The following is a 443,062-nucleotide window of genomic DNA, read 5'->3' as shown; positions in this document are numbered from 1 at the left end:
TCCAGGTGGCCGAGCACCCGCACGCCGGAGGTCCGCAGCGGCACGGCCGCGGACAGCCAGTACGGGTCCTGGCGGCATCCCGGACCGCCCTCCGGACCGCCGGGCTCGTGCGGCGCGCTGCCGCCGAGCACCACCCAGTCCAGCGGCAGCCCGGCCCGTTGCAGGCCGCCCCATTCGACGGGCGCGACCAGGGGGTGCGCGAAGCCCGGCACGCCCAGCCGCAGGGGCGCCTTCCGGGCGGCCAGGGCGCGGCGGTGCCCCGGGGAGATCAGATACGACACGCCGCCTCCATCCAGATGTCGGCCAGCGACTCCTCCAGGCCGATCCGGGGCCGCCAGCCCAGCCGGTCGCGGGCGGTGCGCACGTCCGCCTGCTGCCAGCTGCCGCAGCCGTCGGGGTAGGGGTAGGCGGGCGGGGTGCCCAGGTGCGGGTCGTCGAGCTCGTGCAGGGCCCCGCCGAAGCCCGCCACGCGTGCGAGCAGGGTCGCGGCGTCGCGCAGCCGCACGGCCCGGCCGGTACCGATGTTGACGGCGCCCTGGGCGGCCGAGAGGGAGGCCGCGTGCACGGCCCGGGCCACGTCGCGCACGTCGACGAAGTCGCGCTGCACGCCCAGGCCGGTGAGCTTGAGTTCGTTGTCGCCGCTCTGCATGGCCCGCCGCATGGCCTCGGCGAGCCGCCCCAGCGGTGACCCGGCGGGCGTGCCGGGTCCGACGGGCGAGAAGACCCGCAGCACGATCGCGTCGAGGCCGGAGCCGAGCACCAGCTCCGTGGCGGCGAGCTTGCTGACCCCGTACGGGCCGCCGGGCCGCGGCACCGCGTCCTCGGCCGTGGAGGAGCCGGGCTGGGAGGGCCCGTACTCCGAGGAGCACCCCACCTGCACCAGACGCGCCCCGCATCCGCTGCGGCGCAGCGACTCGCAGACCGTGGCGACCGCGACCGTGTTGTGCCGGGCCAGCTCGCGCGCCCCGCCCCGGGTCGCGCCCGCGCAGTTGATGACGACGCCGGGGTGGACGGCGTTGAGGAACCGGGTGAGCGCCCCGGGGCTGCCGGTGGCGAGGTCGAAGCGGACGTCCGCGTCGTCACCGCGGCCGAGGGCGGTGAGCTGGACGGCGGGGTCGGCGAGCAGCCGGTCGGCCACGAAGCGCCCCAGGTAGCCGTTGGCACCGAGCAGCAGGACTCTCATCGGTCGAGCCCTCGCTCTCGCCCGGTGGTGCGCGGCGGGTGAACGGTCATCTTCCTTGCTCCTCTGACAGGTGGGGGGTGGTCACCGGGCGAGAGACGCTCCCGTTATGCCTTGGGCACGGGAGCGGCCCCCAGGGGGACGGGACCGGCGGGGCCGGCGCCCTTCAGTGCGCGGCCGGTCCGGGGGGCGTGCCGGTCCGGCGCGCCGTGGACCGAGGCCCGGGACAGGGCCAGGAGGGCGTGGGCCAGCAGGGCGAGTGCCGGCAGCGCGCACGCCACGAGGGGGACGACCGCGGGGCCGAAGGCCCCGGCCGGCCAGCCGACGGGCCAGCGCAGCGCCTCACAGCCGGGCAGCCGGGCGGCGAGCAGCGTGACGAGCGGCACGGCCTCCGCCGCCACGGCCGCCAGGACCGCCGTGCCGGCCGCGCCCCGCAGGCCGTGGGCGGCGAGCAGCCGGGCCAGGAACAGCAGCATGCCCAGGGCGGCCACCGCGGCGCAGGCGAGCGCGGGCGGGGTGCCCCCGGCGGCGTCCGGCGGCAGGGCCGCGCGGGCGGGCCAGAGGAACACCAGCAGCGCGCCGAGGAACACCACCACCGCGACGAGCAGCGCGGGCCTCACCCGGCCGCCGAACTCGTCGAGGCTCCGGCTGCTCGCGAGCACCCGGCGGGCATGCCCGGCGAACCAGTGGGCGCACCACGCCGCGGGCGCGACCGCGCAGGCCAGGGCGAGCGCGGTGGGAGCGGCCGCGGAGACGGCGGACGCCAGCAGGGCACGCGTGGGCAGGCCGTGACGGCCGTGCAGCAGCAGGGCGAGCACCCGGTCGCCGACCAGGCCGTAGCCGAGCAGCCACACCCAGGCCGGCGCCCCGGCGGGCCCCCAGCCGGCCCGCAGGGCGGCGCAGGTGCCGTGCCGGGCCTCCGGCTCGGGCCGTGGCGCGCCCGGTGGGGGCTCGGTCGCCCGTTCCACGCGCGCGTGCAGCTCCTCGGCCAGCGTGAAGACGTCGCGGTGGCGGTACTCGGCGGCCACCCGGTCGGTGATGCCGCGGGCCTCCAGGCCGGCGGCGATCTCCAGGGCGTCCACGGCGCCGGCGCACAGCGTGCGGTGGCGCCGGATGAGCGCCTTGACCGGGTCGGCCGGGACGCCGTCCGCGACGGCCCGGCCGTCCGTGGTGGCCTCGTCCACCGCGTCGGCGGCGGGGTCCTCGGCTATGCCCGCCGGAGTCGTCCGGTCGCTGCCGGGCCGGATCGATGTGGTCATGGGCGCCCCGCCCAGGTCGGCGAGGCGGAACGCGGGGACATGGTGAGCGGCGGGTGGGCGCCGGCGGCGTGGGAGAAGGGGACGGAGGGGTCGGGGGCGGTGTGCTGGACGGGGGCGCGGGAGAGGACCTCCAAATAGATCGCCCCGAAGGCGGAGACGTTCTGCTCGACGGTGAAGAGCTCCAGGGCGCGGGCCCGGGCGGCGGCGCCGAGCCGGGCCCGCCGTTCGGGGTCGCGCAGCAGGTCCAGGCAGGCCCCGGCCAGGGCCCGGGGGTCGCGCGGCGGGACGACCAGGCCCGTGCCGCCGATGACCTCCCGCACGGCGCCGACGTCGGGCGAGACGGTGGCCCGGCCGCAGAACATCGCCTCGGCCAGGGCGGCGGGGAAGCCCTCGACGGCGCCGGAGAGGACGACGACGCTGCCGGCGGCGTAGTCCTCGGGGCCCGTGGCGGGCCCGAACCGCACCCCCTCCGGCGTCCCGGGAGCGGTCTGCGGATCGGGCGGCACCCCGACGACTCTCACCCGGACGCCCGGTTCGGCCGCCCGCAGCACGGCGAGGGCCTCCCACAGGTGGGGCTCGACACGGCCGCCGACCCACACCAGCGTCGTCCCGTCGTCGGCGGCGGGGCACACCGCGGGGTCGCCCTCGCCGACGGCCTCGTAGAGGCTCGCGTCCATGCCGGGGTGGACCGTGCGCTGCCGGGCGCGGTCGGCCCCGCAGCGTTCCTGCCAGCGGCGGCCTTGTCCGTCGCCGGCGGTGACCAGGGCGGCCTCGCCGTAGATCCGCTCGGCCAGCAGCCGGTGGAAGGCGGAGAGCAGGGTCCGCGCGGGCGCGGAGCAGGCCTCGGGGTCGGCGCCGCCGCCCAGGTAGTACTCGCGCAGCCGGACCTCGTACTCGGTGACGAGGAGGGGGGTGCCGAAGAAGCGTTTGGCCAGCAGGCCCGGGAGGGCGGCGGGCCCGGCGGAGGTGGCGTGGCAGAGGTCGACGGCGGCGAGACCGCGGTCGCCGTCGGCGCTGCCGTACCAGTCGAGGGAGAGGGGACGCAGGGCCCGCTCCAGGAGGCCGGAGACGACGAGGAGGTCGGCGACGCGGGCGGCGTAGGCGGCGGGGAGGGCGCCCGGGGCCCGGCAGGCGGTCTCCAGGGCGCGCAGGGCCAGTTCGGAGCGGAGGGCGGCGGCGAGGCCGCCCTCGTCGCGGGCGAGGTCGGCCAGTCCGTCCAGGCCGTCGGCGAAACGGTACGCCTGATCACCGGGCAGCGTGACGGCCGCGGCCAGGTCCCCGAAGTGCGCCGTGAAGCGGCGCCGCTGATCGCGCCCGTACGATCCGTAGGCGCGGCCGCCGCTCCCCGGCGCCGGGCCGCCCCACAGGGGTGCCGCTCTCACGCGCCGGACGTTTCCCGGCAGTGCGTGCCAACCGCTGTCCTCCTGGCGGGCGCTGCGGCTCAGGGCGTAGAGCTCGAAGTCGTGCTGGCCGAGTCCGCGCACCAGATGGTCGCACCACTCCCCGCCCTCGCCGGCGGCATACGGGTACCCGCCCTCGGAAAGCAGTCCCACACGCACGAACGCACCCCCGTTCTTCCCTTGTCGGCAACCGCCGTTACGGCAGCGGGGAGCACGCTATGCGCGCTTCCCGGTGGCGCGGCGGACGGTTGTCCGTCGCGCCACCGGAAGGGGTGAACAGAAGTGACTTTCCAACAGATGGGACGTTGTCTCGCGCTATGCGGCTGTATTCCCCCGTGCCACGGTTTCCGCCCCGGCGCCCACGGGGACGACCGCCGGCTCCAGGCCGGGAACGGCCGCCAGCAGCCCCCGGGTGTAGGGGTGGGAGGGCCGCTCGTAGACGGCGTCGGCGGGGCCCTCCTCGACGATCCGCCCGCCGCGCATCACCACGAGCCGGTCGCTGACCTGGCGGACGACGGCCAGGTCGTGGGCGATGAAGACCAGCGCCAGCCCCAGGTCCCGCTGCAACTCCCCCAGCAGCCGCACGACCTGTGCCTGCGTGGTGACGTCGAGCGCGGAGACCGGCTCGTCGCAGACGATCAGCTTCGGCTCGGGGGCCAGTGCCCGGGCGATGCCCACGCGCTGCCGCTGTCCGCCGCTGAACTCGTGCGGATAGCGGTGGTAGGAGCCCGGGTCCAGGCCCACGCGCTCCAGCAGATCCCGTACGCGGCCGGTGATCTGAGCCTCCCCCAGCTTCCCGGCGGCGCGCAGCGGGTCGGCGATGGACTCGCCGATGCTGCGGCGCGGGTTGAGCGAGGAGACCGGGTCCTGGAAGACCATCTGAAGCTCGCCGCGGAAGGCGCGCAGCTCACGCTCCCCCAGGCCGCCGATGTCCCGGCCGCGGTAGCGCAGCTGCCCGCCGGTGGGCTCCAGCAGCCGCACCAGCATCCGGCCGAGCGTGGTCTTGCCGCTGCCGGACTCGCCGACCACCCCGACCGTCTCGCCGGCCCGGATGCTCAGCGAGACGCCGTCGACGGCGGTGGCGGTCCGCTTGCCGCCGCCGAACCGCCTTTGCAGGGCGGTGGCTTCGAGGAGGACGGAGTCGTCGCGCGCGGGCTCACGGACGGCCTCGCGGCGGACGCCCACCCGCGGTACGGCGGCCAGCAGCTCACGGGTGTACGTCTGGGCGGGCGCCTTCAGCACCGTGCCCACCGGTCCGTGCTCGACGGCGGCGCCGTCCTTCATCACCAGCAGCTCGTCGACGTTCCCGGCGGCGACGCCCAGGTCGTGGGTGACCAGGATCAGGCCCATGCCGGTCTCGGCGCGCAGCTCACGCAGGAGGCCGAGAACCTGCGCCTGGACGGTGACGTCGAGGGCGGTGGTGGGTTCGTCGGCGACCAGCAGCCGCGGCTCGCAGGCCAGGGCCATGGCGATGAGGGCGCGCTGGCGCATGCCGCCGCTGAACTCGTGGGGGCGAAAGCGGGCGCGGCGGGCCGCGTCCGGGATGCCGACGCGGTCCAGCACGTGGACGGCACGCGCGCGTGCCGCCTTCCCTGAGGCACCCCGCCGGTGGACCCGGTAGACCTCCGCGATCTGGTCGCCGATCGCCTGGTAGGGGTCGAGCGAGGACAGCGGGTCCTGGAACACCATGGCGGCCACCCCGCCGCGCAGGCGGCGCAGTTCCGCGTCCGACGCGGCCGGCACGTCGTGGCCCGCCACGCGCACCGAGCCGGTGACGCGGGCGCCCGTGCCGCGGTGCAGCCCGAGCAGGGCGTACGCGGCCGTGGACTTGCCCGACCCGGACTCGCCCACGACGCCGAGCGCCCCGCCCGCCGGGAGGGTGAAGGAGAGGTCCGTCACGGCGCGGACGAGGCCGCCGCCGGGGGCGGCCGGGAAGGCGACGGACAGGCCGTCCACCACGACCAGGGGTTCGGTCGTCATCGCAGGGCCACCCTTCGGTCGGCGACGGTGTACAGCACGTCGGCCACGATGTTGGCGACGACGACGGCGGCCCCGGTGACCGTCACCACGGCCACGACGACCGGCAGGTCGATGGTCCGGGTGGCGGTCACGAGGAGCTGGCCGATGCCGGGCAGGCCGAACATCATCTCGGTGACCACGGCGTTGCCGAACATCGACCCGAAGTCGGCCGCCGACAGCGCGATCACCGGTGCCAGCGCGCCCCGCAGCGCGTGCCGCCCGATGAGCGCCCGTTCGGAGACGCCGTAGGCACGGAAGGTGCGGATGTGGTCCTCGGCCAGCGTCTCCAGCATCGAACTGCGGGTCAGCCGGGCGTATTTGGCGGACTCCAGCAGCCCCAGCGCCGCCCAGGGCAGCAGCATGTTCCAGGCCCACTGCTCGGGGTCGTCGGTCAGCGGCACGTAGGACGGGAAGGGCAGCCACTCCAGGTGGGCGCAGAACAGCATCAGCAGGCCCAGGCCGCTGACGAAGACCGGCGTCGCGGTCCCGGCGAGCGTGAGCCAGGTCAGTGCCCGCTCGGTGGCGCCGCCGCGGCGCAGCGCGGACAGCAGACCGGTGCCGGTGCCCAGCAGCAGCCACACGACCATGGCGCCTGCCGCCAGGGAGGCGGTGGCGGGCAGCCGCTGCACGAGCAGGTCGGTGACCTGCTGGTCGTTCTGGTACGACAACCCGAAGCAGGGGGCGTCGCAGTGGAGCACGCCGGTGCCGGTGGAGTAGTCGTGCCCGGCGACGATGCCCTGGAGGAAGTGCCAGTACTGCACGTACACGGGGTCGCCGAGGGCGAGCTGCTCGCGGACCTGGCGGATCTGCTCGGGGTTGCAGCGGGGGCCGCACGCCAGGCGGGCGGGGTCGCCCGGGGCGATGTAGAAGGTCGCGTAGACGACGGCGGTGAGCACCAGGACGACGACGAGCGCACCGAGGGCGCGCCGCAGGAAGTAGAGGGTCACGCCGCACCTCCCGCGCCGCTCGTGCGGGCCTTGCGCCGGCTCCGGCCGACGCCGAGCCGTGAAGCCTCGCGCGGGTCGAGGGCGGTGCGCACCCCGTCGCCCAGGACGGTGAAGGCGAGCGTGGTGACGAACAGCAGCAGCGCGGGCAGCAGCACGTACGCCGGGTCGGCGCGGAACCACGTGGTGGCCGTCGAGAGCATCTGCCCCCAGGAGGGCGTCGGGGGCTTCACGCCCACGCCCAGGAAGGACATGCTCGCCTCCAGCACGATGTTGGCCGGCAGCAGCACGACCGCGTAGGTGATCACGGGCGCCGCCAGCGAGGGCAGCAGCTCGCGCCGGGCCACCCGCCACGTCGAGGCGCCGGTGAGCCGGGCCGCGGCGACGAAGTCGAGCTTGACCAGACCCAGGGTCTGGGCGCGCACGAGACGTGCCATGCCGCCCCACTGCAGCAGTCCGATGGCGATGACGAGCAGCACCGGACGCGGGAAGTCCGGGGGGACGACGGCCATCAGGGCGATGGCGAAGACCAGCAGCGGCATCGCCACCATCACGTCGGTGACATGGGTGAGGACGCTCTCCACGAAGCGGTTGCCGAGGGCCGCCCCGAGGCCCAGGCCGACGCCGATCAGCACCTGTACGAGCGTGGCGCCGATGGCGACGAGCAGCGAGACGCGGGCGCCGTAGAGGAGCCGGACGAACAGGTCGCGGCCGGTGCCGGGTTCGACGCCGAGCCAGTGGTCGGCGCTGACGCCGCCGAAGTCGCCGAGCGGCACGCCGCCGCGCGCGGAGTCGACGAGGGCGTCGTGGTAGGCGCCCGGGTCCTGGCCCTCCAGCGCCGCCAGCAGCGGCGCGGCGAGGGCGAGGAGGACGAGCAGGCCCAGCACGGCGGCGGCGGCGAGCGCGGCCTTGCGGGCGCGCAGCCGTCGCCACACCTGCCGGGCGCCGGGGGCGGGAGCGACGCCCGCCTCCGGTTCCGCGGTGGTGATCAGGTCCGTCGTCACTTGACCGCGACCTGCGAGACGTCGAGGACACCGGTCCAGTCGCTGATGACGACGTTCTTGACGTCCTTGCCGTAGAGGCGCTTGTAGACCGGGTGGAAGAGCGGGACGGTCAGGGCCTGCTCGCCGATCCGCTTGTCGAGGGCGCCCCAGCGCGCGGCGGCCGCGTCGTGGTCGGTGATCTTGTTGATCTCGTCGATCTCGTCGTTGACCTTCGGGTCGTCCAGGCGCGCGGTGTTGAAGTTGGCGCCGTCCTTGACGATCTGCCGGCCGTCGAAGACGGGGGCCAGGAACGGGCCGCCGGAGGGCCAGTCGGCGCCCCAGTGGGCGATGAAGAGGCCCGGCTGCTTCGCGAAGCTGTGGATCTTCTCGTCGTAGTCGTTGTCCTCCAGGCCCTCCAGCTTGACCGTGATTCCGGCCTCCTTGAGCGCGGCCTGGACGGCGGTCGCGATCTCGGGGCTGGTCTCGAAGTTCTGGGCGGTGGAGTGGGTGAGGGTGATCTCCAGGCCGTTGTCGTAACCGGCCTCCTTCAGCAGCTCCCTGGCCTTGCCGGGGTCGCCCTTGGCGCCCGCCGGGAAGTGGTCGTACGGCGTGTAGCCGAGGGGCTTCTGGTCCGGCAGGAACGTGGTCGCGGGCTCGGCGAGCGAGGAGCCGCCGGCGGCGTTGACGACGCTCGTGCGGTTGATCGCGTACGAGATCGCCTGGCGGACCTTCGGGTTGTCGAAGGGCTTGACCGCGGGGTTGAACGCCAGGTAGCTGGTCTGGCCGAAGTGGCCGGTGCCCACCCGGTCGGCGAGCTTTCCGTCGCCGCCGACCCGCGCGAGCTCGGCCGGGCCGAGGTTGGTGTCGGTGGTCACGGCGGCCGCGTCGGCGCCCTGGCCGGAGGACAGCCGCTGGTTGATCACGGCGGGGTCGAGACCGGACCTGACCTCGATCCGGTCGGGGTAGGCGTGCCGCTCCTTGTCGGTCTCCTCCGACCAGTTGGGGTTGCGCTCAAGAACCATCTGCTCGCCGTCGCCCACGTTCTTGACGACCTTGTACGGCCCCGAGGAGACCGGGTGCTCGGCGTACTTGACGCCGGTGTCCTTGGACTTGGGGACGGGCGCGAACTGGGTGGAGGTGGCGTAGAAGGGGAAGTCGCCCTCGGACTTGCGCAGCTTGAAGACGATGGTCTTCTCGTCCGGGGTCTCGATCGAGTCGAGGCCCTTCTTCTCCTTGTACGGGCCCTGGTAGGTGTCGCCACCGACCAGCCAGTCGCGCAAGTAGGGGGCGCCGCCGGAGAGTTCGGCCGCGAAGGAGCGCTCGACGCCGTACTTGACGTCGGCGGCGGTGATGGGCGAGCCGTCCTCGTACTTGAGGCCGTCCTTCAGCTTGAACGTCCACGTCTTGGCGTCGTCGCTGGGCGTGCCGGTGTCCGTGGCGAGGTCGGGGACGACCTTGGTGCCCTCGGCGCCGCTCTCGCGGTTGCGGGTGGTGAGGGTGCGGTAGACGAGCGAGGGGATGTTGCCGCCGCCGGAGGTGTACAGGCGGGCGGGGTCGAACTGCTTCTGCGGCGCCCGGTTGAGGACGGTGAGCGTGCCGCCCTTCTTGGGCGCGCCCGCGGCGCCGCTCCCGGCGTCGCCGCCGCTCTTCTCCGGGCCGCAGGCCACGGCGCCGCCGATCAGGACCACACTGACGGCGGACGCGGCCACGGCGCGGGATATGAGGGACATGTGACGCATGACGGTGATGCCTTTCGCGGGAATGCGAGGGGAGGAGAGCAGCGGGTACCCACGGAAGGCGGTCGGGAGAAGCGCACACGGGTGCGGAACCGCCCCCGGCGTACGCGACGCTGTGAGAAGCGCGGAGAAGCGCGGGGGAAAGGGGAGGCCGAAGGAGGAATCCTCAGCGACAGAGAATGTCGGCCACCGCGTGCGCGGCCACGCCGATCAGCGCCAGCTCGAAGCCGGCGCTCGCGGAGGCGTGGTGGTGCGACATGCGCAGAACATTGGACGAATTTTCGCCGCCAGGCAAAGCTGTCTCACATACGGAGACCAGATGTCTCAGGAAGCGGAAACGGAACCCGGCTCCGGATACGGCCAGGGGTTGGGGCGGCAGGTCTTCCCGTCGGTGGTGAGGAACTTCGTCTGCTGCATCATCACGGGCGCGAGGGCGCCGTCCGCCGAGCAGGACTCGTGGTCGTGACCGAGCCGGTGGCCCACCTCGTGGTTGATGAGCATCTGCCGGTAGGCCTGCATCTCGTCGCCGAAGGTCTGCGAACCCTGCGCCCAGCGATAAGCGTTGATCATGACGCGGTCGGTGGCCGCCGAGTCGCAGGAGACGTTGTCCTCCGTGGTGTCGAGTCCCGACTTGGCGCACCAGGCGGCCGTCGCCCGGGGGCTGGCCAGGGTGACCACGAAGTCGGCGTCCCCGGAGGAGACGCGCTCGAAGGCGCGCTTGCCGCCGTGGCCCCAGCTGCGGTCGTCGTTGAGGGTCCGGTGCACGGCCGTGGCGAAGAGCTCGCCGTCGAGCGGCAGCCCCTTCTCCACGTCAACGCGGTAGCGCATGACTTCACCCGATCCGGGGGCCTTGTCGCCGCCCGGAACGGGCATGAATTCACCGGACGCCCCCGCTGTGGCGTCCAGGGGGTACTTCTTCGCCATCTTCTGCTCGTACGTCGCCGGCACCGCGGCGCCGCCGTTCGGCGTGGGCCTGCTGTCGGAGCGGGAAGCGGCGTCCGGGTCGCTCCGCCGGAGGTCCGCGGCGCTGGCCTCCGTCCGGTCGCCCGCGCCCTTGTGCACCTGCCCGGCGATGACGACGGCCAGCACGGTGGTCACCATGGCGGCGGCCACCCCGGTGACCGTCCGCGCCACGGCCCGGCCCGAGCCGCGGGGACCGCGGCCGTTGCCGGAGGGGGTGTGCCCGGGGGCACGCCGGGGTTCGGGGACGCGCCCCCGGGTGCCGGTCCCGCCGTCGCGGGGGCCGGGGCTGCCCGACGGGGTGAAACCGGTGGTGAAGTGCGTGGGGCCGGCGGGCTGCCGGGCGGCGGGCTGACCCTGGCCGCGCTGGGCGCGCTGGGCGCCGATGACGCCCCAGCCGGCCGCCGCGTCGCGCTGCTGCTCGGGGTGGCCGGCGCGTGCGGAGGGCCGGGCGGGCGGCTCAGCGGCGGGGTTCTCGCCGGGGCCGGCGGCGGAGCCGTGGTCCTGGCCGAAGCCGGCCTGGGGATGACCCGCCGCGCCGAGGCCGGCGGTGAAGAGCGCGTCGAAGTCGGCCGCGAGGTCCGCGGCCTCCCGCTCGGAGGAGACGCCGCGACGGCGCCCCGGGCCGGGGCCGGGCACCGGCGGCGCGGCCTCGTGATCGTGCGGCACGGCCGGACGGCCGGTGCCCTCCGGGGCACGACGGCGGCCCGTACCGGGCGCGGCGGCGGACCCGGTGCGGGCCCGGTCGGCGCGTGCGCTGTGTTTACCCACGGGGCGGGGCGCTCCGTTCAGATGTCGTTGCGGTGTCCGTGAGGAGTTGCCGGAAGGCGCGAGCCACCGCGTCCGGGTCCTCCATCATGGCGACATGACCCGTCTCGAGCAGCGTCAGCAGCCGCGAGTCGCGGAAAGCCTTGCTCGCGCGGCGGGCCATGCGGACGGAGACGAGCTGGTCGCGCATTCCGTACACGAGCAGAGTAGGGGCAAGGACCTTCTCCGCCTGGCGCCACAGCGAATGCTGTCCGCCGAGCGTGTAGGCGTCGACGATGCCGCGGGCCGACTTGGCCATGACCTCCCAGAAGTAGGGGAGCTGGAGTCTTCGCTCGTACTCCGCGACGGCCAGGGCGAACCCCTCCGGCGTCACCCGCGAGGGGTCGCCGTAGCAGAGGGCCATCACCTCGCGCGTGCGCCGCTCGGGGGTCCAGTCCCGGGTCATGTGGGCGAAGAGCGAGATGACGCCCGGGACGGCGAGCAGCCCGGTGGGCATCGCGGTGCGCTGCGGGCGCAGCTCGGGCAGGGCGGGCGAGACGAGCGTGAGGGTGCGCACCAGGTCCGGCCGGACGGCCGCCACCCGGGTGGCGACGGCGCCGCCCATGCTGTTGCCGATCAGGTGGACGGGGCCGCGGGCGGAGGCGTCGAGGTAGCGGATGACGACGCGGGCGTACGCGGTGATCGAGTAGTCGCCGTCGGCCGGCGGCGGCGCGTCGCCGAAGCCGGGCAGGTCCAGCGCCTCGCCGTCGACGACGTCCGCGAGCTGTTCCATCAGCTCGGACCAGTTCTGCGACGAGCCGCCGAGGCCGTGGACGTAGAGCGCCGGCGGCAGGCCGGGGCGCCCGGGCGGGCGGGAGCGCACGCTCAGGGTGATGCCGGGCAGGGCCACGGTGCGGACCTTCTCCCCCTCGCTGACCTGCGAGGGCCGCGCGGGAGGCACCACGGGCACGGCGTGGGCATCCGGCGACTCGGTCGAAGACATGCGGGCAATGTTACGAGACGATCACGCCGGAACCCCTGTGGCGGCGCTCACAGATCGCCTGGCGGTGGGAGGCGGCGTCTCCTAGGCTTCTTACCAAGGAGTACGAGGGCGCTCATCCTGGATGCTGGAAGGGATCCCGCATGCCTGTCGATCCGACCGACCCCGAGACCTTCGAAGACGACGACGCGGTCGTCGTCGAGATCACCGAGGACGTGGAGGCGCCGGTGGCGGACGCCGCCGAGCAGCGCGCCGACCTGGCTCCCCGGCGCGACGAGCGGCCGGCCGTCCGGGACACGGACGAGGCCGACGAGGCCGATCGCGCCGAGCAGGCCCGGGTGGTGGAGCTGAACGAGGACGACTACCGCTGACCTCCGGATCCCCACCGAAAGAAGGGGTGACCCGGCCGTCCTGGGGTGTTTGTCAGGTAATTGTCGACTTCCCACAGCGGCCGGTCCGTGAAATTCTCCGCTCCGACCACGCACGGCCCGGTTACCCAAAAGTACGATGGCGGGCGCGGTGCACACCGTGCACGGAACGAACATGGGAGGCGGCGTGACAGCCATCGAGCAGACCGAGGCGCGCCCGCGAGGCACGCGCCTGCCGCGCCGAGCCCGACGCAACCAGCTCCTGGGCGCGGCCCAGGAGGTCTTCGTGGCCCAGGGGTACCACGCCGCGGCGATGGACGACATCGCCGAGCGCGCCGGGGTCAGCAAGCCGGTCCTCTACCAGCACTTCCCCGGCAAGCTGGACCTGTACCTCGCACTGCTGGACCAGCACTGCGAGAACCTGCTCCAGGCCGTGCGCACCGCGCTCGCGTCCACGTCGGAGAACAAGCAGCGCGTGGCGGCCACCATGGACGCCTACTTCGCCTACGTCGAGGAGGAGGGCGGCGCGTTCCGGCTGGTCTTCGAGTCGGACCTGACCAACGAGCCGGCCGTGCGCGAGCGCGTCGAGCGGGTCTCGCTGGAGTGCGCCGAGGCGATCAGCGAGGTGGTCGCCGAGGACACCGGCCTGTCGAAGGACGAGGCCATGCTGCTGGCCGTGGGGCTGGGCGGCGTCTCGCAGGTGGTGGCCCGCTACTGGCTCTCCAGCGAGAGCGCGGTGCCGCGCGAGACCGCGGTGCAGCTGCTGACGTCGCTGGCGTGGCGGGGCATCGCGGGCTTCCCGAAGGTCGGGCACGAGCAGCACTGACCCCCCGCCGGGTGCGGGCCGCCCGCGCGCCGTGTTCGCTGCGAGCGTGCGGGGACCGGCCCGGCGGGCTCCCTCGCCGGGCTAATGTGTGGGACGTACGGCGCGGCTGACCGCGCCCTATCTCCCCTGGGACACGCCAGGGGGACCGCACACCTTCGGAGGGACAGTAGCCGTGGAGGTCAAGATCGGCGTGCAGCACGCGCCGCGCGAGATCGTTCTGGAGAGCGGGCAGTCTGCCGACGAGATCGAGCGCGCCGTGGCCGACGCGCTCGTCGGCAAGGCGCAGCTGCTGAGCCTTGAGGACGACCGCGGACGCAAGGTCCTGGTCCCGGCCGAGCGCCTGGCGTACGTGGAGATCGGTGAGCCGACCGTCCGGAAGGTTGGGTTCGGCGCGATGTGACCCGCTTCGGTCATGTGACGCGAGACGGTCAACGGCGGGGCACCGGGGAGGATTTCACCGGGCCCCGCCGTTGTCGTCCCCGCCGTCGTCCCGGTTGTCGCGGCCACCGTGGCGGGCGTCACACCGATGATCGGACCGAGGGTTGCCCGCCCCGGTCCCGGGGTAAGACCGCTACGACCGAATTGCACCCGCTTCTCGGCCATGGCACGGGAGGTAACGACCAATGATTCTCTGGGAAGCGCTCGGCTCGGTCCTCATCGGCCTGGCCGTCTCCTACGGAGCCCTGCGCTGGCTTCCCGCGCGCCTCGGGCAGTTCCGCTCGCGCCCCCTCGCGCTCTCCACCGGCCCCGCCTCCGCGCTGTTCGGCGCGCTGCTGGCGCACTCGGTGCTGGGGGCGGGCCACACCCTCGCCGTCCTCGCGGTGGCGCTGGGCGTGGCCGTGGCCCTGGTGTCCCTGCTGCTGCGGCCGGGGAGCCGGGCCCGCCGATCAGCCACGGCTTGAGCGGACCCGCGGGGACCCGGTGGGGCGCGGTGTCCTCCCCGCCCCTGTCAGGCCGCCAGGCCCAGCGCGGCCATGCGCTTGGTGTGCGCCTCGGTGATCCGGGAGAACATCTTCCCGACCTCCGCGAGGTCGAAGCCGTCGGCCACGCCGCCCACCAGCATCGTCGACAGCGCGTCACGGTCGGCGACCACGCGCTGCGCCTGGGAGAGCGCCTCACCCATCAGGCGACGCGCCCACAGTGCGAGGCGCCCGCCGACCCGCGGCTCGGCCTCGATGGCGGCACGCACCTTCTCGACCGCGAACGACGCGTGGCCCGTGTCGTCGAGCACACCCAGCACCAGCGCCCGGGTGTCGGAGTCCAGGCGGGCCGCCACCTCGCGGTAGAAGTCACTGGCGATCGAGTCGCCCACATACGCCTTGACCAGGCCCTCCAGCCAGTCCGAGGGCGCGGTCTGGCGATGGAACTCGTCCAGCGCCGCCGCGAAGGGCTCCATCGCGCCGGTCGGCTCCACCTCGATCGCCTCCAGGCGCTCGCGCAGCCGCTGGAAGTGCTGGAACTCGGCGGCGGCCATCTTGGCCAGCTCGGCCTTGTCGTCCAGCGTGGGCGCCAGCTTGGCGTCCTCCGCGAGCCGCTCGAAGGCGGCCAGCTCGCCATAGGCGAGGGCGCCCAGCAGGTCCACGACGGCCGCCCGGTACTGCGGGTCGGCGGACGCGTGGGCCCAGTCCTGGGCGGCGATACCGGTGGGCTCGATGGCGGTCTCAGGCGTGTCGGACGTCTCCATGAAGCGAACGATAGCCCGCCGCGCGACACGAGGAAGCCCCTGGTCAGACAGTTCCTCCTGATCCGGACACCGGATTGTCCGGACACACATGCGCCTTTCCGGGGTACAGTGCTAATGGGCCAGCCGAGTATTCGGCGGGCCGCACCCATGCTGTGCCCTCTGGAGGCGACTCTCCGGGGCTCCAGCGGATGCCCGGTCGGTGGCCCGATCGGCTTCCACACAACCGACCGCCCTCCACGCGGTACGTACGAGACGTATGCACCGGGAGGGATCCGCTCGCGGCACGTGTGCTCGAGCGAAGGCAGTGGTCCCGCGCCGCCCGGCCCCATCCTGTGGCCGGCTCAGTACCCAGGCGCGGTCAGTACGTTCCCCACGTACGACCCCCTTCGCCGCCTCGCGCCGCGTCTCACAGAAGAGGCAAGACTCTGTCTACATTCCGCGAACTCGGGATTCTGTCCGAAACCGCCGAGGCGCTCGAGGCCGTCGGCATCGTCAATCCGTTCCCCATCCAGGAGATGACGCTCCCGGTCGCCCTCTCCGGCTCCGACGTCATCGGCCAGGCCAAGACGGGTACCGGCAAGACCCTGGGCTTCGGCCTCCCCCTGCTGGAGCGCGTCGTCGTCCCCGCGGACGTGGAGGCCGGGCGTGCCAAGCCCGAGCAGCTGACCGACGCCGCCCAGGCGCTCATCGTGGTCCCCACCCGTGAGCTCTGCCAGCAGGTCACCAACGACCTCCTCACCGCCGGCAAGGTCCGCAACGTCCGCGTCCAGGCCATCTACGGCGGCCGCGCCTACGAGCCCCAGGTCGAGGCGCTCAAGAAGGGCGTCGACGTGATCGTCGGCACGCCCGGCCGGCTGCTCGACCTCGCCGGCCAGAAGAAGCTCAGCCTGGCGCACGTCAAGGCGCTCGTCCTGGACGAGGCCGACGAGATGCTCGACCTGGGCTTCCTGCCCGACGTCGAGCGGATCATCACCATGCTGCCGGCCAAGCGGCAGACCATGCTCTTCTCGGCCACCATGCCGGGCGCGGTCATCTCGCTCGCGCGGCGCTACATGTCCCAGCCCACCCACATCCGCGCCACCTCGCCGGAGGGTGAGGGCCAGACCCACGCCAACATCACGCAGCACGTCTTCCGCGCCCACAACATGGACAAGCCGGAGATGGTCTCCCGCATCCTCCAGGCGGAGGGCCGCAACCGCGCGATGATCTTCTGCCGTACGAAGCGGACGGCCGCCGACATCGCCGAGCAGCTCACCCGTCGCGGCTTCGCCTCCGGCGCGGTCCACGGCGACCTGGGCCAGGGCGCCCGCGAGCAGGCGCTGCGCGCGTTCCGCAACGGCAAGGTCGACGTCCTGGTCTGCACCGACGTCGCCGCCCGCGGCATCGACGTGGACGACGTGACGCACGTCGTCAACTACCAGACCCCCGAGGACGAGAAGACCTACCTCCACCGCATCGGCCGCACCGGCCGCGCGGGCAAGTCGGGTACGGCCGTCACGCTGGTCGACTGGGACGACATCCCGCGCTGGAAGCTGATCAACAAGGCGCTGGACCTGCCGTTCGACGAGCCGGAGGAGACGTACTCCACGTCCCCCCACCTGTACGAGCTGCTGAACATCCCCGCCGGCACGAAGGGCATCCTGCCGCGCTCCGAGCGCACGCTGGCCGGCCTCGCGGCCGAGGAGATCGAGGACCTGGGCGAGCCGGGCGGCCGCGGACGCGGCCGTGACGGCCGCCGTGACGGCCGCGCCCGTGTGGAAGAAGAGCGTCCGGCCCGTACCCGCACTCCGCGCCAGCGCCGCCGCACGCGCGGCGGGACGGACCTGGCCCAGGCGACGGACGCCCCCTCGACCGAGAGGACGACCGCCGAGGCGCCGTCCGGCGCCCCGGAGACGCCTGTGCGTCCGCGTCGCCGCCGCCGCACGCGCGGTGGCTCGGGTGCCGCCGCGTCGACGGCTCCGGCCGCCACGGCCGTGCTGGAGGCCGTTCCCGCGGCCGCCGCGCCGGTCGCCGAGGCCGCCGCTGTGGTGGAGCCCGAGGCTCCGGCCAGGTCCCGGCGTCGTCGGACGCGGGGTGCGGCTGCCGCCGAGGCCGTCGTCGAGACCGTAGAGGCCGTCAAGACCGTAGAGGCCGTCGAGGTCGTCGAGGTGCCGGAGACGAAGCCGGCGCGCCGTACGCGTGCGGCCAAGGCCGTCGCCCCGGTCGAGGCCCCCGAGGCCACAGAGGCTGTGGAGGCCGTGGAGGCCGCTGAGGCCAAGCCGAAGCGCACCCGTACGACGAAGGCCACGGCCGCCAAGGCCGAAGCCGCCGTCGACACCGCCGAAGCCACCGAGGCCAAGCCGAAGCGCACGCGCGCCAAGAAGGCCGTCGCCGCTGTCGAGGCCACCGAGGCTGTCGAGGCCGAGGCCAAGCCGAAGCGCACGCGCGCCAAGAAGGCCGTCGCCGCCGAGGCCCCCGAGGCCGCGGAGGCCGCTGAGGTCAAGCCGAAGCGGACCCGTACGACGAAGGCCGCCGCCGCCAAGGCCGAAGCCGCCGTCGACACCGCCGAAGCCACCGAGGCCAAGCCGAAGCGCACCCGCGCCAAGAAGGCCGTCGCCGCCGCCGAGGCCCCCGAGGCTGTCGAGGCCGAGGCCAAGCCCAAGCGGACGCGCGCCAAGAAGGCCGTCGCCGCCGCCGAGGTCACCGAAGCCGTGGAGACCGCTGAGGTCAAGCCCAAGCGCACCCGCACCGCCAAGAAAGCCGCCGCCCCGGTCGAGGCCCCCGAGGCCGAGATCCTCGCGGAGGCCAAGCCCAAGCGGACGCGCGCCAAGAAGGCCGTCGCCGCCGCCGAGGTCACCGAGGCCGCGGAGGCCGCTGAGGTCAAGCCCAAGCGCACCCGCACCGCCAAGAAGGCCGCCGCCCCGGTCGAGGGCGGCGAGGCCAAGCCGAAGCGGACCCGCGCCGCCAAGGCCGACGCGTAACGGCGTCCGCGGAACACCGAGCCGACGGCCGGTCACCCTTCGGGGGGCCGGCCGTCGGCGTACGCACTCCCGCCGTCCGGCCGGCTCCGGCGCGTTAGCCTCGTGCCATGAGCAAGCCGCCGACCCTCACCTTGCCCGCGTGCGCCGACGCGTACCGTCTCCCCACCGAGCGCGGCGACTTCGCCGTGCACGACGCGCGCCCCGCCGGGGTCCCGCGCGGCACCGCCCTGCTCGTACCGGGGTTCACGGGCAGCAAGGAGGACTTCATCGGGGTGCTGGAGCCGCTGGCGACGGCCGGGTACCGGGTCGTGGCCGTCGACGGGCGGGGACAGCACGAGAGTTCCGGCCCGCGCGACGAGAGCGCCTACGCGCGGGGCGAACTGGCCCTGGACCTGCTGGCGCAGGCCGCGGCGCTGGGCGGCGGGGTGCATCTGCTCGGGCACTCCTTCGGCGGGATCGTCGCCCGGGCCGCCGTGCTGACCGACGCGTCGCCGTTCCGCTCGCTCACGCTCATGAGCAACGGCAAGGGGGCGATCTCCCCGATGCAGCAGGTCCGCACCCGGCGGCTGATCCAGGCACTGGCCGTGCTGGACATGGACGCCGTGTGGCAGGAGATGCGCAAGGAGGACGCGGAGAACGCGGCCGACGAGGACACCCCGACGGCGCTGGCGGAGTTCCTGTACAGCCGCTGGATGAAGACGACGCCCGAGCAACTCATGGCGGTCGGACGCCAGTTGACCACCGAGCCGGACCGCACGGCCGAGCTGGCGCGGGTGCGGCTGCCCAAGCACGTGCTGTCCGGGGCGCTGGACTACGCCTGGCCCGTGCCGGAGATCGACGCGATGGCCAAGGAGCTGTCGGCCCACCGCACGGTCGTGCCGGGCGCGGGCCACTCCCCCGCCGCCGAGCGCCCGGCCGTCACGGCCGAGGCCCTCGCGCTGTTCTGGGAGCTGGCCGGCTGACAGGGCGTACCGACCGCAGGTCTAGCAGGACGACCCCTCCGTCACGGTGAACAGTCCGCCCTGCGGGTCCCGGAGGGTCGCCTCCCGCCCGACCATCGTGTGCGACGGTTCGGAGACGACCGCGCCGCCCGCTCCCAGCGCCGACTCCACCGCCTTCTCGACGTCGTCGACGCGGAAGTACACGTGCCAGCGGGGCCGGATGCGCGGGTCGGGGTCCGCCTCGATGGCGCCGCCCCGGATGCAGGCCACCGTGGAGCCGCCGGCCCGCACGGTCACCGCCTCGTCCTCGTAGCGGACTTCGCAGCGGTCGGGCCGGTCGACGGCCCAGTCGAAGATCTCGCCGTAGAACATGGCCATGGCGAAGGCGTCGCGGGTGCGCAGCTCCAGCCAGGCCGGCGCCTCGCCGCCGCCGATGCGCCAGCCGGGCAGGTTCTCGCCCTGCCAGAAGCCGAAGACCGCCCCCGCCGGGTCGGCTGCCAGCACCACGCGGCCCTTGCCCACGGCCAGCGGGCCGACCGCGACCGTGCCGCCGCGCTCACGGACCCGGGAGGACACCAGATCCGCGTCGTCGATGGCGAAGTAGCAGGTCCAGGAGACGGGCACGCCCATGCGCGTCGCCACGTCGCCCATGCCGGCGGCCGGCTTCCCGTCCTTGAGCGCCACGGCGAAGCCCTCGCCCAGGGATCCCTTACGGAAGGTCCAGCCCATCACGGCGCCGTAGAAGTTCTGTGCCGCGGTGAGGTCACCGGTCAGCAGGCTCACCCAGCAGGGCGCTCCCAGCCCCGCGCGGTCCGTGGCCGCCATGGCCGATCGCCTCGTTTCTGCTGTCGAAGAACCCAGGATCGGTGGGAGGCCGTCCGGACGTGCGGCGACCACCCCCTGTTCAGGGTTCCACTCGCGTGTCGCCCGCGCATTCCGGCACGCGCGGACCACACCGGGTTCGTCACGCGGACGATTCAACGGTCCGCGCGCCGGGTCCCGGTCAGAGCTGGGCGCGCAGGTGGTCCCAGAAGCCGTCCCGCAGGGCGCGCCGCAGCTCCGCGTGGCCGCGCAGCGACAGCCCCAGCAGCGCCTCGGCCTCCACCAGCAGCTCCTGGTCGACACCGCCCGGCAGGTAGGGGTGCCCGGGCAGCAGCTCGGCCAGGGAGGCCCGGCCGCGCGAGCCCAGCCACTGGGCCGCCACCCGGGCGCCCACGAAGCGGACGTCCTCGCGGGAGGGCGCGGGGCCCTGGACGGCCCGCTCCTCGACGGGGGGCTCGTAGCCGGTGCGCCGCGTCACGTAGGGCTTGCAGAACTCGAGGTCGAAGGTGCGCTGGCTGTCGACCTCCCACAGCAGCGCCTCGGCCTGGTTGCGCCCGCCGACGGCCTCGATGCCCCACAGGTGGACGCGGGCGCCGTAGCCCTGCGCCGCCTCGACCGCCGAGACGAGGTCCTCGTCGCCGCCGATGAGCACCGCGTCGCTGATGGCGCGGTGACGGGCGAGGGACTCGAGGTCGGTGCGGATGAGGGAGTCGACACCCTTCTGCTGGTTGTTGGCGTTGAGGTTGCCCAGGCGCACCTTGACGTCGGGCAGCTCGGCGATGCCCTGCTGCTCGGCGGTGTGGATGCGGCGGCGGGCGCCGTCGTACCAGTAGACGCGCAGGAGCCTGCTGTCGGGGAAGATCGACCGCGCCTTGTCGATGAACGCCTCGATCAGCCCCTCGGCGTCGAGCTCGAAGGTCCGCCGGTCCTCGGTGCCGGTGACCAGGCGGCCGGCCGCGGCGTAGACGTAGCCGGCGTCGGCGAAGACCGCATGGGTGGCGGGGGTGGTGGCCACCTCGGCGAGGACGCGGGTGAGCAGCTCGTTGGTGCGTTCGATCCCCGCGGCGATCTCCGCGAGGTACTGGGGGCCGGGGCCGGTGCCGCGGCTTGGATCTACCGACCAGTAATTAGTCATGTCAATAATTTCTTTAGCGTAGGGAATGTTTGCCTCGGTCACCTCGTTGGACACATATGGAACGCACGGCAACGTCGCCGCGCGCGTCACTTTTCATGTGGGAGTTCTCCTCAGGAGGATCAGACGAAGGGAGAAGCCTTGCGCTTCGAGATCATGCGCCTGGACGACATCGACGGCGCCGCCGTCGACAGCACTGTCGTCGACGCCGCCTCCGTCAACCGGATCGTGCAGCAGGCCGCTCTGACGGGCCAGCGCATCTACATCCGCCCAGCCGACCCCACCGTCCGGTAACGCCTACCGGATACCACAGACACGACACCCCCGTACGGCGACCGTACGGGGGTGTTCCGCGTCACGCGGCGCCCGGGGCGGCGTCAGTGGGCGTCGATCACCTGGGTGATGCCGTTGATGATCTGCTGGACGGCCAGCGCGGAGAGCATCATGCCCGCGAGCCTCGTCACGAGCACCACACCGCCGTCCTTGATCACACGGATGATCAGCAGCGAGTTCCGCATCACCACCCACAGCACCACGTGCATCGCGGCGATCGCGCACCACACCGAGACCTGGGCCCCGAAGGAGTCCGCGTGCTGCACCGCGAGGATCACCGAGACGATCGCACCGGGACCGGCCAGCAGGGGCATCCCCAGCGGGACGAGGGCGACGTTGACGTCCTTCGTCTGGGTCGGCTCCTCGGACTTGCCCGTCAGCAGGTCGAGCGCGATCAGCAGCAGGAGCAGCCCGCCCGCGATCATCAGCGCGGGCGTGGTGATGTGGAGGTAGTCGAGGATCTGCTGGCCGCAGATGCCGAAGACGGTGATCACGCCGAAGGCGACCGCGGCCGCCTGCCAGGCCATCCGCTTCTGGACCTTGGCGGGGCGCCCCGCGGTGAGGGCGAGGAAGATCGGCGTGACGCCGGGGGGATCCATGATCACGAACAGCGTGAGGAAGAGGGATCCGAAGACAGCGATGTCGAACACAGTGAGGGCCTTGCGCGAGTGGTGCGAGTGAGGGAGGGGGAGTGAGGAGCAGGACGAGAGTGGATGCACCCACCACCCGTCCGTGCGCGAGGCAGCGGAGGTGCGAGGAGGTGCGAGGTACCGGCGTGCGGGCGGAGGAGGGCGCCGCACGCCTCATGGCGTACGCGCCGGGGTGAGGGCGGGTCAGCCGCCGGCGCCCGGGACGGGGAAGGCGCCCGTCGCGCGGCGCGTGATCTCGCCGTAGATCTCCGGGTCGGTCGTGAAGTCGCCGAGCCCGCAGGTCTTGCGGCTGCCGTGGTAGTCGCTGGAACCGGTCGTCAGCAGACCGAGGTCGGAGGCGAGGCCGCGCAGCCGGGCGCGGGTGGCGGCGTCGTGGTCCATGTGGTCCACCTCGACGCCGTCGAGTCCGGCCGAGGCCAGCTCGGCTATCGCGCTCTCGGACACGCACTGGCCGCGCTTGAGCGCCAGGGGGTGCGCGAGGACGGTGACTCCGCCGGCGGCCTTCACCAGGCGGATCGCCTCGAAGGGGTCGCTCTCGTGCTTCTCGACGTACGCCCGGCCGTCGCCCGCGAGCCACTCGGGCGTGAAGGCGTCGGAGACGGTGGCGACCACGCCCAGCTCGACCATGGCGCTGGCGATGTGCGGCCGGCCGACGGCGACGCCGGTGACCTCCCGCGCGTCGCCCGGGACGCCGGCGATCTCCAGCACCCGTTCCCAGCGGACCGGCACGCCGAGGTCGTTGAGCTTCGCGACCATGGCACGGGCGCGGGGCACGCGGTCGTCGCGCACCAGGTCGCGCTCGCGCGCGAACTCCGGCTCGGCGGGGTCGAAGAGGTAGGCGAGCATGTGCAGGCTGACGCCGTCGAGCCGGCAGGACAGCTCGGCGCCGGTGACGAGGGTCAGACCGGCGGGGAGGGCCGCGAGGGCCTCGGCGTGGCCGCCGACTCCGTCGTGGTCGGTCAGCGCGACGACGTCCAGCCCGGCGGCGGCCGCGTTGCGGACCAGCTCGGCGGGGGTGTCCGTGCCGTCGGAGGCCGTGGAGTGGGTGTGCAGGTCGATGCGCACGGCACGGGCTCCCAACGGCGGACGAACGGGCAGGACCGGTTCAGGATAACCGTCGTTCGAACAAAGCCCGGCGCTGACGAGGGGGCGAGGGGGCGCGCAGCGCCTTCGGACCGCCCGCTAAGGCGCCAGGATGCGCGGCGAGAGCGCCCCGCAGGGCAGCAGGTCCACTTCGGCCCCCGCGTCGCGCAGATCGGTGAGCACCAGTTCGTCGTACATCAGCAGTCCCGACCGCTCGGGCCAGACGACCGCCCACAGCCACAGCCCGCACGCCTCGCCCGCGAAGACGGCCCGGTCGTCGGGCGCGCCCTCGACGTTCCAGAGGGGGGTGGGGCGGCCGGCGGCGTGGACCTTGGCGTCGGGCGAGCGGTTGACGCACATGTGGGGGCCGGGGTCGGGGCCGTCGATGCCGGCGTAGCGCGCGCCGAGGCCGACGCCCAGCTCCTCCGCCACGAGGAGCAGTTCCCCGGGGCCGCCGAGCGGGCTGGGGCCCGTGCAGGCCACGGCCGTCGCCCGCCCTCCGCTGCGGTCGTCGCCCGCGCAGACCACGCCCGTGAAGAGCCAGCCGACGGGCAGCGGCCAGGGCATCCAGACCGGCACGTGGGCCCTGCCCACCACGACGCCCAGCGCTTCGACACTGGGCGGCACGACCGGTTGCAGAGGGTGCACGGTGCCGTGCACGGCACACTGCCAGGAGTCGGCGAAGAGACCGGGCGCACGCACCCGGCCACCGCACTTCGGGCAACTGGGTTCGCCCCTCATAGCCTCCAACGGTCCTACCAGGCCGCCCCCGCGTCAAGGACGATCACCCGTCCGGAGTCGGCACTTCCGTACGCTTCGGGCCTCCGGGCCCCATGCGATCAGTCGAGCGGGACGCCCGCCCGCAGCGGGTCGCGCAGGTCCGTGCCGTGCCGCAGCCACCGCTCCTGGAGGGCGGCGGCACCGTGGACGCGCTTCCAGGCGGCCTCGTTCGGGGTCATGGGCAGGAGGGGGAGGAACCGCACGGGGTCCCTCGGGTCGTCCAGCTCCAGGTCCGCAACGAGCCCGCCCGGCTCCGCGACGAGCACGGACGTGAAGGGCGCGTCCGGCCACAGCGGCTCGCCGGTGTCCAGGGAGGCGCCCGGCGCGACCACGACGCCCTCCACCTGGGGGGACGCGGCGAGCACGGCGAGCGGCCTGAGGACCTTGTCCGTGTCGGCGCGGCCCCGGCGGACGCTGAGGACCAGCTCGGCGCGGGGACCGCGCAGCGGGTCGGCGACGGCGGCCGTGGGGTCGCTCATCGGCTGGGCGGACATGCCGAGGGTGGCGTAGCGGACGACGTCGCCGCCGTCGTCGGCCCCGGGGAAGCGGAGGACCTCGATGCGGTCGGCGCCCAGGAAGGTCACCCCGGCGCGGGCGTCCGGTTCACCGAGGGCCGTCAGCAGCCGGGCCTCGACCAGTGCGAGAACGTCTGACATGCAGTGAGCATAGAACGCGTATCGAACAGGCAAAGGGGGGCCTTGACGCGGTGAGCGGCTGCTAGCCTTGACTCGCCTTGGCCTCTGGTCAGGGAGTGACGATCGTCCCTCAGCGGGGACCGGCCGGAGGAGGTGGGGCTGCGGTGGATCCTAGTCGACCGTGCAGTACCGACAGTTCTCCCGCCCTCCCGCTCCGGACGCACCTCACCCGGTGATCTGAAGCCTTCCGACGACCGGCACGCCCGCCGGCGTTCTTCACGGAAGTCCCTTCACGCCCGCAGCACTTGGCGGAAGAGCGCCTGCCTCTCACTTTGTTCCGTGTTATCTGCGTTCTCTGCGAAGTTTCCCGCGAACTGCCGTCAGCGCCCACGCATCGCACGAAGCGCCGCCCGATTTGCGGACGTATCTCCACGCGCCGGCCCGCGGCCGCCGCCCCACGTCTACGTTTCAGGCAGCGTTTGCGCCGTGCCCCGCACTGACGGCCGGCCCGTGAAGGAGCCAGCCATGTCGATGATCCGCGACCTGCGTGCCGCCGTCCGTCCCGCCCTGCGCCGGGTGCCCGTCCAGGGCGGCGGCTACGACCCCACCCGTGACCCCTCGGCGGGCAGCGCCGTCGTGGACTGCGCCGTCTACCGCGACGGCAAGCGCGCCAGCAGCCACGTCAGCCCGGCCGAGGCGATGCGGCGGGTGCGGGCCGACGGCGGCTTCGCCTGGATCGGCCTGCACGAGCCGACGGAGCACGAGTTCGCCGGGATAGCGCGGGAGTTCGGGCTGCACCCGCTGGCCGTGGAGGACGCCATCCACGCCCACCAGCGGCCCAAGCTGGAGCGGTACGACGACACGCTGTTCACCGTCTTCAAGACCATCCACTACGTCGAGCACGCCGAACTCACCGCCACCAGCGAGGTGGTGGAGACCGGTGAGGTGATGTGCTTCACGGGCCCGGACTTCATCATCACCGTCCGGCACGGCGGCCAGGGCTCGCTGCGCGCGCTGCGCCACCGTCTGCAGGACGACCCCCAGCTGCTGGGCAAGGGCCCCTCGGCGGTGCTGCACGCCATCGCCGACCAGGTGGTGGACGGCTACATAGCCGTCGCCGACGCCGTGCAGGACGACATCGACGAGGTGGAGATCGACGTCTTCTCCGAGCCCAGCAAGGGCTCGCGCCGGGGTGGCGACGCGGGCCGCATCTACCAGCTCAAGCGCGAGGTGCTGGAGTTCAAGCGGGCGGTCACCCCGCTGATGCGGCCGATGCAGCTGCTGAGCGAGCGGCCGATGCGGCTGGTGGACCCCGACATCCAGAAGTACTTCCGGGACGTCGCCGACCACCTCGCGCGGGTCCACGAGCAGGTGGTGTCCTTCGACGACCTGCTCAACTCGATCCTCCAGGCCAACCTCGCGCAGGCGTCCGTGGCCCAGAACGAGGACATGCGCAAGATCACCTCATGGGCGGCCATCTTCGCCGTCCCGACGATGATCGCCGGGATCTACGGCATGAACTTCGACTACATGCCGGAGCTGCACTGGAAGTACGGCTACCCAGCGGTCATGGTCGTCACGGTCGCCATCTGTGTGACCATCCACCGGGGCTTCAAGCGCAACGGCTGGCTGTGAACCGGCCCCCGAACGGGTGACGGGCGGCTCTTGGACCCGGGTCAGACCCCGGTCTCCGGCACGACGGCCGGCTCCTTCCGCCGGTCCCCCAGGACCACCAGCGCCAGGCCGGCCATGATCACGGCGAGGGCGGGGTAGGCCGCGGCCGCCGGCAGCTGGCCCAGCCAGAGCGCCGCGATCAGGGCCGCGCCCGGCGTCTCCAGCAGGATGGCCGTGGACGTGACGGACGGCCCCAGGCCCTTCACCACGCGGTTCATCAGGGAATGCCCGAGCAGCTGCGCGGTGAGCGTCAGCAGGGCCAGCTTGAGCCAGGTCCGCGGGTCGTAGCCGCCGAGGGAGGCGCCGGAGGCCAGGCAGACGGCCAGCAGCAGCACGGCCGTCGTGCCGTAGCAGACGTAGCTGTACGCGAGCGTGCTCGCCGTCCGGCGCACCTCCGCGCCCAGCAGGACGTACCCGGCCCCCGCGATGCCGCCCGCGAGCGCCAGGGCGTCGCCGGCGAGGGCGCGCGGGGACATCGACAGGTCGACACCGGTGAGGATCAGCACGCCCAGGAAGGCCAGGGCGGTGCCCGCCCACACCAGCGCGGGCGGGCGGTGGCCGCTCAGGCGCAGGAGCAGCGTCGTCCAGACGGGGGTGGTGGTGACCAGCGCGGTCGAGGAGGCGACCGAGGTCATGTGCAGGCTCGGCAGCCACATCCCGAAGTGCAGGGCCAGCAGGGCCCCGGCGGCGACGGCGAGCAGCGCGGGACGACGGCCGATGCCGGACAGTTCGGCGCGGCTGCCGCGGCGCAGCAGGACGAAGGGCGTGAGCGCGCCCACGGCCATGGCGTTGCGCCAGAAGGCGATGGCCAGGGCGGGGGCCGCGGTGGCGGCGATCAGGGGGGCCGAGAGGGAGACCCCGGCGACGGCCAGGGCGAGCAGGAGGAGGTCCGCACGGACGGCCGCGGCGGAGGCGGGCACCGGCGCGCTCCGCGGGACGCGGGGGGCCTGGGAGGTCGGTAGCGCGTCGCGTCGCGTACGGGCAGCACTCACGTCCTCAGCGTAGGGGGCGCGCATAAGGTAGGGCTCATGACGATGACGCAGGCGCTGATCGAAGAGGCCACCAAGAAGTCCGGTCTCATCTGGGTGCAGGGCCCGGCCGGGCCCAGCCGGGCCCTGTGGCACGTCTGGCACGAGGGCGCCGCGTACGTCGTCGGCGGCCCCGGCGAACAGCCGCTGGACGGGCTCGGCCTGACCGGGGGTGCGACGGCGACCGTCACGGTGCGCAGCAAGGACAAGGGCGGCCGGATCGTCTCGTGGACGGCGGCCGTCACGGAGCTCGCGCCGCGCGAGGAGGCGTGGACGGCGGTGGTGGCGGAGCTCAAGGGGAAGCGGCTGAACGCGCCGGACGCGGAGGGGCTGGAGGAGCGGTGGGCCGGGTCCTGCCGGGTGCTGCGGCTCGCGCCGACGGGGGCGTCCTCAAACCTTCCCTCGGACTCGCTGGCCGCGGTCCCGCTGCCGACGCCGGCGACGACGCGGCATCCGATGCCGGCGGCGCTGCCCAAGCTCCTGAGGAGGGGCCGGAAGGGGCGTTGATCCCCCCCTGCCCGCTCCTCGCCGTGACCGGGGCCCCGGCCACCGGGGCCTTGGGCCCTCCGTCGCCGGACGGCCGGGGTCAGGCCCCCGGGATCTGCAGCTGCTTGCCGTAGTCGACCGTCTGTCCCTTGTCCGGCACGGCGAGCGCGAAGTCCTTGCCCCAGTCGCCCAGCTCCAGCTGGCCCGCGCCGCCCGCGCGCTGCACGCGCACGGGGTAGGGGGTGCCGGTGAGGGAGACGTCCAGCGTGCCGCCGGCGCCGCCGGAGCCGGTGACGTGGATCGTGCGGACGCCGCCGACGGTGCCGTGCGCGCCGCGGGCGAGCTTGCCGCGCAGGCCGATGAGCCCGTCGAGCAGGACGTTCTTGTCGGTGAAGCCCTTGAGCTGCTGGTACGAGGGGTCGTCGGCGGGCACCTTGACGTACTTGTCGTCGAGCTTGCCCGCGGCGGCCGCCGGGTCCGCCTTGGCGGTGGGCGACGGGGAGGAGCCCCGGGACCAGAAGCCGGCGGGGGCCTTCAGGTACAGGTCGTCCCCCACGCGCAGCAGCTCGAACGCGGCGGCGCCGGAGGAGGAGACCCGGCCGGCCCCGCCGTTGTTCTTCAGCCGCATGTCGATGCGGTACGTACGGCCCTCGCTGACGATGTTGCCGGACAGGTGGACGGCCTGGGCGCCGCGCGCCGCCGTGCGGGCCTTGTCCTGGATGGCGGCGGGTTCGAGCTTGCCGACGCCGTTGGTCCCCGCGTCGGGGTCCTCGGTCCCGCCGCAGGCCGTGAGCACCGCGGACAGGCCCACGCACAGGGCCCCCACGAGAGCCGCGTTCCGGGTTCGCACCTCTGCTCTTGCCTCCTGTTACCGGTGGGATACGGCAGCGTACCCGGGCCGCCCGGGAGCGGAAGTCAGGAGTCCGGACGGCCGTCTCTCCCGCGCCAGGGCGAAGCCGGTCACGTTAGCCTGAATCGGACACAGGAGGAGGTGCGCGGCCATGGCAGCAGGCGCCGCCCGGGTGTTCGTGTCGCACCTCTCGGGCGTGGCGGTCTTCGACCCCAACGGCGACCAGGTGGGCCGCGTCCGCGACGTCGTGGCGATGCTGCGCGTCGGCGGCCGTCCGCCCCGCGTGCTCGGGCTGGTCGTGGAGGTCGTCAGCCGCCGCCGGATCTTCGTGCCGATGACCCGGGTGACCGGGGTGGAGTCCGGGCAGGTCATCACCACGGGCGTGGTGAACATGCGGCGCTTCGAGCAGCGCCCCACCGAGACGCTGATCCTGGGCGAGCTGCTGGACCGGCGGGTGAAGCTCGTCGACGGGGGCGAGGAGGTGACCGTCCTCGACGTGTCGATCACCCAGCTGCCGGCCCGCCGCGACTGGGAGATCGACAAGGTCTTCGTCCGGCGCGGCAAGGGCGGGGCCCTGCGCCGCAAGGGCGAGGCGCTGACCGTGGAGTGGTCCGCCGTCACCGGCTTCTCGCTGGAGGAGCACGGGCAGGGCGCCGAGAACCTGCTGGCCACCTTCGAGCGGCTGCGCCCCGCCGACCTGGCCAACGTCCTGCACCACCTCTCCCCCAAGCGCCGCGCGGAGGTCGCCGCGGCGCTGGACGACGACCGGCTGGCGGACGTCCTGGAGGAGCTGCCCGAGGACGACCAGATCGAGATCCTCGGCAAGCTGAAGGAGGAGCGCGCCGCCGACGTCCTGGAGGCCATGGACCCCGACGACGCGGCCGACCTGCTCTCCGAGCTGCCCGAGGAGGAGAAGGAGCGGCTGCTGACCCTGATGCAGCCCGACGACGCCGCGGACGTCCGCCGGCTGCTGGCGTACGAGGAGCGCACCGCGGGCGGTCTGATGACCACCGAGCCGATCGTGCTGCGCCCGGACGCCACCGTCGCCGACGCCCTCGCACGCGTACGCAACCCCGACCTCTCCCCCGCGCTCGCCGCGCAGGTCTACGTGTGCCGGCCGCCGGACGAGACGCCGACCGGGAAGTACCTGGGCACCGTGCACTTCCAGCGGCTGCTGCGGGACCCGCCGTTCACGCTCGTCGGATCGCTCACCGACACCGACCTGCGGCCGCTGCCGCCCGGCACCCCGCTGCCGGCCGTGACCAGCTACCTGGCGACGTACAACATGGTCTCCGCCCCCGTGGTGGACGACAGCGGCTCGCTGCTCGGCGCCGTGACCGTCGACGACGTGCTGGACCACCTGCTGCCCGACGACTGGCGCGAGACCGAGCTGCACTACGGCGCCCCGGGCATGAGCGAACTGCCGGAGGCCGCCGATGGGCGCCGCTGAGCGCGCGGAGCACCGCAGCGAGGCGCGGGAGCGTGAGCGTGAGCGGGCGCACACGCCCCCGCGGGTGCGCCTGGACCTGCCCCGCCCACAGCGGCGGACCTGGCTGCCGGAGTACGACCCGGAGGCGTTCGGCCGCACCTCGGAGCGGATCGCCCGCTTCCTGGGCACCGGCCGGTTCATCGTCTGGATGACCGTCGTCATCATCCTGTGGGTCGTGTGGAACACCAGCGCACCCGGGCACCTGCGGTTCGACAACTACCCGTTCATCTTCCTGACCCTGATGCTCTCCCTCCAGGCGTCGTACGCGGCCCCGCTGATCCTGCTCGCCCAGAACCGGCAGGACGACCGCGACCGCGTCAATCTCGAACAGGACCGCAAGCAGAACGAGCGGTCCATCGCGGACACCGAGTACCTGACGCGGGAGATCGCGGGGCTGCGCATGGGCCTCGGCGAGGTCGCGACCCGCGACTGGATCCGCTCGGAGTTCCAGGAGCTGGTCAAGGAGCTGGAAGAGCGCCGCGTATTCCCGGAGGAGAGTGAGGAACGCGACCGCTGAGAGGCTTTCCTCGCGCCCTACGACGCGCCGTACCATCAGTCCTATGGCTACCGACACGTACGGCACCGCCGCGCCGGGCGAGGACGCGATCCGCGTCGCGCTCGCGACGGTCAACGACCCCGAGATCCAGCGACCCATCACCGACCTGGGGATGGTCAAATCGGTGGAGATCGCGGCGGACGGTTCGGTCGCGGTGGCCGTCTACCTGACGGTGTCCGGCTGCCCCATGCGGGAGACGATCATCAGCCGGGTGACCGAGGCCGTCTCGCGCGTCGAGGGCGTCACGGGCGTCTCCGTCGAGCTGGACGTGATGAGCGACGAGCAGCGCCGTGAGCTGGCCGCCTCCCTGCGCGGCGGACAGGCCGAGCGCGAGGTGCCCTTCGCCAAGCCCGGCTCCCTGACCCGGGTCTACGCGGTGGCCTCCGGCAAGGGCGGCGTCGGCAAGTCCTCCGTGACGGTCAACCTGGCCGCCGCCATGGCGGCCGACGGGCTGAAGGTCGGCGTCGTCGACGCGGACATCTACGGCCACAGCGTCCCGCGCATGCTGGGCGCGGACGGCAAGCCCACCCAGGTCGAGAACATGATCATGCCGCCGTCGGCGAACGGCGTGAAGGTCATCTCGATCGGCATGTTCACCCCCGGCAACGCGCCCGTGGTCTGGCGCGGCCCCATGCTGCACCGGGCCCTCCAGCAGTTCCTCGCGGACGTCTACTGGGGCGACCTCGACGTGCTGCTCCTCGACCTCCCGCCGGGCACCGGCGACATCGCGATCTCCGTCGCCCAGCTCGTGCCCAACGCCGAGATCCTGGTCGTGACGACGCCCCAGCAGGCCGCCGCCGAGGTCGCCGAGCGCGCGGGCTCGATCGCCGTGCAGACCCACCAGAAGATCGTCGGCGTCGTGGAGAACATGTCCGGGCTGCCCTGCCCGCACTGCGACGAGATGGTCGACGTCTTCGGCACGGGCGGCGGCCAGCTCGTCGCCGACGGCCTCACGCGCACCACGGGGACGAACGTCCCCGTGCTCGGCTCGATCCCGATCGACGTCCGGCTGCGCGAGGGCGGCGACGAGGGCAAGCCCGTCGTCCTGACCGACCCCGAGTCCCCGGCGGGCAGCGCGCTGCGCGCCATCGCCGGCAAGCTGGGCGGCCGTCAGCGCGGCCTGTCCGGCATGTCGCTGGGCATCACCCCGCGCAACAAGTTCTGAAGCCCGCTCCGACCGACGCGCGAGGGGCGGCCCCCACCGGGGCCGCCCCTCGCGCGTCGCGCACGCCCGCGTCAGTGGGTGTAGTCCGTGATGTTCTTGATCACCGAGAAGCCCATGCCGTACGCGCTCATGCCCCGCCCGTACGCGCCCAGGTGCACCCCGCCCTCCTCGGGCGAGCCGGCCAGGACCCAGCCGTACTCGGACTCGCGGTAGCGGAAGTCCGTCGGCACCCCGTCCACCGGCAGGGACAGCGTCGACCAGGCGGACTCCTCCAGCCGGTCGGCCAGCTCCCAGGCGAGGGCCGTCTGCTGGTCCAGCCAGTCCTGCCGCAGGGCGCGCTCCATCTGGGCGGGCCAGGTGCAGGCCAGCAGGCCCGAGCCGGCGAGCCAGGCCGCCGAGGAGACCGAGGTGGCCTCCAGCACGCCCGTGCCGTCGGCGCTGCGCCGCACCGGGCGGCTGGCCACCGTCACCACCACGGCGAAGCGCTGGGTGCCCGTCTCGTGCTCCACCCGGCCCATCCGCAGCGAGGGCTCGGCGCCGTGCCCCGTCGAGCCGTGCTCCACGGTGCCGTCGGCGGCGGCGCCGACCTGCATCAGCCAGCGCGGCCCGGTGTACGCCTCGTCCAGTCCGTACCAGGGGAACGACGCCAGGAGATAGCCGTCGACCGAGCGCCGGGGACCGGGCCCGCCCTCAGGCACTCCCTGCGCGTCCGCGGCGGACGCGTCGGCCCCCTGCGCCCCTACCCGGCTCGTCGTCTCCATGTGCGCGGCGCCTCCTCGTAGCCCGTCGTCCCGGGTCGCCCCGTCGGCCCGGGGGCGTCGAGCCCCCGCGCGCGACCGCAACCCAAACAAAGGGAGGATAGCCACCCCCGTCAATGGGGCCCGGGATGCGCGGGCTCAGGTGGCGTCGGCGTCGAAGGGCGGACGCTCGCCCGGCTGGATCTTCTCGGCCTTTTTCAGCAGGTCCGGGGTACCGGAGGCACCGGACGACGCGGAGGAGCCGGCCACCGGGTCGGGGGTGCGACCGTGCACCGCGTCAGTGACGTCGGCCATCTCGGCCTTGAAGTCGAATCCGTTGCGGATCTCCTTCAGGCCCAGCTCGTCCTTCTCCAGCACGTGCTTGCGCACGAACGTCTTGGGGTTGAGGTCCTCGAACTCGAAGTCCTTGAACTCGGGCCCCAGCTCCGAACGGATGTCGTGCTTGGCGTTCTCGGAGAACTGCCGGATCTTGCGCAGGGTGCGCGAGACGTCCTGGATCAGCTTCGGCAGCTTGTCGGGCCCGAAGATGAGCACCGCGAGGACGACGAGCGAGACAAGCTCGAGAGGTCCTATGTCCAGCACGTCGCACAGCTCCTTGGGGCGTCAGTGGCCGAGTCGTGGCCGTCTATCACGGTACCTGGCCCGGCGGGTGGTGCGGGAGACGCCCGGGCCAACACGGGACCAACGCTCAGCCCGCGCTGGCCGAGCCCAGCGTCAGCCGCACCGACTGCTCCCGGCCGTCGCGCTCGACGGTCAGCTCCAGCCCGTCCCCGGGCCGGTGGCTGCGGACCTTGACGATCAGCTCCCGGCCGCTGTGCACGGGCACGCCGTCCACCTTCTTGATCACGTCCTGGGGGCGGATGCCCGCCTTGTCCGCCGGGCCGCCGGAGGTGACGCCCGCGCCCTTGGCGCCGTCGGCGTTCACCCGGGCGCCGTCGCCCGTGTAGCCCATGTCGAGGGAGACGCCGATGACCGGGTGGGTGGCACGGCCGGTGTTGATCAGCTCCTCGGCGACGCGCTTCGCCTGGTTGACGGGGATGGCGAAGCCCAGGCCGATGCTGCCGCCCTGACCGCCGCCCTCGGACTCGCCGGCGGACCGGATCGCGCTGTTGATGCCGATGACGCGGGCCTCGGAGTCCATCAGGGGCCCGCCGGAGTTGCCCGGGTTGATAGGGGCGTCGGTCTGGAGGGCGTCGACGTAGCTGACGTCGCTGCCGTCCTGCTTCTTGCCCCCGGCGGTGATGGGGCGCTCCTTGGCACTGATGATGCCGGTGGTGACCGTGCCCGCCAGGTCGAAGGGGGCGCCGATGGCGACGACGGAGTCGCCGACGCGGACGGAGTCGGAGTTGCCGAGGGCCAGCGGGGTCAGCCCCGACACCCCCGTGACCTTGATGACGGCCAGGTCGTAACCGCCGTCGCGGCCCACGAGGGTGGCCTTCGCGGTCTGGCCGCCGTTGAAGGTCACGGATATCGAGCCGCCGGAGCCGGCCGGCTGGACGACGTGGTTGTTGGTGAGGATGTGGCCCTGCTTGTCCAGCACGAAGCCGGTGCCGGTGCCCTGCTCCCCGCCGCCGCTCACATGGATGGTGACCACGCCCGGCAGGGCGCGGGCGGCGATCCCGGCGATGCTGCCGGGGGCCCGGTCGCCCTTGTCGGCGGCGGACTGCGGAAGCCGCACCTGGGGGGTCATCCCGCCGTCCCGCTCCAGGGCGGCTCCGATGCCACCGCCGACGGCGCCGGCGACCAGCGCCACAGCGACGGCTCCGGTGACGATCCTGCGCCGCGTCGGGCCGCCCTTGCCGCCGCCGGTCGCCTCGCCGCTCTCGGGGACGCGCGTGCCCGCGGCCCAGGGGTCGTACTGCCAGGGCCCGGCAGGGGCCGCGGCGGGAGCGTGGGCCTCGGCGGGCAGCGCCGTGCCCTGCGCCGGCGTCACACCCGGCTGCGCACAGGCGTACGGAAGCGGCGCCGCCGGCACGGACGGATCACACACCCCCGACTGCGGCTGCGGGTACGCGGGCAGCGCCGTGCCCTGCGCCGGCGTCACACCCGGCTGCACCTCGGCCTGCGACGCGGCGTAGGGAGGCGGCGTGGGGGGCACGTGGGTGCCGTGCGGGGGCGTCACCACGGGGCGCTGCACGGGCGGCGCCGGGGCCCAGGGGCCGGGACGGCCGTAGGGCGGGGTCCCGTAGGGATCGGGGGCGTGCAGGGGCACGGGCGCCGGCTCCGGTGCGGGCGACGTCCCGGGGGCTGCCGGGGCCGGCGCCTCCCGGCGCGGCTCCGCGGGAAGGCCGGGTGCCGCCGGCTCCGGTGAACCGTCGGCGGATCCCGCGGCCGGGTGCGGCACCGCGCCGCTCGTCCCCGGGTCGCCGGCCGCTCGTGCCTTGCCCTCGTCCATCCTTCTCCCCACCGTTCGTCCGCAGCCGCGCCCGCCCGAAGCGGGCGCGCCCCACCGACGATTACACCAGGTCCACACGGGGGTGCGGAGGGGGGAGTCGGCCCTCGCTCACCGGGCGGCGGCCGCCCGGCCCGACTGCGCCCGGGACCGCTCCGGAGGAGTCGCGGTGCGGGCCAGGGAGGTCCGTATCAGCGGCGGATGCACCGGCGCCCCCGACGGACGCAGCAGCGCCACGGGGGAGAAGGCCGTGGCCGCCGGGGTGCGCACGGAGTCGCTCTGGCCGCCGAGGCCCTGGGACATCGCGAGCGAGGTGGTCGTCACGCTGGACTGACCGCCGCCGCGGGCCCGGGGGGTCTCCACGGCCGTGCCCAGGGGCTGCGCCCCGACCAGCGCGAGCGCCGCGAGCGAAACCGTGCCGGCCGCCGCGAAGGCGAACCGCCGCCCGCGCGAGCCGGCGCGCACACCCGGACCGCGCTCGAAGTCGTGGATCCGGAAGCCGCCGTCACCGGGCTGCACGGTGACCGCGGGCAGGAAGGCGAAGGCCTCCGCGCGAGCGCCGAACCCTCTTCCCCGGGCGTCGCCCGGCCCCGGGCCGCCGTCCGCCGGCTCCCCGGTCATCTCGCCCGGCAGGCCCTGCAAACGGGCGAGCAGCGCGTCGGAGACCGGCGGCACGGCCGCCTGCGCGAACACGTTCTTGATCCGGCGCTGAGCATCGGCTTCCGCCTTGCATTTCCCACAGGTGGCGAGGTGCGCCAGCACCCGCTCCCGGGCATCGTGCCCCAACTCCCCGTCGACCAGCGCCGCGAGACGGTCGCCGAGATGCTGCTCGGCGGGGGACTGACCGCCTGAACCGGTCACGCGATCCCGACCTCCCCACCGAACGGGAGGCCGGAGGCCACCCCTGCCACGGCACGCTGCTCGGCCCGGGCGGCGGGCGAGCGGTGCGAAAGAGCCTTGCGCAGATGGGAGCGGCCGCGGTGGATGCGGCTGCGCACGGTGCCGAGCTTCACGCCGAGCGTCGCGGCGATCTCCTCGTACGACAGGCCCTCGATGTCGCACAGCACGACCGCCGCGCGGAACTCCGGGGCGAGCGTGTCCAGCGCCTGCTGGACGTCGGCGTCGAAGTGCGTGTCGTTGAAGTGCTGCTGGGGGGAGGGCTCGCGGCTGGGGAGCCGCTCGGCGGCGTCCTCGGCCAGCGCGTCGAAGCGGATGCGCTGCCGCCGGCGGACCATGTCGAGGAAAAGGTTGGTGGTGATGCGGTGCAGCCACCCCTCGAACGTGCCCGGGGTGTACGTCGACAGCGAGCGGAAGACGCGGACGAACACCTCCTGCGTCAGGTCCTCGGCGTCGTGCTGATTGCCCGTGAGGCGGTAGGCGAGGCGGTAGACCCGGGCGCTGTGCGTGCTGACGATCTCCTCCCAGCTGGGAGGAGTCCATGCCTGCGGAGCCGCGTCGGTGGCGAAGGTCGCGGTGGTTGCGGAGTCCTGGGCGCGGGAATTGTCAGCGGTGTCGGTCGCGGATGTCGGCTCGGCGGCGGACCTGCGGAAGCGCCTGAGCACTCCCCGGCGATCGCCACCCGCAGCCGCACCTCCCCTGTCGGCTCTGGTGGTGTCCAGTGGAGCCCCTACCATATCCACCTCGCCCGTTAGCTACGGATAAGTATTTTTGACCCGCTTTTTGGTCTTGATCTGCGGTGATCCGTCCCAGCGGGCCCGCCCCGCCGTCGCCACCGGCCGCCGGGCCCCCTCCACCCCTCCCAACGCCCGGTCCCATCTGCGGGTTCCCGTGCGCAGCGGATACAGTCACGGTTGCGTCGACTACGGGGACAGGAGAGGGCCATTACCGGCAACCAGCAGACGAGCTGGGCGTTCGCCGATGTGTTCGTCGCCGAGGACGAGGCCCTGCGCTGGGCCCGGGACCGGGCCTACGAGGCAGGGCTCCGCTCGGTGTCGAACGGCACCGGCGCGGCGCTGCGCCTGCTCGCCGCCGCTGTGGACGCCAAGGCCGTCGCCGAGATCGGCACCGGCACCGGGGTCTCCGGCATCCACCTCCTGCACGGCATGCGCCCGGACGGTGTGCTCACGACCGTTGACAGCGACCCGGAGTGCCAGCAGTTCGCCCGGCAGGCGTTCCGCGCGGCGGGCTTCGCCGGCAACCGTGCGCGCTTCATCCCCGGCCGGGCCCTGGAGGTGCTGCCGCGCCTCGCCGACGGCGGCTACGACCTGGTCTTCTGTGACGGGGACCGGCTGGAGTGCCTGGACTATCTAGCCGAATCGTTGCGCCTGCTGCGCCCCGGTGGACTGGTCTGCTTCGAGGGCGTCTTCGCCGACGGCCGCACGGTCGACGCGGCGCTGCCGCCCGCGGAGGTGCAGCGGGTGCGGGAGTTGCTGAGGGCCGTGCGCGAGTCCACGGTGCTGGTGCCGTCCCTGCTGCCGGTCGGCGACGGGCTGCTGTGCGCGGTCCGGCGCGGCTGAGCGCCGCTCCGGGGCCGGGCGGGGCCGGCGGGCCGGCCGAGGGCCGGGTGCCCCCGCTCAGCCCTCGGTACGCAGGTACCGGTACGGGCCCCGGACACGCCGCCGCCCCGGGGCCGGACGAGCCGGCAGCCGGGGCGGTGCGGTGCGGAAATCGTGGGGGCTGTGCGTCAGCCGACGACCTTCTTCAGGGCGTCACCGAGAGCCTCGGCCTCGTCCGGGGTCAGCTCGACGACGAGACGACCGCCGCCTTCGAGCGGAACCCGCATGACGATGCCCCGCCCCTCCTTGGTCACCTCGAGCGGGCCATCGCCCGTCCGCGGCTTCATGGCCGCCATGCTCGTTCCCCTTCCTGAAACCAGCTCATCGTCAGCCGACGGCCCTATGGAAGGGCACGCGTCACCGGCATCGAACACATTGCTTCCAGGCCATTATCCCGCATCTCGCGACCCAATGACCAACATCGGTCCGCATCCCTTCGGCAACGCGCTGCCGCAAAACCACTCAATTCGGGGATGGTCCTGCCTTCCCGTACCTCCTCCGTACCCACACCGGTACCGGATTGTTTGACGCAGGTCACATATCCGTCCGCGTATCCGCCCCGGATGATCTCCGGCATGCTGAGCCCCACAGCCGACCCAGGGAGGGACCCCGCCATGTCCGACGCCGTGCTCTACGAGGTGACGGAAGGGCTCGCGACGATCACGCTGAATCGTCCCGACGCCATGAACGCGCTGAACACGGAGACGAAGGCCGCCCTTCGCGACACCCTGCACGAGGCCGCCGGCGACCCGGCCGTGCGGGCCGTCCTGCTCACCGCCACCGGACGGGCCTTCTGCGTGGGGCAGGACCTCAAGGAGCACGTCACCTCCCTGGCCGCGGACCGGGAGAACGGCACGCGGGTGACCATGGAGACGGTCAAGGACCACTACAACCCCGTCGTCACGGCGATCACCCGGATGCCGAAGCCGGTCGTGGCCGGCGTCAACGGCGTCGCGGCGGGCGCGGGGGCGGGCTTCGCGTTCGCGGCGGACTTCCGGGTGGTCGCCGACACGGCGTCGTTCAACACCTCCTTCGCCGGCGTCGCCCTCACCGCCGACTCGGGCGTCTCCTGGACGCTCCCCCGCCTCATCGGCCCCAGCCGGGCGGCGGACCTGCTGCTCTTCCCGCGCAACGTCAGCGCGCAGGAGGCGTACGACCTGGGCATCGCGAACCGCGTCGTGCCCGCGGCGGAGCTGGCCGCGGAGGCCGCCGCCGTGGCCCGCCGGCTCGCCGGGGGGCCGACGGCCGCGTACGCGGCGATCAAGGAGTCGCTGGCGTACGGGGCGGAGCACTCGCTGGAGGAGACGCTCGCCAAGGAGGAGGAACTGCAGAGCGCGGCGGGCTCGTCCGAGGACCACGCCATCGCGGTCGCGGCGTTCCTGGCGAAGGAGAAGCCCGCGTTCGTGGGCCGCTAGCGCGCGTTCCCGGTCCTCGCCCCGCACAGCGGGCGGGGCGGGGACCGGACGCCCTCTTCTCAGCCCCGCACGTGACAGTCGGCCAGGTGGTCGTCGACCAGCCCGCACGCCTGCATCAGGGCGTAGGCCGTCGTCGGCCCCACGAACCGGAAACCACGCTTCTTCAGGTCCTTGGCGAGCGCGGTGGACTCCGCCGTGATCGCCGGCACGTCCGCGGACGTCCGCGGCACCGGCCGCCCCGCGGCCGGGGCGAAGGACCACACCAGCGCGTCCAGCTCCCCCTCGCCCAGCCGCTCGGCGGCGCGGGCGTTCTCCACCGCCGCCGTGATCTTCGCGCGGTTGCGGATGATGCCGGGGTCGGCCAGCAGCCGCTCCTCGTCCGCGGGCGTGAAGGCCGCCACCTTCTCGATCGAGAAGCCCGCGAACGCCGCGCGGAAGCCCTCACGTCGCCGCAGGACCGTCAGCCACGACAGGCCCGACTGGAAGGCCTCCAGGCATATCCGTTCGTAGAGCGCGTCGTCGCCGTGGACCGGGCGGCCCCACTCCGTGTCGTGGTAGACGCGGTAGTCCTCCGCGGACGCGGCCGCCAGGCCGCCCCACGGGCAGCGCGCCAGTCCGTCCGGTCCGAGGACCGCTGCCCCGTCGCTCACTCCTGCTCCCCCTCTTCCTTCTCGCGCCTCATCGCCGCCGCCTGCGCGCCGGCGAGCGCGGCCTCCAGCTCGGCGATGCGGGCGTCCCGCTCGGCCAGCTCGGCACCGAGCCGGTCCAGGACGTCGTCGGTCTCCGCCATGCGGTAGCCCCGCAGGGCCATCGGCAGGCGCAGCGCCTCGACGTCGGCCCTGCCCAGCGGACGGGCACCCGGCAGGGGCCAGGCCAGCCGGTCCGGGACCGCCTCGGGGAGCACCTCCGCGCCCCCGCCCCCGGCGACGGCGAGCGTGACCGCTGCGACCACCACGACCAGCGCGATGAGCAAGAACCAGAACACGGCCGTCTCCCCGTCCATCCTCCGTCAGCCAATCCGTCCACCCCGATCGTGCCATGCCGCACTGACGGTTAAGGTCGCTGGCGGACCACGGAGAGGGAGTACGGAAGATGCTGCGGCTGGGACGACGCGAGTTCGGCGCTCACGAACCGGTGATCATGGCGATCGTGAACCGGACCCCCGACTCCTTCTACGACCAGGGCGCGACGTTCCAGGACGAGCCCGCGCTGGCCCGGGTGGAGCAGGCGGTGGCCGAGGGTGCCGCGATCATCGACATCGGCGGGGTGAAGGCCGGGCCCGGGGAAGAGGTGACCGCCGAGGAGGAGGCCCGCCGCACGGTGGGGTTCGTCGCGGAGGTGCGCCGGCGCCACCCGGACGTCGTCATCAGCGTGGACACGTGGCGGCACGAGGTCGGCGAGGCGGTCTGCGAGGCCGGCGCGGACCTGCTGAACGACGCGTGGGGCGGCGTCGACCCCCGGCTGGCGGAGGTCGCCGCCCGCTACGGGGCGGGCCTGGTGTGCACGCACGCGGGCGGCGTCGAGCCGCGCACGCGACCGCACCGGATCGCGTACGAGGACGTGATGGCGGACATCCTGCGGGTGACCGTCGGGCTGGCCGAACGGGCCCTGGAGCTCGGTGTCCGGCGCGACGGCATCATGATCGACCCGGGGCACGACTTCGGGAAGAACACCCGGCACTCGCTGGAGGCCACGCGGCGGCTGGGCGAGATGACGGCGACGGGCTGGCCGGTGCTCGTCTCGCTGTCCAACAAGGACTTCGTCGGGGAGACCCTCGACAAGCCGGTCAAGGAGCGCGTGCTCGGGACCCTGGCGACGACGGCGGTGTCGGCCTGGCTGGGGGCGCAGGTCTACCGGGTGCACGAGGTGGCGGAGACGAAGCAGGTGCTGGACATGGTGGCCTCGCTCGCCGGCCACCGTCCCCCGGCCGTGGCCCGGCGCGGACTGGCCTGAGGCCCGGCCGGCCGCTCCGGCGGCGGGGGGGTGGGGGCCCGCCGGGCGGGCCCCCCGGCTCCGTCACATGCCGGCTTCCTTCGTCACCAGCCCGACCGCCTCCTGCACGTCGTCCGTGACATGGAACAGCTGGAGGTCGTGCAGCCCGGCCTTGCCCTCCGCCACCAGCGTGTCGCGCAGCCAGCCGACCAGGCCCCGCCAGTAGCCGGTGCCGAAGAGCACGATCGGGAAGCGGGTGACCTTCTTCGTCTGGACGAGCGTGAGGGCCTCGAACAGCTCGTCCAGCGTGCCCAGGCCGCCGGGCAGCACCACGAACCCGCTCGCGTACTTCACGAACATCGTCTTGCGGACGAAGAAGTACCGGAAGTCCACGCCGAGATTCACGTACTGATTGAGCCCCTGCTCAAACGGCAGTTCGATGCCCAGGCCGACGGAGACGCCCCCGGCCTCCATCGCGCCCCGGTTCGCGGCCTCCATCGCACCGGGGCCGCCGCCCGTGATGACCGCGAAGCCCGCCTCGACGAGCCCCCGCCCGATGGCCACCCCGGCCTCGTACTCCGGCGTGCCCGGCCGGGTGCGGGCCGAGCCGAACACGCTGATCGCCGGGGGCAGTTCGGCGAGCGCGCCGAAGCCCTCGACGAACTCCGACTGGATGCGCATGACCCGGAAGGGGTCCTCGTGGACCCAGTCCGCCGTCCCTCTGGTGTCCAGCAGGTGCTGGTCGGTCGTGCCGGCCTGCATCTGGCCGTGCCGGCGCACGACCGGCCCCCGGCGCTGCTCCCGCGGTGTCCGCCTCTCCTCCGAACTGGCCATGCGCAAGCTCCCTCCGCTGAGATCGTTGGCGTTCAGCGTAGGCCCAGCGGGGGCCCGTCAGGCGGTGAGCCAGGCGCGCAGCCGCTCCTCGCAGTGCGTGATCTTCTCGGTCGCCACGTGCTCGTCACGCTTGTGGGCGTAGAGCGGGTCACCGGGACCGTAGTTGACGGCGGGCACGCCGAGGGCGCTGAAGCGGGAGACGTCCGTCCAGCCGAACTTGGGCCGCGCCGCGCCGCCCACGGCCGCCATGAAGGCGGCGGCTGCCGGGTGCGTGAGGCCGGGGCGGGCGCCGGCCGAGTGGTCGTCGACGACGAAGTCGACGACCCCGCAGTCCGCGAAGACCTCGCGGACGTGAGCGAACGCCTCCTCTTCCGTACGGTCCGGGGCATAGCGGAAGTTCACCGTCACCGTGCACGCGTCGGGGATGACGTTGTTGGCGACGCCGCCCTCGATCCGCACGGCGTTGAGGCCCTCGTGGAACTGGAGTCCGTCGACGACGGGCCGGCGCGGCTCGTACGCGGCGAGCCGGGCGAGGATCGGCGCGGCGGCGTGGACGGCGTTGGAGCCCATCCAGCTGCGCGCCGAGTGGGCCCGCTCGCCCTCGGTGCGCAGCAGCACCCGCAGCGTGCCCTGGCAGCCGCCCTCGACCTCGGCGTCGGTGGGCTCCAGCAGGACGGCGAAGTCGCCCGCCAGCCAGTCGGGGTGGGCCTCGGCGACGTGTCCGAGGCCGTTGAGGTGGGCGGCGACCTCCTCGTTGTCGTAGAAGACGAAGGTGAGGTCGCGGTTGGGGGCGGGCACGGTCGCGGCGACGCGTAGCTGCACGGCGACGCCCGACTTCATGTCACTGGTGCCGCAGCCCCACAGGACGCCGTTCTCGTCCAGCCGGGAGGGGACGTTGTCCGCGACGGGGACGGTGTCGATGTGCCCGGCGAGGACGACCCGCTCCGCGCGCCCGAGGTTCGTGCGGGCGACCACGTTGTTGCCGTGGCGGTCGACCGTCAGGTGCGGCAGGGCGCGCAGTTCGCGCTCGATGGCGTCGGCGAGGGCCTTCTCGTCGCCGCTCTCGGAACGGAAGTCGACGAGCTGGGCGGTCAGGGCGGCGGCGTCGAGGGACAGGTCCAGTGCGGGGGCATCCATGCGGCGAGCCTAACGCGGCCGTCGTGACGTCCAGCACGAGCGCGGGGCGGTCTCTCAAGTAACGTGGCCCGCATGTCCCGGATCATCGTCACCCGTCGTGGCCGACTGCTGCGTACCGTGGCCGCCTGCGCCGTGCTGCTGGCGCTGGCCGGGTATCTGGTGGCCCAACTCGTCACGGGCGGGCCGGGGGCGCCGCGCTGCACGGTGCGGGCCGCCGGGCAGTCCTACTCCCTCTCGCCCGAGCAGGCGGTGAACGCGGCGACCATCTCGGCCGTGGGCTCCTCGCGCGGGCTGCCGGAGCGGGCGGTCACGATCGCGCTCGCCACCGCCATGCAGGAGTCGGGTCTGCGCAACATCCACCACGGTGACCGGGATTCGCTGGGTTTGTTCCAGCAGCGGCCGACACAGGGCTGGGGCACGGCGGGGCAGATCACGGACCCGGTCTACGCGGCCGGGAAGTTCTACGAGCACCTGGTGGAGGTGCCGGGCTATTCGCGGCTGCCCCTGACGGTGGCCGCGCAGAGGGTGCAGCGCAGCGGTTTCCCGCAGGCGTACGCCAAGCACGAGCCGGACGCGTCGCTGCTGTCGGCGGCGCTGACGGGCCGCGCGGCGGCCACGTTCAGCTGCACGAAGAGCCCGGCCGACGGGAAGCCGGGCGACCCCTCGGCGGTACGGACGAAGCTGACCCGCGAGTTCGGCACCGGGGTGCTGCCCGCGGTGACCTCGGGAACGGGCGGTGACGGCCTGGGCGGCGCCGCCGGCGGCCGCACGGTGACGGTGCCGGTGCCGGCGCAGTCCGACCGGCCGGCGGCGGACGACGGGAACGCGCCGCGCGGCTGGGAGCTGGCGTCGTGGGCCGTGGCGCACGCGGCGGAGCTGCGGATCGAGCGCGTCTCCTTCGCGGGCCGGGTGTGGTCGGCGAAGAATTCCGCGGACGGCTGGCGGAAATCCGCGGCCGGATCGGAAGACCGGGACCGTGACGGATCCACCGGTGTACCGGGCGGCGGAACGGGCAGCGTTTCCGGTGGGAACACCTCCGGTGTGGTCCGGATCACCACCGCTCAGTAGTACGACCGTCCCCTCCCCGGAAGTACGCCCCGTATACGGGAGTTGCCGTGCCCGGCGCCGTCCGCACGCGCTCTCGAACCACCCCCGGCGACCTTGTGACTAAAGGCTTTCGAGCCTTCCGTATTGGACGACAAGCTGACCGGTTTGGCGTGGTTTTGACGAGGCAGATAATGCGATGCATTACTTACTCTTTACCTTGGGCCACCGCAACCTTCGAGGGGCTCACGCGGTAGTCACTGCGTCCGCACGGCGGACAGCAACCGACCCCATCACTCCGTCAAAGGAGCAACATGTCCCTCCCCCTCACGCGTCGGATCGCCCGGGCCGCCCTGCTCGTCGCGGCGGCCGCTCCCATCGTCGGTGCCGCGGCCGGCTCGGCGAGCGCCGCGGACCTGGTCAAGGCCCCCGACCTCGGCGGGCTGAGCGCGGTGGACAGCGCGAATCTGGGCAACAACGTCGACTCGGTCTCCCACCAGGCCGGTGACGTGGCGACGGGCGTCGGGGCCAAGGCCGTGCACACCACCACCAGCGCCGTCAGCAAGGCCGGCAAGGAGCACGTGCCGGCCGCGCAGAAGGTCACCGGCCAGCTGGCCGGCTCGGCCGGCCAGGCCGTCGGCGAGACCGCCAAGGGCGTCACCAAGGGCGGCCTGCCCACCCAGGGCCTGCCGACCCCCAAGGGCCTGCCCCTCGGCTGAACCGCCGCGCGACTCACCCCAGAGGGGCCCGGGAAGGAGACTTCCCGGGCCCCTTCTGCGTCTTCCGGGGCCGCCTCGGCCACCGCCCCGCGTAGGCCTACTCGGCCAGACGACGGACCGCCGCCTCCACGCGCTCGTCGGTGGCGGTGAACGCGATCCGCACGAAGCGCCCGCCCGCCTCGCCGTAGAAGTCACCCGGCGCCACGAGGATGCCGCGCTTGGAGAGGTCGCCGACGGTGTCCCAGCAGGGCTCGTCGCGGGTCGCCCACAGGTACAGGGACGCCTCGCTGTGTTCGATCCGGAAGCCCGCGCCCTCGAAGGCGGTCCGCAGGGCGGCGCGGCGGCGGGCGTAGCGGGCCCGCTGCTCGGCGACGTGCGCGGTGTCGCCCAGGGCCGCGACCGTGGCGGCCTGGACGGGGGCGGGGATCATCATGCCGCCGTGCTTGCGGATCTGGAGCAGCTCGCCGAGGACGGCGGCGTCGCCGGCCAGGAAGGCCGAGCGGTAGCCGGCCAGGTTGGAGCGCTTGGAGAGCGAGTGGACGGCGACCAGGCCCTCGTACGAGCCGCCGCAGACGTCCGGGTGCAGCACCGAGACCGGCTCCGCCTCCCAGCCCAGCTCCAGGTAGCACTCGTCGCTGACGACCAGGATCCCGTGCGAGCGCGCCCAGGCCACCGCCCGGCGCAGCTCCTCCTTCGACAGCACCCGGCCGGTGGGGTTGGACGGCGAGTTCAGCCACAGCAGCCTCAGGCCCGCGGGGTCCAGCTCCGTGGGGTCGTCGTAGACGACGGGCTCGGCGCCCGCGAGGCGCGCGCCCACCTCGTAGGTGGGGTAGGCCAGCCGCGGGTAGGCGACCTTGTCGCCCGCGCCGAGGCCGAGCTGGGTGGGCAGCCAGGCCACCAGTTCCTTGGAGCCGACGACCGGCAGCACGTTGACGTGCTCCAGGTCCCGGGCGCCCAGGCGGGCGCCGGCCCAGCCGGTGAGCGCGTCCCGCAGCGCGGCCGTACCCCAGACCGTGGGATAGCCCGGGCTGTCGGCGGCGTCCGCCAGCGCCCGCTGGATCACGGCCGGCACCGGGTCGACGGGCGTGCCCACCGACAGGTCGACGATGCCGTCCGGGTGGGCGGCCGCGGTGGCCTTGTAGGGCTCGAGGCGGTCCCACGGGAAGACGGGGAGCCGGGAAGAGACTGCGCTCACGGTGGTCGCTGCTCGCTCTCTCGCTAGGGGCACCAGGGCGTGGTGCGGGTGGGGGAAACGCCGCGGCCCCGTACGGCTGAAGGTGCCGTACGGGGCCGCGGCTACGCTGTGCCGACGATCAGTGCTCGCCGTCGTTCATCGGGGGCAGCCCGGCGACGAAGGGGTGGTCGCGCTCGATCAGGCCGAGCTTGGAGGCACCACCGGGCGAGCCGAGCTCGTCGAAGAACTCGACGTTCGCCTTGTAGTAGTCCTTCCACTCCTCCGGGGTGTCGTCCTCGTAGAAGATGGCTTCAACCGGGCAAACGGGCTCGCAGGCGCCGCAGTCGACGCATTCGTCCGGGTGGATGTACAAGGACCGCTGGCCCTCGTAGATGCAGTCGACGGGGCACTCCTCGATGCACGCCTTGTCCTTCACGTCGACACAAGGCTCTGCGATGACGTAGGTCACGCTGTCGTTCCTCCTCGGTAGGGCTCATCTCGCGCGGGAGCGCGGCGTCGTCGATGCCCACACCTAGTATCTCCCTCCCCGGGCACATGACGAACAAGAGGGGCGGGCGCAGCTGTGGAATTCACCACGGGCGGGAGACTGGAAGTGCGGATCAGCGCGGCAGATGTGGGAAAAAGGGTCTCCGTGCGGCGGTTGAACGACTCGGCCGACTCACCGGAGCGTTTCACGGACACCGTCGGAGTGCTCACCTCATGGGACCACGGTGTGCTGCGGATCACACGGAGAACCGGTCAAACAGTTGAAATTCCGGAAGACGCGCTGGTCGCCGGAAAGGCCGTCCCCCCGGCTCCGCCGCGCCGCCGGGGCCCCGCGGCCACGCTCCGGGAGCTCCAGGAGATCGCGGCCCGGGGCTGGCCCGCGCGGGAGACCGCGCGGCTGGGCGCCTGGACCCTGCGCGCGGCGGGCGGCTTCACCACCCGCGCCAACTCCGTCCTCCCCCTCGGTGACCCCGGGCTTCCCCCGTCCGAGGCCCTCGACCGGGTGACCGCCTGGTACGCCGAGCGCGGGCTGCCGGCGTGCGTGCAGGTCACCACGGGTGACCCGGCGCAGGACGAGCGCCTGGACGCCGAGCTGGCCGGGCGCGGCTGGACCGCCGAGCGGTACGCGCTGATGCGGACGGCCGCGCTGGCCCCGATCGCCGACGCGGCCGCCGACACGGGCCGGGTGCTGCTCGGCCGCGAGCCGGACGAGGCGTGGCTGGCGGCCTACGGGCGCACGGGCGCCGACCCCGCCGACGCGACGGCCGTGCTGACCGGCGGGCCGTCGGTGTGGTTCGCGACGGTGCCGGCGGAGGAGCCCGGCGAGGGCCCGGCGGCCATAGCGCGCTGCGTGGTCGACGGCCGGTGGGCCGGCTTCGCCGCGCTGCACGTCAGCCCGAACCGGCGCCGGCAGGGGCTGGGCACGCGCGTGATGGCACGCCTGGCCCGGCAGGCCCTGGACGAGGGCGCCTCGGCGGCGTACCTGCAGGTGGAGACGGACAACGGGGGAGCCGCGGCGCTCTACGACGAGCTGGGGTTCACCACGCATCACGCCTATCACTACCGGCGTGAGCCGTCGCGCTAGTCGCACCATGGACATGGCGGTGACGGTGGCGGCACCGCCCCGAGCGGGTACGAGGCACCCATGTACGACGACACCACGGGCCGGCGGCGACAGTTCGCCGAGGCGGCCCGCGAGGACCGCCCGGACCTGGCGCTGCTGTGCCTTCTGGTCAGCGCCGAGGCGGAGGGAGGGCTGCGCGAGGAGGCCCTCGACGCGGCACAGATCGAGCTGGACCGGCTCGCCGGGCTGCTGCCGGCGCTGGGCAGAGGGGCCCCGCCCCGGCGCTGGGCGGAGGCGCTGGCGGAGCTGCTCGGCGGGCGCTGCGACTTCCGCGGGTCGCCGGCCGACTACCGGCGCCTGGAGTCCTCGCTGCTCGACGAGGTGCTGCGGCGGCGCCGGGGCCTGCCGATCCTGTTGTCGGTGATCTGGATGGAGGTCGCCCGGCGGGCGGGCGCCCCGGCGTACGGGGTGGCCCTGCCGGGGCACTTCGTCGTGGGCTTCGGCGACCCGTACGGGCAGCACGTGCTGGCGGACCCCTTCGACGGGGGGCGGCCGCTGTCGGAGGAGGACGCGGGGCTGCTGGTCGCGGGGGCGACCGGGGCGCCGCTGTCCCCGGCGATGTTCGCGCCCGCCGAGCCGCTGGAGATCGTCCTGCGCGTCCTGAACAACATCCGCGCCTGGGCCGCGGCCCGCCCCGAGCGCAGTGACGTCCAGCTCTGGGCCGTCGAGCTGTCCCTCCTGCTGCCCAGCCACCCGGCCCGGCTGCGCTACGAGCGCGCGGAGCTGCTCGTGGAGCGCGGCGAGTTCGCGCGGGGCGCGCGCGAACTGGACGAGTACGCGGACGCGATCGCGCCCGTCGAGCCGGACGCGGCGGAGTCGGTCCGCCACCAGGCGCTCGCCGCGCGGGCGATGCTGAACTGAGGGGTGGCCCGACCGTCCGGCCCGTCCGGCGCTTGAGGACGAAGGGGCGAGGCGGGGGGAAGCCCTACAGCCACCCCTTGTCCCGCGCGATGCGCACCGCCTCCGCCCGGTTCCGGGCGCCCGTCTTCTGGATGGCGACCGACAGGTAGTTGCGCACGGTGCCCTGCGACAGGTGCAGCGCCGCCGCCAGCTCGGCGTTCGTCGAGCCGTCGGCGGAGGCGCTGAGGACCGCGCGCTCGCGGTCGGTCAGCGGGTTGGCGCCCTCGGCGAGCGCGGCGGCCGCGAGCGTCGGGTCGATCACCCGCTCGCCCCGCAGCACGCGCCGCACCGCGTCCGCCAGCTGCGCGGCCGGCGCGTCCTTGACCAGGAAGGCGTCCGCGCCGGACTCCATGGCCCGGCGCAGATAGCCGGGCCGGCCGAAGGTCGTCAGGATGACGACCTTCAGGGCCGGCAGCTCGCCCCGCAGCAGCAGCGCCGCGTCGAGGCCGGTCATGCCGGGCATCTCGATGTCGAGCAGCGCCACGTCGACGGGCGTGCGGCGGGCCGCGTCCAGGACCTCGTCGCCGCGGGCGACCTGGACGACCACCTCGATGTCCTCCTCCAGCCCGAGGAGCGCGGCGAGGGCCTCGCGGACCATCGACTGGTCCTCCGCGAGGAGGACCTTGATGGTCCGTCGGGTGTCGGGGGCGGTTCCGGGCGCAGCAGTCACAGCGAAAGGGTAGGGCGCCCCGTGGCCGTCCGGGGTCACGCCCGCGGCTCGGCGCTCTCCTCGGCCGCCGGGGCGGTGGCGGTCGGGCGGGCGAGCGGCACGCACGCCCGCAGCCGGAAGCCGCCGCGCGGTGCGGGGCCGGTCTCCAGGCGGCCGTCGGCGAGGGCCAGCCGTTCCGTGAGGCCGGTCAGCCCGTTGCCGTGCGGGCGGGACGGGCCGTGGCCGTCGTCGGTGACGGTCAGGCACAGTTCGTCGCCCGACTCCTCCAGGGCGACGTCGCAGCGGGTCGCGCCGCTGTGCCGGACCACGTTGGTGACCGCCTCCCGCAGCGCCCACGCCAGCGCGCCCTCCGGGTCCGGGGCGAGGTCGGGGTGACCGCCGGCGATCTGGCCGACGTCGGCGGCGATGCCGGCCGCGGCCAGGGCGGTGCGGGCGCCGGCCAGCTCCGCGTCGAGCGTGGGGCGGCGAAAGCCGCTCACCGCCTCCCGCACGTCCACCAGGGCCTGCCGGCTCACCCGCTCGATGTCCGCGACCTGCTGCGCGGCCTGCTCCGGCCGGTCCGGCAGCATCCGGCCGGCCAGTTCGCTCTTGAGCGTGATGAGGGACAGGGAGTGCCCGAGGAGGTCGTGCAGGTCGCGGGCGAGCCGCAGCCGTTCCTCGTTGGCGGCGAGGTGGGCGACCGTGGCCCGGGCCTCGCGCAGCTCCCGCATGGTGCGGCCCATCTGGACCACGGCGATCATGGCGACGCCGCCCAGCAGGGTGGGCAGCACCAGCAGCAGCATCTCCGCCGTCCCCGCCCCGTTCAGCAGGCCGAGGACGCAGACGGTGACGGCGATGAACGGGACGACGCGCAGCCCCCAGCGCGGCGGGAACAGGACGCCGCTGGAGATGGAGACGTAGACGAGCAGCACCGTCCACGCCCCGCCGAGCGTCAGCGTCAGGGCCAGCGCCAGACAGTACTGCCCGGCGAGGATCCCCACCTGCCAGCTGGCGAGGCGTTCGGGCCGGGGCCCCAGCACCAGGAAGAAGTAGGTGCTGACGAAGGTGATCATCCCGGCCCAGCCGAAGCCCGTCGCGACGGCCGTGTGGCGCCCGGACGTGAGGTCGTCGACCGCGTAGTAGAGGTACGACATGTACAGCAGGGTCCAGCAGACCTTCGCCACCACCTGGCGCCGGTCCTCCGGCGCCCGGCCGACGGTGGCGTACGCGCCGATCGCCGCCGGCTGCTCGCGCTCGTTCATGTTCGCAGTGTCTCCTCTGCCCGCCGGGCGCCTTCGGCCGCGGACGTCACGCCTTGTGCGTGTCCTTGCGGTACAGCCAGGCGGCGGCACCACTGAACAGCAGCAGGTAGACGAAGAGGATCGCCACGTCCTTCAGGTGCGGGGCGTCACCGACCTCGATGGCCTGGCCCAGGGCGGCGTACGCGTGGGTGGGCACCCACTCGGCGATGTTCTGCAGCCACTTCGGGAAGACGGCGGTCGGCATCCACAGGCCACCCAGCATGGACAGGCCGAAGTAGATGATGAAGGTGATGGGACGCACGGCGTCGCCGGTGGCGAGGTAGCCGACGGCCACGCCGAGCGCGGCGAAGACGATGCTGCCGGCCCAGATGACGCCCGTCAGGGCGAACCACTGCCACACGCCGTCGAAGCGCACGTCCTTCACGGTCGCGGCGACGACGAACACCACCAGGATCGACGGGAGCGACACCACGGCCGCCGACGCGACCTTCGCGGTGACGTAGCCGCGGCCGGGCAGCGAGGTGAGGCGCAGCTGGCGCACCCAGCCCTTCTCGCGCTCCTTGGCGATCCTCTCGCTGTTGCCGACGAGGACGGCGGTGATCGCGCCGAAGGAGGCCATGGAGACCATCATCAGCAGCGGGAGGGTCAGCCCGGTGCCCTCGACGACCTCGCTCGTGCTCGCGCCGCCCGCGATCATCAGATAGAGGGCCGCCGGGTAGATCACCGAGAAGAACATGAACTTCTTGTTGCGCAGGGTGCGCGTGATCTCCAGCTTGATGAGCGTGTTCATCGGTTCGCCTCCTCGGCGGTCGCGGCGTCGGTGATGGCGATGAACGCCTGCTCCAGGCCAAGGCCCGCGACCTCGAGGTTGCGGGGGTAGAGGCCGAGCCCGTAGACCGCGTGCACGGTCGCGTCGGCGTCGCGCGACTGGAGGCGGACCGTACGGCCGGTGATCTCCAGGGAGGTGAGGAAGGGCAGCTCACGCAGGGCCGCCTCGCTGATGTGGCCCTCCAGGTCGAAGACGATGCGGCGGGCGCCGGCCTTCGCCTTGATCTCGGCGGCGGAGCCGTCCGCGATCACCCGGCCGCGGTGGAGCACGATCACGCGGTCCGCGATCGCGTCGGCCTCCTCCAGGTAGTGCGTGGCGAAGAGGACGGCGCGGCCCTCGTTCGCCTGCTGGCGCATCACGCCCCAGAACGCCTGGCGGGCCGAGACGTCCATGCCGGTGGTGGGCTCGTCGAGGACGATGAGCTCGTTGGCGCCGGCGGTGGCCATCGCGAAGCGCACCCGCTGCTCCTGGCCGCCGGAGAGCTTGTTGACCATGCGGTCGGCGATCTCGGTGATGCCCGCCTGTTCCATCACCTGCTCGACGGGGTAGGCGCGGCGGTGGAGGTCGCACGCGAGCTGTACCAGCTCACGGACCTTCACCTCCTCCATCAGGCCGCCCGACTGGAGCATCGCGCCGACCTTGCCCTGCTCGATGGCCCGCTGCGGGGTGGTGCCGAAGACCTCGACGCGGCCGGCGTCGGGGTTGCGCAGCCCCAGCAGGAGGTCGAGCGTGGACGACTTGCCCGCGCCGTTCGGGCCGAGCAGTGCGACGGTTTCCCCCGGGTGGAGTTCCAGGTTGAGCTCGGCGACGGCCCGCACGTCGCCGTAGCTCTTGCTGACGTTCTCGAAGCTGACCACGGGAGCGCCGGTCCGGCGCCCGTCCCCCGTGAACACATGTGCAGTAGTGGTCATGGGCACAAGCATCGCCGGTCGGCGGGGTGCCGCGGCAGTGTCAGCCGTCGTGAGCCGGGGATGACAGATGTCATGGTCACGGCCGCACGACGGGACCCCCGCGCCCGAGGGGCGCGGGGGTCCGGGTTCTGGCCGCCACCGGGACCGGCTCAGCTCAGCGGGATCGTGGCGATCCGCTCGGCGGGGGTCTTGCCGCGCAGCGCCTTGCCGAGGGCGCCGGCCACGTCCGTCGGCTGGACGGGCTTCTTGGTCCCGTCGCCGCGCTGGATCAGCACGCCGTCGAACGCCTTGCCGTACAGCTCCTTGATCGCGTCCAGGTCGTAGTTCTCGACCAGCTTGCCGCCCACCTCCTTGACGGAGAGGATCTTCGGCAGCGAGCGGTCCGGCCCGAAGTTGATCTTGTGCGCCGGGTCCGTCTGCACCGTGACGAGGCCGGACATCGCGGGCTCCGCGAAGTCCTTCATCATCCGGTCGACCTCGGCCTTGCTGACCCTCGGCTGCTGGGCGCTGCTGGTCAGCTCGACGGGCTTGTCCTGGCCGGAGGCCGCGCGGTCGCGGTAGGCCTGGGAGACCGCCTTGACCGACTTGTCCACGTCCAGGCCCTCATAGGGCTGGCCGTAGACGGGCACCGCCTTGCCGGGTTCGAACTTGATGGTGCCGTCCTTGCTGGCGCCCGTCTGGCCGGCCACCGTCTTGAGCGCGGCGGCGATCTTCTCCTCGTCGACGTTCACGGTGGGCTCGGCCTTGCGGGTGCCGCCGACGAGCGAGCCCAGCACGGTGACGGGGTTGTAGTCCCGTCCGGCCGCGGCGCGCACGGTGGCCTGGGTGTCGATGGACAGGCCCGCCACGTCGGGCTTGAGCTCGGCCGTCTTGCCGCCGACGGACAGCTTGAGCGGGGCGCTCGCGCGGTCGCCGAGGGCGGCGTCCAGCTTCTTGACGGCCTCGTCCTTGGACTTGCCGCCGATGTCGACGCCGAGCACGGTCGTGCCGTTCGGCACGTCGGCGTGGTCGAGGAGCAGGCCGGCGCCGTACGCCACGCCGACCAGGGCGACGAGGCCGCCGCCGAGGAGGACGAGCTTGGAGCGGCCCTTCTTCTTGGGCGCGCTCTTCGCGGCGCCCTTGGCGGCGCCCTTGGCCGCCGGGGCGGCGGGGGGCTTGGGGACGGCGGGAGCCGGCTTGGGCTTGGGGACGGGCACGCGGGGCGCGCCGGAGTCCACCGAGGACTTCGGGCCCTGCCCCGCCGCCGGCGGCACCGGCGGCACACCGCTGACCAGGGTCTGGCCGGCGGCGGGCGCGGGGGCCTTGGGGCCGCCCTTCTTCTTGCCCTTGCCCCCGGCGTTGCCCTGGGGCGCGGGGGCGTCGCCCCCTACGGCCGGGACGCCCTGGCGCGGGGTGTCGGTGCGGCCGGGCGCGAAGGCGGCGCCGCCGGGCGCCTGCCGGCCGCCCGCGGCCTTGCCCTTGCGGCGCGCGGTGCCGGGGGCCTGGCCCCCGCCGCCGGGCCACGGCACCTCGCCGCCGGGCGTGCCGCCCGGCACGGGCGGCTGCGGCACGGCGCCCGTGGTGGAGGGGTCGGCGGGCCACGGCGTGGCACCGGTGGTCTGGGGGTCGCCGGGCGCGAACGCCTGCGGCATCGACGCCGTGGTGGACGGGTCGCCCTGCCACGGAGCGGCGCCCGGCGCGGAGCCCTGGGCCATGTCGCCGGGCCACGGCGTGGCTCCGGTCACGGAGGGGTCGCCCGGCACCGGGCCGGCACCCGGCACGTTCTGCTCGGCGGGCCACGGCGTGGCGGCGGTCGCCGAGGGGTCACCCGGCAACGACACCTGCGGCATGGCACCCGTCGCCGAACCGTCACCCGCCCACGGACCCGTGCCGGCCAGCGACGAGTCCGCCGACACCGGGCCCGCGCCCGGCACGTTCTGCTCGGCGGGCCACGGCGTGGCGGCGGTCGCCGAGGGGTCACCCGGCAACGACACCTGCGGCATGGCACCCGTCGCCGAACCGTCACCCGCCCACGGACCCGTGCCCGCGAGCGACGAGTCCGCCGACACCGGGCCGGCGGCCGGCATCTGAGCCTGCGGCACGGCACCGCCGACGGCGGGGTCGCGCTCCCAGCGCGGGGCACCCGCGCGGGGCGAGCCGCCCCGGGGCGCGGCGGGCGAGCCACCCTGTGCGGCCGGCCGCTCGGTGCCCGCGGGCCGGCCGGGCGCGCCGCGGCGCGGCAGCGGGGGCTGCTTGGCGGCGGCCTGCGCGGCGGCCTGGCGGCGTGCCGCGGGCGGCGCGGCCGGGGCACCGGACTTGCGCGGGGCGAACCAGTCGCTGGTCTTGTCCCCGGTGGCCTCGCCGTCGGCGCCGTAGCCGACGGCTCCGGGCGGGGGCGTGCCCGGCGCCCGGGGGGCGGGCTTGGGACGGGTCGGCAGGCTCTGCTTGCGTCCGCCGTGGTCCCCGCCGGGAGCGCTCGGAGCGGCCGGGGCGTCCGGGGACGCGGCGGCCGCGTCCTGGCCGGCTTCCGCGTCCTCCCCGACGGGCGTCCGCATGACGACCGGTGGGATGGGCCGCGAGCCCGGGATGTTGATGCGGATCCGCGTCGTCAGCGTGGTCTCGGTCTTCGGCTCACCCGGCTTGGCGCCGGCTTTGCCGGACTGCGCCGCGGACGCCGCGGCCGGGTCCCCGCCGGGGGACGTCCCGTACGGCGGGGTGCCCGAGGGGTAGGCGGCGCCGCCGCGACCCTTGGGCCCGGAGGACGAACTGTCAGATGCACGGCTCAAAGCAGGATCTCCCGATTACTCTTTGCCGCCCTCGTTGACCTCGCTTCGGGTCGCCCATCGCCGGAGGCCAGGGGAGGCTCGGCGGCGCGCACCACCATACTGGGCACCACCCGCCCGTACTTGACGACCGCCTGATGACGCCGCGGCCGGCCGAGTGCCAGTGGGGCAGAAGTCAGGCGAAAATCAACACGTCACTTGCCAAGTCGGGCCGGAGGCCCGGCTGGTTGCGGCACCTTGGGGATCGTGGCACAGATCACAGCCACGATCGCCCCGCCGAGAAGAAAAACGTATGAACCGATTCCGGCCTCGAAGAGGAAGTCCCCTTCCGGCCGGTTGGCGGCCAGGAAGAGCACCGCGGCCAGCCAGCCGACCGCCGGCACGCCGCCGCCCGCTCTGCTGCCCATGACCTTGAGGCCGCCGTAGCAGAGCCCGGCGACGGCGAGCAGGGCCAGCAGCAAGCCCCCGGGGAACCAGCCGCCTTGGACCAGCGATCCGGCGGCGCCCACGAGCAACCCCAGCAGAACCAGGCCGACATAAGCGACCAATCGCCCGGCACTGGGCATGGAGATCAGGCCACCGTTCATCCGTCCACCCCCGCGAAGAGGTCGTCCTCGCGCTCCGCGCCGGCCCGGCCGCGCACCAGCTTGTAGTACTCGGTGTCGAACAGCGGCTGCCCGAGGTCGTTGGAGAGCGCGAAGAACGGGCCGTCCACGGCGATCTGCGTGGCGTGGGCGCGCATCGCGGCGGCCTTCCGCGCGGCGTGGGCGGAGCCGCCGACCACGGCGGTCACCTCTTCGTCGGGCACCACTCCGGGCACGTCCGACGGAGCGGCGACGCCGGGGAAGAGGTCCCCTTCGCGGCCGGCCTCGCGCAGCCGCGCGAAGCCCTCCTCGACCGCCGACAGCGGCACGCAGTTCCAGTAGACCTTGGCGATTTCATGGGGATCGCCCAGATCCCGGCGGAATGCCGGTTCAGCGGCCAGGTCCGCGGCCCGCATGGCGACGCGGTGCGCCTGGATGTGGTCGGGGTGGCCGTAACCGCCGTCGGGGTCATAGGTGACGAGCACCTGCGGCCGCACCTCGCGGACCACCTCCACGAGCAAGGCCGCGGCCTCGTCGAGGTCCGCGCGCCAGAAGCAGCCGGGGCGGTCGTTCTGGGGGGCGCCCATCATCCCGGAGTCGCGGTAGCGTCCCGGCCCGCCGAGGAAGCGGTGGTCGGTGACGCCCAGCTCCTTCATCGCGGCCGCGAGTTCGCCCAGGCGGTGCGCGCCGAGCGTGTCGTCCCGGTCCGCCGCGAGGTGCCGCAGACCGGGCGGGATGACCTCGCCCTCCTCGCCGAGCGTGCAGGTCACCAGCGTGACGTGGGCACCCTCGGCCGCGTACTTGGCCATGGTCGCGCCGTTGTTGATCGATTCGTCGTCCGGGTGCGCGTGCACCAGGAGCAGCCGGCGGCCGGAAAGGTCGGTCATGGGAACAGCCTACGAGTCGTGCGGTCCGGACGGGGCGCCGCCCGGGCCGGACCGCACGGGACGGCCGGACCGTTCAGAACTTGATGTTGCTGATCATGCTCGTCACGCTCGTCGTCAGCTGATTGAGCGTCGGCGCCATGGACGAACTCGCCAGATAGAAGCCCAGCAGCACACAGATCGCGGCGTGGCCCGCCTTCAGCCCGGATTTGCGGACGAGCAGGAAGACGATGATCGCCAGCAGCACCACCGCCGAAATCGAGAGTGCCACAGCGGCTCACCTCCAGGGACGCGCAATCGGACGGAGGCATACGTATGCCCGGGGGGCCTACGACGCCAGGGAGTCATACCCACTATGCGCGAGCGATCATAACTTTCCGTGCCCGTGCATGACTCGGTGCACAGGCGCAAACACGGGGCGCACGGCGAGTTCTCGCCGCTCCGGGTGAACCCGTTGGTAGGCGCCCGTAGGCTCCGGGCCATGACCGGACACCTCTCGTTCCCCCGTCAGCACGCCCGTACCCAGCGTTTCTCGCTCGGCGCGCCGCGTGCGTTCAGCGTGTCGCCGGACGGCTCGCGTGTCACGTTCCTCCGCTCTCGCACAGGTACGGATCGGGCCAATCTGCTGTGGACACTGGATGTGACTGCGAGTCGCGAACACGTGGTCGCCGACCCGCTCGTCCTCCTCGGCGGCGCCGACGAGGAGCTGTCCCCCGAGGAGCGGGCGCGCCGTGAGCGCAGCCGCGAGGGATCGGCGGGCGTGGTGGCTTACGCGGTCGACGCGGCTGTGGAGTTGGCGGCCTTCGCCCTCTCCGGACGGCTGTGGGTGGCCGGACTGCGCGGCGGTGCGGCGCGGGAACTGGCCGTCCCCGGCCCCGTCGCCGACCCCCGCCCCTCCCCCGACGGCCGTCTGGTGGCGTACGCGGCGAACGGCGCCCTGCGCGTGGTGGCGGCCGACGGCACCGGCGACCGGGCGCTGGCCGAGCCGCCCTGCGCCACGACCACGTGGGGGCTGGCCGAGTTCATCGCCGCGGAGGAGATGCACCGGCTGCGCGGCTTCTGGTGGTCGCCGGACAGCGACGCGCTGCTGGCCGCCCGGGTGGACGACGCGCCGGTGCGCCGGTGGTGGATCGCCGACCCCGCCAACCCCGGCAGCGCTCCGGCCGAGGTGGCCTACCCGGCGGCCGGCACGCCCAACGCGCTGGTCTCCCTGTCCCTGCTGCGGCTGGACGGCGGCCGCGTGGACGTCGAGTGGGACCGCGAGCGCTACCCCTACCTGGCCCAGGCGCACTGGTCGGCCGGCGGCCCCCCGCTGCTGCTCGTCCAGGCGCGCGACCAGCGGACCCAGGCGTTCCTGACGGTGGACACCGAGACCGGGGCCACCCGGGTGCTGCACGTGGACGAGGACCCGAAGTGGCTGGAACTGTTCGCAGGTGTGCCCGCATGGACATCTGACGGTCGGCTCGTGCGCGTCGCCGACGAGGCGGGGGCCCGGGTCCTGGTGGTCGGCGACCGGGCACTGACCGGCCCGCAGTTGCACGTGCTGGCCGTGCTCGACGTCACCGGGGACGACGTGCTGATCGCCGCGTCGGCCGGCCCGGAGGCGGCCGACCCGGAGACGGGTGAGGCGCATGTGTACCGAGTTGACGAACGTGGAGTGGAGCGCCTTTCCGAGGAGCCCGGGCGGCACTCGGCGGTACGGGCCGGCGAGGTCATGGTGCTGTCGTCGGCCGCACTGGACCGGCCGGGAGCGCGGGTGAGGGTGCTGCGGGACGGCAAGCAGGTCGCCACGGTCACCTCGTACGCCGAGTCGCCCGTGCTGACCGCCCGCGCACGGCTCACCCGCGCCGGCGCCCGCTCCATCCCGAGCGCCGTGCTCCTGCCGACGGGGTACCGCGAGGGCGACGGCGCGCTGCCGGTGCTCATGGACCCGTACGGCGGACCGCACGGCCAGCGCGTGGTGGCCGCGCACAACGCCCACCTGACCTCGCAGTGGTTCGCCGACCAGGGCTTCGCCGTGATCGTCGCGGACGGTCGGGGCACCCCGCACACCTCGCCCGGGTGGGAGAAGGCCGTCCACGAGGACTTCGCCGGCGTCACCCTCGACGACCAGGTCGAGGCGCTGCACGCGCTGGCGCAGGACCACCCGCTGGACCTCGGCAAGGTGGCCGTCCGCGGCTGGTCGTACGGCGGCTACCTCGCTGCACTGGCCGTACTGCGCCGTCCCGACGTCTTCCACGCCGGCATCGCCGGCGCGCCGGTGACCGACTGGCGGCTGTACGACACCCACTACACCGAGCGCTATCTGGGCCTGCCGCAGGAGCGGCCTGAGGTGTACGCCCGCAACTCCCTGGTCACCGACGACGGTCTGTCGTCGCCGGCTTCACCGGCCCGGCCACTGATGATCATCCACGGGCTGGCCGACGACAACGTCGTCGCCGCTCACACCCTGCGCCTGTCCTCCGCCCTGCTGGCCGCCGGCCGGCCGCACGAGGTGCTGCCGCTGTCGGGGGTGACGCACATGACGCCGCAGGAGCAGGTGGCGGAGAACCTGCTCCTGCTGCAAGTCGACTTCCTCAAGCGGTCCTTGGGTCTCGGCTGACACGAGAGCCCGCCCGTGGGGGTGGTGTCGGGTGTGGCGCGCTTGACCGGCTGTCAAGCACGCCGTCACCTCGATCTGCACAACCTTCGCTCAAGAAGCCGCGAAGCGCCCCACCACTCACCGCAGCCCCCTTGACTGGGTCGTTCATCCATTGCGAAAGTCCGCTCAACCCAGCGCGTCCGGCCGGCTCGCGCGGGGCCAACCCGACGACAGGGCTGGGGACTTCCGCGATGACGAGTACTTCCCGGACCGAGGAGACGACCGCCGACGCCGCGCTGGTGGGGCGGTCGCCCGGACAGCTGATGTGGCGGCGGTTCAAACGCGACCGGGCGGGCGTCGTCTCGGCGTGGGTCGTCGTCTTCTTCTTCGCCGTGGCGCTCGCGGCGCCGCTGATCTCCAAGGCGTACGGCAAGGACCCGACCACGACCTACGGCCTCGACGAGCCCGGGCTGCTCAACGAGTTCGGCTACCCCGTCGCGCCCAACGGGGGCGTCTCGGGGCGCTTCTGGTTCGGCATCGAGCCGACCCTGGGCCGGGACGTGCTGACCCAGCTCGTCTACGGCATCCGCACCTCATTGCTGATCGCCGCCGCCGCGACCGTCCTGTGCGTCCTGACCGGCATCCTGGTGGGCGTGACGGCCGGCTACCTGGGCGGCAGGACCGACTACCTGCTGGGCCGCTTCACGGACCTGCTGCTGGCCTTCCCCAGCCAGCTGTCCTTCATCGCCTTCACCCCGGTCGTCTACTCGCTCTTCGTCAGCCCGGAGAAGGAGACGCCCACCTACCTGCGCGTGCTGACACTGATCCTGGTGCTGTGGGTGCTGGGCTGGATGGGTCTGGCGCGACTGCTGCGCGGGCAGGTGCTCAGCCTGCGCGAGCGGGAGTTCGTGGAGGCGGCGAAGGTCACCGGCGCCTCGCCCTGGCGGATCATCACCAGGGAGCTGCTGCCCAACCTCTGGACGCCGATCCTGGTGCAGGCCACGCTGATGCTGCCCACCACCGTGACCATCGAGGCCGGCCTGTCCTTCATCGGCGTCGGCATCGTGGAGCCCACCCCCGACTGGGGCCGGATGTTCGCGGGCGGCGCCCGCTACTACGAGAGCGACATCACCTACATCTTCTTCCCCGGGCTCGCCATGATCGTTTTCGTGGTGGCCTTCAACCTGCTCGGGGACTCCGTCCGTGACGCGTTCGACCCCAGGACCGGGCGCTGAGACGACAGGCAGCCGACGACCGACAGGCAGGTGCACCGACCCATGACCCCCACGTCGAGGTTCCCCCAGCACAGAGCCCGGTTCTCCGTCATGGTCCTCGCGGCGGGCGCGCTGACGCTGTCCGCGTGCAGCAGCGGAGGAGGTGGCGGCGGGGGCGGGAAGAGCCAGGGGCCGGGTGAGGACAAGAACAAGTCCTCCAACTACTCGATCGGCACCAAGGAGGACTCCACCGGCCCCGCGCCCGACGTCGCCGGCGCCAAGGAGGCGAAGAAGGGGGGAACGGTCACGGTCCTCCAGCGCGACGCCTTCGTGCACCTGGACCCCGGCCAGATCTACTACAGCGACATGCTGGCCAACCAGATGCTCTACAACCGCTCGCTCACGTCCTACAAGGTGGACGCCCAGGGCAAGGTCAAGGTCGTCGGCGACCTGGCCACCGACGCGGGCACGGCTTCCGACGGCGGCAAGACCTGGAAGTTCACGCTGAAGGACGGCCTCAAGTTCGAGGACGGCTCAGCGATCACCGCCAAGGACGTGCGGTGGGGCGTCGAGCGGCTCTACGCCTCGTTCGAGACCGACGGCCCCCTCTACATCCCGCAGTGGCTCTCGGGCGACGGCACCGACTTCCGCAAGGCGCTGCCCGACGGCCCCTATGGCGGACAGCACCTGCCCGCGTCCGTCCTCGACACCCCCGACGACAAGACGGTGATCTTCCACTTCCGTCAGCCGCACGCGGACACGCCCTTCGCCACCGCCATGCCGAACGTCGGGGCCGTGAAGGCGGAGAAGGACACCAAACAGAAGTACGACAATGCGCCTTTCTCCTCCGGCCCCTACAAGGTCGGCGACTACAAGGCCGGAAAGTCGCTCACGCTCGTGCGCAACGAGAACTGGGACCCGAAGACCGACCCCATCCGCCACCAGTACGCCGACCGGTTCGAGATCAGCTTCGGCCACCAGTACGCCGACTCCACGCGGCGCTTCCTGGCCGACCAGGGAGGCGACAAGACCGCGCTGTCCTTCAGCAACGCCGTCGCCCCCGAGATGACGGAGAAGGTGCTCGGCCAGGCCGACACCAAGGCGCGGCGCTTCGTGGAGATCCAGCCCTACGTCGACTACATCAGCTTCAACACCAGCCGGCTGACGGACGTCAAGGTCCGCAAGGCCCTCGCCTACGCCATGCCCAACGGGCAGATCCTCCAGCAGAACGGCGGCGAGACCGGCGGCGTCGTCGCCACCAACTTCCTCTCCCCCGCGATGGACGGCTACCAGCCCACCGACCCGTTCGGGAAGAAGGCCAAGCCCGCCGGTGACCCCGAGAAGGCCCGGCAGCTGCTGAAGGAGGCCGGCAAGGAGGGGCAGGAGATCGTCTTCGCCTACCCCAACACCGACATCCAGCAGCGTGTCTCCGTGGTCATCGCCCAGGCCCTGGAGCGGGCCGGCTTCAAGGTGCAGAAGAAGGAGGTCGACGCCAACACCTGGCGCACCGCGATCGCCGAGGTGAAGAACAAGTTCGACGTCTACCGCACCTCCTGGGGCGCCGACTGGCCCGTCTCCTCCACCGTCGTGCCCCCGCTCTTCGACGGCCGGCAGATCGCCGACGGCAGCCAGAACTACGGCCACCTCGACGACCCGAAGGTCAACGCCGAGGTCGACCGGATCAACGCGATCCCGGACGTGAAGCAGGCGGCGCCCGAGTGGCAGAAGCTCGCCGACAAGATCCTCACCGAGGACGTGCCGGGCGTGCCGACCTTCTACAACCGGCTGTTCACCCTGTGGGGTTCGAAGCTCGGCGGAGTGACCTACCACCCGGTCTACGGGACGGTCGACCCGACCGGGGTGTACGTGAAGTAGCCCGTGCCCGCGGCGGCCCCGCCCCGGGCCGCCGCGGCCCACGCCCCCCGGAAGAAACGACCGGTGGACACGCACAGGAAGAACCCGACCGGAAGAACCCGACCGGAAGAACGCGAGCCATGCTGAGATTCCTCGCCCGCCGCATCCTCGGCGCGATCGTCATCATCCTGCTGATCAGCGCGATCACGTTCTTCCTCTTCTTCGCGCTGCCCTCCGAGCCGGCCCTGATGTCCTGCGGCAAGAACTGCACCCCCGACGCGATCGCCCTCATCAACAAGAACCTGGGCCTCGACGCGCCCGTGCCCGTCCAGTACTGGCACTACATGGCCGGTATCTTCGCCGGCCGCGACTTCTCGGTGGGGCACTGCCCGGCGCCCTGCTTCGGCTACTCCTTCTCCCACCAGCAGCCGGTCTGGGACACCATCGTCGACCGCTTCCCCACCACCCTCTCCATCACGCTCGGCGGCGCGGTGGTGTTCCTCGTCGTGGGTGTGGGGCTGGGCATGCTCGCCGCCGCCTACCGGGGCACGTGGGTCGACAAGCTCTTCAGCTCCCTGTCACTGGTCGGCAACGCCCTCCAGATCTACTTCGTCGGCGTCATCGCCCTGGCCGTCCTCGTCAGCGGACTGCACTGGATGGACAACCCGGCCTACCACCCCATCACCGAGAACCCCGTGAAGTGGTTCACGGGCATGCTCATCCCCTGGCTGGTGCTCTCCGTCATCTTCGTCGCCAGCTACTGCCGCATGACCCGCTCCCAGATGATCGAGCAGCTCGCCGAGGACCACGTCCGCACCGCGCGTGCCAAGGGCCTCAGCCGCCGCACGGTCTTCTTCCGCTACGCCTGGCGGGGCGCGCTGGCCCCCATCGTCACCATCTTCGGCATCGACCTCGGCTCGCTCTTCGGCGGGGCGATCATCACCGAGTTCACCTTCAGCCTCCACGGGCTGGGCCGGCTCGCGGTCTCCTCGGTGAGCGAGACCGACCTGCCCACCCTGATGGCCGTGATGCTCGTGGGCTGCACCGCGATCGTCCTCGCGAACATCGTCGTCGACGCCGCGTACGCCCTCATCGACCCGCGCGTGCGGCTCGCCTAACCGTCAGGAGACACGAACGTGACCAGCGCTCCCCCACCCTTCCTTTCGGTACGGGACCTCTCCGTGCGGTTCACCACCGAGGACGGTGTCGTGAAGGCCGTCGACGGCCTGTCCTTCGACGTGGAGCCCGGCCGTACGCTCGGCATCGTCGGCGAGTCCGGCTCCGGCAAGTCCGTGGCCAGCCTGTCCGTGCTCGGCCTGCACGACCCGCGGTACACCGAGATCGGCGGCGAGATAGTCCTGGACGGCCAGGAGCTGACCGGGGCCCCCGAGTCCGTGCTGGAGAGGCTGCGCGGCAACAAGGTGGCGATGGTCTTCCAGGACTCGCTCACCGCGCTCTCCCCGTACTACACCGTCGGCCGGCAGATCGCCGAGCCCTTCCGCAAGCACACCGGCGCGTCCCGGCGGGACGCCCGGCTGCGGGCGATCGAGATGCTGGAGAAGGTCGGCATCCCGACGCCCGCCCTGCGGGTGGACGACTACCCCCACCAGTTCTCCGGCGGCATGCGCCAGCGCGTGATGATCGCCATGGCGCTGGTCTGCGACCCCCTGCTGCTGATCGCCGACGAGCCGACCACCGCGCTGGACGTCACGGTCCAGGCCCAGATCCTCGACCTGCTCAAGGACCTCCAGCAGCAGACCGGTTCGTCCATCATCCTCATCACCCACGACCTCGGGGTCGTCGCCCACACCGTGGACGACCTGCTGGTGATGTACGCGGGCCGCGCCGTCGAGCGCGGCACCGTGCGCGAGGTGCTGGGCTCGCCCCGGCACCCGTACACCTGGGGGCTGCTGGGCTCGATGCCGCGCCTGGCGTCCGCCGTGGACGAGCCGCTGCACCCGATCCCCGGCACCCCGCCGAGCCTGCTGGCGCCGCCGCCGGGCTGCCCGTTCCACCCGCGCTGCGGCTTCACCGGCGAGGTGGCCGGCGAACGCTGCCGCACCCAGCGGCCCGAGCTGCCCGAGGGACGGGGCGCGGCCTGTCACCTCGGCGCCGAACGACAGCTGCGCATCTCCGGCGAACGGACGCGACGATGACCGAGGACATCCTGGTGGCCGAGGGGCTGACCAAGCACTTCCCCGTCATGGGCGGATTCCCCGTCAGACGGCGGGTCGGGGCGGTCCAGGCCGTGGACGGCGTCGACCTGACCGTGCGCACGGGCGAGAGCTTCGGGCTGGTCGGCGAGTCGGGCTGCGGCAAGTCCACGACCGGGCGGCTGCTGACGCGGCTGCTGGAGCCGACCGCCGGGCGCGTCCTCTACCGCGGCCAGGACATCACCCGCGCCGGGCGCAGACAGCTCGCCTCGATCCGCTCCGAGATCCAGATGATCTTCCAGGACCCGTACGCGTCGCTGAACCCGCGGCAGACGGTCGGGAGGATCATCACCGGTCCGATGGAGATCAACGGCATCGCCCCGCCCGGCGGCCGCGAGGCCCGCGCCCGGGAGCTGCTGGAGGTCGTGGGGCTCAGCCCCGAGCACTACAACCGCTTCCCCCACGAGTTCTCCGGCGGCCAGCGCCAGCGCGTCGGGGTGGCGCGGGCGCTGGCGCTGGAACCGAAGGTGATCGTCGCGGACGAGCCGGTGTCGGCGCTGGACGTGTCCATCCAGGCCCAGGTGGTCAATCTGCTGCGGCGGGTCCAGCGGGAGCTGGGCATCGCGTTCCTCTTCATCGCCCACGACCTGGCGGTGGTGCGGCACTTCTCCCAGCGGGTGGCGGTGATGTACCTGGGCCGGATCGTGGAGGTGGGCGGCCGGCAGGACATCTACGAGCACCCCCGCCACCCCTACACGCACGCGCTGCTGTCGGCGGTGCCGCAGCCGGCCGACGCCACCGGCACCGCCCGCGAACGCATCCGGCTGGCGGGCGACGTCCCCTCCCCCGTCCTGCCGCCGTCGGGGTGCCGCTTCCGCACGCGGTGCTGGAAGGCGCAGGAGGTGTGCGCGACGCAGGTGCCGCCGCTGGTGCGGGCGGAGGGCAGCGCGGAGGGCCACCTGGCGGCGTGCCACTTCCCGGAACCGCCGACGGTGGAGCGGGACACGGAGGTGATCCTGGACCCGGCGCTGCGGAGCGCGGAGGGTCAGGGGTGAGGGGTGAGCCCCGGGGAGGGGATCTCACCCGCCCCCCGTACCGCCCGGCCCCGCCACCGGTACCACGGGCCGCTCCTCCGCGAAGTGGCACGCGGAGACGTGGGCCGCCGGGCCGCCGGCCGCTCGGAACCGTTCCGGGACCTCCAGCGGCGGCACCTCCAGCGCGCACTTCTCCTGCGCCTTCCAGCACCGCGTGCGGAAGCGGCATCCCGAGGGGGGGTCGGCCGGCGAGGGGATGTCCCCGGCCAGCAGGATCCGTTCCCTCCGCTCCCGTGCCGCGGGGTCGGGCACCGGTACGGCCGACAGCAGCGCCTGCGTGTAGGGGTGCGTCGGGTGCTCGTAGATCTCCGCGTCCGTGCCCGCCTCCGCGAAGCGGCCCAGGTACATCACCGCCACCCGGTCCGAGATGTGCCGCACCACGGACAGGTCGTGGGCGATGAAGACGTAGGACAGCTCGAACGCGTCCTGGAGCTTCTCCATCAGGTTGATCACCTGGGCCTGCACCGAGACGTCCAGCGCCGACACCGGCTCGTCCGCCACGATCACCTCGGGCCGCAGCGCCAGGCCGCGCGCGATGCCGATGCGCTGCCGCTGGCCTCCGGAGAACTGGTGGGGGTAGCGGTTGACGTGCTCGGGGTTGAGCCCGACCACGTCCAGCAGCTCGCGCACCCGCTGCCGCCGGCTGCCCTTGGGGGCCGCCTCGGGGTGGATCTCGAAGGGCTCCCCGACGATGTCGCCGACGGTCATGCGGGGGTTGAGCGAGGTGTAGGGGTCCTGGAAGACCATCTGGATGTTCCGGCGGACGGCCTTCAGCGCGCGCCCGGACAGCCTGGTGACGTCCTCGCCCTTGTAGCGGATCCGCCCGGCGGTCGGCCGTTCGAGGTGGACCAGCAGTCTGGCGACCGTGGACTTGCCGCAGCCGGACTCGCCGACGACGCCGAGCGTCTCGCCGCGCCGCAGGTCGAAGGAGACCCCGTCGACGGCGCGGACGGCCCCGACCTGTTTCCTGAACAGGACGCCCCGGGTGAGCGGGTAGTGCTTGACCAGGTCGCGTACCTCGAGGATCGCCTCGCCGTCAGCGGTCACCGAGGGTCTCCTTCCAGAAGTGGCAGGCGCTCGCCCGGCCCGGGCCCACCGTGAACAGCGGCGGGCGGTCCGTGCGGCAGACGTCCTGGGCCATGGGGCAGCGCGGGTTGAAGGGGCAGCCCGGCGGGATCGCGGTGAGGCTGGGCGGCAGGCCCTTGATCGCGTACAGTTCCCGGCCCTTGCGGTCCAGGCGCGGGATCGAGTCCAGCAGGCCCCGGGTGTACGGGTGGGCGGGCGCGGCGTACAGGTCGTGGACGGGTGCCGTCTCCACGATCCGCCCGGCGTACATGACCGCGATCCTGTCGGCCACGTCGGCTACCACGCCGAGGTCGTGGGTGATGAGGACGAGCCCCATGTCGTACTCCCGCCGGAGCTCCGCGAGCAGGTCCATCACCTGGGCCTGGACGGTGACGTCCAGCGCCGTCGTCGGCTCGTCCGCGATGATCAGGTCCGGCTCCAGCGCCAGCGCCATGGCGATCATGATGCGCTGCCGCATGCCGCCGGAGAACTGGTGGGGGTAGTCGCGCACCCGGTCCTTGGCGGCCGGGATGCGGACCCGGTCCATCAGCTGGACGGCCCGGGCGCGGGCGTCCTTGCGCGTCATCCCCTGGTGCACCTCGTACATCTCGCCGAGCTGGGCGCCCACGGTCAGCACGGGGTTGAGGGAGGACAGCGCGTCCTGGAAGATCATCGCCAGTTTGGCGCCCCGGAGCCTGCGGCGCCGCTCCTCGCCGGCGGTGAGCAGGTCCTCGCCCCGGAAGAGCACCTCGCCGGCGGTGACGTGGCCCGGCGGCGAGTCGAGGATGCCCATGACGGCCTGTGCGGTCACCGACTTGCCGGAGCCGGACTCGCCGAGCACCGCGAGGGTCTGCCCGGCGTCGACGGTGTAGCTGACGCCGTTGACGGCCTTGGCCACGCCGTCCCGGGTCCGGAACTCCACGTGCAGGTCGCGCACGTCGAGCAGGGTCGTCGTTCGCTGGCGTGTCATCGGCCCGCTCCTCAGCGCAGCTTGGGGTCGAGGGCGTCGCGCACCGCGTCGCCGAGCATGATGAACGCGAGCACCGTGATGCTCAGCGCCCCCGCCGGCCACAGCAGCATGTGCGGGGCGTTGCGGATCTGGTTGGAGGCGTTGGAGATGTCGATCCCCCAGGAGACGGTGGGTGGTTTGAGTCCCACGCCGATGAACGAGAGCGTGGCCTCGAGCGCGATGTACGTGCCGAGCGCGATGGTCGCCACGACGATGACGGGGGCCACGGCGTTGGGCGCGATGTGCCGCAGCAGCAGCCGGCCGTTGCCGGCGCCGAGGGCGCGGGCGGCCTGGACGTAGTCGTGCTGCCTGGCGCCGACCACCGCGCCGCGGGCGAGGCGGGAGAGCTGCGGCCAGCCCAGCAGCACGATGAAGCCGACGACCGGCCAGACCGAGCCGCCGGTGACGACGGACAGGAAGACCAGGCCGCCGAGGATGATGGGGATGCCGAAGAAGACGTCGGCGAGCCGGGAGAGCAGCGCGTCCCACCACCCGCCGAAGAAGCCGGCCAGCCCGCCCAGCACGCTGCCCAGCAGCGCCGCCCCGGCCGTGGCGCAGACGCCCACGGTGATCGAGGCCCGCGCGCCGTAGACGGTGCGGGTGTAGACGTCGCAGCCCTGGGTGTCGAAGCCGAAGGGGTGGCCCGGCTGGGGGCCCTCCTGGGCCTTGGCCAGGTCGCACTGGAGGGGGTTGCCGCTGGCGATCAGGGACGGCCAGACGGCGATCAGGGCCAGGAAGACGATGACGAGCGCGGAGACGACGAAGACGGGGTTGCGCCGCAGGTCGTGCCAGGCGTCGGTCCACAGGCTGCGTGCCTTGCCGCTGGCGGGGCCGCCGGGGACGGGGCCGCCTTCGAGGGTCTCGGCGTCGCCGGTGGCCAGGGACATGGCCCCGCCGCCGGCCGGGGTGATGGTGTCCTTCGCGTCGTACGGATCGGGTTCAGGCATAGCGGATCCTCGGGTCGAGCACGGCGTAGAGGAGGTCGACGAGCAGGTTCGCCAGGAGGAAGACGATGACCAGGATGGTCACGAAGCCGACGACGGTCGGGGAGTTCTGCCGCAGGACGCCCTGGTAGAGCTGGAAGCCGACGCCGTGGATGTTGAAGATCCGCTCGGTGACGATGGCCCCGCCCATGAGGGCGCCGACGTCGGTGCCGATGAAGGTGACGACGGGGATGAGGGAGTTGCGCAGCAGGTGCCGGGTGACGACCCGGTGCCGCGGCAGGCCCTTGGCGACGGCCGTACGGAGGTAGTCGGCGCGGGAGTTCTCGGCGAGCGAGGTCCGCGTCAGCCGGGTCACGTAGGCCAGTGAGACCAGTCCCAGCACCACGCCCGGCAGCAGGAGTTCGTCGAGGGGTGCGGCGGGCGAGACGGACGGGGAGACCGCGCCCCACTTGACGCCGAAGAGGTACTGGAGCACGTAGCCGCTGACGAACGTCGGGATGGAGACCACGACGAGGGTGAGGAGCAGGACGGTGGTGTCCACCGCCCGCCCCCGCCGCAGTCCGCTCAGCAGGCCGAGGGTGATGCCGACGACGATCTCGAAGAGGACGGCCACGAGGGTCAGGCGCAGGGTCACGGGGAAGGCGTCGGCCATGAGGTCGATGACCTCCTGGCCGTTGAAGGCGGTGCCGAAGTTCCCCGTGAGGATCTGGCCCATGTAGTGGAGGTACTGCTTCCATAGGGGCGCGTCGAGGTAGAGATCCTTGCGGATGCGGGCGGCGGTCGCCGGGTCGGGGGCCTTGTCGCCGAAGAGGGCGGCGACGGGGTCGCCCAGGGCGTAGACCATGAAGAAGATCAGGAACGTGCTGCCGATGAACACGGGGATCATCTGGAGCAGCCGCCGGATCACATACCGTCCCATGGGGTCTCCGGGGGTTGCCGGGCCGAGCCGGATTCGCTGGTACGACGACGGGGCGTGCGGGCCGTTGCGCCTACTTGACCTGGATCCGGTCGTAGACGGGCACGCTGAAGGCGTTCAGCTGGACGTCCACGAGGTTCTCGGAGTAGCCGGCGCTGCCGTTCTGGTACCAGAGCGGGACGGCGGGCATCTGCGCGGCCAGGATCTTCTCCGCGTCCTGGAACGTGCCGACCGCCTTGCCCGTGTCGGACTCGGCGTTGGCCTCGTCGACGAGCCTGTCGAACTGCGGGTCGCTGAACTTGCCGTAGTTGGAGGAGGCGTTCGTGTAGTAGAGCGGCTGGAGGAAGTTCTGGACCAGCGGGTAGTCCATCTGCCAGCCGGAGCGGAAGAGGCTGGTCATGCGCTGGTCGGCGACCTGGTTGCGGAAGTCGGCGAAGGTGCCGACGGGGTTGACGGTGCACGCGCCGTCGTTGCCGAGGGCGTTGTTGATGCTGTTGCAGACGGCGTCCATCCACAGCCGGTGGGAGCCGGTGTCGACGTTCGAGGTGATGGTGACCTTGCCGCCGGGCAGTCCGCCGCCCTCCTGGATCAGCCTCTTGGCCTCACCGGGGTCGTAGGTGCACGCGCCGCCGCACAGGCCGGCCTTGTAGCCGCCCTGGTCGCCGAGGACCGGTGAGGTCCAGTCCGTGGCCGGGGTGCGGGTCTTCTGGTAGATCTGCTCGGTGATCTGCTCGCGGTTGATCGCCATGGACAGGCCTCGGCGCACCTTCTCCATGCCCGGCTTGGACCACGCCTCGTCGTACATCGGGAAGACGACCGTCTGGATGATGCCGGCGGGCTGGTTGATGTAGCGGTCGCCGAGGTCGTTCTTGACGTTCTTCAGCTGGGCGCTGGGGATGTCGTCGACGAGGTCGAGGTTGCCGGCCTGGAGGTCGGTGTAGGCGGTGTTGTTGTCGGTGTAGACGCGCAGCTCGACGCCGCTGTTGCGGGCCTTGTCGTCGCCGGGGTAGCCGTCCCACCGGGAGAGCTTCATGGAGGAGCCCTTGGTGTACGAGTCGACCATGTAGGGGCCGTTGCCGACGGGCCGCTTCAGCCAGCCCTGGTGGTCGTCGAAGAACGCGCGCGGCAGCGGCGAGTAGGCGGCGTAGCCCAGGGTGTCGGGCCACGTCGAGAACTTGGTGCGCAGCCTGACCGTGAACGTCCGCTCGTCCTTCACGACGAGGCCGGAGAGGGTCTTGGCGGTGGCGGCCCCCTTGGCCGGGTGGACCTTGTCGTAGCCGTCGACGTCCTGGAAGAAGGAGGCGTTCTTCTGTTTGTTGTCGACCAGGGCGGCGTAGTTCCAGGCGTCGACGAAGGACTTCGCGGTGACCTTCTCGCCGTTGCCGAACGTCCAGCCGTCCTTGACGGTGATGGTGAAGTTCTGCTGGTCGGCGCTGTCGATCTTCTCGGCGAGCATGTCCTGGGCCGCGCCGGTCTTCGGGTCGTAGCGCTTGAGCCCCCGAAAGATCATGTCGAGGACCTTGCCGCCCTGCACCTCGTTGGTGTTGGCGGGCTCCAGAGGGCTCTGCGGGTCGCCCCAGGAGGCCCGTACGACACCGGCGCCGCTGCCGCCCGCGCCGCCCCCGCAGCCGGTCGCCAGCAACGCGGACCCGAGCACGGCGAGGGCCAGTGCGGCTCCGCCGAGGGTCCGGGCGCGCGTGCCTCCGAGCATGGGGCCTCCTCGATGATGAGCGCGTATCACTGATGAGCACGTATCGCTTTGGCCTAAATAACACCTCATATGGGGACAAAGGGATGGGTTCGAAGTGCACATTGACGAATAAACCGCCCGTATGCGCGAGTGACCGTCACCGGCGCGAGCGGTACGACTGGAACGCACGGTTCACCACGACCGGACGGGGGGACGCCATGGCCGGGAGACCGGATGTCGCGGGGGCGATGAACGCCACGGGGGACGTCGTCGAACTGGTGGAGAAACCCGGCGGCGCGCTCGACGACGTCCTGGTCGTCGCCCTCGGCGGCGACGGCGCGCCGCCGCTGCCCGGGCCCGGTGCCGTACCGCCCCGCGCGAGCGCGGACGAACTGCTGAGGGCACGGTGCGAGGCGTTGCGGCCGGGGGCCTGAGTCCGTACGAGTCCGCGCTGGCGGCCCTGCTCGGGACGTGGCTGCTGCTGGCGGTGCTCGCCCAGCTGGGCCCGGTCGCCCCCTGGCTGGGCCAGGCCGTCGGGCGCCTGGACGTGCTCGGCCTCGTGCCCCGCTACCACCTCGTGGCGACGTGCCCGGCCACCCACGACTACCACCTGCTGATCCGCACGCGCCCGCCGGGCGGCCGGTTCGGCGCGTGGCGGGAGGTGACGACGGAACCGCGGCGCCGCCGGTGGAACGCCGTCTGGAACCCCGACCGCCGCCACCACCAGCAGCTGTTCGACCTGGCCATGGCACTGGCCCGGACCGATGCCCGGTCCGACGACCCGGCGACCCCGCTGCCGGTGCCGTACCTGCTGCTGCTCCGCCACGTGAGCGCGCTCGCCGGGCGGACGGAGGGCGCGCAGGTGCAGTTCCTGATCGCCCGGTCGGCGGGCCACCGCCCGGCGGAGCAGCCCGCGGCCCTGTTCGTCTCGCAGGCCCACCGGACCGGGGCGGCGGCCCGGTGAGCCCGGCGACGGCCCTGCGCCTGGTGGAGGTGCTGGCGGCGACGGGCGTCCTGCTGTCGTCCCTGGAGTGGGTGTCCCGGCGCCGCACGCTGGACGACACGTCCTTGGCGAGCTGGCCCGTGCTCCGCCTGCGCCACCCCCGCTACGCCCACGGCCTCGCGGGCGCCGCCCTCAGCCCGTTGGCGGCGTACCCGGCGGTCCTGTGGCTCCTGACCACCCGCGCGGCGGCCGCGGCCCTGCTCCCCGCACCACTCCCGGCCCGGGCCCACGCGGCGGCGCTGGCCGTGGTGGTGGGCACGGGCGCGGTGATGAGCCTGCGCGGCACGTACGGCGGCGAGAGCGCGGACCAGATGCTGGAGCTCGTCTTCTGCGCGCTGCTGCTGGCGGCGCTACGGCCGACGCCGGCGGCGCCGCGGCTGGTGCTGTGGTTCCTGGCCCTGAACGCCTGCCTGGCGTACGCCACGTCCGGGATCTACAAGGTCACGTCGGGGGCGTGGCGGGACGGCACGAACCTGACGGGCGTGCTGAGCACGCGGTGCCACGGCGACCGACGGGTGGCGGCCTGGCTCACAGCACACCCGGTGGGCGCGAAGTGGCTGTCGCGGGGCGTGGGCGCGTGGGAGACCCTCTTCCCCCTGGTGCTGGTGGCGCCCCCGATCTGGCTGCCGGTGTTCCTGACGCCGGGGCTCGCCTTCCACGCGGGATGGGCGGTGGCGAGGGGCCTGGACGGCTCCCTGTGGGCGTTCCTGGCGCTGTATCCGGCGGTGGGGTGGGTGGTGGTGTCGGGTGGGTGAGAGGGCGCGAATCGAACTCACCATGTCGTCAACGGCGGAGGTGAGCATGACGCCTTTCGGGGCCCGCCCCTGGGCACGGACCGGCCCCTGGGAACCTCACTCCGGGTGCGCCTCCCGCAGATGGACGCCCATGGCGACGGTCATGCGGGTCGCCTCCTCGGTGTCGCCGTCGTCGACGGCGCGGTAGCGGCGGTGCTTGATGTCGTCGCACGTCGCGCAGCGCGGCCGCACCTCACCCCGGCCTTGCCGGCTGCGCTCGTTGACGTCGGCCACCTTGGCTCGGAGCGCGTCGTTGGGGGCGGCGGGGCGTACGTCGCACGGGAGCGCTTCCCACTCCCGGCCGCCGCCGGGCGCGCGCAGCATGAGGCGGCCACCGAGGGTGCCCATGACCTCGCCTACGCGGTCCCGGCGGGCGTCGACGACGAGGGTGCCGATCTCTGGCGCGTCACTCATCGGATGCCCTCCCGGCGCGGGCGGATGTCGATGCCGTGGGCGGTGACCCAGAGGGTGGGGGTGGCGGTGCGCTGGCGGGGGATTCGGGGCGGCGGGGCGGCGCACGCGGGGGTGGTGATGGGCGGGAGCTGAGCTCTCGCCCAGGCAAGGCAGCGGAAGATAAACTTCGCCATGTCGACGCTCCTTGAGCAGCGTTGGCCGTGCCCCGGGCCCGGTTGCAGCGGTCGCCGGGGTCTGTCGTTTACAGCGACCGTACCTAGAACGGTATGCAATGCTCTGCTTGCTAAGAAACCGAATGAACCTGTTCATTGCCGCGCACACTAAGAACACGTAGCGTGCCCACGTGATCGAATTCGCTCCTGACATCCCACGCTGGCGTCAAGTGGCCGAAGTGATCCGCCAGCGCATCAAGGACGGGACCTACCCGCCCCGCACACGCGTGCCGTCGGTTCTCCAGCTCACCGAGGAGTTCGGCATCGCGACCATGACGGCGCACAAGGTGCACCGAGGCCTGCGCGAGCAGGGCCTCATCTACACCGAACCCGGGCTTGGCTCGTTCGTCTCGGCGAAGCCTGACGCCTGACCCGGTCCGACTCGCCTGAGAAACGTGGGAAGCGTTAGCCAAGCAGCTGCACCACCTGCCCAGCGAACGCGCCGCAAGAGCGATCGGGCACTCCCTAGAAGCTGAGCGCATCAATGGCCGACGTCATCAGCGCCCGCGCCTGAGCGCCGTACACCGCCATCTTCTGCAGCTCAGAGAAGGCCTTCGCATATCGTGACCCGCCCGACAGTCCTCAGACCTCGCGTGACGGCAGGACGGAGATCTGCGACAGGTTGACGTGGCGGGGGCGGCTGACGGCGAAGGCGATCAGTTCGGCGACGTCGGCCCCGCTGGGGATCTTCTCAATGGAGTCCATGGCTTCCTGAACGGCGGCGCTGATGGCGGGATCGTCGATGTGGTCGCGCAGTTCGGTGTCGACGGCGCCCGGCTCGATGGTGGTCACCCGTACGTCGCTGGGGGCGAGTTGGGTGCGCAGGTTGCGGGAGAGGTGACTGAGGGCGGCCTTGCTCGCGGCGTAGCCGCCGAAGCCGGGCAGGACGGTCTGCGCGGCCACGGACGAGATGGTCACCAGGTCCGCGTGGCCCCGGTCGGCCGCCGCAGCGAGCAGGTCCGGCACGAAGGCGTCCACGACGGCCCAGGCACCGGTGACGTTCACCTCGATCATGCGCTGCCAGTTGGTACCGGCGGCCTGGCCGAGGAGGTCGGGCAGGGCGAGGCCCGCGTTGTTGACGACGAGGTCGACATGGCCGAAGCGTTCCCGGACGCGGGTAGCGGCGTCCGCGATCGAGACGGGCTCGGTCACATCCGACGGGACGGCGAGCGCGGTGCCGCCAGCCGCTTCGATGCGCGCCACGTGCTCGGCCAGGCGATCACCGCGCCGGGCCAGCAGGGCGACGTGGGCTCCTTGCGCGGCCAGCAGATCCGCGGTGGCCTCGCCTATGCCACTGGAGGCTCCGGTCACAACCGCCACCCTGCCAGTAAGGGGCCGGGCGGACGAGGTGGTCTGCGACGCAATCGTGGTCGTGGTGGTCATGGGGGTCATGGTGTTCTCCGGGTGCGCGTGTGCATGTGCGTGCGGTGCCGGTTGGCGATCTCGACTCTGCTCGGAGCGCGCACGCCTGCCCAGGGCTCTGTTCGACCCTGGGTCTGGCAGAACCAGGCTTGGCCGACACTTGAGTCATGGACTTTCGCACCGAACTCGCCGCATTCCTTCGGTCCCGGCGCGCCCGCCTGCGCCCGGAGGACGTCGGCGTACGTCCGTTCAGCGGACGGCGGCGCGTGCCCGGTCTGCGCCGGGAAGAGCTGGCGGAGTTGGCGGGAGTCAGCGTCGACTACTACATACGGCTGGAGCAGGGCCGGTCCCAGAACGTCTCCGACAGCGTCCTCGACGCGGTCGCCGGGGCGTTGCGGCTCGATGCCGCCGAGCGCGCGCACCTGGGCCACCTGACACGTGCCCTGCGCGACTCGCCCGCACAGGCTCTCGCCCCGCAGCCGGTCCGCGCGGGCATCCAGGTGCTGCTGGGGGCGCTCGACGAGGTGCCCGCCTACGTCCTCGGCCGGCGCCTCGACATCCTGGCCTCCAACCGCCTGGCCCGTGTGCTGTTCGGCGACTTCGACGCCCTGCCCGCCGAGCGGCGCAATGTGGCCTGGCTTCACTTCCTCGACCCGGGTGCCCGAGAGCGGTACCCGGACTGGGAGCAGACGGCCCGCGACACCGTGGCCGCGCTGCGCATGGACCTGGGCCGCTATCCCTGCGATGACCGGCTGTGCGGCCTCCTGGGTGAACTCTCCGTCCGCAGCGACGACTTCAGCCGCCTGTGGGCCGAACACCATGTACGGGAGAACTCCCACGGCATCCAGCGGATACGCCACCCCGCGACCGGCGAGCTGCCCCTGCTCCGCGAGACACTCCACCTGCCCGACGAGCCGGACCAGGCCCTGGTCATGTACGTGGCGGAGCCGGGGTCGCGGGCCCAGACGGCGCTCGGCGCACTCGCAGGTCGCGGCCTGGTCGGCGGCGGACCAGGCGGGTATGGGCCGCTGTCGCGGAACTGACCGTCTCGGCCACCCGACAGCCGTCGATCCCCTCCGATGCGTGCCGTACATGGTGGGTGCGCACGTCACACCAAGTCGAACGATGTCCCGCACCGACCCGTCGGACACGCCCTGAAGCCACTCGCCAGCCACCCCGCCCGTGCACCCATCTCCGCAGGTCGCACGGGCGGAGCTGTTGCGCCCGACAACGCCGGCAACCACCGCCGTGACCGGAAGGATCGACTGGGACGTCTCAGTCAGGCGTTCACCGGCGGGCAGGCAGCGCCCCGTCAGCCCCCAGCCCGCACCCCCGCCCACCCCCGCTCCAGCAAGCCGAAGACCTCCTCCACCGCGCGCCGCGGATCCGCGTAGCGTCCCGCGAGGGCGCGGGTTTCCAGGGCGAAGTGGGCCAGGGCCGCGCAGGCGGCGTCGTTCTCGGGGGCGCCGATCTCCTGGGCGACGGCCCGGGCCACCGCCTCCTCGTGGCGCATCCACATGCGGTGGGCGTAGTCGCGCAGCGCCGGCGTGTCCTCCACCATGCGGAGGAACTCGGCGAACCGCGGGTCGTCCTTCTTCGTCAACGTGCGCAGCACGTGGGCACACAGCGCCTGGGGAATCGACTGGCCCGGCGCGCGGTCGCGCACCGCGGCGACGAGCGCCGCCTCCCGGTCGTCGTCCTGGTCGAAGACAAGGGCCTCCTTGCTCGGGAAGTGCTTGAACAGCGTCGTCACCGAGACGTCGGCCGCGTCGGCGACGTCCTTGACGCCCACCTGGTCGTAGCCCCGGTCGAGGAAGAGCTGGAGAGCGGCCTCCGCCAGGGATCGGCGGGTCTGGGCCTTCTTGCGCTCGCGGCGCCCGGTCGGTCCGGTCACGTCAGTCACGGCCCCACCGTACCGCGAAGACACACCCACTAAAAAGGTTTAGCCATTGCACTTATTGAGCGAGTCTGCTTTCTTGGAGGGAGTGCCGGACCGCCCGGCACCCCGCACTCCTCCCGGAGGAACCCACCCATGCCCTCCCACTCCACTCCCGCCCCACGCGTCGCCGTCGTGGGCGGCGGGCTCGGCGGCCTCGCCTGCGCCCGTGTCCTCCAGCGCCACGGCCGCTCCGTCACCGTCTTCGAAAGCGAGGTGTCCGCCGACGCCCGCCCCCAGGGCGGCACGCTCGACATGCACGCCGGCACCGGCCAGGCCGCGATACGCGCCGCGGGCCTGTACGAGCGGTTCCAGGCCCTCGCCCGGCCCGAGGGGCAGGAGATGCGTCTGCTCGACCACACCGCCGCCGTCCTGGAGCACCACCACCCCGCCGAAGGCGACGAGAGCAGGCCGGAGATCGACCGGGGACAGCTGCGGGGCCTGTACCTGGACTCCCTGGCACCGGGCACCGTCCGGTGGGGCCGCGCCGTCACCGCGGTCACCCCGCTCGGCGGTGGCACCAGCCGCCTGCACTTCGCCGACGGCGACAGTGAGGACTTCGACCTCGTCGTGGGCGCCGACGGGGCGTGGTCACGCGTCCGCCCGGCCCTCTCCCCCGCCGCGCCCGTCTACACGGGCGTCACGTTCACCGAGACCGCTCTCGACGACTGCGACACGCGCCACCCCCGCATCGCCGAACTCGTCGGCGACGGCCTGCTGATGGCGAAGGGCCCCGGCAAGGGCCTGTTCGCCCAGCGCAACAGCAACGGCCACATCCGCGTCTACGTCGCCCTGCGCGCCCCGCACGACTGGCACGCCGCCGCCGGCCTGGACCTCGACGACGCCGAAGCCGTGCGCGCCCACCTCCTCAGGCTGTTCGACGGCTGGGACGAAAGCCTGCTCGCCCTCATCCGCGACAGCGACAGGGGGTTCACCGACCGGCCCCTGTACGCGCTGCCTGTCCCGCACACCTGGCGGCACGTCCCCGGCATCACCTTGCTGGGTGACGCCGCCCACGTGATGCCGCCCCTGGGCCTGGGCGCCAACCTCGCCATGCTCGACGGCACCGAGCTGGCCACCGCCCTCCTCACCGAACCGACCGTCGACGACGCCGTCCGCGCCTACGAGAGCGTCATGCTGCCGCGCTCGGCCGACGCGGCCAAGGCATGCGGAGAGGGCCTGGCCACCCTCCTGCCTCAAGCGAGCTGACGCTCGATCAGCGGACGTCCGAGTCCGGGTGTGCCGCGTCCCACGTCTCGCGTGCCGCGGCGATGGCCGGGCGGTGGGCGATCGACCAGTCCGCCAGCGTCTTGACGAGGTGAGTCAGGCTGTGGCCCATATCCGTCAGCTCGTACTCGACCTGCGGCGGGATCGTGGGGTGGACGGTGCGCTTCACCAGCCCGTCACGCTCCAGGCGGCGGACCGTGAGCGTGAGCATGCGCTGGGAGATGTCGCCGGGGATCGCCCGCTGGAGTTCCTTGAAACGCAGGACCCCGGCGGCGAGTTCGACGACGACGTAGACGGACCACTTGTCGCCGAGCCGGTCCAGCACGTCCCGGACCCCGCACTCGTCCTGCGGCGTCTCGCACGTGATCACCGGCTCGCCGGCCACCGGGGTGGTTACCGCGGTGTGCCCTGCTGACATGAAAGTGCCTCCTTATGCGATCCGGCCCCTCTGATGAGGATGGAATCACACGCCTCAGGAAGGACTTCCCATGATCCTGGTCACCGGTGCCACAGGCGCACTCGGGCAGCTCGTCGCCGAGAAGCTGGCGGCGCGCGACGACGTGGTGCTGGGCACCCGCTCGCCCCGCTCCGGCGCCGAGCGCCGCGTCGACTTCGACGACCCCGCGTCGCTCGACTTCACCGGCGTGGACACGCTGCTGCTGATCTCCGCCGGATACGGCGAGGACGACGCCGTCATCGCCCGCCACGAGGCGGCCGTGTCCGCCGCCGAGCGTGGGGGCGTACGGCACGTCGTCTACACCAGCCTCAGCGGTGACGGCGACCACCTGGCGTACGCGCTCGCCCACCGCTGGACCGAGCGCCGGCTCCGGCGGAGCTCCCTGGAGTGGACGATCCTGCGCAACGGCCTGTACGCCGAGTTCCTCGCCGCCGTCGCCGCCCCGGGCCCCGACGGGACCATCGCCGCGCCGCTGGGTGAGGGGCGTCTGGCCGCCGTCGCCCGGGAGGACCTCGCGGAGGTGGCGGCCCGGGTCGTCACCGACCCGCGGCGGCACGCGGGACGGGTGTACGAACTGGTCGGCGAGCAGCCCCTGGGCGGCGCCGACCTGGCGGCGGCGGTCGGCGGCTCGTACGAGCCCGGTGGGCTCGCCGCCACCAGGGAGGCCGTCATCGCGGCCGGACAGGCCCTGCCCTTCCAGGTGCCGATGCTCGTGGGCACGTACTCCGCGATAGCGGGCGGCTTCCTGGACGGCACGGCCATCGAGCACAACTCCTTGCGCGAACTGCTGGGCCGCGAACCGCAGTCCGCCCTGAAGGTGTACGCGGCCGCGGTGGCGCAGAGCGCCCGGGCCTCGTAGCGGCCCTGGGGGTGTGCGATGGGTCAGCAGGGACCTGTGGCTCCCCAGCTACCGCTGGGAGGTGCCCCGGCACCGGACACCGCAGGGCCACACCGACCCACCGGACTCGCTAGAAGTCGAACGTCTCGAAGGAGACGACGGCCCCGTCCCGCCCCTCCCCGTGGACGCGCACCCTCACCTCGTCGGCCTGAGGAGTGCCCGGCGGCTCCTCGACCCTCAGGGTGAGCCCGTCCTCCCGCTCCACCACGCCGTCGGGAGCGGCTCCGTCCACCGCCCCGTGTTTCCCGGGGAGTGACGCGAGCCAGGGTCGCACGTCGGCGCGCGCCATGCGGAAGGTCCCCGACCAGGTGCCGCCCCTCAAGCCGGTGAGCGAGGTGCACGCCTGGTCGCTCGCACTCTCCGGGAGCTCCCAGCCGATGGTCGACATGGCCTTCGAGCAGGCCACCGCGCGCCGCTGCGGCCCCTCGTCGAGCGCCCGCCTGACGCCGGCGACCCAGTACGCCAGGCCGCCGAGGACCACCGTCACGACGAGGGCGACGAGCCACTTCCTCGCCCTGCTCCTGGACGGGGGCGGGGGCGTCGGGTCCGCCGGGTCCATCCGGTCCGCCGGATCCACCCGGTCCGCCGGATCCATCCGGTCCGCCGCCATCACCGCGTGCCCGCCGCCGGCGCCGCCAGCAGCCCCCGCAGCGACTCCTTCACGCTCACCACGAACGCGTCCCGCGACGCCTCGTCCAGCAGGTCCAGCGACAGGTACGGGTTGAGGTCCTCCAGCTCGACGAGGAGCAGCTCGCCCTCCGGCGTGCGGCAGGCGTCCACCCGCTGGATGCCGTGTTCGACGGCGTTCCAGTCGATGAAACCCTGGGCGAAGGCCAGGTCCTCCGCCGTCGGCTCGTACCGCTCCAGGGCCCACCGGCGCTCCGGGTCCGGCGCGTGGAGTGCGTACTGGAAGGCGTGGTCGACGAAGTAGAACGAGACCTCGTAGCGGAAGCGGACGCGCGGCTGGACGAGGACGCCGCCCTCGAAGTCCAGGGCGCCCAGGTCGTCCCGGGGGACGAACCGCAGCCCGATCGAGTCGGCCCCGGCCTTCGGCTTGGCCACGTACTCGGCCACCTCGGGCAGCCTCGTCAGGTCCTCGGCACGGTCGGCCGTCGGGATGACCGGGTGGCCGGCCGCGCTCAGGTCGACCAGGTACTGCTTGCCGGCCATGTCGGCCTTGCCCGTCAGCTCGTTGTAGACGCGCGCCCCGCACCGTGCCGCCCGGGCGCGGAAGTCGTCGTAGGCGGCCTGGTAGTGCAGGACGGGACCGCTGTTGCGGACCACGACCGCGTCGAAGGCGCCCGTCTCCGTCAGCGCGGCCGCGTCCAGCGGGTGGCACAGCGCGAGGTCGAAGTCCTCGCGCAGCCGGGACGAGAGGTAGATGTCCTCGTCGCAGTACCGGCGCCCCCGGGCCTCGTAGGCCAGGTCGGTGACGTACAGAACGCGGGGCCGGGGGGCGGCGGGCGGCATGGAGCTCTCCTGGTGATCGTCTGCACCGAAACCTACCCGCCCGCCCGTACGCACGGAAAAAGGGGCTCCCCCGGCGTCCAGCCGGGAGAGCCCCCGCACAAGCGATGCGGGACGGCGGCTACGCCGCGCCCACCACCTGCTTCTCCTCCGCGAAGTGGCACGCCGACTCGTGCGCGGCCGGCGTCTTCTTCCCCACGAAGACCTCCGGCACCGCCAGCAGCGGCACCTCCTCGGCGCACTTGTCCTGCGCCTTCCAGCAGCGGGTGCGGAAGCGGCAGCCGGACGGCGGGTTCGCCGGGGACGGGACGTCGCCGGTGAGGATGATCCGCTCGCGGCCCTCTCGGGCGTCCGGGTCGGGGACCGGGACGGCCGACAGCAGCGCCTGCGTGTACGGGTGCGTCGGGTGGTCGTAGATCGCCGCGTCCGTACCGATCTCGGCCATCTTGCCGAGGTACATCACGCCGACCCGGTCGGAGATGTGCCGCACGATGGACAGGTCGTGCGCGATGAAGAGGTAGGAGAGGTTGAACTCGTCCTGGAGCTTCTCCATCAGGTTGATGACCTGCGCCTGCACCGACACGTCGAGCGCCGAGACGGGCTCGTCGCAGATGATGATCTCCGGGTTCAGCGCCAGGCCGCGCGCGATGCCGATGCGCTGCCGCTGACCGCCCGAGAACTGGTGCGGGTAGCGGTTGATGTACTCCGGGTTGAGGCCCACGACGTCCAGGAGCTCCCGGACGCGCTTGCGCCGGTCGCCCTTCGGAGCCACCTCGGGGTGGATGTCGAAGGGCTCCCCGATGATGTCGCCGACCGTCATGCGCGGGTTCAGCGACGTGTACGGGTCCTGGAAGACCATCTGGATGTTCCGGCGGACGGCCTTCAGCGCGCGCCCGGACAGCTTGGTGATGTCCTGGCCCTTGTAGAAGACCTCACCCGACGTGGCCGTCTCCAGGGTCATCAGCAGCTTGGCGACCGTGGACTTGCCACAGCCGGACTCGCCGACGATGCCCAGCGTCTCGCCCTGGTAGAGGTCGAAGGAGACGCCGTCGACGGCCTTGACCGCGCCGACCTGCTTCTTGAAGAGGATGCCCTGGGTGAGCGGGAAGTGCTTGACCAGGTTGCGCACCTGAAGGATCGGCTCGCCGCGCTCGACGGGGGCGTCCAGGACGGCCTCCACCTCGGCGGTCGTGCTCGCGTCGCTGACCTCCACCTCGGAGACGTTCGGCGTCGCCTCGGCCACGGCCTCGTCCTTCTTGCCGGTCTCAGCCATGGATCGTCTCCTTCCAGAAGTGGCAGGCGCTCCGTCGACCGGGCAGCGCCGCGCCGTCCCGCTCCGTGACGTCCAGCAGGGCCGGCGTCTCGGTGCGGCAGATGTCCTGCGCCTTGGGGCAGCGCGGGTTGAACGCGCAGCCGGTGGGGATGCGCAGGAGGTTGGGCGGCAGGCCCTTGATCGCGTAGAGCTCCTGGCCCTTCTGGTCCAGGCGCGGGATCGAGTCCAGCAGACCCCGGGTGTACGGGTGGGCGGGGCGCTTGTACAGCTCGTGCACCGGCGCCGTCTCCACGATCCGGCCCGCGTACATCACCGCGATCTTGTCGGCGACGTCGGCGACCACACCCAGGTCGTGGGTGATGAGGATCAGGCCCATGTTGTACTCGCGCTGGAGCTCCGCGAGCAGGTCCATCACCTGGGCCTGGACGGTGACGTCCAGCGCCGTCGTCGGCTCGTCCGCGATGATCAGGTCCGGCTCCAGCGCCAGCGCCATGGCGATCATGATGCGCTGCCGCATGCCGCCGGAGAACTGGTGGGGGTAGTCCCCCACACGCTCCTTGGCGGCCGGGATGCGGACCCGGTCCATCAGCTCGATGGCCTTGGCCTTGGCCTCCTTCTTGGAGAGGCCCTGGTGCACGCGGAACATCTCGCCGAGCTGGTAGCCCACGCTCAGCACGGGGTTCAGCGAGGACAGCGCGTCCTGGAAGATCATGGCGATCTTGCTGCCACGGATCTTGCGGCGCTCCTCGGCGGACATCTTCAGCATGTCCTGGCCGCGGAAGAGGATCTCGCCCTGCGGGATCTTGCCCGGCGGCATGTCGAGGATGCCCATGACGGCCTGCGCGGTCACCGACTTGCCGGAACCGGACTCGCCGAGCACGGCCAGCGTCTCACCGGCGTTGACGGAGTAGTTGACGCCGTTGACGGCCTTGGCCACGCCGTCCCGGGTGTGGAACTCCACGTGCAGGTCGCGGACTTCCAGCAGGGGGGTGCCGTCCGCGTCCCCGGCCCTGGGCTCGGGGACGTTCGCGGTCTTCTCAGTTGTGGTCACGTACGCCTCCCTCAGCGCAGCTTGGGGTCGAGGGCGTCGCGCACCGCGTCGCCGAGCAGGATGAACGCGAGCACGGTCAGGCTCAGGAACGTGGCCGGGACCAGCAGGTTGTGCGGGGCGTCACGCAGGTTCTTCTGTGCGTCCGAGATGTCCACACCCCAGGAGATGACCGGGTCCTGAAGACCGATGCCCAGGTAGGACAGGGTCGCCTCGGTGGAGATGTAGCCGCCGAGCGCGATGGTCGAGACGACGATCACCGGGCCGATCGCGTTCGGCAGGATGTGCCGGAACAGGATGCGGCCGGTGCCCGCGCCGAGTGCGCGTGCTGCCGTCACGAAGTCCGCCTGCTTCTGCGTGATGACGGCACCGCGCATGACGCGCGCGATCTGCATCCAGCCGAAGAGCGTGAGGCCGAACACCACCGTCCACACGGTGCGGTGGGTGAACGCCTGCAGCGTGACCAGACCGCCGAGCAGCAGCGGGATGCCGAAGAAGATGTCCGTGACGCGGGACAGCAGGGCGTCCACCCAGCCACCGAAGTAGCCGGCGAGCATGCCGACGAGGCCACCGAGGATCGTGACGGCGAGCGTCACGCAGATGCCGACGATGATCGAGGCGCGGGCGCCGTAGACCGTACGGGCGTAGACGCTCTGGCCCTGGATGTTGTAGCCGAACCAGTCCTCCTGGAAGAAGTGCGTCCAGTTCGGCTTGCCGAGGAAGTGGTTCCGCAGGTCGGCGTGGCGCGGGTCCACGTCGGTGAACACGCTCGGGAAGGCCGCCATGAAGATGAACAGCACCAGCAGCCCGGAGGAGATCCAGAACAGCGGGCTGCTGCGCAGCTCGCGCCAGGCGTCCTGGCCGAGGCTGCGGGGCTTGTTCTGCACGGTCTCCGGCGCGGCCAGGACAACGGACTCCGGCCCGGGGGCCTCGGGCGTCAAGGTCTTCTCAGGCATAGCGGATCCTCGGGTCCAGGACGGCGTACAGCAGGTCGACGACCAGGCTGCTCACGAGGTAGACGAGAACGAGCACGGTCACGATGCCGACCACGGTCGGGCCCTCGCTGGTCTGGATGGCCCGGTAGAGCGTGTTGCCCACGCCCTGGACGTTGAAGATGCCCTCCGTGACGATCGCGCCGCCCATCAGCATGCCGAGGTCGGTGCCGAGGAACGTGACGACGGGGATGAGGGAGTTGCGCATCAGGTGCACTCCGATCACCCGGCGCCGCGGCAGGCCCTTGGCCACGGCCGTGCGCATGAAGTCGGCGCGCAGGTTCTCCACGACCGTGGTCCGCGTCAGTCGCGTGACGTACGCGAGGGACAGCGCCGCCAGCACCGCGGCGGGCACCATCAACTGGCCGACGTCCATGGAGTCCTGGACCGTCGGGGTGATGAGCTTCCACTTCATGCCCAGCGCGAACTGGGTGAGGAAGCCGATCACGAAGACGGGGATCGAGACCACGATCAGGGTGAGCACGAGCACGAGCTGGTCGACCAGCTTGCCGCGCTTGAGGCCCGTCAGCATGCCGAGCGAGATGCCGAGGACCAGCTCGATGCCGAACGCGAGGAGCGCCAGGCGGATGGTCACGGGGAACGCGTCGGCCATCAGGTCGGCGACCGGCCGGCCGGTGAAGCTCTTGCCGAAGTCGCCCTGGAACAGACCGGTCAGGTAGTTCCAGTACTGCTCGAGCAGGGGCTTGTCGAGCCCGAACTCGTGCCGGAGCCTTTCGACGGTCGCCGGGTCGGCGGCCTTACTTCCGAAGAGTGCCTTGACGGGGTCGCCGGGCAGCGAATAGACCATCAAGAAAATGAGCAAAGTGGTCCCGATGAAGACCGGGATCATCTGGAGCAGTCGCCGCGCGACAAATCGCCCCATGGTGTTCCTCCTGTCGCCGACGGGGCCCAGTGGCCCGCCTCCCCCGTGGGGCGGCGGTCACTGGGCCTCCGTCACTGCAGCTTCCCGGGTTACTTCTTGACCTCGACCTCGGTCCAGATGGCCTGGCGGAAGGTGTCGAACTTGACGTTCTTCACCTTCTTCGAGTAGCCGGCCTTGGTGTGGTCGAAGAAGAGCGGGATGGAGGGCATCTGCTCGGCGAGCTTGGCCTCGACCTGGTGGTAGATCTTGTTGGAGTCCTCGACGGTCTTGGCCTCGTCGGCCTGCTTCATCAGGTCGTCCAGGCCCTTGTCGCTGAACGCCATGTCGTTCGCGCCGGCACCGGTGCGGTACTGCTCCGCGATGAAGTTGGAGATGTTCGGGAAGTCCTGGACCCAGGCCATCCGGAACGCGCTCGTCATCTTCTTCTCGGTGATGTCGGCGCGCACCTGCTGGAAGGTCGGCTTCGGGTCACCCACGCACTCGACACCGGTGTTCTGGCGGATGTCGTTGCAGACGGCGTCGACCCACTCCTTGTGGCCGCCGTCGACGTTGTAGGTGATGGTGATCTTGTTGCCGGGGACGCCGCCGCCGGCCTTGATCAGCTCCTTGGCCTTGGCCGGGTCGAACTTGCAGAACTCGCCACAGGAGTTGGGCTGGTAGCCCTCGACGACCTTCGGGGTCCAGCCGTCGGCCGCGTCCTTCGAGCCCTTGAGGGCGGTCTTGGCGATGGTCTCGCGGTCGATCGCCAGGGACAGGCCCTGACGGACCTTGGCCTTCTCCGGCTTCGCCCACTCCTCCTGGTACAGCGGGAAGGCGATGTTGGTGTTGCCGCCGTACATCTGGTCGACGGCGCGGTCGCCCAGGTCGTTCTTGTACTGGTTCATGACCGAGGTCGGCACCTGGAACATGACGTCCAGCTTGTCGGAGACGAGGTCGTTGTAGGCCGCGTCGTCCTTGTTGTAGAACTTGAAGATCACGCCGCCGTTCTTGGGCTTGTCCTCACCCTTGTAGGCGTCGAACTTCTTGGTCTTGAACTCGACCTTGTGCTGCCAGTCGCCGTCCTGCATGTACGGGCCGTTGCCGACCGGGTGCTCGCCGAACCCCTTCGGGTCCTTGTAGAAGGACTTGGGGAGCGGGAAGAACGCGTCGTAGAAGAGGCGCTCCTTGAAGGTCGAGACCGGGTGCGACAGCTCGATCGTGAACTCGTTGTCGTTGACGATCTTCAGACCCTCGAGCTTGTCGGCCGAGGGGTCGCCCTTCTCCGGGTGGACGGCGTCGTAGCCCTTGATGTCCGCGAACCAGGAGGAGTTGAGCTGCGCGTTCTTGGCGTTGGCGCCCCAGTTCCAGGCGTCCACGAAGGAAGCGGCCGTCATCGGCTCGCCGTTGTGGAAGGTCCAGCCCTGCTTCAGCTTGACCGTGAAGACCTTGTTGTCAGGGCTCTCCACGCTCTCGGCAGCCATGTTCCGCAGCTTGCCCTTCTCGTCGAAGTCGACGAGGCCGCGGAAGAGGTTCTTGACGATGTAGCCGCCACCGGTCTCATTGGTGTTGCTGGGGATCAGCGTGTTCTGCGGCTCGGTGTTGTAATACGTGTAGGTGCCGTTGGGGTCAACAGCCGCATTGTCATCACTGCTGCTTCCACCGCCGCCACAGGCGGTCGCAGTCATCGCGACAGTTATCGCACCCGCGACCCAGACAGCACTCTTGGCACCGCGCATTGGCTTGCCTCCTCAGGAGTCCACGTATCACTACAGGAGAGGCGCCGGCCCCCCGCTGACACCCCTGACAGCGGAGACGGGAACCGGCACCTCGAGTGTGCTCGTGAGTCGGCGCTCCCCACAGCGCGTGACCCATTGACCCGAGCTCAGTGAACCCAACTATTAAGTACGTCCGCCCTTTAAACCACTCTTATAGGGTCTCGCTTTGGTCACATCGATCACCCCGTCAGGTTCGAAATCCGGACAAAGGCAACCCAGGCAGACACCGACGAAACGGACTGTTAACACGACATCCGGCGTTATCCGTCCGCTATCCGGGCCCTGCGCGGGGAGATTGGCCGAAGCCTGACGGTGTATCGGTGATCTTCCCCCGCCGATGGTTCCAGAGCCTCGGCCGCGGCCGCATGCGAACCGAGGATCCGATCAGGCAAACCGGCGCCCGCGCGAGGACCCCCGCGCACGGGCGAGGACGAGCACCCCCGCGGGGGCCCAGAACGCGAACGGGCCCGGCGCCCCGCGTGAAGTGCGGGGGCACCGGGCCCGTTCGGTCGGACGGTTACGCGACCACGGAGAACCGTCAGCCGTGCTTGGCGCGCGAGGCCGTGCGGCCGCGCTCCTTCTGGTCCAGGACGACCTTGCGGATGCGGACCGCCTCCGGGGTCACCTCGACGCACTCGTCGTCGCGGCAGAACTCCAGGGACTGCTCCAGCGACAGCTTGCGCGGCGGGACGATCGCCTCGAAGGAGTCGGCGGAGGAGGAGCGCATGTTGGTGAGCTTCTTCTCCTTGGTGATGTTGACGTCCATGTCGTCGGAGCGCGAGTTCTCGCCGACGATCATGCCCTCGTACACCTCGGTGCCCGGGTCGGTGAAGAGCACGCCGCGCTCCTGGAGGTTCGTCATCGCGAAGGCGGTGACGGCACCGGCGCGGTCGGCGACCAGCGAACCGTTGTTACGGGTCTGCAGGGTGCCGAACCACGGCTCGTGGCCCTCGTGGATGGAGTGGGCGATGCCGGTGCCGCGGGTGTTCGTCAGGAACTCCGTACGGAAGCCGATCAGGCCACGGGACGGGACGACGAACTCCATGCGGACCCAGCCGGAGCCGTGGTTGGACATGTTGTCCATCCGGCCCTTGCGGACACCCATGAGCTGGGTGACGGCGCCCATGTGCTCCTCGGGCACGTCGATCGTCATGCGCTCGACCGGCTCGTAGGTCTTGCCGTCGACCTCCTTGGTGACGACCTGCGGCTTGCCGATCGTCATCTCGAAGCCCTCGCGGCGCATCTGCTCGACCAGGATGGCCAGCGCCAGCTCACCGCGGCCCTGCACCTCCCAGGCGTCGGGGCGCTCGGTGTCCAGGACGCGCAGCGAGACGTTACCGATCAGCTCGCGGTCCAGACGGTCCTTGACCTGACGGGCCGTGACCTTGCGGTCCTTGACCGCGGCCTTCGCGTCCGCGCCCTTGCCGGTGCCGCCACGGCCGACCAGCGGCGAGGTGTTGGTACCGATGGTCATGGAGATCGCCGGCTCGTCGACCGTGATCAGGGGCAGCGCGACCGGGTTCTCCGGGTCGGCCAGGGTCTCACCGATCATGATCTCGGGGATGCCGGCGACCGCGCAGATGTCACCGGGGCCGGCCACCTCGGCCGGCTTGCGGGTGAGCGCCTCGGTCATCATCAGCTCGGTGATGCGGACGTTCTGGATCGAGCCGTCGCGCTTGATCCACGCGACCGTCTGGCCCTTGCGCAGCTCGCCCTGCTCGACGCGGAGCAGCGCGATGCGGCCGAGGAAGTTGTCGGCGTCGAGGTTGGTGACGTGGGCCTGGAGCGGCGCGTCCTCCTCGTACGTCGGGGCCGGGACGTGCTCCAGGATGGTGGAGAAGAACGGCTCCAGGTTGGTGCTGTCCGCGGGGACGGTGCCGTCCTCCGGCTTGGTCAGCGAGGCGACGCCGTCACGGCCGCAGGCGTAGACGATCGGGAACTCGATCTGGTCCTCGTCGGCGTCCAGGTCGAGGAAGAGGTCGTACGTCTCGTTGACGACCTCGTCGATGCGGGAGTCCGGGCGGTCCGTCTTGTTGATGCACAGGATGACCGGCTTCCGCTGCTGGAGCGCCTTGCGGAGCACGAAGCGGGTCTGCGGCAGCGGGCCCTCGGAGGCGTCGACGAGCAGGACGACCGCGTCCACCATCGACAGACCGCGCTCGACCTCGCCACCGAAGTCGGCGTGGCCGGGGGTGTCGATGATGTTGATCGTGATCGGGTCCCCGCCGTCCTTGGGGTGGTACTTCACCGCCGTGTTCTTGGCGAGGATCGTGATGCCCTTCTCACGCTCCAGGTCGTTCGAGTCCATGACGCGGTCGTCGACGGACTCGAGCTGGTGCGCGGCGAAGGCACCGGCCTGCTTGAGCATGGCGTCGACGATGGTCGTCTTGCCGTGGTCGACGTGGGCGACGATGGCGACGTTACGGATGTCGTGGCGGGTGGGCATACTTGCGGCGCTTCTCCCGGAATCGTGGATGGCGGCGCGTACGGTCCGGCACGCGCGCCCGCCGGGCTAATCACGCCGCGGCCACTTCCATGGTACGGGGCGTCGCCGCCTTCGGCCCCCCAGGGCCGGTGATGACCGCCTTGACCTGGGATGATGCAGCGGTATTCGTTCCTGGAAGCGGCTCCCCGGGAGCCTGGGGACCCCTCAGCGCGCGAATCCCATGTCCTGGTAGCGCGGCGTCGCCAGCCCGAAGGCTCCGGCGTTGACGACCGTCTTGCGCACGCCCACCAGCTCCGGCCGCTGGTAGAGGGGGATCGAGCCGGCGGCCGCCCAGATGCGGGCGTCCGCCCGTGCCACCAGGTCCCGGGACGCCTCCTGGTCCAGCTCCGTGGAGGCCTGGTCGAAGAGCCGGTCGATCTGGTCGGTGCCGACCCGGGTGTAGTTCTGCTCGACCTGGAGCGAGCCGTCGGCCGCGGGCTGCGGCTTGGCGAAGATCGGCCGGGCGTCGGTGGCCGGGTAGGCGCCCGTGGGCCAGCCGTACAGCGCCAGGTCGAAGTCGCCGGAGGCGATGTGGTCCTTGAAGAAGGAGGCGTCGTCGACGCCCACGATCTCCGTGCGGACGCCGATCGCGTCCAGCTGCCGGGCGATCCGCTCGCCGACGGCCCGCAGCGGCTCGGCCCCGGCGCCCTTGGGCAGAACGAAGCGGAGCATCAGCTTCTTGCCGTCCTTGAAGCGGGCCGGGGCGGCGGCCGCCTTCCCGCCGCTGTCGCCGGCGCTCTTGCCGTCGCCGGCGCCGGTGACCTGGCCGGCCGGGGCCTCCAGGTCCGGCCGGTGGCCGGCCGGGGGCACCTGGCCCAGCGCCTTCTTCCGGGGGGCCGCGCCGTGGCCCTCCTTCCAGCCGGCGTCCGCCAGCAGCGCCTGGGCGGCCCGGGGGTCCGGGGCGCCGATCGCGTCGCTGTTGTCCTCGTAGCCCTCCTGGCCGGCCACCAGGACGTGGCTGCCCATGGGCTCGGCGGGCAGGCCCAGCGGCGTGAGGACGAACTCGGCGAGGGCCTTGCGGTCGACGGCCCGGGCGACGGCCCGCCGGACGCGCTCGTCGGCGAGCGGGCCGGAGGAGCCGTTGAGGGCGAGCTGGGTGTAGGCGGGCTCCAGGGACTTGCGGACGACGAGGCCGCGCAGCGCCGTCGCGTCGGCGGCCACGGGCTTGTTGGCGCCGTCCCCCTTCTTGGGCGGGGTGTTCGCCTTGATGATGCGCTCGGCGCCGGCCGGGCTGATCTCGGCCAGGTCCGCCTTGCCGCTCGCCAGGGCCTCGACCCGCTGCTCGCGCGGCACGGCCCGCAGCACGAGCCGGTCGAGCTTGGCGGGATCGCCCCACCACCTGGGGTTGCGCACGAGCGTGAGGGTGTTCTGCTTCTGGTCGCGGGCGCCGACCTTGAACGGGCCGGCGCCGACCTTGAGCTCCTTGCGGGCCGAGTCGTTGAAGGCGCCGCCGCTGCCCATGACCGACCGCGGGTACAGCGGGGTGAACAGGGCGGGCCAGTCGGCGTAGCTCTTCGCGAACGTGACCTTGACCTCGCGGTCGTTCGCCCCGCGCTCGACGCGGTCGATCCGGTCGTACCCCGCGTTGCGGGCCGTCCAGAACGCGCTGTCCTTGCCGCGCAGCGCCTTCCACTGGGCCTCGAAGTCGGCGGCGGTGATCGCGCTGCCGTCGCTCCAGACGGCCCTGGGGTTCAGCTTGTAGACCACGACCTGCCGGGGCTTGCGATGGAAGAGCTCGGCGGCCTTCAGGTAGTCGGGGTTGCGCTGCGGGCGCCCGCGCTCGTCGAGGGTGAACAGGGTGGGCAGTGCCGCCTGGGCGACCTTCTGCGCCGCCGCGTCCGCGTCGGCCTGGAAGACGTTGAAGGTGGCGGGCAGTGCGTCGACGGCCCAGGTCAGGGTGCCTTTGTCGGCGACCTTGGCGCGGGCGGCGGTGGCGATGTCGCGGGGGGCCGCGGGGCCCTCGCCCTCGTCGCCGGCCCTGCCGCCGGCACAGCCGGCCAGGGCGGGCAGCGGAAGCAGGACCACGGCCGCGAGGAGAACGGCGGGGCGGTGCGTACGGGACCGTGTGCGCATGGACGACATGGGTGCTACCTCCGCCGGACGGTCCGGGATCGTTCACAGCCGTCGCGTCCGCGCAGCTGATCGCATCTTTCGCGGCCCACTGAAAGCGACGCCCCGGGCGAAGACGTGCCGACACGGCGCCGCCGGCGCGCACGCCACCCGCCTGGACGAACGTTCACCAGCCAAAGGGGCGGCCGGGGAATGCGCTCCCGCGAAGGCGCGATCAGGACGGCTATCTTCCCCTCAAGGGGTGTGACGCGCGACACTCTCAGTCGCATGACAGGGCGCCACCCGCGACCGCCGAGGCGGAAGGCCAAATCATGTCCGTTAAAGATGAATTGACGATGATGCAGCGCTGTCTCGACGATCTCGACCGGGCGATCGGGCGGATCGAGCAGCGCCTGGGCAGGGGCGGCCTCGACGTGCGGCGGGTCCGTACGGACGCCGGTCACCTGCGGGAGAGCGTGGCCCTGCTGAGCCCCGACGGCTGCGGCCCGGGCGGCGTCCACGTGGAGCGGCTGCCGCGCGAAGCGATGGTGCAGATCTCCGACGCCCCCTACGACGCCTCGCTGTGGACGGACGCGCAGGACGAGGGGCTCGGCTCCCCGACCGGCCACGCGCCCTGAGTCCGCCCAGGCAGCGGCGCGACCACACCGTTCCCTCACTCCTGACCGGAGTCCTCCTTGGCCACTGGTACCGACCCCCAAGCCTCCGCCGCGACCGCGGGGCGCCCCGCGGGCCGCGGCGTCGACCACGCCTCCCGCGCCGCCATCCCGGCCCGCCACCTGCGCGGTGACCGCTGGTGGCTGGCCCCCGCCGTCACCGCCGCGGGGCTGCTCGCGTTCATCGTGTACTCCACCTGGCGGGCCTTCGCCGGCGACGACTACTACGCCGCCCCGTACGTCTCCCCGTTCTACTCGCCCTGTCTCGCGGCGAACTGCGTGGACATGCCCGCCGGGGCGGACTGGGAGATCGTGGGCTCGTGGTGGCGGCTGTCGCCCGCCCTGCTGGTGCTGATCTTCCCGCTGGGCTTCCGGCTGACCTGCTACTACTACCGCAAGGCGTACTACCGCGGCTTCTGGGCGTCGCCCCCGGCCTGCGCGGTGCCGGAGCCGCACGCGAAGTACAGCGGCGAGACCCGCTTCCCGCTGATCCTCCAGAACGTCCACCGCTACTTCTTCTACTTCGCGGTGCTCGTCGCGGGCGTCCTCACCTACGACGCCCTCCTCGGCTTCCGCGACGAGGACGGGGCCTGGGGCCACATGGGTCTGGGCACGCTCGTGCTCCTCGCCAACGTCGCGCTGATCTGGGCGTACACCCTCTCCTGCCACTCCTGCCGGCACATCGTCGGCGGCAGGCTGCGCAACTTCTCCCGGCATCCGGTGCGCTACCGCCTGTGGGGCTGGGTCGGGGTGCTCAACGCCCGCCACATGCAGCTGGCCTGGGCGTCGCTGGTGAGCGTGGCGGTCGCCGACTTCTACGTCTACCTGGTCGCCAGCGGCGCCTTCGACGATCCGCGCTTCTTCTAGGAGAGGGACTTCTTTTCGATGACACGGGTGGACCGGCAGTCCTGGGACGTGGTCGTGGTGGGGGCGGGCGGCGCCGGGCTGCGCGCCGCCATCGAGGCCCGCGAGCAGGGACTGCGCTGCGCGGTGATCTGCAAGTCGCTGTTCGGCAAGGCGCATACGGTGATGGCGGAGGGCGGCATCGCCGCCTCGATGGCCAACGTCAACGGCAACGACAACTGGCAGGTGCACTTCCGCGACACCATGCGCGGCGGCAAGTTCCTCAACAACTGGCGGATGGCGGAGCTGCACGCCCAGGAGGCCCCCGACCGGGTCTGGGAGCTGGAGACCTGGGGCGCGGTCTTCGACCGCACGGTCGACGGGCGGATCTCCCAGCGCAACTTCGGCGGGCACGAGTACCCGCGGCTGGCCCACGTGGGCGACCGCACGGGCCTGGAGCTGATCCGCACCCTCCAGCAGAAGATCGTCTCGCTCCAGCAGGAGGACCACCGGGCCTACGGCGACTACGAAGCCCGCCTGAAGGTCTTTCAGGAGTGCACGGTCACCCGCGTGCTGAGGGAGGACGGCCCCAAGGGCCGACGGGTGTCCGGCGTCTTCGGCTACGAGCGCGAGTCGGGCCGTTTCTTCGTGATCGAGGCGCCGGCCGTGGTGCTGGCCACCGGCGGCATCGGCAAGTCCTTCAAGGTGACGTCGAACTCCTGGGAGTACACCGGTGACGGGCACGCGCTGGCGCTGCTGGCGGGGGCGCGGCTGGTCAACATGGAGTTCGTGCAGTTCCACCCCACGGGCATGGTCTGGCCGCCGTCGGTGAAGGGGATCCTGGTCACCGAGTCGGTGCGCGGCGACGGCGGGGTGCTGCGCAACAGCGACGGCAAGCGGTTCATGTTCGACTACGTCCCGGACGTCTTCAAGGAGAAGTACGCCGAGTCGGAGGCCGAGGGCGACCGCTGGTACACCGACCCCGACCACAACCGCAGACCGCCCGAGCTGCTGCCCCGCGACGAGGTGGCCCGCGCCATCAACGCCGAGGTCAAGGCCGGGCGCGGCTCCCCGCACGGCGGGGTGTTCCTGGACGTGTCCACCCGGATGCCGGCCGAGGCGATCAAGCGGAAGCTGCCGTCCATGCACCACCAGTTCAAGGAGCTGGCGGACGTGGACATCACGGCCGAGCCCATGGAGGTCGGCCCCACCTGCCACTACGTGATGGGCGGCGTCGAGGTCGACCCGGACACCGCCGCCGCCTGCGGGGTGCCGGGCCTGTTCGCGGCGGGCGAGGTGGCCGGCGGGATGCACGGCTCCAACCGGCTCGGCGGCAACTCGCTGTCCGACCTGCTGGTCTTCGGGCGGCGCGCGGGGCTGTACGCGGCGAAGTACGCGGCCGCCTTCGCGACCGGTGCGACGCCGGCCGTCTCGGAGGCCGACGTCGAGCTGGCGGCGGCGGAGGCGCTGCGCCCGTTCGGGGCGGAGGGCGGCGACCCGAGCGTCTCGCACGGCCCGGCCGAGAACCCGTACACCCTCCACCAGGAGCTCCAGCAGTCGATGAGCGACCTGGTCGGCATCATCCGGCGGGCCGGCGAGATGGAGGAGGCGCTCCACCGGCTGGCCGGGCTGCGGGCGCGGGCGCGGCGGGCCGGGGTGGAGGGGCACCGGCAGTTCAACCCCGGCTGGCACCTGGCCCTGGACCTGCGCAACATGCTGCTGGTCAGCGAGTGCGTGGCGCGGGCGGCGCTGGAGCGCACGGAGAGCCGCGGCGGGCACACCCGGGACGACCATCCGGGGATGGACCGCCGCTGGCGGCGGGTCAACCTGGTCTGCCGGCTGGCGGACGAGTCCACGGGGCCCGCGGTGACGGACTCGGCCCTGGGCCTGATCCGGCTGGAGCGGCGCGAGACCCCGGCGATCCGGGAAGACCTGCTGGCCCTTTTCGAGAAGGAGGAGCTGGCGAAGTACCTGACCGACGAGGAGCTCACTTCATGAGTTACCAGGCCCGCTTCAAGGTGTGGCGGGGTGATGCGGACGGTGGTGGTCTCGTCGACTACGAGGTGGCCGTCCACGAGGGCGAGGTCGTCCTCGACATCATCCACCGTCTCCAGGCCACGGCCGCGCCGGACCTCGCGGTCCGCTGGAACTGCAAGGCGGGCAAGTGCGGCTCGTGCAGCGCGGAGATCAACGGCCGGCCGCGGCTGATGTGCATGACCCGGATGTCGGTCTTCGACCCGGCCGAGACGGTCACCGTCACCCCCATGCGGACCTTCCCGGTGACCCGGGACCTGGTGACGGACGTGTCGTACAACTACGTCAAGGCGCGCGAGGTGCCGTCCTTCGTGCCGCCGGCCCGGCTGAAGCCGGGCGAGTACCGGATGCGGCAGGAGGACGTGGGGCGGATTCAGGAGTTCCGCAAGTGCATCGAGTGCTTCCTGTGCCAGAACACCTGCCACGTGGTGCGGGACCACGAGGAGAACAAGACCAACTTCGCCGGCCCGCGTTTCCTGATGCGCGTGGCGGAGCTGGACATGCACCCGCTGGACGCCGCGGACGAGGCCGGCGTGGACCGCAGGCAGGGGGCGCGGGAGGACCACGGCCTGGGCTACTGCAACATCACCAAGTGCTGCACGGAGGTCTGCCCCGAGCACATCAAGATCACGGACAACGCCCTGATCCCGCTGAAGGAACGGGTGGTGGACCGGTCCTACGATCCGCTGGTCTGGCTGGGCAGCAAGATCCGCCGCCGCAAGGAGTGATCACCCTCCGTAAAAGCTCGGGCCTTCCCAGTAGCGGACCCACCAATACGGTCATACGCTCCAAAATGTGACGCGGCTTTCGGGTGGGCACGGGCCGGGGGCGCCGAGCCGGGCCCTGCTCGGCGCCCTCCTCGCGCTGTGCGCCGTGCTGCTTCCGGCCGTGGTCGCCGCCCGCGCGGACACGCCCCTCGACCTGGACGCCTCCGGCCGCATCACGGACACGGTCGGGGCGCTCGGCCGCCGCCGCGGCCAGGTCGAGGCCGCGCTCGACCGGCTGTACACCCACCACCACGTCCGGCTCTACGTCACCTACGTGCGCGACTTCTCCGGCCGCTCCGGCCGCGCCTGGGCGGACGCCACCGCCGACCGCAACGGCCTCGGCCCGCACGACGTGCTGCTGGCCGTCGCCACCCACCACCGCCAGTACGCCGTCTCGGCCGACAAGGACTCCGGCTTCCGCAAGGCCCAGATCCAGAAGGTCTCCGTCACCGCCATCGCCCCCGCCCTCGCCCAGCACGACTGGGCCGGCGCCGCCGTCGGCGCCGCCGCGGGCTACGCGGCCGTGCTCGAGGGCTCCCCCGTCCGCACCCCCCGCATCCGGCCCGGCAGCAGCGACCCCGGCGGCGACGGGCTCGTGCCCGGCGACCACGGGGTGTGGATGCCGGTGGCCGGGGCGGCCGGCGCCGGGCTCGCCGGGCTCTACCTCTGCTCCCGGCACACCCAGTCCGTCCGGCTGCGCCGGTCCGGGCGGGGCCGCCCCGTGCTCACCACCGCGACCACCGAGCCGGGCCTCGCCCGCATGGTCCAGCCGCTCACCCCCCTGCCGGAACTGGAGGCCGAGGCCGCGCGCAACCTCGTCGACACCGACGACGCCGTGCGCACCAGCGCCGAGGAACTCCTCTTCGCCGCCATACAGTCGGGCGAGGCCGCCACCCGCCCGTTCGCCGAGGCCGTGGCCTACGCCAGGGGCGAGCTCGCCGACGCCTTCCGGCTGCGGCAGCGGCTCGACGACGCCCCGCAGGAGGACGACGGCTTCCGCCGCCACGCCCTGGACGAGATCTGCTCCCGCTGCACCAGCGCCAACCGGCGGCTGGACGCCGAGTCGGAGGCCTTCGACCGGCTCCGCGCCCCCCGGGCCAACGCCCGCGCCATCCTCGAACGGGCCGAGGCCACCGCCCGGGCCCTCGCACCCCGCGTCGACACCGCCGAGGCCGCCCTGGCCGCTCTCGCCCCCCACCACGCGCCCAGCGCCCTCGCCCCCGTCGCCGGCCACCCCGCCGAGGCCCTCGACCGCCTCACCTTCGCCGCCACCGCCCTGGAGGAGGCCCGCGCCGCCCTGGCCGCCCGCGACGCCTCCCAAACGGCCCTCTCGCTGCGCGCGGCCGAGGCCGCCCTCGCCCAGGCCCGCACCCTCACCCTCGCCACGCTCCGGCACACCCACGACCTCACGGCGGCAGCGGCCCGGCTGCGCGACGCCCTGACGGAGGCCGCGGCGGTGCCGGCCGCGCGGGCGGTGCTGGCGGAGGTGCGACGGGAGCTGGCCCGCGGCCCCTGCGACGTCCCCGCCCTGCTGCGCCGCCTCGACACGGCGGCGCTGCCGGGCCGGCCGGCGCGGGCGGTGCTCGCCGCCCGGGCGGAGGTGGCGGCGGCCCGGGACTTCATCGGCACCCACCGGGGGGCGATCGGCTGCCGGGCGCGCACCCGGCTGGCGGAGGCGGAGCGCCACCTGTCCCTCGGGCACGCGGACCGGGCGGACACCCTCGCCCGCCAGGCCCGCGCCCTGGCGGAGCAGGACGTGGAGGCGTACGGCACGCCGTACGCCCCGGACGCCCCCTCGCCGGCCCGGGCGCTGGGGGGCGCGGTGGTGGGGGGCATCATCCTGACCGGCCTGCTGCCGGCCACCTTCGGCGGGGGCGCGACCCGGGGGCGACTGGCGGGCTGAGGCCCCGAGCGCCGGCTCCCCCGGCTCAGTACAGGCTCAGCAGCGCCTCCACCGCGTCCGGCGCCGGCGAGTCGTCGTCCGGGAGCGCCAGCTCGAACCAGACCGTCTTGCCGTGCGGGATCCGGCGGCTGCCCCAGGCCGCGCTGAGCAGCCCCACCAGCTGGAGCCCCCGCCCGCCCTCGTCCGTGTCGCGCGCCCGCCGCCGCCGCGGCTGGACGTGGCCGCCGTCCCACACCTCGCAGACCAGGGTGCGGTCCAGCAGCAGCCGCAGCCGGATCTCGCCCTCCCCGTACCGCAGGGCGTTGGTGACCAGCTCGCTCACCAGCAGTTCCGTGGTGTCGACGAGGTCGGTCAGGCCCCACGTCTCCAGCTGCGCCCGCGCCAGCTCCCGGGCGCGGGCCACCGAGCGCGGCTCGGGCGGCAGGGTCCAGTCGCCGGCGCAACCGGGGCGCAGACCCCGCAGACGGGCCATCAGGAGCGCGATGTCGTCCTCGCCGTGGTGGGTGTCCAGGGCGCCGAGGACGTGGTCGCAGACGTCCTCCAGCGGCCGTTCGGGGTCGGCGAGGGCCTCGCGGAAGGCCTGGAGGCCCTCGTCCAGCGGGTGGTCGCGGGATTCGACGAGGCCGTCGGTGTAGAGGGCGAGCAGGGCGCCGTCGGGCAGCTCGATCTCGGTCTCCTCGAAGGGCTCGCCGCCCACGCCCAGCGGCATCCCGGGCGGGACCTCCAGGAGCATCGCCGGCTCGCCAGCCTCGACCAGGACCGGCGGCAGGTGACCGGCGTTGGCGACGGTGCAGCGGCGCGTCACCGGGTCGTAGACCGCGTAGACGCACGTCGCGAGGTAGACCTCGGAGAGGTCGGCGGGGCGCACGCTCCCGCGCACCCCGCGGGAGGCGGACTGCTTGCCGCCGGGGCGTCCGAGGCCGTGGGCGATCTCGTCCAGGGCGGAGAGCACCTCGGCGGGCTCCAGGTCGAGCATGGCCAGGGTGCGCACGGCCGTGCGCAGCTCGCCCATGGCGACCGCGGCCCGCAGGCCGCGGCCCATGACGTCGCCGACGACGAGAGCCGTGCGGTGTCCGGGCAGTTCGATGACGTCGAACCAGTCGCCGCCCACCTCGGTGGCGGCGTTGCCGGGCAGGTAGCGGCAGGCAATCTCCACGCCGGCCGCCTCGGGGTCGCCCGGGGGCAGCAGGCTGCGCTGGAGCATCAGGGCCCGCTCGTGCTCGCGCCGGTAGAGGCGGGCGTTGTCGATGCAGACGGCGGCGCGGGCGGCCAGCTCGACGGCGAGGGCGGTGTCCCGTTCCCCGAAGGGCTCGCTGCCCTTGGTGCGGGAGAACTGGGCGAGCCCCACGACGGTGTCGCGGGCGACCATCGGCACGGCGAGCGTGCACTGCACGACGGCGCCCAGCTCCGGGCCGTCGTCGCCCTCCCGGCCGGGGACGACCTGGACCTGGGCGGTGCGCAGGGCCTGGGCGCAGGGGGAGTGAAAGGGATAGCGGTGCACCTCGCCGACCTGGATGGGCTTGTGGTCGGGGTCCACGGGGGCTCCGGAGACGGCGCTGGAGTAGGCGACGCGGCGCAGTTCCGCGCTGCCGTCGGCGAGGCCGGGCGGGGCCTCGTCGCCGGCGAGCAGGCCCTGGTAGAGGTCGACGGAGGCGAGGTCGCAGAACTGGGGGACGGCGACGTCCAGGAGTTCGCGGGCGGTGGTCTCCAGGTCCAGGGAGTTGCCGATGCGGGCGCCGGCCTCGTTGAGCAGGGCCAGGTTGCGGCGCACACCCGCGGCCTCGCGCTCGGCACGGCGCCGTCCGGTGACGTCGGTGGCGAGGGCGGCCACGCCGATGGGCCGGCCGCTGCCGCTGTGCAGCCGGTAGAGCGAGACGGACCAGCGGCGCCGCTCGCTGTTGCCGGGCACCGGGCCGACCAGTTGGATGTCGGCCACCGGTTTGCCGCTGTCGAGGACCTGGCGCAGGGCCGCGGTCAGCCGGTCGGCCTCCGGGCGCGGCAGGAAGTCGTGCGGGGTGCGGCCGCGGTGCCAGGCGGCGGGGCGGCCGAAAGTCTGGGCGAAACTCTCGTTGACGCGCAGCAGGGTCAGATCCGTGCCGAAGAAGAAGAACCCCAGCGGAGATTGGCCGAAAACGGCTTCCGCCGCGGCGATGTCGGTCTCTATTCCCCGCAGGGCTTTGACGTCGACCGCGACGCAGAGCGCGGCACGGTCCCCGACGGCGTTCTCACTGGGCATCACATAGATCTCGGCGACGCCCTGTTGGCGGTCGCCCCGCTGGTAGGGGACGAGGCCGGTCCAGGCGCGGCCGTCCAGGCCGCCCTCGGCCAGGAAGGGCACGGCGGGGCGGTGCCGCCGGTGGTGGGGGTCCACGGGCGTGAGGACCTCCATCGGGTCCTTGCCGACGGCGTGCCGGGCCGCTGTTCCGAAGAGTTCGGCCGCCCGCTCGCTCCACTGCTCGATCCGGCCGTCGGGGCCGAGGGAGAACGACGCCACGCGGATGTGGTCGTAGAGGGAACCGGGCGGACTGTTCTGCCACGTTGACGTGGCGTCCGTTCCCTCTGACCTGTCCGCCGTACCCGCTGGCTTCTCGCTCACGTGCCCGTCCCCTCCGGCTCTTGTGCTCGCACCGGCATCAGAAGGCCGAGTATCCAGCACAGGGGCCCTTCGGAACACGGACTTCACGATCACAGCACGGTCTCGACCCGCTATGTCTCCTCCCCGGGTTACTAACCGGGCAGGGCGAGCTCGAACCACACTGTCTTACCGGTGTTGCCGGGACGGGTACCCCAACGGCGCGAGGCCAGCGCCACGAGTTGGAGTCCGCGGCCGCCCTCGTCGTCCTCGGCGGCGACGCGTTCGCGCGGCGGCTCGGGCAGCGGGTCGGACACCTCGACGAGGAGGAAGGGGCCGGCGCGGGAGTACATGCGGACGCCGATGGGGCCGCTGGCGTACCGCAGGGAGTTGGTGACCAGCTCGCTGACCAGCAGCACCGTCACGTCCGTGAGCGCGTGCATGCCCCACTCGCGGAGCGTGTCGCGCACCAGCGTGCGCGCGGTGCGTACGGCTCCGGGCTCGGCGGGGAAGCTCCACTCCGCGAAGCCGGGCGTCGATGCCAAGGTCTCCGCGCCGTCACTCACGCCGACCACTTCCCAGCCCGCTGCGACCCCTCCGGCATGTCCGGCTTTGGGGATAATAATCAGCACATACCCGATATAGGGGCGTGAGTATCTTCTTTCTTCGCAGCCGTCCGCGAGAAGGGGTGCATTCGGCGTAGACACCCTCCGCCCTTTGTGCGGGCGTCGCAGGTCAGCGAGGTGAGCGCGGCAGCACGGAGGCGGCTCAGCGGGGCTGCCGGGGCGGTTCCCCGGCCGCGGCGAGCAGTCGTACGGCTGCCGCCACGGCGGGGCGGTCCTGCTCCAGCCAGTCGACCTCGTCGATCCGGTCCGGGGTGAGCCAGCGCAGCTCGTCGTGGTCCTCCAGGGGGCGGGGCTCGCCCGACAGCAACCGCGCCGTCCACACGTGGAGGACGTAGGGGGGCTTCAGGGGCCACTCCCCCTCGATGCGCTCCAGGGGCTCGGCCTCGACGCCCAGCTCCTCGCGCAGCTCCCGCACGAGCGCCTCCTGGGGCGTCTCGCCGGGCTCCATCTTGCCGCCGGGCAGCTCCCAGCGGCCGGCGAGCTCGGGCGGGGCGCTGCGCCGCGCGGCGAGCAGCCGGCCCTGGTGCAGCACGGCCCCGCCCACCACGACACGTACGGAAGTCGTCATGGGGGGAAAGCCTAGGGCCCGGCGCCTTCGCGCCGGGCCCTGGGTGGAGCGGGAGCCGGGGACGGGCCGCCCGGGGGCGCACGCCGCCGGGCGGTACGCGCCTTCGCGCGCCGCGCCGGGACGACGAGCGGTCAGGTGACCGCGCGGCCGACCCGCTCGACTATGTAGAGCTGGCGGTGACCGTGGGCGTCCAGCCGGTCGGCCACGCGCTCCGCCTCCATGCGGGTGGCGTAGCGGCCGACGCGGTAGCGGTTGCCGTTCTCGTCCTGGCGGATCACCAGCCAGGGCAGGACCGGTCCGGTGTCAGTCATCGCCCCTGCCCTCCCGTCGCCGCGCGCACCGGCGCACGCCCTTCGGTGACTTCCGAAGAAACCGCAGTCCGCATATGCCCGAGCGTACGCCCGACCTTTACGCAGCGGATACGGGTTTTCACGAAGAGGTACGCATTCGGCCACCCGCCGGGGTCACTTGACCGTGGCCAGCTCCGACTCCGCGGCCTCGTCGGACTCGGCGACGGCCTTCATTTCCTCCTCGACCTGAACAAGGGTCGGGTTGCGCCACGCGCTGCGCACGCCCCACACGTAGAAGACGAGAGCAATCAGGACAACGACGGCGATGTCCACGCCCTGCGGAAGGTAGCCCTTGCCGCCGAACTCGGTGCCGCCGGCCCAGGAGACCACCGCCATGACGAGCAGGTAGGTGACCATCCAGGCGCCCGCCTGAAGGTGCGGCTTCAGCTCGGCCCACGGCTTGCGCAGCTCGTACCAGGCCCAGATCGGCAGGCCGATGGCCATGATGAAGATGACCTTGCCCGTGAGCGGCCAGCGGGCCCAGTACATGACCAGGGAACCGAAGATCATCGCGACCGGGGCGATGACCGGCATGGCCTTGAGCTTGACCGGGCGCTTCATGTCCGGCGCGATGCGGCGCAGCGACATCACGGCGACGGGGCCGGTGATGTAGGAGATGACGGTGGCGACACCGACGATCTCGGCTATCGAGCCCCAGCCGCGGAAGACGGCGAGGAAGATGAAGGAGATCACCAGGTTGAGCAGCAGGGCCGGCTTCGGGACGCCGGTCTTGGGGTCGACCTTGCCGAAGACCTTCGGCAGGTGGCCGTTCTCCTGGACGCCGTTGATCATGCGCGAGGTGGTGGCCGCGTAGATCATGCCGGTGCCCGACGGGGAGATGAAGGCGTCCGCGTACAGCAGCAGCGCGAGCCAGTTCAGGCCCCAGGTGATGGAGAGGTCGGCCAGCGGGGACTTGTACGCCAGGGTGTTCCAGCCGCCGGAGAGGTCCGCGGCCGGGACGGCCATCAGGAAGGCGACCTGCAGCGCGATGTAGATGACCAGCGCGATCAGGATGGAACCGACGACGGCCTTCGGCAGCGACTTGCCGGGGTTGCGGGCCTCGGCGGCCATGTTCAGCGGCGACTGGAAGCCGTTGAAGGCCCAGACGATGCCCGCGACGGCGACGGCGCTGAAGACGGCGCTCCAGCCGTTGGGGGCGAACCCGCCGTGGGCGGAGCCGACGTTGCTGGTGTCGAAGTGCGCGAAGATCAGCGCGCCCGCGGTCAGCGCCGGCACCACGACCTTGAACACGGTGATCGCGTTGTTCGTCTTGGCGAACAGGGTGATCGCGAACCAGTTCAGGAAGAAGTAGAAGACGACCAGGACGCTGGCGGCGGCGAGGCCGGTGCCCGTGAGCTCCTTGCCGTCGAAGAGCTTGCCCGCCCAGTCGAACTTCCACGAGCTCATGTACTGGATCGACGCGGTCGCCTCACCAGGGATGACGGACACGATGGCGATCCAGTTCGCCCACGCCGCCATGTAACCGGCCAGCGAGCCGTGCGAGAACTGCCCGTAACGCACCATGCCGCCCGCCTTGGGGAACATCGAGCCGAGCTCGGTGTACGTCAGGGCGATGGTCAGCGCCACGACGGCGCCGATGACCCAGGCAAAGATGGCGGCCGGGCCGGCCAGCACGGCGGCACGCTCGGCACCGAACAGCCAGCCGGAGCCGATGATCGACCCCAGGCCGACGGCGGTCAGCGCCGTCGTGCCCAGAGTCCGGCGGTAATTGGAGGTCGAACCCCGTTCGGTACTCAAGCCCCGGATCTCCTTTGCTTTCTAACTCCCCCACGGCAGGACACAAACCGCGCCATCGTACGAGCGATTTGGCCAGTTTGGTTCCACCAAAAGGCCCTGACCTGGGAGTCTGTGAGTTTTGCAACATCGAAGTGACAGGTTCCGTATAGCCACCAAACGATGCAAAAGCCACAGTTCCTACTCGCTGGTACGGACCTGTGAGGGGGTCTCCGGGGCGTGCCGGACTGACTTCGGCGTCAGTTTCGTCGCCTGTTCGTGATCAGTTCATCCGCGCGCCATCGCTACTTCACCGGGAGGTGGTAGGCCACCCGGTGCCGCTCGGCGAGCGTGATCACATCGGCCGTCTCCACCGGGCAGCCGCCGGCGAAGTACGTCCGCGAGACCACGAGCACGCAGTGGCCCGGCACCCCGCCGAGCGCGAGCGTCTCCTCGGCGAGCCCGGGGCGCGCCCCGACCTCCTCGGTGACGTTGTCCACGATCAGGTCGATGGCGGCCATGCGCTCCACCACCCCCCGCCCGGCCAGCGGCCCCTCCTCGGGCAGCATCACCGGCGTCCGGCCGGTCAGCGCCAGGGGCTCCCAGGAGGTCGAGAGCATGCAGGGCTCCCCCTGCGACCGGAACAGGTAGTCGGTGCGCATCACCCGGTCGCCCGGGGCGATCCGCAGCCGCCGCGCGACGGCCGCGTCCGCGACCCCCTGCTCGCTGCGGGACTCCCAGGTGCCCTTGACCCGGTCGTCGGCCTGCTCCTGCCGGAACGGGGTGGACTCCCCGGCCGCGCGGTAGCCGGTCCGCACCAGGGCGCGGGGGACGGGTTGCTCGCGCACGTACGTGCCCGAGCCGGAGCGGCCCTCGACGAGGCCCTCGGCCATGAGGACCTTGCGGGCCTCCAGGGCCACGGTGTCGGAGACGCCGTACTGCTCTCGGATGCGCGCCTGGGACGGCAGCCGCGTGTGCGGAGGCAGCTCACCCGCCACGATCTTCTGCCGGAGATCGCCGGCGACGCGAAGGTATGCGGGCTGGTCACCGAAGGCCACGTCCACTCCCGGGGGGTTGACAGTCTGCAACAGCTTGGCAACCGAACGTTGCGGTCCGCAACTTCTGGCCAATGCATAACGAGAGGTAGCGATGCGCAGCTCAGGGCCGCACGGGCGTCGCACCCGGGCACATGCGGGCAGCACGCACCGACGGCATGTCCGCAACTATGCGTATACGTCCACGACACAGTGCGACGACCGAGCCCTCCCCCGATTGCCACCTCAGGAGTGCCCCGGGCCCGGCCGGAGGTGACGCTGGTGACCGAGGCCGATTCCCCCGCGCGAGCGTTCCGCTTCCGCACGTTCCCTTGAGGATCCCCGGAGAACCCATGACACGGAGAACCCCCGTCCGGACGGCGATCGTCACCGCCGCGGTCCTGCTCGCCGGCGCGGGCCCGGCCCACGCGGCCGCGAGCTCGCCCCCTCCCCCGCACGCACCCCGGCACGCCGCCGCCCACCCGCACGCCGCCGCCAGGCCCACCACGAGGCAGATCGCCGCCCTCTTCGACCGGTGGAACGCGGCGCTGGCCACCCGGGACGCCCATGTCGTCGCCGCGCGCTACGCGCGCGACGCCGTCCTCCTGCCGACCGCCTCCGCGCAGGTCCGCACCACGCACGAAGAGATCGTCGACTACTTCGAGTACTTCCTCCAGCAACGGCCCCAGGGCAGGATCCAGCAGCGGCGCATCACCGTGCTCAGTCCCAGCGCGGCCATCGACACCGGCCTGTACCAGTTCACCCTGACGGACAAGCACGGCAAGACCAGCAAGGTGGACGCCCGCTACACGTTCGTCTACGAGCGGCACGGCCGGCACTGGCTGATCGTCAACCACCACTCGTCGGTGGTGCCGTAAGGCGCGCGGCGGTACGCCGAAGGGGCCGGCTCCCCAGGAGCCGGCCCCTTGCGTGCGGCGCGCGACGGAGGTTTCGAGGTCGTCCCAGCACACGAGGGACAGCCCAACACTCACCACTCAGTAGTGGTACCGGGCGGCGAGGATGACGATCTCCTTTTCTGTCACCAGGTAGACGAGGCGGTGCTCGTCGTCGATCCGTCGCGACCAAGCCCCCGGCAAGTGGTACTTCAACGGTTCAGGCTTGCCGATTCCCGAGAAAGGATCACGCCTGACGTCCTCGATGAGCTTGTTGATTCGAGCGAGAGTCTTCCGGTCGTTCTTGAGCCAGGACGTGTAGTCCTCCCAGCCCTGATCCTCGAAGACGAGCCTCACACGGCACCCGCACCAGCGTCCGCCGGATCCGGATCGATCAGCTCACGCTCCGACACGTTGATGTGGGACAGGGCGTTCTCGTACGCCTTGAGCAGCCGCCGCGCGTTCGCCGGCGAGCGCAGCAGGTACGAGCCCTCGCGCAGCGCCGCATAGTCCTCGGCCGAGACAAGCACAGCGTTGCCGTGCTTCGAGACGATCTCGATGGCCTCGTGGTTCTCGTTGACCTTCTTGATCAGCGGAAACAGTTCCTTGCGGGCTTCACTCGCCGTTATGGACATGACCCGGCCTTCCATCAAGTGGTACCTAATAACGTACCACTCTGGCGGCATTCACGGAGGGGAAAGCGACTGACGGACGATCAGCCATCCCGGCACCGATCCAGCACGGCGGGAGTGCATCCAGCACATCCAGCACTGGCTCGCAGTGAGTGAGTATCGAGCCGTCTTCCGACCCGAGGCCCAGGCCGGGCTCAGGAAGATCCCCCGCGACACGGCGTTGCGCATCCTGGCCAAGCCGACCGAGCTGGAGAGCCACCCCTTCGGCTTCGACACCACCGCGCTCGTGTCGCAGCCGGAACGCCGTCGACTGCCAGTCGGCGACTACCGCGTCGTCTGCACGATCGACAACGGGGAGCTCGTGGTGTGGGTCGTACACGTCGGGCATCGCTCCACCCTTCACGACACCTGACGTCGGCTGATCCGACATCAGAACATCCAGCACCCATGCAGCACGGTGACGACGAAGGGACCGACTCCGGGAGGAGCCGACCCCTTCTGACCTGCACGCTTGACGGATCACCTAGCGTGCAGTAACGAAGTAACTACACGTTGAAGCGGAACGCGCACTACAACGCTCCCACCTGCGAAAACGTGGTTCCGAGGCGTCCAAGTCAGCACAGGATCATCACGGGAGAACAAGGTCAGCAGCCAGGCGCACCAAGATCTATCACGCGTGTCGCCGCCTGAGCTGAGCCAATCGTGAGTTTGGGCGGGTGTTCGGCGGACTACACCGCCTCGACGTACCCCACTGGCGACGACCCGGCCCAGACCGCACAGGCCGCCTGCGCGCTGCTCACGCAGCGCGGTCCAGGAATCGGCGTACGCCTGAACATCTCACCGGCCGGTGTCGGAGCACGAGATCAGCCCGGATGACGCCCAGTCGCGTCTCGGCGCCCCGCCACCGGCACCACTCCCGGCTCCGTTCGAGCCCCATCATCCCGACGACCCCCATGCGCCGATTATGGATCAGCGGTAGAACACCCCCTCTGACGACCGCAATCGCTAGGGTTGGCCCATGACCGCACTGCCCGACTGGATGCGCCCGCCGCGCGCGGAAGGCTGGTTCGCGGAGGACCTCGACCGCCTCCCCGAGGCACCACGCCACACCGAGCTGATCGACGGAGCCCTCGTCTTCATGATGTCGCCCCAGAGGTGGTGGCATGGCCACCTCGTCACCATGCTCACGGTCGCACTCATGGAGCAGGTGCCCGCCGGCACCAGAGTCGGCCGCGAGATGACCATCAAGCTCGACCCCCGCAACCGTCCCGAACCGGACCTGCTGGTGACGACGGCCGACTTCGATGGTGACCGCACCTGGTTCGCACCAGAGGACGTCCAGCTCGTCATCGAGGTCGTCTCCCCCGAGTCCGCCCATCGCGATCGCACAGTAAAGCTCCGCAAGTACGCGGAGGCCGGCATCCCGCACTACTGGTGCATCGAGGACGAGGACGGGGCACCCGTGGTCCACGTCTACGAGCTCGACGAACCCACCGGCGCCTACGCGCCCGCCGGTATCTTCCGGGGCACCCTCCAGCGCCCCGTGCCCTTCGAGGTCAGCCTGGACCTCGACAAGCTCACACCGCCCCGAAACAAATGAAAAGTCAGCACCAAGTCAGCACGGGAATACGGAAGGGTCGGACTCACTAGAGTCCGACCCCTTCTGACCTGCACGTTTAGCAAAAATTAGCAACATGCAGTAACGAAAAGACTACACGTTGAAGCGGAACTTCCACCACAACGCTCTGACCTGCGGAAACGCCGGTTCCGGCAGGCCAAGTCAGCACGGTATCAGCACGGTTTTCGCAGGTCAGCACACTCATGCGACAGTCCCGTAGCCCTCGGCCTCCTTCGAGGCCGGGCTCTCCACGTCCAACGGTACCGGCCGCATTGCGTTCTGCATGACCTCGCGGCAGCGGTGCCAGGCCCCCGGGACGAGGTGTCCGTACACGTCGGCCGTGATCTTGATCGACTTGTGGCCCAGCCAGCGCGAGACCTCGTGGATGGGGATGCCATTCGCCAGGGCCGTGGAGGCGAAGAAATGCCTCAAGGAGTGCGGCGTGTACTTCGGCTTGCCGTTCGCGTCCACCAGCCCTGCGGCCTTGCACGCTTTCTTGAAGTGATATCCGAACGTGGACGCGGTCGGCATGGTGCCCTTGCCGCGATCACGGGGCGCGAAGAAGACTTCGAGCTGCTTATCCTTGCCAGCCTTGTTCTGGAAGGTGACCGGGATCGGCTCCCACTGCTCAACGTGAGCGTCGATCTCCTCCTCCAGGAAGAGGGCGATCGGAATGTCGCGGTACTCGCCCTCGGCGCGATGCTTCAGCGGCACGAAGGTGGTGCGGCAGTCGCCTGCGTTTGCCTTCGCGCTGACCTGCCAACGAACCCTGATGAACTCGGTCCGCCGGCACTCGCTCGCGAAGGCGAGTGCTTCGCTCGGGCGCAGCCCGGCGCCCGACATCAAGTAGATCGTCAGCCGGTATTGCTGCGCGATGTGATGCGCAAGGAGATCGACTTCTTCGAGGGTCGGGATCTCGTCCTCGTCCACGGCGATCGAGCTCGTCCGAGCGATCTTGACGCCGACCGCCGGGTTCTCGGCTATTCGCTTCTCCTTGACTGCGGACTCGATCATCGCCGTCACGAACTTCATGCGGTCGTTGATCGTCGAGGCCGCCATGCCCTCGCCCTTGCGGTGCAGGGCGGCGATGAACCGTTCGAAGTCGGCTCTCGCAAGGCCGGCCAGCGTCTTCCGGCCGAGGTGGGGGACGAGGTGGTTCTTCGTGAAGCCCTCGTAGTTCCGCATGGTGCCTTCGGCGAGGATCTGCCGGTCGAGCCAGTCTTTGGCCCATGCCCGGAGGGTGATGGCTCCTCGCTGCGGGTCGAGGTAGATGCCCATGCCCTTGTCGTGCTCGACCTTCGAGGCGAAGGCGTCGGCTCCGTCCGGGCCGGTCTTCTTAGCGAAGGTCTTTTCGCGCTGGCGAGCGGTACGCCCTCCGGGCTCGCGGTATCGGACGGTCCACTTGTGTCCGCAGCGGTTCTTCTCGCAGGGGTAGCTGCGGTCCTGCGGGTCTTCTTTGCACTTCTGGAAGACGGTTGCCATGTGGCCCCCTTTCATGCTGGGGCGAGGCAACGTTGTGCCTGTTACCCGTAGTTGTCTTCGAGGTAGGCGACGATGTCGCGCTCGCGGAATCGCAGGAGGCGGCCGACCTTTTGGGCCTTGATCCCCCACGTCCGGTACTTGTTCTTGACGGTGATCTCGCTGACCTTCAGCCAGTCGGCCACCTCTTCCGGCGTCAGCAGCCGGTTACTCCCGCCCAGGCTCACGCCTTACCCCCGGAAGGTCGCCGGGTGAGCTCGTGAACGGCATTCCAGGCGGTCGCCGCCGAGGCAAGGGCCTTCTTGCGGTCTTCCTGGAGCGTTCGGATGGCGGCCGGCACCTGGGACGGGTCGTCGAGGCCGAGGAGCTTCGTGACCCGTCCGAGCAGCTCCGCCGGGTCTTCCGCCGGAGCCTGCTGGGCGGGGCGCGAGTACACCCGGCACTCCTCGCCCGAGACGCCGAGGACCCAGCCCCAGCCGTTCGCGAGCGCCTTCTCGCTGTGCTTCACGCGGCGGCTCCGAGGTACTCGGAGCGGGACAGCGCGGTCAGGTGGAAAAGACCGTGTTCGCACTGGTAGTACCGGTTCTCCCGATACAAGCCGCGACGGTGGCCTTTGCGTTCTCCGACTCGGTCACGCTTCGCCTGGGCTCTCCCGAGTGCCTTAGCGGCGGTGTGCTCGTCCTGGTAGGCGCGGCCGTGGCCGCACTCGCAGCTCACAAACTTGACGGCCCTGATGGTCATGTCCGGTGTCCTTGCTCTACTTGCGGAATCGGTCGCACGGGCAGGTGGGTATCTGGCAAGCGCCCCGTGCGGCGCTTGCTGCCGAGTGGGTGAAGGGGGCATGGCCGCAGTCGGGATGCTGGCAGTAGCCCTTCCAGCCCTTCTTGCCGCCGACGTTGGCGAGCATGACCCCGGGGCTGTGGAGCTTGACCAGTCGGCCGGACCCTCCGATCGAGACCTTCTTCGCGAAGGCTTCGGCTTCGGCGGCATTGCCGAATGGCGCCCAGTTCAGCCCGCGGCTTCCGTCACTCCAGGTGTGGACGAGCGCGATCCAGTCGCGCATCTGGAGGACTTCGGCGATCTCCTTGATCAGCGCCTTGGCCATCTGATCGGCGCTCTCGAAGGAGGGGTCCTCCAAGAGCGCCTTCACCACCTCGACCTCCTCCTTGCGGGGGGTGAGCCTCACTCGCTGCCCTCGGTGTCGACGAGCTGCTCCAGTCGGCGCAGAACGGCTGCGAGCTTGTCGGAGTCCTGCTCCACGTGGATGTCGTACCGGAGCTCGTCCCAGCGCCGGAGGTTGCCGCTGGGGACGTCGCCGTTCTCGTCGCGGAGCTCGTCGAGCTTGTCCTCCTGGCTCGTGCGCAGCGTTCGGATATCAGCGACGACGCTGCGGAGCTCGGCCATGAGGTCGGGCAGCCGGTGCAGGCCGGCGAAGTCGGCTACCAGCAACGCTGTCTCGGGGGTCGGGTTGACGACCTCGACGGGGAATCTGAACCAGTCCGGGTCCAGTGCCACCGGGAAGCCGATCACCTTCCAGGCTCCGTCTTGCACCTTCGTGCCGGTGTCCCCGTCCGCGTCGCGTATCTCTGTACCGGCTGGCAGTTCATCGAGGACCACCGGGTGGCCGATGCGGTATGTCGTCGTGCTGGTCACGGGCTCTCCTCCTTCGACACCAGTGACACTATCTCAATGGCCTCGTCGGATCAACTCTTACATTCGGATGGGGAGGAGGCACGTCGCAGACTTGTGCAGATCCTCGATCGTCCCCGTGTTGAGCACGATGACGTCGAAGTCCCAGTCCTTCAACGCGTTCTCACTGATGTGGTCCGCCCCATTGATCAGGATCTGCTTGGGGCGGCGCACCTCGACTACGAGGCCGCCCCGGTCCTTGATGGCCCGCGCCTCGTTCGGGAAGCGCACGTCGGTGATGACGACCGGCGCGTCCCACTCCCCCTCACCCTGGAAGAGGGCGTTCACCCACACATCGGGGCCGAGGATGTGGCGGCCGGCCTCTGTGCCACACCGCTGGAGGAGCTCGCGGACGCCCGGGTATTTCTTCACCTCGTCCCACCCGAAGGCGTCGACATCAGCCGCCAGCGAGTACGCGCCGTTGTCTTCCTCGTCCGGGAGGAGCGGGTTCATCACGTAGAGAAAGTCCTTCACCTTGTCGGCGAAGGCCCTGCGCTTCCAGCCCTTTACAGCGAGCGCGCGCCCCACTTCGTCCTTGCCTGCCCCGGCCGCGCCCGCCAGGCCGATGAGCCTCGGCTCGCCAGTAGGGCCTTCCGCCCGCTCATTCAGGGCGGCGCTGGCCCGCCTCTCGAACTCGATGTACTCGACGTTCAGGGCCTTGGCCCACCGGGGCCAGAACCGGTAGGCGGGCATGCCGTGCCCGGCGAGGATGCGCTCGACGGACGAGCGGGTCGTTCCCACGGCCGCGGCAACCTTGGCGGCGCCGCTGGCCCGGGGGACGTTCACCGGGTGGCCGGCATGGACGGCCTTGCGGTTGATCCAGTCGGCGAAGTCCTGGTGCTTGGCGGTCGTGCTGGTCATTCCGTTACTCCTTGTCCGATGGGTGGTCAGCCTTCTCGGCTGTCGATGAGGCGGTAGAGGCCGGGCGCGCGGACGTGGCCCTCGCACACGTCGCAGTCGCAGTCGTGCAGGCACGTCGGACACGGGCTCTCGTCGCAGTAGGGGTCCGGACCGTGCCAGGCGTGGGATGGGTCGGGGTCGGGGCAGCCCCACGCCTCGCATGACCGGTCCTTGGCCCACGTGGGGTAGACGATGTGCTCACGCTGCCCGAGGAACCCGTGCACCAGCGGCTCGCCGGGGCACGGGGATGTCGAACGCTTGGCGGAGGCTTCGTCGATGAAGGCGGCCCGGCAGCGCAAACACTGGAGGCGCTGCTCGGGCCGCTTACGGAGCTGGTGCCTCATGCTTCGGGGAGCAGCTCGACTTCAGCGCCCATGGGAAGCGACAGGGAGTTGCGGTGGGCGGGCATGGCGCCAGGCTCGTCGGAGATATGCAGGCGCCACTTCTTGATGCGCTTGTCCCAGTCCTGGGCCATCACGCGCTTGGGCGCGGCCAGAAGGCGGCCGGCCCGGGTCACGGTGTACCCCCTGGTGTCCTTGCCGGTGGCCTTGACGCGCTGGCCGGCTTTCACGTCCGCGACCTTCCGCATCCGCGGGCTCGGCTCCGAGCCGGTCGAGTTGGTGGTGGCACTGGCAGTCATGTCACTCCTAGGTAAACTCTATCAATGGGGTCTGAATTACGCGGCGAGCATCGTCTTGCTCGTATGGGCTTCGAGTGCGGCGCGGGCCTGGGCGGCGGCCCAGCCATAGCCGTAGTGCCCCCAGCAGGAGTCGACTTCTTCCCAGGTGGACATGGTGTCGTCCGCGTCCGCCCGCAGCCAGTCGACGGCCTCTTCGACGATGTAGCCGTACACGTCGCCCTCGGCCCACGCCTCGTACTCGGTGCGCTCGGCGTCGAGGTATGCCTCGGGCAGCATCCCGAGGTCTTCGGCGTCCTCACGCAGCAGGTACCACAGGGAGACGGGGCCGCGTGCCGGCCGCGACTCGATGACGATGGCGCCGTGGAAGATGCGGGCCCAACGGGTGAAGATCGCGACACCCCTCCACCGGTTCCAGCTCACGCGGTCCCAGGCTTCGGCGAACGGCCCGCCGTCCTTGTCGATGTGGGCGTACTGGCCCAGGTGGGTGTCGATGGTGATCACGTGAGCCAGGTGGTCGAAGTCCTCGCGCGGGTTTCGGGCGTACTCGTCGGGGACCAGGCGCACGCGGAAGCGGTTGTCGGTCGTGGTCGCGATGATGTTGTCCATGTTGGTCTTTGCAGATCAGAGGGTCGGGGCGGGGAAGTGGACAAGGCAGGAGGTCCGGCGGCAGGGGTGGCCGAGGGAGGCGATGAACTCCTTGTGCGCATCGAGTGCTTCGGTCAGCCAGTCGTCGCCCTCGACGAACTCGGGGCGCTTCTCGGCCCACAGTCCACGGGCCCATGCGATGTCGCGGACTTCGTGGAACTCGCTCGCACCGTGCTGGCGGATCACATCGATCCAGGAGGCACGGGCACGGTCGTACGCGGCGCGGGAGTGGTTGTATCCGGTGGCGGGATCGATGTCCTCGATCGCCACACCGGAAGCGACGCAGATGGCTATGCGGGCGTCAGCCATCGATGTGAGCCGGTCGGCTTCGCAGGCGGGGCAGTCGAGGGGGCTACGGGCGTAGTGCATCAGCAGGAGGTTGGCGCGCATGTTCTCTCTTCGGTGATCAGGCCGCGAGCGCGTGCTCAGGCCGTACGGGTTCGTGGTTGTAGATCTCGGCGAGGTACTGCCGGAGCTGGTCCTCCCAGTGCTGGGACAGGAGGCTGCCAATCACGACGGCGCCCATCGGAGGAGCGACCACGTCGCCGATCTGCTGTGTGCAGCTCGACCGGGAGCCGGTCCACGGATAGCCGGGGCGGAAGCCGACCAGGAGCGCGGCCTCGTCGAGGCTGAACTTCCTGTCCTTGTCGTGCTCCCAGTACCACCCGCGGATCTTCGAGGTGATGCCTGTGGCGGCCTTGTCCGCGCTCCAGCAGTTCCCTCCGGCCGTCCGCCTGACGCCCCGGGTGTTGACACGGATGCCGGCGGGCCAGTCGAGGGCCTCGGCAGCGGTCGTGGTCGGGAGGGGGGTCTTGGGGGTGAGGGCGCTCATGTCGACGTAGGAGTGGCGGGCGGCCATGAGAAAGACACGCTTGCGACGTGAGGCGAGGCCGTAGTCCACGGCGTCCAGGACGCGATACTCCGCGCTGCACCAGTCCGCCGACCAGAGTTCCTCACGTATTCCGTCGAGGATGTTCTCTGGCAAGGCCGAGCTCTGCTCCATGGCCAGCCAGCGGAGGTTGTCCCACCGGGCGGTCAGGGTGAGAGCCCAGATCAGCACCTCCGCGAGCAGGCCGATCCGCTCGTCGGTCATCTCGGCAATCGGGGCCCGCACTTCGTCGAGGGTGAGCAGGGGCCCGGTGAAGCCGGAGTAGCCGTCCCAGTCGGGGTCGCTACAGATCAGGCAGATGTCGGCTTCATCGCAGGGGCCACATTCAGCGCTGTCATGCCAGTGCCCGAACGTCGCCTCGAAGGCTGCGGTGAACACGTCGAGCAGCAGGTCCTGATTCCGCGGGTCCTGCCCGGCCCTCTTGCCGGCCGGGGTCCAGCACTGGCACGGGGCCGAGACGATCAGCCCACGGACCCAGCGCAGCGCGGGGTGTTTCGGGTCGAGGGAGCGGACGTCGGCGACGATCCGCCGGAACCCTGCCGCGCGGGCGGTGGCTGAGGCATCCTTGTGCATTTCGACGCCGACGGTGTCGAGGTCGTGTTGGAGTACGTCGCGCACACCCACGTCCCAACCCCCGGGGCCCGCAAATAGGTTGATGACGCGATCGGGGTCTCCCGGCTTTGGCGGGAAGAGCCAGTGGACCGGCCAGGGTGCGGCGATCTCTTCCAGCTCTTCGGGCGTCTTGCCACTGAGGTCTAGCTGTTCGGGGGTGCCGAGCGCTCCGGCTGTGTCGAGGCGGGTGAGAGACATCAGTCCACGTCCACAGTCTCGACGCTGGTGAGCCAGTCGTTGACGATCTCCCAGTGGTAGCCGACTCGTATCAGGCCGTCAGCCATGGAGACATTTCGGCCGCAGTCGGCGCACTCGTAGGGCTTGCGGTCGATGTGGCGTATGGGGCCAATGCACTTGACGCAGCGCACGACGTTGGTGGGTGGGGTCAGGGTGGTCACGGCGGGCCTAGGCAGAGAGGGCCGCGAGACGATCGGCCACGTAGGCGACGCGGGCCTCGGCCTTCGCGAGGTCGTCGCGGGCTATGGCCACGCCGACCTCGGCGCTGCGTAGATCGTCCTCCAGCTCCAGGCGCTCGCTGATGAGCTTCCATCCCGGATGCTCGGCCTCGAAGCGGTCGGCGGCCTCCCTGACCATGGCGCTGAGTCGCTCCCTCGCGGCGGTGCCGTGGGAGAGTTCTTGGTCGCGGTCGTTGGTGAACTCCCAGCGCCGAAGGGGGCTCTGGTAGGTCCACAGAGACGCGTCCGGGTCGTTGCGACGGAGCAGAGCCTCGCGTCGGACGTGCGCCCGCTCGCGACGGGAAGCGACGCGGTACGCGCGTCCGCGGATCTTCACGTAGCCCGGTTCGTGGTTCTCGTCGCGCGAGGAGCTGATCCCGATACGGGCTTCGGGAAGCGTCAGGTCCTGGTCGCCCCATCGCTCCTGCTTGGTGACTGCCGGGAGGATGGTGACGTACAGGTCGCCCTCGGGGAATGCATACGTGGCGTCGTAGTTCATGGTCGATTTCCTTGGGGTGGTTCAGGCGGGGAGGGGCAGGCCGGCACGGAGGGACTCGACGAGCCCGGCGGTGGCGCGGCGGTACTGCCAGAGCGCCTGCTGAGCCGTAGCCCAGTCCCCCGTGTGCAGGTCGGCGATGTCGTCGAGCCACTTGAGGCAGGCGGCCGGGGTGAGGAAGACGTGCACGGTCCCGGTCTCGTCCACGGACCAGACCTCATCCGGGTCGAGGTAGAAGTCGCGGCTGTCGAGCCGGTGGCCGCACTCGTCGCACGCGAAGTGGGCGTCGGGACGGACGGCGTACGGGGCGAGGTCGCACTCGCGGCACTGCATGACGCTCATGGGCATCCTTCGGTCGGCGCCCGCGCAGGGGCGGGCGCCGTGAACGTGGTGGTGTGGTCAGGAACCGAGCTGTTCGAGCAGCTCGTCGACGAGTTGCTTCTCGTAGGGGGTGAGGGGACGGGCCTGCTCGGGCTCCTCCTTGAACCAGGAGGGCGGCCAGATGGCGGCGGGGAGCGCGAGGATCAGGGCCTCGGCAGCATCGGCGAGGTTCAGTCCCGCGACGTGCTCGTCTTCCCAGGACCAGGTGCGGCCGTCCTCGGGCTCTTGGCGCATGGTCTTGACTGCCTCGTCCAGTTCGTTGACGAGGTGCTTGATCCGGTCGGTCATGGGGATGTTCGTCATCAGAAGGCGTTGGCGATCTCGATGACTTCCTTCGACTGGATCTCCTCGAAGACGGGGTCCAGCTCGTACCACTCGTGCTCGTTGTCGTTGAGCCAGTCGCGAAGACCGTCCTCGTCGCGAAGCTCGCCGTCCTCGTCGAGGAACTCCTCGGGCACGTCGATGTCGATCTCGATCTCACCATGCGTGACGGTCTCGACGGGGAACTTCACGGTCATGTTCATCAAGGAGTCCTTCAGGTAAAGGCTGATGCGGCAGAATCCGCAGGTCAGGTCTTCGTCGAGCAGCTCGGGCACGTCCCCGCACTCGACACAGGCTTCGGTGTTCATCGCGGGCAAAAGACGTGGACGCCGCCGAGCACTTCCTCGGCATGGAAGCCGCCGCTGAACAGTTCCTGGGCGGCGTAGTCCCAGTCGATCGCGTTGAAGGGCCAGACCGACATGCGGGCCCGGTTCTCCGGCTCGGAGGTTTCCTCGGCCCACTCCTGGGCGAAGTGCCCTTCGCTGTCGTGGAATCCGCGGTACTCGCTGCGGAAGCGGTCGACCCACCCTGAGCGGTCGCCGGACTCGCCCCACTCCCGCACCCAGACGGAGAAGGCGGCGGCCTCATCATGGGTGAGCTCGCTAAGGGCTTCGGCTATCTCGGCCGCCTCGGACGGCGAGCACTCGCCCTCCAGCGCGCCGCAGAAGTCCTCGTGGTCCATGACCCACAGCTCCTCGTGGAGGGTCGGCCGACCGTGAAGGTCTTCGGGGGTGACGAGGTTCGCTATGTCAGCGTCGTACCAATCCCCGGTCAGGCGACCGGCGTTGTAGCAGGCAAGGCAGCCGATCCAGACGGTCGGCCGGATGGCAGTGGACAGGGTGGGCATGTTGCTCCTTGCTGAGGATCTGGGGCAGCCGGACCGTTCGTCCGGCCCGGCGACGGGACGAATTAGCGCTCGTCGGTGCGACGGTCGACGTACTGACGCAGCGACCGGACCGCCTCCAGGACGAGGAACGCGCCGACAGTCGAAGCCGCGAACTGCGCGGTGCTTGGGTCCTCACCGACGAGGACCCAGAAGGCGCTGGTGAGGGCGACGACCATCAGGGCGTCGAGGGCCACTGGGCCGATTCGCGTCATGGTGTTACTCCTTGCGAGCGATGCGGGCTGGCATCGTCAGGGGGGAGGGACCGCCTCCCGCCGACCTCCTTTCGGAGGTTTCGCCTTTGCGTCGGTCAGGAGTGGGCGGCGAGGTGGTTGGCGAGGTCGCGGCGTACGCCCTCCCATGCCGCGATGGCGAACTCTGCGGTGGACAGGTCCAGCAGCGCCATGTGGCGTCGGGTGGCGGTCCTGGCTGTGGCCTGACGCTGCTTGGCCTCGGCGAGAGCGGCTTCAAGGTCGGCGGTGATGGCGGCCTCGGGCTTGCCCTTGATGCGGGCCTCGGCGAAGCCGTTCAGGATGATCGGCAGGCCGTCGCGCATGATCCGGTTGGCGTCGGCCCGGCGCATGTCGCCCTGACGGACGTAACGGTTGACGACCTCGCGGGCAGCCTTCTCTGCCTCTGGCGTGCGGGGGTACTTCATGTGACGCTCCAACGTTGTTGCGGGTGAACTCGCGGATTAGAAAGGGGATTTGGTGGGTCGACCGGCGAGCACGGTGGCGAAGTTGGCCATGACGACCATGGCCATGTGCTCAAGCTCCAAGCCGCCATCTGGGACGGGTGCGCCGAGGATGCGCAGAGTGATCAGGGAGCGGGAGACCAGGCGTTCCATGTCGTCGGTGTCGACGAGGTCGGAGCACAGGTCGCACGCACGCCATCGGCCGTCGTTCGGGAGCGGGGTTACCACGCCGTTGTCGGACATCAGGGCGACGGTGGCGCGGTCCTGGGGGATGTACAGCCAGCGGGCGCCGGGCAGGCAGCAGAAGTCACACTCGGACATGTGAGGCTCTCTTCCGGCTCAGGATGCGAGAACGAGCTCGACAGGCTCGGACCGCTCACCCTGGTAGTGCAGGTCGTCTTCGTCGTCGTCGCCCTCGGCGTGGCACTCCAGCCAGAGATCGGCGACGTCGGGGTGCTCTACAGCGCGGAAGAACTTGGCGATCCCCTCTGCCTCTGAGCAGGTGAAGCGCTCCGCGACATGACTCGCCAACATGCCGTCGTTGAACAGGGAGGCGAACTCGCAGGCCGCATCTCGGTACTGATCGAGTCGCGTCTCGATGATGTCGACCGTGTCGGCGGCATACGTCAGATAGAGAACCGTTGCCTCCCGCTCCGCCCGAAGGGCACCCCACGGATTCAGGGCGCAGCTCAGCCGTGACCAGACGGCCGGCATGTGGCTGAGCAGAGACTTGGTGGTCGCGAAGACCGTGTCGAGACGCTTGAAGGCACGCATGATGTGTTGCTCCTGGTGGTGGGTGTCTACAGGCAGAGCAGGGGCGGGGTGATCAGGGAGAGCTCTCCCTCGACCTCTTGGGCCGAAATGCCGTGGGGCTCCCAGACGCCGCATTCGGGGTCGTCCTCGCACGGGCAGTCGCGGCGGGAAGTTTCGACGAGGGCCTCGGCGCCGAGCCGGGCGAACGACAAGGCGTCGCCCTCGGTCTCGAAGCGGGTCTCCTCGCGGTGGTCGTGGGTGACGACGAACTGGCCGTCTTGGTCCTGCTGGACTTCCCACAGGCCAAGCAAGTCGGCGATCTCGTTCCAGACACGCACCTCGTAGGGACGGGTGGCGGTACGCATGTGTCCTCGCATTCGCATGACGAGCCACCCCTCCCCGAGAGGGGAAGGCAGGGAGGGGTGGCGGTTCAGGGGGGAAGGGTCAGGCCGGCATGAGGGCGAGCTGACCGGGAATCTCGTTGCGCATGAACTCGCGCCCGAGATTCAGGAAGTGCTCACCGCGGCCGTAGTCGTACGCGTCGCGGACGTCGTCCCAGTCCGCGTAGCCGTCCGGCTCGTTGTCGGACAGGTCCCAGAGCCGCTCGGAGGCGTGCTCGACGATGCTCTGGTGGTCGGCGTCGGTGTCGTACGGGTAGTGCAGCGCGACGTCTTCGAGGGCCTCATCGAGGTTCTTCTCGAACACCTCGCGACGCTGGTCGTAGTAGTCGTCCTCGTCGAGGAACGGGTGATCGTTCTTGACGAACTCCGCCAGGGCAACGGCCTCATGGAACGCTGCGGTGTACGTGCGGCGCCCGTGGCAGTCGCCTTCACACTCGGCGCCGTAGCACTCGTCCTCGTACGGGTCGCAATCCGGCTTGCAGTCCTCGGTGTGAGTGCCGAGGCAGTCGAGGGGACAGATCTGCTCGTAGACCTGGACGAAGAGCTGGGCCGTGTCCCAGGCGCTCGACCCTCCCCCGCACTCGTAGACGTGCTCGTCGGAAACGCTCGTGTCTTCGCGGCCTTCGTCGGCGGCGGTGCGGATGGCGTCACGAGCAACCTCGAAGTTGCTCTTGTCCCCGATCCAGCCCGCTCTGTCGTCGTTCCACGTGAACATCTCCACGTGGGTGGGCAGGTCGTCTACGGAGAACCGGCCGGTGTACCACGAGGGCCAGGCGTAGCAGTCGTCTTCGAGCCGGGCGGCGTAGGTCGCCAGCGTCTCGTCGGATGGTGCGTCGAGTCCGTGTTGCATGAGCATCCTTACGGCTAGATACACTATTACAAACGGACGGACGTCAGGCGTGCAGCGTCAGCCCGAGCTCCAGGCCGAGGCTCACCGACAGCACCTCCACCGTGTCGCGCAACACCTCGTTCTCGACCGCCGTTTCGAACGAAAAGCGGACCAGCTCCAATTCGATGTCCCTACGGACAGCAAGCTCCGCGTTCACCGCGTCGAGCTCTCGCGCCAGCATCCAGACGCGCTCCTGGAGGTTCTGGAGCTGGGCATCCACGGACAGGCCGGCCGTCAGGTCCGACGCCTTCGCCAGGGACACACCCTGCGTAGCGATGTTCATGTTTCTCCTTCGGGTTGCGGCGGGCACCGCCCGCCTTGCAGGCCGCCCCGCCAGATGGCGAGCCGGTAGAACACGACCAGGAGCGCAGTTCAACTATTACATACGCTTCGCGATCATGGCGCCTCCCGGCGGCTTTGCACCTACGCCCTGTGGCGTCCGGGAGGCTCGGCCCTCGCGGGCCGAATGTTCAACGTGAGCGATTGATGGGTGAGGCTCGCTCGTACCTCGTCTCACCGTCCACCCTCGCGCCGTACCGCGTTCCGTTCACCTCGTTTTCGAGGTTCCCGATCCGTTTCCGGCCGTCCGATGGACGGTGAGCCCTGACACACGCCAGTCACATTCCTGCCGACCGATCCACCTGACCTCCTGTCCACCGCACCACAGGGCATCCCATGGGACGGCACAGCGAGTTGAGCCAGTTGAATGCGGCGCCCGACTGCTACCGGCTGGATAGACCGGTACGGGCAGCGTTCCTTACACCTGGGTGGCTGTACCCGAAGGGGTTCTCGGTGCCGTCCGATCGCGCTCCCATCAAGCGGCAGGATGCCCTACCTACGTTCGCGCTCTCTTTCGGGCCGTGGTCGCCCTTCCTTCACCCCCGACGCCTGCCTCACGGCGGTATCGGGACGGCGGTCGTGCTGCCCGCGCTGCGGCATGTAGGCCAACAGGCAGGGAGTTCGAGTGCCTGCCCGGTGGACCGGGCGGCTGTGGCTCCGACCCTAGCGGATCTTCGCCGTTCGGTTCAACTCTATCAATCGCGGCTGAACCTTCCGCCTCCCCCGCCATCCGGCGGCGCCGCTCATGCGGCCCGTTCTCAGTGGTTGGTGTGGCGTTGGCTCCGACTCTAGCGAGTCCAAGCCGTTGGTTCAACTCTTGCAATCGCTTCGAGCGACCGCCCCCGCTCTGGTCTGCCTGCCTTGCGGCTGGCGTCCCGTTGCGGCGACAGGCAGAAAGCTAGCCCATCCGGTTCAACTCTTGCAAACCCTGACTCGAAAGCGCAGGTCAGAGGCTGTTTGGTGGGCGTTCTGGGGTACTGCCTTGGGGGGTGCGGGGGGTGTGCGTGGTGCAGGCATACGCGTACGTGCGCGACCCCCCGGCGCAGGGGTGGGGGATGACCCCCGGTACACACGCGCGCGGACCGCCCTGTCATAGCAGCTCGAATTGCGCCACGGTTCCAAGGTCCCGCACGCTCTACCGCGCCTGGCGTCAGCGCAGGTCAACGGCACGAAGAGCCAGTTCGCGGCGGCCCTGAAACTGCACAGGAATGCGCGCCAGGAGGGCCGTCGCGAGTCGGCAATCGATGCGTCGTCAGGCGGCGGCGGGCAGGCGGTCCCGCCATTGCTCCAGCGTGCTGACGGCGTGCCGGAGGTCAGTGATCAGCTTGTCGAGCGTCTCGGCGGAGGAGACCGGGACGTAGTCGTGTACCGCGCCTTCCCGGTCGGACTCCGTACCGAGGTCTACCCGAGCGGGGCTGCGGCCTTCGCCCGGAAGCCGGTATGCCTCGCTGGAGGTGGTGACGAACGCGAGGCGGAGGCGTTCTCCGTTGATCAGCGGGGGCAACTCGACGGCGACAGGGGCAGACTCGTGGAAGACCGAGTCGTGCTCCGGGTCCTCATCGGCGTGGTCCGCGGAACACCACTCCGGGCAGTTGTCCCCCGTCACACTCAGCTTCCAGTCGTTCGCATTCATGACTGCGATTCTGCCACGCATGCGGAATGATCCATTCCGGCGATGGCGATAGCTCAGCGCCATCCGGCTAGCCGACGAGGACTCTCGCGCCGCCCTGCCCAGAGAGAGAGTCGGCGCGAGAGTCGGGTCCTGCCTACGCGGGCCGGACTTCGCCGAGGTACCGATACCCAGACCGGACCGAGCAGCCCAGACGCTCTGCCAGCGTCGGCCCGGACACCTTGGCGCCCTCGGCCTTCATCGCCGCGACGGTTTCCTTCACGACAGTCAGCGGCACTGCCTTCCGGCCGCGACCACCCTGACGAACGCCGCCGAGGCGCGGCTTGCCTTCTGCCTGCTCGGCTTCCGCCAACTCGTCGTCAATCTCTTCTGTCAGCCCGTCGCATCCGTCTGCCAGCTCCCCGGCGGCCTCGGCCAGCTCCTCGTACTCGTTCACGATGCCGTGACTCTTGGACACGAGGCAGCGACCTGCCAGGTCGAGGGCGTCTGTCAGTTCACCGGCCAGGTACTCGGCCGTCGCTTCCAGATCACGCATCTTCTGGGCGGCCGTGATCTCGGCGCCCGGGGTGGCTGCCATGTGGAGCATGTGCGCCACGACGAGCGGAGGCACGGCTGACACGACGGCAACGAGCACGGCAGAGCTCACCATGTATCCACGGTCGATCAGGTGTGCCACAACCTGTGCTGCCAGTGCCAGGCCGAGCGCCATGCCGGCGCCAATGGTGGCAGTGACGCGGCCGGGCAAATCGGCACGGCGGCGCACCTCGGAAATGACCGCAGCGCAGGCGGCGTAGGCGGAGACGCACACCGGCATGAGCCAGGTGAACCATCCGTGCCAGCCTGCCAGTTCTGCCATCCGGACCTCGCCCGGCACGGACATGACCAGGGCGGCGATGAGGACGAACGGGCGGCCAGCGGTGAAGACCACGCGGGCGTACCAGGGCATGAGCATGTGGGTTCCCTTCGGTAGCACGGCGGCGGTCAGGCAGCCAGGACGGCGCGGCACAGAGCACGGCCTCGGCTGGCAGGGGTGTCCGTCTGGGCGGGCTCGGTGGTTGGCAACTCCGGGTCGGCGGCGAGGAAGGCGGCGGCTCGGTCGAGTTCTTCTCGGCAGGCTCCGCAGAGGTCGCCTTGGCGGCCCTGGGGGAAGGGGGCTCGGCAGACGTCGCAGCGGTCGCGTGTGTCCGGCGCCGGGGGTGCCTTGGGCGTGGGCTTGGCCGGCATCTGGTTGCGCAGGCGGTAGGCGACCAGGGCCGCAGCGGAGTCGACTCGTTCGGGGAGGCGCGCGCTGAGGACGGCGGTGATCTTCATGGTGCTGTGGCCCTCGGCGAGCCACTCGGCGGCAAGGGGCGCGAGGCGGAGTACCTCGTTCGTGCTGAGCTTGAGGCGGCTGTCGATGGCGCCGAGGTGGGCGAGGGTTGTAGCTGCCCGGCCGGTCTCGGCGTCAGCCGGGGCGGTCTGGGCGTTCTTCTCGCCGGAGGCTTCATCCTCCTCCGCGTCGGCCTTGGGAGCCTTCTCGGCCTGGGCCTCGGTGGAGGGGTCGGGGAGGAGGTTCTTTTCCTGGTTCTTATCCCCCTTGGGGAGATCGCCGACGTTCCGATGCCTCGGTGCACCGACCGTCGGAATGCGGTTCATCGGCAGGTCGGAGACGTGGGTCTGCGTGCCCCACAGGCCCGTCTCGGGGTCCTGGCCGCGCTCCCGGCGCAGATAGCCCGCGTCCTCCAGGGCGCTGAATGCCTTGGCCACGGCTCGGCGACCTTCGGAGACCTGCTCCGTGACGGTGTCGATTGTGGCCTTGGCGCCGTCCGGCATGGACAGCAGCCGGACCAGAAGGCCCACGGCGGTGAGCGACAACCGCTCGTGTCTGGCTGCGGCGTTGGGCACGACCACGAAGGCGCGGTCGTGCCGGTTACGATGCACTCGCATCGAGAGCCAACCCCTCTCGGTGGACGGCCCCGGGTAGGTGTTCGCGCACCTGTGACCCGGGGCCGTTTACGTTCTGTCCTGCGCAACGTACGACATAGTGTCACTCGTTTGCAAGACTTGAACCTAGGGCCCGGGAGACGCCCCCTGCGTGACCGGCGTCACATCGAGGAGTCTTTCCGGATCGCTCCGCCTTCTCCGTATATATAAGTAGAAGGCGCTGCCGCTAAGGATTTCCGCTTTCTTAATTGGGCCCCTCCGGGGCCCACAGAATGAAGTCTCCAATCCCTTTCCGCCGCTGCAACCACCGGCTTTTTGGTCAGCGATTGGAGGGCTTATGGCTTGGTCTACCTCAGACCGAAGGGCCCGACTTCCAGCGAATTGGCCCCAGATCAGGATTCGCATCCTCCGGCGCGACGGACATAGGTGCACAGCCAGAGATCAGTACGGCGTGCGATGTTCCGAGCTCGCAACGGATGTCGACCACATACAACCCGGTGACGACCATCGAGAGGCCAACCTGACATCCCTTTGCGGGTGGCATCACCGGGTCAAGAGCTCGCGTGAAGGGGCTGCGGCTCAAGCTGCCGCGCGCCGACATGCCAGACGCAGGTTCCGCCGGACAGAAAGACACCCGGGCCTGCTTTGACCGCGCAGAGCTCCAGGCCCATGCCTGTTGAGCCGCGCCGGCCCCCGAGGACCCCCCTTCCCTCGGGGGCCTTCTGACTGTGGAGGTGTGAGATCCCGGGCCCCGTACCAAACCGCGAGGCGGATCTCGCCCGCCCACGCTCCCGAAAGGGAGCCGACGTCCAGGCCGTGACCAAGGGCCTCATGCGCGACGTGAAAGTCCCGAATGCCGACCGGAACTGGCACCCCATCGCCAAGCGCCTCTGGGACGCCCTGAAGTCCTCGGGCCAGTCGGACTTCTACCAGAACAGCGACTGGGCCTTCGCCTACTCACTGTGCGAAGACCTGTCGTATTACAAGAAGGCCGGCAAGCGAAGCGGCCAGATGCTTCAGACGATCTACTCCGCCTTCGAGCGCCTCCTCGTCACCGAGGGCGACCGCCGCCGCGTGCGTATCGAGCTGCATGAGCCTGAGCCCGAGGAGCAGTCCGCGGCTGTGCTCGCCATCGCCGACTACCGGAAGGAACTGGGGCTCGCCGAGTGAGGTGAGCCGCTCTCCCGGCGGCCCGACTTCGGGGAGGAGGTGAGTCCCATTCCAGCCCTCACAGCAGTAGAGATCGAGGCCCTTGAACCGTCGTTCCTGGGCCCAACATGGACGAAGGAGCCGGACGGCTCCTGGAAGCTCCCCGAGCGCACGCTCGGTTGGCAGATCGCCGGTTGGTGCGCCGAGTTCCTCAGAGCCGAGGACAGTGGTCCCTGGCGCTTCACGCGCGAGCAGCTCCGCTTCGTTCTGTGGTGGTACGCGGTCGATGAGAACGGCCGCTTCATCCACCGCAAGGGAGTCCTCCAACGCCTGAAGGGCTGGGGCTTAGGGCAAGGACCCGCTCCTCGCGGTCATTTCCCTGGTCGAGTTCGTCGGCCCCTCCCGCTTCTCGCACTGGGGTAAGGACGGTCAGCCGGTCGGCGTTCCGCACCCCCAGGCTTGGGTCCAGATCGCGGCCGTCAGTCGCGACCAGACGCGCAACACGATGACACTGATGCCGTCGCTGATGTCGGACAAGCTCATCGAGACGTACGGCATCAAGGCCGGGGCCGAGTTGATCCGCGCGAATGGTGGCCGGCAGAGGCTCGAAGCGGTCACATCGTCGTTCCGCGCGCTTGAGGGTGGCCGAGTCACGTTCACGGTGCTCAACGAGACGCACCACTGGGTGACCGGCAACAACGGCGACCGCATGTACGAGACGATCGACGGCAACGCGACGAAGAAGGACTCGCGCTACCTGGCGATCACAAACGCCTACCTCCCCGGCGAGGATTCCGTCGCGGAGAAGATGCGCGAGGCATACGAGAAGATCCTCGAAGGCCGCGCTGCGGACGTCGGCTTCATGTACGACAGCATCGAGGCCCATCCGGCAACACCGTTGACTCCCGAGGCAGTTCGGATCGTCCTGCCGCGGATTCGCGGTGACGCGGTGTGGCTGAGGGTCGAGACGATCCTCCAGTCCATCCTGGACACGACCATCGCGCCGTCGCGCTCGCGCCGGATGTGGCTGAACCAGATCGTGGCGTCCGAAGATGCGGTGTACAGCCCAGCCGACTGGGACGTCCTGCGTGACGACTCGAAGGTCCTCCAGCCCGGTGACGAAATCGTGTTGGGCTTCGACGGCGGCCTCCGCGATGACTCGACTGCTTTGTGCGCACTCCGCGTCAGCGATGGATTCGCCTGCGTGCTGGGCCTTTGGGAGAAGCCGGACGGCCCGGCCAGCAAGGAGTGGGAAGTCCCGCGTGACCGGGTGGACAGCGCAGTGCACGAGGCGTTCTCCACCTTCAGCGTGCAGGGCTTCTACGCGGACGTGGCTCTCTGGGAGTCGTACATCTCTGAGTGGTCCGCGACGTACGGCGAGGGTCTGGCCGTCAAGGCTCCGGGAAAGGACTCAATCGGCTGGGACATGAGGACCAGCCTGAAGGCGTCGACCATGGCGCACGAGCGGCTACTCCGTTCAATCCTCGACCGGAAAATCGTCCACGACGGCGACCGAAAGTTGCGCCGCCATGTTTTGAATGCGCGACGTCGTACCAACAATTACGGCCTGAGCTTTGGCAAGGAATCACGCGAGTCTCCGCGAAAGGTCGACGCCTACGCGGCTTTGATGCTTGCCCACGAAGCCCTTTTCGATCTCCGAGCCCGAGGCCGGAAGACCCGTACGCGTACCGGGCGGGGCTATTTCCTTTGATCGATTGACATAGTTTATCTGAGGCGGTGATGTTGTGGTCTTCGCTGCCTCGCCCCTCGCGCTCGCACAAGAACTCCTGGCCATCCTGCATCGAGACGGCGACCGTCTGCGTCGCATCGATGACTACCTTCACGGTCGGCACTCGGACCCCTACATGCCGCCCCAGGCCGATGACGAGTACAGGCTGCTGGCGCGGCGCGCGGTGTCGAACTGGATGCCCCTGCTTGTCTCGACCCCGGCCCAGGCCCTCTACGTGGACGGCTATCGTCCAGGTTCGGGAACCTCCGCTACGTCCGAGCCTGACTCAGAGACTCCCGAGTGGGAGCACTGGCAGAGGTCCCGTCTCGACGGCCGCCAGGCCGCCGTCTACCGGGGCGCGCTGACGTACGGGCACGCGTTCACCATGACGGAGCGAGGCCGCTCCGGCGACGTAATCACCAGGGGGCTTTCCGCCCTCAAGACCAGCGCTCTCTATGAGGACCCGGCGAACGACCACACACCCCATGCGGCATTGACCGTGACGACGTGGCCGCAGGGCGACCAGCCGGGCACCGCCCGGCTGTGGGATGCCAAGCGGGAGTACGTGGTCACCTTCCGGTCGCTGAGCGATGAGAAGTCGGTGCGCCTCCAGGGCGGCACTCTTCACGGTTCCTCGGAGTGCCCGGTCACGCGCTTCGCCGCCTGGGTCGACCTGGAGGGAAGAACCCTCGGCGTCATCGAGCCGATGATCTGTGTCCAGGACCGCATCAACCAGACGGTGTTCGACCTCTTGCTCGCCCAGTCCTACGGCAGCACGAAGGTACGGACGGTCACGGGCATGGCCCCGCCGGTCCAGCGCGACCCGGAAACGGGCGAGCCGGTGCTCGACGCCCAGGGCAACCCGATCCCGGTGAGGATCAACCACAACAGCCGCCGCTTCCTCTTCGCCGAGGACCCCGACGTCAAGTTCGGCTCACTTGACGAAACCCCGCTCGGGGGCTTCATCGACAGCATCGAAATGAGCATCCGGCACCTCAGCGCCCTTGCCCAGGTGCCCCCGCAGACGATCCTGGGACAGATCGCCAACCTGTCAGCGGAGGCCCTTCAAGCCGCAGAAGTCTCCCTCAGCCGGATGATCTCCGAGGTCCGCACGGGCTTCGGAGAGTCCTGGGAGAGGGTCTTCAGACTCGCGGGCGAACTGGCCGGCAACGCATCCTCCGCCGAGGACTTCCGCGGCGAGGTCGTCTGGCGCGACATGGAGTCGCGCAGTCTCGCCCAGTCCGCAGACGCCCTCGGCAAGCTCCGTACTCAACTCGGCATCCCCGAACGCGGCCTGTGGCGGCGCGTCCCGGGCGTCACGCAAACCGAGCTGGAGGACTGGGAGCAGATGCGCGAGGACGACGACTCGGTGGGGCAGCTCGCGGGTGCCCTCAACCGTGCCACCCCCGAGGACGCGGCGCCCATCGAGAAGGCTGCGGCGTGACGCGCCCCGCCAGGCAGGCCGAGACGGACGAGGTGGCGGCGGCCTTCCACGTAGCCCTGACGCAGATCGGCGTGCAGACCACGGCCGAGGCGCTGACCCTCTGGGCGGACGTGCCGGCCGATCTGCGGGCCGCCACCGCAGGCGGCTGGCTGCGGCGGGCGATCTCTCTGGTCATGGGCCGCAGGCGCCAAGCGCGGGATCTGGCCCGCGCCTACTTTCGGCTCGCCCGCGCCCTTCAGACCGGTACGACGGTCGCCGACCCGTACCACCCGGAACCGGAGCACGTCACGCTCGGCGATCTGCGCCGCGAGTTCGCTGTGCTGGCCGGCACCTCCAGCCCCTCCACCCCGCGTGCGAACGAGGGCGCGACCGGCAAGTCCGGGGAAGCCTCGCAACCACGCGGGAAAGATCCACACCCTGTGGAGGAGGGCGTCCCGGCGGCCACGGAGAAGGACGAGCACCAGGAGCTCGACGACGGTGACGACGACTGGGAGAAGATCCTCGTCGAGGAGCTGGAGGGGCTCCGGGAAGAAGAGGAGCGCATCGAGCGCGCGGCCGAATTGGAGCTCCGCACGGTGCTCGATGCCCTCGGCACGCAGAACCTGAACAGGCGACTCGCCGAGGTCGACGACCAGCAGTCAGCTAAGGCCGCCGATGCCGCTCGCGCGGAAGCACACCGGCAAGCAGGAGCCCGGCAGGCAGCCGCGGCCTCACGGATGGCGATGAACGGCGCCCGGTCCTCGAACTGGACGCACATGCGCCGTGACCGGCGAACCCTCGGGTACATCCGGCTGTCGCGTACCGGCACCCCGTGCGGATGGTGCGCCATGCTCATCAGCCGAGGCCCGGTCTACAAGAGCGAGTCGGCCGCCACCTTTGCAGACGGCGACAAGTATCACGACAACTGCCACTGCTACGCGATGCCGGTCTGGAACCGGGATCAGTACCAGTCGAGCGAGTTGACCGCGCTGTCGCGGCAGTACGAGGCTCTGTGGCCAAAGGTCACGAGGGGCCACACCGGCAAGGACGCGATCAGCGTCTGGCGCCGGTTCATCCGCCAGAAGCAACGAGCCGCAGCCCAGGAGGCGCGGCAGACCACGAACACGACCCAGGAGGCGTGACCCGTGACCGAAGAGACCAGCACCCAGGCCGAGGCGACCACGCCCGAGCAGGAACAGACCTCGGCGGCCGACCAGCCCGTGTCTACCGAGACGGCCGAGCCGTCCGGCGAAGACGCCCTCCCCGAGTGGGCGCGCAAGGAGCTGGCCAAGGTTCGCGGCGAAGCCGCGAACTACCGCACTCGTCTGCGGGACGCCGAGTCCAAGCTCGGCGAGGCCAAGGACCCAGCGGAGATCGAGGCGGCCGTCGCCGAGCTCAAGGCGCAGAACGCCGAGCTGGAGCGCTCCATCCTGCGGTCCAGCGTCGCCCGCCGGCACGAGCTCCCCGACGATCTCGCGGACGCGCTGCGCGGCGAGGACGAGGCCGCGCTCGAAGCGCACGCGAAGGTGCTGGCCAAGTACGTCCCGGCCCCGCTTCCCCCGTCGCTCGGTGGCGGCCTGACGCCCGACGACGGAGACGGAGAGATGGACCCGCGCAAGCTCGCGCGTCTCACCCGTCGCTGATCTGAGTCCTCACCCCCATTAGCTACGCCTCCGGTTTCCGGGGGCTTTTTTTATGCCCCAGGAGGCTTAGTGACAGCCGAGCATCAGGTAGTCAAGCCTGAGAAGCTGATCAACACCGCTATCGGGATGCTGGAGCAGGAGCTCCTCGTGCCGAACCTCTTCACCAAGGAGGGCGTGGACCGCTTCAAGGGCGCCAAGAACGACACGATCAACGTCACGGTCGAGGGTGTCCTGCCCTTCCACGACTACGAGTGGCGTTCCGGTTCTGCGGGCAGCTCCACGCCGGGCGCCCGTCAGCGTGTCGTGTTCGACGAGTACGCCGAGCGGACCATCCCCGTCACCTTCGGCGGCAACGTCTACAACGGTGTGAAGCTCACGGACGAGCAGGCCGACTTCGACATCCACCAGTGGGGCAAGCTCCTACGCCCGCAGGTGAAGGCGATTGCGCGCGGCCTAGCCCGCCGGGCGGTGAAGACCCTGGTCGACCAGCCCTACGCGGTAACGGTCGGCAACGCCGAGAAGTCCATGCGCAAGGCGATCATTGAGGCCCGGCGCGTGATGAACAAGTTCAACGTGCCCGAGGGCAACCGGTACATGGTCGTCGGATCGGACTTCGAGACCGTCCTGCTGTCCGACCCTGATCTGAACCTTGCCTCCAACGTCGGTGACGGGCAGGCGGAATCCGCTCTGGTGAACGCCACGCTCGGCAACCGCTACGGGTTCCGGTTCATCGTGGATCAGACTATCCCGGCTGACTCTGCGTTCGCCTTCGCCCAGTCCGGCTTCATCTTCGCGTCGGCGGCTCCCTCGGTGCCGCAGTCTGTTCCGTTCGGCGCCACCACGAGCTTTGAGGGCCTGGCCCTGCGCTGGCTGCGGGACTACGACAGCGAATACTTCCAGGACCGCAGCATCGTCAACTGCTACCAGGGCTTCCGCTCGGTCAAGGACGTGCTCGTCGGCTGGGACCCGGCGAAGGAGAAGGAAGTCATCTCCACGCAGGAGCACTTCGTGCGCGGGATCAAGCTCCAGCTCGATGGCAAGAGCGACTACCCCGAGGTGGGCTCCGAACTCGCGACCATCACCGGCGTCTCCGCCGCGAAGGTCTTCACCCCGACCGGCCCGGCGGCCGAGACCGACCCGGCCAACGCCTGATCGCGACACAGCGGGCCGCGTGACCTGGAGACCCAGGCGCGCGGCCCGCCGGCCTTTGCGAAAGGAGGTCGTCGGTTGGCGTACGCCACCCTTGACGGGCTCAAGACTCGTCTCGACTGGGAGCTCGACGACGATGAGCTCCGCATCGCGGCCGGTGCCCTGGAGGATGCCTCCGACCTGGCCGCCGCCCACGGCCGCGACTGGCCCGAGGAGCACCCGCCCCGGCTGGTACGCACCCTCGTCCTCAAAGCCGCAGCGCGCTACCTACGCAACCCGCACGGCTATACGCAGAGCCGGGCCGGTGACGAGACGCTCGCCTGGAGCGATGCCCACGGCCGCGACGCCGGGTCCGTGTACTTCACCCGCGAGGAGATCAAACTCCTCGAAGGGCTAGCCGGCACTCGCCCGACCCTCACGAGCGTGGTCGTCTCTGCCTGGGACTCACGCGACCGGCCCAGCCGCGCGGGGCTCGTACCCGTCGACTACGACGGCGCTCCCTTCCCCCTGTTCTCCAACGACAGGGGGCCGTGGTGAGCATCCAGCGACGGCGCGGCCAGAAGGCCCGCGTCTGGCGAACCGTCGAGGTCACTGACTCACGCGGCAACACGGTCACCATGGCCGACCCGCACGGTCCTATCGAGGTACGAGCAGCGTTCGTCCCCCAGCGCTCGGCCCGCGCCGAAGTTCCCGGCCAGCAGGAGATCAACGTGACGCGGATGATCGTGGACGCACATCTAGAAGGCGTCTCTCTATGGTCTCGCGTCGAGTACGCGGGCCGCCAGTGGGACATCGTCTCGCCGCCCGCGTATCACCACGGCGACCGCCGCACTCGGCACTGGTCGATCGACATCCGGGAGCGGCCCTGATGGCGAAGGTCTACCAGAGCGTCAATGGCCGGAAGATCGAAAAGTACGTCGCCGTGAACGAGGGCGTGCAGGCCGAGTTGACGGCCCGCGCCTTCGAGATCGCCGTGCGCGCCGAGGAGATCCTCGTGCAGCACCGTGCGGACGGTCACGCCGAAATCGACGTCGAGGCAGGCGACAACAACCGGTACGTAATTCTCTCGGATGATCGCGGCCAGAAGGCTGCCCTGTCCATTGAGTACGGCCGGGCGGAATCCGTCATCGTCCGCAAGGACAGGGACGGCGGGAAGTACCTGGACGTGCTCCCGGCGATGGACGGCCTGTACATCCTTGCTACCGCCTCGAATTTGCCCAAGAAGCGGAAGGGCAAGGTGAAGCTCGACTAAGTGGCCGGCATACCTGATCACATCAAGGCCCTGGCCGAACTGTCGCCCGTCGAAGACCTGCTCCTTGCGATCCTCCGCAAGGGCCTGCCGGGCATCAGAGTGAAGTCCCTCATCGACCGCCACGAACAGTTCCCGCTGGTACTGGTGCGCCGTGACCCCACGTTTGGCCAGTGGGCGGCCGACACGCGTTTCACGGACGCGGCCCGCGTTGTCGTGAACTGCTTCGCCGAGGACCCGGACGGCGACTCCGACGCTGCGATTCTGTCCGAGGCCGTGCGCGTGGTCCTGCGGGACTCCTGGCTCAACCATGAAGTCGTGCCTGGCCGGGGCCACATCACCCGGGTCGACATGAACTCCTCCCCTCGTCGGGCGAGCGACTGGGCCACGGCAACCGGGCCCGTGCAGTACGCGGATCTACCCACGGGCGTGTGGCGCTACGAGTCGGTGTACGACATCCAGATCCGCAAGCCGCGGACGCGCCCTTTCCCCCTCCCGTAATCCATCCCGCACGCACCCCAACACGCATATGGCGATAGGGGTTTCTGGCGTGCGCGAACTAGGAGAAACGTTTCTCTTTGGCGCTCAACGACAATGCAACCCTCGTCGTTGGGAATGGCAACTATCTGACCGCCCCGGTCGGAACCGCCATGCCCGGCGACCTTCTCGTGCCCACCTCCCCCTGGCAGAACGTCGGACACACCTCGCTTGAGGATGTCTTCGGCATCACCTCCGAGGGCGGCGAGGCGACCACGATCGGCACGCTTCAGAACAAGTCCCTGCGCACGAAGTACAGCGCGCGGACCGAGTCCATCACGTTCACCCTGAACCAGTTCGACACGGCCGCACTGCGTCTGTACTTCGGCGCCAACGCCCCGCTCCTGCCTGACGGTTCGATCGGTGTTCCTGCCGACCCGCAGCCGACTCAGGCCGCATTCATGGCGATCTTCATTGACGGCGAGTCGCACTTCGCCGTCTATGCCCCGAAGGCCGAGATCTACCGGGCCGACGACATGGCGATCGGCGACACCGAGTCGCTCGCCGGTCTCCCCCTGGGCGTCAAGCCGATGGTCTACGGCGCCAACTCCTGGACGTACGCCGTGACCCCGCTCGGCGGCACCGTCGCCACGGGCGCCTCGGCCGGCACGCCCGGCTCCTTCATCCCGACCGGAGCTGTCGCCCCGGCCGACCTCGCCGCCCTGGCGTCTGTGATCGCCACGCCCACCGCGAAGTGGGCCACCGGCCAGTACGTGAGCCTCGGCGACTCCTCGAAGGCGTTCTGGGACGGCTCCAAGTGGGTCGCCGGCTCAGCCGCCTGAGCTCCCCTGCGTCCCGGCGTGAGCGCGCGGACCCGCTCACGCCGGGCTTTCCCCCGGGTCCGCCCCCCTCTTGCACTCGACCTCGGAGGTCCGCACCCCCATGGCATCTTTCTCCCTCGACGACATCCGCAACGCCGCCGAGGCGCGATACGGCTCGACCGACATCGAGCTGGGCGACGAAACGGTCCGCCTGCTCAACCCTCTCCGCCTCCCCAAGGACACCCGCACCAAGCTCTCGCAGCTCCAGGACGACATGGGCGGTGAGGACGCGGACCAGGAGGAGCTGCTGTCCGAGGCGATCCGCCTGGTCGCCGAGCACGCGACGGCGGCCGACAAGCTCCTCAAGGCTGTAGGCGGTGACCTCGCCGTCCTGGCCGAGATCTTCGACCGGTACGGCAAGGGCGCTCAGGTGGGGGAAGCCTCGGCCTCTGCCGCCTGATCGACGACTACGGCGAGGGCCTGTATGCCGACCTGCGCTTCTACTACGGCGTCGACCTCGCCGAGGTAATCGCAGGCCGCGGACCCTCGCCCGCTCTCGTCCTCCTTCTCGTGCAGAGGCTGCCCGACACCTCTCTGACTGTCGCCCTCGCGTCGGGCGGCAGAGAGCACTTCGGCTGGGGCCAGGACCGACATTTGGCCGCCGATCTCTTCGACGCCATCAACTCCAACACGCGAGCCACCGGCCAGTGGGGCAAGGGCAAGGCTCCGAAGATCCCGCCGTTTCCCCGCCCGCAGGCAAAGGCCAAGGCGAAGAAGGCCAGCAAGCGGCCCGCCACCGTGGCCCAGCTCTATCAGCACTTCTCTCGGAGGTAGCCCTTGTCAGCGGGCCAGATCATCGGCCGTGTCGCCGTCAAGGTCTCCCCCGACACCCGTGAATTCAGGCGGGATGCGGAGAAGCAGCTCGACCGTATCGAGCAGCAGCTCGACAAGCTCAAGGTGTCGACGACGATCGACATGAGCGGCGCGTCGAAGGAGTTCGTCGAAGAGCTCCGGAAGATCAACAAGCGCAACAAGCAGTCCGACGCCCGCAAGATCCGCTTCTACACGACCATCTCCACCGATGGCATGGCGACCGCCGTACGGAACGCCGCCAAGGAGCTACAGCGCCGGGCGAACAGCCAGAAGGTTGACTTCAAGGTCAACGACCTCAAAACCACGGGCAAGGTCGAGCTGGAGCTCGACGAGCAGTCCGCCGACCACGTGAAGCGCAAGCTGCGCGACTGGGCCGACGACATCAGCCCGCTGAAAATCAAGGTCGAGCCGGACCTCGCCAACGGGTTCGGCGCGCGGATCTCGGCCCGGCTTCAGGTGCTGACCCGTCCGCGCACGGTGCCGATCGTCCCCGACCTGGACAACACGGCCGTGGCGAAGGTCGGCACTGCGCTCGCCGCTCTGTCCGGCGCGCGAGTGCTGAACAACATCTTCGAGCGGCTCGGTCGGACGCTGCGCAACCTCGACAAGAGCGTGCCGATCATCGGCTCGCTTTCCCTCGCGATTGCCGGCCTCGCTGGGTGGGGCCTGTCTGCCGCGAGCAACCTCGCCGCCCTGTCGAGCTCTCTCGCCTCGATCGGCGCCACGAGCCTTCTCCTGCCCGGCCTGTTCGGCGGCATGGCGGTCGGCCTCGGTGTCACCATCGCGGCCTTCCGCGACTTCAACAAGGTTCTACCCGAGGTCAAGGGTGCCCTGTCCGGTCTCCAGGACGCGATCTCGGCGAAGTTCTGGGAGCAGGCCAAGAAGCCCATTCAGGAGCTCGTCGATGGCCTCCTCCCGAAGTTCACGGCGGGCGTCCGGCAGACGGCCACCGAGCTCGGCCAGTTCTTCGGCGCCTTCGCCAAGGGCCTCCAGGGCGCCCTGGACCCCGCGCTGAACCAGATGTTCGTCGACCTTTCCAAGTCGATCGACATCGCCACCAACGGTACGGGCGCCTTCGCGAACATCATCGCCGTCCTCGGCAAGGTCGGCACGAGCTATCTGCCGTCGCTGGCCCAGTGGTTTGTCGACATCTCGGAGCGCTTCTCCGCCTTCCTCACCAAGAGCGAGGGGAACGGCAAGCTCAAGGGCTGGATCGACGAGGGAATCCAATCCCTCAAGGATCTGGGGTCGGTCCTCTACAACGTCGGCGGGATTCTTGCCGGCATCAGTCGCGCAGCCGAAGCTGCGGGCGGCTCCTCGCTCGGCATGATGGCCGACACCCTCGAAAAGATCCACGCGACCGTGGACAGCGAGGGCTTCCAGACCGGCCTGACCAACGTCTTTGCCGCAGCCCACACGGCGATGAACGCCATCGCCACCCAGTCGGGCCCGGCGGTCAAGAACCTCTTCTCGGAGCTTGGGCAGCTCCTGACCGAGCTCCTGCCGCAAGTCGGCGAGGTCATCGGCACCGCCCTGGACGCGGTCGCCTCGGCACTGGCGCAGCCAGCTGTGACCGAGGGCGTCAAGGCGATGTTCAGCGGCATCCAGGCCGCTGTCGAAGCGCTCGCCCCGGCGATGGCCCCGCTCGGCCAGGCACTCGGCGCGCTGATGCAGGTGATCGGCGCGTTCGCCGCAATGCTCGGTCCGCTGATCGCAGCCGCACTGGTCCCGCTGGCGAACGCGTTCACGGCGCTCGCCCCCTCGATCACCCCGATCATCCAGCTCCTCGGCGGTGCGCTGACGCAGGCGATCCAGACCCTCGCGCCCGTCCTCACGCAGCTCGTTCCGGTGATCGGCCAGGCGCTCAACAGTGCCTTCCAGACGCTGAGCGGCGTCCTGCCGACCATCGCGGAAGCGTTCGGGCAGATCGTCACGGCGATGGCTCCGGTCATCGCCCAGCTCGTGAGCGCGCTCGCGCCGATCCTGCCGATCATCGCGCAGCTCTTCGCGCAGATCTTCGCCGCGCTCGCACCGCTCGTCTCGACCCTGGCATCCGCGCTGGCGCCGATCCTGCCCGTGCTGTCGGCGGCCCTTCAGCAGGTGCTCACGGCACTCCAGCCGATCATCGCTACCGCGCTTCAGATCATCACGGCGGTCATCCAGCCGCTCCTGCCGATGCTGAGCGAGGTCATCCAGTCGGTTCTTCCGCCGCTGGCTGACGCGATTCAGCGCCTGCTCGAAGCACTCCAGCCGGTGTTCGACGCCCTGCTCAAGGTCGTCAACATCTTGATGCCCGTCCTCGTGCCGGTCATCCAGTTCATCGTCGAGCTGCTGGCCAAGAGCCTGGTAGACGCCGTCAACGGCGTCGCACTCGTCTTCGAGGGACTCGTCGAGATCGTCAAGGGTGTCTGGGACACCATCGTCGGCGTCCTGAAGATCGCGTGGGGCCTGATCGAAGGGCTCTTCACCGGAAACTTCGGCACCCTGAAGGAGGGCTGGTCGCAGTTCTGGTCCGGCATCTGGAGCTTCGTCAAGGGCATCTGGGACACGATCCTCGGAGCCTTCGAGACATTCCTGAGCATCGGCATCCTCGGCGCGGCTGGCAAGGGCCTCAAAGCCATCGGCGCAGCCTTCAAGTCCGGCTGGCAGGCCGTCAAGGGATTCGGCGAGGCCGCGTGGAGCGCGATCAAGTCGGGCTTCAGTTCCTTTGGTTCGTTCCTCGCCGACCTCGGCCGCTCGATGATGTCCGGGCTCGGCAGCCTGTTCTCGGCCGGATGGTCAGCGATCAAGGACGTCGCCAGTAGGGCGATGTCCGCCCTCGGCCGCGCCATCTCGACCGGCATCACCGAGACGATCGGCTTCGTCAAGGAACTGCCCGGCAAGGCTAAGGACGCGCTGAGCGGCCTCGGCTCCACGCTCGTCGACGCCGGTAAGTCGCTCATCCGCGGCCTCATCAGCGGCATCTCGTCGATGTTCGGCGCGGTGAAGGACAAGCTCGGCGATCTGACCAGCAAGCTCACGGACTGGAAGGGCCCGGCCCCCAAGGACGCGGTGCTGCTGTACGACGCCGGACGGCTCATCATCCAGGGCCTCGTCAAGGGTCTGGAGTCGGAGTTCTCCAGCGTCAAGGAAGCCCTCAATGAGCTGACGGAGAAGATCCCGAACGACGCCTCCCAGGGCCTGAAGAACCGGATCAACGCCGACCGGACCGCCATGCTCAAGCTGGCTGCCCAGTGGGACACCGGGGCCGACCGGCTCAAGGCCGCCCGCGACAAGCTCGACAAGATGCGCGAGGAAGCAGCCTCCTACGCGCAGCGGGTCACGGACCGGATCATCGACACCGGCGATGTGACCAAGGCGAAGAGCTCCTCCTTCAACGGGATCACGAGCGCCCTTCAGGCGGCCATCGACAAGGCGAAACGGTTCGCCACCGCGCTCAAGAAGCTGAAGGACATGGGCCTTGGCCAGACGGCCATGGACCAGATCGCTTCGGCCGGACCCGATGCGGGCCTGGCTGCGGCGGAGTCGATCGCGGCGGCCGGCAAGAACGGCATCGCCGAGGTCAACCGTCTTCAGGCCGAACTCGCCAAGTACGCCAGTCAGGCCGGAGCGACCGCCTCGGATGCGATGTACGCCAACGGCGTCCACATAGCCGAGGGCATCGTGAAGGGCCTCCAGAGCCAGCAAGCGGCGATCGAGAAGCAGATGCTCCAGATCGCCGACTCGATGGTGGCCGCCATCAAGAAGAGCCTCGGCATCCACTCGCCGAGCCGCGTCTTCGCCCAGCTCGGCAGCTACGTCGGCCAGGGCTTCGCCCAGGGCATCGAGGGCGAATCCGGGCGGGTGGCCAAGGCGGTCGACGCCATTACCGCTCGCCCCAGCTCCGCCGACTACGCCAACGCGGCGCGGTCGGCGTCCGCCGCCATCGCAGGCGGTCTCGGCCCCACTGGGGGCGGCGGCGTGACCAAGGTTCTCAACTACTACGCAGCGGCGGGAAGTTCGCTCAGCTCCCAGGAGGAGCTGTTCGCGGCGTCCCACCGCGCACGAATGGTGGGGTGGTGAGTGACTGCACTCCTGCTGGAGACCGAGCGCGATGCGCTCGACCTCAACGGGCAGGCAATGACAGGTTTTGGGTTTCAGGCCACGGCTGGCATGACCGGCCGTGGCCTGCCGGCAGTAGACGTCCAGTGGCTCAGCGGTGCCGGAGACGGCGCCCGGTGGCGCGGCCAACGCGTCCAGCCCCGAGACCTGGACATCCCGCTCGACATCCTCGGCCGCGACCGCAGCCATCTGTCCGAGCTGGTATCCCGGCTCGCCCAAGCTGTCGCAGGCGAATGCCAACTCGTCCTCGTTGACGATCAGGGGGTCCGGTGGTCCACGTCGGTCTACCGCACCGGAGGCGGCGACATCACCGACGACGGCACCAGCAGCCTTCAGACCGTGATCACCTTCCGCGCCCCTGACCCATACTTCGTCGCATCGAGCGTCTCGACCCAGTCGGTCGGAGGCGACCCCGGCAAGAGGCCCTTCCTGTCCAGCCTGGCATCACTGCCTCTCGCGGCCTCGCAGGCGATCGGTGATGTGCAGCTCGACAACACGGGCGATGTGCCGGCCTATCCGGTCTGGGAGGTGTACGGGCCGGGCCGGGACCTGACGGTCATGGCGCCGACCGGCGAGACCTTGCGCTGGCAGGGCACTCTCGCAATAGGCGAGCGGCTGATCGTCGATACCCGCAACGGTTCGGTGCGGGACGGCAAGAACGTCAACCGGTACGCCGACCTCGCGGCGGCTCCGCGCTTCTGGACGGTGCCGCCCGGCACCTCGACCGCAAGCGTCAGGATGCTCGACACCACCGCGGATTCCCGCATCGTGTGCTCCTGGCGCCCCCGCAAATGGATGGTGATCTGACCTGCGACTGCAAGACCTGACCGTGGAGGTCCGCGACAAGAACCTCACCCGACTCGGCCTGATACGTCCCGAAGACCTGGCGCTCGAAGTGACCGACACGTTCAACAACGTTGGCACCTGGAAGCTGACCCTGGCATCGGAGCACCCTCTCGCGGATACCCTGCGCACTCCCGGTTCGGGTCTGATCATCACCGGGCACGACGACGTTCTCATGTCCGGCCCCGTCGTCTCCTCCGAGTACGCGGCCACCCCCGAGGACCGGCGCGGCAGCATCGCGTTCGAGGGCGTATCCGACACGGTGATCCTGTCCGACATGCTCGCCTGGCCCGAGCCCACCAATCCCGATGTGGGCAAGCAGGCAACCGGGCACGACGAGCGCAGTGGGGCGGCCGAGACCGTGATGCACGGCTACGTCAACGCCAACTGTGGTCCGGCTGCCCCGGCCGCCCGGCGTCGGGGAAACCTGGTGATGGGGCCGAACCCGGGCCGGGGCCCGATGGTCAAGAAGAGCGCGAGATTCCCCACGTTGGGCGAGCTGCTCACCGAGATCGCGAGCGTGGCAGGGCTCGGCTTCCGCATCGTCCAGCGTGCCAGTCAGCTCGTGTTCGAGACGTACGCGGTCGCCGACCGTACGCGGGAGGTACGCCTCGACGTCCTGGCCGGCACGCTCGCCGGACAGCGCGTCTCGGTGTCGACGCCCGGTGCCACCCGGGTCATCGTCGCGGGCCAGGGCGAACAGGAAGACCGGACGCTCATCCCTGTCGACAACACCACGTCCATCAGCGCCGAGACGGACTGGGGACGCCGCATCGAGAGGTTCGTCGACCAGCGCAACACGGACGACGAGAAGGAGCTCACTCAGGCTGGCAACGAGGTCTTGGCCGAGGCGGGCAAGACTGCAACCGCCGTACAAGCCGTTCCCGTTGAAGACTCCCCTATGGAGTTCGGCGTCGACTGGCGACTCGGCGACCGCGTCACGATCGTCGCCGGGGGCCAGGAGCTGACCGCGCCCGTTACGGGCCTGGTCATCAAGGCCGGGGAAGACGGCTTCCACGTCGGCACTCTGCTCGGCGATCCCAGCCCGTTCGACCCGAACGCGGCAGCCACCGCGCAGGCGGCTACCACGCAGTCACGCGTCTCCGCCCTGGAACGGACGGCCGAGGCGTCTCCGCCCGGCCCCAGGGAGGTGTGGCCAGAGTCCTTCACGCAGGCCAGCCCGCCCACCGCCTATCCCGACGGCGCGAGCATCATGATCCTGTCCGCCGAGCAGGCCACGGCAGGTGGCTGGGACTTCGGAGGGAAGTACGGGCACGTCACCACGCGCAAAGAGCCGTGGGGCGACGCCTCTCAGACGTGGAGTCGCGTCCACGCCGCCACGACCCCGCACGAGGAGTGGGTGCGGGGTGGCAACGCCAGAACCGGCTGGGGTCCCTGGCGCATGATCACGTACAAGCAGATCCTCTCGGCCGACACCATCAACCAGGCCACCGACCCGACCGCCTACCCGTACGAGGACTCGCGCCTGTACCTCGACTCGGCCGCATCGAAGGCCGGGGGCTGGAGCTTCGCTCCGATGAGCGGCTACGTATGGACCACCGGCACGACTACCGGTTACACCACGCAGCGCTGGTCCCGAACCCACGGCGGCGCCGAACCGCATGAGGAGTGGGTCCGCGGCGGCTCCCCCTCGTCCGGCTGGTCACCCTGGCGACAGACCGCCTTTCGCGACAACACCGCGCGCGGCCTGATTGCCCTCGCACCCCTGAACGCTTCGGGCTACGTGGGCGACACCCCCACCCTGATCTACTACTGGACTTTCCCGGCCGAAGCCCGCCGCATGTACCGCTTCGGGCTGCGCATCAGCTCGGTCGACACGGACGGCACGGGTGACTCGGGGTCGGGCACCCGGTATGCGAAGCAGTCCGCATACACCGTTGCTCGCTGGGCCTCCGGGACCTCTGTCACCGCGTCCAGTCCCGCCCTCGGCGACATGCTGACCACCTGCTTCAACGATGACTCGGACTCTTCCTCCGGACTGTCCGCCACCTTCCACCTCAACGGAGCACCGGCCGGCCTAACCACCATCGGTGTCTTCTTGAACGCCCGACGCGCGGCGGCCACCTACGGGCAGGTCCGCTACCTCACCGGAGCCGGGTCGGAGTTGTGGATCGAGGACGTGGGTCCGGCCCTCTGACGCAAAGGAACACCTCTTCTTGGCAATCACGTCTTTCCCCTTCGACTCTCAGGTCGTCACGGAGAGCCAATACGGCTATCTCTTTCGGGAGTTCCAGGACTCCGGCGTCGTCGCCGCGTACGACAGTCCCGGATTCCAGGTCAGCGCGGGCAACGGCATGGTCGTGAACGTGCAGCCCGGTCTTGCGATCCTGCGCGGTCACATGGTGCAGTCCACTGCGGCCGAGGCGCTGACCATTCCTGCGGCCGGCACGAGCACGCGGGTCGACCGGGTGGTCCTGCGGCTCGATCCTGCCTCCAACTCGATCACGCTTGCCGTTAAGGCGGGCTCGGTGGGATCGACCGCTCCCCCGGCCCTCAGTCAGACCGACACCGGCATATACGAGATGGCGCTCGCGAACGTCACCGTGGCTGCCAACGTCACGACGATCACGAGTGCAGATGTCTCGGCGACGCGTCCCGTTGTCGGCCACCGGGTCGGCGTCTGGGCCACGTCCACCCGCCCGTCCTCTCCGCGCAAGGGGCAGCTCGGCTTCAACAACTCCTTGGCTCGGTGGGAGTGGTGGGATGGCTCGACCTGGGCCGATCTGGCACCGACCGTCTCGTGGGCGTCCCTCACGGGCAAGCCCTCTTCGTTCTGGCCGTCTGTGCACTCGCACGCGTGGGGGGAGATCACCGAGAAGCCGACAGCCTTCCCGGCGGCTGAGCACTCTCACAATTGGGACAGCGTCGTCGGCAAGCCGTCGTACTTCCCCCCGACGTCCCACGGCCATTCATGGGGACAGATCTCCGACAAGCCCGGGTCCTACCCGCCGTCAGGGCACTCGCACGGTGAGTACCTCACCTCCGGCAGCACGATCTCCTGGGCCAACGGCTCGAAGATGCCGCACAACAACAGCGCGAGCGGTTCCGGCACTTGGTACGCGGTGTGGGTCGAGGGCGACGGGACGTTCTGCCGGAACACGTCCTCCATCCGCTACAAGGAAAACGTCCGGGACATCGAGATCGACCCTGCCGCCGTCCTCGCCTTGCGGCCCCGCATCTACGACCGGAAGCCGACCGAGGGCAAGCCGCAGTCACGCAAGGACGAGTACGGCCTCATCGCCGAAGAGGTCGCAGCGACACTTCCCGAAATCGTCACGTACGACGAGGAGGGACGCATCGACGCCCTCCGCTACGACCTGCTCGGCGTCGCCCTGCTGCCGGTCGTGCAGGACCAGGCCAAGCGAATCGAGCGCCTGGAGGCCCTCGTCGAGGAGCTTGCCCGTGCAGCTTGAGCCCTCTGTGCAGGTGGCTCTCGTCTCGGCTGCCGGCGCCGTCGTCGCTGCCCTCGTCGGCGTCCTCGTCGAGCTCGTACGGAGGCAGGGCACTGCGCTGGCCGAGGTGCGCGAGCATGCCCAGGAGGCGCGCGAGCAGGTCTCCAACGACCACACCACGAATCTCCGTGATGACGTGGACCGCGTGATTCAGGGACTCGATCGCGTCCTCGACGGCCAGGCCCAACACAGCCGGGACATCACTGCCCTGCGCACAGACCTTGCCCACGAGAGGGCAGAACGCCTCGCAGTCGCCGAGCGACTCGATTCGCACATAACGGCTTCTGTCCCCAACCCCAACTGAGCCAAATCCGCTGCCTATTGGCCCCGTTCCGGTCCTCCGGACGGGGCCTTCGCCATGTCTCGAAGGAGTAAGTCACTTGGGCAACGCCCAGACCATCATCAACATCGCCAAGGCCGAGGTCGGCTACCACGAGGGCCGATCCAACGGGCACTGGACCAACTGGCAGAAGTACAGCCCGGCCGTCCCCGGCCTGGAGTGGAGCCAGAATCAGGCTTGGTGCGCCGTGTTCGCCTCCTGGGTCGCCATGAAGGCCGGACTCGCCAGCCTCTACCCGCGTACCGCGTCGTGCGCGACGGGGGTCGAGTGGTTCAAGAGCCGTAACCGCTGGAGTGCCTATCCGGCAGTTGGCGCCCAGGTCTTCTACGGATCGGGCGGCGGCACCCACACCGGCATCGTGTACGCCTACGACTCCACGTACATCTACACCGTCGAGGGCAACACCAACGCGGACGGCTCGGCCGAGGGCGATGGCGTGTACCTGAAGAAGCGCGAGCGCCGCAGCTCGTACGTGTATGGCTACGGCTATCCGGCTTTCGCCGAGGGTATCGACTCTGCGGACCCGGCATGGAAGAGCAGCAAGGACAGGGGAGACAGCACCCCGTTCCCCGGCCGGCAGGCATTCCGTCTCGGCCAGTCCCACCCCGCCGTGACCACCCTGGGCAAGCGACTCGTCGCGCACGGCCTCGGCCGCTTCTACTCCGAGGGTCCGGGCCCCCGCTTCACCGAGGCCGACCGCAAGGCGACCGAGGCGTTCCAGCGGGCACAGGGCTGGAGCGGTTCGGAGGCGGACGGCTATCCGGGCCCGTCGACCTGGACTCGCCTGATGGCTCCGGCGGGTCGCTGATGAGCAAGATGCTGATGCCCGGTTCCAAGCCCATCTCGCTGGTGAGCCTGCTGCCTGTCCGCTACCGCACACGCGTCGGTGCGGTGCTGTCCGCGGTGGGTGTCGCGGTGTCCATCGCCGCCATCGTCTACGCCGACAGTCCGGAGGTGGCCGTCATCGTCCAGATCCTCACGGCGCTCGGCGTGGTTGCCCCGAGCGAGGACGACTCCCCGGAGGAGTCGCAGTAACCCCAGCCCCCCGCCGGCCCATGTGGTCAGCGGGGGGCTTCACTGCGTTTCACGCCTTGTCGGCTTCCTTGGAGCGGTTGATCTCCTCGACGGTCGTCACCGTGGTACGCCTGCGCTTGCGGGAGCCGCTGCCGGACTTCTGGGGCTGCGGTGCGGGTGCCGACTCGGACGCCTTCGTCCTGTTGATCTCCTCGACGGTCGTCACTGTGGTGCGCCTGCGGGCCCGGCTCGTCGACCGCCGATCGGCCTGGGTCAGCGCGGTCTCGAAAGGTTCGGCGTGATCGGCGCAGCGGTCGACCTCGCCCTCACGGCCGTCCTCCGCTGTAATGGTGTACCTGACTACTGGCAGACCGGGACGGCGACAAACACCACAGACAGTAGTTGTTCCATCTCCCACAACCATTGCCTCCACTCGATCGTCTTGACTGGTTCAACTCTTACATGTCACTGTTGGGCTGTGCGCCTTGCGACCACAGGGTGTCACGCATAAGGGAGGACGAACGCGAGGAAGGGCTACACATGCCGCCGAGGAGCAAAGTACAGAATCACGACGAAGCCAAGCGCTGGCTCCTTGAAGGCAAGTCGTACGCCTGGATGGTCAAGACGTACCAGGAGAAGTACAACATCAAGACTTCTCCCGGGTACTGGGCCACGTATGCCAATCGCGCGGATCTCCCGCTCCGGCTTGTTCGCGATACCGATCTCATTCCGTGGAAGATCGCGAAGGAGCACCGCTGGAACTACAACCTCGTCATGCTGCGCTGTGAAGCTCGCCAGCGGGCCGGGGAAAAGCTGAACGACGAGGAAGCCTCCAAGTTGGCGAGCTGGAAGAAGTGGCTCGAAGAGGACAAGCTCGTCATCTACTACGACCCCGAGACGAAGGACGGCTTCTACGCCGTCCCCCGAGAAGACCGGGATACGGATCTCATTCGAGTGCCGGACAATCCCGCACTCCTGCGCAGCAAGTCGACGCGCACTAAGAGCGCTAGCTAGCCCGCCTTTACCGTTTCTTGGCAGGCAAAAACCGCCACGAGCCGCTTCCTTATAAGCGAAGGGAAGCGGCTCGTGCGCGTTAGGCCACGGACTCGGGGGCCCACGGCATCGAAGCCAAGCGGCTCAGCATTTCGGCAGCGGTCATCGTTGCGGCTACAAGCTGGCTCGGGTCCTCGGGCATTTTGTCGACGTGCACCCACAGCAGGAGGGAGCCGTGAATGGTGTCCCCCCACATGACGGGTACGGCCACCGAATCCCAGCCGGCCATGCACTCCTGCCGTCCGATGGCGAATCCCATGGCCCGGATGTCCTTGAGGGACTCGATGAGGGCCTCGTTGTCCCGGATCACTCCCGGGCCGACGCCTTCAGGTACGGATTCGGCGAGAACCTTCTCCTGGATGGGCGGCGGCATGTGGGCCAGGATGACCCTGCCCGACGCTCCGGTGCGCAGGGAACGGCTGTACTTGACCAGCTCGAAGGGGTCGATGCCGATGCTGCGCGGGTCGAAGTCGCCGATCGCGTAGTCGGTGCAGATGCGTCGGGCGCCGACGACGGCGTAGTAGGCGACCAGGCCGCCAGTCATCCGCTGGAGCTTGTCGAGAACCGCCTGCGTGGCCTCGGGGTCGGGCGTCTGCGACAGGGCCTGCATCGAGAGCCGGAAGGCTCCCGGCCCCAGTCGGTACCGTCCCCCGGCCTCCTGCACGAAGGTGCCGTCCGCCAAGCCGTCCTGGAGGATGCGGTATACGGTCGCCGCATCAAGATCCGTTTGTTTGGCGATGGCCGTGGGGCCGTGACTGTCTCCTTCGAGATCAGCGAATGCACGCTGAACCAGGAAGACTTTCTTTCCGTGTGCTGTTCCTTTGCCCATGACTTCCCTGAACGTCCGCCGCACACGCACGCGGCGGCACGACGGGAACCTGAATTGGCTGGTTCGCGCGCTCTACCCCGCAGGCGGACCGAACAGAGAGGTTACTACCGAGTCGGACTTGTTACTACCGAGTTGTCTTGATCGTCACTTTACCTGTGGTCTTGCGGCTTCCGAGATCTGAGTGGGCCTGGGCCGCGTTGCTGAGCGCGTAGCACGGACCGATGACCGGGCGAAGATCACCGCGAGCGGTGGCCTCGAACAGGGCCTTCATCGAGTCCCGCAAGGCATACCGGACCCCGTAGAGGTTCGGGAGCCAGAAGCCTGAGACGGTCTTGGATGCCTGCATGAGTTGGGCGACGGGGGCTTCGCGCTGGTCGCCCGAGACGCAGCCGTAGACGGCCATGTGGCCCCGGGGCGCGAGGGCGGCGAGCGTGGCGTCGAACACCTCGCCGCCAGTCATCTCCAGCGCGCGCGTGACAGGGCCCTCGTTGGCGTCGAGGATGCGTGCTGTCAGGTCCTGATGCGTGGATGAGTCAAGGACAGCGTCCGCGCCCAGGCTGCGGACAAGGTCTGCCTTCTCGGGGCTGCCGGCCATGGCGATCACGCGGGCACCGGCAGCCTTGGCGAGCTGGACGGCGAGGGAGCCGACACCACCGGCTGCCGCAGGGATGAGAATCGAGTCGCCCTTGCCGAGCTGGAGCACCGTGTGCAGCAGATGCCAGGCGGACTGGCCCTGGAGGGCGAGGGCTACGGCCTGCTCGTCGCTGATTTCATCGGGCACCTCCCACGTGACTGCGCGGTGCGCAAGGGCCTGTTCGGCATATCCGCCACCACGGCTTAGTGCAACCACCCTGCGGCCATCAGCGAGAGTTCCCATGACTTCATTGCCAGGCGTGACGGGGTATTCGACCGGTGTCAAGTAGCCGTTTTCTCGCAGGTGAATGTCTGCGTAGTTCACCCCAGCCCGTGAGACCTTCACCACATGATGCCCGGCGATGGGCGCAGGTGCGGGCACTTCCTGGACCTGAAGCACCTCCGGTCCGCCGGGTCTGGCTATGACAATTGCACGCATGATCATTCCTTGTGGGTGTCGCTGGAGCGATCAACTCTAGGGTGCTGCGGACACCCCTCCGCACCTCTTTTCACCTCACGAAATGATCTTGCCCAGGTCGACGGAAACCGCAGATCAGCGCCGCATTGAGGCTCATTTCGCGTCGTGAAATCCGATCACGTGGACGCTGTGACTCCGGATACGGTTTGAAAGGGTTGACCCGTTGTTGACCACCAGGCAAGATCCTGGAGGTGTCGCACGCATGTTCGATCGACTGGCGCGGAGGATGCCAGTCCGGGGAGAGGGGAGCTAGCGCATGACACACGACTGGCCGGTGGCCGCCACTGAGGACGAGGCGATCAGGACGGTCGAGCTCGTCTCCCTTCCTGGGGTCACGCTTCATGTAGACCACGACGACTGGGACTACCACATCACCGTGAGCCCTGACCACGCTCCCGGCCACCTGCGACGCATCATTGCGGCTGCCCAGAGCCGCGGCCTCGACCTGCTGGACCAGGACGCCTGCGTTCCCGTCCTCCTTGCCGACGACTCGGTCCGCCTCTACCTACAGTCCACATCCTGATCTTGGAGCTCGCTTGCCCATCACTCTCGTCGATCTCCCCGCACGAGCCCTTGGCGTACCCCGTGACCGCTGGGGGCGCCCGCTCGTCATCCCGAGGGGTGGCGGTAGGCCGCGCGGGCTCACGCGGGTCACCACCTTCATCGATGCCATCGAAGACAAGAGCGCGCTAACCGCCTGGGGCAAGCGCATGACGCTCCTCGGTGCGGCCCGCGAGCCCGCTCTGCTGACCGCTTTGCAATACTTGAACCCCGAGACTCGCGAAGGGAAGGCGGCCCTCGACCGGCTCGCCGAGCGGGCGGTAACCGCCGCCGGAGCCAACGCGAAGCGGGAGCGGGGTACCCACCTGCACAGCCTGTCCGAGCTGGTGGACCAGGAGAGAGAGCTACCGCTCGGCACGTCCGCTTCGGATGTCGCAGACATGGCGGCGTACAAGGCCGCCACCGCGATGTTCGATGTGGTGGCGATGGAACAGTTCGTCGTGGTCGACGAGCTGGGCACCGGAGGGACCTTCGACCGGCTGCTCCGATATACCGGCCCCGGCCCTGACGGGCGCCTCATCGACGGACTGATCATCGGCGACCTGAAGACCGGCAGCGTCCAGTACGGGGCCCTGAAGATGTCCTCGCAGCTCGCGGTCTACTCGCGGGGCGAGCTGTACGACCACGCGGCGTTTCCCGTGGATGCCGAAGATGCCGGAGAGCTGGCGGCATGGAAGAAGCGTGAAGTGCCGGCGAACTTCGCCGCGACGGCCTACTCGCGCATCCCCAACGTGAATCAGGACTGGGGCGTGATCATCCACCTTCCTGCGGGCGAGGCGCGCTGCACGCTCTACTGGGCAGACCTGCGAGTCGGCTGGGACGCCGCGCGCCTGGCGCTGGATGTCCGCCGCGCGAGGGCGATCAAGAATGCGCTGGTTCCATTCAGCCCGAACGATTGATATAGTGTATCCAGAGCGAGGGGCGGTTCACCTCTCGCATCGAAGGAAGGGGTTCATCAGTGACCGGCGAAGGCCGATCCGTCACCGTCACCATCAAGTGCGGAGCAGCGCAGGAAGACCCGCAGCTCTCGTTTCGAGGGCCGAGTGCCGAGGTCCAGGAAGACATCGCCGCCTGTTTCGGCTTCGATCGTAAGAGTGTATCTGGCTTGACTCTCCATGAGCTCGTCGCAGAGGCGAACCAGCTCGCGCAGGGCGCCTCGACTGTCATGCGGGGCTTCCCTGGCGCCCGCGTCGTCCCGCAGGGCGATGAGCGGAACGAGAGCGCCCAGAGCACCACGCCCCCGGCAGGCCACCAGGAGACGGAGAACCCGCTCCTCGAACAGATCACAGCTTGTGCCACCACCGACGACCTCCGTCGCCTGTGGGCCACCAACCAGCACGCCTTCACCGACCCGGCGGTGATGGACGCGTGGAAGGCCCGAGGCCGGGCCCTGGCGGGTTCGTGATGAAGAACCGCCTTCTCGGCGCGGCCATCGCCGTAGCCATCGCAGCGGGCACCCTCAAGGGCCGCGCCCCAGTCCGCCGCACCCCCTACCCCGTTCACCGACAGAGTGGAGATCAGTAGTGCCGCTGAACCTGAAGGACATCCCTACCGCCAACGGCGGATGGTTCAAGCCGAAGGAAGCCGCAGAGGCCATGGCCATCCTCGTCGAGGTCAAGGACTACGAACGCCAGCGCCCCACGCCCAATGGGCCGAAGGACAGCGCACTGTGCGATGTGACCGTCTTCAAGACCCCGGAGCAGCTCGACCGGCTCGCGCCCGAGGTCTCGAAGGGGCAGCGCATCGAACAGACGGTCCTCGCCCGAGACCTGGCGACGCTCGTCGGCAGCGCCGTCCTCGTCACCGTCACCCAGGTCCCCGCAACCAAGCCCGGCGCCCACCCGGCATGGGTCTGGAAGCAGATCACCGACATGGGCATCCGCAACAAGGTCATCGCGTACGCCGAGCAGCGTGACGCGGCAGTCGACGCGGCCGTGGCCGCCGCCCCGTCCTTCGACTGACCGCACCCGACCTCCGCTGGGCAGGGGCGGCTTTCGTGGCCGCCCCTGCCTGGCGGGTGATGAGGAGGAGCTCACGCTTGCTCAGCCCTGCACGATCCCTGACCCTGCACGCCGAGTCCGGCAAGGAGCTGCCGCGGATCGACGCCTTCGAGCCGCTCTACAACATCGGTTGCCGCCCACGCCACGGCGAGGTCGTGATGATCGCCGGTCGGTCCGGCACCCAGAAATCCGGTCTGGCCCTGTTCTGGGCCGCCCAGATGAACTTGCCGACGCTGTACTTCAGCGCGGACATGAGCGCATTCACGGCGTCGTCCCGGCTGGCCAGCATGATGACCGGCGACACCACGACGATGGTCGAGGCCGGCATGGCCGCTGGCGGCCGGTACCGCGAGGAGTACCTCGCCGCGCTGGCGCACCTGAACATCACCTTCAGCTTCGGCAGCCCGATCACCTGGAAGGCGGTGGACGAGGAGCTGGAGGCGTACGTCGAACTGTGGGACGCCTATCCGGCCGTGATGGTGTTCGACAACCTCATGGACTTCGACTCGGCGGAATCCGATTACACCGAACAGATGGCTGTGATGTCGGGCCTGACCGAACTCTCCCGCGCGACCGGCGCGACGGTGATCGTCCTCCACCACGCCAGCGACAAAAGCTGGGAGGCGAAGAGCGACCCGTGGGCTCCGCCCTCCCGAGACCAGGTCAAGGGCGGGTTGAGCGAGAAGCCCGAGCTGTCGCTGTCCGTGGCTCTGGACCCCACGTCGATGGAGTTCCGGATCGCGGTGATCAAGCAACGAATGGGGGCCTGCGATCCGACCGCGAAGCGGTACGCGACCTTGCGGTGCCAGCCCGAGTACACCCGCTTCGCCAAGCCTGAGCCTCGCATCTCCCCCCTTCCCCCGGCCGCACCACGACAGTGGTCGCCGCTCGACGCCCTGAAGCAGTGAGGATTGTAAGAGTTGAACGACATTACGGCGCGGAACCGCCGGAACAAGCGGGCAGGGGCACGGTGGGAGACCGAGTTCCGCGATCAGCTCCGCGAGGCGGGGTTCGACATCGAGCGGCTACGGCTCACCGGAGTCGAGGACGAGGGCGACCACGTCATTCGCCGACAGCCCGTGCGGCACCGCCCCTTCCTGATCACCGAGACCAAGAACGCCAAGTTCGAGCCCGGGACCTTCATCAAGGAAGCCCTCCGCGAGCGCGACAACTACGCGAAGCACCGGGGCCTCGATCCGCGGGACGTAGACGTGGCTGTGATCGTCCGGCGCAGGGGTGCGAGTTGGCGCCAGGCGTACGTGCTGAGCACGGTCGAGGAGTTCTTCGACCTCCCGCCGGAGACGGACTCGTGAGGCAGTACGAGGAGATGGAAGAGCAGGCCCGCATCTGTCGCGAACTCGGCGAACTGATGGACGACTTCACCACTCCCCAGGGACTTCGCGAGATCGGCTATGACCCGTACGCCCGCTTCTTCCGGGGGGAGCGCGTCGCGTGATGCCGGCCGAGGAGGTCTGCGGGTTCGAGGCGTTCCTCGACTGCCTCAACGATCCCGACTTCGACGGCCAACTCCTCATGGAGTTGGAGGAGTTCTTCGAGATCCCTGTACATGACCTCGACGAATGGATGCTGCCGTGAACCTGGCGCGTCTCCGGAACGACTTCGAGGACCAGGAGCACGAGAAGCCCACCCTGGCGGCCGTCCTCGATCACTACGAAATCGACTACAACCCCGAGCGCACGTCGGGCATGGCCCCGTGCCCCCTCCACGAGGACAACACGCCGTCGTTCTCGTACCACCTGGACCGTGGCCTGTGGAAGTGCCACTCCTGCGGCGAGGGAGGCGACAGCTACACGCTGATCATGAAGAAGGAGAAGACCACCTTTGCCGGAGCACGAACCCTTGCGGCCTCTCTCGCCCTCGCAACGGACGATGCTGGAGGAGGCGACCGCCGCCTATCAGGCAGCGCTTACGGCGGACGCCGCTCAGTACCTTCTCGGGCGCGGGATCACCGAGGACGAGGCGGCTACGTACCGGCTTGGCGTCGTAGCTAACCCCCTCCCTGGACACGAGCGCCAGGCCGGACGGCTCGCCATTCCCTACCTCGGGCACGACGGACGCGTCCTGACCATGCGGTTCAGGTGCCTCGAAACGCACAGCCACCGCGACTTCGGGCACGGCAAGTACAACTCGCTCAAGGACGATCCGCCACGCCTGTACGGCATTGACGCGATCCACGCAGCGGGCGACGAGATCCACGTGACGGAGGGCGAGCTCGACACCATCACCCTGCGGCGGGTGGGCCTCCACGCAGTGGCGGTCCCTGGGGCAGCCCTTTGGCGTCCGCGCCATCGCCGGATGCTCGCAGGCTTCTCGCGAGTGTGGGTGTGGGCCGACCCGGACGAGGCTGGCGCCGAACTCACGACCCGCGTCTGCCGCTCTCTGCGATCAGCCCGAGGGGTCCGCCTGCGCGACGGCGATGTGACCGAGACCTACATGAAGGAGGGCGCGCAAGCCCTTCTCAACCTGATCAGCGAGGAGGGCCAGCAGTGACCGAGGGCAAGACGACGCGACGGCCGGCAGGCCGAAGGCCCGACCCCGCAACGGCGATCTTCACCGAGGTGAGGGCAGCTCGCAAGCTCCTCGGGGACAAGCCCATGCCCCTCGCCGGAGGCCAGCGCCCCACCAAGGGGCGAGCCCACCACCAGCGCGAGGCGAATCGATGGCGGTCGATCGAGACGAGCCGCCAACTCGCCAGCACCCCCGGCTGGGACTCCACGCTCCTGGCGGCCTGCTTTGAAGCCTTCGCCGAGCAGGACACCCAGCACTCTCGTGACGGGCTCGTCCGCCTGGCCGCCCTCGCCATAGCAGCCGTGGAGACCATCGACCGGGAGGCCGCGTGAGCGAAGGACTGCCCGGCAGCCCCGGCCCCACCCTCCAGCGCATCTACGACGAACTGGAACCCGACGAGCGCGAGTCCGTAATGATCCGCCTCTTCGACGGCTCCTCCGCCGAGCGCCTTGCCCTCGTCCTGCGCAGACATGGGCACGCCGTGTCCGCGTCCACCATCCGCACGTACCGTCGATCCCTTCAGGAGACCGCGTAAGCCCGTGACTACCTCTCTACTGACCGACCTTCTGGCCACACCCACCCCTCCACCCATACCTGCCCGCCAGACCGACCCTGACCGCGACTACACGAGGCAGATCGAAGTCTCCGGCAACGCGGCCGAGGTCACCGTGCGCGGCCCGGTTGAGATGGACCCGGACACCTCAGCCGCCGACGTGCTGCGCGCCCATCAGCTCGACCCTGCCGACTGGGACGTAAAGGCGTTCCGCAGCTCCGAGTGGACTCTGCCGAACGGCGAGCTGGGGGTGTCCGCGCGCTTCACCTTCGCCCGGCGCCAGGACCCCGAGGCCGAGCGCCCGAACCTCGACGAGCTCCTGGCCCTCGTCGACCGCTACGACCCGCCCCGCCTGTCGACCGCCCAGCGCCAGGGCGACCACACCCTGATCGTCGCGCTCGGAGACATGCAGTTCGGCAAGGCAGACGGCGACGGGGTGGCCGGCACCCTCCAGCGGACGATCGCCTGCATCGACAAGGCCGCAGCTCTCCTGCCCGAATACCGGAAGCGGTTCGCGATCGGGCATGTCCACCTTGCATGGCTCGGGGACCATATCGAGGGCTACCAGTCCCAGGGCGGTGCAAACGCCTGGCGGACCTCGCTGACGCTGACGGAGCAGATCCGCCTCACCCGCCGCGTGATGGCCCACGCCGTCCTGCGACTCGCCCCGCTGGTCGAGCGCCTCACCGTGGCGGCCGTCCCCGGCAATCATGGCGAGGCCGTCAGGTTCAACGGCAAAGGCGTCACGCGGTACGACGACTCCCACGACACCGACGCCCTCATTGCCGTGCAGGAGGCCGTCTCGCTGGCCCCGAAGGAGTTCGGGCACGTGGAGTTCTTCGTGCCTGATACCGACGAGCTGACCGTCGTGGTCGAGTGCTCGGGAAGCGTGATCGCCCATGCCCACGGCCACCAGTGGAGGTCGGGCAAGCACTTCGAGTGGTGGAAGGGCCAGAGCTTCAACAAGGCCAGCGCCATGCACCAGGCGGACGTGCTGCTGGCCGGCCACCTGCACCACGAGTTCGTGGACACCGACGGCCCGAGGACGTTCATCCAGGTTCCGGCCATGGAGTCCGAGTCGACGTGGTGGCGGCACCGCACCGGCACCCGGGGAGCCCCCGGCCTGATGGTCATGATCACGAAGGACGGCGAGGTCCCGGTGAAGGAGGTCGTTCGATGACCATCACGCTCCAGGACATCGAGCATCCACCGCAGGCCGCCACAGCCGACTGGACTGTCTTGGCCGAGCCGCAGGTGGACAGCGTCTGCCGCGCCGTGGCGCGGGGCTTCTCACGCGACTACGGGCTGACGTTGGAGTACGAGGACGCCTTGCAGGAATCGGTCATCATCGCCGCCGAGCGCGCCGCTTACGTGCGCCAGCTCGTCGCCGAGGGCGGGGCCGGACTGCTGCACCGCTGGCTCTCGCAGAGGCTCCGCGACCGGTGGCTGACCGAGGCGAAGCGCCGGTCCGGACACGTGTCGTACGAGGCCGCACGCACCGTCGCCGAAAGCGGGGGCCGGTGACCGGATACGACCGGGCCCTGGTCGAGCATCTGCTTCCGGCGGTATGGGATGACGAGGCGGCCTACGGCATCCGCAACTTGCAGGCCCCGGACGCCGACATGCCCAAGGGCAGCGTCGATCCGAAGACGGCAAGCCTGTTGTTCGCCCACCTCGCCGACATCCGGCGGGGTTGGGTAACTGCACCGCTCACCCCCGGCGAGCGCCAGGCCATCGTCCTGCGGTACGGCGCCGATCTCCCCGACGCGGAGGCCGCCACCCTCCAGGGCGTGACGGACCGAGCCGTCCGATACCGGCTCGAACGTGGGGTCGGAAAGATCGCCGCGCACCTGAACGGCAGGCCCTACGTGGACGGCTACGACGGCTTGGCGGAGGCGGCATAGCCCTGGACGCGAAGTCGATCAGTCCAATTCGGCCAATCCAGCGCTCCGCGAACGGCTGATCGACTTCTCGTCCCCCGCTCCTCCGCGCACCTACAGTCGCCCGTGAAGTGCTGGCAAGTTCGGGCAAGTTCCTCGCGTTCCAACGGGGGCGGGGGCAAGCTCTGGCATGGGAAGCATCACCCGCATCCGAGGAGGACATCATGGCCCTGCGCATGCTCGGTAAGGACCCCAACAGCCCTGACGGCAACTCGCCTACGATCTACGTGGACGACGAGACCGACAGGTACCTCGTCCAGGGGTTCAAGGTCCTGGACGAGGAGCGGCTCAAGCAGCTGAACCTCCCCCCGCACGAGGGGGCGGTGGAGATTCCCCGCTATATGGCGCAGTTCTTCCTGGCAGAGGACAGGGAGGCCGCTACCAAGGACACCGAGCCGGAGGTGGAGAAGGGTGTCGAATCCCCCGACGTTTAAAGAGCTGTTCCGCGACTGCCAGCGGACAGCCGTCCACCTGGAAGCCCGCGACGCCTACAGCAAGACGCACTCGACCTTCGTCGACTGGAAGGCCGGCAGGCAGATCGACCCGGCTGAGCGCTGGTCCGCATGGCACTCGATCGTCTCGGAGGCGGTCTCGCGAGGTGTCGAGGTGCGTCGAGCGCGCATCGTCTCGACGCCTGTGAGCGAGTACATCCGCTTCGAGCACGAGGTGACCGAGGGGCTCAACATCGCGGCGGGCGAGCAGGTGCGGTGGCTCCCTCGGCGGAACGCTTCGGATCTACTCGTGCCGGGCAATGACTTCTGGCTGTTCGACTCCCGGCTGCTGTACCTGAACCACTTCGACGGCGAAGGCGAACCCACAGAGCCCGAGATCACCGAAGACCCGGAGATCGCGAAGCTCTGCGAGTCGGCCTTCGATGCCATCTGGCGCAGGGCGATCCCGCATGCCGAGTTCGAAGCCCGCTAGGCACCACGCATAGGACCGTCACTCCCATGGAATCGGCATCTTCGAGCGCCCAGGAAGCACGCAAGGCGCTCGGGAAACGCCTCGCAGAGATCCGGGTTGCGGCCGGACTCACCAAGCGAGCCCTTTCTGAAAAACTGGAGTGGCACGAATCGAAAGCATCGCGCTTCGAGAGCGCCAAACGCGCGCCCTCGGAGCGCGATCTTCGCGAATGGTGCAGCGCATGCGGTGCTGAGGACCAAGCGGACCTTCTCGTCCAGACTGCCCGCCGCATCGAGGGCATGTACGTCCAGTGGCAACAGTTGGAGAGCGGCGGGCTCAAGCAGGCCCAACAGTCAGCCCTTCCCCTTTGGGATCGGACTCAGCAGTTCCGCTTTTACTCGCCGTGGCTGATCCCTGGACCGGTGCAGACGGCCTCCTACATCAAGGCGTTGCTGACCTCCATCCGCGACCGTCGCAACACGATCGACGATGTCGACGCGGCTGTTGAGGTCCGCCTTGAAAAACAGAAGATCGTATACACGCAGCGCACATTCGCCATCCTCTTGGAGGAGAGCGCCCTCTACAACCGGATGGGCGGCCCCGATGTGATGGTTGGCCAACTCGGCTACCTGCTCAGCGCCATGGCCCTCCCCAGAGTGGCTATCGGGATCATTCCCCGCCACATCGAGCGACCGCTCATGCCCGTCGAAGGCTTCTTCATGTTCGACGACCACACAGTCAAAGTCGAACTCGTCTCAGCCCACCTTACGGTCGAGCAGGAGCCTGAACTCCGCATGTATGCACAGACCTTTGCCGAGCTTTACGAGATGGCCGTGTTCGGCTCGGCTGCTCGGGAAATAATCACCACTGCCATCGAATCGTTCGGGTGACCGACTGGCAAGTCCGGGCAAGTTCCGCTTGAGCGCGGCAAGTTCCGGCACGTTTCACTACCTCCTGGCAAGTGTGGGCAATTTCGTGGTGCTCCGGATATCTCCATCCGTAGCTTGATGCCACGGCTCCAGAACTTGCCCGGAGGAGGCTGGGATGGCTTTGGCAAGTACCGGCAAGGCGTTGGGGGCGGCCGAGGAATCGGCCGAGAATCCCCCCGTCGACACCGAAGGAATTTCCTTACGCACGGATTCGATCCTCGCGATGCGGATGGGGTCCACGACCCGCGAGGACATCGACGAGGTCACGCCGGCAGTCGTCCAACACCTGAACCTCCTGCTCGACCAGGACCTGGGGGCGGACGAGGACGCCGAGGTTCAGCAGCTCGTCCGCAAGGGTCTTACCCTGATCGACTCCAAGGAGCGCCCGACCGCAGAGACGCCGACCTTCGGGGCGTGGCTCTACGCCCGGGACGTCGCTACGCTCACGCGGCGGCTGCTCTGGGTCTACACCGAGCGCAACGGGCTGGGCGCGCCATGAGCGTCAAGGAAGACCAGATCATCCGGGAGCTCTCCCACTATCTCCACGAACACCCCGGCGACCAGATGGCGTTGATGCCGGTGTACGACGCCGCCCTCGACCACTCGCGGCGCCAAGCCTGCACGCACGACCAGCGCTGTCCGCTCGTGATGACGGCGGCCGTCGTCGTCGACGAGCGGGACCGCGTCCTGTGCCTGCGGCACCAGGGCGGCTACGCCCTCGCGGAGGCCGAGCCGGAGGATCAGGACGACTCACTCAGCGAGGCGGCCCTCCGCCTGCTGGTCGAGGAGGTCGGCATCCGGGACGTGTGGACGCAACCCGGAAACGAAGGCCCCTTCCTGGTCGACGTGACGCCCGCGAGTCAGCACGCGTATGGCCCCCGCCTCCGGGTCGGCATTCGTTACCTCTTCCGGGCACACGCAAGCGCCGTGCGCTCGTCGGTGCTGGAAGCGGGCGCGGCGGCCTGGGTGCCGCTGTCCGAAGTCAGCATGCCGCCGCTCCGCGGCCGTCTGGAGAGCCTCCTGATCGGAACCTGATGAGCCCCCGAAACGAACAACTCACCTACCTTGCCAGCCTTGTGATGCTCGGCGGCACCCTCCTCTACGCCATCTGGAGGGGCTGATGCACAAGCGCAAGGCTGGGGAATTGCAAGCCAAGCCGACTCCCCCTGTCGGGACAGTCGAGCAGCGGAACAGGCCGCCGGGCGATGTGCGCATAGGCGACTTCCTGTACCTCGATGGAGCGTTCCAGCGAGTCCGGGACATGAGGGCCGCCGGCACATCAGCCCACCGCGTCCTGCACTTCACCGGGCGCGCCCCGGTGATCATGCGCGAGCCCCGGACTATCTACCGGCCCCTCGAACTTCTCTGACCCAAAACGCATCCGAGTATCTCTCGACCCTTCTCACCTCACGCCGCGAGGAGCTTCGCCATGCGCTTCCGCAAGATTCACGGGGCCGGCAACGACTTCGTCCTGCTTACCGACCTCGGCCCGGCCGACAAAAGGGAGTGGCCGAAGGAGGCCGAACGCCTCTGCGCCAGACGTACTGGCATCGGTGCGGACGGCCTTGTCATCAGCAGCCGGGTCAGCGATGAGCCGACCGTTCTCGAAGTCGACTGCTTCAACGCGGACGGCTCGGTCGCCACGATGTGCGGCAACGCGCTGCGCTGTGCGGCGTGGGCAGCCCAGTGCGATCAGGGCTTCCGGACGATGCAGCTTCGCATGGCAGGTGTCCTGCACGAGGCAACCGTCGACACCAACTCCGTATGGGTCACAGCCGAAGTGGGCGCCATCGAGCCCCGCGTCTTACAGACGATCATCAACGGCAGGCCAACGTGGTTCGACAGCGCGCACACCGGCACGGAACACGTCGTCGCCGTCGTGGACGACGTGGACGCCATCCACGCGGAAGTGGTCGGCCGAGTCGTTCGGCACCACAAGAACGTGGCGCCGATCGGCACGAACGTCAACTTCGTCCAGCGCCTCGGCCGCCAGGCACTCAAGATCCGCACCTACGAACGCGGTGTCGAAGCCGAGACGCTCTCCTGCGGCAGCGGGGCCGTCGCAGCCGTTGTCGTCGCCACCATGCGCGGCCTCGTCGCCAAGCGCGAGGTCACCGTTCACAACCGGGCCGGTGAACCGCTCACCGTCCGCCCGCACCACGACCGCCCGGAACGGGCCGCCTGGGTTGGCGGACCGGTCACCCAGACCTTCGAAGGGGTATACGCATGACCGTCTTTCTCGACTCGACCTCGAAGCAAGCGGCGCAGAACGCCGCCGAGAAACTCCGCGAGTGGGGGCGAGGCCGGCAGGGCCTCGGCGTCGCCCTCATTTACGGACCGGTGTCCGCCGAAGACAGGCTCTACCACTCCGAGTGCCCAGTCGAGCAGCGATCCGTGACCGCGCTGGGCGAGGCCCTCGAAGAGCTCGGCGCGCGGTGGAACGTGCTGGACCCCACCCAGCCCGACTTCATCAGGGAGCTGGTCTCGTACGACGTGGCCCTCTCGAACCTGCACGGCCCCTACGGTGAGGACGGTCGTCTTCAGGGCCTGCTCGACTACCTTCGCGTGCCCTACTGCGGCAGCGGGGTACAGGCATCCGCGGTGGCCGCTGACAAGATCCTCTGCAAGCGGGTCATGCTGACCCTCGGCGTCCCGACGCCCGGTTGGCGCGTCTGGTCCGGCGGGCCGGTGAACTGGGGCACCCGGGACGTCATGGTGAAGCCGCCCTTCGGCGGGTCCAGCGTGGGCATGAGCCTCGTCCGCGACGCGGCCAACCTGCCCCGCGCCCTATCGGAGGCCGCTGGCGAAAGCGGTGACGAGGTGCTCGTCGAGGACTACATCGTCGGTACCCCCGTGACCGTGGGAATGCTGGAGCTTCCGGGCGGCTCGGTGATCGTCTTCCCGCCGCTGACCACCGAGGCGACCGATGCCGAGTTCTACGACGCCGACACCAAGCTCGACGTGGACTCGAAGGGCGCCGTCACCGTCCGAAGCGCCGAGCTGGAGCCCGTAGCGATGAACCGGATCGCCAGGGATGCCCGGACGCTGTGGGATGGGATCGGACTACGCGGCTCGGCCCGCATCGACTTCATCGTCACCGAGGAAGGCGACGCGTACGTGCTGGAGGTCAACAGCACGCCGGGCATGTCCCGTGACAGCAACTTCGCGGTCGGGGCGGCGATGGTCGGGCTCACGCACACGGATGTCGTGCTGGCGATGCTTCATGAGGCCCTGGCCCGGCCGCCGTACGATGTCCCCCTGCCCACTCCCGTGTTCTCCAGCACCACGGTGACGCGGGAGGCTGCCGTCTCCCTGTAGGAGCAATGCCACTGTGCCGCGCGCCCACGAAGTCCCCATGTGCCGACAGCTCATCACCCCCGCCGAATGGGATCACCACGGAGGATGGGCACTGGGAGACAGGATCGAGTGGTCCAACCGGGCGTGCGGCCTGGCGTCACTGAGAATGGTTTTGCTGGCCTACGGGTGCGAGGCACCAACGGTGACGGAACTCCTGAAGCTCGCCGTAAAGCACGAGGTTTTGACCCCGCGTGGAGCGCTTCACGCGGGGATCGCGAACCTGGCGACCGAGCTCGGAATTCACTCCCAGGCGGAAGCCGTCCCCGTTGAAGGTCTGCTCGGCCGCCTCGACGACGCTCCGCTCATCGTGTCCGTGACCGAGCAATTCCCCGAGGACGGCCGCAAGGGCGGGCACCTCGTCATCCTTCGCGGCTACGAGAGCGGCCCGGACCCAACCATCCACTTCCGCGACCCATCGGCCTGGGGCCAGGAGAACGACCAGGTACCGCTCAGTCGCCTCTCCCACTCATACACCGGACGCGCGATCACCTTCGCGCCCCTAAACAACGGAGACTCTTGATGACCGAGGCAGACGGCGGAACGCGCCCGGCCGACGGCGGCCGGACGATCGCCGTACTCGGAGAGATGCTCGAACTGGGCGACGACTCGCTTGAGGCCCATCGCGAGATCGGGCGCTACGCAGCCGAGCAAGGAGTCGAGATCCTGCTCGGTGTCGGCAACAGCCCCAACGTGAAGCAACTCGTCCTCCACGCGGGCGCGGCCGGCGTACCCAACCTTGCCCTCGTTGCTGACAACGAGACCGCCGCCGACTTCCTGGAAAAGATCCTCGTGCCCGGCGACAAGGTGCTCATGAAAGCCTCACGAGGCGGCATGCTCTGGCAGATCGCCCAGCGTCTCACCGGACAGCCCGTCACAGGGCTCGGGGACCACTAGGTTGGCAGGATGAACGACGAGCCACTGGAGGAGTGGGCGGAGCGCCGTGAAGCGAAGATCGGCCGGCTTCGCGCTGTCCCCATCGTCACCGGCGACGGCCCCAGAGGGGCGCACCTGAACCCCGACGCCCCGCGGGCCATCGAGCGATGGAACGGCTACTCCTGGGAGCCGTACGCCTTCGCGGCCAGCCTCGCAGAGGCCAAGCGCATCCTGTACCCCGAGGCCCAGACGTCCCCCTCGACTACGCCGAGCCCAGCGCGACAGCCGCTGGCGCCAGGCACGGGCCGACACCGAAAGCCCCGCTGAGGTCAGCGCCGCGCCCATCACCCGTTCGGATGGTCAGCACCAAGTCAGCACGGAAGGGGTTCTGGGGGGTGATGGGGGGTGCTTCCAGGTCAGCACCAAGTCAGCACGGGAATGAAAAGGGGGTCCACCCCCGAAGGGAGGGACCCCCTCTGACCTGCGCGTTTGCCAGATCAGGAGTGGCGTGCTATGTCACTCATCACACGTTGAAGCGGAACTTCCACCACAACGCTGTGACCTGCAGAAACGTCAATTCTGAGGGTCCAAGTCAGCACGGAATCAGCACCGTCGGAACAGGTCAGCACAGCTACGCGGCAGGGCCGTAGTCGTCGGCACCGCCGGGTGCCGGCCGATCCAGGTCCAACGGTACCGGCCGCATGGCGGCCTGCATGACCTCGCGGCAGCGGTGCCAGGCACCCGGGACGAGGTGTCCGTAGGTGTCCACGGTGATCTTGATGGACTTGTGTCCGAGCCATCGGGAGACCTCGTGGATAGGAATTCCGTTCGCGAGGGCGGTCGAGGCGAAGAAATGTCGCAGAGCGTGCGGGGTGTACTTCGGCTTGCCGTTCGAGTCGACGAGCCCGGCCGCGATGCATGCCTTCTTGAAGTGGTAGCCGAAGGTGTTGGCCGTGGGCATGGTGCCCTTGCCCCGCTCGCGCGGGGCGAAGAAGACTTCGAGCTCCCTGTCCTTACCAGCCTTGTCCTTGAAGGCGACCGGGATGGGCGCCCACTGCTCCTCGTGGGCGTCGATCTCCTCGTCCAGGAACGGGGCGATCGGGATATCCCGGTACTCGCCTTCCGCGCGGTGCTTCAGCGGAACGAACCTGGTTCGGCTGTCGCCGCGGCTCGCCTTCGCGCTGACCTGCCAGCGGATTCGAATGAACTCGGTGCGGCGGCATTCACAGGCGAAGGCGAGAGCTTCGCTTGGCCGTAGCCCGGCCCCCGCCATGAGGTAGACCGTCAGGCGGTACTGCGGGGAGATGTGCTTGCCGAGGAGATCGACTTCTTCGAGGGTGGGGATCTCGTCCTCGTCGACGGCGATACTGCTCGTCCGGGGGATCTTGACGCCCTTGGCCGGGTTCTCGGAGATGCGCTTCTCGACGATCGCCGCTTCGAGCATCGCGATCGGGATGTTCATGCGGTCGTTGATCGTCGAGGCGGCCATGCCCTCGCCCTTGCGGTGGAGGGTGGCGACGAACCGCTCGAAGTCGCTCTGGGCGAGGCCGGCCAGGGTCTTGCGCCCGAGGTGCGGTATCAGGTGGTTTCGGATGAAGCCTTCGTAGTTCCGGAAGGTGCCCTCCGCGAGGATCTGCCGCTCCAGCCACTCCTTGGCGTAGGCCCGGAGGGTGATGGCGCCCCGCTGGGGGTCGAGGTAGACGCCCATGCCCTTGTCGTGCTCGACCTTGCTGGCGAAGGCGTCAGCGCCGTCGGGCCCGGTCTTCTTGGCGAAGCTCTTCTCGCGCTGTCTCCCGGACCGGCCGCCCGGCTCCCGGTAGCGGACGAGCCACTTGTGGCCGCAGCGGGCCTTCGTGCAGGGATAGAAACGATCCTGCTCTTCTTCTTTGCAGGGCTGAAAGACGGTGGCCACGTGGCCCCTTTCTGTGTCGGTGGGGCGGTGCGGCCTGCTTGGAGCTACCCGTATCTGCTGTCGAGGTAGGTCACGATGTCGCGCTCGCGAAAGCGCAGCAGCCTGCCGACCTTCTGTGCTGGAAGGCCCCAGGTTCGGTACTTGTTCTTGACGGTGATCTCGCTGACCTTGAGCCAGTCGGCGACTTCGGCCGGGGTGAGGAGGCTGTTACTGCCGCCCTTCATCCGGCGTCCGGGCCGTGGGTGATGAGGACGGCGGCGCGGAGAGCGGTGCGGTAGTCGCGGCGGAGCTGGTCGATCCGGTCGAGGATCTGCTCCACGTCGGGCCGCGCGAGGCCGAGCCGCCAGGCGATCTCTGCGAGGGCTTCCTCGGCGGTCTCCGGCGGCAGCGTGGTGCCGGCCGGGTAGCAGCAGGTCTGTTCGCCACTGACCCCAAGGACCCAACTCCAGCCGTTGGCCAGGGCGGCCTCGGTGGGGCTCAAGCGGCGACCCCCAGGTACTGGGTGCGGGACTGGGAGGTGAGGTGGTACATGCCGTAGTCGCACTGGTAGGTGCGGCTCTCGTGGCGGATGCCTCGGCCGGTGCCCCGGCGGTCGGCGATCCTGGAGCGCTTGGCCTGGGCCTTGCCGAGCGCCTTGGCGGCATCTCGGGGGTCTTCGTAGGCGCGCTTCGACCCGCACGGGCAGGCCCTGAAGTCGACGGTCTTTGCCGTCATAGCCGGTTCCTCCGTCTACTTTCGGAACTGCCCGCAGGGGCAGGTGGGGATGTGGCAGGCACCGCGAGCGGCGCTCACGGCAGAGTGGTTGGCGGGGGCGTGGCCGCAGTCGGGGTCCTGGCAGTAGCCGGTCCAGCCCTTCTTGCCGTTCACATTGGCGAGCATGACGCCGGGGCTGTAGAGCTTGACGACCTTGCCCGTGCCCCCGATGGCGATCTTCGAGGCGAAGGTCTTGATCTCGGCCTCGTTGGCGAAGGGACCGAAGTTCAGGCCGCGGCTGCCGTCCTTCCAGGTGTGGACGAGGGCGTACCAATCGCGCATCTGGAGGACCTCGCCGACTTCCTTGATGACCGCCTTGGCCATCTGGTCGGCGTTGTCGAAGTCGGGCGACTCCAGGACGGCCTTGATCGCGGAGACTTCCTCCTTGCGGGGCGTCAGCCTCACGGGCCGCTCCGGCGGTCGGTGAGCGTCTCGATGACAGAGAGGACCTCATCGAGCATCCGGGCGGCCTCGCGGTCGTAGCGGGCTTCGAGCCGCTCGATCTTGGCGGTGTTGAGACCGGGCCGGCTGGCCAGTGCCTCGATCGCGGCGTCCTGGCGCTGGTACATCGCCTCGGCTTTGTCGAGGAGCTGTCGGAGCTCTTCGAGCACGGTGTGCAGGTTGAGCTCGCTGGACAGGTCAGCGACGAGGTTGGAGGTGGCCGGCGTCGGGTTGAGGACGGTCACGGGGTAGTTGAACCAGTCGGCGTCCAACGGGGTCTTCCAGCCGGGGACGGTGAAGCCGTCGGCGGTCTTGGTCCCGCTGTCGCCGTCCGAGTCCTGGACCTCCGTACCGATGGGCAGTTGGTCCAGGATCGCAGGGGTGCGAACGAGGGTGTTTGTGCTGGTCAAGGGGGACCCCTTTCTTCGCTAGTCACACTATCTCGATGGATCGGTCGAATCAACTCTTACATTCGTGCCGCAACCGCGCGGATGCTGTCGCCGAGCTCCGCCAGGGTGCCGCTGTTCAGGATCGTGACGTCGAAGGGATATCCGGCGAGCGCCTGCTCGCTGACGTGACCGGAGTCCTGGATGAGCTTCTGGTTCTGCCGGACGATCTGGACGACCAGGCCGCCGTGCTTCTTCACCGCGTCGGCCTCGTTCGGAAAGCGGCAGTCGGTGATGACGGTCGGCCCCCACGAGGCCCGCTGACGGAACATCTGGTCGACCCACACGGTCTCGCCGAGGGTGGCCCGGCCGGCATCCGTGCCGAGGCGCTGGAGGAGCACGCGGACCTCGGGGATCTGGATCTTCGCCTTGTCCCAGCCAAGCGTGTCGATGGCGGCCCGCAGGCGCATGGGCCAGTCGCCGTTCGGGCTGGGCACGAGCGGGTCGAGCGAGTACAGCATCTGGCGGAGCGGGTCGGCGAAGGCGCGGCGCTTCCAGCCCTGATCGGCGAGGAAGCCAGCCGCGGAGTCCTTGCCGGACTGGGCGAGACCGGAGAGTCCGATGAGCCGGGGCATCTTGATCGCGGTGGTCACTGCTGTCTCCTGGGGTCAGGCATCCAACGGCACGGCCGGGATGGTGGGCTGGGGTGCATGCAGGCCGAGGACCCAGTCGAAGTTCTCTTCGAGCTCGTCGATGCGGGCGCTCGCGGTGCGAACCGCAGCCTGGGCCTCACGAAGTGCCCGCAGGGCCTCGCGCTCGCTGGCGCGGAGCTCATGGAGGCGACCAGCCCGCAGGTGCCGCGCGTACTGGGCGGCCTTCTCGTAGGCGTGCTGCTCGTCCTCGACGTGCGCCTGCACCACGGCCTGGAGGATCTCCCGGCTGCGTCGCTGGGTGGCGTCAGGGGCTTCGCCGTACGAACCCTCCGTGACGCGGCGGATCGTGATCAGCGCCCAGCGGGGCGGCGTCTTCGTGGACATGTGCAGCGCGCCTTCGAGCTGGATGCCGTTCACGTGGAGGGTGCCCACGTGGCGGCTGTACTTGTCCCAGCCGTAGGCCACGTGCAGGTCGGTCGGCATGAACTCCCAGCCGTGTGCGTTGAACCGGGGAGCGACCTCGACGGTGCCGGTGATCCGCCTGCCGGTGACCGCGTAGGTGGTCGTCCAGGGGTCCGCCGCTCGGTGGCGCGGGTCGGTGCTGTCGAGGCGCTCGATCAGCAGGTCGCTGGCCATGTGTGTCTCCTTGCTTGTTGGTGGCTGGCTCGTCAGGCCGCGGGCGCCACCCCGCGACGACCTCCCTTCGGAGGTTTCGCCGGTCACACTCTTACAATCAGGTGATCGAGTAGCACTGTTCGACCGGGATGCCTTCGGCGCTCGCGTGCTCGATGCACGCCTCGGCGCTCTCGGTGAAGAAGGCGAGGGCGATCTCGGCGCCCTCGGCGTCGTCGGCGGCGCTGGCCCAGCGGTCAGGGACGATGGGGGTCAGGTGGCTGCGGGTGACGAGGTGCATCGCGGTGCCGATCCGCATGAGGCTGCCGGCCGGTCGCTGGCGGCTGGGGACCTCGCGGAAGACCGTGCCAGCGATTCCGCGCTCGATGCGGATCTTCAGCGTGGTGCCGTCGGTCAGGGTGACAGTGTCGGTGTACTTGCTCATGTCGCTCTCTTTCAGGAGAAGTTGAGGATCGCCGGGCAGTCGTAGCCCCAGCAGTTGCAGATCATGAACTGGCCCCACATGTCGCCGCGCTTGCAGGTGTCGCAGACGGCCCACTCGCGGACGTTCAGGGTGATGTGGGTGGACTTGCAGAACGGACAGGCGAGGTGGACGGCCGGCTCGGGCGCGGTGGTGTTCGTGGTCATCAGGCTGCCAACGCGTGTTCGCTTCGGACGGTCGGGCGGGTGTTGTAGATCTCGGCGAGGTACTCACGGAGCCGGGCCTCCCAGGCCATGCCGAGGAGTGCCCCGAGGACGACGGCGCCCATCGGGGGCGCGACGACGTCGCCGATCTGCTGGGTGCAGGACGAGCGAGAGCCGGTCCACGGATGTCCGGGGCGGAACCCGGCCAGGAGGGCGGCCTCGTCGAGGGAGAAGCGTCTCTCCTTGTCGTGCTCCCAGTACCAACCTCGGATCTTGCTGGTGATGGCGGTCGCGGGTTTGTCCGCGCTCCAGCAATTGCCTCCAGCGGTCTTTCTGGTGCCTCTCGTGTTGACCCGCACGCCCGGCGGCCAGCCGAGGGCCTGTGCCGCTGTGGTGGTGGGGATCTGGCTCTCGGGGCGGGTGCTGGCGACGGAGTACCGGTGCCGGGCGGCGAGCATGAACACGCGCTTCCGGCGGCTGGCCAGTCCGTAGTCCACGGCGTCGAGAATCTGGAAGTCCACGGACAGCCAGTCGGCGCACTTCAGCTCCTCGCGGATGCCGTCGATGATGACCTGCGGCAGGGCGCTGGACTGCTCCATGGCGATCCACCCGAAGTCGGGCGAGGCGACGGACAGGGCGAGGCCCCAGATCACCACCTCGGCGAGGAGGCCGATCCGGTCGTCGGTCAGGTCCTTGGCCATGGCCCTGACCTCGTCGATGCCGTAGATGGGGCCGGACCAGCCGTCCCAGCAGTCCTCGCAGCCTTCCGGGCAGTCCTGCCCGCACTCGCGGCCTTCCTCCCAGACGCCAACGGTGGCCTCCCACGCGCAGGCGAACATGTCCAGAAGGATCTGCTGGTTGTGCGGGTCCTGGCCGGCACGCTTGCCTGCGGGCGTCCAGCACTGGCACGGCGCGGTGACGATCAGGCCGCGGGTCCAGCGCAGGGCGGGGTGGTTCGGGTCGAGCGTTCGCACGTCGGCGACGATCCGCCGGAACCCGGCCTTCACCGCGGTCGCGGCGGCGTCCTTGTTGAACTCGACACCGATGATGTCGAGTTCGCGGCCGAGGACGTCCCGCGTGCCGACTTCGAGTCCGCCCGGACCGGCGAAGAGATAGACGACGCGCTCCGGATCGCCGGGCTTCGGCGGCAGGAGCCACCGTGCCGGCCAGGGGGCGGCGAGCTGTTCGAGCTCCTCCATCGACCAGTCGACCAGCTCCTCCAGGTCGGGGAGGACGGCCGCGGTGGCGCTCACCGGGTAGCAACCTTGATCGTTGCCCCGGTGGCGTCGAACATCGGCAGCCACTCGACGCTGCTGCACACGTACTCGATGACGGAGGCGCGTACCGCCTCGTTGTCGGGCCCGGTGCCGTCCTCCTCGGTCCAGCGGTCGCGATCGACGATGACGGTGATCGCCGGTATGCGCACCTTGAGGAGTCGGCTCTTGCCGCATCCGCATGGGCACTTCCCGTACTCAACGGCCACGGCGGACCCCCTTGCCGGCGCGGACGGCGAGGGAGGCCATCCGGTCGCGGGAGCGCCGGACGATGAGGTCCCGGGCGGTGAAGCCGTGCTGGGCGGTGTCGAGGGCGTCGGGGTGGAACAGGTCGACGTCGGCCGGGATCAAGCCGGAACGCTGGGCCTCGTCGAACCAGGCGAGCGCGTCGGCGGCCGTCTCGAAGTCGAGGGGAAGGTGGAGACGGTAAGAGGTTGGCTTCACCATCCGAGGAACTCCTCTTCCGTCTCGTCATAGTCGTCGTCCTCGTCGTCCACCGTTTCGACGCTGATGAGCCACCCGGCATCGGTGATCTCCCAGTGGTAGCCGGGGCGGATCAGACCGTCGTGCTGGTAGAGGTTGCGCGAGCAGTGCGCGCACTCGTACGGCTTGCGCTCGATGTGGCGGATCGGACCGTCGCACGCCACGCAGCGGACCACGTTGGCTGGTGGTTCCGCGGTTGGCGGCATGAGGGTGGGCAGCATCTCGTATCCTTCGAAGTGATTGATGTCGGCTGGCATCGTCAGGAGGCGGGCACCACCCCGCCCCGACCCCGGCTCACCACCGGGGTTTCGCCTCGGCGCCCGTCCCGCAGTCATGGCAGATCGGGGGACGGGTGCCGTGGTTGTTCGGCTAACTCAGTAGCTGTTGAGGAGTTCGAGGACCGTGGTGTCCTGGATCTCCTCGAAGAAGGGCTCCGACAGATCCCACTCACCCGGGTTGTCGTTGAGCCACTCACAGAAGCCGTCCTCGTCGCTGATCTCGCCGTCTTCGTCGAGGAACTCGTCCGGGATGGTCAGTTCGAGCTCAACCTCGGCCTCGGTGGTCCGCTCGATGCTGAACTTGACGGTCTTCTTCATGCTCTGGCCCTTGAGGTAGATGCGGATGCGGCACGGGCCGCAGGTGAGGTCTTCGTCGAGGAGTTCGGGCACGTCGCCGCACTCCAGGCAGGCAGGCCGCCAGTCAGCCGATGTAGAAGACATAGATGCCGCCTCCGGGGGCGTCCTCGGCGGAGTAGCCGCCGGTGAACAGGTGGTGGGATGCGCGCTCCCAGTCGATGTCGGTGAACGGCCACTGGGTCAGGAGCTTCTTGCGCTCCTCGTCCATCTGCTCCTCGGCCTGCTCCTGGGCGTAGTCGGCCTCGGACCGCCACTCACCGCAGAACGCGTCGCGGAACTCGTCGACGAGCCCGGCCCGGTCGGCGTTGTCGTCGGCGTAGACGCTGAACCAGATCGCGAAGGGCTGACGCTCGTACGGGGGGATCTCGGCGAGGAGCTCGGCCATCTCGGCCGCGTGGGCCGGGGAGCACTCGCCCTCGATCAAGCCGAGGAAGTTCTCGTGGTCCATGACCCACAGCTCCTCGTGGTCGGTCGCCTTGGAGTGCAGGTCCTCGGGGGTGACCAGGTCGGCCACGTCGGCGTCGTGCCAGTCGCCGGTCAGATAGCCGGCGTTGTAGCAGGCCAGGCAGCCGATCCAAACGCGCGGGGCGTCGATGTCGGTCAGGGTCGCGGGCATGTGTCCTCACAGTTCGATGTAGGGCTGGCTTCGTCAGGCGGGGGACACCACTCCCCCGCGACCCCCTTTCAGGGGTTTCGCCTTGTCGGGATCTACCTCTCGGCCTTCTCCAGGACCGGCCAGTACGAGCGGCTGCGCGACCAGCCGTTCGCCTTGTGCAGGGCGTCCATGGAGTTCTGGGCGTCGGTCACGCAGGGCTCGCACATGAACCGCTCTTCGGCGGGTGTGCGCATCCACGGGCCTCGGCGGCCGGTCGCCGGGCCGCACCATTCGCACAGGCCGCCACCTTCGATGTGGTGGAAGGCGGTGCGGGTCTTGCCGTTGTGCGGGCTGACCGTGCGGACGATGGCGTGGGCCTGGGTGGCTGCGGCCTTGAAGGCGTCACGGAACCCGTAGTCGAAGAAGGTGTCGCCCGGGGTCCACAGGTCGCACGAGTCGTCGTGGTTGTCCGGCGCCGCGCAGACGAGCACCTCGTACTTCCAGCTCATCGGTTGCCCGCCTCGTTGAGTGCGGTCATGAGCTCGTCGAGCACCTGGTACTCGCGGGGGTTCGGCGTGCGGACCTCCTCCTCGGGGAGCATCTCGACGGGCAGGGCGAAGATGAGCCGGGCCGCCACGTCGGCGAGGTTGACCAGGGTGTACCACTCCTGCGAGCCCGGGTCGTGGTCCTCCCGCCACTCCTCCACCTCGCGGTGTATCGCGAGGACTTCGCGGGCGAGGGTCTTGATCTGATCCATGTGAACTGCCTTTCGGGGGTGGGTGGTCAGCGGGCTTCGAGCCACTGGCAGGCGGCGGCGAAGCCGTGCTCGCAGTCGTCGCGCTTGGAGTCGGCAAAGCCGTCGTTGAAGTCGGTGACGGTCGCGTGGGCGTGGTGCCGAGCGTCGTAGCCGTGCTGGATGGGGGCTCCCAGAAGGAGGGCCCCGGCGGCGAGGGCGAGGAGGAATCGGCGGTGGCGGCGGATCACGGGATCACGCGGCCAGGGCGGTGCGGCGGGCGTTGGCGAGGTGGTTGTCTCCGAGGTTGGCGCGCTTGCCCGCCGCGTTGCCCGCGTTCCAGCCGGAGCCGGTCAGGCGCCGCTTCGCGGGGGTGCGAACCTTCGGGTGCGCGGCCTTGAAGAGGGCGCGGATCGCGTCGTCGCGGGAGCTGAGCACGAGCTCGGCCGAGCGACTGCCGGCCGGGAGCGCAAGGTCGGCCTCGGCTGCGGCCTGGCGCTCGGAGTCGGTCAGGCGCCGGTACACCGCGCTGCGGAACCCGGCGAGCCAGGTCTTGCGGTAGGCGGTGGTGGACTCGCCCATGCCGGGCGTGCCGTGCTTCATGCCGTTCAGGGCCTGGAGCATGAGGGACGTGTAGAGCATCTCGACGCGGTCGAGCGTCGACTCGTAGCCGTGGAGCTCGACCTTCTGGACGTACCGGCGGGCGGTCGTGTCCCAGGTGCGCCAGCGGACGGACTGTCCGCCGAGTGCCTCGTTGATCGACATCAGCAGGTTCACGCGGTCGAGCACGTAGGAGCCGCTCTCGACGATGACCCGCGTGGTGGGCCGGTCGGTCTCCGGCTTGGCGTCAGCGAGCATGGCCCGCTCGATCCCGTACTTCGCCATCAGCGCGGCGGCCTTGGCGAAGTACGCCTGGGCCTCCTCGGGGGAGGCCGCGGGGTCTTCGGCCTTGGCCAGGATCGCCCGGACCTTGGCGAGCATGGGGTTGTTCTGGCTGTTCATGTGCACCTCGTGGATCGTGATGCGGCTGGCATCGTCAGGAGGGGGACACCACTCCCCCGCGACGCACACGCCGGCCACCTCGCGGGCAGGCGTGTGCGTTTCGCCGTGTGGCCTCACGCGGCCAGTTCGAGGAGGTACTCGCCAAGGTCGACGACGGTCCCGTCCGGGGTGTCCTCGTCGTCGAAGGTCTTGTGGAGGTCGCCCTCGTCGTCGTCTTCGGCGTGGCACTCCAGCCACAGCTCGGCGACCTCCTGGCGGCCGACCCGGGCGAAGAAGCGGACCAGCGAATCGGCCTCACCGCAGGTGAACTTGCCGCCGACCATGGAGGCGAGCATGCCGTCGTTGAACACGTCCGCGAACTCGTCCACGGCCGAGCGCAGCACGGCCACTTCGTGGTCAAGCTTGTGGATCGTCTCGCTCGCATAGGTGAAGGTGCGCGCCCATGCCTCTCGCTCGGCGCGGCGGTTGGCCCAGGGGTTGAGCTTGCGCAGGGTCTTCATCATGGGGACCTCGTTTCGATGTGAGCGGCTGGCTCGTCAGGCCCCGGGCACCACCCCGGGGCGACGCCCCCGGAGGGGGCGTTTCGCTAGTTACACTCTTACAATCAGGCCGCGATCAGTTCGATCTGGCCCGGGATGGCACCCCGCAGGATCTCCCGAGCCAGACCGAGGAAGTACTGGTCGCGGTGCTCGGCGTACACCTCGGCCGTCCTGATCCAGGACACCTCGCCGTCCGATCCCTCGTACTTCAGGTCGTACAGGTCCTCGCTGGCGTGCTCGACGATGGCCTCGCGGTCCTCGTCGGTGTCCAGGTCGTACGCCTTGCGCGCCTCGTCAAGGGCCTCTTGGAGGTTCTCCTCGAACACCTCGGACTCCAGCTCGGAGTGGTCGTCTTCATCGAGGAACGGGTAGCCGTGCTTCACGTACTCGGCCAGGGAGACGGCCTCGCGGAACGCCTTGGTGTAAGTGCGGGTGCCTTTGCAGTCGCCCTCACAGGCGTCGCCGAAGCAGAAGTCGACGTCGGGCTCACAGCCCGGCTCGCACTCCTCGGTGTGGGTGCCGGGGCACTCCACGTCGCAGCCGCCCTCGTACACCTGGACGTACAGGCTGTAGGCGGAGCCGTAGTGAATAGACGAGCCGTCGATCTGGACGACCTGCTCGTCCGAATTCTCGGTGCCCTCGCAGTCCTCGTCGGCCGCGCACCGGATCAGTGTGGCCGCGGTGCGGAAGTTGGACTTGTCCATGAGGTTCAGGGGGTACTCGGTGTAGGTAAACACCTCGACGTGCGTGGGGATCTCGCCCCGGCGGCTCCAGGAGGTCTGCCACGACGGCCAACAGCGGTAGTCGTCCTCCAGGTAGGCCGCATACTCGGCCAGCACCTCGTCATCGACGTCACAGGTACGGGGGCTCATGTTCTCTCGCTTTCAGCATTGAGCGGCTGGCTCATCAGCACCCGGGCACCACCCCGGGCGGACGCCCCGAAGGGCGTTTCGCCTCAGACCTTGAAGACCGCGACGTCCAGGGCGCCGGTCATCAGCTCCAGCTCCTCGATCCGCTCGATCAGGCCGACGAAGACGACCGTCCAGATGTCGTCGCACAGGTCGCGTCGGGCGATCTCGCCACGGGCGGCGTCCAGCAGCCGGCCGAGCTCGAAGTTCCGCTCGGTCAGGTTGGCGATCGTCTCCTCGGCGCTCATCGCGGGGGCGGCAGCCTTGGCCAGGGTCACGCCGGTCACGGTGATGTTCATGTTTCTCCTCAAGGTCTCGCCGGGCAGCGCCCGGCCTCGCGCCGCACCGTCGGGCGACGGGCGGTGAGCGCTCCCCGGCTAGTTACACTCTTACAATAGGGGCGCCTAGAACCTTCCGGCGGCTTCGCACCTACGCCCAACGGCGCCCGGAAGGCACCCGGCCCGTTCGGGCCGGACAGTTCAACTCGGGTGTCCATCTCGGGGTTCAGCGGCAGGATTACTCCGACCACCGGGCTCACCGTCCCCACCCGCAGGACTGGCCAGTTTCCCCGGCCGCTTCTCTTCGTTCCGGCCGGATCTCTCCGGCCCGTTCGAGTGAACGGTGAGCCCTGACCTCGGAAGTCCGCACGGTTCCCCTGACACCACCACCCACGGGCATCCGTGGACAGTTCCCCACCACGCCTACCCCGACAAGTCGGAGCGGTTCGCGGCTTCACCAAGGCCGTACGAGCGGGACATGCGGACGAAGAATCCGCGCCACTGCCTGTTACGTTGGCTGTACCCCAGGGGTTCGGCGTCATCTCCAAAGCGCTTCCATCACCGGCGAGATGCCCCGCCTCCGTACGCGCCCCTTCGAGCCCACCTATGCCCTGCACTCACCCACACCGCCTGCTGGCGGCTGCGACATCCTTCCCCCGAAGGGGCGGGGCCGGGTGAGCGTCAAGCTCAAGATCTGTGCGCCTTCCAGCCTGGCCGGTTGGCGTCGAGCCCGACCCTATCGGGCCGGTCCCGCGTTTCGCAACTCTTACGATCCGGGGTTGCGATCCCGCCTGCCCATCCTTCCGGCGGCGCCGCTCTTGCGGCCCGTTCTCGGCTTCCCGGGTTCGGCGTTGGTTCCAACCCTAGCGGGCTGGCCTTGCGTTCGCAACTCTTACGTTCGCTCAACTTGCTTGCCGCTTCAGGTAGTTTGCCCTGTCTTGCGGCTGGCGTCCCGTGGTGGCGACGGGGAGAACATTACGCATCTAGTCACACTCTTGCAAATCGGCCCACATAAGCGCAGGTCAGAGGCCATGTGATGCCGCGCTGAGTGGCCCTGTGACGGGCCTGCCGGGCCCTGCTGGCCGGTCATGCGCGCGTTCCCCCTAGGGGGTGTGGGGGTGCGAGTGTGCCCGCGTGCGACGCGCGACCCTAGGGCATGGCGACCCGGCCGGTAGGGGGTGGGGGTATGACCCCCGGAGAAACGATTCGCGGACCGCCACGTCTTAGCCGCTCGGATTCTGCCACGGTTCCAAGGTCGCTCAGTCCGCAGGGCCGGAACGACGGAGACCGAGGCGGGCGAATGCTCGGCCCCGTCGAGGGCCTGGGTCAGGATGTGGCCGGCGCGCCGTCGAGCGCCTTCAGCGCATCGTCGAGGTCCGCCAGGTTGAGGTAGGCAATCTCGGTGGAGAGCAGTCCTCGGTCGGGCTCGGCGTACACGATCCACGGCCCCCGGATGCTGAGCTTCTCGCCGTCGAGGCTGACCTCCCAGGAGGCGGCCGGCGCCTCGCCCTCCCCGCCCGGCGGCAACGTCCAGGATGTGTCGGACGGATCGCCGTCGGCCCACTCCTTCTCGCGCCAGGCTTTGTGGCCGCGCACCTGGCGAAAGGCCGCTGCCAGGTGCCGCAGGTCCGACGCTGGCACCACGGCCTGGTGCCGGCTGGGGGCGGTGCAGTGCTCGGCCGCGGTGCGGGTGAGGTAGAACGACTCCGACCGGATCTCGACCCTGTACGGGCCCATCGCTCGGGTGGGTTGCTGGATGGCTCCCACGCTGTCTCCGTTCCTGTGGTGTTGTGCCAATGACGGTAGCGCCACCACCTGTCACGGCGGTGGCGCTACCGAGGTCATGCCGCCTGGATCTCGCTGAGGTAGCGGTACCCGGAGCGGACGGAGCACTGGAGCCGCTTCGCCAGTGCCTTGCCGTTGACCTTCACACCGTCGGCCTGCATCGCGGCGACGGTCTCCTCGACCACTGCCAGTGGCACGGCCTTCCTGGCACGGCTCCGCCGTCGCGGCTGGCGCTCTGCCAGCCCGGTCTCTGCCAGCTCGCCTGCCAGTTCATCAGCGGTCTCGTCCGCCTCGTCTGCCAACTCGTCGGCCTCCTCGGCCAGCTCCTCGTAGCCGTTGCGCACGCCGTGCGCCTTGGACACCAGCTCCCGCCCCTCGCGGTCGATCGCGTCGGCGAGGTGGGCGAGGGCCTCGGCGAGCGCCTCCTGGAGCTCGCGCATCCGCTCCTCGGCGGTCATGGTGGCGGGCGGGGTCGCTGCCATGTGCAGCATGTGTGCCACCACCAGCGGCGGCACCGAGGAGACGCCGGCCACCAGCACGGCGGAGGTGGTCATGTACCCCTGGTCGATCAGGTGTGCCATCACCTGGGCTGCCAGTGCCAGGCCGAGCGCCGCTCCGGCGCCGATGGTGGCAGTGGTGCGGCCGGGCCCCTTGGCACGGCGACGGACCTCGGAGATGACGGCGGCGCAACCGGCGTAGACGGACACGGACACCGGCATCAGCCAGGTGACCCAGCCGTGCCACCCGGCGATCTGTGCCATCCGGATCTCGCCGGGCACGGACATCACCAGGGCTGCCACGAGGACGAACGGCCTGCCAGCGGTGAAGACGACGCGGGCGTACCAGGGCATGTGCATCGAATGCATGTGCGTGAGCTCTCTGTGCGTCGGCGGATCAGGCGGCGGCCGGGATGAACCGGGACTTGGCACCCTTGGCGAAGGCGCCGGACTCGCGGCGCTGGCGGATGGCGGAGAGCAGTCCCGCCGCGTCGCCGCCGACGGTCGCGGCCTGGTCACGCCGGGCCTCGGCGGTGCACGTCTTGCACAGGCTGTGGATAACTCCGGCGGGGAACGGGGCGTCGCACTGCTGGCAGCGGGCGCGGGTGTCCGGCGCCGGGGCGGGCTTCGGCGTGGACGGCGCGGGATGGGCCGGGCGGTGGGTCTTGAGGCGGTAGGCGACCAGCGCGGCCGGGGAGTCGATCCGCTCCGGCAGCCGGGCGGTCAGGACCGCGAGGAGCTTCGCCTGGCTGTGGCCCTCGGCGAGCCACTCGGCGGCGAGCGGGGCCAGGCGGAGGACATCCGCGGTGCCAAGCCCGAGGCGGCGGTCGTTGTCGCCGAGCTTGGCGAGGACCGCAGCGGCCCGGCCGGTCTCGGCGTCAGCCGGGGCGGCCTGGGCCTGCTCGTCCTGGGACTTGATCTCCTCCTCCTCGGTGCCGGCCGCGTCCGGCCGCTGGCCGTCGCTCTTCGGAGAGGGCTTCGGGAGGAGGTTCTTTACCTGGTGCTTTTCCCCCTTGGGGAGATCGCCGACGCTCCGGACCTCCGGCTCACCGACCGCCGGGATGTGGGTCATCGGGATGTCGGAGACGTGGGTCTGGGTGTACCAGCGGCCGGTGTCGCGGTCCTGGGAGCGCTGGCGGCGAAGGTAGCCCGCCTCCTCTAGCGCCTTGAACGCCTTGGCCACGGCCGTCTTGCCCTCGTCGACCTGCTCCGTGATCTTCTCTATCGTGACGGCGGTACCGTCCGGCAGGGACAGCAGGCGGACCAGCAGGCCGACGGCGGCCAGCGAGAGCCGGTCGTGACGGGCGGCGGCGTTGGGCACGACGACGAAGGCGCGGTCGTGCCGGTTACGATGCACTCGCATCTAGAGGACTCATCTCTAGGTCGGGGCCCTGGGAGCGTAGGCGCGCTTCCGGGGCCTGTTGCGTCTGACGGGTTGTCGAACGAACCATAGTAAGAGTGTCACTTCGAATGCAAGACTTGAACTCGCTTTCCGAGCGGAGCATCGCAAGAGTGTGACTGCCGTCACGGCTGGAGGCGTTTCCAGATCCAGGCCCGAGCTCCGTATATATGAGTAGAAGGCTGAAGTCGTAGAGGCTTCCCCTTGGGGGCGCCGGAGGCGCCCAACTCCTCGAAGCCCCTTCGCCGTTGCCGCTTCCCGCTGGCCCCCTGCCGGGGGCCGCTTGCCGAAGCCCTTCGCCGTTGCCTTCGGGCCTGACGTAGGAGGCTCGTGTCCTGGACTACGTCTGACAGACGGCTTCGCCTGCCGCCGAACTGGCCGCAGATACGGCGCCGCGTCCTGGCCAGAGACGGCCACCGGTGCATCGCCACGGACCACTACGGCGTGCGCTGCACCGAGCCGGCCACCGACGTGGACCACATCCGACCGGGTGACGACCACCGAGAGGCCAACCTTCAATCGCTCTGCGGGTGGCATCACCGGGTCAAGTCGTCCAGAGAAGGGGCCGCCGCGCAGGCAGCCGCCAGGCGCCGCAACGACCGGCGTTTCCGTAGGACCGAGGATCATCCCGGCCTGCTGTAAGGAGGTGGCGAGTGCCCGGCCCCGTGCCCAATCGAGAGGCGGACCTCGCCCGTCCGCGCGAGCGCAAGGGCAGCGATATCCAGCCCGTCACCAAGGGCGTCATGCGGGAAGTGGAAATCCCGGACGGCGACCCCGACTGGCATCCGATCGCCCAGCGCCTGTGGGACTCCCTGAGGAGTTCCGGCCAGTCGGACTTCTACCAGAATTCCGACTGGGCCTTCGCCTTTTCTCTGTGCGAAGACCTGAGCCATTACAAGAACGCCGGTAAACGGAGCGGCCAGATGCTCCAGACGATCTACTCCGCTTTCGAGCGCCTCCTCGTGTCCGAGGGTGACCGGCGCCGGGTGCGCATCGAGCTGCACGAGCCGGAGCCCGAGGTCCAGTCGGCCGCGGTGCTCGCCATCGCCGACTACAAGAAGGACCTCGGACTCGCCGAGTAACGCCGGGGGTGAGCCGCATGCCGAAGGCTCCCGCCGCACTGACCGAGGAAGAGATCGACGCCCTCGAACCGAGCTTCCTCGGGCCCACGTGGCTGCGGGAGCCGGACGGATCGTGGACGCTCCCCGAGCACACCATCGGCTGGCAGGTGGCCGGCTGGGCTGCCGAGTACCTCAAGAGCGAGGACGGCGGCCCCTGGCGATTCACCCGCGAGCAACTGCGCTGGGTGCTCTGGTGGTACGCGGTCGACGACACCGGCCGCTTCGTCTACCGCAAGGGCGTGTTGCAGCGGCTCAAGGGCTGGGGCAAGGACCCGCTGTTGGCGGTCGTGGCCCTGGTCGAGTTCGTCGGCCCGAGCCGCTTCTCGCACTGGGACGAGGACGGCCGGCCGGTGGGCGTGCCGCATCCCCAGGCGTGGGTGCAGATCGCGGCCGTCAGCCGCGACCAGACCCGCAACACCATGACGCTGATGCCGAGCCTCATGAGCGACAAGCTCATCGAGACGTACGGCATCAAGGCCGGCGCCGAATTGATTCGAGCCCACGGCGGACGCCAGCGACTTGAGGCGGTGACAAGCAGCTACCGCGCCCTCGAAGGCGCGCGCTCCTTAGTCCACGTTCACCGTTCTCAATGAAACGCACCACTGGGTCACCGGCAATGGCGGCGACCGAATGTACGAGACGATCGACGGAAATGCGACGAAGAAAGATTCGCGCTATCTGGCGATCACCAATGCATATCTGCCCGGCGAGGATTCCGTTGCCGAGCGAATGCGCGAGGCATTCGAGAAGATCCGCGAAGGCCGAGCCTCGGACATCGGGTTCATGTACGACTCGATCGAGGCCCACCCCGCGACTCCGCTGACCCCGGAGGCCATCCGGATCGTCCTGCCGAAGATCCGCGGTGACGCCATCTGGTTGAGGGTCGAGACGATCCTCCAGTCCATCCTCGACACCACGCTGGCGCCCTCGCGCTCGCGGCGGATGTGGCTGAACCAGATCGTGGCGAGCGAGGACGCCCTCCTCGGCCCGGCGGACTGGGACGTGCTCCGCGACGAGACCAAGGTGCTCAAGCCCGGCGACGAGATCGTGATCGGGTTCGACGGCGGCCTCCGCGACGACAGCACAGCTCTGGTGGCTCTGCGCGTGAGCGACATGGCGGCCTTCGTGCTCGGCCTGTGGGAGAAGCCCGACGGCCCACGCGGCGACGGCTGGGAGGTCCCCCGCGACCTGGTCGACTCGGCGGTGCACGACGCCTTCCGCGTCTTCAAGGTCCAGGGCATGTACGCCGACGTCGCGCTCTGGGAGTCCTACATCTCCGAGTGGTCCGACACCTACGGCGAGGGCCTGGCCGTGAAGGCCCCCGGCCGGGACTCGATCGGCTGGGACATGCGCTCCTCGCTCAAGGCCAGCACCCTCGCGCACGAGCGTCTCCTGCGCTCGATCCTCGACCGCAAGCTCCGCCACGACGGCGACCGAGCCTTGCGCCGGCACGCCCTCAATGCGGTCCGCCGCACCAACAACTACGGGTTGAGCTTCGGCAAGGAGTCGAAGGACAGCCCCCGCAAAGTCGACCTCTACGCGGCGCTGATGCTCGCGCACGAGTGCCTCGTCGACCTGCGCGCCCGAGGCAAGAAGGTCCGCGCCCGCTCCGGCCGCGGTTTCTTCCTGTGACCCGATGGTAAGAGTGTAACGAAGGTGGTGATTCCCCTGGCCGCCTCCGTCTCTCCTGCCGCGCTCGCGCGGCAGCTCCTCGCCGTCCTCGGCCGCGACGGTGCCCGACTGCGCAGGATCGACGACTACCTCCACGGGCAGCACGACGACCCGTACATGCCGCCGCAGGCCGACGACGAGTACCGGCTCCTGGCCAGGCGGGCGGTGTCCAACTGGATGCCCCTGCTCGTCTCGACGCCCGCCCAGGCTCTGTACGTCGACGCCTTCCGGCCCGGCGAATCGGGCGGGGGCGTGCCGGCCGCTGCGGACTCCACGACCGTGGAGTGGGAGCACTGGCAGCGCAGTCGGCTCGACGCGCGGCAGGCCGCGGTGTACCGGGGCGCGCTGACGTACGGCCACAGCTTCACGCTGACCGAGCGGGCCCGCAACGGGCAGGTCCGTACGAAGGGCCTGTCCGCGCTGCGGACGGCCGCGCTGTTCGAGGACCCGGCCAACGACGAGACGCCCTTCGCGGCGTTGACGGTCGTGACCTGGCCGATGGGCGACGACCCGGGCCGGGCCCGGCTGTGGGATGCCCGCAGCGAGTATGTGGTGCGCTTCCTGTCGCTGGACGACCCGGACAGCGTCACCGTCTCGGATCTGCGGCGGCACGGCGCGAGCGAATGCCCGGTCACCCGCTTCGCCGCCTCGGTCGACCTGGAGGGCCGCACCGTCGGCGTGATCGAGCCGATGATCGCCCTCCAGGACCGCATCAACCAGAGCGTCTTCGACCTGCTCCTCGCGCAGACCTACGGGTCTACCAAGGTGCGGACGGTCTCCGGCATGGCGCCACCGATCCAGCGCGACCCGGAGACGGGCGAGCCGGTTCTGGACGCGGCCGGCAACCCCGTGCCGTTGCCGATCAACCACAACGCGAAGCGGTTCTTGTTCGCCGAGGACCCGGACGTGCGGTTCGGCTCGCTGGACGAGACACCGTTGCAGGGGTTCATCGACTCGATCGACATGTCCGTGCGGCACCTGAGTGCCGTCTCCCAGACCCCGCCGCACCATCTCCTGGGCCAGATCGCCAACTTGAGCGCCGAGGCCCTCCTGGCAGCCGAGACTGCCCTGAGCAGGAAGATCGCGGAGTTCCGCGTCGCGTTCGGCGAGTCGTGGGAGAGGGTCTTCCGTCTCGCGGCTGAGCTGTCCGGGCACATCGCCTCCGCTGGGGACTACCGGGGCGAGGTCATGTGGCGCGACATGGAGTCCCGCAGCCTCGCGCAGTCCGCCGACGCGCTCGGCAAGCTCCGCGAACAGCTCGGCATCCCGGCTCGCGGCCTGTGGGCGCGCGTGCCCGGGGTCACCCAGACCGAGCTGGAGGACTGGGAGCACAAGGCCGAACAGGACGACTCGGTCGGCCAGTTGGCCAGTGCGCTCAAGCGGGCAACGCCTGAGCCGGCCGCCCGGCCCGCCCCGGTGGCGGCGTGAAGCGGCAGGCCGAAGCCGACCAGGCGGCCGAGGCGTTCCACCTCGCCCTGAGCCAGATCGGCGTCGAGACCACCGCCGAGGCGTTCAAGCTCTGGTCGGAGGTCCCGGCCGCGCAACGCGCGGCTACGGCGCCGGGCTGGCTGCGTCGGGCGATCACGCTGGTGATGGGCCGCAGGCGCATGGCCCGCGACCTGGCCCGCGCCTACTACCGCCTGGCCCGCGCGCTCCAGACCGGTACGACGGTCGCCGACCCGTACCACCCGGAGCCCTCGACGGTGACGCTCGGCGACCTGCGGCGCCAGTTCGCCACCCTGGCCGGCACCTACGAGGTGCCCGCCCCGGCCCCGTCCACCGACGGCTCCGCCCGCCCGGACAAGGCGGCCGACCAGCCGGTCAGCGAGCAGGCCAGCCGCACCGCAGACGCCGCCCGGGAGGCACCGCAGAACGGTGACGAGCACCAGCTCGACGACCACGCGGAGGACTGGGAGCGCATCCTCGTCGAGGAGTTGGAGGGCCTTCGCGACGACGAGGAGCGGATCGAGCGGGAGGCGGAGGAGGAACTCCGTACCGTCCTCGACGCGCTCGGCACCCGCAACCTCGACAAGCGGCTGGCGCAGGTCGACAACCAGCAGGCCGCCAGGGACGCGGACCGGCAGCGTGAGGAGGCCCACCGCCAGGCGGGCGCCCAGCAGGCCGGGGCCGCCTCCCGGGTCGCGATGAACGGCGGCCGGTCGGCGATCTGGAACCACACCAGCCGCGACCGCCGGGCCCTCGGGTATGTGCGGCTGTCCCGCACCGGCACCCCGTGCGGCTTCTGCGCGATGTTGATCAGCCGTGGAGTCGCCTACAAGAGCGAGCGGTCCGCCACCTACAAGGACGGCGACCTCTTCCACGACCACTGCCACTGCTACGCGGAGCCGGTCTTCCGCCGCGACCAGTTCGACGGCAGCGGCCTGTTCGAGCTGAACCGGCAGTACCAGGCGCTGTGGCCGGAAGTCACCAAAGGCTACAGCGGCAGGGGCGCGCTGAACGCGTGGCGCCGCTTCCTGCGAGCCCAGCAGCGCGCACACCACCAGGCCGAAGCCCAGGCGGCGCGGCCACCGACCACCACAGCCCAGGAGGCGTGACCGTGTCTGAGCAGAACACTGACCCCACCGACGAGACCAAGCCCGACGAGCAGCCCCCGCCCGCCCCGTCGCCGGAGGACGAACTCCCAGACTGGGCTCGCAAGGAGCTGTCGAAGGTTCGCACTGAGGCTGCGTCGTATCGCACACGCCTGCGTGACGCTGAGACGCGACTGACCGAGGCCAAGAGCCCGGAGGAGTTCGAGTCTGCGCTCGCCGAAGTGAAGGCGAAGAACGCCGAGCTGGAGCACTCCCTCGTGGTCGCCCAGGTCGCCCGCCGCTTCGAGCTGCCCGAGGCGCTCGCGGCCCGGCTTCGCGGCGCGACCGTCGAGGAGCTGGAGGCCGACGCGAAGTCGCTCCGGTCCTTCCTCGCGCCGCCGGCCCCCGAGTCCCTGGGCGGCGGCCTGAACCCGTCTGACGAGGACGACGGGGAGATGGACCCGCGCAAGCTCGCGCGCCGCTCCCGCCGCATCTAGCGCCTTGAAGAAACGTTCCCCCTAGCCCCCAGGTCCGCTGACCGGGGGCTTTTCTACGCCCCCGGAGTTACAGAACCCCTTGCCTACCAACCAGCACCAGGTCGTCAAGCCGCAGAAGCTCGTCAACACCGCTGTCGGGATGCTGGAGCAGGAGCTCCTGATCCCCAACCTGTTCCAGAAGCAGGGCATAGACCAGTTCAAGGGTGCCGACAACGACACCATCAGCATGAAGGTGGAAGGCATCCTGCCGTTCCACGACTATGCGTGGCGCAACGACCGCTCGGCGCCGATCCAGTTCGACGAGTACGCCGAGCGGAAGATCGCCGTGTCGTTCGGCGGCAACTCGTACAGCGCGATCAAGCTCACGGATGAGCAGAATGACTTCGACATCGACCAGTGGTCGACCCTGCTCCGTCCGCAGGTCAAGGCCGTCGCGCGCGGTCTCCAGCGCCGGGCCGTCAAGACGCTGACCGGTCAGACCTACAACGCGACGATCGGCAACGCCCAGCAGAACCTCCGGGCCGCGCTGATTGAGGCGCGCCGGGTCCTCAACGCGTTCCACGCGCCGAAGGAAGGCCGCTACCTGCTGGTCGGCTCCGACTTCGAGAGCGCCCTGCTGAACGACGACAAGCTGAACCTGGCCCAGAACATCGGTGATGCCGAGGCCGAGTCCGCCCTGCGGACCGCGTCGCTCGGCGACCGCATGGGCTTCCGCATCGTCGTCGACCAGACCATCCCGGCCGACACCGCGTACGCGTTCGCCAGCTCGGCGTTCATCTTCCTCTCTGGCGCCCCGTCCGTGCCGCAGTCCGTCCCCTACGGTGCAACCACCAGCTTCGAGGGCATCGCCCTGCGGTGGATTCGCGACTACGACTCCCTGTACCTCCAGGACCGCTCGGTCGTAAACACCTACAACGGGTTCCGGTCGGTGACGGACATCCTGGTCGGCTGGGACGACGTGGCCGAGAAGGAGATCATCTCCACCCAGGAGCACTTCGTGCGCGGCATCAAGCTCACCCTCGACGGCAAGAGCGACTACCCGGCCGCCGGCTCCGAGCTCGCCAAGATCACCGGCGTGTCCGACGCGAAGGTGTGGACCCCGGCCGGCATGAAGCCGGAGACCGACCCGGCCAACGCCTAACCCCCGAGTGCAGGGGCCAGCCCGCCTGAGCTGGCCCCTGCCGGGCCCTGCCCGAAAGGAGGCTCGCCATGGCGTACGCCACTGTCGCCGAGCTCAAGGGCCGCCTCGACTGGGAGCTCGACGAGGACGAACTGCGCATCGCCGCTACGGCGCTGGAGGACGCCTCGGACCTGGCGGCCGAGTACGGCCGGGACTGGCCCGCCGACAAGGCACCCCGCCTGGTGAAGACGCTCGTCCTCAAGGCCGCGGCCCGCTACCTGCGCAACCCCGGCGGCTACACCCAGTCCCGCGCGGGCGACGAGACGCTGGCCTGGTCGGACATCGGCCGGGACGCCGGAACCGTCTACTTCACCCGCGAGGAGATCCGCCTCCTGGCCGAGCTCGGCGGACGCAAGCCCGGCCTGTCCAGCGTCGCCATCAGCGCCTGGGACTCCAAGATCCGCCCCGGCGCAGGCGGCTTCGTCCCCGTCGACTACGCCGGGGACCGTTTCCCCCTCTTCTCCGACGACCGGGGGCCCTGGTGAGCGTGCAGCGCAGGCGCGGCCAGAAGGCCCGGATCTGGAAGACCACCACGGTCACCGACAAGCGCGGCAACGAGGTCCTCGTCGCGGACGGCGACGGACCGCATGAGGTGCGGGCCGCGTTCATCCCCCAACGCTCCTCGAAGGCCGAGGTGCCCGGCCAGCAGCAGATCAACATCGTCCGCATGCTCGTCGACCCTGCCCTGAGCGACGTGACCCTGTGGTCCCGCGTGGAGTTCGACGGCCGGCAGTGGGACATCGTCTCCCCTCCCGCCTACCACCACGGATCGCGCCGCACCCGGCACTGGGGCATCGACATCCGGGAGCGCCCCTGATGGCTTACCTCTACGCCAGTGTGCGCGGCCGGAAGTTCGAGAAGGCCCTCGCCCTGAACGAAGGGGTGCAGGCCGCCCTGGAGGCCAAGGCGTTCGAGATCGGCGTCCGGGCCGAGGAGCTCCTCATGGCCCACCGCGCCGAGGGCATCGCGCACATCGAGCTCGACGAAGGCGACGTCGACAAGTACGTCATCCTCGCCGACTCGAACACCTCCAACCGGCCCGAGGCCCCCGCCGAGAGCTATGCGAACTCCGCGGCCTCGATCGAGTTCGGCCGCTCCGGCTACACCGCCGTCCGCAAGGACAAGTTCGGCAACGAGTTCGAGGTGCAGGTCGGAGCCATGGAGGGCCTGTTCATCCTCACCCGGGCCTCCAACCTGCCCAAGAAGCGGCGCCCGCGCGTGCAGGTCCCCAACGAGAAGGCGAGACGCAAACCGTAGTGGCCGGCCTTCCCGACCAGATCAAGGCACTCGCCGAACTTTCCCCCGTCGAAGACCTGATGCTCGCCCTCCTGCGAGAGGGCCTGCCTGGCATCCGGGTGCAGTCGCTGATCGCCAAGGACCAGAAGTTCCCCCTCGTGCTCGTCCGCCGCGCTCCCACCTTCGGCGAGTGGAACGGCGACACGCGCTTCGTGGACTCCGCCCTCGTCACGGTCCACACCTTCTGCGAAGACCCCGACGGCGACGAGGACGCGGCGATCCTCGCCGAAGCCGTCCGCGTCGTGCTCCGCGACGCCTGGCTCCGCCAGAAGGTCGTCCCCGGCCGAGGCCACATCACCCGCGCGGAGATCAACTCCGCGCCCCGCCGGGCAACCGACTGGGCGACCTCGACCGGGCCCGTGCAGTACGCCGACCTCCCGGTGGGGGTGTGGCGGTACGAGACCACGTACCAGATCGAGATCCGGCGCCCGCGGAGCCGCCCTTACGCCCAACCATCCCCCTGAGTAAGGAGCCTCGCTCTTGCCCATCAACGACGACGCAACACTCGTCGTCGGCAGCGGAAACTTCCTGACCGCACCGCCCGGCACGCCGATCCCCACCGACCTGCTCGCCCCCACATCCCCCTGGGACACCGTCGGGCACACCAGCCTCGAAGACATCTTCGGAATCAGTAGCGAAGGCGGCGACGCCACCGTCATCGGCACCTTGCAGAACAAGAACCTGCGGACCAAGTACGGCGCCCGCACCGAGACGATGGCGCTGACCCTCCAGCAGTTCGACGTGGCGGGCCTGCGCCTGTTCTACGGCTCGAACGCGCCGCTCCTGCCCGACGGCAGCGTGGGCGTCCCGACCGACCCGACACCGACCGTAGCCGCGTTCCTCGCCCTGTTCATCGACGGCACCCACCACTTCGCCTTCTACGCCCCGAAGGCAGAGATCTACCGGGCCGACGACCTGTCCCTCTCGGACACCGAGTCTCTGGCCGGCCTGCCGATCGGCGTGAAGCCCATGGCCTACGGCTCCAACGCCTGGACGTACGCGGTGACCCCGCTCGGCGCGACCAACTTGCCCGCGACCGGCGCGACCGCCGGAACCCCCGGCGGCTTCACCCCGACCGGCGCGATCACCCCGGCCAACCTGGCGGCCATGTCCGGCGTCGTCGCCAGCCCGGCCACCGCGTGGACCACCGGCAAGCACGTTCTTCTCGGCGACGCCTCCAAGGCGTACTGGAACGGCACCGCGTGGACTGCCGGCCAGGCCCCCTGATCCCCGTCCTTCCCCTCTCCCTGACTCACCCCGGAGGTCACAACCCCCTTGGCCAGCTACACCCTTGACGACATACGCGCCGCCGCAGACGCCAAGTACGCCTCGACCGACATCGACCTCGGCAGCGGCGACGTCGTCCACCTGATCAACCCGCTCCGCCTGCCGAAGGCCAGCCGCGACAAGCTTCACGAGCTCCAGAACCAGCTCGAAGCGGACAACGCCGATCAGCAGGTCCTCCTGGAGGACGCCATCCGCCTGGTGTCCGACAACGGCCAGAAGGCCGACGCACTCCTGGCTGCGATCGGCGGCGACCTCGCCGTGCTCGCCCAGATCTTCGAGACCTACGGCGCGAGCACTCAGGTGGGGGAAGCCTCGGCCTCTGCCGCCTGATCGACGAGTACGGAGAGGGGCTGTACCCCGACCTGTGGTTCCACTACGGCATCGACCTCGGTGACGTGATCGCAGGCCGGGGGCCAAGCCCCGCTCTGGTGCTCCTGCTCGCGCAGAGGCTCCCCGACACCTCCCTGACCGTCGCCCTCGCCTCCGGCGGCCGGGACCTCTTCGGCTGGGGCGTCGACCGCTACCTGAGCGCCGATCTCTTCGACGCGATCAACAGCAACACGAGGGCCACCGGCAACTGGGCCAAGGGCAAGGCGCCCAAGATTCCGCCCTGGCCCCGCCCCACCGCAAAGGCCAAGACAGCACCGGCCAAGAAGCACGCCTCCGTCGCGGGGATCTACCAGCAGTTCGCCCGGAGGTGACGCATGCCCGCAGGGCAGGTGATCGGCCGAGTCTCGGTCAAGGTCCTCCCGGACACCGACGACTTCCGGGCCAAGGCCCAGGTGCAGCTCGACCGGATCGAGAAGCAGCTCAAGGTCATCGTCGGCGCGAAGATCGACGCCACCGGCCTCCAGCGGGATCTGATCACCCAGATCCGCGAGGTCAACGCCAAGAACAAGACGACCGACGCGCGCAAGGTCCGCTTCTACACGACGATCGACTCCACCGGGATGAGTCGCGCCATCCAGCAGGCGGTCCGCGACCTCCAGGCCCGCGCTCGCGACCAGAAGATCAAGTTCCGGGCCGACGACGTCGAGGTCAGCGGCGACGTCAAGCTGGAGCTCGACCAGGGCAACCTCGACAAGATCAAACACGACCTTGAGCACTGGCGGGACAAGGTCTCCCCGCTCAAGGTCGAGGTCAAGCTCGACATCGCCAACGGCACCGGAGCCGCGATCTCCGCCCGGCTCCAGGTCCTCACCCGGCCCCGCACGGTGCCGATCCTGCCGGAGCTGGACAACGCCTCGGTCGCCAAGGTCGGCGCCGCTCTCGCGGCCCTGTCGGGCGCCCGGGTGCTCACGAACATCTTCGAGGACCTCGGCAACATGATCCGGAACCTGGACAAGTCCGTTCCGATCATCGGCTCCCTGGCGCTGGCGATTGCCGGCCTCGCCGGATGGGGCCTGTCGGCCGCGTCGAACCTCGCCGCCCTGAGTGCGTCGCTCGCCCAGATCGGCCCGGCCGCGCTCCTGCTGCCCGGCCTGCTCGGCGGGATGGCGGTCGGCATCGGCGTCACGATCGCCGCCTTCAAGGACTTCAACAAGGTCCTGCCGGAGGTCAAGTCCGCCCTGTCCGGGCTCCAGGACACGATCAGCAAGAACTTGTGGGACCAGGCCGCCAAGCCGATCCGCGAGCTGGTCGACGGCCTCCTGCCGAAGTTCACCGCGGGCCTGGCCCAGACGGCGACCCAGATCGGCGGGTTCTTCGGCGGCCTGGCCACTGGCCTCCAGGGCGCGCTCGACCCGGCGCTGAACCAGATGTTCACCGACCTCGCCGGGTCGATCACCATCGCCACCACCGGCACCGGGGCGTTCGCGAACATCATCGCCACCCTGGGCAAGGTCGGCACGAGCTACCTGCCCGCGCTGGCGAAGTGGTTCGTCAACATCTCGACGCGCTTCTCGGACTTCCTCACGGCGGCCGAGGGCGACGGCCGGCTCGCCACGTGGATCACGACGGCGATCCAGAACGTCAAGGACCTCGGCTCGGTCCTGTTCAACCTCGGCGGCATCCTGGCCGGCGTCGGCCGCGCAGCCCAGGAGGCGGGCGGCTCCACGCTGGGGATGCTGGCCGGCACGCTGGAGCACATCCACGCCATCGTGGACAGCCCCGGCTTCCAGGCCGGGCTGGTCGGCACGTTCAAGGCCGCCCACGAGGCGATGGCCAACCTGGCCTCCGGGGCCGGGCCTGCGGTCAAGGGCTTGTTCACCGAGCTCGCGCAGCTTGCAGAAACGATTCTGCCGCAGGTCGGCACGATCCTGGGCACGGTCATCGGTTCCATCGCCTCGGCGCTGTCGCAGCCAGCGGTGACCGGCGGCGTCACGCTGCTGTTCTCCGGCATCGAGGCTGCCGTCCAGGCGCTCGCTCCGGCGATGGCCCCGCTCGGCCAGGCGCTCGGCGCCCTGATGGGCATCGTCGCGCAGTTCATGCTCGTCCTCGGGCCGCTGGTCTCGGCCGCCCTGGTGCCGCTAGCGAATGCGTTCACCACGCTCGCCCCGTCGATCACTCCGATCATCGCCCTGCTGGGCGGCGCCCTCACTAGCGCGATTCAGCAGCTCGCGCCGATCATCACGCAGCTCGTCCCGATCGTCGGCCAGCTCCTGTCGGCTGCGTTCCAGGCTCTGTCGGTGATCCTGCCGCCGATCGCCCAGGTCTTCACCGTCATCCTCGCGGCGGTCGCACCGCTGGTCGAGCAGCTCGTGACCGCGCTTGCCCCGATCCTCGGGGTGCTGGCCGGGCTGATCTCCACGGTCCTCACCGCGCTGACGCCGGTCGTCACGGTCCTGCTCCAGATCGTCACGGCGGTCATCACGCCGCTCCTGCCGATGCTCCAGCAGGTCATCGCGGAGTTCCTGCCCAAGCTCGGCGAGGCGTTTGCCCGGGTGGCCGAGGCGATCCAGCCGTTCCTCCAGGCACTGCTGGCGATCGTCAACTTCCTGATGCCGGTCCTGGTGCCGATCATCCAGTTCGTCATCGAGATCCTGGCGCACTCCCTGGTCAACGCGATCAACGGTGTCGGCCTGGTGCTCGAAGGTCTCAAGGAAGTCTTCGTTGGCGTCTGGAACTTCATCAAGGGGTTCTTCGAGATCTGGTGGGGCCTGTTCAAGGGCCTGTTCACCGGCAACTGGGACGTGTTCAAGCGCGGCTGGTCGGACCTGTGGAACGGGATCTGCTCCTTCGTGAAGGGCATCTGGGACACGATCCTCGGCGCGATCGAGGTCGTGCTCAACGTCGGCATCATCGGCCTGGTCGGTAAGGGCCTCAAGGCCGTCGGCGGCGTCGCGAAGGCGGGCTGGGACGCGGTCGCCACGCTGTTCAAGGACGCCTGGACCGGGCTGGGGACGGCCGTCTCCGAGGGCATCTCGGCGGTCGTCACGTTCATGAAGGAGCTGCCCGGCAAGGCCCTTGAGGCGCTGGGCGACATCGGGGCCAAGCTGGTGGAAGCGGGCAAGTCCCTGATCAAGGGCTTCATCTCCGGTATCGGCTCGATGTTCGGCGACGTGAAGAAGAAGCTCGGCGACCTGACCAGCAGCCTCACCGACTGGAAGGGCCCGGAGACCCTCGACCGTGTCCTGCTGACCAATGCCGGCCAGCTCGTGATCGAGGGCTTCATCCGCGGACTTGAGTCCCGCTACGACGCCGTACGCCATTCCCTCAAGGGGCTGACCGACAACGTGGCCGGCACCCAGTTCGACTCCCCGACCATCGGTCAACTCCGCGCCGCACGCGGGGTCTACGCCTCCGCAGCAAACGGCCTCGCCGGGGCGGCTGCGGGCGGCGGCGTCACCAAGGTCCTCAACTACTACGCCGCTCCTGGCAGCTCCCTGAGCGCGGAAGAGGACCTGTTCACGGCCGCTGGCCGGGCAAGGATGGTGGGCTGGTGATCAGACTCCAGCTGGAGAGTCCGCTGGACGTCCTGAACCTCAACGAGGTGCAGGAGAAGGGCACGGGCTTGCAGGCCCTGACCGGCTTGACCGGCGTCGGCCTGCCGCCCGTGTCCGTCCAGTGGTTGGAGGGAGCAGGAGACGGCTCGGTCTACCGGGGCAAGCGTGTCCTGTCCCGCGAGATCGACCTGCCGCTCGACATCGTCGGCCGGGACCGCGAGCACCTGGCGGAGCTACTGTCCCGCCTCGCCCTGGTCCTGGCCGAACCCTGCACCCTCGCACTGGTCAACGACGACGGGTCGCGATGGACGACCGAAGTGGTCCGCACCGGCGGCGGCGACGTGACGTACGGGCAAGGCACGACCGGGGAGCGCGACCTTCAGACGGTCGTCACCCTCCGCGCGTCCGACCCCTACTTCACCTCGTCCGAGGCGTCGTCCCAGGTGATCGGCGGCGACACCAAGACCGGCTCGTTCCTGTCGAGCATGGTGTCCCTTCCGGTCGCCGCCTCCCAGGCGATCGGCTCGATCACCCTGGAGAACACGGGCGACGCGGTCGCCTACCCCGTGTGGGAGATCCACGGCCCCGGCCACGCGTTCCAGGCCGTCTCACCCGACAAGGAGACGATCACGTGGAACGGCACCCTCGCAGCCGGTGAGGTGCTCACCCTCGACGCCCGCACGGGTACGGTCGTCGACCAGACCGGCGCCAACCGGTACGCAGACCTCGGCCCCGCCCCGCGCTTCTGGAGCATCCGTCCGGGCCTTTCCACGGCCACAGCCCAACTCCTCGGCGTCACCGCCGACTCTAAGGTCATCTGCTCATGGCGGCCCCGGAAATGGATGGTGATCTGAGTGAAGCTCAGTGACCTCACGGTGGAGGTCCGGGACAAGACCCTCGCGCGGCAGGGCATCATCCGCCCCGAGGAACTCGTCCTGGAGATCCAGGAGACGTTCAACAACGTCGGGACGTGGAAGCTGAGTCTGGCGGCCGAGCATCCGCTCGCCCCGGTCCTGCGTACGCCCGGCTCCGGCCTGGTGGTCACCGGCCCGACCGACGTGCTGATCTCCGGCCCGACGGTAAAGCCTGAGTTCGCCTCCACCCCGGAGGACCCGGCGGGCACCGTCACCTTCGAGGGCGTGTCCGACAGCGTCATGCTCATGGACATGTTGGCCCTGCCCGAGCCGTCCAACGCGGACATGGCCGGCCAGCGCCAGGCGCACGACACCCGCACCGGCCCGGCCGAGACCGTCATGCACGCCTACGTGAATGCCAACCTCGGCCCGGCCGCGCCGGCTCCGAGGCGCCGGGCCGGGCTGACGATGGGCACCAACCTGGGCCGCGGACCTGCCGTCTCCAAGAGCGCGCGCTTCCCGGTGCTCGGCAGCCTGCTGACCGAGATCGCCGTCGTCGCCAGCCTGGGCTTTCGCATCGTGCAGCGCGGCAGCGGCCTCGTCTTCGAGACGTATCAGATCGTCGACCGCAGTCGGCAGGTCCGCCTCGACGTGCGCAACCGCACGCTCTCAGGCCAGCGGGTGGCCATCTCACCGCCCGGCGCGACCCGGGTTCTCGTCGCGGGCCAGGGCGACCTCACCGCGCGGCAGTTCCTCGCCGTGGACACCCCCACCTCGATCGCGGCCGAGGTCGACTGGGCCCGGCGGATCGAGCGGTTCGTCGACCAGCGCAACACCAGCGACTGGACGGAACTCCAGCAGGCCGGCAACGAGGTGATGGCCAAGGAGGGCTTCACCTCCGTCGCCGTCCAGGCCGTACCGGTCGAGGACTCCGCGATGCGGTTCGGCATCGACTGGTACCTGGGCGATCAGGTCGGCGTCGTCGTCGAGGACCAGGAGCTCGTGTCCACCGTCACCGGCATGGTCCTCAAGGCCAACGCGGACGGCTACAAGGTCGGCGCCCTGCTCGGCGACCCGGCGGGGTTCGACGTCAGGACCGCGCTGACCCGGCGCGTCCAGACCACCGAGACCCGCGTCTCCGCGCTGGAGCGCACGGCCGAAGGCGGCAGCTCGGACAACCAGATCATGTCGCTGATGGGAGTGTGGTGACCACGTGGCGGCTACGCCGAAGAACTTCTTCCGGGGGCCACTGCCCTCAGCCCTGACCTCCGTCTACACGGTGCCGGCCGGGGCCTCGGCGATCGTCACGAACATCGTCGCCACCAACCCGACCGGCTCGGCCGCGAGCGTTGCCGTCAAGCTCGGCGGCGTCTACGCGCTGGCCAACGTCGGCATCGCACCCAACGGCGTGCTCACCGTCGAGATGAGCCAGGTGCTCAACGCCGGAGACAAGATCGAAGTGCAGGGCAACGCTCAGGCCGCCCCCGCGCACATCAGCGGAGTGGAGGCCACCTAATGGGACTCAGCATCTTCCCGTCCCCGGCGGACTCCGGCGTCGTCGGTCCGACCGGAGCCACCGGCCCGCAGGGGCCAGCCGGTCCAGCCGGAGCGACTGGCGCAACTGGGGCCAAGGGTGCCACCGGAGCCACGGGCGCAACGGGCCCTGCCGGAGCCCCCGGCAGCAAGATCCTCACCGGAACGGCCGTCCCCGATTCGACTGTCGGCGCGGACGGTGACTTCTACGTCCAGCCTGAATCAACCACCCTCTTCGGTGTCACCAGCAACTCGGCCACCCACTGGCAGCGGGCCGCTGGCGCCTGGGCCAAGGTAGGCGACATCGTTCGCGGTGCGGCCTTCTACCTCAACAGCGGAACCACGTCCAGCACGGGCACGAAGCCCGGCGACGTGCTCCTTCGCACCGACACCTACGACCTGTACCAGCGCGGCGCCTCCGGCTGGGGCTCGCCGGTCGGCAACCTCAAGGGACCCACCGGCGCCACCGGCGCGACCGGCGCAACTGGAGCGACCGGCCCGGCTGGTGCCACCGGGCCGCAGGGAGCCCCCGGCCCTACCGGGGCAACCGGGGCCCAGGGGCCGAAGGGCGACCCAGGCGCCAACGGCCTCATCGCATCTGTGAACGGCAAGAGCGCGGCCAGCATCACCCTCACCGCGGCCGATGTCGGCGCCATCCCGAAGACCGGCGGTTCGGTCAGCGGTGACGTGCGATTCGACTCCCCTACCCCCACCTACCGGACGCTGTCGTTCGCCACCAACAACGTCACCAGGTGGGAGTACCAGGTCGACAACTCGGCCGAGAGCGGCGGTGACGCCGGCTCGGACTTCGAGCTGAGCGCCTGGACGGACGCCGGGGCCTGGAAGGCGTCCATGCTCTTCGGCAAGCGGTCGACGGCCAGCCTGGGCGTGGGCACGAGTTCCCTTGCCCCTGGGGCCCGGCTTACCGTGGCCGGCGCGACGGCTCTGCGCAACGCGGCGTCGGCTCCGGCTGCCGCAGCGAGCACGGCCATCCTCTACTCCGAGAACGGTGTGCTGAAGGTCCGCCAGGCCGACGGCAAGATCCTCGTGCCGGGCGACGCCACGCTCGACGCGACGGGCAAGATCCCCCTCGCGAACCTCCCGGAGCAGTGGACACCCGCCGACCACGGTCTGACCTCGTGGGCCTACGACCCGGCCGTCAGCTTCTCCGCTGGCCGCTACCCCGGCTCGGGCACGGTCCGCGTCACGGCCGTCGCGCTGCGGCAGGCGACCACGATCAACAAGATCGTGTGGCACTACTGCGGATATGCGGGCGGCCTCCAGGCCGGGTCCTGGGCGGCGATCTACGACGTGAACGGGAACCTGGTCGCCCAGGCCGGAGACATCGCGGGCGCCTACGAGCCGCCGGTCGTGAGCAACTCCGGCGGAGTCACCGTGTCCGTGCCGCTGACCTCGCCATGGGCGGCCTCGCCGGGCACGTACTACGTCACCTGGCGCTACGTGTACAACACCTCGACGAACGACGGGCCGATGATGCTCCAGTTGGAGAACAGCGGAGCGGCGCCCCCGAACTACTTCGGCCTGACGACCGTACGGCGCTTCGGCTCATACTCGACGATCAGCGCCACCTCGCCGCCGTCCTCGATCTCGATCGCGGGCATGGAGAACGGCTCGAACCGCTTCTGGGCCGCGCTGGCGGCCTGACCATCCGACGTGCAGCCTCCGCCGATGCGGGGGCTCTTCTGTTTCCAGGGAGAAACCCGCAGCGTGGCAACCAGCTCGTACCCCTTCGACGGCCAGGCGACGACCGAGACCGACTTCAGCCGCCTCTTCCGCGAGCTCCAGGACTCGGGCGTGGCCGGCACCGCCACCGGCCTCGACCTCAAGGTCACGGCCGACGGCTCCGCTATGAAGGTCTCCGTTCAGCCCGGCTTCGCGCTCGTGCGAGGCCACGCGTTCCTGTCGACCGCGATCGAGGTCCTCACCATCGCGACGGCCGACACCGCAGCCCGTACCGACCGTGTCATCCTCCGCCTCAATCCGACGCTCAACAGCATCTCGCTGGCCGTGCTCAAGGGCACGCCCGGAGGCAGCGCGCCCGCGCTCACCCAGACCGACACCGACCTGTACGAGATCTCGCTCGGCCTGATCGCGGTCGGGGCGTCGGCCACCAACATCGCGTTGTCCGCGGTGACCGACGACCGGTCCTTCCTTGGCACGCGGGTCGGCACCTGGACCACCGCCACCCGCCCGTCGAACCCCCGCGTCGGCAAGCTTGGCCTGAACCGCACGACGAGCAAGTGGGAGTACTGGGACGGTGCGGCCTGGACCGACCTGGCGCCGATCGTCTCGTGGACCAGCGTGACCAACAAGCCGGCCACGTTCCCCCCAAGCACCCACACTCACACCGTCGACTACAACGACATCGTCAACAAGCCGGGCAGCTTCAACCCGACCTGGCACCAGCACTGGTGGGACCAGCTCCTCGGCGTGCCGGGCGAGTTCCCGCCGTCCTGGCACCAGCACTGGTGGGACCAGATCCTGGGCAGGCCAGGCCAGTTCCCTCCGACCGACCACTGGCACGGCCAGTATCTGGAGTCCTGGGGCACAATCAACCGTGCCAACGGCAGTGACAGGCCGCACAGTTACACGCCTGCGGGCGGCACCTGGTATGCGGTGTGGGTTGACGGAAACCATAATTTCTGCCGCAACACCTCCTCGATCCGGTTCAAGGAGAACGTCCGGGACATCCGGATCAACCCGGCGGACGTCCTCTCCCTGCGGCCGCGCGTCTACGACCGCAAGCCGACGACCGACGAGGACGGCAAGGTCACCGAGGGACGCAAGAACGAGTACGGCCTGATCGCCGAAGAGGTCGCCCAGACCCTCCCGGAGATCGTCGTCCACGACGAGGACGGCCAGATCGACAGCGTCCGCTACGACCTTCTCGGCGTCGCCCTGCTGCCCGTCGTCCAGGACCAGGCCCTCCGCCTCGCCGCTCTGGAGGCGCGGATCGAGGAGCTTGCGCGTGACCATTGAGCCCTCCGTCCAGGTCGCGATGGTGTCGGCCGGCGGGGCGATTACCGCCGCACTCGTCGGCGTCCTGGTCGAGCTCGTTCGCCGCCAGGGCGCCACGATCGCCGAGGTCCGCGAGCACGCGCAGGAAGCCCGCGAGCAGGTCGCCAACTCCCACGGCACCAACCTCCGCGACGACGTCGACAGGGTGATCGAGGGCCTCGGCCGCGTCCTAGACGGCCAGGAGAGGCACAACGAGGAACTGGCCAGCCTGCGCAGGGAGATCGCCCACGAGCGGGCCGAGCGCCTGGCCGTCGCCGAACGGCTCGACTCCCACCTGAACCACCCCAACTGACTTCCGCGGCCCGCCCCTACGGGCGGCCAGCGGCACCCCCAGCCCCCGGGACGCGCACCGCGCCGGGGGCTTTCCCATGCCTGGAGGCACACCCTGAGCGTCAATATCATCTCCCGTGGTTCCTGGGGCGCGAAGCCGTGGACCAGCGGCGTCGCCAGCGTCCCGCTGTCCGAGCGCACCGAGTTCTACATTCACTACGACGGCGGCACTGCGGTCTCCCGCACCGGCAACTCGGTCCCGCAGGCGATCGAGCGCGAGCACCTGAACAACGGGTGGAGCGGCGTCGGCTACAACTTCGTCATCGACCAGAACGGGGCCATCTACGAGGGCCGCGGCTGGAACCTCCAGGGCGCGCACTGTCCGTCGCACAACCGCTCCGCGTTCGGCGTGCAGATCGCCATCGGCGGCGACCAGGCCCCCTCCGACGCCGCCCTCCGTAGCGCTCGGGCCCTGTACGACGAGGCGTGCGCGAAGACGGGCCGTCAGCTCTCGAAGCACGGTCACCGGGACGGCTTCGCGACGGAGTGCCCGGGTGGCCGGCTGTACGCGTGGGTGAAGGCCGGCATGCCCGCCCCGGGTGGCGGCGGCGGTGGCGGCACCGTGGCGCTGGACCCGGCCGTCAAGCCGGGCGTCAACCACCCGCAGGTCCGCCTGCTCCAGGAGCTTCTGATGAAGGCCGGTTACGGCCCGATCCCGGGTGCCGTCACCGACTTCTACGGCGCCAACACCCAGGCGGCAGTGGCCCGATTCCACGACCGCCACCCCGAGTTCAAGTCCGCAGGCGTCTCGCACGACGTCGCTATCGGAGGCCGCGGCTTCGCGGTTCTCCAGCAGGAGGCTGGCCGATGAGTAAGCATCAGATTCCCGGCGCCAAGCCGATCACCGTCTTGAGCATGCTGCCCGTCCGGTACCGGACCCGCGTGGGCGCGATCCTCGCCCTGGTCGGCGTGATCGTGTCCGCTCTCGCGGTCGCGTACGCGGACCGGCCGGAGATCGCCCTGGCCGTTCAGGTCCTGACCGCGCTCGGCGTGGTCGCCCCGGACGAGCCGGATCAGACCGAGTAACCCAAAGGCCCCACCGACCATCACGGTTCGGTGGGGCCGTTCTTCTCGTTCTACGACTGCGACTTCCGCAGGGCGTTGATCTCCTCGACGGTCAGCGTCTTCGTGGCGCCGCGCTTGCGGCCTGCCGGCGCCTTCTTGGCGGGCGCCTTCTTCGCTGGCGCCTTCTTCACGGCGGTCTTCGTTGCCGCCGCGAGGGCCGGGACCTGTACGGGGATCGACACGTCTTCGACCATCAGGTCCTCAACGGGTCGCGCGTGCTCCTCGCACAGGTCCCGCTCTACCACCCGCTCGCCCTCTGTAAGGGTGTAACTACGCACCGGCCGATTGACGTCCTTGCACTTATCACAGACTCTTACCTTCACGTGGACTTCGACCATGACCCCCACGACCTCTCGGCGCTTGACTGCATCAACTCTTACATGCAATCGTAGAGGTTGAGTGCGCGACATGAAACTCGTCGCGCGGGGGGTTCAGCAGACCGAAGGGGATCACATGCCCGCGAGAACTCTCGTCCAGAACGAGCAGGAGGCCATTCGCTGGATCGAAGAGAACAGGGACTACCAGTGGATCGTCGACAAGTATCTGGAGAAGTACGGCATCCAGACCACGACATCGATGTGGGCCACGTTCCGGCACCGTAAGGGCCTGAAGCGCCGCCTCACCCGGGACACCAACCTGATCCCCTGGGAGATCAAGCCCGAGCACCGCTGGGCCTACCCTGTGGTTATGCTTCGGTTCGAGGCGCGGCGTCGCGCCGGGAAAGAGCTCAAGCCGGCAGACCAGGCTCGCCTTGATTCCTGGATTGCAGAGCGGGAGCAGGAAAAGACGGTCGTGTATTATGATCCCGCGACCGAGGATGGCTTTTTCTACGTGCCGCGCGAGAAGTCCGATAAGGACCTGATTCGCCAGCCGGTAAAGCCTAAGGAGTCAGGCGGCGGCGCCGCCTGACAAGGGCCCCCGAGGGGGCCCTTTTTCGTTTTCCCCATACGCCCGAGGGATGATCCCCAGTAGTTGAATTGTCATACTCTGGGGTGATGTCAAGAGGTCTGCGTACCCACGTTGGATGATTTGGAACCCACCTGTTTCCCCCAGGTTGACCAAGGGCTTACTGAACGTAGAGGATCGCTGGTGTGAACACAGACCGTCACGCCGCAGGGAAGCTGCGTGACGTTTGGGGAGAGGAGCCGGCGATGTCGCACGGCCACGGGGTGGCCTCCAGTGCCGCTAGGGACCGCTTCGGTGCGGGCCGGGTATGGCTGCACATTGATGAGGACTCGTGGGAGTTCCACATTACCGTCGAGGCTGGACACGATCCGGATGATCTTCGGTACGTTCTCGACTTCGCCGAGAGTCGCGGCTTGGCCCTGCTGGATCTGGACGAGTGCGATCCCCAGATTCTGGACGGCGGGCGCATCCGGCTCTTTCTGAAATCCATCGTCGACTCTGGAGAATGATCAGTGGCATTGCAAATTGCCGAGCTGCCGACAGCGCGGGAGGTTCCGCGCGACGGATGGAGTCGGCCCCTCGTGGTACCGAAGGGTGGCGGGAAGCCCCGCGCCCTGACCCGCACGACGACCTTCATCGACTGCATCGAGGACAAGTCCGCCCTATCCGCCTGGGGCAAGCGGATGACCCTGGTGGGCGCCGCCCGCAGGCCCGCCCTCCTGGCCGGGGTGCTGAGCGTGGATCCCGCCAGCCGGGAAGGCAAGGCCGCCCTGGACCGCACCGCCGAGCAAGCCGTCGACATCGCCGGGGCGAACGACCGGCGGGAGAAGGGCACCCACCTGCACGCCCTCTCGGAGCTCGTCGACCAGGGCCAGGCGCTACCGGCGGGCACGTCCGCCAGCGACCTTGCCGACATGGCGGCCTACAAGGTGGCCACCGCGGACTTCGACGTGACGGCCGTGGAACAGTTCGTCGTGGTCGACGAGCTCGGCGCGGGCGGGACCTTCGACCGCATGCTCAGCTACAGCGGGCCAGGGCCGGACGGCCGGCACGTCGAGGGCCTGTTCATCGGCGACCTGAAGACCGGCAGCGTGGAGTACGGCGGACTCAAGATGGCCGCCCAGCTCGCGGTCTACAGCAGGGGCGAGCTGTACGACCACGCGCTCTTCCCGGTCGACCAGCGGGACAAGCGGGCGCTCGCGCAGTGGAAGAAGACGGACGTGCCGGCCGACCGCGCCGCAGCCGCGTACAGCCCCATCCCGGCCGTGAACCAGGACTGGGGCGTCATCATCCACCTCCCCGCCGGGCAGGGCGAGTGCACCCTCTACTGGGCGGACCTCCGCCTGGGCTGGGAGGCCGCGCGCCTGGCTCTCGACATCCGCCGGATGCGGGGTGAGAAGGGAGCCCTGACACGGTTTCCTTCTGCGGCCTGATTGAGATAGTGTAACTAACAGAAGCGGGGCAGACGGCCCCGCGCGAGAGAGGGGCTGTGCGCGTGGCCGACGAAGGCCGGATCACCGTGACCATCAAGTATGGCAAGGGCTATGACGATAGCTGGGTCGTCTTCCGCGGCACCGCCGAGACGGTCCAGCAGGACATCGTGGACTACTTCGGCCTAGATGGTAAGAGTGTAGCCGGGCTGGCGCCGAGCGAGCTCGTCGTCGAGGCCACGCGCACCGCCCAGGCCACCACGACCATCGTCAAGGGCCTGGACGCCCGGATCATCCCGGCCCCGGCCGCGACGGAGGCCCCGAAGCCTCCCGCCTCGTCGGCCGAGGCGCCGGGCGGGTTGCTGGAGCAGATCGCCCAGTGTGCGAGCACCGACGACCTCAAGCGGCTGTGGGCGACCAACCAGGCCGCCTTCTCGGACTCCTCCGTGATGGACGCCTGGAAGGCCCGGGGCCGGGCCCTGAAGGCGGCAGCGTGATGGGCCGCCGCTTCCTCGTCGCGGCTGTGGCGGTCGCCCTCGCGGTCGGCTCGCTGGCCGCACCCCAACCGAAGACCCGCAACATCCCCTACGCCGTACACCGGCAGTCTGGAGACACTCAGTGACGTTTGCCCTCGCCACCATGCCGACCGCTAACGGCGGCTGGTTCAAGCCCGTGGACAACCAGGACGCCATCGCGATCCTCCTGGAGGTGCACGGCTTCGAGCGGCAGAGGCCCACCCCGAACGGTCCCAAGGACAGCGCCATCGCTGACGTGACCGTCTTCAAGACCCCCGACCAGCTGAAGACCTACACCCCCGAGGTCAGCCAGGGCCAGCGGATCGAGCAGACCGTCCTCGCCCGAGATCTCGAAGGCGTCGTCGGCCAGGCGGTGCTGGTGACCGTCACCCAGGTCCCGGCCAAGAAGCCCGGCGCCCACCCCGCGTGGGTGTGGAAGCAGGTGACCGACGCCGGCATCAAGAACCAGGTCATCGCCTACGCCGAGCAGCGCGACGCGGCGGTGAAGGCCGCGGTGGACGCCGCGCCCGACTTCGACTGACGCGCGGCCGGCACGAGGGGGCGGCCTAGTGTCGCCCCCTCCCCCACCCTGACGATTGGAGCCGAGCAGTGCTCACCCCCGGACGGTCCCTGACCCTCCATGCCGAAGCGGGCCGCGAGCTGCCCCGCATCGAAGCCTTCCAAGCGCTGTACCAGATCGGCTGCCGCCCGAGACAGGGCGAGGTCATCATGATCGCCGGTCGGTCCGGCACCCAGAAGAGCGGCCTGGCCTTGTTCTGGGCGGCGTCGATGAACCTGCCGACGCTCTACTTCTCGGCGGACATGTCCGCCTTCACCGCCTCCTCGCGGCTGGCCAGCATGGCGACCGGCGACACGACGGAGATGGTCGAGGCCGGCATGGCGGCCGGTGGCCGCTACCGCGAGACCTACATCAACGCGCTCACCGACTCCCGCATCACCTTCTCGTTCGGCAGCCCGATCACGTGGAAGGCCGTGGACGAGGAGCTCGAAGCGCAGGTGGAGCTCTGGGACGCCTACCCGTCCATCATGGTCTTCGACAACCTCATGGACTTCGAGAACGCCGAGTCGGACTACACCGAGCAGATGGCCGTCATGTCCGGCCTGACCGAGCTCGCCCGCGCCACCGGCTCAACGGTGATCGTCCTCCACCACGCCTCGGACAAGAGCTGGGAGGCGAAGTCCGATCCCTGGGCGCCGCCCAGCCGCGACCAGGTCAAGGGCGGCCTGTCGGAGAAGCCCGAGCTCTCCCTGTCAGTCGCGCTGGACCCGACCAGCCTGGAGTACCGCATTGCGGTGATCAAACAGCGCATGGGCCCGTGCGATCCCACGGCCCGCCGCTACGCGACGCTGCGGTGCCAGCCGGACATCACCCGGTTCTCGGCGCTGGAGCCGCGCCTGTTCCCCGTCCCGCGTCCCGCGACCAGCGCATGGTCGCCGCTCGACGCTCTCAAGTGAGGATTGTAAGAGTTGACTGATGTTGCGGCGCGGAACCGCCGGAACAAGCGGCGAGGCGCCACCTGGGAGACCGAGCTCCGCGACGAGCTACGGCAGGTCGAGTTCGACATCGAGCGCCTGCGGCTCACCGGCAAGGACGACGAGGGCGACCACGTCATCCGATGGCGGAAGCCAGTTCGACACCGCCCGTTCCTGGTGATCGAGGCCAAGAACGCCAAGTTCGAACCAGGGGCGTTCACCAAGGAGGCCCTGCGCGAGCGGGACAACTTCGCCCGGCATCGCGGACTCGACCCGGCCGACGTGGACGTGATCGTCATCGTCCGTCGTAGGGGCGCGAGCTGGCGCAAGGGCTATGTGCTGACCACCGTCGAGGAGTACTTCGACCTCCCGCCGGAGGCTGCCGCATGAGGCAATTCGAGGAGATCGCCGAGCACCGTCGGATCGAGCGGGAGCTCGCGGAGCTGCTGAACGATACCGAGCCCAGCGGCCTCGACGAGCTGGGCTGGGACGCCATCGGCGAGCACTTCCGAGGCCGGCGGATCGCTTGATCGAACCCGAAGTCCTGGGCTTCGAAGCGTTCCTCGACCTCCTCAACGACCCGGAGTTCGACGCCCCCGCGCTGTTCGAGTTCGAGGAGTACTTCGAGGTCAACATGCGCGACCTGGAGGAGTGGATGCTCCCGTGAGATTCGAGCCCATCGGTCGGCACGACCGGGACGACGAGGACGAGCAGAAGCCCACCCTCGAATCCGTCCTCGACCACTACGGCGTCGAGTACAACCCGCAGCGGGCCACCGGCATGGCGCCCTGCCCGCTGCACGACGACAGCACCCCATCCCTCTCGTACAACACCGACCGCCAGGTGTGGAAGTGCCACTCCTGCGGACGAGGCGGGGATTCCTACAGCTTGATCATGGAGAAGGAGAGTACGGACTTTGTCGGAGCGCGAGCCCTTGCGGCCTCTGTCGCCCTCGCAACGAGAGGCACTGGAGGAGGCAACAGCTTCCTATCAGGCAGCGCTTACGGCGGACGCCGCTCGCTACCTGGCCGCTCGCGGGATCGGGCAGGCCGAGGTGGATACGTTCCGGCTTGGCGTCGTCGGTGACCCTCACCCGGGTCACGCCCGCTACCGGGGCATGCTGGCGATCCCCTACCTCGACCGCGACGGGCACCCCCTGACGATCCGCTTCCGATGCCTGGAAGATCACAACCACCGCGACTTCGGGCACGGCAAGTACAACACCCTGCCGGACGACCCGCCCCGCCTGTACGGCGTCGACTCGATCCACGCGGCCGGAGACGAGATCCACCTCACCGAGGGCGAGCTCGACCGGATCATCCTCTGCAAGGTCGGCTGGCATGCCGTCGCCTCCCCGGGCTCCGAGATGTGGTTCGGCCGGCACCGCCGGATGCTCGCGGGCTTCTCCCGGGTGTGGGTCTGGGGCGACCCCGACGACGCCGGGGCGAAGTTCACCAACAAGGTCTGCCGATCCCTGCGATCCGCCAAGGGCGTGCGCCTGCGCATCGGCGACGTGACCGAGACCTACCTGCACGGGGGCGAGAAGTCCCTCCACGACCTGATCGACGAGGAGAAGTCGAAGTGACCGAGACGACCGTCAAGAAGACCACCGCCCGCCGCGTGCAGCCGAAGCCGGACCTGCTCCACCTCGCGATGACCGAGGCCCGCGCCGAGGCCCGCACCCTGGCAGACCTCCCGAAGGAGCTGATCGGCGGCCAGCACCCGCACCGCGCTGCCGAGATCTACCGAAGCCGCGGTGGCGACTGGGACCTGATCAACAAGCGGCGCGAGGCAGTCGGCACGGGAGGCGTGGACGGCCTGATCGTCCAGGCCGCCTTCGAGGCGTTCAGCACGAGGGAACCCGCGAAGGTCCGCGAGGGCCTCGTCCGCCTGGCCGCCCTCGCCGGAGCCGCCGTCGAGCGCATCGACAAGGCCGCCGCTTGATCAACCTCTTCGAACAAGTCCAGCTCGACGCCGAGCCCTTGCCGGCTGCCGGAGAGCCCCACTGGCTGGTGGTCGAGGGCGCCGACTCCGACCACTACCTCCACGCCGAGCACACCCCCGACTGCCACGACCGGCAGGGCGAACTCCGCTGCGACGTGGCCTTCCACGAAGAGGAGGGCCTCGACTGCTGGTTCCACCGCGCAGGCATCGACGAAGGCGATTACGGCTCGGTTGGCCTCCGCCCCGGCCGCTACCTGATCGCGGCCTGGTCCTCCCGCCACTACTGCCACAACTACGGCACGTACGAGTACGACGGCGGCCTAGCACTCCTGCACCCGGAGGACGCCGAATGACCACCACCGACACCCCCATCTCCCGCAGCCAGGCGTTTCGAGAAGCCGCCCAGTTCCTTCGAGACCTGCACCTCGAAGACCCGCTCGGCAAGGACTTCTACACCGGGCTCGGCCTCGACCACGGCGCGAACGCGCTGGAGGAGCACGCCGCCGTCCTGGCCGGGGGCTGCCCGTGACCGAAGCCCTGACCTGTCCCAACTTCCTGGACGGCCGCGGCTGCGGCCACATCCAGCCCATCGACGGCGACCTCCCCACCGCACGAGCACTCCTCCGCGACCACCTGTCCGGCCTGCACGGCGGGCTCACCTGGTCGAAGGAAGAGGTCGACCGTGCTGTCCGCCATGCTCGCCCGAGGGACCTGGAGAACGTGCTGAGCCTGCGTAACAAGGCCCGGCAGAACCACCTCGCTCGGCGGGGCTGGTGAGTGCGGGCCTGCCGGGCACGCCCGGCCCCCGCCTCCAATCCATCTGGGAGACCCTCAACGGGCCGGAGCGCGAGGCGTTCGAGCGGCATCTCCTCCAGGACACCGCAGCCGAGGACCTCGTCTGGATTCTCGGCCGTTACGGGCACCGCGTGTCCGCCTCCACCATCCGTACGTACCGGCGCCGCCTGCGCCAGGAAGAGAGCCTGCGTGACTGACACCCTGCTCGACGAACTCCTCTCCAAGCCCGTCGGCCCCGCGATACCGTCCCGGCCGGCCGACCCGGAGCGGGACTTCACTCGCCAGATCGAGGTGAGCGGCGACGCCGCCGAGGTCACCGTCCGGGGCCCGGTGGACGCCGTGACGGAGGACGCCGCCACGGCCTACCTGCGGGCCCAGGGCCTCGATCCGGCCGACTGGGTAGCGACCGGGTTCCGCTCCTCGGAGTGGACGATGCCGGGCGGCGACACGGGGGTGAGCACCCGGTTCACCTTCGCCCGCAGCAGGGACGCCGCAACCGACCGGCCCGACATCGACGAGCTCCTGGCCGCCGTCGAGGCGTACAAGCCGTGGGCTCCCAACGCGCTGACCACGGGCGACCACACCTTCATCGTCGCGCTCGGCGACATGCAGTTCGGGAAGGTTGACGGCGACGGTCCGGCCGGCACGCTCCGCCGCACGATCGACTGCCTGAACCGCGCCGCCGACCTGCTGGAGCTGTACCGGACGCGATTCAGCATCGGCCACGTGCACCTGGCCTGGCTCGGCGATCATGTCGAGGGATTCCAGTCGCAGGGCGGCGCGAATACGTGGCGTACCCAGCTCACCCTCAACGAGCAGATCCGCCTGACGCGCCGGGTGATGCTTCACGCCCTCACCACCTTCGCGCCGCTCGCGGAGCGGGTGACCATGGCCGCGGTGCCCGGCAACCACGGCGAGGCCGTCCGGATCAACGGCAAGGGCCTGACCCGGTACGACGACTCCCACGACACCGAGTCCCTGATCGCCGTCAAGGACGCGGCCGACTTGCACCCGGAGAAGTTCTCCCACGTCGAGTGGTACGTGCCGGACACGGACGAGCTGACCGTCGTCGTGGACTGCTCGGGCACCACCGTGGCGCACGCCCACGGCCACCAGTGGCGCCCCGGCCGTCACTTCGACTGGTGGAAGGGTCAGGCGTTCAACAAGCAGTCGGCGATGCACCAGGCCGATCTCCTCCTGGCCGGCCACCTGCATCACGAGCACATCGACACCGACGGCCCCAGGACGTTCGTCCAGCCTCCGGCGATGGAGTCCGAGTCCACGTGGTGGCGACACAGCAAGGGCACCACTGGGGCGCCCGGCCTGATGGTCGCCGTCACCAAGGACGGCGAGACCTCCGTGAAGGAGGTGGTCCGATGAATCTCGTAGAACTCGAACCGGCCGAAGCCCCTGCGGCGGTCGACTGGTCCGTGCTCTCCGAGCCGCACGTCGGCAGCGTCGCCCAGGCCGTTGCCCGCTCGATCTCCCGCGACTACGGGCTGACGCTGGAGTACGACGACGCCCACCAAGAAGCGCTCCTGGTGATGGCCGAGCGGGCCGTCCAGGTCCGCAGCATCCTCGCGGACGCCGGGCCGGGCCTGCTGCACCGCTGGCTCTCCCAGCGCCTTCGGGACCGCTGGCTGACGGAGGCCCGGCGACGTGCCGGCCACGTCTCCTACGAGGCCGCCCGGGTCGCGGCGGGGAAGGCGGAGGGGTGAGCGGGTACGACCGGCGCCTCGTCGAGCACCTCCTCCCAGCGGTGTGGGACAGGGAGGCCGCGTACGGGATCAGGAACCCCACCGCGCCGGACGCCGACATGCCGAAGGGCTCCGTCGACAAGAAGACCGCGGGTGTCCTGTTCGCCCACCTCGCCGATATCCGGCAGGGGTGGGCGACGGCCCCGCTCTCTCTCGGCGAACGCCAGGCCCTCCTCCTGCGGTACGGCGCGGACCTTCCCGACGACGAGGCCGGAGTCCTCCAGGGCGTCACCGGCCGGGCAGTCCGCTACCGGCGCGAGCGGGGCGTGGGCAAGCTCGCGGCCCACCTCAGCGGGCACGAGTACGTGGAGGGCTACGACGACCTGGACACCGCCGGGTAGGCCCACACTTGCCCCTGAACACAGCGAAGCTCCCGAGCCCAATGCCGGCCGGGAGCTTCGTCGTAGTCGTCGTCTCAGGGAACGAGAAGGCTTGCCTGGCCATCAGCGATGCCCTGCTGGTACGCGCGGTACTCGGCGTTCCAGAAGTAGAGCACCGGGCCCTCGGGGTCAGTGGAGTCCCGCATCCCCATACCGACGTGCACGCCGTCGATGTAGAGCTTGGTCACCTCGACGCACTGGTCATTGGCTCCGCCGCCACTCCGCTTCGACTTGGTCCACTCAGCGGCCGAGAGGTCGAGGGAGCGAAGCACGCTCTTGTCCATGTCACTTGTCCTTGATCACATTTTCGATGAGCTGCATTGAGTCTTCAGGGGTGGCCGCGAATCCGGCGAGGTACTCGTAGAGCCGACGGGCGTACCGGACCGTCTTCACGTCCTCAGTGAAGGCCATCCCGCCTGCCAGGTCCGCCTGGCGCATGCTGGGATCACTGTGGAAGTCGAACAAGGTGAACGGGGGAGTGGCGCTTGCTGCGACCTCAGCCTCCCGGGGAATGATCCGGATCGTGACGTTGGGGCGGCGAGCCATCGTGAGCAGGTGTTCGAGCTGTCGTCGCATCACGTCACGACCGCCCGTGTTCTCCCAGAGAACGCCCTCCGCCAAGAGCGTGTCCAGGATGAGGGGGCGGTGCCGGGTAAGGACCCCACTCCGAAGGCGGCGAACCTCCGCCAGCATCCCTATCTGAGCTCCGCCGTACTCCAAGGACTCAAATCGGAACAGGGCGGCGATGTATTCCGGGATCTGAAGCAGCCCTGGAAGGGTGCCCCCTCCGTAGATCCAGATCTTCTCCGCCACGTCTTCAAGCTCGATCAGCTTGACAAGGTCCTTCGGCAGATCGGGGTACTGGGACCACCAGACCTCGACGGTCTCCTGGGCGGCCTGGTACAGAGCCTCCACCAGCGCACGGGTTGCGTCGTCGACACCGTACAGATCGAGCAGTGTGGAGAGTTGCGCTTCCGTTGGCCACTGCCCGCCGCGCTCGATAAAAGACACGAGATCCCGGCTCTTCCCGATGGCCTCTCCCGCCATCTTCTGAGTGACGCGGGGCTTGGCCTGTTCGCGAAGATCTTGCAGCTGCCGGCCGAAGGCCCGGCGGGAGCGGGACGCCTGCGGGTTGACGGACACGCTTCTCCTCCCAGGGGCCTTCAGTTGTCCTGGGTGCAGGGTATCGCCCCCAGCCGTGGCACATGACTCTGGGGAGTGATTTTTCAAGGGATTCGCGCGAAGGGCTTGCGCGCGAAGTTCGCGCGAAGCCAGACTCTTAGAGCACCAAACGCGTCCACTCAGTGGCGGAGTGTAGTGCGTCCGCCTCGACGCATGCCCCCTCCGACCGAACTTGGAGGGGCTGTGTCAGAGCACCGCGAGCACGTGCACCTAACTGATCTAGCTCGACTGGTTCAGTCCAAGAAGTTCCCGGCCGACCCCCTCTCCGTTGGAGCCGCCAGGCGGTTTGTCCGCCGGTTCTGCAACGAGATCGGGCAGGACTCGGACACAGCCGAGCTGCTGATCAGCGAGGTGGTCACGAACGCGCTGGTCCACGCGAAGTCACCCTGCCAGGTGACCTGCGTGGCGCTCTGGGGCAGGCCCGCCTGGTTCGAGGTCAGGGACGAATCGCCGGAACACCCGACGCCCCGCGACGTGGATCTGGACGCGTCCGGTGGACGGGGGCTCCTGCTCCTAGACGTCCTGGCCGACCACTGGCACGTCGAGGACGACACGTCACGCCAAGCGAAGATCATTTGCTTCACGCTGAAGGAGGGGGAGGATGACGCAAGAGGCGCCCAGCAAAGGGAAGTTACGGCTGCGGCAGTTGCCTCCTGAGGAGCTGGCGGATCACGCCAACCCCAAGGCTTCGGTCGAGCTGAGGCTCGGGCCGATCCAGCTCGACGGGCAGACCGCTCCCATGGAGCCCCTCCTTCTGCGCCTTACGCCGAACCAACTGCTGCGATACGTCCTCGACGGCGCGGAGTTGCTCTTGCAGCAGCTCCCCGAAGTGGAATCCACGCCGCTGGAGGCCCGAAAGCGGGCGCTCTCGCTTGAGGAGATCCGCAATCGCCAGCGCGCCGGCGGCGTCTCCGAGGACCTCCTACGGCGCGTGATCGACGGGCTGCGCGCGTATCCACTCAGACCGGCGTAGGGGGCGGGGACGTTGACGCTGGCACCGATAGCCCCTGCCGCCGAGCCTGCGGCCCCCCTGCGACCCAGTCCCGTCGTAGAGGAGTACCCGTACCGCGCCGAGTCCGTTGACCTCGCGCGGCAGCTCGTCCGGGCCACCCTTCGGGACTGGGGCTTGGATGAACTGGCCGATTCCGCCGCGACGGTGAGTGCGGAACTGGTGACAAACGCGCTGCACACGGGCGGCCTCACACTCATGCGTGTATCGGTGCATCAGATCAGTGCACGAGTTGTACAGGTTGCTGTTCGAGATGGCTCGCGCAGCTTGCCCGTCATGATCCTTGCTGGCGAAGCCGACGAGTCCTCGCGCGGGCTGCCCTTGGTGCACAAGCTCACCCAGGGGCGCTGGGGAGTCGAGCTCGACCCGTTCGGCAAGGTCGTCTATGCCCACCTCGGCCGAACAAGCCAGGTCTCAAGACCTGCGCTTTACGCCAGCTGACCACCCGAATCTCACGATCTCCGACGACACCCCGAACTGCCGGCACCGGTACGGCAGATCGGACGGGGATCGTGACGGGCGGCCCCTCGCATCACCCCCCGGATGCAGGGGCCGCCCCTTCGCTGAGCGCCATCCATGCTCACCGTGCAACGCGCGGCCTACGGCGCAAGCGGGACACGGTGCAGGAACCACCCACTCAGGAAGGAAACACATGACTGACCTCGGCCTCCCGTCGATTCCCGCCCGCCGGGGCCTCGCGATGGGTGACGGTCTCGCGTTCGCCACCCACGGGCACCACTTCACGGTCGAGCCCGGCGCCGACATCCCGGAGCTCGCCCGAAAGGCCACCGCTCCGCTGTCCGTGATCGTCCAGGTCACCAAGAGGTGCGACTTCGATTGCAGCTTCTGCTCCGAGATCCTCCAGATGCCCGACCCGTCGCTGGATCGACTGGAGGCGATGCGCAACAGCCTCAAGGGCACCAAGCGGATCTTCCTGTCCGGTGGCGAGCCCCTCATGCGCCGCGACTTCGGTGACATCGTCGACATGTTCGCGGACGAGAACTTCGTCCTCGCCGTCCCGACGAACGCGACTCACGGGCTCCAGCACGCCAAGCGGATCGCAGGGAAGATCGCCTTCGCGAACATCGGCTTGGAAGGTCCGCGAGGCATCACCAACCGGGTGCGCGGGGACTACGACAAGGTGATGCCCGGCGTCCGCGCACTCCAGGCCGAAGGCATCCCGATCTCCCTGTCCGCCGTTGTCTACCGCTCCACCCTGGCGGCACTACCGTTCACCTGCCAGATCGCTGACGTTCTCGACGCCGGCAAGGTGAAGCTGATCATGCCGCTCAGGAAGGGCAACGCCCTCAACCTCGCCGAGCACGAGTTCATCACGGACGACGAGGCCGCCGAGGCGTTCACCCGGCTCAGTGAGTTGCGCTCCACGTACCAGTGGAGCCCCGCCCTCCGCCTGACCACGTGGACGCCGGACAACGAGGGCCACATGATCGTGGTGGAGCCCAACGGCAAGACCAACGCCTGGCCCGTCTACGACTCGAAGGACCTCTTCGAGCCGCTCGGCAACGTCCTGGAAGAGCCGATCGAGGAGATCTGGAAGCGGTACCGCTTCAAGGAGAACCACTTCCGCAAGTACCTCGGTGCCTCGATCCGCACTGCGGCGCACTCTGGAGGCAGCAGTGCTGCGTGAGTTCTCGAACCTGGCTTGGCCCGATACGCCCTATGCGGCGGACATGCGGCCATTCGCCCGAAAGACCCGGCTCCTGACCGGGATGAGTATCCAGTGGGCCGACGAGGGGTCCGCGGTGGTGCCGATCGGCGCCGCAGCGGTGTTCATCCCTGTTCACCGGACCTCCGCCCGCGAGATCACCGCCGACACGCTCCACTTCGGCTACCGCAGCGTGGCCATGGAGTCCAGCGGCGACGGCGCCGACATTCTCGCCTTCGTGGACAGTCTGCTTATTCAGGGGCGCCGCAAGGCCGAGATCGTCTCGTGGCACTCGTTCGCCGATGACCTGCATGCACTTCGACCCCTGCTCTCGAAGCCGCACGCGGGCATCGAGGCCCTGGGCGAGGCGTGGGCTGATCGGACCGTCCGCGAGCGCGGTACGGCCTTGTTCATCGACACGGCCGGCGACGACGGAACGCAGCTCGACAGCGCGCTCGCCTCGAACGCCCTCGACTTCGGGCCGGTGCTCTGGTCCTTCCGGGCGCCCGCGGTTCTCCAGGAGGTCTACGAGGTCTTGACCATCCCGACTGTGTCGCAGGAAGACCTGGTCTGGCACACGCAACACGTCGGCGCTGCGGCGCTGATGTGCGCGCTCGCCGTCGCACTCATCGGGGGCCGACAGGCCGAGCGTCTCACCTGGCAGGAATCACTCGACCTGGAGCAGTCGCTTCGTCTTGCCGCGTGGGACACCATGCCGCTCGCGTTCGACCCGAAGCCCCGTCAGGCTTCCTGACCCAGGCATACGGTGGGCTCGGCGTACACGCGCCGAGCCCACCCGCGAGGAGCAAAGTGATCACCGTCAGCAGCATGGCCAACCCGGGCCGGCCGCCAGCCAAGCCGGCCGACACGATCCGGGTCGCCTCACTCGACGCCGAGTGGACCAAGAACTTCCGGATCAAGAACGGCAACCGGCCCTTCTGCTTCTCGGTCGTCCTGGTTGACGTCCCCATTGGCGACGGGCCGGCCGCCCTCGACGAGTTGCCCTTCGCCTACACCAGCGTCTACCTGGAGGACCCCGCCGAGACCCAAGCGCTTGTCGACACGGCCGCCGACACCATCGCTCAGGTCTTCGCTGACGCCGACCTCATCACCGGGCACCAGCTCTGCTCGGACCTTGCGGTTCTGGCCGCCAACGCCGACACGCCACCTCCGGCCCTCACCAGCGCCCGCGGCGCCTGGTCCAAGCGCCGGGTGTCCGCTGACGACGCCCCGCAGGTCCTGGACACCCGCTATGACGCCGGCCACCTCCTCACAGGCACCTCTCGGCGCCTGGTCGACGTCTGCACCGAGCTCAACCTCGATGTCACCCAGCCCGAACTGCTTCGTCATTCGATGCCGAAGCTCCACCGCCGCTGGCTGGAGAACGGCGATATCGAGGCCCGTGAACGTGTCAGCGTCCTGAACGTCCGCCACTCGCTGTCCACTGCTCTCGTCGCCATCGCGGCGGCTGGGCATGGCCACTGGGACAGTCAGGGCCTGAACGTGAACCGCATGATCGCCACCCACGCCGAAGGCGCGTGGGGCTGGCTAACATCCCGCACCTTCCGAGACCTGCTGGGGGAACCATGCCCATCCGGGACTGCACCGTCGTAGCCATCGAAGGCACCCAGGCGGCCGGCAAGACCACCCTCGTCCACGCTCTCACTGCGTACTTCCGCGAGCAGGGCGTCAACGTCGCGTGCACCGGCGAACCCGCCCGGGTGAGTCCGTTCATGGAGGAGATCGTCCTGCACCGGAAGGGGGAGTTCGATCTGGTTGCCGAGCTCGACCTGTTCGCCGCCCAGTTCACCACTCCGATGCGCGACGCCCGCAACCACCGGCTCCTCATCACCGACAAAACCCCGGCCAACGTGCTCGCCTACGCTCGGCTCGTCCTCGACCAGGAGGACCCCCAGATCCGTGCCGTTCTGCGGTCCATGGAGTCACTGTGCCGCAGTTGGATGCCTCTCGCGTACGACGCCGTAGTCCACTGCCGCGACCACTTCGACCAGCAGGCCGGAGGTGACCGCTTCCGCGAGAAGGTCCTCACCCTGCAAGGCGCCGCCGAGACTGCGGTCTACGAGGCGATCAGCGACACCGGTGTGCCCGTGCTCGACCTGCCGCCCGGCCTGACCACCCAAGCCCGCGTCGAGTGGATTGCCAAGCACCTCTACGAGGCGGGCATCCGCGTCCACTGACATGCCCTATGGTCCTCCCAGAACCACTCCCGGAGGACCGCCGATGCCAGCCCAACGTCCGATCAACGACGCCATGCTCATCCTGGAGCGCAACGGTCTGGTACTTCTCGCCGAAAGAGCCGGCACCGGCTACGCCGACGGCCTGCTGAACCTCCCCAGCGGCAAGGTCGACCAAGGCGAGGATGTCGTCACCGCAGCGATCAGGGAGGCCCGCGAGGAAGTGGGTGTCGACGTCGCCCCGGAGGCTGTCCGGATCGTCCACGTCACCCACTTCCTCAACCCCGAGGGTGAGCCCCGCGTCGGCTGGTTCCTTGCCACCTCTCACTGGACCGGCGAACCACGGAACGCCGAGCCGCACAAGTGCGCCGGCATCGCCTGGCACCCGATTGGCCACCTTCCGGACACCGTCGTCCCGTACAACGCACATGGGATCGGCCAGTACCTCAAGGGCGAGCCATTCTCCGTGCTCGGGTGGCCCTAGGCACTCCTACTCGCCAGGCATGGCTGTCGATTCGCTCACAGCCTCCCCGCGGGGCACCACTACCTCACTGGTTGCGCCGCTCTGCCCAGGAGCCTCGTCTGGCACCTGGGAGGCCGCGACCACAGCGTCAACCACCTCGCTGATGGCCGCGTGGCTCACCTCCTGCGGGGTGTCGACGGTCTTCTCCTCCGTGGCCACGGTGACTTCACCCGTCTCCGGGTCCGTCACCGTCACGGAGATCGTGCAGGGCTGCGGCTCGTCGGCCTCATCGACGGAGGTGGTGACGGTCACCGACACGGCCATGTCGTCGGCCACCCTCGTCGTCATAGTGACCGCTCCGGTCGAGTCGTCCGGAGCGGTGACCTCGACGGTTGGCGCGTAGCCCGGGACGCTGACCCCGCGCATGAAGCTCCGCAGGTGCGTCATGTGGTGCAGGAGGTCCTCGACGGGGTCGGGCACGATGTCCTTGAGCATCTGCTTGGCCTCCTCCGGTGCCGACCGAGGGGTAGGCGCCACCTGACTCTTCGTCGGCTCGTCCTTCTTCGGCTCGTTCTTCCCGCCCGGCGGTGTCGCTGTCAGCGGGGCCGGGGCGGTCGTCTTCGACTGGGGGACTGCTGGCGGGGCGGGAGCTGTGGGGCCGGAGTCCGCGGCGGTCGTCGTCGTGGTCTCGCCCGGTGCCACCTCCCGGTACAGCGGCTTGACTGCCACGAGCAAACTGGTGCCGGGCGGAGGGGCCTGCGGGGCATGCTCCGGCTCGCCGTAAGCAAGAGCCTTGGCGTCGGGCTCCGACATCCCGCGCCGCTCGGCCTCCGCGATGATGGCCTTCCGCTGCTCTTCAGTCAGGGGCACTCCGGCGATGCCGCCGTGCCCATCAAAGTAAGTCGGGACATAGCCGCGCTGCGGGGCGTCCTTGTATACGTCGTGCTTGTCGTCGTCGGGGTTGTCGTCGTCGCCCGGCTCGGGCGTCGGCTCGGGCCCCTGGTCCGGCACGGTAGGAGCAGACGAACCCTGAGAAATTCGCTCGGGAAGTGTGCCAGTTGCACACATTAGGCAAGTGAAGGCAGTCGCTGTCGCGATCAGTCCCCAGGAGAAGATCGCGACCTTTCTGTCCGGATCACCGCGGTCAGGCAAGGCAAGGAGGGTGGATATCGGCTTCCTGTGACGGGACACGGCAACTCCATGGTTCGGAGTGGTTGAGGGATCACGCACAGTAGAACACGCCAAGTTCGTGTCCGAAAACTGGCGGGGTGCCAGTTCATCCGCAGGTCGCACGGCCTCTCCGACCTAGGGCTGATAAGGCGTGGAGCGTTGGCAAATTTCGTTGCCGAAACTTCACATTCTGGCTCAACTGAGGCAAGCCAGATGATCCAGAATCGGAAATAACTTTCGCCACTCAATCATTCAGGCATGCAGGAAGCTCCCCGAATTGCGATCTTGAATGCCCCCGCAGCCGATTGGATACTGGCATCGAAGCAGGGCAGACGCCGGAACAAAGCACAGCGCAATTCCCGTCGGGAGTGCCGGAATGGCCAAAACACGGAGTCGCCCAGGCCCGACGGTAGATATCCGTCGAGCCCGCGGGTGCGATAAGTGCCGGGAGTGGGGCAGCGTCGTAGTCGACGGCCGGTACGAGCTGTGCCCGGCCTGCCAGTGGCCTTGGCCTGCTCGGCGCAGCCCTCGCGAGGTCAGCACCAAGTCAGCACGGAGCGGGTGACGAGGGGTGCCCGGGGGTGCTTCCAGGTCAGCACCAAGTCAGCACGGGAAACAGAAGGGGGCCCAACCCCGAAGGGTCGGACCCCCTCTGACCTGCATGTTTGCCAGGTCAGTCGAGTCGTGCTATGTCAGCCGTCACACGTTGAAGCGGAACTCCACCACGTCGCCGTCCGCCATCACGTAGTCCTTGCCCTCCATGCGCGCCTTGCCGGCGGCGCGGGCGTCGGCGACCGAGCCGGTCTCGACCAGGTCGGCGAAGGAGATGACCTCGGCCTTGATGAAGCCCTTCTGGAAGTCGGTGTGGATCACACCGGCCGCCTCGGGGGCCGTGGCGCCCTTCCTGATGGTCCAGGCCCGGGACTCCTTCGGGCCGGCCGTCAGGTAGGTCTGCAGGCCCAGGGTGTCGAAGCCGACGCGGGCCAGCGTGGCCAGGCCCGGCTCGTCCTGGCCGACGGACTGGAGCAGCTCCAGGGCCTCGTCCTCGTCCAGCTCGGCGAGGTCGGACTCCAGCTTGGCGTTGAGGAAGATGGCCTCGGCCGGGGCGACCAGGGCGCGCTGCTCCTCCTTGAACGCCTCGTCCGACAGCTCCTCCTCGTCGACGTTGAAGACGTAGAGGAAGGGCTTGGTGGTGAGCAGGTGGAGGTCGTGCAGGAGCTCCTCGTTGCCCGAGCCCTGGACGATGCCCGCCGAGAAGAGCGTCTCGCCCTTCTCCAGGATCTCCTTCGCCGCCTCGACCGCCGCGACCTTCGGCGCGACGTCCTTCTTGATCCGCGACTCCTTGACCAGGCGCGGCAGGACCTTCTCGATGGTCTGGAGGTCGGCGAGGATCAGCTCGGTGTTGATCGTCTCGATGTCGTCCCGGGGCGAGACCTTGCCGTCCACGTGGACGACGTTCTCGTCCTTGAACGCGCGGATGACCTGGCAGATCGCATCCGACTCGCGGATGTTCGCCAGGAACTTGTTGCCCAGGCCCTCGCCCTCGGAGGCGCCGCGGACGATGCCGGCGATGTCGACGAAGTCGACCGTCGCGGGCAGGACCTTCTGCGAGCCGAAGATCTCCGCGAGCTTGGTGAGCCGGGCGTCCGGGACGCCGACGACGCCCACGTTGGGCTCGATGGTGGCGAACGGGTAGTTGGCCGCCAGCACGTCGTTCTTGGTCAGGGCGTTGAACAGGGTCGACTTGCCGACATTCGGCAGACCGACGATTCCGATCGTGAGCGACACGTGCGACTTCCCCAGTGATCCCGTAGTAGCGAAATGGTCCGCGGTGAGCGAAGGGTCCCGCGCATCGTGACGCGGCCGGTCCACCAGTCTACGGGTCCGGGCCCGCCACCGGCCCCGGGCGAAGGATTCCCCGAACACATGGCCAAGGGGGTGCAAACGGCGTGTCCCACGCCACGTTCCCCCGGCGTGGCTGCCTAGTTTGGTCGGGTGGAGCAACCCAGCACGCGCATCCCCCAGCGCAAGGTCCGCCGCGGGTCCCCCGTGCCCCGCCCCGCCGCGCCCGTCGGCCAGCGCCGCGATCCGGCCGGGACGCCGGTCCGGCGGGGCCGCCCCGGCCGCTCCGCCGTCCCCCTGAGCCGCCTCCCGGCCGCCCGGCTGACCGGGCTGGGCAGCGGGCTGCTCACCGCCCTGGCCATGCTGGGCGTCGGCGCCCTGGACGCGCTGCTGCTCGGCGGCTCGCCCGAGGTGTACGGCGTGTTCTTCCTGATCGGCAGCGCGGCCTGCGCCCTGTGGGTGCGCCCGGCCGAGCTGATGACGGCCCCCGTGAGCGTCCCCATCGCCTACGCGGTGGGCGCCGTGCCGCTGGGTGAGAGCACGGAGGGAGTGGCCGGGCGGCTCATGAGCATGGTCACCCTGCTGTCGCTGACGGCGGGCTGGCTGTACGCGGGCACGCTGCTGGCGGCGCTGATCGCGCTCGTCAGGAGGGTCCTGCTGATCAGGACGCGACGACGGGCCCGGAACCGGCTGCGGCAGCGGCCATCGCGGCGCCCACGATCCCCGCGTTGTTCTGGAGCCGGGCCGGGACGATCTCCGCGCTGACCCCCTCGATCAGCGGCAGGAACTTGTCCGCCTTCCGGCTGACGCCGCCGCCGATCACGAACAGCTCGGGCGAGAACAGCATCTCCACGTGGGCGAGGTAGCGTCCGACCCGCTTGGCCCAGCGGCCCCAGCTCAGGTCCTCGTCCTCCTTGGCCCGGGTGGAGGCGCGCGTCTCCGCGTCGTGTCCGTGCAGCTCCAGGTGGCCCAGCTCGGTGTTGGGCACCAGCCTGCCGCCGGTGAAGAGCGCGCTGCCGATGCCGGTGCCGAAGGTGAGCACCACCACCGTGCCCGTACGGCCCCGGCCGGCGCCGAAGGTCATCTCGGCCAGCCCCGCCGCGTCCGCGTCGTTGATCACCGTCACCGGGGCGCCCAGCTCCTCGCCGAACAGCCCGGCGGCGTCCTGCCCGATCCACTCCTCGGCCACGTTGGCCGCCGTGCGGGTCGTCCCGCCGGCCACGACGCCCGGGAACGTCACCCCCACGGGCCCGACGGGCACGCCGAAGTGCCGGACGACCTTCCGGACGCAGGAGGCGACCGCGTCCGGGGTGGCCGGACGCGGGGTGAGCACCTTGAAGCGCTCCTCCGTGACCTCGCCGCGCCCCGGGTCCACCGGAGCGCCCTTGATGCCCGATCCGCCGATGTCCACGCCGAATACGTTCATACGGCCACGCTAAGGGGTGCGGCGGGCCCGCACCCCTCGTACGCGACGGCCCCGTTCGGGACGCCCGGTCAGCCCGCGGAGTCGCCCGTGAGCGCGGCCGCCTCGGCGCGCAGGTCACGGCGCAGCTCCTTGGGCAGCGAGAAGGCGATGTGCTCCTCGGCGGCCGTGACGGTCTCCACGTCGCCGAAGCCGCGCTGGGCCAGCCACTCCAGGACGCCCTCGACGAGGATCTCGGGGACGGACGCGCCGGAGGTGACGCCGACGGTGGAGACGCCCTCCAGCCAGGTCTCGTCGATCTCCTCGGCGTAGTCGACCAGGTAGGACGCCCGGGCGCCGGCGCCCAGGGCCACCTCGACCAGGCGCTTGGAGTTCGAGGAGTTGCGGGAGCCGACGACGATGACGAGGTCGGCCTCGGCGCCCATCTGCTTGACGGCGACCTGCCGGTTCTGCGTGGCGTAGCAGATGTCGTCGCTGGGCGGCGACTGCAGCAGCGGGAAGCGCTGCTTGAGCGCGCCGACGGTCTCCATGGTCTCGTCGACCGACAGCGTGGTCTGCGACAGCCACACGACCTTCTCCGGGTCGCGGACCTCGACGTTCGCCACGTCCTCCGGCCCGTCGACCAGCGTGATGTGGTCGGGCGCCTCACCGCTGGTGCCGATGACCTCCTCGTGGCCCTCGTGGCCGATGAGGAGGATGTCGTAGTCGTCGTTGGCGAAGCGGACGGCTTCCTTGTGGACCTTGGTCACCAGGGGGCACGTGGCGTCGATGGTGGCGAGCTTGCCGCGCTCGGCCTCCTCGTGGACGACCGGCGCGACACCGTGCGCGGAGAAGATGACGATGTTGCCCTCGGGCACCTCCGCCGTCTCGTCGACGAAGATCGCACCCTTCTTCTCCAGGGTCTTCACGACGTACTTGTTGTGAACGATCTCGTGCCGCACGTAGACGGGCGCGCCGTACTGCTCCAGCGCCTTCTCGACGGCGATCACGGCACGGTCCACACCCGCGCAGTAGCCACGAGGGGCGGCGAGCAGGACCTTGCGGGCGGGGGTGGCAGTCATGCGGTCCATCGTAAGGGCCTCCGCCCACCGGCGTGGCCCGGCCATCGCCCGGGGCGGCGCACGAATACTGACCCCATGGCCACCCCTCCTCCCTTCGCCGGCGAGGGCACGCTCCACCGCACCCTCACGTTCCGCGACCTCGTGGTCTACGGCCTGCTGTTCATCGCCCCCATGGCGCCGGTCGGCGTCTTCGGCACGCTGTCGGCGAAGTCGCACGGGGCGGTGGCGCTGGTCTACGTCGTGGCGACGGTGGCGATGGCCTTCACCGCCCACTCCTACGCGCAGATGGTGCGCGTCGCCCCGCAGGCCGGCTCGGTGTACGCGTACGCGCGCGTGGCGCTCGGTGAGGGGCCGGGCTTCGTCGCCGGGTGGATGGCGATGCTCGACTACGTCCTGATCCCGGCGGTGGCCTACCTCTTCTCCGGCATCGCGATGCACGCCCTGGTGCCGTCCGTGCCCTCGTGGGTGTGGACGGCGATCGCGGTGGCCGTCACCACGGGGCTGAACCTGACGGGCGTCCGCACCGCGGCGCTGGCCGGCTTCCTGGTGCTCGCCATGGAGATCGCGGTCCTCGCGGTCTTCGTGGGGGCGGCGGCCGTCGCCCTGGCCCAGGACGGACCGCGCCACGGCTGGCTGTCACCGCTGACCGGGGAGGGCGGCTTCGACACCACGGCGGTGCTGGGGGCGGTCTCGGTGGCGGTCCTGTCGTACCTGGGCTTCGACGCGATCGCCACGTTCGCGGAGGAGTCAACGGGCGGCTCCGAGAACGTGGCCCGCGCGGTCCTGACGTGCCTGGCGGTGGCGGGGGTGCTCTTCGTCCTCCAGACGTATCTGGCGGCCCTTCTCGCCCCCGCGTCCCCGGCGGAGCTGGCGGCGAAGCCCGCGGAGCAGGGCGCGGCCTTCTACGACACGGTCGACGCGGCGACGGGCGCGTGGCTGCACGACCTCGTGGCGGCCAGCAAGGCGCTCGGCGCGGCCTTCGCGGCACTGGCGGGCCAGGCGGCGGCGGGCCGCCTCCTCTTCGCGATGGCCCGGGACCGCCGCCTGCCGGGCCTGCTGTCGAAGGTCGACCGGGGCTCGGGCGCGCCGCGCCGGGCCCTGCTCGGGGCGGCGGCGGTGACGCTGGTCGCGGCGGTGTGGGCGGCACGGCGCGCGGACGGCTTGGACCGGCTGGTGTCGGTGGTGGACGTGGGGGCACTGACGGCCTTCGCCCTGCTCCACGTTTCGGTGATCGCCTGGTCCGCACGACGCGCGGACGGTGTGCCGCCCCGGCACGTGGCGGTGCCCCTGCTGGGCCTGGCGGTGGTGGTCGCCGTGATCCTGACGGCGTCGCGGACGGCCCAACTGGTGGGGGCGGCATGGCTGGGTGCGGGCCTGCTGGTCCTGGCCGTCCAGACGGCACGGCGGCGGGGACCGGCGCGCTGACCGCCCGGCGGGACGACGTCCCCGGACTGGCCGGGGCGGGGCGGATGGGCCCTGGCAGGGGCGTGAAGCACTCTGTGCGGGAGTGCGGGGCACGATCGACACGGAACCAGTAGCCGCAAAGAGTGCAGCCCCAGAAGGGCCCGTCCGCCCACCGGCCGCCAGGGCACCGTGTCACCCCCCACCGCTACGCTCACCGCATGGCAGTGAACACGTCCCCGGACGCGCCCATGCCCGTAGGCCAGGTGTCCCGGCTGATCGGCGGCTGGATCGACCGCCTCGGCGCGGTCTGGGTCGAGGGCCAGATCACGCAGCTGTCCCGCCGCCCCGGCGCGGGCGTCGTGTTCCTGACACTGCGCGACCCCTCGCACGACGTCTCCCTCTCCGTCACCTGCTACCGGGCCGTCTTCGACCGCGTCGCCGACGTCGTCTCCGAGGGCGCCCGCGTCGTCGTGCACGCCAAGCCCGAGTGGTACGCCCCCCGCGGCCAGCTCTCGCTGCGCGCGGCCGAGATCCGCCCGGTCGGCGTCGGCGAGCTGCTGGCGCGGCTGGAACAGCTGAAGAAGTCCCTCGCCGCCGAGGGCCTGTTCGCCGCCGAACGCAAGCGTGCGCTCCCCTTCCTCCCCCAGCTGATCGGCCTGGTCTGCGGCCGCGCCTCCGCCGCCGAACGCGACGTGCTGGAGAACGCCCGCCACCGCTGGCCGGCCGTCCGCTTCGAGGTCCGCAACGTCCCCGTCCAGGGCGTGCACGCCGTACCGAGCGTCATCGAGGCGGTCCAGGAGCTGGACGCCCACCCCGAGGTCGACGTGGTCATCGTGGCGCGCGGCGGCGGCAGCGTCGAGGACCTCCTGCCCTTCTCGGACGAACAGCTCGTACGCACCGTGGCCGCCTGCCGCACCCCCGTCGTGTCGGCGATCGGCCACGAGCCGGACACTCCGCTCCTCGACCTGGTGGCCGACCTGCGCGCGTCCACGCCCACGGACGCGGCGAAGCGGGTCGTGCCGGACGTCGGCGAGGAGCTGACCCGCGTGCGGCACCTGCGCGAGCGGGCGCTGCGCTGCGTGACCGCGCACCTCGACCGCGAGGAGCGCGGCCTGGCGGCGGCGCGGGCGCGGCCGTGCATGGAGCGGCCGCAGCGGATGGTGGACGAGCGGGCGGAGCAGGTCGACGCGCTGGCCGCCCGGAGCCGCCGGACGCTCGGGCACCTGCTGGACCGCGCGGACTCGGAGCTGTCGCACACGCTGGCCCGCGTGGTGGCGCTGTCGCCGGCGGCGACGCTGCGGCGCGGCTACGCCGTCCTCCAGCACGCGGACGGCTCGGTGGTGCGGGCGGCGGCCGAGGTGACGCCGGAGGAGGAGCTGCGGGCGCGCGTGGCGGAGGGCGAGTTCACGGTGCGCCCGGTCGCCGTGCCGCCCGCTGTCACACCGCGCCCCTAGGGTGGTGGCATGGCGACGACTACGGACGCGACGACCGACGCGACGGATGCGCTGGGCTACGAGCAGGCCCGCGACGAGCTGATCGACGTGGTGCGCCGGCTGGAGGCCGGTGGCACGACGCTGGAGGAGTCGCTGGCGCTGTGGGAGCGCGGCGAGGCGCTGGCGAAGGTGTGCCGGCGCTGGCTGGACGGCGCGCGGGCGAGGCTGGACGCGGCGCTGGCCCAGGAAGAGGGCGAGGAGACGGAGCCCACGGAGGCCTGAGGCGCAGGGGCGGCGGCCTCGCCGGCCGCGCTCGCGGCCGGGCCGGGCGGCCCGTCCCGGGCCCCGGAAGGCCCGCCCGGGCATAGCCGACCGCACCCGGCCCCCGCGCCGAGGAACGGCACCGACGCCCCCTCACGCCCTCCCCACCGCGCGCCCGGACACCACCCCACCCGTCACACGCCACCGCACCCCGCCCTTCCTGTGAGCTGACTCTCACGCGGGCCGGTTTTAGTTGAAAGTTAATCTATCTCGTCGTAGATTGGCTCATGCCGGATGGGCGATTCCCCGAGCCCCCGGTGGTCCCCACCCGTAGAAGAAGGTGCTCCCGCCATGACTCTCGCCCTCGACTCCGCAGCCCAGGACCTGCTCTTCCACGCGGCCCACACGGCCAACTCGTTCACCGACGAGCCCGTGACCGAGGAGCAGATGCAGGCCGTCTACGACCTGATCAAGATGGCGCCGACCGCGTTCAACCAGTCGCCGCTGCGCGTCGTCCTGGTCCGCTCCGCGGAGGCCCGCGAGCGTCTGGTCCCGCACATGGCGGAGGGCAACCAGGCCAAGACGGCCGCCGCCCCGCTGGTGGCGATCCTCGCCGCGGACAACGAGTTCCACGAGGAACTCCCCGTGCTCTTCCCGCACTTCCCGCAGGCCAAGGACGTCTTCTTCGGCGAGCGCCCGGTCCGCGAGCGGTCCGCCGAGCTCAACGCCACCCTCCAGGCCGGCTACTTCCTCCTCGGCATCCGCGCCGCCGGCCTGGCCGCCGGCCCGATGACCGGCTTCGACCACGCGGGCGTCCAGAAGGAGTTCCTGGACGACGACCACACCCCGCTGATGATCGTCAACATCGGCAAGCCGGGCGCGGACGCCTTCTACCCCCGCTCGCCGCGCCTGTCCTTCGACCAGGCCGTCACGACCGTCTGACACCACGACCGTCCGACGCCACCACGCCCGCCCGACGCCACTCCCCCCGGCGTCGGGCCGGTCCGGCGCCGGAGCGGCCCGGCCCGCCCCTCCCCCCGTGGCCGGACGGGCCGCACGGCCGTCGCGCTCCTCAGCCCGAGTTGGCGATCTTCGTCTTCTCGGCCTTGAGCGCGGCGGCCATTTCCATGAGCCGCTCCTCCGAGGCGGTGCCGGTGACGACCGTGGTCACCCCGTGCTCCTCGCGCACCAGGGCGTCGTAGCGGGGGCCCTCGTAACGGTCCCAGGTGACGTCGCCCACCTTGCGGGTCTCGCCCGTCTTCTCCGCGCGCTGGCTGACGTCGTCGATGAAACCGCGCGGCGAGGCGTCGCTCTGCTCGATCGCGACGTACTCGCGCTGCGGGTCGAGGAAGCCCAGGTGCCACGCCGAGCCCTGCTTGCCGGACGGCGCGTACGAGACCGAGGTCGCGCGCCAGCCCTCGCCCAGCCCCTCGGGCGCCGCCACCGCGTAGGGCGCCGCGCGCCGGGCCGTGTCCAGCTCGACCCGGTAGTTCACCGTCCGGACCGGGTCGTTGCCGGTGTCGTGCGGGATGAAGAGGTAACTGATCCCCGCCACGGGGACCGTCACCGCCATCGACAGCACCATGTTCCGGATCGTCTGCGTCTTGCCGTTCCTACCTGCCACGCCCCCATCGTCCCCCATGCCCGAAGAGATCTTGACGGCGACCTCGTGGCCCCGCGGCGGCACCGGGCGGCACCCCACGGCGGCACGGGGCACGGTCACCGCGGCCGATCCTGACGGCGCTCATGCGTGGGGCCCTCTGCTCACTCTCGCAATGAACCGATAAAGTCATGTCACCCTCAACCCTCCTGGCGAGCCAGCCACAGAGGGGCCCCACGGCCGTCGCCGTACAGAAAGGTCCGCCCCGATGACCGATCATCATCTGCCGTCCCAGCTCGAGGTCAGCCCCGAGGACCCCGACCGCAACCTCGCCCTGGAGCTCGTCCGGGTCACCGAGGCGGGCGCCATGGCGTCGGGCCGGTGGGTCGGCCGCGGCGACAAGAACGGTGCCGACGGCGCAGCCGTGCGGGCCATGCGCGCGCTGATCCACACCGTGTCGATGAACGGCGTCGTGGTCATCGGCGAGGGCGAGAAGGACAACGCCCCGATGCTCTACAACGGCGAGCGGGTCGGCGACGGCACCGGTGCCGAGTGCGACGTCGCCGTGGACCCGGTGGACGGCACCACCCTCACCGCCAAGGGCATGGCCAACGCCGTGTCCGTGATGGCCGTCGCCGAGCGCGGCTCGATGTTCGACCCGTCCGCCGTCTTCTACATGGACAAGCTGGTCACCGGCCCCGAGGCCGCGGACTTCGTCGACATCGACGCGCCGGTCGCCGTCAACATCCGCCGCATCGCGAAGGCGAAGAAGTCCTCGCCCGAGGACGTGACGGTCGTCGTCCTGGACCGCCCCCGCCACGAGGGCATCGTCAAGGAGATCCGCGAGGCGGGCGCCCGCATCAAGTTCATCTCCGACGGCGACGTGGCCGGCGCGATCATGGCCGCCCGCGAGGGCACCGGCGTGGACCTGCTGCTGGGCGTCGGCGGCACGCCGGAGGGCATCATCGCCGCCTGCGCGATGAAGTGCCTCGGCGGCACCATCCAGGCCAAGCTGTGGCCGAAGGACGCCGAGGAGCGTCAGCGCGCCCTCGACGCCGGCCACGACCTGGACCGCGTCCTGCACACCGACGACCTGGTCAGCGGCGACAACGTGTTCTTCGTCGCCACCGGCATCACCGACGGCGAGCTGCTGCGCGGCGTGCGCTACCGCGCGGAGACGGCCACCACCCAGTCGCTGGTCATGCGCTCCAAGTCGGGCACGATCCGGCTGATCGACTCCGAGCACCGCCTGTCGAAGCTGCGCGCCTACAGCGCGATCGACTTCGAGCGCCCCAGCTGAAGGGGTCGCCGCCCCGGCTGACGCCACGCCCCGCGCCGGTGCGGGCGGCACAACGGGCCGGGCCCCGCCGTCGTCCGGCGGGGCCCGGCCCGAAAGATATGCCAGATATGAACGCTCAGCCGGCTGCGGCGATGCGCGTGGTCCGCTGCAGTTCGGCCTCGCGCCGCCGCCTGCGGGCGAGCACCACCCGGCGCTCGGCCGCGGTCAGCCCGCCCCACACGCCATAGGGCTCCGGCTGGAGCAAGGCGTGCTCCCGGCAGGCGACCATGACGGGGCAGCGCGCGCAGACGCGCTTGGCGGCCTCTTCCCGGGAAAGACGAGCGGCCGTCGGTTCCTTTGATGGTGCGAAGAAGAGCCCGGCTTCATCCCGGCGGCACACCGCCTCCGAATGCCAGGGGCCGGCCTGATCCCGCGCGGAAATCCGCTGGGACGGTACGGCGGCTTCCTGCAAGGGCTGATGCGGTAGCAGCACGGTCTACTCCTGACGACGGCTTTGCTTGGCCGATTTGAGTCACCTTTGCCCGCCTCGAGGCGCACGGCCATTCGCACCCGCAGCCGTACGAGAGACGATGCACCAAGCTTTACCCGCTGTGCGCGAGCTTATTCACACCGTTGCCATGAGCGGAATGTCGCTGCCTGCGGGTCAGTCCCCGGCCCGCAGATTCTTCAGCCTCTTGCCCCGCCGCGCCTTCGCCGACACCCCGCCGAAGACCGCGAAGCCCGTCACCACGACCACCGGGGCGTCCGGGTCCGCCGCCTCGTTCGTCCGGACGTCGAAACCGCCGAAGACGCCGGCACCCGCGGAACGCACGGTGACGTTCTCCGGAACCCTGATGTCGACTCCGCCGAACAGCACGTAGGCGTTGATGACGACCTCGCGCTGTGCGAAGACCGCCTCGGTGAGGTCGATTTCCGCGCCGCCGAACAGCGCGAACGCGTTCGTGCGCGCTCCCACCCGCCAGCGGCCCTTGCGCGTGGCCCCGCCGAAGACGGCGATGAGGTTCTCGGCCGCGCCCATCGCGGGGCGCGTGGAAGCATCCGGCGGGCGCACGGCCGCCGGTACGGCCTCCGGGCGCCGTCCGGCGGGCAGGTCGCGCACCAGCGGCGCCAGCTCGCCGACGGTCCGGGCCCGGTAGACCGCGCCGATCCGCTCGCTGTGCTCCTCCGCGGTCAGCCGCCCCTCCGCGAGGGCCTCCCGGAGGATGTCGGCGACGCCGTCGCGATCGGCGTCGGAGGCGCGCAGCGCCGGATCGGAAGCCGCGGGGGCCGCCTTGTCGAGCCGCACCTTTGCGGGTGCGGAGTCCTGGGGTCGCTCTTCGAGAGATGACTCGTCCACGACCAGCAGGGTAGCGAAACGCGATAGATCGCGATAGTGCCGCGTCGCCGGGCGAGTACTGAGCCTTACCTCACAAACCCGGTAGCCGCGCGGCCGCCTACTCTGGATGGGCCGTCGAGGAAGCCGGCGTCATCATCCGCAGAGTGAGGGAACCGTCGCGATGTCTGCCCCGTCCGCCCGTTCAGGGTTCGCCTACACCGACCTCCTGCCCCTGGGCGAGGACACCACTCCGTACCGCCTCGTCACCTCCGAGGGCGTCTCCACCTTCGAGGCCGACGGCCGCACCTTCCTCAAGGTCGAGCCCGAGGCGCTGCGGAAGCTGGCCGCCGAGGCGATGCACGACATCTCCCACTACCTGCGCCCCGCGCACCTGGCCCAGCTGCGCAAGATCCTCGACGATCCCGAGGCGTCCGCGAACGACCGTTTCGTCGCCCTCGACCTGCTGAAGAACGCCAACATCGCCGCCGCCGGCGTCCTGCCCATGTGCCAGGACACCGGCACCGCGATCGTCATGGGCAAGCGCGGCCAGAACGTCCTCACCGAAGGCGAGGACGAGAAGGCCCTCTCGCACGGCGTCTTCGACGCGTACACCGAGCTCAACCTGCGCTACTCCCAGATGGCCCCGCTGACCATGTGGGACGAGAAGAACACCGGCTCCAACCTGCCGGCGCAGATCGAGCTGTACGCCACCGACGGCGGCGCCTACAAGTTCCTCTTCATGGCCAAGGGCGGCGGCTCGGCCAACAAGTCCTTCCTCTTCCAGGAGACGAAGGCGGTCCTCAACGAGGCCTCCATGATGAAGTTCCTGGAGGAGAAGATCCGTTCGCTGGGCACCGCGGCCTGCCCGCCGTACCACCTGGCGATCGTCGTCGGCGGCACCTCCGCCGAGTACGCGCTCAAGACCGCCAAGTACGCCTCCGCGCACTACCTCGACGAGCTGCCGGAGGAGGGCTCCCCGCTGGGCCACGGCTTCCGCGACAAGGAGCTGGAGGAGAAGGTCTTCGAGCTGACGCAGAAGATCGGCATCGGCGCGCAGTTCGGCGGCAAGTACTTCTGCCACGACGTGCGCGTCGTCCGCCTGCCGCGGCACGGCGCCTCCTGCCCGGTGGCCATCGCGGTCTCCTGCTCCGCCGACCGCCAGGCGCTGGCGAAGATCACGGCGGAGGGCGTGTTCCTGGAGCAGCTGGAGACCGACCCGGCGCGGTTCCTGCCGGAGACCACGGACGAGCACCTGGACGCCGACGGCGACGTGGTCGAGATCGACCTCAACCGCCCCATGGACGACATCCTCGCCGAGCTGACCAAGTACCCGGTCAAGACCCGGCTGTCCCTGACCGGCCCGCTGGTCGTCGCGCGCGACATCGCCCACGCGAAGATCAAGGAGCGGCTGGACGCGGGCGAGGAGATGCCGCAGTACCTGCGCGACCACCCGGTCTACTACGCCGGTCCGGCCAAGACCCCCGAGGGCTACGCCTCCGGCTCCTTCGGCCCCACCACGGCCGGCCGCATGGACTCCTACGTCGAGCAGTTCCAGGCGGCGGGCGGCTCGAAGGTCATGCTCGCCAAGGGCAACCGCAGCAAGCAGGTCACCGACGCGTGCGGCGCCCACGGCGGCTTCTACCTCGGTTCGATCGGCGGCCCGGCCGCGCGTCTGGCGCAGGACTGCATCAAGAAGGTCGAGGTCGTCGAGTACGAGGAGCTCGGCATGGAGGCGGTCTGGAAGATCGAGGTCGAGGACTTCCCGGCGTTCATCGTCGTGGACGACAAGGGCAACGACTTCTTCGTCGACCCGTCGCCGGCGCCCACGTTCACGTCGATTCCGGTGCGGGGTGCCGCGCAGTAGGGGGATCCTCCCCCGGTCGCGCCCTTTCCCCCACCGGGGCCCCATCGCCGGACGGGCTGGTTCCCGCCCGTCCGGCGGTTGAGGACGGCCTGCCTACGCGAAGCGCTGGGACCCCGAGCCGTCACAGCGCTGCAGCCGCAGCGGTTCCTTCGCTCCCGCCAGCGTCAGGCACAGGTCCTGTGCCGCGGCGGGACGCAGGGTCCCCCCGCTCCGCGTGAACCGCTGGTTCGCGCCCCCGTGGCAGTTCCACAGCGCCACGGCCGTCCCGGCCGCGTACTTCCCGCCCGGCACGTCCACGCACCGGTCGTGGCTGAGCGCGCTGTGCAGCGAGCCGCGCTCCCCGTCGTACCACCACTGCTGGTTGCGGTTGCCGGTGCAGTCCCAGCCCCCCACCGCGGTGCCGTTGCCCGAGGCGGCCCCGTACGCGTCCACGCACGTCCCCGTCGCCTCGCTCTTCAGCGGCCGGTAGGCGTCGTCCCACGCCCCCTCGACGAGCACCGGCGTCCCCGTGCTCGCCGGGTCCGCGCAGCCTCCCTCGCGCCACCCCGACCGGTACAGCTGCGTCAGGCAGGACGCGAAGGCGCCGTGCCCGCGGTCGTTGGGGTGGAAGGACTGCCGGACGGAGTTGGCGTCCGGCGGGAACGGGTTCGACAGGTCGATGTAGAGGCCGCGCGCCCAGGTGTCCTCCATGCACACCTCGTGGCCGTGGAAGAGGCGTGAGTTGTCGAGGTAGAGCGCGCCCGTGTCCCGCGCGACCTTGCGCATGCCGCGCTCGAAGGCGGGTACCGCGTAGTTGCGGCCCCACGCCGCGTCGGAGGTGTGGCCCACGCAGCCGCCGGGGATCTTGCCGGGGAAGCGGGGGTTGTCCTTGAAGTCGGGGCCGATGGGGCTCGGGTAGCCCATGACGACGAGCTTGTAGTCGCCGTCCGCGTACCCGGCGTCGGTCATCGTCCTCCGCAGGTCCCGCACCGTCTGCTCGACCTTGGGCACCAGGGCGTCGACGCGCCCCTGCCAGCCCGGGGCGTACTTCGGCTCGCAGGGGCCCTGCAGCAGCACGTAGCGCTCGACGCAGTCCGTCATCACGGGCCCGAACTGGAGATCGTCGTTGGCGCCGGCCACGAGCAGGACCATCTTCACCCGCGTGTTGCGGGCCTTGACGGCGAGGTTGTCGCTCTGCACCAGCTCGTCCGCGTACTGCTTGCTGCCGCCGATGCGTATGTTCGCGGTGGCCGCCCCCGAGCAGGCGACGTTGTACGTGACGTCGGCGGGGATGCCGGTGCGGTGGATGGCGGCGTCGGGTGAGCGGTGACACCAGTTGTCCGGCCCGGCGGTGCCCGGTTCGTACCGGCCGACGCCCTCCCCGGAGATCTCGCTGTCGCCAAGGGAGAGCAGCGAGGTCTTGCGCTGCCCCAGGGGCCGCTCGGCGGCGTCCCCGTACAGCTTCACCGCCTCCGCGGCACGTATGCGCTCCAGTTCCGGACTCAGCGGCGTCGCGGTGGTGGTGCGCGGATCGGCGTGGGCGGTGGGGCTGGTGACGGCCAGTCCGCCCCAGGCGGTGGCGAGAGCGGCGACGGACGCGAGTGCACAGCGCAGGGTGGGTCTGCGTGTCATGGAGCCTCCCCGATTTCAGTTGTTACCCGCGGTATTTAGTGGCTGGGAGTGCCGTTTGGGAACAGGGTGAACAAGACAAACGCTGTGATGGCCAGGAGGTAGTGACCATGACCGACGACGAGCAGTACCGGATCGAACGCGACTCGATGGGGGAGGTGCGTGTCCCCGCGGGGGCGAAGTGGCGGGCCCAGACCCAGCGGGCCGTGGAGAACTTCCCGGTCAGCGGGCAGCGCCTGGAGCGGGCGCACATCGCGGCGCTGGGCCGCATCAAGGCGGCCGCCGCGAAGGTCAACGCCGAGCTGGGGGTCCTCGACGCGGACGTGGCGGCCGCTGTCGCCGAAGCCGCCACCGAGGTCGCCGAGGGCCGCTGGGACGACCACTTCCCCGTCGACGTCTTCCAGACCGGTTCCGGCACGTCGTCGAACATGAACGCCAACGAGGTCATCGCCACCCTCGCCGGCGAACGGCTCGGCCGGCCCGTGCACCCCAACGACCACGTCAACGCCAGCCAGTCGTCCAACGACGTCTTCCCGTCCTCCATCCACATCGCCGCCACGGCCGCCGTCACGGGCGACCTGATCCCGGCCCTGGAGCACCTGGAGGCGGCGCTGGCGCGCAAGGCGGAGGAGTTCGCCGAGGTCGTCAAGTCCGGGCGCACCCACCTGATGGACGCCACGCCCGTGACGCTCGGCCAGGAGTTCGGCGGCTACGCGGCCCAGGTCCGCTACGGCGCGGAGAGACTGCGCGCGTCCCTGCCCCGGCTCGCCGAACTCCCCCTCGGCGGAACGGCCGTGGGCACCGGCATCAACACCCCGCCCGGCTTCTCGGGGGCCGTCATCGCCGAGGTCGCCCGCACCACCGGGCTGCCGCTGGCCGAGGCCCGCGACCACTTCGAGGCCCAGGGCGCGCGCGACGGCCTGGTGGAGACCAGCGGCCAGCTGCGCACCATCGCCGTGGGACTCACCAAGATCGCCAACGATCTCCGCTGGATGGCCTCCGGACCGCGCACCGGGCTCGCCGAGATCAACCTGCCGGACCTCCAGCCCGGCTCCTCGATCATGCCGGGCAAGGTGAACCCGGTCGTCTGCGAGGCCGTCCTGATGGTGGCCGCCCAGGTCACCGGGAACGACCTCACCGTCGCCACCGCGGGCGCCGCCGGCAACTTCGAGCTCAACGTCATGCTGCCGGTGATGGCGAAGAACGTCCTGGAGTCCGTGCGGCTGCTCGCCAACGCCTCCCGGCTGCTGGCCGACCGCACGGTCGACGGGATCACCGCCAACGTCGAGCGGGCCCGGGAGTACGCCGAGTCCTCGCCGTCCGTCGTGACCCCGCTGAACCGTTACCTCGGCTACGAGGAGGCGGCGAAGGTGGCCAAGAAGTCCCTCGCCGAACGCAAGACCATCCGCGAGGTCGTCCTCGAATCGGGCTACGTCGAGCGCGGTCTGCTGACCACGGAGCAGCTCGACGAGGCACTGGACGTCCTGCGCATGACGCACCCCTAAGGGGGCGTCCGCGCCGAGCTGGACCATACCTTTGCGGCGCACGTCACGGCGCATCCGTGGCACAGGCACCTAAGATCTGCGCATGGCAGCGCAGACGACGGGCACGGCAGGCGGCGGCTCCTGGGCGCCGGGGGACCACATCCTCTGGCGCTACCGCGGCAACGCGACCAGCAGCGTGCACATCTGCCGGCCCGTCACCGTGGTCCGGGACACCGCCGAGCTGCTCGCCGTCTGGATGGCCCCCGGCACCGACTGCGTCAAGCCGCTGCTCGCCGACGGCACGCCCGTCCACCGCGAGCCGCTCGCCACCCGCTACACCAAGCCGCGCACCACCGAGGTCACCCGTTGGTACGGCCCCGGCGTCCTCAAGCTCGCCCGGCCCGGCGAACCCTGGTCCGTCTGGCTCTTCTGGGACCCCGACTGGCACTTCCGGAACTGGTACGTCAACCTCGAGGAGCCGCTCACGCGCTGGTCCGGCGGCGTCGACTCCGAGGACCACTTCCTCGACATCGCCGTCTACCCCGACCGCAGCTGGGAGTGGAAGGACGAGGACGAGTTCGCCCAGGCCCAGCACGCCGGCCTGATGACCGCCGCGCAGGCCGCGCGGGTACGGGCCGCCGGGCGCTCGGCGGTCGCCCTCATCGAGTCCTGGGGCCAGCCCTTCGCCGGCGGCTGGGAGGGCTGGCGGCCCGACCCCGCCTGGACCGTACCGGCGCTCCCCGGTGACTGGGACCGCACCCCCACACGCGTCGAGGCGTGAATCGGCCCCGGAATCCCTTGCCGATCCCCCGCGAGGCAACCGTAGGATCGGCCTCCGCGATACTGCACAGCACGGCACGATGAAAGACAGTCACAGTCACAGAGAGGGCGGCGCCGTGAGCGGTGACGACCAGCGGGATTACGACGGCTACGCCCGGTTAGGGCTGGACCGCAGCGGGCAGGCCGAGGCGTTCGACGCCATCGGCGACCGCTACGACGAGGCCTTCCCCCACAAGGAGGGCCAGCTCGCGGCCGGCGCCTGGCTGGCCGCCGCCCTGCCGCCCGGCTCCCGGATCCTCGACGTCGGCTGCGGTACGGGCCTGCCGACGGCCCGTCAGCTCGTCGAGGCCGGCCACGAGGTCGTCGGCAACGACCTCTCCCCGGGCATGCTCGACCTCGCCCGCGTCAACGTACCGGGCGCCACGTTCCACCTGGGTGACCTCGCCGACCTGCGGGACGGCCACCTGGGCACGTTCGACGGCATCGCCGCCTTCTTCGCCCTGCTGATGCTGCCGCGCCCGGAGATCCCGCACGCGCTGCGCATGCTCCACGGCCTGCTGAGACCCGGCGGCCTGCTGGCCCTCTCGATGGTCGAGGCCGACGTCGACGACTACGCCATCCCGTTCCTCGGCAACACGATCCGGGTATCCGGTTACCTGCGGGACGAACTGCGCCAGGTCGTGCGCGACGCGGGATTCGAGATCGCCGGGGAGAGCTCGCCGGCGTACGCCCCGGCGAGCACGGACGTCCCACCCGAGATCCAGCTCTTTCTCAACCTGCGCCGCGTCTGACCCCCGCGCGCCCCCGGGCGCGCGCCCCGACGGATGGAACCCCACGCGTGACGGAGCATCCCAACTCCCACGGAAGACACCGGCCCTCCGCGGCCTGTGCCGCCGGCATGCCCCCTGCGGGGGACCACGGCGAGCCGGCCCCGATGCGGGGCCACGCCGAGGCACGCACCGAACCCGCCGACGCGCCGGCGCGGGGCGAGGCCCACCCCGACCCCGTCGACGGCCCGGCCCCCGGGCCGGACGACCCCGGCACGCACGTCCCGCGCCAGCGCGCGAGGACGTCCGACAAGGGCGCCGGACGGTCGAGGCGCCGCGGCGCCGACGCAGCCGCGCCCCGCGCCGGCGAGACGCCCGACAGCGCCCGGCAGAGCCGGACAGCGCGTGCCGCCGCCCGTGACGGCTCGTCAAGAAGCGGCGGTGACGGGGCGGATCCGGCCGGTGCCGACGCCCGCGGGCGCAACGGCTCGGCACGGCGGACCGGCGGCGGCCGGCAGGGGGCGGCCGCGTCCCGCGGCGCCGCGGGGGCCACCGGGCCCGCGCAGGGCGAGGACGGGGACGTGCCGCCGCCCCGGCCGCCGGACGGCGGCAGCGGCAGCGGAACCGGGCCCGCCGGAGCGGGACGCACGGCCACCGGGGCGTCCGGCGGCGGTGAGCGGCTGCGCTTCGTCGGGGCCGCGACCCGGCGGATCGCCCGGGGCATCGACCTGGACGAGATCGTGCTGGGCCTGTGCCGGGCCACCGTGCCGACGTTCGCGGACGCCATCCTCGTGTACCTGCGCGATCCCCTGCCCGTCGGCGACGAACGGCCCGTGGGCCCTGTCGTGCTGCGGCTGCGGCGCACCGACCGGCTGCCCGAGCATGTGCGCGGCGACGAGGCCGAGGCGCCCCGGGAGCAGCCGCCGGACCCCGGGCCCGAGCTGGCCGACGCGGCCGCCGAGCGCTGCGAGGTGCGCATAGGCGGGCCGCTCGCGGAGGTGCTGCGGGGGGTCCGGCCCGTCTTCGGGGACTCCGCGGCCGCGCGGGCGGCCCTGCCGGAACTGCTGGGCGAAGGCCGGCACGTACCGGAGCGGCGCCGGACCATCCTCGCGCCGCTGCGCGGGCGGCGGCGGGTGATCGGCGCGGCGGTGTTCATACGCCGTCAGGACCGGGCCGCGTTCGAGAGCGACGACCTCCTCGTGGCGGCGCAGCTGGCGACGCACACCGCGCTGGGCGTGGACAAGGCGGTGCTCTACGGCCGCGAGGTCTACATCGCCGACGAGCTCCAGCGCACCATGCTCCCCGACTCGCTGCCCCAGCCGACCGGCGTCCGGCTGGCCAGCCGTTACCTGCCGGCCGCCGAGACGGCGCGCGTGGGCGGCGACTGGTACGACGCGATCCCGCTGCCCGGCAACCGGGTGGCGCTCGTCGTCGGCGACGTCATGGGCCACTCCATGACCTCGGCGGCGATCATGGGCCAGCTGCGGACGACCGCGCAGACCCTCGCGGGGCTGGACCTGCCCCCGCAGGAGGTGCTGCACCACCTCGACGAGCAGGCCCAGCGCCTGGGCAGCGACCGCATGGCCACCTGCCTGTACGCGGTGTACGACCCGGTCGCCCACCGCATCGTCATCGCCAACGCCGGTCATCCCCCGCCGGTGCTGCTGCACCGCGGCGGCCGCGCGGAGGTGCTGCGGGTGCCGCCCGGGGCACCGATCGGCGTGGGCGGGGTGGACTTCGAGGCGGTCGAGCTGGACGCGCCCGCCGGGGCGACCCTGCTCCTGTACACGGACGGCCTGGTGGAGTCCCGGATACGGGACGTGTGGACCGGCATAGAGCAGCTGCGCGAGCGCCTCATCGACACCGCCCGGCTGACGGGCCCCAATCCGCCCCCGCTGGAGCCGCTGTGCGACGAGGTGCTGGGCATGCTCGGCCCCGGCGACCGCGACGACGACATCGCCCTGCTGGCGGCCCGCTTCGAGGGCATCGCCCCGAGCGACGTCGCCTACTGGTTCCTCGACCCGCGCCCGCAGACGGCCCGCCAGGCCCGCCGGCTGGCCCGCCGCGCCCTGTCGCGCTGGGGCCTGGAGGAGCTGTCGGACGGGGTGGAGCTGCTGGTCAGCGAGGTGATCACCAATGCGGTGCGCTATGCCGAGCGGCCGATAACGCTGCGGCTGCTGCGGACGGATGTCCTGCGCTGTGAGGTGGGCGACGACGTGCCCCAGCTGCCCCGGCTGCGCCAGGCCCGGCCCTCGGACGAGGGCGGGCGGGGGCTGTACCTGGTGAACCGGCTGGCCAGGCGCTGGGGGGCCACCCGGCTGAGCACCGGCAAGGTCGTGTGGTTCGAGCTGGGGCTGCCCGCGCACACGCGCTGAGACGACGAAGCCGCCGGCCTCCCCGGGAGGGGGAGGGCGGCGGCTTCGTCGTCGGCCGGACCGCGTCGGACGGGTCCTACGGCGGGGGCATCAGCCCGCCGTTGGGCCGGGTGCCGGGGTCGACCGGGCCGGTCGAGGAGCCGGTCGAGGAGGACGACGACGGCTTGGGCGTCGGCGGCTGCTTCGTCGAGTTCGACGGCTTCGGCGAGGCCGCCGAGGACGAGGAGTTCGACGGCTTGGGCGACGTCGAGGCCGACGGCGAGTTCGACGGCTTCGGCGAGGTCGAGGCGGACGGCGAGGTCGACGGCTTGGGGCTCGGCGGGGCGGCCGGCGCGGCGGGCTCGTCGGTCTCGAGGTCGAACTTGGCCTTGTCGTCGTCGCCGAACACCGCCGCGTTGTAGGCGGCCCAGATCTTCGCCGGGTACGTGCCACCGTTGACGCGGCCGTTGCCACCGGTGTTCTGCAGGGTGACCTGCTTGCCGTTCTTCTCCATGTCCTCGCCGAAGAGGCCGACGGTGGTCACCAGGCTGGGCGTGTAGCCCGCGAACCACGCCGAGAGGTCCTCGTCGGAGGTACCGGTCTTGCCGGCCACCTGGTACTCGGCGCTGCTCACCACGTTGGCCGTACCGTCGTTGACCACGCCGGTCAGCACGGACGTGAGGCCGTCCGCGGTGTTGCGGTCGACCGCGGTGGCGCCGACGGCGTTCGGCAGGCTGAACTCCTGGCCGCGGTGGGTCGCCGACGCGACGATGCTCGGGGTGACCTTCTTGCCGTGGTTGTCCAGGGTGGCGTACACCCCGGCCATCTCCATGGGGCTGGCGCCCATGGCGCCGAGCGCCATCGCGGGCGTCTCCTCGAAGTCCGACTTCATGCCCAGCTCGACGGCGGTCTTCTTGACCTTGTCCATGCCGACGTCGACGACCATCTGCGCGAAGACGGAGTTGACCGAGTCGTTCATCGCCTGCTGGACGGTGATCGGTCCGTAGCTGTGCTGGTCCTCGTTCTCCGGGGCGTAGCCGCCACCGCCGGGGCCGACGACGGGCCGCTTGTTGGTGCCGTCGTAGATCGTGGCCGGCGTGATCGGCTTCTTCTCCTGCGTCTTGGAGTTGTTCTCCAGGGCGGAGGCCAGGATCAGGGGCTTGAACGTCGAGGCGGGCTGGTAGTCGGCCCGGGTCGCGTTGCTCACCTGGTGCTGGATGAAGTCCTGGCCGCCGTAGAGCGCCACGACCTTGCCGGTCTTGGGGTCGACGGACACCGCGCCGGCCTGCACGTGCTTGTCGACCTCGCGCTTGCCCGGCTCCAGTTCGGCGAGCAGCTTGTCGTGGACGGCCTTCTCCAGCGCCTTCTGCTTCGTGGGGTCGATGCTGAGGGTGACGGTCCAGCCACCCGCCTCGAACTCCTGCTCGGCGTCCTTCTGGGTGCGGCCCTGCGCGACGAGGTCCCGGATGATCTCCCGCTTGGCCGCCTCGACCAGGTAGCCGTTCTGGCCCGCGAGGCCGGCGGCCGGCTTGGCCTTGCCGGGCTCCTTGAACTGCATCGACTGGCGCTCGGCGGCGCCGAGCCACTTCTGCTCGACCATCTTGTCGAGGACGTAGTTCCAGCGCTTCTTGGCGTTGGTCTTGCCGGCCTCGGTGGCCTGCGACCAGTCGTACTGGCTCGGCGCCTGGAGCAGCGCGGCCAGGTAGGCGCCCTCCTCCAGGGTGAGCTTGTCGACGTCCTTGTTGTAGTACGCCCGGGAGGCGGCCTGGATGCCGTAGGCGCCGCGGCCGTAGTAGCTGGTGTTCAGGTAGCCCTCGAGGATCTTCTTCTTGGAGAGCTTGTCCTGGACCTTCAGCGAGATGATCAGTTCCTTGACCTTGCGGCTGACGGTCTGCCGCTGGTCCAGGTAGTAGTTCTTGATGTACTGCTGGGTGATGGTCGAACCACCCTGCTTGCCACGGCCCATGACGGTGTTGATGATGCCGCGGGCGGTGCCCTTCAGGTCGACGCCGGGGTCGGTCCAGAAGTTCTTGTTCTCCGCCGCCACGACCGCGTTCCGGATGTTCTCCGGGACCTTGTCCAGCGGCACTTCCTCGCGGTTGACCTGACCGATGCGCGCGATGGTCTTGCCGTCCGCCGACTTGTAGACGTTGCTCTGCAGCTGGGCGGCCTTGTTGCCCTCGCCCGGCACGTCCACGTACAGGTACAGCGCGTAGAACGCTCCGGCACCCAGGGCGATCACGCCCACGAAGTAGGCCAGCAGCATCTTCCAGGTGAAGAACCGGCGTATGCCGGTCTTCTTGGGCTTCTTACCGCCCGTGCCAGGGCCAGTGCCCCTCTTCTGCGCCCGTCGCGCTTCCGCTCGGCCCATTTCTCCCGTAGCTCCAGTCCGTCCGCCCCCAACCCAGCTCACGAAGCTAACACCGCAACTGTCACCAAACGCCCATCGATCACGGCAATAACGGACGTGACATACAGCACCCCGGGTGGCGGGAACCCGGTGCGGTCCAGTGCGGGAAACCGTACAGGGCCGTAATGTGATATCACTTTGATAGACAGACCAAGCCGCGCGGAGAACCACCGCGCGGCCGGAGGGAAACGGGGGGCCACCCATGTCCGACACCACCACCGAGAACCCGCCCGCGGCGCCGCGACCGGGCATCGAGGAGCGTCCCGCCAACGACATCGGCGGCGGACTCGCCCTCCTGCTGGGGCTCGTGGGCCTGTTGGCGGGCGTCGCCGCCGTGGCCGTGGGGGCCGGCAGCCACCTGGCCGACGGCCTGCGCTTCGCGCTGATAGCCGGCGGCGTCCTGGCCGGCCTCGGCTCGGTCGTCGCGATGTCCGGGCTGAACACCATCGCGCCCGGCCAGGCCAACGTCGTCCAGCTCTTCGGGCGTTACCGGGGCACGATCCGCAACGAGGGCCTGCGCTGGGTCAACCCCTTCACCAGCCGCGAGAAGATCTCCACCCGGGTCCGCAACCACGAGACCGCCGTACTGAAGGTCAACGACGCCTACGGCAACCCGATCGAGCTGGCCGCCGTCGTCGTGTGGTGCGTCGAGGACACCGCGCAGGCGATGTTCGCGGTGGAGGACTTCCAGGAGTTCGTCGCCACGCAGACCGAGGCCGCCGTCCGGCACATCGCCATCGAGTACCCCTACGACGCGCACGACGAGAACGCGCTGTCGCTGCGGGGCAACGCCGAGGAGATCACCGAGAAGCTCGCCCTCGAACTCCACGCCCGGGTCGCCGCGGCCGGCGTGCGCATCATCGAGTCCCGCTTCACGCACCTCGCCTACGCGCCCGAGATCGCCTCGGCCATGCTCCAGCGCCAGCAGGCGGGCGCGGTCGTCGCGGCGCGCAAGCTGATCGTGGAAGGCGCGGTCGGCATGGTGGAGCAGGCGCTGGAGCGCATCAGCGAGCAAGGCTTCGTGGAACTGGACGAGGAACGGAAGGCGGCCATGGTCAGCAATCTGATGGTGGTGCTGTGCGGTGACCGGGCCGCCCAGCCCGTCCTGAACACCGGCACCCTCTACCAGTGACGGAGGACACCCCCGCGCCCGGCCGGCCGCAGCGGCGCAAACAGGTGCTGCTGCGGCTCGACCCGCTCGTCCACGACGCACTGGCCCGCTGGGCGGACGACGAGCTGCGCAGCGCGAACGCCCAGATCGAGTTCCTGCTCCGCAAGGCCCTCTCCGAGGCGGGCCGGCTGCCCCGGGACGTCGGCGCCATCCGGCGGCGCGGACGCCCGTCGAAGGGGGACCGGACAGGCCCGGACGAGGGCGGCGGGGCCGCGGAGAACTAGATCCGGACAACTCTGCACGGCGCGTATACACACGATGTATACGCGCCGTGTAGTGTTTCCGCATGTCTATAGGTCACACGTTGCTCGGTCTTCTGGAATCCGGTCCGCGTCATGGGTACGACCTCAAGCGCGCCTTCGACGAGCGGTTCGGCCAGGACCGCCCCCTGCACTACGGGCAGGTGTACGCGACGATGTCGCGGCTGCTCAAGAACGGCCTGGTCGAGGTCGAGGGCATCGAGCAGGGCGGCGGCCCGGACCGCAAGCGCTACGCGATCACCGACGCCGGCGTGACGGACGTGGCGCGCTGGCTGGGGCAGCCGGAGAAGCCCGAGCCGTACCTCCAGTCGACCCTGTACACGAAGGTCGTCCTCGCCCTGATGACCGGCCGGGACGCGGGCCGCCTGCTGGACGCGCAGCGCTCGGAGCACCTGCGGCTGATGCGCGGGCTCACCGAGCGCAAGCGCGGCGGCGACCTCGCCGACCAGCTGATCTGCGACCACGCCCTGTTCCACCTGGAGGCGGACCTGCGGTGGCTGGAGCTGACCGCGGCCCGGCTGGACCAGCTGGCGACGGCGGTGCACGCGTGATCCCCGCCGGCTCCCTGCTGACCGCCACCGGCCTGCGCAAGTCCTACGGCCCCAACACCGCCCTGGACGGCGCCAACTTCTCCCTCCACGCCGGCGAGGTCGTCGCCGTCATGGGCCCCTCGGGCTCGGGCAAGTCGACGCTCCTGCACTGCCTGGCCGGCATCGTGCCGCCCGACGAGGGCACCGTGACCTACGAGGGCCGGGACCTGGCCACGCTCTCGGACGCCGAGCGCAGCGCGCTGCGCCGCACCCGCTTCGGGTTCGTCTTCCAGTTCGGGCAGCTCGTCCCGGAGCTGACCTGTCTGGAGAACACGGCCCTGCCGCTGCGCCTGACCGGCGTGCGGCGCAAGGAGGCGGAGGCGCGGGCCCTGGTCTGCCTGGAGCGGCTGGAGGTGGCCGACGTGCGCCACCACCGGCCGGGCCAGATATCCGGCGGTCAGGGCCAGCGCGTGGCCGTGGCGCGGGCGCTGGTGACCGAACCCCGGGTGATCTTCGCGGACGAGCCGACCGGCGCCCTGGACTCCCTCAACGGCGAGCGCGTCATGCAGCTGCTGACGGAGACGGCGCGCGCCGGCAACACCGCCGTCGTGCTGGTCACCCACGAGGCGCGGGTGGCGGCGTACTCCGACCGCGAGGTCATCGTCCGCGACGGCCTGGTGCGCGACATGGCCGGAACGGGCGCCCTGTGAACCAGCCCCGCACCGGGACCGACACCCCCGCCGGCCCCCGGGGCATGGCCGCGTGGGCCCGCGACCTCGCCATGGGCGTCCGCTTCACCGTCACCGGCGGCCGCGAGGCGTGGTTCCGCACCGCGCTGACCGCCCTCGGCGTCGGACTCGGCGTCGCCCTGCTGATGATCGCGGCGTCGGTGCCGCAGATGATGGCCCAGCGCCAGCACCGGGAGGCCGCCCGCGCCCCGCACGTCGCCGAGGAGGGCGACGAGCCGGTCGGCCGCGGCCCCGGCACCCTGATCCTCCAGCGGGCCGACACCGACTTCCACGACAAGCCCGTCGCCGGCGTCCTCCTGCGGCCGGAGGGGCCGAAGGCCCCCGTGCCGCCCGGTCTGCGGGAGATCCCCGCCCCCGGAGAGATGGTGGTCTCCCCCGCGCTCGGCAGGCTCCTGGCGTCCGCCGACGGCGCGGTGCTGCGCGAGCGCTTTCCCCACCGCATCGTCGGCACCATCGGCTCGTCCGGCCTCATCGGCCCCAGCGAGCTCTCCTACTACGCCGGCGACGACCGCATCACCCTCGACGGCCCCCACGGCCCCGGCATCCACGACACCCCGGCCCGCGTCGACGCGTTCGGGACCGCGGAGGAGAAGGAACCGATCAGTCCGGTGCTCCTGGTGCTGGCCATCATGACCTGCGTCGTCCTGCTCCTGCCGGTCGCCGTCTTCATGGCCACCGCCGTCCGCTTCGGCGGCGAGCGCCGCGACCGGCGGCTCGCCGCGCTGCGGCTGGTCGGCGCCGACGCCCGCACGACCCGGCGGATCGCGGCGGGCGAGGCACTGGCCGGAGCCGTCCTCGGACTGGGCGCCGGAGTCACGCTCTTCCTCCTGCTGCGGGAGTTCGCCGCGGACGTCACCATCCGGGACTCCAGCGTCTTCCCCTCCGACATGGTCCCCCGTCCCGCCCTCGTCGCGCTGATCGCCGTCACCGTGCCGGCCATGGCCGTCGTGGTGACGCTGTTCGCGCTGCGCGGCGTGACCATCGAGCCGCTGGGCGTCATGCGCGACACCGGGCCCCGGCGCCGCCGCCTGTGGTGGCGGCTGCTGTTCCCCGTCGCGGGCGTGGCGCTGCTGTTCCCGCTCTTCGGCCGGGCGTCCATGGACCCGTGGGGCGATCCGCTCAACACCTCCCAGGTCGCCGGCGGCGCGGTCCTGCTGCTGGTCGGCATCACGCTGCTGCTGCCCTGGGTGCTCCAGGTCCTGGTGGACCGCCTGCGGGGCGGCGCGCCCGCCTGGCAGCTGGCCTACCGCCGCCTCCAGCTCGGCAGCGGCCCCGCCGCCCGCGCGGTCAGCGGCGTCACCGTGGCGGTGGCCGGGGCGATCGCCGTGCAGATGCTCTTCGCGGGCGTACGGGGCGGCTACGAGCTGCCGGGTGACGAGGCGAGCCACTCGTCCATGTCGGGCGTCTTCCGGGCGGCTTCGGCCGCCGAGACCCACGACTACGCCGAGCGCTTCCGCGCCACGCGCGGCGTCGTGAACGCCGCGGTCGTCGTCGAGGAGTACGCGACCAGGGACGGCCGAGCGGACAGGACCACCGCGATCTCCGTCGGCGACTGCGCGGAACTGCGCCGGATCGCGCGGCTCGACTCCTGCCGGGACGGCGACGTCTTCGTCGCCGACTCCCCGGGCGGCATTCGCGAAAGCGATCACTTCCCGCCCGGCTCGAAGCTGACGATGAGCGAGTACCTCGACCCCGGGAGCACCCGGGAACCCCGCACGTACCGGTGGACCGTCCCGGACTCCGCGCGGATCGTGCGGACGCTGCCCGGCCCGGGCGAGGAGTTTCGCGGCGGCGTCCTGGCCACCCCGTCCGCCATCGACACGGCGGCCATGCCCACGGCCAGCACCCGGGTGCGGGTCCAGGCCCGGCCGGACGACCCCGACGCGCTCGAACGGATCCGCAACACCGCGGCCGCCATCGACCCCGCCCTGCGGGTGTGGCGCGACGGCGGCGTGGTGAAGGACGCCAACTACGCCATGATCGAACGGGGGTTGCTCATCGGCACGGTGGGCACCCTCGGCCTCATCGGCGCGGGCATCCTGGTCTCCACGCTGGAGCAACTGCGCGAGCGCAGGCGGACGTTGTCCGCCCTCGCCGCCTTCGGCACGCCCCGCTCCACCCTGGGCTGGTCGGTGCTGTGGCAGACGGCGATCCCCGTGGTCCTGGGGATGGTCCTCGCCACGGGAGGCGGGATCAGCCTCGGCTGGGTGATGCTCCAGGTGGTCGACGGCACGGTGCGGGACTGGTTCGCCTTCCTGCCCGTGACCGGTGCGGGCGCCGGGGTGATCGCCCTGGTCACCCTCGCCAGCCTGCCGCCGCTGTGGCGGATGACCCGGCCGGACGGGCTGCGCACCGAGTAGGGACGGCCGGGCGGGGGCGCCGCGCACCCGGCGGCGCCCCCGCCCGGTGTGCGGCGCCTCCTCAGCCCTCCTCGACGATCCGCACCGGAAGGCGGCTCAGCTCTCCCCTGAGCGCGGCCGCGAACTCCTCGAACTCGCCCTGCCGCGCCGCCCCCGACCGCATGGCCAGGGCGACCCTGCGCGAGGGGGCGGGGTCGGCGAAGTACCCGGTGGCGAGGCGGTCGCTGCGGCCGGTCTCGACGCGCAGAGCCGTACGCGGCAGCAAAGTGACCCCGAGGCCGCCGCCCACCAGCTGGACCAGGGTCGACAGGCCCGCCGCGCTGGTCGTCATCGGGGCGCCCGTCGCGCGCCCGACCTCGTGGCAGACCTCCAGCGCCTGGTCGCGCAGGCAGTGCCCCTCGTCCAGGAGCAGCAGGTCGAGGTCGCGCAGGGCCTCGCGCGGGATGTCGCCGCGGCCGGCGAGCCAGTGGTCGCTCGGGGTGACCAGGACGAAGTCCTCGTCGAACAGCGGCAGTTCGCTCACGCCGGGCGCGCCGAGCGGCACGGCGAGCAGCAGCAGGTCGAGCCGGCCCTGGGAGAGGCCGTCCAGCAGCGAGGCGGTCTGCTCCTCGTGGACCTGGAGGTCGAGGTCCGGATAGGAGTCGTGGACCAGGCGCAGGACGACGGGCAGCAGATAGGGCGCGACGGTGGGGATCACCCCCAGGCGCAGGACGCCGGTGAAGGGCGCGCGGGCCGCGTCGGCCTCCTCCATGAAGTCGCCGACGGCGTCGAGGACCGTGCGGGCCCGGACGGCCAGCCGCTCCCCGGCGGGCGAGAGCAGGACTTTTCTCGTCGTACGCTCGAGGAGCTGGATGCCGAGCGACTCCTCCAGCGTGGAGACGGCCCCCGAGAGCGCCGGCTGGCTCATGCCGATGGCCGTGGCCGCGTCGCGGAAGTGCAGGTGCTCGGCGACGGCGGCGAACGCGCGGAGCTGCGCGAGGCTGGGCTGACGGGGCCGCGCCGGCGGGACCTTCGCGGGGGCCGGCCAGGGGGCCGGACCGCGGTCCGCACCGTGCTGCTGCCCCTTGGATATGGGCGAGGACACCACTGATAACCACCTCCGATCAACATCACCCAGTCTAGCTATTTCCGCTATCAATGCCTCCTATGGCACTGTGGTTGTCGTCCAACCCGCAGGAAACCCCATGAACAGGGCTTTCCTCCATTGCAAGGAGAGCGCGTGCTCACTGTCGGTGACAAGTTCCCCGAGTTCGACCTGACCGCCTGTGTGGACCTCGACGCGGACAAGGCCTTCGCGCAGATCGACAACAAGACCTACGAGGGCAAGTGGAAGGTCGTCTTCTTCTGGCCCAAGGACTTCACCTTCGTGTGCCCGACCGAGATCGCGGCCTTCGGCAAGCTGAACGACGAGTTCGCCGACCGTGACGCCCAGATCCTCGGTGTCTCCGGCGACTCCGAGTTCGTGCACCACGCCTGGCGCAAGGACCACGCCGACCTGCGCGACCTGCCCTTCCCGATGCTGGCCGACGCCAAGCACGAGCTGATGCAGGCCTGCGGCGTCGAGGGCGAGGACGGCTACGCCCAGCGCGCCGTCTTCATCGTGGACCCGAACAACGAGATCCAGTTCGTCATGGTGACCGCCGGCTCCGTGGGCCGTAACCCCAAGGAGGTCCTGCGGGTCCTCGACGCCCTGCAGACGGACGAGCTGTGCCCCTGCAACTGGTCCAAGGGCGAGGAGACCCTCGACGCGGTCAAGCTCCTCGCGGGCGAGTGAGCTGATCTCCCATGGCGCTCGATGAGCTGAAGTCCGCCATACCGGACTACGCCAAGGACCTGAAGCTGAACCTCGGCTCGGTCATCGGCAACTCCGACCTCCCCCAGCAGCAGCTGTGGGGCACGGTCCTCGCCTGCGCGATCGCGACCCGTTCGCCGATCGTCCTGCGCGAGCTGGAGCCCGAGGCCAAGGCGAACCTCTCCCCCGAGGCGTACACCGCCGCGAAGGCCGCCGCCGCCATCATGGCGATGAACAACGTCTACTACCGCACCCGGCACCTGCTGTCGGACCCGGAGTACGGCAACCTGCGCGCGGGCCTGCGGATGAACGTCATCGGCAACCCCGGCGTGGAGAAGGTCGACTTCGAGCTGTGGTCCCTGGCCGTCTCCGCCATCAACGGCTGCGGCATGTGCCTCGACTCGCACGAGCAGGTGCTGCGCAAGGCCGGCGTGGAGCGCGAGACGATCCAGGAAGCCTTCAAGATCGCCTCGGTCCTCCAGGCCGTCGGTGCCACCCTGGACGCCGAAAGCGTCCTGAACGGCTGACCCGGCGCACCGCCAGGAACGAGACGAAGGGCCCCGACCTCGCGGTCGGGGCCCTTCGTCGTGCACCGGGGCTCCCTTCGGGGGAGCGCCCCCGCTCAGCGGGCGGGGATCACGGGGAGGACGGCGGGGGCGGCGGGGGCGACGCCACCGCGGCCGCCTCCCCGGGGGAGACGTCCAGGCGGGCCCGCGCCGCGTTCTCCTTCGCGTAGGCCCGCAGGTATCCGACGACCGTGTTGGTCACCGCCACCAGCGGCACGGCCACGACCGCGCCGCCGATGCCCGCGACCATCGAGCCCGCCGCGACCGACAGCACCACGGCCAGGGGATGGACCCGCACGGCGCGCCCGAGGATGAACGGCTGGAGGACGTGGCCCTCGATCTGCTGCACGGCCAGGACGACCACCAGCACCATGGCCGCCGTGAAGACGTCCCGGGTGACGAGCGCGACGACCACCGCCAGCGCACCGGAGACGACGGCGCCGACCAGCGGGATGAAGGCGAAGAGGAAGATGAAGACGGCCAGGGGCACGGCCATCGGCACGTCGAGGAAGAAGATGCCGACGCCGATGCAGATGGCGTCGATGAGAGCCACTATCACCGTGCCGCGCACATAGGCCGTCAGCGTGGTCCACGCGCGCGGGCCGGCGCCCGCCACGCCCTCGCGGGCGGCGGCCGGCACCAGCTTGAGGATCCAGCTCCAGATCCTGGGGCCGTCGTAGAGCAGGAAGAGCGTGCTGAACATCGCCAGCAGGATGCCGGTGAGCACCTCGAGGATCACCTGGACGCCCTCGGTGGCGGCGGAGGTGAGGTCCTTGGTGTTGCCGATGGCCTTGCTGAGGTTGTCGGCGATGTTGTTGATCTGGTCCTGGGTGACGTGGAACGGGCTGTCGAGCAGCCACTGCTTGAGGTCGGTGATGCCGTGCTGGACGTTGGCCGACAGCCCGTCGAGGTTCTCGGTGACCTGCCAGACCACGAACCAGCCGACCAGCCCCATGATGATGAAGCCGGACACGAAGGTCATGGCCGTGGCGACGCCGCGCGGCACGCCGTGGCGCTTGAGCCAGGCGACGGTCGGCTGGAGCAGTGCGGTGATCAGCAGGCCGGCGACGAAGGCGAGCACCACCAGGCGCACGGCGCTGATCACCCGCATCAGCACCCACAGCGTCCCGGCCAGCACCAGCAGCCGCCAGCCCACCTCGGCGGCGACCCGCACGCCCCAGGGCACGGCGGCGACCGGATCAGGCCGCATGGCCATGACAGGCGACGCGACGTGGCCGTGCCCGGGCGGGTCGCCCGGACCGGGTTCGTAGGCGGGTACGGGCGCGGCGGCCGGCTCGGGAGCGCGGTCCGGGGCCGTGGCACGGGCGGCCTCCGCCTCGGGCGCGGCCGCGGTGTCGTGCTCCGCGGCCGCCTTGCGGGCGTCGAGCCGTTCGGCGAGCCGTATGAGACCCGAGCCGACGCCACCGACCCATCGTGGCAATCTGGACATTCCTCTTCCTCTACCCCACTCCCCCGTGGCCGTCCGTGCTGACGTTACCTGCCCCCGGACGCCACGAAGCCCCCGGCCGGTCGGCCGGGGGCTTCGCAGGGGTACGAGTGATGTGGCGCGGCTAGCCGGAACGGCCTAGTACCACTGGTTGGCCTGCCAGAACGACCAGGCGCCACAAGGGCTGCCGTAGCGCTCGTTCATGTAGCTGAGGCCCCACTTGATCTGGGTGGCCGGGTTCGTCCGCCAGTCGGCGCCCGCGGACGCCATCTTGGTGCCGGGCAGCGCCTGGACGAGGCCGTACGCGCCGGAGGAGGCGTTGGTGGCCGTGTAGTCCCAGGTGCTCTCGTTGTTCACGATGTTGCTGAAGCACTGGAACTGGTCGCCGGGGACCATCTGCCGGGCCATGGCCTGGACCTCGGAGACGGAGTACGAGCCCTTGACCGCGAAGGAGGAGGCGTCACGCGTGGCCGAGCGGCTCGCGATCTCTTCCTTCTCGCGCTCCTTGGCCTTCGCCTCGGCTTCCTTCTTCTTGGCCTCGGCCTCCGCGGCTTCCTTCTTCGCGGTGGCGTCCTCGGCGGCCTGCTTGCGCGCCGATTCCTCGACGTCCTTCTTTGCAGCGGCGTCGGCGGCGTCCGCCTGCGTGTCCGCCTGCTGCTGCAGAGAGGCCGTCTGGGCCTGGACGTTGTGTCCGCCGGGTATGTCGGCGAGGAGCGTCGTGCCCGCGGCGGTGGCCTCGACCCGGTCGGTCGTGCCCTGGTCGTGGCCCGCGGCGACACCGACGACGGCGCCTACGGTGGTGACCGCGGTGGCGGACGCCACGGCGAATCCCCGGACCGAAATCCGGCTCACACGGTTTCCTTCCAGCATCGCCCGCATGGGTGACCTCGCGGGCGCGATCGTGCCCCTGGCGCTGGCCTCCAATAGCACCGGACCCACGAGGACGCGGGTGACCGGCTGGTCACGGGAGGCACTGACCCGGTGGGCCCTCCGCGGGGGAGGTCCGCATGATGCTCGGGCGGCATACGGCGACGCTGTTCAGTTGTCGCGTGTTCCGCATCTGCCCCCGGAGGGGTTCAAGTGCCGTATGCGGGGCCTGACAGGACCCAGACTTTGCCTGAACGGCACGCTCCGAGGCAATTCTTGGTTACGTGGGAAAGCTCACACGCCGTTTATGCCTGCGGCTTCGTGGAAACGCCTGCGGCGAACGACGGCGCGCGGCTAGGCTCCTCGGCCCGCCGCGCGCTGCAGTCGCGCATCCCCTCAGATACGGCCGTCCTCCAGCATTTCGGTCACCAGCGCCGCGATCGGCGAACGCTCCGAACGCGTCAGCGTCACGTGGGAGAACAGCGGGTGGCCCTTCAGCCGCTCGACGACGGCCACCACCCCGTCGTAGCGCCCCACGCGGAGGTTGTCGCGCTGGGCCACGTCGTGGGTGAGGACGACCCGCGAGTTGGCGCCGATCCTCGACAGCACCGTCAGAAGGACGTTGCGTTCCAGGGACTGCGCCTCGTCGACGATGACGAACGCGTCATGGAGCGAGCGGCCGCGGATGTGGGTCAGCGGCAGGACCTCCAGCATGCCCCGGCCCACGACCTCCTCGATGACCTCGGCGGTCGTCACCGCGGACAGCGTGTCGAAGACGGCCTGGGCCCACGGGCTCATCTTCTCCGCCTCGCTGCCCGGCAGATAGCCCAACTCCTGCCCGCCCACCGCGTACAGCGGGCGGAACACCATCACCTTGCGGTGCTGCTGCCGCTCCAGCACGGCCTCTAGCCCCGCGCACAACGCCAGCGCCGACTTGCCCGTACCGGCCCGGCCGCCCATCGAGACGATCCCGACCTCGGGATCGAGCAGCAGGTCCAGCGCGACGCGCTGCTCGGCGCTGCGGCCGTGGATGCCGAAGGCCTCCCGGTCGCCCCGCACCAGCCGCACGGAGCCGTCGGCGGCCACCCGCCCCAGCGCCTTGCCGCGCTCGGACTGGAGCACCAGACCGGTGTGCACGGGCAGTTCGGCGGCCTCCGGAACGTACACGCGCTCGGTCGTGAAGAGTTCGTCCACCTGCCCGGCGGTGACCGTCAGCTCCGCCATCCCCGTCCAGCCCGAGTCGGTGATGGCCAGCTCGGCGCGGTACTCCTCGGCCAGCAGACCGACGGCCGACGCCTTGATGCGCAGCGGCAGGTCCTTGGAGACGACCGTGACGTCGTAGCCCTCGGCCTGGAGGTTGCGGGCGACCGCGAGGATGCGGGAGTCGTTGTCACCGAGACGGAAGCCGGCCGGCAGTATGCCCGGATCCGAGTGGTTCAGCTCGACCCTGAGCGTGCCCCCCAGCTCACCGATCGGAATCGGTGCGTCCAGCCGGCCGTACTGCACGCGGTACTCATCGAGCAGGCGCAGTGCCTTACGGGCGAAATACCCCAGCTCGGGGTGGTGCCGCTTGGCCTCCAACTCCGTGACCACCACGACGGGGAGCACGACCTCGTGCTCCTCGAAGCGGGACATGGCTCCTGGGTCGGCCAGCAGGACGCTGGTGTCGAGGACATAGGTGCGCCGGTCGCCGTCACGGCGCTTCTTGCTGGTCACCACGGGTGGACGAACCCCCTCAGGGAGAGGTAAGGGCGCGACGGAGTCGCGGGGAATGGGCCGGGTGAACGCCCTCCCAGGGCGGCCGGTCGTCCGGCCCGCCGCGTCGGCCGTGCGGGCGCTGCCGCCCGCTCGGTCCGCACGGTCGTCGTCCTGGTGCAAAGGGCCTCCCGGGCGGACGGCCCCATGCCGTCCGCTGGCAGAGCGACGGTCTCGGTACGGACCGTCGGCCTGGAGGGGATATTCCCGCTGGACCGCGAGACCATGCAACGGCATATGCGACGAGCAGTCGAACGATCGGTCCGTCAGCGGCCGTAGCGTGCCCGGGGCATCCGGCCCTCACGGCCGGGGCCGCGACGTGTGCACGAGGCGCGGCGGGGAAACCACCGGGACCGGCCCTGACCGGCCCCGACCCGCCGCAGACGCTGCCTCAGCTGCCGTAGCGGCGGTGCCGGGCGGCGTAGTCGCGCAGGGCCCGCAGGAAGTCGACCTTGCGGAAGGCGGGCCAGAAGACCTCGCAGAAGTAGTACTCGGAGTGCGCGCTCTGCCAGAGCATGAAGCCGGACAGCCGCTGCTCACCGCTGGTGCGGATGATGAGGTCGGGGTCGGGCTGGCCCCGCGTGTACAGGTGCTTGGTGATGGCGTCGACGTCGACGGTCTCGGCCAGTTCCTCGTGCGAGGTGCCGTTCTCCGCGGCCTCCAGGACCAGGGACCGCACGGCGTCGGCGATCTCCTGCCGGCCGCCGTAGCCGACGGCGACGTTGACCAGTATTCCGTCGATACCGTCCGTGTCCTGCTCGGCTTCTTTCAGCACCGACTGGGTCTGGGCCGGAAGCAGATCGAGCGTGCCCACGTGGTGAACGCGCCAGCGGCCGTCCGCGGCCAGGCCCCGCACCGTGTTCTCGATGATGCCGAGCAGCGGGTTCAGCTCGACGGCCGGCCGGTCGAGGTTGTCCGTCGAGAGCATCCAGAGCGTGACGACCTCGACGTCGGTCTCGGCGCACCAGCCGAGCAGCTCCGAGATCTTGTCCGCACCGGCCTGGTGACCCTGCTCGGGCGTCCGGCCGTCGGCCCGCGCCCAGCGGCGGTTGCCGTCCAGGATGACGCCGATGTGCTTGGGCACCTGGGCATGGTCGAGTCGGCCTTCCACCCGGCGTGCGTAGAGCCTGTACACCAGGTCGCGCAACTTCACTCTTCCTGCCCCTCCATGCCATGGCGTCGCCCCGAGGGCGCCACACTACTGCCAGCGTGTCGCGAGCACCCAACTAGGCCTGTCACAGGACCGTGATAGTCAGATGGACATGACCGATCCCTCGCTGTACCGCGCGGCCGGAACACGCTACGACTCCATGGAGTACCGGCGTACGGGCCGCAGCGGGCTCAAGCTGCCCGCCATCTCTCTGGGACTGTGGCACAACTTCGGCGACGACCGCACCCTCGACTCGCAGCGCGCCATCCTGCGGCGCGCCTTCGACCTGGGCGTCACCCACTTCGACCTGGCCAACAACTACGGCCCCCCGCCCGGCTCCGCCGAGCTGAACTTCGGCAAGCTGTTCGCCCAGGATTTCCGTCCGTACCGGGATGAGCTGGTCCTTTCCACCAAGGCCGGCTATCTGATGCACCCCGGCCCGTACGGCGAGTGGGGCTCGCGCAAGTACCTGCTGTCGTCGCTCGACGCCTCGTTGCGCCGGATGGGTGTCGACTACGTCGACATCTTCTATTCGCACCGCTTCGACCCGCACACGCCGCTGGAGGAGACGATGGGCGCCCTGGCATCCGCCGTCCAGCAGGGCAAGGCGCTGTACGCGGGTGTCTCCTCCTACAGCGCGGAACAGACGCGGGAGGCCGCCCGGCTGCTGCGGGAGATGGGCGTGCCCGCCCTCATCCACCAGCCGTCCTACTCCATGATCAACCGCTGGACGGAGGACGACGCCCTGCTCGACGCGCTGGAGGAGGAGGGCATGGGCTGCATCGCCTTCGCTCCGCTGGCACAGGGGATGCTCACCGACAAGTACCTCGACGGCGTCCCGGAGGGCTCGCGCGCCTCGCGGGGGACGTCGCTGGACCCGGCGCTGCTGACCGGGGAGGTCGTGGAGCGGCTGCGGGGGCTGAACGAGATCGCGCGGCGGCGCGGCCAGTCCCTGGCCCAGCTGGCCCTGACCTGGGTGCTGCGCGACGAGCGGATGACCTCGGCCCTGATCGGGGCGTCCAGCGTGGCCCAGCTGGAGGCGAACGTCGGCGCGCTCGGCGCCCCGGCGCTCACGAAGGACGAGCTGGCCGAGATCGACGCGCTGGCGGTGAGCACCGAGGGCGTGAACATCTGGGCGCGCCGGGGCGAGGCGTAGCGGGGTGCATGAAGGGGCCGGGTAGGGGGCTGCGGCGCGGCGGGGGGGCCGCGCCGTGCCCGGCCGTGCGATTGACGCTGTGATTCGCGGGCCGAATCGCGCTCTGAATCGCCACCGATTCACGCTTCGAATCGCGCGGCCGATCGATTTTCGTGATCGATTCGAGATCCACGCCCGTAACCCACACGTGTTGGCACGGAGAGTAATCAGGGAGAAAGAAAAACGGGCCGGTCCGTGGGGGGGATACGGACCGGCCCGAGGGGGGGTTTCCACCATAACCGGTCCGGGGCCGTACTTCGCGCACCGACGGGGGTGACAATGCGTGGCGCGCCGGCCAGGAGCCCCCTACGTGATCTTGAACAGGACGGCGGCCGGGCCCGCTTCGGGCCCCACGGGGCCCTTCAGTACTGGGCCTACAGCGTAGAACTGCCGTGCCACGGCGGCGGGTTCCAGCCATCATGAACCTCGTCGAAATTTTCTTCCGTCCGTCCTCCGAGAAGGTTCACCGAAGACGCCCCGCCTTGACGGGGCCACTCTCGCCACCCACATCACATTTACGTAACCGGCTTCACGTGCGTGTCGCGGACGGCCGCGCTCTGCACTTTCAGCAGTCATGTGTGCGCGGTGCGTAAGTGGCGGCCCTCATCGCGGCCCGTACGAATGATCTTTTGGGGGCACCCCAATTATTTCGCCCGGCCCGTATGGGGGTGGAAGGGGTTACCGGGATGGACGGGACAGCCGGTGCGACTGAGGTCCCTTCGTCGGCGTGTCGTACATCGGCGTGTCGTGCGGGTGCCGCGCGCCGGCTGCCGGGCGAGGTCGAGGATCAGGGGGATCAGGGGGATCAGGGTGGCGAGGCCGGCCACGGCCGGAGGTGGCGTCCAGCCGGAACGGAGCCCTTGGGCCGAACGTGCCCGCAGTCAGCCCGCCGACCGACGAACCGATGACATCGAGGCCACGGTCAGGAAGGGCCGGCCGACGGCCGTGGCCCCCACCCCCGGTCACCCCCCGGACCTGGCGCCGGCCAGCAGCCCCAGCCAGGCTCCCGCGATCATGAAGGGCCCCAGGGGCATGGCCGTGCCCCGGCCCGCCCGGCGGGTGGCCAGGAGCGCCAAGCCGTAGGCAGACCCCAGCAGCAGGCCGGCGAAGGCCCCCAGGAACACGACCGGCCACCCGTACCACCCCAGCGCGCACCCCAGCCCCGCCGCGAGCTTCACGTCCCCGAACCCCATGCCGGCGGGATGCAGCAGGAACAGCGCGAAGTACCCGCCGCCCATCGCCAGCCCGCCCAGCAACGCGCCGGGCCAGGACCCCTCCGCGCCCGGTATCAGCGCCGCCACCCCCAGCAGCCCGGCCAGCCCCGCCGCCAGGGGCAGCGTCAGCACGTCCGGCAACCGACGCACCGACCAGTCCACCGCGGCCAGCACCACGGCCGACGGCACGGCACCCAGCCACACCGCCAGCTCGGGCCGCCCGCCCACCGCCGCCGCGAGCGCCCCGCACACCAGTGCCGTGACGGCCGCGGGCCCCAGCGCCCCGGGCCCGTACCGCCCCCGGCAGGCGCGGCAGCGGGCCGCACCCACCCAGCCCGTGACCGCGTGCCCGCAGGGGCCCGCCGATCGCCACGCCTCCCCCGGCTCCACGGCCAGCCGGTACCGCGCACGCGGCACCAGCGCACCGGCCGCGGCGCCGTACACCACAGCAACCACGATCAACAGCGAGTGCATGCAACGAGGTTACGGACAATCGCCGACTTCCGTCGGCCCCTGTGGATAACCTGGTCCGCATGCCCCGCCACCAGCGCTTTCGCGATGGGAACACCCAACTCCGCGTGCCCGGCGGCACGGTGGTCCCCCTGGAGGTCGCCGCCTCCTTCCGCTCCCGCACCCGCGGACTGCTCGGCCGTGACGGGCTCGACGGCGCCCTCCTCCTCACCCCGGCGGGCAGCGTGCACACCTGGCGGATGCGGTTCACGATCGATGTCGCCTACCTGACACGCGACTTGACGGTCCTGTCCGTACGGACCATGCCCCCGGGCCGCCTGGGCGTCCCGCGCCTGCGGGCCCGGCACGTGCTGGAGGCGGAGGCGGGGGCGATGGAGCGGTGGGGGCTGCGCCGGGGGGTACGGCTGGAGGTCCTGCCCCCACGCCCCGGGGCACCCGGCGCCGGCCTGCGGCCCGGCGATGTCAGTGGGGGCGCTTAGCCTGCGCGGATGACCGACAAGACCGGCGCCGACCGCCGTTTTCCCCCCGCGCTCGCCGATGCGGCCCGCACCTCCTTCTCCTACGGCGAGGACGGCGTGGGCATCGACTTCGAGCCGTACGACGCCTTCGACTCCGCGGAGGAGACCACCGGCTGGCTACGGCAGTGGACCGGCAACCCGGCGGTCGACGGCGACGCCTACCGGGTCTTCGGGCAGGACGGTGCCGGCGGTCTCGTCGCCCTCTGGTGCGCTCGGCCGGGGCGGCCGCTCACCGAGCAGCCCGTGGTCTACATCGGCTCGGAGGGCGAATGCGGCGTGGTGGCCGGCGACCTGTCCGGGTTCCTGTGGGTGCTGGCCGACGGCTTCGGTCCGATGGCGGCCGCTCTGTACGGGGCCGGCGAGGCCGACGAGGCACACGAGACGGGTCCGGGCGCGGCCCCGGCCGAGCTCGCCGCGCGGCACGCGACCACTCCGCGCCGGCCCGCCCGGGAGATCGTCGCCGAGGCCCAGGCCGAGTTCCCGGCGTTCGCCGAGGGCCTCTGCGCGCTCTGCCGCTGAGCCGGTCGCGCCGCAGGGCCCGTGCCGACCCCTCGGACACCCCCTAGCCCTGCCGGCGGCGCGCGAGCAGGGTCCAGACGCCGAGGCCCAGCAGGAGCGCGGTGCCGGTGCCGATGCCGGCGTAGCCGATGAGCCGCAGGCGTTGCCGGTGCGTGCCGCGGGACGTCGCCGCGACCGGCTCCACGCCACCTGCGGCGCGGCCCGCGCCAGGCTCCTGCTCGGACCTGCGGGCGGCCGCCGTGGCGATCTTGAGCGTGACGGGCACGGCCGTCTGCCGGACCTTCGGGTTCACGCTGACCTGGAGGTAGTACCAGCCCGCGAGCCGCATGCCCCTCGCCGCCTCCCCGCCTCCCGCGCCGCCGCCGTACGCGGCCGGCGGTGTGGCCAGGGAGACCGTCGCCGGGCGGCCCTGGTATCCGCCCGTCTTGTTCAGCACGTGGCCGCGTGCCTCGTTGCTGAGACCCACTCGTACGCCGCTGACGACGAACGGGACCGCGCCGCCCCGCTCGGCACCGAACTCGGCGTCGGCGAAGAGTTGTTCGCCCGCCTCGACGGCCACGCGGTAGAAGCGCGTCTCTCCGGGGCGCAGCTCGTCCTTCCACGCCCCGGGCCGCAGCTCGGCCGCGTCGTTGAAGCCGGTGCCTCCGGCCACGCTCTCGCCGTCCCCCGGGGGCGGCCCGGACGGGGCCCGCGTGCTCCAGCCACCGGGGCCGGCCGGCTCCTCCGTCTCGTTCTTCCTCGGCGGCTCGGCCACGTACCGCAGCTCCAGCGGAACGGCCGAATCGTCGCCGCCCTTGGCGTCGCCCCGCTCCACGACGAACCGGTAGGCGCCCGCAGAACGGCACGGGGCGCCCGGCTTCACCACGCGTTCCGCGTAGTCGGCGAGGGGGTAGGCGCCGCCGGCCGACAGGAACGACCGGTGGTGCCCGGCCCCGCACTGCGTGCCGTCCGCCGCCTGCAACGACACCTCGATCCCGTCCCGCACGCCCATCGTGCCGCCGGGCTTCGGGGCGGCGACGGCGGAGACGTACGCGCTGGAGGCGGCGTCGAGTTCGACGGTGTAGTACTTCCTCTCGCCGGGCTTGAGGCTGTCCGTGTACGTGCCCGTGCCGGCCCTGATCAGGGGGCCGTCCGAGCTGGTCGCCGCCCCCCGCACCGCCGTGGCACCGGCCGCCACGCGGTACGCGGCCGGCCCTTCCGCCCGTGTGGCGGCCGCCCCGGCCGGCGGCACCCCCACGAGCACACCTAACGCCGTCACCCCGACGAGCCCGCCCCTCATGCCCCGCCTCCCTCACCCGTCCCTGCGCTCCCTGCCAGCCCGGGTGAGGCCCATCCTGCCGTGTGGCGGGTGGGGACGCGACCGGTCGGAAGGGTGCGAGTGGAGGGCGAAGGCCGTTGGCGTCAGGGCGCGTTGCGGCGATCACTGGGACGGGGGATCTCCGCCTTGCACAGGATGTCCTCCGGGGCCAGGCGCGGCAGCCCACCGCGGCCCGGCGCGCCGTGCGTCCTTCTTCGTGCGGTGAGCGCGACGAGGACCGCGGACACGATGCCACTGAGGCCGGTGGTGATGGAGCCGACGATGGCGACCAGGTCTGCTCTCACTGCTTCTCCAACTCGTTGAGGAAAGTGCTGGACCCCGTGGTCACGAGGGTGATGGCAAAGAAGACGAGCGACATCTCGCCGAGGAACTGATGGTCGAGTTCCTTTCCGTCCTGAGTGGCCGCGCCGATGTCGGCGTAGAGAATGCAGGTCAGCAGGCAGATCGCGATATTGGTGAAGGCGAGCACCAGCTGGAGGGGCCGGAAGCGTTCCTTCTGCCTCATCAGGGCGTCACCGACGGCGGTGGCCGTCAGCCCGGTCGAGACGATGTAGAGGTCTCCGTGGCTGATCAGCTCGAAGAAGGGCCGGTTCTGTTTTCTGGTCAGGTCGACGAGGACTCCGGCGCCGATGGGCATGACGGCCAGCAGCACGCTGAAGAACAACCAGTGCAGGAGCCGCTCCCAGGCGTCATTGCGGCGCTCGGCCCTCGCCGACGCGCCTTCGGCACCCGCGGGCGCGGCGGACGGCTCGCCTCCCTGCGCGGCGGCGTCCGCTGCGGCGTCGACGGGGCCGGCTGCCGGGCCGCCGGCACCGGGAGGTCCGGTCGCCTCTCCGGAGGAATGGGCCGTCGGACTGCTCATTCCGCTCCCTTACGTCGGCACCGTCGGTGTATTCAACCGCCCATACCTATCGCAGAGTCATGGGAGGCGGGGAGATTTGGCGAAACTTACGGAACGGTGTTTTCGACCGACGAACGCGTGTTCAGATGCGTGCTTATGGAGAGTCAATGACGAGTCATATGATGCGAATTCCTCGCCGACAACGCCGGGTTCACCAGCGCACGCCCCATGCGACCCCACGCGAGGAGTCTGCCCACGCGCTGTGAAGCCGACGCCACTCCGCCCGCACCCTCCACCCGTCCACGGCCACGCCCACCGCTCCCGCCGTCCCGGCCGGCGCCTGGCGGCGAGTCCTCGGCTTCCCCCGTCAGCCGGGCAACGGGCCGAGCCGCGCGGCGACCCGCTCGCGAAGGAGTACGTACTCCTCGTGACGGCGGGGCAGCGGACCCGCCGGACGCTTCACGACGCGCGCCCCCGTGACGCGCTGGCCCCGCCGGAACTGCTCCCGTGTCAGGTCGACGTCGACCCCGCTCGGCAGCCGGTTCCACCAGTGGAAACCGTGCTGTTCACCGTCGAGGTACACCTCGCCGACCAGGAGGTCGCCGCCGAATATGTCGTTCACGACGAGCGCGGTGACGTCGCAGTGCCCCCACGCGGGATTGCCGGATCCCCAGGGCTCGCGCGCGGCGTCGTCGGGCGAACAGGTGTCGGCGGCCCACGCGCCGCGCAGGGCGTCGGTGATGTCGCCCAAGGTCCATGGCACGGTCATGCGGCACAGCCTGCCAGCCACCACTGACAACGGACCCGCGCCGCCGGCGGGAGCGCGGAACCGCGGGCCACGGGCTGCCGCGGGCCCAAGGACACCGTGGGTCAGGACGTGGCCGACGGGCCGGTGCGGACGACGGCTTGGTCGCCCCGCGGGCCGAACAAGTGGAGGATCTCCACCGCGTTCTTGTCGGCGGGGCCGAACCAGTGCGGTTCACCGGTGTCGAACTCCGCCACCTCGCCCGGACGGAGGGTGAACTCGCGTTCCCCGAGGATGAGACGGAGTTCGCCGGCGAGCACGTACAGCCACTCGTAGCCGGCGTGGGTCACGAGCTTCGGCTCACGGTACGCGAGCACCTGTTTGAAGACCTGGACCCGGCCCGGGTACTGCGTCAGCGGCACGAGGACGTTGCCGCGCTCCCTGCGGTGGGGTTTGAGGTGGACGCGCGGGTCACCGGTGGCCGGAGCGGCCACGAGCTGGTCCAGCGCGACGCGGTGCGTGCGCGCGAGCGGGATGAGCAGGTCGAGCGTAGGGCGCCGTTTACCCGACTCCAGACGTGACAGCGTGCTCACGGAGATCCCGGTGTCCTCCGCGAGCGCCTCAAGCGTGAGGCCGCGGTCGCGTCGCAGCGCCCGCAGCCGCGGCCCGATGCCGGCGAGCGTCTCCGCGAGTCCGGTGTCCGCGGGTTCCTTGGCGTCCATGGGAACTATTTTGCGGTCTTCGCAAATTCGCTGGGCCGTCGCCGTCACCCGGTCCGAGCATGGGCGCCCAGACGACCCCGGACAGAAGGTGCGCCCGTGACCACGACAACCTTGGCCGACCCACCCGTACTGAGTGCGCGACGGCGCTGGACGGTGCTGGCCGTCTGTGCGCTGAGCATGTTCCTGGTCGGCCTGGACACCACCATCGTCAACGTGGGCCTGCCCGAGATCGGACGCGGCCTGGACGTGGGCACCCGCGGCCTGGAATGGGTCGTCGACGCCTACACGGTGGTCCTGGCCAGCCTCCTGACCGCCTCCGGCGCGCTCGCGGACCGCTTCGGACGGCGGCGGGTGTTCCGGTGCGGGCTGGTCGTCTTCGGCGTCGCGTCCCTCGCGTGCGCCCTCGCCCCGTCGCTCGGCTTCCTCGTCGCGGCACGCGCCGCGCAGGGCGTCGGAGCGTCCATGCTGAGCCCCGTGGCCCTGGCGATCGTGGTGAACGCGATGCCCGACCCGCGGGAACGGGCCCGGGCCATCGGCGTGTGGGCGTCGGTCTTCGGGCTCAGCATGGCGGCGGGCCCGGTCACCGGCGGGGCGCTCATCGCGGCGTTCGGCTGGCGGTCGGTGTTCTGGGTCAACGCGCCCGTCATCGTCGCCGCCCTCCTCCTGGTCGCGGTGTTCGTGCCCGAGTCCCATGGGCAGCGCGCCCGGCGGCTCGACCTTCCCGGCCAGGCGCTCCTCACGCTGGCCCTGTGCGTCTCCGTCGGCGTCCTCATCGAAGGCCCCCGCATCGGCTGGGCCTCGCCCCCGGCGCTCACCGGCTACGCCGTGATCGGGGCGGCGACGGCCGGGTTCGCCCGGGTCGAACTGCGCCGGAGCGAACCCCTGATGGACCTCGGGCTGTTCCGGCGGCCGCTCTTCACCACGTCGACGCTGGGGGCCGTCGCGGTGTTCGTCGCGCTGAACGTGACGCTCCTGCTCAACACGTTCTACCTCCAGCACGCCCGCGGCTGGACGGCGTTCGAGACGGGCACGGCGACGCTGCCGATGGCCCTCGGGGCGACCCTGTGCGCGCCGTGGTCCGGCAGCCTGGTGGGGCGCCTCGGACCGCGCCGCCCGCTCGTCCTGGCGGGCGGGTTCACCGCCGCCGGCGGCCTCTGCATGGTCACCGTCGGCCAGGGCACCAGCGTCCTGCTGCTCCTGCTGGCCTACCTGCTCATCGGCATCGGGTTCGGCTTCGCCAACGCGCCGATCACCAACACCGCGGTCGGCGGCCTGCCGCCGTCCCGCGCCGGCGTGGCCGGGGCCATCACTTCCACCGCGCGCCAGGTCGGCTCGGCGGTCGGCATCGCCGTCGCGGGGGGCCTGGTCGCGGACGTCGGCCCCGCCGGCCTCGCCCACGCGTCCCGCCCCGGCTGGCTGCTCGTGACGGCCTGCGGACTGTTCCTCTTCGTCGTGGCACGAGCCGCCCGGGCGGCGACCCCACCGGCCCGGAAGGCGGCATGAGGCACATGGCCTCGCAGCACTGGACCGCCCTCACCCCCCGCGCGGGAAGCTGACCTCGACCCGGCGGTTCTTCCGCCGGCCGTCCTCCGTCGCGTTGTCGGCGAGCGGGTACTGCTCCCCGTAGCCGCGGATCTGGTACGTGATGGCGGACGAGCCCAGGTCCCTGGCCAGCTCGCGCTGCACCGCGTCCGCACGCTCCTTCGACAGGGCCAGGCCGTGTTCCGCCGAGCCGAGGTTGTCGGTGAAGCCGAAGACCCGCAGCGTGGTCGCGTGCTGCCTGCGGACCTCGTCGGCGATGGCGCGGATGCGGGCCGTGGCCGTGGGGCTCAGGCCCGCGCTGTCCTTGCCGAAGATGACCTCGGCCTGGAGGGCGAAGGTGACGTCCACGTTGGTGTCCTCACGGCGCTCGTCGCCGTCACCGGACTCGATGACGGACTTGATGTCGAGGACCCGCCCCGGTGCCAGCTTCGCGCCCGAGCGGAGCTTGAGGCCCGGGGCCGAGCTGTCGATCCGTACCGGCGGGGTGGTGTCAGCCGCCCTGCCCGGCCCGCTGTCGGCGGGGGCGGGGGCGAGGGCCGTGACGGCCGCGACGACGACCACGGCGGTGGTCAGCACCGGCATGGGACCTCACCCCGAAATCTTGATGCGGACGGACGGCATGGTCGGCAGCTGGAAGTCGACGTCCCGGACGCCGTCCGGCGGCGCCGGGAACTGGGCGAAGAGGGCGCGGCTCTCGCCCGGGCGGATGTTGACCAGGCCCGTGGTGCACAGGCACTCGCCGTCCGTGTCCCGCAGGACCAGGTATCTCTTCTTGCCGGCCGCGTCGATGAGGGAGGCCCCGGACACCGACGACTGGGACTTCATCTCCGTCTCCTTGGACCGCCATGTCAGCGGCGTGTACGGCTTGGTGCCCCGGTTGGCGACCGCTCCGCTGACGGTGACGAAGCCGCCCTTGTCCCGGACCGCCGCCCTGAGGGTGACGACGATGCCGTCCGGGCCCTCGATCTCCCCGATCGTGGCGCCGGGGCGGGGCCCGCCGGCGTCGTCGGAGGTGTCCGTCTTCCCTCCCGTCGACGCCGCGGGAGTCTTCGCCGAGTCCAGGTCCAGTTTCTTCTTGCCCCCGTCGTCTTCGCCTCCGCAACCGGCGACGGCGAGGGTTGTCACGACGACGAGCGCTGCTGCGGCCACCGTTCGAGGGCTCATGGGCGCGTACATCCTTTGCTGATCAGTCCGCGATGGTCAGTCCGCGAGGTGCACGGTGAACAGGTCCGTGGCTTTCACGACGGCGCCGGCGCGCTGGAGGTCGATGACCAGCGGCCCGTCATCGCAGGTCAGGGTCACCGGCTGGGCCGGCTGCGGAGCGGGGGTCCCCGTGGGCGCCGGCGAGGGCTGCCGGGTGGGGGCGGCGGTGGGCGTGGGGGCCGGGGCCGGCTGCGGCCCCGCCGTGCAGCGCGGGGCCACCTCCGCCGTGGCCGTCGCCTTCGCGTGCCGCGTCTCCGTGCCCGGCACGACGGACCGGCCCACCGGCCGCGCCGAGGTGACCGTCACCGTGAACGAGCCGGGCGCCTCGCCGGGATCGCAGCGGATGTCCGGCCGGGCGTCGTTCAGGCCCGCGTACGCCGCGGCCGCCCGGCAGGCCGGGCCCGTCTGCGCGCCCGTGCCCGCCAGCCAGCCGGCCCAGTCGCCGCCGGCGCCGAGGGCCGCGAGGAAGCCCGCGCGCAGCTGTTCCCGGTAGTCCTGGGCGGCCGCCAGCGCGGCGGCGTCCGCGGCGGTCTGGGCGCCGTTCTTGACGGCGCCCGCCCGGCCGACGACGAAGAAGGCCAGCGCGAGGAGGAGCAGGGCCGCGACGGCGGTGACGTACAGCGGGAACGCCTGCCCCGCGTCGCGGGCGGGCCCGGCGACCGGCCGGCCGGCCGCACCGCCGTCCGCCGCCGCGCTCAACCCGTGATCTGCTGGATCTTGTTGGTGATGGCCGTCGCGATCATCGTGCCGAAGTCCGTCGTCGTCAGCACCAGGATGATCGCGACCACCACCGCGATGATGCCCAGGTACTCGACCGAGGTCTGCCCCCGGTCGTCCACCGGCGAGCGGTCCCGCGAGCGTGCCCACAAGCGCTTCGGCATCATGATCCCCTTCATGGGAGGCGGCCCGGCCGGAGCGGCCCGGCACACGAGTCACTGGACGAGTCTGGTCCCGACTCCGGGTCCGACGCCATTCCCTTCCCCCATAAGGCAGTTGGGACACCACGTTTCACCCCCGATCGGCCACGCCCCCGGTACTCGACTGTCCCATATCGCATTGCGGTCGCGAAGGCTCTTCACGGACTTCGCCGGCTCCCCCCGGCCGCCCGCCCCGCCGCTCACCGGTCCGCCGTGAGCGACCCGAAGTCCATCCCCGAGCCCAGGAAGAACCCCGCGATCAGCAGGATCATCGTCCCCGGCACCATGAACGTCGTGATCACCACCGTGGCCTTGGGCACCGCCCTGGCCGCCCGCCGCCGGGCGAGCTGGGCGTCCGTGCGGCGCATGTCCGTGGCGATCTCGATGAGGGTGTCGACGATCGGCGTGCCCAGCTCCTCCCCCTGCTGCAGGGCGGTGACGAACTGGGCCACCTGCTCCGAGTCGTTGCGCTTGCGCAGCTCGTCGAAGGCCTGACGGCGGCTGACGCCCATGTCCATCTGCCGCAGCGTGATGCGCAGTTCGTCGGACCACGGGCCCTCGTACCGCTCCGCCACCCGGTCCAGTGCCTGCCGGAACCCCAGCCCGGCGCTGACGACCACGGCCAGGACGTCCAGGAAGTCCGGCAGCGTGCGCTCGATCGCGTCGCGGCGCTCGCGCACCGCCGCCCAGATACCGACCTCGATCCAGAACAGCCCGAAGGCCACCAGCACGACGGCGAGGACCAGTTGGCCCTTGAGGAGCATCACCAGCGCGCCGCCGAACCCCAGCGCCCCGTAGACGGCCCGCCGGGCGGCGTAGCGGTCGACGGTCAGCCCGCCGGGGTTGCCCGCCCGGTCGATCCTGCGCCGCACCCTCGCCACGCGCTTGTCGCCCATCATGCGCAGCACGAGGGGCGCGTAGCGCATGCCCAGCCGGTCCACGGCCGAGCCGACGGCGGTCGTGCGGGTCGAGCCGACCTCCAGGGCCAGCGCCAGGTCGGGCGGCAGCCTGGCCTCGCTGCGGCACAGCGCGACGCCGTAGCAGAGGCCCACCACGGACGCCCCCGCCAGCAGGGCGAGCAGCAAAGCGAGCATCACGGTTCCCTCACACATCGATCCGGGACATGCGGCGGATCAGGACGAACCCCACCCCGTACAGACAGAACGCGGCGACGACCGCCGCCTGCCCCAGCCAGCCGTCCGTCATCCGGTCGATCGACCCGGGCGCGACGCGGTCCATGAGCAGCAGCGTGCCGACGCCCATCAGGGGCACGACGTAGGCGGTGACGGTGACCTGGGACAGTTGCGTGCGCACCTCGCGCCGCGTCTCCTTGCGCTCCTCCAGCGTCGTGGTCAGGTTGCGCAGGGAACTGACGACGGTGCCGCCCGCGCGGTTGGAGAGCACCAGGGTCGTCACCAGCACCACCAGTTCGCGCGAGGGCAGCCTGCGGGCGAGCTCGGCCAGGGCGTCGTCGACGGAGTGGCCGACGGCGAGCCGGTCGGCGACCTTGCCGAGCTCCTCGCCCGCCGGTGCCTCCATCTCCTCGGCCGCCATGGCCAGGGCCGTGCGGAGGGCCAGTCCGGCCTGGGTGGCGTTGGCGAGGATCCGGGCCAGCTCCGGCAGCTGGCCGATGAACCGCTCGGTGCGCTTGCGCCGCTGCCAGGTGAGGAACGCGTAGGCCGACCACACCCCGGTCACTCCCGCGAGCGGCCCGAAGAAGGGGGCGAGGGCCGCGGCCGCCACCAGCCACAGGCCGGCCGCCCCGCCCACGGTGTACACCGTGAACTCGCCCACCGTGACGTCCAGCCCCGTCGAGGCGATCCGGGGCTCCAGCCACCTGCCCAGACGGGTGCCCCGCAGCCGCCGGTCGGTGCGGCGGAAGGCGCGGCCACGGCCCGCGGGCTCCAGCGCGGGCACGTCGGCGAGGCGGTCGACGAGGGCCTGGTGCCGGTCCCGGCCGGTGACGTACGCCCGTACGCCCGCCACGGCCAGCACCGCGCAGAGCAGGGTGGTGCCGACGGTCAGCAGCGCCGGATCGCCCATGGTGTCCTCTCTCGTCTCACGGCTTTCACCGGTCCGGGCCGCAGGCCGGTGCGACGCCGAACGCCGGCGGTACGGACTCGTTGGCGAGCCGAAGCCGTTCGGCGGCCCGCGCGGGCAGGGGGGAGTGGACGAACCTGCCGCGCACGACGCGGTCCGCGCCCATCGGCTCGGCCTCGAAGCGGCAGACGGTGGCCAGGCGGTGGCCCTCGTCCCAGCCGCCCCGGGAGTCGAGGAGGGCGATCTCGGCGATGCGGCGCGAGCCGTCCGCGCTGCGGGCGAGCTGCACCAGGCAGTCCACGGCACTGTTGATCTGGTCGCGCAGCGCCTCGTAGGGGATCTTGACCTCGGACATGGAGGCCAGCGTCCGCAGCCGCATCAGCGCGTCTTCGGCGCTGTTGGCGTGCACGGTGGCCAGGGAGCCGTCGTGGCCGGTGGACATGGCCTGGAGCATGTCCAGGGTCTCTCCGCCGCGCACCTCGCCGACGATGATGCGGTCGGGGCGCATGCGCAGGGAGTTGCGTACGAGGTCGCGGATGGTGATGCGGCCCTTGCCCTCGACGTTCGGGGGGCGGGACTCCAGGCGGATGACGTGGTGCTGTTGCAGTTGCAGTTCGGCCGCGTCCTCGACGGTGATGATGCGTTCGCCCTCGGGGATCAGTCCGGACAGGGCGTTCAGCAGGGTCGTCTTGCCGGCGCCGGTCGGGCCGGAGACGACCACGTTGAACTTCGCCCTGACCAGCGCGGAGAGCAGCAGCAGCATGTGCTCGTCCAGGGTGCCCGTGCCGATGAGCTCGCGCAGGGTGTAGACGCGGGGGAAGCGGCGGATCGTCAGGGTCGCGCCGTTCAGGGCGAGCGGCGGGATGATCACGTTGACGCGCTCCCCGCTCGGCAGCCGGGCGTCGACCATCGGGTGGGACTCGTCCACGCGGCGGTTGACGGTGGAGACGATGCGTTCGATGGTCTGCATCAGCTGCTCGTTCGAGGCGAACCGCACCGGCACCAGCTCGACGCGGCCCGCCCGCTCCACGTACACCTGGTCGGGCCCGTTGACCATGATCTCGGTGACCGAGGGGTCCTCCAGGAGGGGTTCCAGCACACCCAGGCCCAGGGCCTCGTCCACGACGCGCCGGATGAGGCGGGCCCGCTCGGCGGTGGACAGGACCGGGCCCTCGCGGCTGATGATGTGCCCGAGCACCCGCTCCAGGCGGATGCGCCGCTCGGACGCGGCGAGCCCGGACATCTCCGCGAGGTCGATCTCCTCCAGCAGCTTCGCCCGGTAGACGGGGACGAGATGGCCCGGCTCGCGCCCGTCCGCGGGCTCCTGGGGGGCGGTGATGCGGGCCCGCAGGCTCATCGCGCACCGGCCGGGGCGGGCGCGGGGACGGCCGGGACGGGGGCCGGGTCGTCGGGGCACGGCATGGTGGCCCGGCGGCTGACGCTGAAGTCCGTGCCGGGGATGAGGGCCGGGACGTCCACGGTGACCGTCACGGTGATCTCGCCCCCGCTCGCGCAGCGCGGCGCGACGACGTCCGCCCGGTCCGCCACCCACGCCGTCATCGCGGCCCGTCCGGCCCCCTCCGGCGCGCCCTGCGGCTCGTCCTGGGTGGCCGTACGGGCCGCCGCGCGGGCACCGGTGCCGGCCTGCTCGGCGGCGAAGGCGGTGAGGCCCAGGTAGACGGCGCCGAGCGCGAGCAGGAGCAGCAGGGGAAGGAAGCCGAGGAACTCGACGGAGGCGGAGCCCCGGTCGGAGGCGGGGCCGCCGGTGCCCGCGCGTACACGTACGCGTGTGCGGGCGCGTACCCACCGGCAGGGGCGTGCCGGACCGCCGCCCGCAGCCGGGGAGTTGCCGCCCGGCCGGGTTGAACGCGTGTTCGTACCCCGTAACGCCATCGCTCAGTCCTCCCGCGCCACTCCGGCCGTACTCTCCACCGTCCACGGCCAGTTGACCGAACCGGGGAAGAGGACCGGCACCCGCACCCGCACGCTCGCGCGGTACACCCCGCCGTCGGGGCCGCAGTCCGGCTCGCTCCGCCATGCCGCCGGGAGGTCCGACACGGCCGCGGCGACGCAGTCGCGGCCGACGGCCCCGGCGCGGGCGCCCTTGTCGGCGGCGTGCCCGGCGAGGGAGTAGGTGTAGCCGACCAGGACGCACTGCCAGACGACCGCCAGCGCCACGAGGATCAGCGGCAGCACCCCCACGAACTCCACGGCCACCTGTCCCCGGTCGCCGAACCGGCCGCCGCGCCTGCGGAACCGGCCGAGCGGCGCCGGCGACCCGCTCGGCACGGGCGCCAGCTGGTCGGGGCCGGTGCCGCCACCGGGCGGCGGGGGCGCGGCCCCTATGGCACGGCGCCGGTGCAGTCCGGTGCCGGCCGGGCGGTCGGCGGACGGGCCCCCGCGGTCGCCGCCCTGTGCCGGCGCCCTGCCGCCGGGGGTGCCCAGGCCGATTTCGGCCGCCAGCGCCCACAGCGCCTGCCGCACCCCGGACCTGGCGTCGAGGTCCTGCATGCGTCCCGCGTCGACGGCGCCCTGGAGGTCCTTGTAGCCGGCCGGGACGGTGGTGCGGGCGGCGGTCGTGCCGGTGGCCCGGGCCACCAGCGCGGGCTGGATCTCGGCGCCGCGGGTGTGGCGGTTGACCACGGTCGTCGTCTCCTCGGCCTTGCGGATCTGGAGCCGTTCCCAGAGCCGGACCATGCGCTTGGCCGCCCGTACGGACACCACGTCCGGCGTCGTGACCAGTAACGCCACGTCTGCCGTCTCGATGACGGCCGCGCCGGCCGCCGTGACCTGGGTGCCGCAGTCGGCGATCACCACCTCGTACCGGCCGCGCAGGGCCGCGGTGATCTGCCGGGCGGCGAGGTCGCCGATCTCCTCGCCGCGCTCCCCCTCGGCCGGGGCCAGCAGCAGGCCGAGGCCGGTGGGGTGGGGGAAGACGGCGTCCTGGAGGACCCGGGGCGAGATGTCGCTGATGCCGGCGAGGTCGGCGATGGAGCGCCGGAACCGCACGTCGAGGTAGGAGGCGACGTCCCCGGACTGGAGGTCCAGGTCGGCCAGGGCGACGCTGCGTCCGGCGGCCTGGGCGGCGAGGGCGAGCTGGACGGCCGTGACGGTCGTGCCGACGCCGCCCTTGGCGCCGACGACGGCGACGAGGGTGCCGCCGTGCCCGCCGCCGGCCGGGAGGCCGTCCCCGGCGGCGCCGAGGTGGCGGCGTACGCCGGTGGCCCAGTGGGCGGCGGCCTGGACGCGGGTGCCCAGTTCCTCGTACGACAGCGGCAGGACGGCGATGCCGCGGGCGCCGCTGTCCATGGCCGCGGCGTACAGCGCGGGCCCCGCGTCGGCGGTGACCAGGACGACGCCCGTGGCGGGGAAGCGCAGGGCCACCTCGCGGACGAGTTCGAGGGCGGGCACGGGCCCGACGCGCTCGTGGACGAGGACGACTTCGGGCAGGTCGCCGACCGAGGAGGCGGCCAGCACGGCGAGCGTGTCCAGCAGGCGTGCCGAGTCGCCGACGGTCTGGAGGGGCTCGACGCCGGGGAGCTGGGCGAGCAGCCCTCCGATGGCGCGGGCGGTCTCCGGTTCGCCGACGGCCGGGAGGATTCTGATCGTCACCGTGGCCCTGCCTCCATCCACAACAACCGGTCCGGGCCGACCCGCGACCGGTGCGGTTACTTGTCGCCGTCGAGGGTGTACGTGCGGTCGCCGCTGCTGACCCCGGGATCGCCGCCGGGGGCGACGAGGGCGAGCCTGACGTGGGTGGCGAACGACTCGGCGTAGGCCACCCGCTGGGCGTCCTTGGTGTCGAGGGCGAAGGTGATCGGCACCGCTTCGCCCGCCGCCTGCCGGCTGCCGGCGGACGCGCCGCGGGCCCGGCCGCCGTCGCGGTCGAAGGGGGTGAGCTTGCCGACGTTGACGACCTGGGCGCCGGTGACGATGACCTTGGAGACGGGCTTGGCGCCCTGTTCCTTGGCGTCGTACGTGGCGTAGATGTTGACCCGCGCACCGGGGTTGATCTTTCCGGCGACGCCCGTGGCGGCGTCGATCATGATGGCGATCTCCTGTTTGCCCGGTTCTAGGGCGGGCCGGGCGACGATCATGTCGCTCTGGAGGAGGGAACCCCTGCGCAGCGGGGTGACGGCGATCTTGCCGCGCAGGGCGGAGAGGTCGGTGACGGCGGTGGCGGGCAGCCAGCGCTTGGGCACGGACACCTTCTCGAACGCGTCCGCCTTCAGGTCCTGGTAGGCGGGCACGTCGGTCCTCAGCCGGTAGGCGGTGGTCCCGGGGCCGGTCTTGGACTCGGCGTCCTCGATGACGGCGAACACTCCGGCGCAGGCGCCGACGGCGCAGAGAGCCGACAGGAGCAGCAGGACGACCCCGCGGCGCTGACGTGAATTCATGGGACGGCGAACCTCGTTCGGGACCTCGTTCGGGATGTGACCGGGCGGTGGTTCAGCGGCCCGCCACCAGGGTCGGGGCGGCGGCGCCCGCCGCGGCGCTTTGGCGGGGGGCCGGCGGGTCCGGGGCGTGGGCGGCGTCGGCGCGGGCCACGGGGGCGCAGCAGAAGGCGCAGCGGTCGCCGATCAGTTCGTGGCCGCACCAGTGGCACTCCTCGCGCCGCACGGAGGCGACGAGCTGGTAGAGCACCGAGGGGTCGGGGATGGCGGCCGCGAACTCCACGGCGCGGTGGGTGCCCCACCAGCGGACGGACTCCGCGGGCAGCGGCTGGACCTCCTGGACGCCCTGCACCCGCCAGTGCGGGGCGAGGGTGCCGGTCACCCAGTCGTCGCCCTTGGGGGGCCTGCCGCGGGCGACGGTCAGCCGGGTGGCGAAGCCGGGGCCGTCGGGGGGCTCGCCGGAGCCGGCGCGGACGAGGTGGGGGGCGGGGTTGACCAGGACCGCGAAGTGCGAGCCGGGCAGGAGGGAGGCGACGTGCGCGCCGAGCCCGACGCGCACGCGGTCCAGCCGGGCGACGGAGGGCAGGTCGGCGCCGGCGTGGATGTAGTGGGCGAGCAGCCGTGCGGCGGAGGCCAGCACGCCGGGGCTCAGGTCGGAGACCGACAACTGGCGTAACTGGCGGGCCAGCACGCCGACGGCCAGCGGCGGCAGGCCGACGGGCAGCAGGGCGACGCGGTCGCTCTCCAGGAAGGAGCGGATGGTGTGCAGGCGCTGGACGTAGGGGGCGGCGAGGCTGTCGGGGTAGAGCACGACGAGGTGGCCGCACTGTTCGAGCAGTACGGCCGCCTGGGTGACGGCGGTGGCCAGGGGCTGTTCCCCGGGCGGCTGGAGGACGGCGGCGGTGGGGACGGGCCCGCCGGGCTGCGGGAGCACCAGGTCGGAGCTGGTGACCGCTATGGCAATCGGCACGTCGGCTACCCCGTTCCCTCCGCCCGCGGGGGCTCCGGCGGTCGCGGATCGATACTGCCCGGTGCTGGGTGCCTCCGCACTTTATCCACGAATGGAGCGGCTGAGAACCGTTCCTCGATGTTTCCCCCGCGGCCCGCCGGCCGGCGTGCGCGCGAGCTGCCTCCCCGCGTCAACTTCCGGGCGCCGCACGGGTGGGGACGGCCCCGGACGCCGGCGCGGCGGCGCCGCGCCCGGAGCCGTCCGCGCGGCTACGGCTGGGGCAGGACGCAGTCCGGCAGGTCGAGGTCGAGCTTGTTCCCGGGTGCGAAGCACTTGGTGATGCCGTACGTCTCCTGGGCGTAGTTGATGCCCTGGCGCACGGTGACGGTGCCGTTCTCGTCGACCTCGCAGGGGTTGTTCATGGTGCAGCGCTCACCGTTCTCGTTGCCGGTGTTGTTGATGGCGACGACCTTTCCGGTGGTCGCGTCGAGGACGGGCGAGCCGGACGTGCCGCCTATGGTGTTGCAGGCGGAGGTGTAGCGCAGGGAGTCCTTCCAGGTCCAGTCGGCCTCGCGGAGGCGGTAGACGAACCCGTCGGCGTTGCAGGTGTAGATGCGCTTCCAGAAGCCGGAGACGACCTTGATGGCCGTGCCCGCGACCGGGTGGTCGCCGGACAGGGCCAGCGCGCTGATGCCGTACTGCTGCTTGATCCGGGCGTACGTGGTGTCCAGCTGGTAGAGGGTGATGTCGGTGTCCGTCATGGTCGCGTAGACGACCTTGGTGGCGCGCAGCGTGGCGGCCTTGCCGGCGGTCGAGTTGAGGAGGCTGAAGGTGCGGCTGGACGGCTGGTCGGTGATGACCTCGCCGGCGCCCGGCATGCCGGTCTCCAGACAGTGGCCGTTGGTCATCACGAGGGCGGGGTCGCCGTCGGACGAGGAGGGCATGCGGACGAGCGAGCCGGAGCAGTTGCTGAGCGCGACGGTGCCGGCGAAGTCGACGGCCTTGGTCCGGCCCTTGCCGCCCGCCCCGTCCTGGCCCTCGACCTCGACGACCCGGGCGCCGCCGGGACCTTGGTCCTGCGGGGCGGCGGTGGCGGAGGCCGTACCGGCGCCGGTGACGGCCGTTCCAGCGAGCAGCAGCGTCGTGAGCGCACCGACGAGAGGTCGTCTCATGGGGGGGTGGTCCTCTCCGATCAGAAGTGCATCCGGATTGACGTGTGCATTGTTGGGGCCGCCGTAGCCGACGGGCAATCAGCTGGTCTGAAGTTATGAAGAAGTTGGCCTGTTTCGCCCGCGCCGAATTGCTTGACGAGTACACGTCACGACTCGAACACTGAAGAAGCCCACCCCCCTCATCCGTCGCACGAACGGACCCCTCAGGAGGCCGCATGCGACCGTCACTCCCCCACCCCCGCAAGAACATCGGCAGATGGGCGACGGCAGCCCTCGCCGCCACGCTCAGCCTGGCCTTCGCCGCCCCGGCGTCCTCCGGCGGCGAGGAGCACTCCGCGCGCTCGTACGAGGTCACCGGCCCGCGGACCGCCGCCCAGCGGACGGCCGTCGCCGCCACCGGAGCGTCTGTCGACGCGGTGCGCGGCGGCTCCGTCGTCATCACGGCGAGCAGGGACCAGGCCGACCGCGTCCGCGGCATGGGCTACACCGTGCGGGCCCTGCCCGGCCCGCCGGACCGCGACGACGGGCGGACGGCGACGCCGTTCGACTTCCCGCCCGCCGACGCGAACTACCACAACTACAAGGAGGCGATGGCGGAGATCGACGCCGACGTCGCCGCCCACCCGTCCCTCATGAGCAAGCAGGTCATCGGCAAGTCCCACGAGGGCCGGGACATCATCGCCGTGAAGATCACCAACAGCGCGAAGGGGGCGGCGCCCGGCGGGGCCGCCAAGCCCGAGGTGCTCTTCACCCACCACCAGCACGCGCGCGAGCACCTGACCGTGGAGATGGCCCTCTACCTGCTCAAGGAGTTCGGCTCGCAGTACGGCAAGGACGCGCGCGTGACGAAGATGCTCGACAGCCGGGTGATCTGGGTCGTGCCCGACGTCAACCCCGACGGGGGCGAATACGACGTCGCGACGGGCACCTACCGAGGCTGGCGCAAGAACCGCCAGCCCAACTCCGGCTCCTCCAGCCGGGGCACGGACCTCAACCGCAACTGGAACTTCAAGTGGGGCTGCTGCGGCGGCTCCTCCGGCAGCACCGGCTCCGAGACCTACCGCGGCGCCGCCCCCGAGTCGGCCCCCGAGGTGAAGGTCGTCGCCGACTTCGTGCGCAGCCGGGTCGTGGACGGCAGGCAGCAGATCAAGGCCGCCATCGACTTCCACACCTACAGCGAGCTGGTGCTGTGGCCGTTCGGCTGGACGTACGACGACACCGCGCCCGGCATGACCCGGGACGACCGCGACACCTTCGCCGCGATCGGCAAGTCCATGGCCGCGAGCAACGGCTACACGCCCGAGCAGTCGAGCGACCTGTACATCACGGACGGCTCGATCGACGACTGGCTGTGGGGCACCCAGAAGGTCTTCGCCTACACGTTCGAGATGTACCCGGACGCGAGCGGCTCCGGCGGCGGCTTCTACCCGCCCGACGAGGTGATCGCGCGGGAGACGGCGAGGAACCGGGAGGCGGTGCTCCAGCTGCTGGAGGCCGCGGACTGCCCGTACCGGGCGATCGGGAAGGAGGGGCAGTACTGCGCGTGACGAGCGCGGGGCCGGGGCCGGGCCGCCGGAGGGGGCCGCCCCGGCCCGATCGGTAGATCGTTCGACGCCTGCGTGGCAAGCGACCACAGCCGCGTCAAGGAGCCCTTCTCCTGCCACGGCAACGTCTACGAGGTCACGCTCGACGCCAAGGGCGACGAGATCAAGACCATGCGCGAGCGCTGGTCCGTCTGACGCCCGGCGGGGGTGTCGGGCGTCCGGCCCGGCACCCCCGCGCACCCGTCCCGGCCCTTTGCGTACGTTGCGTACCTTTGGTCCGTTGACCCGGTACGTACCGGGGTGTTAGACAGCCGCCAACATGTCCCGCATCGAAGGGTGCGGGTGGTGCGAATGTTGCACATGATCCGACGGGAGAACCCATGGCCGCCATAGCCGACGACGCCGTCGCCAGCCTCGCCCGGGAACGGGTGGACCACCGCTTCAGGGGCCTGCCCCCGGACGCGGACGGCCGGACGGTCGGCGAGCTGGCGGCCGAGCGGCGTTCCCTGTTCACCGGCGGCTTCACCACGCCGGTGCTGACCCTCTCCGCCGAGGCCCTCGACCACAACCTCGTGCTGATGGAGCGCTGGTCCGCCGGGCACGGGCTGGCCTTCGCCCCGCACGGCAAGACCTCCATGGCACCGCGGCTCTTCCAGCGCCAGCTCGACCACGGCGCCTGGGGCATCACCGCCGCGACACCCGCCCAGGTCCGCGTCTACCGCGCCTTCGGCGTCCGCCGGATCTTCCTCGCGAACGAGGTCGTCGACCCCGCCGCCCTGCGCTGGCTCGCGGCCGAACTGGCCGCGGACCCGGACTTCCGGCTGCTGACCTACGTCGACTCCGTGCGCGGCGTCGAACTGATGGACGCGGCCCTGCGCGAGACCGGAACGGCCCGCCCCCTGGACGTCGTCGTCGAACTGGGCGCGGACGGCGCCCGCACCGGCGTGCGCACCGAGAAGGAAGCCGAAGCCGTCGCCGACGCGGTGGCCGCCACCGGCACCCTCCGCCTCGTCGGCGTCGCCGGCTACGAGGCCGAGATCCCCGACGCGGACGCCGCTCTCGTGGGGGCCTGGCTGCGCCGGCTCACCGGCCTGGCCGTCGCCTTCGACGAGGCGGGCCGCTTCGCCGGGGTGGAGGAGATCGTGGTGAGCGCGGGCGGCAGCGCCTGGTTCGACACGGTCGCCGAGGTCTTCGCGGAGCTCGCGACGCTGTCCGCGCCGGTGCTCAGGCTGCTGCGCTCCGGCGCGTACATCACGCACGACGACGGGCAGTACCGGAACAAGACCCCCTTCAACCGGCTCACCGGTGAGGGCGCGCTGCAACCCGCGCTGCGGCTGTGGACCCAGGTCGTCTCCCGCCCCGAGCCGGGCATGGCCTACCTCAACGCCGGCAAGCGCGACGTCTCCTACGACCTCGGCCTGCCGGAACCCCAGGTCGTCCGCTCCGCCCGCGACGGATCCCTCCGGCCGGCCACCGGGCTGACGGTGACGCGCCTGGCCGACCAGCACGCGTTCGTCTCGGTGGCGGAAGGGGCGCAGGCCCTGGAGGTGGGCGACTGGGTCGGACTCGGCCTGTCCCACCCGTGCACGGTCTTCGAGAAGTGGCCGCTGATCCCGCTGGCGGCGGCGGACGGCACGGTGCTGGAGTACATCCGCACGTTCTTCTGACCGGCACCGCCGGCCGGCCGGGAGTGGGCTTCCCCGGCCGGCCGGGAGTGGGCTTCCCCGGCCGGCCGGCGGAGTCCGAAGCCGGGCCCCGTGTTTCGGGCAGGGGCGGGGTGGGGGAGGTGACCGCATGGACCTCGTCATCCGCGGAGCAGCGGTCATCGACGGCACCGGCGCCCCCTCCTACCGCGCCGACGTCGCCCTGGCCGACGGCCGGATCGCCGCCATCGCCCGCGAGGGCGACCGCAGGCCCACGGCCCGCCGCGTCCTCGACGCCCACGGCCTCGCCCTGGCTCCCGGCTTCGTCGACATGCACGCCCACAGCGACCTCGCCCTGCTGCGCGACCCCGCCCACACCGCGAAGGTCGCGCAGGGCGTGACCCTGGAGGTCCTCGGCCAGGACGGCCTGTCCTACGCGCCCGTCGACGACCGCACCCTGGCCGGGGTGCGCACCCAGATCACCGGCTGGAACGGCGACGGGCACGACGTCGACTTCAGCTGGCGGAGCGTCGGCGGCTACCTCGACCGCCTCGACCACGGCCACGGCGGCGAGGGCGTCGCCGTCGACGCCGCCTACCTCGTCCCCCAGGGCACGGTGCGGATGCTCGCCGTCGGCTGGGAGGACCGGCCGGCGACCGCCGCCGAGCTGGCCCGCATGCGACGTCTGGTCGCCGAGGGGCTGGAGCAGGGCGCCGTGGGGATGTCGTCCGGGCTCACCTACACGCCCGGGATGTACGCCGACGACGCGGAGCTGACCGAGTTGTGCCGCGTCGTGGCGGCGTACGGCGGCTACTACTGCCCGCACCACCGTTCGTACGGGGCCGGCGCCCTCGCCGCGTACGAGGAGATGATCGCCGTCGCGCGGACGGCCGGCTGCGCCCTGCACCTCGCGCACGCCGTCCTCAACCACGACGGGAACCGGGGCCGCGCCCCCGAGCTGCTGACCCTGCTGGACGCCGCCCGGGCCGAGGGCGTCGACGTCTCCTTCGACAGCTACCCCTACACACCGGGATGCACCACGCTCGCCGCGCTGCTGCCGAGCTGGGCGGGCGAGGGCGGCCCCGCGAGCCTGCTGGCGCGGCTGGGCGACGACGCGACGGCCGGGCGCATCCGGCACGCGCTGGAGGTGGAGGGCGCGGACGGCTGTCACGGCGTGCCCGTCGACTGGGACACCGTCGAGGTCTCCGGCGTCACGGACCCGGCCCTCACGCCCTACGTGGGCCGCAGCCTCGCCCGCTCGGCCCGCGAGCGCGACGAGGAGCCCTGGACCACGGCCCGGCGGCTGCTGACCGCGGACCGGCTGGGCACGACGGTCCTGCTCCACGTCGGCGACGAGGACAACGTCCGCACGCTGATGAGGCACCCGGCGCACACCGGCGGCAGCGACGGGATCCTGCACGGCGCCAAGCCGCACCCGCGCGCCTACGGCACCTTTCCGCACTATCTCGGGCGCTATGCGCGGGAGCTGGGGATGTTCTCCCCGGAGGAGTGCGTGGCGCATCTCACGTCGCGCCCGGCGGCCCGTCTCCGGCTGTCCGACCGGGGTCTCGTGCGGGAGGGAAACCGGGCGGACCTGGTGCTCTTCGATCCCGACACGGTCGCCGCGGGCTCTACTTTCGAAGCCCCGTCGGGCCTTCCGACCGGCATTCCTTATGTCCTGATTGCCGGGCGCTTTGTGATGGAAGACGGACGGCGGACGGACGTGCTGGCGGGGCGTGCGGTCCGCCGGGTGCCGGGAGCCTGAAGGACCACCGTCCGGGCCGCTTCCGGCGGGATGCACGGGGCGGCAAAAGGGCGAGCGTGCCGGGAGGCGTCCCCGTAGGGTGGCCGTCATGCAGGTGATCCAGTCAACGAAGCTCGCCAACGTCTGCTACGAAATCCGTGGCCCGGTCCTCGAGGAGGCCATGCGGCTGGAAGCAGCAGGCCACCGCATCCTCAAGCTGAACACCGGCAACCCCGCGATCTTCGGGTTCGAGTGCCCGCCGGAGATCCTCGAGGACATGCTGCGCAACGTCGGCGACGCGCACGGCTACGGCGACGCCAAGGGGCTGCTCTCGGCCCGGCGCGCGGTGGTGCAGCACTACGAGACCAGGGGCATCGAGCTCTCCGTCGAGGACGTCTACCTCGGCAACGGCGTCTCCGAACTGATCCAGATGTCGATGCAGGCGCTGCTCGACGACGGCGACGAGGTCCTCGTCCCGGCTCCGGACTACCCGCTGTGGACGGCGTCCGTCTCGCTCGCGGGCGGCACGGCCGTGCACTACCGCTGCGACGAGCAGGCGGACTGGATGCCGGACCTGGCCGACATCGAGCGCAAGGTCACCGACCGCACCAAGGCCATCGTCATCATCAACCCCAACAACCCCACGGGTGCGGTCTATGACGACGAGATGCTGCGCGGCCTGACGGAGATCGCCCGCCGCCACAACCTGATCGTCTGCTCCGACGAGATCTACGACAAGATCCTCTACGACGGCGTGACGCACACCCCGACCGCCGCCCTCGCCCCCGACCTGCTGACGCTGACCTTCAACGGGCTGTCCAAGGCGTACCGCGTCGCCGGCTACCGCAGCGGCTGGATGGCGGTCTGCGGCCCCAAGGCGCACGCCGACAGCTACATCGAGGGTCTGACGATCCTGGCCAACATGCGGCTGTGCGCCAACATGCCCGCCCAGTACGCCGTGGCCACCGCCCTCGGCGGACGCCAGTCGATCAACGACCTGGTCCTGCCGGGCGGCCGGCTGCTGGAGCAGCGCGACGTGGCGCACGAGCTGCTGACCCAGATCCCCGGTGTGAGCTGCGTGAAGCCGAAGGGCGCGCTGTACGCCTTCCCCCGGCTGGACCCCAAGGTCTACAAGATCAAGGACGACCGGCAGATGGTGCTGGACCTGCTCCGCGCCGAGAAGATCATGGTCGTGCACGGTACGGGCTTCAACTGGCCGGAGCCGGACCACTTCCGCCTGGTCACCCTGCCGAACGCCAAGGACCTGGCGGACGCGGTGACGCGGATCGGGAACTTCCTCGACGGGTACGGGCAGCCGTAGCGGGGCCGGCGGCGAGGGGCCCGGACTTGCAAGCGAAACAACTTTAGACGCCGTCTAAGTTAGGATGGCCTTCAGAGGTAATTCAGGAGGCCATCCATGTACGAGCCGATCCGCACCAAGTCGGTCCACGCACACGGGCCCCACCGCACCCGCCAGGAGGAGCTGGACATCCGGCTCGCCGGGCACCTGACCGCGCTGCTGACCGTCACCGACGAGCTGCGCGCGCTGACGCCCTCCGGCGCGCTGGACGACGCGGCGCGCCGGCTCGCGCTGCGGGTCGAGCGGCTGCGCGGCCACGCGCCCCTCCGGGCGGCCCCCACGGTGGGCGACACCACCGCGACCCGCGTCGCCTCCCTGCACCAGCGCGCCCATACCCTCGCGGGCCAGGCCCTGGTCGTCGCGACCTCCCGCGGCGACGCGGCGGGAGCCGCCCTGGCGGCGGAGCGGATGCAGGCCCACGCGGCGGCCCTGGGAATCGCCGACGCCGTGTAAGGGGGCGCGCGCCAGGGAGCCCGGCGGGCGAAAGCCGGGCTCGTGAGGGACCGCGGCCTGGGCGGCGGGCCCTCTTCACCGAGCCCGGACCGACGCGCTGTACGGGCGGCGACCGCCGGGTACCCGGCCCGTCCGGACCGCTGAGCACGAGGACGGCCCGAGGGCCCGGTCCGGATCTCGTCCGGGCCGGGTCCTCGGGCGCCGTCACCCGCCGGCGGGGCTCAGCCCAGGCGCTGGACGAGCGCGCGGTACTCGTCCCACAGCTCCTTCGGGGTGTGGTCGCCGAAGGTGTTGAGGTGCTCGGGCACGAGCGCCGCCTCCTCGCGCCAGACGTCCTTGTCGACCGTGAGCAGCAGGTCGAGGTCGGCGTCGGCGAGGTCGAGGCCGTCGAGGTCGAGAGCCTGCTTCGTCGGCAGGACGCCGATGGGCGTCTCGACGCCCTCCGCCTTGCCGTCGAGGCGCTCGACGATCCACTTCAGGACGCGGCTGTTCTCGCCGAACCCCGGCCAGACGAAACGGCCGTCGGCGTCCTTGCGGAACCAGTTGACGTAGTAGATCTTCGGCAGCTTGGACTGGTCCTTGTCCTGCCCCACCTTGACCCAGTGGCCCATGTAGTCGCCCATGTTGTAGCCGCAGAACGGCAGCATGGCGAACGGGTCGCGGCGCAGCTCGCCGACCTTGCCCTCGGCGGCGGCGGTCTTCTCGGAGGCGACGTTGGCACCGAGGAAGACGCCGTGCTGCCAGGTGAAGGACTCGGTCACCAGCGGCACGGCCGAGGCGCGGCGGCCGCCGAAGAGGATCGCCGAGATCGGCACGCCCTTGGGGTCCTCCCACTCGGGCGCGATGATCGGGCACTGCGAGGCGGGCACGGTGAAGCGGGCGTTGGGGTGGGCGGCCGGGGTCCCCGAGGCCGGGGTCCAGTCGTTGCCCTTCCAGTCCGTCAGGTGAGCGGGCTGCTCGTCGGTCATGCCCTCCCACCACACGTCCTCGTCGTCCGTGAGGGCGACGTTGGTGAAGACGGCGTTGCCCCAGAGGGTCTTCATGGCGTTGGCGTTGGTGTTCTCGCCGGTCCCGGGGGCGACGCCGAAGAAGCCCGCCTCGGGGTTGATGGCGTAGAGGCGGCCGTCCTCGCCGAAGCGCATCCAGGCGATGTCGTCGCCGATGGTCTCCACGGTCCAGCCGGAGACGGTGGGCTCCAGCATGGCGAGGTTGGTCTTGCCGCAGGCGGAGGGGAAGGCGGCGGCGACGTACTTGGCCTCGCCCTGCGGCGGGGTCAGCTTGAGGATGAGCATGTGCTCGGCCAGCCAGCCCTCGTCGCGCGCCATGACGGAGGCGATGCGCAGGGCGTAGCACTTCTTGCCCAGGAGGGCGTTGCCGCCGTAGCCGGAGCCGTAGGACCAGATCTCCCGGTCCTCGGGGAAGTGGGAGATGTACTTGGTGGAGTTGCAGGGCCACGGCACGTCGGCCTCGCCCTTCGCCAGGGGGGCGCCGAGGGTGTGGACGGCCTTGACGAAGAAGCCGTCGGTGCCGAGCTCGTCGAGGACGGGCTGGCCCATGCGCGTCATCGTCCGCATGGAGACCGCGACGTAGGCGGAGTCGGTGATCTCGACGCCGATGGCCGACAGCGGCGAGCCGAGGGGGCCCATGCAGAACGGCACGACGTACATGGTGCGGCCGCGCATGGAGCCGCGGAAGAGGCCCTTGTCGCCGGTGAAGACCTCCCGCATCTCGGCGGGGGCCTTCCAGCGGTTGGTGGGACCGGCGTCCTCCTCCTTCTCGGAACAGATGAAGGTGCGGTCCTCGACGCGCGCCACGTCGGTGGGGTCGGAGGCGGCGTAGTAGGAGTTGGGGCGCTTGACCGGGTCGAGCTTCTTGAACGTGCCCTTGGCCACGAGCTCCTCGCACAGGCGCTCGTACTCGGCCTCGGATCCGTCGCACCAGACCACTTGGTCCGGCTGAGTGAGGGCGGCGATCTCGTCGACCCAGGAGATCAGCTCCTGGTGATGGGTGGGGGTGGTGGGAGCCGCACTGGTGCGCGCCACGATCGCTCCGTTCCGCCGGGACCCGCTGTGCCCGGCGTCAGATGGTTGAGGGTGGAACGGACCCCGCTATGTCCACAAGGTCCGTCTCTGCACATGTATGCCCCTTGGGGGCTGCGACCCAGACGCTTCGTGACCGCTCATCCGGTGCCGCCCGCACTCATTTGATCATCCGACTACTCATCCGATCTGTCCAGGGGGCACCCCCGTGACCATCACCACGTGATACCAGCCCGTAACCTACGGTGCCGTAGGTAGCATGGCGCCCATGACTCCTGCGCCCACAGCAGCCCTCGACGCCGTAGCAGTCCCCGCGCCGCCGCCGGTCAAGCCGCGGCTGCGCGGCTGGCTGCACGCGGGGATGTTCCCCGCCGTGCTGATCGCCGGCGTCTTCCTCACAGCCCTGGCCGACAGCACCCGCGGGCGGATCGCCTGCGCGGTCTACGTCCTGACCGCCTGCCTGCTCTTCGGCATCAGCGCGCTCTACCACCGCGGGGACTGGAGCCCCCGGACGACGGCCGTGCTGCGCCGGCTGGACCACGCGAACATCTTCCTGATCATCGCGGGCACGTACACCCCGCTGACCATGCTGCTGGTCCCCGGCGGCAGGGGGCAGGCGCTGCTGTGGGCGGTCTGGGCGGCCGCCACGGCCGGCATCGCCTTCCGGGTCTTCTGGGTCGGCGCGCCGCGCTGGCTCTACCTCCCCTGCTACATCGCCATGGGCTGGGCCGCCGTCTTCTTCCTGCCGGACTTCCTGCACAGGGGCGGAATCGCCGTCCTGGTCCTGGTGATCGTCGGTGGCCTGCTCTACAGCGCGGGCGGCGTGATCTACGGGGTCAAGCGCCCCAACCCGTCACCGCGGTGGTTCGGCTTCCATGAGGTGTTCCACTCCTTCACGCTGGCCGCCTTCATCGCGCACTACGTGGGCATCTCGCTGGTGGCCTATTCGCACGCCTGACGCGGCATCGCCCGGGGAGCGCCGGCGGGCGCCCCCACGCAGTGGCCGTGGCCTGGAGGCCACGGCCACTCGCCATGCCAGCGAGCCGACGGCCGCCAGCACCAGGGCGACCACGGCCGCCTCCCCCGCGAGGACGTACCCGCCCACGCACATCACCGCGGCCAGCAACACAGCCATGACGGTCATGACCCACCCCTTCCGATCTCACTGACCGGTCCCCTGCCCTGCACACAGGGTCACACACCCCACTGACAATCAGCACCCCGTTAAGGAACCCCCGGCCCCCACATCTGATACCCCATCATTTCCGGGGGTTGCTGTCATGTGACAGTGATGTCCTCGGAGATGCGCCCGTGGGCACCCGTCCCGTCCCCCACCCGTGCGGTGCTCGGCGGGGGAGCGACCGCCGACCAGGAGGTGGTGGGCGAAAAGGCCGATGCCCGACAATGTTGACCATGGCCTCAGCACAGACGTCCCCCACCGCACAGCCCGGTTCCAGACTCGGGCTGCGCGAGCGGAAGAAGATCCAGACCCGTCAGGCGATCCGCCGCGCCGCCTACCGGCTCTTCGCGGAGCACGGCTACGACAGCACCTCCGTCGACCGGATCGCCGAGGCCGCCGACGTCTCCCCCAGCACCGTCTTCCGCTACTTCCCCACCAAGGAGGACATCGTGCTCACGGACGAGTACGACCCGGTGCTGGAAGCCGCGATCCGTGCCCGCCCCGCGCAGGAGTCGCCGGTCGAGGCCATCCGGCAGGGCGTCCTCGACTCGATGCGGCAGATCATCGAGCACGACCTCGTCGAGCTGCGCGAGCGCACCCGGCTCGTCCGCGACGTGCCCGCGCTGCGCGGCCGGTCGGCCGAGGGCATGGGCGAGTCCGCCCGCATGCTCTGCAAGGTCCTGGCCGAGCGCACCGGCCGCGACGCCGACGACCTCGAACTGCGCATCGTCATCACCGCGGTCCTCGCCTCGATGCAGGAGGCGATGATGTACTGGGTCGAGCAGGGCCAGACCGAGGACGTCGTCGCCCTCATCGACCGCACCCTGGACGTGCTGGGCCGCGGCCTGACCCTCTGACCTCCCCGGCCGTCAGCCGACCGGGCCGCCGGAACCGGAGCCGCCCAGCCGCGCGGCGAGGACCTCCGGGTCGGCCGTCGGGGCGTCGCAGGTGAAGTGCCGGCAGACATAGGCGGCCGGACGGCCGTCGAGCAGCGTCCGGCCGGACAGCAGCGGCACCTCCTCGGATCCCGGGTCGCCCACGGCGACGGCCAGCCCGGGCGCGGTGGACAGCAGGGCCGTGCGGTGCAGCTCGCGGGTGGCGGGGTGGTCACCGGGCCCCACGACCGCGACCTCGCGCGGCCCGTCCAGCAGCGCCTCGGCCACCGCCAGCCCCCAGCTGACGAAGCGCGGCGCCTTCGGTCCCAGCGTCCGCACGACGCCCAGCGCCTTCTCGGCGGCCTCCCGGTGCGCACCGCTGCCGGTGCGGGCGGCGTACGCGAGGAGGGCGCCCGCGGCGGCCGTCCAGCCGGAGGGGGCGGCGTTGTCGGTGGGGTCCTGGGGCCGGCGGATGAGGGGCTCGGCGTCGTCCGCGGTGTCGTACAGCGCCCCGTCGGGCGCGGTGAAGTGGACCAGCACGGTGTCCAGCAGCAGCCCCGCGAAGTCGACCCAGACCCCCTCCCCGGTGACCGACGACAGGGCGAGGAAGCCCTCCGCGACGTCCGCGTAGTCCTCCAGCACGCCCGCGTGATCGCCCGCCACGCCGTCCAGCGAGGTGCGGAAGAGCCGCGCGTGCCAGTCCATGTGGGTGCGGACGATCAGGTCGGCGGCGTCCGTGGCGGCCTGCACCAGGTCCGGACGGTCGAAGAAGGCACCCGTCTCGGCCAGCGCGGCCACGGCCAGCCCGTTCCAGGCCGCCACCACCTTGTCGTCCCGGCCCGGGCGCGGCCGCCGGTCGCGCGCCGCCAGCAGCCGCGCCCGTACGGAGGCGAGCTTGGCCGCGTCCCACAGCCGGTCGGTGTCCGGCAGCCGCAGCACGGAGGCGCCCTCCTCGAAGGTCCCCTCCTGGGTGACGCCGAAGTACTCGGCCGCCAGCAGCGCGTCCTCCTCGCCCAGCACCTCGCGCAGCTGAGCGGGCGTCCAGACGTAGTGGGCGCCCTCGACGTGCCGGCCGCTGCCGTCGTCGCTGTCGGCGTCCAGCGCGGAGGCGAAGCCGCCCTGCGCCGTGCGCAGTTCGCGCACCATGAAGTCGGCGGTCTCCAGGGCCACCCGGCGGGCGAGCTCCGAGCCGGTGGCCCGCCACAGGTGGGCGTAGGCCCGGCACAGCAGGGCGTTGTCGTAGAGCATCTTCTCGAAGTGCGGCACCACCCAGGAGGCGTCCACCGAGTAGCGGGCGAAGCCGCCGCCGAGCTGGTCGTAGATGCCGCCCCGCGCCATGGCCTCGCAGGTGGCGGACGCCATCTCCAGGGCGGCCTCCGAGCCGGTGCGCACGTGGTGGCGCAGCAGGAACTCCACCGTCATGGCCGGCGGGAACTTGGGCGCCCCGCCGAAGCCGCCCCGCACCGCGTCGAAGTCGCGGGTCAGGCCCAGGAGCGCGGCGTGCAGGTCCTCCGCGCCCGGCGCCCGGGTGGTGTCGACGGCGAGGGTGCGCTCGGACAGGTCCCGCACGATGCGCCGGGCGACCTGGCCCACCTCGTCGCGCCGGTCGTTCCAGGCGGCGCCGACCCCCTCCAGCACCTGCCGGAAGGAGGGCATGCCGTGCCGGGGCTCGGGCGGGAAATAGGTGCCGAAGTAGAAGGGCTCGGCGTCGGGCGTGAGGAAGACGGTCATGGGCCAGCCGCCCTGGCCGGTGGCGGCCTGGACGGCTTCCATGTAGACCGCGTCGATGTCGGGCCGCTCCTCGCGGTCGACCTTGACCGCGACGAAGTGCTCGTTGAGGTAGGCGGCGGTCGGCGCGTCCTCGAAGGACTCGTGCGCCATCACGTGACACCAGTGACAGCTGGAGTAGCCCACGCTGAGCAGCACGGGCACACCCCGCCGCCGCGCCTCGTCGAAGGCGGCGGGGACCCACGGCCACCAGTCGACGGGGTTGTCGGCGTGCTGGAGGAGATAGGGGGACGTCTCGTGGGCCAGGCGGTTGGGCATGGGCCCATCCTTCACCACGGCGGCGCCGGGACGAGCCCCTGACCCGCCCCTTGCCCGAAGTGGGGGGCGAGCCCCCTGGTGCGGTTACTTGTCGGCCGCGCCCTCGCCGGGGGCGCCCGGCTCCGGGGCCTCCACGAAGTCCACGCGCTTCATGTGCTTGTTCATGCTCTTCATGAGCAGCCAGACGGCTCCGCCGATCACGGCGAAGACGATGAAGCCGAGCACGCCGGGAGTGACCTTGTCCTTGTCCAGGTCAGCGGCGGCGAGCGGCAGGGCGGCGAGGGTAGCGGACGCGCTCATCATGGGGTCAATTGTTGCGGATGCCCGCGAAGAGGTCGTCCTCGGGGAGGGAAGTGTCGACGAGGGACTTCGCCAGCTCGTACTCCTCGGTGGGCCAGACCTCGCGCTGGAGGTCCAGCGGCACCCGGAACCAGCCGCCGTCGGGGTCGATCTGGGTGGCGTGGGCGATCAGCGCCTTGTCGCGGATCTCGAAGAATTCACCGCAGGGCACATAGGTGGTCAGGGTGCGCTCGCGGCCCATGGTGTGCCAGCGCTCCAGCCACTCCCCGTACGGGGACTCCATGCCGCGCTCCAGCAGGGCCTCGTGCAGCGCCTGGGTGCGCGGGCGGTTGAAGCCCTGGTTGTAGTAGAGCTTCAGGGGCTGCCAGGGCTCGCCGGCGTCGGGGTAGCGCTCCGGGTCGCCGGCGGCCTCGAAGGCCACCATCGAGACCTTGTGGGTCATGATGTGGTCCGGGTGGGGGTAGCCGCCGTTCTCGTCGTACGTGGTGATCACGTGCGGCCGGAACTCGCGGATCAGCTTCACCAGCTCCCCCGCCGCCTCGTCCACGTCCTGGAGCGCGAAGCAGCCGTCCGGCAGCGGCGGCAGCGGGTCGCCCTCGGGCAGGCCGGAGTCGACGAAGCCCAGCCACTCCTGCTTGACGCCCAGGATGTCGCGGGCCTCGGCCATCTCCTTGGCGCGGACCTCGTGGATGTGCTCCTCGATGTAGGGGTCACCCTGGAGCTTGGGGTTGAGGATGGAGCCACGCTCACCACCCGTGCAGGTGGCGACCAGCACGTCCACCCCCTCGGACACGTACTTGGCCATCGTGGCCGCGCCCTTGCTCGACTCATCGTCGGGGTGGGCGTGAACGGCCATCATTCGCAGCTGCTCAGTCAAGGCTCGATCCTCAGTCACTGGTCATGTCAGACGACTCCTATAGTGACCGAAGCGGGCGCCGATTCATTCCGTGTCCCGAAAGCGGAACCCGACCGGCCGCCCCCGGCCCGAGCAGGAGGAACGACCATGGCTGCGGAGCCGCAGACGCTGCCCGAAGGCCGCTACGGCCGCTCGGCGGACGAGCGGGCCGACCGCAAGCTGAAGATCGTCGGCGGGGTGCTGCTCGCCGTGCTGCTCGGCTTCGTCGGCTGGGCGGGTGTGCATTACATCACCAAGTCGGACATCTCCGCCGAGCTGGTGCGTCGCAAGACGATGTCGGACGACACGGTCCAGGTGGTGCTGGAGATCCGCAAGAGCAAGGATTCGGTCGGCGTGTGCACGCTGCGCTCGCTGGGTGAGGACGGCTCCGAGGTGGCCCGCAAGGACGTCACCCTCGACCGCCGTGAGAGCCATTTCACCGAGCTGGTCACGCTTCGCACGACCGCCAGGGCGTTCGCCACGGAGCTGGAGGGCTGCCGCGACGCCCCGTCCGGCCACTGAGACGGGAAGGGCTCCGCGAGGGGGCCCGGCAGGCCGCGGGCGCGTCCTGACGCAGTCGTCACACCACTGTGACCTGCACTGACGCGGAACTTACGTGGTTTCCACCCTTTACTTCTTCCCCCTTTACGGACGTAATTGTTAGGCTCGTGGTTTCGCCCCGCTTGGAAGGTGCACCCTTCTCAGTAGGGCGTTCATTTGTTATCGCGATGTATCCCCAGCATTCCCCCAGTACCGACGAGGAGCACCTGTGACCCAGACCAGCGACAACGTCACCTGGCTGACTCAGGAGGCGTACGACCAGCTCAAGGCCGAGCTGGAGTACCTGTCTGGTCCCGCTCGCACCGAGATCGCGGCGAAGATCGCGGCGGCCCGCGAGGAAGGTGACCTGCGAGAGAACGGCGGTTACCACGCGGCCAAGGAGGAGCAGGGCAAGCAGGAGCTCCGCGTGCGCCAGCTGACGCAGCTGCTGGAGTCCGCCAAGGTCGGCGAGGCTCCCGCCGCCGACGGCGTGGTCGCCCCGGGCATGGTCGTCACCATCGCCTTCGACGGCGACCCGGACGACACGCTCGGCTTCCTGCTCGCCTCACGCGAGTACGCCAGCTCGGACATCGAGACGTACTCCCCCCAGTCCCCGCTGGGCTCCGGTGTCAACGGCAAGAAGATCGGCGAGGACGCCGAGTACGAGCTGCCCAACGGCCGCAAGGCCAAGGTGCGCATCCTGGACGCCAAGCCCTACACCGGCTGACGCCCGTCGACGCGCCGCAGCGCACGCCTGAGCCCCGGACCGCATCGGTCCGGGGCTCTCGCACGTCAGGGGCTCAGGCCGTCGCCGAGCGGTACTTGCGCACCGACAGCGACCGGAACACCAAGACGATCACCACGGACCAGATCAGCGACGCCCACACCGGGTGCTGCATGGGCCACGCCGACGGCACCGGATAACCCGGCGGCAGGTTGCCGAAGAGCTGCCGGGCCGCCTGCACCGTGGCGCTGAAGGGGTTCCACTCGGCGATGTGGCGCAGGACCGTGGGCATGTTGTCGGCGGGCACGAACGCGTTGGAGATGAAGGTCAGCGGGAAGAGCCAGATCAGGCCGCCCGAGGTGGCCGCCTCCGGTGTGCGCACCGACAGCCCGATCAGGGCGCCGATCCACGAGAAGGCGTAGCCCAGCAGGAGCAGCAGGGCGAAGCCGGCCAGGGCCTTCGGGATGCCGTTGTGCACCCGCCAGCCGACGATCACGGCGACGATCGCCAGCACCACCAGCGTCAACGCGGTCTGTACCAGGTCCGCGAGGGTGCGGCCGGTCAAGACCGCCCCGCGCGCCATGGGCAGGGAGCGGAAGCGGTCGATCAGGCCCTTGTGCATGTCGTCGGCGATGCCCGCGCCCGCGCCGGCCGTGGCGAAGGTGACGGTCTGCGCGAAGATGCCGGCCATCAGGAACTGCCGGTACGTGCTCGGGTCCGTGCTGCCGCCCACGGCGATCGAGCCGCCGAAGACGTAGCTGAACAGCACCACGAACATGATCGGCTGCACCAACCCGAAGATCACCACCTCGGGGATGCGCATCATGCGGATCAGGTTGCGCTGGGCCACCACCAGGGAGTCCCGCACGGACTGGACGGCGCCGCCGCGTGCGCGCGGCACGGGACGCCGGGACAGGCCGTCGCCGACCGCGGTCATGACAGGGCTCCTTCCCTCTCCTCGCCCCCCACGGCCGCGGCCTCGGCGACGTGCCCGGTGAGCGAGATGAACACGTCGTCCAGCGTCGGGCGGCGCAGCCCGATGTCGTCGATCTCGATGCCGCGGACGTCGAGTTCCCGGATGACCTCGGCGAGCAGCCTGGCACCGCCGGAGACCGGCACCACGACCTTGCGGGTGTGCTGTTCGACGGTGGTCTCGCCCTTGCCGAACGCCCGCACGACCTCGACCGCGTCGGGGATGCGCTCGCGCTCGTGCACGACGAGCTCGACGCGCTCCCCGCCGGTGCGCGCCTTGAGCTGGTCGGAGGTGCCGCGGGCGATGACCCTGCCGTGGTCGATCACGCAGATGTCGTGGGCGAGGTGATCGGCCTCCTCCAGGTACTGGGTGGTGAGCAGCAGGGTCGTCCCGCCCGCGACCAGCTCCTGGATGACCTCCCACAGCTGCTGGCGGTTGCGGGGGTCCAGACCCGTGGTGGGCTCGTCCATGAACATCACGGGTGGGCTGACGACCAGGGCGGCGGCGAGGTCGAGGCGCCGGCGCATGCCGCCGGAGTAGGTCTTGGCGGGGCGGTCCGCGGCGTCGGCGAGGTGGAAGCGCTCCAGCAGCTCGGCCGCCCGCGCCTTCGCCTCGCGCGCGCCCATCTGGTAGAGCCGGCCGACCATGCGCAGGTTCTCACGGCCCGTCAGGTATTCGTCCACCGCGGCGAATTGCCCCGACAGGCCGATGGCGTGGCGGACTTCGTTGGGTTTTTTCAGTACGTCGATGCCCGCGACCACGGCTCTGCCGCGGTCGGGCTTGATGAGGGTGGTGAGCACCCGCACGGCGGTGGTCTTGCCCGCTCCGTTGGGGCCGAGAAGTCCTAGAACGGTTCCTTCCGGAACGTCGAGATCAACGCCGTCCAGAGCCGTGACGTCGCCGAAGGTCTTGACCAGGCCTTCGGCGTATATAGCGCCTGGCATGGATGTTCTCCCCATTGAGGTGACGTAATACACGATTTTACGTTCACCGGGGACATCCCGCCCCGTGAATGAAAGCCACCGGATATGGGCCTCGATTCTCCGGTGGCCAGCGGCATCTCCCGGAGCCGCATTCGGCTCCGCCGCCGTCATCCCCTCACGGCATCACCAGATAACCAGCCTCCCGCAGCGCCGCCCCCACCTCCGCACAGTGCTCCGGCCCCATCGTCTCCAGGTGCAGCTCCACCTCCGCCTCGGTGAGCCCGAGCCGGGGGTCGGTGCGGACGTGGCTGATGTCCAGCACGTTGGCGTCGACCGCCGACAGCACCTCCAGGAGCGCCGCCAGCGCGCCCGGACGGTCCGTCAGCCGCAGCCGCAGGGAGAGGTAGCGACCCGCGGCCGCCATGCCGTGCCGCAGCACGCGCTGCATCAGCAGCGGGTCCACGTTGCCGCCCGACAGCACCGCCACGACCGGCCCCTCGAACGAGCCGGGGGCGGCCAGCAGCGCCGCCACGGGGCTCGCCCCGGCGGGTTCGACGACCAGCTTCGCCCGCTCCAGGCACAGCAGCAGCGCGCTGGAGAGCTCGTCCTCGGAGACCGTACGGACCTCGTCGACCAGGTCGCCGATGATGCGGAACGGCACGTCGCCGGGGCGGCCCACCTTGATGCCGTCCGCCATCGTCGCCGGCGCCGGGATCGACACCGGGTGCCCCGCCCGCAGCGAGGGCGGGTACGCGGCGGCACCGGCCGCCTGCACGCCCACGATCCGCACGTCCGGCCGCAGCGCCTTGACCGCCACCGCGATGCCGGCCGCCAGCCCACCGCCGCCGATGCCCACCACGATGGTGCGCACCTCGGGGCACTGCTCCAGGATCTCCAGGCCCACCGTGCCCTGGCCGGCGATGATGTCCGGGTGGTCGAAGGGGTGGATGAAGACGGCGCCCGTCCGCTCGGCCCAGTCCTTCGCGGCGCGCAGCGTCTCGTCCACGACCTCGCCGTGCAGCCGCACTTCGGCCCCGTACTCACGGGTGGCCGCGACCTTCGGCAGCGGCGCGCCCTCGGGCATGAACACCGTGGACCGCACGCCCAGCAAAGACGCGGCCAGCGCCACGCCCTGCGCGTGGTTGCCGGCGCTGGCGGCGACGACGCCCGCCGCGCGCTCGGCCTCCGTCAGCCCCGCGATGCGCACGTAGGCGCCGCGCACCTTGAAGGACCCGGTGCGCTGGAGGTTCTCGCACTTGAGGTGGACGGGGGTGCCGGCCAGCGCGGACAGGGTGCGGCTGCTCTCCATGACGGTCGTCCGGGCCACCCCCGAGAGCATCTTCTGTGCCTCGCGCACGTCGTCGAGCGTGACCGGGGCCGAAGCCGCCGGGGACAGGGGAGGTATCGGGGGCAGGGGGGACGTTCCGGGGACGTCCTCGTCACCAACTCGCGCAGCCATGGTGCCCAGTATGCTGCCCGGCCCCCGGACCGGGCGGGCACGCCGCCGGGCGTGCCCCCGGCAGCCACCGGGCGGGGCGTCGCGCGGGACCCCCTGAGACCCCCTGCCACCCCCGCATACCGACCGGTTTGCGAAGCCCCGGTACGAGCGGGGGCCGAGCCGCGTACTCTGTCCCCCATTCTCAGCAATTCCAGCCCGTCTCCCTGCCCGCCGTACCGAAGTGAGCCCCAGGCCATGCCCACCTCTCAGGACATGACGACCGACCTCGCCCCCGGTGTCCTCGACGCCCTCCAGCACCAGGTGGCCGTCTTCGCCCGCCGCGCCGAGCAGACCCGGCTCGGCGGCGTCGGCCGGGTCCACAACTCCATGGACCGCGCCGCCTACCTCCTGCTCAACCGCCTCGACCAGGAAGGCCCGATGGGGGTCAAGGCCCTCGCCGCGGGCATGGGAATCGACTCCTCGACCGTCACCCGCCAGGTGGCGCCCCTGGTCGACACCGGCCTGGTCAAGCGCACCTCGCACCCGGAGGACGGCCGCGCCGTCGTCCTGCAGCTCTCGCCGCGCGGCAAGGCCCGCCTGGAGGAGGTGCGCGCCTCCCGGCGCGAGCTCATGGCGCTGTGCACGGCCGGCTGGTCGGAGGACGACCGCGACGCCTTCTGCGCCCTGCTCACCCGCTTCAACGCCGCCCTCTCCGGCATCCACACCGCGCTGCCCCAGGTGCCGCCGACCTCTTGACCCGGCCCGCCCGGCTGCCTTGTCCTGGAACCGCCTTGTCCCGCAGGGGGAACGGAGGGGGCGGTGCGCGAGCGGCGGGCGGAGCGCGAGCGGGTGCGCGCCCGGGAGTTCGAGGCGTTCGCCGCGGGCGCGGGCGGCCGGCTCCTGCACGCCGCGCTGCTGCTGACCGGTGAGCCCGCCGGACGGCCCGAGGCCGCCGAGCGCCTGCTGACCGCCGCACTGGCGCGGACGTACGCCGCGTGGGACCGCCTGCGCGGCGAGGACCCCTACGACCTGGCCCGTCAGGAGCTCGCGGCCCGCTACGCACGCACCGCGCGGCGCCATCGCCGCGCCCGCGGCGGGCTGCTGGACCGGCTCACGCCCCAGGAACGTCTGGTGCTCGTGCTGCGGCTCCACGAGGGCGTGGCCGAGGAGCAGGCGGCAGCGGCGCTGGGCCTGTCGGAGGAGCGCGTACGGGCCGTCTGCGCGCGGGCGGTGGCAACGATGCGCGGGCGGCGTACGCCGCCGGTGCCATGAGCGGCCACGACCGCAAGGAGGACGAGGTCCGCCGGATGCTGGAGGGCCGTCATCCGGCGCTCCCGCCGGACGTGGTCCGGCGGGCCGCCGAGGAGGGCCGCCGTCTGCTGCGCCGCCGCCGGGCCGTACGGGCCGTGGGGTGGGCGCTGCTGGTGGCGGTGGTGGTGGCGTTCTGCGTGTGGGCCGCCGTCGCGGAGCCGTGGGCAGCCCGGCCGGCCGAGCGCACGCCACCGCTGCGGGGGTGGTGAAACGATCCCGCAGCGGGGGGACGGCCGGCTCCCACGGTGGCCCCGGGCGCCGGACACGGCGCCGGGGCCCGGCTCGGTGCTCCACAGGCCGGCCCGGTGCCCTCGCGGGCCGGCCCGCTGCCCGTACCGGTCAGCCGTCAGCCCAGTGCCTGGGTCAGGTCGGCGATCAGGTCGTCCGCCGACTCGATGCCGACCGACAGGCGCACCAGGTCCGCGGGGACCTCCAGCGCCGAACCGGCCACGGAGGCGTGCGTCATCCGGCCCGGGTGCTCGATGAGCGACTCCACGCCGCCCAGGGACTCGCCCAGGGTGAACAGCTCGGTGCGGTTGCAGAGCTCGACCGCCGCCTCCTCACCGCCCTCGACCCGGAAGGAGACCATGCCGCCGAAGGCGCGCATCTGCTTCGCCGCGACCTCGTGCAGGGCGTGGCCGGGCAGGCCGGGGTAGAAGACCTGGGTCACCTTCGGGTGCGCGACCAGCAGCTCGGCGATGCGCTCGGCGTTGGCGCTGTGCCGGTCCATGCGCACGGCGAGGGTCTTGATGCCGCGCAGGGTCAGCCAGGAGTCGAAGGGGCCGGCGATGGCACCCATCGCGTTCTGGTGGAAGGCCAGTTCCTCGGCGAGGCCGGCGTCCGCCGTCACGAGCGCGCCGCCGACGACGTCGGAGTGACCGCCCATGTACTTGGTGGTGGAGTGCACGACGACGTCGGCGCCCAGCGCCAGCGGCTGCTGGAGGTAGGGGCTGGCGAAGGTGTTGTCCACGACCAGCTTCACGCCGGCCTCGTGGGCGATGCCGGCGAGGGCGGCGATGTCGGTGATGCCGAGCAGCGGGTTGGACGGCGTCTCGACCCAGATCGCCTTGGTCTGCGGACGGATCGCCGCGCGGACCGCGGCCGGGTCGGAGGTGTCGGCGACCGACCACTCCACGCCCCAGCGCGCCACGACCTTGGCGAAGAGCCGGAAGGTGCCGCCGTAGGCGTCGTTCGGGATGACGACGTGGTCGCCGGGGGCCAGCAGGGTGCGCAGCAGGCAGTCCTCGGCGGCGAGGCCGGACGCGAAGGCGAGGCCGCGGGCACCGCCCTCCAGGGCCGCCAGGTTCTCTTCCAGGGCGGTACGGGTGGGGTTGGCGCTGCGGCTGTACTCGTAGCCGCCGCGCAGGCCGCCGACGCCGTCCTGCTTGTAGGTGGAGACTTGGTAGATGGGCGGTACGACGGCCCCGGTCAGCGGGTCCGGGTCCTGCCCGGCGTGGATCGCGAGGGTTTCGAAGCTGTGCTGGTCGCTCATTGTCCCGAGGGTAGTCGCCGTTCGACGGAACACTCCTGTTCACTTGTCACAGGCAGATGAACGATTCCGCCGCTGTCCGGCTGGTCGTCCCTGTCCGTCTATGTCGCCGTTTCTCATCCCTCTCTGGTTTCAGGACAACGCATGGAGTTTCTGATCATCCTGCTGGCACTCGTCGTCGTGTGCGGGTTCGTGGTGGTGCCCGCCCTGCGCCGCAGGCGCGCCGGGGAGGACGCGCTGCGGGGCGCCGGCCCGGCCGTCGACCCGGCGGGCGCGTACGGCTTCGCACCGCCCGAGCGGCTGGACGTACGGCTGCCCGGCCCGGACCCGGAGCTGCTGACGGCCGTGGAGGAGGCCCGCCGCACCCAGGACTGGAAGCCCGCCGCCGACCTGCTGGCCCGCACGGACGCGACCACCGCCGCCGAGCTGCGCTGGCAGCGGGTGCAGACCCTGGCGGGCGCCGCGGCCGCCGAGCTCGCCGAGGCGCCGGGCACGGGCGGCATGTGGCTGCGCCACTGGCGCGTGGTGGCCCCGAAGGACCCGGGCGGCGCGGCGGTGCAGGCCGAGTTCCTGGTCCAGCAGGCCATGCGCGACCCGTCGTCGCAGGACTACCGCATGATCCTTGAGGAGGCCCGCTCGGTCCGCGCCGAGGCGGCCCTGCTGGCGCCGGGCGATCCCGTCCCGGCGATCGTCGAGCTGGGCGTGGCCCGGGGCCTGGGCGCGAGCGAGGCGGAGTTCCAGTCCCTGTGGGAGACGGTCACGGCCCGCGCCCCGCACCACATGGGCGCGCACCTGTCGGCGCTGCGCTACTGGAGCGCGAAGTGGCACGGCTCCCGGGAGCGCGCCGAGTCCTTCGCGCGGGCCGCCGCGGCGAGCGCGCCGCAGGGCAGCCTGCTGCCCGCTCTGCCGCTGTTCGCGGTCTTCGACCACCTGCCGGACGTGCAGCTGGTGCGGAGCCTGTTCCAGAGCGCGGTGATCCGCGACGCGGTCGAGGCCGCCCAGTACGCGGTGAACCATGCCCCGGAGGACCACCCGGTGCTGCCGCACGTCCGCCACCTCCTGGCCTGGTTCCTGGTCCGCGCCGACCGCCACGGGGAGGCCCTGGAGCAGTTCCGGAAGATCGACGGCCACATCGGGGCGCTCCCGTGGACGTACGAGCAGGACCCGGTGGCCGCGTACGCCGCGTACCGGGCGATCGCGGTGGCGGGCTTCGAGGCGGGGCGGCACTCCGCGTAGCGGACGGTGGGGAGGCGCAGGGGGCCGGCCCCGGTGTGATCGGGGGACAAGGGCGGAGGTCGGCCCCCGGCGGGGTTCGGCGCCCGGTTCGGCGCCCGGTTCGGCGCGCGCGGTTCGGCGCGCGCGGTTCGGCGCGCGCGGTTCGGCGCCCGGCGAAATTCCACCCACCTGCACCCCAATCGCACATATGATCCCCTAGCTGTTGCTTCGCCGACCCTTCAGGTGGGGGACTCTGCCCTGTGGGCACATCTCTGCGCGCCTTACGGGCATTCGCCCTGCTGGCCGGATTCCATCTGCTCACGCTGGCCGTGCTCGGCGCGCTGCTCGGCGCCGACGTCGCGGCCTGGACCTGGGCACCGACCGCGGTCGCGGTCAAGCTGACCGTCCTGTCCGTCCTGCTGGGCGTCCCCGTCGTCCGGGGAACCCTGACGCTCGGCAGGCCGGGCCACGCCGACGTCGCCGGACTGCCCGTCACGGACGCCGAACAGCCCGAACTGTGGCGTACGGTCCGCTCGTTGGCCGAGCGGGCCGACACCCGGCCGCCCGACACGATCCTCCTCACCGGGGACGCGAACGCGGGCGTCTCCGAGGACGCCCGCCTGCTCGGCCTGCTGCCCGGCCCCCGCCGGCTCTACGTCGGGGTACCGCTGCTGACCGGGCTCACCGAGCCGCAGCTGCACGCCGTGCTCGCCCATGAGCTCGCCCACTACGGCAACACCGACACCCGGCTCGCCGGCATCACCCACCGCGGCCGCGACAGCGTGCTGCGGACCGTGGAGGCCTTCCAGGAGCAAGAACGGAAGCGGATCGACAAGGAGCACTCGCGCCAGGAGAGGGCCGCCGCCAAGGCGGTCGCCAAGGGCCGCGAGGCCAAGCCGGTGAAGACCGGCAGGGCCGGGCTCACCTACCGGACGATGGCCAGGCCCTTCCTCGCGTACGCCCGGTTCTACCTGCGGGCCACCCACGGGGCGGGCCGGGCGCAGGAACTCGCCGCCGACCGGACGGCGGCGCGGATCGCCGGACGCGACGCCACGGCCTCGGCGCTCCGCGAGACCGCCGCCCTCGGTGCGGCCCACGACTTCTACATGAGCCGCTACGCGACGATGGGCGTCCCGGCGGGCCTCCTCCCGCCGCGAGGCGAGGTCTTCGGCGGCCTGCGACACCTGCTCACGGCCCCGGAACGCCAGGAGGACCTGGCGGAGTTGCGGAGCGAACCCCCGTCTGAGGAACCGTCCCCGTACGACACCCACCCGCCGCTGGCCGACCGGTGCCGCCTGATCGAGGCGTTGCCCGACGACGGCCGCGAAGCGGCGCCGGCGCGGCCCGCGCTCACACTGCTGCGCGACGTGGAGCGGGTCCTGGCGGATCTTGAGGATGCCGTCCTCACCCCCGAGGCCCTGGCCCTGGAACGGGTGGAGTGGCCGGAGCTGACGCACCGGACCATGTACGCGCTGACGCTGGAGGAGGCGCGTCCGGTACGGGAGGCGCTGGCGGCGGCGGGGACGGTCATCACGGCGGACGCGACGGCCGGGTTTCCGGCGCCCGTGCCGGCACGACCGACCGACGCGGTGGCCCCGACGCCGACAGCCGCCCCCGCACCGCCGGCTCACGCGGCGGACCCGGCGGGAGCCGGGACATCGGCACCCGTCCCCGCGCCGCCGGCCCCCGGACCGGCCCCCGCGGCGGACCTCGCGGCGTTCCTCGACGCCGTCGACGCGGGCCTGCTGTGGCAGGTCGCCGGCCACCTGCCCAAGTCCCCGGAGGCCGCCCGGGCGCGGGGCCGGGCCGCGCGGGAGTTCCTGCGCCCCGCGCTGTACTCCGGGCTGTGCAACCTCACCGAACTGACCTTGGCCGACACGGCGGCGGCCCGCTGGCAGCCGTCCTGGGCGGAGCCGGCCCGGCTGCTGCTGCCGACGGGCGTCCGGGCCGACGAGGCGGTGGCGGCGGCGGTACGGCAGGCCGTCGACGACGTCCCCGACACGGCACCACTGCGCGAGCTGCTGCGCACCACCGCCCCCGCCTTCTGACTTGTCTCCACTCTTCCTCTCCCGCCCTCTCGATTACCGATCGGATGACCCTCAGGCATGCTGCTGTCCCTCCTCCTCGTCATCGCCGTGCCCGCCTTCTTCTGGATCAGACAGAAGCGGCGCGCGGCACAGTCCGCCGCCCAGCTGGCCGCCGAGGGCTGGCTGCCGCCGGAGCGGCAGAACACGGAACGTTCCTTCCCGGACCCCGAGGCCGACGCCGTGGTGGCGGCCCTCGCCCGGGGCGACTGGCAGCCCGCCGCGCAGGCGCTCGCCGCCACGGGCACCGACTGGGAGCGGCGCTCGGCCCTCGTCGGGATCGTCGCCGGTGAGGCGGCCAAGGACGACGCCTGGCTCCGGGCCTGGGAGGCGGCGCGCCCCGGCGACCCTGCCGCGGCGGTCGTCAAGGCCTCCGCGAAGGTGACGGTGGCCTGGGACATCCGCGGCGCGGCCTGGGCCAAGGACACCACGGCCGAGCAGTTCGCCGGCTTCCACCGGATGCTGGCGGAGGCCCGGGAGGACTTCGACCGCGCGGTGTCGCTGGCCGCGCCCGAGGACCCCACCCCGTACGCCGCCCAGATCGCGCTGTACAAGGGCCTGGGCGCGCCGCACGAGGAGATGCGGAAGCTGTGGGCCGAGGTGACGGCCCGCGCCCCGTACCACTTCGGGGCCCACCGGTCCGCGCTCCTGTACTGGTACCCGAGGTGGCACGGCTCCGACGAGCTGGTCCGCGAGTTCGCGTGGGGTGCGGCGCGGACGGCCCCGCCCGGTCACCTGATGACGCTGCTGCCGCTGCTGCACTGGCACGACCACCTCGACGACGACGCCCCGGACGTCGCCTACCGCTCGGTGGACCTCACGATCATGGTCGACGCCGCGCTGATGGACGTGGCGGCGTGCCGGCCGGACCACCCCCGCCTGGCGGAGGCGCGTCACTTCCTGGCGTTCATCCTGACCACGCAGGAGCGGTACGCGGAGGCCGTGGAACAGTTCCGGCGGGTGGACGGCCACGTGGGGGCCGAGCCGTGGGCGTACGCCCCCGAGCCGGCGGAGGCGTTCTGCCAGGTGCGTGACGCGGCGATCGCGGGCGCCCGCCGCTGACCGCCCGGCCGGGGCCGGAATCCACGGCCCCGGCCGTACGTTCTTGTCGACGGACCACTGAGCCGAGGAGAGCGAGAGCCGGATGTCCCCGAACCGCCAGCAGAACCCCGAGGGGCCCCTCAAGGGCCGCCCCGCCCCGCAGTTCGCCCTCCAGGAGCGCCACACGGTGCTCGGCAACCCGCTGGCGCCCCCGTATCCCGAGGGCCTGGCGGTGGCCGACTTCGGCCTGGGCTGCTTCTGGGGCGCGGAGCGCATCTTCTGGCAGACCGAGGGCGTCTGGACGACCCTCGTCGGCTACCAGGGCGGCGGCACCCAGCACCCGGCCTACGAGGAGGTGTGCAGTGGCCTGACGGGCCACGCCGAAGTGGTGCGCGTCGTCTTCGACCCCTCGGTGGTGCCGTACGAGACCCTCCTCAAGGTCTTCTGGGAGTCCCACGACCCCACGCAGGGCAACCGCCAGGGCAACGACGTGGGCACCCAGTACCGCTCGGCGATCTACACCCACTCCCCCGCCCAGCAGTCGGCGGCGGAGTCCTCGCGCACGGCGTACCAGCCGGTGCTGACGTCGGCGGGCTACGGCCCGATCACCACGGAGATCGCCCCCGCGCCCCCCTTCTTCCACGCGGAGGCGTACCACCAGCAGTACCTGGCCAAGAACCCGGCGGGCTACTGCGGGATCGGCGGGACGGGCGTCAGCTGCCCTGTCGGCGTCGCACCCGCCCAGGACTGAACTCCGGGGCGCCCCGCACGGCCGTGCCGGCTCCGGGGCATCACCTGGTCAACGCCCACAGAGCGTCTCCCGTGGGTGCGGATCTCGATGCCCCCGATGCCGGGAGAGAACCGCTCAGCGCTGCCCACCCTTCCCGCCTCCGTGGCCTGGCGGCGCGGCCGCTGCTGGCGCTCGGCCTTGCGCTCTGCCTTGTGCTCGGCTTCATGCCGGGCGACAGCGCCGAGCATGCGCGCGATCAGGCGCCCGGTCGAAGCCGCTAGGCCGAAGCCGCCAGGCTGGACTCTCCAGGCCGCAGGATCACTTGGCCGGGCGCCCCGCAGCACGCGCTGACGTCGTGTCCGCGTACTGACATCCGGCGGGGGCCGCCCCGAGGCGCGGGGCGGGGCGGTGCCCCGGCCGGCTCAGGTCGCCAGGTGGAATCCCGCGCCGACGCCGCCGTTGGCGTTCATCTCAGCGATGATGTCGAGGATCGCCGAACTGTGCTGCGCGCCCCAGGCGTTTCCGACCAGCGTCTGACCGCTGACCACGGGGGAGCCGGAGTCCCCGCCGTTGGTCCAGATGAGGTGGGTGAACCAGATGTCGTGGGTGCCCAGCTTGATGCCGCAGGTCAGGCCCGTCCGGTGGCCCTGCTTGCACATGCGGGTGCCGTTGGCGGGCGGGGCGCCGATCGACGAGATGGTCACTCCGCCGACGGTGGCGGTGGGGGCGACTCTCGACTCGTCCAGCTTGATGACCGCGAAGTCGAGGCCCTTGGGTCCGGCGTTCAGCAGGTTGTTGGGCGTGCTGACGGAGGTCACGGTGCCGATGGGGCCCGTCTCCAGGTCGGGGCGGCTGGCGTTGAGGTCGGCCGGGGCGGCCGCGGTCCCGGCGGGAGAGGTGTCCCGGTAGACCTTCTCCCCGACCAGCTTGTTGCCCTTCTCGTCGATGAAGCAGTGGGCGTTGGTCAGACCGACCAGGTTGCCGGCGTTGTCGCGGCCGACGGCGGTGAGGGTGCAGACGTAGAAGCCCTGGCGCTCCTCCGGGGTCGGGGTCATCCGGAAGATGATCCCCGTGCCGCCGCCGACGGGCGTGAGCTCCCGGGCGGGGGCGGTGGCGGCGGCCGGGGCGGCTGTCGCGGCCGGGGTCGCGGTGAGGGTCAGGCCAGCCGCGAGAACGGCGAGACCGAGGGTGCGTAACGCACGCAGCATGCGATCACTTCCTGTACGGGACGGGTACGGCCGGGAGGGGACAACGGCCCCAGCCGACTGCCGCATCGGCAATCACGCACATGGAAGAACACGGATGCGTTTTTGTCACGAGATCTGATCAAGCACTCGCCCCGGCCACCTGCTCACGGCCGTCGAAGGAGGCCACCGGCCTCTGTTCCCGCTGCTCGGCGCGTGGAGAGCGGCAACGTCCTGCTGCGCGGCGGGTGGAGAGCGGCGACACGCAGTCGATCGCTTCGGGCAACAGCTCGGCGGTGTGGTGACCGCTGCCCGCGGTCTGGTCGGGGGCACCCACCCGGAGTGCCCCCTCGCTCTCACGGTCACTCCGGTTCCTCCGGATCGTGGCAGAGCAGCAAGCTGAGCTCGCTCGCGCCGACGCTCGCTCCGAAGTGCAGGAGCACCTCTTCGCCCTCCCCCGGCTTCATGACTTGCAGGTCGAGAAGCACCATTTCCTCTCACCTCCCGTCCCCATGGATGCCCCGTGGGGCCGGTGCCCGCCAGGCCGCGCACCCGGGCGCCGGGAGCGTGCGCCCGGCGAGGCCTCACGCCGCGATCTGCGGGCGGAGCTTGTCCGCCAGGCTCTTCGGGTCGTAGCCCGGCGCCACCCCGTCGACGAGGAGCAGGTCGCCTGCGAGGTGCCGGGTCCGCAGCGGCAGGATGTCCTGGTAGGCGGGCGAGTCGTACCACGCGCGGGCCTCGGCGATGCCCGGGAAGCCGATCACCACCAGGGCGCCCGGCCACGTCCCCTCGCGGACCTCCACCGTCGCCCCGTGCACGAGGAACCGGCCGCCGAACGGGTCCAGCGTCGTCTGGATCCGCTCCATGTACTCCAGGACGTCGGCGTTCGGCGCGCCCTGGGCGAGGTGTGCGAGCGCGTACGCGGTCATGTGTCCTCCTGCGGATGCGGTGGTCTCCCCCTTGCGCCGACCACACTGCCGCGAACCTGGTGCGCGGGTCGATTACCGGCGGGGTAAGCGGGAGTGGCGGGAATGCCCCCGTGCGGTCCCGCGTTTGAAGCAGCCGTGAGCGAACCATTCAGCGTGACCGTCACCGTCCGTGGCTACGAGACCGATTCCCAGGGCCACCTCAACACCAGCGTGTACATGCAGTACGCCGAGCACGCCCGCTGGTGTGCGCTGGAGGCCGCCGGCATCCGGCAGAGCGCCCTGTTGGAGAAGGGTGTGGGGCCCGTCAACCTGGAGACGAACCTGCGTTTCCACCGGGAGCTGCGGGCGGGCGACGAGGTCGGCGTCAGCTGTGCGTTCGCCTACGACGGGGGAAAGACGTTCCGGATCGACCAGCGGATCGTGAAGGCCGACGGGACGCTCGCCGCCGAAGTGACGAGCGTGGGCGGGCTGCTGGACCTGCGGGAGCGGCGGCTGGTGGCCGAGCCGGCCGGGTACTTCCGCGCGCTCGCGTCCGACACGCGCGTGCTCGGCCTCTGAAGCCCTACGTCTTCCTTTCCGAACCTCTCATTCTCCTCCCCCACCTGAGGCTCTTCCCCCCTCTGAGCCCCCCGTCCAAGTCTCCTCCCCCGGGGCCGGCTCACGCCGCCCCCGGGCCGCGGCGGCCGGGACGGTCGTGCCGGCCACGCGCGATGACCGCCGCGTCGGCGGCCTCCGTCCCCCGCGCCCAGCCCTCCGCGTCGCGGCCCCTGAGCCGGTGTGAGGTCGTCTGGGGGAAGAGCCGCCCGGCCGTCTCGCCCACCGCCACGTCCCGGGCGGCCAGCACCGGCAGCACCTCCGGACGGTCGTCCTCCGCCGCCACGTCGTGCGCGGCGGCGGACAGGCGGTCGCTGATCCGGCCCGCGTAGGCGATCAGGAACGACTCGCGGAAGTCCCGCGTGCGCCGGGAGCGGCCACGTGCGTGGTGGTCGTCGGCGGCACGGCGCATCGCGGTGGTCGCCTGGACCAGCAGCGACGTGTACATCAGCTCCACCAGTTCCAGGTCGGCGTCGAAGCCGACGACGGTGGAGAATCCGTACTCGCCCGACCAGACGGCCTGGCAGTGGTTCGCGGCCGCCACCGCGTCCAGGAGCAGCGCCTTCGCGGACTCGTACGGGCCCTCGACGCCGATCCGGCAGGCGCCCGGCCCGTCGGCGGGCGCGTCGGAGGCGGCGGCCAGCAGCGCCTCGTCCAGGGAGTGGCGCGCCATCAGCTCCTGGGCCTTCGCCGAGAGGGCCTCGGCCTCCTCCGGGAACTGCGTGGACTCGGCCTTGGCGAGCAGCGCCCGGATGCGGCCGAGCATGCGGGGTTCCACGGCGGCCGGCACCGTCACGTGGGCGGCCCCCGGCAGCGGCCCCACCGCCCCGATCCGCGGCAGCCCCGCGATCAGCCGCAGCACGCCCAGGGCGCACGCCACCGTCTCGAACCGGCTCAGCCGCTCCCGCCGCGCGAACCCTTCAAGGAAGCCGTCCGTCGCGGCGGTGTCCTCCCACCGGACCCGGGCGTCCAGCTCCTCCAGCTGCGCCGCCCAGCGCGGGGCGAGCGTGTCCCGCGCGTACCGGCGGGCCTCGGCGGCGATCACGTCGACGGTGAAGCGTTCCTGGCCGGGGGCGAGGTCCCGGCGTACGAGCCGGACGACGTCGGCCGGCTGCCAGCCGCCCTCCCAGCAGCGCCGCACCGCCCCCTCGGCGCAGCGCAGGACGGCGCGCCCGACCGCCTCCCAGCCGGCGGGCGCCGCGGCCAGCGCGGACGCGGCGGCGTAGACGGCGTCGTCGAGATCGTCCCCGCCGAGCCCCCGCAGCCCCCGCACGGCCGCCTCGACGTCCCGTGCCAGCTCCTTCTCGTCGGGCCGCTCGGGCCGCTGCGACGACCCAGGCTGTCCCGGCTGTCCCGGCTGCTTCTTGCCCTTGGCCACGGTCTCTCTTCCTGGACGGGATACGCCGCTCGGCACGGCCGCACCCCCATTGTCCCGGCCCGGGAGGCCGACGCCTCCGCGAAAACCACAGGGGCCCTCCCCGCGGAGATCCGCCGGGAGGGCCCCTGCCGGGGTTCGGTCAGGGCGTCACGAGCCCGTGGCGCTGCCCTGGACCCACTGGTTCCAGTCCATGTTCCAGCCGTTGAGGCCGTTGTCCGGGGCGATGGTCTTGTCGTCGGAGTTCTTCACCTCGACGACGTCGCCCAGGATGGAGTTGGAGAAGAACCAGGAGCCCGGCGTGTTCGGGTCGTCCGCGCCCTGCTTGTCCTCCAGGCCCACGCAGCCGTGGCTGGTGTTGGCGACGCCGAAGACGCCGCTGCCCCAGTAGTTGCCGTGGATGAACGTGCCCGACGTGGACAGGCGCATGGCGTGCGGCACGTCCTTGATGTCGTACTCGCCCTTGCCGTCGGCCTTGGAGAAGCCCACCGTGGAGCCGTCCATGCGGGTCTCCTTGAACTTCTCGGAGATCACCATCTTGCCGTTGTAGGTCGGGTTCGACGGGCTGCCGGCCGAGATCGGGATGGTCTTGACGACCTGGCCGTCGCGCGTGACCGTCATCTTGTGGGTCTTGGCGTCGACCGTGGAGACCTGGGCGTGGCCGATCTTGAAGTTGATCGTCTTGTTCTGGACGCCCTTGATGCCCGGGGCGCCCTCGACGCCGTCGAGGTTCATCTTCAGGGTGACCTGCGAGTTGGCCTTCCAGTAGTCCTGCGGACGGAAGTCCAGGCGCTGGTCGCCGAACCAGTGGCCCACGACCTTCTGACCGCTGCTGGAGGTGACCTCCAGGTGCGACTGCACGGCCTTGCGGTCCTTGATCGGCTTGTTGAAGTTGATCGACACGGGCATGCCGACGCCGACCGTCGAGCCGTCCTCCGGGGTGAACGCGCCGATGAAGCTGTTCGCCGGGGAGACCGTGGAGAAGGAGGAGTTCTCGGTGGCCTTGCGGCCCTTGTCGTCCTTTGCCTCGGCGACGACCTTGTACTTCGTCGAACGTTCGAGCTGGCTGTTCGGTTTCCAGGTCTTCTTGTCCGAAGATATTGAACCCTCGACGGGGGTGCCCTTTTCCGTCGTCATCTTGACGCTCGTGAGCTCACCGTCGCTGACGGTGACCTGGACGGCGTCGGTGCTGATGCCGGCGTCGGTCGTCCCGCCCTTGGGCGTGATCTTGATCTGCGCCTTCGACGCGTCCTTGGCCGCCGCGGCGTCCACCTGACCCTGCGACTTGCCGGAGCCGTCCTTGGCGTCGTCGTCGCCGTCGCCGCCGCAGGCTGCCAGAGTCAGTACACCGCCGAGCACAGCGGCCGCGGCCACCAGGCCCTTGCGGCGCTTGCCGTACGTCATCACACGCTTCTCCATTGCTCCTGGACCCCGAAATCCCCCGAGCCGACCGTGGGGCTCGTGGGGTGACCCGTATCCCGGCTACACCCTTCAAGAACGCCGGCACCGAATCAGCCGTTCCACCCTTCGGCCAAGTGTGGGGAAGACCACGCCAGTAAAGCCCCTCCGGGGGCGGACACGGCAACCGGGGTCTTGATAAAGGGCGGACGCGCTGTTACAGGACCGCCGGGAAGCGCGGCTTCCCCGGCGGGCGTCCCGCTCACTAACATCGTGTCAGTCGGGGCTCGCCGGAGATCCACGACCCCGTCTTCCCTCACCAATCCTCGTCGCCGCTAGGGGGATTCATCCTGTGACCGCACGCCCGCTGCTGACCGCCGTGGCCGCCGGAACACTGTTGAGCGCCGTGTGGTTCGTCCCCAGCGCCAACGCGACGGCCGAGCAGCCGGTGAACCGGCCCCCAGCCGCCTCGGCCTCCCCGCGACCCGCCCCCGGCACCACGGGCCCGGGCAGCGCCGTGGGCAACGCGAACACCACGAACGCCAAAAGCGACATGACCGCCGAGGCGAACGCCCAGACGAACGTCCCGGCGAACGCCAAGGGCGAGGCGGCCTCAGCCGACCTCGCCCTCGCCGCCACCGGCGGTGTCGACACCACCCCGTACGTCTTCGGGGGCATCGCCCTGCTCGCCGCGGGCGGCGCGCTGGTGACGGGCGCCGCGCGCAGGTCGCGCACGGCGCTCCGCCGGCCGTCGGCCTAGGCCAGCGGCCCCGTCAGCGGCTCGGCCGCCTCGACGAGCTTCCCGGCGCGCACGAACGCCTCGGCCGCCGCCAGGTCGGGGGCCAGGAAGCGGTCCCCGCCCGGTCCCTCCACGCCCGCCGCGCGTACGGCCTCGATGACCGCCCGCGCGGCCGGGCCCGGCACCAGGCCCTCCCGCAGCTCGATCGCCCGGGTCGCGGCGACCAGCTCGACGGCGACGACCTTGCCGAGCGCGTCGATGGCCGTCCGCAGCTTGCGCGCCGCCGACCAGCCCATGGAGACGTGGTCCTCCTGCATGGCGGAGGACGGGATCGAGTCCACCGACGCGGGCACGGCCAGCCGCTTCATCTCGCTGACCAGCGCCGCCTGCGTGTACTGCGCGATCATCAGCCCCGAGTCGACGCCCGCGTCCCCGGCCAGGAACGCCGGCAGGCCGTGCGAGCGGTTCTTGTCCAGGAGCCGGTCGGTGCGGCGCTCGGCGATGGAGGCGAGGTCGGCGGCGGCGATCGCGAGGAAGTCCAGCACGTACGCCACGGGGGCGCCGTGGAAGTTCCCGTTGGACTCCACCCGGCCGTCGGGCAGGACCACCGGGTTGTCCACGGCGGCGGCCAGCTCGCGGTCGGCGACGAGCCGGGCGTGCGCGAGCGTGTCGCGGCCCGCGCCGGCGACCTGCGGGGCGCAGCGGATGGAGTAGGCGTCCTGGACGCGCGGAGCGTCGTCCTGGTGGTGGCCGGTGAGGCCGGAGCCGGTCAGCACGCGCAGCATGTTGCCGGCGCTGGCGGCCTGCCCGGGGTGCGGGCGGATGGCGTGCAGCTCGGGGGCGAGGACCTTCTCGGAGCCGAGCAGCGCCTCCAGGGAGAGCGCGGCGGTCACGTCGGCCGAGGTGATCAGGCGGGCCAGGTCGGCGCAGGCCATGACGAGCATGCCCAGCATGCCGTCGGTGCCGTTCAGCAGCGCGAGGCCCTCCTTCTCGCGCAGCTCCACGGGCTCGATGCGGTGCTCCGCGAGCAGCTGGGCGGCCGGCCGCACGACCCCGTCGGGGCCCTCCGCGTCACCCTCGCCCATGAGCGTGAGCGCGCAGTGCGACAGGGGGGCGAGGTCGCCGGAGCAGCCCAGCGAGCCGTACTCGTGCACCACCGGGGTGATCCCGGCGTTGAGGATGGCGGCCATGGTCTCCACCACGAGCGGGCGCACGCCCGTGTGGCCCGAGGCGAGCGTCTTCAGGCGCAGGAACATCAGCGCGCGCACGACCTCGCGCTCGACGCGCGGGCCCATGCCGGCGGCGTGCGAGCGGACGATGTTGCGCTGGAGCTGGGTGCGCAGGTCCGGGCTGATGTGACGGACGGCGAGGGCGCCGAAGCCGGTGGAGACGCCGTAGACCGGGTCGGGCTTGGCGGCGAGGTCGTCGATCACCTGACGGGCCGCGGCGACGGCCGCGAGCGCTTCGTCCGACACGACGACGCGCGCACCGTCGCGCGCCACGGCGATCACGTCGTCCGCGGTCGTCCCGGCCGGCCCCACCACCACAGTGTGCATATCCATATTCAGGCACCCTAGAGACTGAATCGCTAGCTGTCACTAGCGGATTTTTCGCGTCCGCCAGCCTCCTGATCGTTACAACGCCGCGGACGAGCGCGACATGCCGGGTGGCGGGCCTCCGCCTACCCCCGCCGCCCCCGGAACCGGCGGCGCTCGGCCCGCGGCGGCTCCGGCGGGCGGTCGGCCAGGCGCACCACCGGGTCCTCACGGCCCCCCTCGCGCCCCGCGACCACCGGCTTCGCGGCCCGCGCCGCCTTCGCCCGGTACTGGGCGGCGTCCGCGAGGCGGAAGAGCCGCCGCGCGGACCGCAGGGGGCCGATGGGGTCGCCGGTGGAGGCGATGCCGCAGGCCACGCCCTCGCCCAGCTCCAACTCGCCCGCGCGCCCGCACAGTTCGTCGGCCACCCGGACCACCTCGTCCGCCGTCGGCCCCACCGTCAGCAGGCAGAACTCGTCACCGCCCAGCCGCGCGGCCAGCGCCCCCGGCAACTGGGCGCCGCACAGCGACAGCAACGACGCGAAACGTTCGAGCAGACGGTCGCCGACCGCGTGCCCCAGGGTGTCGTTGACCCGTTTGAGGCCGTTGAGGTCGCAGACCACCAGGCTGACCACCACCCCGTCCCCGAGGTGCCGTTCGACCGCCTCGTCGAGCCGCGCGTCGACCGCCCGCCGGTTGGCGAGCCCGGTGAGCGGGTCGGTGAAGGCCAGCCTGCGCACCTCCTCCAGCCGTTCGGTCTGGGCGATGCCGGACGCCGTCACGGCGGCGAGAACGGTCGCGAAGTCCGCGTCCGTACGGTCGAAGACCGGTGCCCCGGCCGGGCGCGCGACGTACAGCTCGCCCCAGGCCCGCCCGTGCAGCACGATCGGGGCGATCACACAGCAGCCCCGCCCGCGCCGCCGCAGTGCGGCGACCCTCTGGTGGCGGAAGGTGCCCCCGTGTTCGTCCACGTCGCCCGCGGTCTCCACCCACGCGTGCGGCTGGCCGCCCATCCAGTGCTCGTGCCGGAACTCCGCGATCTCCGGAAAATCGTGCACGGGGTAGGACTCGGCACTGGGGAAACGTTCCTCCCCGCCGGTGCGCTCACCGGCGTTCACCAGCACCCGGAGCCGGCCGTGCTCGCGCTCCCAGACCGAGACGGCGGCGAACGTGCCGCCCAGGGCCCGGCGCGCGCCTTCGGCGGCCGCCTCCACGCTCTCCAGCGGGGACGGCGCCGCCGCCATCGCCTGCGCGAGCTCCACGACGGCGCGCAGCCGGGCGTCGCACTCCCCGTTCCCTGCCACCCGGGCCTCACATTCCGTCACCGTGTGCGGATCTCGCACTCCAGCGTAAGAATGTTCGGCTCATTCCGCCTCGTGGCCGGAATCATTCGCTGGGAACGCCGGTTTTCAGCCCCTGAAAACGCCGGTTCCTTGCGTCCGGGGGCCTGGACGGGGCCGGATCGCCGCAGCCCCACCTCCGGCTTCCCCGGCCGGACTTCCCGCGTGACGGGGGTCCGGCTCACCGCGGCCGGGGCCCGGCACGGCGGATCACTCGCCGGGCCAGTCGGGGCGCCGCTTCTCGTTGAAGGCCGCCACGCCCTCCGCCCGGTCACCGGAGAAGGCCACCGTGCGCCACGCGGCGTCCTCCACCTCCAGCCCGGCCCTCAGGTCGAGGCCGTGGCCCAGGCGCAGCGCCCGCTTGGCGGCACGCAGCCCGACCGGTGAGTGGGCCGCGATCCGCCCGGCCAGCGCCAGGGCCTCCGTACGGTCCTGGCCCTCGGGGACGAGCTGGTCGACGAGGCCCAGCGCGTGGGCCTCCTCGGCCTGCACCCGGCGGGCGCTGAAGATGAGCTCGGCGGCCCGGGCCGACCCGACGCGACGCGGCAGCAGCTGGGTGCCGCCCCCGCCGGGGATCACGCCGACCGACACCTCGGGCAGCCCCACCACGGCCGTGCGGTCCGCGACGATCAGGTCGCAGGACAGTGCCAGCTCGAAGCCGCCGCCGAGGGCGAAGCCGTGCACGGCCGCGATGACCGGCATGGGCAGCTCCAGCACGCCCGTGTAGCAGGCGCGGGCGAAGGGGCGCTGGCGCTGCAGGTCGGCGTCGGTGAAGGAGTTGCGCTCCTTCAGGTCGGCGCCGACGCAGAAGGCCCGCTCGTGGGAGGAGGTCAGCACGACGGCGCGCACGTCACGGTCCGCGGCGAGGGCGGCGGTGGCCTCCATGACGCCGCGGCCCATCTCGGTGGAGACGGCGTTCATCGCCTTGGGCCGGTCCAGCACGAGTTCGGCGACGTGGCCGTTCTCGTGGGTACGGATCGCGATCCATTCTCCGAAGCGCTGTTCGCTCACGCGGCTCACCCTCCCGGTCGGCTTCTGTCGGACCCGATCATGCCCGGACGCGGCCCGGTGGGCCAGACCCCTGGGGGCGCCGGTCACACGGCCGGCCGGGTCCCCTGCGGCCACGACGGCCACGACGTCACGGGCCCGCGGACGCGGGAGCGCGGTCTGGGCCTCGCGATCAGGCACACGCGGCCAACGGCACCCGGCCCCGCGGGCGCGCCCTCACCGGCACGAGCACGCGCTCACGGACCGTGCGATCGCGGCCCGCCACCGCCCGCCGGAAGCGGGCGGACGGCACGAGCACCCGCCGGCCCAGGGGGTCAGTCGCCCCTGCGCGTCAGCAGCCACGGCTCCACCACGCCCAGGCCGCGCACGGGCCGCTGCCACATCGGCTGGAGCGCGAAGCGGTAGGCCGGGTGGTCCTCCGCCGCGGCGGCGTCCGCCTCGGACTTGGGGGCGTCGCCGCTGCGGGTCAGCTCCTCCGCCAGGGCGCCGTCGACGAGCACGGCGTTCTTCGGCGCTATCGACGTCAGCCGGCTGGCCAGGTTGACGGTGGTGCCGAAGACGTCGCCCATCCGGGTCGTGACCGTGCCGAAGGCGATGCCGACGCGCAGCTCCGGCATGGTCTCGTCGTGGGACAGCGTCTCGATCAGCCGCAGCCCGATCTCGGCGGCGGTGCCCGCGTCGTCGGCCGCGTAGAGCACCTCGTCGCCCAGCGTCTTGATCAGCCGGCCGCCGTGCGCGGCCACGAGGTCGGCGGCCGTGGTCTCGAAGGCCTCGACCAGTTCGCCGAGTTCCTCCTCCTCCAGGCGCCGGGTCAGCCGGGTGAAGCCGACCAGGTCCGCGAAGCCGACGGCCAGCCGCCGGTCGACCATCTCCGCGTCGTCCTGGGCCTGCACGACGCGGCCGGTGGCGGCGGCCAGCTGCCGCCGCCAGACGTAGATGAGGAACTCCTCCAGCTCCGGCAGCAGCAGCTCGACGAGCGGATAGGTGATCTCCGCCCGCGTCATGCCCGGTTCCTGAGGCTCGGTCAGGCCCTCCAGGAAGGAGTCGATCTGCCAGTCGGCGAGCCGGGCCGTGGTCTGTCCGGTGGAGCGCGCGACCTGGACGGCCATGGGCTCGCTCAGCAGCCCGGCCTCCACCAGGCCCGCGAGCCGCCGCAGCGCCAGGACGTCGGCCTCGGTGAGCGCCTTGGCCTGGCCGATGTCGGCGAAGCCCATGGCCCGCCAGAAGCGGGCGGCCAGGTCCATGGAGACGCCGGCCGCGCGGGCGGCCTGAAAGGGGGTGTAGCGCCGCTCGGCGCCGAGGATGAGGGACTCCAGCCGGAGCGCGAGGGGGTCGCCCTCCTCCTCGTCGAAGTCCTCCTCGACCTCACGGGCGGCGGGGTCGCCGGCGTCGCCACGCCCCCGGGCCGCCTCGTCTGGAGGGCCCTCCTCGGCGGCCCCGGGCGCAGCACTCCCCGTCTCGTCGGCGGTCACCGGCCGCCCCCTGTCCGATCCGTGCGCACTGCCCTGCCGATCACTGCTCGCCTAGGTTCCGTGCACAACGATACGTCAGGTGTGCCGTAGCTCACTCTCCCGACGGCACGGCGCTCACTCTTTACGACGTTTACGACCCGGCCGGCCGCAAATGGATGACGTCACCCGCTCCGACGGGTTGCTGCACTCCGTCGGCCGTCGCGAGCACCAGCCGACCGTCACCGTCCACGGCGACGGCCTCGCCTACCAGCGCCTGCCCGCCCGGCAGTTCGGCCCGTACGGTCCGACCGAGGGTGGCGCAGCCGGCCGCGTACGTCTCCTGGAGTCCGCAGCGGGCGGGGTCACCGCCGGCGGCGCGCCAGCGTTCGTACCAGTCGGCCAGCGAGCGGAGCACGGCCCGCAGCAGCGGGTCGCGGTCGAGGACCTCGGCCCCGGCCAGCGCCAGGGAGCCGGCGCCGGGCACGGGCAGCTCGTCGGCGCGCAGCGAGACGTTCAGCCCGATGCCGACCACGACGCTGTCGCCGGTGCGCTCGGCGAGGATGCCCCCGGTCTTGCGCTCCTCGTCCCCGACGGTGACCAGCAGGTCGTTGGGCCACTTCAGGGCCGTGTCGACGCCGGCCGCGGCGGACAGGGCGGTGGCCGTGGCGACGCCGGCGAGCAGCGGCAGCCAGCCCCAGCGCTCGGGGGGCACCCCAGGGCCGGGGGTGAGGCGGACGGAGAAGAAGAGCCCGGAACGGGGCGGGGCGGACCAGGTGCGGTCGAGGCGGCCGCGGCCGGCGGACTGCTCCTCGGCGACGAGCACCGCACCCTCCTCGCCGCCGGCCGCCACGAGGTCGGTGTTGGTGGAGCCGGTCCGCTGGACCACGTCGAAGGAGGTCCACAGTCCGCCGGGGCGCAGCAGCCCGCGGCGCAGCGCGGTGGCGTTGAGCGGTGGGCGGTCCAGGTCGGACCAGCGGTTTCCGGAAGCGTCGGAGGGGGTCATAACAGCCACCATAGGAGGCATTCGGCGGCGAAACGGTGTGGCCAACGACGCACTGTCGCGGCGCGGTCGCGCCGATACCCTACGAACCGGTAGCACCGGTCATCCCACACCCTCTGGACGAGCAGGAGCCGCATCCCGATGTCCGAGCCGGAACACGACATCCACACCACCGCGGGGAAGCTCGCGGACCTCCAGCGCCGCATCGAGGAGGCCACGCACGCCGGCTCCGCGCGGGCGGTGGAGAAGCAGCACGCCAAGGGCAAGCTGACGGCGCGCGAGCGCGTCGACCTGCTGATGGACGAGGGGTCCTTCGTCGAGCTCGACGAGTTCGCGAGGCACCGCTCGACCAACTTCGGCATGGACGCCAACCGCCCGTACGGCGACGGCGTGGTCACCGGCTACGGCACGGTGGACGGCCGGCCGGTGGCGGTCTTCTCCCAGGACTTCACGGTCTTCGGCGGGGCGCTCGGCGAGGTCTTCGGGCAGAAGATCGTCAAGGTGATGGACTTCGCCCTCAAGACGGGCTGCCCGGTCGTCGGCATCAACGACTCGGGCGGCGCGCGCATCCAGGAGGGCGTGGCGTCCCTCGGCATGTACGGCGAGATCTTCCGCCGCAACGTGCACGCCTCCGGCGTCGTCCCGCAGATCTCGCTGATCGTCGGCCCCTGCGCGGGCGGCGCGGTCTACTCCCCCGCGATCACCGACTTCACGGTGATGGTGGATCAGACGTCGCACATGTTCATCACCGGCCCGGACGTCATCAAGACGGTCACCGGTGAGGACGTGGGCTTCGAGGAGCTGGGCGGCGCGCGGACGCACAACACCACCTCGGGCGTGGCGCACCACATGGCGGGCGACGAGAAGGACGCCATCGACTACCTCAAGGCGCTGCTGTCCTACCTGCCGTCCAACAACCTCTCCGAGCCGCCGGTCTTCCCCGAGGAGGCCGACCTGGAGGTCTCGGACGCCGACCGCGACCTGGACGCGCTCATCCCGGACTCGGCGAACCAGCCCTACGACATGCACACGGTCTTCGAGCACGTGCTGGACGACGGGGAGTTCCTGGAGACGCAGGCGCTGTTCGCGCCGAACATCGTCACGGGCTTCGGCCGGGTCGAGGGCCACCCGGTGGGCGTGGTCGCCAACCAGCCCATGCAGTTCGCCGGCTGCCTGGACATCAACGCCAGCGAGAAGGCCGCGCGCTTCGTCCGCACCTGCGACGCCTTCAACATCCCGGTGCTGACCTTCGTGGACGTCCCCGGCTTCCTGCCGGGCACCGACCAGGAGTACAACGGCATCATCCGCCGCGGCGCCAAGCTGATCTACGCCTACGCCGAGGCGACGGTCCCGCTGATCACCGTGATCACGCGCAAGGCGTTCGGCGGCGCGTACGACGTCATGGGCTCCAAGCACCTGGGCGCGGACCTGAACCTCGCCTGGCCGACCGCCCAGATCGCCGTCATGGGCGCCCAGGGCGCGGTCAACATCCTGCACCGCCGCTCCCTCGCGGCGGCGACGTCGCCGGAGGAGCAGGAGGAGCTGCGCGCCCAGTTGATCGCCGACTACGAGGACACGCTGCTCAGCCCGTACGAGGCGGCCGAGCGGGGCTACGTCGACGCGGTGATCGCGCCGTCGGACACCCGTCGCCACGTCGTGCGCGGGCTGCGGGCGCTGCGGGACAAGCGCGAGGCGCTGCCGCCGAAGAAGCACGGCAACATCCCCCTGTAAGCAGCCGCCGTCTTCGGTCACGAAGGAAGGGACGCTGACGTGATCAAGGTCGTCCGGGGCAACCCGACCCCCGAGGAGCTGGCCGCCGCACTGGCGGTGGTTCAGGCGCGCGCGGCGGCCGGTGCCGCCGCCGCGCCGCCGGCCCAGGACCGCGCGGAGTGGGCCAGCCCCGCCCGGTTGGCCGCCGCCCGGCGCACCCCGCGGCCCGGCCCGCGCGCCTGGCGCACGGCCTACTGGCCGGCCTGAGCCCGCCTGCCGCCCGGCCCCGGCCGGGCGGCCGCCGGATTTACCCGTGGCGCCTGAGTACGCGTACTCAGGCGCCACGCGCGTTCCCGCCGGACCATGGGGGCCATGCTCTGGTACGACCCGTCCGACGAACCGCCCGAGGAGCTGCGCGAGGCGCAGGCCATGCTCCGGCGGGCGGGGGTGGTGCTGGCGGTGGGGATGGTGTTGCTGTTCCTGCTGCTGGGCGTGAGCTGAATCCCCGCCGCCGAGCCGTTCCCTGGCCGGACATCCACAGATTCCGCACAGGTCTGCACCAGCTGCAACCAGAATCACCCGATTCACGTCATGCCCAGTGATAGGACGCGAACCGGGGAGTGCTGCACGCCATGAACAAGCCCGTACGCCATATAGCCGTGTTCAGCGGCCTGCTCGTCCTCGCCCTGTTGCTGCAGGCCACCTGGTTGCAGTTCGCGCGCGGCGACGAACTGTCCGAGAGCAAGTGGAACAGGCGGGTCAGGATCGCCGCCTTCGCCCAGCCACGCGGCAACATCATCGTCGGCGGCCATCCGATCACGGGCTCCACGGAGACCACCGGCAGCGACCTCAAGTGGAAGCGCACCTACACGGACGGCCCGCTGTACGCGCCGGTCACCGGGTTCTTCTCGCAGATCTACGGCGGGACCCAGCTCGAGGCCGAATCGGTCGACGGCAAGTGGCTGAGCGGCAGCGACGACCGGCTGTTCCTGCGGCGCACCGCCGACATGCTCACCGGCAAGAAGCCGCGCGGCGGCGACGTCGTCACCACCATCGACCCCGACGCCCAGAAGGCCGCCTACCAGGGCCTGGGCAAGTACAAGGGCGCCGTGGTCGCCATCGAGCCGGCCACCGGCAAGATCCTCGCGATGGCCTCCACCCCCTCGTACGACCCGTCGGTCTTCGCCGGCAGCTCGGGCGAGGACAAGAAGGCGTGGACCGCCCTGGAGGGCGACAAGGACAAGCCGATGGCGAACCGGGCACTGAAGGAACGATTCCCCCCGGGTTCCACCTTCAAGATCCTCACCGCCGCGGCCGCCCTCGACCACGGCATCGTCTCGGACATCGACGCACCCTCGGGCGCCCCCGCCCCGTACACCCTGCCCGGCACCCGGACCCAGGTCCGCAACGACATCCCCTCCGCGCCCTGCGACAAGGCGTCCCTCAAGGTCGCCATGCAGTGGTCCTGCAACAACGTCTTCCTCGACCTCGCCGCCCGGCTCGGCAAGGACAGGATGCGCGAGACGGCGGAGAAGTTCGGTTTCAACGACGCCAAGGTCGACACGCCGGTCCGCGCCGCCAAGAGCGTCTACCCGAGCGACATCGACAAGGCGCAGACCGCGCTCACCGGCATGGGCCAGGGCAGCCTCGACGCGACGCCCCTGCAGATCGCCATGATGACCGCCGCCCTCGCCAACGACGGCAAGCTGATGAAGCCCTCCATGGTCGACTCGCTGCGCAGCCCGGACCTGTCGACCGTCGAGAAGCACAAGCCCGAGGTCATGGACCAGGCCGTCTCGGCGGACGCCGCGCGGAAGGTCCAGCAGATGATGGAGAACACGGCCGGAGAGGGCACCGGCAAGCCCGCCCTCATCGACGGCCTGACCGTCGGCGCCAAGACGGGCACCGCCCAGCACGGCGTGGACAACAAGGAGACGCCGTACGCCTGGTTCGTGTCGTACGCGAAGAACGGCGAGGGCAAGTCGGTCGCGGTCGCCGTCTTCATCGACCCCCGCGGCTCCGACATCGCCCGCGACGACGTCCACGGCGGCACCCTCGCCGGGCCGATCGCGAAGAAGGTCATGGAGTCGGTGCTCAAGAAGTGAGGGCCCGTCCGTACCCGCGCCGTCCTACGATGGCGGGCATGACCGCACAGCGCCGCCTCGTTCTCGCCTCCCAGTCCCCCGCCCGCCTCGGCCTGCTGCGCCAAGCCGGGCTGGCCCCCGAGGTCGTCGTGAGCGGGGTGGACGAGGACGCGCTGGACGCCCCCACGCCGGGCGAGCTGGCGCTGGTGCTGGCCGAGGCGAAGGCCGCGGCCGTGGCCGCACGGCCCGCGGCCGCCGGGGCCCTGGTCGTCGGCTGCGACTCGGTGCTGGAGCTGGACGGCCAGGCGCTCGGCAAGCCGGCCGACGCCGAGGAGGCCACCGCGCGCTGGAAGGCGATGCGCGGCCGCTCGGGCGTCCTGCGGACCGGGCACTGCGTCGTCGACACCGCCAACGGCCGCCGCGCCTCGGCGACCGCCTCCACGACGGTCCGCTTCGGGGAGCCGACGGACGCCGAGATCGCCGCCTACGTGGCCTCCGGCGAGCCCCTGCACGTGGCGGGCGCCTTCACCCTGGACGGCCGCTCCGCCCCGTTCGTCCGGGGCATCGACGGCGACCCGGGCAACGTCATCGGCCTGTCGCTCCCGCTGCTCCGGGATCTGCTCGCGGAGCTGGAGGTCCAGATCACGGACCTCTGGGCGCGGTGACGTAGCGGCTAGAGCGGCAGGGCGCTGGTCGCGCTGCCGACCTCCTTCAGCTGTCCCAGCTGGTCGAGCTTGCCCAGACCGTTGACGACGCCCGGGTAGAGGCTGGTCTCCGGCAGCTCGTGCTCGGGGGCCGCGGGCACGCCCTTCGGCGGCTGCACCCCGGCGGGCGCCCCCTGGGCGTACATTCCCTTGGGGCCGGCCTTCGCCGGGGCGGGCTTGGCGGGCGCCGGCTTGACGGGAACGGGCTTGGCCGGGGAGGCGCTCTTGGCGGGCGTGGGCTTGGCGGGAGCGGCCTTCGCCTGGGCGCCCTGCGCCGGAGCGGCCTTGGCCGGGGCGCTCTTGGCCGGGGCGGTCTTCGCGGGCGCGCTCTTCGACGGGGCCGGTGCCGGCTTCGGCGGGGCGGTCACCTTCAGGGGGCCGGCGCTCGACGAGGGCGGCGGCACCGGCGTCGGCGCCAGCGGATCGGCGACGACGGTGGCGGCGGAGGACATGGACAGAGCGGCGCCGGCCAGGGCGGCAGCGGCAGCAATGCGCTTGATCATGACTTCTTCAACGATGTCACGGCATATCGGTCACCCCCACCTCCCTCGGTCGAGGGGTTTTCCCGGGCCCTCCAAAACCCATACATTTCCCATAACTTCCCTTTAAATACTGCGAGTAATTACCCCGAGAGAGGGTTCGCCATGCCACAGTCCGTGGACCGTGCCCTGGACGTCCTGGACGCCGTCGCCGCGTCCGAGGGGCCCGTGCCCGCCAAGGCCCTCGCCCGGCGGCTGGACTGCGGGCTGTCCACGGTGTACGAGCTGCTGGGCACCCTCACCGCCCGCGGCCACCTGGTCCGCACGCCCGCCGGCTACGTGCTCGGCTACCGGGTGCCGTCCCTGCACCACGCCTTCCAGCGGCAGATGCGGCTGGCCGACGAGGTGCAGGAGCTGCTGGTGCGGGCGCGCCGGGCCGTCGGGGTGGACACCTACTTCAGCACCTACCGCGACGGCGACATCGCGGTGCTCGCCGGCACCGCCGCCGCCCACCCCGCCACCGGCGGCTTCACGCCGGGCAGGGACGCGGCCGCGCACGCCACCGCCCACGGCAAGGTGCTGCTGGCGGCCCTGCCGCGGGCCGCGCGGCTGCGCTACCTCTCGGCGGCCGGGATGCGGGCGATCACCCCCCGCACGATCACCTCCCCCGAGCGACTGGACGTACAACTGCGTCAGGTGCGCCGGGAGGGAAGTGCCGTGGAGGTCGAGGAGTCGGTGCCGGGGGTGGCCTGCGTGGCCGTACCGGTCCCCGCCGGTCCCGGCGGCGCCCTCACCGCGATATCCGCGGCACTGCCGCTGGCCGACTTCCACCGCCGCGGCGACCGGGTCACCGAGGCGATCCGTCATGTCGCCGCCGAGGCCGCCAAGTTCCAGGGCACCCACGACATCAGTCGCTCTACTGGCGGGTAGACCTGGGGGAAGAGGGTCCGCGACGAAGGCGAGGGCGCAAACTTTGCGTCACCCGTTCGTAGGGACTCCACAAAGAATCGGCACCGCCGCTTCGAGGCGCACGCCGAGACCTTGACCACACCATCACGCCACCGGCACTCGCGTATTCCCGGCGTACCGTGGAGGTTCCGGGGCCTTGGGCCCGTACTCGGCTCCCGCTTCACGCTCCGTGTGGGCAACGTCACCCCGGAAGTCGGGTCGGCACAGAGTGTCGCCTGTACCTAAACTCACCTTGTTTGAAGGAGGGAGCCATCGTGCGCAAGGTGCTCATCGCCAACCGTGGCGAAATCGCTGTCCGCGTCGCTCGTGCGTGCCGGGATGCCGGCATCGGGAGCGTGGCCGTCTACGCCGACCCGGACCGCGACGCGTTGCATGTCCGGGCCGCCGACGAGGCGTACGCGCTGGGCGGTGACACGCCGGCGACGAGCTACCTCGACATGACCAAGGTGCTTGCCGCGGCCGCAGAGTCGGGTGCTGACGCCGTCCATCCCGGGTACGGCTTCCTCTCCGAGAACGCCGACTTCGCCCAGGCGGTCATCGACGCCGGTCTGACCTGGATCGGTCCGCCGCCGCAGGCCATCCGGGACCTCGGCGACAAGGTGGCGGCCCGTCACATCGCCCAGCGCGCCGGTGCGCCGCTGGTCGCCGGCACCGCCGACCCGGTCTCGGGCGCGGAGGAGGTCGTGGCCTTCGCCGAGGAGCACGGCCTGCCGATCGCCATCAAGGCGGCCTTCGGCGGTGGCGGTCGCGGCCTGAAGGTCGCCCGCACCCTCGAAGAGGTGCCCGAGCTGTACGACTCGGCCGTCCGCGAGGCTGTCGCCGCCTTCGGCCGGGGCGAGTGCTTCGTCGAGCGCTACCTGGACCGCCCGCGGCACGTCGAGACCCAGTGCCTGGCCGACAAGCACGGCAACGTGGTCGTGGTCTCCACCCGTGACTGCTCGCTCCAGCGCCGCCACCAGAAGCTGGTCGAGGAGGCCCCGGCGCCGTTCCTCAACGACGAGCAGAACGCCGAGCTGTACCGCGCGTCCAAGGCCATCCTCAAGGAGGCCGGTTACGAGGGCGCCGGCACCTGCGAGTTCCTCGTGGGCCAGGACGGCACGATCTCCTTCCTGGAGGTCAACACCCGTCTCCAGGTCGAGCACCCGGTCACCGAGGAGGTCACCGGCATCGACCTGGTCCGCGAGATGTTCCGCATCGCCGACGGCGAGGAGCTCGGCTACGACGACCCGCCGATGCGGGGTCATTCCTTCGAGTTCCGCATCAACGGCGAGGACCCGGGCCGCAACTTCCTGCCCGCCCCCGGCACCGTCACCGCCTTCACGCCCCCCTCGGGACCGGGCGTGCGCCTGGACGCGGGCGTGGAGTCCGGCAGCGTCATCGGCCCGGCCTGGGACTCCCTGCTGGCCAAGCTGATCGTCACCGGCGCCACCCGTGAGCAGGCCCTCCAGCGCGCCGCCCGGGCGCTGGCGGAGTTCCAGGTGGAGGGCATGGCCACCGCCATCCCGTTCCACCGGGCCGTCGTCACGGACCCGGCGTTCACGGCCGACCCCTTCCGGGTGCACACCCGCTGGATCGAGACCGAGTTCGAGAACACCATCCCGCCCTTCGCCGGCCAGGGGGCCGAGGAGGACGAGGAGGCGGCAGGCCGCGAGACGGTCGTCGTCGAGGTCGGCGGCAAGCGCCTGGAGGTCTCGCTGCCCGCCTCCCTCGGCATGACGCTCGCCCGTACGGCCGCGGCCGGCGGTGCCAAGCCCAAGCGCCGCGCCGCCAAGAAGTCCGGCTCCGCCGCCTCCGGCGACGCGCTGGCCTCCCCGATGCAGGGCACGATCGTCAAGGTCGCGGTCGAGGAGGGCCAGGAGGTCAACGAGGGCGACCTCATCGTGGTCCTGGAGGCCATGAAGATGGAGCAGCCGCTGAACGCGCACCGCTCCGGCACCGTCAAGGGCATCACCGCCGAGGTCGGCGCCTCGGTCTCCTCCGGCGCCGTCATCTGCGAGATCAAGGACTGATCGCCGGATCGAGCTGATCCAGCACCCCGTCCGTCCCACGGGCCCCCGCCGCACCGGCCGGGGCCCGTGGGCGTTCGTGGTCCGGCCGCCCCGGCGGCCTGGCATCCTTGACTGACGGGGACTGTGGGCCCCAGGGGGTGTGCCACCCCCTGAGCCACCGATCGGGAGGACGGACGCAATGGCGACCGATGCGGCGCAGACGTCACCACGACCCATGCGCGCGGACGCGCGGCGCAACTACGAGCGGCTGCTCACGGAGGCCCGCACGGCCTTCACCGCGCACGGCACGGACGCCTCGCTCGAGGACATCGCCAAGCGCGCCGGCGTCGGCATCGGCACGCTCTACCGTCACTTCCCCAACCGCACCGCCCTGATGAGCGCGGTCTTCCAGGGCGAGGTCGACGGCCTGCTCGCCCGCTCCCGGGAGCTGCTGGCCTCCCCCGAGCCCTGCCGGGCGCTGGTGGCCTGGCTGCGGGCCATCGTGACCCACGCGGGCACCTACCGGGGCCTCTCCCGCGCCCTGATGGCGGCCCAGAGCGACGAGGCCTCCGCCATGTCCCGGTGCAGCCTGCCGATGCGGGAGGCCGGCGACACGCTGCTCACCCGCGCGAAGCGGGCGGGCGCCGTGCGCGAGGACGTGGACATCGCGGACCTGATGCAGCTGACCAACGCCATTTCGCTGGCGGCCGAACAGTCTCCGGACGACCCGGAGTTGGCCGACCGCCTGCTCAAGCTGACGCTGACCGGCATCAGGGCGTAGGCCCGGTATCACGCCCCCTCCCCCTCACCGCCGGCGTGGTGCCAGGTCAGCGACCCGGGCCGAGGGCTGCTCGCCCAGGGACACCGCGCTGCGCAGCTGGGCGCCCGGCGGGCCGCCCTGCCCCGGTCCGGGCGACTGCCCGTGGCCCAGGGGGAGGTTCCGGCGCTGTCCCGGCAGCGGCGGGACGTCACGGCGGCGGGCCGGACCGACCGCGTCGCCGTGCACCGTCCCGGCAGACGAGCCCGACCCCGCGCCGGGCCCCGCGACCGAGATGTGCACGCCCTGGTCGGCCAGGGCCTGGAGCTCCGTGGCCGCCCGGTCGTCGTGAGCCGGGGGCTCGTCGGTGACCAGTCGGGTGATGACGTCGGTGGGCACCGTCTGGAACATCGTGTCGGTGCCCAGTTTGGTGTGGTCGGCGAGGACGACGACCTCGGCGGCCGCCTGGACCAGCGCCCGGTCCACGCTCGCGGAGAGCATGTTGGACGTGGACAGGCCGCGCTCGGCGGTCAGCCCGCTGCCGGACAGGAAGGCGCGCGAGACCCGCAGCCCCTGCAGGGACTGCTCGGCGCCGCTGCCCACCAGGGCGTAGTTCGACCCTCTGAGCGTGCCGCCGGTCATGACGACCTCGACCCGGTTGGCGTGGGCCAGGGCCTGGGCGACGAGCAGGGAGTTGGTGACCACGGTCAGACCCGGTACGCGAGCGAGCCGGCGGGCCAGCTCCTGGGTGGTCGTACCGGCGCCGACGACGACGGCCTCGCCCTCTTCGACGAAGCTCGCCGCGAGATCGGCGATGGCCGTCTTCTCGGCGGTCGCTAGATGGGATTTCTGCGGGAAGCCGGACTCCCTGGTGAAACCGCCCGGCAGCACCGCACCGCCGTGCCGGCGGTCGAGCAGTCCTTCGGCCTCCAGCGCCCGCACGTCCCGCCGTACGGTCACTTCAGAGGTCTGGACGACGCGGGCGAGCTCACGGAGCGAAACCGCTCCGTTGGCCCGCACCATTTCGAGGATCAATTGACGACGTTCTGCAGCGAACACGAAACCGACAGTAACGCCAACGACCATCTGTTTTCAGCAGGTTGCAGCAATTAACGGAAGTTGTCCGCTCCGCGACCCGTGAGGTGGTAGAGAGAGCTGGAACGCGAGGTGCCGATTCGCTACGCCTCGCGTTGCGTCTTCCTCGTGTGCAACTGCCGTGCCACCTCGGCGATCGAACCGGACAGCGACGGATACACGGAGAACGCGTTTGCGATCTGTTCGACGGTCAGATTGTTGTCGACCGCGATCGAGATCGGATGAATCAGCTCGCTCGCCCGCGGGGACACCACGACGCCACCCACGACGATGCCCGTACCCGGACGGCAGAACATCTTCACGAATCCATCGCGAATGCCCTGCATCTTGGCCCGCGGATTCCGCAGCAGCGGAAGCTTCACCACCCGTGCGTCTATCAGGCCGTTGTCGACGTCGGCCTGGGTATAACCGACCGTCGCAATCTCCGGATCCGTAAACACGTTCGCCGATACGGCCTTGAGATTGAGCGGAGCGACCGCGTCACCGAGGAAGTGGTACATCGCGATCCGGCCCTGCATCGCCGCGACCGAGGCCAGCGCGAAGACACCGGTGCAGTCGCCCGCCGCGTACACGCCGGGGGCGCTCGTCCGCGAGACCTTGTCCGTCCAGACGTGCCCGGACTCCTTGAGCCGGACCCCGGCCTCCTCCAGGCCGATGCCGGCCGTGTTCGGAATGGAGCCGACCGCCATGAGGCAGTGCGTACCGGTGATCACGCGGCCGTCGGCCAGCGTCACCTCCACCCGGTCGCCGACCCGCTTGGCCGACTGCGCCCGGGACCGCGCCATGACGTTCATGCCGCGCCGGCGGAAGACGTCCTCCAGCACCGCGGCGGCGTCGGGGTCCTCGCCCGGCAGCACCCGGTCCCGCGACGACACCAGCGTCACCTTGGACCCCAGCGCCTGGTAGGCGCCGGCGAACTCGGCGCCGGTGACGCCCGAGCCCACCACGATCAGCTCCTCGGGGAGCTCCTCCAGGTCGTAGACCTGGGTCCAGTTCAGGATGCGCTCGCCGTCGGGCAGCGCGTCCGGGATCTCCCGCGGGTGGGCGCCGGTCGCGATCAGCACCGCGTCCGCGGCGAGCGTCTCCTCCGTGCCGTCGGCCGCCCGCACCACCACGCGCCGCGACCCGTCCGGCGCCTGCTGCGGCTCCAGCCGTCCGCGGCCGCGCATGACGCGCCCGCCCGCACGCGTCACCGACGCGGTGATGTCGTGCGACTGCGCGAGCGCCAGCCGCTTCACCCGGCGGTTGACCTTCCCCAGGTCCACGCCCACGACCCCGGCCGCCCGCTCCAGCGGCGGCGTGTCGTCGGCGACGATGATCCCCAGCTCCTCGTACGAGGAGTCGAAGGTGGTCATCACCTCAGCCGTGGCGATGAGAGTCTTCGAGGGCACGCAGTCGGTGAGCACCGACGCCCCGCCCAGACCGTCGCAGTCGACGACGGTCACCTCCGCGCCGAGCTGTGCGGCGACGAGCGCCGCCTCATAGCCGCCGGGTCCGCCACCGATGATCACGATCCGAGTCACGTATTCCATTGTTCCGCACCCATCGAAGCGGCTCCTTCCGGGGCCTCCCTTAGCGACGTTCCCGCCGATCCGTACGAACGTCGACGGATAGTTCCCCACGAACCTCCCTTCGAGATTGCCACCCCAAATGCCGTTCCGCCTCACTCCCGTACCCTCGGAAGCATGTCGCTCTACGCCGCGTACGCCGGCAACCTCGACGCGCGGCTGATGACCCGCCGCGCACCGCACTCGCCGCTGCGCGGCACCGGCTGGCTCAACGGCTGGCGGCTGACCTTCGGCGGGGAGCAGATGGGCTGGGAGGGCGCACTCGCCACGATCGTGGAGGCCCCGCGCTCCCAGGTCTTCGTGGCCCTCTACGACATCGCTCCGATGGACGAGGACTCGATGGACCGTTGGGAGGGTGTCGGCCTCGACATCTACCGGCGGATGCGTGTCCGGGTGCACACCCTCGACGGTGAGGAGCCAGCCTGGGTGTATGTCCTCAACGGCTACGAGGGCGGCCTGCCCTCCGCCCGCTACCTCGGTGAGATCGCCGACGCCGCGGAATCCGCCGGCGCCCCCCACGACTACGTCATGGAGCTGCGCAAGCGCCCGTGCTGAAGGTGACGATTGCGTCTCGTCGCAAAGCACAAAGCAACAATCGGAACACCGTGACCAGCGACATCTACGCGCGTAGGCCCTGAGCGGTTACCCTCGTCCGCGTGAACGCATCAGTTACTCCGGACATCCAGGCCGACCCGTACGCCGCGGCCAACGACGCCGCCGCCCGCCTGCGCGAGCTCACGGGCGCCGAGACCCACGACGTCGCCCTGGTCATGGGCTCCGGCTGGGTCCCCGCCACCGAAGCGCTCGGCACCCCCGAGGCCGAGTTCCCGGTCACCGAGCTCCCCGGCTTCACCGCCGCCGCCGTCGCGGGCCACGCGGGCACCTTCCGCTCGTACAAGATCAACGACAAGCGCGTGCTCGTCTTCCTCGGCCGCACCCACTACTACGAGGGCCGCGGTGTCGCCGCCGTCGTGCACGGCGTCCGCACCGCCGTGGCCGCCGGCTGCAAGACCATCGTCCTCACCAACGGCTGCGGCGGCCTCCGCGAGGGCATGCGCCCCGGCCAGCCGGTGCTGATCAGCGACCACATCAACATGACGGCGACCTCGCCGATCGTCGGCGCCAACTTCGTCGACCTCACCGACCTGTACTCCCCCCGTCTGCGCGCGCTGTGCAAGGAGGTCGACCCCACCCTCGAGGAGGGCGTCTACGTCCAGCTCCCCGGCCCGCACTACGAGACCCCGGCCGAGATCAAGATGGTCCGCACGCTGGGCGGCGACCTGGTGGGCATGTCCACCACCCTTGAGGCCATCGCGGCCCGCGAGGCGGGTGCCGAGGTCCTGGGCATCTCCCTGGTGACGAACCTCGCCGCCGGCATGACAGGCGAGCCCCTCAACCACGAGGAGGTCCTCCAGGCGGGCCGCGACTCCGCCGCGCGGATGGGCTCCCTCCTGGCGCAGGTCCTGCCGAAGCTCTGACCCCTCGGGTCACCACTGCCACACCCGTGCCGGGGGCCTAGCGCCTCCGGCACGGGCGTTTCCACCAGCTGGTCCGGACCGGACCCCGAGGCGGCCCGGCCCGGACCAGACCGAAGGCGACCGCAGCCGCCGAGCGAACCGGCTCTGACCGGCCCCCGAGGCGGACGGCGGCCCGCCGAGCGGACCGGCCCGAACCGGCCCCCGAGACGGCCCGCACCGCCGAGCGGACGGGAGGGGGCGGGGCGGGGTGGGCCCTGACAGGGGGCGTAAAGGGGTATGTGCGGCGCTCGCCGGGCACGCTTTACGCCTGGCGGGCGCCGCACATACCCCAGCCCCCAGAAGGGCCCACCCCGCCCCGCCCCCGGCCCCCGCCACGGCCTGGCCTTGGCCACGGCCACGGCTCTGGCCCCCGCCCCGGCCCCGGCCACGGCTCTGGCCACGCTCTGGCCACGGCCACGGCCCCACCACGCACCCCAAGCGACCCCCGACACCCCGGAGGAACACCGTGGAGCGAGACCTCATCGCGCAGGCCCAGACCTGGCTCGCCGAGGACCCCGACCCCGAAACCCGTGACGAGCTCGCGCGGCTCATCGACGCCGGCGACCTCACCGAGCTGGGCGACCGCTTCGCCGGCACCCTCCAGTTCGGCACCGCCGGCCTCCGCGGCGAACTCGGCGCCGGCCCCATGCGCATGAACCGCGCCGTCGTCATCCGCGCCGCCGCCGGCCTCGCCGCGTACCTCAAGAAGCAGGGCCACACCGGCGGGACCGTCGTCATCGGCTACGACGCCCGCTACAAGTCCGCGGACTTCGCCCTGGACACCGCCGCGGTCATGGTCGGCGCCGGCCTGAAGGCCGCGCTGCTGCCCAAGCCGCTGCCCACGCCCGTCCTCGCCTTCGCGATCCGCCACATCGGCGCCGTCGCCGGCATCGAGGTCACCGCCAGCCACAACCCGCCGCGCGACAACGGCTACAAGGTCTACCTCGGCGACGGCTCCCAGATCGTGCCGCCCGCGGACGCGGAGATCGCCGCCGAGATCGCCGCCGTCGCCAGCCTGAACGACGTGCCGCGGCCCTCCGCCGGCTGGGAGACCCTCCGCGAGGACGCCGTCGTCGGCGCCTACCTGGAGCGCACCGACGCCGTCCTGACCGCCGGCTCCCCCCGCGACGTCCGCACCGTCTACACCCCGATGCACGGCGTCGGCCGCGACGTGCTGACCGCCGCGTTCGCCCGCGCCGGGTTCCCCGCCCCGGACGTCGTGGCCGCGCAGGCCGAGCCCGACCCCGACTTCCCGACCGTCGCGTTCCCGAACCCCGAGGAGCCGGGCGCGATGGACCTGGCCTTCGCCACCGCCCGCGAGGCGGCCGCGCGCGGCGAGACGCCCGACATCATCATCGCCAACGACCCCGACGCGGACCGCTGCGCGGTGGCCGTGCCGGCTCCGGAGACCGTCGAGGGCTGGCGGATGCTGCGCGGCGACGAGGTCGGGGCCCTGCTCGCCACGCACCTCGTGCACAAGAGCGCGCGCGGGACGTTCGCCACGACGATCGTCTCGTCGTCCCTGCTGTCGCGGATCGCCGCGGCCGCGGCGGGCGCCTCGTACGAGGAGACGCTGACCGGCTTCAAGTGGCTGTCCCGGGTGGACGGCCTGCGCTACGCCTACGAGGAGGCGCTGGGGTACTGCGTCGACCCCGACGGGGTGCGCGACAAGGACGGCATCACGGCGGCGCTGCTGGTGGCAGAGCTGACGGCCGAGCTGAAGGAGACCGGACAGACGCTGAGCGACCTCCTGGACGACCTGGCGGTGGAGCACGGCCTGCACGCGACGGACCAGCTGTCGGTGCGGGTGGAGGACCTGTCGCTGATCGCGGCGGCGATGCGGAGGCTGCGGGAGCAGCCGCCGACCACGCTGGCGGGGCTGCACGTGGTGTCCGCGGAGGACCTGGCGAAGGGGACGGAGTCGCTGCCGCCGACGGACGGCCTGCGGTACGCCCTGGCGGGCGACGAGGCGGGTGCGGTTTCGGGGGCGCGGGTGATCGTGCGGCCCAGCGGCACGGAGCCGAAGCTGAAGTGCTACCTGGAGGTCGTGGTGCCGGTGGGCTCCGCTGCGGGCCTGGTGGACGCGCGGGGGCGGGCGGACGCGGTGCTGGCGGCGATCAAGACGGACCTGTCGCGGGTGGCCGGCATCTGACGCTGCGGTGCGTGCCGGTACGTGCGTGCGTGCGCGTGCGTGCCGGTGCGTGCGTGCGCGTAGGTGCCCCGGTGCGGGTGTGCCGGGTACGTGCCCGGTGCGTGCGTGTCGGGCACGCGGTGGGGCGGGGGCGGGGTGGGACGGGGCCTTCTGGGGGCTGCGCTCTTTGCGGTTCCTGGTTACGTGTCGATACGTGCCCCGCACTCCCGCAAAGAGCGCTTTACGCCCCCTGCCAGGCCCCGTCCCACCCCGCCCCCTCCCGCCGCGCGGCAACTACCGCCCGGTGGGAGTGGGCCACCTCACCCCGCCCGTCAGGCCAGGCCCCCCAGCCCCGCCAGCAGCGCCAAGCCCACCAGCGACGGCACGATCAGCTCGAACGCCCAGCGCACCGTCGGCACCCCCTGCGCACCCTCCCGGGACGCACCCCGTTCCGCGAGTTCCCGGAGGTCCTCGATCGCCTGGTCGGACGGTGCCCGCAGCAGCCCCGGCGAAGGGGCCGTCGAGGACACCGTCCCCGTCACGTCCTCCGCGGCGGCCCGCGCAGCCGACCGCGCCGCCCGCTTGCGCTGGCGGAGGGACACGGGGATCGCCCACAGCTGGTACTTCGCGCCGCCGGCCAGCACCTCACTGGAGTAGCCGGCCCGGACAGCCTCGACGGAGGCCCACGGCACCGTGATCGTGCGGAAGGGGTTGCGCACCAGCAGCCGGTCCTCCCCCGCCCACACCGCCGGCCGCACCGTGAAGGCGATGATCAGCGGCACCGCGAAGAGCAGGCCGGCCAGGGCGAGCCAGGGCGTGCGGCCCTCGCCGCTCACGATCGCGTCGCCCCCCAGCCACGCGGCCAGCGCGAGGAGCAGGACACCACTGCCGATGCCTGCCGAGGAGCGGTAGCACCGCTCGGCGAATTCCGGTGCTGCCTTCGGGTCGCTCGTCATGCCGCCGATTGTGCCCCACACTGCGCGGGCGCCCCGGAGGTGTCAGCATGGGCGGTGGAGAGGCCCTGGGGGGTGACATGCGCTACGCGCGTAGATATGCTCATCCGGTGACCATGCCCACTGTTCCCTCAAACGGCAACGAGGCCGCGGAGCGACTGGCGTCGATGGCGGACGTGACCGCCTCCGACGGAGCGCTGCGCCGCTTCCTGCACGGCCTCCCGGGCGTCGACCCGGTCGGGCTGGAAGCCCGCGCCGCGGCGCTCGGCACCCGCTCGATCAAGACGACGGCGAAGGCCTACGCCATCGACCTGGCGATCTCGATGATCGACCTGACGACCCTGGAGGGTGCGGACACCCCGGGCAAGGTCCGGTCGCTCTGCGCCAAGGCCGTCAACCCCGATCCCACCGACCGCGACACCCCGCGCACCGCCGCGATCTGTGTCTACCCCGACATGGTGGCCACCGCCGCCGAGGCCCTGCGCGGCTCCGGCGTCAAGGTCGCCTCCGTCGCGACGGCCTTCCCGGCCGGCCGCGCCGCCCTGCCGGTCAAGCTGGCCGACACGGTGGACGCCGTCGCCGCGGGTGCCGACGAGATCGACATGGTGATCGACCGCGGCGCCTTCCTGTCCGGGCGCTACCTGAGCGTCTTCGAGGAGATCAAGGCCGTCAAGGACGCCTGCCGCCGGCCCGACGGCTCGGCCGCCCGGCTGAAGGTCATCTTCGAGACCGGCGAGCTGTCGACGTACGACAACATCCGCCGTGCCTCCTGGCTCGGCATGCTGGCCGGCGCCGACTTCATCAAGACCTCCACCGGCAAGGTCGCGGTGAACGCCACCCCGGCGAACACCCTGCTGATGCTGGAGGCCGTGCGCGACTTCCGGGCCACGACCGGCGTCCAGGTCGGCGTGAAGCCCGCGGGCGGGATCCGCACCACCAAGGACGCCATGAAGTTCCTGGTGCTCGTCAACGAGACCGTGGGCGAGGAGTGGCTGACCAACGACTGGTTCCGCTTCGGTGCCTCCAGCCTCCTCAACGACCTGCTGATGCAGCGGCAGAAGCTGAGCACCGGGCGCTACTCCGGTCCCGACTACGTGACGGTGGACTGATCATGGCTTTTGAATACGCACCGGCGCCCGAGTCGCGCTCGGTCGTCGACATCGCCCCCTCCTACGGGCTGTTCATCGACGGCGAGTTCCGCGAGGCCACCGGCGGGAAGGTCTTCAAGACCGTCTCCCCGTCGACGGAGGAGGTGCTCTCGGAGGTCGCCCAGGCGTCCGCCGAGGACGTCGACGCCGCCGTCAAGGCCGCGCGCAAGGCCTTCGAGAAGTGGTCGGCGCTGCCCGGTTCCGAGCGGGCCAAGTACCTGTTCCGCATCGCCCGGATCATCCAGGAGCGGTCGCGTGAGCTGGCCGTCCTGGAGACCCTGGACAACGGCAAGCCGATCAAGGAGACGCGCGACGCCGACCTCCCGCTGGTCGCCGCGCACTTCTTCTACTACGCCGGCTGGGCCGACAAGCTGGACCACGCCGGGTTCGGCGCGAACCCGCGTCCGCTCGGTGTCGCCGGCCAGGTCATCCCGTGGAACTTCCCGCTGCTGATGCTGGCGTGGAAGATCGCCCCCGCGCTGGCGGCGGGCAACACCGTCGTGCTCAAGCCGGCCGAGACCACGCCGCTGTCGGCGCTGTTCTTCGCCGACATCTGCCGTCAGGCCGGGCTGCCCAAGGGCGTCGTCAACATCCTCACCGGTGACGGTTCGACGGGTGCGGCGATCGTGGCCCACGACGGCGTCGACAAAGTCGCCTTCACCGGCTCCACCGCGGTGGGCAAGGAGATCGCCCGTACCGTCGCCGGCACGGACAAGAGGCTGACCCTGGAGCTGGGCGGCAAGGGCGCCAACATCGTCTTCGACGACGCGCCGATCGACCAGGCGGTCGAGGGCATCGTGGGCGGCATCTTCTTCAACCAGGGGCAGGTCTGCTGCGCGGGCTCGCGCCTGCTGGTGCAGGAGTCCATCCAGGACGAGCTGCTGGACGCGCTGAAGCGCCGCATGTCCACGCTGCGGGTGGGCGACCCGCTGGACAAGAACACCGACGTCGGCGCCATCAACTCCGCCGAGCAGCTGGCCCGCATCACCGCGCTGGCCGACAGCGGCGAGGCCGAGGGCGCCGAGCGCTGGGCCCCGGCGTGCGAGCTGCCGGGCAACGGCTACTGGTTCGCCCCGACGCTCTTCACGGGCGTCACGCAGGCCCACCGGATCGCCCGCGAGGAGATCTTCGGCCCGGTCCTGTCGGTGCTGACCTTCCGTACGCCCGGCGAGGCCGTCGCCAAGGCCAACAACTCGCAGTACGGGCTGTCCGCCGGCATCTGGACCGAGAAGGGTTCGCGGATGCTGGCCGTGGCCGGCAAACTGCGGGCGGGCGTCGTCTGGGCCAACACGTTCAACAAGTTCGATCCGACTTCCCCGTTCGGTGGGTACAAGGAGTCGGGCTTCGGTCGCGAGGGTGGCCGTCACGGTCTGGAGGCCTACCTCGATGTCTGATCGGCTCAGTGTCTTCAAGACCTACAAGCTGTTCGTCGGGGGCAAGTTCCCCCGGTCCGAGAGCGGGCGGGTGTACGAGGTGACCGACTCCAAGGGCCACTGGCTCGCCAACGCCCCCCTGTCGTCCCGCAAGGACGCCCGTGACGCCGTCGTGGCGGCGCGCAAGGCGTTCGGCGGCTGGTCCGGCGCGACCGCCTACAACCGCGGTCAGATCCTCTACCGCGTCGCCGAGATGCTGGAGGGCCGCCGGGACCAGTTCGTCGCCGAGGTCGCGGACGCCGAGGGCCTCTCGAAGTCCAAGGCCGCCGCGCAGGTGGACGCCGCCATCGACCGCTGGGTCTGGTACGCGGGCTGGACCGACAAGATCGCGCAGGTCACGGGCGGGACGAACCCGGTCGCCGGGCCGTTCTTCAACGTCACCTCCCCCGAGCCCACCGGTGTCGTGGCGGTCGTCGCGCCGCAGGAGTCCTCGCTCCTGGGCCTGGTGTCCGTGGTCGCCCCGGTGATCGCGAGCGGCAACACCGTGGTCGTCGTGGCCTCGGAGAAGGCCCCGCTGCCCGCCCTGTCGCTGGGCGAGGTGCTGGCCACCTCCGACGTGCCCGGCGGTGTGGTCAACATCCTGTCCGGCAAGGTCGCGGAGATCGCCGTGCCGCTCGCCGCGCACCAGGACGTCAACGCCATCGACCTGGCGGGCGCCGACGCCGAGACGGCCAAGGCCCTGGAGATCGAGGCGGCTGACAACCTCAAGCGCGTCGTCCGTCCACAGCCTGTGGACTGGTCCGCCGACCCCGGCACGGACCGCCTGACGGCGTTCCTGGAGACCAAGACCGTCTGGCACCCCACCGGGTCGCTGGGCGCGGGCGGCTCGTCCTACTGACGTGCGCCCATGACGGATGCCGGCCTCCCCCGAGGGGAGGCCGGCATCCGTCGTTCCGCGGATCAGTCGCCGGAGGGCGGCGCCAGCGGGCCCGGCAGCAGCTTCACCATCTGGCCGATCAGGGGCAGGTCGCTGATCTGCCCCGTCTTGGTGATGGTGTCGGTGACCGCCGTCGTGCCGACCGCGGGATAGTCGGCGACCTTCGTCCTGACGCCGTTGTCCAGCGGGTCCACGTGCGTCCCGGCCATCGGGTACGCCTTGAAGGACTTCACGACCGGCGAGATGCCCTGCACCGACTTCTCCACGGCGATGCCGGTGCCCTGCAGGGCCGCCCCGACGTCCGTACGGCCGAGCTCGGCCCGGGGGGCCTGGGGCGTGGCGCTCGCCCCGGCCGCGCCCCCCGCGACGAGCGCGGCGCCCGCGGAGAGGGTCAGCCCGACGCGCGCCAGGGTGCGCTGGAGCCGGGGCGGAGGGTTGGGCGCGGAACGTGCGTGACGAGCGTGGGAAGCCATGACCACCTGCCGGGGGGTGAGTTGACGGTTCGGTTCGGACCAGGATCGACTGCGCAGCGTAGTTGAGCAGTCACTCCGCGCGCACGCTCCGACCCAGGGGGATCCCCCATGCGGACCAATGCCTCACACTGGTGTCCCGTGACCTCCCTCCTGCCATCCGCGCGCGTCATCCTCCTGACCGGCCCCTCGGGCTCCGGAAAGTCGTCCCTCGCCGCCCGCACCGGGCTGCCGGTGCTGAACCTCGACGACTTCTACAAGGAGGGCGACGACCCGTCGCTGCCGCTGCTCACGGACGGCGGCACGGACTGGGACTCGCCGCGCTCGTGGGACGCGGACGCGGCTGTCGCGGCGATCGACTCGCTGTGCCGTACGGCCCGTACGACCGTGCCGGTGTACGACATCTCCACCAGCTCGCGCGTCGGCGAGAGCGCGCTCGACATCGGGCGCACCCCGCTGTTCATCGCGGAGGGCATCTTCGCCGCGGACATCATCGACCGGTGCCGTGACCTCGGCCACCTCGCGGACGCCCTGTGTCTGCGGGGCCGGCCGTCGACGACGTTCCGGCGGCGGCTGCTGCGCGACCTGCGCGAGGCGCGCAAGCCGGTGCCGACCCTGGTGCGGCGGGGGCTGCGGCTGATGCGCTCGGAGCGGGCCATCGTGGCCCGGCAGACGGCGCTGGGCGCCTTCGCCTGCGGCGGCCAGACCGCCATGGGGCGGATCGCCGCCGCTGCCGCCGGGCACCGGGAGACCGTGCGCACCTGAGGCGGCCGCGGACGTGCGAGAGCGGGCGCGGCAATCCCCCCGGCTGCCACGCCCGCTCTCCTCCCCCGTTCCCCCGTCGGCCTCGCGGCCGTTCCCCCCGTGGGACCTAGGCCACCAGCTCGCCGAAGGACTCCTCGGCGACCCGCCCCGAGCAGATGACCTCGTCGTCGCGGAGCCGGCGCAGCGAGCGCCAGATGCTGCTCTTGACCGTGCCGACGCTGATGTCCAGGATCTCCGCGATCTCCGGGTCGGTGCGGCCCTCGTAGTAGCGCAGGACCAGCATCGTGCGCTGGAGCTCGGGCAGCCGGGCGAGCGCCTGCCACAGGACCGCGCGCAGCTCGGTGCCGCGCATCGCGTCCTGCTCGCCCACCGTCTCCGGCAGTTCCTCGGTCGGGTACTCGTTGAGCTTGCGCCGGCGCCAGGCGCTGATGTGCAGGTTGGTCATGGTGCGGCGCAGGTAGCCGCCGATGGCCGCCTTGTCGGCGATGCGGTCCCAGGCGCGGTAGGTGGAGAACAGCGCGCTCTGCAGCAGGTCCTCCGCCTCGTGCCGGTCACCGGTCAGGTGGTACGCGGTCGCGTACAGGGAGGCCCTGCGCTCCTGGACGTATGCGGTGAACGCCTCTTCGGCGTCCGACGCCTTCGTCCGCGGCACCTGCGCGCCGCGCTCCCCCGTGCCCCCCGGAGCGCCCCCCTTGGGCTCCCCGTACGCGATCGCGTCGATCGCCGCCGTCAAGTAGACGTATTGCGGCCGTCCACGTCCGGTACCGCGAGCGCACCCCCGCCCGCCCACGGCACCGGACTTCTCCGGGCTCCGTCCGGCGTCGTGAAGGCGCGTGCGAACTGCGCTGGTCGTGGTGCTGTGCAGTGTGTTCATCTCGCGCCCCCCGTCGGTGGAGCCAGCTCGGTCCGTCAGTGATCCGGACCTCGAACTGCCCGGTGACGAAAAGCCTGCCGGGTCAGTTTCATCGCGCTGTCCGCCGACTGTCACAGCCCTGCAACAGCCCGCCGGCCCCCGCGGGCGTCGCTGCGACGTCCTTCTGTCGAACTACCGGCCACACTTAGGCCAGAATGACCACCGTGCCTTTCCTGTTGCTGATCGAGGACGACGACGCCATCCGCACGGCCCTCGAGTTCTCCCTGTCCCGCCAGGGCCACCGTGTGGTGACCGCGGCGACGGGCGAGGACGGCCTGAAGATGCTGCGAGAGCAGCGGCCGGACCTGATCGTGCTGGACGTGATGCTGCCGGGCATCGACGGGTTCGAGGTGTGCCGGCGCATCCGGCGGACGGACCAGCTGCCGATCATCCTGCTGACCGCCCGCAACGACGACATCGACGTGGTGGTCGGGCTCGAGTCCGGCGCCGACGACTATGTGGTCAAGCCCGTGCAGGGCCGGGTCCTGGACGCCCGGATCCGGGCCGTGCTGCGCCGCGGCGAGCGCGAGTCGAACGACTCGGCGGTCTTCGGTTCGCTGGTCATCGACCGGTCCGCGATGACCGTCACCAAGAACGGCCAGGACCTCCAGCTGACCCCGACCGAGCTGCGGCTGCTGCTGGAGCTGAGCCGCCGGCCGGGGCAGGCCCTGTCCCGGCAGCAGTTGTTGCGGCTGGTGTGGGAGCACGACTACCTCGGCGACTCCCGGCTGGTGGACGCCTGCGTCCAGCGGCTGCGGGCCAAGGTCGAGGACGTTCCGTCGTCGCCGACCCTGATCCGCACCGTGCGCGGTGTCGGCTACCGGCTCGACGCGCCGCAGTGAGCGGCCCAGTGGTGACGATCACGAGGACTGAGAGCGCACAGTGACAGAAGAGCCCGGTCGGGTGCGGGGCTGGGCGGCGGCGAAGAACATCATGAAGCTGAGCATGCGGTGGATCAGCCTGCGACTGCGGCTGATGCTCGTCTTCGCCCTGGTCGCCCTCGCCGCCGCCGTGTCGGCGTCCGCCATCGCCTACTGGCTCAACCGCGACGCCGTCCTCACGAGGACGCAGAACGCCGCCCTCGACGACTTCCGCAAGTCCCTCCAGGACAACACCGGGTCGCTGCCGCTGACCCCGACCTGTCCCGAGCTGCAGGAGGCCGCGGACCGGATGGCGGCCACCTCGCAGAAGTACGAGGTGCTGCTGATCGGCAAGGTCAAGGGCGGCGGCGACTGCGCCGCGCCCTCGGACCGCGACCTGTTCACGCTCGGGGTGGTGCCCAGGACGCTGGTCACCGCCGTCAACCGGGAACGCAAGGTCGACGAGTCCAATCCGTACCCGTACCACCTGTACTGGCAGCGGATCACGCTCGGCGGCAAGCCGTACCTGGTCGGCGGCGCCAAGGTGATCGGCGGCGGCCCCACCGGGTACCTGCTGAAGTCGCTGGACAACGAGCGGGCCGACCTGAACTCCCTGGCCTGGTCGCTGGGCATCGCCACGGGCCTCGCCCTCATCGGCTCGGCCCTGCTCGCCCAGGCCGCCGCCTCGACCGTGCTGCGGCCCGTCCAGCGCCTCGGCGACGCGGCCCGCAGGCTCGGCGAGGGCAAGCTGGACACCCGGCTCCAGGTGTCGGGCACCGACGAACTGGCCGACCTGTCGCGCACCTTCAACAAGACCGCGGAATCGCTGCAGAAGCGGGTGGAGGAGCTGAGCGCCCGGGAGGCGGCCAGCCGTCGCTTCGTCGCCGACATGTCACACGAGCTGCGCACCCCGCTCACGGCGATCACCGCGGTGACCGAGGTGCTGGAGGACGAGGCCGACAACCTCGACCCCATGATCGCGCCCGCGGTGCAGCTCGTGGTGAGCGAGACCCGCCGCCTGAACGACCTGGTGGAGAACCTGATGGAGGTCACCCGCTTCGACGCGGGCACGGCCCGGCTGGTCCTGGACGACGTGGACATCGCCGACCAGATCACGGCGTGCATCGACGCGCGCGCCTGGCTCGACGCCGTCGAGCTGGACGCGGAGCGCGGCACCATGGCCCGCCTCGACCCCCGCCGCCTGGACGTGATCCTGGCCAACCTCATCGGCAACGCCCTCAAGCACGGCGGCTCGCCCGTCCGCGTCTCCGTGCGGCAGACGGACGACGAGCTGGTGATCGCGGTGCGCGACCACGGCCCCGGCATCCCCGAGGACGTCCTGCCGCACGTCTTCGACCGCTTCTACAAGGCCAGCGCCTCGCGGCCGCGCTCCGAGGGGAGTGGCCTCGGGCTGTCCATCGCCCTGGAGAACGCCCACATCCACGGGGGCGAGATCACCGCCGCCAACTCCTCCGACGGCGGCGCCGTCTTCACGCTGACGCTGCCGCGCGACGACTCCGCGACCGTGGACGACGGCGAGGGCCCCCCGTCGGGCGACCGCGCCCCGGAAGGCGGTGCGTCATGAGCGTCATGAGACTGCCCGCCACCGTCCGTACGACCGCCGTCCGCGCCGCCGCCCTGGCGGCCGGGGCCGGACTGGTCGCCGGGTGCGGCATCCGCGGCACCGCCGTGCCCGTGGACGCCGGCAGCGCGCCCTCCCGGGCCACCTGTGTGGTGCGCCCGGCCGCCCCGCAGAGCGACCCGCTCCCGGGCAGTGCCGTGATGTCCGTCCAGCTGCTGTGCGGCTCCCAGCTCCTGCCCGTCCCCCGCTCCGTCGCCCTGCCGGAGAGCGGCGAGTCCGTCGGGACGGCCCGCGCGCTGCTCGAGGAGCTCCAGCGGCAGCCGTCGCCGGTGGAGGACGACGCCGGCTTCGCCACGGACGTGCCGCAGCGGCTGACCGTGCGGGGCTCCGGCCCCGGCGACCCGGCGGGGACCCTGCGCCTGGGCGTGAAGCCGGACGAGCTGCCCCCGGTCGCCCTGGCGCAGCTCGTGTGCACCTACGCCGGCACGGCCGCGGCCGACGGCAAGGGCACGGTCGTGCTGGGCGGCCCGGACGACGAGAAGCCCAGGGGCTTCACCTGCACCGAGGAGACGCGCACCCACCCGGAGCGGACCCGGAGCACCGGGGCCCCAGTGTCCTGACGCGGGGCGCTGACTCTCTGTACCCGTCGGCGGAACCGCGCGCCCCGCGCGCCGCGTCCTCGGGGGCGTGCAGCGTCATGGCTACGGCGGTACGCCCGCCCTCCGATACCGCTACCGCGTGGCGGGCTGTGTCCTCCTGACCGTCCAGCTCCTGGTGGTCGGCTGGCTCGCTCTGCGGCCGCTGACCGCACCGTGGGTGTCCGCCGCGCGTCTGGAGCCGCTGGCCACGATCCGTGCGGACCTGGCGCTGTCGCCCTGGGACGCGGCGCGGTCGATAGGAGCGGGGGTGCTGCCGTTCGCCCCGCTGGGGGTGCTGCTGCCGTGGGCGGGGGGCCGGATCGCGGTGTCGGCGCTGGGCTCGCTGGCGCGGACGCTCTTCACGGCGGTGATGCTCTCGCTGGCCCTCCAGGTGGTGCAGAGCGGTGTGGTGGGCCAGGTCCTGGACGTGGACAAGCTGCTGATGAACGTCACGGGAGTGGCCCTCGCCCACGTGGCGGTGGTGCCCGCCGTACGGGCCCGGCTCCGCCGCAGGGCGGAGGGGCGCCCCACTCCTCCCCTCCGGCGGAAGGAGCCGGACCGGGGTCTGACCCCGACGATCCCCAGGGTCGGGATCGCCCCGTAGAGCGACGCTTTGCCCGGGTGGCGGCCGTAGCGTTGAGGTCGTCGGGAGAACGTTCCCGCGAATGACGTCGATGACGCCGGCCTCGGTGCCGACGGCACCGAGAAGACGACGAAGGAGTCGCTGCCATGCCCGCTCCGCTGGTCCGCCCCCGTAACCACAGGATGATCGCCGGCGTCTGCGCGGGGCTCGCCGAGCGGTTCGGGATCTCCCGCACGACGATGCGGGTGATCTTCCTGCTCTCGTGCCTGCTGCCCGGTCCGCAGTTCGTGCTCTACCTCGCGCTGTGGATCCTGCTCCCCTCCGACAAGAACCACACGGCCACGGCCTGGTGACGGCCTGCCCCACGCGCGCACGCGGCGGCCGCGCACCCCGGGTAAGGGGGGCGCGGCCGCCGCGGCGCGCTGTTCTGCTCTCCCGTTGGCCCCGTCAGCGCATGTTCGGGGTGCCGATGCCGGGCAGGGAGATGCCGTTGGGGGCGATGGCCTTGGTGGGCAGGCCGCCGAGCAGGCCCGCGTTGCCCTTGTTGTCGGTCGGGGCGGCCAGCTTCTCGGTGGGCAGGTGGGGCGCCAGGGCGTGGTCGGCCGCCTTGGCCGTCTGCTCCAGGACGCCGGAGGCGATCAGGCGGTTCGTGGCGACGAGCACCGGCCCGCCCGCCGGGGCGATCGGCGCGACCTGCTCGATGGGGAGTCCCTTCGTCGCACCGGTGGCGGTGGTGGTGACCGATTCGAGCGTGCCGGCGGAGGCCGTGCCGGCGGCGCTGGCGGCGATCGCCGCGCCGACGGCCACGGCACCGAGAGCCTTGAGGGTTGCCTGCTTCATCTGAGATCTGTCCTCGTGACGGGGGAACGGCAGGGAAATGCCGGGCGCCCCGCAACCTAGCCACGTCCCCCGCGGCCCGCAAACAATGACACGGCCGGGACTTGAAGTCCCGGCCGTGTGCGGTGTATTCAGTTCGGGCCCGTCACCCGGAAGACCGAACGGGAATTGCTGGTCAGACCGTCCCGGTGCTGGTCTGGCGGAAAAGCCACTCGGACTTCAGCTCCGCGTAACCCGGCTTGATCACGTCATTGATCATGGCCAGACGTTCATCGAATGGGATGAAGGCCGACTTCATGGCATTGACGGTGAACCACTGCATGTCGTCCAGCGTGTAGCCGAACGCCTTCACCAGGTGCTCGAATTCACGGCTCATGCTGGTGCCGCTCATCAGACGATTATCGGTGTTCACCGTCGCCCGGAAGTGCAGCTTACGCAGAAGACCGATGGGGTGGTCTTCATATGAATTAGCGGCGGCCGTCTGGAGGTTGGAGGTGGGGCACATTTCCAGCGGAATGCGCTTGTCCCGCACGTACGAGGCGAGCCGGCCGAGCTTGACCGAGCCGTCCTCCGCGATCTCGATATCGTCGATGATGCGCACGCCGTGGCCCAGCCGGTCGGCGCCGCACCACTGGAGGGCCTGCCAGATGGACGGCAGGCCGAAGGCCTCGCCGGCGTGGATGGTGAAGTGGTTGTTCTCGCGCTTGAGGTACTCGAACGCGTCCAGGTGGCGGGTGGGGGGGAAGCCCGCCTCGGCGCCCGCGATGTCGAAGCCGACCACGCCGGAGTCGCGGTAGCGGTTGGCCAGCTCGGCGATCTCCAGGGCGCGGGCCGCGTGGCGCATGGCGGTCAGCAGCGCGCCGACGCGGATGCGGTGGCCGTTCGCGCGGGCCCGGCGCTCACCCTCGCGGAAGCCCTCGTTCACGGCCTCGACGACCTGCTCGAGGGTGAGCCCCGCCTCCAGGTGCTGCTCGGGGGCGTAGCGCACCTCGGCGTAGACGACGCCGTCCTCGGCCAGGTCCTCGGCGCACTCGGCGGCCACGCGGACCAGCGCCTCACGGGACTGCATGACGGCACAGGTGTGCGCGAACGTCTCCAGGTAGCGCTCCAGCGAGCCGGAGTCGGCGGCCTCGCGGAACCAGACGCCCAGCTTGTCCGGGTCGGTCTCGGGGAGCTTGTCGTAGCCGATCGCGGCGGCCAGCTCGACGACGGTGCCCGGGCGCAGGCCGCCGTCCAGGTGATCGTGCAGCAGCACCTTGGGCGCGCGGCGGATCTGCTCCGGGGAGGGGCGGGAGGTCGATGGGGAGGTGGTCTCGCTCGTCATTTCCGCACTGTAGCCCCTACGCGCGTAGATATCAGCGAACGATACGGAACAGTGACCGATCGGCGGGGTGGACAGCGCCCGTCCTTCTGTCATCGTTGTCTGCCATGGTGCAGCAAGCGTTGCCGCAGCGAGATCCAGAAGGTCCGGCAGGCACGTCGAGCACGCCCGTCGCGGCCCCGCGACTGGGCAGACCGCTGGGCGCCGGGCACGCCGGGAAGGCCGTGCACGGCGTGGCCCTGCTGCTGCCGGGCGGCCGCCCCGTGGGACTGCGGGGGCCGACGGCCCTGACGCTCGCGGCGCAGCGCCCGCTGGCCCGCCGGCTCACCCGGGCGGGCGGCGCGGAGGGGCTGGCCATCCATCTCGTGCGCTACCGCCACCGCGGCTGGAACGGTTCGTCGGCCGACCCGGTGCGGGACGCGCGGTGGGCGGCGGACGAGATGGTGCGGCGCTACGGCGACGTGCCGGTGTGCCTGATCGGCACGGGCATGGGCGCCCGCGCCGCGCTGCGGGCCGCCGGGCACGACGCCGTCGCGGCGGTGCTGGCCATCGCCCCGTGGCTGCCGGAGCCCGAGGCCGTCCTCGACCCGGATCCGGTGCGGCAGCTGGCGGGCCGGCGGGTGCTCATCGTCCACGGCACGAACGACGAGCGCACGGACCCGGACCTGTCCTACCGGCTCGCGGAGCGGGCCAAGAAGACCAATCGCGACGTCTGCCGCTTCGAGGTCCATTCCGACGGCCACGGCCTGAAGCAGCACCGCTCCGAAGTCCTCGCCCTCGCCGCCGACTTCGTCCGCGGCACCCTCTTCGGCCATCCCTACGCCCGCCCGCTGGCGGACGCGCTGGCGGCCCCGCCGCCCCTGGGGCTGCGGATGCCGCTGGCGTCGGGGTTCGGGGAGACGCTCGGACACTAGGGTGTGTCCGATGGGTCAGCGGTGGAGCAGCAGTTGGCCCCTGCGCGAGAGCAGGAACCGCTTGAACGCCGCCACCGGCGGGGTGTCCGGGTGCCCGTCCAGCCACGCCACGCCGATCTCGCGCACGGCGCGCGGCGCGGTCACCGTGAGTTCCACGACGCCGGGCCGCGGTACGGCCGGGGGCGGCAGCAGCGCCACGCCCAGCCCGGCGGCGACGAGGCCGCGCAGCGTCTCGGGGTCCTCGCCCTCGAACGCGACCTTCGGCGTGAACCCCGCCTCCGCGCAGAGCGCGTCGGTGATGCGACGGAGTCCGTAGCCCGGTTCGAGCGTGACGAACAGTTCGGAGGCCGCCTCGGCCAGCCGGATGCGCTTGCGCACGGCGAGGGGGTGGTCGTCGGGGACGACCAGGCGCAGCTTCTGTTCGTCGAGCCGGCGCGCCACCAGGTCGGGCTCGTCGGGGACGGGTGAGGTCAGGCACAGGTCGAGGTCGCCGTCGCGCAGCCGCTCGATCATCGCCTCGCCGTAGTTCTGGACGAGCTGGAAGCGCACCCGCGGGTGATCGGCTCGGAAGGCCCTTATGAGTTCGGGTACGGTCTCGGAGCCCATGGTGTGCAGGAAGCCGAAGGCGACCTTCCCCGTGGCGGGGTCGGCGTCGGCCCGTACGGCCTCGGCGGCGCGCTCGACTTCGGACAGCGCCCGTTCGACGGAGGCGAGGAAGGCCCGGCCGGCGGCGGTCAGGGAGACCGTGCGGCCGTGGCGGGCGAAGAGGGCGACGCCCAGGTCGTGTTCGAGGCGCGCCACCGACCGGCTGAGCGTGGACTGCGGCATGCCCAGCTGCTGGGCGGCCCGGGTGACGTGCTCGTGGCGGGCCACGGCGACGAACTGGGCCAGGCGCGGGGTGAGCGCGGTGGCCCAGGAGTCCTCCTCGACATCGATTGTTGCGGGGATGTCTTTTTCGTTGCCGGGCGGTGACAAGGGGGCCCGTGACCTGTACTGATGCGACACAGAATCGATTATCGGCATTCTGTGCATTGGACGCATCAAATGCAGGCTGCATACGGTTCTCGCATGCCTCCTGCCGATACCGGGGCATCCACCGTGGTCATGCGGTCGGATGCCTCTGCCTTGTCGTCTCTTCCCACCGCTTCCGCACCCGATGACACTCGGCTGGTCCCCGGCGGGCTCGGTTACCGCCGGATGAGCTTCGCGCTCTTCGCGGCCGGTGTCGCCACCTTCGCCCTCCTCTACTCCACCCAGGCGCTGCTTCCCGCGATCTCCGCCGACCTCGGTGTGACACCGGATCAGGCGAGCTGGACCGTCTCGGCGGCGACCGGCGGCCTGGCCCTCGCGGTCATCCCGCTCAGCGCCCTGTCGGAGCGCTACGGCCGGCGCGCGACGATGACCGCCGCGCTGTGCGTCGCGGCGTTCGTGGCCCTGCTCGTGCCGATGGCTCCGGACCTGGGCTGGCTGGTCGCGCTGCGCGCGGTGCAGGGCGCGGCGCTGGCGGGTGTGCCGGCGTCGGCGATGGCCTACCTCTCGGAGGAGGTGCGGCCGAAGGCGCTGATCGGCGCGATCGGCCTGTTCGTGGCCGGCAACTCCATCGGCGGCATGGTCGGCCGCATCCTCGCCGGCTGGGTCGCGCAGGCCGGGGGCTGGCGGGCCGGCCTCGCGGCGGTGGGCGCGCTGGCGGTGGTGTGCGCCCTGGTCTTCCGCCTGATGGTGCCGAAGGCACGTCACTTCACGGCTTCGGCGGTCTCGGCGCGGTCGCTGGCCCGCACGGTCGGGGCGCACCTGTCCGACCCGCTGCTGCGGCGCCTGTACGCGATCGGCGCGCTGTTCATGACCGTCTTCGGCGCGGTCTACACGGTGATCGGCTACCGCCTGGCGGAGGCGCCGTTCTCCCTCCCGCAGGGTGTGGTCGGCTCGATCTTCCTGATCTACCTGGTCGGTACGGCCTCGTCGGCGGCGGCCGGCAGGCTGGTGGGCCGCATGGGCCGCCGCGGGGCGCTGTACCTGGCGGTCGGCACGACGACGTCGGGTCTGCTGCTGTCCGTGTCGTCGTCGCTGGTGGCGGTGCTGGCGGGGCTGGTCCTGATCACGGCGGGCTTCTTCGCCGGCCACGCGGTCGCCTCGTCGGCGGTGAGCCGGGCCGTCACCCACGGCCGCGCCCAGGCGTCGGCCCTGTACCAGACCGCGTACTACGTGGGCAGTTCCGTCGGCGGCACGCTGGGCGCCCTGGCCTTCCGCGCGGCGGGCTGGGACGGCACGGTCGTGCTGGGCCTGGTGGCGATGGTGGCGGCGGCGTCGATCACGCTGTACGCGACGCGGCGGGCGCTCGTGGAGCGCCGGGTCGCCGTGGCGCGCCGCGCCTGATCCGCGGCCCGGCATCTTCTTGGAGGGCCCGTCCTGCCGCTTGTCCGGTGGGGCGGGCCTTTCGCGTGGGCGCCGCGAGGGGCGGCCCGGGGACGGCTGCGCCCCTCCGTGCGGTACCCGGAGGGGCGCAGGGCCCCGTACGGGGCCCGCGTTTTCACAGCGGTCACTTCGGGTCGCGGTTGAACACCGACTTCGACCACAGGTAGCCGAGGACGGTCAGCGCCAGGCACCAGGCGATCGCGAGCCACCCGTTGTCACCGATCTCGGTGCCGAGCAGCAGGCCGCGCAGGGTTTCGATGGCGGGGGTGAACGGCTGGTACTCGGCGACGGGCTGGAACCAGCCCGGCATCGCGTCGACCGGGACGAAGGCGCTGGAGATGAGCGGGAGGAAGATCAGCGGCATCGCGTTGTTGCTGGCGGCCTCGGCGTTCGGGCTGACCATGCCCATCCCGACCGCGATCCAGGTGAGCGCCAGGGCGAACATCGTGAGCAGCCCGAACGCCGCGATCCACTCCAGGACGGTGGCGTCGGTGGACCGGAAGCCGATGGCCACGGCGACGGCGCCGACGACGACCACGCTCATGATCGACTGGAGCACGCTGCCGACGACGTGCCCGACGAGCACCGAAGGGCGGTGGATCGCCATCGTGCGGAAGCGGGCGATGATGCCCTCGGTCATGTCGTTGGAGACGGACACCGCGGTACCGATCGTGGTGCTGCCGATGGTCATCAGCAACAGGCCCGGCACGAGGTAGGCGATGTAGTCGGAGCGGTCGGCTCCGCCGCCGCCGATGCCCGCGCTCATGGTGTCGCCGAAGATGTAGACGAACAGCAACAGCAGCATGACCGGTGTGAGCAGCAGGTTCAGGGTGAGGGACGGGTAGCGCCGGGCGTGCAGCAGGTTGCGGCGCAGCATCGTGGACGAGTCGCGCACGGCAAGGGACAGGGAGCTCATCGGACAGCCTCCTCGGGCTGGTGGGGGACGTCGCCGCCGGCGGTCAGGGCGAAGAACACGTCGTCGAGGTCGGGGGTGTGCACGGTGAGTTCCTCGGCCTCGATGCCGGCGGCGTCCAGCCAGTCGAGGAGGGAGCGCAGCTCGCGCGGGCTGCCGCCGGAGGGGATCTGCAGCATGAGGGACTCGTCGAGGGGGGTGTCCCCTGCCCGGGCGGAGCCGGGGCCTTGGAGGAGGGTGGCCTCGCGCAGGGCGGAGGCGGCACCCTGGTACGCGGCCGGGTCGGTGAAGCGGAGCCGGACGTGTCCGCCGGGGACGAGCCGCTTGAGCTCCTCGGCGGTGCCTTCGGCGGCGATCTTCCCGTCGTCGAGCACGGCGATGCGGTCGGCGAGTTCGTCGGCCTCGTCGAGGTACTGGGTGGTGAGGAAGACGGTGACGCCGTCGGCGACCAACTGGCGGACGATCTGCCACATGTGGTGACGGGAGCGCGGGTCGAGGCCCGTCGTCGGCTCGTCGAGGAAGATGATCCGCGGGCCTCCGACCAGGGTCATGGCGATGTCCAGGCGGCGCTTCATGCCGCCGGAGTAGGTGGACGCGGGCTTCTTCGCGGCCTCGGTGAGGCCGAAGCGCTCCAGCAGCTCGGCGGCGGTGCGCCGGCCCTCGCGGCGCGGGAGGTGGTGCAGGTCCGCCATGAGGAGCATGTTCTCCTCGCCGGTGATCAGCCCGTCGACGGCGGAGAACTGCCCGGTGACACCGATGGCGGCGCGGACCGCCTGCGGGTCGGCGGCCAGGTCGTGGCCACCGACGCGGATCGCGCCGGCGTCGGCCCTGATCAGCGTGGAGAGGATCTTGACGGCGGTGGTCTTGCCGGCGCCGTTCGGGCCGAGCAGGGAGAAGACCGTGCCCTCCGGGACGGCCAGGTCGACGCCGTCGAGCACGACCTTGTCGCCGTAGGACTTGCGCAGCCCGTTCGCCGCGATGGCCAGGTTGGTCATGAGAGGTGCTCCCTTTACCGGTCGTTGCAGGCTGCGGGTCTTTACAGGCTGCGGGCGGTGATGTCGCCGTAGGAGGTGGTGGCGCGTATGTCGAGTTCGGCGTTGCCGTCGCTCTTGAGGGCGTTGCCGATGCGGCCGTAGCTGGTGCCGGCGTCCAGGGAGGCGGAGACTCCGCGGGCGGCGCCGACCGAGATGTCGCCGGCCTGGGTGCGGAGCACGACCGCGCCGCGCACGGCCTCGGCGATCCGGATGTCGCCCTTCTGGGTGCTGATCTCCGCGGGGCCGTTGAGGCGGCCGACCGAGACGTCACCGGCGTGGGCGGTGAGGCGGACGCTCTCGGCCTCGTCGACCTTGATCGCGCCGTGCGCGCCGTCGAAGACCACGTCGCCGAGGCGTCCGACGGCCCGGAACTCGGCGGCGGCCGCCGTCACGTCGACGCGGGAGCCGGCGGGCAGCTGGACCGTCACCTCGATGGACCCGGAGGAGCCGAAGTACTGGTTCTTCGCCGCCTGGACCGCGATCCGCAGGACGCCGTCGCCGTATTCGACCGTGGTCTGCTCCGCCGCCTTCACGTCGCGGCCCTTCGAGGCGTCCACGGGCAGGACCTCGACCGTGGTGTCGGCCCGGTCGGCGGCAATGAACTGGACGCGCCCGGCGGGGACGTCGAGGACGGCGGCGATCGGGGCGGGGGTGGTGAACTTCTGCACGGTGCTCTCCTTGAGCTCGTCGTTTCCGATGAGGGAAAAGCTACGTTGCATTCGCGAGTGCGGCAACAACTTCGTTGCATCCCGCCTACATATATGCAGGTCACAGCCCCTATTTCGTTGCAACGTTCTGGAAACTAACGCAACAACCACCCTCCCTTTCGTTGCAATGGATGAAAGTGAACGCTATGCTGGGGGCCGTCAAGGAAGCGCACAAGGGAGATCGTGATGCCGGGAGGCAGGCTCACTCAGCGGGAACGCCAGCAGATCGCGCTGGGCCTGGCCGACGAACTCGCCTACGCGGAGATCGCCAGACGTCTCGACCGCCCCACCTCGACCATCACGCGCGAGGTGATGCGCAACGGCGGCCCCACCGCCTACCGCGCCGACCTGGCCCACCGCGCCACCGAACGCCGCACCCACCGGCGCAGGCAGGCCGCGCCCCAAGGGCCGCAGGCGCCCGCGCAGGCCCACGGACGCGACGCCGAGGCCCTGCACGAGTACGAGGAGACGTTCACCACCCTCCTCATACAAACGGGCCTGCCCAAGATGACGGCGCGGGTGCTGACCTGCCTCTACACCACCGACGCGGGCAGTCTCACCGCGTCCGAACTCGTCCAGCGCCTCCAGGTCAGCCCCGCGTCCGTCTCCAAAGCGATCGCGCTCCTGGAAAGCCAGGGCCTCGTCCGCCGGGAACGCGACGACCGCCGCCGCGAGCGCTACGTCGTCGACAACGACGTCTGGTACCAGGGGATGATCGCCGCCGCCCGGTCCCACGCCCAGCTCGCCGAGATCGCACGGCAGGGCGTCAGCGTCCTCGGCCGCGACACCCCCGCCGCCGTCCGCCTCGAGAACATCGCCCGCTTCGTCGACTTCGTCGGCGAGAGAATGGCCCACGCCGCGGAGCAGGCCCGCGACATCCTCTACACGAAGGCGGAAACGACCCCGGCCGGCGCTGCCGAGCCAGGTACGGATCAGTCAGGTCACGGGGGGTAGACAGCCGTCTCGACTGCCGATGAACGCCAGCCCTCCTTCACCGGTCGCATCCGCACGCATGCGACCGGTGGGCGGTCGGTGTCCCGGGCGCCGGGCGGGCGCGGGAACGGCTTGACCCTGCCCGGCGCCGGGCGTTGACTGATAGAAGAATCAATAAAAACGTTTTGCCACTTCAGAGAGGTTCCCGCCCTCAGGGGCGAGGTGAAGCGTCGTGACGGCCATGAACAACTCACGCCGCCTCCGGACGGCCGTGATCTCAGGCGCTGCCTGCACCGCCCTCCTGGCCGGCGGTGCGGCACCCGCGCTCGCCTCGGTAGAGGCTTCGCACGTCAACGGAGTAGCCGCTGTCGCGCACGACCCTCAGTCGAAGAGGGAGTTCATCACCATCCACGCGAACGCGAAGAGCGTGCGGCATGGCGGGACGGTGCGGCTCAGCGGCAAGGTCTTCCACATCAGGGACGGCAGCAGGCTCACTGTCGAGCACAGGAAGGGCAACAGGTGGGTCTCGCTGGAGACCACCACCGTCAAGCACGGTTCCTACAGCGTCAAGGTCAAGCTCAACCACAAGGGCACGGAACATCTGCGGGTGGTTCACGGCAAGACGCACTCTGCCGTGGTCACGGTGAAGGTGACCTGATCCCCCACTGATTCCGCCGCACGACTACGGCGCTCCGGCCGCCCGCCGGGGCGCCTCGTGATGCGCCGCCGGGGCGGTCTTGGCCTTGATGTCGCGCTTGAGGTCGCGGAGGAGGCCGGCGAAGGCCGCAGGGGAGGCAGTGAGGATGAAGTCGGGATCGTCGCTCTCGCGGACGCGTATCAGGCCGCCGGGATGCGGGGCGACTTCCACGCAGTCGCCGTCTTGCCCGACGCTGTACGAGGACTTACGCCATACAAGCTGGGGCATCTCGCCACCTATCTCAATTCGTAGAGCACATGTTGAATCAAGCTCAAGGAGTCTTCGGCTTCCTGGCTCTCAGGGGCGGTCTCCGGAAACTTATTACTACGGTCGACGCGACTCGCCAGGACGCTGGCGCGCGGAAGTGCACTCGCACCGTAGGTAGTTGGCGCGGGCAACGCCACCGCGAGCGGCCCCCCACCTCCCCAGGAGACGCCCCATGACAACTAGCCCGGCCAGCGACTGCTCCCTCGTCTTCCCACCCCACCCCGCATGGGTCCGCATCGTTCGCGAAGTGGTGCGTGCGCTGCTCGCCGCGGCCAAGCGCACCGATCTGACCGACACCGCCGTCGTCCTGTCCTCGGAAGCTGTCACCAACGCCGTCAACGCCTGCCGGGCCGGGGGCTGCGACACCCCCGTCACCGTCCTCGCCGAGTGGACGAGCCTCGATCAACTCCTCGTGCTCGTCCACGACAACGCACCCGGCGTGCCGGAGAGCCGTCGGCGCAGCGCCTCGGGCGAGGACGAGTCGGGGCGTGGCCTGACGCTGATCGAGGGCAGCGCGGACGCCTGGGGGTTCTGCGCACAGGGCGGCGGGGCCGGGAAGGCGATGTGGTTCACGCTGGGCGCGCCGGCACCCAAGGCCGAGCCGGCTTGGGCGCGTGACACGTGCGGCGAGTGCGCCCGACTCGGCGCCGCCCAGCGCCGGGCCGTGGACAGCGGCAGCAAGCAACGTGCCGTAGCAGCGACCGTCGCGATGCGGCGGCACGTCCACGACGCCCACCCCCGATGACCCGGCACCGGCAACGCCCCACAGCTCAGCGATCCGCGCTCCTCGGCCGTGAACCTCTCGTACGCACCACTGTCCGTGCTGCCCATGGAAGTCCCTGGGGTGATTCAGCGGCCACCCGGCTCCTCCCCCAGCCGGGTGCGCCCTCCGCCGGACGGCGGAGGCGGTCTGCCGGCGCGGCCGAAGCGGGGCCGGTACGTCCGCGGCCAGCATGTACGTCATGACCACCGCGACCGCCCCCGTCAGCGTCCCCGCTCCCCTCTGGGCCCGTCGGGCCGCCCACGCCATCGCCCTGTGCGCCCTCCCGTCCGGGCTGTGGCGCGTCGCCATGGCGTCCGGCGTCTACGTCGGTTACAGCGAGCAGGTCCTTCGGGACGTCTTCGCCATCCCGGGCTGGGGCATCGCCTACGTCGTCGGTCTCTCCGTCCTCTCCGAAGCGGCCGCCCTCTTTCCGCTGCTCCTCGTCAGCGACCGGTGGCGGCCGCTGCGCCCCCGGACCCTCGCCCGGCTGGCCTGGACGGCCTCGGCCGTCCTCGTCCTGGCCGCCCTGTGGCAAGTCGTGGTCGCCTTCACCGTCGAGAGCCGGACGTACATGACGAGCGGTACGGCACACACCGTCTGGGCCTTCGTCTTCGCCCCGCTGTTCGCCATCCCGGCCCTGATGACCGCGGTGACCTGGTCGTACGCGAAGCGGCAGCGGGCACACGGCCGGGCGGTGTCCGAACGGTGCCTCACCTCGCCCGTACGGTGAAATGAGTATCCGCACCCGCCCCTCCTGAGTACCCGGGACGAGGCCGGGCGGCCCGTGCGCGGGATTCACTGAGGGCATGAACAGCCACGGGACACTGACCGACGACGAGCTGCGGCGGGCGTGGGCCTCCGCCAACGCCGCGGACGCCGCCGACGCCACGGAGAACGCACCCGGGGACGGGCCCCTCGGACCCGCCGACCGTGACCGGCACCCCTGGCTCGCGCCCGGCTGGGCCACGGGGCTGGCCCTGCTGCTCGTGCCCGTGGCCGTGCTCTTCGGCGGGCTCTCCCCGATGGCCACGGACAGTTGCGGACCCGACCACTGCTCCCGGGCGCTCAACCAGGCCCTCGCCGGCATCGTCTGGTGCCTGTACGCGACGTTCACCGCCACGCCCCTGATGCTCCTGGTCTCCTGGGCCCTGCCGCCGCGCATGCGATACGCCGCCGCCCGCAGGCTCGCGGCGTGGTGCGCCCTGCTCCCGCCACTGGCCGTGATCCTCATGGTGTTCGACCTGCCTCAGGGGTGACGCGCCCCGCTCACAGCGGTGCGAGCGTCATGAGGACCTCGTCGCGCGTGTCGTCGGGGGTGAAGCGCAGCGCGGACGGCCAGCGACCGGTCTCGCGCCAGCCGAGCCGTTCGTAGAACGCTTCCAGGCCCTCGCCGCCGCGGGCCGCCAGGCGCAGCTGTTCCAGGCCCAGTTCGTCGCGCGCGACGTCCCGCGCCCTGCGGACGAGCGCGGAGCCGATGCCGCGGCCGCGGAAGTCCGGGTGGGTCTGGAGGTGGTGGAGCGTGCCCCAGTGGGCGACCAGCCGGTCGGGGTCGCGGCTGAGGAAGACCCAGCCCGCGAGGGCGTCGCCGACCCGCGCGAGGACGAGGCGGCTGTTCCGGGCGTCGAGGCGGCCGGCGAGCTTCTCCACCGCCGGCGCCACCTCGCCGTGGCCGACGGGCGGGAACGGGAACCCGGCGGCACCGCCCGCATTGGTGACCTCGGTCCAGCAGTCGGTCAGTTGCCGGCGGAGTTCCGGCGTGACGTCGTCGCCGTCGGCTATCTGCACGAGATCGAACCGGTGGGGTTCGGGGGCCTTGCGGGCGATCAGGAAGGCCTGCTCGACCTTCTCCACGCCGTCCTCCGGCTCGCGCACCATCCGTGCCGTCACGTCCAGTCCCGCCTCCCCGAGCAGCTCCGCGATGCGGTCCGGCCGCCGCCGGTGGAAGTCGAGCGACACGTCGTGGCCGAAGGGCCCCTCCAGGTGCAGAGGCTCGTCGCCGACCTGGAAGGCGATCAGCGCGTGGCCGCCGGGTGCCAGCACCCGGTGGAGTTCGGCGAAGAGGTCCGGCAGCCGCTCCTGCGGCGTGTGGATGATCGAGTACCAGGCAAGCGCGCCGGCAAGCGCGCCGTCCGGGAGGTCCAGGGCGAGCATCGACCCCACGTCGAACCGCAGGCCGGGACGGTCCCGGCGGGCCAGCTCGATCATCCGTGGGGACAGGTCGATCCCGCGCACGGACAGCCCCAGGGCGTGCAGGTGCGCGGTCACACGGCCCTCGCCGCATCCCAGATCGGCCACCGGTCCGCCGCCCCCACCCCGGACGAGGTCCGCGAAGCCCGCGAGCATCGCCCGTTCCAGCGGCTTGGCCGCCAACTGGTCGCGGTAGCGGTCCGCGTAGTCGACGGCCACGGCGTCGTAGAACGTGCGGACGGTGGTCAGGAAGTCCGGTTCGGTCATGGACCGGCAGCTTAGGGGCCCACCAGGGTGGGCCCTCTTCCGGTGCGGCGCCCCCGGCCCTCCCCCGACGCGCCTCCCCTCGCCTCTCCAGGGCCGTGACGATCCGTCCCTTTGCCCGTCCCCAGCCAACGGGTCCTCACTCCAGCGCGGCCGCCACCGCGGCCTCCGCGTGCAGGCGCGCGGTGGGGAAGACGGGCACCGGGCTGTCGGCCGGGCCGACGAGCAGCTCGATCTCCGTGCAGCCCAGGATGACGCCCTCCGCGCCGTCGGCGACGAGGTCTTCGATGACCTTCCGGTACGCGGCGCGCGAGGCGTCCTGGACCACGCCCAGGCACAGCTCCTCGTAGATCACCCGGTGGACCAGCGCGCGCCCCTCGGCGTCCGGCACGAGGACGTCGAGCCCGCCGGCCTCCAGGCGGCCCCGGTAGAAGTCCTGTTCCATCGTGAACGCCGTGCCCAGCAGGCCGACCCGGCGCAGGCCCGCCGCCCTTACGGCCTCGGCGGTGGCGTCGGCCAGGTGCAGGAGCGGGATCGACACGGCCGCCTCCACGCCGTCGGCGACCTTGTGCATGGTGTTGGTGCAGATCAGCACCATGTCGGCGCCGGCCGCGGCCAGGGACCGGGCCGCCGCCGCCAGCGTCTCGCCGGCCTCCGCCCAGCGGCCCTCCGTCTGCAACCGCTCGATGTCCGCGAAGTCCACCGAGTACAGCACGCACCGGGCCGAGTGGAGCCCGCCGAGCCGGTCGCGTGTCAGCTCGTTGAGGAGCCGGTAGTACTCCGCCGTCGACTCCCAGCTCATCCCGCCGATCAGGCCGATCGTCTTCATCGCGCACCACGCTCCTCACCCACGGACCATAAGGCGATCAGCATGGCAGAGATGGAGACATAAGGATCACTTTGAGCCGGGAAAAGACGACGGGCCGGCGGATGTCCGCCGGCCCGTCAGATCCGCAGCGACCGCTTACGCGATGCGGTCCAGCACGATCGGGTTCGGCGTGAACGCCGTGCCCGCCGCCGCGATCTCCACGCCGCCCTCCAGGGCCTTCAGCGCGTAGTCGAACTTCTCCGGCGTGTCCGTGTGCAGCGTCATCAGCGGCTGACCGGCGACCACCGTGTCGCCCGGCTTGGCGTGCATCTCGATGCCCGCGCCGGCCTGCACCGGGTCCTCCTTGCGGGCGCGGCCCGCGCCCAGGCGCCAGGCGGAGACGCCGACGGCGTAGGCGTCGAGCTTGCTGAGGACACCGGACTCGGCGGCCGTCACCACGTGCTGCTCGCGGGCCACCGGCAGGGTCGCGTCCGGGTCACCGCCCTGGGCGATGATCATGCGGCGCCAGTGGTCCATGGCCGAGCCGTCCGCCAGGGCCTTGGCCGGGTCGGCGTCCTTGATGCCGGCCGCGTCGAGCATCTCGCGGGCCAGGGCGATGGTGAGCTCGACGACGTCCGCCGGGCCGCCGCCCGCCAGGACCTCCACCGACTCGCGGACCTCAAGGGCGTTGCCCGCGGTGAGGCCGAGGGGGGTGGACATGTCGGTGAGCAGGGCCACGGTCTTGACGCCGTGGTCGGTGCCCAGGCCCACCATCGTCGACGCCAGCTCGCGCGCGTCCTCGATGTTCTTCATGAAGGCGCCGGAGCCGACCTTGACGTCGAGCACGAGCGAGCCCGTACCCTCCGCGATCTTCTTCGACATGATGGAGCTGGCGATCAGCGGGATCGCCTCCACGGTGCCGGTCACGTCGCGCAGCGCGTAGAGCTTCTTGTCCGCCGGGGCCAGGCCGTCGCCCGCCGCGCAGATGACGGAGCCGACGTCACGCAGGACCTGCATCATCTCGTCGTTCGACAGCAGGGCGCGCCAGCCGGGGATGGACTCCAGCTTGTCGAGGGTGCCGCCCGTGTGGCCGAGGCCGCGGCCGGACAGCTGCGGCACGGCCGCGCCGCACGCGGCGACGAGCGGGGCCAGCGGCAGGGTGATCTTGTCGCCGACGCCGCCCGTGGAGTGCTTGTCCGCGGTCGGGACGGGGAGGGACGAGAAGTCCATGCGCTCGCCGGACTTGATCATCGCGGCGGTCCAGCGGGCGATCTCCGCACGGTCCATGCCGTTGAGCAGGATGGCCATGGCGAGCGAGGACATCTGCTCGTCGGCGACCTCGCCGCGCGTGTACGCGTCGATCATCCAGTCGATCTGCTCGTCGGTCAGACGGCCGCGGTCGCGCTTGGTGCGGATAACGGAAATGGCGTCCATCAGCACATTTTCCTTAGGTTCGTAGTCCTCAGGTCTTCCCGGGGCCGGAAAGTGACCCGGACGGGCTGAAACATCAGCCCGTCCGGCGCTTAGGGACATCTTCAACGATTCAGGTCAGCGGGCCCAAACGCGTCGGGCAGCAGCTCCGACAGCGGGCGGACACCCTTCGTGGTGTCCACCGCCAGCTCCGGGCCGCCGTGCTCCCACAGCAGCTGACGGCAGCGGCCGCACGGCATCAGGATGTTGCCGTGGCGGTCGCAGCAGGTGAAGTGCGTCAGACGGCCGCCGCCCGTGGCGATCAGCTCGGAGACCATGCCGCACTCGGCGCAGAGGGCGACGCCGTAGGCGGCGTTCTCCACGTTGCAGCCGGTGACGACGCGGCCGTCGTCCACCAGGGCCGCCGAGCCGACGGGGAAGCGGGAGTACGGGGCGTAGGCCCGGGACATGGCGTCCCGGGCCCGCGCACGCAGGCTCTCCCAGTCCGGGGAGTCGGTCACTTGCCCTGACCCTTCCGGTACGGCTTGCCGTCGGCCTTGGGCATCCGCAGGCGTTGTGCGGACAGCGACAGGACCAGCAGCGTCGCGACGTACGGCGTGGCGTCGACGAACTCCAGCGGCACGGTCTTGGTCAGCGCGTACCAGAGGACGAGCAGCGCCGCCACGACGCCGCTGATGACCGCCGGCTTCTTCTTGCCGGCCTTGAGGCGCCACAGGGCCAGGCCCGCCAGCAGCACCGCGACGAGCAGCAGCAGCGCGTGGACGGTCGGACCGCCGGCGCGCAGCTGGAGGCTGTCCATGAAGCCGAACAGGCCCGCGCCCATCGCGACGCCGCCCGGACGCCAGTTGCCGAAGATCATCGTGGCGAGACCGATGTAGCCGCGGCCACCGGTCTGGCCGTCGGAGTACATGTGCGTGCCGATGGCGAGGAACGCGCCGCCGAGGCCCGCGAGGCCGCCGGAGACGACCACGGCCCAGTACTTGTACTTGTAGACGTTGACGCCGAGGGACTCGGCGGCCACCGGGCTCTCGCCGCAGGAGCGCAGGCGCAGACCGAAGGCGGAGCGCCACAGCACGAAGAACGTGACCACGAACAGCAGCGCCGCGACGATCGTCAGCCAGGAGACGTCGGTGACGAGGCCGTCGAGGATGCCGGCCGCGTCGGAGACCAGGAACCAGTGGTGCTTCTCGATCGAGTTCAGCCAGTCGGACAGGCCGGGGATCGAGAAGGTGCCCATGTTGTCCATGACGGGCGACTGCTTGTCGTTGCCGCCCGCCTGCTGGGCCGCGCTGCCCTCGGCGCCGAACCACATCTTGGCCAGGTACTGGGTGACACCCAGCGCCAGGATGTTGATGGCCACACCGGAGATGATGTGGTCCACGTTGAAGGTGACGGTGGCGACGGCGTGGATGAGACCACCGAGGGCACCGCCGACGACGCCGGCGGCCGCGGCGGCCCACGGGCCGTGCTGCCAGCCGATCCAGCCGGCGGAGAAGGTGCCGAGCATCATCATGCCTTCGAGGCCGATGTTGACGACACCGGCCCGCTCGGCCCACAGGCCGCCCAGGCCCGCGAGGCCGATGGGCACGGCCGCGCCGAGCGCGCCGCTCCACTGGCCGGAGGAGGTCAGGTCGCCCGCGTCGGTGATGACCCGGACGGCCGACAGCAGCACCAGGGCGCCGGCGATCATGAGCAGGACGACGGGGTAGGAGAGCTTCCGGCCCTTGTCCTGCTTGTTCTTTCCGCTCAGCCGCTCGGCGAGCGAGGAGGTGAAGGTCGTACTCATGCGGAGGCCTCCGCCTTGTCGCTCTTACGGGCCTGGGCGGCGAGCTCCTCGCCGACCTTGCGCTGCTGGACCTTGAGTCCGTACCGGCGCACGATCTCGTAGGCGATGACGACGCACAGGACGATGACGCCCTGGATCACGCCGACGATCTCCTGGGCGTAGCCCTCGAACTCCAGCTGGGTGCCGGTGCGCTCCAGGAAGCCCCAGAGCAGGGCCGCGAGGGCCATGCCGACGGGGTTGTTGCGGCCGAGCAGCGCGATGGCGATACCCGTGAAGCCGATGCCGGTGGGGAAGTCGGTGCCGTAGTTGTACGAGACGCCGAGCAGGGTCGGCATGCCGACGAGGCCGGCCATGGCGCCGGAGAGCAGCATGGCGGTGATCACCATGCGCTTGACGCTCACGCCGCTGGCCTGCGCGGCCGACTCGGACCGGCCGACGGTGCGCAGGTCGAAGCCGAAGCGCGTGCGGTTCAGGGCGAACCAGTAGGCGGCACCCGCGAGGGCCGCGATCACGACGAAGCCGTAGACGGGCTTGGGCGTGGTCGGGATCTCGAAGAAGTGCGCGGAGTCGGGCAGGTAGGGCGTGTGGATCAGGTTGCCCTCCTTCTCCGCGAGCCGGCCGTCCTGGAGGAAGTAGCCGATGACCGAGGCGCCGATGGCGTTCAGCATGATCGTGCTGATGACCTCGTTGACGTTGCGGGTCACCTTCAGCAGGCCGGCGATGCCGGCCCAGACGGCGCCGACCGCCATCGCCACGATGATGATCACCGGGATCTGGATGAAGCCCGGCAGCGTCAGCGCGCCGCCGACGACCGCGGCGAAGAAGGCCGCGATGCGGTACTGGCCGTCGACGCCGATGTTGAACAGGTTCATCCGGAAGCCGATGGCCACCGCCAGCGCCGACAGGTAGTACGGCGTCGCCTTGTTGATGATCCAGACCTGGCTGTCGGCCTTCGAGCCGAAGTCGATCATGACCTCGTAGGCGTGGAACGGGTCCCCGCCGGTCGAGGCGATGATGACCGAGGTGATCACCAGGGCGGCCACGATCGCCAGGAGCGGGGCGGCCAGAGCCAGGATCAGCTTGTTCTTGTCGAACTTCTTCACTTCGCGTCACCGCCTTCCGGCTTCTCGGTCGTGTCGTCGCCGGCCTCGGGGGCCTCGGCGTCCTTGGGGGCCTCGGCGTCCACCGGGGCGTCGGGGGTCTCCCCCGGCTCCTCGGCGGTCTGCGTGGCCTCGCCGTCCTCGGTGTGCTCGAGGTGGCCGGTCGCGGCACCGGTCATGGCCGAGCCCAACTCCTCCGGGGTGATCGTGGCGGGGTCGGCGTCGGCGACCAGGCGGCCGCGGAACATCACCCGCAGGGTGTCGGAGAGCCCGATCAGCTCGTCCAGGTCGGCGGAGATCAGCAGCACCGCCAGGCCCTCTCGGCGCGCCTCGCGGATCTGGTCCCAGATCTGCGCCTGGGCGCCGACGTCCACGCCCCGGGTGGGGTGCGCGGCGATGAGGAGCTTGGGCTCGTGGCTCATCTCGCGGCCGACGATCAGCTTCTGCTGGTTGCCGCCGGAGAGCGAAGCCGCGGTGACCTCGATGCCGGGCGTGCGGACGTCGTACTCGCGCACGATCCGCTCGGTGTCCTCACGGGCGGCCTTGATGTCGAGGAGCCCGCCCTTGCTGTTGGGCTTCTCGGTCACGTGGCCGAGGATGCGGTTCTCCCACAGCGGCGCCTCAAGGAGCAGGCCGTGGCGGTGCCGGTCCTCGGGGATGTACCCGATGCCGCCCTCGCGGCGCTTGCGCGTCGGGGCGGTGGTGATGTCGGCGCCGTCCAGGGTGACGGTGCCGCCGTCCGGCGTACGCATGCCCATGATGGCCTCGACCAGCTCGGCCTGGCCGTTGCCCTCCACGCCCGCGAGGCCGAGGACCTCGCCCTTGTGGATGGTGAAGGTGATGCCGTCGAGCACGGCACGGACGACGCCGTCGGAGTCGGTGGCCGACAGGTGCAGGCCGTCGACGGTGAGCATCGGCGTGTCGGTGACCGTGGACTCGCGGGTCTCGGGCGAGGGCAGCTCCTCGCCGACCATCAGCTCGGCCAGCTGCTTGGGCGTGGTCTCGCTGGGGACCGCGGTGCCGACGGTGGTGCCGCGGCGGATGACGGTGATGTCGTCGGCGACGGAGAGGACCTCACCCAGCTTGTGGGAGATGAAGATGACCGTCAGGCCCTCGGACTTCAGCTCGCGCAGGTTGTCGAAGAGCGCGTCGACCTCCTGCGGCACCAGGACGGCGGTCGGCTCGTCGAGGATCAGCGTGCGGGCGCCGCGGTAGAGGACCTTGAGGATCTCCACGCGCTGGCGGTCGGCGACGCCGAGGTCCTCGACGAGGACGTCGGGGCGCACGCCGAGGCCGTAGGCGTCGGAGATCTCCTTGATCTTCTTACGGGCCTTGTTGCCGATGCCGTGGAGCTTCTCGGCGCCGAGGACGACGTTCTCAAGGACCGTGAGGTTGTCGGCGAGCATGAAGTGCTGGTGCACCATGCCGATGCCGCGCCCGATGGCGTCGGCGGGCGTGTGCAGGGTGACCTGCTCGCCGTCCAGGGTGATGGTGCCCTCGTCCGGCTTCTGCATGCCGTAGAGGATCTTCATCAGGGTGGACTTGCCGGCGCCGTTCTCGCCGCACAGGGCGTGGACGGTGCCGCGGCGGACCGTCAGGTGGATGTCGTGGTTGGCCACGACTCCGGGGAACCGCTTCGTGATGCCCGCGAGTTCCACCGCTGGGGCGGTACTGCTGGACTCTTTGGTGGACGCTTTGATGGCGCACTCTCCTCGGGGAAGGGAGCGGGGAAGCCGGGTCGGCCGTGCGGGGGTCGGCGGATCCGGCTGGGCGGGGGCGACGCTACACGCGTCAAAGGGGTGCTACGCGCGTAGCGTTCTGCGCGTATATGCGGGCCCGGCGCCGGGGGCTCACCCCCGACGCCGGGCCCGCCGTCCTTACGGGCCGGTCAGTGCCGGCCTGCGATCACGGAGCGGTGCGGACCTTGACCTGGCCGTCCACGATCTTCTGCTTCGCGGCGTCCAGCTTGTCCTTGATGTCGTCGATCTGACCACCGGAGGTGGCCAGGGAGACGCCGCCGTCCTTCACCAGGTAGGCGTGCGGGCCCGTGAGCGGCTTGCCGTCCTTGACGCTCTTGATGAGGTCGAAGACGGAGACGTCCACGTTCTTGACGACGGAGGTGAGGATGGAGGCCTTGTACTTCTCCAGGCCCGGCTGCTGGTACTGGTCGGAGTCGACGCCGATCGCCCAGGCGCCCTTCTGACCGGCCACGGCCTCGATCGAGCCGTTGCCGGAGAGGCCGGCCGCGGTGTAGATCACGTCGATGCCCGAGTCGAGCATGCCCTTGGCCTTGTCCTTCGCGGCCGCCGGGTCGTTGAAGCCCTTGTCGTTGTTCGGGTACAGGTACTGCGAGGTGACCTCGACGCTCGGGTCGGTGTCCTTCGCGCCCTGCTCGAAGCCGGCCTGGAACTTCTGGATCAGCGCGTTGTTCACGCCGCCGATGAAGCCGACCTTGTGGCTCTTGGACTTCAGGGCGGCGGCCACGCCGGCCAGGTAGGAGCCCTCGTGCTCACCGAAGGTGATGCTGTCCACGTTGTTGCCCGGGACAACCGAGTCGACGACGGCGAAGGTCGTCTTGGGGTAGTCCTTGGCCACCTTCTCGATGGACTTGGCGTAGTTGAAGCCGACGCCGATCACCGGGTTGTAGCCCGCCTCGGCGAGGGAGTTCAGCCGCTGCTCGCGGTCGGCCTCGGTCTCGCCGTTCTTGGCGGTCATCATGCGGCTCTTGACACCGAGCTCCTTCTCCGCCTTGTCCACGCCACGGGCGGCGGACTCGTTGAAGGAGTGGTCGTCACGGCCGCCGACGTCGAACGCCAGGCCGACGCCCTTGTCCTTGCCGCCACCCGACTCGGTGGAGGACTCACCACAGGCGGTGAGAGTGAATGCGAGAGCCGCGGTGCTGATGCCCGCGACAGCGATGGTGGATACCCGGCGCACGAGGGGCCCCTTCACTCGAAGCGCCTCCGTTGGCGCTGGTTCGCGGGAATCGTAACGCGCGTAGATGCAGATAAAAGGGGTGGCTGCAAGCCGTTATCGATTCGTCGTTAACCGGACTTGACCATATTGCCTACATTCGGTTGCCATCCAGCAGGGCGGCGGCGGTGAACAGCTCCACTCCGACCCCGATCGCGTCCTCGTCGACATCGAAATCACCGCAATGCAGGTCACGGCGGGTCGTATCACCCACTGGGCGGACGCCCAGTCGGGCCATCGCGCCCGGCACGTGCTCCAGGTACCAGGAGAAGTCCTCGCCACCCAGGCTCTGCTCGGTGTCCTCCAGGGCGTACCGGCCCCGGCGCGCGGTCATGGCCCGCCGCAGCAGTGCGGTGACCTCCGGGTCGTTGACGACGGGCGGCACCCCCCGCATATAGGTGATCTCGGACTTGGCGCGGTGGAGCGTGGCGATCTCGTCGACCGCGGCGTGCACCAGGTCGGGGGCGTCCCGCCAGGTGTGCACGTCCAGGCAGCGGACCGTGCCGGACAGCTCGGCGTGCTGGGGGATGACGTTGCAGGCGTGACCCGTCTCCAGGCGTCCCCAGGTCAGGGACAGCCCCGAGCGGGCGTCCGCGCGGCGGGCGAGCACGGCCGGGACGTCGGCGGCGACCCGGGCAGCGGCCGTCACCAGGTCGGTGGTCAGGTGGGGGCGGGCGGTGTGGCCGCCGGGGCCGGCCAGGGCGACCTCCACCCGGTCGCAGGCGGAGGTGATGGCGCCGGTGCGCAGGCCGAGCTTGCCGACCTCGACCTTCGGGTCGCAGTGCACCGCGAGGATCCGGCCCACCCCGTCCAGGGCGCCGCACTCGATGGCGTCCAGGGCGCCGCCGGGCAGCACCTCCTCGGCGGGCTGGAAGATCAGCCGGACCGGGTGGGGCAGCAGCCCCTTCTCCGCCAGCTCGGCGAGGACGAGGCCGGCGCCGAGGACGACCGTGGTGTGCACGTCGTGGCCGCAGGCGTGGGCCATCTTGGGGATGGTGGAGCGGTAGGGGACGGTCTTGGTGTCCGGGATGGGCAGCGCGTCGAGGTCCGCGCGCAGCGCGAGCACCGGGCGGCCGCGGCCGGCGGGGTAGGCGGCACCGTCCCGTCCGACGTCACAGATGAGGCCGGTGCCCCCGGTGAGGGTGCGCGGTCTGAGCCCTGCCTTCTCCAGCCTCGCCCGCACCGCCGCGGTGGTGCGGTACTCACGGTTCCCGAGCTCGGGATGCATGTGCAAGTCCCGGCGGAACGCGATGAGTTCGGCGCGCAGCCCCGGAGGGAGCGCGCCGGGCAGTTCTCCGTCTGTGGTTTCGGGGTCGGCTTCGCAGGGCATCAGATGGTTCACCCTGTGAAGAGTAGAGCCCCGAATGGGGCAACTGCCTCTCGATCAAGAAAAGTTCAGCCGCATGGATGGGTCGGGCGGGGGGTATGACCCGTATTTAGGCCCCTGCGGAGCCGTGACGGGCGTGTACGGCAGGTGACGCACATCGCGGGCGGTGCCACTGACTCCGGAGAGGAAGTCCTCGGCGCGTGGCGAGGCGTCCTCGGTGAGCCAGGAGGGGTCGATGTCGCAGACCGCGACGGTCACGCCGGCGCCGGCGAGCGCGAGCGGCAGGGTGTGGACGACCGTGGACGGGAAGCTCAGGACCGTCCGCCCGACGGGGCCCCGCCGGGCGACGAGTTCGAGCGGCAGCTCGGGTCGTACGACCTCCAGGCCCAGCTCGGTGGATATGCGGCGCAGCTTGTCGGTGTGCTCGCGGCGGTGGGCGAAGTAGCGGGTGGCGCCGTGGGCGCGGGCCAGGGCGGCGACGGCGGCCAGATAGCGCTCGGGGTCCACGACCTTGGTCTCGACGAGGTTCGTGCCGACGAGGTCGGTGCCGCGGGTGAGGCGGGGCGGGCCGTAAGTGGCGCGCGTCCAGGCGAAGTCGTTGGGCGTGACGGTCACTCCGGGTGGCGCCTCGACGGGCATCGAGGTGAAGATCTCCACCCTCCGGCGGTTCTTCGGGGTGAGCTTCCGGCGCGCTGAAGCGGACACCGGCGCGAAGAGCAGATCACGCGCCCCCCAGCTCGCGCGCCGGTGCCAGCGCACGAGGCGTTCCCCACGGGCGAGTTGGGAGACGAACTCCATGGTCGCGGTGCCGTCGTCCACCACGATCAGCTCGCGGGCGCGGGTGAGGGTCAGCAGCAGCTGGACGTACCGCGAGAACGGGTCGCCGATGACGACGCGCCGCGCCCGGCGCAGCGGCCCGGCCAGCGAACCGATCGTGCTCACCGGCGCCCCGGGTCCGCTTCTGGCCTCCTCCCAGCGCACCCGGTGGCCCTGGTCCCGGGCCAGCTCGCACATGCGGCGCAGCTGGCCGCGCGTCATGGGGTCGTGGGGGGCCAGGACCACGACGAGGAGGTCCCCGGCGAGGGGGGTGAGGTCCCGGGCGGCGGGCTGGCGGGGGACGCCGTCGCGCAGCGGGCGGGGTTCGGCGTCGGGTGGGGGCGCCAGGGCGTTGCCGGCGCCGCGGTACGCCCATTCGAGGACGTTCAGCAGCTGCACCGGGCTCTCGACGAAGGCCAGCGTGCCGGCCGGAGGCGCCTTGGGCCCCCGGCGGCGGGCGGCGGGGGCGTCCGCCGCCGCCGGGGGTGGGCCGGTCACCGGCCCCTCGGCTGGGGTCACCGTCGGCGCCCGCTCAGACCGCGACGGGTTCGCGGTCGGCGGAGGCGGCCACGGTGCCCGCGACGCGGCGCAGCTTGCGCATGGGGCCGAGCTCGCTGTCGTACACCCGCTTCACCCCGTCGCCCAGCGACTCCTCGACGACGCGGATGTCGCGCACGAGCCGCTGCAGGCCGCCCGGTTCGACGGATGCGGCCTGGTCGGAGCCCCACATGGCGCGGTCGAGGGTGATGTGGCGTTCGACGAAGGCGGCGCCGAGGGCGACGGCGGCGAGGGTGGTCTGCAGCCCGGTCTCGTGACCGGAGTAGCCGATGGGGACGTTGGGGTACTCGGCCTGCAGGGTGTTGATCACCCGGAGGTTGAGCTCGGCGGCCTTGGCCGGGTAGGTCGAGGTGGCGTGGCAGAGCACGATGTTCTCGCTGCCGAGCACCTCGACGGCGTGCCTGATCTGCTGGGGCGTCGACATGCCGGTGGACAGGATCACCGTGCGGCCCGTGGCGCGCAGGGCGCGCAGCAGCTCGTCGTCGGTGAGCGAGGCGGAGGCCACCTTGTGGGCGGGCAGGTCGAACTTCTCCAGGAAGGCGACCGACTCGGTGTCCCAGGGCGAGGCGAACCAGGCGATGCCGCGCTTGCGGCAGTGCTCGTCGACGGCCCGGTACTCCTCCTCGCCGAACTCGACGCGGTGCCGGTAGTCGATGTACGTCATCCGGCCCCAGGGCGTTTCCCGTTCGAGGTCCCACTGGTCACGCGGGGTGCAGACCTCGGGGGTGCGCTTCTGGAACTTCACGGCGTCGCAGCCGGCGTCGGCGGCCGCGTCGACGAGGGCGAGGGCCTTGGCGAGGTCGCCGTTGTGGTTGATGCCGATCTCGCCGGTGACGTAGACGGGGTGGCCGGGGCCTACGGGACGGTCGCCGAGGAGACGGGTGCGGGTTCCGCTGCGCGGGGCTGCGTTCATGACGGGGCGGTTCCTTCGGTCATGGGGTGGGGACGGGTCGGGGAGGGGAAGGGGCGGGCGGTGGGGTCAGGCGCTGGGGGCGAGGTGCTCGCCGAGCAGCCACCCGGCGATCTCGCGCACGGCTCCGCGGCCGCCCGGGGTGGCGGTCACGGCGCGGGCCGCGGCGCGGACGGAGCCGTGGGCGTCGGCGACGGCGACGGGCCAGCCGACGAGGTCCAGGCAGGGCAGGTCGTTGACGTCGTTGCCGGCGTAGAGCACCCGCTGGGGGTCGATGCCGTGCTCGTCGCACCACCGTTTGAGCGAGAGGTCCTTGCGCTCGCTGCCGTGGATCACGGGCACGCCGAGCTTGCGGCCGCGGGCGGCGACGACGGGGTTGGTCTCGGTGGAGAGGATCAGCACCGCGAGCCCCGCCCGGCGCAGCGCAGCGACGCCGAGCCCGTCCCCGCGGTGGACGGCGACGAGTTCCCGGCCGTCGGCGTCGATGAGGACGCGGTCGTCGGTCTGGGTGCCGTCGAAGTCGAGCACGACGGCGTCGACGTCCTCGTGGCGGGGCAGCGCGGTGGGGGCGGTGTCGAGCAGGGGGGCGAGCGCGCGGGCGCGGGCGAGGTCGTGCGGGTCGTCGACCTCCAGGACGCGGGCGGCGTCGGTGCGGACGAGCTCGGTGCGGCCGAAGAAGCGGTGGCGGGCGGCGCGGAAGCCGTCGGCGCGCATGGCGTAGGCGGCGCCGGTCTCCAGGAGGTCCTGGGGGCGGTCCTGGCGGCGGGGGCGGGTGGCCTTGTCGTGGTTGACGCCGTGGCCTCCGGAGGACCGCCCGCCCGCCGGCGGGGCGGGGTCCGGGGCGGAGCCCCGCCACACGAAGCCGTGGAAGGGCGCCACCGTCAGCGCGCTGTCCGCCCCGCCCTCCACGACGGCGGAGGCCACGCCGTCCACGTCCTGCGCCGTGAGGAACGGGCTGGTGCACTGCACGAGCAGGACGGCGGCGACCGGGCGCGCCCGCGTCGACTCGTACGCGTCCATGGCGTGCAGCACGGCCGCCTCGCTGCTCGCGGTGTCGCCGGCGAGGGCCGGTGGCCGGTGGACGACGACCGCGCCGGCGCCGCGCGCCACTTCCGCGATGGCCGGGTCGTCGGTGGAGACGACGACGTCGGTGACCAGGCGCGCCTCGCGGCAGGCGCGGACCGCGCGGGCGACGAGCGGCACGCCGCCGACCGGGGCGAGGTTCTTGGCGGGGACGCCCTTGGAGCCGCCGCGGGCGGGGATGACGGCGAGGACTGCACGGGACACGGGATGCTCCTTCGGGGACGCGGTCACAGCTCTCCCAGCCGGCGGATGACGGGCGCCACGCGCTGCACCCCGTGCCGGTAGGCGCTGCGCGCCGCGTCGCGCAGCGCGCCGCGGGTCAGGCGGGCGAGGGCGCTCTCCGGGCGGCCGGGTGCGGCCCGTCCGGGCAGGGGCCGGCCGGTGGGGTCCAGGCCGTGGCGGGCGAGGACGCCGGGGAGGTAGCCGGGTGCGGTCCGCGCGGTGTAGTAGGGGGCGAGCGGGGGCAGGACGGGGCGGGCGGCCAGCTCGGCGACGCGTTCGCGGGCGGTGTCGAAGGCGTGCTCGTACGTCCCGTCCGGCGCGACGCCCTGGCGGGCCGTCCAGGCGGGGTCCGGCACGGGCAGGTGGCCGGCGTCGAGCTGGTCCCAGGAGGCGAGGCAGCCGGAGCCGAGGAAGTGGTGGTTGCCCAGGGGTTCGCGGATGCCGAGGTCGGTGAGGACGGCGGTGGGGACGCCGCGGTGGAGGGCTTCCAGGGCGGCCGTGGAGCTGACGGTGACCAGGAGGTCGGTGCGGTCGAGGACCTCGCCCATGTGACCGTAGACGGGACGGCAGTTGGGCGGCAGGCCGCCGGGGAGCCGGACGGCGAGCTTCTGGTACGGGAGTTCCTCGATGTGTGTGGTGTGCTCGCCGGGCTTGCTGCGCAGCTTGATGAGCACCTCGCGGTCCGGGTGCCGCCGGGCGTGCCGGGCGGCGCGCTCCAGCAGGTACATCCGGTCCTCCTTGCGGTCGGGCACGGAGGGCTGGGCGGCGAAGGCCAGGGTGTACGGGCGTCCCGGCGGGCGGCCGGCGTAGCGGGCGCCGCCCAGGAACGGCAGCGCGCACTCGGTGACGCCGTCCGCCGGGGCGCCCGCGCCCTCGTACACCGCGCGGAAACGCTCCGCGTCGTGGCGGGAGTTGGCGAGGACGAGGTCGGCGCCGTGCCGCAGCAGCAGGCCGTCGGCGAGCTTCTCGTAGACGACGCCCACGTAGCCGGTGACGACGACCGGACGGCGGGGCCGGCCGCGCCAGGTGGCGGCCAGCCCGTGCAGCATCGCCTGCACGGCTCCCCCGACGCAGGCCAGGACCACCACGTCGTAGCGGTCCCGGTCCACCGCGTGGACGAACTCGGTGCCGGTGACCTCGCGCAGCGCGTCGGGGCGGACGCCGACCTCGGCGAGCTGGCGGACGGTCGGGGTGGCGCGGCCCCGCAGCAGGAAGCCGTCGAGCCGGCCGCCCGGCGCGATCCGGTGAGCGGTGAGCGCCCCCCATTTCCACCGGGTGTCGGAGTCCGCGAGCACGGCGGTGCGCGGCGGGGGCGACGAGCGTTCGGCAGCACGTGATGGCACGTCGCCGACGATAGAAATGCATTCCGTTTCGTTGCCCAACGGCACTTCAACAGCCGGTAAACAGCACACCGACGATCGGGGACGCGGATGGCGGGGCCGGGCGGTTCATCGTTCCGCCGCGCTTCGTTCACCCACCCTTATGCCGTGCGTCAGGACGAATGCCGGGGAAGCGCATAGCGTCACCCGGGTGGTGAAGCTCTCCGTCGTCGTGCCGTTCTTCAACGTGCAGACATACGCCCCCGACACCCTGCGAAGTCTTCGTGCGAACGCCCGCGAGGACTTCGAATTCATTCTCGTCGACGACTGTTCGACGGACGGCACCGGGCAGGTGCTGGAGCGCGCTGGGCGGGAGCTGCCGGGGGCGGTGCTCGTGCGCCACGAGAAGAACGGCGGCCTGGCCACGGCCCGCAACACCGGCCTGGACGCGGCGCGCGGGGAGTACGTCACGTTCCTCGACGGCGACGACTGGCTCGCGCCGGGCTACTACACCGAACTGCTCGCTTTCGCCGAGGAGTTGGGGGTGGACTTCGTCCGCACCGACCACGTCCAGTGCACGGGCCGGACCCGTACGGTCCACCGGGCTCCGGTCGGCCGGCGCGGCGTGGCGCTCACGCCGCGCGAGGCGATCCTGCCCGCCGACCGCTCGACCTCCGTCGACTACCCCTACGCCTGGGCGGGCGTCTACCACCGCCGCCTGCTGGACGAGGGCGTGCTGCACTTCCACGACGGCCTGCGCACCGCGGAGGACCGCCCCTGGATCTGGCGGCTGCACCGCGAGGCGCGGTCGTTCGCCGTCACCGGACTTCTGGGTGTTTTCTACCGGCGCGGCGTGGCGACGTCCCTCACGCAGATCGGCGACGTGCGGCAACTGGATTTCCTTCGCGCATTCGATCAGGTAATCGACGAAACCTCACGCGACCGGGATGCGGAAAAACTTCTCCCGAAAGCCGTCCGCACCTATTGCGCGATCATTGCGCACCACCTCGCTCATATCGAACGATTCGAACCGGATGTCGCCCGGACACTCCGTTCGAAAAGCGCGGCCGCTCTGCGGCGCATGCCCCGGCACCTGGTGGAGGACGCCCTGCGCGCCATGGACGAGGACCGCGCCGTGCGGCTGCGCAGGCTGCGCCGCAGGCCCGTGCGGGCGGAGGCGACCGCCTGATGCCGGCCCGCCAGCGCACCCAGATCCTCCTCGCCTCGACGCTCTACGGGGCCGCCACCCTCGCCGCCGCGCTGGACGCCGGGCTGCTGCCCGCCGCGGACCGCCGGCTGCTGGTGGTCGCCAACACCGCCGCCACGCCCGAGACCACCGCCGCGCTCGACGAGGCGCCCGGCTTCGCGTCGCTGGGCGCCCGCTTCGACGGGCTGCTGTCCTGGAACGACGCCATCCGCCCCTTCCACCCCACCGGCTGGTCGCCCCGCCCGGACGACGCGCCGCTGTGGGAGCGCCACCTGCGGCTGCTGTGGGACCTGGGCACGGACGAGGTGGCGATCGTCCTGGAGTCCCTCCAGGTCAACCCGGCCCTCGCGCTCGCCCAGATCTTCACCGACGCCCCGCTGGACGTCTACGCCGACGGGCTGATGAGCTACGGGCCCACGCGCAGCAAGCTCGACCCGCTGGTCGGCACCCGGGTGCGGAGCCTGCTCCACCTCGACCTGGTGCCGGGGCTCAGACCGTTGCTGCTCTCCGAGTTCGGGGTGGAGCCGCGGGTCGTGCCCGGCGAGGTCGTCACCAAGGTGCTGGGCGAGCTGGCCGACGCGGCCGCAGCGAGCCTGCCCCCGGCCCCCGAGGGGGCCGCCCTGCTGCTCGGCCAGTACCTGTCGGCGCTGGACATCCTCACGCCCGAGGAGGAGGAGCGCCTCCATGTGCGGATGCTGCGCGGCGCGGTCGCCCGCGGCCACCGCCGGGTGGTCTTCAAGCCGCACCCCTCGTCCCCGGCCCGCTGGTCCGGGATGCTGGAGGAGGAGGCGGAGCGGCTCGGCGCGGACCTGACGGTGCTGGACGCGCCCGTGCTCGCCGAGGTGCTCTACCAGCGGCTGCGGCCCGCGCTCGTCGTCGCCTGCTTCTCCACGGCCCTGCTCACCGCGCGCACCCTCTACGGGCTGCCCGTCGCCCGGGCCGGCACGGACCTGCTGCTGGAGCGGCTGGCGCCGTACCAGAACAGCAACCGCGTGCCGGTGACGATCGTGGACGCGCTGCTGCCCGACCTGGAGCGGTCGGGCCCGGCCGCCGGGGCCGGCGAGGAGGACCTCGACGGCCTGCTGGCGGCGGTCGGCTACGCGATGCAGCCCCAGGTCCTGCCCGGGCTGCGCCCGGCCGCCGAACGCTATCTGTCGGCGCGCCTGAACGCCCGTACCCGGCGCTACTTCAAGCGCCGCCGCCTGACCGCGCTGGCCCTGCCGGGCGCGATCCCCTCCCAGCTCGCCTTCCTCCCCCGCAGTCCGGCCGTGCGGCGCGTGGTGCGCCGGGCGCGGGCGGTGCGGCGGCGGTTGCTGAAGAGAACGGTGACGACATGACGTCCGCAGCGAGGCCGGGGCCGAAGCCGGTGGCCCGATGACCACGACGGCCGCCACCCCGGCCCTCCCCCGGGCCCGCACCGCCCCGCCGGAGGAGCCCCGCGCGCACGGCCGGCTGCGGGCGCTCGACGGGCTGCGGCTCGTCGCCGCGCTGATGGTGGCGCTCTACCACTACGGCGGGCGGGACGGCGACGTCAGCCGGGCGTGGGGGGCGTCGCCCCGCCATGAGTTCCCGCACCTGTCACCGGCCTTCGCCTACGGCTGTCTCGGTGTGCAGATCTTCTTCGTCATCAGCGGTTTCGTGATCTGCATGAGCGGCTGGGGCCGCCCCCTGCGCTCCTTCGTCGCCTCGCGCGCGGCCCGCCTCTACCCCGCCTACTGGGTCGCGATCGCGCTGGTCACCGTGGCCTTCGCGCTGCCGTGGGTGACGTACAAGACCGTGTCCGCGAGCGACACTCTCGTCAACCTCACCATGCTCCAGCAGCCCGTCGGTGCCGAGCGGGTGCTGGGCGTGTGCTGGACGCTGTGGGCGGAGCTGCGCTTCTACGCCCTGTTCGCGCTGTTCGTGGTGCTGCCGGGGGCGAGCCGGCAGCGCGTGATGCTGTTCTGTGCGGTGTGGACGCTGATGACGGTCGTCACCACGGCCTCCCATGTGGAGTTCCTGCGTGTGGTGTTCATGCCGGAGTACTCCGCGTACTTCATCGGCGGCGTCGGCCTGTACCTCGTGCACCGTTTCGGGCACGACGCCCTCGCGTGGGGCATCGTCGCGGTCAGCTTCCTGCTGGGCCAGCACTACGCGGTGGCGGGGCTGTGGCACCCGCCCAACCCGCACTACTTCTCATACCGTTCGCCCTACGTCATCATCGCCGTCCTCGCCCTCGGGTACGCGGCCGTCGCGGCGGTGGCACTCGGGAGGACCACGTGGGCGAACTGGCGCTGGCTGCCCTTCGCCGGGGCGCTGACCTACCCCTTCTACCTGGTGCACGAGCACCTGGGCTGGGTCGTGATCGGGGGCCTGCACCGGGGGCTGGGCCTGCCGTCCGCCGTCACCTTCGCGCTGACGCTGGCGCTGATGCTGCTGCTGGCGTGGGCCCTCCACCGCTGCGTGGAACGGCGGTTCACGCCCGCGCTGCGGCGGGCCCTGGAGGGCGGCCGGGGCCGTCCGGACGGCCCGCGACCGTAGCCGGGCGGGGCGGCCCGGCGGTCGCGGTCCGGGTCGCGGACGGCTTCGCTACGGCCGCAGCAAGGTCGCCTCGATGCCCGCGACGACGGCGCGCAGGCCCTCGTCGAAGCCCTTCTCCATGTCCCCGAAGAACGTGTGCCCGGCCTGGTCCACCAGGGGGTAGTCCTCCAGACGCCGCGCCCGGCCGTCGAGCGCGTAGGCGGGGTCGCGCTCCCCGGTGGCGGGGTCGGGGAAGACGGACTGCTCCTCCATCACGTACCCCATCGTGTACGTGTTGACCGTGAACCAGGCCCGGGCGGCCGCGTCCGGCGTGAAGCCCGCGTCCACGAGCACGCGCATCATCTGCTCCACCGGGGCGGCGTAGCTGTCGATGTCCGTGAAGCGCGTGCCCCCGAAGACCTTGGCGCCGTCGCGGTAGCCGAGCAGGAAGCCCCGCAGCCCCCTGGCGTTGACCGCCAGGTACTCCTGCCAGGTGTCGCGGGGTGCCGCGGCGATGGATCCGGCCATCCGCCGGAACATCTCCGTGGCCACCGCGTCGAGCAGTTCCTGCTTGTTCTTGAAATGCCAGTACAGGGCCGGGGCCTGGACGTTGAGTTCCTTGGCGATCCTGCGCACCGTCAGGCCTTCGAGGCCCACCTCGTTGAGCAGGCGCAGTGCGGTTCCGGCCACCAGGGCGCGGTCGATGCGAGAAGACACCTTGACACCTTAACAACGTTCAGTTCACTCTGGGAGGGCCAGCGCTTAACAACGTTAAACGGCTCTGAGGGTCTCTCAGAGGGGGGTTCCCATGCACACCGCACACGCCGAAGTCCTCATCGTCGGCTCCGGTCCCACCGGCCTCGTCCTCGCCATCGATCTCGCCCGCCGCGGCATACCCCACCGCCTCGTCGAGCGCTCCGAGCGCGGCTTCCCCGGCTCCCGAGGCACGGGCATCCAGCCCCGCACCCTGGAGGTCTTCGACGACCTGGGCCTCCTGCCCGCCTTCATGGCGGAGAGCCGCCTGATCCCCAAGGCCCAGGCATGGGAGGGCCCCGAGCGCGTCCGCGTCTGGGATTTCGTGGAGTCCGCCGACGCCTCCCCCGGCGTGCCCTACCCCGACCCGCGGATGCTGCCCCAGTGGCGGACGGTCGAGCTGCTCGTCGAGCGCCTTGAGGAGCTGGGCGGCCACGTCGACTTCCGCACCGAGCTGACGGACTTCGCCCAGGACCCGGACGGCGTCACCGCCACGCTGCGCCACGCCGACGGCACGGTGGAGACCGTACGGGCGGGCTGGCTCGTCGCGGCGGACGGCGGGCGCAGCACCGTCCGCAAGGCGCTGGGCGTGCCCTTCACCGGCGAAGAACTCACGGCCCAGCCCGTGTTGATCGCCGACGTCCTGCTGGCGGGGGACGACCGCGCCGAGATCGACTCCGACCACTGGCACATGTGGCCCAGGGCCGAGGGCGGCCTGTTCACCCTGCGCTCGCTGGAGGGCTCGGACGCCCTGCAGCTCATGGCCGCGTTCGACGCCACCGTCGAACCGGACCGCCTGCGGGACGTCTCCGCCGAGGACCTGACCCGCCTGGTCGCCACCCGCACGGGAATGCGGCTGACGGTGACGGAGGTGCGCTGGGTGTCGGACTTCCGGGCGCGCACGGCGATGGCCGAGCGGTTCCGCCACGGGCGGGTGATCCTGGCCGGGGACGCCGCGCACGTCCACCCGCCGAACGGCGGACAGGGCCTCAACACCAGCCTCCAGGACGGGTACAACCTCGGCTGGAAGCTGGCCGCCGTCCTGCGGCGGGGGGCGCCCGACGCGCTGCTGGACTCGTACGACGCCGAGCGGACCCGTGTCGCCGCCGGCGTGCTGGGGCTGGCCGCCAGCGTCCACCGGGCCGACCGCGCGGGCGGCCGCGACGGTCTCCAGCGGCGCGGCAAGGAGACCCACCAGCTGACCCTCGGCTACCGCGACAGCGCCCTCAGCCGCGACCTGCGCCACGACGTGCCGGAGGACGCCCTGCGCGCCGGGGACCGCGCCCCGGACGCGACGTGCATGGACGCCTCGGGGTCCCCGGTCCGGTTCTTCGACGTCTTCCGGGGGCCGCACTTCACGCTGCTCGCGCTGACGGACGAGGAGTTCACGGCACCCGCAGAGGACTGGATCCGCACCTGCCGGGTGGGCGGCGGCGCGTCCGCGGACCTCCGCGACGCCCACGGCCACGCCAAGTCCGGCTACGGCTCCGGGTTCTTCCTGGTCCGGCCGGACGGGTACGTGGCGCTGGCGACGGACGACGTGGCGGACGTGGCGGAGTACGTGAAGCTGGTGGCGGCCTGACGTCCCGCCCCCGCTGCCCCGGCGGGCCGGCGCGCCCGGCCCGCCCCTACAGCACCACCGACAGCGCCATCACGAACCCCAGCCCCACCACCGAGATGACGGTCTCCATCAGCGACCACGTCTTGATCGTCTGGCCGACGCCCATCCCGAAGTACTCCTTCACCATCCAGAAGCCGGCGTCGTTCACGTGGCTGAAGAACAGGGACCCCGCGCCCACCGCGAGCACCAGCAGGGCCGAGTGGGTCGTGCTCATGTCCGCCGCCAGCGGGGCCACCAGCCCGGCGGCGGAGATCGTCGCCACCGTCGCGGACCCGGTGGCGAGGCGGATGCCGACCGCGATCAGCCAGGCCAGCAGCAGGGCGGAGACCGACCAGTCCTTGGAGACGTCCAGGATCATCCGGCCGACGCCCACGTCGATGAGCGTCTGCTTGAAGCCGCCGCCGGCCCCCACGATCAGCAGGATCCCGGCGATCGGGACCAGTGACTTCTCCACCGTGCCCGCCAGGCGGTCCCGGCGGAAGCCGGCCGCGCGGCCCAGCGTGACCATGCCGACCAGTACGGCGGTCAGCAGGGCGACGAGCGGCGAGCCGATCACGTCGGCGACGCGCTGGACGTGGTCGCGGGGGTCGTCGACGACGACGTCGGTCAGCGCCTTGACGAGCATCAGCGCCACCGGCAGCAGCACGGTCGCCACGGTCACGGCGAAGCCCGGCCGCCGCTCCAGCTCCTCCGAGGGCCGCTGCGGGATCAGCTTCTCCGGCGGCGCGACGTCCACCCACCGCGCCGCGAAGCGCGAGAACAGCGGGCCCGCAATGACCGCCGTCGGCACGGCGACGAGCACGCCCAGCGCGAGGGTCACCCCGAGGTCGGCGCCGATGGCGTCGATCGCGGCCAGCGGCCCGGGGTGCGGGGGCACCAGACCGTGCATCACGGACAGGCCCGCCAGGGCGGGGATGCCGATCCGCATCAGCGACTGGTTGCCGCGCTTGGCGACCAGCAGCACCACCGGGATCAGCAGCACGATCCCCACCTCGAAGAACAGCGGCAGCCCGATGACGCCCGCGATGAGCACCATCGCCCACGGCATCGACCGCTCGCCCGCCTTGGCCAGGATCGTGTCGACGATCTGGTCGGCGCCCCCGGAGTCGGCGAGCAGTTTGCCGAGTATCGCGCCCAGGGCGATGAGGACGCCGACGCCCGCCACCGTGGAGCCGAGCCCGGTGGTGAAGCTGGTGATGACCTTGTCGAGCGGCGCACCCGCCACCGCCCCGAGCACCAGCGAGCCGATGGTCAGGGAGAGGAAAGCGTGCAGCTTGAGGCGGGTGATGAGGAGGACGATGACGGCGATGCCGACGAGGACGGCGGCGCCCAACTGGGCGTGACCCGCCGAAGTGATCGGTGCGGTGGGGGCCGCGGCCAGCATCTCGACGCTGAGAGCGCTCACGGGGCTTCCTTGAGGGGAGGAGGAGGGGGGAGGGCGACGCGCGCTACGGCCACTTGATCGGCTCGGCCACCGAGGCCGGCGGGGCCGGGGGGCCGCCGGGGCTGGTTTGATCCGCAGGGGCCGTACGCGCGGCTACATCCGTCGCAGCGCGGCGACGGCCTGTTCGGCGATCACCTCGGGGCCGGGCGCGACGTCCACGACGACGCCGGTCTCGTCGGGCCCGAGCGGTTCGAGGGTCGCGAACTGCGAGTCCAGCAGCCGGGAGGTCATGAAGTGCCCCGTGCGGGCGGCCATGCGCCCGGCGATCAGCTCACGCTCACCGGTGAGGTGCAGGAAGACGACGGCGCCGGCCGGCGCGGCGGCACGCAGCCGGTCACGGTAGGCGCGCTTGAGGGCCGAGCAGCTGACCACACCGCCCCGCCCCGCCCGGCCGGCCGCCCAGGCGCCGATGGCGTCCAGCCAGGGCGCCCGGTCGGCGTCGTCCAGCGGCGTGCCCGCGGACATCTTGGCGACGTTGGCCGCCGGGTGGAAGTCGTCGCCCTCCGCGTACGGAAGGCCGAGCGCCTCCGCCACCAGCGGGCCGATCGTGGTCTTGCCCGTGCCGGCTACGCCCATCACCACGATGACGTGGGGGGTGGTCATCCGAACCTCGCTGTCTTCGTCGACATCGGTGTGCGGCCTCACTGAAGCCGATACGTACGACGTATTCAAGGGCCCGTAACTAAAACGTCATACTTAATGCCCTCCGCCGGCCCCCGTAGGCTGACCTCATGGACAACCAGGCTCAGGGGGGACAGGAGGGACAGGGCCTGCACGCGCGCGTGCTCGACTCCCTCGGGCCCGCGATCACATCAGGCGACTACCCACCGGGCAGCATCCTGCGCACCGACGAGCTCGAAGAGCGCTTCGACGTCTCGCGCACCGTCATCCGCGAGGCGATACGCGTCCTGGAGTCCATGCACCTGGTCGCCTCCCGGCGCCGCGTCGGCGTGACCGTCCTGCCGGCCGAGGAGTGGAACGTCTACGACCCGCGCGTCATCCGCTGGCGCCTGGCCGGCCCCGACCGCCCCCGCCAGCTGCGCTCACTGACCGTCCTGCGCTCCGCCGTGGAACCGGTCGCCGCCGGCCTGGCCGCCCGCCACGCCACGGCCGAGCAGTGCGCCCAGCTGACCGAGCACGCCCTCGGCATGGTCGCCACCTCGCGGGGCCAGCAGCTGGAGCGCTATCTGGTGCACGACATCGCCTTCCACCGGGTGATCCTGCGCGCGTCGGGCAACGAGATGTTCGCGCGCCTGGGCGACGTCGTCGCGGAGGTCCTCACGGGGCGCACCCACCACCAGGTGATGTTCACCGACCCCGACCCGGCCGCGGTGACGCTGCACGTACGGGTGGCGGAGGCGGTGCGGGAGCGGGACGCCGAGCGGGCCGAGGCGCTGACGCGGGAGATCGCGACGGGCGCGATGGCCGAACTGGACGTGCTGGCACCGTAGTCGGGGCCCGCCTCCCCCCTCAGGCCGCGGCCTCCTCGCCCTCCGCGGCCTGCTCGGGCCACCGCTCGTACCACCGCTCAACGGCTTCGAGCTGGGCCGCCAGCGAGATCAGCAGCGGCTCGCCACCCGCCGGCCCCAGCAGTTGCGCGCCCATCGGCAGCCCGCCGGCCGTGAAGCCGGACGGCACGCTCACGGCCGGCCAGCCCAGGACGTTCCAGGGCCAGGCGTACGGACAGGCGGCGATCATCCGGGCGTTGGTCTCGCGGCTGCCCAAGCCGGCCAGCTCGTCGGCCCGCAGCGGCGGCACGGCGTTGGTGGGCGTGAGGATCACGTCGTAGCGGCCGAACATCTCCCCGACGCGCCGCCGCAGCGGCGCCTCCGCCGCCCGCGCCACGCGCAGCACTCCCCCGCCGAACAGCAGCCCGCCCTGCGCGTTGGCGTGCGTACGGGCGTCGAGCAGCGTCCGGTCGGGCGCGCGCCGGGCCCAGTCCCGCACCCCGGACATCGAGCGCGGCACGAAGGTGAGCCCGACGGGCCCGTACGGCGGGTCCTCCTCCACGACCTCGTGCCCGAGCGACTCCAGCAGCTCGGCCGTCCGCACCGTCGCGTCCCGCACCACCGGGTCGAGCCGGTGCCGGACCGCGGCGAAGGCGGGCCGGAAGGACAGGGCGACGCGCAGGCGACGCCCGGGCTCGCGCCCGGCGGCGGCGAGCAGGTCGACGGACGCCGGCCGGTGCAGGTCCCGCTCGTGGGGGCCGCTCGCCGCGTGCAGCAGCAGCGCGGCGTCGGCGACCGTACGGGCCAGCGGCCCGTAGCAGGTCAGTCCGCGGAAGGCCTCCGGCTCGGGCCAGGTGGAGATCCGGCCGCGCTGGGGCTTGATGCCCACGAGGTGGGTCCAGGCGGCGGGGATGCGGACCGACCCGGCGCCGTCCGACCCCAGCGCGGCGGGCACGAGCCCGGCGGCGACGGCCGCCGCGGCGCCGCCCGACGAACCGCCGGGGGTGTGCGCGAGGCTCCAGGGATTGCGGGTCACGCCGAACGCGGGGCCGTTGGTGACGGGCCACTGGCCCAGTTCGGGCGTGTTGGTCTTGCCGACGATCACCGCGCCGGCGGCCCGAAACCGCCGTACGGCCTCGCTGTCCGCCGGCTTCGGCGGAAACGCGCCCGCGCACCCGAAGGCGGTGGGCTCGCCCGCCACGTCCATGTCGTCCTTGACGGCGACGGGCACGCCGAGCAGGGGCCCGCTCTCCCCCGCCGCGAGCCGCCGGTCGGCCTCCTCGGCCTCCTGGAGGGCGGCTTCGGCCCGCACAACGCGGAAGGCGTTGAGCGTGGGCTGGGTGGCGGCGATGCGGCGCAGCGTCTCCTCGGTCAGCGCGCGGGAGGAGACCGTGCCTTCGGCGAGGGCGCGGACCTGCGCGGTGAGGCCGCCGCCCCCGGTGACCACCGCTCCGAGCGCACCGGTCGTCCCGGCCCTACCGGTGGTTCCGGCTGTTCCGGTCGTTTCCGTCATCTCGATCCCCCGATCCCCCGATCCATCGATCTGACCGAACACACGTTAATGGCACGCGCGTTGCAAACACACCCCGATCTGGTGCGATTTATCGCCATGTCGTTCGCTACGCTGCCGATGCGGCGGGGGCTGGGGAGACAAAGGGCAGTGGCAGTGACTGATCTGGCGTCAATAACGCGCTTAGCGGGGGAAGTGGCCGCGATCCACGAGGGGCGGGGGCGGCCGGAGGCGGCGATCGGGGAGTTCCGGCGGACGGCGGTGCTGGTGCCGCTGGACGAGCGGGGCGGGCTGTGGACGACGGCGCACGGGGGCGTGTGGTGGATCCACGCGTTCTCCGACGAGTCCGCCCTGGCGCGGTTCGCCCTGGCGCGCGGGCACGCCGGGAGCGGCTCCGGCTGGCCGTTCGTGTCGGTCCTCGGCGCGCGGCTGCTGGACGTCGTGGTGCCGGCGGTCGCCGGGCCGACGGGGGTGGCGCTGGACGTGGGCGGTGAGACGCCGTTCTTCCTGCCCCCGGTGGCGGGGATCGTGCCGGAGGGTACGGCGGTGGACGCCGGCGGTGTGACCGCCGAGGACGGCGCAGGTGGCGAAGGCGGCACGGGGGAGGCGCGGCGATGAGCGGTCAGGACGAGCTGGACGCGAGTTCCGAGGCGTTGGGGCAGATCACCAAGGGGATCGACGACGCCATCGGCGAGCTCAAAGAGCTGGGCATGGGCATGACCGGGGCCGCGAACACCGGACGCGGCTTCGACGACCTGGCGCTGTCGGGCCTGGAGACCGGGCACGACGGCCTGACGAGCGCGTTCAAGACCTTCTGCGAGCGCTGGGAGTGGGGGGTGCGCTCGCTGGTCCACGACGGGAACGAGTTCGCGCGCCGCGTGGGGCTGTCGGCCGGCATGTACCACGAGCAGGACAAGTACGTGAAGGGCACCTTCAAGGTCGTGGTCGCCGGCTTCGGCGCCGATCCGACGCTGGCGGACAAGGACGTCCAGGAGATGTCCGTGGACGAGATCGCGGACCACGGCAACTTCGCCCACGCCGACTACAGCGGCAAATCGTTCGAGGACGCGTTCCACCACGTCGTGGAGACCGACAAGGCGACGGCCAAGGACGCCGTCGAGAGCGGGAAGGTGGGCCCGGCCACCCTGCTGGCGGACCAGGCCGAGCGGGCGCGACGGGCCGGGGGCGCACGGTGAGGAATCCTTTCGGCGAGGTCACGCACGGTCTCAAGAACACCTTCAAGAAGGGCGTCGACAAGGTCGGCGAGGAGGGTGAGCACCTCTGGGACGAGGGCAAGAAGAAGGTCGGCGAGGGCGTCAACTGGGGTGCCCACGAGCTCGGCAAGGGCCTGGACACCGTCGGTCTGCACGAGGCGGCCAGGACCGTGGACGACTTCGGCGACGAGTTCGCCGACGACATGGGCGCCCACGTCGGCGAGAAGCAGCTGGGCCAGACCGAGCGTGCCGACGAGCTGGTCCACGGCTCCCCCGCGAAGATCCGGTCCTCGGCGTCGCACCTGAAGGACTTCTCCACCGCGTTCGACCGGGTGGGCCGCGGCATGACCGCCCTGGACGCGAGCCACTGGAAGGGCGAGGGGGCGGACGCCTTCCGCGAGAAGTTCGCCATGTACCCCACGCGGTGGGCCCGGGCGGCGCAGGCGTGCTCGGACGCCGCCAAGGCGCTGGAGGCGTACGCCGAGACGGTCACCTGGGCCCAGGGCAGGGCCAAGGAGGCCGTCGCCGCGTACAAGGCCGGCAAGGCGGCGCAGAAGAAGGCCTTCGCCGCGTACGAGGAGAAGGTCGACGCCTTCAACGCGGCCGCGAAGGCGTACAACGCGAAGCTGGACAAGGGCCAGGACCCCGGCACCCGGCCGACCCCGCCCGGCGAGTGCCCCAACGTCGGCGCCGACAAGATCCAGGAGGCCAAGGAGACCCTGGCGGCCGCCCGGAGACAGCGCGACGCGGCGGCCGAACACGCGGCGGGCGCCGTGAAGGCGGCGCTGAAGGACGCCCCGGAGAAGCCGGCGTTCTCCGACCGCATGGAGATGAACCTCGACGACCTCGGGACCGCCGGCGGGATCGAGGCGACCCACTTCGCGGGCGGCTTCGTCAAGGCGGGCATGGGCGCGGTCAAGACGATCCGCACGGTCAACCCCCTCGACCCGTACAACCTCGCCCACCCGGCCGCCTACCTGGACCACGTCAACAGCCTCGGCGCGGGGCTCGTGACGCTGGCCAACCACCCCGACCGCGTCCCGGCCGTGCTGCTGGGCGACGAGTGGGGCAAGGACAACGCGGAGGCGTCGGGCCGCCTGGGCTTCGACGTCGGAGCCACGCTGGCGAGCGGCGGCGCGAACGCCGGCGCCGCGGCGGGACGGCGCGCGTTCTCGGGCGCGGCCCGCAAGGGGGCGGAGGAGCTCGGGGAGGAGGGGGCGCGGCGGACCCAGAAGGCGAACCCGGCCGACGCCGGCCGCAAGGACAGGGACCGGTGCACCGGCGGAGACCCCGTGGACCTGGCCACGGGCCACATGTTCCTGTCCCAGACGGACGTGTCTCTGCCCGGGGCGCTCCCCCTGGTCTTCACCCGCAGGGTGCGGTCCGGCTACGGGGCGGGACGGTGGCTGGGACCGTCCTGGGCGAGCACGGTGGACCAGCGCCTGGAGATCGACGCCGAGGGCGTCCTCTTCGTCTGCGAGGACGGCAGACTGCTGTCCTACCCGCACCCGGCACCGGGCGTTCCCACGCTTCCGTCCCACGGGGACCGCTGGCCCCTGGAGTGCGCCGACGACGGCGGCTACGTCATCACGGACCCACAGCGGGGCCGTACGTGGCACTTCGCCTCCTACGACGCCGGGCTCGCCCTGCTGGAACAGGTCAGCGACCGCAACGGCCACCGGATCACCTTCGAGTACGACGCGGACGGCACGCCGAAGGCCCTCGCGCACAGCGCCGGCTACCGCGTCCGCGTCACCACGTCGGACGCGGGCCGCGTCACCGCCCTGCACCTCGTGGGCGGCGGTCCGGGCGGGGCGGACGCCGAACTGATCCGCTACGGCTACACGGACGGCGACCTCACCGAAGTCGTCAACTCCTCGGGCGATCCGCTGCGCTTCACCTACGACGAGCGGCGCCGGATCACCGGCTGGACGGACCGCAACGACCGCTCGTACCGCTACGCGTACGACGACGCCGACCGCTGCGTGTTCCAGACGGGCACCGAGGGCCACATGCGCTGCGCCTTCACGTACGGGGAGCCGGACCCGGACACGGGGCTGCGCGTCACGACGATGACCGACTCGCTGGGGAACACCAGCCGCTACACCGTCAACGCGCGCTCCCAAGTCGTCGCGGAGACCGACCCCACCGGCGCCACGGTGCTCTCGCGACGGGACCGCCACGACCGTCTGCTCTCCCGCACCGACGCGCTCGGCCGCGTCACCGCGCTGCGCTACGACGAGGACGGCCGCCCGGTGGCGGTCGTGCGCCCCGACGGCCGCGAGAGCACGGCGACGTACAACGCCCTGGGCCTGACCGAGACGGTCACCGGCCCGGACGGCGCGGTCTGGCGCCAGGCGTACGACGAGGCGGGCAACCTCACGTCGGTCACGGACCCGGCGGGCGTGACGACGCACTACGCGTACGACGAGGCGGGACATCCGGCCTCGGTCACCGACGCGCTCGGCGGGGTGACCCGTATCCGTTGCGACGCGGCCGGCCTCCCGGTCGAGATCACGGACCCGCTGGGCGGCGTGACCTGCTACCGGCGGGACGCCTTCGGCCGCGTCACGACGGTCGTCGACCCGCTCGGGTCGACGACGCGGCTGTGGTGGACCGTGGAAGGCCGGCTGGCCCGGCGCGTGGCGCCGGACGGGTCGGAGGAACGGTGGACATACGACGGTGAGGGCAACTGCGTCACGTACACCGACCCCCTCGGCGGGGTGACCCGGAACGAGTACACGCACTTCGACCTCCTCACGGCCCGCACGGGCCCGGACGGCGTGCGGTACGCGTTCTCCCACGACACCCGGCTCCAGCTCCGCCAGGTCACCAACCCGCAGGGCCTGACGTGGACGTACGACTACGACCCGGCCGGCCGGCTGCTCTCCGAGACGGACTTCGACGGGCGGACCCTGACGTACGCGCACGACGCGGCGGGACAGCTCAAGGCCCGGACGAACGGCCTGGGCCAGACGGTCGCGTACGAGCACGACGTGCTCGGCCGTGTGGTGGCCAAGGACGCCGCCGGCGCGGTCACGGCCTACGTCTACGACACGGCCGGCCGCCTGGTCGAGGCGACGGGCCCGGACGCGACGCTGGTCTACGGCCGCGACCGCACGGGCCGCGTCAAGTCGGAGACGACGAACGGCCGCACGCTCTGCTTCGCCTACGACGAACTGGGCCGCCGCACCCGCCGGGTCACGCCGGGCGGGGCGGTCAGCACGTGGACGTACGACGCGGCGGGCCGCCGCACGTCGCTGACGGCGTCGGGCCAGACCTTCGCGATGGAGCACGACGCGGCGGGCCGGGAGGTGGCGCGCCACTTCGGCCGGGGCCTGACGCTGACCCACGGCTGGGACGCGGCGGGCCGCGTGGTCTCCCAGACGCTGACGGGCGGCCCGGACGACTCCGCCTTCCAGCACCGGGCGTACACGTACCGCCGCGACGGCCACCTCACGGGCGTGGCGGACGTGCTGACGGGCACCCGGACGTTCGACCTGGACGCGGCGGGCCGGGTCACGGCGGTCCACGCCGAGGGCTGGACGGAGCGGTACGCCTACGACGAGGCGGGCAACCAGACGGAAGCCACGTGGCCGGCGGACCACCCGGGCCGGGAGGCGCAGGGCGTCCGCACGTACACGGGCACGCGAATATCCCGGGCGGGCGGCATCCGCTACGAGCACGACGCCCAGGGCCGCGTCGTGCTGCGCCAGAAGACCCGCCTGTCCCGGAAGCCCGACACGTGGCGCTACGAGTGGGACGCGGAGGACCGCCTGAGGTCGGTGGTCACCCCGGACGGGACGCGATGGCGCTACCTGTACGACCCGCTGGGCCGGCGGGTGGCGAAGCAGCGCCTGGACGGGGCGGGCGAGGTGGCGGAGGAGGTGACCTTCTGCTGGGACGGCCCGACCCTGGCGGAACAGACGACGACGTCGACCGCCCTGCCGCACCCGGTGACGCTGACGTGGGACCACGACGGCCTGCGCCCGGTGGCCCAGACGGAACGCATATCGGCGGCGGACGCACCGCAACACGAGATAGACCGCCGCTTCTTCGCGATCATCACGGACCTGGTCGGCACGCCGAACGAACTGATCGACGAAACGGGCACGACGGCGTGGCGCACGCGCACGACGCTGTGGGGCACGACGGCGTGGTCGAAGAACAGCACGACGTACACCCCCCTGCGCTTCCCGGGCCAGTACTTCGACCCGGAGACGGGCCTCCACTACAACTTCCACCGCCACTACGACCCGGAGACGGGACGCTACGCGTCGGCGGACCCCCTGGGCCTGGCACCGGCACCGAACCCGGTGACTTACGTACACAATCCGTGCACGTGGGCGGACCCGCTGGGGCTGATGTCGTGCCCGCCCAAGGACGTGGCGCTGGGGATTCGAAAATATGGACTACGCGAGTTTGCGGATGATAACGGATTCACTCACTACCTAGACGACTGGGAGACCTGGGAGGCAGAGGTCAGAGCCGCCGCCCACAATCCAGGCACCCGACTACATGTCGTTATGGATGGCTTCAGCGGAAGCACTCCAACCGAGCGCTTCCTGGGCGCCTACGAACGCGGAATGGAAGGAAACTGGCTCGCAACCGAGCGCGAGATGTACCACGTAGGCAAATCTGTACGACTTGGGGATCGCACATGGGATAGCATTACATTTTACGAAAATGGAAAGCCTGTACCAATACCTGAACCGCAACGCTGGCCCATGCCAAGGAGTTGACATGCAAGAGAAAATTTCCTGGGACCGCGAATTTGAGGTCTGGCAGTACTCGGTAAGCCACTCGATGCTGCTCCTCCGCAGCTTTCATCCGCAAAAGTACGCAACAAGGATTGACGTCGCCTTCCCCTCTGTGGCATTGATGCACTTGCAGCCCGTTTATGAATCGCTCTCTATTCGACTGGCAACAGATCTTGAACGAGATCAAATCTTGGGAAGCAATGCGCTCAATCTCACCCACGGACACCTCTTCCTACTGAACGATGGGGAAGGGTATGTACATGCTGCGAAATACCTGTGGCACGAGGACGCTGGAGATCATCATTCACCGTCAAGATTTGGACCCCTCCGCGGAACGGAGTAAAGGCCTCCCCTCGATGTGACCATGTCGCCCGCACCTGCCCGCTACCTGCTGCTCTTCGGCAGTCTGCGCAGCCGGTGCGGGGCCGTGCGCTCAAGTGCCGGAGCCGTCGATCGCCTCGGGGTCAGCATGCTGCACCCCAGCGGCGTCAGTTCGTATTGGACCGTGAGGGTCGGGCCCTCATCCCCGCTGCGGGCCACCAGCCCACCCGTCGCAAAGACCGCACAGCCCCCCGGCACCCTCGCACCCACACCGCAGCGGACACCACGTCACCGCGCTGGCGCGCCAGCCCTCCTTCGCCACCAACCCCGGGCAGCGGAACGCACCGTAAAGTTGCGGCACATGGGGATATGGAAGAAGACGGCGACCCGTCGCTCCACCCCGCCGGCGGCGCAATGGGACGGCACGAGCGGCGGCTGGGGCAACCAGCCGGTATTGGCGCCCCCGTGGCAGGCTCCCTCCGATGGCTCAACCCGCCGGAACCGGCCCGCGATCTGGGCCATGACCTGGTCGAACATCGCCCACCAACGGGCAGGGGTCTGGGCTGTGCCGTGCAGCCACCGCACGATCTTCAAGAGTCGACACAACCCCCAAATGATCACGAGAGGGCCGTGCCCGTTCCCTGCCGGGTCCGCGACAAGATCGCGAACCCGGACTGAGGTGTCAGGAGCGATCGAACAGAGTGACTACGCTCTGCGGTGCTTCCTGGCCGAAGAACATCTCCAGGTTCTGCGCCGAGCGGCTGGCCGCGTCGCCACTACGCGGGAACAGCCGCTCTTCGTAGGCGGTGAGCGCGACCTCGATGTCGGGTTGCTCAACCAGCTTGCTCGCCAGGTCCGCGCCGTCGTACATGGCGAGGTTCGCACCCTCGCCGGCGAAGGGTGACATCAGATGCGCGGCGTCGCCGACGAGCGTCACGCCGGGCACCCTGTCCCACTTGAGCCCGACGGGCAGGGCGTAGATGGGTCGGAGCCACGGTTCCACGTCGCTCTGTGTCACGAAGGCGGTGAGCAGCGGCGACCAGCCATCGAATTCGTCGGCAAGGTGACGGAGGCCAGCGGACGGGTCGCCGAAGTCGATCGACCTCATCCACTCCTCGGGCTTGTTCAGCGCCACGTATCCGCGCACGTGCCCGTCAGCGTAGCGATGCGCGATGATGCCTTTGCCCGGCGCGACCGCCATCAGCGTGCCGCTGCCGATCGCGGCCACGCTCGCCCGGCACTCCTGGCTGCCCGAGGCGAGGGCGATCTCGATGAAGCAGGTTCCGCTGAAGACGGGCTTGGCGGGGGTGAGCAGCGGACGCACCTTCGACCAGGCACCGTCCGCGCCGATGACGATGTCGGCGCGCGTGGCGGAACCTTCCGCGAAGGTGAGGACGTAGCCGCCCTCCACACGGTGCCGGACCGAGGCGAGCTTGTGACCCCACCTGATCGTTCCAGGCGCCAGCGAGTCGATGAGCAGGCGCCTGAGTTCGCCACGATCCACCTCAGGACGGGCCGAACCAGGGTCCGCAGGCATGTCGAACAGGATCGTTCCGTGGCGGTCCACCACGCGCTTGGCGTCCTCGCCCGGGCGGACCAGCGTGAGGAACTCGTCGTACAGACCGGCTGCGCGAACTGCGACCTGGCCGGTCTCTTCGTGAATGTCGAGCAGGCCGCCTTGCGTCCGGGTCGTCGCCGAAGCCTCACCCTCGTAGATCGTCGCGGAGACGCCGTGAGCCTGAAGCACCCGGGCGAGCGTCAGCCCGCCCAGTCCCGCTCCGACAATGGCGATGGTCTTCTGCATGCTGCGCTCCTCTGTTGCGCCGGCACGCGCCGGCGACGGTCAGCGCCGAAAGCGGACGGGGTGCCCGATCTCGGCAAGGAGACGCTCACCGATCAGAACCATCTGCATCGATGTATGTGCGATGTCCGGCGGGTGGACCGCGGAACATCGTTTTTCGCGACCGCGTGACTATAGCTCGGCATCCGCCTCGCAGTGACCGGTGACCGCTCACGCTGCGACGCACCGCGCCAGCCACGTTCGTCCTCGGCAACCGCCTCGACCGGCTCGGCGGTGCTGCCGGAAAGACGGCACTGCTCGCCCTGGTCCATCTGGCGCAGGCACCATCAGGCAACAGCCCGACGCAACCACTCCCGACAACGGATCGCCGACGAGCCCACCGGATAGATCACGAAACCAGACTGGAGTGCTAAGCCCGCTGCACCGCGCCCTCGTACGCCTCGCGCGCGTCCAGGAGTTCGTTCCAGTGTTCCTCCGCCCACGCGCACGCCGCCGCCATCGGCGCCAGCATGCTGCGGCCGAGCGGCGTCAGTTCGTATTCGACCCTGAGGGTCGGGCCCTCGTGCTCGGTGCGGGCGATCAGGCCGTCCCGCCGCAGGCCTCGCAGTGACTGCGTCAGTACCTTCGCACTCACGCCGCGCAGCGGAATGCGGAGTTCCGAGAAGCGGCGCGGGCCGTCCTCCAGGCAACGGATCACCAGCGCCGCCCATTTGTCCCCGAATCGGATCGGCGAAAGCGTGGACGGGCAGAGCTCGTCGAACATGTCAGGAGACAGCGGTCGCGTCATGCGTACCACGCTATCCGGTACCCACTCGGTAACCACCCCTCCGACTACCGTCCGGGCATCGGCTGGAGAAGCGCCAGCCCTCACACGGAGGTAGGCACATGAGCAAGGTCGTGGTCTTCGGCGCCGGCGGACGGGCCGGGCGGCAGGCCGTCGCCGAGGCGCGGCGGCGGGGGCACCACGTCACGGCGGTGGTGCGCGACTCCGCCACGTACGCGGATCTGGCCGCGGAAGGCGTCGACGTCGTCGAGGGCGACATCACCGACGCCGCCGCCGTCGCGTCCCTCGTCACCGGCCACGACGCCGTCATCGCCGCCGCTGCCGCCTACGGTCCCGGCATCGATTCCCGCGCGTTCTTCGTGGGAGCCGCACAGGCCCTCACCGGTGGGCTGACCGCGGCCGGCGTGCGGCGACTGGTCGTCGTCGGGCTTTCGTCCCTGTTGCCGGACGGCTCGGGGACGGCCCTCATGGACGGCCCCGGCTTCCCCGCCGAATTCCGGCCCTTCTGCCTCGCTCACGGCGAGGGACTGGCCGTTCTCCAGTCGGGCGCGGCCGGCCTCGACTGGCTGTACGCCAGCCCCGCCGGCGACTTCGACCACTCCGGCACGCGCACCGGTACGTACGGCATCGGCGACCACGGCGACGGCCTCAACCGCATTTCGTACGCCGACTTCGCCATCGCCCTGCTGGACGAGATCGATGCGCCCCAGCACCACCACACGCATCTCGCCGTGACCGGCTGACGCCGACAGCGCCCGCGCGAGGATCGACGCCAGCACCATCACCCACGGCCCTGTCCCCGCCGTCGGGTTCACCTGCGCCGCCTGAGGGGCGCCGGGAGTGCGGCGAGGGCTCCGGGCCGTCCTGCCCGGCGGTTCCCCGGCGGGCGTCTGCTGCCCCCAGCCGTCGGCGGTCCCCCGTCAGTGCCGCGAGGCGGACGGGTTCAGGACGGCTCCGAGGAGGCGGTTGGACAGCGGGGGCGGGGCGCCGACCAGCCCCACCGCCACCTCAGGGTGACCACCCTCAGGGCTGGACGCCGACGTCCAGGGGACCCTCCGCGGCCTAAGCTGAGGCATGGTCAGCAGTCATCCCGACGTCGAAGCACTCACCCGCGTCGTGCCCCCCCGACTCCGGTGTCGACGAAGCGATCGACTGGGACGCCGTCGAGGCGGAGTGGGGCACCCGGCTGCCCAGCGACTACCAGGCGTTCATGGCGACCTATGGCTGTGGATCCATCTGGGACCTGGGGATCCTCCGCCCCCTGCCCTACAAGGGGCGCCCCACCCAGTGGTTCTCGACCATCGCCGACGAGACGCCCACGATCCGGCATCTGTGGGACGAGAGCGTAGCGGCACTGGGCACCGGCCTCGGGGCGGACGCCGTACTGCCCTGGGGCGACGGCTGCAACGGCGCCCTCATGGGGTGGCTGACGAACAGCCCCGATCCGGATCAGTGGCCGGTGGTCGTCTGGGCGCGCCACGGATCTCCGCGCTGGACGCTTCACACGTGCGGCATGGCCGCGTTCCTGCGGCGCCTGCTGCTCACGGAGTTCGACACGAACCCGCTCAGCGACGACACCCTCTGGGGAAACGTCGAGCCGTTCGTCCACTGGCGGGAGGCACAGCGGCGTTACTTCGCCGGCCTCGACACCCTCACCGGTGAGCCGGATCCCTATGCCGACATGTATCCGGCGGATCCCCGTGAGTTCGTTGCATAGCGACGCCGGACATGCGGAAGGGGCCGCGGGAGGAGGGGCGTTCCTCCCACGGCCCCCGGCTGCGGTCTACCAGCTCCAGTAGCCGTGCGAGATCCAGCCGGAGACGCCGGTGTTCACGTCGTAGACCTTGTCCCACTGGCCGTCACCCGAGACGTCGCGGTGGGCCAGACGGTGGTTGCTGTAGCAGAGACCGACGACCGAGCTGGACGTGCTCGCGGCGGCGCGGATGCGCACGCCCTCGCCCGTGCAGTGGCCGTAGACGTCGTCGGCGTACGCCGGCGCCGCCAGGGCCGCGCCGCCGAGCGTCGCGGCGACCAGCAGGCCGGCCACGGCAGCGGCGCGCTTGCCCGCGCTCTTCCCCCGAATTACGGACTTCACTTGTTACTCCTCAACGGTGTTCCAACCGGGTGCCAATGATCTTGGGCCCGGCGGACGGGAACCTATCAGCGCGATGATCTTGAAAATGGCCGCGCAGCGATTTCAAGACATGTCCATGACTGATTGGTGACAGTAGGAGCCGTGAGGCGCGGCGGAGTGGCCCTCAAGCGCCACGCCTACCCCGCACCGGGGCAAGAACGCGCAGCCCGAGCGCCCCGGTTCGCCCACCGCAGCGCCGCCGCCCACTCCACCTCCCCCGGGCCCCGCCGCACGGGCGTCACCGCACTGGGCAACCCCGGCGGCCGCAGAGCGCCGTAGTCGAGGAAACGCCGGGTCCCGCACCTGTTGCACCGCCACTCACCCCCCGCCCGCGTCGTCCACTCCGCACGGTGCGGGCACCCCCTGCCGCTCACGGCATCCCGTCCTCGGTCTCCGCGTGCGCGTCACGCAGGTGGTGGCGCACGGCGACCGTCGCCGCCACCGCCTCCCGCTTCGCCCCACGGTCCACCGCCCGCCGCTGCGCCGCCCGCAACCTCCCGCACTCCGCGCAGCCGCCCCCCGCCGCGCGCTCCTCCCGCGTCGCCAACCGCAACACCTCCGGCGGCACCTCCCACTCCCTGCCGCCCCCGGGGCGCCTCACCTGTACGCGCGGCCCCACCATCCCCATCACTTGGGCGAGTCGCTCATGGCGGGTGTCGATCACGTACGTGCCCTCGCGGTAGGTCATCGGCGCCTCCGGGTCCGGGTGGGGGGTGGGCCTGTCGTGCACGGGTGTTCCCTTCGGGGTGATTCTCACGGACTGTGCCCAGATCGTCGCCGTACGGGACTAGCCTCCGGAAGGGGGTTGGGCTCTCCAACACCGCCGTCAAGAAGGCGAGTTAGCCATGGCCAAAGACCTGGGCGCACAAGGCCCGTCCATCGCCAGGCAGGCCTACGGCGAGGAGCTACGGCTACGGCGCGAGGCTGCGAACCACACCCAGCAGTCCCTCGCCGACACCGTCGTCTGCTCGCCGTCGCTGATCGCCCACATCGAGGCCGGGCGGCGCAAGCCGCGCGTCGAGGACGCGAGGCGGTTGGACAAGGAGCTGGGTACGGACGGCTTCTTCGAACGGTTCCTGCCGACGCTGAGCCCATCGCGATTCGCCGGGCACTTCGCGCCGCTGGTGGAGATGGAGAAGCAGGCCACGTCCATCCGGGAACACGGGTCCGGTCTTGTGCCCGGCCTCCTGCAGATCGAACCGTACGCTCGCGCCATCTTCCGTTTCGGGCTGGTCAACATGACAGCAGCCGAGGTCGACAGGCGAGTCGCTCAGCGCCTGGAACGGTCACACATCCTCGAAGGGCCGGACGGGCCGGTCATGTGGGTGCTGCTGGACGAACATGTGCTGCGTAGAGTGGTCGGCGGACCAGCCGTCATGGCCGCGCAACTGCGCCATGTCGCAAAGCTGGCCGACAGTGGTCGCATCCGGCTGCACGTGCTCCCCTTCAGCATTGGCAGCCATGCGCTGGTCGCCAGCTCGATGTCCCTCTACAGGTTCGACGACGCACCTCCGTTGGCGTACGTTGAGGGAGTCAAGACAGGACACATGTACGACGAACCGTCGAGGGTCGCTCAGTGCCAAGCGGCGTACGAACTCGCGCTGGGTGATGCGCTCTCGTGCCATGCGTCACTGTCCATGATCAATGCGGTAGCAGAGGAGTATGAGCATGCACTCTGAGCAGCACATACCGGACTGGCGCAAGTCGAGTTACAGCTCTGCCGGAGACGAAGACGGCAGCGACAACTGTCTTGAGGTCAACGACACCCACCCCACCCGCATCCGCGTCCGCGACTCCAAGCTCACCCACAGCCCCGTCTTGACAGTGCCCTCGTCATCCTGGAGCGCGTTCGTCGCCCTGCTCCGCTAAAGGCCGCCCCGCCGTACGCGGCGGGCCGCCGTTTCGCCAAGGGAGTCGTCCGTCATCAGCGGACGAGAAGGGACGAGAAAAAGGGAAAGAGGGAAGGAGGAACACCCACTCCTTGCCACTTTTAACTTATAGCGCACAGGGGGCCTTGCGGCAAGGCCCCCCTCCTACCGCAGAATCACCCCCCTAAGCCGTCATGACCTGCGGAAACGGGGAGTCGCGAAGTGCGTGTGTTGTTGCTGGCGTATGGGTCGCGTGGGGACGTCGAGCCGATGGTGGGACTCGCGACGCAGCTGCGGGCCGTCGGCGCCGAGGTGCAGGTATGCGCGCCGCCGGACTTCGCGGAGCTTCTGGACGGTGCCGGCCTTCCGCTGGTGCCGCTCGGCCAGTCGGTGCGCGAGATGGCGACCAAGGCGGTGACCGGAACTCAGCCGATGCCCGCGAAGAGCCTGCCGCAGCGCGCGGCCGAGATGTTCGCCGCGACGTACGCGTCGGTCGCCGCGGTGGCCGAGGGCTGTGACGCGGTCGTGGCGACCGGTTTGCTGCCGGCTGCGGCCGCCGCGCGGGCTGTCGCGGAGAAGCTGGGCGTCCCCTACGTGTTCGTGGCCTACTTCCCGACCTACCTGCCGTCGCCGCACCACCCGCCGCTCGTGTGGCCGGGCCGGCCGGTCCCGCCGGAGGTGACCGACAACCGGGTGCTGTGGGACCTGAACGCCGACACCATGAACGAGCTGTTCGGCGAGGCGATCAACACCCACCGGGCGACGATCGGCCTGCCCCCCGTGGGCGACGTCCGCGACCACGTCTTCACCGACCGCCCGTGGCTGGCGGCGGACCCGGCCCTGAGCCCGTGGCTGGAGACGGCGGACCTCGACGTGGTGCAGACCGGCGCGTGGATCCGGCCGGACGAGCGCCCGCTGCCGGCCGGCCTTGAGGCCTTCCTGGACGCCGGCCCGCCGCCGGTCTACGTGGGCTTCGGCAGCATGCCCCTGCGCGACGCGCAGGACGTCACCCGGGCGGCCGTCGAGGCGGTCCGCGCGCAGGGCCGTCGCGTGCTCCTCTCCCGCGGCTGGGCCGACCTGGCCCTGACCGACGACCAGGACGACTGCTTCGCCGTCGGCGAGGTCAACCAGCAGGCACTGTTCGGCCGGGTGGCCGCCGTCGTGCACCACGGTGGCGCCGGCACCACGACGACGGCCGCCCGGGCCGGCACGCCGCAGGTGGTGGTGCCGCAGATGGCGGACCAGCCGTACTGGGCCGGCCGGGTCGCCGACCTGGGCATCGGCGCGGCCCACGACGGGCCGGCTCCCACGTTCGAGTCCCTGTCGGCCGCGCTCAAGACGGCCCTGACCCCGGAGACCCGTGCGCGGGCGCAGGCCGTGGCCGGCACGATCCGGACCGACGGGGCAGCGGTGGCCACGAAGCTGCTGCTCGACGCGATCAGCTGAGAGACCGCCCCCCGCGGACGGGCCCGTCCCGGAACACGAGTACCCGCACTACCGGTCGCAAGCGGCCTCACCTCGGAGCTGATCACGTGAACCCCCTGACCACCAGCGCCTTCGACCTGCCCGCCACCCTCTCCGCCAAGGCCGACCCGACGCTGATCGACGGCGACGAGCAGCACTTCGCGGCTATCGCGGAGTGCCTTGAGCAGTCCATCGCCGACCTGACCGACCGCCTGGACGCCCTGCTCCGGGCGCCCGGCGGCCTCGGTCAGCAGGCGATGGAGCGGGACACGGAGATCCACCGGCTCACCGGCCGTCTGCGCGCCCTGCGCCGCTTCGGTCTGGACCTGTGCCTCGGGCACATGGTCGGCGCGGACCACCCGGAGCCCGTGTACGTCGGCCGGCTCGGCCTCAAGGACAGCGCGGGCCGTCGGCTGCTGCTCGACTGGCGCTCCCCCGCGGCCGAGCCGTTCTTCGGAGCCACCCACGCCAACCCGATGGGCCTGGCGAGCCGCCGCAGGTACCGCTGGACCCGCGGCCGGATCAGCGACTACTGGGACGAGGTGTTCACCGCGGACGGGTTCGCCGGGCACGCGGCGCTCGACGACCAGTCCGCCTTCATCGCCAGCCTGGGCGGCAACCGGTCCCCGCGGATGCGCGACGTGCTCGGCACCATCCAGGCCGACCAGGACGCCATCATCCGCGCGGGGTCCCGCGGCGCCCTCGTCGTCGACGGCGGTCCGGGTACGGGCAAGACCGTCGTCGCCCTGCACCGCTCCGCCTACCTCCTCTACTCCGACCCGCGGCTCGCCCAGCGCCGCGGCGGCGTGCTGTTCGTCGGTCCGCACCAGCCCTACCTGTCCTACGTCGCCGACGTCCTCCCCAGCCTCGGAGAGGAAGGGGTGCAGACCTGCACCCTGCGGGACCTCGTCGCCGAGGGAGCCGCGGCCACGGTCGAGACCGACCCGGACGTAGCCCGTCTGAAGTCGTCCGCGGGCATGGTGAAGGCGATCGAGAAGGCCGTCGGCATCTACGAGGAGCCGCCCACCGAGGCGATGACGGTCACGACCCCCTGGTCGGAGATCCGGCTGGGTGCCGACGACTGGGCCGAGGCGTTCGACGCGGCGGCGGGGACCCCGCACAACGAGGCGCGCGAGCAGATATGGGAGGAACTGGTCGCGATCCTGCTGGACCGGTGCGAGGCCGAGGACGTCTCGCCCGAGCAGTTCCGCAGGTCGCTGCGGCACGACAAGGAGCTGGTCGGGACCCTCAACCGCGCGTGGCCGCTGCTTGAGGCGACCGACCTCGTCGGAGACCTGTGGTCGGTGCCCGCCTACCTGCGCCTGTGCGCCCCCTGGCTCAGCCCCGACGAGGTGCGCAAGCTCCAGCGCAAGGACGCCCCCGACGCCTGGACGGTGTCCGACCTGCCGCTCCTGGACGCGGCACGGCAGCGGCTCGGCGACCCGGAGGCGGCGCGGCGAAAGGTCCGGCACAAGGCCGCCGTCGCCGCGGAACGCGCCCGCATGGCCACCGTCATCGACAACGTCATCGCCTCCGACGACGACGGCGAAGGCGCGGTCACCATGCTGCGCGGACGGGACCTGCAGGACGCCCTCGTCGACGAGGCCGCCCTGCCCGGCGCCGCCCCGGACCGGCTCGCCGGCCCGTTCGCGCACGTCGTCGTCGACGAGGCCCAGGAACTGACCGACGCGGAGTGGCAGATGCTGCTGCTCCGCTGCCCGTCCCGGAGCTTCACCATCGTCGGCGACCGCGCCCAGGCCCGGCACGGGTTCACCGAGTCGTGGCAGGAACGGCTCGAGCGGGTCGGGATCGACCGGATCGACCTGGCCGCACTGAGCGTCAACTACCGGACACCGGAGGAGATCATGGCGGAAGCCGAGCCGGTCATCCGGGCCGCGCTCCCGGACGCCAACGTGCCGACCTCCATCCGCAGCGGCGGCGTCCCCGTCGTGCACGGATCCACCGCGGAGCTGAGCTCGGTCCTCGACACCTGGCTCGCCGCGCATGACGAGGGCACCGCCTGCGTCATCGGCGATCCCACCTTCCGGCCGACGTCCCGCGTCCGGTCGCTGACCCCGGAGCTGTCGAAGGGACTTGAGTTCGACCTGGTCGTCCTCGTCGACCCGGAGGCCTTCGGCGACGGCGTCGAAGGAGCCGTCGACCGCTACGTCGCGATGACCCGGGCGACCCGGCAACTCGTCATCCTCACCTCTGCGGGCCAGTAGACCGGACCCCATCTGCCGGGCCGGACAGGGGACTTGAGGGGCGCGTACTCCGGCACAGGGGTGCCCGCCCCTCCGGTCGCGCGGTCAGCCCGGCCCGCGTACGCGCTTCCTGGGGCTACCCCCACCCCCACCCGGTGGCTCCCCGGATGGGTCGCCACACCCCACCCAACCACCATGTCAGTCATGACACTTCAGCCCCGAAAAGCCCTCCTGCTCACTCTCTCCGCCGCCGCCGTGGCCACCGGCCTGGGCGTCGGCCCCGCAAGCGCCGGCGCCGCCACGCCGCAGGGCCGGCCCCCCACCCTGGACTGGGGCCACTGCGCCGACGCCCCCGCCGACTCGTCCCGCGAGTGCGCCACCCTGCGGGTGCCCCTCGACTACGGCAAGCCTGACGGCCGGCAGGTCGACCTCGCCGTCACCCGGATCCGCAGTGACCGGCCCGAAGCCCGGCGCGGTGCGCTGCTCGTCATCGCCGGCGGGCCCGGGGGTTCCGGTGTGGCGGAGGTCGCCGGCAGGGGGAAGAAGCTGATGGAGGCGACCCAGGGGATGTACGACATCGTCAGCTTGGACCCGCGCGGCGTGGGCGGCAGCACCAAGGCGAGCTGCGGACTGTCCGACGACGACCGGGATCTCACCCACCTGCGGCCCTGGCCGGGCCCCGGCGGTGACATCACCGAGAACGTCGCCCGGGCCAAGCGCATCGCCGACGCCTGTGCCCGCAACGGCGGCGAGCTGTTGCGCTCGATCTCCTCCACCAACGAGGTGCGCGACATCGAGCGGTTCCGGCAGGCCCTCGGCGAGGAGAAGCTCTCCGCCGTGGGCCGCTCGTACGGCACGTACGTGGGCGCCGTCTACGCGCAGAAGTACCCCGAGCGCACCGACCGCTGGGTGCTCGACAGCAACGGCGACCCCGACCCCTCGCGCGTCGAGCGCGGCTGGTCGGCGAACATGTCCGTCGGCGCCGACGACCGCTTCCCCGACTTCGCCCGGTGGGCCGCCGACCCGGCCCGCGACAGCGGCGGGAAGAAGCAGCGCCTGGCGCGGACGCCCGAAGAGGTGCGGCCCCTGTTCCTCGCGCTCGCCGCCAAGCTGGACCGCGAGCCGAGGAAGTTCGCCGACGGACACCTCCTCACCGGCGACCGGCTGCGGCAGAACCTCCAGCAGGCCCTCTACGACGACAAGTCGTTCGGCGCCCTCGCCGACCTGATCCTGGCCGCCTCCCGTGACGGCGCCGCACCCGTCGAGGCGCCCGAACTCATCCCCGTCACCATCCCCGACACCGAGGCCGCCGTCATGATCGGCGTGCTGTGCAACGACGTGCGCTGGCCGAAGTCCCTCGCGTCGTACGCGCGAGAGGTCGCCGTCGACCGGGTCCGGCACCCGCTCACCGCCGGAATGCCGGTCGGTGTGATGCCCTGCGCCTTCTGGAAGGACGCCCCCGCCGACAAACCCACGCGCATCACGTCCGACGGGCCCTCCAACGTCCTGATGATCCAGAACCTGCGCGACCCCGCGACCCCGTACAGCGGGGCGCTGAAGATGCGGGAGGCCTTCGGCGACCGGGCCCGGCTCGTGAGCGTCGACTCCGGCGGCCACGGGGCATACCTCAAGTGGGGGAACGCCTGCGGCGACCGCGCGGTCAGCACGTTCCTCACCACCGGTGAGCGGCCCGGGCGGGACGTGTTCTGCAAGGCCGAGGGCTGACCGGTGCGGGGGTCAGAACAGCTGCTGCTGGCCCTCCATCGGCGGCTCCTCGGGGTCGAAGAGTCTGGGTTCCGTCGCCAGCAGCGGTGCCGAGCGGCGCGAGCCCGGACAGGAGACGAGGTCGTAGGAGACGCGGCGGCCCGGCGGGTCGTGGCGGGCGTAGCGGCCGCCGACCACGGCGATCTCGCGGGCGCAGACGGGACAGGTTCGGCGGGGAGAGGACATATCACCAGTCTGGCGCACGGCGGAGGGCGCTCAGAACGCCTCCGTCGGCACGTGCGATCCCCACACCTCCCGCAGGGCCTCGCACACCTCCCCCACCGTCGCCCGCGCCCGCAGCGCCTCCTTCATGGGTGCAAGGACGTTCTCCGTGGTGCCGGCCGCCGCCTTCCGCAGGGCCGTCAGCGCCGACTCGACCGCCGCGCGGTCGCGTTCCGCCCGCAGCCGCTCCAGGCGCTCGCGCTGACGCGCCTCGATCGTGGGGTCGACGCGCAGGGGCTCATACGGCTCCTCCTCCTCGATGCGGAAGCGGTTGACGCCCACGACGACGCGTTCGCCCGCCTCCGTCTCGCGGGCGATCCGGTAGGCGTTGCGTTCGATCTCGGCCTTCTGGAAGCCCTGCTCGATGGCGGCGACCGCGCCGCCCCGGCCCTCGACCTCGTCCATGAGTTCCAGGACGGCGGCCTCGACGTCGTCGGTCAGCGACTCCATCACGTACGAGCCCGCGAAGGGGTCGACAGTCGCGGTCACGTCCGTCTCGTACGCCAGCACCTGCTGGGTCCGCAGGGCCAGGCGGGCCGCCTTGGCCGTGGGCAGGGCGATGGCCTCGTCGAAGGAGTTGGTGTGCAGGGACTGGGTGCCGCCCAGCACGGCCGCGAGGCCCTGGACGGTGACGCGGGCGAGGTTCACCTCCGGCTGCTGGGCCGTGAGCTGGACGCCCGCCGTCTGCGTGTGGAAACGGAGCATCTGCGACTTGGGGTTCCGCGCGCCGAAGTCCTCCTTCATCACCCGCGCCCAGATCCGCCGGGCCGCGCGGAACTTCGCGACCTCCTCCAGCAGCGTCGTGCGGGAGACGAAGAAGAACGACAGCCGGGGGGCGAAGTCGTCCACGTCCATGCCCGCCGCCACGGCCGTACGGACGTACTCGATGCCGTTCGCGAGCGTGAAGGCGATCTCCTGCACGGGTGAGGCCCCCGCCTCGGCCATGTGGTAGCCGGAGATGGAGATGGTGTTCCAGCGGGGGACCTCCCGCCGGCAGTACTGGAAGATGTCGGCGGTCAGGCGCAGCGACGGCTTGGGCGGGAAGATGTACGTCCCGCGCGCGACGTACTCCTTCAGCACGTCGTTCTGGATCGTGCCGGTCAGGTGCTCCGCCGCGACGCCCTGCTCCTCCGCCACCAGCTGGTACAGCAACAGCAGCAGGGCCGCCGGGGCGTTGATGGTCATGGAGGTCGACACCTCGCCGAGCGGGATGCCGTCGAACAGCACCTTCATGTCCTCGACGGAGTCGACGGCGACGCCGACCCTGCCGACCTCGCCGCTCGCGAGGTCCGCGTCGGAGTCGTGCCCCATCTGGGTGGGCAGGTCGAAGGCGACGGACAGGCCGTGGGTGCCGTGCTCGATGAGCTGGCGGTAGCGGGCGTTGGACTCGGCGGCGGTGCCGAAGCCCGCGTACTGGCGCATGGTCCAGGGGCGGCCGGTGTACATCGTGGGGTACACGCCGCGGGTGAAGGGGTACGAGCCCGGGGCGCCGAGCTTCTCGGCGGGGTTCCAGCCGGCCAGGGCCTCGGGCCCGAGGACGGGGTCGACGGGCAGGCCGGATTCGGTCGATCGGGGCGTCGGTCGGGTCATGGGGCGCGCCTCCCGCTCTCCGCTTCGGAAGGAGACCCGGCTCGGGGCCTCTCCTTCGGACTGTAGCGGCAGGGCGGACCGGGCCCCGGCTCACCACGCACGCTCCGCGTGGCAGGGGGGAGGGGGCGGCGCGGGCAGGACTGGGGGAAGAGTCCCGCCCGCGCCAGGTGCGCGGAGCCGATGTGAATGGGGGGAACTCCGGCTCCCGCGCAGCCGATGACCAGTCGGCTCACTTCCTACAGCGTCACGGTGCCGGAAAGTGTCACACCCGGCTGCCGGGCGGGGTCGCCGAGGCTCGGCTGGGAGCGGTTGAGCGGCGGCGTGCCGGGGAGGGAGCCCTTGCGGAGGTCGTCCCACACCGAGCCGTCGTCCTTCTTCCCGCCGCTCATCCCGGAGCCCGTGTCCGCCGAGCCCAGGATCTGCTCGCAGTACGCCCGGACGAGCGCCGAGCCGCCGGCGGCCCGCTCCAGGGTGCGGGCCTCCTCCTCGTTCACGCCCGGACCGCTGAGGCCGCGCTTGCCGGACGCCAGGTAGTCGCGGCAGATGCGGGCCGCCCAGTCGCGGCCGCCCACGGGGAGCTTGGGCTCCCTCGTCGGGTCGGTGCCCTTCTCGTCCTTGCCGTCGCGTCGCGGGGTCGCCGAGGGGCCGTCGGTCGCCCGGCCGCCGGGGGTGGCGGAGGGGCTGCCGGGCCGGTGGGTGCCCCCGGTGCCGGGTGTCTCGCCGGGCCGGGTGCCGTGGGCACCGCCGTGCGAGGGCTCGGCGGAGGCGCCCGCGGAGCCCGTGCCGGCGGTCTCGGCACCGCCGTCGGCCATGGTCACGCTGTTGGCGGGCGCCGGCTCACCGCTGCCGCCGCCGAACGGTCCGGGCAGGACGCCCGCGCCCGCGGCGACCGCGACCCCGCCCACCGCACAGCCGGCCAGGGCCATCGCGAGGGTGGCCTTGACGGGGCGCCGGAAGAGGGAGCGGACGGCGAAGGCGGGTCTGCGGCGTCCGGTGTGGGCCACCTCGGGGGTGACGGGTCCCGGGTGCACGGCGACCGCTGCCGCGGCGGCGGTCGCCTCCGTGGTCGCCCGTGCCGCGCGGAAGGCGGCCAGCGCGGCCTCCTCGCCGGGCAGCGGGCCGGCGGGGTCCGCGCCCCGCAGCGGAGCGGGGTCGGCGAGGGCCCGCAGGGCCGCGGTCACGCGCTCGGCGGAGGCGGCGAAGGCCGCCGCCTCGTCGGGGTCCGCGCCCGTCCGCGCAGCCGTGTCCACCGCGCCGGCCGCGGCCGGGCGGCCGTCGGCGGACCCGGTGGCCCCGGGTGCGTCCTGTCGATCCTCGTGGTCGCCCTGGTCGCTGCCCGCGTCGGCGCCCGCCTCGTCGTCCGCGGCGTTTCCGCCGCGCAACAGCCGCTCCACGGCGTCGTCATCCAGCCAGTCGTACCGGTGGTCGTCCGCCATCACATGTCCTTCTGCGTCCGCGGGCGCAATTGCGTCACACCGGCGGAAGCATTGGTTCCGTCGGGCTCGGTGTGTGACTGCCGCCGTCCGGGAATGCCCTCGGCCACGGCCTGCCGGCCACGGCCTGCCCCTGTTCCGCCCCCGGTCACCAACTCGGCCAGACGCCGCAGGCCCCGGTGGGCCGCGGTCCGGACGGCGCCGGGCCGCTTGCCCAGCACCCCGGCCGCGCTCTTCGCGTCGAGCCCGACGACCACCCGCAGGACGACCGCCTCGGCCTGGTCCTGCGGGAGCTGGGCGATGAGCGCGAGGGTCTGTCCGGTGCCCAGGGACTCCAGGGCCTCCCGGGCGGTGTCCGCGTCGGCGGCCCGGCCGGCGAGTTCGCTCTCGTCACCGCCGATGGCCGGGCGCCTGCCGCGCATGCGTATGTGGTCGAGGGCGCGGTTGCGGGCGATGCGCGCGGCCCAGCCGCGGAACCGGTCGGCATCACCGGTGAACCGCTCCAGGTCGCGGGCTATCTGCAACCACGCCTCCGAGGCCACGTCCTCAGCGTCGGCCTCGCCGACGAGCGTGCGTACGTAACCGAGCAGGCGCGGGTGCACGGACCGGTAGACGGTACGGAATGCCGTCTCGTCCCCGTCCTGCGCCGCACGCACCGCGACGGTCAGCTCAGCGTCGTCCCCCTGCACACCCACATCCTGCACCACGTGCCGTACCTGGGATTCAGTAGGCCGCCGGGCCGCTGCCGAATGGATTCTGCGGCTGGCCGTGGGGAGGGTACGGGGCACCGTAGGGCGGAGCGGGCGGGAAGCCCGGCGCGGCCGGGGCGCCGTAGGGCATGCCGCCCATGGGGGCCATGGGCTGCGGCCCCATCGCGGCGCGCTGCTCCTGCATCTTCGTCAGCTGCCGGACCACCAGGATCGCCAGCAGCGCGGCGACGAAGTACAGCAGGAACGCCAGGCCGCTCAGGTTCACCGAGCTCTTGAGCGCGGAGACGTTGTCGTGCCAGTCGGAGCCGTCGTAGGTGTTCCGGTTGGTCGCGACGGAGTAGAGCGCGGACGACACGACGTTGCACGCGGTCGCCGCGATCCACAGCACCCACCAGGCGTTGAGCAGGCCCTTGCGCACGTTCTGCGGACCCGTCGGGGAGCTCGCGCGGTAGATGTCGTTGGCGATCTGCTTGGGGAACCAGAAGTTGACCACCGGCGTGAACCAGGCACCCGCCGCCCAGCCGGTGCCGAAGCGGTGCGTACCGGGCGCGAAGACCTCGGCGTTGACGCGCGTGCGGCGGAACCAGACGGCCCACAGCGTCGCCGTGGCGGCGAGCGTGAGGAAGTACAGCAGGATGGCGACGGCGTAGAAGTCGTCGGCGTCCTCGACCTTGCCCCGGTCGAGGAAGAGGGGACCGTGGTCCAGGATCGTCTCCAGGGCGTCGGCCTGCGCGAAGCGCGCCGCCATCACCAGCAGCGTGACCGGCAGCATCAGCGACAGCATCACGATCAGTGCCACCCGCACGCCGCGGCGCAGGTCCACCCCGCCGACCGGCATCCCGCCCGGCACGCCGGGGTACGGGTACGCCGGCGGCGCGGCCGGCATGGCGCCCATCGGGGCCTGCAGGGACTGCTGGTACGTACCGCAGGCAGCGCAGCGGCCGTCAGGGCCCACGGCGGCGGCGCGGCAATGACCGCACGGATACATCTTTCTGACCCCCAAGGGTTGTGGCCTCGACCCCGGCCACGGGGAAACGACTATGAGCCGGTGATACTACGCGGCCGCGGGCGGTGGCCGGGGTGTGACGGTTTTGGCATGCACGGCGCTGTAGGGAGTGCGTACCCCACCAGGGTTCGCAGCGGACGGCCGGCCGGGGCCTCTCCTGTGGGGGGTGGCGGCCCCGGCCGTCCTCCGTCCGGGAGTCCGCGTCCTAGCGCCGCGCCGGCTCCATCACGCCGAGACCGGCGAGCAGTTCGCGGAAGAGGGTCTCCACCGACGGCTCGGGGTCCGCGGCCAGCACCCTCACCAGCTCCGCCGCGTCCGCCGCGCATCCGGCCGCGTCCGCCCAGGCCGCGCAGTGCGCGGCGGCGGCCTCCGGGCCGGGGAAGAGCTCGTCGAGGCCGAGTCCGGTCTCGGCCATGTAGCGGGCCAGCGTCGTGCGGCCCAGGCAGGCGGACCACGACGGATCGCCGGGACCGGCGCCGACGAGGACCGCGCAGTCGCTCTCCATGACGTACGCGGCCAGCGCCGGGGCGCCGGTCTGGTCGGCGAGGGCGCGGACGAGCGTGTCGATGCCGTCGCCGAGGGCGGGGTGTTCGGGGTGTTCCCACAGCTGCCAGCCGTCCCCGAACGCCCCGGCGGGTACCAGGTGGTCCCGGTTCGCGGCCAGCGCCGGGCACTCCACGAGTGCCCGGGCGCCGCCGCGGCCGACTAATAAGTAACCCCAGAAGCCCATCACCGATCTCCTTCGGTCTGCGCTCGTTCGCACCTAGGTCCGCGAAGGTTCGCGTTCCGTTCGCGATTGAACGGTTCTGGGTCTTACAGCGCGCCGGCGCCCTCCTGTGTCACACCAACCCCATCACTACCGGGTGTTGCTCACGCCTCGTCGACGGCCGTGTCCTTGACCGTCACCGTCAGGTCGTTCGTCACCGTGAAGAACGGCCGCAGCCGCACCTCGCCGCGCGTCACGGCCGGGAAGGTGTCGACGCCCTTGCGGTCGGCGAAGTCGCCGGCGATCCGGCCGACGCGCACCGGCGCGGCACCCGCTGCCGGGCGCACCCACAGGTCCCACAGGTCCTGCTCGTCCGCGGTGACGCGGCGGCTCATGGGCTCGTAGGGAAGGCAGCCGCTGCCCGCCACCAGCGGGGTGCGGACGTCGCCCACCGAGCCGTCGCCGCCCCGCAGCCGGGCGAGCAGCTCGGCGCCCTCGCGGAGCGCGGTGCCGTGGGCGGTGACCGCGACCGTGATGCCGTCGTCGCCGACGCGCACCTCGTCCGCCTCCACGTGCGTGGTGCGCAGCCAGGTGCGGACGGCGAGGAAACCGTCGCTGGTGGCGTACGGGACCCAGGCGGAGTGGCCCTCGGCCGACTCCCGCAGGGGCAGGGTCAGCAGGGCCTTCTGCTCGACGAGGCCGGCCAGCAGCCGGCGCCGGGTCTTCTCGCCGGACTTTCCGCCCGCCCGCTCGACGTAGGTGTCCCAGCGCCCCTCGGACAGGGTGTGCTCCGCGCGCTCGACGCGCGCCTCCACCCAGCCGCCCGCCTCGCGGCCCTGGCGCGGCAGCGGCACCCGGACCGTCTCCTTGCCCTTGCTGCCCCGGTGGCGCAGCAGCAGGTGGCTGTCCGCGTCGGTCAGCTGGCCGGCCGGCAGCCGGAAGACCAGCGAGCCGTCGGGCGCGGCCGCGCAGCGGGCGTCGGGGTGGGCGACGTCGCCCTGCGGGCGCGGCGCGCTCTGCTGCTTGCGGCCGCCGCCGAAGAGGCCGCGCAGCAGCCCGCCCTTCTTGGCCCGCGCGGTGGTGCAGCCGGGGCGCAGCTCCTCGAAGAGCTCCTCGTACCGCCGGGCGATGGCGTCCGGTTCGTACCGGTGTGCCGCCTGGCGGGCGGCGGCGCCCAGCCGCTCGCGCAGGGCGGCGTCGCCGGTGAGCCGGAGCAGGGCGTCCGCGTAGGCGTCGATCGCGTCGGAGTCGTCGAGCGGCACGAGGACGCCGTCCGTGCCGTCGGCGAGGATCTCGCGCGGGCCGTAGGGGCAGTCGGTGGCGACGACCGGCAGACCCGCGTGCATGGCCTCGACGATGGTCATGCCGAAGGACTCGGCGTCGGAGGCGACCGCCGCGACGGCGCCCTTGGCCCACTCGGTCTCGATCGGCGAGCGGGCGCCCATCAGGGTGACGCGCTCGTAGAGGCCCAGCTCCTCGATCTGCTTGCGCAGCTTCGCCTTGGCCGGCCCGCGGCCGTAGATCCGCAGGTTCCAGTCGGGGCGCTCGGCGGCGACCTTGGCGAAGGCCGCGATGAGGCGGTCGTAACGCTTGACGCCCACCAGGCGGCCGGCGGAGACGATCGTCTTCGACGCGCCGTCCGAGGGCTCGGCGGCCGGGGCCGGGACCGCGTTGGGGATGGAGAGGATGCGGGCCTTCGCGTCCGGCAGCGCCTCCCGGTAGTGCCCGGCGTCGGCCTCCGAGACGGTGGCGAAGGCGTCGAGGGCGGCGATGGCCGGGTCCATCACGGCGTGCAGCTCGGCGACGTGGGCCTCGTGGGTGAGGTGCTCCTGGCCCAGGCGCAGGTACGGGCGGTCGGCGCCGTACTTCGCGAGGTAGCCGATGAGCTTGGGGCGGGTCGCGATGACGACGTCCGCGTCGGTGGCCGCGAGGTGGGCGGCGACCCGCTCGTCGGTGAGGGCGGTGGCGGCCATGCGGCCGTTGTCGATGCGCTCGTCGCGGAAGATCTCACTGGGCCGCTGGTTGAGCGGGGCCGCGTACTCGTCGCCGTCGGTGCCCTCGCGCATGTCGACCAGCGGGGTGAGGGTCACCCGGGGGTCGATGGTCAGCTCGGGCTCGTCCACCGGACGGTTGACGCTGATGATGCGCACCTCGTGCCGCTCGGCGAGGGCGGCGGCGAGGTTGACGGTGGAGCGGATGGTGCCGCCGATGCCGTACGCGTTGTGCAGCAAGAATTCGATCTTCATCGGGCCCTCGTTGACGGTGACGCGGGCGCGCGGGGGCGCGCAGCGGTTCTTCCCGGGAGGGTAGCCCAGGGCTCCGGGGCACACGCCGGGCCGCGGACCGGGCGTCCCTGACCTGGTGCTTCCGGCCCGCCCGGCCCCGCGGGGTCAGTGCCGCACGCGTCCCGCCAGCGCCGTGAAGTCGGCCCAGGCCAGCCGGGGCGGGCGGGGGTCCCACAGGCGCTGGGCCACGGCCGCCAGGGGCATCCGGATGCCGGCCGCGACCTGGTCCGCGGTCTGGGCCTGGGCCCGGTCGCACCAGACGGCGAGCCGGCCGCCGGCCACCCGGTCGGGCCCCGACTGCGCCTGCGCCACGGCCGTGGTGCCGCGCAGCACGCCCGGCGACCAGTCGCGGTAGATCCGCTCACCGGTGGGATAGCGGAACTGGTTCGGCTCGCCGAGGACGTAGTAGAGGTACTCGTCGTTGAGGTTGACCAGCGTCCGTCCCTCGTTCAGGTAGTCCTGCGGCGGCCGGGCGCCCAGCTCCTTGCCGGTCCAGTACTCGACCTGCACGCCCTTGTCGGGGCTGACGACTCCGCCGGGGAAGAAGCCGTCGTTCCACGCCTTGGGGGTCTTCCCCACGCTGCGCACGACGGCCGCCCGGTCGTTGAGCCAGCCGGTGGCCAGGTCCTGGACCCGGGCGCGGGCGCCGTACTTCCTCCGGGCCGCCTCGGCCAGGCGGGGGTAGGAGGCCTGGGGGTCCTTGGCCATCAGGGCGCGGTACTCGTCGGCGCCGAGGTGGAACCAGGCGCCGGGGAAGAGGGGCGCGTACTCCCGCAGCAGGTCGTCGACGATGCGGGCGGACTGCGGGTTGGCGATGTCCACGGCGCCGCGGGCGGCGGTGCCGGAGGCGTCGCGCAGCTGGAGGCCGGGGTGGGCGGCGATGACGGCGCCGAGGTGGCCGGGCGAGTCGATCTCGGGGACGACGGTGATGTGGAGCGAGCCGGCCAGGGCGGTGATGCGGCGGACCTCGGCCTTGGTCAGGTGCTCGGGGGAGACGATCTCGGGGTGCGAGGAGCTCTCGATGCGGAAGCCCTGGTCGTCGGAGAAGTGCAGGCCCAGCTGGTTGAGCTTGAGGTCGGCCATCTCGCGCAGCCGGCCCTCGATCCAGTCCGCGGTGAAGTTCTTGCGGGCGGTGTCGAGGTTGAGGCCGCGCTGGGCCCGGTCGGGGCGGTCATGGACGTCGCCCTCGGGCAGCCCGCCGCCGGAGCGCACGGCCTGGAGCACCGTCCGGGTGCCGTAGAAGACGCCGGCCTCGTCAGGAGCGGTGATCGTCACCTTGCGGTCGCGGGTGGCGAGCTCGTAGGACTCGGGGCCGCCGGGCTGCCCGGGGCGCAGGGTCAGCTCCACGTCGCCGGCGCGGGCGGGGCCCGCGCCGAAGCCCAGCTGGAGGTCCCCGGCGAGCTTGCGGCCCTCGTCGGCCAGCGGCCCGCCCGGGTCGGCCACCACGCGGGCGCCGGGGGCGGGCCGCCAGCCGGGTCCGGCGCGCTGGGTGAACTCCCGCACGGCGGGGACGGTGCGGGGCGCGCCCGGGGGCACGGGGGCCGGCGCCGGGGCGGCGGCGGAGCCGGGCGGGGCGGGCGAGGGGGAGGCGGAGGAGGACGCGGCCGACTGCGGTGACCGCGAGTCGTCCCCCGGCCGGAGGCTGCCGTGGCGGGCGGGACAGCCCATGAGCGACATCGTGGTGAGGAGGGCGAGGCCGGCCATGGTCCCCCGGATGGCCGACGTGCGGGTGACTCTGACCGGCAGACCCATGCGTCCCATGGAGCAAAACCTCCCATGTGGGCCTTTTTGGGGCTTCGTGGAGCTTCGTAGGACGAAGATATTGCTTTTCGGGATACCGACATCGGCTACGCGCCCGAAATACCTCTCATATGGATGAAATTCGCGCGTTCGCCGGGCGGCTTGTGGGGGGCGTCACTATAGGGCGGAGGGCGGCCGCAGCCCAGGGGTCGCGCGGCCGTCCGCCGCACAAAGCGCCCATCGGGGCCGGATCCGGGGCGTCATCGGGGTGTGGCCCGTACGGCCCTAGCCCGTACGTGCCTGTTTGATCACACCTGACATACCCCGCGAGACCGAACCGACAAGGCGTCGCTACGATGGCCAGGGCCGGTGGACCGTACCCGGCCGGGCCCGACCGACAGTGAAGCCGGCAGGCCCCAATCCCCGCTCCCGGAGGGTTTTCCGTGCCGGCTGGAACGCTGTATCGCGGCCGGGAAGGTATGTGGTCCTGGGTGGCTCATCGAGTCACCGGCGTCCTCATTTTCTTCTTCCTGTTCGTTCACGTCCTCGACACCGCTCTCGTCCGCGTCTCCCCGGAGGCGTACGACGAGGTCGTCGCGACGTACAAGACGCCCATCGTCAACGTGATGGAGTACGGCCTCGTGGCCGCCATCCTCTTCCACGCGCTCAACGGCCTCCGGGTCATCGCCGTGGACTTCTGGTCGAAGGGACCGCGCTACCAGAAGCAGATGCTCTGGTCGGTCGTCATGGTCTGGGCTTTGCTGATGGCAGGCGCCTTCTACCCCGTGCTCCAGCACACGCTGCGCACGCTGTTCGGGAGCTGAGTCGCGAAATGTCCGCTGAAACCACCCCCGCGTCGGCCGCTGTGAGCGACGTCTCCCTCTACGACGTCGACAACCCGGCCCCGGTCATCGAGGCGCCGCGCAAGCGCACCAAGAAGACCCCGAAGTCGACCCGCACGAACTTCGAGCTGTACGGCTGGCTGTTCATGCGGCTGTCCGGCATCGTGCTCGTCGTCCTGGTCCTCGGCCACCTGCTGATCCAGCTCGTCCTCGACGGCGGCGTCAGCAAGATCGGCTTCGCCTTCGTGGCGGGCCGCTGGGCCTCCCCGTTCTGGCAGGCCTGGGACCTGATCATGCTGTGGCTCGCGATGCTGCACGGCGCGAACGGCCTGCGCACGGTCATCAACGACTACGCGGAGCGGGCGAACACCCGCTTCTGGCTGAAGATGCTGCTGTACACCGCCACGGTGTTCACCGTCCTGCTGGGCACGCTGGTGATCTTCACCTTCGACCCGAACATCCGCTAGAGCCCGGGGCTGACGCGACCATGAAGATCCACAAGTACGACACCGTCATCGTCGGCGCCGGTGGCGCCGGCATGCGCGCGGCCATCGAGTCGACCAAGCGCAGCCGCACGGCGGTGCTCACCAAGCTCTACCCGACCCGCTCCCACACCGGCGCCGCCCAGGGCGGCATGGCCGCCGCCCTCGCGAACGTCGAGGAGGACAACTGGGAGTGGCACACCTTCGACACGATCAAGGGCGGTGACTACCTGGTCGACCAGGACGCCGCCGAGATCCTGGCGAAGGAGGCCATCGACGCGGTCCTCGACCTCGAGAAGATGGGCCTGCCGTTCAACCGCACCCCGGACGGCACGATCGACCAGCGCCGCTTCGGCGGTCACAGCCGCAACCACGGCGAGGCCCCGGTCCGCCGGTCCTGCTACGCGGCCGACCGCACCGGCCACATGATCCTCCAGACGCTGTTCCAGAACTGCGTGAAGGAGGGCGTCGAGTTCTTCAACGAGTTCTACGTCCTCGACCAGCTGATCACCGAGGTCGACGGCGTCAAGAAGTCGGCCGGTGTGGTCGCCTACGAGCTGGCCACCGGCGAGATCCACGTCTTCCAGGCCAAGTCGGTCATCTACGCCTCCGGCGGCACCGGCAAGTTCTTCAAGGTGACCTCCAACGCGCACACCCTGACGGGTGACGGCCAGGCGGCCTGCTACCGCCGCGGCCTGCCGCTGGAGGACATGGAGTTCTTCCAGTTCCACCCGACGGGCATCTGGCGCATGGGCATCCTGCTGACGGAGGGCGCCCGTGGTGAGGGCGGCATCCTCCGCAACAAGGACGGCGAGCGCTTCATGGAGAAGTACGCGCCGGTCATGAAGGACCTCGCGTCGCGTGACGTCGTCTCGCGCTCCATCTACACGGAGATCCGCGAGGGCCGTGGCTGCGGTCCCGAGGGCGACCACGTCTACCTCGACCTCACCCACCTGCCGCCGGAGCAGCTCGACGCCAAGCTCCCGGACATCACCGAGTTCGCGCGGACGTACCTGGGCATCGAGCCCTACACGGACCCGATCCCGATCCAGCCCACCGCGCACTACGCCATGGGCGGCATCCCGACCAACGTCGAGGGCGAGGTGCTGGCCGACAACGACACCGTCGTGCCGGGCCTGTACGCCGCCGGCGAGGTCGCCTGCGTGTCGGTGCACGGCGCCAACCGCCTGGGCACCAACTCGCTGCTCGACATCAACGTCTTCGGCCGCCGCGCGGGCATCGCCGCCGCGGAGTACGCGCAGAAGGCCGACTTCGTCGAGCTGCCGGAGAACCCGGCGGAGCTCGTCGTGGACCAGGTGGAGCGGCTGCGCAACTCCACCGGCACCGAGCGGGTCGCCGAGCTCCGCAAGGAGCTGCAGGAGACCATGGACGCCAACGTCATGGTCTTCCGCACCGAGCAGACCATCAAGACGGCCGTCGAGAAGATCGCCGAGCTGCGCGAGCGCTACAAGAACGTGTCCGTCCAGGACAAGGGCAAGCGCTTCAACACCGACCTTCTGGAGGCCATCGAGCTGGGCAACCTGCTCGACCTGGCCGAGGTGATGGCCGTGTCCGCCCTGGCGCGCAAGGAGTCCCGCGGCGGTCACTACCGCGAGGACTACCCCAACCGCGACGACGTCAACTTCATGCGCCACACCATGGCGTACCGCGAGGTCGACGCGGACGGCAAGGACTCGATCCGCCTCGACTACAAGCCGGTCGTCCAGACCCGCTACCAGCCGATGGAGCGTAAGTACTGATGGCTACCCCGACTCTCGAGAAGGCCGGGACGGCAGCGCAGGACGCCTCGCCGTACATCACGGTCACCTTCCGGATCCGCCGGTTCAACCCGGAGGTCTCCGCGGAGGCCACCTGGCAGGACTTCCAGGTGGAGATCGACCCGAAGGAGCGCGTGCTCGACGGTCTCCACAAGATCAAGTGGGACCTGGACGGCACGCTGACCTTCCGCCGCTCCTGCGCGCACGGCATCTGCGGCTCCGACGCCATGCGGATCAACGGCCGCAACCGGCTGGCGTGCAAGACGCTGATCAAGGACATCAACCCGGAGAAGCCCATCACGATCGAGGCCATCAAGGGCCTCACGGTCCTCAAGGACCTGGTCGTGGACATGGACCCCTTCTTCCAGGCGTACCGCGACGTCATGCCCTTCCTGATCACCAAGGGCAACGAGCCGACGCGTGAGCGGCTGCAGTCCGCCGAGGACCGCGAGCGCTTCGACGACACCACCAAGTGCATCCTGTGCGCCGCGTGCACGTCCTCGTGCCCGGTGTTCTGGAACGACGGCCAGTACTTCGGCCCGGCGGCGATCGTCAACGCGCACCGCTTCATCTTCGACTCGCGCGACGAGGCGGGCGAGCAGCGCCTGGAGATCCTCAACGACAAGGACGGCGTGTGGCGCTGCCGCACGACCTTCAACTGCACGGACGCCTGCCCGCGCGGCATCGAGGTCACGAAGGCGATCCAGGAGGTGAAGCGGGCGCTGATCACGCGCCGCTTCTGACCTGCGGGTCCGTCTGACGGACGACCGGCCTGAAAGGCCCCGCCCCCTTCTTCCGGGGGCGGGGCCTTTGCCGTGCCCGGGGAGCTGACGGCCCATCACGGTCCGGGGCCCCCGGTGACCACTGACGGCGGCGCCCGTCGGCGGCGGGCACCGTGGGTCAGGCCGGCCCGAGCGCCGCCAGGGCCAGCGCCTCGTCCTGGCGGCGGCGGGTCTCCATGGCCTCGGTGACGCACATCAACGCCTCCCGCTTGCGGCGCAGTTCGGCCATCTGCTCGTCCACGCGGGACAGCTGGTCGCCGAGCACCTGCGCGGAGTGGTCACAGGGCATCAGGCCCGGGCCGCCCTGGGCGCAGGGCAGGAGGTCGCGGATGGCCTCGGTGGTCAGGCCGCCGGCGAGGAGTTCGCGGATGCGCACGACGCGCTCGACGGCGGCGGGGCCGTAACGGCGGTAGCCGTTGGCGTCCCGCTCGGCCTTCAGCAGGCCCTGCTCCTCGTAATAGCGCAGGAGCCGGGTGCTGACGCCCGTCCGTCGCGAGAGCTCTCCTATGCGCATCGCGGTCCTCCCCTTGACCTTCACACTGATGTCAGATGTCAACCTCTTGGCCATGGCACACATTCCCACGCCCCTGCACACCACCGTCCACGGCTCCGGCCCCGGCATCCTCCTCGCGCACGGCGCGGGCGGCAGCATCGAGGGCAACTTCGCGCCCGTCATCCCGGCGCTCTCCGAGCGGCACACCGTGGTGGCCCCCGACTATCCCGGCTCCGGCGCCACTCCGCGCGCCACCGGCCCCCTGACCGTGGACGCGCTGTCCGACGGCATCGTGGCGGCGGCCGACGCGGCCGGCCTGGAGACCTTCACGCTCGTCGGCTACTCGCTGGGCACGCTGGTGTCCGTACGGACGGCCGCCCGGCACCCGGAGCGGGTGCGCGGCCTGGTGCTGACGGCCGGTCTGGCCAAGCCGGACAACCGGGCCGACGCCTCGCTCTTCCTCTGGCAGAGGCTGCTCGCGGAGGGGGACCTCCAGGCGTTCGCCCGCCTCACCGCGCTGAGCGCGTTCGGCGAGGACTTCTTCAACGCCGTGCCGGAGGCCGAGCGCGAGGCGTTCTACGACGCCCTCGCCCAGGGCGTCCCGGCCGGGGCCGCCGAGCAGGCGGGCGCCGTCCGGTCCGGGGACACCACCGCCGACCTCGCCGGCATCCGCGTCCCCACCCTGGTCATCGCCACCACGAAGGACACCCTGGTCTCGCCCGCCAACTCCCGTTACCTGGTGGACCACATCCCCGGTGCGGAGTACGCCGAGATCGAGACGGGGCACGTGCCCATGGCCGAACGGCCCGAGGAGTGGCAGAAGCTGATCCTGGACTTCCTCGGGCGGCACGGGCTCTGAACGGGCTCAGGGGTTCGGCAGGCTGTCGTACCCCACCGTGTTGGTGGCCAGCTCCTCCGGGGTGATCTCCGTGGCCCACCCCTCGGGCGGCTCCTGGTACGGGCTGCACGCACCGCAGGCGGCGCACGTCCAGCGCCCGTGGATGCCGTGCACGACCGCACCGCAGCCGGCGCACGTGTCGGTCGTGTAGTAGGGCGGTTCGCCCGGTGACGCGGGCAGCCGCCAGGGCTGCAGTTCCATGGCACCCAGATTGCCACGGGCAAGGCGGGGGCGACACCGCCTGGCACCGGGCCGCCCGGCCCTCAGATCCGGTGCAGCCGCCACAGCCGCCAGATGCCGGTGCCGTCCGAGAGGTACTCGGCCCCCGAGATGGACGACGTGCTCAGGGCGTAGTCCTTCTTCTGCCACAGCGGCACCAGCGGCACGTCCTCCGCGACGATCCGCTGGATGTTCCGGAAGTCACCGGAGGCCCGGTCGCGTTGGTAGTGCTCCTGCGCCGTGCGGATCAGCTTCTCCACGCGCGGGCTCTCGTAGCCCGAGTGCAGGGCGCTCTCCGCGCCCACGAGCGGGCTGGTGAAGGTCTCCGGGTCGGGGAAGTCGGCCACCCAGGAGACGCAGTACGCGTCGTAGGCGCCCCGGGCGTACCCCTCCTGGAACGCCGTCCACTCCACCTTCCGCGTGGTCACCTCGAACAGCCCCGTGGCCTCCAGTTGCTCCTTCAGCAGCGCCGCCTCCTGGTCCGTGGCCGCGCCCCGCGAGTAGGCGATGCCGAAGCGGACCGGCACGGCGACGCCGGCGCGCTGGAGGATCTGCCGGGCGCGGCCGGGGTCGGGCTGCGGGTACAGGTCGTAGAACGACGTCGTGTGGCCCGTCAGGCCCCGCGGGATGAGCGAGTACAGCGGCTCGACCGTCCGCAGGTGCACGTCGCGGGCCAGCGCGTCCCGGTCGATGACGGCGGCGGCCGCCTGCCGCACGGCCAGAGGCTTGACCGGTGAGCCGTCGCGCAGGTTGAAGACCAGGCTGCGCATGTTGGCGGCGGCGGTCTCGCTCACGCGGACACCGGAGTCCGTGAGGGAGACGTCCGCCAGGTCGGCGGGCGGCATCTGGCGGCCGACCACGTCGACCGACCGCTGCCGCCACGCCTCGCTCATCCGGCCCGAGTCGGCGAAGTAACGGATCGTCACCTTGCTGGCGGAGCCCTTGACCGCCCCGGCGTAGCGCTTGTTCGGCTCCAGCTCCGCGCTCGCGCCGGACCGGTAGGCGGCCAGCACGTACGGACCGGAGCCGTCCACGCCGTCGCCCTTGCGCAGCCGGTCCGCCGGATAGGCGTCGCTGTCGACGATCGAGCCGGCGCCCGTGGCTATCTTGAACGGGAACGTCGCGTCCGGGACCTTCAGCCGGAAGACGACCTCGTCCTCCCGCGGGGCCGCCACCGACTCCAGGGTCTCCAGCACCGGCCCCGGCCCCTGCGGCGACTTGATGCGGGCGATGCGGTCGAAGGAGAACTTCACGTCCCTCGACGTCAGCGCGTGCCCGTTGGCGAACCTCAGCCCCCGGCGCAGCGTGCACGTGTACGTGCGTAACCCCTCGCCCTTGAACGTGCAGCTGCGCGCCGCGTCCGGCACCGGGGTGCTGGAGCCCGGGGCGAAGGTCAACAGGGACTGGTAGACGTTGCCGTAGAGCGCCCAGGAACCCGCGTCGTAGGCACCGGCCGGGTCGAGCGCGCTGACCGTGTCGGTCGTGCCCACCCGGACCGGGCGCCCGTCGTCGTCATCCCCCGGCACCAGCCGGCAGCCCCCGGCCGCCACCGCCAGCAGCGCCACGCACACCGCACCCGCCCCCGCCCGAATCCGGACACCACGCATCCCCGCGCCCCTCCCGCCCAGTGATGCGCATCACCGTAGACAGGCGAACGTTCGTGCGTCCGGAAAACGCCGGAAGTGGCCGGCACCCGGGGTGTCCGAAAAGCGACGGCACGCCTTATGACGTGCGCCGCAGGGCCCTGACGCCACGCAACCCGATCAGGCCGACAGCCGTCCCCAGAAGAAACGAGGTGACCGCGAGCAGCAGATGGACCCAGAAGTAGCCGGTGGGCTCGCCCGCGTCGTCGAAGGCGAGCCCGCTGCCGTCCTTCCACAGGTTCTTGACGAAAGTGATCCAGATGAACCAGCTCCACACCCCGAAGGCGAGCAGGAACCAGGACACGGGACGGGAGAGGGTCGCGGGGGTTCGGGGGGCTGCTTCCCCGGAAGACTTCACCATGGGTTTCAGTATGCGTTCGGGTTCGGACGCTGGTCCTATCGGGTCCTCGACTGGTCCTATCGGGTCCTCGACGGAGGCCCGCCGTGGGGTGGCGTTCTTGTTCGACGGACACGGAGGTACGTTCACCAGCGTGCCGACGATCACATCACACCGCCCGCGGCCCTCCGCGCGGTACTCCGCGACGCGACCCCGCCGCACCTCTCGCGGCCCGGCCACCCTGCTGGCGGCCGGTGCCTCGCTGCTGCTCCCGCTGGCCACCGCCGCTCCCGCGCTCGCCGCCACCGCCTCCCCCACGCCCACCGCGAGCGCGAGCGCGGCCGCCGACGGCAAGGGCAGGACGCCGAAGCAGCCGCCCGCCAGGATGTCCACCGTGGGCGGCGAGCTGCTCGGCAAGCCCGGCACCCAGGTACGGCCGGGCCCCGGCGCCCCGGCGCTGCCCGAGGAGCTGAGCGGCGACTCCTGGCTGGTGGCCGACGCCGAGTCCGGCGACGTGCTGGCCGCGCACAACGCGCACTGGAAGCTGCCGCCCGCCTCCACGTTGAAGATGCTCTTCGCCGACACGGTGCTGCCCAAGTTCCCCAAGACGCAACAGCACAAGGTGAAGCCCACCGACCTGCTGGGCATGGGCGAGGGCAGCAGCCAGGTCGGCATGAAGGAAGGCCTGAGCTACTCCGTCCACGACATGTGGATGGGCGTCTTCCTGCGCTCGGGCAACGACGCCGTGCACGTCCTGTCCGCGATGAACGGCGGCGTGGCACAGACCGTCAAGGACATGCAGGCGCACGCCGAGGACCTCCAGGCCCTGGACACCCACGTCGTCACCCCCGACGGCTACGACGCCGAGGGCCAGGTCTCCAGCGCGTACGACCTCACGCTCTTCGCCCGCTCCGGCCTGCAGAAGGCGGACTTCCGGGAGTACTGCTCGACGGCCCGGACGCAGTTCCCCGACGAGGAGCGGCCGGGGAGGACGAAGGAGATCGCCAACACCAACCGGCTGCTCACCGGCGCCCAGGGGCTGCCCCCCTACAAGGGCATGGCGGGCGTGAAGAACGGTTCCACCACCAACGCCGGCAACACCTTCACCGGCGTCGCCCAGCACGACGGCAAGAAGCTGCTCGTCACCGTCATGAACCCGGACATCAAGGAGCCCAACGAGGTCTACAAGGAGACCCAGCGGCTGCTGGACTGGGGCTTCGAGGCGGCCGGCCACGTGAAGCCGGTCGGTGTGCTCGTGCCGCCGGAGGGCGGGACGGACAAGCCCGGCGACGGCCGGGGCGGCGCCAGGGGCAGCGGCAGCACCCAGGCCGCGGCGGCGTCCGGCGGCGACGGGATGTGGACGGCGGTCGGCCTCACGGGCGGGGCGCTGGCGGTCCTGGCGGTGGCGGGGTACGTGGTGCACCGCCGTCATCCGCTGCCGGAGCTGGTGCGGCGCAAGGACTCGAAGGGCTCCGGCGACCGGGGCTGACCGGGCCGGGCTCCTCCTCGCTGTGCCGCCCGGGCGTGCCGCCCTTCGCACCGGTGGCCGTCCAGGCGGCACAGTAGAGCGTCAGCTTGGCCGTGAAGTTGATCCACAGCAGCAGCGCGATGGGCGTGCCGAAGGCGCCGTACATGCTCTTGGCGGCGACCCCTTGCAGATAGCCGCTCAGCACCAGCTTGAGCACCTCGAAGCCGACCGCGCCGAGCAGGGCGCCGACGGCCAGCCGGCGGCGGCCGGGGTGGACGCCGGGCAGGCGCGTCAGGACGTAGAGCATCAGCAGGAAATCGGCCAGGACGGCGATGCAGAAGCCGACGGCCGTGAGCAGTCCGCCCGCCCCGTCCAGCCCCGTGCGGTCCGCGACCCAGTCCACCGCCGCCGAGGCGAAGGCCGAGCAGGCGGCGGACAGCAGCACCACGGCGCCCAGGCCCAGCAGCACCGCCGCGTCCTTGAGCTTGAGGAGCACCGGATTACCGGGGGCCTCCTCCACCTCCCACACCGCGCGCAGGCACTCGCGCAGGGAGCCCACCCAGCTGACGCCGGTGAACAGCAGCAGCGCGCCGGCGACGAGGCCGACCGTGCCCGCGTTCTCCGAGAAGGACCGCACGTCGAGGCTGGCGGAGATGCCGGGCACCTGCTCGGCCAGCCGGTCCTCCAGCTCATGGGTCCGCTGGTCGCTGAGCAGCGCCGCGGCCACGGCGGCGCCGAGGGTCAACAGGGGGAAGAGCGCGACGAAGCTCGTGAAGGTGATCGCGGCTGCCAGCCGGGTCCACTTCACCCGGTCGAGGGTCTCGTACGAGCGCCACGCGTGCGTGCGCGTGAGGCGGGTGACCGGGCCGCGGAGCACGGGTCCGATCACCGGCAGTCGAGTCAGCCAGTCCATGGTGCACCCCTACCATTCCGCCGAGGCGGCTACGCGTAGCCCGAACGGGTGAGGCCGGGCCGGTGGGGGACTCGCCCGTACGGGGTCAGCGGGAGGCCGCCGGCGGGCGGGCGACGCCCGGCCGGCGGGGCGGCGGCATGGCCGCGGGGGTCTGCGCGGAGGCGGAGCCCGTCTCCCGGTCCTGGCGCTGCTGCCGGCCGTCCGCCTGCGTCCGGGGGAAGGGCTGGGCGTCCAGCTCCACGCCGCGCCCCGCGCGGCGGTCGCCGGGCCCGGGCTCCCGCCCGAAGGGGTACTCGCGATCCAGCCGCCACACGCCGTCGGCCCCCTGCTCGTAGAGCGCGAAGCCCGCGGTGGTCCAGGCGGCCTCGTAGCCGGCCAGCTCCTCGAAGGCCCGGTCCATCGCCTCCTCGGCGATGCCGTGGGCGACGGTCACGTGGGGGTGGTACGGGAACTGGAGCTCGCGGGCCACGGGGCCGGAGTCGTCCCGGATCCGCTTCTGGAGCCAGGAGCAGGCGGACGACCCCTCGACCACGTTGACGAAGACCACGGGTGACAGCGGCCGGAAGGTGCCGGTGCCGGACAGGCGCATCCGGAACGGCCGGCCAGCCTGGGCGACCTCCGCGAGGTGGCGCTCGATCGCGGGCAGTGACGAGGCGTCCACCTCGGTGGGCGGCAGGAGGGTGACGTGCGTGGGGATGCCGTGGGCGAGCGGGTCCCCGAAGCCCGCGCGACGCTTCTGGAGGAAGCTGCCGTACGGCTCCGGGACCGCGATCGAAACGCCGACCGTGACGGTGCCCACTGCGTTCTCCCTCCTGTGCGCCTGTATGTACCCGTGGTCAGTGTGACGGCTGAGCCGCTTCCGCTGCCAGGTCCCCTGGCCGCCGGCCGGGTCGGGGGCGCCCTCGCCGCCCTGCCCGGCCGGGGACCGTCAGTGCTTCGCGGGCAGGAAGCCGAGCTTGTCGTAGGCCCGCGCCAGCGTCTCGGCCGCCACGGTACGGGCCTTCTCCGCGCCCTTGGCCAGGACGGCGTCCAACGTCTCCGGGTCGTCCAGATATTCCTGCGTACGGGCGCGGAAGGGGGTGACCCACTCCACCATGACCTCGGCGAGGTCGGTCTTGAGCGCGCCGTAGCCCTTGCCCTCGTACTTCTGCTCCAGCTCGGCGATCGTGGTGCCGGTGAGCGTCGAGTAGATGGTGAGGAGGTTGCTGACGCCGGGCTTCTTCTCGGCGTCGAAGCGGATGACCGTGTCGGTGTCGGTGACCGCGCTCTTGATCTTCTTGGCGGAGACCTTGGGCTCGTCGAGCAGGTTGATCAGGCCCTTGGCCGTCGCCGCCGACTTGCTCATCTTGGCCGTCGGGTCCTGCAGGTCGTAGATCTTCGCGGTCTCGCGGACGATGTGCGCCGCGGGGACGCGGAAGGTGTCCCCGAAGCGGCCGTTGAAGCGCTCGGCCAGGTCGCGGGTCAGCTCCACGTGCTGGCGCTGGTCCTCGCCGACCGGGACGGTGTCCGCCTGGTAGAGCAGGATGTCGGCGACCTGGAGGACCGGGTACGTGAACAGGCCGACGGTGGTGCGGTCGGCGCCCTGCTTGGCGGACTTGTCCTTGAACTGCGTCATGCGCGAGGCCTCGCCGAAGCCGGTGAGGCAGTTCATCACCCAGGCGAGCTGCGCGTGCTCGGGCACGTGGCTCTGGATGAACAGGGTGCAGCGGTCCGGGTCCAGGCCGGCGGCCAGCAGCTGCGCCGCGGCGATGCGGGTGTTGGCCCGCAGCTCCTTCGGGTCCTGCGGCACGGTGATCGCGTGCAGGTCCACGACCATGTAGAACGCGTCGTGGGTCTCCTGCAGGGCCACGTACTGACGGACGGCACCGAGGTAGTTCCCGAGGTGGAACGAGCCTGCGGTGGGCTGGATACCGGAGAGGGCGCGCGGACGATCAAGGGCCATGCCCTCATTCTCTCAGGTGCCGAACCGGACTCGGGCCCGTGGTGCGAGTGCGGGTGTAGAAAGACGTCATCAGCAGCATGCCCCGACCGGAACGGAGCACACGTTGACCGCCACGGAACGCAACATCGCCGCAGCCGATCAGCACAGCGCCCACAACTACCATCCCTTGCCGGTCGTGGTGGCGACCGCCGAGGGCGCCTGGATGACCGACGTCGAGGGACGCCGCTATCTCGACATGCTCGCCGGGTACTCGGCGCTGAACTTCGGCCACGGCAACCGTCGGCTGATCAACGCGGCCAAGGAACAGCTGGAGCGGGTCACGCTCACCTCGCGGGCCTTCCACCACGACCGGTTCGGGGAGTTCTGCTCCGCGCTGGCACAGCTGTGCGACATGGAGATGGTCCTCGCCATGAACACCGGCGCGGAGGCGGTCGAGACCGCCGTGAAGACCGCGCGCAAGTGGGGCTACCGCGTCAAGGGCGTACCGGACGGCCGGGCGAAGATCGTGGTGGCGGCGGGGAACTTCCACGGCCGCACGACCACGATCATCAGCTTCTCCACGGACCCCGAGGCGCGGGCGGACTTCGGCCCGTACACGCCCGGCTTCGAGATCGTCCCCTACGGCGACCTCGCGGCGATGGAGGCCGCGGTCGACGACGACACCGTGGCCGTGCTGCTGGAGCCGATCCAGGGCGAGGCGGGCGTGCTGGTCCCGCCCGCCGGCTACCTGCCGGGCGTGCGCCGGCTGACGCGCGAGCGCGGCGTCCTGTTCATCGCGGACGAGATCCAGTCCGGCCTGGGCCGCACGGGCCGGACCTTCGCCTGCGAGCACGAGGGCGTGGTCCCGGACGTGTACGTGCTGGGCAAGGCGCTGGGCGGCGGCGTCGTGCCGGTGTCGGCCGTCGTCTCCTCGCGCGAGGTCCTGGGCGTGTACCGCCCCGGCGAGCACGGCTCCACCTTCGGCGGCAACCCGCTGGCGTGCGCGGTGGCCCTGGAGGTCGTCGCCATGCTCCGCACCGGCGAGTACCAGGAGCGGGCGGCCCGCCTGGGCGAGCACCTGCACCACGAGCTGGGCCTGATGACCGGCTCCGGCGCCGTGACCGCCGTCCGCGGCCGCGGCCTGTGGGCGGGCGTCGACATCGCGCCGGAGGTCGGCACGGGCCGCGAGATCTCGGAGCGCCTGATGGCGCGCGGCGTGCTGGTGAAGGACACCCACGGCTCGACGATCCGCATCGCCCCGCCGCTGGTCATCACCAAGGAGGACCTCAACTGGGGGCTGGAGCAGCTCCGCGCGGTCCTGGGGGACGCCGCGGTGTGACGAGCGCGCCGCCCCGCTTGACGTGCCGGGTGACGAGCGTGGTCTCGGCACCCCGCACGCCGGGCAGCGCGCCGACGCGCGTGGCGAGGTAGTCGTACAACGCGTCGCCGTCCCGGACGATGACGATCGCCATCATGTTGCTCGGCCCGGTGACGGCCGCCGCGAACGCGACCTCGGGGTGCCCGGCGAGGGCCTCGGCCACCGTGCCCAGCTCCCCGGGGGCGACGGTCAGCCACAGCATGGCCTCGTAGGGGTAGCCGTACAGCGCCGGGTCGATCTCGACGTCGAAGTACAGCACGCCGGCGGAACGGAGTTCGTCGATCCGGCGACGGACGGTGGACTCCGACCACCCGGTGGCGGCGGCCAGCTCGGGAACGCCGGCGCGGCCGTCCTTGGCGAGGACGGCGAAGAGACGGTCGTCGGCGGCGCCGGGCCGCACGTCGCGGGAGGGCGCGCCGGGCGCCGCGAGACGTGACAGCTCCTCGGCCTGCCGTGCGTCGAGCGCCTCGGTACGACCCGGCCAGCCGGCCAGACCGGCCACCGGGCGCAGGATGCAGTGGGCGGTCACGCCGGTGATCCGTGGCGTCCTGGGCAGCTTGGACAGCAGCATGCTGCCCTGCGCCGAACCGCCCTGGGCCCGCGTGATGCAGGTGATCTCGGTGCCGCCGGAGGCGAGGCCCACCCAGGAGGTATCCGCCCGCTCGACGAGCGCGGCGGCGATCGCCACGGACGCGTCCGGCGTGCACTGGATGCGTACGGCCCAGTCGACGAGACCGAGGCTCCGGGCGTCCGGCAGCCCGACGACGCGGAGCACCCCGTCCGCCCGGAGCCGGTGGTAACGGCGGGCGACCGTACGGTCCGACGTGCCGATGGCGGCCGCGATCCGGCTGAACGGGACGCGCCCGTCGATCTGCAGCGCGTGGGCCAACTGCCGGTCGAGGAGGTCGAGGTGACGGCGGCTTGGCGAGGCGTCGCGTGTGCCGGAGTCGCGTACGGCCGAGTCGCGTATGACGGAATCCACCACAGGAAGCTATCGGATGCCGGAATCCGTCATGGAGCGGCCGGCCGGGGACGGGAGGCGCCCGGCGCGGCGAGGGTCGTCGGCATGACGAACCAGAACACATCCGCCTTCACACTCGACCCTGTAGCGGGCACGTCCCTCGTCACCGCGGCCCAGCGCGCGCGGGAATCGGCGCGGGACGACGCCCTCTTCCACGATCCCCTGGCCGCCGCCCTGGCGGGGCCGGCGGGCACGGCCCGGCTGGACGCGTTCGGCGACGTACCGGCGATCCCGGTGCGGACGCGCTTCTTCGACGACGCGATCGGGGGTGCGGTGGGGGACGGGGGTCCTCGCCAGCTCGTGATCGTCGCGGCGGGGATGGACACGCGCGCGTACCGGCTGCGGCTGCCGGCCGACGTGACCCTCTACGAGCTGGACCGGCCGGAGTTGCTGGCCCACAAGGAGCGCCTGCTGGGCGGCGTCGCGCCGACCTGCCACCGGACCGCGGTGGGCGCCGACCTCGCGGCGGCCGGCTGGGAGGAGGCCCTGGCCGACGCGGGGTTCAGGGCGGACCTGCCCACGTGCTGGCTGGTGGAGGGGCTCACCCAGTATCTGGAGGAGCCCGACGTCCACACCCTCCTCGACCGGATCTCGGCCCTCTCCGCGCCGGGCAGCCGCCTGCTGGCCGACTTCGTCGCCGGGGCGATGCTCGCCGCTCCCGAGACCCGGCCGGTGCTGGACCTGATGGCCACGTGGGGCTCGCCGTGGCGCTACGGGACGGACGACCCCACGACGCTGCTCGCGGAGCGCGGGTGGCGAGCGGAGGTACGGACGTTCGCGGGCGTGGGTGAGGCGCTGGGCCGGCCGATGCCGGGTGGGGACGAGATGTCGGGGTGGCTGGTGGAGGGGGTGCGGTAGGGGGATGAGCAGGGGTGGCAGCCGCCGCTAGAGGATCACGTGGGGGACGAACCGCGCGTACTCGTCCGTGATCAGCCCTGACGACTCGCGGATGCCGAGCCCGGCCGGCTCGCCCTCGACGACCCAGGCGCCCAGCACCACGTGGTTGCCGTCGAAGTCGGGCAGCGGCGCGAGCTGCTGGTAGCAGCAGGGCTCCGGGCGTATGGCCGGGGCGGCGCCCGGGGGGTGCAGGGTGATGCCGGCGCCCTCACGGCCCAGCAGGGGCTTGGCCGCGTAGCCGCCCGTGCCGGCCAGCTCGCGCGGGCCGTCGAGGTAGGCGGGCAGCAGGTTCGGGTGGCCGGGGAAGAGCTCCCAGAGGACGGCCAGCAGGGCCTTGTTGGAGAGCAGCATCTTCCAGGCGGGCTCGATCCACAGGGTCGAGCCCGTCCCGCCGCCGTTGTCGAGGGTGTCGAGGGCGGCCGGCCCGAAGTCGTCGGCGACCAGCCACTCCCACGGGTACAGCTTGAAGCAGGCCCGTACGAAGCGGAGCTTCTTGTCGACGAACCGGCCCGAGAGCCGGTCCCAGCCGATGTCCTCCATCGAGATCGCTTCGGTGGTGATCCCGGCCTGTTCGGCGGTCTCGCGCAGGTAGGCGACCGTCATCAGGTCCTCGCCCAGCTCGTCCCCGGCCGAGTGGGCGAAGTGCAGGGGCACACCGGGCGGCAGCAGCGCCGCCTGGCGCCTCCAGGCGTCGACCAGCCGCTCGTGGAGGGAGTTCCACTGGTCGGCGTGGGGGACCTCGGCGAAGCGCTCCTCCATCCAGAACCACTGCGGGCTGGCCGCCTCCACCAGCGAGGTGGGGGTGTCGGCGTTGTACTCCAGCATCTTGGCGGGGCCCGTGCCGTCGTAGCGCAGGTCGAACCGGCCGTAGACCGACGGCAGTTCCTCCCTCCGCCGCCACGACTCGGCGACGAGGTCGGCCAGGCGCGGGTCGGTGATGCCGAGGTCGGCGAAGCGGTGGTGCTCCACGATGTGCCCGGCCGCGGCCAGGCACATCTCGTGCAGCTCCTCGACGACCTCCTCCAGGGCCTCGACCTCGGGCAGGGAGAAGACGTAGTACGCGCTCTCGTCCCAGTACGGGGCGAGGGAGCCGTCCGCCTGGCGGGAGAGGGGGTAGATCAGGCCCTGCTCCTCGACGGTCTCCTGCCAGCCGGGGCGCGGGGTGGTGCTGTGGCGTCGCATCGCCGGGCTCAGCCGCCGCTCGAGCCGGAGTGGCTGGAGGAGGACGAGCAGCCGAAGCCGCCGCGGGAGACGGCCTTGCCCTTGTCGAAGGTGCCGCTCTTGGCATAGGTGCCAGAATTACCGGAGTTGTAGTACCAGGTCCCGGAGCTGCCTCCGCTGCCGCTCTTGCTGGAGCACGCCTTGGAGTCGAGCACACGGTAGCCCCGGCCGGCCTCGTAGCTGTTGCGGTCGACGCAGCGCTTGTCGGGCTCGGAGCCGCAGGAGGTCAGGGCGGTGGCGAGGACGCCCATGCCGCCGAGCACGACCGTGCTGGACCGCAGGCGCCTGCGCGCCTTGACCGGTTTCCGAGGTATCGGTTCCTTCTGTTCCATCTGTGACGCCCCCGTCGTGTTCGAAAGTGCGTACACCCTAAACGCCCTACAGTCGGACCGTGACCCTCGGCATGGTGTGCGCGCTCGGCACGGCGGTCTGCTTCGGCACCGCGTCCGTCCTCCAGGCCGCGGCCGCGCGGGCGGCCCCGCCCGGCACGGGCTCGGGCGTCGACCCGGTCCTGCTGCTGCGCGTCCTGCGCCAGTGGCGCTACCTCGCGGGACTCGGCCTGGACGCGCTCGGATTCGTGCTGGAGGTGATCGCCCTCCGCCAGCTCCCCATCTACGCGGTGAGCGCGGCCCTGGCCGCGAGCCTCGCCGTCACGGCCGTCACCGCCTCGCGCGTCCTGGGGGTCCGGCTGAGCCCGGTGGAGTGGGCGGCGGTGCTCGTGGTGTGCGGCGGGCTGGCGATGCTGGGCCTGGCGTCCGGCGAGGAGGGCTCGGGAACGGGCTCGGCGGCGCTGCGCTGGGGCACCCTGTGCGCCGCGGGGGGCGTCCTCGCCTTCGGCGCGGCGGCGGGCCGGCTCCGGGGGCGGGCGCGGGCGGCGGCGCTGGGGCTGGGGGCGGGCTGCGGGTTCGGGGTCGTCGAGGTGGCGGTGCGCCTCGTCGAGGGCGTGCCGGAGACCAGGCTGCCGGCGAACCCGGCCACGTACGCGCTGCTGCTGGGCGGCGGGGCCGCCTTCCTGCTCCTGACGTCCGCCCTGCAGCGCGGCTCGGTGACGGCCGCCACGGCCGGCATGGTCGTCGGCGAGACCCTGGGCCCGGCCTGGGTGGGCGTCGCCTGGCTCGGGGACAGCACCCGCGCGGGGCTGATGCCGCTGGCCGTGGCGGGGTTCGCGCTGGCGGTGCTGGGGGCGCTGGCGCTGGCCCGCTTCGGGGAGGCCCCGGCGGAGGCCGGGGTGGCCTGAGCGGGCGGGCGCCACGCGCCCCCGCGGGGTCAGTCGCAGACGCGGACGGTGAGTTCGTACAGGCGCGTGACCTGCCGGGTGCTCTGGTTGTCGTCGCTGACGAGCAGCAGCTTCAGCCGTCCGTCGGGCTCCCGGCCCGTGACGGTCATCCCCTCGACGTTGTCGAGCAGCGGGTTGGGCTGCGGGGTGGGGTGGTGGGCGTCGGGGGACGTGCAGCCGCCGAGGTCGGCGAGCAGCCGCTTCGGCACCGGACGGCCGGCGTCGGTCCGCGCGGCGGACAGGTCGGCGAGGTAGAGCCGGACCGTCAGACCCGTCGTCGCGGAGAATCCCCGCTCCAGGACCAGCAGGTGACTCTCGTCGGCGGCCGTGACCTCGGAGACGCCGAGGGTCTTGTCGACGGGGTAGGCGTACTGCCGACCGAGGCCGAACTCGCCGTGTCCGCCGGACCGTTGCCAGGTCTGGAAGCGGACGAGGGGGCGGCCCTGGTCGTCCGTGCCGTCACCGCTGAGCGCGCCCTCCATCGAGGCGACGAGCGTGTTGCCGCCGGGCAGCAGGGTGAGGCCCTCGAAGGTCTGGTTGAGCTGGGCCTTCCCGGCCGGCGCGACGCGGAGCTCGTCCGGTACGGGCAGCGCGCCGAGCAGCTTGCCGTCCCGGTCGTAGCGGCGGACGGACGGCTCGGTCTCGGAGGTCACCAGATATCCGCCGTCCCGGTCGATGACCAGGCCCTCGGAGTCGAGGTCCTTGCCGTTCTCGTCCGCGAGCCGTAGGACGCGCTCGGGCTTGCGCTGCGCGTCGAGCGTGAACAGCAGCGAACGGTCGGACAGCGCGGCGGTCCGGCCGCCGGAGTCCCGGGCGAGGGCGGAGAGGTTGCCGACGTAGGAGCCCTGGAAGTACGTCTTGTCGAGGGCGTCGGAGAATCCGGCGAGGGAGACGTCCGGTGTGCACGGCCGGTCGCTGTCGTGGTTCGCGGCGTGGCCGGGTGCGGGTGCAGCGGCGGTCGCGGGGACCGCCCCCGCGACAGCAGTGACCAATACCGCGGCCAGGGAGACGAATGTGGTGCGCGCGCGCATGGTTGAGCCTCCTTGCGACGATCAAGAACACGGGTGGATGGGAGAGTTGAGGCGGAGGTCGTGGGTTCCGCGCGGGGGAATCAGGCACCGGCACCGGAAACCGCGGGTCAGGCAGCGGAATCAGACGTCGGAATCAGACGCCGGCGAGGATCCGCATGCCGGGCGCGCAACTCGCTTCCAGGGCGCGCAATTGGTCCGCGGGCAGCCGGCGGGAGCCGCCGCGCCTTCCGTTGTCGAGCAACTCCCGCGAGGCGGCCAGCCATTCGAGGGTCGGTGTCAGGCCGGTGAACTCCGCGAGGCGGGTGAGTTCTCGCTCCGGTGCGTCGAGGAGTTGTTCGTAACCCAGGGCCATGTGCCGGTCCTCCGGCAGCTCGTTCAGATGCCGCGTGCCCTCGGCTATCGCCTGGGACCACACCTTCCCCAGGTGGTGCGCCGGGGCCTCGGACCTGACCACCAGGTCGGGGGCGAAACCGTGCCTGACCAGCTCGGCCAGGTCCTCGGGCAGCCGTGCCACGTGGTCCTCGGTCAGCTCGGCCGGGGACTCCACCCCGGCGGCTTCGAGGATCTGCGAGACCAGCGAGATCATGCGGAAGCCGGGGTGGCGGCTCATGGAGAGCGCGCAGTCGGGGCCGTGGCGGAACGAATGGACGAACCTGGCCTCAGGGAACGCCTTCCGCAGGGCGGGTACGGATTTCAGGGAATATCCTGACCTCTCGATGACGACCGCACGGTCGAAACGTTCGCACAATACGTCGAAGAGTTGCCTGTAGTGCTGGTCCGCCGGGCGGACCGGCCATGCCCGGATCTGCGGCTCCAGCCAGTCGAGAAGTCCGTCGGGATCGTCCGTCAGATGCGGCAGCACCATCATGGAGAGCGCCGGGATCCCCGTTTCCGGGGTGTACCGGCCGGGATTCTTGGGATAGAGGAATTCCTCGATGGACGCGCCCGCGCGCAGCAGCCCGTCATAGGCATGGTTCGGCTCGGCGAGAATGCCCCAGAATTCTCTTCCGCCAAGGGGTCGCGCAGGCAGCATGTCGGCACCGCTGAGCGAATTGACCAATTCGTTGAGACTGAGGGCTTCCGGGTGCAGGTTGATGATCCGGGACAGAACGGTCGAGCCGCTCCGGCCCGTTCCGACGACAAAAGACAAAGGCCGCATGATCACTCCGGTCGGACGAGAGGCGGATGAATCGACGGGGGCGGCGGAACGGGCGGCCGGCCGGGCCGCATCCTTTTCCGGCGCCCGCTCCGGGCCTCAGCCGGCCCGCTGGAGGGGTGCGCGCGAGGGCACGCCGGCCCAGCCGGAGCGCTCCCCCGCCAGCTCCGGGTCGGACCGCAGGATCGCCTGCTCCAGCTTGCGCAGGTGCATGCCGGGCTCGATCCCCAGCTCGGCGACCAGACGCTTGCGGGCGGAGCGGTAGGCGGCCAGCGCCTCCGCTGTGCGCCCACAGCGGTACAGGGCGACGATCAGCTGGTGGAGCAGCCGTTCCCGCAGGTAGTAGACCTGGCTCATGACCATGATCTCGTCGACGAGCACATGGTGTTCGCCCAGGTCGAGCCCGATCGCGAAGCGTTCCTCGACCGTCGCGAGGTACAGGTCCTCCAGCCGCGGCTGCTCCAGCGACCGCAGCGGACCGTCGCCGAGGTCGGTGAAGGGTGTGCCCCGCCACAGGGCGAGCGCCGCGTCGAGCGTCCGCGCCGCCGCCTGGGGGTCGCTCCCGGTCAGCGCCCGCGCACACGCCCGTAGCTCACGGAATCGCAGCACGTCGACGTCGGCCGGTTCGACGTCGAGGCGGTAGCCACCCGATTCCGTTCGGATGCGGTCCTTCGGTATCACCTTGCGCAGGCGCTTGATGTAATTGCGCAACGTGGCGCCCGCCGTGGCCGGGGGCCGACCGCCCCAGAGCTGATCCATCAATTCACCGACCGGTACGACATGCCCGGCCCGCAGCGCGAGCGCCGCCAGAGTGGCGCGGAGCATGGGCGCACCGATCGGAATCAGGACGCCGTCGTCGTCCACGACCTCTACGGTTCCCAGAAGCCGCAAGTTCAACAGATGCCTCCCCGTTGAGATGACGGAAAACGGAATATTGAATTCCGTCTCGCCTCTACACAGTTGAACCCTCGTGTGTGAACAGCATATGACGATCTCGCTCGGCAGCCACGTTTTTTTGCGCAAGTGCGTTTTAGGGGTTGACTAACCGGAATGGGCATGTTCTGGCGGTGATGCCTTCTGGGCGGCCTGCTATTTGAGGATTTACAACCGTCCGTACCTGGCACATTGCCTCAGTTGGCCCCTGCAAGCAGTCCGCGCGCCCGCAGCACGCGGCGCTCAAGTGGACTGAAGACGATGAGGTCGATGGCGATACCAACCAGAAGAATCAGGATGATCCCGGCGAGGACGGCCGGCATGTCGGAGTCGGTGCGGGCGTTGTCGAGGTATTGGCCTAGTCCTAGGCCGAGTTCGGGTGAGGAGGCGATGAGTTCGGCGGCCATGAGGGAGCGCCAGGAGAAGGCCCAGCCTTGTTTCAGCCCGGCGATATAGGTGGGGAGGGCGGCGGGCAGCAGGACGTGGCGGGTTGCCCTGAGGCCGGTGGCGCCCATGGTGTGGCCGGCGCGGAGGTAGAGGGGCGGGACCTGGTCGATGCCGGAGACGAGGCCGTTGGCGATGGAGGGCACGGCGCCGAGCAGGATGACGGCGTACATGGCGGTGTCGGTGATGCCGAGCCAGATGACGGCGGCGGGGACCCAGGCGACGGAGGGCAGTGACTGGAGGCCGGAGAGGAGGGGGCCGAGGGCGGCGCGCAGGAGGGGGAGGCGTGCGATGAGGAGGCCGAGGGGGGTGCCGAGGGCGAGGGCGGCGAGGAAGCCCAGGAGGCCGCGGGAGAGGCTGGTCCAGATGATGTCGAACAGGGTGCCCTGGAGCCAGAGTTCGCGCAGGCTGCGCCAGACGGCGGTGGGGTCGGGGAGTTTGTAGTCGTCGGCCACTCCGGCCAGGACCAGGAGTTTCCAGGTGGCGAGCACCAGGGCGACGGCGGCTACGGGGGGCAGGACCTTGTGGAGGAGGACCTGCCGCAGGGGGGTGTGGTCGGGCGGGGCGGTGTCGAGGGCGTCGAGTCCGGCGCCGAGCCCGGCGAGGTCCCCTTCCGGGGTGGCTTGGGGCGGGGTGTCAGTGCTGGCCATGGCGGCGGATCTCCTTGCGCAGTTCTTCGGTGATCTCGATCGACAGGTCGGCGACAGTGGTGTCTTCGATGCGGCGCGGCTGGGGGATGTCGACGGTCCATTCGCGCACGATCTTGCCGGGGCGGGAGGAGAGGAGGACGACGCGCTGGCCCAGGCGGACGGCTTCGCGGACGTTGTGGGTGACGAACAGGACGGACAGCCGGGTCTGGGACCAGACGCGGGTGAGCTCGTGGTGGAGGACGTCGCGGGTGATGGCGTCGAGGGCGGCGAAGGGTTCGTCCATGAGCAGCACGCGGCTGTCCTGGGCGAGGGCGCGGGCGAGGGCGACGCGCTGGCGCATGCCGCCGGAGAGCTCGTGGACGCGTTTGCCGTGGGAGCCGCCGAGACGGACCAGGTCCAGCAACCTCTCGGCCTCGGTGCGGCGTTCGGTGCGGGGGACGCCGCGCAGCCGCAGGGCGAGTTCGATGTTGCGGCCGGCGGTCAGCCAGGGGAAGAGGGCGTGTTCCTGGAACATCAGGGCGGGACGGCCGCCGGGGACGTCGATGGTGCCGGAGGTGGGCCGGTCGAGCCCGGCGACCAGGTTGAGCAGGGTCGACTTGCCGCAGCCGGAGGCGCCCAGGATGCAGACGAATTCCCCCGGTCGCACGTCGAGGGAGATGTCCTCCAGCACCGGCCGTCCCCCGCCGGAACGGCCGAAGCCCTTGTGCACCCGGTCGATCCGGACCGCCGGTACGACGCCGGCGGCACCCTCACCGGTGCCCGTGCCGGTACCCGCTTCGTCCCGTTCGGAGCGCTTCGCCGCGTGCTTCGTCGCGTGCCTCGTCGTGTGTCTGGACGTCGCCAGGGTCATCCGGATCACCTCTCTTGGTTCACGGGCCGGCGGAGGAGAGCCGCGCCCTACCGGGACCCGGGCCCTCCCGCGTCGACCGGCGGCTTGCCCTCGGACCGCAGCACCTTGCCGAGCAGGGTGAGGTCGTAGATGCCGGTGAGGTCCGGCTTCTTCAGCAGGCCCGCCGCGACGGCGTGCTCCGCCTGGGCGCTCAGGGTCGCGGCCAGCGGGTCGTCGGTCGTGCGGACCGACTGCCAGGCCGGGTCGAGGACGTCGGCCGGCAGGGCGGAGCCGGACAGGTCCTTCAGGGCGGCGTTGGCTGCGACCTTGGACCGGTCGGGGTGGGCGGCGATCCAGGCGTTGGTGCGCACCGAGCCCCGGAGCACCGCCTCCACCACGTCGGGATGCCTGTCCAGGAACTTCCGCGAGACCACCACGTTGGCGGTCACGAACTTTCCGTCCGGCCACAGCCCCGACTCGTCCAGCAGCACCTTGCCGCCCGCGGCCACCAGGCGGGAGGCCGTCGGCTCGGGCACCCAGGCACCGTCGACGGAGCCGGACGCGAAGGCGCCCGGTACGGCCTTGGCGTCCGTCCGCACGACGGACACGTCGCCCTTGCCGGTGCGGGGGTCGACCGCCCAGCCCCTACCGGTGATCCAGTGGAGCAGGGCCACGTCCTGGGTGTTGCCCTTCTGCGGCGTGGCGATCCGCTTGCCCCTGACGTCCTCGGGCGAGGTGATCTTCTTCGGGTCGACGACGAACTTCACCCCACCGGACGCCGCGCCGCTGATGATGCGGAGGTTCTCGCCGTGGGCCCTCTGGTAGCCGTTGACGGCGGGTGACGGGCCGATCCAACTGATGTCCACCGACCCGGCGTTGAGCGCCTCGACGGCGCTGGGTCCGGCGTTGAACCCGACGGCCTTCAGCCTCGTACCGCCGAGTTCCTTCTGAAGGATGCCCTCCCGCAAGCCGACGAGCGGCGTGGCGTGGGTGAGGGTGGGGAAGTAGCCGATGCGCACGGTGCCGGCCGACAGGCGCTCGCCCTTCGGTGCGACCTGGGAGCGTTCGTCCCTCTGTGATCCGTAACCGCAGCCGCCCAGCGTCAGGGCCAGCACGGCGACGGCCACGGCCGCGAGCGCCCGGCGCACGCTCGGCAGTGGCCTCATTGCACGTCGCCCGGTACGGGATCCGTGCCCCGTCCCGTGAAGGCCACCCCCGCCATGCCCGCTGTCAGTGTGGTGCCGTCGGTGGGGTCGATGAGGAGGAAGGAGCCGGTGTGGCGGGAGTTGGTGTAGGGGTCGAGGGCGAGGGGTTCGGAGGTGCGGAGGGTGATGCGGCCGATGTCGTTGGCCGTGAGGTGGGTGGGGTGGGGGGTGTGGGTGAGGTCGTCAAGGCTCAGGCGTGAGGGGAGGTCCTTCACGATCGCTTTGACGGTGCGGGTGGTGTGTTTGAGCAGGACACGATCACCGGTGCGCAGGGGGCGGTCGGCGAGGTGGCAGACGGTGGCCTCGATATCGCGGGTGGTGGGGGGTGCGCTGGTGGTGGGGGTGATGAGGTCGCCGCGGGAGATGTCGAGGTCGTCGGCGAGCCGTAGGGTCACAGACTGGGGCGCCCAGGCCAGATCGACGCTGGTGCCCAGGGCGTCGATGGCGGTGATGGTGCTGGTACGGCCGCTGGGCAGGACAGCGACCCGGTCGCCGACGCGGAAGACGCCGCAGGCGATCTGGCCGGCGTAGCCGCGGTAGTCGCGGTGCCCGGGGGTTTGAGGGCGGATGACGTACTGGACGGGAAAACGGGCCGCGCTGGTGGTGGGGTCGGTGCCGACGGGCACGCTCTCCAGGTGTTCGAGCACGGTGGGCCCGCCGTACCAGTCCATGTGCGCGGAGGGGACCACCACGTTGTCCCCCGCGAGCGCGGAGACCGGGATGGCGGTGACCTCCCCGATACCCAGCCGGCTCGCGTAGGCGGTGAACTCCCCCGCGATCGCGGCGAAGACGGACTCGGCGTAACCGACCAGATCCATCTTGTTCACGGCCAGCACCACATGGGGAACCCGCAGCAAAGCCGCGACAGCCGCGTGACGGCGGGTCTGCTCGACCACCCCGTTGCGGGCGTCGACCAGGACCACGGCAAGCCCTGCGGTGGAGGCGCCGGTGACCATGTTGCGCGTGTACTGCACATGCCCGGGCGTGTCGGCCAGGATGAAACGCCGCCGCGGGGTGGCGAAGTAGCGGTGGGCGACGTCGATGGTGATGCCCTGCTCACGCTCCGCCCGCAGCCCGTCCGTCAGCAACGCCAGATCAGGTGCGGCCGAGCCGCGGTGGCGCGAGGCGAGTTCGACGGCGTCAAGCTGGTCGGCCAGCACCGAGTTCGAGTCATGCAACGGCCGGCCCACCAGGGTGGACTTGACGTCGTCGACGGAGCCGGAGGTGGCGAACCGCAGCAGCGAAGCAGCCGCCAGGCCCACCATGTCGGTGGTGGTCATGATCAGAAATACCCCTCGCGCTTGCGGTCCTCCATCGCGGCCTCCGACAGCTTGTCGTCGGCCCGGGTGGCACCCCGCTCGGTCAGCCGGGACGCCGTGATCTCAGCGATCACCGCCTCGATCGTGACCGCGTCGGAATCCACCGCCCCGGTGCAGGACATGTCACCGACCGTGCGATACCGCACCAGCCGCCGCTCCACCCGCTCACCCTCGCGCGGACCACCCCACCCGCCCGGCGCCAGCCACATCCCCTCCCGCGCGAACACCTCACGCTCATGCGCGAAGTAGATCGACGGCAACTCGATCTTCTCCCGGGCGATGTACTGCCACACATCCAGCTCGGTGAAGTTCGACAACGGAAACACCCGCACATGCTCCCCCGGCGCGTGCCGGCCGTTGTAGAGCTGCCACAGCTCCGGACGCTGCCGCCGCGGATCCCAGCCACCGAACTCGTCCCGCAGCGAGAACACCCGCTCCTTCGCCCGCGCCTTCTCCTCTTCCCGCCGCCCGCCACCGAAGACCCCATCGAAACGATGCCGCCCGATCGCCTCCAGCAACGGCACCGTCTGCAACGGATTACGCGTACCGTCCCCCCGCTCACGCAACCGGCCGTCATCGATGAACTCCTGCACCGACGCCACATGCAGCCGCAACCCGTGCTCGGCCACCACCCGGTCCCGATACGCCAGGACCTCGGGAAAGTTGTGCCCGGTATCCACGTGCAACAACGCGAACGGCACCGCCGCCGGCGCGAACGCCTTCAACGCCAGATGCAGCATGACGATCGAGTCCTTACCACCGGAAAACAACATCACCGGCCGCTCGAACTCACCCGCCACCTCCCGGAAGACATGCACCGCCTCCGACTCCAGCACATCCACATGCGACAACACGTAAGGGCTGCTGACAGCGCTCACACCAGCCCCCTCCCTCTCAGCAGGTCATGGACCGCCTCCGCCGACTCCGCCACGCTCTGCTCATGGGCGGCGATCCGCAGGTCCGGGGCCACCGGCACCTCATACGGATCGTCCACCCCCGTCAGACCCGACAACCGCCCCGCCGCCTGCCGCGCGTACAAGCCCTTCACATCCCGCACCGCGCACACCTCCACCGGCGTCGCCACATGCACCTCCACGAACCCGGTGCCCCGCACCCGGTGACGCTCACGCACCGCCTCCCGCGCATCCGCATACGGCGCGATCACCGGAACCAGCACCAGCACCCCATGCGAGGCCAACAACTGCGCCACAAAACCGATCCGCTCCACGTTCACGAACCGGTCCTCACGCGAGAAACCCAGACCCGCGGAGAGGAACTCACGGACCTCGTCCCCGTCCAGCACCTCCACCCGCCCACCCACACCACGCAACCGCCCCGCCAACGCACGCGCGATCGTCGTCTTCCCCGCACTCGGCAGGCCGGTCAGCCAGACCGTGGCGCCCGGTGTGGTCCCGCTCATCGGAGGTCCGTCACGAGGCCGTGGCCCGTGCCTGCAGGCTGAGGACGTCCGGGACCCGGCCGGGCTCCGCCAGCCGCATCAGGCCGAGGCAGATGCCGGCGGTGCCGATCATCATGCCCGGTACGTCGATCCTGCCCGCCGGGATGCCGGAGATGGCTCCCGAGGACTGGATCTGGCTGATGACCCCGTGGGCGAAGCGGTCGCGCGCCCCGGCCCAGTGAGCGGCTCGCCCGGCGTCCGGCAGCGTCTCGGCCGCGAGCGTCAGCAGCGCGAGGTTGCCGAAGTCGCCGTGGCAGAGGCTGTGGTTCTGGCCGAAGCCGCCGTCGTACACGGCCGACAGGGCGGCCTCCGCTTCGGTCAGCAGCTCCGGGTCGTCGTCGACCCGGGCGATCAGCAGGCGGGACAGGCCGATTCCGGCGCCGCCGTTGCACCACCAGCCGGCCGGCTCCGGGGCCCGGGAGATGGCTCCCTGCTCCAGCCGCAGGTCCCGCCAGCGGCCCTCGCCGGGGACGAACAGCCGGCGGTCGAAGTCCACGGCCCGCCGGCCGAGTTCGCGCAGCTCGCCGTCGCCGAGGAAGGAGGCGAGCTCGAACAGGACCCAGCCGATGCCGGCCGAGCCGTGCGAGAAGCCGCCCAGCGGAGGGGAGTTCGGCGCCGGCTTCCAGCCCGCGGCACCCTCCACGTCGATGCTCGTCTCCTGAAGACGCCGGGCGCACAGCGCGGCGATCTCGCGGAGCTGCGGGCTGCCGTACTGCCGGTGCAGGTTCATCGCGACGATCGCGCCGCCCGCCAGTCCGCCGATGACGTCGGGGGACGTCTCCTCCTGGGCCACCCGCAGCAGCAGGGGAAGGGCCTGCTCGATGTGGTCCGCGTAGCGGGAGTCCCCGGTGACGGCCGCCATCTGGTCCAGGGCGTACAGGAGCCCGGCGATGCCGCTGAAGGCCCCCGTCGTGTCGGCCAGGCCGTTCTCCCTGGCGTCCCTGAGGTGATCGAGGACGGGCACGGTGCTGCGGCGGGCGAGGTCGGCGAAGCGCTCGTCCCCGAACAGCGCCCCGGCGTGGGCGTACATCACGGCGAGGCCGGCGAGGCCGTCGTACAGGGCGGTGCCGACGGGACGGTACGTGAGGGCGTCCTCCTGCCCGCCGTCGACGCTCACCCCCAGCCAGCTGCAGTCGTCGGCTCCGAGGATGGCCTGGTCGGCCAGCTTGGAGGCGAGTTGCCTGGCGAGGGCCGCGGCGGCGGCCGGGTCGTACCGTCCGGAGCCGGGGACGGGCCGGTGACGCTCGCGGCCCCCGTTCGTGAGCAGGGTGCTCATGGTCTCGCGGACGATCTGCTCCTGGGCCCGGCGGTGCTCCGGGGAGAACCCGGCGAGCTTCTCCCGCATCTCGACGAGGCTGGGCGCGGCGAAGAAGTCGTCCACGGCGTCGTAACCGGGCGCGTGGATGCCGGTCGCGCCCGGCTGGGTGCGGAAGCACGGGATGTCGCCGTTGATGAGCTGGCGCTTCTCGCTCTCGACGAGCGGTGCGAGGTCCGGGCGGGTCTCGACCGTGGCCCAGAGCTTGTCCAGCAGCTGCTCACGGTCCAGGGCGTTCCGCAGGTAGCGGGGGTGGAAGCTCTCGGTGAGGAAAAGGCCGTACCGGCGCGTCTGGCGGGCGAGGTGGCGGATCTCGACGTCCGCGGACGCGTTGAGCATCGCGGCGAACACGGGGGCGTTCTTCTCGATGATCTCGTACGTCTCGCTGAAGCCGGCGATGACCTCGTCCATGTGGTCTTCCGGCCGCACCTCGACGCCGTCCGCGTAGGGCCGGTTCTTGGCCTGGCCCATTTCGGCGGTCCGCGCTTCGATGCGCATCGTGTCCTGGTAGGCGTCGACGATCGTCGGGACGGCCTTGGACGTCTCGGTCGACGCTCCGCCGTTGATCGCGCTGAGGTCCACTCCCCCGACCCGGCGGTCGCCGAAGACGCGGGCGGGCAGGATGCCGGTCGCCAGGACGCCCTGGAACAGCCGGCGCATCGCCTGCTGGTGGGCGGTGACGGCCTCGCCGTCGAACGGCGGGTGCTGGAAGATCGTCTCCAGGTCGATGGGCACCGGGTAGGCGCCGGCCGCGATGATGTTCTCCATGTGGAAGTCGATCGCGCCCAGGTGGAGCAGGTTCGCCAGCGTGCCGCCGATCCGCCAGTAGAACGCCTTGATCTCCTCGGGCGAGGAGCAGGGTTCGTGGGCGATGAACTCGCACCAGCCGTAGTCGTCCCGCTCGACGACCTTCATGTTCATGTTGTGGAAGCGCGGCCCGTAGCCGTTGACGGTCTCGGCGAGGGCGCTGTAGACGGCCTCGGCGGCGACGGAACGCGGCTTGTAGACGACGCGCTCTCCGTCCTCGAAGGTCAGCATGGCGACGGAGCGGCCGCGGTTGTGGCCGTCGCCGAGGTCGAGCGCGATGTCGGCGAGCCTGCCGACGGGGCCGTTCACCAGGCCCGCGGTGCGCAGGATCTCCTCGTCCGCCACGAGGCGCCGCAGCACTTCGGTGACGTAGGCGGTCCACTGCCGTCCGCACTCGACCATCGAGCGGCCGAGCACCGGGTACGCGGCGAAGAAGAGCTCCAGGTAGTCCGGGTCGGCGAGGAGCCTGCGGTCGTAGTCCTCGTAGCGCTCCTCCGGGGTCGCGCCTTCGAGCTTGCCGTCGACGCGCGCGCCGTTGAGTTCGACGATGAGGGTGCGGGCGCACACCCGCAGGAGCCGGTCGGCGAGGGCCGCGGAGAACTGCCGGCGGACGCTTCCGGCGAGGTGGCGCAGGACCTCGGGTCCGTCCGACAGCCCCTCGGCCAGGCGGGCCTCGTAGTGGGTGAGGAACCTGCCGATGAGCGACCCGAAGGGAAGGCGGGGGAAGACGTAGCCGAAGAGCGACGTCTCGACGTCCGGGACCTCGGCGTCCGCGCCGGCGGCCTCGAGTATCGCCGTGAGTTCGCCGGCCCAGGCCACGGCCTCGGGGGCGGCGGTGAACGTCCCACCGGTGATCAGCGCGCCGAAGGTCTCCTCGGTCATGCCGGACCGGGCGAGCCGGTCCCGGAACAGCTCCTCCGACATGAACGCCGACTCACGCCATGCCGCCACTTTCGCCGTCGCCTCGGCCGGGGAGCCGCCCGTCAGCAGAGTCCGTTCGTAGCTGTAGGCGGAGCTTTCGGCATTCTTGATGGTGATCCTGCGGTCGCCGGTCATGTTTCTCCGTACGAGGTCGGCTACTCAGCGGTGAGGACTGGTCCCGGAAACAGCCGGCGGGCCGGGATGATCCCGGCCCGCCGCTGACCTTCAAGCGTCCGTCATGCCCAGGTGCCGCACCACGGACCGCTTTCCGGGTGGAGCCGCTGACATCAGCTGCTCCTGAAGAGATCGAGTCTCTTCCTGGCTGTTACCGGCAGCCGCACTCGGTGGTGATGGTGCAGAAGTAGCCGCTGCTGATCATGTGCGCGGACTGGTCCTCACGGAGCTCCGCCAGGGAAAGCTCGCCGAAACCCTCGCCCGCCACGTCGATGATCTGGGTGCTCATAGCAACCTCCACTGTTTTTAGTGAATTCCGATCAGTCATTCACCAGAACTGGCGCCTGGCTGATCGCTCGTGACCGATCCTGGTCCATCACCTGTAGTGGCTGTGTAGCTGCTCGGTAGCACCCTCCGCCGGACGAACCCGAATCCAGAATTCCGTTAGAGAAAGTGGTTGCGGTATCTATCATTCCGCCTTGATGGCCTCAAGAGAATTGATCTTCGCGGCCTTACGGGCCGGCCACAGCGCCGCACCCTCTCCCACCAGCACGGCGAGCACCAGGAACACCGCGAGCCTGTCCCAGGGGACCACCAGCCCGTACGTCTCCATCCGCTCGGCGATCAACGAGCCTGCCGACCAGCTCAGGAAGAGACCGAGCGCGATGCCGAGCACGCCGCCGAAGAGCGAGATGACCAGTGACTCCAGGCGCACCATGCGCTTGATGCCCTTGCGGTCCAGGCCGATCGCCCCCAGCATGCCGATCTCCTTGGTCCGCTCGAAGACCGACAGCGCCAGCGTGTTGACGACGCCGAGCACCGCGACGACCACGGCCATCCCGAGCAGCGCGTAGAGCATGTTGAGCAGCAGGTTGGCCGTCTGGGAGATGGACTCGGTCACGTCGTCCTTGTCCTGCACGCGCAGCGCCGGGTTCTTGCCGAGGGCGTTGGTCAGCGCGTCCTTGACCGCGGTGGACGCGCCGCCCTTGGCCTTCACCATCAGCAGCGAATCGTCCACGCGCTCCTGGTGCTTGGCGAGTTCGGGGGTGTCGACCAGGATGCCGCTCAGCAGGTTGTTGCCCTCGAAGAGGCCCGCGACCGTCAGCCTGCCCTTCGAACCGTCCTCGTACGTCACGCCGAAGGTGGAACCGGCCTGCCAGCCGAAGGACTTGGCCGTCTTGTGGTCGACGACGACCTTGTCGCCGCCGATCCGGTCGAAGGAGCCCTCGGAGAACTTCAGCCCGGACAGCTTCTTCATGTTCGGCCCGACGACGCCCGTCAGGTTCCGCGACGTGCCGTCGATCCGGGCGGGGGAGATGCGCACCGGGCTGGTCGCGGTCACCTCCGGCAGCCGGTCCACGGTCTCGCGCACCTCGGGGGAGAGCGGCGCGTGGGTGGCCATGGACAGGACGTAGTCCGCCCGCAGGCCGTCCGTGGCCATCTTCTCCAGGCCCCGCTGCATGCCCACGGCCAGGACCGTCATGCTGGTGATCAGCGTGAGGCCGATCATCAGGGCGGAGGCGGTGGCGGCGGTGCGGCGCGGGTTGCGGACCGCGTTCTGCCGGGCGAGCTTGCCGGAGATGCCGAAGAGGCGCAGCGCGGGCGCGGCGGCCGCGATCAGCGGACGGGACAGCAGCGGCGTCAGCATGATCACGCCGACCAGCAGCAGGACCGCGCCGAGCCCGAGCAGGGCCTTGGCCGGCTCGTCCCGCAGCGCCCCCGTCAGCGAGAGCAGCAGGCCGGCCGCGCTGACCGCCGAGCCGATGCCGTTGCGCAGCATCAGGGAGCGGCTGCTGGCGGGTGCGTGGAGGCTGCCCATGGCGGCGACGGGCGGGACCTTGGCCGCGCGGCGGCTGGGCAGCCAGGCGGCGAGCACGGTGACGCCGACGCCGACGAACAGGGCCGCGAACACCGCGGTGGGGGGCACGACGAGGGGGCCGTCCGGTACGAGCATGCCGGTGGAGCGCATGAGGGGGTGCAGCGCGGCGCCGATGCCGATGCCGATCACGAGACCGGCCACGGCCGCGACCGCGCCCACCACGAGGGCCTCGACGAGCACCGAGCGCGTGACCTGCCGGCGGCTGGCGCCCACGGCCCGCAGCAGGGCGATCTCCTTGGTGCGCTGGGAGACCAGCATGGTGAAGGTGTTGGCGATGATGAAGACGCCGACGAACAGGGCGACGGCGGCGAAGCCGAGCAGCGCGGTCCGCATGTTGCCCATGCCCTCCTCCACCGCGGCGGCCTGGTCGTCGGCGAGCGTCTTGCCGGTCACCGCGTCCGCGCCGGGCGGGAGGATCTTCTCGATCGCGGCCTTGAGGGCGCTCTGACTCTCCCCCTGCTGGGCCTTGACGAGGATCTCGCTGTATTCGCCGGGCTTGGCGTAGAGCTTCTGGGCGGTGGCGGTGTCGAACAGGGCGAGGCTGCCGCCGGCGGCGACGTTGCCGTCGTCGGTGGTGAAGACGCCGGTGACCTTCTGCTCCAGGACGGGGCCGTCGACGGAGAGGCGGACGGTGTCGCCGACCTTGTAGCCGGCGCGGTCGGCGGTCTTGGAGTCGAGGGCCACCTCGTCGGCCGTCCGCGGGGCGCGGCCGTCCTTGAGCGGGTAGCGGGCGTCCTTGCCGTCCTTGCCCGCGTAGTAGTTGCCGCCCTGCGTCGAGAACCCGTGACCGACGAGCTCCCCGTGCTTGTCGGCGATGGCCGCGGACCCGGCCACCGAGGCGGAGACCGAGGCGACGCCGGGCACTGAAGCGGCCCGGTCGAGCAGGCCCTGGGTGAGCTTGGGGGCACCGGGGCCGGCCTTGCCGCCTTCCTTCCGGTCGATCTGGATGGCGACGTCGACGCCGGTGAAGCCCTTCTCGGAACTCTTGCGGTAGGCGTCGGAGATGGTGGAGGTGAAGACGAGGGTGCCGGAGACGAAGGCCACGCCGAGCATGACGGCGAGGACGGTCATCAGCAGCCGGGCCTTGTGCGCGAGGACGTTGCGCAGCGCGGTACGGAACATGAGTCAGTCCTGAATCGGGTAACGCGTCGCTGCCCGCTGACGGGGCGTGCGATACAGGGGTGGCTGCTGAGGGTTAGCTGGTGCGGCCCTTGGCGTCGAAGCGCTTCATGCGGTCGAGGACCGCGTCGGCGGTGGGCCGGTGCAGTTCGTCGACGATGCGGCCGTCGGCGAGGAAGACGACGCGGTCGGCGTACGAGGCGGCGACCGGGTCGTGCGTGACCATCACCACGGTCTGGCCCAGCTCCCGCACGGAGTTGCGCAGGAACCCCAGGACCTCGGCACCGGAACGCGAGTCGAGGTTGCCGGTCGGCTCGTCCGCGAACATGATCTCCGGCCGCCCCGCCAGCGCACGGGCGACCGCCACACGCTGCTGCTGACCACCGGAGAGCTGACTGGGCCGGTGCTTGAGCCGGCCCGACAACCCCACCGTCTCCACCACCATCTCCAGCCACTTCCTGTCGGGCTTACGACCGGCGATGTCCATCGGGAGCGTGATGTTCTCCAACGCCGTCAGCGTCGGCAACAGGTTGAACGCCTGGAAGATGAAACCGATCTTGTCCCGCCGCAACTGCGTCAGCTTCTTGTCGTTCAGCGCCGTCAGCTCCGTGTCCCCGATCCGCGCCGAACCACCCGAGACACTGTCCAGACCCGCCATGCAGTGCATCAACGTCGACTTGCCCGAACCCGACGGACCCATGATCGCCGTGAACTCCGCCTGCCGGAACTCCACCGACACCGCGTCCAGCGCGACCACCTGGGTCTCGCCCTGCCCGTACACCTTCGTCAGATCCGTGGCGCGGGCCGCCACCGCGGTGGCGCCGAGCGGAGACGATAAGCCGCCTGCGAATGCGGTACTGGTCATGGAGGGAGCACCTCTCCTGTTCCGTAAGGGATTTGTGAACTCCTCATCCTCCTGAAGCGGCCCCGGCACCCGAGTCAGCCCCTGATCCAAATCTCCTCACTCTTGGGTCGCAGCCCATCGGAACCGCGTCATCCTGCGGTATGACCCGCGGAGTTGGTGCGTCGAACGGCTCGGCCGTCGCGCGGCCGGCCGCGACGCCCACCTCCGATAGCCTCCTGACCATGGGAAACCGTGAGGATCTGCTCGCCGGAGCGAAGCACTGTCTGCGGGAGAGGGGCTACGCGCGCACCACCGTCCGCGACATCGCCTCGGCGGCCGGTATCGGCATGGCCGCCATCGGCTACCACTTCGGCTCCCGGGAGGCGCTGCTCAACGCGGCGCTCCTCCAGGCCCTCGACGACTGGAGCGAGGAGATCGGCCGGGCGGTGGCGGCGGCAGCCGACGCGGAGGCCACGGCCGGGGAGCGGTACGAGGCCGTGTGGTCCGAGGTCGTCCGCACGTTCAGCACGCACAGGCCCCTGTGGCTCGCCAGCGTCGAGGCGTTCGTCCAGGCCGAGCACGCGCCCGAACTGCGCCGGCAGATCGCCGCGGGCCACACCGAGGGGCGCCGCGTCCTCGCCGCGCAGCTCCTGGGCACGCCGCAGGAGGACGTTCCGGACGGCACGGCGCACACTCTGGGGACCGTCCTGCTGGCCCTGCTCCAGGGCGTCATGATGCAGTCCCTCGCCGACCCCGGCCGCGCACCGTCGGCGACCGACGTCGCCGAGGGGCTGCGCGCCCTGACCGCCGTCCTGGACCCGGCCGGCTCCGAGGGATAGTCGTCCGGCGGGCCGTCGTCACGCGGGGCGGCGCGCCCGTTGTCAGTGGGCCCGTGCATCATCGTCGCCATGACTGACAGCACTTCGGAGACCGGCCCTCTGCACCACCTCGCCCGGACCCACCTGCCCGCCGACCTCGCCGAGCGGTGGACCGGGCTGCTGCGCCCGGCCGCCCGGCTGCTGGCGACCCCGGAGCCCGGGCCCGGCGACGTGGTGGTCGGACGGCTCGGGGGGCTGCCCGCGCTGCCGGAGAACGAGGAGTGGCCCGTGTGGGAGGGGCACGGCCCGCTGTCGTTCGTCGCGTCCGTCGACTGTGCCGCACTTCCGGCCCACGCCCTCGACATACCGCTGCCCACCGAGGGCACGCTGTCGTTCTTCTACTTCGACGGCCAGATCGACGACGGCGACGCCCTGGTGTGGCCCAAGGACCCCGACACCTGGGCGGGGTCCCGCGTGGTCTACGTCCCCGCCGGCGTCGCGGTCGTCGAGCGCGCCCTGCCCGTCGTCGACGACGAGGACGTCGAGTTCGAGGCGTACCCCGAGGTCCCCCTCACGGCACGGGTGGAGTGGACCGCCCCCGACGCCTGGCACCCGGACTTCCTCGCGGCCCTCAGGCGCGACGGCCACGCCGCGGACCCCGCCGGCGGTCACCCCGAGGAGGCCCAGGCGTTCGTCGAGGCGCTCTGGGACCGCGAGAGGCGGGCCGACCACCTCGTCGGCGGCCACGCCAACCCCGTCCAGAGCCCGGTCGACTACGAGATCGCCCACGCCTACCTGGGCAAGGACGGCGACGAGGTCACCTGGAGCGACCCGCGCGTCGCGGAGGAGGCGCGGAAGTGGACGCTCCTCGCCCAGATCGACAGCGACGACGACGCCGACATGATGTGGGGCGACTGCGGCGCCCTCTACTGGCTCATCCGCCCGGAGGACCTGGCCGCCCTCCGCTTCGACCGCGCCCTGTTCACCATGCAGTGCTGCTAGGGTCCCGCGGCACCCCGCCCGTCAGGGCGGCGGCAGCACGCCGAGGAGGGCCTCCAGGGCACCGGGGAAGGCGTGGTCGGGCGGGGTGCCGTAGGCCACGATCAGGCCGTCCCCGGGGGCGGGGGCCGGCGCCTGGGGGTGGCGGAAGCGGTCGAGCCCCTCCAGGGCCAGGCCCTGCCAGGCGGCCGCCTGCACGGTGGAGCGCTCGGTGCCGGGGGGAAGTTCGAGGACGGCGTGCAGGCCGGCCGCGATGCCCGTGACGCGGACGTGGGGGGCGCGCTCGGCGAGGGCGGAGACGAGCTGGTCGCGGCGGCGGCGGTAGCGCAGGCGCATGGCGCGCACGTGCCGGTCGTAGGCCCCCGCCTCGATGAACTCCGCGAGGGTGAGCTGGTCGAGCGCGCTCAGCCCCCACTCGCCGGTGGCCTTGAGCTCCAGCAGGTCGCCGAGCAGGTGGTCCGGGAGGACCAGCCAGGCCAGCCGCACCCCGGGGGCCAGGGCCTTGCCCGCGGTGCCGCAGTAGACGACGTGCTCGGGCGCCAGGCCCTGGAGGGCGCCGACGGGCTGCCGGTCGTAGCGGAACTCGCCGTCGTAGTCGTCCTCGACGACGACCCCGCCGGTGCGCGCCGCCCAGTCGACGACGGCGGCGCGGCGGTCGGGGTGCAGGGCGACGCCCGTGGGGAACTGGTGGGCGGGGGTGAGGAGGACGGCCCCCGGCACGTCCCCCTCGTCCAGCTCGCCCACCCGCGCGCCGCGGCGGTCGAGCGACATCGGCCGGGGCCGCAGCCCGGCCCGTTCCACGATGCCGTGGTGGAACCACAGCCCGTACGACTCCACGCCCATTCCGCGCACGCCGCGCTCCCGCAGCAGCCGCCCCAGCAGGGCCAGGCCCTGGCTGAAGCCGGCGCAGACCACGATGTGTTCGGGGTCCGCGCGGACCCCGCGGGCGCGGGCGAGGTAGTCGGCGAGCGCCGTGCGCAGCTCGGGCCGGCCCCGGCCGTCGCCGTAGCCGAACGCCTCGTGCGGGGCGACGGCCAGGGCACGGCGGGCGGCGGCGAGCCAGGCGGCCCGGGGGAAGACGGAGACGTCGGCGGCCCCGCAGCGCAGGTCGTGCAGCGGGCGGGCCCCGCCCCGCGGCGGCGCCGGGCGGCGTCCGCCCCGCCGGGGTACGGGCGCGGTGCGCTGCGCCACCCGGGTGCCCGAGCCCTGGCGGGCGGTGAGCCAGCCCTCGGCGACGAGTTCGCCGTAGGCGTCGGCGACGGTGTTGCGGGCCAGCCCGAGGTCGGCGGCCAGGGAGCGGGAGGAGGGCAGCCGCACGCCCGGGGCCAGCCGCCCGGACCGTACGGCCTCGCGCAGCGCCCGGGTCAGCGCGGCCCGGACGCCGCGCCCGGGCGCGTCCGCGAGGTCCAGGTGCAGGTCCGCGCCCACCGCTCCGGGCACGTCCGCCGTAGCGCCGGGCGCCGGCGTCCCCTCCGGCTCCCCCGGTCGTCCCGTCTCCGGCTCCGCGTCCCCCGGCCCGTAAGTGGCCCACGTTCTCTCCATGGGAATGGACCATACTGCTGGGCTTTCCGTCACGTAGCGTCGTCCCCATGACGACCGACACCGTTGCGCAGCATCACCCGCGCATGCACTTCCACAAGCTCGCCCCCGAGGTCTCGAAGGCGATGTTCGCCCTGGAGAAGGCCTCCCGCGAGGGCCTGGACCCGGTGCTCATCGAGCTGGTCAAGATCCGCGCCTCCCAGCTCAACCACTGTGCGTTCTGCCTCGACATGCACGTCAAGGACGCCCGCAAGGCCGGCGAGACCGAGGAGCGCATCTACCTCCTCAGTGCCTGGGAGGAGGCCGAGGGCTTCTACACCGAGAAGGAGCGGGCCGCCATCGCCCTGACGGAGGCCATCACCGTCCTGACCGACGGCTTCGTCCCGGACGAGGTGTACGAGCGCGCCGCCCGTCATTTCCCCGAGCAGGAACTGGCCCAGCTCATCGCCATGATCGTCACGATCAACGCCTGGAACCGCCTCGGCGTCACCACCCGGCTGGTCCCCGGCTCCTACCAGCCCTGACCGGGGCGCGGCCGGGCCGGGCCCGTTCCCGCCGGACGCGCGGAACGCCGGGCGGGCCGTCACCGGCCCGCCCGGCGTTCCGGGACGCGGGAGGGGGAGGGGGCTGGAGGAACTAGTCCAGCCAGGTCTTCCACACGTCCGGGTGCCGCTGCACCCACCGCTTCGCCGCCTCGTCCGCGGGGAGCTTGTCCTCGGCGATCATCTGGGCGACCTCGTTCTGGTCCTCCTTCGTCCAGTGGAACTTCTTCAGGAAGCGCGCGGCCTTGCCGCCCTTCTTCGTGAACTCCGTGTTGAGGTACTTCTTCAACGGGGTCGTCGGGTAGGCGCAGTCCACCGTCGACGGGTCCGCGGTGCCCTTCTCGGCGCACTCGTCCGTGTAGGCGGGGAGCTTCACCTCGGTCATCGGGACCTGGTTGAAGAGCCACTGGGGCTCGTACCAGTAGGTCAGGAACGGGCGCTTGTCCTTGGCGAACTGCTTGATCTGCGTGATCTGGGCGGCCTCCGAACCCGCGAAGACGACCTGGTAGTCGAGCTTCAGGTTCTTCACCAGCGCCTTGTCGTTGGTGACGTACGACGGCGAGCCGTCGAGGAGCTGGCCCTTGCCCCCGCTCTCCGAAGTGCGCAGCTGCGAGGCGTACTTGTCGAGGTTCCGCCAGTCCAGGACGTCGGGGTGGGCCTCGGCGAAGTACGTGGGGACCCACCAGCCGATGTGGCCGGTGACCCCGAGGTCCCCGCCGTCGGTGACCGTCTTCTTGTCCTGGACGTAACGCTTCTCCTGCTCGGGGTGGCCCCAGTCCTCCAGCATGGCGTCCACCCGGCCCTGGCTGAGCGCGTCCCACGCCGGCACCTCGTCCACCTGGACGGTGTCGACGCGGTAGTCCAGCTCGTGCTCCAGCAGGTACTGGGCGACGGCCGTGTTGGCACGGGCGCCCACCCAGGACTGCACGGACAGGGTCACGGTCTTGGCACCCGCCGCGTTGGCGTACGGGGAGGACTGCTTGGTCATGTCGGCCGCCCCGCAGCCCGTGGCGGTGGCCATCAGGCCCACCGCGGCCGCGAGCACCGCCGCCTTCACCTTGCGCGTCATCTCAGTTCGCCTCCTTCGGCTTCGTCGGCTGCGTCACCCGGTCGAGCATCAGTCCCAGGCAGGCGATCGCCGTGCCGGCCACCAGCCCCGTGGCCAGGTCGCCCTGCGCGAGGCCGAACACGACCTCGTAGCCGAGCGCACCGCCACCGACCAGCGCGCCGATGATGACGACGGACAGCACCAGCACCACCGCCTGGTTGACGGCGAGCAGCAGCGAGGCGCGGGCCAGCGGAAACTGGACCTGGCGCAGCTGCTGTCCGCCCGTGGCGCCCAGTGACCGCGCCGACTCCAGCGCCGCCGGGTCCGCCTGGCGCAGGCCCTGGCTGACGATGCGGACGACAGCCGGAAGCGCGTAGACGATGGCGGCGGCGGCCGCGGGGGCGCGGCCGATGCCGAAGAGCGCGACGACGGGGATGAGGTAGACGAACTGCGGCATGGTCTGGAAGACGTCCAGGACGGGCCGCAGCAGCCGGTCCACCCGAGGGCTGCGCGCCGCCGCGACGGCGACGGCGAAGCCCAGCACCAGGGTGACGGCGACCGCCGCCAGCACCTGGGAGAGGGTGTCCATGGAGGCGTCCCAGCGGCCCAGCACGCCGATCGCCGCCAGCGACAGGACGGCCGTCAGGGCCGTGCGCCAGGTGCCGATCAGCCAGGCCAGGGCGGCCACGAGCGCCAGCGCGCCCCACCAGGGAAGGCTCTGGAGCCCGTCGCGCAGCGGGTCGAGCACCCACCCGGTGTAGTGGGCGGCCCAGTCCGCGGTGCCGCCGACGCCGGGGACGCCCGAGTAGAGGTGGTCGACCATCCAGTCCTTGGCGGTGTTGACGGGACGGGCGATGGCGACGGTCCAGCCGTCCGGCCAGCTCTGGCCGCCCAGGAGGCGGGCGGCCGTGGCGACCAGCGCCGTGGCGGCCGCGCCGGCCGCCCACAGCGTCAGCGTCCGGCCGCGGCGGGCCGGGCCCTGCCGGGGAGTGGGCGACCCGGCGGTGATGCGGTCCAGCACGATCGCCAGCAGCACGATCGGCACGCCCGCGGCGAGGGCGCTGCCGACGTCGACGGTCGACAGGGCCTGGTAGACGCGGTCGCCCAGGCCGTCCGCGCCGATCACCGACGCGATGACGGCCATGGACAGCGCCATCATGATGGTCTGGTTGACGCCCAGCAGCAGCTCCCGGCGCGCCAGCGGCAGCCGTGCCGTCAGCAGCCGCTGCCGCCCGGTGGCGCCCAGCGAGTCGACGGCCTCCAGCACGCCCTTGTCCGTACCGCGCAGGCCCAGGGCCGTGAGCCGGGCCATCGGCGGGGCCGCGTAGACGACCGTGGCCAGCACGGCCGGGGCCACGCCGATCCCGAAGACCAGGACGACGGGCAGCAGGTAGGCGAAGGCGGGCAGCGCCTGCATGGTGTCGAGCACGGGGCGCAGGACCCGGAACATGCGGTCGGAGAGCCCGGCCGCGAGGCCGAGCAGCGCGCCGACCGCGACGGAGGCCGCCACGGCGACCGTCATCAGGGCCAGCGTGCGCATCGTGGGCACCCACATGCCCAGCAGTCCGCACACGGCGAACGACGCGACGGCCGTGACGGCGGCCCGCCGCCCGGCCACCCGCCAGGCCAGCAGCCCGGCGCCGGCCGTCACGCCGGCCCAGCCCAGGGCGAGCAGCACCGTGTACACGGCCCGCACGGACACGATGACGGCGTTGCTGACGTGCCCGAAGAAGTACAGGAACAGCCAGTGGCTGTCGCGGTTGTCGATGATCCAGTCGTTGGCCTTCCCGAGCGGACCGTCGAGGGCGACGGTCAGCCCGGACGGCCAGCTGCCGCTCCCCCACCGGGCGGCGGCGAAGGGCGCCGCCACCGCGGTGAGGAGGGCGATCAGCAGGACCTTGCGGGCGGCGGGGCGCCGCAGGGCCGTGCGGAGGGCGCCCGGCGCCGGTGCGGCCGCGACCGCCGGCCGTCCCGTCGTCGTCGTAGCGCTGCTCATGCCGCGGCCTTCTCCTTGATCTCCCCCAACGTGCCGGTGCCGGTCCCCCGGTTCGCGGCGCGGGCCTCGTCCAGCCCGGCGACCACGCCGAGCAGACACGTGGAGTCCACGACGCCCAGGCACCTGCCCGCGTCGACGACGCGGGCCGAGGTGCCCGTGCGGGCCACGGCCTCGATGGCGTCCGCGACGGTCGTGGCCGGGGCCAGCGCGGGGCCGGTCTCGGCCTCGCGCGCGTCCCGGACGGGGCGCATGGCGCGCCGCACGGTCAGCACCTGCTCCCTGGGCACGTCCCGCACGAAGTCGCGGACGTAGTCGTCGGCCGGGGAGCCGACGATCTCCTCGGGGGTGCCGCACTGCACGATGCGGCCGCCGCGCATCAGGGCGATGCGGTCGCCGACGCGCAGGGCCTCGCTGAGGTCGTGGGTGATGAAGACCATCGTGCGGCCCTCGTCGCGGTTGAGGCGGACGACCTCTTCCTGCATGTCGCGGCGGATCAGCGGGTCGAGGGCGCTGAACGGCTCGTCGAAGAGCAGGACTTCGGGGTCGGCGGCCAGCGCCCGGGCCAGGCCGACGCGCTGCTGCTGGCCGCCGGAGAGCTGGCCGGGCCGGCGCTCCTCCATGCCGGTGAGCCCGACCTTCTCCACCATCTCGGCTGCTCTGGAGCGGCGTTCGGCCTTGCCGACGCCCTGGATCTCCAGGCCGTAGGCGACGTTGTCGAGCACGGTGCGGTGCGGGAGCAGCCCGAAGTGCTGGAAGACCATGGCGGCGCGGTGCCGGCGCAGCTCGCGGAGGGCGCCCTTGTCCATGCCGCACACGTCCTCGCCGTCGATGGCGATGGTGCCGCTGGTGGGCTCGATGAGGCGGGTCAGACAGCGGACGAGCGTGGACTTGCCGGAGCCGGAGAGGCCCATGACGACGAAGCACTCGCCGGGGCGGACGTCGAAGGAGACGTCACGCACGGCCACGGTGCAGCCGGTGCGCTCGCGCAGTTCCTCGGGGGACAGGCCGGCCAGTTCGCCGCCGGGCACGCGCCCGGCCTTGGGGCCGAAGACCTTCCACAGGTTGCGTACGGAGAAGACGGGACTCGTCTCGTCCGGGGTCATGTCATGCGTATCGACTGTGGGCATGTTATGCCTCACCCCCTAGGGTCGCGGCCTTCGCCAGCAGTTCGGCGCACTTCTCCCCCACCATCAGCACACCGATCATCGGGTTCACGGCCGGCATCGTCGGAAAGACCGACGCGTCGGCGATACGGATACCGTCAAGGCCGCGAATGCGCAACTGCGGGTCCACGACGGCTAGTTCGTCGGCGTCGGCGCCCATTCGGCACGTTCCCGCCGGGTGGTACACGGTGTGGGCCACCTTGCGCGCGTACGCGCTGATCTCCTCGTCGGAGGTGATCTCCGGGCCCGGGCAGACCTCGCGCTTGAGCCAGCCGGCCAGCGGCTCGGTCTTCGCGATCTCGCGGGCGATGCGGATGCCGTCGACGAGCGTACGGGCGTCGTAGTCCTCCTCGTCCGTGAAGTAGCGGAAGTCGAGGGCGGGCTTGACGGCCGGGTCGGCGCTGGTCAGGTACAGGCGGCCGCGGCTGCGGGGCTTGGGGATGTTGGGGGTCATCGACACGCCGTGCTCGGGCTTCTCGTAGCCGAGGCGCTCGGGGTTGTCGGTGAAGGGGATCTGGTAGAAGTGGAACATCAGGTCCGGGCCGTTCGAGGCCGGGTCGCGGCGCACGAAGAGGCCCGCGTCCGAGTCCATCGCCGAGTTCTCGGGGATCGGCCCGTCCGTCTCCCACACGATGACCGACTCGGGGTGGTCGAGCAGGTTCTCGCCGACGCCCGGGAGGTCGTGGACCACGGGGATGCCGAGCGCCTCCAGGTCGGCCTTGGGGCCGATGCCGGAGTGCAGCAGCAGCCGCGGGGTGTCGACGGCGCCGGCGCAGACCAGCACCTCGCGGGCGGCCTCGACGTAGACCTCCTCGCCGTCCTTGGTGCGCACGTGCACGCCCTTGGCGCGCGTGCCCGCCAGCTCCAGCCGGTGCGCCCAGGTCTCCAGCATGAGGTGGAGGTTGGGGCGGTCGAGGAAGGGGTGGAGGTAGGCGACCGAGGCGGAGGAGCGCTTGTTGTTCTCGGGGTGGTAGGCGAGGTCGAAGAAGCCGACGCCCTCGTGGAAGGGCTGCTTGTTGAAGCCCTCCACGCGCGGCACGTCCGTGGCCGCGCGGGCGGCCTCGACGAAGTCGCGGGCGATGGCGTTGCGGTCCTTCTCGTCCACCGCGACGATGTTGTTGCGCAGCCGGGTGAAGTACGGGTCCATCGACTCCGCGTCCCAGCCCTCGGCGCCGGCCGCGGCCCACTCGTCCCAGTCGCCGGGCAGCGGCTTGAAGGAGATCAGGGTGTTGTGCGAGGAGCAGCCGCCGAGCACGCGGGCGCGGCTGTGGCGGATGTGGGAGTTGCCGCGCGGCTGCTCGGTGGTCGGGTAGTCATAGTCGAGCTCTCCGCCGAGCAGGCCGAGCCAGCGGCGCAGGGTGAGGACGTCCTCGCGGTCGACGTCCGTGGGGCCGCCCTCGATGACGGCGACGGTGACGCCGGGGTCCTCGGTGAGGCGGGAGGCGATGACGGAACCGGCGGTACCGCCGCCGATGACGACGTAGTCGTAGACGGGCATGATGGGGGTGAACTCCTTCTGCGGCACGGTGCTTCGCGTCGGTGGCGGGTCAGCCGGCGAACCAGCGCACGGGGGCCGGGGCGAGGTTCTGGTAGACGTGCTTGGTCTCCCGGTATTCGGCGAGCCCCGTGGGGCCCAGTTCGCGGCCGGTGCCGGACTTGCCGAATCCGCCCCACTCCGCCTGCGGCAGGTAGGGGTGGAAGTCGTTGATCCAGACCGTGCCGTGGCGCATCCGCCCTGCCACGCGGCGGGCCCGGCCCGCGTCCTTGGTCCATACCGCGCCGGCGAGCCCGTACTCGGTGTCGTTGGCCAGGGCCACCGCCTCGTCCTCGGTGTGGAACGTCTCGACGGTGAGGATCGGCCCGAAGGTCTCCTCGCGGACGACCCGCATGGCGCCGTGGCACAGGTCCAGGACCGTCGGCGCGTAGAAGTAGCCGGTCTCCGGGCGGCCGGGGGCGGGCGCCGGGCGGCGGCCGCCGCAGCGCAGGGCCGCGCCCTCGGCGAGGGCGGAGGCGACGTACGCCTCGGTCTTGGCGAGCTGCTCGGCGGAGACGAGCGGGCCGCACTCGACGCCCTTCTCGGTGCCGCGGCCGAGCTTGATCCGCTCGGCACGGCGGGCGAGTTCGGAGACGAACCGGTCGCGCACCGACTCCTCGATGATGAGCCGGGAGCCCGCGGAGCAGACCTGGCCGCTGTGGATGAAGGCGGCGTTGAGGGCCTGGTCGACCGCGGTGTCGAAGTCCTCGTCCGTGGCGCAGGCGTCGGCGAAGACGACGTTGGGGTTCTTGCCGCCGAGTTCGAGGGCCACCTTCTTCACGCTGGGCGCCGCGGCCTGGGCGACCTTGACGCCGCTGGTGAGGCCGCCGGTGAAGGAGACCAGGTCCACGTCGGGGTGCTCGGCGAGGCGGGCGCCGACGGGGTCGCCGGCGCCGGTGACGATGTTGGCCACGCCGTCGGGCAGTCCGGCCTCGGCGAGCAGCCGCACGAGGTGGACGGTGGACAGCGGGGTGACCTCGCTGGGCTTGATGACGAAGGTGTTGCCCGCGGCCAGGGCCGGGGCGATCTTCCAGCTGGCCTGCAGAAGGGGATAGTTCCAGGGCGTGATCATCGCGCAGACGCCGACGGGCTCGTGCACGACCACGCTGTGGACGGTGTCGGAGCCCGCGTCGACGACGCGCCCGGCGCCCTCGCCGACCACCAGGTCGGCGAAGTAACGGAAGGCATCGCTCACGCAGTCGACGTCGATGCGGCCCTCTTCGAGGGTCTTGCCGGTGTCGCGGCTCTCGATCAGCGCGATCTCCTCGCGGTCGCGCTGCAGCAGTTCGGCCACGCGCCGCAGCAGCGCGGCCCGCTCGGCCACGGAGGTGCGCGGCCAGACGCCGGCGCCGC

478 protein-coding genes, 7 other RNA genes and 1 pseudogene (2 of these 486 cut by a window edge) are annotated in these 443,062 nt (G+C 71.2%); 231 read left to right on the top strand and 255 right to left on the bottom strand.

Annotation, left to right across the window (positions count from 1 at the left end; translation table 11 throughout):
• The 11 genes from CYQ11_RS20915 to CYQ11_RS20870 all read right to left on the bottom strand — a co-directional run.
• Positions 1–281, bottom strand: partial view of a spherulation-specific family 4 protein gene (locus tag CYQ11_RS20915; RefSeq protein ID WP_099201297.1) — the 5' end (the start) only. 499 nt of this gene lie to the left of the window's left edge; 281 of the gene's 780 nt are visible here — the first part of the coding sequence; it begins with the start codon at positions 279–281; its stop codon lies off the left edge, out of view.
• Complete coding sequence (locus CYQ11_RS20910; RefSeq protein WP_099201298.1) at positions 269–1,183, bottom strand: NAD-dependent epimerase/dehydratase family protein; 915 nt, start codon at positions 1,181–1,183, stop codon at positions 269–271. Before CYQ11_RS20910 ends, CYQ11_RS20915 begins: the two co-directional genes overlap by 13 nt.
• A 104-nt stretch (positions 1,184–1,287) precedes the next feature.
• A complete protein-coding gene (locus CYQ11_RS20905; RefSeq protein WP_181143729.1) occupies positions 1,288–2,439 on the bottom strand; it encodes a hypothetical protein in 1,152 nt (383 codons plus the stop codon).
• Positions 2,436–3,998: a DUF3492 domain-containing protein gene (locus CYQ11_RS20900; protein ID WP_099201299.1), complete on the bottom strand. Its 1,563-nt coding sequence runs from the start codon at positions 3,996–3,998 to the stop codon at positions 2,436–2,438. Before CYQ11_RS20900 ends, CYQ11_RS20905 begins: the two co-directional genes overlap by 4 nt.
• Before the next feature lie 156 nt (positions 3,999–4,154).
• Entirely contained in the window at positions 4,155–5,819 is a 1,665-nt protein-coding gene (locus CYQ11_RS20895) for a dipeptide ABC transporter ATP-binding protein (RefSeq protein WP_099201300.1), read from the bottom strand.
• The gene (locus CYQ11_RS20890; RefSeq protein ID WP_099197790.1) at positions 5,816–6,805 is read right to left on the bottom strand and encodes an ABC transporter permease; all 990 of its coding nucleotides are present in this window, start codon (positions 6,803–6,805) and stop codon (positions 5,816–5,818) included. Before CYQ11_RS20890 ends, CYQ11_RS20895 begins: the two co-directional genes overlap by 4 nt.
• A complete protein-coding gene (locus CYQ11_RS20885) occupies positions 6,802–7,806 on the bottom strand; it encodes an ABC transporter permease (RefSeq protein ID WP_099197791.1) in 1,005 nt (334 codons plus the stop codon). Before CYQ11_RS20885 ends, CYQ11_RS20890 begins: the two co-directional genes overlap by 4 nt.
• On the bottom strand, positions 7,803–9,524 hold the full coding sequence (locus tag CYQ11_RS20880; RefSeq protein WP_099201301.1) for an ABC transporter substrate-binding protein: 1,722 nt from the start codon (positions 9,522–9,524) through the stop codon (positions 7,803–7,805). Before CYQ11_RS20880 ends, CYQ11_RS20885 begins: the two co-directional genes overlap by 4 nt.
• A 163-nt stretch (positions 9,525–9,687) precedes the next feature.
• Entirely contained in the window at positions 9,688–9,780 is a 93-nt protein-coding gene (locus CYQ11_RS30795; RefSeq protein ID WP_338105699.1) for an Ms4533A family Cys-rich leader peptide, read from the bottom strand.
• Positions 9,781–9,845: 65 nt separating this feature from the next.
• Positions 9,846–11,252, bottom strand: a complete 1,407-nt coding sequence (locus CYQ11_RS20875; RefSeq protein ID WP_099201302.1) for a DUF3152 domain-containing protein — start codon at positions 11,250–11,252, stop codon at positions 9,846–9,848.
• Complete coding sequence (locus CYQ11_RS20870; RefSeq protein WP_099201303.1) at positions 11,245–12,231, bottom strand: alpha/beta fold hydrolase; 987 nt, start codon at positions 12,229–12,231, stop codon at positions 11,245–11,247. The genes CYQ11_RS20875 and CYQ11_RS20870 overlap by 8 nt, the downstream gene beginning before the upstream one ends.
• A 140-nt stretch (positions 12,232–12,371) precedes the next feature.
• On the opposite strand from CYQ11_RS20870, the gene CYQ11_RS20865 reads away from it, so the two are divergent.
• The 4 genes from CYQ11_RS20865 (at position 12,372) to CYQ11_RS20850 (ending at position 14,324) form a co-directional block, all read left to right on the top strand.
• On the top strand, positions 12,372–12,599 hold the full coding sequence (locus CYQ11_RS20865; protein ID WP_099201304.1) for a hypothetical protein: 228 nt from the start codon (positions 12,372–12,374) through the stop codon (positions 12,597–12,599).
• Positions 12,600–12,783: 184 nt separating this feature from the next.
• Positions 12,784–13,422, top strand: coding sequence for a TetR/AcrR family transcriptional regulator (locus CYQ11_RS20860; protein WP_099201668.1), 639 nt, complete (start codon positions 12,784–12,786; stop codon positions 13,420–13,422).
• Between the two features lie 172 nt (positions 13,423–13,594).
• On the top strand, positions 13,595–13,822 hold the full coding sequence (locus CYQ11_RS20855; RefSeq protein ID WP_099201305.1) for a DUF3107 domain-containing protein: 228 nt from the start codon (positions 13,595–13,597) through the stop codon (positions 13,820–13,822).
• Positions 13,823–14,045: 223 nt separating this feature from the next.
• A complete protein-coding gene (locus CYQ11_RS20850; RefSeq protein ID WP_181143728.1) occupies positions 14,046–14,324 on the top strand; it encodes a hypothetical protein in 279 nt (92 codons plus the stop codon).
• Between the two features lie 47 nt (positions 14,325–14,371).
• Here the strand turns inward: CYQ11_RS20850 and CYQ11_RS20845 are convergent, their stop codons facing one another.
• Entirely contained in the window at positions 14,372–15,106 is a 735-nt protein-coding gene (locus tag CYQ11_RS20845) for a ferritin-like fold-containing protein (protein ID WP_099201306.1), read from the bottom strand.
• Positions 15,107–15,621: 515 nt separating this feature from the next.
• Here CYQ11_RS20845 and CYQ11_RS20840 point away from each other — a divergent pair.
• Positions 15,622–18,066 carry a DEAD/DEAH box helicase gene (locus CYQ11_RS20840; protein WP_207793750.1) on the top strand — a complete coding sequence of 815 codons (2,445 nt, stop codon included), beginning with the start codon at positions 15,622–15,624 and terminating at the stop codon, positions 18,064–18,066.
• Between the two features lie 107 nt (positions 18,067–18,173).
• Positions 18,174–19,028, top strand: a complete 855-nt coding sequence (locus tag CYQ11_RS20835; RefSeq protein WP_099201307.1) for an alpha/beta fold hydrolase — start codon at positions 18,174–18,176, stop codon at positions 19,026–19,028.
• Positions 19,029–19,049: 21 nt separating this feature from the next.
• On the opposite strand, the gene CYQ11_RS20830 is transcribed toward CYQ11_RS20835, so the two are convergent.
• Together CYQ11_RS20830 and CYQ11_RS20825 are read right to left on the bottom strand one after the other, a co-directional pair.
• The gene (locus CYQ11_RS20830) at positions 19,050–19,832 is read right to left on the bottom strand and encodes a VOC family protein (RefSeq protein ID WP_099201308.1); all 783 of its coding nucleotides are present in this window, start codon (positions 19,830–19,832) and stop codon (positions 19,050–19,052) included.
• A 178-nt stretch (positions 19,833–20,010) separates the two neighbouring features.
• On the bottom strand, positions 20,011–20,964 hold the full coding sequence (locus CYQ11_RS20825) for an NYN domain-containing protein (RefSeq protein ID WP_099201309.1): 954 nt from the start codon (positions 20,962–20,964) through the stop codon (positions 20,011–20,013).
• A 138-nt stretch (positions 20,965–21,102) separates the two neighbouring features.
• Here CYQ11_RS20825 and CYQ11_RS29675 point away from each other — a divergent pair, with 138 nt between their 5' ends.
• The gene (locus CYQ11_RS29675; protein ID WP_099201310.1) at positions 21,103–21,255 is read left to right on the top strand and encodes a DUF8834 family protein; all 153 of its coding nucleotides are present in this window, start codon (positions 21,103–21,105) and stop codon (positions 21,253–21,255) included.
• Between the two features lie 83 nt (positions 21,256–21,338).
• Here the strand turns inward: CYQ11_RS29675 and CYQ11_RS20820 are convergent, their stop codons facing one another.
• The 4 genes from CYQ11_RS20820 to CYQ11_RS20805 form a co-directional block, all read right to left on the bottom strand.
• Positions 21,339–21,944, bottom strand: coding sequence for a MarC family protein (locus CYQ11_RS20820; RefSeq protein ID WP_099201311.1), 606 nt, complete (start codon positions 21,942–21,944; stop codon positions 21,339–21,341).
• 183 nt (positions 21,945–22,127) lie between these two features.
• Entirely contained in the window at positions 22,128–23,009 is an 882-nt protein-coding gene (locus CYQ11_RS20815) for a PHP domain-containing protein (protein ID WP_099201312.1), read from the bottom strand.
• Positions 23,010–23,126: 117 nt separating this feature from the next.
• On the bottom strand, positions 23,127–23,768 hold the full coding sequence (locus CYQ11_RS20810; protein WP_099201313.1) for a DUF6758 family protein: 642 nt from the start codon (positions 23,766–23,768) through the stop codon (positions 23,127–23,129).
• Positions 23,769–23,866: 98 nt separating this feature from the next.
• The gene (locus CYQ11_RS20805; protein ID WP_099201314.1) at positions 23,867–24,463 is read right to left on the bottom strand and encodes a suppressor of fused domain protein; all 597 of its coding nucleotides are present in this window, start codon (positions 24,461–24,463) and stop codon (positions 23,867–23,869) included.
• A gap of 504 nt (positions 24,464–24,967) precedes the next feature.
• Here CYQ11_RS20805 and corA point away from each other — a divergent pair.
• Positions 24,968–26,077 carry a magnesium/cobalt transporter CorA gene (gene corA / locus CYQ11_RS20800; RefSeq protein WP_099201315.1) on the top strand — a complete coding sequence of 370 codons (1,110 nt, stop codon included), beginning with the start codon at positions 24,968–24,970 and terminating at the stop codon, positions 26,075–26,077.
• Positions 26,078–26,118: 41 nt separating this feature from the next.
• Here the strand turns inward: corA and CYQ11_RS20795 are convergent, their stop codons facing one another.
• A complete protein-coding gene (locus tag CYQ11_RS20795) occupies positions 26,119–27,108 on the bottom strand; it encodes a DMT family transporter (RefSeq protein ID WP_240003578.1) in 990 nt (329 codons plus the stop codon).
• A 36-nt stretch (positions 27,109–27,144) separates the two neighbouring features.
• On the opposite strand from CYQ11_RS20795, the gene CYQ11_RS20790 reads away from it, so the two are divergent.
• A complete protein-coding gene (locus CYQ11_RS20790; RefSeq protein ID WP_099201317.1) occupies positions 27,145–27,651 on the top strand; it encodes a hypothetical protein in 507 nt (168 codons plus the stop codon).
• A gap of 79 nt (positions 27,652–27,730) precedes the next feature.
• Here the strand turns inward: CYQ11_RS20790 and CYQ11_RS20785 are convergent, their stop codons facing one another.
• A complete protein-coding gene (locus CYQ11_RS20785; RefSeq protein WP_099201318.1) occupies positions 27,731–28,480 on the bottom strand; it encodes a hypothetical protein in 750 nt (249 codons plus the stop codon).
• 151 nt (positions 28,481–28,631) lie between these two features.
• Here CYQ11_RS20785 and CYQ11_RS20780 point away from each other — a divergent pair, with 151 nt between their 5' ends.
• Genes CYQ11_RS20780 through CYQ11_RS20770 form a run of 3 tightly spaced genes read left to right on the top strand, consistent with a single transcriptional unit; the run spans position 28,632 to position 31,690 of the window.
• Positions 28,632–29,930, top strand: a complete 1,299-nt coding sequence (locus CYQ11_RS20780) for a magnesium transporter MgtE N-terminal domain-containing protein (RefSeq protein ID WP_099201319.1) — start codon at positions 28,632–28,634, stop codon at positions 29,928–29,930.
• Positions 29,917–30,486: a DUF1003 domain-containing protein gene (locus CYQ11_RS20775; protein ID WP_099201320.1), complete on the top strand. Its 570-nt coding sequence runs from the start codon at positions 29,917–29,919 to the stop codon at positions 30,484–30,486. The genes CYQ11_RS20780 and CYQ11_RS20775 overlap by 14 nt, the downstream gene beginning before the upstream one ends.
• A 43-nt stretch (positions 30,487–30,529) precedes the next feature.
• Entirely contained in the window at positions 30,530–31,690 is a 1,161-nt protein-coding gene (locus CYQ11_RS20770; RefSeq protein ID WP_099201321.1) for an Mrp/NBP35 family ATP-binding protein, read from the top strand.
• Between the two features lie 71 nt (positions 31,691–31,761).
• On the opposite strand, the gene CYQ11_RS20765 is transcribed toward CYQ11_RS20770, so the two are convergent.
• From CYQ11_RS20765 to sigE, 5 genes are all read right to left on the bottom strand, one after another.
• Positions 31,762–32,451 (bottom strand): hypothetical protein, encoded by a 690-nt coding sequence (locus CYQ11_RS20765; RefSeq protein ID WP_099201322.1) that lies wholly within the window; start codon positions 32,449–32,451, stop codon positions 31,762–31,764.
• Positions 32,452–32,586: 135 nt separating this feature from the next.
• On the bottom strand, positions 32,587–33,030 hold the full coding sequence (locus CYQ11_RS20760) for a sec-independent translocase (protein ID WP_099201323.1): 444 nt from the start codon (positions 33,028–33,030) through the stop codon (positions 32,587–32,589).
• Between the two features lie 106 nt (positions 33,031–33,136).
• Entirely contained in the window at positions 33,137–34,843 is a 1,707-nt protein-coding gene (locus CYQ11_RS20755) for a trypsin-like peptidase domain-containing protein (RefSeq protein WP_099201324.1), read from the bottom strand.
• A 108-nt stretch (positions 34,844–34,951) separates the two neighbouring features.
• Positions 34,952–35,701, bottom strand: coding sequence for an anti-sigma factor family protein (locus CYQ11_RS20750; protein WP_099201325.1), 750 nt, complete (start codon positions 35,699–35,701; stop codon positions 34,952–34,954).
• Positions 35,698–36,474: an RNA polymerase sigma factor SigE gene (gene sigE / locus CYQ11_RS20745; protein WP_099201326.1), complete on the bottom strand. Its 777-nt coding sequence runs from the start codon at positions 36,472–36,474 to the stop codon at positions 35,698–35,700. Before sigE ends, CYQ11_RS20750 begins: the two co-directional genes overlap by 4 nt.
• 177 nt (positions 36,475–36,651) lie before the next feature.
• On the opposite strand from sigE, the gene CYQ11_RS20740 reads away from it, so the two are divergent.
• The gene (locus tag CYQ11_RS20740; protein ID WP_099201327.1) at positions 36,652–37,317 is read left to right on the top strand and encodes an O-methyltransferase; all 666 of its coding nucleotides are present in this window, start codon (positions 36,652–36,654) and stop codon (positions 37,315–37,317) included.
• 167 nt (positions 37,318–37,484) lie between these two features.
• Here CYQ11_RS20740 and CYQ11_RS20735 read toward each other — a convergent pair whose 3' ends face one another.
• The gene (locus CYQ11_RS20735; RefSeq protein WP_009997451.1) at positions 37,485–37,652 is read right to left on the bottom strand and encodes a DUF3117 domain-containing protein; all 168 of its coding nucleotides are present in this window, start codon (positions 37,650–37,652) and stop codon (positions 37,485–37,487) included.
• A 318-nt stretch (positions 37,653–37,970) separates the two neighbouring features.
• Between CYQ11_RS20735 and chcB the strand changes: the two genes are divergently transcribed.
• Positions 37,971–38,771, top strand: coding sequence for a 2-cyclohexenylcarbonyl CoA isomerase (gene chcB / locus CYQ11_RS20730; protein WP_099201328.1), 801 nt, complete (start codon positions 37,971–37,973; stop codon positions 38,769–38,771).
• 59 nt (positions 38,772–38,830) lie between these two features.
• Here chcB and CYQ11_RS20725 read toward each other — a convergent pair whose 3' ends face one another.
• Both CYQ11_RS20725 and CYQ11_RS20720 read right to left on the bottom strand, forming a co-directional pair.
• Positions 38,831–39,421 (bottom strand): DNA-3-methyladenine glycosylase I, encoded by a 591-nt coding sequence (locus CYQ11_RS20725; RefSeq protein WP_099201329.1) that lies wholly within the window; start codon positions 39,419–39,421, stop codon positions 38,831–38,833.
• Positions 39,418–39,756, bottom strand: a complete 339-nt coding sequence (locus CYQ11_RS20720; protein WP_099201670.1) for a DivIVA domain-containing protein — start codon at positions 39,754–39,756, stop codon at positions 39,418–39,420. The genes CYQ11_RS20725 and CYQ11_RS20720 overlap by 4 nt, the downstream gene beginning before the upstream one ends.
• 107 nt (positions 39,757–39,863) lie before the next feature.
• Between CYQ11_RS20720 and folP the strand changes: the two genes are divergently transcribed.
• Entirely contained in the window at positions 39,864–40,724 is an 861-nt protein-coding gene (gene folP / locus CYQ11_RS20715) for a dihydropteroate synthase (RefSeq protein WP_099201330.1), read from the top strand.
• A gap of 63 nt (positions 40,725–40,787) precedes the next feature.
• Here folP and CYQ11_RS20710 read toward each other — a convergent pair whose 3' ends face one another.
• Positions 40,788–41,537: an LOG family protein gene (locus tag CYQ11_RS20710; protein ID WP_099201331.1), complete on the bottom strand. Its 750-nt coding sequence runs from the start codon at positions 41,535–41,537 to the stop codon at positions 40,788–40,790.
• 57 nt (positions 41,538–41,594) lie between these two features.
• Positions 41,595–42,674, bottom strand: coding sequence for a succinyl-diaminopimelate desuccinylase (dapE, locus tag CYQ11_RS20705; RefSeq protein ID WP_104651077.1), 1,080 nt, complete (start codon positions 42,672–42,674; stop codon positions 41,595–41,597).
• Between the two features lie 72 nt (positions 42,675–42,746).
• Here dapE and CYQ11_RS20700 point away from each other — a divergent pair, with 72 nt between their 5' ends.
• Complete coding sequence (locus CYQ11_RS20700) at positions 42,747–43,742, top strand: VldE C-terminal domain-containing protein (protein ID WP_099201332.1); 996 nt, start codon at positions 42,747–42,749, stop codon at positions 43,740–43,742.
• Positions 43,743–44,032: 290 nt separating this feature from the next.
• The gene (locus CYQ11_RS20695) at positions 44,033–44,437 is read left to right on the top strand and encodes an ATP-binding protein (protein WP_099201333.1); all 405 of its coding nucleotides are present in this window, start codon (positions 44,033–44,035) and stop codon (positions 44,435–44,437) included.
• A 97-nt stretch (positions 44,438–44,534) separates the two neighbouring features.
• On the opposite strand, the gene dapC is transcribed toward CYQ11_RS20695, so the two are convergent.
• Positions 44,535–45,632: a succinyldiaminopimelate transaminase gene (gene dapC / locus CYQ11_RS20690; protein ID WP_099201334.1), complete on the bottom strand. Its 1,098-nt coding sequence runs from the start codon at positions 45,630–45,632 to the stop codon at positions 44,535–44,537.
• Positions 45,633–45,750: 118 nt separating this feature from the next.
• Positions 45,751–46,080: a ferredoxin gene (gene fdxA, locus CYQ11_RS20685; RefSeq protein ID WP_099201335.1), complete on the bottom strand. Its 330-nt coding sequence runs from the start codon at positions 46,078–46,080 to the stop codon at positions 45,751–45,753.
• 114 nt (positions 46,081–46,194) lie between these two features.
• On the opposite strand from fdxA, the gene CYQ11_RS20680 reads away from it, so the two are divergent.
• Positions 46,195–47,202, top strand: a complete 1,008-nt coding sequence (locus tag CYQ11_RS20680) for a GNAT family N-acetyltransferase (protein WP_099201336.1) — start codon at positions 46,195–46,197, stop codon at positions 47,200–47,202.
• Positions 47,203–47,262: 60 nt separating this feature from the next.
• Positions 47,263–48,102 (top strand): transglutaminase family protein, encoded by an 840-nt coding sequence (locus CYQ11_RS20675; protein ID WP_099201337.1) that lies wholly within the window; start codon positions 47,263–47,265, stop codon positions 48,100–48,102.
• A gap of 64 nt (positions 48,103–48,166) precedes the next feature.
• Here CYQ11_RS20675 and CYQ11_RS20670 read toward each other — a convergent pair whose 3' ends face one another.
• From CYQ11_RS20670 to CYQ11_RS20635, 8 genes are all read right to left on the bottom strand, one after another.
• Positions 48,167–48,811 carry a response regulator transcription factor gene (locus CYQ11_RS20670; RefSeq protein ID WP_275666435.1) on the bottom strand — a complete coding sequence of 215 codons (645 nt, stop codon included), beginning with the start codon at positions 48,809–48,811 and terminating at the stop codon, positions 48,167–48,169.
• Positions 48,812–48,846: 35 nt separating this feature from the next.
• Entirely contained in the window at positions 48,847–50,052 is a 1,206-nt protein-coding gene (locus CYQ11_RS20665; protein WP_099201338.1) for a sensor histidine kinase, read from the bottom strand.
• A gap of 46 nt (positions 50,053–50,098) precedes the next feature.
• Positions 50,099–50,842 carry an ABC transporter permease gene (locus CYQ11_RS20660; RefSeq protein ID WP_099201339.1) on the bottom strand — a complete coding sequence of 248 codons (744 nt, stop codon included), beginning with the start codon at positions 50,840–50,842 and terminating at the stop codon, positions 50,099–50,101.
• Positions 50,839–51,792 carry an ABC transporter ATP-binding protein gene (locus tag CYQ11_RS20655; RefSeq protein ID WP_099201340.1) on the bottom strand — a complete coding sequence of 318 codons (954 nt, stop codon included), beginning with the start codon at positions 51,790–51,792 and terminating at the stop codon, positions 50,839–50,841. The genes CYQ11_RS20660 and CYQ11_RS20655 overlap by 4 nt, the downstream gene beginning before the upstream one ends.
• Positions 51,793–51,941: 149 nt before the next feature.
• Entirely contained in the window at positions 51,942–54,557 is a 2,616-nt protein-coding gene (locus CYQ11_RS20650) for a hypothetical protein (protein ID WP_181143727.1), read from the bottom strand.
• 191 nt (positions 54,558–54,748) lie between these two features.
• Positions 54,749–55,141, bottom strand: a complete 393-nt coding sequence (locus tag CYQ11_RS20645; RefSeq protein WP_099201342.1) for a DUF6113 family protein — start codon at positions 55,139–55,141, stop codon at positions 54,749–54,751.
• A complete protein-coding gene (gene mshB, locus CYQ11_RS20640; protein WP_099201343.1) occupies positions 55,138–56,025 on the bottom strand; it encodes an N-acetyl-1-D-myo-inositol-2-amino-2-deoxy-alpha-D-glucopyranoside deacetylase in 888 nt (295 codons plus the stop codon). Before mshB ends, CYQ11_RS20645 begins: the two co-directional genes overlap by 4 nt.
• A gap of 73 nt (positions 56,026–56,098) precedes the next feature.
• Positions 56,099–56,293, bottom strand: a complete 195-nt coding sequence (locus CYQ11_RS20635; protein ID WP_099201344.1) for a hypothetical protein — start codon at positions 56,291–56,293, stop codon at positions 56,099–56,101.
• Between the two features lie 210 nt (positions 56,294–56,503).
• Between CYQ11_RS20635 and CYQ11_RS20630 the strand changes: the two genes are divergently transcribed.
• From CYQ11_RS20630 to CYQ11_RS20605, 6 genes are all read left to right on the top strand, one after another.
• A complete protein-coding gene (locus tag CYQ11_RS20630) occupies positions 56,504–58,624 on the top strand; it encodes a S9 family peptidase (RefSeq protein WP_099201345.1) in 2,121 nt (706 codons plus the stop codon).
• 230 nt (positions 58,625–58,854) lie between these two features.
• Positions 58,855–59,838, top strand: coding sequence for an ABC transporter permease (locus CYQ11_RS20625; RefSeq protein ID WP_099201346.1), 984 nt, complete (start codon positions 58,855–58,857; stop codon positions 59,836–59,838).
• A 42-nt stretch (positions 59,839–59,880) separates the two neighbouring features.
• The gene (locus CYQ11_RS20620; protein WP_099201347.1) at positions 59,881–61,692 is read left to right on the top strand and encodes an ABC transporter substrate-binding protein; all 1,812 of its coding nucleotides are present in this window, start codon (positions 59,881–59,883) and stop codon (positions 61,690–61,692) included.
• A 119-nt stretch (positions 61,693–61,811) separates the two neighbouring features.
• Entirely contained in the window at positions 61,812–62,789 is a 978-nt protein-coding gene (locus CYQ11_RS20615) for an ABC transporter permease (RefSeq protein WP_099201348.1), read from the top strand.
• Between the two features lie 18 nt (positions 62,790–62,807).
• Positions 62,808–63,827, top strand: a complete 1,020-nt coding sequence (locus CYQ11_RS20610; protein ID WP_099201349.1) for an ABC transporter ATP-binding protein — start codon at positions 62,808–62,810, stop codon at positions 63,825–63,827.
• Positions 63,824–64,879, top strand: a complete 1,056-nt coding sequence (locus CYQ11_RS20605; RefSeq protein ID WP_099201350.1) for an ABC transporter ATP-binding protein — start codon at positions 63,824–63,826, stop codon at positions 64,877–64,879. The genes CYQ11_RS20610 and CYQ11_RS20605 overlap by 4 nt, the downstream gene beginning before the upstream one ends.
• Positions 64,880–64,903: 24 nt before the next feature.
• Here CYQ11_RS20605 and CYQ11_RS20600 read toward each other — a convergent pair whose 3' ends face one another.
• The 5 genes from CYQ11_RS20600 to CYQ11_RS20580 all read right to left on the bottom strand — a co-directional run bounded on the left by CYQ11_RS20600 (position 64,904) and on the right by CYQ11_RS20580 (position 70,563).
• Complete coding sequence (locus CYQ11_RS20600; RefSeq protein ID WP_099201351.1) at positions 64,904–65,965, bottom strand: ABC transporter ATP-binding protein; 1,062 nt, start codon at positions 65,963–65,965, stop codon at positions 64,904–64,906.
• Positions 65,955–66,953 (bottom strand): ABC transporter ATP-binding protein, encoded by a 999-nt coding sequence (locus CYQ11_RS20595; RefSeq protein WP_099201352.1) that lies wholly within the window; start codon positions 66,951–66,953, stop codon positions 65,955–65,957. The genes CYQ11_RS20600 and CYQ11_RS20595 overlap by 11 nt, the downstream gene beginning before the upstream one ends.
• Positions 66,954–66,964: 11 nt before the next feature.
• Entirely contained in the window at positions 66,965–67,939 is a 975-nt protein-coding gene (locus CYQ11_RS20590; RefSeq protein ID WP_099201353.1) for an ABC transporter permease, read from the bottom strand.
• The gene (locus CYQ11_RS20585) at positions 67,932–68,855 is read right to left on the bottom strand and encodes an ABC transporter permease (RefSeq protein WP_099201354.1); all 924 of its coding nucleotides are present in this window, start codon (positions 68,853–68,855) and stop codon (positions 67,932–67,934) included. The genes CYQ11_RS20590 and CYQ11_RS20585 overlap by 8 nt, the downstream gene beginning before the upstream one ends.
• A gap of 70 nt (positions 68,856–68,925) precedes the next feature.
• Complete coding sequence (locus tag CYQ11_RS20580) at positions 68,926–70,563, bottom strand: peptide ABC transporter substrate-binding protein (RefSeq protein ID WP_099201355.1); 1,638 nt, start codon at positions 70,561–70,563, stop codon at positions 68,926–68,928.
• Positions 70,564–70,760: 197 nt separating this feature from the next.
• Here CYQ11_RS20580 and CYQ11_RS20575 point away from each other — a divergent pair, with 197 nt between their 5' ends.
• The 3 genes from CYQ11_RS20575 to CYQ11_RS20565 are packed head-to-tail and all read left to right on the top strand — an operon-like array spanning position 70,761 to position 72,300.
• Complete coding sequence (locus CYQ11_RS20575; RefSeq protein WP_146104723.1) at positions 70,761–70,976, top strand: hypothetical protein; 216 nt, start codon at positions 70,761–70,763, stop codon at positions 70,974–70,976.
• Positions 70,949–71,506, top strand: a complete 558-nt coding sequence (locus tag CYQ11_RS20570) for a hypothetical protein (RefSeq protein ID WP_099201357.1) — start codon at positions 70,949–70,951, stop codon at positions 71,504–71,506. The genes CYQ11_RS20575 and CYQ11_RS20570 overlap by 28 nt, the downstream gene beginning before the upstream one ends.
• Positions 71,503–72,300 carry an HTTM domain-containing protein gene (locus CYQ11_RS20565; protein WP_099201358.1) on the top strand — a complete coding sequence of 266 codons (798 nt, stop codon included), beginning with the start codon at positions 71,503–71,505 and terminating at the stop codon, positions 72,298–72,300. Before CYQ11_RS20570 ends, CYQ11_RS20565 begins: the two co-directional genes overlap by 4 nt.
• A gap of 96 nt (positions 72,301–72,396) precedes the next feature.
• Here the strand turns inward: CYQ11_RS20565 and CYQ11_RS30790 are convergent, their stop codons facing one another.
• Both CYQ11_RS30790 and CYQ11_RS29670 read right to left on the bottom strand, forming a co-directional pair.
• A complete protein-coding gene (locus CYQ11_RS30790) occupies positions 72,397–72,753 on the bottom strand; it encodes a hypothetical protein (protein WP_338105360.1) in 357 nt (118 codons plus the stop codon).
• Complete coding sequence (locus tag CYQ11_RS29670) at positions 72,750–72,926, bottom strand: hypothetical protein (RefSeq protein WP_181143726.1); 177 nt, start codon at positions 72,924–72,926, stop codon at positions 72,750–72,752. The genes CYQ11_RS30790 and CYQ11_RS29670 overlap by 4 nt, the downstream gene beginning before the upstream one ends.
• Positions 72,927–73,096: 170 nt before the next feature.
• On the opposite strand from CYQ11_RS29670, the gene CYQ11_RS20555 reads away from it, so the two are divergent.
• Positions 73,097–73,336 carry a GntR family transcriptional regulator gene (locus tag CYQ11_RS20555; protein ID WP_240003113.1) on the top strand — a complete coding sequence of 80 codons (240 nt, stop codon included), beginning with the start codon at positions 73,097–73,099 and terminating at the stop codon, positions 73,334–73,336.
• 211 nt (positions 73,337–73,547) lie between these two features.
• Here the strand turns inward: CYQ11_RS20555 and CYQ11_RS20545 are convergent, their stop codons facing one another.
• Positions 73,548–74,348, bottom strand: coding sequence for an SDR family oxidoreductase (locus CYQ11_RS20545; protein ID WP_099197530.1), 801 nt, complete (start codon positions 74,346–74,348; stop codon positions 73,548–73,550).
• A gap of 146 nt (positions 74,349–74,494) precedes the next feature.
• Here CYQ11_RS20545 and CYQ11_RS20540 point away from each other — a divergent pair, with 146 nt between their 5' ends.
• Complete coding sequence (locus CYQ11_RS20540) at positions 74,495–75,370, top strand: helix-turn-helix domain-containing protein (RefSeq protein WP_099201359.1); 876 nt, start codon at positions 74,495–74,497, stop codon at positions 75,368–75,370.
• 269 nt (positions 75,371–75,639) lie between these two features.
• Here CYQ11_RS20540 and CYQ11_RS20535 read toward each other — a convergent pair whose 3' ends face one another.
• On the bottom strand, positions 75,640–76,230 hold the full coding sequence (locus CYQ11_RS20535; protein WP_205041819.1) for a TetR/AcrR family transcriptional regulator: 591 nt from the start codon (positions 76,228–76,230) through the stop codon (positions 75,640–75,642).
• Positions 76,231–76,359: 129 nt separating this feature from the next.
• Between CYQ11_RS20535 and CYQ11_RS20530 the strand changes: the two genes are divergently transcribed.
• On the top strand, positions 76,360–77,472 hold the full coding sequence (locus CYQ11_RS20530) for an FAD-dependent oxidoreductase (protein WP_099201360.1): 1,113 nt from the start codon (positions 76,360–76,362) through the stop codon (positions 77,470–77,472).
• A gap of 7 nt (positions 77,473–77,479) precedes the next feature.
• On the opposite strand, the gene CYQ11_RS20525 is transcribed toward CYQ11_RS20530, so the two are convergent.
• Positions 77,480–77,908 carry a winged helix-turn-helix transcriptional regulator gene (locus tag CYQ11_RS20525; RefSeq protein ID WP_099201361.1) on the bottom strand — a complete coding sequence of 143 codons (429 nt, stop codon included), beginning with the start codon at positions 77,906–77,908 and terminating at the stop codon, positions 77,480–77,482.
• Between the two features lie 70 nt (positions 77,909–77,978).
• On the opposite strand from CYQ11_RS20525, the gene CYQ11_RS20520 reads away from it, so the two are divergent.
• Complete coding sequence (locus CYQ11_RS20520; RefSeq protein WP_099201362.1) at positions 77,979–78,806, top strand: NAD(P)H-binding protein; 828 nt, start codon at positions 77,979–77,981, stop codon at positions 78,804–78,806.
• A 109-nt stretch (positions 78,807–78,915) separates the two neighbouring features.
• Here the strand turns inward: CYQ11_RS20520 and CYQ11_RS20515 are convergent, their stop codons facing one another.
• The 9 genes from CYQ11_RS20515 to CYQ11_RS20475 form a co-directional block, all read right to left on the bottom strand.
• Positions 78,916–79,440, bottom strand: a complete 525-nt coding sequence (locus CYQ11_RS20515) for a hypothetical protein (RefSeq protein ID WP_146104722.1) — start codon at positions 79,438–79,440, stop codon at positions 78,916–78,918.
• 14 nt (positions 79,441–79,454) lie between these two features.
• The gene (locus CYQ11_RS20510; RefSeq protein WP_099201364.1) at positions 79,455–80,315 is read right to left on the bottom strand and encodes an ATP-grasp domain-containing protein; all 861 of its coding nucleotides are present in this window, start codon (positions 80,313–80,315) and stop codon (positions 79,455–79,457) included.
• A 118-nt stretch (positions 80,316–80,433) separates the two neighbouring features.
• Entirely contained in the window at positions 80,434–81,585 is a 1,152-nt protein-coding gene (locus tag CYQ11_RS20505; protein WP_099201365.1) for an ABC transporter ATP-binding protein, read from the bottom strand.
• On the bottom strand, positions 81,578–82,636 hold the full coding sequence (locus tag CYQ11_RS20500) for an ABC transporter ATP-binding protein (protein ID WP_099201366.1): 1,059 nt from the start codon (positions 82,634–82,636) through the stop codon (positions 81,578–81,580). Before CYQ11_RS20500 ends, CYQ11_RS20505 begins: the two co-directional genes overlap by 8 nt.
• 11 nt (positions 82,637–82,647) lie before the next feature.
• Positions 82,648–83,589, bottom strand: a complete 942-nt coding sequence (locus CYQ11_RS20495) for an ABC transporter permease (protein WP_099201367.1) — start codon at positions 83,587–83,589, stop codon at positions 82,648–82,650.
• A complete protein-coding gene (locus CYQ11_RS20490; protein WP_099201368.1) occupies positions 83,582–84,508 on the bottom strand; it encodes an ABC transporter permease in 927 nt (308 codons plus the stop codon). Before CYQ11_RS20490 ends, CYQ11_RS20495 begins: the two co-directional genes overlap by 8 nt.
• An 89-nt stretch (positions 84,509–84,597) precedes the next feature.
• Positions 84,598–86,223 (bottom strand): peptide ABC transporter substrate-binding protein, encoded by a 1,626-nt coding sequence (locus tag CYQ11_RS20485; protein WP_099201369.1) that lies wholly within the window; start codon positions 86,221–86,223, stop codon positions 84,598–84,600.
• 577 nt (positions 86,224–86,800) lie between these two features.
• Positions 86,801–88,708, bottom strand: coding sequence for a translational GTPase TypA (typA, locus tag CYQ11_RS20480; protein WP_099201370.1), 1,908 nt, complete (start codon positions 88,706–88,708; stop codon positions 86,801–86,803).
• Positions 88,709–88,912: 204 nt separating this feature from the next.
• On the bottom strand, positions 88,913–90,829 hold the full coding sequence (locus CYQ11_RS20475) for an ABC transporter family substrate-binding protein (protein WP_099201371.1): 1,917 nt from the start codon (positions 90,827–90,829) through the stop codon (positions 88,913–88,915).
• Between the two features lie 299 nt (positions 90,830–91,128).
• Here CYQ11_RS20475 and CYQ11_RS20470 point away from each other — a divergent pair, with 299 nt between their 5' ends.
• From CYQ11_RS20470 to CYQ11_RS20450, 5 genes are all read left to right on the top strand, one after another.
• Positions 91,129–91,434: an Rv0250c family protein gene (locus CYQ11_RS20470; RefSeq protein WP_099201372.1), complete on the top strand. Its 306-nt coding sequence runs from the start codon at positions 91,129–91,131 to the stop codon at positions 91,432–91,434.
• Between the two features lie 57 nt (positions 91,435–91,491).
• Positions 91,492–92,337 (top strand): succinate dehydrogenase subunit SdhC, encoded by an 846-nt coding sequence (locus CYQ11_RS20465; RefSeq protein ID WP_099201373.1) that lies wholly within the window; start codon positions 91,492–91,494, stop codon positions 92,335–92,337.
• 18 nt (positions 92,338–92,355) lie between these two features.
• Entirely contained in the window at positions 92,356–94,311 is a 1,956-nt protein-coding gene (locus CYQ11_RS20460; RefSeq protein ID WP_099201374.1) for a fumarate reductase/succinate dehydrogenase flavoprotein subunit, read from the top strand.
• Positions 94,308–95,075 (top strand): succinate dehydrogenase/fumarate reductase iron-sulfur subunit, encoded by a 768-nt coding sequence (locus tag CYQ11_RS20455; RefSeq protein ID WP_099201375.1) that lies wholly within the window; start codon positions 94,308–94,310, stop codon positions 95,073–95,075. Before CYQ11_RS20460 ends, CYQ11_RS20455 begins: the two co-directional genes overlap by 4 nt.
• Before the next feature lie 67 nt (positions 95,076–95,142).
• The gene (locus CYQ11_RS20450) at positions 95,143–97,017 is read left to right on the top strand and encodes a TPM domain-containing protein (protein ID WP_099201376.1); all 1,875 of its coding nucleotides are present in this window, start codon (positions 95,143–95,145) and stop codon (positions 97,015–97,017) included.
• Positions 97,018–97,042: 25 nt separating this feature from the next.
• Here the strand turns inward: CYQ11_RS20450 and CYQ11_RS20445 are convergent, their stop codons facing one another.
• From CYQ11_RS20445 to CYQ11_RS20420, 6 genes are all read right to left on the bottom strand, one after another.
• The gene (locus tag CYQ11_RS20445; protein WP_240003580.1) at positions 97,043–99,613 is read right to left on the bottom strand and encodes a SpoIIE family protein phosphatase; all 2,571 of its coding nucleotides are present in this window, start codon (positions 99,611–99,613) and stop codon (positions 97,043–97,045) included.
• 131 nt (positions 99,614–99,744) lie between these two features.
• A complete protein-coding gene (locus CYQ11_RS20440) occupies positions 99,745–100,164 on the bottom strand; it encodes an ATP-binding protein (protein ID WP_099201378.1) in 420 nt (139 codons plus the stop codon).
• Between the two features lie 193 nt (positions 100,165–100,357).
• Entirely contained in the window at positions 100,358–100,783 is a 426-nt protein-coding gene (locus CYQ11_RS20435; protein ID WP_099201379.1) for a (deoxy)nucleoside triphosphate pyrophosphohydrolase, read from the bottom strand.
• A gap of 131 nt (positions 100,784–100,914) precedes the next feature.
• Positions 100,915–101,094, bottom strand: coding sequence for a hypothetical protein (locus CYQ11_RS20430; protein WP_099201380.1), 180 nt, complete (start codon positions 101,092–101,094; stop codon positions 100,915–100,917).
• Between the two features lie 153 nt (positions 101,095–101,247).
• Positions 101,248–102,891: an APC family permease gene (locus CYQ11_RS20425; RefSeq protein ID WP_099201381.1), complete on the bottom strand. Its 1,644-nt coding sequence runs from the start codon at positions 102,889–102,891 to the stop codon at positions 101,248–101,250.
• Positions 102,892–103,172: 281 nt separating this feature from the next.
• Positions 103,173–103,925, bottom strand: coding sequence for a GntR family transcriptional regulator (locus CYQ11_RS20420; RefSeq protein WP_099201382.1), 753 nt, complete (start codon positions 103,923–103,925; stop codon positions 103,173–103,175).
• A 329-nt stretch (positions 103,926–104,254) separates the two neighbouring features.
• Here CYQ11_RS20420 and CYQ11_RS20415 point away from each other — a divergent pair, with 329 nt between their 5' ends.
• The gene (locus CYQ11_RS20415) at positions 104,255–104,779 is read left to right on the top strand and encodes an SgcJ/EcaC family oxidoreductase (protein ID WP_099201383.1); all 525 of its coding nucleotides are present in this window, start codon (positions 104,255–104,257) and stop codon (positions 104,777–104,779) included.
• A gap of 117 nt (positions 104,780–104,896) precedes the next feature.
• Here the strand turns inward: CYQ11_RS20415 and CYQ11_RS20410 are convergent, their stop codons facing one another.
• Together CYQ11_RS20410 and CYQ11_RS20405 are read right to left on the bottom strand one after the other, a co-directional pair.
• Positions 104,897–105,151: a Txe/YoeB family addiction module toxin gene (locus tag CYQ11_RS20410; RefSeq protein ID WP_099201384.1), complete on the bottom strand. Its 255-nt coding sequence runs from the start codon at positions 105,149–105,151 to the stop codon at positions 104,897–104,899.
• Entirely contained in the window at positions 105,148–105,429 is a 282-nt protein-coding gene (locus CYQ11_RS20405; RefSeq protein ID WP_099201385.1) for a type II toxin-antitoxin system Phd/YefM family antitoxin, read from the bottom strand. Before CYQ11_RS20405 ends, CYQ11_RS20410 begins: the two co-directional genes overlap by 4 nt.
• Before the next feature lie 145 nt (positions 105,430–105,574).
• Here CYQ11_RS20405 and CYQ11_RS20400 point away from each other — a divergent pair, with 145 nt between their 5' ends.
• Both CYQ11_RS20400 and CYQ11_RS20395 read left to right on the top strand, forming a co-directional pair.
• Positions 105,575–105,838 (top strand): type II toxin-antitoxin system RelE family toxin, encoded by a 264-nt coding sequence (locus CYQ11_RS20400; RefSeq protein WP_099201386.1) that lies wholly within the window; start codon positions 105,575–105,577, stop codon positions 105,836–105,838.
• 606 nt (positions 105,839–106,444) lie between these two features.
• A complete protein-coding gene (locus CYQ11_RS20395; protein WP_099201387.1) occupies positions 106,445–107,026 on the top strand; it encodes a Uma2 family endonuclease in 582 nt (193 codons plus the stop codon).
• 219 nt (positions 107,027–107,245) lie between these two features.
• Here the strand turns inward: CYQ11_RS20395 and CYQ11_RS29665 are convergent, their stop codons facing one another.
• From CYQ11_RS29665 to CYQ11_RS20255, 28 genes are all read right to left on the bottom strand, one after another.
• Positions 107,246–108,526, bottom strand: coding sequence for a tyrosine-type recombinase/integrase (locus CYQ11_RS29665; protein WP_181143725.1), 1,281 nt, complete (start codon positions 108,524–108,526; stop codon positions 107,246–107,248).
• Between the two features lie 41 nt (positions 108,527–108,567).
• The gene (locus tag CYQ11_RS20385) at positions 108,568–108,750 is read right to left on the bottom strand and encodes a helix-turn-helix domain-containing protein (protein ID WP_099197521.1); all 183 of its coding nucleotides are present in this window, start codon (positions 108,748–108,750) and stop codon (positions 108,568–108,570) included.
• A complete protein-coding gene (locus CYQ11_RS20380) occupies positions 108,747–109,031 on the bottom strand; it encodes a hypothetical protein (RefSeq protein WP_099197516.1) in 285 nt (94 codons plus the stop codon). Before CYQ11_RS20380 ends, CYQ11_RS20385 begins: the two co-directional genes overlap by 4 nt.
• 249 nt (positions 109,032–109,280) lie before the next feature.
• On the bottom strand, positions 109,281–109,676 hold the full coding sequence (locus CYQ11_RS20370; protein ID WP_099197520.1) for a hypothetical protein: 396 nt from the start codon (positions 109,674–109,676) through the stop codon (positions 109,281–109,283).
• A gap of 29 nt (positions 109,677–109,705) precedes the next feature.
• Positions 109,706–110,176: a hypothetical protein gene (locus CYQ11_RS20365; RefSeq protein ID WP_099197519.1), complete on the bottom strand. Its 471-nt coding sequence runs from the start codon at positions 110,174–110,176 to the stop codon at positions 109,706–109,708.
• A gap of 57 nt (positions 110,177–110,233) precedes the next feature.
• Entirely contained in the window at positions 110,234–111,073 is an 840-nt protein-coding gene (locus tag CYQ11_RS20360; RefSeq protein ID WP_099201388.1) for a deoxynucleotide monophosphate kinase family protein, read from the bottom strand.
• 26 nt (positions 111,074–111,099) lie between these two features.
• Positions 111,100–111,456: a hypothetical protein gene (locus CYQ11_RS20355; RefSeq protein ID WP_099201389.1), complete on the bottom strand. Its 357-nt coding sequence runs from the start codon at positions 111,454–111,456 to the stop codon at positions 111,100–111,102.
• Positions 111,453–111,752: a hypothetical protein gene (locus CYQ11_RS20350; protein WP_099201390.1), complete on the bottom strand. Its 300-nt coding sequence runs from the start codon at positions 111,750–111,752 to the stop codon at positions 111,453–111,455. Before CYQ11_RS20350 ends, CYQ11_RS20355 begins: the two co-directional genes overlap by 4 nt.
• A 36-nt stretch (positions 111,753–111,788) precedes the next feature.
• Entirely contained in the window at positions 111,789–112,358 is a 570-nt protein-coding gene (locus tag CYQ11_RS20345) for a hypothetical protein (protein WP_099201391.1), read from the bottom strand.
• A gap of 15 nt (positions 112,359–112,373) precedes the next feature.
• The gene (locus CYQ11_RS20340) at positions 112,374–112,787 is read right to left on the bottom strand and encodes a hypothetical protein (protein ID WP_099201392.1); all 414 of its coding nucleotides are present in this window, start codon (positions 112,785–112,787) and stop codon (positions 112,374–112,376) included.
• 16 nt (positions 112,788–112,803) lie between these two features.
• A complete protein-coding gene (locus CYQ11_RS20335; protein ID WP_099201393.1) occupies positions 112,804–114,096 on the bottom strand; it encodes a DNA cytosine methyltransferase in 1,293 nt (430 codons plus the stop codon).
• Positions 114,096–114,296, bottom strand: coding sequence for a hypothetical protein (locus CYQ11_RS20330; RefSeq protein ID WP_099201394.1), 201 nt, complete (start codon positions 114,294–114,296; stop codon positions 114,096–114,098). Before CYQ11_RS20330 ends, CYQ11_RS20335 begins: the two co-directional genes overlap by 1 nt.
• A gap of 7 nt (positions 114,297–114,303) precedes the next feature.
• Complete coding sequence (locus CYQ11_RS20325; protein ID WP_099201395.1) at positions 114,304–114,852, bottom strand: hypothetical protein; 549 nt, start codon at positions 114,850–114,852, stop codon at positions 114,304–114,306.
• A gap of 21 nt (positions 114,853–114,873) precedes the next feature.
• Complete coding sequence (locus CYQ11_RS20320; protein ID WP_099201396.1) at positions 114,874–115,191, bottom strand: hypothetical protein; 318 nt, start codon at positions 115,189–115,191, stop codon at positions 114,874–114,876.
• A gap of 57 nt (positions 115,192–115,248) precedes the next feature.
• Complete coding sequence (locus tag CYQ11_RS20315) at positions 115,249–115,533, bottom strand: hypothetical protein (RefSeq protein ID WP_099201397.1); 285 nt, start codon at positions 115,531–115,533, stop codon at positions 115,249–115,251.
• Positions 115,533–115,859 carry a hypothetical protein gene (locus tag CYQ11_RS20310; RefSeq protein WP_099201398.1) on the bottom strand — a complete coding sequence of 109 codons (327 nt, stop codon included), beginning with the start codon at positions 115,857–115,859 and terminating at the stop codon, positions 115,533–115,535. The genes CYQ11_RS20315 and CYQ11_RS20310 overlap by 1 nt, the downstream gene beginning before the upstream one ends.
• A complete protein-coding gene (locus CYQ11_RS20305; RefSeq protein WP_099201399.1) occupies positions 115,856–116,398 on the bottom strand; it encodes an antirestriction protein ArdA in 543 nt (180 codons plus the stop codon). Before CYQ11_RS20305 ends, CYQ11_RS20310 begins: the two co-directional genes overlap by 4 nt.
• A gap of 62 nt (positions 116,399–116,460) precedes the next feature.
• Positions 116,461–116,649, bottom strand: a complete 189-nt coding sequence (locus tag CYQ11_RS29225) for a hypothetical protein (protein WP_146104721.1) — start codon at positions 116,647–116,649, stop codon at positions 116,461–116,463.
• A 21-nt stretch (positions 116,650–116,670) separates the two neighbouring features.
• An RNA gene (locus CYQ11_RS20300) (hammerhead ribozyme type II) lies at positions 116,671–116,735 on the bottom strand.
• Positions 116,736–116,744: 9 nt separating this feature from the next.
• Complete coding sequence (locus tag CYQ11_RS20295) at positions 116,745–117,092, bottom strand: hypothetical protein (RefSeq protein ID WP_099201400.1); 348 nt, start codon at positions 117,090–117,092, stop codon at positions 116,745–116,747.
• 36 nt (positions 117,093–117,128) lie between these two features.
• Positions 117,129–117,449 carry a hypothetical protein gene (locus CYQ11_RS20290; RefSeq protein ID WP_099201401.1) on the bottom strand — a complete coding sequence of 107 codons (321 nt, stop codon included), beginning with the start codon at positions 117,447–117,449 and terminating at the stop codon, positions 117,129–117,131.
• An 18-nt stretch (positions 117,450–117,467) separates the two neighbouring features.
• Complete coding sequence (locus CYQ11_RS20285) at positions 117,468–117,902, bottom strand: hypothetical protein (RefSeq protein WP_099201402.1); 435 nt, start codon at positions 117,900–117,902, stop codon at positions 117,468–117,470.
• A 26-nt stretch (positions 117,903–117,928) separates the two neighbouring features.
• On the bottom strand, positions 117,929–118,246 hold the full coding sequence (locus CYQ11_RS20280; RefSeq protein WP_099201403.1) for a hypothetical protein: 318 nt from the start codon (positions 118,244–118,246) through the stop codon (positions 117,929–117,931).
• 79 nt (positions 118,247–118,325) lie between these two features.
• The gene (locus tag CYQ11_RS20275; protein WP_099201404.1) at positions 118,326–119,132 is read right to left on the bottom strand and encodes a hypothetical protein; all 807 of its coding nucleotides are present in this window, start codon (positions 119,130–119,132) and stop codon (positions 118,326–118,328) included.
• Between the two features lie 43 nt (positions 119,133–119,175).
• Complete coding sequence (locus CYQ11_RS20270) at positions 119,176–119,454, bottom strand: hypothetical protein (protein ID WP_099201405.1); 279 nt, start codon at positions 119,452–119,454, stop codon at positions 119,176–119,178.
• 1,308 nt (positions 119,455–120,762) lie between these two features.
• Complete coding sequence (locus tag CYQ11_RS20265) at positions 120,763–121,143, bottom strand: DUF6907 domain-containing protein (RefSeq protein WP_099201406.1); 381 nt, start codon at positions 121,141–121,143, stop codon at positions 120,763–120,765.
• Between the two features lie 133 nt (positions 121,144–121,276).
• Entirely contained in the window at positions 121,277–122,092 is an 816-nt protein-coding gene (locus tag CYQ11_RS20260) for a hypothetical protein (protein ID WP_099201407.1), read from the bottom strand.
• Positions 122,093–122,121: 29 nt separating this feature from the next.
• The gene (locus CYQ11_RS20255; protein ID WP_146104720.1) at positions 122,122–123,066 is read right to left on the bottom strand and encodes a hypothetical protein; all 945 of its coding nucleotides are present in this window, start codon (positions 123,064–123,066) and stop codon (positions 122,122–122,124) included.
• A gap of 723 nt (positions 123,067–123,789) precedes the next feature.
• Between CYQ11_RS20255 and CYQ11_RS20245 the strand changes: the two genes are divergently transcribed.
• The 20 genes from CYQ11_RS20245 (at position 123,790) to CYQ11_RS20150 (ending at position 143,368) form a co-directional block, all read left to right on the top strand.
• On the top strand, positions 123,790–124,233 hold the full coding sequence (locus CYQ11_RS20245) for a phage terminase small subunit (RefSeq protein WP_448323635.1): 444 nt from the start codon (positions 123,790–123,792) through the stop codon (positions 124,231–124,233).
• Positions 124,234–124,726: 493 nt separating this feature from the next.
• The gene (locus tag CYQ11_RS20240; protein WP_240003582.1) at positions 124,727–125,923 is read left to right on the top strand and encodes a terminase large subunit domain-containing protein; all 1,197 of its coding nucleotides are present in this window, start codon (positions 124,727–124,729) and stop codon (positions 125,921–125,923) included.
• Between the two features lie 34 nt (positions 125,924–125,957).
• A complete protein-coding gene (locus CYQ11_RS20235) occupies positions 125,958–127,385 on the top strand; it encodes a phage portal protein (protein WP_099201411.1) in 1,428 nt (475 codons plus the stop codon).
• Positions 127,382–128,506 (top strand): VG15 protein, encoded by a 1,125-nt coding sequence (locus CYQ11_RS20230; RefSeq protein ID WP_099201412.1) that lies wholly within the window; start codon positions 127,382–127,384, stop codon positions 128,504–128,506. Before CYQ11_RS20235 ends, CYQ11_RS20230 begins: the two co-directional genes overlap by 4 nt.
• 3 nt (positions 128,507–128,509) lie before the next feature.
• Positions 128,510–129,007: a hypothetical protein gene (locus tag CYQ11_RS20225; protein WP_099201413.1), complete on the top strand. Its 498-nt coding sequence runs from the start codon at positions 128,510–128,512 to the stop codon at positions 129,005–129,007.
• Positions 129,008–129,076: 69 nt separating this feature from the next.
• On the top strand, positions 129,077–130,159 hold the full coding sequence (locus CYQ11_RS20220; protein ID WP_240003583.1) for a phage major capsid protein: 1,083 nt from the start codon (positions 129,077–129,079) through the stop codon (positions 130,157–130,159).
• Positions 130,160–130,234: 75 nt separating this feature from the next.
• Entirely contained in the window at positions 130,235–130,693 is a 459-nt protein-coding gene (locus tag CYQ11_RS20215; protein WP_099201414.1) for a hypothetical protein, read from the top strand.
• On the top strand, positions 130,690–131,025 hold the full coding sequence (locus tag CYQ11_RS20210; protein WP_099201675.1) for a phage head completion protein: 336 nt from the start codon (positions 130,690–130,692) through the stop codon (positions 131,023–131,025). Before CYQ11_RS20215 ends, CYQ11_RS20210 begins: the two co-directional genes overlap by 4 nt.
• A complete protein-coding gene (locus CYQ11_RS20205; protein WP_099201415.1) occupies positions 131,025–131,408 on the top strand; it encodes a DUF5403 family protein in 384 nt (127 codons plus the stop codon). Before CYQ11_RS20210 ends, CYQ11_RS20205 begins: the two co-directional genes overlap by 1 nt.
• Entirely contained in the window at positions 131,409–131,906 is a 498-nt protein-coding gene (locus CYQ11_RS20200) for a hypothetical protein (RefSeq protein WP_099201416.1), read from the top strand.
• Between the two features lie 77 nt (positions 131,907–131,983).
• Positions 131,984–132,724 (top strand): phage tail tube protein, encoded by a 741-nt coding sequence (locus CYQ11_RS20195; protein ID WP_099201417.1) that lies wholly within the window; start codon positions 131,984–131,986, stop codon positions 132,722–132,724.
• A gap of 100 nt (positions 132,725–132,824) precedes the next feature.
• A complete protein-coding gene (locus tag CYQ11_RS20190; RefSeq protein ID WP_099201418.1) occupies positions 132,825–133,163 on the top strand; it encodes a phage tail assembly protein in 339 nt (112 codons plus the stop codon).
• A 110-nt stretch (positions 133,164–133,273) separates the two neighbouring features.
• On the top strand, positions 133,274–133,537 hold the full coding sequence (locus tag CYQ11_RS20185; protein ID WP_240003585.1) for a hypothetical protein: 264 nt from the start codon (positions 133,274–133,276) through the stop codon (positions 133,535–133,537).
• A gap of 3 nt (positions 133,538–133,540) precedes the next feature.
• Positions 133,541–137,638, top strand: a complete 4,098-nt coding sequence (locus CYQ11_RS20180) for a phage tail protein (RefSeq protein WP_099201420.1) — start codon at positions 133,541–133,543, stop codon at positions 137,636–137,638.
• Positions 137,639–138,484, top strand: coding sequence for a phage tail family protein (locus CYQ11_RS20175; protein ID WP_240003586.1), 846 nt, complete (start codon positions 137,639–137,641; stop codon positions 138,482–138,484).
• Positions 138,485–138,506: 22 nt separating this feature from the next.
• On the top strand, positions 138,507–140,678 hold the full coding sequence (locus tag CYQ11_RS20170) for a siphovirus ReqiPepy6 Gp37-like family protein (RefSeq protein ID WP_205041820.1): 2,172 nt from the start codon (positions 138,507–138,509) through the stop codon (positions 140,676–140,678).
• A gap of 19 nt (positions 140,679–140,697) precedes the next feature.
• The gene (locus CYQ11_RS20165) at positions 140,698–141,954 is read left to right on the top strand and encodes a tail fiber domain-containing protein (protein ID WP_099201422.1); all 1,257 of its coding nucleotides are present in this window, start codon (positions 140,698–140,700) and stop codon (positions 141,952–141,954) included.
• Positions 141,944–142,297 carry a DUF2746 domain-containing protein gene (locus CYQ11_RS20160; RefSeq protein ID WP_099201423.1) on the top strand — a complete coding sequence of 118 codons (354 nt, stop codon included), beginning with the start codon at positions 141,944–141,946 and terminating at the stop codon, positions 142,295–142,297. The genes CYQ11_RS20165 and CYQ11_RS20160 overlap by 11 nt, the downstream gene beginning before the upstream one ends.
• A gap of 76 nt (positions 142,298–142,373) precedes the next feature.
• A complete protein-coding gene (locus tag CYQ11_RS30785; protein WP_099201424.1) occupies positions 142,374–143,141 on the top strand; it encodes a peptidoglycan-binding protein in 768 nt (255 codons plus the stop codon).
• Positions 143,141–143,368, top strand: coding sequence for a DUF7439 family protein (locus tag CYQ11_RS20150; RefSeq protein ID WP_099201425.1), 228 nt, complete (start codon positions 143,141–143,143; stop codon positions 143,366–143,368). The genes CYQ11_RS30785 and CYQ11_RS20150 overlap by 1 nt, the downstream gene beginning before the upstream one ends.
• A gap of 49 nt (positions 143,369–143,417) precedes the next feature.
• On the opposite strand, the gene CYQ11_RS29660 is transcribed toward CYQ11_RS20150, so the two are convergent.
• Positions 143,418–143,573, bottom strand: a complete 156-nt coding sequence (locus tag CYQ11_RS29660) for a hypothetical protein (protein ID WP_181143723.1) — start codon at positions 143,571–143,573, stop codon at positions 143,418–143,420.
• A 314-nt stretch (positions 143,574–143,887) separates the two neighbouring features.
• On the opposite strand from CYQ11_RS29660, the gene CYQ11_RS20140 reads away from it, so the two are divergent.
• Positions 143,888–144,361, top strand: a complete 474-nt coding sequence (locus CYQ11_RS20140) for a hypothetical protein (RefSeq protein ID WP_099201426.1) — start codon at positions 143,888–143,890, stop codon at positions 144,359–144,361.
• A gap of 79 nt (positions 144,362–144,440) precedes the next feature.
• Here the strand turns inward: CYQ11_RS20140 and CYQ11_RS20135 are convergent, their stop codons facing one another.
• On the bottom strand, positions 144,441–145,082 hold the full coding sequence (locus CYQ11_RS20135) for an IclR family transcriptional regulator domain-containing protein (RefSeq protein WP_181143721.1): 642 nt from the start codon (positions 145,080–145,082) through the stop codon (positions 144,441–144,443).
• 271 nt (positions 145,083–145,353) lie between these two features.
• Positions 145,354–146,301, bottom strand: a complete 948-nt coding sequence (locus tag CYQ11_RS20130) for a quinone oxidoreductase family protein (protein ID WP_099201428.1) — start codon at positions 146,299–146,301, stop codon at positions 145,354–145,356.
• Positions 146,302–146,596: 295 nt separating this feature from the next.
• Here CYQ11_RS20130 and CYQ11_RS20125 point away from each other — a divergent pair, with 295 nt between their 5' ends.
• From CYQ11_RS20125 to CYQ11_RS20010, 25 genes are all read left to right on the top strand, one after another.
• Positions 146,597–146,863 (top strand): hypothetical protein, encoded by a 267-nt coding sequence (locus tag CYQ11_RS20125; protein WP_099201429.1) that lies wholly within the window; start codon positions 146,597–146,599, stop codon positions 146,861–146,863.
• Positions 146,864–146,876: 13 nt separating this feature from the next.
• Positions 146,877–147,800: a hypothetical protein gene (locus CYQ11_RS20120; protein ID WP_240003587.1), complete on the top strand. Its 924-nt coding sequence runs from the start codon at positions 146,877–146,879 to the stop codon at positions 147,798–147,800.
• Between the two features lie 206 nt (positions 147,801–148,006).
• Positions 148,007–148,306: a hypothetical protein gene (locus tag CYQ11_RS20115; protein ID WP_146104719.1), complete on the top strand. Its 300-nt coding sequence runs from the start codon at positions 148,007–148,009 to the stop codon at positions 148,304–148,306.
• A 118-nt stretch (positions 148,307–148,424) separates the two neighbouring features.
• Positions 148,425–148,862, top strand: a complete 438-nt coding sequence (locus CYQ11_RS20110) for a hypothetical protein (protein WP_099201431.1) — start codon at positions 148,425–148,427, stop codon at positions 148,860–148,862.
• A 77-nt stretch (positions 148,863–148,939) separates the two neighbouring features.
• Positions 148,940–149,809, top strand: coding sequence for an AAA family ATPase (locus CYQ11_RS20105; protein ID WP_099201432.1), 870 nt, complete (start codon positions 148,940–148,942; stop codon positions 149,807–149,809).
• Between the two features lie 12 nt (positions 149,810–149,821).
• Positions 149,822–150,214, top strand: coding sequence for a hypothetical protein (locus CYQ11_RS20100; protein WP_099201433.1), 393 nt, complete (start codon positions 149,822–149,824; stop codon positions 150,212–150,214).
• Positions 150,211–150,357, top strand: coding sequence for a hypothetical protein (locus CYQ11_RS29655; RefSeq protein WP_181143720.1), 147 nt, complete (start codon positions 150,211–150,213; stop codon positions 150,355–150,357). Before CYQ11_RS20100 ends, CYQ11_RS29655 begins: the two co-directional genes overlap by 4 nt.
• Positions 150,357–150,497 carry a hypothetical protein gene (locus tag CYQ11_RS29650; protein WP_181143719.1) on the top strand — a complete coding sequence of 47 codons (141 nt, stop codon included), beginning with the start codon at positions 150,357–150,359 and terminating at the stop codon, positions 150,495–150,497. Before CYQ11_RS29655 ends, CYQ11_RS29650 begins: the two co-directional genes overlap by 1 nt.
• Positions 150,482–150,913 carry a CHC2 zinc finger domain-containing protein gene (locus CYQ11_RS30380; RefSeq protein ID WP_099201434.1) on the top strand — a complete coding sequence of 144 codons (432 nt, stop codon included), beginning with the start codon at positions 150,482–150,484 and terminating at the stop codon, positions 150,911–150,913. The genes CYQ11_RS29650 and CYQ11_RS30380 overlap by 16 nt, the downstream gene beginning before the upstream one ends.
• Positions 150,795–151,412, top strand: a complete 618-nt coding sequence (locus tag CYQ11_RS29060; RefSeq protein ID WP_240003614.1) for a toprim domain-containing protein — start codon at positions 150,795–150,797, stop codon at positions 151,410–151,412. Before CYQ11_RS30380 ends, CYQ11_RS29060 begins: the two co-directional genes overlap by 119 nt.
• 68 nt (positions 151,413–151,480) lie before the next feature.
• The gene (locus CYQ11_RS20085) at positions 151,481–151,762 is read left to right on the top strand and encodes a hypothetical protein (protein WP_146104718.1); all 282 of its coding nucleotides are present in this window, start codon (positions 151,481–151,483) and stop codon (positions 151,760–151,762) included.
• A complete protein-coding gene (locus CYQ11_RS20080; protein WP_099201437.1) occupies positions 151,759–151,965 on the top strand; it encodes an immunoglobulin domain-containing protein in 207 nt (68 codons plus the stop codon). Before CYQ11_RS20085 ends, CYQ11_RS20080 begins: the two co-directional genes overlap by 4 nt.
• A 4-nt stretch (positions 151,966–151,969) precedes the next feature.
• On the top strand, positions 151,970–153,163 hold the full coding sequence (locus CYQ11_RS20075) for a hypothetical protein (RefSeq protein ID WP_099201438.1): 1,194 nt from the start codon (positions 151,970–151,972) through the stop codon (positions 153,161–153,163).
• On the top strand, positions 153,160–153,507 hold the full coding sequence (locus tag CYQ11_RS20070; protein ID WP_099201439.1) for a hypothetical protein: 348 nt from the start codon (positions 153,160–153,162) through the stop codon (positions 153,505–153,507). The genes CYQ11_RS20075 and CYQ11_RS20070 overlap by 4 nt, the downstream gene beginning before the upstream one ends.
• Entirely contained in the window at positions 153,504–153,887 is a 384-nt protein-coding gene (locus tag CYQ11_RS20065) for a sigma-70 region 4 domain-containing protein (protein ID WP_099201440.1), read from the top strand. The genes CYQ11_RS20070 and CYQ11_RS20065 overlap by 4 nt, the downstream gene beginning before the upstream one ends.
• Before the next feature lie 200 nt (positions 153,888–154,087).
• The gene (locus CYQ11_RS20060) at positions 154,088–154,357 is read left to right on the top strand and encodes a hypothetical protein (RefSeq protein ID WP_240003588.1); all 270 of its coding nucleotides are present in this window, start codon (positions 154,088–154,090) and stop codon (positions 154,355–154,357) included.
• Positions 154,335–154,847 carry a DUF6879 family protein gene (locus tag CYQ11_RS20055; protein WP_181143718.1) on the top strand — a complete coding sequence of 171 codons (513 nt, stop codon included), beginning with the start codon at positions 154,335–154,337 and terminating at the stop codon, positions 154,845–154,847. The genes CYQ11_RS20060 and CYQ11_RS20055 overlap by 23 nt, the downstream gene beginning before the upstream one ends.
• 26 nt (positions 154,848–154,873) lie before the next feature.
• Positions 154,874–155,716 carry a helix-turn-helix domain-containing protein gene (locus CYQ11_RS20050; RefSeq protein WP_099201441.1) on the top strand — a complete coding sequence of 281 codons (843 nt, stop codon included), beginning with the start codon at positions 154,874–154,876 and terminating at the stop codon, positions 155,714–155,716.
• Between the two features lie 154 nt (positions 155,717–155,870).
• On the top strand, positions 155,871–156,254 hold the full coding sequence (locus tag CYQ11_RS20045) for a hypothetical protein (protein ID WP_099201442.1): 384 nt from the start codon (positions 155,871–155,873) through the stop codon (positions 156,252–156,254).
• Entirely contained in the window at positions 156,251–156,790 is a 540-nt protein-coding gene (locus tag CYQ11_RS20040) for an NUDIX hydrolase (RefSeq protein WP_099201443.1), read from the top strand. The genes CYQ11_RS20045 and CYQ11_RS20040 overlap by 4 nt, the downstream gene beginning before the upstream one ends.
• Before the next feature lie 394 nt (positions 156,791–157,184).
• On the top strand, positions 157,185–157,985 hold the full coding sequence (dapF, locus tag CYQ11_RS20030) for a diaminopimelate epimerase (RefSeq protein WP_099201445.1): 801 nt from the start codon (positions 157,185–157,187) through the stop codon (positions 157,983–157,985).
• Positions 157,982–159,073, top strand: a complete 1,092-nt coding sequence (locus tag CYQ11_RS20025; RefSeq protein ID WP_099201446.1) for a D-alanine--D-alanine ligase family protein — start codon at positions 157,982–157,984, stop codon at positions 159,071–159,073. The genes dapF and CYQ11_RS20025 overlap by 4 nt, the downstream gene beginning before the upstream one ends.
• A 37-nt stretch (positions 159,074–159,110) precedes the next feature.
• Positions 159,111–159,632 carry a C39 family peptidase gene (locus CYQ11_RS20020; RefSeq protein ID WP_099201447.1) on the top strand — a complete coding sequence of 174 codons (522 nt, stop codon included), beginning with the start codon at positions 159,111–159,113 and terminating at the stop codon, positions 159,630–159,632.
• The gene (locus tag CYQ11_RS20015; RefSeq protein WP_181143717.1) at positions 159,632–160,006 is read left to right on the top strand and encodes a glutamate ligase domain-containing protein; all 375 of its coding nucleotides are present in this window, start codon (positions 159,632–159,634) and stop codon (positions 160,004–160,006) included. Before CYQ11_RS20020 ends, CYQ11_RS20015 begins: the two co-directional genes overlap by 1 nt.
• Positions 160,007–160,015: 9 nt before the next feature.
• Positions 160,016–160,312, top strand: coding sequence for a DUF6087 family protein (locus CYQ11_RS20010; protein WP_099201448.1), 297 nt, complete (start codon positions 160,016–160,018; stop codon positions 160,310–160,312).
• 304 nt (positions 160,313–160,616) lie between these two features.
• Here the strand turns inward: CYQ11_RS20010 and CYQ11_RS20005 are convergent, their stop codons facing one another.
• The 32 genes from CYQ11_RS20005 to CYQ11_RS19855 form a co-directional block, all read right to left on the bottom strand.
• Positions 160,617–161,897 carry a tyrosine-type recombinase/integrase gene (locus tag CYQ11_RS20005; RefSeq protein ID WP_104651075.1) on the bottom strand — a complete coding sequence of 427 codons (1,281 nt, stop codon included), beginning with the start codon at positions 161,895–161,897 and terminating at the stop codon, positions 160,617–160,619.
• Positions 161,898–161,941: 44 nt separating this feature from the next.
• Complete coding sequence (locus CYQ11_RS20000) at positions 161,942–162,121, bottom strand: helix-turn-helix domain-containing protein (protein ID WP_104651074.1); 180 nt, start codon at positions 162,119–162,121, stop codon at positions 161,942–161,944.
• On the bottom strand, positions 162,118–162,378 hold the full coding sequence (locus CYQ11_RS19995; protein ID WP_104651073.1) for a hypothetical protein: 261 nt from the start codon (positions 162,376–162,378) through the stop codon (positions 162,118–162,120). The genes CYQ11_RS20000 and CYQ11_RS19995 overlap by 4 nt, the downstream gene beginning before the upstream one ends.
• Positions 162,375–162,611 (bottom strand): hypothetical protein, encoded by a 237-nt coding sequence (locus CYQ11_RS19990; RefSeq protein ID WP_104651072.1) that lies wholly within the window; start codon positions 162,609–162,611, stop codon positions 162,375–162,377. The genes CYQ11_RS19995 and CYQ11_RS19990 overlap by 4 nt, the downstream gene beginning before the upstream one ends.
• A gap of 15 nt (positions 162,612–162,626) precedes the next feature.
• Positions 162,627–163,055: a hypothetical protein gene (locus tag CYQ11_RS19985; RefSeq protein ID WP_104651071.1), complete on the bottom strand. Its 429-nt coding sequence runs from the start codon at positions 163,053–163,055 to the stop codon at positions 162,627–162,629.
• Positions 163,052–163,501 (bottom strand): hypothetical protein, encoded by a 450-nt coding sequence (locus CYQ11_RS19980; RefSeq protein ID WP_104651070.1) that lies wholly within the window; start codon positions 163,499–163,501, stop codon positions 163,052–163,054. The genes CYQ11_RS19985 and CYQ11_RS19980 overlap by 4 nt, the downstream gene beginning before the upstream one ends.
• A 56-nt stretch (positions 163,502–163,557) precedes the next feature.
• The gene (locus CYQ11_RS19975; protein WP_104651069.1) at positions 163,558–164,130 is read right to left on the bottom strand and encodes a deoxynucleotide monophosphate kinase family protein; all 573 of its coding nucleotides are present in this window, start codon (positions 164,128–164,130) and stop codon (positions 163,558–163,560) included.
• A gap of 15 nt (positions 164,131–164,145) precedes the next feature.
• On the bottom strand, positions 164,146–164,766 hold the full coding sequence (locus CYQ11_RS19970) for a hypothetical protein (RefSeq protein ID WP_104651068.1): 621 nt from the start codon (positions 164,764–164,766) through the stop codon (positions 164,146–164,148).
• 18 nt (positions 164,767–164,784) lie between these two features.
• Positions 164,785–164,848: hammerhead ribozyme type II (locus tag CYQ11_RS19965), an RNA gene on the bottom strand.
• A 15-nt stretch (positions 164,849–164,863) separates the two neighbouring features.
• Positions 164,864–165,187, bottom strand: a complete 324-nt coding sequence (locus tag CYQ11_RS19960) for a hypothetical protein (protein WP_104651067.1) — start codon at positions 165,185–165,187, stop codon at positions 164,864–164,866.
• 11 nt (positions 165,188–165,198) lie between these two features.
• The gene (locus CYQ11_RS19955; RefSeq protein ID WP_104651066.1) at positions 165,199–165,390 is read right to left on the bottom strand and encodes a hypothetical protein; all 192 of its coding nucleotides are present in this window, start codon (positions 165,388–165,390) and stop codon (positions 165,199–165,201) included.
• Entirely contained in the window at positions 165,390–166,640 is a 1,251-nt protein-coding gene (locus CYQ11_RS19950; RefSeq protein ID WP_104651065.1) for a DNA cytosine methyltransferase, read from the bottom strand. The genes CYQ11_RS19955 and CYQ11_RS19950 overlap by 1 nt, the downstream gene beginning before the upstream one ends.
• Positions 166,637–166,813, bottom strand: a complete 177-nt coding sequence (locus CYQ11_RS29645; protein WP_181143716.1) for a hypothetical protein — start codon at positions 166,811–166,813, stop codon at positions 166,637–166,639. Before CYQ11_RS29645 ends, CYQ11_RS19950 begins: the two co-directional genes overlap by 4 nt.
• Positions 166,814–166,859: 46 nt before the next feature.
• On the bottom strand, positions 166,860–167,108 hold the full coding sequence (locus CYQ11_RS19945) for a hypothetical protein (protein WP_104651064.1): 249 nt from the start codon (positions 167,106–167,108) through the stop codon (positions 166,860–166,862).
• On the bottom strand, positions 167,102–167,365 hold the full coding sequence (locus CYQ11_RS19940; RefSeq protein WP_146104716.1) for a hypothetical protein: 264 nt from the start codon (positions 167,363–167,365) through the stop codon (positions 167,102–167,104). Before CYQ11_RS19940 ends, CYQ11_RS19945 begins: the two co-directional genes overlap by 7 nt.
• 23 nt (positions 167,366–167,388) lie before the next feature.
• Positions 167,389–167,458, bottom strand: an RNA gene (locus tag CYQ11_RS19935) — hammerhead ribozyme type II.
• Positions 167,459–167,518: 60 nt separating this feature from the next.
• Positions 167,519–167,863 carry a hypothetical protein gene (locus CYQ11_RS19930; protein WP_146104715.1) on the bottom strand — a complete coding sequence of 115 codons (345 nt, stop codon included), beginning with the start codon at positions 167,861–167,863 and terminating at the stop codon, positions 167,519–167,521.
• Complete coding sequence (locus CYQ11_RS19925; protein WP_104651061.1) at positions 167,844–168,395, bottom strand: antirestriction protein ArdA; 552 nt, start codon at positions 168,393–168,395, stop codon at positions 167,844–167,846. The genes CYQ11_RS19930 and CYQ11_RS19925 overlap by 20 nt, the downstream gene beginning before the upstream one ends.
• An 18-nt stretch (positions 168,396–168,413) precedes the next feature.
• Positions 168,414–168,478: hammerhead ribozyme type II (locus CYQ11_RS19920), an RNA gene on the bottom strand.
• Between the two features lie 9 nt (positions 168,479–168,487).
• Entirely contained in the window at positions 168,488–168,883 is a 396-nt protein-coding gene (locus CYQ11_RS19915) for a hypothetical protein (protein ID WP_104651060.1), read from the bottom strand.
• A complete protein-coding gene (locus tag CYQ11_RS19910) occupies positions 168,880–169,131 on the bottom strand; it encodes a hypothetical protein (protein WP_104651059.1) in 252 nt (83 codons plus the stop codon). Before CYQ11_RS19910 ends, CYQ11_RS19915 begins: the two co-directional genes overlap by 4 nt.
• Before the next feature lie 26 nt (positions 169,132–169,157).
• Positions 169,158–169,358 (bottom strand): hypothetical protein, encoded by a 201-nt coding sequence (locus tag CYQ11_RS19905; RefSeq protein WP_104651058.1) that lies wholly within the window; start codon positions 169,356–169,358, stop codon positions 169,158–169,160.
• Positions 169,359–169,362: 4 nt separating this feature from the next.
• Entirely contained in the window at positions 169,363–170,109 is a 747-nt protein-coding gene (locus CYQ11_RS19900) for a DUF2786 domain-containing protein (RefSeq protein WP_104651057.1), read from the bottom strand.
• 19 nt (positions 170,110–170,128) lie between these two features.
• Positions 170,129–170,215, bottom strand: an RNA gene (locus tag CYQ11_RS19895) — hammerhead ribozyme type II.
• A gap of 7 nt (positions 170,216–170,222) precedes the next feature.
• Positions 170,223–170,612, bottom strand: a complete 390-nt coding sequence (locus tag CYQ11_RS19890; RefSeq protein WP_104651056.1) for a hypothetical protein — start codon at positions 170,610–170,612, stop codon at positions 170,223–170,225.
• A 19-nt stretch (positions 170,613–170,631) separates the two neighbouring features.
• An RNA gene (locus CYQ11_RS19885) (hammerhead ribozyme type II) lies at positions 170,632–170,698 on the bottom strand.
• Between the two features lie 15 nt (positions 170,699–170,713).
• Positions 170,714–171,520 (bottom strand): adenine nucleotide alpha hydrolase family protein, encoded by an 807-nt coding sequence (locus CYQ11_RS19880; RefSeq protein ID WP_104651055.1) that lies wholly within the window; start codon positions 171,518–171,520, stop codon positions 170,714–170,716.
• A gap of 20 nt (positions 171,521–171,540) precedes the next feature.
• Positions 171,541–171,604: hammerhead ribozyme type II (locus CYQ11_RS19875), an RNA gene on the bottom strand.
• A complete protein-coding gene (locus CYQ11_RS19870) occupies positions 171,604–171,855 on the bottom strand; it encodes a hypothetical protein (RefSeq protein WP_104651054.1) in 252 nt (83 codons plus the stop codon). Before CYQ11_RS19870 ends, CYQ11_RS19875 begins: the two co-directional genes overlap by 1 nt.
• A gap of 1,305 nt (positions 171,856–173,160) precedes the next feature.
• Positions 173,161–173,601 carry a hypothetical protein gene (locus CYQ11_RS19865; RefSeq protein WP_146104713.1) on the bottom strand — a complete coding sequence of 147 codons (441 nt, stop codon included), beginning with the start codon at positions 173,599–173,601 and terminating at the stop codon, positions 173,161–173,163.
• Between the two features lie 74 nt (positions 173,602–173,675).
• Positions 173,676–174,485, bottom strand: a complete 810-nt coding sequence (locus tag CYQ11_RS19860) for a hypothetical protein (protein WP_104651052.1) — start codon at positions 174,483–174,485, stop codon at positions 173,676–173,678.
• Positions 174,486–174,513: 28 nt separating this feature from the next.
• The gene (locus CYQ11_RS19855) at positions 174,514–175,479 is read right to left on the bottom strand and encodes a helix-turn-helix domain-containing protein (protein ID WP_146104712.1); all 966 of its coding nucleotides are present in this window, start codon (positions 175,477–175,479) and stop codon (positions 174,514–174,516) included.
• Between the two features lie 701 nt (positions 175,480–176,180).
• On the opposite strand from CYQ11_RS19855, the gene CYQ11_RS19845 reads away from it, so the two are divergent.
• From CYQ11_RS19845 to CYQ11_RS19735, 23 genes are all read left to right on the top strand, one after another.
• Complete coding sequence (locus CYQ11_RS19845; RefSeq protein WP_243469285.1) at positions 176,181–176,597, top strand: phage terminase small subunit; 417 nt, start codon at positions 176,181–176,183, stop codon at positions 176,595–176,597.
• Positions 176,598–176,614: 17 nt separating this feature from the next.
• Entirely contained in the window at positions 176,615–177,229 is a 615-nt protein-coding gene (locus tag CYQ11_RS30375; RefSeq protein WP_243469284.1) for a terminase large subunit domain-containing protein, read from the top strand.
• A gap of 37 nt (positions 177,230–177,266) precedes the next feature.
• Positions 177,267–178,268 carry a terminase large subunit domain-containing protein gene (locus CYQ11_RS30370; protein WP_243469283.1) on the top strand — a complete coding sequence of 334 codons (1,002 nt, stop codon included), beginning with the start codon at positions 177,267–177,269 and terminating at the stop codon, positions 178,266–178,268.
• 24 nt (positions 178,269–178,292) lie between these two features.
• Positions 178,293–179,735 (top strand): phage portal protein, encoded by a 1,443-nt coding sequence (locus tag CYQ11_RS19835; RefSeq protein WP_243469282.1) that lies wholly within the window; start codon positions 178,293–178,295, stop codon positions 179,733–179,735.
• Complete coding sequence (locus CYQ11_RS19830) at positions 179,732–180,862, top strand: VG15 protein (protein WP_104651048.1); 1,131 nt, start codon at positions 179,732–179,734, stop codon at positions 180,860–180,862. The genes CYQ11_RS19835 and CYQ11_RS19830 overlap by 4 nt, the downstream gene beginning before the upstream one ends.
• 2 nt (positions 180,863–180,864) lie before the next feature.
• On the top strand, positions 180,865–181,335 hold the full coding sequence (locus tag CYQ11_RS19825) for a hypothetical protein (RefSeq protein WP_104651047.1): 471 nt from the start codon (positions 180,865–180,867) through the stop codon (positions 181,333–181,335).
• 79 nt (positions 181,336–181,414) lie between these two features.
• A complete protein-coding gene (locus CYQ11_RS19820) occupies positions 181,415–182,476 on the top strand; it encodes a phage major capsid protein (protein ID WP_107501324.1) in 1,062 nt (353 codons plus the stop codon).
• A 68-nt stretch (positions 182,477–182,544) separates the two neighbouring features.
• Positions 182,545–183,000 carry a hypothetical protein gene (locus CYQ11_RS19815; protein ID WP_104651046.1) on the top strand — a complete coding sequence of 152 codons (456 nt, stop codon included), beginning with the start codon at positions 182,545–182,547 and terminating at the stop codon, positions 182,998–183,000.
• Positions 182,997–183,332, top strand: coding sequence for a phage head completion protein (locus CYQ11_RS19810; protein WP_207793749.1), 336 nt, complete (start codon positions 182,997–182,999; stop codon positions 183,330–183,332). Before CYQ11_RS19815 ends, CYQ11_RS19810 begins: the two co-directional genes overlap by 4 nt.
• Positions 183,332–183,772, top strand: coding sequence for a hypothetical protein (locus CYQ11_RS19805; protein WP_104651045.1), 441 nt, complete (start codon positions 183,332–183,334; stop codon positions 183,770–183,772). Before CYQ11_RS19810 ends, CYQ11_RS19805 begins: the two co-directional genes overlap by 1 nt.
• A complete protein-coding gene (locus tag CYQ11_RS19800) occupies positions 183,772–184,275 on the top strand; it encodes a phage tail termination protein (RefSeq protein WP_104651044.1) in 504 nt (167 codons plus the stop codon). Before CYQ11_RS19805 ends, CYQ11_RS19800 begins: the two co-directional genes overlap by 1 nt.
• Positions 184,276–184,291: 16 nt before the next feature.
• On the top strand, positions 184,292–185,038 hold the full coding sequence (locus tag CYQ11_RS19795; protein WP_104651043.1) for a phage tail tube protein: 747 nt from the start codon (positions 184,292–184,294) through the stop codon (positions 185,036–185,038).
• A gap of 48 nt (positions 185,039–185,086) precedes the next feature.
• On the top strand, positions 185,087–185,428 hold the full coding sequence (locus CYQ11_RS19790; RefSeq protein WP_104651042.1) for a phage tail assembly protein: 342 nt from the start codon (positions 185,087–185,089) through the stop codon (positions 185,426–185,428).
• Positions 185,429–185,493: 65 nt separating this feature from the next.
• Complete coding sequence (locus CYQ11_RS19785; protein WP_181143715.1) at positions 185,494–185,799, top strand: hypothetical protein; 306 nt, start codon at positions 185,494–185,496, stop codon at positions 185,797–185,799.
• A gap of 3 nt (positions 185,800–185,802) precedes the next feature.
• Complete coding sequence (locus CYQ11_RS19780; RefSeq protein ID WP_104651040.1) at positions 185,803–188,982, top strand: phage tail protein; 3,180 nt, start codon at positions 185,803–185,805, stop codon at positions 188,980–188,982.
• On the top strand, positions 188,979–189,836 hold the full coding sequence (locus CYQ11_RS19775) for a phage tail family protein (protein WP_104651039.1): 858 nt from the start codon (positions 188,979–188,981) through the stop codon (positions 189,834–189,836). The genes CYQ11_RS19780 and CYQ11_RS19775 overlap by 4 nt, the downstream gene beginning before the upstream one ends.
• On the top strand, positions 189,837–191,045 hold the full coding sequence (locus CYQ11_RS19770) for a siphovirus ReqiPepy6 Gp37-like family protein (RefSeq protein WP_104651038.1): 1,209 nt from the start codon (positions 189,837–189,839) through the stop codon (positions 191,043–191,045).
• Positions 191,046–191,049: 4 nt separating this feature from the next.
• Positions 191,050–191,352: a hypothetical protein gene (locus CYQ11_RS19765; RefSeq protein WP_104651037.1), complete on the top strand. Its 303-nt coding sequence runs from the start codon at positions 191,050–191,052 to the stop codon at positions 191,350–191,352.
• A complete protein-coding gene (locus tag CYQ11_RS29220) occupies positions 191,352–193,034 on the top strand; it encodes a hypothetical protein (RefSeq protein WP_146104711.1) in 1,683 nt (560 codons plus the stop codon). The genes CYQ11_RS19765 and CYQ11_RS29220 overlap by 1 nt, the downstream gene beginning before the upstream one ends.
• A gap of 63 nt (positions 193,035–193,097) precedes the next feature.
• Positions 193,098–194,369 carry a tail fiber domain-containing protein gene (locus CYQ11_RS19750; protein WP_104651036.1) on the top strand — a complete coding sequence of 424 codons (1,272 nt, stop codon included), beginning with the start codon at positions 193,098–193,100 and terminating at the stop codon, positions 194,367–194,369.
• Positions 194,359–194,700 (top strand): DUF2746 domain-containing protein, encoded by a 342-nt coding sequence (locus CYQ11_RS19745; protein ID WP_104651035.1) that lies wholly within the window; start codon positions 194,359–194,361, stop codon positions 194,698–194,700. Before CYQ11_RS19750 ends, CYQ11_RS19745 begins: the two co-directional genes overlap by 11 nt.
• A gap of 93 nt (positions 194,701–194,793) precedes the next feature.
• The gene (locus tag CYQ11_RS30365; RefSeq protein ID WP_341533611.1) at positions 194,794–195,549 is read left to right on the top strand and encodes a peptidoglycan recognition protein family protein; all 756 of its coding nucleotides are present in this window, start codon (positions 194,794–194,796) and stop codon (positions 195,547–195,549) included.
• Entirely contained in the window at positions 195,546–195,764 is a 219-nt protein-coding gene (locus CYQ11_RS19735; protein WP_104651034.1) for a DUF7439 family protein, read from the top strand. Before CYQ11_RS30365 ends, CYQ11_RS19735 begins: the two co-directional genes overlap by 4 nt.
• A gap of 50 nt (positions 195,765–195,814) precedes the next feature.
• On the opposite strand, the gene CYQ11_RS29630 is transcribed toward CYQ11_RS19735, so the two are convergent.
• Positions 195,815–195,985 (bottom strand): hypothetical protein, encoded by a 171-nt coding sequence (locus tag CYQ11_RS29630; protein ID WP_279382112.1) that lies wholly within the window; start codon positions 195,983–195,985, stop codon positions 195,815–195,817.
• A 226-nt stretch (positions 195,986–196,211) separates the two neighbouring features.
• Between CYQ11_RS29630 and CYQ11_RS19725 the strand changes: the two genes are divergently transcribed.
• From CYQ11_RS19725 to CYQ11_RS19645, 20 genes are all read left to right on the top strand, one after another.
• Complete coding sequence (locus CYQ11_RS19725; protein WP_207793748.1) at positions 196,212–196,712, top strand: hypothetical protein; 501 nt, start codon at positions 196,212–196,214, stop codon at positions 196,710–196,712.
• 182 nt (positions 196,713–196,894) lie between these two features.
• On the top strand, positions 196,895–197,218 hold the full coding sequence (locus CYQ11_RS19720; RefSeq protein ID WP_146104710.1) for a hypothetical protein: 324 nt from the start codon (positions 196,895–196,897) through the stop codon (positions 197,216–197,218).
• A gap of 72 nt (positions 197,219–197,290) precedes the next feature.
• On the top strand, positions 197,291–198,142 hold the full coding sequence (locus CYQ11_RS19715) for a hypothetical protein (RefSeq protein ID WP_243469281.1): 852 nt from the start codon (positions 197,291–197,293) through the stop codon (positions 198,140–198,142).
• A gap of 56 nt (positions 198,143–198,198) precedes the next feature.
• Positions 198,199–198,636 carry a hypothetical protein gene (locus CYQ11_RS19710; protein WP_104651031.1) on the top strand — a complete coding sequence of 146 codons (438 nt, stop codon included), beginning with the start codon at positions 198,199–198,201 and terminating at the stop codon, positions 198,634–198,636.
• Entirely contained in the window at positions 198,636–198,761 is a 126-nt protein-coding gene (locus tag CYQ11_RS30675; protein ID WP_279382111.1) for a hypothetical protein, read from the top strand. Before CYQ11_RS19710 ends, CYQ11_RS30675 begins: the two co-directional genes overlap by 1 nt.
• 17 nt (positions 198,762–198,778) lie before the next feature.
• Positions 198,779–199,195 carry a hypothetical protein gene (locus CYQ11_RS19705; protein WP_104651122.1) on the top strand — a complete coding sequence of 139 codons (417 nt, stop codon included), beginning with the start codon at positions 198,779–198,781 and terminating at the stop codon, positions 199,193–199,195.
• A gap of 68 nt (positions 199,196–199,263) precedes the next feature.
• Positions 199,264–200,130, top strand: a complete 867-nt coding sequence (locus CYQ11_RS19700) for an AAA family ATPase (protein ID WP_104651030.1) — start codon at positions 199,264–199,266, stop codon at positions 200,128–200,130.
• A gap of 12 nt (positions 200,131–200,142) precedes the next feature.
• Positions 200,143–200,538, top strand: a complete 396-nt coding sequence (locus tag CYQ11_RS19695; RefSeq protein WP_104651029.1) for a hypothetical protein — start codon at positions 200,143–200,145, stop codon at positions 200,536–200,538.
• Positions 200,535–200,678, top strand: a complete 144-nt coding sequence (locus CYQ11_RS29625) for a hypothetical protein (RefSeq protein ID WP_181143714.1) — start codon at positions 200,535–200,537, stop codon at positions 200,676–200,678. The genes CYQ11_RS19695 and CYQ11_RS29625 overlap by 4 nt, the downstream gene beginning before the upstream one ends.
• Positions 200,675–200,815, top strand: coding sequence for a hypothetical protein (locus tag CYQ11_RS29620; protein WP_181143713.1), 141 nt, complete (start codon positions 200,675–200,677; stop codon positions 200,813–200,815). The genes CYQ11_RS29625 and CYQ11_RS29620 overlap by 4 nt, the downstream gene beginning before the upstream one ends.
• The gene (locus tag CYQ11_RS19690) at positions 200,800–201,234 is read left to right on the top strand and encodes a CHC2 zinc finger domain-containing protein (RefSeq protein WP_341533605.1); all 435 of its coding nucleotides are present in this window, start codon (positions 200,800–200,802) and stop codon (positions 201,232–201,234) included. Before CYQ11_RS29620 ends, CYQ11_RS19690 begins: the two co-directional genes overlap by 16 nt.
• Before the next feature lie 31 nt (positions 201,235–201,265).
• Positions 201,266–201,733 (top strand): toprim domain-containing protein, encoded by a 468-nt coding sequence (locus tag CYQ11_RS19685; RefSeq protein ID WP_104651027.1) that lies wholly within the window; start codon positions 201,266–201,268, stop codon positions 201,731–201,733.
• Positions 201,730–202,092 (top strand): hypothetical protein, encoded by a 363-nt coding sequence (locus CYQ11_RS19680; RefSeq protein ID WP_104651026.1) that lies wholly within the window; start codon positions 201,730–201,732, stop codon positions 202,090–202,092. Before CYQ11_RS19685 ends, CYQ11_RS19680 begins: the two co-directional genes overlap by 4 nt.
• Complete coding sequence (locus CYQ11_RS19675; RefSeq protein ID WP_104651025.1) at positions 202,089–202,445, top strand: hypothetical protein; 357 nt, start codon at positions 202,089–202,091, stop codon at positions 202,443–202,445. Before CYQ11_RS19680 ends, CYQ11_RS19675 begins: the two co-directional genes overlap by 4 nt.
• A complete protein-coding gene (locus tag CYQ11_RS19670; RefSeq protein ID WP_104651024.1) occupies positions 202,442–202,621 on the top strand; it encodes a hypothetical protein in 180 nt (59 codons plus the stop codon). Before CYQ11_RS19675 ends, CYQ11_RS19670 begins: the two co-directional genes overlap by 4 nt.
• Positions 202,618–202,869 carry a hypothetical protein gene (locus CYQ11_RS19665; protein WP_104651023.1) on the top strand — a complete coding sequence of 84 codons (252 nt, stop codon included), beginning with the start codon at positions 202,618–202,620 and terminating at the stop codon, positions 202,867–202,869. Before CYQ11_RS19670 ends, CYQ11_RS19665 begins: the two co-directional genes overlap by 4 nt.
• Positions 202,866–203,084, top strand: coding sequence for a hypothetical protein (locus CYQ11_RS19660; RefSeq protein WP_243469279.1), 219 nt, complete (start codon positions 202,866–202,868; stop codon positions 203,082–203,084). Before CYQ11_RS19665 ends, CYQ11_RS19660 begins: the two co-directional genes overlap by 4 nt.
• The gene (locus tag CYQ11_RS19655; RefSeq protein WP_104651021.1) at positions 203,077–204,267 is read left to right on the top strand and encodes a hypothetical protein; all 1,191 of its coding nucleotides are present in this window, start codon (positions 203,077–203,079) and stop codon (positions 204,265–204,267) included. Before CYQ11_RS19660 ends, CYQ11_RS19655 begins: the two co-directional genes overlap by 8 nt.
• Positions 204,264–204,605, top strand: coding sequence for a hypothetical protein (locus CYQ11_RS19650; RefSeq protein ID WP_104651020.1), 342 nt, complete (start codon positions 204,264–204,266; stop codon positions 204,603–204,605). The genes CYQ11_RS19655 and CYQ11_RS19650 overlap by 4 nt, the downstream gene beginning before the upstream one ends.
• Positions 204,602–204,985: an RNA polymerase sigma factor gene (locus tag CYQ11_RS19645; protein WP_104651019.1), complete on the top strand. Its 384-nt coding sequence runs from the start codon at positions 204,602–204,604 to the stop codon at positions 204,983–204,985. The genes CYQ11_RS19650 and CYQ11_RS19645 overlap by 4 nt, the downstream gene beginning before the upstream one ends.
• Before the next feature lie 74 nt (positions 204,986–205,059).
• Here the strand turns inward: CYQ11_RS19645 and CYQ11_RS19640 are convergent, their stop codons facing one another.
• Positions 205,060–205,308, bottom strand: coding sequence for a DUF397 domain-containing protein (locus CYQ11_RS19640; protein WP_104651018.1), 249 nt, complete (start codon positions 205,306–205,308; stop codon positions 205,060–205,062).
• Between the two features lies 1 nt (position 205,309).
• The gene (locus CYQ11_RS19635) at positions 205,310–206,167 is read right to left on the bottom strand and encodes a helix-turn-helix domain-containing protein (RefSeq protein ID WP_181143712.1); all 858 of its coding nucleotides are present in this window, start codon (positions 206,165–206,167) and stop codon (positions 205,310–205,312) included.
• Between the two features lie 222 nt (positions 206,168–206,389).
• Between CYQ11_RS19635 and CYQ11_RS19630 the strand changes: the two genes are divergently transcribed.
• The 8 genes from CYQ11_RS19630 (at position 206,390) to CYQ11_RS19595 (ending at position 211,560) form a co-directional block, all read left to right on the top strand.
• Complete coding sequence (locus CYQ11_RS19630) at positions 206,390–206,863, top strand: ATP-binding protein (protein ID WP_181143711.1); 474 nt, start codon at positions 206,390–206,392, stop codon at positions 206,861–206,863.
• Positions 206,808–207,179 (top strand): hypothetical protein, encoded by a 372-nt coding sequence (locus tag CYQ11_RS19625; protein ID WP_146104709.1) that lies wholly within the window; start codon positions 206,808–206,810, stop codon positions 207,177–207,179. The genes CYQ11_RS19630 and CYQ11_RS19625 overlap by 56 nt, the downstream gene beginning before the upstream one ends.
• A 153-nt stretch (positions 207,180–207,332) precedes the next feature.
• Positions 207,333–207,656, top strand: a complete 324-nt coding sequence (locus tag CYQ11_RS19620; RefSeq protein WP_146104708.1) for an ATP-binding protein — start codon at positions 207,333–207,335, stop codon at positions 207,654–207,656.
• A gap of 211 nt (positions 207,657–207,867) precedes the next feature.
• On the top strand, positions 207,868–208,863 hold the full coding sequence (locus tag CYQ11_RS19615; protein ID WP_104651013.1) for a radical SAM/SPASM domain-containing protein: 996 nt from the start codon (positions 207,868–207,870) through the stop codon (positions 208,861–208,863).
• A complete protein-coding gene (locus CYQ11_RS19610; RefSeq protein ID WP_104651012.1) occupies positions 208,853–209,635 on the top strand; it encodes a hypothetical protein in 783 nt (260 codons plus the stop codon). Before CYQ11_RS19615 ends, CYQ11_RS19610 begins: the two co-directional genes overlap by 11 nt.
• Before the next feature lie 56 nt (positions 209,636–209,691).
• Positions 209,692–210,495 carry a hypothetical protein gene (locus CYQ11_RS19605; protein WP_104651011.1) on the top strand — a complete coding sequence of 268 codons (804 nt, stop codon included), beginning with the start codon at positions 209,692–209,694 and terminating at the stop codon, positions 210,493–210,495.
• Complete coding sequence (locus tag CYQ11_RS19600; RefSeq protein WP_104651010.1) at positions 210,468–211,079, top strand: AAA family ATPase; 612 nt, start codon at positions 210,468–210,470, stop codon at positions 211,077–211,079. Before CYQ11_RS19605 ends, CYQ11_RS19600 begins: the two co-directional genes overlap by 28 nt.
• 43 nt (positions 211,080–211,122) lie before the next feature.
• On the top strand, positions 211,123–211,560 hold the full coding sequence (locus CYQ11_RS19595; RefSeq protein ID WP_104651009.1) for an NUDIX hydrolase: 438 nt from the start codon (positions 211,123–211,125) through the stop codon (positions 211,558–211,560).
• A 6-nt stretch (positions 211,561–211,566) separates the two neighbouring features.
• Here the strand turns inward: CYQ11_RS19595 and CYQ11_RS19590 are convergent, their stop codons facing one another.
• Together CYQ11_RS19590 and ychF are read right to left on the bottom strand one after the other, a co-directional pair.
• A complete protein-coding gene (locus CYQ11_RS19590; protein WP_104651008.1) occupies positions 211,567–212,550 on the bottom strand; it encodes a hypothetical protein in 984 nt (327 codons plus the stop codon).
• Positions 212,551–213,408: 858 nt separating this feature from the next.
• Complete coding sequence (gene ychF / locus CYQ11_RS19580) at positions 213,409–214,497, bottom strand: redox-regulated ATPase YchF (protein ID WP_099201449.1); 1,089 nt, start codon at positions 214,495–214,497, stop codon at positions 213,409–213,411.
• A gap of 207 nt (positions 214,498–214,704) precedes the next feature.
• Here ychF and CYQ11_RS19575 point away from each other — a divergent pair, with 207 nt between their 5' ends.
• A complete protein-coding gene (locus tag CYQ11_RS19575) occupies positions 214,705–215,316 on the top strand; it encodes a DUF6542 domain-containing protein (RefSeq protein ID WP_099201450.1) in 612 nt (203 codons plus the stop codon).
• Here CYQ11_RS19575 and ppgK read toward each other — a convergent pair.
• Positions 215,213–215,977 carry a polyphosphate--glucose phosphotransferase gene (gene ppgK, locus CYQ11_RS19570; RefSeq protein ID WP_099201451.1) on the bottom strand — a complete coding sequence of 255 codons (765 nt, stop codon included), beginning with the start codon at positions 215,975–215,977 and terminating at the stop codon, positions 215,213–215,215. The genes CYQ11_RS19575 and ppgK overlap by 104 nt on opposite strands.
• A gap of 68 nt (positions 215,978–216,045) precedes the next feature.
• On the bottom strand, positions 216,046–217,044 hold the full coding sequence (locus CYQ11_RS19565) for a 4-hydroxy-3-methylbut-2-enyl diphosphate reductase (protein ID WP_099201452.1): 999 nt from the start codon (positions 217,042–217,044) through the stop codon (positions 216,046–216,048).
• A 66-nt stretch (positions 217,045–217,110) separates the two neighbouring features.
• On the opposite strand from CYQ11_RS19565, the gene CYQ11_RS19560 reads away from it, so the two are divergent.
• From CYQ11_RS19560 to CYQ11_RS19545, 4 genes are all read left to right on the top strand, one after another.
• A complete protein-coding gene (locus CYQ11_RS19560) occupies positions 217,111–218,460 on the top strand; it encodes an APC family permease (RefSeq protein WP_099201453.1) in 1,350 nt (449 codons plus the stop codon).
• A 197-nt stretch (positions 218,461–218,657) separates the two neighbouring features.
• Entirely contained in the window at positions 218,658–219,893 is a 1,236-nt protein-coding gene (gene xseA / locus CYQ11_RS19555; RefSeq protein ID WP_099201454.1) for an exodeoxyribonuclease VII large subunit, read from the top strand.
• 9 nt (positions 219,894–219,902) lie between these two features.
• A complete protein-coding gene (locus CYQ11_RS19550) occupies positions 219,903–220,154 on the top strand; it encodes an exodeoxyribonuclease VII small subunit (protein ID WP_099201455.1) in 252 nt (83 codons plus the stop codon).
• 330 nt (positions 220,155–220,484) lie between these two features.
• Positions 220,485–221,075: a malonic semialdehyde reductase gene (locus CYQ11_RS19545; protein ID WP_099201456.1), complete on the top strand. Its 591-nt coding sequence runs from the start codon at positions 220,485–220,487 to the stop codon at positions 221,073–221,075.
• A gap of 130 nt (positions 221,076–221,205) precedes the next feature.
• Here the strand turns inward: CYQ11_RS19545 and CYQ11_RS19540 are convergent, their stop codons facing one another.
• The gene (locus CYQ11_RS19540; protein WP_099201680.1) at positions 221,206–221,757 is read right to left on the bottom strand and encodes a DUF4245 domain-containing protein; all 552 of its coding nucleotides are present in this window, start codon (positions 221,755–221,757) and stop codon (positions 221,206–221,208) included.
• 244 nt (positions 221,758–222,001) lie between these two features.
• Here CYQ11_RS19540 and glpX point away from each other — a divergent pair, with 244 nt between their 5' ends.
• Positions 222,002–223,033 carry a class II fructose-bisphosphatase gene (gene glpX / locus CYQ11_RS19535; protein ID WP_099201457.1) on the top strand — a complete coding sequence of 344 codons (1,032 nt, stop codon included), beginning with the start codon at positions 222,002–222,004 and terminating at the stop codon, positions 223,031–223,033.
• A 115-nt stretch (positions 223,034–223,148) separates the two neighbouring features.
• Here glpX and CYQ11_RS19530 read toward each other — a convergent pair whose 3' ends face one another.
• Entirely contained in the window at positions 223,149–223,505 is a 357-nt protein-coding gene (locus CYQ11_RS19530) for a WhiB family transcriptional regulator (RefSeq protein ID WP_099201458.1), read from the bottom strand.
• A gap of 171 nt (positions 223,506–223,676) precedes the next feature.
• The gene (locus tag CYQ11_RS19525; protein WP_099201459.1) at positions 223,677–224,369 is read right to left on the bottom strand and encodes a DUF1707 SHOCT-like domain-containing protein; all 693 of its coding nucleotides are present in this window, start codon (positions 224,367–224,369) and stop codon (positions 223,677–223,679) included.
• A gap of 160 nt (positions 224,370–224,529) precedes the next feature.
• Between CYQ11_RS19525 and CYQ11_RS19520 the strand changes: the two genes are divergently transcribed.
• On the top strand, positions 224,530–226,212 hold the full coding sequence (locus CYQ11_RS19520; RefSeq protein ID WP_099201460.1) for a fumarate hydratase: 1,683 nt from the start codon (positions 224,530–224,532) through the stop codon (positions 226,210–226,212).
• Positions 226,213–226,305: 93 nt separating this feature from the next.
• Here the strand turns inward: CYQ11_RS19520 and CYQ11_RS19515 are convergent, their stop codons facing one another.
• Positions 226,306–227,823 (bottom strand): ricin-type beta-trefoil lectin domain protein, encoded by a 1,518-nt coding sequence (locus tag CYQ11_RS19515; RefSeq protein ID WP_099201461.1) that lies wholly within the window; start codon positions 227,821–227,823, stop codon positions 226,306–226,308.
• A 101-nt stretch (positions 227,824–227,924) separates the two neighbouring features.
• On the opposite strand from CYQ11_RS19515, the gene CYQ11_RS19510 reads away from it, so the two are divergent.
• The 4 genes from CYQ11_RS19510 (at position 227,925) to CYQ11_RS19495 (ending at position 233,226) form a co-directional block, all read left to right on the top strand.
• Positions 227,925–229,325, top strand: a complete 1,401-nt coding sequence (locus CYQ11_RS19510; protein WP_099201462.1) for a class II fumarate hydratase — start codon at positions 227,925–227,927, stop codon at positions 229,323–229,325.
• 82 nt (positions 229,326–229,407) lie between these two features.
• Positions 229,408–230,085, top strand: coding sequence for a cytidylyl-2-hydroxypropylphosphonate hydrolase (gene fomD / locus CYQ11_RS19505; RefSeq protein ID WP_099201463.1), 678 nt, complete (start codon positions 229,408–229,410; stop codon positions 230,083–230,085).
• A 79-nt stretch (positions 230,086–230,164) separates the two neighbouring features.
• On the top strand, positions 230,165–230,875 hold the full coding sequence (locus CYQ11_RS19500) for a class I SAM-dependent DNA methyltransferase (protein WP_181143710.1): 711 nt from the start codon (positions 230,165–230,167) through the stop codon (positions 230,873–230,875).
• Positions 230,876–231,018: 143 nt separating this feature from the next.
• Positions 231,019–233,226, top strand: coding sequence for a SpoIIE family protein phosphatase (locus CYQ11_RS19495; RefSeq protein ID WP_398779880.1), 2,208 nt, complete (start codon positions 231,019–231,021; stop codon positions 233,224–233,226).
• Between the two features lie 76 nt (positions 233,227–233,302).
• Here CYQ11_RS19495 and CYQ11_RS19490 read toward each other — a convergent pair whose 3' ends face one another.
• The gene (locus tag CYQ11_RS19490; protein WP_099201466.1) at positions 233,303–235,576 is read right to left on the bottom strand and encodes a transglycosylase domain-containing protein; all 2,274 of its coding nucleotides are present in this window, start codon (positions 235,574–235,576) and stop codon (positions 233,303–233,305) included.
• 241 nt (positions 235,577–235,817) lie between these two features.
• On the opposite strand from CYQ11_RS19490, the gene CYQ11_RS19485 reads away from it, so the two are divergent.
• The 5 genes from CYQ11_RS19485 (at position 235,818) to CYQ11_RS19465 (ending at position 240,685) form a co-directional block, all read left to right on the top strand.
• On the top strand, positions 235,818–236,747 hold the full coding sequence (locus CYQ11_RS19485; protein ID WP_099201467.1) for an SPFH domain-containing protein: 930 nt from the start codon (positions 235,818–235,820) through the stop codon (positions 236,745–236,747).
• Entirely contained in the window at positions 236,744–237,010 is a 267-nt protein-coding gene (locus tag CYQ11_RS19480; protein WP_099201468.1) for a type II toxin-antitoxin system antitoxin, read from the top strand. Before CYQ11_RS19485 ends, CYQ11_RS19480 begins: the two co-directional genes overlap by 4 nt.
• A gap of 62 nt (positions 237,011–237,072) precedes the next feature.
• Positions 237,073–237,597 (top strand): PadR family transcriptional regulator, encoded by a 525-nt coding sequence (locus CYQ11_RS19475; RefSeq protein ID WP_099201469.1) that lies wholly within the window; start codon positions 237,073–237,075, stop codon positions 237,595–237,597.
• Complete coding sequence (locus tag CYQ11_RS19470) at positions 237,594–238,286, top strand: ABC transporter ATP-binding protein (RefSeq protein WP_099201470.1); 693 nt, start codon at positions 237,594–237,596, stop codon at positions 238,284–238,286. The genes CYQ11_RS19475 and CYQ11_RS19470 overlap by 4 nt, the downstream gene beginning before the upstream one ends.
• A complete protein-coding gene (locus CYQ11_RS19465; protein WP_338105712.1) occupies positions 238,283–240,685 on the top strand; it encodes an FtsX-like permease family protein in 2,403 nt (800 codons plus the stop codon). Before CYQ11_RS19470 ends, CYQ11_RS19465 begins: the two co-directional genes overlap by 4 nt.
• A gap of 61 nt (positions 240,686–240,746) precedes the next feature.
• On the opposite strand, the gene CYQ11_RS19460 is transcribed toward CYQ11_RS19465, so the two are convergent.
• Positions 240,747–241,769 (bottom strand): hydrogen peroxide-inducible genes activator, encoded by a 1,023-nt coding sequence (locus CYQ11_RS19460; protein WP_240003589.1) that lies wholly within the window; start codon positions 241,767–241,769, stop codon positions 240,747–240,749.
• A gap of 135 nt (positions 241,770–241,904) precedes the next feature.
• Here CYQ11_RS19460 and CYQ11_RS19455 point away from each other — a divergent pair, with 135 nt between their 5' ends.
• Both CYQ11_RS19455 and CYQ11_RS19450 read left to right on the top strand, forming a co-directional pair.
• Positions 241,905–242,459 carry a peroxiredoxin gene (locus CYQ11_RS19455; RefSeq protein ID WP_099201471.1) on the top strand — a complete coding sequence of 185 codons (555 nt, stop codon included), beginning with the start codon at positions 241,905–241,907 and terminating at the stop codon, positions 242,457–242,459.
• 11 nt (positions 242,460–242,470) lie between these two features.
• Positions 242,471–243,004 (top strand): alkyl hydroperoxide reductase, encoded by a 534-nt coding sequence (locus CYQ11_RS19450; RefSeq protein ID WP_099201472.1) that lies wholly within the window; start codon positions 242,471–242,473, stop codon positions 243,002–243,004.
• A gap of 109 nt (positions 243,005–243,113) precedes the next feature.
• On the opposite strand, the gene CYQ11_RS19445 is transcribed toward CYQ11_RS19450, so the two are convergent.
• From CYQ11_RS19445 to CYQ11_RS19430, 4 genes are all read right to left on the bottom strand, one after another.
• Positions 243,114–244,493, bottom strand: a complete 1,380-nt coding sequence (locus CYQ11_RS19445; RefSeq protein WP_099201473.1) for an AI-2E family transporter — start codon at positions 244,491–244,493, stop codon at positions 243,114–243,116.
• Between the two features lie 135 nt (positions 244,494–244,628).
• A complete protein-coding gene (locus tag CYQ11_RS19440) occupies positions 244,629–245,342 on the bottom strand; it encodes an aggregation-promoting factor C-terminal-like domain-containing protein (protein WP_420894527.1) in 714 nt (237 codons plus the stop codon).
• Positions 245,343–245,753: 411 nt separating this feature from the next.
• Positions 245,754–247,076 (bottom strand): RNA 5'-3' helicase PhoH2, encoded by a 1,323-nt coding sequence (locus CYQ11_RS19435; protein WP_099201475.1) that lies wholly within the window; start codon positions 247,074–247,076, stop codon positions 245,754–245,756.
• Between the two features lie 427 nt (positions 247,077–247,503).
• The gene (locus tag CYQ11_RS19430; protein ID WP_099197789.1) at positions 247,504–248,265 is read right to left on the bottom strand and encodes an isoprenyl transferase; all 762 of its coding nucleotides are present in this window, start codon (positions 248,263–248,265) and stop codon (positions 247,504–247,506) included.
• A gap of 109 nt (positions 248,266–248,374) precedes the next feature.
• Between CYQ11_RS19430 and mgrA the strand changes: the two genes are divergently transcribed.
• Positions 248,375–249,418 (top strand): L-glyceraldehyde 3-phosphate reductase, encoded by a 1,044-nt coding sequence (gene mgrA / locus CYQ11_RS19425; RefSeq protein ID WP_181143708.1) that lies wholly within the window; start codon positions 248,375–248,377, stop codon positions 249,416–249,418.
• 1,001 nt (positions 249,419–250,419) lie between these two features.
• Here mgrA and CYQ11_RS19420 read toward each other — a convergent pair.
• Entirely contained in the window at positions 250,420–251,145 is a 726-nt protein-coding gene (locus CYQ11_RS19420) for a prepilin peptidase (protein ID WP_099201477.1), read from the bottom strand.
• Positions 251,146–251,204: 59 nt separating this feature from the next.
• On the opposite strand from CYQ11_RS19420, the gene CYQ11_RS19415 reads away from it, so the two are divergent.
• The gene (locus CYQ11_RS19415) at positions 251,205–251,621 is read left to right on the top strand and encodes a DUF192 domain-containing protein (RefSeq protein ID WP_099201683.1); all 417 of its coding nucleotides are present in this window, start codon (positions 251,205–251,207) and stop codon (positions 251,619–251,621) included.
• A gap of 9 nt (positions 251,622–251,630) precedes the next feature.
• Entirely contained in the window at positions 251,631–252,179 is a 549-nt protein-coding gene (locus CYQ11_RS19410) for an SMI1/KNR4 family protein (protein WP_099201478.1), read from the top strand.
• 43 nt (positions 252,180–252,222) lie between these two features.
• Here the strand turns inward: CYQ11_RS19410 and CYQ11_RS19405 are convergent, their stop codons facing one another.
• From CYQ11_RS19405 to CYQ11_RS19385, 5 genes are all read right to left on the bottom strand, one after another.
• Complete coding sequence (locus CYQ11_RS19405; RefSeq protein ID WP_146104707.1) at positions 252,223–253,458, bottom strand: hypothetical protein; 1,236 nt, start codon at positions 253,456–253,458, stop codon at positions 252,223–252,225.
• Between the two features lie 122 nt (positions 253,459–253,580).
• Positions 253,581–253,781: a hypothetical protein gene (locus CYQ11_RS19400; protein WP_099201480.1), complete on the bottom strand. Its 201-nt coding sequence runs from the start codon at positions 253,779–253,781 to the stop codon at positions 253,581–253,583.
• On the bottom strand, positions 253,778–254,359 hold the full coding sequence (locus tag CYQ11_RS19395; RefSeq protein ID WP_099201481.1) for a hypothetical protein: 582 nt from the start codon (positions 254,357–254,359) through the stop codon (positions 253,778–253,780). The genes CYQ11_RS19400 and CYQ11_RS19395 overlap by 4 nt, the downstream gene beginning before the upstream one ends.
• Positions 254,360–254,705: 346 nt before the next feature.
• Positions 254,706–255,107, bottom strand: coding sequence for a YunG family protein (locus CYQ11_RS19390; RefSeq protein WP_099201482.1), 402 nt, complete (start codon positions 255,105–255,107; stop codon positions 254,706–254,708).
• Positions 255,108–255,208: 101 nt separating this feature from the next.
• Complete coding sequence (locus CYQ11_RS19385) at positions 255,209–255,805, bottom strand: helix-turn-helix transcriptional regulator (protein ID WP_099201483.1); 597 nt, start codon at positions 255,803–255,805, stop codon at positions 255,209–255,211.
• 96 nt (positions 255,806–255,901) lie between these two features.
• Between CYQ11_RS19385 and CYQ11_RS19380 the strand changes: the two genes are divergently transcribed.
• Complete coding sequence (locus tag CYQ11_RS19380; protein WP_099201484.1) at positions 255,902–257,308, top strand: MFS transporter; 1,407 nt, start codon at positions 255,902–255,904, stop codon at positions 257,306–257,308.
• Positions 257,309–257,338: 30 nt separating this feature from the next.
• Here CYQ11_RS19380 and CYQ11_RS19375 read toward each other — a convergent pair whose 3' ends face one another.
• The 12 genes from CYQ11_RS19375 to CYQ11_RS19320 all read right to left on the bottom strand — a co-directional run bounded on the left by CYQ11_RS19375 (position 257,339) and on the right by CYQ11_RS19320 (position 268,022).
• Complete coding sequence (locus CYQ11_RS19375; RefSeq protein ID WP_099201485.1) at positions 257,339–257,929, bottom strand: OmpA family protein; 591 nt, start codon at positions 257,927–257,929, stop codon at positions 257,339–257,341.
• Positions 257,930–257,935: 6 nt separating this feature from the next.
• The gene (locus CYQ11_RS19370; protein WP_099201486.1) at positions 257,936–258,511 is read right to left on the bottom strand and encodes a hypothetical protein; all 576 of its coding nucleotides are present in this window, start codon (positions 258,509–258,511) and stop codon (positions 257,936–257,938) included.
• Positions 258,512–258,547: 36 nt separating this feature from the next.
• Positions 258,548–259,249 carry a pilus assembly protein TadG-related protein gene (locus CYQ11_RS30670; RefSeq protein ID WP_099201487.1) on the bottom strand — a complete coding sequence of 234 codons (702 nt, stop codon included), beginning with the start codon at positions 259,247–259,249 and terminating at the stop codon, positions 258,548–258,550.
• On the bottom strand, positions 259,246–259,431 hold the full coding sequence (locus CYQ11_RS19360) for a Flp family type IVb pilin (protein WP_099201684.1): 186 nt from the start codon (positions 259,429–259,431) through the stop codon (positions 259,246–259,248). The genes CYQ11_RS30670 and CYQ11_RS19360 overlap by 4 nt, the downstream gene beginning before the upstream one ends.
• Before the next feature lie 236 nt (positions 259,432–259,667).
• Complete coding sequence (locus CYQ11_RS19355; protein WP_398779817.1) at positions 259,668–260,561, bottom strand: DUF5936 domain-containing protein; 894 nt, start codon at positions 260,559–260,561, stop codon at positions 259,668–259,670.
• Between the two features lie 10 nt (positions 260,562–260,571).
• Positions 260,572–261,510: a type II secretion system F family protein gene (locus CYQ11_RS19350; RefSeq protein WP_099201489.1), complete on the bottom strand. Its 939-nt coding sequence runs from the start codon at positions 261,508–261,510 to the stop codon at positions 260,572–260,574.
• A gap of 25 nt (positions 261,511–261,535) precedes the next feature.
• Entirely contained in the window at positions 261,536–262,864 is a 1,329-nt protein-coding gene (locus tag CYQ11_RS19345; protein WP_099201685.1) for a TadA family conjugal transfer-associated ATPase, read from the bottom strand.
• On the bottom strand, positions 262,861–263,400 hold the full coding sequence (locus CYQ11_RS19340; RefSeq protein WP_099201490.1) for a TadE/TadG family type IV pilus assembly protein: 540 nt from the start codon (positions 263,398–263,400) through the stop codon (positions 262,861–262,863). Before CYQ11_RS19340 ends, CYQ11_RS19345 begins: the two co-directional genes overlap by 4 nt.
• Positions 263,401–263,403: 3 nt before the next feature.
• The gene (locus CYQ11_RS19335; RefSeq protein ID WP_099201491.1) at positions 263,404–265,119 is read right to left on the bottom strand and encodes a CpaE/TadZ family protein; all 1,716 of its coding nucleotides are present in this window, start codon (positions 265,117–265,119) and stop codon (positions 263,404–263,406) included.
• A gap of 56 nt (positions 265,120–265,175) precedes the next feature.
• Positions 265,176–265,904, bottom strand: coding sequence for a Flp pilus assembly protein CpaB (cpaB, locus tag CYQ11_RS19330; RefSeq protein ID WP_099201492.1), 729 nt, complete (start codon positions 265,902–265,904; stop codon positions 265,176–265,178).
• Between the two features lie 52 nt (positions 265,905–265,956).
• Complete coding sequence (locus tag CYQ11_RS19325; RefSeq protein ID WP_240003590.1) at positions 265,957–266,871, bottom strand: hypothetical protein; 915 nt, start codon at positions 266,869–266,871, stop codon at positions 265,957–265,959.
• A gap of 248 nt (positions 266,872–267,119) precedes the next feature.
• A complete protein-coding gene (locus CYQ11_RS19320; protein WP_099201493.1) occupies positions 267,120–268,022 on the bottom strand; it encodes a S1 family peptidase in 903 nt (300 codons plus the stop codon).
• 215 nt (positions 268,023–268,237) lie between these two features.
• On the opposite strand from CYQ11_RS19320, the gene CYQ11_RS19315 reads away from it, so the two are divergent.
• The 5 genes from CYQ11_RS19315 (at position 268,238) to CYQ11_RS19295 (ending at position 274,766) form a co-directional block, all read left to right on the top strand.
• Positions 268,238–269,569, top strand: a complete 1,332-nt coding sequence (locus CYQ11_RS19315) for a M14 family metallopeptidase (protein ID WP_099201494.1) — start codon at positions 268,238–268,240, stop codon at positions 269,567–269,569.
• 377 nt (positions 269,570–269,946) lie between these two features.
• Positions 269,947–271,233 carry an alanine racemase gene (locus tag CYQ11_RS19310; protein WP_099201495.1) on the top strand — a complete coding sequence of 429 codons (1,287 nt, stop codon included), beginning with the start codon at positions 269,947–269,949 and terminating at the stop codon, positions 271,231–271,233.
• A gap of 127 nt (positions 271,234–271,360) precedes the next feature.
• On the top strand, positions 271,361–272,974 hold the full coding sequence (locus tag CYQ11_RS19305; protein WP_099201496.1) for an N-acyl-D-amino-acid deacylase family protein: 1,614 nt from the start codon (positions 271,361–271,363) through the stop codon (positions 272,972–272,974).
• Between the two features lie 88 nt (positions 272,975–273,062).
• Positions 273,063–274,274 (top strand): pyridoxal phosphate-dependent aminotransferase, encoded by a 1,212-nt coding sequence (locus tag CYQ11_RS19300; protein ID WP_099201686.1) that lies wholly within the window; start codon positions 273,063–273,065, stop codon positions 274,272–274,274.
• 96 nt (positions 274,275–274,370) lie between these two features.
• Entirely contained in the window at positions 274,371–274,766 is a 396-nt protein-coding gene (locus tag CYQ11_RS19295) for an SCO4983 family protein (RefSeq protein ID WP_099201497.1), read from the top strand.
• Between the two features lie 221 nt (positions 274,767–274,987).
• On the opposite strand, the gene CYQ11_RS19290 is transcribed toward CYQ11_RS19295, so the two are convergent.
• Entirely contained in the window at positions 274,988–276,808 is a 1,821-nt protein-coding gene (locus CYQ11_RS19290; protein WP_099201498.1) for a phosphoenolpyruvate carboxykinase (GTP), read from the bottom strand.
• Between the two features lie 265 nt (positions 276,809–277,073).
• Between CYQ11_RS19290 and trhA the strand changes: the two genes are divergently transcribed.
• Complete coding sequence (gene trhA, locus CYQ11_RS19285; protein ID WP_099201499.1) at positions 277,074–277,763, top strand: PAQR family membrane homeostasis protein TrhA; 690 nt, start codon at positions 277,074–277,076, stop codon at positions 277,761–277,763.
• A 446-nt stretch (positions 277,764–278,209) separates the two neighbouring features.
• Positions 278,210–278,842 (top strand): TetR/AcrR family transcriptional regulator, encoded by a 633-nt coding sequence (locus CYQ11_RS19280; protein WP_099201500.1) that lies wholly within the window; start codon positions 278,210–278,212, stop codon positions 278,840–278,842.
• Between the two features lie 12 nt (positions 278,843–278,854).
• Here CYQ11_RS19280 and CYQ11_RS19275 read toward each other — a convergent pair whose 3' ends face one another.
• The 3 genes from CYQ11_RS19275 to mca form a co-directional block, all read right to left on the bottom strand.
• Positions 278,855–280,906, bottom strand: a complete 2,052-nt coding sequence (locus CYQ11_RS19275; RefSeq protein ID WP_099201501.1) for a thioredoxin domain-containing protein — start codon at positions 280,904–280,906, stop codon at positions 278,855–278,857.
• Positions 280,907–280,990: 84 nt separating this feature from the next.
• The gene (locus CYQ11_RS19270; RefSeq protein ID WP_398779811.1) at positions 280,991–281,206 is read right to left on the bottom strand and encodes an RAMP4 family protein; all 216 of its coding nucleotides are present in this window, start codon (positions 281,204–281,206) and stop codon (positions 280,991–280,993) included.
• A 7-nt stretch (positions 281,207–281,213) separates the two neighbouring features.
• Positions 281,214–282,083 (bottom strand): mycothiol conjugate amidase Mca, encoded by an 870-nt coding sequence (mca, locus tag CYQ11_RS19265; protein ID WP_099201503.1) that lies wholly within the window; start codon positions 282,081–282,083, stop codon positions 281,214–281,216.
• A gap of 126 nt (positions 282,084–282,209) precedes the next feature.
• On the opposite strand from mca, the gene CYQ11_RS19260 reads away from it, so the two are divergent.
• Together CYQ11_RS19260 and greA are read left to right on the top strand one after the other, a co-directional pair.
• Entirely contained in the window at positions 282,210–282,623 is a 414-nt protein-coding gene (locus CYQ11_RS19260; protein ID WP_099201504.1) for a DUF4307 domain-containing protein, read from the top strand.
• A gap of 247 nt (positions 282,624–282,870) precedes the next feature.
• On the top strand, positions 282,871–283,368 hold the full coding sequence (gene greA / locus CYQ11_RS19255; protein WP_099201505.1) for a transcription elongation factor GreA: 498 nt from the start codon (positions 282,871–282,873) through the stop codon (positions 283,366–283,368).
• A 73-nt stretch (positions 283,369–283,441) separates the two neighbouring features.
• Here the strand turns inward: greA and CYQ11_RS19250 are convergent, their stop codons facing one another.
• The 3 genes from CYQ11_RS19250 to ilvA all read right to left on the bottom strand — a co-directional run bounded on the left by CYQ11_RS19250 (position 283,442) and on the right by ilvA (position 286,600).
• Positions 283,442–284,302 carry an ABC transporter permease gene (locus tag CYQ11_RS19250; protein ID WP_099201506.1) on the bottom strand — a complete coding sequence of 287 codons (861 nt, stop codon included), beginning with the start codon at positions 284,300–284,302 and terminating at the stop codon, positions 283,442–283,444.
• Positions 284,299–285,282 (bottom strand): ATP-binding cassette domain-containing protein, encoded by a 984-nt coding sequence (locus CYQ11_RS19245; RefSeq protein WP_099201507.1) that lies wholly within the window; start codon positions 285,280–285,282, stop codon positions 284,299–284,301. The genes CYQ11_RS19250 and CYQ11_RS19245 overlap by 4 nt, the downstream gene beginning before the upstream one ends.
• Positions 285,283–285,436: 154 nt before the next feature.
• On the bottom strand, positions 285,437–286,600 hold the full coding sequence (gene ilvA, locus CYQ11_RS19240) for a threonine ammonia-lyase (protein WP_240003616.1): 1,164 nt from the start codon (positions 286,598–286,600) through the stop codon (positions 285,437–285,439).
• 354 nt (positions 286,601–286,954) lie between these two features.
• Between ilvA and CYQ11_RS19235 the strand changes: the two genes are divergently transcribed.
• From CYQ11_RS19235 to CYQ11_RS19225, 3 genes are all read left to right on the top strand, one after another.
• A complete protein-coding gene (locus CYQ11_RS19235) occupies positions 286,955–287,455 on the top strand; it encodes a MarR family winged helix-turn-helix transcriptional regulator (protein WP_181143705.1) in 501 nt (166 codons plus the stop codon).
• Positions 287,456–287,518: 63 nt separating this feature from the next.
• On the top strand, positions 287,519–287,971 hold the full coding sequence (locus CYQ11_RS19230; protein WP_099201510.1) for a sigma factor-like helix-turn-helix DNA-binding protein: 453 nt from the start codon (positions 287,519–287,521) through the stop codon (positions 287,969–287,971).
• Complete coding sequence (locus CYQ11_RS19225) at positions 287,968–288,219, top strand: hypothetical protein (protein WP_099201511.1); 252 nt, start codon at positions 287,968–287,970, stop codon at positions 288,217–288,219. Before CYQ11_RS19230 ends, CYQ11_RS19225 begins: the two co-directional genes overlap by 4 nt.
• Before the next feature lie 137 nt (positions 288,220–288,356).
• Here the strand turns inward: CYQ11_RS19225 and CYQ11_RS19220 are convergent, their stop codons facing one another.
• Entirely contained in the window at positions 288,357–289,502 is a 1,146-nt protein-coding gene (locus tag CYQ11_RS19220; RefSeq protein WP_099201512.1) for a cystathionine gamma-synthase, read from the bottom strand.
• A 141-nt stretch (positions 289,503–289,643) separates the two neighbouring features.
• Here CYQ11_RS19220 and CYQ11_RS19215 point away from each other — a divergent pair, with 141 nt between their 5' ends.
• The 4 genes from CYQ11_RS19215 (at position 289,644) to msrA (ending at position 294,590) form a co-directional block, all read left to right on the top strand.
• On the top strand, positions 289,644–290,735 hold the full coding sequence (locus CYQ11_RS19215; protein ID WP_099201513.1) for a hypothetical protein: 1,092 nt from the start codon (positions 289,644–289,646) through the stop codon (positions 290,733–290,735).
• 239 nt (positions 290,736–290,974) lie between these two features.
• Positions 290,975–292,762 carry a M48 family metalloprotease gene (locus CYQ11_RS29945; protein WP_146104706.1) on the top strand — a complete coding sequence of 596 codons (1,788 nt, stop codon included), beginning with the start codon at positions 290,975–290,977 and terminating at the stop codon, positions 292,760–292,762.
• 57 nt (positions 292,763–292,819) lie between these two features.
• A complete protein-coding gene (locus tag CYQ11_RS19205) occupies positions 292,820–293,860 on the top strand; it encodes a DUF4034 domain-containing protein (RefSeq protein WP_099201514.1) in 1,041 nt (346 codons plus the stop codon).
• A gap of 82 nt (positions 293,861–293,942) precedes the next feature.
• Positions 293,943–294,590, top strand: a complete 648-nt coding sequence (gene msrA, locus CYQ11_RS19200; protein WP_099201515.1) for a peptide-methionine (S)-S-oxide reductase MsrA — start codon at positions 293,943–293,945, stop codon at positions 294,588–294,590.
• Between the two features lie 401 nt (positions 294,591–294,991).
• On the opposite strand, the gene CYQ11_RS19190 is transcribed toward msrA, so the two are convergent.
• The 3 genes from CYQ11_RS19190 to CYQ11_RS19180 all read right to left on the bottom strand — a co-directional run bounded on the left by CYQ11_RS19190 (position 294,992) and on the right by CYQ11_RS19180 (position 296,682).
• Positions 294,992–295,777: a trypsin-like peptidase domain-containing protein gene (locus tag CYQ11_RS19190; protein WP_107489260.1), complete on the bottom strand. Its 786-nt coding sequence runs from the start codon at positions 295,775–295,777 to the stop codon at positions 294,992–294,994.
• Between the two features lie 338 nt (positions 295,778–296,115).
• Positions 296,116–296,244 carry a SapB/AmfS family lanthipeptide gene (locus CYQ11_RS19185; protein WP_099201517.1) on the bottom strand — a complete coding sequence of 43 codons (129 nt, stop codon included), beginning with the start codon at positions 296,242–296,244 and terminating at the stop codon, positions 296,116–296,118.
• A 93-nt stretch (positions 296,245–296,337) separates the two neighbouring features.
• Complete coding sequence (locus tag CYQ11_RS19180; RefSeq protein WP_099201518.1) at positions 296,338–296,682, bottom strand: DUF1330 domain-containing protein; 345 nt, start codon at positions 296,680–296,682, stop codon at positions 296,338–296,340.
• Between the two features lie 135 nt (positions 296,683–296,817).
• On the opposite strand from CYQ11_RS19180, the gene CYQ11_RS19175 reads away from it, so the two are divergent.
• Complete coding sequence (locus CYQ11_RS19175) at positions 296,818–297,240, top strand: acyl-CoA thioesterase (protein WP_099201519.1); 423 nt, start codon at positions 296,818–296,820, stop codon at positions 297,238–297,240.
• Positions 297,241–297,340: 100 nt separating this feature from the next.
• Here the strand turns inward: CYQ11_RS19175 and CYQ11_RS19170 are convergent, their stop codons facing one another.
• Positions 297,341–298,573 carry a DUF2786 domain-containing protein gene (locus CYQ11_RS19170; protein WP_420894529.1) on the bottom strand — a complete coding sequence of 411 codons (1,233 nt, stop codon included), beginning with the start codon at positions 298,571–298,573 and terminating at the stop codon, positions 297,341–297,343.
• A gap of 228 nt (positions 298,574–298,801) precedes the next feature.
• Positions 298,802–300,070, bottom strand: a complete 1,269-nt coding sequence (locus tag CYQ11_RS19165) for a L,D-transpeptidase (protein WP_099201521.1) — start codon at positions 300,068–300,070, stop codon at positions 298,802–298,804.
• 331 nt (positions 300,071–300,401) lie between these two features.
• On the opposite strand from CYQ11_RS19165, the gene CYQ11_RS19160 reads away from it, so the two are divergent.
• On the top strand, positions 300,402–300,809 hold the full coding sequence (locus tag CYQ11_RS19160) for a cell wall protein (protein WP_099201522.1): 408 nt from the start codon (positions 300,402–300,404) through the stop codon (positions 300,807–300,809).
• On the opposite strand, the gene hutH is transcribed toward CYQ11_RS19160, so the two are convergent.
• The 5 genes from hutH to CYQ11_RS19135 all read right to left on the bottom strand — a co-directional run bounded on the left by hutH (position 300,806) and on the right by CYQ11_RS19135 (position 307,125).
• On the bottom strand, positions 300,806–302,350 hold the full coding sequence (gene hutH, locus CYQ11_RS19155; RefSeq protein WP_099201523.1) for a histidine ammonia-lyase: 1,545 nt from the start codon (positions 302,348–302,350) through the stop codon (positions 300,806–300,808). The two genes, CYQ11_RS19160 and hutH, sit on opposite strands and share 4 nt — an antisense overlap.
• A 119-nt stretch (positions 302,351–302,469) precedes the next feature.
• A complete protein-coding gene (locus CYQ11_RS19150) occupies positions 302,470–303,567 on the bottom strand; it encodes a GGDEF domain-containing protein (RefSeq protein WP_099201688.1) in 1,098 nt (365 codons plus the stop codon).
• 306 nt (positions 303,568–303,873) lie between these two features.
• Complete coding sequence (locus CYQ11_RS19145; RefSeq protein ID WP_181143704.1) at positions 303,874–304,683, bottom strand: enoyl-CoA hydratase/isomerase family protein; 810 nt, start codon at positions 304,681–304,683, stop codon at positions 303,874–303,876.
• 302 nt (positions 304,684–304,985) lie between these two features.
• On the bottom strand, positions 304,986–306,143 hold the full coding sequence (locus CYQ11_RS19140) for an adenylate/guanylate cyclase domain-containing protein (RefSeq protein ID WP_099201525.1): 1,158 nt from the start codon (positions 306,141–306,143) through the stop codon (positions 304,986–304,988).
• 130 nt (positions 306,144–306,273) lie between these two features.
• Positions 306,274–307,125, bottom strand: coding sequence for a biotin--[acetyl-CoA-carboxylase] ligase (locus tag CYQ11_RS19135; RefSeq protein WP_099201526.1), 852 nt, complete (start codon positions 307,123–307,125; stop codon positions 306,274–306,276).
• Positions 307,126–307,263: 138 nt separating this feature from the next.
• Here CYQ11_RS19135 and CYQ11_RS19130 point away from each other — a divergent pair, with 138 nt between their 5' ends.
• The 5 genes from CYQ11_RS19130 to CYQ11_RS19115 all read left to right on the top strand — a co-directional run bounded on the left by CYQ11_RS19130 (position 307,264) and on the right by CYQ11_RS19115 (position 311,581).
• Positions 307,264–308,853, top strand: coding sequence for an acyl-CoA carboxylase subunit beta (locus CYQ11_RS19130; RefSeq protein WP_099201527.1), 1,590 nt, complete (start codon positions 307,264–307,266; stop codon positions 308,851–308,853).
• A gap of 39 nt (positions 308,854–308,892) precedes the next feature.
• Positions 308,893–309,099, top strand: a complete 207-nt coding sequence (locus CYQ11_RS19125) for an acyl-CoA carboxylase epsilon subunit (protein WP_099201528.1) — start codon at positions 308,893–308,895, stop codon at positions 309,097–309,099.
• Positions 309,100–309,204: 105 nt separating this feature from the next.
• The gene (gene mmpB, locus CYQ11_RS30665) at positions 309,205–309,333 is read left to right on the top strand and encodes a morphogenic membrane protein MmpB (protein WP_275666447.1); all 129 of its coding nucleotides are present in this window, start codon (positions 309,205–309,207) and stop codon (positions 309,331–309,333) included.
• Between the two features lie 131 nt (positions 309,334–309,464).
• Positions 309,465–310,937: a peptidoglycan D,D-transpeptidase FtsI family protein gene (locus CYQ11_RS19120; RefSeq protein WP_099201689.1), complete on the top strand. Its 1,473-nt coding sequence runs from the start codon at positions 309,465–309,467 to the stop codon at positions 310,935–310,937.
• 29 nt (positions 310,938–310,966) lie between these two features.
• Positions 310,967–311,581 (top strand): Maf family protein, encoded by a 615-nt coding sequence (locus CYQ11_RS19115; RefSeq protein WP_099201529.1) that lies wholly within the window; start codon positions 310,967–310,969, stop codon positions 311,579–311,581.
• 8 nt (positions 311,582–311,589) lie between these two features.
• Here CYQ11_RS19115 and CYQ11_RS19110 read toward each other — a convergent pair whose 3' ends face one another.
• Complete coding sequence (locus tag CYQ11_RS19110) at positions 311,590–312,123, bottom strand: hypothetical protein (protein WP_099201530.1); 534 nt, start codon at positions 312,121–312,123, stop codon at positions 311,590–311,592.
• A 141-nt stretch (positions 312,124–312,264) separates the two neighbouring features.
• On the opposite strand from CYQ11_RS19110, the gene CYQ11_RS19105 reads away from it, so the two are divergent.
• From CYQ11_RS19105 to CYQ11_RS19095, 3 genes are all read left to right on the top strand, one after another.
• Positions 312,265–313,029, top strand: coding sequence for an IclR family transcriptional regulator (locus tag CYQ11_RS19105; RefSeq protein WP_099201531.1), 765 nt, complete (start codon positions 312,265–312,267; stop codon positions 313,027–313,029).
• A 293-nt stretch (positions 313,030–313,322) separates the two neighbouring features.
• Positions 313,323–315,077, top strand: coding sequence for an acetyl/propionyl/methylcrotonyl-CoA carboxylase subunit alpha (locus tag CYQ11_RS19100; RefSeq protein ID WP_099201532.1), 1,755 nt, complete (start codon positions 313,323–313,325; stop codon positions 315,075–315,077).
• Positions 315,078–315,291: 214 nt separating this feature from the next.
• Positions 315,292–315,837, top strand: a complete 546-nt coding sequence (locus CYQ11_RS19095; RefSeq protein WP_099201533.1) for a TetR/AcrR family transcriptional regulator — start codon at positions 315,292–315,294, stop codon at positions 315,835–315,837.
• A gap of 24 nt (positions 315,838–315,861) precedes the next feature.
• Here the strand turns inward: CYQ11_RS19095 and CYQ11_RS19090 are convergent, their stop codons facing one another.
• Together CYQ11_RS19090 and CYQ11_RS19085 are read right to left on the bottom strand one after the other, a co-directional pair.
• Complete coding sequence (locus CYQ11_RS19090) at positions 315,862–316,836, bottom strand: DeoR/GlpR family DNA-binding transcription regulator (RefSeq protein ID WP_240003618.1); 975 nt, start codon at positions 316,834–316,836, stop codon at positions 315,862–315,864.
• A gap of 155 nt (positions 316,837–316,991) precedes the next feature.
• Entirely contained in the window at positions 316,992–318,440 is a 1,449-nt protein-coding gene (locus CYQ11_RS19085; RefSeq protein WP_099201535.1) for an NAD(P)H-quinone dehydrogenase, read from the bottom strand.
• Positions 318,441–318,593: 153 nt separating this feature from the next.
• Here CYQ11_RS19085 and CYQ11_RS19080 point away from each other — a divergent pair, with 153 nt between their 5' ends.
• From CYQ11_RS19080 to CYQ11_RS19070, 3 genes are all read left to right on the top strand, one after another.
• A complete protein-coding gene (locus CYQ11_RS19080) occupies positions 318,594–319,031 on the top strand; it encodes a gamma-glutamylcyclotransferase family protein (RefSeq protein WP_071965776.1) in 438 nt (145 codons plus the stop codon).
• A 101-nt stretch (positions 319,032–319,132) separates the two neighbouring features.
• Positions 319,133–319,954, top strand: coding sequence for a purine-nucleoside phosphorylase (locus CYQ11_RS19075; RefSeq protein ID WP_099201536.1), 822 nt, complete (start codon positions 319,133–319,135; stop codon positions 319,952–319,954).
• Between the two features lie 505 nt (positions 319,955–320,459).
• Positions 320,460–322,145, top strand: coding sequence for a phospho-sugar mutase (locus CYQ11_RS19070; RefSeq protein WP_099201537.1), 1,686 nt, complete (start codon positions 320,460–320,462; stop codon positions 322,143–322,145).
• Between the two features lie 311 nt (positions 322,146–322,456).
• On the opposite strand, the gene CYQ11_RS19065 is transcribed toward CYQ11_RS19070, so the two are convergent.
• Positions 322,457–323,080 carry a PH domain-containing protein gene (locus tag CYQ11_RS19065; protein WP_099201538.1) on the bottom strand — a complete coding sequence of 208 codons (624 nt, stop codon included), beginning with the start codon at positions 323,078–323,080 and terminating at the stop codon, positions 322,457–322,459.
• Between the two features lie 113 nt (positions 323,081–323,193).
• On the opposite strand from CYQ11_RS19065, the gene deoC reads away from it, so the two are divergent.
• From deoC to CYQ11_RS19050, 3 genes are read left to right on the top strand one after another with little or no spacing between them, the layout of a single operon-like run.
• A complete protein-coding gene (gene deoC / locus CYQ11_RS19060) occupies positions 323,194–324,186 on the top strand; it encodes a deoxyribose-phosphate aldolase (RefSeq protein ID WP_181143860.1) in 993 nt (330 codons plus the stop codon).
• 2 nt (positions 324,187–324,188) lie between these two features.
• The gene (locus tag CYQ11_RS19055; RefSeq protein ID WP_099201540.1) at positions 324,189–325,619 is read left to right on the top strand and encodes an aldehyde dehydrogenase family protein; all 1,431 of its coding nucleotides are present in this window, start codon (positions 324,189–324,191) and stop codon (positions 325,617–325,619) included.
• On the top strand, positions 325,612–326,496 hold the full coding sequence (locus CYQ11_RS19050) for an aldehyde dehydrogenase family protein (protein ID WP_099201541.1): 885 nt from the start codon (positions 325,612–325,614) through the stop codon (positions 326,494–326,496). Before CYQ11_RS19055 ends, CYQ11_RS19050 begins: the two co-directional genes overlap by 8 nt.
• Positions 326,497–326,558: 62 nt before the next feature.
• On the opposite strand, the gene CYQ11_RS19045 is transcribed toward CYQ11_RS19050, so the two are convergent.
• Positions 326,559–327,008: a hypothetical protein gene (locus CYQ11_RS19045; protein ID WP_099201690.1), complete on the bottom strand. Its 450-nt coding sequence runs from the start codon at positions 327,006–327,008 to the stop codon at positions 326,559–326,561.
• A gap of 108 nt (positions 327,009–327,116) precedes the next feature.
• Between CYQ11_RS19045 and CYQ11_RS19040 the strand changes: the two genes are divergently transcribed.
• A complete protein-coding gene (locus CYQ11_RS19040; RefSeq protein WP_099201542.1) occupies positions 327,117–327,770 on the top strand; it encodes an ATP-binding protein in 654 nt (217 codons plus the stop codon).
• 106 nt (positions 327,771–327,876) lie between these two features.
• On the opposite strand, the gene CYQ11_RS19035 is transcribed toward CYQ11_RS19040, so the two are convergent.
• Positions 327,877–328,644: a SigE family RNA polymerase sigma factor gene (locus tag CYQ11_RS19035; RefSeq protein WP_099201543.1), complete on the bottom strand. Its 768-nt coding sequence runs from the start codon at positions 328,642–328,644 to the stop codon at positions 327,877–327,879.
• A gap of 203 nt (positions 328,645–328,847) precedes the next feature.
• On the opposite strand from CYQ11_RS19035, the gene afsQ1 reads away from it, so the two are divergent.
• From afsQ1 to CYQ11_RS19010, 5 genes are all read left to right on the top strand, one after another.
• Entirely contained in the window at positions 328,848–329,525 is a 678-nt protein-coding gene (gene afsQ1 / locus CYQ11_RS19030; RefSeq protein WP_181143703.1) for a two-component system response regulator AfsQ1, read from the top strand.
• Between the two features lie 40 nt (positions 329,526–329,565).
• Entirely contained in the window at positions 329,566–331,128 is a 1,563-nt protein-coding gene (locus CYQ11_RS19025) for an ATP-binding protein (protein ID WP_398781119.1), read from the top strand.
• Positions 331,125–331,745, top strand: a complete 621-nt coding sequence (locus tag CYQ11_RS19020) for a hypothetical protein (RefSeq protein ID WP_099201545.1) — start codon at positions 331,125–331,127, stop codon at positions 331,743–331,745. Before CYQ11_RS19025 ends, CYQ11_RS19020 begins: the two co-directional genes overlap by 4 nt.
• Positions 331,746–331,812: 67 nt before the next feature.
• A complete protein-coding gene (locus CYQ11_RS19015) occupies positions 331,813–332,367 on the top strand; it encodes a VanZ family protein (RefSeq protein WP_099201546.1) in 555 nt (184 codons plus the stop codon).
• 125 nt (positions 332,368–332,492) lie between these two features.
• Positions 332,493–332,699 carry a PspC domain-containing protein gene (locus CYQ11_RS19010; protein ID WP_099201547.1) on the top strand — a complete coding sequence of 69 codons (207 nt, stop codon included), beginning with the start codon at positions 332,493–332,495 and terminating at the stop codon, positions 332,697–332,699.
• Positions 332,700–332,793: 94 nt separating this feature from the next.
• On the opposite strand, the gene CYQ11_RS19005 is transcribed toward CYQ11_RS19010, so the two are convergent.
• Together CYQ11_RS19005 and CYQ11_RS19000 are read right to left on the bottom strand one after the other, a co-directional pair.
• Positions 332,794–333,186, bottom strand: a complete 393-nt coding sequence (locus CYQ11_RS19005; protein ID WP_099201548.1) for a hypothetical protein — start codon at positions 333,184–333,186, stop codon at positions 332,794–332,796.
• A 172-nt stretch (positions 333,187–333,358) separates the two neighbouring features.
• Positions 333,359–334,507 (bottom strand): adenosine deaminase, encoded by a 1,149-nt coding sequence (locus CYQ11_RS19000; protein ID WP_099201549.1) that lies wholly within the window; start codon positions 334,505–334,507, stop codon positions 333,359–333,361.
• Positions 334,508–334,611: 104 nt separating this feature from the next.
• Here CYQ11_RS19000 and CYQ11_RS18995 point away from each other — a divergent pair, with 104 nt between their 5' ends.
• On the top strand, positions 334,612–335,418 hold the full coding sequence (locus CYQ11_RS18995) for an alpha/beta hydrolase (RefSeq protein ID WP_099201550.1): 807 nt from the start codon (positions 334,612–334,614) through the stop codon (positions 335,416–335,418).
• A 15-nt stretch (positions 335,419–335,433) separates the two neighbouring features.
• Here CYQ11_RS18995 and CYQ11_RS18990 read toward each other — a convergent pair whose 3' ends face one another.
• Positions 335,434–336,450, bottom strand: coding sequence for a LysR family transcriptional regulator (locus tag CYQ11_RS18990; RefSeq protein ID WP_420894528.1), 1,017 nt, complete (start codon positions 336,448–336,450; stop codon positions 335,434–335,436).
• 36 nt (positions 336,451–336,486) lie between these two features.
• Here CYQ11_RS18990 and CYQ11_RS18985 point away from each other — a divergent pair, with 36 nt between their 5' ends.
• Positions 336,487–337,791 (top strand): MFS transporter, encoded by a 1,305-nt coding sequence (locus CYQ11_RS18985; protein WP_099201552.1) that lies wholly within the window; start codon positions 336,487–336,489, stop codon positions 337,789–337,791.
• Between the two features lie 163 nt (positions 337,792–337,954).
• On the opposite strand, the gene CYQ11_RS18980 is transcribed toward CYQ11_RS18985, so the two are convergent.
• From CYQ11_RS18980 to CYQ11_RS18970, 3 genes are read right to left on the bottom strand one after another with little or no spacing between them, the layout of a single operon-like run.
• Positions 337,955–338,746, bottom strand: coding sequence for an ABC transporter permease (locus tag CYQ11_RS18980; RefSeq protein WP_099201553.1), 792 nt, complete (start codon positions 338,744–338,746; stop codon positions 337,955–337,957).
• A complete protein-coding gene (locus CYQ11_RS18975) occupies positions 338,743–339,738 on the bottom strand; it encodes an ATP-binding cassette domain-containing protein (RefSeq protein WP_099201554.1) in 996 nt (331 codons plus the stop codon). Before CYQ11_RS18975 ends, CYQ11_RS18980 begins: the two co-directional genes overlap by 4 nt.
• 41 nt (positions 339,739–339,779) lie before the next feature.
• Complete coding sequence (locus tag CYQ11_RS18970; RefSeq protein ID WP_099201692.1) at positions 339,780–340,445, bottom strand: DUF4097 family beta strand repeat-containing protein; 666 nt, start codon at positions 340,443–340,445, stop codon at positions 339,780–339,782.
• Between the two features lie 225 nt (positions 340,446–340,670).
• Here CYQ11_RS18970 and CYQ11_RS18965 point away from each other — a divergent pair, with 225 nt between their 5' ends.
• Both CYQ11_RS18965 and CYQ11_RS18960 read left to right on the top strand, forming a co-directional pair.
• Positions 340,671–341,438 (top strand): MarR family transcriptional regulator, encoded by a 768-nt coding sequence (locus CYQ11_RS18965; protein WP_099201555.1) that lies wholly within the window; start codon positions 340,671–340,673, stop codon positions 341,436–341,438.
• 211 nt (positions 341,439–341,649) lie between these two features.
• Positions 341,650–342,075 carry a hypothetical protein gene (locus CYQ11_RS18960; RefSeq protein WP_099201556.1) on the top strand — a complete coding sequence of 142 codons (426 nt, stop codon included), beginning with the start codon at positions 341,650–341,652 and terminating at the stop codon, positions 342,073–342,075.
• Positions 342,076–342,099: 24 nt separating this feature from the next.
• Here the strand turns inward: CYQ11_RS18960 and CYQ11_RS18955 are convergent, their stop codons facing one another.
• Positions 342,100–342,342 carry a DUF397 domain-containing protein gene (locus CYQ11_RS18955; protein WP_099201557.1) on the bottom strand — a complete coding sequence of 81 codons (243 nt, stop codon included), beginning with the start codon at positions 342,340–342,342 and terminating at the stop codon, positions 342,100–342,102.
• A gap of 211 nt (positions 342,343–342,553) precedes the next feature.
• Here CYQ11_RS18955 and CYQ11_RS18950 point away from each other — a divergent pair, with 211 nt between their 5' ends.
• The 3 genes from CYQ11_RS18950 to CYQ11_RS18940 all read left to right on the top strand — a co-directional run bounded on the left by CYQ11_RS18950 (position 342,554) and on the right by CYQ11_RS18940 (position 344,400).
• Positions 342,554–343,126: an ATP-binding protein gene (locus tag CYQ11_RS18950; RefSeq protein ID WP_099201558.1), complete on the top strand. Its 573-nt coding sequence runs from the start codon at positions 342,554–342,556 to the stop codon at positions 343,124–343,126.
• A gap of 208 nt (positions 343,127–343,334) precedes the next feature.
• Positions 343,335–343,874 (top strand): hypothetical protein, encoded by a 540-nt coding sequence (locus CYQ11_RS18945; protein ID WP_099201559.1) that lies wholly within the window; start codon positions 343,335–343,337, stop codon positions 343,872–343,874.
• 76 nt (positions 343,875–343,950) lie between these two features.
• Positions 343,951–344,400 (top strand): hypothetical protein, encoded by a 450-nt coding sequence (locus CYQ11_RS18940; RefSeq protein WP_099201560.1) that lies wholly within the window; start codon positions 343,951–343,953, stop codon positions 344,398–344,400.
• 10 nt (positions 344,401–344,410) lie between these two features.
• On the opposite strand, the gene CYQ11_RS30780 is transcribed toward CYQ11_RS18940, so the two are convergent.
• From CYQ11_RS30780 to CYQ11_RS18875, 13 genes are all read right to left on the bottom strand, one after another.
• A complete protein-coding gene (locus CYQ11_RS30780) occupies positions 344,411–345,598 on the bottom strand; it encodes a GNAT family N-acetyltransferase (RefSeq protein WP_099201561.1) in 1,188 nt (395 codons plus the stop codon).
• Between the two features lie 136 nt (positions 345,599–345,734).
• Positions 345,735–346,424 carry an aspartate/glutamate racemase family protein gene (locus CYQ11_RS18930; RefSeq protein ID WP_099201562.1) on the bottom strand — a complete coding sequence of 230 codons (690 nt, stop codon included), beginning with the start codon at positions 346,422–346,424 and terminating at the stop codon, positions 345,735–345,737.
• Positions 346,425–346,559: 135 nt separating this feature from the next.
• Positions 346,560–347,843 (bottom strand): thymidine phosphorylase, encoded by a 1,284-nt coding sequence (locus tag CYQ11_RS18925; RefSeq protein ID WP_181143701.1) that lies wholly within the window; start codon positions 347,841–347,843, stop codon positions 346,560–346,562.
• Positions 347,844–347,938: 95 nt separating this feature from the next.
• Complete coding sequence (locus tag CYQ11_RS18920; protein ID WP_099197487.1) at positions 347,939–348,334, bottom strand: cytidine deaminase; 396 nt, start codon at positions 348,332–348,334, stop codon at positions 347,939–347,941.
• Entirely contained in the window at positions 348,331–349,620 is a 1,290-nt protein-coding gene (locus tag CYQ11_RS18915) for an ABC transporter permease (RefSeq protein WP_099197488.1), read from the bottom strand. Before CYQ11_RS18915 ends, CYQ11_RS18920 begins: the two co-directional genes overlap by 4 nt.
• Positions 349,617–350,723: an ABC transporter permease gene (locus tag CYQ11_RS18910; protein WP_099201563.1), complete on the bottom strand. Its 1,107-nt coding sequence runs from the start codon at positions 350,721–350,723 to the stop codon at positions 349,617–349,619. The genes CYQ11_RS18915 and CYQ11_RS18910 overlap by 4 nt, the downstream gene beginning before the upstream one ends.
• Positions 350,720–352,378, bottom strand: coding sequence for an ABC transporter ATP-binding protein (locus CYQ11_RS18905; RefSeq protein ID WP_240003592.1), 1,659 nt, complete (start codon positions 352,376–352,378; stop codon positions 350,720–350,722). The genes CYQ11_RS18910 and CYQ11_RS18905 overlap by 4 nt, the downstream gene beginning before the upstream one ends.
• A gap of 247 nt (positions 352,379–352,625) precedes the next feature.
• Positions 352,626–353,657, bottom strand: coding sequence for a BMP family lipoprotein (locus CYQ11_RS18900; RefSeq protein ID WP_099201694.1), 1,032 nt, complete (start codon positions 353,655–353,657; stop codon positions 352,626–352,628).
• A 130-nt stretch (positions 353,658–353,787) separates the two neighbouring features.
• On the bottom strand, positions 353,788–355,023 hold the full coding sequence (locus tag CYQ11_RS18895) for an amidohydrolase (protein ID WP_099201564.1): 1,236 nt from the start codon (positions 355,021–355,023) through the stop codon (positions 353,788–353,790).
• 54 nt (positions 355,024–355,077) lie between these two features.
• Positions 355,078–356,334 carry a hypothetical protein gene (locus CYQ11_RS18890; protein WP_398781112.1) on the bottom strand — a complete coding sequence of 419 codons (1,257 nt, stop codon included), beginning with the start codon at positions 356,332–356,334 and terminating at the stop codon, positions 355,078–355,080.
• A gap of 34 nt (positions 356,335–356,368) precedes the next feature.
• Entirely contained in the window at positions 356,369–357,307 is a 939-nt protein-coding gene (locus CYQ11_RS18885) for an N-acetylneuraminate synthase family protein (protein ID WP_099201565.1), read from the bottom strand.
• Between the two features lie 66 nt (positions 357,308–357,373).
• Positions 357,374–358,591, bottom strand: a complete 1,218-nt coding sequence (locus tag CYQ11_RS18880) for an acylneuraminate cytidylyltransferase (RefSeq protein WP_099201566.1) — start codon at positions 358,589–358,591, stop codon at positions 357,374–357,376.
• Between the two features lie 23 nt (positions 358,592–358,614).
• A complete protein-coding gene (locus CYQ11_RS18875) occupies positions 358,615–359,904 on the bottom strand; it encodes a DUF6716 putative glycosyltransferase (RefSeq protein ID WP_099201567.1) in 1,290 nt (429 codons plus the stop codon).
• A 235-nt stretch (positions 359,905–360,139) separates the two neighbouring features.
• Between CYQ11_RS18875 and CYQ11_RS18870 the strand changes: the two genes are divergently transcribed.
• The 3 genes from CYQ11_RS18870 to CYQ11_RS18860 are packed head-to-tail and all read left to right on the top strand — an operon-like array spanning position 360,140 to position 363,655.
• Complete coding sequence (locus CYQ11_RS18870; protein WP_099201568.1) at positions 360,140–361,117, top strand: glycosyltransferase family 2 protein; 978 nt, start codon at positions 360,140–360,142, stop codon at positions 361,115–361,117.
• The gene (locus CYQ11_RS18865) at positions 361,117–362,472 is read left to right on the top strand and encodes a polysialyltransferase family glycosyltransferase (protein WP_099201569.1); all 1,356 of its coding nucleotides are present in this window, start codon (positions 361,117–361,119) and stop codon (positions 362,470–362,472) included. The genes CYQ11_RS18870 and CYQ11_RS18865 overlap by 1 nt, the downstream gene beginning before the upstream one ends.
• Positions 362,473–362,509: 37 nt before the next feature.
• Positions 362,510–363,655, top strand: coding sequence for an acyltransferase family protein (locus tag CYQ11_RS18860; RefSeq protein WP_099201570.1), 1,146 nt, complete (start codon positions 362,510–362,512; stop codon positions 363,653–363,655).
• A gap of 48 nt (positions 363,656–363,703) precedes the next feature.
• Here the strand turns inward: CYQ11_RS18860 and CYQ11_RS18855 are convergent, their stop codons facing one another.
• Positions 363,704–364,351 (bottom strand): TetR/AcrR family transcriptional regulator C-terminal domain-containing protein, encoded by a 648-nt coding sequence (locus tag CYQ11_RS18855; protein ID WP_099201571.1) that lies wholly within the window; start codon positions 364,349–364,351, stop codon positions 363,704–363,706.
• 91 nt (positions 364,352–364,442) lie between these two features.
• Here CYQ11_RS18855 and CYQ11_RS18850 point away from each other — a divergent pair, with 91 nt between their 5' ends.
• Positions 364,443–365,969 (top strand): FAD-dependent monooxygenase, encoded by a 1,527-nt coding sequence (locus tag CYQ11_RS18850; protein WP_099201572.1) that lies wholly within the window; start codon positions 364,443–364,445, stop codon positions 365,967–365,969.
• Between the two features lie 46 nt (positions 365,970–366,015).
• Here the strand turns inward: CYQ11_RS18850 and CYQ11_RS18845 are convergent, their stop codons facing one another.
• Entirely contained in the window at positions 366,016–367,413 is a 1,398-nt protein-coding gene (locus tag CYQ11_RS18845; protein WP_099201573.1) for a GntT/GntP/DsdX family permease, read from the bottom strand.
• A gap of 132 nt (positions 367,414–367,545) precedes the next feature.
• Positions 367,546–368,055, bottom strand: coding sequence for a gluconokinase (locus CYQ11_RS18840; protein WP_099201574.1), 510 nt, complete (start codon positions 368,053–368,055; stop codon positions 367,546–367,548).
• 128 nt (positions 368,056–368,183) lie between these two features.
• Here CYQ11_RS18840 and CYQ11_RS18835 point away from each other — a divergent pair, with 128 nt between their 5' ends.
• A complete protein-coding gene (locus CYQ11_RS18835) occupies positions 368,184–368,903 on the top strand; it encodes a FadR/GntR family transcriptional regulator (RefSeq protein WP_099201575.1) in 720 nt (239 codons plus the stop codon).
• Between the two features lie 19 nt (positions 368,904–368,922).
• Here the strand turns inward: CYQ11_RS18835 and CYQ11_RS18830 are convergent, their stop codons facing one another.
• On the bottom strand, positions 368,923–370,413 hold the full coding sequence (locus CYQ11_RS18830; protein ID WP_099201576.1) for an amidase: 1,491 nt from the start codon (positions 370,411–370,413) through the stop codon (positions 368,923–368,925).
• Positions 370,414–370,560: 147 nt separating this feature from the next.
• On the opposite strand from CYQ11_RS18830, the gene CYQ11_RS18825 reads away from it, so the two are divergent.
• The 3 genes from CYQ11_RS18825 to CYQ11_RS18815 are packed head-to-tail and all read left to right on the top strand — an operon-like array spanning position 370,561 to position 376,366.
• Positions 370,561–371,028, top strand: coding sequence for an SseB family protein (locus tag CYQ11_RS18825; protein WP_341533604.1), 468 nt, complete (start codon positions 370,561–370,563; stop codon positions 371,026–371,028).
• Positions 371,025–371,606 (top strand): hypothetical protein, encoded by a 582-nt coding sequence (locus CYQ11_RS18820; RefSeq protein WP_099201577.1) that lies wholly within the window; start codon positions 371,025–371,027, stop codon positions 371,604–371,606. The genes CYQ11_RS18825 and CYQ11_RS18820 overlap by 4 nt, the downstream gene beginning before the upstream one ends.
• Positions 371,603–376,366, top strand: coding sequence for a putative T7SS-secreted protein (locus CYQ11_RS18815; RefSeq protein WP_099201578.1), 4,764 nt, complete (start codon positions 371,603–371,605; stop codon positions 376,364–376,366). Before CYQ11_RS18820 ends, CYQ11_RS18815 begins: the two co-directional genes overlap by 4 nt.
• Before the next feature lie 1,021 nt (positions 376,367–377,387).
• On the opposite strand, the gene CYQ11_RS18810 is transcribed toward CYQ11_RS18815, so the two are convergent.
• Positions 377,388–378,509, bottom strand: a complete 1,122-nt coding sequence (locus CYQ11_RS18810; RefSeq protein WP_099201579.1) for an FAD-dependent oxidoreductase — start codon at positions 378,507–378,509, stop codon at positions 377,388–377,390.
• A 406-nt stretch (positions 378,510–378,915) separates the two neighbouring features.
• Positions 378,916–379,293: a winged helix-turn-helix transcriptional regulator gene (locus CYQ11_RS18805; RefSeq protein WP_099201580.1), complete on the bottom strand. Its 378-nt coding sequence runs from the start codon at positions 379,291–379,293 to the stop codon at positions 378,916–378,918.
• A gap of 98 nt (positions 379,294–379,391) precedes the next feature.
• Here CYQ11_RS18805 and CYQ11_RS18800 point away from each other — a divergent pair, with 98 nt between their 5' ends.
• The gene (locus CYQ11_RS18800; RefSeq protein WP_099201581.1) at positions 379,392–380,033 is read left to right on the top strand and encodes an NAD(P)-dependent oxidoreductase; all 642 of its coding nucleotides are present in this window, start codon (positions 379,392–379,394) and stop codon (positions 380,031–380,033) included.
• 344 nt (positions 380,034–380,377) lie between these two features.
• The gene (locus CYQ11_RS18795) at positions 380,378–381,007 is read left to right on the top strand and encodes an SMI1/KNR4 family protein (RefSeq protein WP_099201582.1); all 630 of its coding nucleotides are present in this window, start codon (positions 380,378–380,380) and stop codon (positions 381,005–381,007) included.
• A gap of 66 nt (positions 381,008–381,073) precedes the next feature.
• Here CYQ11_RS18795 and CYQ11_RS18790 read toward each other — a convergent pair whose 3' ends face one another.
• The 3 genes from CYQ11_RS18790 to CYQ11_RS18785 form a co-directional block, all read right to left on the bottom strand.
• Positions 381,074–381,385: an SH3 domain-containing protein gene (locus CYQ11_RS18790; RefSeq protein ID WP_107489261.1), complete on the bottom strand. Its 312-nt coding sequence runs from the start codon at positions 381,383–381,385 to the stop codon at positions 381,074–381,076.
• A gap of 176 nt (positions 381,386–381,561) precedes the next feature.
• Entirely contained in the window at positions 381,562–381,798 is a 237-nt protein-coding gene (locus CYQ11_RS30905) for a DUF6255 family natural product biosynthesis protein (protein WP_398781098.1), read from the bottom strand.
• A complete protein-coding gene (locus CYQ11_RS18785; protein WP_099201584.1) occupies positions 381,795–382,154 on the bottom strand; it encodes a hypothetical protein in 360 nt (119 codons plus the stop codon). The genes CYQ11_RS30905 and CYQ11_RS18785 overlap by 4 nt, the downstream gene beginning before the upstream one ends.
• A gap of 115 nt (positions 382,155–382,269) precedes the next feature.
• Between CYQ11_RS18785 and CYQ11_RS18780 the strand changes: the two genes are divergently transcribed.
• The 5 genes from CYQ11_RS18780 (at position 382,270) to CYQ11_RS18760 (ending at position 388,685) form a co-directional block, all read left to right on the top strand.
• Complete coding sequence (locus tag CYQ11_RS18780) at positions 382,270–383,103, top strand: helix-turn-helix domain-containing protein (RefSeq protein ID WP_099201585.1); 834 nt, start codon at positions 382,270–382,272, stop codon at positions 383,101–383,103.
• Complete coding sequence (locus CYQ11_RS18775; RefSeq protein ID WP_240003595.1) at positions 383,093–383,293, top strand: DUF397 domain-containing protein; 201 nt, start codon at positions 383,093–383,095, stop codon at positions 383,291–383,293. Before CYQ11_RS18780 ends, CYQ11_RS18775 begins: the two co-directional genes overlap by 11 nt.
• Before the next feature lie 269 nt (positions 383,294–383,562).
• Positions 383,563–384,738, top strand: coding sequence for a glycosyltransferase (locus tag CYQ11_RS18770; protein WP_240003596.1), 1,176 nt, complete (start codon positions 383,563–383,565; stop codon positions 384,736–384,738).
• Between the two features lie 86 nt (positions 384,739–384,824).
• Positions 384,825–386,981: an RNA polymerase recycling motor ATPase HelR gene (helR, locus tag CYQ11_RS18765; protein WP_099201588.1), complete on the top strand. Its 2,157-nt coding sequence runs from the start codon at positions 384,825–384,827 to the stop codon at positions 386,979–386,981.
• Between the two features lie 183 nt (positions 386,982–387,164).
• Positions 387,165–388,685, top strand: a complete 1,521-nt coding sequence (locus tag CYQ11_RS18760) for an alpha/beta hydrolase (protein WP_099201589.1) — start codon at positions 387,165–387,167, stop codon at positions 388,683–388,685.
• A 12-nt stretch (positions 388,686–388,697) separates the two neighbouring features.
• Here CYQ11_RS18760 and CYQ11_RS18755 read toward each other — a convergent pair whose 3' ends face one another.
• The 8 genes from CYQ11_RS18755 to CYQ11_RS18720 all read right to left on the bottom strand — a co-directional run bounded on the left by CYQ11_RS18755 (position 388,698) and on the right by CYQ11_RS18720 (position 398,428).
• Entirely contained in the window at positions 388,698–388,910 is a 213-nt protein-coding gene (locus CYQ11_RS18755) for a hypothetical protein (RefSeq protein WP_099201590.1), read from the bottom strand.
• Between the two features lie 30 nt (positions 388,911–388,940).
• Complete coding sequence (locus CYQ11_RS18750) at positions 388,941–390,536, bottom strand: acyl-CoA mutase large subunit family protein (protein ID WP_099201591.1); 1,596 nt, start codon at positions 390,534–390,536, stop codon at positions 388,941–388,943.
• Positions 390,537–390,772: 236 nt separating this feature from the next.
• Complete coding sequence (locus CYQ11_RS18745) at positions 390,773–391,972, bottom strand: hypothetical protein (protein WP_099201592.1); 1,200 nt, start codon at positions 391,970–391,972, stop codon at positions 390,773–390,775.
• Positions 391,972–392,676 (bottom strand): RNA polymerase sigma factor, encoded by a 705-nt coding sequence (locus CYQ11_RS18740; protein WP_099201593.1) that lies wholly within the window; start codon positions 392,674–392,676, stop codon positions 391,972–391,974. The genes CYQ11_RS18745 and CYQ11_RS18740 overlap by 1 nt, the downstream gene beginning before the upstream one ends.
• Positions 392,677–392,692: 16 nt before the next feature.
• Positions 392,693–393,565: a DUF4328 domain-containing protein gene (locus CYQ11_RS18735; protein WP_181143700.1), complete on the bottom strand. Its 873-nt coding sequence runs from the start codon at positions 393,563–393,565 to the stop codon at positions 392,693–392,695.
• Positions 393,566–393,890: 325 nt separating this feature from the next.
• Complete coding sequence (locus tag CYQ11_RS18730) at positions 393,891–394,415, bottom strand: hypothetical protein (RefSeq protein WP_099201595.1); 525 nt, start codon at positions 394,413–394,415, stop codon at positions 393,891–393,893.
• A 140-nt stretch (positions 394,416–394,555) separates the two neighbouring features.
• Entirely contained in the window at positions 394,556–396,637 is a 2,082-nt protein-coding gene (locus CYQ11_RS18725; protein WP_099201596.1) for a glycosyltransferase family 4 protein, read from the bottom strand.
• 144 nt (positions 396,638–396,781) lie between these two features.
• Positions 396,782–398,428: a beta-N-acetylhexosaminidase gene (locus CYQ11_RS18720; RefSeq protein ID WP_099201697.1), complete on the bottom strand. Its 1,647-nt coding sequence runs from the start codon at positions 398,426–398,428 to the stop codon at positions 396,782–396,784.
• A gap of 431 nt (positions 398,429–398,859) precedes the next feature.
• Between CYQ11_RS18720 and sdhC the strand changes: the two genes are divergently transcribed.
• The 4 genes from sdhC to CYQ11_RS18700 are packed head-to-tail and all read left to right on the top strand — an operon-like array spanning position 398,860 to position 402,261.
• Positions 398,860–399,240 (top strand): succinate dehydrogenase, cytochrome b556 subunit, encoded by a 381-nt coding sequence (gene sdhC, locus CYQ11_RS18715; protein ID WP_099201597.1) that lies wholly within the window; start codon positions 398,860–398,862, stop codon positions 399,238–399,240.
• A gap of 8 nt (positions 399,241–399,248) precedes the next feature.
• Positions 399,249–399,725: a succinate dehydrogenase hydrophobic membrane anchor subunit gene (locus CYQ11_RS18710; RefSeq protein WP_099201598.1), complete on the top strand. Its 477-nt coding sequence runs from the start codon at positions 399,249–399,251 to the stop codon at positions 399,723–399,725.
• A gap of 20 nt (positions 399,726–399,745) precedes the next feature.
• Positions 399,746–401,500, top strand: a complete 1,755-nt coding sequence (gene sdhA, locus CYQ11_RS18705) for a succinate dehydrogenase flavoprotein subunit (protein ID WP_099201599.1) — start codon at positions 399,746–399,748, stop codon at positions 401,498–401,500.
• A complete protein-coding gene (locus CYQ11_RS18700) occupies positions 401,500–402,261 on the top strand; it encodes a succinate dehydrogenase iron-sulfur subunit (RefSeq protein ID WP_099201600.1) in 762 nt (253 codons plus the stop codon). The genes sdhA and CYQ11_RS18700 overlap by 1 nt, the downstream gene beginning before the upstream one ends.
• Before the next feature lie 157 nt (positions 402,262–402,418).
• Here the strand turns inward: CYQ11_RS18700 and CYQ11_RS18695 are convergent, their stop codons facing one another.
• A complete protein-coding gene (locus CYQ11_RS18695) occupies positions 402,419–402,814 on the bottom strand; it encodes a MerR family transcriptional regulator (protein WP_099201601.1) in 396 nt (131 codons plus the stop codon).
• Between the two features lie 52 nt (positions 402,815–402,866).
• On the opposite strand from CYQ11_RS18695, the gene CYQ11_RS18690 reads away from it, so the two are divergent.
• Positions 402,867–403,652: an alpha/beta fold hydrolase gene (locus CYQ11_RS18690; RefSeq protein ID WP_099201698.1), complete on the top strand. Its 786-nt coding sequence runs from the start codon at positions 402,867–402,869 to the stop codon at positions 403,650–403,652.
• A 6-nt stretch (positions 403,653–403,658) separates the two neighbouring features.
• Here the strand turns inward: CYQ11_RS18690 and CYQ11_RS18685 are convergent, their stop codons facing one another.
• The 3 genes from CYQ11_RS18685 to CYQ11_RS18675 form a co-directional block, all read right to left on the bottom strand.
• Entirely contained in the window at positions 403,659–403,892 is a 234-nt protein-coding gene (locus CYQ11_RS18685; protein ID WP_099201602.1) for a hypothetical protein, read from the bottom strand.
• A gap of 62 nt (positions 403,893–403,954) precedes the next feature.
• Positions 403,955–405,517: an ABC transporter substrate-binding protein gene (locus CYQ11_RS18680; RefSeq protein ID WP_099201603.1), complete on the bottom strand. Its 1,563-nt coding sequence runs from the start codon at positions 405,515–405,517 to the stop codon at positions 403,955–403,957.
• A gap of 115 nt (positions 405,518–405,632) precedes the next feature.
• Positions 405,633–405,914: an SCO4848 family membrane protein gene (locus tag CYQ11_RS18675; protein ID WP_099201699.1), complete on the bottom strand. Its 282-nt coding sequence runs from the start codon at positions 405,912–405,914 to the stop codon at positions 405,633–405,635.
• Between the two features lie 10 nt (positions 405,915–405,924).
• On the opposite strand from CYQ11_RS18675, the gene CYQ11_RS18670 reads away from it, so the two are divergent.
• Entirely contained in the window at positions 405,925–407,379 is a 1,455-nt protein-coding gene (locus tag CYQ11_RS18670) for a D-alanyl-D-alanine carboxypeptidase family protein (protein ID WP_481135920.1), read from the top strand.
• Here the strand turns inward: CYQ11_RS18670 and CYQ11_RS18665 are convergent.
• From CYQ11_RS18665 to trpS, 3 genes and pseudogenes are all read right to left on the bottom strand, one after another.
• A complete protein-coding gene (locus tag CYQ11_RS18665) occupies positions 407,264–408,271 on the bottom strand; it encodes a YihY/virulence factor BrkB family protein (RefSeq protein WP_146104704.1) in 1,008 nt (335 codons plus the stop codon). The two genes, CYQ11_RS18670 and CYQ11_RS18665, sit on opposite strands and share 116 nt — an antisense overlap.
• Before the next feature lie 220 nt (positions 408,272–408,491).
• A pseudogene (locus CYQ11_RS18660) lies at positions 408,492–409,070 on the bottom strand (2'-5' RNA ligase family protein); the annotation flags it as partial.
• 129 nt (positions 409,071–409,199) lie between these two features.
• Positions 409,200–410,213 (bottom strand): tryptophan--tRNA ligase, encoded by a 1,014-nt coding sequence (trpS, locus tag CYQ11_RS18655; RefSeq protein WP_099201605.1) that lies wholly within the window; start codon positions 410,211–410,213, stop codon positions 409,200–409,202.
• Positions 410,214–410,316: 103 nt separating this feature from the next.
• On the opposite strand from trpS, the gene rocD reads away from it, so the two are divergent.
• Positions 410,317–411,531 carry an ornithine--oxo-acid transaminase gene (gene rocD / locus CYQ11_RS18650; RefSeq protein WP_099201606.1) on the top strand — a complete coding sequence of 405 codons (1,215 nt, stop codon included), beginning with the start codon at positions 410,317–410,319 and terminating at the stop codon, positions 411,529–411,531.
• Here the strand turns inward: rocD and CYQ11_RS18645 are convergent.
• Complete coding sequence (locus tag CYQ11_RS18645) at positions 411,479–412,552, bottom strand: Lrp/AsnC family transcriptional regulator (protein ID WP_240003597.1); 1,074 nt, start codon at positions 412,550–412,552, stop codon at positions 411,479–411,481. The genes rocD and CYQ11_RS18645 overlap by 53 nt on opposite strands.
• Before the next feature lie 84 nt (positions 412,553–412,636).
• Here CYQ11_RS18645 and CYQ11_RS18640 point away from each other — a divergent pair, with 84 nt between their 5' ends.
• Entirely contained in the window at positions 412,637–413,449 is an 813-nt protein-coding gene (locus CYQ11_RS18640) for a class I SAM-dependent methyltransferase (RefSeq protein WP_099201607.1), read from the top strand.
• A 27-nt stretch (positions 413,450–413,476) separates the two neighbouring features.
• On the opposite strand, the gene CYQ11_RS18635 is transcribed toward CYQ11_RS18640, so the two are convergent.
• Positions 413,477–414,670 carry a glutathionylspermidine synthase family protein gene (locus CYQ11_RS18635; protein ID WP_099201608.1) on the bottom strand — a complete coding sequence of 398 codons (1,194 nt, stop codon included), beginning with the start codon at positions 414,668–414,670 and terminating at the stop codon, positions 413,477–413,479.
• A gap of 8 nt (positions 414,671–414,678) precedes the next feature.
• Positions 414,679–415,041 (bottom strand): hypothetical protein, encoded by a 363-nt coding sequence (locus tag CYQ11_RS18630; RefSeq protein ID WP_099201609.1) that lies wholly within the window; start codon positions 415,039–415,041, stop codon positions 414,679–414,681.
• 71 nt (positions 415,042–415,112) lie between these two features.
• Between CYQ11_RS18630 and CYQ11_RS18625 the strand changes: the two genes are divergently transcribed.
• Positions 415,113–415,946: a hypothetical protein gene (locus CYQ11_RS18625; protein ID WP_099201610.1), complete on the top strand. Its 834-nt coding sequence runs from the start codon at positions 415,113–415,115 to the stop codon at positions 415,944–415,946.
• A 29-nt stretch (positions 415,947–415,975) separates the two neighbouring features.
• Here the strand turns inward: CYQ11_RS18625 and CYQ11_RS18620 are convergent, their stop codons facing one another.
• The 13 genes from CYQ11_RS18620 to CYQ11_RS18565 all read right to left on the bottom strand — a co-directional run bounded on the left by CYQ11_RS18620 (position 415,976) and on the right by CYQ11_RS18565 (position 432,091).
• Entirely contained in the window at positions 415,976–417,016 is a 1,041-nt protein-coding gene (locus tag CYQ11_RS18620; protein ID WP_099201611.1) for an esterase-like activity of phytase family protein, read from the bottom strand.
• Positions 417,017–417,149: 133 nt separating this feature from the next.
• Positions 417,150–418,175 (bottom strand): sulfotransferase family protein, encoded by a 1,026-nt coding sequence (locus CYQ11_RS18615; RefSeq protein WP_099201612.1) that lies wholly within the window; start codon positions 418,173–418,175, stop codon positions 417,150–417,152.
• A 96-nt stretch (positions 418,176–418,271) separates the two neighbouring features.
• Positions 418,272–419,069: an AfsR/SARP family transcriptional regulator gene (locus tag CYQ11_RS18610; RefSeq protein ID WP_146104703.1), complete on the bottom strand. Its 798-nt coding sequence runs from the start codon at positions 419,067–419,069 to the stop codon at positions 418,272–418,274.
• Positions 419,070–419,302: 233 nt separating this feature from the next.
• Positions 419,303–420,199 (bottom strand): ABC transporter permease, encoded by an 897-nt coding sequence (locus tag CYQ11_RS18605; protein WP_099201614.1) that lies wholly within the window; start codon positions 420,197–420,199, stop codon positions 419,303–419,305.
• Positions 420,186–421,049, bottom strand: a complete 864-nt coding sequence (locus CYQ11_RS18600) for an ABC transporter ATP-binding protein (RefSeq protein WP_099201615.1) — start codon at positions 421,047–421,049, stop codon at positions 420,186–420,188. The genes CYQ11_RS18605 and CYQ11_RS18600 overlap by 14 nt, the downstream gene beginning before the upstream one ends.
• A 47-nt stretch (positions 421,050–421,096) precedes the next feature.
• Positions 421,097–422,194 (bottom strand): aliphatic sulfonate ABC transporter substrate-binding protein, encoded by a 1,098-nt coding sequence (locus CYQ11_RS18595; protein ID WP_099201616.1) that lies wholly within the window; start codon positions 422,192–422,194, stop codon positions 421,097–421,099.
• The gene (locus CYQ11_RS18590; RefSeq protein ID WP_104651006.1) at positions 422,191–423,513 is read right to left on the bottom strand and encodes a sulfate adenylyltransferase subunit 1; all 1,323 of its coding nucleotides are present in this window, start codon (positions 423,511–423,513) and stop codon (positions 422,191–422,193) included. The genes CYQ11_RS18595 and CYQ11_RS18590 overlap by 4 nt, the downstream gene beginning before the upstream one ends.
• A 2-nt stretch (positions 423,514–423,515) precedes the next feature.
• Positions 423,516–424,430 (bottom strand): sulfate adenylyltransferase subunit CysD, encoded by a 915-nt coding sequence (gene cysD, locus CYQ11_RS18585; protein ID WP_104651005.1) that lies wholly within the window; start codon positions 424,428–424,430, stop codon positions 423,516–423,518.
• Positions 424,427–424,972, bottom strand: a complete 546-nt coding sequence (gene cysC / locus CYQ11_RS18580; RefSeq protein ID WP_099201619.1) for an adenylyl-sulfate kinase — start codon at positions 424,970–424,972, stop codon at positions 424,427–424,429. Before cysC ends, cysD begins: the two co-directional genes overlap by 4 nt.
• A 10-nt stretch (positions 424,973–424,982) precedes the next feature.
• Positions 424,983–428,189 (bottom strand): type 2 lanthipeptide synthetase LanM family protein, encoded by a 3,207-nt coding sequence (locus CYQ11_RS18575; RefSeq protein ID WP_099201620.1) that lies wholly within the window; start codon positions 428,187–428,189, stop codon positions 424,983–424,985.
• 190 nt (positions 428,190–428,379) lie between these two features.
• The gene (locus CYQ11_RS29610; protein ID WP_181143698.1) at positions 428,380–428,517 is read right to left on the bottom strand and encodes a hypothetical protein; all 138 of its coding nucleotides are present in this window, start codon (positions 428,515–428,517) and stop codon (positions 428,380–428,382) included.
• A gap of 180 nt (positions 428,518–428,697) precedes the next feature.
• Entirely contained in the window at positions 428,698–431,229 is a 2,532-nt protein-coding gene (locus tag CYQ11_RS18570) for an ABC transporter permease (protein ID WP_104651004.1), read from the bottom strand.
• A gap of 73 nt (positions 431,230–431,302) precedes the next feature.
• Complete coding sequence (locus CYQ11_RS18565; RefSeq protein ID WP_099201702.1) at positions 431,303–432,091, bottom strand: ABC transporter ATP-binding protein; 789 nt, start codon at positions 432,089–432,091, stop codon at positions 431,303–431,305.
• Positions 432,092–432,312: 221 nt separating this feature from the next.
• Between CYQ11_RS18565 and CYQ11_RS18560 the strand changes: the two genes are divergently transcribed.
• The gene (locus CYQ11_RS18560; RefSeq protein ID WP_099201703.1) at positions 432,313–432,909 is read left to right on the top strand and encodes a TetR/AcrR family transcriptional regulator; all 597 of its coding nucleotides are present in this window, start codon (positions 432,313–432,315) and stop codon (positions 432,907–432,909) included.
• Positions 432,910–432,978: 69 nt separating this feature from the next.
• Positions 432,979–433,890: a YwqG family protein gene (locus CYQ11_RS18555; RefSeq protein ID WP_099201704.1), complete on the top strand. Its 912-nt coding sequence runs from the start codon at positions 432,979–432,981 to the stop codon at positions 433,888–433,890.
• Positions 433,891–433,911: 21 nt separating this feature from the next.
• On the opposite strand, the gene pdxR is transcribed toward CYQ11_RS18555, so the two are convergent.
• Positions 433,912–435,429: a MocR-like pyridoxine biosynthesis transcription factor PdxR gene (gene pdxR / locus CYQ11_RS18550; RefSeq protein ID WP_099201705.1), complete on the bottom strand. Its 1,518-nt coding sequence runs from the start codon at positions 435,427–435,429 to the stop codon at positions 433,912–433,914.
• A 47-nt stretch (positions 435,430–435,476) separates the two neighbouring features.
• On the opposite strand from pdxR, the gene CYQ11_RS18545 reads away from it, so the two are divergent.
• On the top strand, positions 435,477–435,950 hold the full coding sequence (locus CYQ11_RS18545; protein ID WP_099201706.1) for a carboxymuconolactone decarboxylase family protein: 474 nt from the start codon (positions 435,477–435,479) through the stop codon (positions 435,948–435,950).
• A gap of 112 nt (positions 435,951–436,062) precedes the next feature.
• On the opposite strand, the gene CYQ11_RS18540 is transcribed toward CYQ11_RS18545, so the two are convergent.
• The 5 genes in view from CYQ11_RS18540 to CYQ11_RS18520 are tightly spaced (at most 49 nt apart) and all read right to left on the bottom strand, a layout consistent with a single transcriptional unit that may run on beyond the window.
• Complete coding sequence (locus CYQ11_RS18540; RefSeq protein WP_099201707.1) at positions 436,063–437,037, bottom strand: ABC transporter substrate-binding protein; 975 nt, start codon at positions 437,035–437,037, stop codon at positions 436,063–436,065.
• 1 nt (position 437,038) lies between these two features.
• Positions 437,039–439,012, bottom strand: coding sequence for an ABC transporter permease (locus tag CYQ11_RS18535; RefSeq protein ID WP_099201708.1), 1,974 nt, complete (start codon positions 439,010–439,012; stop codon positions 437,039–437,041).
• Complete coding sequence (locus CYQ11_RS18530) at positions 439,009–440,139, bottom strand: quaternary amine ABC transporter ATP-binding protein (protein WP_099201709.1); 1,131 nt, start codon at positions 440,137–440,139, stop codon at positions 439,009–439,011. The genes CYQ11_RS18535 and CYQ11_RS18530 overlap by 4 nt, the downstream gene beginning before the upstream one ends.
• Position 440,140: 1 nt before the next feature.
• Positions 440,141–441,673, bottom strand: coding sequence for a GMC family oxidoreductase (locus tag CYQ11_RS18525; RefSeq protein ID WP_099201860.1), 1,533 nt, complete (start codon positions 441,671–441,673; stop codon positions 440,141–440,143).
• A gap of 49 nt (positions 441,674–441,722) precedes the next feature.
• On the bottom strand, positions 441,723–443,062 hold the 3' portion of the coding sequence (locus CYQ11_RS18520) for an aldehyde dehydrogenase family protein (RefSeq protein ID WP_099201710.1). It continues 169 nt past the right edge of the window; only the last 1,340 of its 1,509 coding nucleotides appear in the window; its start codon lies beyond the right edge, outside the window; the stop codon is at positions 441,723–441,725.

Source organism: Streptomyces cinnamoneus, from assembly GCF_002939475.1.
Classification (GTDB): Bacteria; Actinomycetota; Actinomycetes; order Streptomycetales; family Streptomycetaceae; genus Streptomyces; species Streptomyces cinnamoneus_A.
This window is presented reverse-complemented; position numbering and strand designations above follow the sequence as displayed.

Bases quoted from the DNA above. Each gene is read 5' to 3' on its own strand.
- folP (WP_099201330.1), top strand. From the start codon at position 39,864: ATGCTGCGGCTGGGACGACGCGAGTTCGGCGCTCACGAACCGGTGATC.
- CYQ11_RS19450 (WP_099201472.1), top strand. From the start codon at position 242,471: ATGGCGCTCGATGAGCTGAAGTCCGCCATACCGGACTACGCCAAGGAC.
- CYQ11_RS20585 (WP_099201354.1), bottom strand. From the start codon at position 68,855: ATGGGACGGTATGTGATCCGGCGGCTGCTCCAGATGATCCCCGTGTTC.
- CYQ11_RS19340 (WP_099201490.1), bottom strand. From the start codon at position 263,400: ATGGCGTTACGGGGTACGAACACGCGTTCAACCCGGCCGGGCGGCAAC.
- CYQ11_RS20190 (WP_099201418.1), top strand. From the start codon at position 132,825: ATGGCATCTTTCTCCCTCGACGACATCCGCAACGCCGCCGAGGCGCGA.
- CYQ11_RS20780 (WP_099201319.1), top strand. From the start codon at position 28,632: ATGGCAGCAGGCGCCGCCCGGGTGTTCGTGTCGCACCTCTCGGGCGTG.
- CYQ11_RS29610 (WP_181143698.1), bottom strand. From the start codon at position 428,517: ATGAGCACCCAGATCATCGACGTGGCGGGCGAGGGTTTCGGCGAGCTT.
- CYQ11_RS19880 (WP_104651055.1), bottom strand. From the start codon at position 171,520: ATGAGCCCCCGTACCTGTGACGTCGATGACGAGGTGCTGGCCGAGTAT.
- CYQ11_RS19725 (WP_207793748.1), top strand. From the start codon at position 196,212: ATGAAACTCGTCGCGCGGGGGGTTCAGCAGACCGAAGGGGATCACATG.
- CYQ11_RS20270 (WP_099201405.1), bottom strand. From the start codon at position 119,454: ATGAACATCGCTACGCAGGGTGTGTCCCTGGCGAAGGCGTCGGACCTG.
- CYQ11_RS20660 (WP_099201339.1), bottom strand. From the start codon at position 50,842: ATGAACACGCTCATCAAGCTGGAGATCACGCGCACCCTGCGCAACAAG.
- CYQ11_RS19165 (WP_099201521.1), bottom strand. From the start codon at position 300,070: ATGGAGAAGCGTGTGATGACGTACGGCAAGCGCCGCAAGGGCCTGGTG.
- CYQ11_RS20735 (WP_009997451.1), bottom strand. From the start codon at position 37,652: ATGGCGGCCATGAAGCCGCGGACGGGCGATGGCCCGCTCGAGGTGACC.
- CYQ11_RS19475 (WP_099201469.1), top strand. From the start codon at position 237,073: ATGTCTATAGGTCACACGTTGCTCGGTCTTCTGGAATCCGGTCCGCGT.
- CYQ11_RS19705 (WP_104651122.1), top strand. From the start codon at position 198,779: ATGCCGACCGCTAACGGCGGCTGGTTCAAGCCCGTGGACAACCAGGAC.
- CYQ11_RS29225 (WP_146104721.1), bottom strand. From the start codon at position 116,649: ATGACGCGAATCGGCCCAGTGGCCCTCGACGCCCTGATGGTCGTCGCC.
- CYQ11_RS19035 (WP_099201543.1), bottom strand. From the start codon at position 328,644: ATGAACACACTGCACAGCACCACGACCAGCGCAGTTCGCACGCGCCTT.
- CYQ11_RS19090 (WP_240003618.1), bottom strand. From the start codon at position 316,836: ATGGTGCGGGCCAACGGAGCGGTTTCGCTCCGTGAGCTCGCCCGCGTC.
- CYQ11_RS18560 (WP_099201703.1), top strand. From the start codon at position 432,313: ATGGGAAACCGTGAGGATCTGCTCGCCGGAGCGAAGCACTGTCTGCGG.
- CYQ11_RS18575 (WP_099201620.1), bottom strand. From the start codon at position 428,189: ATGACCGGCGACCGCAGGATCACCATCAAGAATGCCGAAAGCTCCGCC.
- CYQ11_RS19185 (WP_099201517.1), bottom strand. From the start codon at position 296,244: ATGGTGCTTCTCGACCTGCAAGTCATGAAGCCGGGGGAGGGCGAAGAG.
- CYQ11_RS19130 (WP_099201527.1), top strand. From the start codon at position 307,264: ATGTCCGAGCCGGAACACGACATCCACACCACCGCGGGGAAGCTCGCG.
- CYQ11_RS19355 (WP_398779817.1), bottom strand. From the start codon at position 260,561: ATGCTCGCTTTGCTGCTCGCCCTGCTGGCGGGGGCGTCCGTGGTGGGC.
- CYQ11_RS18670 (WP_481135920.1), top strand. From the start codon at position 405,925: ATGCGTTCGGGTTCGGACGCTGGTCCTATCGGGTCCTCGACTGGTCCT.
- CYQ11_RS18775 (WP_240003595.1), top strand. From the start codon at position 383,093: ATGCACTCTGAGCAGCACATACCGGACTGGCGCAAGTCGAGTTACAGC.
- CYQ11_RS20840 (WP_207793750.1), top strand. From the start codon at position 15,622: ATGACGCTCCCGGTCGCCCTCTCCGGCTCCGACGTCATCGGCCAGGCC.
- CYQ11_RS20870 (WP_099201303.1), bottom strand. From the start codon at position 12,231: ATGTCTTCGACCGAGTCGCCGGATGCCCACGCCGTGCCCGTGGTGCCT.
- CYQ11_RS19545 (WP_099201456.1), top strand. From the start codon at position 220,485: ATGACTCTCGCCCTCGACTCCGCAGCCCAGGACCTGCTCTTCCACGCG.
- CYQ11_RS20710 (WP_099201331.1), bottom strand. From the start codon at position 41,537: ATGGCCAGTTCGGAGGAGAGGCGGACACCGCGGGAGCAGCGCCGGGGG.
- CYQ11_RS19350 (WP_099201489.1), bottom strand. From the start codon at position 261,510: ATGGGCGATCCGGCGCTGCTGACCGTCGGCACCACCCTGCTCTGCGCG.
- CYQ11_RS18945 (WP_099201559.1), top strand. From the start codon at position 343,335: ATGTACGTCATGACCACCGCGACCGCCCCCGTCAGCGTCCCCGCTCCC.
- mmpB (WP_275666447.1), top strand. From the start codon at position 309,205: ATGCTCTGGTACGACCCGTCCGACGAACCGCCCGAGGAGCTGCGCGAG.
- CYQ11_RS19310 (WP_099201495.1), top strand. From the start codon at position 269,947: ATGGCCGCCATAGCCGACGACGCCGTCGCCAGCCTCGCCCGGGAACGG.
- CYQ11_RS20905 (WP_181143729.1), bottom strand. From the start codon at position 2,439: ATGACCACATCGATCCGGCCCGGCAGCGACCGGACGACTCCGGCGGGC.
- CYQ11_RS18625 (WP_099201610.1), top strand. From the start codon at position 415,113: ATGGTGTGCGCGCTCGGCACGGCGGTCTGCTTCGGCACCGCGTCCGTC.
- CYQ11_RS18685 (WP_099201602.1), bottom strand. From the start codon at position 403,892: ATGGAACTGCAGCCCTGGCGGCTGCCCGCGTCACCGGGCGAACCGCCC.
- CYQ11_RS19615 (WP_104651013.1), top strand. From the start codon at position 207,868: ATGACTGACCTCGGCCTCCCGTCGATTCCCGCCCGCCGGGGCCTCGCG.
- CYQ11_RS19915 (WP_104651060.1), bottom strand. From the start codon at position 168,883: ATGAGCTGGAAGTACGAGGTGCTCGTCTGCGCGGCGCCGGACAACCAC.
- CYQ11_RS18930 (WP_099201562.1), bottom strand. From the start codon at position 346,424: ATGAAGACGATCGGCCTGATCGGCGGGATGAGCTGGGAGTCGACGGCG.
- dapF (WP_099201445.1), top strand. From the start codon at position 157,185: ATGCGCTTCCGCAAGATTCACGGGGCCGGCAACGACTTCGTCCTGCTT.
- CYQ11_RS18985 (WP_099201552.1), top strand. From the start codon at position 336,487: ATGCCTCCTGCCGATACCGGGGCATCCACCGTGGTCATGCGGTCGGAT.
- ppgK (WP_099201451.1), bottom strand. From the start codon at position 215,977: ATGAACGTATTCGGCGTGGACATCGGCGGATCGGGCATCAAGGGCGCT.
- CYQ11_RS20125 (WP_099201429.1), top strand. From the start codon at position 146,597: ATGACACACGACTGGCCGGTGGCCGCCACTGAGGACGAGGCGATCAGG.
- CYQ11_RS20545 (WP_099197530.1), bottom strand. From the start codon at position 74,348: ATGACCACCACGACCACGATTGCGTCGCAGACCACCTCGTCCGCCCGG.
- CYQ11_RS19270 (WP_398779811.1), bottom strand. From the start codon at position 281,206: ATGAGCGCGTCCGCTACCCTCGCCGCCCTGCCGCTCGCCGCCGCTGAC.
- CYQ11_RS18735 (WP_181143700.1), bottom strand. From the start codon at position 393,565: ATGCCGGCCGCGCCGCCGGCGTACCCGTACCCCGGCGTGCCGGGCGGG.
- CYQ11_RS20260 (WP_099201407.1), bottom strand. From the start codon at position 122,092: ATGCTCATGCCCTGGTACGCCCGCGTGGTCTTCACCGCTGGCCGCCCG.
- CYQ11_RS19120 (WP_099201689.1), top strand. From the start codon at position 309,465: ATGAACAAGCCCGTACGCCATATAGCCGTGTTCAGCGGCCTGCTCGTC.
- CYQ11_RS20140 (WP_099201426.1), top strand. From the start codon at position 143,888: ATGCCGCCGAGGAGCAAAGTACAGAATCACGACGAAGCCAAGCGCTGG.
- CYQ11_RS19150 (WP_099201688.1), bottom strand. From the start codon at position 303,567: ATGGCGGCGGCGCCGTCCCCGCTGGAGAGCGTGGAGGCGGCCGCCGAA.
- CYQ11_RS18840 (WP_099201574.1), bottom strand. From the start codon at position 368,055: ATGACCACCCCCCACGTCATCGTGGTGATGGGCGTAGCCGGCACGGGC.
- CYQ11_RS20150 (WP_099201425.1), top strand. From the start codon at position 143,141: ATGAGCAAGATGCTGATGCCCGGTTCCAAGCCCATCTCGCTGGTGAGC.
- CYQ11_RS30780 (WP_099201561.1), bottom strand. From the start codon at position 345,598: ATGACCGAACCGGACTTCCTGACCACCGTCCGCACGTTCTACGACGCC.
- CYQ11_RS18540 (WP_099201707.1), bottom strand. From the start codon at position 437,037: ATGACGCGCAAGGTGAAGGCGGCGGTGCTCGCGGCCGCGGTGGGCCTG.
- CYQ11_RS29650 (WP_181143719.1), top strand. From the start codon at position 150,357: ATGCCGGCCGAGGAGGTCTGCGGGTTCGAGGCGTTCCTCGACTGCCTC.
- CYQ11_RS20505 (WP_099201365.1), bottom strand. From the start codon at position 81,585: ATGGCTGAGACCGGCAAGAAGGACGAGGCCGTGGCCGAGGCGACGCCG.
- CYQ11_RS20620 (WP_099201347.1), top strand. From the start codon at position 59,881: ATGACCCCCACGTCGAGGTTCCCCCAGCACAGAGCCCGGTTCTCCGTC.
- CYQ11_RS20240 (WP_240003582.1), top strand. From the start codon at position 124,727: ATGCCGTCGCTGATGTCGGACAAGCTCATCGAGACGTACGGCATCAAG.
- chcB (WP_099201328.1), top strand. From the start codon at position 37,971: ATGTCCGACGCCGTGCTCTACGAGGTGACGGAAGGGCTCGCGACGATC.
- CYQ11_RS19870 (WP_104651054.1), bottom strand. From the start codon at position 171,855: ATGAACATCACCGTGACCGGCGTGACCCTGGCCAAGGCTGCCGCCCCC.
- cpaB (WP_099201492.1), bottom strand. From the start codon at position 265,904: ATGAATTCACGTCAGCGCCGCGGGGTCGTCCTGCTGCTCCTGTCGGCT.
- CYQ11_RS19220 (WP_099201512.1), bottom strand. From the start codon at position 289,502: ATGAGCGACCAGCACAGCTTCGAAACCCTCGCGATCCACGCCGGGCAG.
- CYQ11_RS30795 (WP_338105699.1), bottom strand. From the start codon at position 9,780: ATGTCGCACCACCACGCCTCCGCGAGCGCCGGCTTCGAGCTGGCGCTG.
- CYQ11_RS20455 (WP_099201375.1), top strand. From the start codon at position 94,308: ATGAGTTACCAGGCCCGCTTCAAGGTGTGGCGGGGTGATGCGGACGGT.
- CYQ11_RS19020 (WP_099201545.1), top strand. From the start codon at position 331,125: ATGAGCGTCATGAGACTGCCCGCCACCGTCCGTACGACCGCCGTCCGC.
- CYQ11_RS20460 (WP_099201374.1), top strand. From the start codon at position 92,356: ATGACACGGGTGGACCGGCAGTCCTGGGACGTGGTCGTGGTGGGGGCG.
- CYQ11_RS20630 (WP_099201345.1), top strand. From the start codon at position 56,504: ATGACCGGACACCTCTCGTTCCCCCGTCAGCACGCCCGTACCCAGCGT.
- CYQ11_RS30370 (WP_243469283.1), top strand. From the start codon at position 177,267: ATGTACGAGACGATCGACGGAAATGCGACGAAGAAAGATTCGCGCTAT.
- CYQ11_RS18895 (WP_099201564.1), bottom strand. From the start codon at position 355,023: ATGCCCTGCGAAGCCGACCCCGAAACCACAGACGGAGAACTGCCCGGC.
- CYQ11_RS18865 (WP_099201569.1), top strand. From the start codon at position 361,117: ATGCCGGCCCGCCAGCGCACCCAGATCCTCCTCGCCTCGACGCTCTAC.
- CYQ11_RS18745 (WP_099201592.1), bottom strand. From the start codon at position 391,972: ATGGCGGACGACCACCGGTACGACTGGCTGGATGACGACGCCGTGGAG.
- CYQ11_RS19300 (WP_099201686.1), top strand. From the start codon at position 273,063: ATGCAGGTGATCCAGTCAACGAAGCTCGCCAACGTCTGCTACGAAATC.
- CYQ11_RS19180 (WP_099201518.1), bottom strand. From the start codon at position 296,682: ATGACCGCGTACGCGCTCGCACACCTCGCCCAGGGCGCGCCGAACGCC.
- CYQ11_RS20045 (WP_099201442.1), top strand. From the start codon at position 155,871: ATGGCTTTGGCAAGTACCGGCAAGGCGTTGGGGGCGGCCGAGGAATCG.
- CYQ11_RS19260 (WP_099201504.1), top strand. From the start codon at position 282,210: ATGGCTGCGGAGCCGCAGACGCTGCCCGAAGGCCGCTACGGCCGCTCG.
- CYQ11_RS19010 (WP_099201547.1), top strand. From the start codon at position 332,493: ATGCCCGCTCCGCTGGTCCGCCCCCGTAACCACAGGATGATCGCCGGC.
- CYQ11_RS19050 (WP_099201541.1), top strand. From the start codon at position 325,612: ATGTCTGATCGGCTCAGTGTCTTCAAGACCTACAAGCTGTTCGTCGGG.
- CYQ11_RS20290 (WP_099201401.1), bottom strand. From the start codon at position 117,449: ATGTCCGAGTGTGACTTCTGCTGCCTGCCCGGCGCCCGCTGGCTGTAC.
- CYQ11_RS20305 (WP_099201399.1), bottom strand. From the start codon at position 116,398: ATGCCCACCCTGTCCACTGCCATCCGGCCGACCGTCTGGATCGGCTGC.
- CYQ11_RS20665 (WP_099201338.1), bottom strand. From the start codon at position 50,052: ATGAACGAGCGCGAGCAGCCGGCGGCGATCGGCGCGTACGCCACCGTC.
- CYQ11_RS18955 (WP_099201557.1), bottom strand. From the start codon at position 342,342: ATGCCCCAGCTTGTATGGCGTAAGTCCTCGTACAGCGTCGGGCAAGAC.
- CYQ11_RS18695 (WP_099201601.1), bottom strand. From the start codon at position 402,814: ATGCGCATAGGAGAGCTCTCGCGACGGACGGGCGTCAGCACCCGGCTC.
- CYQ11_RS19595 (WP_104651009.1), top strand. From the start codon at position 211,123: ATGCCAGCCCAACGTCCGATCAACGACGCCATGCTCATCCTGGAGCGC.
- CYQ11_RS30380 (WP_099201434.1), top strand. From the start codon at position 150,482: ATGGATGCTGCCGTGAACCTGGCGCGTCTCCGGAACGACTTCGAGGAC.
- CYQ11_RS19385 (WP_099201483.1), bottom strand. From the start codon at position 255,805: ATGGACGCCAAGGAACCCGCGGACACCGGACTCGCGGAGACGCTCGCC.
- CYQ11_RS18850 (WP_099201572.1), top strand. From the start codon at position 364,443: ATGCACACCGCACACGCCGAAGTCCTCATCGTCGGCTCCGGTCCCACC.
- msrA (WP_099201515.1), top strand. From the start codon at position 293,943: ATGTCCCCGAACCGCCAGCAGAACCCCGAGGGGCCCCTCAAGGGCCGC.
- CYQ11_RS20880 (WP_099201301.1), bottom strand. From the start codon at position 9,524: ATGCGTCACATGTCCCTCATATCCCGCGCCGTGGCCGCGTCCGCCGTC.
- CYQ11_RS18595 (WP_099201616.1), bottom strand. From the start codon at position 422,194: ATGAGGCCACTGCCGAGCGTGCGCCGGGCGCTCGCGGCCGTGGCCGTC.
- CYQ11_RS18535 (WP_099201708.1), bottom strand. From the start codon at position 439,012: ATGAGCAGCGCTACGACGACGACGGGACGGCCGGCGGTCGCGGCCGCA.
- CYQ11_RS19295 (WP_099201497.1), top strand. From the start codon at position 274,371: ATGTACGAGCCGATCCGCACCAAGTCGGTCCACGCACACGGGCCCCAC.
- CYQ11_RS20255 (WP_146104720.1), bottom strand. From the start codon at position 123,066: ATGCGAGTGCATCGTAACCGGCACGACCGCGCCTTCGTGGTCGTGCCC.
- CYQ11_RS20340 (WP_099201392.1), bottom strand. From the start codon at position 112,787: ATGCGCGCCAACCTCCTGCTGATGCACTACGCCCGTAGCCCCCTCGAC.
- CYQ11_RS19955 (WP_104651066.1), bottom strand. From the start codon at position 165,390: ATGACCACGAACACCACCGCGCCCGAGCCGGCCGTCCACCTCGCCTGT.
- CYQ11_RS19940 (WP_146104716.1), bottom strand. From the start codon at position 167,365: ATGCTGCCCACCCTCATGCCGCCAACCGCGGAACCACCAGCCAACGTG.
- CYQ11_RS20070 (WP_099201439.1), top strand. From the start codon at position 153,160: ATGACCATCACGCTCCAGGACATCGAGCATCCACCGCAGGCCGCCACA.
- CYQ11_RS18720 (WP_099201697.1), bottom strand. From the start codon at position 398,428: ATGGGTCTGCCGGTCAGAGTCACCCGCACGTCGGCCATCCGGGGGACC.
- CYQ11_RS19405 (WP_146104707.1), bottom strand. From the start codon at position 253,458: ATGAGGGGCGGGCTCGTCGGGGTGACGGCGTTAGGTGTGCTCGTGGGG.
- CYQ11_RS19670 (WP_104651024.1), top strand. From the start codon at position 202,442: ATGACCACCACCGACACCCCCATCTCCCGCAGCCAGGCGTTTCGAGAA.
- CYQ11_RS19410 (WP_099201478.1), top strand. From the start codon at position 251,631: ATGACCGACAAGACCGGCGCCGACCGCCGTTTTCCCCCCGCGCTCGCC.
- CYQ11_RS18995 (WP_099201550.1), top strand. From the start codon at position 334,612: ATGGTGCAGCAAGCGTTGCCGCAGCGAGATCCAGAAGGTCCGGCAGGC.
- CYQ11_RS20805 (WP_099201314.1), bottom strand. From the start codon at position 24,463: ATGTCAGACGTTCTCGCACTGGTCGAGGCCCGGCTGCTGACGGCCCTC.
- CYQ11_RS30675 (WP_279382111.1), top strand. From the start codon at position 198,636: ATGGGCCGCCGCTTCCTCGTCGCGGCTGTGGCGGTCGCCCTCGCGGTC.
- CYQ11_RS18615 (WP_099201612.1), bottom strand. From the start codon at position 418,175: ATGCGGCCTTTGTCTTTTGTCGTCGGAACGGGCCGGAGCGGCTCGACC.
- CYQ11_RS18525 (WP_099201860.1), bottom strand. From the start codon at position 441,673: ATGCCCGTCTACGACTACGTCGTCATCGGCGGCGGTACCGCCGGTTCC.
- CYQ11_RS19890 (WP_104651056.1), bottom strand. From the start codon at position 170,612: ATGATGAAGACCCTGCGCAAGCTCAACCCCTGGGCCAACCGCCGCGCC.
- CYQ11_RS20655 (WP_099201340.1), bottom strand. From the start codon at position 51,792: ATGACCACTACTGCACATGTGTTCACGGGGGACGGGCGCCGGACCGGC.
- CYQ11_RS20130 (WP_099201428.1), bottom strand. From the start codon at position 146,301: ATGCGTGCAATTGTCATAGCCAGACCCGGCGGACCGGAGGTGCTTCAG.
- CYQ11_RS20850 (WP_181143728.1), top strand. From the start codon at position 14,046: ATGATTCTCTGGGAAGCGCTCGGCTCGGTCCTCATCGGCCTGGCCGTC.
- pdxR (WP_099201705.1), bottom strand. From the start codon at position 435,429: ATGGAGAGAACGTGGGCCACTTACGGGCCGGGGGACGCGGAGCCGGAG.
- CYQ11_RS19415 (WP_099201683.1), top strand. From the start codon at position 251,205: ATGCCCCGCCACCAGCGCTTTCGCGATGGGAACACCCAACTCCGCGTG.
- CYQ11_RS18830 (WP_099201576.1), bottom strand. From the start codon at position 370,413: ATGACGGAAACGACCGGAACAGCCGGAACCACCGGTAGGGCCGGGACG.
- CYQ11_RS19565 (WP_099201452.1), bottom strand. From the start codon at position 217,044: ATGGACCGCATGACTGCCACCCCCGCCCGCAAGGTCCTGCTCGCCGCC.
- CYQ11_RS20865 (WP_099201304.1), top strand. From the start codon at position 12,372: ATGCCTGTCGATCCGACCGACCCCGAGACCTTCGAAGACGACGACGCG.
- mshB (WP_099201343.1), bottom strand. From the start codon at position 56,025: ATGACCGACCTTTCCGGCCGCCGGCTGCTCCTGGTGCACGCGCACCCG.
- CYQ11_RS18545 (WP_099201706.1), top strand. From the start codon at position 435,477: ATGACGACCGACACCGTTGCGCAGCATCACCCGCGCATGCACTTCCAC.
- CYQ11_RS20495 (WP_099201367.1), bottom strand. From the start codon at position 83,589: ATGCCTGAGAAGACCTTGACGCCCGAGGCCCCCGGGCCGGAGTCCGTT.
- CYQ11_RS19930 (WP_146104715.1), bottom strand. From the start codon at position 167,863: ATGTCTTCTACATCGGCTGACTGGCGGCCTGCCTGCCTGGAGTGCGGC.
- CYQ11_RS18565 (WP_099201702.1), bottom strand. From the start codon at position 432,091: ATGACCAGTACCGCATTCGCAGGCGGCTTATCGTCTCCGCTCGGCGCC.
- CYQ11_RS20430 (WP_099201380.1), bottom strand. From the start codon at position 101,094: ATGACTGACACCGGACCGGTCCTGCCCTGGCTGGTGATCCGCCAGGAC.
- CYQ11_RS20525 (WP_099201361.1), bottom strand. From the start codon at position 77,908: ATGTCAGCAGGGCACACCGCGGTAACCACCCCGGTGGCCGGCGAGCCG.
- CYQ11_RS19065 (WP_099201538.1), bottom strand. From the start codon at position 323,080: ATGACGAGCGACCCGAAGGCAGCACCGGAATTCGCCGAGCGGTGCTAC.
- CYQ11_RS19320 (WP_099201493.1), bottom strand. From the start codon at position 268,022: ATGAGACGACCTCTCGTCGGTGCGCTCACGACGCTGCTGCTCGCTGGA.
- CYQ11_RS19900 (WP_104651057.1), bottom strand. From the start codon at position 170,109: ATGAACAGCCAGAACAACCCCATGCTCGCCAAGGTCCGGGCGATCCTG.
- CYQ11_RS19305 (WP_099201496.1), top strand. From the start codon at position 271,361: ATGGACCTCGTCATCCGCGGAGCAGCGGTCATCGACGGCACCGGCGCC.
- CYQ11_RS20320 (WP_099201396.1), bottom strand. From the start codon at position 115,191: ATGAGCGTCATGCAGTGCCGCGAGTGCGACCTCGCCCCGTACGCCGTC.
- CYQ11_RS20575 (WP_146104723.1), top strand. From the start codon at position 70,761: ATGGCCGGGAGACCGGATGTCGCGGGGGCGATGAACGCCACGGGGGAC.
- CYQ11_RS18770 (WP_240003596.1), top strand. From the start codon at position 383,563: ATGGTGGGACTCGCGACGCAGCTGCGGGCCGTCGGCGCCGAGGTGCAG.
- CYQ11_RS30375 (WP_243469284.1), top strand. From the start codon at position 176,615: ATGCCGAAGGCTCCCGCCGCACTGACCGAGGAAGAGATCGACGCCCTC.
- CYQ11_RS19735 (WP_104651034.1), top strand. From the start codon at position 195,546: ATGAGTAAGCATCAGATTCCCGGCGCCAAGCCGATCACCGTCTTGAGC.
- CYQ11_RS29625 (WP_181143714.1), top strand. From the start codon at position 200,535: ATGAGGCAATTCGAGGAGATCGCCGAGCACCGTCGGATCGAGCGGGAG.
- CYQ11_RS18950 (WP_099201558.1), top strand. From the start codon at position 342,554: ATGACAACTAGCCCGGCCAGCGACTGCTCCCTCGTCTTCCCACCCCAC.
- CYQ11_RS20350 (WP_099201390.1), bottom strand. From the start codon at position 111,752: ATGACTGCCAGTGCCACCACCAACTCGACCGGCTCGGAGCCGAGCCCG.
- CYQ11_RS20845 (WP_099201306.1), bottom strand. From the start codon at position 15,106: ATGGAGACGTCCGACACGCCTGAGACCGCCATCGAGCCCACCGGTATC.
- CYQ11_RS20345 (WP_099201391.1), bottom strand. From the start codon at position 112,358: ATGGACAACATCATCGCGACCACGACCGACAACCGCTTCCGCGTGCGC.
- CYQ11_RS18980 (WP_099201553.1), bottom strand. From the start codon at position 338,746: ATGAGCTCCCTGTCCCTTGCCGTGCGCGACTCGTCCACGATGCTGCGC.
- CYQ11_RS19375 (WP_099201485.1), bottom strand. From the start codon at position 257,929: ATGCCGGTGCTGACCACCGCCGTGGTCGTCGTCGCGGCCGTCACGGCC.
- CYQ11_RS20675 (WP_099201337.1), top strand. From the start codon at position 47,263: ATGTACGACGACACCACGGGCCGGCGGCGACAGTTCGCCGAGGCGGCC.
- CYQ11_RS20415 (WP_099201383.1), top strand. From the start codon at position 104,255: ATGACACGGAGAACCCCCGTCCGGACGGCGATCGTCACCGCCGCGGTC.
- CYQ11_RS18780 (WP_099201585.1), top strand. From the start codon at position 382,270: ATGGCCAAAGACCTGGGCGCACAAGGCCCGTCCATCGCCAGGCAGGCC.
- CYQ11_RS19250 (WP_099201506.1), bottom strand. From the start codon at position 284,302: ATGACCGCGGTCGGCGACGGCCTGTCCCGGCGTCCCGTGCCGCGCGCA.
- trhA (WP_099201499.1), top strand. From the start codon at position 277,074: ATGACTCCTGCGCCCACAGCAGCCCTCGACGCCGTAGCAGTCCCCGCG.
- CYQ11_RS19600 (WP_104651010.1), top strand. From the start codon at position 210,468: ATGCCCATCCGGGACTGCACCGTCGTAGCCATCGAAGGCACCCAGGCG.
- CYQ11_RS19945 (WP_104651064.1), bottom strand. From the start codon at position 167,108: ATGGTGAAGCCAACCTCTTACCGTCTCCACCTTCCCCTCGACTTCGAG.
- CYQ11_RS20040 (WP_099201443.1), top strand. From the start codon at position 156,251: ATGAGCGTCAAGGAAGACCAGATCATCCGGGAGCTCTCCCACTATCTC.
- CYQ11_RS18680 (WP_099201603.1), bottom strand. From the start codon at position 405,517: ATGCGTGGTGTCCGGATTCGGGCGGGGGCGGGTGCGGTGTGCGTGGCG.
- CYQ11_RS20540 (WP_099201359.1), top strand. From the start codon at position 74,495: ATGGACTTTCGCACCGAACTCGCCGCATTCCTTCGGTCCCGGCGCGCC.
- trpS (WP_099201605.1), bottom strand. From the start codon at position 410,213: ATGGCCCTTGATCGTCCGCGCGCCCTCTCCGGTATCCAGCCCACCGCA.
- CYQ11_RS19135 (WP_099201526.1), bottom strand. From the start codon at position 307,125: ATGACCCCCTCCGACGCTTCCGGAAACCGCTGGTCCGACCTGGACCGC.
- CYQ11_RS19780 (WP_104651040.1), top strand. From the start codon at position 185,803: ATGCCCGCAGGGCAGGTGATCGGCCGAGTCTCGGTCAAGGTCCTCCCG.
- CYQ11_RS20835 (WP_099201307.1), top strand. From the start codon at position 18,174: ATGAGCAAGCCGCCGACCCTCACCTTGCCCGCGTGCGCCGACGCGTAC.
- CYQ11_RS20580 (WP_099201355.1), bottom strand. From the start codon at position 70,563: ATGCTCGGAGGCACGCGCGCCCGGACCCTCGGCGGAGCCGCACTGGCC.
- CYQ11_RS20405 (WP_099201385.1), bottom strand. From the start codon at position 105,429: ATGTCCATAACGGCGAGTGAAGCCCGCAAGGAACTGTTTCCGCTGATC.
- CYQ11_RS19625 (WP_146104709.1), top strand. From the start codon at position 206,808: ATGACGCAAGAGGCGCCCAGCAAAGGGAAGTTACGGCTGCGGCAGTTG.
- CYQ11_RS19925 (WP_104651061.1), bottom strand. From the start codon at position 168,395: ATGCCCGCGACCCTGACCGACATCGACGCCCCGCGCGTTTGGATCGGC.
- CYQ11_RS20625 (WP_099201346.1), top strand. From the start codon at position 58,855: ATGACGAGTACTTCCCGGACCGAGGAGACGACCGCCGACGCCGCGCTG.
- CYQ11_RS19990 (WP_104651072.1), bottom strand. From the start codon at position 162,611: ATGACGGCAAAGACCGTCGACTTCAGGGCCTGCCCGTGCGGGTCGAAG.
- CYQ11_RS20060 (WP_240003588.1), top strand. From the start codon at position 154,088: ATGGCCCTGCGCATGCTCGGTAAGGACCCCAACAGCCCTGACGGCAAC.
- CYQ11_RS19000 (WP_099201549.1), bottom strand. From the start codon at position 334,507: ATGACGAGCGAGACCACCTCCCCATCGACCTCCCGCCCCTCCCCGGAG.
- CYQ11_RS18965 (WP_099201555.1), top strand. From the start codon at position 340,671: ATGCCGGGAGGCAGGCTCACTCAGCGGGAACGCCAGCAGATCGCGCTG.
- CYQ11_RS18700 (WP_099201600.1), top strand. From the start codon at position 401,500: ATGGCTACCCCGACTCTCGAGAAGGCCGGGACGGCAGCGCAGGACGCC.
- CYQ11_RS20515 (WP_146104722.1), bottom strand. From the start codon at position 79,440: ATGGATCCGGCGGACCGGGTGGATCCGGCGGACCGGATGGACCCGGCG.
- glpX (WP_099201457.1), top strand. From the start codon at position 222,002: ATGACCGATCATCATCTGCCGTCCCAGCTCGAGGTCAGCCCCGAGGAC.
- CYQ11_RS20015 (WP_181143717.1), top strand. From the start codon at position 159,632: ATGACCGAGGCAGACGGCGGAACGCGCCCGGCCGACGGCGGCCGGACG.
- CYQ11_RS20475 (WP_099201371.1), bottom strand. From the start codon at position 90,829: ATGTCGTCCATGCGCACACGGTCCCGTACGCACCGCCCCGCCGTTCTC.
- CYQ11_RS19205 (WP_099201514.1), top strand. From the start codon at position 292,820: ATGCTGCTGTCCCTCCTCCTCGTCATCGCCGTGCCCGCCTTCTTCTGG.
- CYQ11_RS20025 (WP_099201446.1), top strand. From the start codon at position 157,982: ATGACCGTCTTTCTCGACTCGACCTCGAAGCAAGCGGCGCAGAACGCC.
- CYQ11_RS18800 (WP_099201581.1), top strand. From the start codon at position 379,392: ATGAGCAAGGTCGTGGTCTTCGGCGCCGGCGGACGGGCCGGGCGGCAG.
- CYQ11_RS20010 (WP_099201448.1), top strand. From the start codon at position 160,016: ATGAACGACGAGCCACTGGAGGAGTGGGCGGAGCGCCGTGAAGCGAAG.
- CYQ11_RS19860 (WP_104651052.1), bottom strand. From the start codon at position 174,485: ATGCATTCGATGCACATGCCCTGGTACGCCCGCGTCGTCTTCACCGCT.
- CYQ11_RS19520 (WP_099201460.1), top strand. From the start codon at position 224,530: ATGTCTGCCCCGTCCGCCCGTTCAGGGTTCGCCTACACCGACCTCCTG.
- CYQ11_RS20605 (WP_099201350.1), top strand. From the start codon at position 63,824: ATGACCGAGGACATCCTGGTGGCCGAGGGGCTGACCAAGCACTTCCCC.
- CYQ11_RS20295 (WP_099201400.1), bottom strand. From the start codon at position 117,092: ATGAAGTACCCCCGCACGCCAGAGGCAGAGAAGGCTGCCCGCGAGGTC.
- hutH (WP_099201523.1), bottom strand. From the start codon at position 302,350: ATGGATATGCACACTGTGGTGGTGGGGCCGGCCGGGACGACCGCGGAC.
- CYQ11_RS19095 (WP_099201533.1), top strand. From the start codon at position 315,292: ATGCGCGCGGACGCGCGGCGCAACTACGAGCGGCTGCTCACGGAGGCC.
- CYQ11_RS20810 (WP_099201313.1), bottom strand. From the start codon at position 23,768: ATGAGGGGCGAACCCAGTTGCCCGAAGTGCGGTGGCCGGGTGCGTGCG.
- CYQ11_RS19055 (WP_099201540.1), top strand. From the start codon at position 324,189: ATGGCTTTTGAATACGCACCGGCGCCCGAGTCGCGCTCGGTCGTCGAC.
- CYQ11_RS20265 (WP_099201406.1), bottom strand. From the start codon at position 121,143: ATGAATGCGAACGACTGGAAGCTGAGTGTGACGGGGGACAACTGCCCG.
- CYQ11_RS19280 (WP_099201500.1), top strand. From the start codon at position 278,210: ATGTTGACCATGGCCTCAGCACAGACGTCCCCCACCGCACAGCCCGGT.
- CYQ11_RS20790 (WP_099201317.1), top strand. From the start codon at position 27,145: ATGACGATGACGCAGGCGCTGATCGAAGAGGCCACCAAGAAGTCCGGT.
- CYQ11_RS20285 (WP_099201402.1), bottom strand. From the start codon at position 117,902: ATGCGTGCCTTCAAGCGTCTCGACACGGTCTTCGCGACCACCAAGTCT.
- CYQ11_RS19910 (WP_104651059.1), bottom strand. From the start codon at position 169,131: ATGGATCAGATCAAGACCCTCGCCCGCGAAGTCCTCGCGATACACCGC.
- CYQ11_RS19515 (WP_099201461.1), bottom strand. From the start codon at position 227,823: ATGACACGCAGACCCACCCTGCGCTGTGCACTCGCGTCCGTCGCCGCT.
- CYQ11_RS29670 (WP_181143726.1), bottom strand. From the start codon at position 72,926: ATGGCGAAGTTTATCTTCCGCTGCCTTGCCTGGGCGAGAGCTCAGCTC.
- CYQ11_RS18710 (WP_099201598.1), top strand. From the start codon at position 399,249: ATGTCCGCTGAAACCACCCCCGCGTCGGCCGCTGTGAGCGACGTCTCC.
- CYQ11_RS20830 (WP_099201308.1), bottom strand. From the start codon at position 19,832: ATGGCGGCCACGGACCGCGCGGGGCTGGGAGCGCCCTGCTGGGTGAGC.
- CYQ11_RS18555 (WP_099201704.1), top strand. From the start codon at position 432,979: ATGACTGACAGCACTTCGGAGACCGGCCCTCTGCACCACCTCGCCCGG.
- CYQ11_RS20050 (WP_099201441.1), top strand. From the start codon at position 154,874: ATGGAATCGGCATCTTCGAGCGCCCAGGAAGCACGCAAGGCGCTCGGG.
- CYQ11_RS19970 (WP_104651068.1), bottom strand. From the start codon at position 164,766: ATGGCCAGCGACCTGCTGATCGAGCGCCTCGACAGCACCGACCCGCGC.
- CYQ11_RS20275 (WP_099201404.1), bottom strand. From the start codon at position 119,132: ATGCAACACGGACTCGACGCACCATCCGACGAGACGCTGGCGACCTAC.
- CYQ11_RS19805 (WP_104651045.1), top strand. From the start codon at position 183,332: ATGGCTTACCTCTACGCCAGTGTGCGCGGCCGGAAGTTCGAGAAGGCC.
- CYQ11_RS19495 (WP_398779880.1), top strand. From the start codon at position 231,019: ATGCGGGGCCACGCCGAGGCACGCACCGAACCCGCCGACGCGCCGGCG.
- CYQ11_RS19640 (WP_104651018.1), bottom strand. From the start codon at position 205,308: ATGGACAAGAGCGTGCTTCGCTCCCTCGACCTCTCGGCCGCTGAGTGG.
- CYQ11_RS20000 (WP_104651074.1), bottom strand. From the start codon at position 162,121: ATGAAGGGCGGCAGTAACAGCCTCCTCACCCCGGCCGAAGTCGCCGAC.
- CYQ11_RS20395 (WP_099201387.1), top strand. From the start codon at position 106,445: ATGACCGCACTGCCCGACTGGATGCGCCCGCCGCGCGCGGAAGGCTGG.
- CYQ11_RS19685 (WP_104651027.1), top strand. From the start codon at position 201,266: ATGCTGGCGATCCCCTACCTCGACCGCGACGGGCACCCCCTGACGATC.
- CYQ11_RS19105 (WP_099201531.1), top strand. From the start codon at position 312,265: ATGCCACAGTCCGTGGACCGTGCCCTGGACGTCCTGGACGCCGTCGCC.
- CYQ11_RS20695 (WP_099201333.1), top strand. From the start codon at position 44,033: ATGTCCCTCCCCCTCACGCGTCGGATCGCCCGGGCCGCCCTGCTCGTC.
- CYQ11_RS20910 (WP_099201298.1), bottom strand. From the start codon at position 1,183: ATGAGAGTCCTGCTGCTCGGTGCCAACGGCTACCTGGGGCGCTTCGTG.
- xseA (WP_099201454.1), top strand. From the start codon at position 218,658: ATGGCAGTGAACACGTCCCCGGACGCGCCCATGCCCGTAGGCCAGGTG.
- CYQ11_RS19005 (WP_099201548.1), bottom strand. From the start codon at position 333,186: ATGAAGCAGGCAACCCTCAAGGCTCTCGGTGCCGTGGCCGTCGGCGCG.
- CYQ11_RS19040 (WP_099201542.1), top strand. From the start codon at position 327,117: ATGCGGACCAATGCCTCACACTGGTGTCCCGTGACCTCCCTCCTGCCA.
- CYQ11_RS18885 (WP_099201565.1), bottom strand. From the start codon at position 357,307: ATGAACGCAGCCCCGCGCAGCGGAACCCGCACCCGTCTCCTCGGCGAC.
- CYQ11_RS18975 (WP_099201554.1), bottom strand. From the start codon at position 339,738: ATGACCAACCTGGCCATCGCGGCGAACGGGCTGCGCAAGTCCTACGGC.
- CYQ11_RS18570 (WP_104651004.1), bottom strand. From the start codon at position 431,229: ATGTTCCGTACCGCGCTGCGCAACGTCCTCGCGCACAAGGCCCGGCTG.
- CYQ11_RS29220 (WP_146104711.1), top strand. From the start codon at position 191,352: ATGGGACTCAGCATCTTCCCGTCCCCGGCGGACTCCGGCGTCGTCGGT.
- CYQ11_RS20895 (WP_099201300.1), bottom strand. From the start codon at position 5,819: ATGACGACCGAACCCCTGGTCGTGGTGGACGGCCTGTCCGTCGCCTTC.
- CYQ11_RS20020 (WP_099201447.1), top strand. From the start codon at position 159,111: ATGTGCCGACAGCTCATCACCCCCGCCGAATGGGATCACCACGGAGGA.
- CYQ11_RS18755 (WP_099201590.1), bottom strand. From the start codon at position 388,910: ATGTCCTCTCCCCGCCGAACCTGTCCCGTCTGCGCCCGCGAGATCGCC.
- CYQ11_RS18640 (WP_099201607.1), top strand. From the start codon at position 412,637: ATGACGAACCAGAACACATCCGCCTTCACACTCGACCCTGTAGCGGGC.
- CYQ11_RS20825 (WP_099201309.1), bottom strand. From the start codon at position 20,964: ATGACTAATTACTGGTCGGTAGATCCAAGCCGCGGCACCGGCCCCGGC.
- corA (WP_099201315.1), top strand. From the start codon at position 24,968: ATGTCGATGATCCGCGACCTGCGTGCCGCCGTCCGTCCCGCCCTGCGC.
- CYQ11_RS29665 (WP_181143725.1), bottom strand. From the start codon at position 108,526: ATGGCAACCGTCTTCCAGAAGTGCAAAGAAGACCCGCAGGACCGCAGC.
- CYQ11_RS19960 (WP_104651067.1), bottom strand. From the start codon at position 165,187: ATGAGCAAGTACACCGACACTGTCACCCTGACCGACGGCACCACGCTG.
- CYQ11_RS20435 (WP_099201379.1), bottom strand. From the start codon at position 100,783: ATGACGACTTCCGTACGTGTCGTGGTGGGCGGGGCCGTGCTGCACCAG.
- CYQ11_RS20360 (WP_099201388.1), bottom strand. From the start codon at position 111,073: ATGACCAGCACGACCGCCAAGCACCAGGACTTCGCCGACTGGATCAAC.
- CYQ11_RS18990 (WP_420894528.1), bottom strand. From the start codon at position 336,450: ATGCACAGAATGCCGATAATCGATTCTGTGTCGCATCAGTACAGGTCA.
- CYQ11_RS18690 (WP_099201698.1), top strand. From the start codon at position 402,867: ATGGCACACATTCCCACGCCCCTGCACACCACCGTCCACGGCTCCGGC.
- CYQ11_RS18635 (WP_099201608.1), bottom strand. From the start codon at position 414,670: ATGCGACGCCACAGCACCACCCCGCGCCCCGGCTGGCAGGAGACCGTC.
- CYQ11_RS18725 (WP_099201596.1), bottom strand. From the start codon at position 396,637: ATGAAGATCGAATTCTTGCTGCACAACGCGTACGGCATCGGCGGCACC.
- CYQ11_RS20470 (WP_099201372.1), top strand. From the start codon at position 91,129: ATGTCCGTTAAAGATGAATTGACGATGATGCAGCGCTGTCTCGACGAT.
- CYQ11_RS18620 (WP_099201611.1), bottom strand. From the start codon at position 417,016: ATGCGCGCGCGCACCACATTCGTCTCCCTGGCCGCGGTATTGGTCACT.
- CYQ11_RS20315 (WP_099201397.1), bottom strand. From the start codon at position 115,533: ATGACGAACATCCCCATGACCGACCGGATCAAGCACCTCGTCAACGAA.
- CYQ11_RS18915 (WP_099197488.1), bottom strand. From the start codon at position 349,620: ATGAGTACGACCTTCACCTCCTCGCTCGCCGAGCGGCTGAGCGGAAAG.
- CYQ11_RS19490 (WP_099201466.1), bottom strand. From the start codon at position 235,576: ATGGGCCGAGCGGAAGCGCGACGGGCGCAGAAGAGGGGCACTGGCCCT.
- CYQ11_RS20205 (WP_099201415.1), top strand. From the start codon at position 131,025: ATGGCGAAGGTCTACCAGAGCGTCAATGGCCGGAAGATCGAAAAGTAC.
- sdhA (WP_099201599.1), top strand. From the start codon at position 399,746: ATGAAGATCCACAAGTACGACACCGTCATCGTCGGCGCCGGTGGCGCC.
- CYQ11_RS18730 (WP_099201595.1), bottom strand. From the start codon at position 394,415: ATGGGCTTCTGGGGTTACTTATTAGTCGGCCGCGGCGGCGCCCGGGCA.
- CYQ11_RS18530 (WP_099201709.1), bottom strand. From the start codon at position 440,139: ATGCCCACAGTCGATACGCATGACATGACCCCGGACGAGACGAGTCCC.
- CYQ11_RS19560 (WP_099201453.1), top strand. From the start codon at position 217,111: ATGGCCACCCCTCCTCCCTTCGCCGGCGAGGGCACGCTCCACCGCACC.
- CYQ11_RS19395 (WP_099201481.1), bottom strand. From the start codon at position 254,359: ATGAGCAGTCCGACGGCCCATTCCTCCGGAGAGGCGACCGGACCTCCC.
- dapE (WP_104651077.1), bottom strand. From the start codon at position 42,674: ATGGATGCCCCCGCACTGGACCTGTCCCTCGACGCCGCCGCCCTGACC.
- CYQ11_RS20310 (WP_099201398.1), bottom strand. From the start codon at position 115,859: ATGAACACCGAAGCCTGTGTCGAGTGCGGGGACGTGCCCGAGCTGCTC.
- CYQ11_RS18605 (WP_099201614.1), bottom strand. From the start codon at position 420,199: ATGGCCAGCACTGACACCCCGCCCCAAGCCACCCCGGAAGGGGACCTC.
- CYQ11_RS19360 (WP_099201684.1), bottom strand. From the start codon at position 259,431: ATGCCGAAGCGCTTGTGGGCACGCTCGCGGGACCGCTCGCCGGTGGAC.
- CYQ11_RS19275 (WP_099201501.1), bottom strand. From the start codon at position 280,906: ATGCCCAACCGCCTGGCCCACGAGACGTCCCCCTATCTCCTCCAGCAC.
- CYQ11_RS18810 (WP_099201579.1), bottom strand. From the start codon at position 378,509: ATGCAGAAGACCATCGCCATTGTCGGAGCGGGACTGGGCGGGCTGACG.
- CYQ11_RS19080 (WP_071965776.1), top strand. From the start codon at position 318,594: ATGTCGCTCTACGCCGCGTACGCCGGCAACCTCGACGCGCGGCTGATG.
- CYQ11_RS20765 (WP_099201322.1), bottom strand. From the start codon at position 32,451: ATGGAGACGACGAGCCGGGTAGGGGCGCAGGGGGCCGACGCGTCCGCC.
- fomD (WP_099201463.1), top strand. From the start codon at position 229,408: ATGGCAGCGCAGACGACGGGCACGGCAGGCGGCGGCTCCTGGGCGCCG.
- CYQ11_RS20530 (WP_099201360.1), top strand. From the start codon at position 76,360: ATGCCCTCCCACTCCACTCCCGCCCCACGCGTCGCCGTCGTGGGCGGC.
- CYQ11_RS20775 (WP_099201320.1), top strand. From the start codon at position 29,917: ATGGGCGCCGCTGAGCGCGCGGAGCACCGCAGCGAGGCGCGGGAGCGT.
- CYQ11_RS19390 (WP_099201482.1), bottom strand. From the start codon at position 255,107: ATGACCGTGCCATGGACCTTGGGCGACATCACCGACGCCCTGCGCGGC.
- CYQ11_RS20770 (WP_099201321.1), top strand. From the start codon at position 30,530: ATGGCTACCGACACGTACGGCACCGCCGCGCCGGGCGAGGACGCGATC.
- CYQ11_RS20280 (WP_099201403.1), bottom strand. From the start codon at position 118,246: ATGCGTACCGCCACCCGTCCCTACGAGGTGCGTGTCTGGAACGAGATC.
- CYQ11_RS19045 (WP_099201690.1), bottom strand. From the start codon at position 327,008: ATGGCTTCCCACGCTCGTCACGCACGTTCCGCGCCCAACCCTCCGCCC.
- CYQ11_RS19370 (WP_099201486.1), bottom strand. From the start codon at position 258,511: ATGAGCCCTCGAACGGTGGCCGCAGCAGCGCTCGTCGTCGTGACAACC.
- CYQ11_RS18835 (WP_099201575.1), top strand. From the start codon at position 368,184: ATGGACAACCAGGCTCAGGGGGGACAGGAGGGACAGGGCCTGCACGCG.
- CYQ11_RS20595 (WP_099201352.1), bottom strand. From the start codon at position 66,953: ATGACACGCCAGCGAACGACGACCCTGCTCGACGTGCGCGACCTGCAC.
- CYQ11_RS20615 (WP_099201348.1), top strand. From the start codon at position 61,812: ATGCTGAGATTCCTCGCCCGCCGCATCCTCGGCGCGATCGTCATCATC.
- CYQ11_RS18820 (WP_099201577.1), top strand. From the start codon at position 371,025: ATGAGCGGTCAGGACGAGCTGGACGCGAGTTCCGAGGCGTTGGGGCAG.
- CYQ11_RS19215 (WP_099201513.1), top strand. From the start codon at position 289,644: ATGGAGTTTCTGATCATCCTGCTGGCACTCGTCGTCGTGTGCGGGTTC.
- cysC (WP_099201619.1), bottom strand. From the start codon at position 424,972: ATGAGCGGGACCACACCGGGCGCCACGGTCTGGCTGACCGGCCTGCCG.
- CYQ11_RS18675 (WP_099201699.1), bottom strand. From the start codon at position 405,914: ATGGTGAAGTCTTCCGGGGAAGCAGCCCCCCGAACCCCCGCGACCCTC.
- CYQ11_RS19315 (WP_099201494.1), top strand. From the start codon at position 268,238: ATGCGACCGTCACTCCCCCACCCCCGCAAGAACATCGGCAGATGGGCG.
- CYQ11_RS19235 (WP_181143705.1), top strand. From the start codon at position 286,955: ATGCCCACCTCTCAGGACATGACGACCGACCTCGCCCCCGGTGTCCTC.
- CYQ11_RS18665 (WP_146104704.1), bottom strand. From the start codon at position 408,271: ATGGACTGGCTGACTCGACTGCCGGTGATCGGACCCGTGCTCCGCGGC.
- sigE (WP_099201326.1), bottom strand. From the start codon at position 36,474: ATGGTAGGGGCTCCACTGGACACCACCAGAGCCGACAGGGGAGGTGCG.
- CYQ11_RS20520 (WP_099201362.1), top strand. From the start codon at position 77,979: ATGATCCTGGTCACCGGTGCCACAGGCGCACTCGGGCAGCTCGTCGCC.
- deoC (WP_181143860.1), top strand. From the start codon at position 323,194: ATGCCCACTGTTCCCTCAAACGGCAACGAGGCCGCGGAGCGACTGGCG.
- CYQ11_RS20335 (WP_099201393.1), bottom strand. From the start codon at position 114,096: ATGTCTCTCACCCGCCTCGACACAGCCGGAGCGCTCGGCACCCCCGAA.
- CYQ11_RS19225 (WP_099201511.1), top strand. From the start codon at position 287,968: ATGAGCGGCCACGACCGCAAGGAGGACGAGGTCCGCCGGATGCTGGAG.
- CYQ11_RS30790 (WP_338105360.1), bottom strand. From the start codon at position 72,753: ATGAGTGACGCGCCAGAGATCGGCACCCTCGTCGTCGACGCCCGCCGG.
- CYQ11_RS19650 (WP_104651020.1), top strand. From the start codon at position 204,264: ATGAATCTCGTAGAACTCGAACCGGCCGAAGCCCCTGCGGCGGTCGAC.
- CYQ11_RS20590 (WP_099201353.1), bottom strand. From the start codon at position 67,939: ATGCCTGAACCCGATCCGTACGACGCGAAGGACACCATCACCCCGGCC.
- CYQ11_RS18590 (WP_104651006.1), bottom strand. From the start codon at position 423,513: ATGACCACCACCGACATGGTGGGCCTGGCGGCTGCTTCGCTGCTGCGG.
- typA (WP_099201370.1), bottom strand. From the start codon at position 88,708: ATGCCCACCCGCCACGACATCCGTAACGTCGCCATCGTCGCCCACGTC.
- CYQ11_RS19115 (WP_099201529.1), top strand. From the start codon at position 310,967: ATGGCGGGCATGACCGCACAGCGCCGCCTCGTTCTCGCCTCCCAGTCC.
- CYQ11_RS20700 (WP_099201332.1), top strand. From the start codon at position 42,747: ATGTCCCGGATCATCGTCACCCGTCGTGGCCGACTGCTGCGTACCGTG.
- CYQ11_RS20485 (WP_099201369.1), bottom strand. From the start codon at position 86,223: ATGCGCGGTGCCAAGAGTGCTGTCTGGGTCGCGGGTGCGATAACTGTC.
- CYQ11_RS19245 (WP_099201507.1), bottom strand. From the start codon at position 285,282: ATGCCAGGCGCTATATACGCCGAAGGCCTGGTCAAGACCTTCGGCGAC.
- CYQ11_RS18805 (WP_099201580.1), bottom strand. From the start codon at position 379,293: ATGACGCGACCGCTGTCTCCTGACATGTTCGACGAGCTCTGCCCGTCC.
- CYQ11_RS19345 (WP_099201685.1), bottom strand. From the start codon at position 262,864: ATGAGCCTGCGGGCCCGCATCACCGCCCCCCAGGAGCCCGCGGACGGG.
- CYQ11_RS18860 (WP_099201570.1), top strand. From the start codon at position 362,510: ATGACCACGACGGCCGCCACCCCGGCCCTCCCCCGGGCCCGCACCGCC.
- CYQ11_RS19110 (WP_099201530.1), bottom strand. From the start codon at position 312,123: ATGATCAAGCGCATTGCTGCCGCTGCCGCCCTGGCCGGCGCCGCTCTG.
- CYQ11_RS18940 (WP_099201560.1), top strand. From the start codon at position 343,951: ATGAACAGCCACGGGACACTGACCGACGACGAGCTGCGGCGGGCGTGG.
- CYQ11_RS19190 (WP_107489260.1), bottom strand. From the start codon at position 295,777: ATGCTGCGTGCGTTACGCACCCTCGGTCTCGCCGTTCTCGCGGCTGGC.
- CYQ11_RS18760 (WP_099201589.1), top strand. From the start codon at position 387,165: ATGACACTTCAGCCCCGAAAAGCCCTCCTGCTCACTCTCTCCGCCGCC.
- CYQ11_RS20490 (WP_099201368.1), bottom strand. From the start codon at position 84,508: ATGGGGCGATTTGTCGCGCGGCGACTGCTCCAGATGATCCCGGTCTTC.
- CYQ11_RS18600 (WP_099201615.1), bottom strand. From the start codon at position 421,049: ATGACCCTGGCGACGTCCAGACACACGACGAGGCACGCGACGAAGCAC.
- CYQ11_RS20755 (WP_099201324.1), bottom strand. From the start codon at position 34,843: ATGGACGAGGGCAAGGCACGAGCGGCCGGCGACCCGGGGACGAGCGGC.
- CYQ11_RS19855 (WP_146104712.1), bottom strand. From the start codon at position 175,479: ATGCGAGTGCATCGTAACCGGCACGACCGCGCCTTCGTCGTCGTGCCC.
- CYQ11_RS19815 (WP_104651046.1), top strand. From the start codon at position 182,545: ATGGCGTACGCCACTGTCGCCGAGCTCAAGGGCCGCCTCGACTGGGAG.
- mgrA (WP_181143708.1), top strand. From the start codon at position 248,375: ATGACCGATCCCTCGCTGTACCGCGCGGCCGGAACACGCTACGACTCC.
- CYQ11_RS20355 (WP_099201389.1), bottom strand. From the start codon at position 111,456: ATGAGGCACCAGCTCCGTAAGCGGCCCGAGCAGCGCCTCCAGTGTTTG.
- CYQ11_RS20645 (WP_099201342.1), bottom strand. From the start codon at position 55,141: ATGAACGGTGGCCTGATCTCCATGCCCAGTGCCGGGCGATTGGTCGCT.
- CYQ11_RS19085 (WP_099201535.1), bottom strand. From the start codon at position 318,440: ATGGAATACGTGACTCGGATCGTGATCATCGGTGGCGGACCCGGCGGC.
- CYQ11_RS19485 (WP_099201467.1), top strand. From the start codon at position 235,818: ATGTCCGACACCACCACCGAGAACCCGCCCGCGGCGCCGCGACCGGGC.
- CYQ11_RS18630 (WP_099201609.1), bottom strand. From the start codon at position 415,041: ATGGAACAGAAGGAACCGATACCTCGGAAACCGGTCAAGGCGCGCAGG.
- CYQ11_RS19550 (WP_099201455.1), top strand. From the start codon at position 219,903: ATGGCGACGACTACGGACGCGACGACCGACGCGACGGATGCGCTGGGC.
- CYQ11_RS19420 (WP_099201477.1), bottom strand. From the start codon at position 251,145: ATGCACTCGCTGTTGATCGTGGTTGCTGTGGTGTACGGCGCCGCGGCC.
- CYQ11_RS19445 (WP_099201473.1), bottom strand. From the start codon at position 244,493: ATGTCCAGATTGCCACGATGGGTCGGTGGCGTCGGCTCGGGTCTCATA.
- CYQ11_RS19500 (WP_181143710.1), top strand. From the start codon at position 230,165: ATGAAAGACAGTCACAGTCACAGAGAGGGCGGCGCCGTGAGCGGTGAC.
- CYQ11_RS18750 (WP_099201591.1), bottom strand. From the start codon at position 390,536: ATGACCCGACCGACGCCCCGATCGACCGAATCCGGCCTGCCCGTCGAC.
- CYQ11_RS20325 (WP_099201395.1), bottom strand. From the start codon at position 114,852: ATGAACTACGACGCCACGTATGCATTCCCCGAGGGCGACCTGTACGTC.
- CYQ11_RS20510 (WP_099201364.1), bottom strand. From the start codon at position 80,315: ATGCCGCCCGCCGCCCCCCGGCCCCGCGTTCTGTACGTCACCGACCTG.
- ilvA (WP_240003616.1), bottom strand. From the start codon at position 286,600: ATGCTCTCGGGGGTGGCCCGGACGACCGTCATGGAGAGCAGCCGCACC.